At 38.3% G+C, this 461373-nt stretch carries 436 protein-coding genes, 1 other RNA gene, 5 pseudogenes and 11 riboswitches (1 of these 453 cut by a window edge); of the genes and pseudogenes, 119 read left to right on the forward strand and 323 right to left on the reverse strand.

The features are described from left to right. The 8 genes from ACWATA_RS16870 to dppA all read right to left on the reverse strand — a co-directional run. Window positions 1–667, reverse strand: partial view of an ABC transporter ATP-binding protein gene (locus tag ACWATA_RS16870; RefSeq protein WP_028414018.1) — the 5' portion only. 341 nt of this gene lie to the left of the window's left edge; the window shows 667 of its 1008 coding nt (coding positions 1–667); it begins with the start codon at window positions 665–667; its stop codon lies off the left edge, out of view. Window positions 668–679: 12 nt separating this feature from the next. Continuing rightward, a complete protein-coding gene (locus ACWATA_RS16875; RefSeq protein WP_028414019.1) occupies window positions 680–1588 on the reverse strand; it encodes a C40 family peptidase in 909 nt (302 codons plus the stop codon). A gap of 31 nt (window positions 1589–1619) precedes the next feature. Then, complete coding sequence (locus ACWATA_RS16880; protein WP_028414020.1) at window positions 1620–2564, reverse strand: S66 peptidase family protein; 945 nt, start codon at window positions 2562–2564, stop codon at window positions 1620–1622. Window positions 2565–2652: 88 nt separating this feature from the next. Beyond that, complete coding sequence (locus ACWATA_RS16885; protein WP_473050228.1) at window positions 2653–4296, reverse strand: peptide ABC transporter substrate-binding protein; 1644 nt, start codon at window positions 4294–4296, stop codon at window positions 2653–2655. Window positions 4297–4319: 23 nt separating this feature from the next. Next, window positions 4320–5318 (reverse strand): ABC transporter ATP-binding protein, encoded by a 999-nt coding sequence (locus tag ACWATA_RS16890; RefSeq protein WP_028414022.1) that lies wholly within the window; start codon window positions 5316–5318, stop codon window positions 4320–4322. Between the two features lie 4 nt (window positions 5319–5322). Further along, a complete protein-coding gene (locus ACWATA_RS16895; RefSeq protein ID WP_028414023.1) occupies window positions 5323–6261 on the reverse strand; it encodes an ABC transporter permease in 939 nt (312 codons plus the stop codon). 1 nt (window position 6262) lies between these two features. Continuing rightward, entirely contained in the window at window positions 6263–7192 is a 930-nt protein-coding gene (locus ACWATA_RS16900; protein ID WP_155010275.1) for an ABC transporter permease, read from the reverse strand. 14 nt (window positions 7193–7206) lie between these two features. Further along, complete coding sequence (gene dppA, locus ACWATA_RS16905; protein ID WP_033578456.1) at window positions 7207–8031, reverse strand: D-aminopeptidase DppA; 825 nt, start codon at window positions 8029–8031, stop codon at window positions 7207–7209. 252 nt (window positions 8032–8283) lie between these two features. On the opposite strand from dppA, the gene ACWATA_RS16910 reads away from it, so the two are divergent. Further along, on the forward strand, window positions 8284–9579 hold the full coding sequence (locus ACWATA_RS16910; RefSeq protein ID WP_047751354.1) for a purine/pyrimidine permease: 1296 nt from the start codon (window positions 8284–8286) through the stop codon (window positions 9577–9579). Between the two features lie 30 nt (window positions 9580–9609). Here ACWATA_RS16910 and ACWATA_RS16915 read toward each other — a convergent pair whose 3' ends face one another. From ACWATA_RS16915 to ACWATA_RS16925, 3 genes are all read right to left on the reverse strand, one after another. Next, complete coding sequence (locus ACWATA_RS16915) at window positions 9610–13815, reverse strand: tetratricopeptide repeat protein (protein ID WP_155010276.1); 4206 nt, start codon at window positions 13813–13815, stop codon at window positions 9610–9612. A gap of 167 nt (window positions 13816–13982) precedes the next feature. After that, the gene (bcbE, locus tag ACWATA_RS16920) at window positions 13983–15224 is read right to left on the reverse strand and encodes a bacillibactin exporter BcbE (RefSeq protein ID WP_028414028.1); all 1242 of its coding nucleotides are present in this window, start codon (window positions 15222–15224) and stop codon (window positions 13983–13985) included. Window positions 15225–15526: 302 nt separating this feature from the next. After that, the gene (locus ACWATA_RS16925) at window positions 15527–15814 is read right to left on the reverse strand and encodes a hypothetical protein (RefSeq protein ID WP_028414029.1); all 288 of its coding nucleotides are present in this window, start codon (window positions 15812–15814) and stop codon (window positions 15527–15529) included. A gap of 275 nt (window positions 15815–16089) precedes the next feature. Between ACWATA_RS16925 and cspD the strand changes: the two genes are divergently transcribed. Further along, on the forward strand, window positions 16090–16293 hold the full coding sequence (gene cspD, locus ACWATA_RS16930; protein ID WP_013056175.1) for a cold-shock protein CspD: 204 nt from the start codon (window positions 16090–16092) through the stop codon (window positions 16291–16293). 59 nt (window positions 16294–16352) lie between these two features. Here cspD and ACWATA_RS16935 read toward each other — a convergent pair whose 3' ends face one another. From ACWATA_RS16935 to ACWATA_RS16945, 3 genes are read right to left on the reverse strand one after another with little or no spacing between them, the layout of a single operon-like run. Continuing rightward, window positions 16353–16625, reverse strand: coding sequence for a DUF2564 family protein (locus ACWATA_RS16935; RefSeq protein ID WP_028414030.1), 273 nt, complete (start codon window positions 16623–16625; stop codon window positions 16353–16355). A 56-nt stretch (window positions 16626–16681) separates the two neighbouring features. Next, a complete protein-coding gene (locus tag ACWATA_RS16940; protein WP_013056173.1) occupies window positions 16682–16864 on the reverse strand; it encodes a zinc-finger domain-containing protein in 183 nt (60 codons plus the stop codon). Window positions 16865–16893: 29 nt separating this feature from the next. Further along, window positions 16894–17547, reverse strand: coding sequence for a ribonuclease H family protein (locus ACWATA_RS16945; protein WP_028414031.1), 654 nt, complete (start codon window positions 17545–17547; stop codon window positions 16894–16896). 219 nt (window positions 17548–17766) lie between these two features. On the opposite strand from ACWATA_RS16945, the gene ACWATA_RS16950 reads away from it, so the two are divergent. Next, entirely contained in the window at window positions 17767–18165 is a 399-nt protein-coding gene (locus ACWATA_RS16950) for a reverse transcriptase-like protein (protein ID WP_243494379.1), read from the forward strand. A gap of 6 nt (window positions 18166–18171) precedes the next feature. On the opposite strand, the gene ACWATA_RS16955 is transcribed toward ACWATA_RS16950, so the two are convergent. The 11 genes from ACWATA_RS16955 to ACWATA_RS17005 form a co-directional block, all read right to left on the reverse strand. After that, window positions 18172–18447 carry a DUF6123 family protein gene (locus tag ACWATA_RS16955; RefSeq protein WP_013082383.1) on the reverse strand — a complete coding sequence of 92 codons (276 nt, stop codon included), beginning with the start codon at window positions 18445–18447 and terminating at the stop codon, window positions 18172–18174. Between the two features lie 61 nt (window positions 18448–18508). Beyond that, window positions 18509–18970: a divergent PAP2 family protein gene (locus ACWATA_RS16960; protein WP_473049990.1), complete on the reverse strand. Its 462-nt coding sequence runs from the start codon at window positions 18968–18970 to the stop codon at window positions 18509–18511. A gap of 130 nt (window positions 18971–19100) precedes the next feature. Further along, entirely contained in the window at window positions 19101–19415 is a 315-nt protein-coding gene (locus tag ACWATA_RS16965) for a hypothetical protein (RefSeq protein WP_013056168.1), read from the reverse strand. Between the two features lie 105 nt (window positions 19416–19520). Continuing rightward, window positions 19521–19778, reverse strand: coding sequence for a DUF2533 family protein (locus ACWATA_RS16970; protein ID WP_013082381.1), 258 nt, complete (start codon window positions 19776–19778; stop codon window positions 19521–19523). Then, the gene (locus ACWATA_RS16975; RefSeq protein WP_432236235.1) at window positions 19775–20548 is read right to left on the reverse strand and encodes a nucleotidyltransferase domain-containing protein; all 774 of its coding nucleotides are present in this window, start codon (window positions 20546–20548) and stop codon (window positions 19775–19777) included. The genes ACWATA_RS16970 and ACWATA_RS16975 overlap by 4 nt, the downstream gene beginning before the upstream one ends. 5 nt (window positions 20549–20553) lie before the next feature. Further along, window positions 20554–24171 (reverse strand): dynamin family protein, encoded by a 3618-nt coding sequence (locus tag ACWATA_RS16980; RefSeq protein ID WP_473049992.1) that lies wholly within the window; start codon window positions 24169–24171, stop codon window positions 20554–20556. A gap of 199 nt (window positions 24172–24370) precedes the next feature. Further along, window positions 24371–24541 (reverse strand): hypothetical protein, encoded by a 171-nt coding sequence (locus tag ACWATA_RS16985; RefSeq protein ID WP_155017140.1) that lies wholly within the window; start codon window positions 24539–24541, stop codon window positions 24371–24373. A gap of 6 nt (window positions 24542–24547) precedes the next feature. After that, window positions 24548–25111, reverse strand: coding sequence for an isoprenylcysteine carboxyl methyltransferase family protein (locus tag ACWATA_RS16990; RefSeq protein WP_033578450.1), 564 nt, complete (start codon window positions 25109–25111; stop codon window positions 24548–24550). Window positions 25112–25116: 5 nt separating this feature from the next. After that, the gene (locus tag ACWATA_RS16995) at window positions 25117–26202 is read right to left on the reverse strand and encodes a type III polyketide synthase (RefSeq protein ID WP_028414037.1); all 1086 of its coding nucleotides are present in this window, start codon (window positions 26200–26202) and stop codon (window positions 25117–25119) included. A gap of 224 nt (window positions 26203–26426) precedes the next feature. After that, window positions 26427–26969: a GNAT family N-acetyltransferase gene (locus tag ACWATA_RS17000; RefSeq protein WP_028414038.1), complete on the reverse strand. Its 543-nt coding sequence runs from the start codon at window positions 26967–26969 to the stop codon at window positions 26427–26429. Between the two features lie 444 nt (window positions 26970–27413). After that, complete coding sequence (locus ACWATA_RS17005; protein WP_098113455.1) at window positions 27414–28838, reverse strand: NAD-dependent succinate-semialdehyde dehydrogenase; 1425 nt, start codon at window positions 28836–28838, stop codon at window positions 27414–27416. A gap of 130 nt (window positions 28839–28968) precedes the next feature. Between ACWATA_RS17005 and ACWATA_RS17010 the strand changes: the two genes are divergently transcribed. Beyond that, window positions 28969–29829: a LysR family transcriptional regulator gene (locus ACWATA_RS17010; RefSeq protein WP_098113456.1), complete on the forward strand. Its 861-nt coding sequence runs from the start codon at window positions 28969–28971 to the stop codon at window positions 29827–29829. A gap of 108 nt (window positions 29830–29937) precedes the next feature. Here the strand turns inward: ACWATA_RS17010 and ACWATA_RS17015 are convergent, their stop codons facing one another. From ACWATA_RS17015 to ACWATA_RS17035, 5 genes are all read right to left on the reverse strand, one after another. Then, window positions 29938–31248 (reverse strand): nucleobase:cation symporter-2 family protein, encoded by a 1311-nt coding sequence (locus ACWATA_RS17015; RefSeq protein ID WP_098113457.1) that lies wholly within the window; start codon window positions 31246–31248, stop codon window positions 29938–29940. A 1-nt stretch (window position 31249) separates the two neighbouring features. After that, on the reverse strand, window positions 31250–31843 hold the full coding sequence (locus tag ACWATA_RS17020) for a xanthine phosphoribosyltransferase (RefSeq protein ID WP_028414042.1): 594 nt from the start codon (window positions 31841–31843) through the stop codon (window positions 31250–31252). 103 nt (window positions 31844–31946) lie between these two features. After that, a riboswitch (purine riboswitch) is annotated at window positions 31947–32048 on the reverse strand. Between the two features lie 97 nt (window positions 32049–32145). After that, window positions 32146–33663 (reverse strand): carboxypeptidase M32, encoded by a 1518-nt coding sequence (locus ACWATA_RS17025; RefSeq protein WP_028414043.1) that lies wholly within the window; start codon window positions 33661–33663, stop codon window positions 32146–32148. Window positions 33664–33787: 124 nt separating this feature from the next. Then, a complete protein-coding gene (locus ACWATA_RS17030; protein ID WP_028414044.1) occupies window positions 33788–35725 on the reverse strand; it encodes an ATP-dependent DNA helicase in 1938 nt (645 codons plus the stop codon). A gap of 225 nt (window positions 35726–35950) precedes the next feature. Beyond that, entirely contained in the window at window positions 35951–36130 is a 180-nt protein-coding gene (locus tag ACWATA_RS17035) for a hypothetical protein (RefSeq protein ID WP_013056154.1), read from the reverse strand. A gap of 332 nt (window positions 36131–36462) precedes the next feature. Between ACWATA_RS17035 and ACWATA_RS17040 the strand changes: the two genes are divergently transcribed. The 4 genes and pseudogenes from ACWATA_RS17040 to ACWATA_RS17055 all read left to right on the forward strand — a co-directional run bounded on the left by ACWATA_RS17040 (window position 36463) and on the right by ACWATA_RS17055 (window position 40592). Further along, window positions 36463–37554: an ABC transporter ATP-binding protein gene (locus ACWATA_RS17040; RefSeq protein WP_473049994.1), complete on the forward strand. Its 1092-nt coding sequence runs from the start codon at window positions 36463–36465 to the stop codon at window positions 37552–37554. 36 nt (window positions 37555–37590) lie between these two features. Continuing rightward, window positions 37591–38838, forward strand: a pseudogene (locus tag ACWATA_RS17045) (ABC transporter substrate-binding protein). A gap of 81 nt (window positions 38839–38919) precedes the next feature. Further along, window positions 38920–39765: a carbohydrate ABC transporter permease gene (locus tag ACWATA_RS17050; RefSeq protein WP_285851753.1), complete on the forward strand. Its 846-nt coding sequence runs from the start codon at window positions 38920–38922 to the stop codon at window positions 39763–39765. 14 nt (window positions 39766–39779) lie between these two features. Continuing rightward, window positions 39780–40592, forward strand: coding sequence for a carbohydrate ABC transporter permease (locus ACWATA_RS17055; protein ID WP_098113459.1), 813 nt, complete (start codon window positions 39780–39782; stop codon window positions 40590–40592). Between the two features lie 34 nt (window positions 40593–40626). On the opposite strand, the gene ACWATA_RS17060 is transcribed toward ACWATA_RS17055, so the two are convergent. Then, window positions 40627–41121, reverse strand: a complete 495-nt coding sequence (locus ACWATA_RS17060; RefSeq protein ID WP_028414049.1) for a hypothetical protein — start codon at window positions 41119–41121, stop codon at window positions 40627–40629. A 159-nt stretch (window positions 41122–41280) separates the two neighbouring features. Between ACWATA_RS17060 and ACWATA_RS17065 the strand changes: the two genes are divergently transcribed. Continuing rightward, window positions 41281–41409: a hypothetical protein gene (locus ACWATA_RS17065; RefSeq protein ID WP_013056148.1), complete on the forward strand. Its 129-nt coding sequence runs from the start codon at window positions 41281–41283 to the stop codon at window positions 41407–41409. A gap of 44 nt (window positions 41410–41453) precedes the next feature. Here the strand turns inward: ACWATA_RS17065 and ACWATA_RS17070 are convergent, their stop codons facing one another. The 13 genes from ACWATA_RS17070 to ACWATA_RS17130 all read right to left on the reverse strand — a co-directional run bounded on the left by ACWATA_RS17070 (window position 41454) and on the right by ACWATA_RS17130 (window position 54237). Further along, the gene (locus ACWATA_RS17070) at window positions 41454–42599 is read right to left on the reverse strand and encodes a THUMP domain-containing class I SAM-dependent RNA methyltransferase (protein WP_028414050.1); all 1146 of its coding nucleotides are present in this window, start codon (window positions 42597–42599) and stop codon (window positions 41454–41456) included. 209 nt (window positions 42600–42808) lie between these two features. Next, window positions 42809–44476, reverse strand: a complete 1668-nt coding sequence (locus tag ACWATA_RS17075) for a glycoside hydrolase family 13 protein (RefSeq protein ID WP_028414051.1) — start codon at window positions 44474–44476, stop codon at window positions 42809–42811. A gap of 132 nt (window positions 44477–44608) precedes the next feature. Continuing rightward, a complete protein-coding gene (locus ACWATA_RS17080) occupies window positions 44609–45235 on the reverse strand; it encodes a response regulator (protein WP_028414052.1) in 627 nt (208 codons plus the stop codon). Further along, window positions 45228–46274 carry a sensor histidine kinase gene (locus ACWATA_RS17085; RefSeq protein ID WP_028414053.1) on the reverse strand — a complete coding sequence of 349 codons (1047 nt, stop codon included), beginning with the start codon at window positions 46272–46274 and terminating at the stop codon, window positions 45228–45230. Before ACWATA_RS17085 ends, ACWATA_RS17080 begins: the two co-directional genes overlap by 8 nt. Beyond that, window positions 46271–46999 (reverse strand): cell wall-active antibiotics response protein LiaF, encoded by a 729-nt coding sequence (gene liaF, locus ACWATA_RS17090; protein WP_028414054.1) that lies wholly within the window; start codon window positions 46997–46999, stop codon window positions 46271–46273. The genes ACWATA_RS17085 and liaF overlap by 4 nt, the downstream gene beginning before the upstream one ends. 135 nt (window positions 47000–47134) lie before the next feature. Beyond that, complete coding sequence (locus tag ACWATA_RS17095) at window positions 47135–47761, reverse strand: PspA/IM30 family protein (RefSeq protein ID WP_430080003.1); 627 nt, start codon at window positions 47759–47761, stop codon at window positions 47135–47137. Between the two features lie 36 nt (window positions 47762–47797). Further along, window positions 47798–48142 carry a lmo0954 family membrane protein gene (locus ACWATA_RS17100; protein WP_028414056.1) on the reverse strand — a complete coding sequence of 115 codons (345 nt, stop codon included), beginning with the start codon at window positions 48140–48142 and terminating at the stop codon, window positions 47798–47800. A gap of 248 nt (window positions 48143–48390) precedes the next feature. Then, an RNA gene (gene rnpB / locus ACWATA_RS17105) (RNase P RNA component class B) lies at window positions 48391–48779 on the reverse strand. 63 nt (window positions 48780–48842) lie between these two features. Next, window positions 48843–49175: a cell division regulator GpsB gene (gpsB, locus tag ACWATA_RS17110; protein WP_013056140.1), complete on the reverse strand. Its 333-nt coding sequence runs from the start codon at window positions 49173–49175 to the stop codon at window positions 48843–48845. 104 nt (window positions 49176–49279) lie between these two features. Then, window positions 49280–49831, reverse strand: a complete 552-nt coding sequence (locus ACWATA_RS17115; protein ID WP_028414057.1) for an SLOG family protein — start codon at window positions 49829–49831, stop codon at window positions 49280–49282. A 63-nt stretch (window positions 49832–49894) separates the two neighbouring features. Beyond that, on the reverse strand, window positions 49895–50365 hold the full coding sequence (locus ACWATA_RS17120; protein WP_074678352.1) for a spore coat protein: 471 nt from the start codon (window positions 50363–50365) through the stop codon (window positions 49895–49897). Between the two features lie 346 nt (window positions 50366–50711). Then, window positions 50712–51962, reverse strand: coding sequence for a ribonuclease H-like domain-containing protein (locus ACWATA_RS17125; protein ID WP_221831818.1), 1251 nt, complete (start codon window positions 51960–51962; stop codon window positions 50712–50714). 4 nt (window positions 51963–51966) lie between these two features. Next, window positions 51967–54237 carry a DEAD/DEAH box helicase gene (locus ACWATA_RS17130; protein WP_473049995.1) on the reverse strand — a complete coding sequence of 757 codons (2271 nt, stop codon included), beginning with the start codon at window positions 54235–54237 and terminating at the stop codon, window positions 51967–51969. A gap of 121 nt (window positions 54238–54358) precedes the next feature. On the opposite strand from ACWATA_RS17130, the gene ACWATA_RS17135 reads away from it, so the two are divergent. From ACWATA_RS17135 to ACWATA_RS17145, 3 genes are all read left to right on the forward strand, one after another. Next, window positions 54359–54610, forward strand: coding sequence for a hypothetical protein (locus ACWATA_RS17135; protein ID WP_013056134.1), 252 nt, complete (start codon window positions 54359–54361; stop codon window positions 54608–54610). A gap of 151 nt (window positions 54611–54761) precedes the next feature. Then, window positions 54762–56273, forward strand: coding sequence for a sensor domain-containing diguanylate cyclase (locus tag ACWATA_RS17140; RefSeq protein WP_473049996.1), 1512 nt, complete (start codon window positions 54762–54764; stop codon window positions 56271–56273). Between the two features lie 160 nt (window positions 56274–56433). Then, window positions 56434–56745 carry a DUF6509 family protein gene (locus tag ACWATA_RS17145; protein ID WP_047751363.1) on the forward strand — a complete coding sequence of 104 codons (312 nt, stop codon included), beginning with the start codon at window positions 56434–56436 and terminating at the stop codon, window positions 56743–56745. A gap of 270 nt (window positions 56746–57015) precedes the next feature. Here the strand turns inward: ACWATA_RS17145 and ACWATA_RS17150 are convergent, their stop codons facing one another. From ACWATA_RS17150 to ACWATA_RS17160, 3 genes are all read right to left on the reverse strand, one after another. Continuing rightward, window positions 57016–57204: a hypothetical protein gene (locus ACWATA_RS17150; RefSeq protein WP_028414062.1), complete on the reverse strand. Its 189-nt coding sequence runs from the start codon at window positions 57202–57204 to the stop codon at window positions 57016–57018. A gap of 104 nt (window positions 57205–57308) precedes the next feature. Next, window positions 57309–57512, reverse strand: coding sequence for a cold-shock protein (locus ACWATA_RS17155; RefSeq protein WP_013056130.1), 204 nt, complete (start codon window positions 57510–57512; stop codon window positions 57309–57311). Between the two features lie 278 nt (window positions 57513–57790). Then, complete coding sequence (locus ACWATA_RS17160) at window positions 57791–57958, reverse strand: hypothetical protein (RefSeq protein ID WP_165573336.1); 168 nt, start codon at window positions 57956–57958, stop codon at window positions 57791–57793. Between the two features lie 111 nt (window positions 57959–58069). Between ACWATA_RS17160 and ACWATA_RS17165 the strand changes: the two genes are divergently transcribed. The 4 genes from ACWATA_RS17165 (at window position 58070) to yoyC (ending at window position 61475) form a co-directional block, all read left to right on the forward strand. Beyond that, the gene (locus tag ACWATA_RS17165) at window positions 58070–58615 is read left to right on the forward strand and encodes a YhcN/YlaJ family sporulation lipoprotein (protein ID WP_473049997.1); all 546 of its coding nucleotides are present in this window, start codon (window positions 58070–58072) and stop codon (window positions 58613–58615) included. 292 nt (window positions 58616–58907) lie between these two features. Beyond that, complete coding sequence (gene putP / locus ACWATA_RS17170; protein WP_047751365.1) at window positions 58908–60386, forward strand: sodium/proline symporter PutP; 1479 nt, start codon at window positions 58908–58910, stop codon at window positions 60384–60386. 100 nt (window positions 60387–60486) lie between these two features. Further along, a complete protein-coding gene (locus tag ACWATA_RS17175) occupies window positions 60487–61146 on the forward strand; it encodes an SIMPL domain-containing protein (RefSeq protein ID WP_099330771.1) in 660 nt (219 codons plus the stop codon). A gap of 62 nt (window positions 61147–61208) precedes the next feature. Further along, window positions 61209–61475: a protein YoyC gene (gene yoyC / locus ACWATA_RS17180; protein WP_028414066.1), complete on the forward strand. Its 267-nt coding sequence runs from the start codon at window positions 61209–61211 to the stop codon at window positions 61473–61475. A 34-nt stretch (window positions 61476–61509) separates the two neighbouring features. On the opposite strand, the gene ACWATA_RS17185 is transcribed toward yoyC, so the two are convergent. The 5 genes from ACWATA_RS17185 to ACWATA_RS17205 form a co-directional block, all read right to left on the reverse strand. Beyond that, window positions 61510–62691 carry a trans-sulfuration enzyme family protein gene (locus ACWATA_RS17185; RefSeq protein ID WP_340926376.1) on the reverse strand — a complete coding sequence of 394 codons (1182 nt, stop codon included), beginning with the start codon at window positions 62689–62691 and terminating at the stop codon, window positions 61510–61512. Beyond that, window positions 62675–63820 carry a trans-sulfuration enzyme family protein gene (locus ACWATA_RS17190; protein ID WP_028414068.1) on the reverse strand — a complete coding sequence of 382 codons (1146 nt, stop codon included), beginning with the start codon at window positions 63818–63820 and terminating at the stop codon, window positions 62675–62677. Before ACWATA_RS17190 ends, ACWATA_RS17185 begins: the two co-directional genes overlap by 17 nt. 71 nt (window positions 63821–63891) lie before the next feature. Beyond that, window positions 63892–64009, reverse strand: a riboswitch (SAM riboswitch). A gap of 166 nt (window positions 64010–64175) precedes the next feature. After that, a complete protein-coding gene (locus tag ACWATA_RS17195; protein WP_340926375.1) occupies window positions 64176–64838 on the reverse strand; it encodes a DUF2642 domain-containing protein in 663 nt (220 codons plus the stop codon). A gap of 69 nt (window positions 64839–64907) precedes the next feature. Continuing rightward, window positions 64908–65987 (reverse strand): hypothetical protein, encoded by a 1080-nt coding sequence (locus ACWATA_RS17200; protein WP_033578430.1) that lies wholly within the window; start codon window positions 65985–65987, stop codon window positions 64908–64910. A 142-nt stretch (window positions 65988–66129) separates the two neighbouring features. Next, the gene (locus ACWATA_RS17205; protein WP_367077363.1) at window positions 66130–67215 is read right to left on the reverse strand and encodes a CotH kinase family protein; all 1086 of its coding nucleotides are present in this window, start codon (window positions 67213–67215) and stop codon (window positions 66130–66132) included. Window positions 67216–67386: 171 nt separating this feature from the next. On the opposite strand from ACWATA_RS17205, the gene ACWATA_RS17210 reads away from it, so the two are divergent. Both ACWATA_RS17210 and ACWATA_RS17215 read left to right on the forward strand, forming a co-directional pair. Next, window positions 67387–67755: a CotG/ExsB N-terminal domain-containing protein gene (locus tag ACWATA_RS17210; RefSeq protein ID WP_473049999.1), complete on the forward strand. Its 369-nt coding sequence runs from the start codon at window positions 67387–67389 to the stop codon at window positions 67753–67755. A 145-nt stretch (window positions 67756–67900) separates the two neighbouring features. Further along, window positions 67901–68047: a hypothetical protein gene (locus ACWATA_RS17215; protein ID WP_340926370.1), complete on the forward strand. Its 147-nt coding sequence runs from the start codon at window positions 67901–67903 to the stop codon at window positions 68045–68047. Between the two features lie 31 nt (window positions 68048–68078). Here ACWATA_RS17215 and ACWATA_RS17220 read toward each other — a convergent pair whose 3' ends face one another. Further along, complete coding sequence (locus tag ACWATA_RS17220) at window positions 68079–68492, reverse strand: YppG family protein (protein WP_028414073.1); 414 nt, start codon at window positions 68490–68492, stop codon at window positions 68079–68081. Window positions 68493–68722: 230 nt separating this feature from the next. Here ACWATA_RS17220 and ACWATA_RS17225 point away from each other — a divergent pair, with 230 nt between their 5' ends. Together ACWATA_RS17225 and ACWATA_RS17230 are read left to right on the forward strand one after the other, a co-directional pair. Beyond that, window positions 68723–68917 carry a YppF family protein gene (locus ACWATA_RS17225; RefSeq protein ID WP_013056115.1) on the forward strand — a complete coding sequence of 65 codons (195 nt, stop codon included), beginning with the start codon at window positions 68723–68725 and terminating at the stop codon, window positions 68915–68917. A gap of 125 nt (window positions 68918–69042) precedes the next feature. Continuing rightward, a complete protein-coding gene (locus ACWATA_RS17230; protein WP_167387310.1) occupies window positions 69043–69213 on the forward strand; it encodes a hypothetical protein in 171 nt (56 codons plus the stop codon). Window positions 69214–69306: 93 nt separating this feature from the next. On the opposite strand, the gene ACWATA_RS17235 is transcribed toward ACWATA_RS17230, so the two are convergent. After that, window positions 69307–69657, reverse strand: coding sequence for a YppE family protein (locus tag ACWATA_RS17235; RefSeq protein WP_013056113.1), 351 nt, complete (start codon window positions 69655–69657; stop codon window positions 69307–69309). A gap of 45 nt (window positions 69658–69702) precedes the next feature. Continuing rightward, on the reverse strand, window positions 69703–69957 hold the full coding sequence (locus ACWATA_RS17240) for a hypothetical protein (RefSeq protein WP_028414074.1): 255 nt from the start codon (window positions 69955–69957) through the stop codon (window positions 69703–69705). Between the two features lie 227 nt (window positions 69958–70184). Here ACWATA_RS17240 and ACWATA_RS17245 point away from each other — a divergent pair, with 227 nt between their 5' ends. After that, window positions 70185–70286, forward strand: coding sequence for a hypothetical protein (locus ACWATA_RS17245; RefSeq protein WP_016763465.1), 102 nt, complete (start codon window positions 70185–70187; stop codon window positions 70284–70286). Between the two features lie 11 nt (window positions 70287–70297). On the opposite strand, the gene ACWATA_RS17250 is transcribed toward ACWATA_RS17245, so the two are convergent. Next, on the reverse strand, window positions 70298–71290 hold the full coding sequence (locus ACWATA_RS17250; protein WP_154989271.1) for a DUF2515 family protein: 993 nt from the start codon (window positions 71288–71290) through the stop codon (window positions 70298–70300). A 73-nt stretch (window positions 71291–71363) separates the two neighbouring features. On the opposite strand from ACWATA_RS17250, the gene recU reads away from it, so the two are divergent. Both recU and ACWATA_RS17260 read left to right on the forward strand, forming a co-directional pair. Further along, window positions 71364–71963, forward strand: a complete 600-nt coding sequence (recU, locus tag ACWATA_RS17255) for a Holliday junction resolvase RecU (RefSeq protein WP_028414076.1) — start codon at window positions 71364–71366, stop codon at window positions 71961–71963. Between the two features lie 63 nt (window positions 71964–72026). Continuing rightward, window positions 72027–74852: a transglycosylase domain-containing protein gene (locus tag ACWATA_RS17260; RefSeq protein ID WP_473050000.1), complete on the forward strand. Its 2826-nt coding sequence runs from the start codon at window positions 72027–72029 to the stop codon at window positions 74850–74852. A 35-nt stretch (window positions 74853–74887) separates the two neighbouring features. On the opposite strand, the gene ACWATA_RS17265 is transcribed toward ACWATA_RS17260, so the two are convergent. The 19 genes from ACWATA_RS17265 to ACWATA_RS17355 form a co-directional block, all read right to left on the reverse strand. Further along, window positions 74888–75388, reverse strand: coding sequence for a YpoC family protein (locus ACWATA_RS17265; RefSeq protein WP_028414078.1), 501 nt, complete (start codon window positions 75386–75388; stop codon window positions 74888–74890). After that, complete coding sequence (nth, locus tag ACWATA_RS17270) at window positions 75375–76046, reverse strand: endonuclease III (RefSeq protein WP_028414079.1); 672 nt, start codon at window positions 76044–76046, stop codon at window positions 75375–75377. Before nth ends, ACWATA_RS17265 begins: the two co-directional genes overlap by 14 nt. A 140-nt stretch (window positions 76047–76186) precedes the next feature. Further along, window positions 76187–76894, reverse strand: a complete 708-nt coding sequence (locus tag ACWATA_RS17275) for a DnaD domain-containing protein (RefSeq protein WP_016763459.1) — start codon at window positions 76892–76894, stop codon at window positions 76187–76189. Between the two features lie 334 nt (window positions 76895–77228). Next, a complete protein-coding gene (gene asnS, locus ACWATA_RS17280; RefSeq protein WP_045293839.1) occupies window positions 77229–78521 on the reverse strand; it encodes an asparagine--tRNA ligase in 1293 nt (430 codons plus the stop codon). A gap of 155 nt (window positions 78522–78676) precedes the next feature. Then, window positions 78677–79861 (reverse strand): pyridoxal phosphate-dependent aminotransferase, encoded by a 1185-nt coding sequence (locus ACWATA_RS17285; RefSeq protein ID WP_049163621.1) that lies wholly within the window; start codon window positions 79859–79861, stop codon window positions 78677–78679. 133 nt (window positions 79862–79994) lie between these two features. Next, complete coding sequence (locus ACWATA_RS17290) at window positions 79995–80483, reverse strand: cell wall elongation regulator TseB-like domain-containing protein (protein WP_013056103.1); 489 nt, start codon at window positions 80481–80483, stop codon at window positions 79995–79997. Window positions 80484–80494: 11 nt separating this feature from the next. Continuing rightward, window positions 80495–80665 carry a YpmA family protein gene (locus tag ACWATA_RS17295; RefSeq protein WP_013056102.1) on the reverse strand — a complete coding sequence of 57 codons (171 nt, stop codon included), beginning with the start codon at window positions 80663–80665 and terminating at the stop codon, window positions 80495–80497. Between the two features lie 188 nt (window positions 80666–80853). Then, entirely contained in the window at window positions 80854–81651 is a 798-nt protein-coding gene (locus ACWATA_RS17300) for a ComEC/Rec2 family competence protein (RefSeq protein WP_028414082.1), read from the reverse strand. Window positions 81652–81737: 86 nt separating this feature from the next. Then, window positions 81738–84539, reverse strand: a complete 2802-nt coding sequence (gene dinG / locus ACWATA_RS17305; protein ID WP_033578421.1) for an ATP-dependent DNA helicase DinG — start codon at window positions 84537–84539, stop codon at window positions 81738–81740. Window positions 84540–84741: 202 nt separating this feature from the next. After that, the gene (panD, locus tag ACWATA_RS17310; protein ID WP_028407965.1) at window positions 84742–85125 is read right to left on the reverse strand and encodes an aspartate 1-decarboxylase; all 384 of its coding nucleotides are present in this window, start codon (window positions 85123–85125) and stop codon (window positions 84742–84744) included. Continuing rightward, entirely contained in the window at window positions 85126–85983 is an 858-nt protein-coding gene (panC, locus tag ACWATA_RS17315) for a pantoate--beta-alanine ligase (RefSeq protein WP_221818050.1), read from the reverse strand. It abuts the gene before it with no gap. Window position 85984: 1 nt separating this feature from the next. After that, the gene (gene panB, locus ACWATA_RS17320) at window positions 85985–86818 is read right to left on the reverse strand and encodes a 3-methyl-2-oxobutanoate hydroxymethyltransferase (RefSeq protein ID WP_033578419.1); all 834 of its coding nucleotides are present in this window, start codon (window positions 86816–86818) and stop codon (window positions 85985–85987) included. 273 nt (window positions 86819–87091) lie between these two features. Then, window positions 87092–88081, reverse strand: a complete 990-nt coding sequence (locus tag ACWATA_RS17325; protein WP_013056096.1) for a bifunctional biotin--[acetyl-CoA-carboxylase] synthetase/biotin operon repressor — start codon at window positions 88079–88081, stop codon at window positions 87092–87094. Beyond that, window positions 88066–89259: a CCA tRNA nucleotidyltransferase gene (locus ACWATA_RS17330; RefSeq protein WP_310877367.1), complete on the reverse strand. Its 1194-nt coding sequence runs from the start codon at window positions 89257–89259 to the stop codon at window positions 88066–88068. Before ACWATA_RS17330 ends, ACWATA_RS17325 begins: the two co-directional genes overlap by 16 nt. 15 nt (window positions 89260–89274) lie before the next feature. Continuing rightward, entirely contained in the window at window positions 89275–90402 is a 1128-nt protein-coding gene (bshA, locus tag ACWATA_RS17335; protein WP_028414087.1) for an N-acetyl-alpha-D-glucosaminyl L-malate synthase BshA, read from the reverse strand. Then, the gene (bshB1, locus tag ACWATA_RS17340; RefSeq protein ID WP_028414088.1) at window positions 90403–91113 is read right to left on the reverse strand and encodes a bacillithiol biosynthesis deacetylase BshB1; all 711 of its coding nucleotides are present in this window, start codon (window positions 91111–91113) and stop codon (window positions 90403–90405) included. A gap of 10 nt (window positions 91114–91123) precedes the next feature. Further along, a complete protein-coding gene (mgsA, locus tag ACWATA_RS17345; protein ID WP_033578417.1) occupies window positions 91124–91522 on the reverse strand; it encodes a methylglyoxal synthase in 399 nt (132 codons plus the stop codon). 12 nt (window positions 91523–91534) lie between these two features. Further along, complete coding sequence (gene dapB, locus ACWATA_RS17350; RefSeq protein WP_013056091.1) at window positions 91535–92335, reverse strand: 4-hydroxy-tetrahydrodipicolinate reductase; 801 nt, start codon at window positions 92333–92335, stop codon at window positions 91535–91537. A 13-nt stretch (window positions 92336–92348) separates the two neighbouring features. After that, window positions 92349–92678, reverse strand: coding sequence for a nucleotide pyrophosphohydrolase (locus tag ACWATA_RS17355; RefSeq protein WP_013056090.1), 330 nt, complete (start codon window positions 92676–92678; stop codon window positions 92349–92351). A 312-nt stretch (window positions 92679–92990) separates the two neighbouring features. Here ACWATA_RS17355 and ACWATA_RS17360 point away from each other — a divergent pair, with 312 nt between their 5' ends. After that, the gene (locus tag ACWATA_RS17360; RefSeq protein ID WP_028414090.1) at window positions 92991–93857 is read left to right on the forward strand and encodes a YitT family protein; all 867 of its coding nucleotides are present in this window, start codon (window positions 92991–92993) and stop codon (window positions 93855–93857) included. Between the two features lie 29 nt (window positions 93858–93886). Here the strand turns inward: ACWATA_RS17360 and ACWATA_RS17365 are convergent, their stop codons facing one another. The 4 genes from ACWATA_RS17365 to ACWATA_RS17380 form a co-directional block, all read right to left on the reverse strand. Next, window positions 93887–94564, reverse strand: a complete 678-nt coding sequence (locus tag ACWATA_RS17365) for a zinc metallopeptidase (protein WP_013056088.1) — start codon at window positions 94562–94564, stop codon at window positions 93887–93889. 64 nt (window positions 94565–94628) lie between these two features. Beyond that, complete coding sequence (locus ACWATA_RS17370; protein WP_034266841.1) at window positions 94629–95405, reverse strand: sporulation protein YpjB; 777 nt, start codon at window positions 95403–95405, stop codon at window positions 94629–94631. An 84-nt stretch (window positions 95406–95489) separates the two neighbouring features. Continuing rightward, window positions 95490–96506 (reverse strand): CAP domain-containing protein, encoded by a 1017-nt coding sequence (locus tag ACWATA_RS17375; RefSeq protein WP_028414092.1) that lies wholly within the window; start codon window positions 96504–96506, stop codon window positions 95490–95492. A 190-nt stretch (window positions 96507–96696) separates the two neighbouring features. Then, a complete protein-coding gene (locus tag ACWATA_RS17380; RefSeq protein WP_028414093.1) occupies window positions 96697–97116 on the reverse strand; it encodes a CBS domain-containing protein in 420 nt (139 codons plus the stop codon). Between the two features lie 185 nt (window positions 97117–97301). On the opposite strand from ACWATA_RS17380, the gene ACWATA_RS17385 reads away from it, so the two are divergent. Next, complete coding sequence (locus ACWATA_RS17385) at window positions 97302–97661, forward strand: YugN family protein (protein ID WP_013056084.1); 360 nt, start codon at window positions 97302–97304, stop codon at window positions 97659–97661. 36 nt (window positions 97662–97697) lie between these two features. Here the strand turns inward: ACWATA_RS17385 and ctaG are convergent, their stop codons facing one another. The 6 genes from ctaG to cyoE all read right to left on the reverse strand — a co-directional run bounded on the left by ctaG (window position 97698) and on the right by cyoE (window position 103682). Next, window positions 97698–98636: a cytochrome c oxidase assembly factor CtaG gene (gene ctaG, locus ACWATA_RS17390; protein WP_047751379.1), complete on the reverse strand. Its 939-nt coding sequence runs from the start codon at window positions 98634–98636 to the stop codon at window positions 97698–97700. Window positions 98637–98693: 57 nt separating this feature from the next. Further along, on the reverse strand, window positions 98694–99026 hold the full coding sequence (gene ctaF / locus ACWATA_RS17395) for a cytochrome c oxidase subunit IVB (RefSeq protein WP_014460982.1): 333 nt from the start codon (window positions 99024–99026) through the stop codon (window positions 98694–98696). A 4-nt stretch (window positions 99027–99030) separates the two neighbouring features. After that, window positions 99031–99651: a cytochrome c oxidase subunit III gene (gene ctaE / locus ACWATA_RS17400; protein WP_013056081.1), complete on the reverse strand. Its 621-nt coding sequence runs from the start codon at window positions 99649–99651 to the stop codon at window positions 99031–99033. Further along, window positions 99651–101516 carry a cytochrome c oxidase subunit I gene (gene ctaD / locus ACWATA_RS17405; protein WP_033578414.1) on the reverse strand — a complete coding sequence of 622 codons (1866 nt, stop codon included), beginning with the start codon at window positions 101514–101516 and terminating at the stop codon, window positions 99651–99653. The genes ctaE and ctaD overlap by 1 nt, the downstream gene beginning before the upstream one ends. 34 nt (window positions 101517–101550) lie before the next feature. Next, window positions 101551–102606 (reverse strand): cytochrome c oxidase subunit II, encoded by a 1056-nt coding sequence (gene coxB, locus ACWATA_RS17410; protein WP_028414096.1) that lies wholly within the window; start codon window positions 102604–102606, stop codon window positions 101551–101553. Between the two features lie 137 nt (window positions 102607–102743). Next, window positions 102744–103682 carry a heme o synthase gene (gene cyoE, locus ACWATA_RS17415; protein ID WP_028414097.1) on the reverse strand — a complete coding sequence of 313 codons (939 nt, stop codon included), beginning with the start codon at window positions 103680–103682 and terminating at the stop codon, window positions 102744–102746. 504 nt (window positions 103683–104186) lie between these two features. Here cyoE and ACWATA_RS17420 point away from each other — a divergent pair. Continuing rightward, window positions 104187–105089: a COX15/CtaA family protein gene (locus tag ACWATA_RS17420; RefSeq protein WP_028414098.1), complete on the forward strand. Its 903-nt coding sequence runs from the start codon at window positions 104187–104189 to the stop codon at window positions 105087–105089. 39 nt (window positions 105090–105128) lie between these two features. Here ACWATA_RS17420 and pyc read toward each other — a convergent pair whose 3' ends face one another. From pyc to ACWATA_RS17435, 3 genes are all read right to left on the reverse strand, one after another. Beyond that, window positions 105129–108578: a pyruvate carboxylase gene (pyc, locus tag ACWATA_RS17425; RefSeq protein WP_033578413.1), complete on the reverse strand. Its 3450-nt coding sequence runs from the start codon at window positions 108576–108578 to the stop codon at window positions 105129–105131. A gap of 133 nt (window positions 108579–108711) precedes the next feature. After that, complete coding sequence (locus ACWATA_RS17430; protein ID WP_310877369.1) at window positions 108712–109902, reverse strand: FtsW/RodA/SpoVE family cell cycle protein; 1191 nt, start codon at window positions 109900–109902, stop codon at window positions 108712–108714. 143 nt (window positions 109903–110045) lie between these two features. Beyond that, entirely contained in the window at window positions 110046–110312 is a 267-nt protein-coding gene (locus ACWATA_RS17435; RefSeq protein WP_370506486.1) for an Fpa/YlaN family protein, read from the reverse strand. Window positions 110313–110593: 281 nt separating this feature from the next. Here ACWATA_RS17435 and ACWATA_RS17440 point away from each other — a divergent pair, with 281 nt between their 5' ends. Then, on the forward strand, window positions 110594–111094 hold the full coding sequence (locus tag ACWATA_RS17440; RefSeq protein ID WP_328132612.1) for a peptidyl-prolyl cis-trans isomerase: 501 nt from the start codon (window positions 110594–110596) through the stop codon (window positions 111092–111094). Between the two features lie 38 nt (window positions 111095–111132). Here ACWATA_RS17440 and ACWATA_RS17445 read toward each other — a convergent pair whose 3' ends face one another. Then, on the reverse strand, window positions 111133–112461 hold the full coding sequence (locus ACWATA_RS17445) for a PhoH family protein (RefSeq protein ID WP_013056072.1): 1329 nt from the start codon (window positions 112459–112461) through the stop codon (window positions 111133–111135). 216 nt (window positions 112462–112677) lie between these two features. On the opposite strand from ACWATA_RS17445, the gene ACWATA_RS17450 reads away from it, so the two are divergent. Further along, window positions 112678–113277 (forward strand): YhcN/YlaJ family sporulation lipoprotein, encoded by a 600-nt coding sequence (locus ACWATA_RS17450; protein ID WP_473050001.1) that lies wholly within the window; start codon window positions 112678–112680, stop codon window positions 113275–113277. Between the two features lie 26 nt (window positions 113278–113303). Here the strand turns inward: ACWATA_RS17450 and ACWATA_RS17455 are convergent, their stop codons facing one another. After that, window positions 113304–113759, reverse strand: coding sequence for a pyridoxamine 5'-phosphate oxidase family protein (locus tag ACWATA_RS17455; protein ID WP_033578412.1), 456 nt, complete (start codon window positions 113757–113759; stop codon window positions 113304–113306). A 185-nt stretch (window positions 113760–113944) separates the two neighbouring features. On the opposite strand from ACWATA_RS17455, the gene ACWATA_RS17460 reads away from it, so the two are divergent. After that, the gene (locus ACWATA_RS17460; protein WP_013056069.1) at window positions 113945–114145 is read left to right on the forward strand and encodes a YlaI family protein; all 201 of its coding nucleotides are present in this window, start codon (window positions 113945–113947) and stop codon (window positions 114143–114145) included. A 1-nt stretch (window position 114146) separates the two neighbouring features. Further along, the gene (locus ACWATA_RS17465) at window positions 114147–114581 is read left to right on the forward strand and encodes a hypothetical protein (RefSeq protein ID WP_033578411.1); all 435 of its coding nucleotides are present in this window, start codon (window positions 114147–114149) and stop codon (window positions 114579–114581) included. 26 nt (window positions 114582–114607) lie between these two features. On the opposite strand, the gene ACWATA_RS17470 is transcribed toward ACWATA_RS17465, so the two are convergent. Both ACWATA_RS17470 and typA read right to left on the reverse strand, forming a co-directional pair. Continuing rightward, window positions 114608–114925 (reverse strand): YlaH-like family protein, encoded by a 318-nt coding sequence (locus ACWATA_RS17470; protein ID WP_013056067.1) that lies wholly within the window; start codon window positions 114923–114925, stop codon window positions 114608–114610. A gap of 160 nt (window positions 114926–115085) precedes the next feature. Next, complete coding sequence (typA, locus tag ACWATA_RS17475; protein ID WP_013056066.1) at window positions 115086–116924, reverse strand: translational GTPase TypA; 1839 nt, start codon at window positions 116922–116924, stop codon at window positions 115086–115088. Window positions 116925–117037: 113 nt separating this feature from the next. Here typA and ACWATA_RS17480 point away from each other — a divergent pair, with 113 nt between their 5' ends. Next, entirely contained in the window at window positions 117038–117223 is a 186-nt protein-coding gene (locus tag ACWATA_RS17480) for a YlaF family protein (protein WP_028414104.1), read from the forward strand. A gap of 108 nt (window positions 117224–117331) precedes the next feature. Here the strand turns inward: ACWATA_RS17480 and ACWATA_RS17485 are convergent, their stop codons facing one another. Next, window positions 117332–118138, reverse strand: a complete 807-nt coding sequence (locus tag ACWATA_RS17485; RefSeq protein WP_014460992.1) for an inositol monophosphatase family protein — start codon at window positions 118136–118138, stop codon at window positions 117332–117334. Window positions 118139–118333: 195 nt separating this feature from the next. Then, window positions 118334–118519: a YkzI domain-containing protein gene (locus ACWATA_RS17490; RefSeq protein ID WP_013056063.1), complete on the reverse strand. Its 186-nt coding sequence runs from the start codon at window positions 118517–118519 to the stop codon at window positions 118334–118336. A gap of 268 nt (window positions 118520–118787) precedes the next feature. Here ACWATA_RS17490 and ACWATA_RS17495 point away from each other — a divergent pair, with 268 nt between their 5' ends. Then, the gene (locus ACWATA_RS17495) at window positions 118788–119423 is read left to right on the forward strand and encodes a YktB family protein (protein WP_328133064.1); all 636 of its coding nucleotides are present in this window, start codon (window positions 118788–118790) and stop codon (window positions 119421–119423) included. A gap of 341 nt (window positions 119424–119764) precedes the next feature. On the opposite strand, the gene ACWATA_RS17500 is transcribed toward ACWATA_RS17495, so the two are convergent. Beyond that, window positions 119765–120034 carry a UPF0223 family protein gene (locus tag ACWATA_RS17500; protein ID WP_013056061.1) on the reverse strand — a complete coding sequence of 90 codons (270 nt, stop codon included), beginning with the start codon at window positions 120032–120034 and terminating at the stop codon, window positions 119765–119767. Window positions 120035–120565: 531 nt separating this feature from the next. Here ACWATA_RS17500 and ACWATA_RS17505 point away from each other — a divergent pair. After that, on the forward strand, window positions 120566–122041 hold the full coding sequence (locus tag ACWATA_RS17505; protein ID WP_028414107.1) for an aminotransferase class I/II-fold pyridoxal phosphate-dependent enzyme: 1476 nt from the start codon (window positions 120566–120568) through the stop codon (window positions 122039–122041). Between the two features lie 38 nt (window positions 122042–122079). On the opposite strand, the gene ACWATA_RS17510 is transcribed toward ACWATA_RS17505, so the two are convergent. After that, the gene (locus ACWATA_RS17510) at window positions 122080–122205 is read right to left on the reverse strand and encodes a GapA-binding peptide SR1P (RefSeq protein ID WP_013056059.1); all 126 of its coding nucleotides are present in this window, start codon (window positions 122203–122205) and stop codon (window positions 122080–122082) included. A gap of 393 nt (window positions 122206–122598) precedes the next feature. Between ACWATA_RS17510 and ACWATA_RS17515 the strand changes: the two genes are divergently transcribed. Continuing rightward, window positions 122599–124119, forward strand: coding sequence for a glycine betaine uptake BCCT transporter (locus ACWATA_RS17515; protein ID WP_033578409.1), 1521 nt, complete (start codon window positions 122599–122601; stop codon window positions 124117–124119). Window positions 124120–124168: 49 nt separating this feature from the next. Here the strand turns inward: ACWATA_RS17515 and ACWATA_RS17520 are convergent, their stop codons facing one another. The 6 genes from ACWATA_RS17520 to ACWATA_RS17545 form a co-directional block, all read right to left on the reverse strand. Beyond that, window positions 124169–124411, reverse strand: a complete 243-nt coding sequence (locus tag ACWATA_RS17520) for a hypothetical protein (RefSeq protein WP_033578408.1) — start codon at window positions 124409–124411, stop codon at window positions 124169–124171. 248 nt (window positions 124412–124659) lie between these two features. Beyond that, a complete protein-coding gene (gene lpdA / locus ACWATA_RS17525) occupies window positions 124660–126072 on the reverse strand; it encodes a dihydrolipoyl dehydrogenase (protein ID WP_013082295.1) in 1413 nt (470 codons plus the stop codon). Window positions 126073–126075: 3 nt separating this feature from the next. Next, a complete protein-coding gene (locus ACWATA_RS17530; protein ID WP_028407941.1) occupies window positions 126076–127377 on the reverse strand; it encodes a dihydrolipoamide acetyltransferase family protein in 1302 nt (433 codons plus the stop codon). A gap of 102 nt (window positions 127378–127479) precedes the next feature. Next, complete coding sequence (locus ACWATA_RS17535; protein WP_013056055.1) at window positions 127480–128457, reverse strand: alpha-ketoacid dehydrogenase subunit beta; 978 nt, start codon at window positions 128455–128457, stop codon at window positions 127480–127482. A 3-nt stretch (window positions 128458–128460) separates the two neighbouring features. After that, entirely contained in the window at window positions 128461–129576 is a 1116-nt protein-coding gene (pdhA, locus tag ACWATA_RS17540; RefSeq protein ID WP_013056054.1) for a pyruvate dehydrogenase (acetyl-transferring) E1 component subunit alpha, read from the reverse strand. A gap of 581 nt (window positions 129577–130157) precedes the next feature. Next, window positions 130158–130823 (reverse strand): YkyA family protein, encoded by a 666-nt coding sequence (locus tag ACWATA_RS17545; RefSeq protein WP_028407940.1) that lies wholly within the window; start codon window positions 130821–130823, stop codon window positions 130158–130160. Window positions 130824–130992: 169 nt separating this feature from the next. Here ACWATA_RS17545 and ACWATA_RS17550 point away from each other — a divergent pair, with 169 nt between their 5' ends. Both ACWATA_RS17550 and def read left to right on the forward strand, forming a co-directional pair. After that, a complete protein-coding gene (locus tag ACWATA_RS17550) occupies window positions 130993–131103 on the forward strand; it encodes a YjcZ family sporulation protein (RefSeq protein WP_016763434.1) in 111 nt (36 codons plus the stop codon). 174 nt (window positions 131104–131277) lie between these two features. Further along, window positions 131278–131832: a peptide deformylase gene (gene def, locus ACWATA_RS17555; RefSeq protein WP_013056051.1), complete on the forward strand. Its 555-nt coding sequence runs from the start codon at window positions 131278–131280 to the stop codon at window positions 131830–131832. 29 nt (window positions 131833–131861) lie between these two features. Here the strand turns inward: def and ACWATA_RS17560 are convergent, their stop codons facing one another. Next, window positions 131862–132644: a Cof-type HAD-IIB family hydrolase gene (locus tag ACWATA_RS17560; RefSeq protein WP_033578407.1), complete on the reverse strand. Its 783-nt coding sequence runs from the start codon at window positions 132642–132644 to the stop codon at window positions 131862–131864. Between the two features lie 549 nt (window positions 132645–133193). On the opposite strand from ACWATA_RS17560, the gene ACWATA_RS17565 reads away from it, so the two are divergent. Then, window positions 133194–133403 (forward strand): DNA-dependent RNA polymerase subunit epsilon, encoded by a 210-nt coding sequence (locus ACWATA_RS17565; protein ID WP_013056049.1) that lies wholly within the window; start codon window positions 133194–133196, stop codon window positions 133401–133403. A 5-nt stretch (window positions 133404–133408) separates the two neighbouring features. After that, window positions 133409–135076: a ribonuclease J1 gene (gene rnjA / locus ACWATA_RS17570; RefSeq protein ID WP_013056048.1), complete on the forward strand. Its 1668-nt coding sequence runs from the start codon at window positions 133409–133411 to the stop codon at window positions 135074–135076. 42 nt (window positions 135077–135118) lie between these two features. Here rnjA and ACWATA_RS17575 read toward each other — a convergent pair whose 3' ends face one another. From ACWATA_RS17575 to ACWATA_RS17600, 6 genes are all read right to left on the reverse strand, one after another. Further along, a complete protein-coding gene (locus tag ACWATA_RS17575) occupies window positions 135119–135781 on the reverse strand; it encodes a potassium channel family protein (RefSeq protein WP_028414113.1) in 663 nt (220 codons plus the stop codon). A gap of 149 nt (window positions 135782–135930) precedes the next feature. Beyond that, complete coding sequence (locus tag ACWATA_RS17580) at window positions 135931–137736, reverse strand: ABC transporter ATP-binding protein (RefSeq protein ID WP_473050002.1); 1806 nt, start codon at window positions 137734–137736, stop codon at window positions 135931–135933. 15 nt (window positions 137737–137751) lie between these two features. Continuing rightward, complete coding sequence (locus ACWATA_RS17585; RefSeq protein WP_473050003.1) at window positions 137752–139488, reverse strand: ABC transporter ATP-binding protein; 1737 nt, start codon at window positions 139486–139488, stop codon at window positions 137752–137754. A gap of 449 nt (window positions 139489–139937) precedes the next feature. Then, window positions 139938–140834: a phosphogluconate dehydrogenase (NAD(+)-dependent, decarboxylating) gene (gnd, locus tag ACWATA_RS17590; RefSeq protein WP_473050004.1), complete on the reverse strand. Its 897-nt coding sequence runs from the start codon at window positions 140832–140834 to the stop codon at window positions 139938–139940. 187 nt (window positions 140835–141021) lie between these two features. Beyond that, window positions 141022–141468, reverse strand: coding sequence for a TlpA family protein disulfide reductase (locus tag ACWATA_RS17595; protein ID WP_028414116.1), 447 nt, complete (start codon window positions 141466–141468; stop codon window positions 141022–141024). Between the two features lie 102 nt (window positions 141469–141570). Next, window positions 141571–142119 (reverse strand): peroxiredoxin, encoded by a 549-nt coding sequence (locus ACWATA_RS17600; RefSeq protein WP_014461006.1) that lies wholly within the window; start codon window positions 142117–142119, stop codon window positions 141571–141573. Between the two features lie 356 nt (window positions 142120–142475). On the opposite strand from ACWATA_RS17600, the gene ACWATA_RS17605 reads away from it, so the two are divergent. Further along, complete coding sequence (locus ACWATA_RS17605) at window positions 142476–143339, forward strand: mechanosensitive ion channel family protein (protein WP_014461007.1); 864 nt, start codon at window positions 142476–142478, stop codon at window positions 143337–143339. A 34-nt stretch (window positions 143340–143373) separates the two neighbouring features. Here the strand turns inward: ACWATA_RS17605 and ACWATA_RS17610 are convergent, their stop codons facing one another. The 6 genes from ACWATA_RS17610 to ACWATA_RS17635 all read right to left on the reverse strand — a co-directional run bounded on the left by ACWATA_RS17610 (window position 143374) and on the right by ACWATA_RS17635 (window position 147850). Then, a complete protein-coding gene (locus ACWATA_RS17610) occupies window positions 143374–143619 on the reverse strand; it encodes a YkuS family protein (protein WP_013056040.1) in 246 nt (81 codons plus the stop codon). 56 nt (window positions 143620–143675) lie between these two features. Continuing rightward, complete coding sequence (locus ACWATA_RS17615) at window positions 143676–144803, reverse strand: N-acetyldiaminopimelate deacetylase (RefSeq protein WP_028414117.1); 1128 nt, start codon at window positions 144801–144803, stop codon at window positions 143676–143678. A gap of 144 nt (window positions 144804–144947) precedes the next feature. Continuing rightward, window positions 144948–145667: a 2,3,4,5-tetrahydropyridine-2,6-dicarboxylate N-acetyltransferase gene (dapD, locus tag ACWATA_RS17620; RefSeq protein ID WP_013082280.1), complete on the reverse strand. Its 720-nt coding sequence runs from the start codon at window positions 145665–145667 to the stop codon at window positions 144948–144950. Window positions 145668–145797: 130 nt separating this feature from the next. Further along, on the reverse strand, window positions 145798–146676 hold the full coding sequence (ccpC, locus tag ACWATA_RS17625; protein WP_013056037.1) for a transcriptional regulator CcpC: 879 nt from the start codon (window positions 146674–146676) through the stop codon (window positions 145798–145800). 99 nt (window positions 146677–146775) lie between these two features. Next, window positions 146776–147231 (reverse strand): cyclic-di-AMP-binding protein CbpB, encoded by a 456-nt coding sequence (cbpB, locus tag ACWATA_RS17630; RefSeq protein WP_013056036.1) that lies wholly within the window; start codon window positions 147229–147231, stop codon window positions 146776–146778. Window positions 147232–147613: 382 nt separating this feature from the next. Further along, the gene (locus ACWATA_RS17635) at window positions 147614–147850 is read right to left on the reverse strand and encodes a YkuJ family protein (RefSeq protein ID WP_013056035.1); all 237 of its coding nucleotides are present in this window, start codon (window positions 147848–147850) and stop codon (window positions 147614–147616) included. Between the two features lie 280 nt (window positions 147851–148130). On the opposite strand from ACWATA_RS17635, the gene ACWATA_RS17640 reads away from it, so the two are divergent. Continuing rightward, window positions 148131–148367 carry a glutaredoxin domain-containing protein gene (locus ACWATA_RS17640; RefSeq protein WP_013056034.1) on the forward strand — a complete coding sequence of 79 codons (237 nt, stop codon included), beginning with the start codon at window positions 148131–148133 and terminating at the stop codon, window positions 148365–148367. A 29-nt stretch (window positions 148368–148396) separates the two neighbouring features. On the opposite strand, the gene ACWATA_RS17645 is transcribed toward ACWATA_RS17640, so the two are convergent. The 3 genes from ACWATA_RS17645 to fadH form a co-directional block, all read right to left on the reverse strand. Further along, complete coding sequence (locus ACWATA_RS17645) at window positions 148397–148879, reverse strand: DUF3993 domain-containing protein (protein ID WP_033578404.1); 483 nt, start codon at window positions 148877–148879, stop codon at window positions 148397–148399. 156 nt (window positions 148880–149035) lie between these two features. Then, a complete protein-coding gene (locus ACWATA_RS17650; RefSeq protein ID WP_013056032.1) occupies window positions 149036–150247 on the reverse strand; it encodes an EAL domain-containing protein in 1212 nt (403 codons plus the stop codon). A gap of 105 nt (window positions 150248–150352) precedes the next feature. Then, on the reverse strand, window positions 150353–151117 hold the full coding sequence (gene fadH / locus ACWATA_RS17655) for a 2,4-dienoyl-CoA reductase (RefSeq protein WP_310884266.1): 765 nt from the start codon (window positions 151115–151117) through the stop codon (window positions 150353–150355). Window positions 151118–151288: 171 nt separating this feature from the next. Between fadH and ACWATA_RS17660 the strand changes: the two genes are divergently transcribed. Further along, complete coding sequence (locus ACWATA_RS17660; protein ID WP_013082275.1) at window positions 151289–152155, forward strand: metallophosphoesterase; 867 nt, start codon at window positions 151289–151291, stop codon at window positions 152153–152155. Between the two features lie 146 nt (window positions 152156–152301). Further along, window positions 152302–152640 carry a hypothetical protein gene (locus ACWATA_RS17665; RefSeq protein ID WP_014461015.1) on the forward strand — a complete coding sequence of 113 codons (339 nt, stop codon included), beginning with the start codon at window positions 152302–152304 and terminating at the stop codon, window positions 152638–152640. Between the two features lie 39 nt (window positions 152641–152679). Here ACWATA_RS17665 and ACWATA_RS17670 read toward each other — a convergent pair whose 3' ends face one another. Beyond that, complete coding sequence (locus ACWATA_RS17670; protein ID WP_473050005.1) at window positions 152680–154803, reverse strand: RNA degradosome polyphosphate kinase; 2124 nt, start codon at window positions 154801–154803, stop codon at window positions 152680–152682. Between the two features lie 73 nt (window positions 154804–154876). After that, complete coding sequence (locus ACWATA_RS17675) at window positions 154877–156403, reverse strand: Ppx/GppA phosphatase family protein (RefSeq protein ID WP_473050006.1); 1527 nt, start codon at window positions 156401–156403, stop codon at window positions 154877–154879. A gap of 102 nt (window positions 156404–156505) precedes the next feature. On the opposite strand from ACWATA_RS17675, the gene ACWATA_RS17680 reads away from it, so the two are divergent. Next, window positions 156506–157018 carry a L,D-transpeptidase family protein gene (locus ACWATA_RS17680; protein ID WP_473050007.1) on the forward strand — a complete coding sequence of 171 codons (513 nt, stop codon included), beginning with the start codon at window positions 156506–156508 and terminating at the stop codon, window positions 157016–157018. Window positions 157019–157272: 254 nt separating this feature from the next. After that, on the forward strand, window positions 157273–157740 hold the full coding sequence (locus ACWATA_RS17685) for a YkyB family protein (RefSeq protein WP_013056025.1): 468 nt from the start codon (window positions 157273–157275) through the stop codon (window positions 157738–157740). 50 nt (window positions 157741–157790) lie between these two features. Here ACWATA_RS17685 and ACWATA_RS17690 read toward each other — a convergent pair whose 3' ends face one another. Then, window positions 157791–158696 carry a chemotaxis protein gene (locus ACWATA_RS17690; RefSeq protein WP_048020021.1) on the reverse strand — a complete coding sequence of 302 codons (906 nt, stop codon included), beginning with the start codon at window positions 158694–158696 and terminating at the stop codon, window positions 157791–157793. A 297-nt stretch (window positions 158697–158993) separates the two neighbouring features. Between ACWATA_RS17690 and ACWATA_RS17695 the strand changes: the two genes are divergently transcribed. The 5 genes from ACWATA_RS17695 to ACWATA_RS17715 all read left to right on the forward strand — a co-directional run bounded on the left by ACWATA_RS17695 (window position 158994) and on the right by ACWATA_RS17715 (window position 162350). After that, on the forward strand, window positions 158994–159593 hold the full coding sequence (locus ACWATA_RS17695; RefSeq protein ID WP_013082269.1) for a TetR/AcrR family transcriptional regulator: 600 nt from the start codon (window positions 158994–158996) through the stop codon (window positions 159591–159593). Between the two features lie 113 nt (window positions 159594–159706). Continuing rightward, on the forward strand, window positions 159707–159901 hold the full coding sequence (locus ACWATA_RS17700) for a hypothetical protein (protein WP_013056022.1): 195 nt from the start codon (window positions 159707–159709) through the stop codon (window positions 159899–159901). Window positions 159902–160104: 203 nt separating this feature from the next. After that, the gene (locus tag ACWATA_RS17705) at window positions 160105–160326 is read left to right on the forward strand and encodes an IDEAL domain-containing protein (RefSeq protein ID WP_028414125.1); all 222 of its coding nucleotides are present in this window, start codon (window positions 160105–160107) and stop codon (window positions 160324–160326) included. A 96-nt stretch (window positions 160327–160422) separates the two neighbouring features. Then, window positions 160423–161586, forward strand: a complete 1164-nt coding sequence (locus tag ACWATA_RS17710; RefSeq protein WP_033578399.1) for an aminotransferase A — start codon at window positions 160423–160425, stop codon at window positions 161584–161586. 152 nt (window positions 161587–161738) lie between these two features. After that, on the forward strand, window positions 161739–162350 hold the full coding sequence (locus tag ACWATA_RS17715; RefSeq protein WP_014461024.1) for a nitroreductase family protein: 612 nt from the start codon (window positions 161739–161741) through the stop codon (window positions 162348–162350). Window positions 162351–162386: 36 nt separating this feature from the next. Here ACWATA_RS17715 and ACWATA_RS17720 read toward each other — a convergent pair whose 3' ends face one another. Beyond that, a complete protein-coding gene (locus tag ACWATA_RS17720) occupies window positions 162387–163172 on the reverse strand; it encodes an SDR family oxidoreductase (RefSeq protein ID WP_028414127.1) in 786 nt (261 codons plus the stop codon). Window positions 163173–163312: 140 nt separating this feature from the next. Between ACWATA_RS17720 and ACWATA_RS17725 the strand changes: the two are divergent. Beyond that, window positions 163313–163980, forward strand: a pseudogene (locus ACWATA_RS17725) (GNAT family N-acetyltransferase). A 139-nt stretch (window positions 163981–164119) separates the two neighbouring features. Here ACWATA_RS17725 and ACWATA_RS17730 read toward each other — a convergent pair. Beyond that, the gene (locus ACWATA_RS17730) at window positions 164120–164896 is read right to left on the reverse strand and encodes a hypothetical protein (RefSeq protein WP_047751395.1); all 777 of its coding nucleotides are present in this window, start codon (window positions 164894–164896) and stop codon (window positions 164120–164122) included. 241 nt (window positions 164897–165137) lie between these two features. Here ACWATA_RS17730 and ACWATA_RS17735 point away from each other — a divergent pair, with 241 nt between their 5' ends. The 3 genes from ACWATA_RS17735 (at window position 165138) to ACWATA_RS17745 (ending at window position 167562) form a co-directional block, all read left to right on the forward strand. Further along, complete coding sequence (locus ACWATA_RS17735; RefSeq protein WP_033578395.1) at window positions 165138–166013, forward strand: LysR family transcriptional regulator; 876 nt, start codon at window positions 165138–165140, stop codon at window positions 166011–166013. 497 nt (window positions 166014–166510) lie between these two features. After that, window positions 166511–166879, forward strand: a complete 369-nt coding sequence (locus tag ACWATA_RS17740) for a CidA/LrgA family holin-like protein (RefSeq protein ID WP_014461029.1) — start codon at window positions 166511–166513, stop codon at window positions 166877–166879. Continuing rightward, window positions 166876–167562: an LrgB family protein gene (locus ACWATA_RS17745; RefSeq protein WP_013056013.1), complete on the forward strand. Its 687-nt coding sequence runs from the start codon at window positions 166876–166878 to the stop codon at window positions 167560–167562. Before ACWATA_RS17740 ends, ACWATA_RS17745 begins: the two co-directional genes overlap by 4 nt. A gap of 41 nt (window positions 167563–167603) precedes the next feature. Here ACWATA_RS17745 and ptsP read toward each other — a convergent pair whose 3' ends face one another. The 9 genes from ptsP to ACWATA_RS17790 all read right to left on the reverse strand — a co-directional run bounded on the left by ptsP (window position 167604) and on the right by ACWATA_RS17790 (window position 178180). Next, on the reverse strand, window positions 167604–169325 hold the full coding sequence (gene ptsP / locus ACWATA_RS17750) for a phosphoenolpyruvate--protein phosphotransferase (RefSeq protein ID WP_045292764.1): 1722 nt from the start codon (window positions 169323–169325) through the stop codon (window positions 167604–167606). After that, window positions 169325–169591 (reverse strand): phosphocarrier protein HPr, encoded by a 267-nt coding sequence (locus ACWATA_RS17755; RefSeq protein WP_013056011.1) that lies wholly within the window; start codon window positions 169589–169591, stop codon window positions 169325–169327. The genes ptsP and ACWATA_RS17755 overlap by 1 nt, the downstream gene beginning before the upstream one ends. An 18-nt stretch (window positions 169592–169609) precedes the next feature. Continuing rightward, window positions 169610–171673 (reverse strand): glucose-specific PTS transporter subunit IIBC, encoded by a 2064-nt coding sequence (gene ptsG / locus ACWATA_RS17760; RefSeq protein WP_025749413.1) that lies wholly within the window; start codon window positions 171671–171673, stop codon window positions 169610–169612. Window positions 171674–171943: 270 nt separating this feature from the next. After that, window positions 171944–172792: a glucose PTS transporter transcription antiterminator GlcT gene (glcT, locus tag ACWATA_RS17765; protein ID WP_165635676.1), complete on the reverse strand. Its 849-nt coding sequence runs from the start codon at window positions 172790–172792 to the stop codon at window positions 171944–171946. A gap of 131 nt (window positions 172793–172923) precedes the next feature. Then, window positions 172924–173796: a hypothetical protein gene (locus tag ACWATA_RS17770; RefSeq protein WP_165635675.1), complete on the reverse strand. Its 873-nt coding sequence runs from the start codon at window positions 173794–173796 to the stop codon at window positions 172924–172926. Window positions 173797–174177: 381 nt separating this feature from the next. Next, the gene (gene ribH, locus ACWATA_RS17775) at window positions 174178–174648 is read right to left on the reverse strand and encodes a 6,7-dimethyl-8-ribityllumazine synthase (protein WP_013056007.1); all 471 of its coding nucleotides are present in this window, start codon (window positions 174646–174648) and stop codon (window positions 174178–174180) included. A gap of 91 nt (window positions 174649–174739) precedes the next feature. Further along, a complete protein-coding gene (locus ACWATA_RS17780; protein ID WP_028414135.1) occupies window positions 174740–175933 on the reverse strand; it encodes a bifunctional 3,4-dihydroxy-2-butanone-4-phosphate synthase/GTP cyclohydrolase II in 1194 nt (397 codons plus the stop codon). A gap of 16 nt (window positions 175934–175949) precedes the next feature. Then, a complete protein-coding gene (gene ribE, locus ACWATA_RS17785) occupies window positions 175950–176609 on the reverse strand; it encodes a riboflavin synthase (RefSeq protein ID WP_028414136.1) in 660 nt (219 codons plus the stop codon). Between the two features lie 278 nt (window positions 176610–176887). Beyond that, a riboswitch (FMN riboswitch) is annotated at window positions 176888–177038 on the reverse strand. Between the two features lie 107 nt (window positions 177039–177145). Continuing rightward, entirely contained in the window at window positions 177146–178180 is a 1035-nt protein-coding gene (locus ACWATA_RS17790) for a YkvI family membrane protein (protein ID WP_223546455.1), read from the reverse strand. Between the two features lie 332 nt (window positions 178181–178512). Beyond that, a riboswitch (SAM riboswitch) is annotated at window positions 178513–178619 on the forward strand. A gap of 107 nt (window positions 178620–178726) precedes the next feature. On the opposite strand from ACWATA_RS17790, the gene ACWATA_RS17795 reads away from it, so the two are divergent. From ACWATA_RS17795 to ACWATA_RS17805, 3 genes are all read left to right on the forward strand, one after another. Beyond that, window positions 178727–180565: a bifunctional homocysteine S-methyltransferase/methylenetetrahydrofolate reductase gene (locus ACWATA_RS17795; RefSeq protein WP_473050008.1), complete on the forward strand. Its 1839-nt coding sequence runs from the start codon at window positions 178727–178729 to the stop codon at window positions 180563–180565. Beyond that, window positions 180566–184009 carry a methionine synthase gene (gene metH / locus ACWATA_RS17800; RefSeq protein ID WP_034268190.1) on the forward strand — a complete coding sequence of 1148 codons (3444 nt, stop codon included), beginning with the start codon at window positions 180566–180568 and terminating at the stop codon, window positions 184007–184009. Window positions 184010–184376: 367 nt separating this feature from the next. After that, complete coding sequence (locus tag ACWATA_RS17805) at window positions 184377–185174, forward strand: Cof-type HAD-IIB family hydrolase (protein ID WP_028414140.1); 798 nt, start codon at window positions 184377–184379, stop codon at window positions 185172–185174. A gap of 57 nt (window positions 185175–185231) precedes the next feature. On the opposite strand, the gene ACWATA_RS17810 is transcribed toward ACWATA_RS17805, so the two are convergent. From ACWATA_RS17810 to ymaG, 5 genes are all read right to left on the reverse strand, one after another. Continuing rightward, a complete protein-coding gene (locus ACWATA_RS17810; RefSeq protein WP_013055999.1) occupies window positions 185232–185438 on the reverse strand; it encodes a hypothetical protein in 207 nt (68 codons plus the stop codon). Between the two features lie 48 nt (window positions 185439–185486). Beyond that, window positions 185487–185750 carry a hypothetical protein gene (locus ACWATA_RS17815; protein WP_013055998.1) on the reverse strand — a complete coding sequence of 88 codons (264 nt, stop codon included), beginning with the start codon at window positions 185748–185750 and terminating at the stop codon, window positions 185487–185489. A 204-nt stretch (window positions 185751–185954) separates the two neighbouring features. After that, window positions 185955–186329, reverse strand: coding sequence for a hypothetical protein (locus ACWATA_RS17820; RefSeq protein ID WP_028414141.1), 375 nt, complete (start codon window positions 186327–186329; stop codon window positions 185955–185957). 173 nt (window positions 186330–186502) lie between these two features. Then, on the reverse strand, window positions 186503–187801 hold the full coding sequence (locus tag ACWATA_RS17825; RefSeq protein ID WP_048020028.1) for an NCS2 family permease: 1299 nt from the start codon (window positions 187799–187801) through the stop codon (window positions 186503–186505). 230 nt (window positions 187802–188031) lie between these two features. Next, window positions 188032–188313 carry an inner spore coat protein YmaG gene (ymaG, locus tag ACWATA_RS17830; protein ID WP_033578387.1) on the reverse strand — a complete coding sequence of 94 codons (282 nt, stop codon included), beginning with the start codon at window positions 188311–188313 and terminating at the stop codon, window positions 188032–188034. A gap of 664 nt (window positions 188314–188977) precedes the next feature. Here ymaG and ACWATA_RS17835 point away from each other — a divergent pair. Continuing rightward, window positions 188978–189337, forward strand: a complete 360-nt coding sequence (locus ACWATA_RS17835) for a YueI family protein (RefSeq protein WP_033578386.1) — start codon at window positions 188978–188980, stop codon at window positions 189335–189337. A 165-nt stretch (window positions 189338–189502) separates the two neighbouring features. Here the strand turns inward: ACWATA_RS17835 and ACWATA_RS17840 are convergent, their stop codons facing one another. The 4 genes from ACWATA_RS17840 to ACWATA_RS17855 all read right to left on the reverse strand — a co-directional run bounded on the left by ACWATA_RS17840 (window position 189503) and on the right by ACWATA_RS17855 (window position 192060). Next, entirely contained in the window at window positions 189503–190216 is a 714-nt protein-coding gene (locus ACWATA_RS17840; RefSeq protein ID WP_165635670.1) for a cell wall hydrolase, read from the reverse strand. Between the two features lie 312 nt (window positions 190217–190528). Beyond that, window positions 190529–190855, reverse strand: coding sequence for a hypothetical protein (locus ACWATA_RS17845; protein ID WP_013082248.1), 327 nt, complete (start codon window positions 190853–190855; stop codon window positions 190529–190531). A 147-nt stretch (window positions 190856–191002) separates the two neighbouring features. Then, complete coding sequence (ykzS, locus tag ACWATA_RS17850; RefSeq protein WP_033578384.1) at window positions 191003–191197, reverse strand: protein YkzS; 195 nt, start codon at window positions 191195–191197, stop codon at window positions 191003–191005. Window positions 191198–191214: 17 nt separating this feature from the next. Continuing rightward, window positions 191215–192060 (reverse strand): patatin-like phospholipase family protein, encoded by an 846-nt coding sequence (locus ACWATA_RS17855; protein ID WP_028414145.1) that lies wholly within the window; start codon window positions 192058–192060, stop codon window positions 191215–191217. Between the two features lie 308 nt (window positions 192061–192368). Here ACWATA_RS17855 and ACWATA_RS17860 point away from each other — a divergent pair, with 308 nt between their 5' ends. Then, complete coding sequence (locus ACWATA_RS17860) at window positions 192369–192554, forward strand: YkvS family protein (RefSeq protein WP_013055988.1); 186 nt, start codon at window positions 192369–192371, stop codon at window positions 192552–192554. A 316-nt stretch (window positions 192555–192870) separates the two neighbouring features. After that, entirely contained in the window at window positions 192871–193092 is a 222-nt protein-coding gene (locus tag ACWATA_RS17865) for a hypothetical protein (RefSeq protein WP_047751404.1), read from the forward strand. A gap of 31 nt (window positions 193093–193123) precedes the next feature. On the opposite strand, the gene ACWATA_RS17870 is transcribed toward ACWATA_RS17865, so the two are convergent. From ACWATA_RS17870 to ACWATA_RS17910, 9 genes are all read right to left on the reverse strand, one after another. Next, the gene (locus ACWATA_RS17870) at window positions 193124–193825 is read right to left on the reverse strand and encodes an NAD(P)H-binding protein (RefSeq protein ID WP_028414147.1); all 702 of its coding nucleotides are present in this window, start codon (window positions 193823–193825) and stop codon (window positions 193124–193126) included. A 68-nt stretch (window positions 193826–193893) separates the two neighbouring features. Next, window positions 193894–194391, reverse strand: a complete 498-nt coding sequence (gene queF, locus ACWATA_RS17875) for a preQ(1) synthase (protein ID WP_013055985.1) — start codon at window positions 194389–194391, stop codon at window positions 193894–193896. A gap of 98 nt (window positions 194392–194489) precedes the next feature. Further along, on the reverse strand, window positions 194490–195221 hold the full coding sequence (gene queE / locus ACWATA_RS17880; protein WP_025749424.1) for a 7-carboxy-7-deazaguanine synthase QueE: 732 nt from the start codon (window positions 195219–195221) through the stop codon (window positions 194490–194492). Continuing rightward, a complete protein-coding gene (gene queD / locus ACWATA_RS17885; RefSeq protein ID WP_013055983.1) occupies window positions 195214–195654 on the reverse strand; it encodes a 6-carboxytetrahydropterin synthase QueD in 441 nt (146 codons plus the stop codon). The genes queE and queD overlap by 8 nt, the downstream gene beginning before the upstream one ends. Next, window positions 195654–196319: a 7-cyano-7-deazaguanine synthase QueC gene (gene queC / locus ACWATA_RS17890; protein WP_028414148.1), complete on the reverse strand. Its 666-nt coding sequence runs from the start codon at window positions 196317–196319 to the stop codon at window positions 195654–195656. The genes queD and queC overlap by 1 nt, the downstream gene beginning before the upstream one ends. A 230-nt stretch (window positions 196320–196549) precedes the next feature. Then, window positions 196550–196593: riboswitch (PreQ1 riboswitch) on the reverse strand. Window positions 196594–196665: 72 nt separating this feature from the next. Beyond that, entirely contained in the window at window positions 196666–197787 is a 1122-nt protein-coding gene (locus ACWATA_RS17895; RefSeq protein ID WP_028414149.1) for a GerAB/ArcD/ProY family transporter, read from the reverse strand. A gap of 22 nt (window positions 197788–197809) precedes the next feature. Continuing rightward, a complete protein-coding gene (locus ACWATA_RS17900) occupies window positions 197810–198046 on the reverse strand; it encodes a hypothetical protein (protein WP_033578382.1) in 237 nt (78 codons plus the stop codon). An 11-nt stretch (window positions 198047–198057) separates the two neighbouring features. After that, complete coding sequence (locus ACWATA_RS17905) at window positions 198058–199257, reverse strand: Ger(x)C family spore germination protein (protein ID WP_028414151.1); 1200 nt, start codon at window positions 199255–199257, stop codon at window positions 198058–198060. A 24-nt stretch (window positions 199258–199281) separates the two neighbouring features. Then, window positions 199282–200880 (reverse strand): spore germination protein, encoded by a 1599-nt coding sequence (locus ACWATA_RS17910; RefSeq protein WP_473050009.1) that lies wholly within the window; start codon window positions 200878–200880, stop codon window positions 199282–199284. Window positions 200881–201087: 207 nt separating this feature from the next. Between ACWATA_RS17910 and ACWATA_RS17915 the strand changes: the two genes are divergently transcribed. Beyond that, window positions 201088–201807, forward strand: a complete 720-nt coding sequence (locus ACWATA_RS17915) for a 3-ketoacyl-ACP reductase (RefSeq protein ID WP_473050010.1) — start codon at window positions 201088–201090, stop codon at window positions 201805–201807. A 65-nt stretch (window positions 201808–201872) separates the two neighbouring features. Here ACWATA_RS17915 and ACWATA_RS17920 read toward each other — a convergent pair whose 3' ends face one another. The 3 genes from ACWATA_RS17920 to nhaC all read right to left on the reverse strand — a co-directional run bounded on the left by ACWATA_RS17920 (window position 201873) and on the right by nhaC (window position 204643). Further along, window positions 201873–201998 (reverse strand): DUF6254 family protein, encoded by a 126-nt coding sequence (locus tag ACWATA_RS17920; protein WP_013082238.1) that lies wholly within the window; start codon window positions 201996–201998, stop codon window positions 201873–201875. Window positions 201999–202085: 87 nt separating this feature from the next. Then, complete coding sequence (locus ACWATA_RS17925) at window positions 202086–202967, reverse strand: alpha/beta hydrolase family protein (protein ID WP_014461062.1); 882 nt, start codon at window positions 202965–202967, stop codon at window positions 202086–202088. Window positions 202968–203260: 293 nt separating this feature from the next. Continuing rightward, the gene (gene nhaC / locus ACWATA_RS17930; RefSeq protein ID WP_154973291.1) at window positions 203261–204643 is read right to left on the reverse strand and encodes a Na+/H+ antiporter NhaC; all 1383 of its coding nucleotides are present in this window, start codon (window positions 204641–204643) and stop codon (window positions 203261–203263) included. A 419-nt stretch (window positions 204644–205062) separates the two neighbouring features. On the opposite strand from nhaC, the gene ACWATA_RS17935 reads away from it, so the two are divergent. Continuing rightward, complete coding sequence (locus ACWATA_RS17935) at window positions 205063–207177, forward strand: ATP-dependent Clp protease ATP-binding subunit (RefSeq protein ID WP_098627116.1); 2115 nt, start codon at window positions 205063–205065, stop codon at window positions 207175–207177. Between the two features lie 51 nt (window positions 207178–207228). On the opposite strand, the gene ACWATA_RS17940 is transcribed toward ACWATA_RS17935, so the two are convergent. Further along, complete coding sequence (locus tag ACWATA_RS17940; protein WP_033578378.1) at window positions 207229–207507, reverse strand: hypothetical protein; 279 nt, start codon at window positions 207505–207507, stop codon at window positions 207229–207231. 340 nt (window positions 207508–207847) lie between these two features. Here ACWATA_RS17940 and ACWATA_RS17945 point away from each other — a divergent pair, with 340 nt between their 5' ends. Continuing rightward, window positions 207848–209431, forward strand: a complete 1584-nt coding sequence (locus ACWATA_RS17945; protein ID WP_047751406.1) for a PAS domain S-box protein — start codon at window positions 207848–207850, stop codon at window positions 209429–209431. Between the two features lie 25 nt (window positions 209432–209456). Here ACWATA_RS17945 and ACWATA_RS17950 read toward each other — a convergent pair whose 3' ends face one another. Both ACWATA_RS17950 and ACWATA_RS17955 read right to left on the reverse strand, forming a co-directional pair. Further along, window positions 209457–211151, reverse strand: coding sequence for a M3 family oligoendopeptidase (locus ACWATA_RS17950; RefSeq protein ID WP_033578376.1), 1695 nt, complete (start codon window positions 211149–211151; stop codon window positions 209457–209459). Window positions 211152–211322: 171 nt separating this feature from the next. Next, the gene (locus ACWATA_RS17955) at window positions 211323–211793 is read right to left on the reverse strand and encodes a MarR family winged helix-turn-helix transcriptional regulator (protein ID WP_013082231.1); all 471 of its coding nucleotides are present in this window, start codon (window positions 211791–211793) and stop codon (window positions 211323–211325) included. Between the two features lie 199 nt (window positions 211794–211992). Between ACWATA_RS17955 and ACWATA_RS17960 the strand changes: the two genes are divergently transcribed. Continuing rightward, on the forward strand, window positions 211993–212760 hold the full coding sequence (locus ACWATA_RS17960; protein ID WP_028414160.1) for a DUF4931 domain-containing protein: 768 nt from the start codon (window positions 211993–211995) through the stop codon (window positions 212758–212760). 156 nt (window positions 212761–212916) lie between these two features. Further along, window positions 212917–213648, forward strand: coding sequence for a ZIP family metal transporter (locus ACWATA_RS17965; RefSeq protein ID WP_028414161.1), 732 nt, complete (start codon window positions 212917–212919; stop codon window positions 213646–213648). Between the two features lie 64 nt (window positions 213649–213712). On the opposite strand, the gene ACWATA_RS17970 is transcribed toward ACWATA_RS17965, so the two are convergent. The 10 genes from ACWATA_RS17970 to ACWATA_RS18015 all read right to left on the reverse strand — a co-directional run bounded on the left by ACWATA_RS17970 (window position 213713) and on the right by ACWATA_RS18015 (window position 224170). Then, window positions 213713–213952, reverse strand: coding sequence for an aspartyl-phosphate phosphatase Spo0E family protein (locus ACWATA_RS17970; protein WP_013082228.1), 240 nt, complete (start codon window positions 213950–213952; stop codon window positions 213713–213715). Window positions 213953–214427: 475 nt separating this feature from the next. Then, the gene (locus ACWATA_RS17975) at window positions 214428–215768 is read right to left on the reverse strand and encodes a CoA-disulfide reductase (protein ID WP_154991551.1); all 1341 of its coding nucleotides are present in this window, start codon (window positions 215766–215768) and stop codon (window positions 214428–214430) included. Between the two features lie 86 nt (window positions 215769–215854). After that, window positions 215855–216889 (reverse strand): ABC transporter permease, encoded by a 1035-nt coding sequence (locus tag ACWATA_RS17980; protein WP_028414163.1) that lies wholly within the window; start codon window positions 216887–216889, stop codon window positions 215855–215857. Continuing rightward, window positions 216886–218391 (reverse strand): sugar ABC transporter ATP-binding protein, encoded by a 1506-nt coding sequence (locus ACWATA_RS17985; RefSeq protein WP_028414164.1) that lies wholly within the window; start codon window positions 218389–218391, stop codon window positions 216886–216888. Before ACWATA_RS17985 ends, ACWATA_RS17980 begins: the two co-directional genes overlap by 4 nt. 16 nt (window positions 218392–218407) lie before the next feature. Beyond that, window positions 218408–219484 (reverse strand): sugar ABC transporter substrate-binding protein, encoded by a 1077-nt coding sequence (locus tag ACWATA_RS17990; RefSeq protein ID WP_028414165.1) that lies wholly within the window; start codon window positions 219482–219484, stop codon window positions 218408–218410. Between the two features lie 122 nt (window positions 219485–219606). Then, a complete protein-coding gene (locus tag ACWATA_RS17995; protein ID WP_473050011.1) occupies window positions 219607–220122 on the reverse strand; it encodes a cupin domain-containing protein in 516 nt (171 codons plus the stop codon). Between the two features lie 15 nt (window positions 220123–220137). Further along, complete coding sequence (locus ACWATA_RS18000) at window positions 220138–220776, reverse strand: methylthioribulose 1-phosphate dehydratase (protein ID WP_028414166.1); 639 nt, start codon at window positions 220774–220776, stop codon at window positions 220138–220140. Further along, complete coding sequence (locus tag ACWATA_RS18005) at window positions 220773–221438, reverse strand: 2-hydroxy-3-keto-5-methylthiopentenyl-1-phosphate phosphatase (protein ID WP_047751408.1); 666 nt, start codon at window positions 221436–221438, stop codon at window positions 220773–220775. Before ACWATA_RS18005 ends, ACWATA_RS18000 begins: the two co-directional genes overlap by 4 nt. After that, window positions 221435–222679, reverse strand: a complete 1245-nt coding sequence (gene mtnW / locus ACWATA_RS18010) for a 2,3-diketo-5-methylthiopentyl-1-phosphate enolase (RefSeq protein ID WP_473050012.1) — start codon at window positions 222677–222679, stop codon at window positions 221435–221437. Before mtnW ends, ACWATA_RS18005 begins: the two co-directional genes overlap by 4 nt. An 81-nt stretch (window positions 222680–222760) precedes the next feature. Beyond that, window positions 222761–222867, reverse strand: a riboswitch (SAM riboswitch). Between the two features lie 130 nt (window positions 222868–222997). Then, complete coding sequence (locus ACWATA_RS18015) at window positions 222998–224170, reverse strand: pyridoxal phosphate-dependent aminotransferase (RefSeq protein ID WP_473050229.1); 1173 nt, start codon at window positions 224168–224170, stop codon at window positions 222998–223000. Window positions 224171–224282: 112 nt separating this feature from the next. On the opposite strand from ACWATA_RS18015, the gene ACWATA_RS18020 reads away from it, so the two are divergent. The 5 genes from ACWATA_RS18020 to ACWATA_RS18040 all read left to right on the forward strand — a co-directional run bounded on the left by ACWATA_RS18020 (window position 224283) and on the right by ACWATA_RS18040 (window position 228312). Further along, window positions 224283–225065 (forward strand): carbon-nitrogen family hydrolase, encoded by a 783-nt coding sequence (locus ACWATA_RS18020; protein ID WP_016763379.1) that lies wholly within the window; start codon window positions 224283–224285, stop codon window positions 225063–225065. Between the two features lie 91 nt (window positions 225066–225156). Continuing rightward, a riboswitch (SAM riboswitch) is annotated at window positions 225157–225307 on the forward strand. 135 nt (window positions 225308–225442) lie between these two features. Next, entirely contained in the window at window positions 225443–226615 is a 1173-nt protein-coding gene (mtnK, locus tag ACWATA_RS18025) for an S-methyl-5-thioribose kinase (RefSeq protein ID WP_473050013.1), read from the forward strand. Window positions 226616–226650: 35 nt separating this feature from the next. Beyond that, window positions 226651–227709 (forward strand): S-methyl-5-thioribose-1-phosphate isomerase, encoded by a 1059-nt coding sequence (mtnA, locus tag ACWATA_RS18030; protein ID WP_473050014.1) that lies wholly within the window; start codon window positions 226651–226653, stop codon window positions 227707–227709. Between the two features lie 124 nt (window positions 227710–227833). Next, window positions 227834–228073, forward strand: a complete 240-nt coding sequence (locus ACWATA_RS18035) for a hypothetical protein (RefSeq protein ID WP_102813766.1) — start codon at window positions 227834–227836, stop codon at window positions 228071–228073. Between the two features lie 74 nt (window positions 228074–228147). Continuing rightward, entirely contained in the window at window positions 228148–228312 is a 165-nt protein-coding gene (locus tag ACWATA_RS18040; protein ID WP_014461081.1) for a hypothetical protein, read from the forward strand. Here ACWATA_RS18040 and ACWATA_RS18045 read toward each other — a convergent pair whose 3' ends face one another. From ACWATA_RS18045 to ACWATA_RS18080, 8 genes are all read right to left on the reverse strand, one after another. Continuing rightward, the gene (locus ACWATA_RS18045) at window positions 228313–228816 is read right to left on the reverse strand and encodes a methylated-DNA--[protein]-cysteine S-methyltransferase (protein ID WP_028414173.1); all 504 of its coding nucleotides are present in this window, start codon (window positions 228814–228816) and stop codon (window positions 228313–228315) included. 19 nt (window positions 228817–228835) lie between these two features. Next, window positions 228836–230992: a PAS domain S-box protein gene (locus tag ACWATA_RS18050; RefSeq protein WP_205826955.1), complete on the reverse strand. Its 2157-nt coding sequence runs from the start codon at window positions 230990–230992 to the stop codon at window positions 228836–228838. 285 nt (window positions 230993–231277) lie between these two features. After that, on the reverse strand, window positions 231278–231991 hold the full coding sequence (locus ACWATA_RS18055) for a LutC/YkgG family protein (RefSeq protein WP_034264005.1): 714 nt from the start codon (window positions 231989–231991) through the stop codon (window positions 231278–231280). Beyond that, the gene (locus ACWATA_RS18060) at window positions 231969–233408 is read right to left on the reverse strand and encodes a LutB/LldF family L-lactate oxidation iron-sulfur protein (RefSeq protein WP_014461085.1); all 1440 of its coding nucleotides are present in this window, start codon (window positions 233406–233408) and stop codon (window positions 231969–231971) included. The genes ACWATA_RS18055 and ACWATA_RS18060 overlap by 23 nt, the downstream gene beginning before the upstream one ends. Window positions 233409–233425: 17 nt before the next feature. Then, the gene (locus tag ACWATA_RS18065) at window positions 233426–234145 is read right to left on the reverse strand and encodes a (Fe-S)-binding protein (RefSeq protein ID WP_028414177.1); all 720 of its coding nucleotides are present in this window, start codon (window positions 234143–234145) and stop codon (window positions 233426–233428) included. Between the two features lie 282 nt (window positions 234146–234427). Beyond that, on the reverse strand, window positions 234428–235258 hold the full coding sequence (nadE, locus tag ACWATA_RS18070) for an NAD(+) synthase (protein ID WP_098627241.1): 831 nt from the start codon (window positions 235256–235258) through the stop codon (window positions 234428–234430). A gap of 35 nt (window positions 235259–235293) precedes the next feature. Continuing rightward, window positions 235294–236814: a nicotinate phosphoribosyltransferase gene (locus tag ACWATA_RS18075; RefSeq protein WP_033578365.1), complete on the reverse strand. Its 1521-nt coding sequence runs from the start codon at window positions 236812–236814 to the stop codon at window positions 235294–235296. 138 nt (window positions 236815–236952) lie between these two features. After that, entirely contained in the window at window positions 236953–237672 is a 720-nt protein-coding gene (locus tag ACWATA_RS18080) for a FadR/GntR family transcriptional regulator (protein ID WP_028414180.1), read from the reverse strand. Between the two features lie 193 nt (window positions 237673–237865). Between ACWATA_RS18080 and ACWATA_RS18085 the strand changes: the two genes are divergently transcribed. Next, window positions 237866–239635: a B12-binding domain-containing radical SAM protein gene (locus tag ACWATA_RS18085; protein ID WP_154991553.1), complete on the forward strand. Its 1770-nt coding sequence runs from the start codon at window positions 237866–237868 to the stop codon at window positions 239633–239635. Window positions 239636–239662: 27 nt separating this feature from the next. On the opposite strand, the gene ACWATA_RS18090 is transcribed toward ACWATA_RS18085, so the two are convergent. The 6 genes from ACWATA_RS18090 to phaR form a co-directional block, all read right to left on the reverse strand. Next, window positions 239663–239836, reverse strand: a complete 174-nt coding sequence (locus ACWATA_RS18090; RefSeq protein ID WP_014461091.1) for a thiamine pyrophosphate-dependent enzyme — start codon at window positions 239834–239836, stop codon at window positions 239663–239665. 2 nt (window positions 239837–239838) lie between these two features. Continuing rightward, window positions 239839–240000, reverse strand: a complete 162-nt coding sequence (gene ykzP, locus ACWATA_RS18095) for a protein YkzP (RefSeq protein ID WP_013055942.1) — start codon at window positions 239998–240000, stop codon at window positions 239839–239841. Between the two features lie 364 nt (window positions 240001–240364). Then, window positions 240365–241744 (reverse strand): TrkH family potassium uptake protein, encoded by a 1380-nt coding sequence (locus tag ACWATA_RS18100; RefSeq protein ID WP_255256020.1) that lies wholly within the window; start codon window positions 241742–241744, stop codon window positions 240365–240367. 369 nt (window positions 241745–242113) lie between these two features. Continuing rightward, on the reverse strand, window positions 242114–243202 hold the full coding sequence (locus tag ACWATA_RS18105) for a class III poly(R)-hydroxyalkanoic acid synthase subunit PhaC (RefSeq protein ID WP_013055939.1): 1089 nt from the start codon (window positions 243200–243202) through the stop codon (window positions 242114–242116). Between the two features lie 76 nt (window positions 243203–243278). Further along, entirely contained in the window at window positions 243279–244022 is a 744-nt protein-coding gene (gene phbB / locus ACWATA_RS18110; protein ID WP_014461095.1) for an acetoacetyl-CoA reductase, read from the reverse strand. An 81-nt stretch (window positions 244023–244103) separates the two neighbouring features. Continuing rightward, entirely contained in the window at window positions 244104–244703 is a 600-nt protein-coding gene (phaR, locus tag ACWATA_RS18115; protein ID WP_028414183.1) for a polyhydroxyalkanoic acid synthase subunit PhaR, read from the reverse strand. A gap of 392 nt (window positions 244704–245095) precedes the next feature. Between phaR and phaQ the strand changes: the two genes are divergently transcribed. The 3 genes from phaQ to ACWATA_RS18130 all read left to right on the forward strand — a co-directional run bounded on the left by phaQ (window position 245096) and on the right by ACWATA_RS18130 (window position 246562). Then, on the forward strand, window positions 245096–245536 hold the full coding sequence (gene phaQ, locus ACWATA_RS18120; RefSeq protein WP_013055935.1) for a poly-beta-hydroxybutyrate-responsive repressor: 441 nt from the start codon (window positions 245096–245098) through the stop codon (window positions 245534–245536). A 172-nt stretch (window positions 245537–245708) separates the two neighbouring features. Next, window positions 245709–246221, forward strand: a complete 513-nt coding sequence (phaP, locus tag ACWATA_RS18125) for a polyhydroxyalkanoic acid inclusion protein PhaP (protein ID WP_014461097.1) — start codon at window positions 245709–245711, stop codon at window positions 246219–246221. 143 nt (window positions 246222–246364) lie between these two features. After that, a complete protein-coding gene (locus ACWATA_RS18130) occupies window positions 246365–246562 on the forward strand; it encodes an alpha/beta-type small acid-soluble spore protein (protein ID WP_013055933.1) in 198 nt (65 codons plus the stop codon). A 52-nt stretch (window positions 246563–246614) separates the two neighbouring features. On the opposite strand, the gene sigI is transcribed toward ACWATA_RS18130, so the two are convergent. The 5 genes from sigI to ACWATA_RS18155 form a co-directional block, all read right to left on the reverse strand. Further along, window positions 246615–247325 (reverse strand): RNA polymerase sigma factor SigI, encoded by a 711-nt coding sequence (gene sigI / locus ACWATA_RS18135; RefSeq protein WP_033578364.1) that lies wholly within the window; start codon window positions 247323–247325, stop codon window positions 246615–246617. Between the two features lie 361 nt (window positions 247326–247686). Then, window positions 247687–248502 carry a TerC family protein gene (locus ACWATA_RS18140; protein WP_028414185.1) on the reverse strand — a complete coding sequence of 272 codons (816 nt, stop codon included), beginning with the start codon at window positions 248500–248502 and terminating at the stop codon, window positions 247687–247689. Window positions 248503–248598: 96 nt separating this feature from the next. Next, a riboswitch (yybP-ykoY riboswitch) is annotated at window positions 248599–248694 on the reverse strand. Between the two features lie 76 nt (window positions 248695–248770). Further along, the gene (locus ACWATA_RS18145; RefSeq protein ID WP_473050016.1) at window positions 248771–251809 is read right to left on the reverse strand and encodes a PAS domain S-box protein; all 3039 of its coding nucleotides are present in this window, start codon (window positions 251807–251809) and stop codon (window positions 248771–248773) included. Window positions 251810–251953: 144 nt separating this feature from the next. After that, the gene (locus ACWATA_RS18150; RefSeq protein WP_028414187.1) at window positions 251954–252697 is read right to left on the reverse strand and encodes a LytR/AlgR family response regulator transcription factor; all 744 of its coding nucleotides are present in this window, start codon (window positions 252695–252697) and stop codon (window positions 251954–251956) included. A 750-nt stretch (window positions 252698–253447) separates the two neighbouring features. After that, window positions 253448–255103, reverse strand: coding sequence for an alkaline phosphatase (locus tag ACWATA_RS18155; RefSeq protein WP_473050017.1), 1656 nt, complete (start codon window positions 255101–255103; stop codon window positions 253448–253450). A gap of 202 nt (window positions 255104–255305) precedes the next feature. Between ACWATA_RS18155 and ACWATA_RS18160 the strand changes: the two genes are divergently transcribed. The 3 genes from ACWATA_RS18160 to ACWATA_RS18170 are packed head-to-tail and all read left to right on the forward strand — an operon-like array spanning window position 255306 to window position 259063. After that, entirely contained in the window at window positions 255306–256826 is a 1521-nt protein-coding gene (locus ACWATA_RS18160; protein WP_473050018.1) for a spore germination protein, read from the forward strand. Between the two features lie 14 nt (window positions 256827–256840). Beyond that, on the forward strand, window positions 256841–257926 hold the full coding sequence (locus ACWATA_RS18165; protein ID WP_047751418.1) for a Ger(x)C family spore germination protein: 1086 nt from the start codon (window positions 256841–256843) through the stop codon (window positions 257924–257926). Between the two features lie 12 nt (window positions 257927–257938). Beyond that, window positions 257939–259063: a GerAB/ArcD/ProY family transporter gene (locus tag ACWATA_RS18170; protein ID WP_047751419.1), complete on the forward strand. Its 1125-nt coding sequence runs from the start codon at window positions 257939–257941 to the stop codon at window positions 259061–259063. Between the two features lie 25 nt (window positions 259064–259088). Here ACWATA_RS18170 and msrA read toward each other — a convergent pair whose 3' ends face one another. The 7 genes from msrA to ACWATA_RS18205 all read right to left on the reverse strand — a co-directional run bounded on the left by msrA (window position 259089) and on the right by ACWATA_RS18205 (window position 264539). Beyond that, a complete protein-coding gene (gene msrA, locus ACWATA_RS18175; RefSeq protein WP_367032806.1) occupies window positions 259089–260051 on the reverse strand; it encodes a peptide-methionine (S)-S-oxide reductase MsrA in 963 nt (320 codons plus the stop codon). A gap of 153 nt (window positions 260052–260204) precedes the next feature. Continuing rightward, the gene (locus ACWATA_RS18180; RefSeq protein ID WP_028414193.1) at window positions 260205–260633 is read right to left on the reverse strand and encodes a MarR family winged helix-turn-helix transcriptional regulator; all 429 of its coding nucleotides are present in this window, start codon (window positions 260631–260633) and stop codon (window positions 260205–260207) included. 202 nt (window positions 260634–260835) lie between these two features. After that, window positions 260836–261336, reverse strand: coding sequence for a MerR family transcriptional regulator (locus tag ACWATA_RS18185; RefSeq protein WP_033578357.1), 501 nt, complete (start codon window positions 261334–261336; stop codon window positions 260836–260838). Between the two features lie 136 nt (window positions 261337–261472). Beyond that, a complete protein-coding gene (locus tag ACWATA_RS18190; protein WP_473050019.1) occupies window positions 261473–262255 on the reverse strand; it encodes an aminoglycoside phosphotransferase family protein in 783 nt (260 codons plus the stop codon). 75 nt (window positions 262256–262330) lie between these two features. Beyond that, window positions 262331–262519, reverse strand: a complete 189-nt coding sequence (locus ACWATA_RS18195; protein ID WP_080754392.1) for a hypothetical protein — start codon at window positions 262517–262519, stop codon at window positions 262331–262333. 114 nt (window positions 262520–262633) lie between these two features. Next, a complete protein-coding gene (locus ACWATA_RS18200; RefSeq protein ID WP_473050020.1) occupies window positions 262634–263800 on the reverse strand; it encodes an ABC transporter permease in 1167 nt (388 codons plus the stop codon). Window position 263801: 1 nt separating this feature from the next. Then, on the reverse strand, window positions 263802–264539 hold the full coding sequence (locus ACWATA_RS18205; protein WP_049163521.1) for an ABC transporter ATP-binding protein: 738 nt from the start codon (window positions 264537–264539) through the stop codon (window positions 263802–263804). A gap of 175 nt (window positions 264540–264714) precedes the next feature. On the opposite strand from ACWATA_RS18205, the gene ACWATA_RS18210 reads away from it, so the two are divergent. The 3 genes from ACWATA_RS18210 (at window position 264715) to ACWATA_RS18220 (ending at window position 267902) form a co-directional block, all read left to right on the forward strand. Beyond that, complete coding sequence (locus ACWATA_RS18210; protein ID WP_049163519.1) at window positions 264715–265413, forward strand: LytR/AlgR family response regulator transcription factor; 699 nt, start codon at window positions 264715–264717, stop codon at window positions 265411–265413. A gap of 17 nt (window positions 265414–265430) precedes the next feature. Then, window positions 265431–266381, forward strand: a complete 951-nt coding sequence (locus ACWATA_RS18215) for a sensor histidine kinase (protein WP_049163516.1) — start codon at window positions 265431–265433, stop codon at window positions 266379–266381. Between the two features lie 219 nt (window positions 266382–266600). Next, window positions 266601–267902 (forward strand): NCS2 family permease, encoded by a 1302-nt coding sequence (locus ACWATA_RS18220; protein ID WP_013055916.1) that lies wholly within the window; start codon window positions 266601–266603, stop codon window positions 267900–267902. 33 nt (window positions 267903–267935) lie between these two features. On the opposite strand, the gene ACWATA_RS18225 is transcribed toward ACWATA_RS18220, so the two are convergent. Then, window positions 267936–268130 carry a hypothetical protein gene (locus ACWATA_RS18225; RefSeq protein ID WP_033578351.1) on the reverse strand — a complete coding sequence of 65 codons (195 nt, stop codon included), beginning with the start codon at window positions 268128–268130 and terminating at the stop codon, window positions 267936–267938. Window positions 268131–268305: 175 nt separating this feature from the next. Here ACWATA_RS18225 and ACWATA_RS18230 point away from each other — a divergent pair, with 175 nt between their 5' ends. Further along, window positions 268306–269475: an MFS transporter gene (locus ACWATA_RS18230; protein WP_033578350.1), complete on the forward strand. Its 1170-nt coding sequence runs from the start codon at window positions 268306–268308 to the stop codon at window positions 269473–269475. A 256-nt stretch (window positions 269476–269731) separates the two neighbouring features. Here ACWATA_RS18230 and ACWATA_RS18235 read toward each other — a convergent pair whose 3' ends face one another. After that, window positions 269732–270178 carry a GNAT family N-acetyltransferase gene (locus ACWATA_RS18235; RefSeq protein WP_033578349.1) on the reverse strand — a complete coding sequence of 149 codons (447 nt, stop codon included), beginning with the start codon at window positions 270176–270178 and terminating at the stop codon, window positions 269732–269734. A 113-nt stretch (window positions 270179–270291) separates the two neighbouring features. Between ACWATA_RS18235 and ACWATA_RS18240 the strand changes: the two genes are divergently transcribed. Together ACWATA_RS18240 and ACWATA_RS18245 are read left to right on the forward strand one after the other, a co-directional pair. Further along, window positions 270292–270687: a CotG/ExsB N-terminal domain-containing protein gene (locus ACWATA_RS18240; RefSeq protein WP_328141060.1), complete on the forward strand. Its 396-nt coding sequence runs from the start codon at window positions 270292–270294 to the stop codon at window positions 270685–270687. Between the two features lie 147 nt (window positions 270688–270834). Further along, a complete protein-coding gene (locus ACWATA_RS18245; protein WP_049163510.1) occupies window positions 270835–271632 on the forward strand; it encodes a VOC family protein in 798 nt (265 codons plus the stop codon). 18 nt (window positions 271633–271650) lie between these two features. Here ACWATA_RS18245 and ACWATA_RS18250 read toward each other — a convergent pair whose 3' ends face one another. The 5 genes from ACWATA_RS18250 to ACWATA_RS18270 form a co-directional block, all read right to left on the reverse strand. Then, the gene (locus ACWATA_RS18250) at window positions 271651–273264 is read right to left on the reverse strand and encodes a M20/M25/M40 family metallo-hydrolase (RefSeq protein WP_033578346.1); all 1614 of its coding nucleotides are present in this window, start codon (window positions 273262–273264) and stop codon (window positions 271651–271653) included. A gap of 466 nt (window positions 273265–273730) precedes the next feature. Next, the gene (locus ACWATA_RS18255; protein WP_028414204.1) at window positions 273731–273973 is read right to left on the reverse strand and encodes a hypothetical protein; all 243 of its coding nucleotides are present in this window, start codon (window positions 273971–273973) and stop codon (window positions 273731–273733) included. A gap of 68 nt (window positions 273974–274041) precedes the next feature. Continuing rightward, window positions 274042–274143, reverse strand: a riboswitch (SAM riboswitch). A gap of 63 nt (window positions 274144–274206) precedes the next feature. After that, window positions 274207–275361 carry an amidohydrolase gene (locus tag ACWATA_RS18260; RefSeq protein ID WP_033578345.1) on the reverse strand — a complete coding sequence of 385 codons (1155 nt, stop codon included), beginning with the start codon at window positions 275359–275361 and terminating at the stop codon, window positions 274207–274209. 47 nt (window positions 275362–275408) lie between these two features. After that, window positions 275409–275915, reverse strand: a complete 507-nt coding sequence (locus ACWATA_RS18265) for a GNAT family N-acetyltransferase (protein ID WP_048020280.1) — start codon at window positions 275913–275915, stop codon at window positions 275409–275411. Between the two features lie 206 nt (window positions 275916–276121). After that, complete coding sequence (locus tag ACWATA_RS18270) at window positions 276122–277366, reverse strand: methyl-accepting chemotaxis protein (RefSeq protein WP_473050023.1); 1245 nt, start codon at window positions 277364–277366, stop codon at window positions 276122–276124. A 261-nt stretch (window positions 277367–277627) separates the two neighbouring features. On the opposite strand from ACWATA_RS18270, the gene ACWATA_RS18275 reads away from it, so the two are divergent. The 3 genes from ACWATA_RS18275 (at window position 277628) to lepB (ending at window position 279748) form a co-directional block, all read left to right on the forward strand. Continuing rightward, complete coding sequence (locus ACWATA_RS18275; RefSeq protein ID WP_028414208.1) at window positions 277628–278380, forward strand: M48 family metallopeptidase; 753 nt, start codon at window positions 277628–277630, stop codon at window positions 278378–278380. 290 nt (window positions 278381–278670) lie between these two features. Next, entirely contained in the window at window positions 278671–279006 is a 336-nt protein-coding gene (locus ACWATA_RS18280) for a LapA family protein (RefSeq protein WP_473050025.1), read from the forward strand. Window positions 279007–279196: 190 nt separating this feature from the next. Next, the gene (gene lepB / locus ACWATA_RS18285) at window positions 279197–279748 is read left to right on the forward strand and encodes a signal peptidase I (protein ID WP_328170474.1); all 552 of its coding nucleotides are present in this window, start codon (window positions 279197–279199) and stop codon (window positions 279746–279748) included. A 276-nt stretch (window positions 279749–280024) separates the two neighbouring features. Here lepB and ACWATA_RS18290 read toward each other — a convergent pair whose 3' ends face one another. Continuing rightward, window positions 280025–280471, reverse strand: coding sequence for a YndM family protein (locus ACWATA_RS18290; protein ID WP_016763336.1), 447 nt, complete (start codon window positions 280469–280471; stop codon window positions 280025–280027). A gap of 141 nt (window positions 280472–280612) precedes the next feature. On the opposite strand from ACWATA_RS18290, the gene ACWATA_RS18295 reads away from it, so the two are divergent. Beyond that, the gene (locus ACWATA_RS18295) at window positions 280613–281488 is read left to right on the forward strand and encodes an aldose 1-epimerase family protein (protein WP_257041140.1); all 876 of its coding nucleotides are present in this window, start codon (window positions 280613–280615) and stop codon (window positions 281486–281488) included. Between the two features lie 156 nt (window positions 281489–281644). On the opposite strand, the gene ACWATA_RS18300 is transcribed toward ACWATA_RS18295, so the two are convergent. Next, on the reverse strand, window positions 281645–282511 hold the full coding sequence (locus ACWATA_RS18300; RefSeq protein ID WP_165635643.1) for a gamma-glutamylcyclotransferase family protein: 867 nt from the start codon (window positions 282509–282511) through the stop codon (window positions 281645–281647). A 5-nt stretch (window positions 282512–282516) separates the two neighbouring features. After that, window positions 282517–282915, reverse strand: coding sequence for an SMU1112c/YaeR family gloxylase I-like metalloprotein (gene gloA2 / locus ACWATA_RS18305; RefSeq protein ID WP_014461134.1), 399 nt, complete (start codon window positions 282913–282915; stop codon window positions 282517–282519). Window positions 282916–283062: 147 nt separating this feature from the next. Between gloA2 and ACWATA_RS18310 the strand changes: the two genes are divergently transcribed. The 3 genes from ACWATA_RS18310 (at window position 283063) to ACWATA_RS18320 (ending at window position 285273) form a co-directional block, all read left to right on the forward strand. Then, a complete protein-coding gene (locus tag ACWATA_RS18310; RefSeq protein WP_028414212.1) occupies window positions 283063–283263 on the forward strand; it encodes a hypothetical protein in 201 nt (66 codons plus the stop codon). Between the two features lie 229 nt (window positions 283264–283492). Beyond that, on the forward strand, window positions 283493–283858 hold the full coding sequence (locus ACWATA_RS18315; RefSeq protein ID WP_033578339.1) for a MerR family transcriptional regulator: 366 nt from the start codon (window positions 283493–283495) through the stop codon (window positions 283856–283858). Window positions 283859–283917: 59 nt separating this feature from the next. Further along, a complete protein-coding gene (locus ACWATA_RS18320) occupies window positions 283918–285273 on the forward strand; it encodes a hemolysin family protein (RefSeq protein WP_033578338.1) in 1356 nt (451 codons plus the stop codon). Between the two features lie 52 nt (window positions 285274–285325). Here the strand turns inward: ACWATA_RS18320 and ACWATA_RS18325 are convergent, their stop codons facing one another. The 4 genes from ACWATA_RS18325 to ACWATA_RS18340 are packed head-to-tail and all read right to left on the reverse strand — an operon-like array spanning window position 285326 to window position 290107. After that, a complete protein-coding gene (locus tag ACWATA_RS18325; protein WP_182029583.1) occupies window positions 285326–286036 on the reverse strand; it encodes an ABC transporter ATP-binding protein in 711 nt (236 codons plus the stop codon). Next, complete coding sequence (locus tag ACWATA_RS18330; protein ID WP_473050026.1) at window positions 286033–287178, reverse strand: ABC transporter permease; 1146 nt, start codon at window positions 287176–287178, stop codon at window positions 286033–286035. Before ACWATA_RS18330 ends, ACWATA_RS18325 begins: the two co-directional genes overlap by 4 nt. Then, complete coding sequence (locus tag ACWATA_RS18335; RefSeq protein WP_473050027.1) at window positions 287175–288398, reverse strand: ABC transporter permease; 1224 nt, start codon at window positions 288396–288398, stop codon at window positions 287175–287177. The genes ACWATA_RS18330 and ACWATA_RS18335 overlap by 4 nt, the downstream gene beginning before the upstream one ends. A gap of 14 nt (window positions 288399–288412) precedes the next feature. Further along, on the reverse strand, window positions 288413–290107 hold the full coding sequence (locus ACWATA_RS18340; protein ID WP_473050028.1) for a hypothetical protein: 1695 nt from the start codon (window positions 290105–290107) through the stop codon (window positions 288413–288415). 507 nt (window positions 290108–290614) lie between these two features. On the opposite strand from ACWATA_RS18340, the gene ACWATA_RS18345 reads away from it, so the two are divergent. After that, complete coding sequence (locus ACWATA_RS18345; RefSeq protein ID WP_013055888.1) at window positions 290615–290932, forward strand: iron-sulfur cluster biosynthesis family protein; 318 nt, start codon at window positions 290615–290617, stop codon at window positions 290930–290932. Between the two features lie 43 nt (window positions 290933–290975). Here ACWATA_RS18345 and ACWATA_RS18350 read toward each other — a convergent pair whose 3' ends face one another. The 5 genes from ACWATA_RS18350 to nagE all read right to left on the reverse strand — a co-directional run bounded on the left by ACWATA_RS18350 (window position 290976) and on the right by nagE (window position 294947). Beyond that, window positions 290976–291293, reverse strand: coding sequence for a hypothetical protein (locus ACWATA_RS18350; RefSeq protein WP_013082157.1), 318 nt, complete (start codon window positions 291291–291293; stop codon window positions 290976–290978). Between the two features lie 79 nt (window positions 291294–291372). Further along, on the reverse strand, window positions 291373–291747 hold the full coding sequence (locus ACWATA_RS18355; RefSeq protein WP_063247601.1) for a VOC family protein: 375 nt from the start codon (window positions 291745–291747) through the stop codon (window positions 291373–291375). Window positions 291748–291878: 131 nt separating this feature from the next. Then, window positions 291879–292598 (reverse strand): DUF554 domain-containing protein, encoded by a 720-nt coding sequence (locus tag ACWATA_RS18360; RefSeq protein ID WP_033579488.1) that lies wholly within the window; start codon window positions 292596–292598, stop codon window positions 291879–291881. 150 nt (window positions 292599–292748) lie between these two features. Continuing rightward, window positions 292749–292931 carry a hypothetical protein gene (locus tag ACWATA_RS18365; RefSeq protein ID WP_080754389.1) on the reverse strand — a complete coding sequence of 61 codons (183 nt, stop codon included), beginning with the start codon at window positions 292929–292931 and terminating at the stop codon, window positions 292749–292751. Between the two features lie 138 nt (window positions 292932–293069). Next, on the reverse strand, window positions 293070–294947 hold the full coding sequence (gene nagE, locus ACWATA_RS18370; RefSeq protein ID WP_430093142.1) for an N-acetylglucosamine-specific PTS transporter subunit IIBC: 1878 nt from the start codon (window positions 294945–294947) through the stop codon (window positions 293070–293072). A gap of 328 nt (window positions 294948–295275) precedes the next feature. Here nagE and nagA point away from each other — a divergent pair, with 328 nt between their 5' ends. The 4 genes from nagA to ACWATA_RS18390 are packed head-to-tail and all read left to right on the forward strand — an operon-like array spanning window position 295276 to window position 298727. Then, a complete protein-coding gene (gene nagA / locus ACWATA_RS18375; protein ID WP_328179934.1) occupies window positions 295276–296460 on the forward strand; it encodes an N-acetylglucosamine-6-phosphate deacetylase in 1185 nt (394 codons plus the stop codon). 2 nt (window positions 296461–296462) lie between these two features. Continuing rightward, window positions 296463–297200 (forward strand): glucosamine-6-phosphate deaminase, encoded by a 738-nt coding sequence (gene nagB / locus ACWATA_RS18380; RefSeq protein WP_033578330.1) that lies wholly within the window; start codon window positions 296463–296465, stop codon window positions 297198–297200. 57 nt (window positions 297201–297257) lie between these two features. Beyond that, window positions 297258–297983, forward strand: a complete 726-nt coding sequence (locus tag ACWATA_RS18385) for a GntR family transcriptional regulator (RefSeq protein WP_034270436.1) — start codon at window positions 297258–297260, stop codon at window positions 297981–297983. A gap of 18 nt (window positions 297984–298001) precedes the next feature. Then, window positions 298002–298727 (forward strand): SIS domain-containing protein, encoded by a 726-nt coding sequence (locus ACWATA_RS18390; protein WP_099330728.1) that lies wholly within the window; start codon window positions 298002–298004, stop codon window positions 298725–298727. A gap of 216 nt (window positions 298728–298943) precedes the next feature. Here ACWATA_RS18390 and ACWATA_RS18395 read toward each other — a convergent pair whose 3' ends face one another. The 4 genes from ACWATA_RS18395 to ACWATA_RS18410 all read right to left on the reverse strand — a co-directional run bounded on the left by ACWATA_RS18395 (window position 298944) and on the right by ACWATA_RS18410 (window position 301295). Next, complete coding sequence (locus ACWATA_RS18395) at window positions 298944–299429, reverse strand: hypothetical protein (RefSeq protein WP_050688262.1); 486 nt, start codon at window positions 299427–299429, stop codon at window positions 298944–298946. 475 nt (window positions 299430–299904) lie between these two features. After that, the gene (locus tag ACWATA_RS18400; protein ID WP_049163486.1) at window positions 299905–300363 is read right to left on the reverse strand and encodes a GNAT family N-acetyltransferase; all 459 of its coding nucleotides are present in this window, start codon (window positions 300361–300363) and stop codon (window positions 299905–299907) included. Between the two features lies 1 nt (window position 300364). Next, window positions 300365–300643, reverse strand: coding sequence for a YesK family protein (locus tag ACWATA_RS18405; protein ID WP_311265116.1), 279 nt, complete (start codon window positions 300641–300643; stop codon window positions 300365–300367). 142 nt (window positions 300644–300785) lie between these two features. Further along, on the reverse strand, window positions 300786–301295 hold the full coding sequence (locus ACWATA_RS18410) for an SUKH-4 family immunity protein (protein WP_223546654.1): 510 nt from the start codon (window positions 301293–301295) through the stop codon (window positions 300786–300788). A 454-nt stretch (window positions 301296–301749) separates the two neighbouring features. Between ACWATA_RS18410 and ACWATA_RS18415 the strand changes: the two genes are divergently transcribed. After that, window positions 301750–304938: a S8 family peptidase gene (locus tag ACWATA_RS18415; protein WP_473050030.1), complete on the forward strand. Its 3189-nt coding sequence runs from the start codon at window positions 301750–301752 to the stop codon at window positions 304936–304938. A 39-nt stretch (window positions 304939–304977) separates the two neighbouring features. Here ACWATA_RS18415 and corA read toward each other — a convergent pair whose 3' ends face one another. After that, on the reverse strand, window positions 304978–305949 hold the full coding sequence (corA, locus tag ACWATA_RS18420) for a magnesium/cobalt transporter CorA (RefSeq protein WP_013055874.1): 972 nt from the start codon (window positions 305947–305949) through the stop codon (window positions 304978–304980). Between the two features lie 549 nt (window positions 305950–306498). Between corA and ACWATA_RS18425 the strand changes: the two genes are divergently transcribed. Both ACWATA_RS18425 and ACWATA_RS18430 read left to right on the forward strand, forming a co-directional pair. After that, window positions 306499–306870 carry a PilZ domain-containing protein gene (locus ACWATA_RS18425; RefSeq protein WP_028407825.1) on the forward strand — a complete coding sequence of 124 codons (372 nt, stop codon included), beginning with the start codon at window positions 306499–306501 and terminating at the stop codon, window positions 306868–306870. A gap of 76 nt (window positions 306871–306946) precedes the next feature. Continuing rightward, the gene (locus tag ACWATA_RS18430) at window positions 306947–307777 is read left to right on the forward strand and encodes an LCP family glycopolymer transferase (protein ID WP_221817974.1); all 831 of its coding nucleotides are present in this window, start codon (window positions 306947–306949) and stop codon (window positions 307775–307777) included. A gap of 193 nt (window positions 307778–307970) precedes the next feature. Here the strand turns inward: ACWATA_RS18430 and ACWATA_RS18435 are convergent. From ACWATA_RS18435 to ACWATA_RS18465, 7 genes and pseudogenes are all read right to left on the reverse strand, one after another. Next, a pseudogene (locus ACWATA_RS18435) lies at window positions 307971–309317 on the reverse strand (FAD-binding oxidoreductase). A 408-nt stretch (window positions 309318–309725) separates the two neighbouring features. Continuing rightward, the gene (locus ACWATA_RS18440; RefSeq protein WP_034270470.1) at window positions 309726–310391 is read right to left on the reverse strand and encodes a cupin domain-containing protein; all 666 of its coding nucleotides are present in this window, start codon (window positions 310389–310391) and stop codon (window positions 309726–309728) included. A 110-nt stretch (window positions 310392–310501) separates the two neighbouring features. Further along, a complete protein-coding gene (locus ACWATA_RS18445; RefSeq protein ID WP_228123060.1) occupies window positions 310502–311824 on the reverse strand; it encodes an MATE family efflux transporter in 1323 nt (440 codons plus the stop codon). A gap of 62 nt (window positions 311825–311886) precedes the next feature. Then, window positions 311887–313020: a DUF2087 domain-containing protein gene (locus ACWATA_RS18450; protein WP_473050031.1), complete on the reverse strand. Its 1134-nt coding sequence runs from the start codon at window positions 313018–313020 to the stop codon at window positions 311887–311889. A 106-nt stretch (window positions 313021–313126) separates the two neighbouring features. Beyond that, window positions 313127–313573, reverse strand: coding sequence for a VOC family protein (locus tag ACWATA_RS18455; protein ID WP_367071516.1), 447 nt, complete (start codon window positions 313571–313573; stop codon window positions 313127–313129). A 268-nt stretch (window positions 313574–313841) separates the two neighbouring features. After that, window positions 313842–314705: a GRP family sugar transporter gene (locus ACWATA_RS18460; RefSeq protein ID WP_050691765.1), complete on the reverse strand. Its 864-nt coding sequence runs from the start codon at window positions 314703–314705 to the stop codon at window positions 313842–313844. Between the two features lie 460 nt (window positions 314706–315165). Continuing rightward, entirely contained in the window at window positions 315166–316143 is a 978-nt protein-coding gene (locus ACWATA_RS18465; protein WP_014461164.1) for a carbohydrate kinase family protein, read from the reverse strand. A gap of 455 nt (window positions 316144–316598) precedes the next feature. On the opposite strand from ACWATA_RS18465, the gene ACWATA_RS18470 reads away from it, so the two are divergent. Next, a complete protein-coding gene (locus ACWATA_RS18470) occupies window positions 316599–316925 on the forward strand; it encodes a cyclic-phosphate processing receiver domain-containing protein (protein WP_014461165.1) in 327 nt (108 codons plus the stop codon). A 297-nt stretch (window positions 316926–317222) separates the two neighbouring features. Here the strand turns inward: ACWATA_RS18470 and ACWATA_RS18475 are convergent, their stop codons facing one another. The 5 genes from ACWATA_RS18475 to ACWATA_RS18495 form a co-directional block, all read right to left on the reverse strand. Then, window positions 317223–317417: a hypothetical protein gene (locus ACWATA_RS18475; RefSeq protein ID WP_473050032.1), complete on the reverse strand. Its 195-nt coding sequence runs from the start codon at window positions 317415–317417 to the stop codon at window positions 317223–317225. 24 nt (window positions 317418–317441) lie between these two features. Continuing rightward, window positions 317442–318212, reverse strand: a complete 771-nt coding sequence (cobA, locus tag ACWATA_RS18480; RefSeq protein ID WP_473050034.1) for a uroporphyrinogen-III C-methyltransferase — start codon at window positions 318210–318212, stop codon at window positions 317442–317444. 71 nt (window positions 318213–318283) lie between these two features. After that, a complete protein-coding gene (nirD, locus tag ACWATA_RS18485) occupies window positions 318284–318610 on the reverse strand; it encodes a nitrite reductase small subunit NirD (protein ID WP_028414238.1) in 327 nt (108 codons plus the stop codon). 18 nt (window positions 318611–318628) lie between these two features. Further along, window positions 318629–321043, reverse strand: coding sequence for a nitrite reductase large subunit NirB (gene nirB / locus ACWATA_RS18490; protein ID WP_473050035.1), 2415 nt, complete (start codon window positions 321041–321043; stop codon window positions 318629–318631). A gap of 710 nt (window positions 321044–321753) precedes the next feature. Beyond that, complete coding sequence (locus tag ACWATA_RS18495) at window positions 321754–322500, reverse strand: SGNH/GDSL hydrolase family protein (RefSeq protein WP_473050036.1); 747 nt, start codon at window positions 322498–322500, stop codon at window positions 321754–321756. A 464-nt stretch (window positions 322501–322964) separates the two neighbouring features. On the opposite strand from ACWATA_RS18495, the gene ACWATA_RS18500 reads away from it, so the two are divergent. Further along, window positions 322965–323456, forward strand: coding sequence for a sigma-70 family RNA polymerase sigma factor (locus ACWATA_RS18500; RefSeq protein WP_045293088.1), 492 nt, complete (start codon window positions 322965–322967; stop codon window positions 323454–323456). 106 nt (window positions 323457–323562) lie between these two features. Here the strand turns inward: ACWATA_RS18500 and ACWATA_RS18505 are convergent, their stop codons facing one another. The 4 genes from ACWATA_RS18505 to garR form a co-directional block, all read right to left on the reverse strand. Further along, window positions 323563–324042: a competence protein ComK gene (locus ACWATA_RS18505; protein ID WP_473050037.1), complete on the reverse strand. Its 480-nt coding sequence runs from the start codon at window positions 324040–324042 to the stop codon at window positions 323563–323565. 138 nt (window positions 324043–324180) lie between these two features. After that, a complete protein-coding gene (locus ACWATA_RS18510) occupies window positions 324181–325539 on the reverse strand; it encodes a GntT/GntP/DsdX family permease (protein WP_013055857.1) in 1359 nt (452 codons plus the stop codon). A 106-nt stretch (window positions 325540–325645) separates the two neighbouring features. Then, a complete protein-coding gene (locus tag ACWATA_RS18515; RefSeq protein WP_473050038.1) occupies window positions 325646–327085 on the reverse strand; it encodes a four-carbon acid sugar kinase family protein in 1440 nt (479 codons plus the stop codon). Continuing rightward, entirely contained in the window at window positions 327082–327984 is a 903-nt protein-coding gene (gene garR / locus ACWATA_RS18520) for a 2-hydroxy-3-oxopropionate reductase (protein ID WP_473050039.1), read from the reverse strand. Before garR ends, ACWATA_RS18515 begins: the two co-directional genes overlap by 4 nt. Before the next feature lie 293 nt (window positions 327985–328277). Here garR and ACWATA_RS18525 point away from each other — a divergent pair, with 293 nt between their 5' ends. Continuing rightward, window positions 328278–328904: a GntR family transcriptional regulator gene (locus ACWATA_RS18525; RefSeq protein WP_047751465.1), complete on the forward strand. Its 627-nt coding sequence runs from the start codon at window positions 328278–328280 to the stop codon at window positions 328902–328904. A 23-nt stretch (window positions 328905–328927) separates the two neighbouring features. Here the strand turns inward: ACWATA_RS18525 and ACWATA_RS18530 are convergent, their stop codons facing one another. From ACWATA_RS18530 to ACWATA_RS18545, 4 genes are all read right to left on the reverse strand, one after another. Continuing rightward, window positions 328928–330508, reverse strand: coding sequence for an FMN-binding glutamate synthase family protein (locus tag ACWATA_RS18530; protein ID WP_473050040.1), 1581 nt, complete (start codon window positions 330506–330508; stop codon window positions 328928–328930). A 43-nt stretch (window positions 330509–330551) separates the two neighbouring features. Further along, on the reverse strand, window positions 330552–332273 hold the full coding sequence (locus tag ACWATA_RS18535) for a pyruvate oxidase (protein ID WP_473050041.1): 1722 nt from the start codon (window positions 332271–332273) through the stop codon (window positions 330552–330554). Between the two features lie 100 nt (window positions 332274–332373). Further along, window positions 332374–333141: a tyrosine-protein phosphatase gene (locus tag ACWATA_RS18540; RefSeq protein ID WP_473050042.1), complete on the reverse strand. Its 768-nt coding sequence runs from the start codon at window positions 333139–333141 to the stop codon at window positions 332374–332376. Between the two features lie 279 nt (window positions 333142–333420). Then, window positions 333421–334173, reverse strand: a complete 753-nt coding sequence (locus ACWATA_RS18545) for a CpsB/CapC family capsule biosynthesis tyrosine phosphatase (protein ID WP_473050043.1) — start codon at window positions 334171–334173, stop codon at window positions 333421–333423. Window positions 334174–334486: 313 nt separating this feature from the next. On the opposite strand from ACWATA_RS18545, the gene ACWATA_RS18550 reads away from it, so the two are divergent. Continuing rightward, the gene (locus ACWATA_RS18550) at window positions 334487–335218 is read left to right on the forward strand and encodes a DUF6270 domain-containing protein (RefSeq protein ID WP_154991583.1); all 732 of its coding nucleotides are present in this window, start codon (window positions 334487–334489) and stop codon (window positions 335216–335218) included. Between the two features lie 45 nt (window positions 335219–335263). On the opposite strand, the gene ACWATA_RS18555 is transcribed toward ACWATA_RS18550, so the two are convergent. Then, on the reverse strand, window positions 335264–336025 hold the full coding sequence (locus ACWATA_RS18555) for an SGNH/GDSL hydrolase family protein (RefSeq protein ID WP_154991584.1): 762 nt from the start codon (window positions 336023–336025) through the stop codon (window positions 335264–335266). 195 nt (window positions 336026–336220) lie between these two features. Between ACWATA_RS18555 and tagU the strand changes: the two genes are divergently transcribed. After that, a complete protein-coding gene (gene tagU / locus ACWATA_RS18560) occupies window positions 336221–337183 on the forward strand; it encodes a polyisoprenyl-teichoic acid--peptidoglycan teichoic acid transferase TagU (RefSeq protein ID WP_060746479.1) in 963 nt (320 codons plus the stop codon). Between the two features lie 40 nt (window positions 337184–337223). On the opposite strand, the gene ACWATA_RS18565 is transcribed toward tagU, so the two are convergent. The 35 genes from ACWATA_RS18565 to galU (ACWATA_RS18735) form a co-directional block, all read right to left on the reverse strand. After that, a complete protein-coding gene (locus ACWATA_RS18565; RefSeq protein ID WP_473050046.1) occupies window positions 337224–337604 on the reverse strand; it encodes a triple tyrosine motif-containing protein in 381 nt (126 codons plus the stop codon). A gap of 75 nt (window positions 337605–337679) precedes the next feature. After that, window positions 337680–338645: a teichoic acids export ABC transporter ATP-binding subunit TagH gene (tagH, locus tag ACWATA_RS18570; protein WP_049166343.1), complete on the reverse strand. Its 966-nt coding sequence runs from the start codon at window positions 338643–338645 to the stop codon at window positions 337680–337682. 16 nt (window positions 338646–338661) lie between these two features. After that, a complete protein-coding gene (locus ACWATA_RS18575; RefSeq protein ID WP_049163404.1) occupies window positions 338662–339465 on the reverse strand; it encodes an ABC transporter permease in 804 nt (267 codons plus the stop codon). Next, window positions 339462–340739, reverse strand: a complete 1278-nt coding sequence (locus tag ACWATA_RS18580; RefSeq protein WP_473050047.1) for a nucleotide sugar dehydrogenase — start codon at window positions 340737–340739, stop codon at window positions 339462–339464. Before ACWATA_RS18580 ends, ACWATA_RS18575 begins: the two co-directional genes overlap by 4 nt. Window positions 340740–340774: 35 nt before the next feature. Continuing rightward, window positions 340775–343465, reverse strand: coding sequence for an accessory Sec system protein Asp2 (locus tag ACWATA_RS18585; protein WP_473050048.1), 2691 nt, complete (start codon window positions 343463–343465; stop codon window positions 340775–340777). A 72-nt stretch (window positions 343466–343537) separates the two neighbouring features. Then, window positions 343538–344539: a glycosyltransferase family 4 protein gene (locus ACWATA_RS18590; RefSeq protein WP_473050049.1), complete on the reverse strand. Its 1002-nt coding sequence runs from the start codon at window positions 344537–344539 to the stop codon at window positions 343538–343540. A 10-nt stretch (window positions 344540–344549) separates the two neighbouring features. Beyond that, window positions 344550–348062, reverse strand: a complete 3513-nt coding sequence (locus ACWATA_RS18595) for a CgeB family protein (RefSeq protein WP_473050051.1) — start codon at window positions 348060–348062, stop codon at window positions 344550–344552. Beyond that, window positions 348062–348319 carry a hypothetical protein gene (locus ACWATA_RS18600; protein WP_043979847.1) on the reverse strand — a complete coding sequence of 86 codons (258 nt, stop codon included), beginning with the start codon at window positions 348317–348319 and terminating at the stop codon, window positions 348062–348064. The genes ACWATA_RS18595 and ACWATA_RS18600 overlap by 1 nt, the downstream gene beginning before the upstream one ends. Before the next feature lie 23 nt (window positions 348320–348342). Beyond that, a complete protein-coding gene (locus tag ACWATA_RS18605) occupies window positions 348343–349629 on the reverse strand; it encodes a glycosyltransferase (protein WP_473050231.1) in 1287 nt (428 codons plus the stop codon). After that, window positions 349623–350876, reverse strand: coding sequence for a glycosyltransferase family 4 protein (locus tag ACWATA_RS18610; protein ID WP_473050052.1), 1254 nt, complete (start codon window positions 350874–350876; stop codon window positions 349623–349625). Before ACWATA_RS18610 ends, ACWATA_RS18605 begins: the two co-directional genes overlap by 7 nt. Window positions 350877–350934: 58 nt before the next feature. Beyond that, entirely contained in the window at window positions 350935–351816 is an 882-nt protein-coding gene (galU, locus tag ACWATA_RS18615; RefSeq protein ID WP_208732624.1) for a UTP--glucose-1-phosphate uridylyltransferase GalU, read from the reverse strand. Between the two features lie 24 nt (window positions 351817–351840). Further along, on the reverse strand, window positions 351841–352965 hold the full coding sequence (gene wecB / locus ACWATA_RS18620) for a non-hydrolyzing UDP-N-acetylglucosamine 2-epimerase (protein ID WP_049163378.1): 1125 nt from the start codon (window positions 352963–352965) through the stop codon (window positions 351841–351843). Between the two features lie 60 nt (window positions 352966–353025). After that, window positions 353026–353196 (reverse strand): hypothetical protein, encoded by a 171-nt coding sequence (locus tag ACWATA_RS18625; protein WP_157876213.1) that lies wholly within the window; start codon window positions 353194–353196, stop codon window positions 353026–353028. A 20-nt stretch (window positions 353197–353216) separates the two neighbouring features. Then, window positions 353217–353984, reverse strand: coding sequence for a tyrosine-protein phosphatase (locus ACWATA_RS18630; protein WP_208732625.1), 768 nt, complete (start codon window positions 353982–353984; stop codon window positions 353217–353219). 392 nt (window positions 353985–354376) lie between these two features. After that, window positions 354377–355087: a CpsD/CapB family tyrosine-protein kinase gene (locus ACWATA_RS18635; RefSeq protein ID WP_098197061.1), complete on the reverse strand. Its 711-nt coding sequence runs from the start codon at window positions 355085–355087 to the stop codon at window positions 354377–354379. Continuing rightward, on the reverse strand, window positions 355077–355829 hold the full coding sequence (locus tag ACWATA_RS18640; protein WP_473050053.1) for a YveK family protein: 753 nt from the start codon (window positions 355827–355829) through the stop codon (window positions 355077–355079). Before ACWATA_RS18640 ends, ACWATA_RS18635 begins: the two co-directional genes overlap by 11 nt. Before the next feature lie 203 nt (window positions 355830–356032). Next, window positions 356033–357043 carry a mannose-6-phosphate isomerase, class I gene (manA, locus tag ACWATA_RS18645; RefSeq protein WP_473050054.1) on the reverse strand — a complete coding sequence of 337 codons (1011 nt, stop codon included), beginning with the start codon at window positions 357041–357043 and terminating at the stop codon, window positions 356033–356035. A 20-nt stretch (window positions 357044–357063) separates the two neighbouring features. Next, a complete protein-coding gene (locus ACWATA_RS18650) occupies window positions 357064–358143 on the reverse strand; it encodes a glycosyltransferase (protein WP_473050055.1) in 1080 nt (359 codons plus the stop codon). Between the two features lie 67 nt (window positions 358144–358210). Then, a complete protein-coding gene (locus tag ACWATA_RS18655) occupies window positions 358211–359599 on the reverse strand; it encodes a sugar phosphate nucleotidyltransferase (RefSeq protein ID WP_473050056.1) in 1389 nt (462 codons plus the stop codon). A gap of 83 nt (window positions 359600–359682) precedes the next feature. Next, window positions 359683–361002 carry a UDP-glucose dehydrogenase family protein gene (locus tag ACWATA_RS18660; protein WP_473050057.1) on the reverse strand — a complete coding sequence of 440 codons (1320 nt, stop codon included), beginning with the start codon at window positions 361000–361002 and terminating at the stop codon, window positions 359683–359685. 132 nt (window positions 361003–361134) lie between these two features. After that, a complete protein-coding gene (locus tag ACWATA_RS18665; protein ID WP_473050058.1) occupies window positions 361135–362190 on the reverse strand; it encodes an NAD-dependent epimerase/dehydratase family protein in 1056 nt (351 codons plus the stop codon). Window positions 362191–362221: 31 nt separating this feature from the next. Then, complete coding sequence (locus ACWATA_RS18670) at window positions 362222–363625, reverse strand: lipopolysaccharide biosynthesis protein (protein WP_473050059.1); 1404 nt, start codon at window positions 363623–363625, stop codon at window positions 362222–362224. A 361-nt stretch (window positions 363626–363986) separates the two neighbouring features. After that, window positions 363987–364997 (reverse strand): glycosyltransferase family 2 protein, encoded by a 1011-nt coding sequence (locus tag ACWATA_RS18675; protein WP_473050060.1) that lies wholly within the window; start codon window positions 364995–364997, stop codon window positions 363987–363989. 12 nt (window positions 364998–365009) lie between these two features. Continuing rightward, window positions 365010–365471, reverse strand: a complete 462-nt coding sequence (locus ACWATA_RS18680) for an acyltransferase (protein ID WP_473050061.1) — start codon at window positions 365469–365471, stop codon at window positions 365010–365012. A 61-nt stretch (window positions 365472–365532) separates the two neighbouring features. Continuing rightward, window positions 365533–366981: an O-antigen polysaccharide polymerase Wzy gene (gene wzy / locus ACWATA_RS18685; protein WP_473050062.1), complete on the reverse strand. Its 1449-nt coding sequence runs from the start codon at window positions 366979–366981 to the stop codon at window positions 365533–365535. A 27-nt stretch (window positions 366982–367008) separates the two neighbouring features. Beyond that, window positions 367009–367680 carry an LbetaH domain-containing protein gene (locus ACWATA_RS18690; RefSeq protein WP_473050063.1) on the reverse strand — a complete coding sequence of 224 codons (672 nt, stop codon included), beginning with the start codon at window positions 367678–367680 and terminating at the stop codon, window positions 367009–367011. A gap of 19 nt (window positions 367681–367699) precedes the next feature. After that, window positions 367700–368872 (reverse strand): glycosyltransferase, encoded by a 1173-nt coding sequence (locus ACWATA_RS18695; protein WP_473050064.1) that lies wholly within the window; start codon window positions 368870–368872, stop codon window positions 367700–367702. Window positions 368873–368902: 30 nt separating this feature from the next. Next, entirely contained in the window at window positions 368903–370096 is a 1194-nt protein-coding gene (locus ACWATA_RS18700) for a glycosyltransferase family 4 protein (RefSeq protein ID WP_473050065.1), read from the reverse strand. A gap of 174 nt (window positions 370097–370270) precedes the next feature. Next, a complete protein-coding gene (locus tag ACWATA_RS18705) occupies window positions 370271–371452 on the reverse strand; it encodes a glycosyltransferase (RefSeq protein ID WP_473050066.1) in 1182 nt (393 codons plus the stop codon). Window positions 371453–371495: 43 nt separating this feature from the next. Continuing rightward, window positions 371496–372458, reverse strand: coding sequence for an NAD-dependent epimerase/dehydratase family protein (locus tag ACWATA_RS18710; protein WP_473050067.1), 963 nt, complete (start codon window positions 372456–372458; stop codon window positions 371496–371498). 121 nt (window positions 372459–372579) lie between these two features. Further along, on the reverse strand, window positions 372580–373845 hold the full coding sequence (locus tag ACWATA_RS18715; RefSeq protein WP_473050068.1) for a glycosyltransferase family 4 protein: 1266 nt from the start codon (window positions 373843–373845) through the stop codon (window positions 372580–372582). Window positions 373846–374094: 249 nt separating this feature from the next. Then, window positions 374095–375174, reverse strand: coding sequence for a GDP-mannose 4,6-dehydratase (gene gmd, locus ACWATA_RS18720; protein WP_473050069.1), 1080 nt, complete (start codon window positions 375172–375174; stop codon window positions 374095–374097). Between the two features lie 59 nt (window positions 375175–375233). Next, window positions 375234–376175: a GDP-L-fucose synthase gene (gene fcl, locus ACWATA_RS18725; protein ID WP_473050070.1), complete on the reverse strand. Its 942-nt coding sequence runs from the start codon at window positions 376173–376175 to the stop codon at window positions 375234–375236. A gap of 24 nt (window positions 376176–376199) precedes the next feature. Continuing rightward, a complete protein-coding gene (locus ACWATA_RS18730; protein WP_473050233.1) occupies window positions 376200–376853 on the reverse strand; it encodes a sugar transferase in 654 nt (217 codons plus the stop codon). Between the two features lie 56 nt (window positions 376854–376909). Further along, a complete protein-coding gene (galU, locus tag ACWATA_RS18735) occupies window positions 376910–377803 on the reverse strand; it encodes a UTP--glucose-1-phosphate uridylyltransferase GalU (protein WP_473050071.1) in 894 nt (297 codons plus the stop codon). Between the two features lie 747 nt (window positions 377804–378550). Between galU (ACWATA_RS18735) and ACWATA_RS18740 the strand changes: the two genes are divergently transcribed. Beyond that, the gene (locus ACWATA_RS18740) at window positions 378551–379000 is read left to right on the forward strand and encodes a VanZ family protein (protein ID WP_473050072.1); all 450 of its coding nucleotides are present in this window, start codon (window positions 378551–378553) and stop codon (window positions 378998–379000) included. A gap of 152 nt (window positions 379001–379152) precedes the next feature. On the opposite strand, the gene ACWATA_RS18745 is transcribed toward ACWATA_RS18740, so the two are convergent. After that, window positions 379153–379587, reverse strand: a complete 435-nt coding sequence (locus tag ACWATA_RS18745; RefSeq protein ID WP_473050073.1) for a VanZ family protein — start codon at window positions 379585–379587, stop codon at window positions 379153–379155. A 292-nt stretch (window positions 379588–379879) separates the two neighbouring features. Continuing rightward, entirely contained in the window at window positions 379880–380887 is a 1008-nt protein-coding gene (locus ACWATA_RS18750) for a serine O-acetyltransferase (protein WP_473050074.1), read from the reverse strand. Window positions 380888–381198: 311 nt separating this feature from the next. Here ACWATA_RS18750 and ACWATA_RS18755 point away from each other — a divergent pair, with 311 nt between their 5' ends. After that, on the forward strand, window positions 381199–383178 hold the full coding sequence (locus ACWATA_RS18755; RefSeq protein WP_473050075.1) for an NPCBM/NEW2 domain-containing protein: 1980 nt from the start codon (window positions 381199–381201) through the stop codon (window positions 383176–383178). Window positions 383179–383223: 45 nt separating this feature from the next. On the opposite strand, the gene ACWATA_RS18760 is transcribed toward ACWATA_RS18755, so the two are convergent. The 11 genes and pseudogenes from ACWATA_RS18760 to ACWATA_RS18810 all read right to left on the reverse strand — a co-directional run. Then, a complete protein-coding gene (locus ACWATA_RS18760) occupies window positions 383224–385515 on the reverse strand; it encodes a SpoIID/LytB domain-containing protein (RefSeq protein WP_473050076.1) in 2292 nt (763 codons plus the stop codon). A 289-nt stretch (window positions 385516–385804) separates the two neighbouring features. Then, the gene (locus ACWATA_RS18765; protein ID WP_473050077.1) at window positions 385805–388843 is read right to left on the reverse strand and encodes an Ig-like domain-containing protein; all 3039 of its coding nucleotides are present in this window, start codon (window positions 388841–388843) and stop codon (window positions 385805–385807) included. A gap of 259 nt (window positions 388844–389102) precedes the next feature. Beyond that, the gene (locus ACWATA_RS18770; RefSeq protein WP_473050078.1) at window positions 389103–390929 is read right to left on the reverse strand and encodes a hypothetical protein; all 1827 of its coding nucleotides are present in this window, start codon (window positions 390927–390929) and stop codon (window positions 389103–389105) included. A gap of 310 nt (window positions 390930–391239) precedes the next feature. Further along, window positions 391240–392991 (reverse strand): Ig-like domain-containing protein, encoded by a 1752-nt coding sequence (locus tag ACWATA_RS18775; protein WP_473050079.1) that lies wholly within the window; start codon window positions 392989–392991, stop codon window positions 391240–391242. Window positions 392992–393171: 180 nt separating this feature from the next. After that, a complete protein-coding gene (locus ACWATA_RS18780) occupies window positions 393172–394452 on the reverse strand; it encodes a class II D-tagatose-bisphosphate aldolase non-catalytic subunit (protein WP_473050080.1) in 1281 nt (426 codons plus the stop codon). A gap of 92 nt (window positions 394453–394544) precedes the next feature. Then, window positions 394545–395621: a PTS fructose transporter subunit IIC gene (locus ACWATA_RS18785; protein ID WP_033578279.1), complete on the reverse strand. Its 1077-nt coding sequence runs from the start codon at window positions 395619–395621 to the stop codon at window positions 394545–394547. Between the two features lie 22 nt (window positions 395622–395643). Next, window positions 395644–395961, reverse strand: a complete 318-nt coding sequence (locus ACWATA_RS18790) for a PTS fructose transporter subunit IIB (protein WP_028414279.1) — start codon at window positions 395959–395961, stop codon at window positions 395644–395646. A 19-nt stretch (window positions 395962–395980) separates the two neighbouring features. After that, window positions 395981–396427 carry a PTS sugar transporter subunit IIA gene (locus tag ACWATA_RS18795; RefSeq protein ID WP_217028504.1) on the reverse strand — a complete coding sequence of 149 codons (447 nt, stop codon included), beginning with the start codon at window positions 396425–396427 and terminating at the stop codon, window positions 395981–395983. Beyond that, window positions 396427–398424, reverse strand: coding sequence for a BglG family transcription antiterminator (locus ACWATA_RS18800; RefSeq protein WP_473050082.1), 1998 nt, complete (start codon window positions 398422–398424; stop codon window positions 396427–396429). The genes ACWATA_RS18795 and ACWATA_RS18800 overlap by 1 nt, the downstream gene beginning before the upstream one ends. A gap of 233 nt (window positions 398425–398657) precedes the next feature. After that, window positions 398658–400370, reverse strand: coding sequence for a methyl-accepting chemotaxis protein (locus ACWATA_RS18805; RefSeq protein WP_473050083.1), 1713 nt, complete (start codon window positions 400368–400370; stop codon window positions 398658–398660). A 412-nt stretch (window positions 400371–400782) separates the two neighbouring features. Beyond that, window positions 400783–401223: pseudogene (locus tag ACWATA_RS18810) on the reverse strand (phospho-sugar mutase); the annotation flags it as partial. 197 nt (window positions 401224–401420) lie between these two features. Here ACWATA_RS18810 and ACWATA_RS18815 point away from each other — a divergent pair. After that, on the forward strand, window positions 401421–401756 hold the full coding sequence (locus ACWATA_RS18815) for an XRE family transcriptional regulator (RefSeq protein ID WP_028414284.1): 336 nt from the start codon (window positions 401421–401423) through the stop codon (window positions 401754–401756). A gap of 111 nt (window positions 401757–401867) precedes the next feature. Beyond that, window positions 401868–401954: riboswitch (cyclic di-GMP riboswitch) on the forward strand. Between the two features lie 20 nt (window positions 401955–401974). Next, a complete protein-coding gene (locus tag ACWATA_RS18820) occupies window positions 401975–402097 on the forward strand; it encodes an anti-repressor SinI family protein (RefSeq protein WP_081732894.1) in 123 nt (40 codons plus the stop codon). A 78-nt stretch (window positions 402098–402175) separates the two neighbouring features. On the opposite strand, the gene ACWATA_RS18825 is transcribed toward ACWATA_RS18820, so the two are convergent. Then, window positions 402176–402967, reverse strand: a complete 792-nt coding sequence (locus ACWATA_RS18825; RefSeq protein WP_473050084.1) for a histidinol-phosphatase HisJ family protein — start codon at window positions 402965–402967, stop codon at window positions 402176–402178. 227 nt (window positions 402968–403194) lie between these two features. Between ACWATA_RS18825 and ACWATA_RS18830 the strand changes: the two genes are divergently transcribed. Beyond that, a complete protein-coding gene (locus ACWATA_RS18830; RefSeq protein WP_049163258.1) occupies window positions 403195–403752 on the forward strand; it encodes an HPP family protein in 558 nt (185 codons plus the stop codon). 105 nt (window positions 403753–403857) lie between these two features. On the opposite strand, the gene ACWATA_RS18835 is transcribed toward ACWATA_RS18830, so the two are convergent. Then, entirely contained in the window at window positions 403858–405315 is a 1458-nt protein-coding gene (locus ACWATA_RS18835) for a zinc ribbon domain-containing protein (RefSeq protein ID WP_028414287.1), read from the reverse strand. Between the two features lie 64 nt (window positions 405316–405379). Further along, a complete protein-coding gene (locus ACWATA_RS18840) occupies window positions 405380–406267 on the reverse strand; it encodes a zinc ribbon domain-containing protein (protein WP_473050085.1) in 888 nt (295 codons plus the stop codon). Window positions 406268–406643: 376 nt separating this feature from the next. Between ACWATA_RS18840 and ACWATA_RS18845 the strand changes: the two genes are divergently transcribed. The 5 genes and pseudogenes from ACWATA_RS18845 to ACWATA_RS18865 form a co-directional block, all read left to right on the forward strand. After that, complete coding sequence (locus ACWATA_RS18845) at window positions 406644–407348, forward strand: DUF969 domain-containing protein (protein ID WP_223546380.1); 705 nt, start codon at window positions 406644–406646, stop codon at window positions 407346–407348. Next, window positions 407349–408314, forward strand: coding sequence for a DUF979 domain-containing protein (locus ACWATA_RS18850; RefSeq protein ID WP_473050086.1), 966 nt, complete (start codon window positions 407349–407351; stop codon window positions 408312–408314). It abuts the gene before it with no gap. Between the two features lie 14 nt (window positions 408315–408328). Further along, the gene (gene pcp, locus ACWATA_RS18855) at window positions 408329–408970 is read left to right on the forward strand and encodes a pyroglutamyl-peptidase I (RefSeq protein WP_473050087.1); all 642 of its coding nucleotides are present in this window, start codon (window positions 408329–408331) and stop codon (window positions 408968–408970) included. Between the two features lie 234 nt (window positions 408971–409204). Beyond that, complete coding sequence (locus ACWATA_RS18860; protein ID WP_317851516.1) at window positions 409205–410203, forward strand: flagellin N-terminal helical domain-containing protein; 999 nt, start codon at window positions 409205–409207, stop codon at window positions 410201–410203. Window positions 410204–410548: 345 nt separating this feature from the next. Further along, window positions 410549–410662, forward strand: a pseudogene (locus ACWATA_RS18865) (flagellin); the annotation flags it as partial. Window positions 410663–410767: 105 nt separating this feature from the next. Here ACWATA_RS18865 and ACWATA_RS18870 read toward each other — a convergent pair. Genes ACWATA_RS18870 through ACWATA_RS18880 form a run of 3 tightly spaced genes read right to left on the reverse strand, consistent with a single transcriptional unit; the run spans window position 410768 to window position 414231 of the window. Further along, on the reverse strand, window positions 410768–411889 hold the full coding sequence (locus tag ACWATA_RS18870) for a class II histone deacetylase (protein WP_473050088.1): 1122 nt from the start codon (window positions 411887–411889) through the stop codon (window positions 410768–410770). A 38-nt stretch (window positions 411890–411927) separates the two neighbouring features. Further along, a complete protein-coding gene (locus ACWATA_RS18875; protein ID WP_459374329.1) occupies window positions 411928–412800 on the reverse strand; it encodes a carbon-nitrogen hydrolase in 873 nt (290 codons plus the stop codon). A 51-nt stretch (window positions 412801–412851) separates the two neighbouring features. After that, a complete protein-coding gene (locus ACWATA_RS18880) occupies window positions 412852–414231 on the reverse strand; it encodes an APC family permease (RefSeq protein WP_473050089.1) in 1380 nt (459 codons plus the stop codon). Between the two features lie 605 nt (window positions 414232–414836). Further along, window positions 414837–414922: riboswitch (cyclic di-GMP riboswitch) on the forward strand. 23 nt (window positions 414923–414945) lie between these two features. Between ACWATA_RS18880 and ACWATA_RS18885 the strand changes: the two genes are divergently transcribed. Beyond that, on the forward strand, window positions 414946–416448 hold the full coding sequence (locus tag ACWATA_RS18885) for a glycosyltransferase family 2 protein (protein WP_050688356.1): 1503 nt from the start codon (window positions 414946–414948) through the stop codon (window positions 416446–416448). Window positions 416449–416481: 33 nt separating this feature from the next. On the opposite strand, the gene ACWATA_RS18890 is transcribed toward ACWATA_RS18885, so the two are convergent. Further along, window positions 416482–419025 carry a sensor domain-containing protein gene (locus tag ACWATA_RS18890; protein ID WP_473050091.1) on the reverse strand — a complete coding sequence of 848 codons (2544 nt, stop codon included), beginning with the start codon at window positions 419023–419025 and terminating at the stop codon, window positions 416482–416484. Window positions 419026–419135: 110 nt separating this feature from the next. Here ACWATA_RS18890 and ACWATA_RS18895 point away from each other — a divergent pair, with 110 nt between their 5' ends. Beyond that, the gene (locus ACWATA_RS18895) at window positions 419136–419414 is read left to right on the forward strand and encodes a hypothetical protein (protein WP_050688358.1); all 279 of its coding nucleotides are present in this window, start codon (window positions 419136–419138) and stop codon (window positions 419412–419414) included. 36 nt (window positions 419415–419450) lie between these two features. Here the strand turns inward: ACWATA_RS18895 and ACWATA_RS18900 are convergent, their stop codons facing one another. The 11 genes from ACWATA_RS18900 to ACWATA_RS18950 all read right to left on the reverse strand — a co-directional run bounded on the left by ACWATA_RS18900 (window position 419451) and on the right by ACWATA_RS18950 (window position 431401). After that, window positions 419451–420380, reverse strand: coding sequence for an NAD(P)/FAD-dependent oxidoreductase (locus ACWATA_RS18900; RefSeq protein WP_421544595.1), 930 nt, complete (start codon window positions 420378–420380; stop codon window positions 419451–419453). Between the two features lie 48 nt (window positions 420381–420428). Further along, window positions 420429–421073, reverse strand: a complete 645-nt coding sequence (gene folE, locus ACWATA_RS18905; RefSeq protein ID WP_025749591.1) for a GTP cyclohydrolase I FolE — start codon at window positions 421071–421073, stop codon at window positions 420429–420431. A 57-nt stretch (window positions 421074–421130) separates the two neighbouring features. Continuing rightward, window positions 421131–423662 carry a bifunctional diguanylate cyclase/phosphodiesterase gene (locus ACWATA_RS18910; protein ID WP_473050092.1) on the reverse strand — a complete coding sequence of 844 codons (2532 nt, stop codon included), beginning with the start codon at window positions 423660–423662 and terminating at the stop codon, window positions 421131–421133. 326 nt (window positions 423663–423988) lie between these two features. Further along, complete coding sequence (locus ACWATA_RS18915) at window positions 423989–424348, reverse strand: helix-turn-helix domain-containing protein (RefSeq protein ID WP_432236111.1); 360 nt, start codon at window positions 424346–424348, stop codon at window positions 423989–423991. Window positions 424349–424487: 139 nt separating this feature from the next. Next, complete coding sequence (locus ACWATA_RS18920; RefSeq protein WP_473050093.1) at window positions 424488–426299, reverse strand: ABC transporter ATP-binding protein; 1812 nt, start codon at window positions 426297–426299, stop codon at window positions 424488–424490. A gap of 27 nt (window positions 426300–426326) precedes the next feature. Further along, window positions 426327–427499, reverse strand: a complete 1173-nt coding sequence (locus ACWATA_RS18925) for a nucleotidyltransferase domain-containing protein (RefSeq protein ID WP_473050094.1) — start codon at window positions 427497–427499, stop codon at window positions 426327–426329. Then, a complete protein-coding gene (locus tag ACWATA_RS18930) occupies window positions 427496–427975 on the reverse strand; it encodes a lasso peptide biosynthesis B2 protein (protein WP_473050095.1) in 480 nt (159 codons plus the stop codon). Before ACWATA_RS18930 ends, ACWATA_RS18925 begins: the two co-directional genes overlap by 4 nt. A 43-nt stretch (window positions 427976–428018) precedes the next feature. Continuing rightward, window positions 428019–428318 (reverse strand): lasso peptide biosynthesis PqqD family chaperone, encoded by a 300-nt coding sequence (locus ACWATA_RS18935; protein ID WP_432236115.1) that lies wholly within the window; start codon window positions 428316–428318, stop codon window positions 428019–428021. Further along, on the reverse strand, window positions 428311–429234 hold the full coding sequence (locus tag ACWATA_RS18940; RefSeq protein WP_033578256.1) for an HPr kinase/phosphorylase: 924 nt from the start codon (window positions 429232–429234) through the stop codon (window positions 428311–428313). Before ACWATA_RS18940 ends, ACWATA_RS18935 begins: the two co-directional genes overlap by 8 nt. A gap of 89 nt (window positions 429235–429323) precedes the next feature. Continuing rightward, the gene (locus ACWATA_RS18945) at window positions 429324–429449 is read right to left on the reverse strand and encodes a paeninodin family lasso peptide (RefSeq protein ID WP_033578255.1); all 126 of its coding nucleotides are present in this window, start codon (window positions 429447–429449) and stop codon (window positions 429324–429326) included. Between the two features lie 14 nt (window positions 429450–429463). After that, window positions 429464–431401, reverse strand: coding sequence for an asparagine synthase-related protein (locus ACWATA_RS18950; protein ID WP_473050096.1), 1938 nt, complete (start codon window positions 431399–431401; stop codon window positions 429464–429466). Between the two features lie 435 nt (window positions 431402–431836). Here ACWATA_RS18950 and ACWATA_RS18955 point away from each other — a divergent pair, with 435 nt between their 5' ends. Further along, complete coding sequence (locus tag ACWATA_RS18955) at window positions 431837–432829, forward strand: DUF3231 family protein (RefSeq protein WP_063248205.1); 993 nt, start codon at window positions 431837–431839, stop codon at window positions 432827–432829. Window positions 432830–432984: 155 nt separating this feature from the next. Here the strand turns inward: ACWATA_RS18955 and ACWATA_RS18960 are convergent, their stop codons facing one another. The 9 genes from ACWATA_RS18960 to ACWATA_RS19000 all read right to left on the reverse strand — a co-directional run bounded on the left by ACWATA_RS18960 (window position 432985) and on the right by ACWATA_RS19000 (window position 443647). Next, complete coding sequence (locus ACWATA_RS18960; protein ID WP_432232012.1) at window positions 432985–433623, reverse strand: SdpI family protein; 639 nt, start codon at window positions 433621–433623, stop codon at window positions 432985–432987. After that, on the reverse strand, window positions 433624–433887 hold the full coding sequence (locus tag ACWATA_RS18965; protein WP_028407742.1) for an autorepressor SdpR family transcription factor: 264 nt from the start codon (window positions 433885–433887) through the stop codon (window positions 433624–433626). A 105-nt stretch (window positions 433888–433992) separates the two neighbouring features. Continuing rightward, window positions 433993–434166, reverse strand: coding sequence for a Fe3+ hydroxamate ABC transporter substrate-binding protein (locus ACWATA_RS18970; RefSeq protein ID WP_098627324.1), 174 nt, complete (start codon window positions 434164–434166; stop codon window positions 433993–433995). A 91-nt stretch (window positions 434167–434257) separates the two neighbouring features. Further along, entirely contained in the window at window positions 434258–434431 is a 174-nt protein-coding gene (locus ACWATA_RS18975) for a hypothetical protein (RefSeq protein WP_182028386.1), read from the reverse strand. A gap of 166 nt (window positions 434432–434597) precedes the next feature. Then, window positions 434598–437627 carry an efflux RND transporter permease subunit gene (locus tag ACWATA_RS18980; protein WP_473050097.1) on the reverse strand — a complete coding sequence of 1010 codons (3030 nt, stop codon included), beginning with the start codon at window positions 437625–437627 and terminating at the stop codon, window positions 434598–434600. A gap of 321 nt (window positions 437628–437948) precedes the next feature. Next, window positions 437949–439286: an MFS transporter gene (locus tag ACWATA_RS18985; protein WP_182028382.1), complete on the reverse strand. Its 1338-nt coding sequence runs from the start codon at window positions 439284–439286 to the stop codon at window positions 437949–437951. 130 nt (window positions 439287–439416) lie between these two features. Next, the gene (locus tag ACWATA_RS18990) at window positions 439417–440823 is read right to left on the reverse strand and encodes a sodium:solute symporter family protein (RefSeq protein WP_473050098.1); all 1407 of its coding nucleotides are present in this window, start codon (window positions 440821–440823) and stop codon (window positions 439417–439419) included. A gap of 63 nt (window positions 440824–440886) precedes the next feature. Continuing rightward, on the reverse strand, window positions 440887–442203 hold the full coding sequence (locus tag ACWATA_RS18995) for an aspartate aminotransferase family protein (RefSeq protein WP_116741440.1): 1317 nt from the start codon (window positions 442201–442203) through the stop codon (window positions 440887–440889). 73 nt (window positions 442204–442276) lie between these two features. Continuing rightward, entirely contained in the window at window positions 442277–443647 is a 1371-nt protein-coding gene (locus ACWATA_RS19000) for a sigma-54 interaction domain-containing protein (protein ID WP_028407737.1), read from the reverse strand. A 191-nt stretch (window positions 443648–443838) separates the two neighbouring features. Between ACWATA_RS19000 and ACWATA_RS19005 the strand changes: the two genes are divergently transcribed. The 4 genes from ACWATA_RS19005 (at window position 443839) to ACWATA_RS19020 (ending at window position 448399) form a co-directional block, all read left to right on the forward strand. After that, window positions 443839–444645: a MurR/RpiR family transcriptional regulator gene (locus ACWATA_RS19005; protein WP_473050099.1), complete on the forward strand. Its 807-nt coding sequence runs from the start codon at window positions 443839–443841 to the stop codon at window positions 444643–444645. A 26-nt stretch (window positions 444646–444671) separates the two neighbouring features. Continuing rightward, the gene (locus tag ACWATA_RS19010; RefSeq protein ID WP_473050100.1) at window positions 444672–445499 is read left to right on the forward strand and encodes a GNAT family N-acetyltransferase; all 828 of its coding nucleotides are present in this window, start codon (window positions 444672–444674) and stop codon (window positions 445497–445499) included. Then, window positions 445496–446605 (forward strand): o-succinylbenzoate synthase, encoded by a 1110-nt coding sequence (gene menC, locus ACWATA_RS19015; protein ID WP_473050101.1) that lies wholly within the window; start codon window positions 445496–445498, stop codon window positions 446603–446605. Before ACWATA_RS19010 ends, menC begins: the two co-directional genes overlap by 4 nt. 438 nt (window positions 446606–447043) lie before the next feature. Next, entirely contained in the window at window positions 447044–448399 is a 1356-nt protein-coding gene (locus ACWATA_RS19020; protein ID WP_033578244.1) for an arsenic transporter, read from the forward strand. Between the two features lie 528 nt (window positions 448400–448927). Here ACWATA_RS19020 and ACWATA_RS19025 read toward each other — a convergent pair. The 11 genes from ACWATA_RS19025 to ACWATA_RS19075 form a co-directional block, all read right to left on the reverse strand. Continuing rightward, window positions 448928–449131, reverse strand: coding sequence for an IDEAL domain-containing protein (locus tag ACWATA_RS19025; RefSeq protein WP_016766443.1), 204 nt, complete (start codon window positions 449129–449131; stop codon window positions 448928–448930). 49 nt (window positions 449132–449180) lie between these two features. Continuing rightward, window positions 449181–449348 carry a Fur-regulated basic protein FbpA gene (locus tag ACWATA_RS19030; protein ID WP_080754385.1) on the reverse strand — a complete coding sequence of 56 codons (168 nt, stop codon included), beginning with the start codon at window positions 449346–449348 and terminating at the stop codon, window positions 449181–449183. Window positions 449349–449434: 86 nt separating this feature from the next. Continuing rightward, window positions 449435–449740, reverse strand: coding sequence for a hypothetical protein (locus ACWATA_RS19035; RefSeq protein WP_473050102.1), 306 nt, complete (start codon window positions 449738–449740; stop codon window positions 449435–449437). Between the two features lie 76 nt (window positions 449741–449816). Next, complete coding sequence (locus ACWATA_RS19040) at window positions 449817–450659, reverse strand: aldo/keto reductase (protein WP_328132931.1); 843 nt, start codon at window positions 450657–450659, stop codon at window positions 449817–449819. A gap of 183 nt (window positions 450660–450842) precedes the next feature. Continuing rightward, window positions 450843–454655 (reverse strand): Ig-like domain-containing protein, encoded by a 3813-nt coding sequence (locus tag ACWATA_RS19045; RefSeq protein WP_473050103.1) that lies wholly within the window; start codon window positions 454653–454655, stop codon window positions 450843–450845. A gap of 217 nt (window positions 454656–454872) precedes the next feature. Further along, complete coding sequence (locus tag ACWATA_RS19050) at window positions 454873–455748, reverse strand: N-acetylmuramoyl-L-alanine amidase family protein (RefSeq protein WP_335576844.1); 876 nt, start codon at window positions 455746–455748, stop codon at window positions 454873–454875. Window positions 455749–455943: 195 nt separating this feature from the next. Further along, complete coding sequence (locus ACWATA_RS19055) at window positions 455944–456408, reverse strand: C40 family peptidase (protein ID WP_016766438.1); 465 nt, start codon at window positions 456406–456408, stop codon at window positions 455944–455946. Between the two features lie 498 nt (window positions 456409–456906). Continuing rightward, window positions 456907–457086: a YfhD family protein gene (locus ACWATA_RS19060; protein ID WP_013055768.1), complete on the reverse strand. Its 180-nt coding sequence runs from the start codon at window positions 457084–457086 to the stop codon at window positions 456907–456909. A 133-nt stretch (window positions 457087–457219) separates the two neighbouring features. After that, entirely contained in the window at window positions 457220–458491 is a 1272-nt protein-coding gene (locus ACWATA_RS19065) for a cation:dicarboxylate symporter family transporter (protein ID WP_028407730.1), read from the reverse strand. Between the two features lie 217 nt (window positions 458492–458708). Beyond that, window positions 458709–459632 (reverse strand): response regulator, encoded by a 924-nt coding sequence (locus tag ACWATA_RS19070; protein ID WP_088567766.1) that lies wholly within the window; start codon window positions 459630–459632, stop codon window positions 458709–458711. Between the two features lies 1 nt (window position 459633). Beyond that, window positions 459634–460941, reverse strand: a complete 1308-nt coding sequence (locus tag ACWATA_RS19075; RefSeq protein WP_473050104.1) for a sensor histidine kinase — start codon at window positions 460939–460941, stop codon at window positions 459634–459636. Window positions 460942–461373 lie beyond the last annotated feature (432 nt).

Consider the following 461373-nt stretch of genomic DNA (forward strand, 5'->3'; position numbering starts at 1 on the left):
CAATACGATTGCTTATATGCTTTACCATCGACAAGTCATGTGCAATAAATAAATAAGTTAACCCTTTTTCTTTTTGGAGTTTTTTTAATAAATTAACTACTTGAGCCTGTACAGATACATCTAAAGCAGAAATAGGTTCGTCTGCAATAATGCATTCTGGATTTAACGCTAAAGCTCTCGCAATCCCTATGCGCTGGCGCTGCCCGCCGCTGAACTCATGAGGATAGCGGTTGGCATGATCACGATTTAGCCCCACATCTTCTAGCAGCTCATACACCCGGTTCAGCATTTCTTTTTTATTGGAATAAAGTCCGTGAACCTCCATTGGTTCTGAGATAATCTCCTTTACGGTAGAACGAGGATTCAGTGAAGCATATGGATCTTGAAAAATCATTTGCATATTACGATGAAAAGCAAATTTCTCTTTCTCTGATAGCTCATGCACGTTTTTCCCTTTATAAAGCACCTCTCCTGATGTACGGTTATACAATCCAATGATTGTTCGCCCGGCAGTGGATTTTCCGCAGCCGGATTCACCAACAAGTCCAAAGGTTTCTCCTTTTGAAATATAAAAAGACACGCCGTCTACTGCTTTCAAAACCTGCTTGTTCGTAATTGAAAAATATTTGCTCAGCTGCTTTACTTCTAACAAATGCTTCGCTGTCATAACTGCCACCTCCTAATAATAGCGCCGGGCTGCGCACAGCTCTTCTTCATAAAGCGTTCCTTTTAATTCAATCAGTTCGACGGTTTTACCCGTTTTAGGTGAATGAAGCATTTTTCCTCTGCCATAACAAATACCAACATGGTGGATAGACCCCTTCCCTTTTTCATAAGCGAAAAACAATAAATCTCCGGGTTGAATAGAGTCTAATCCTACTTCTTTGCCTTTCCTTGCTTGATCGGTGGCATCTCTTGGAATAAGATAGCCGTTTGCTTTATGAGTAGCATAGGCAAACCCGGAACAATCATATCCCCAAGCACTCATACCCCCCCATAAATATGGAAGATTCAAAAACTGTTCTCCTGCTGCAATAATCATATCTCCAGTTCCTTTTGTTGTTTTACGGTTTCTATCCTCTATTACAACAGCATCTTGACGTTTTATTCTCCCAGTGCCAACCGGTGTTTGAACCTCTAGCCATTCTTTATCTTCTTTTAAAAGAGGCAGCTGCGTTTGATAACTAATTTGCAAGGCTTCTTCCGCTAGCTGCAGTGTCGCAATCGCTGCTGATACCACTGCCGTTGGTTTATTTAATGGAGAATATTCAGCTTGGGAAATCAGTTGGTGGAAAGGAACCCACCCGGGATATCCTCTTTCATCTTTAGAAGAAAACTGAGAAGGAATAACGATTTTTGCCCATTTACCTTTCAGTTCCGTTACATATACTTCTTCTCCTAGTAACAGCTGCGTTTGAACTAAATTTTTCTCACAAAGCTCCAACCGACGTGTATACGTTAATTGCTCCAGCCATTTATCTAGTTGTACTGGGACACTTGTTGCATTGTCATCTATTTCTCTGCAAGAGTCACAGGAAGTCCACACAGTCGCCACAGCCACACAAACGTAATACGTTTTTTTATCCATCACTTATTTCTCCTCCCTGCAGGTTTAACCTTCAGCGTTCGACTTTATCTTTTGGTAATGTAATACCGGATTCAAATTCCACCATTTGTTCATAAGTCGACATCGTGGCATAACTTCCAATTCCCACAGCTGTTTGAGGCGAGCAATGCCCGATGCGAAACCCTCTCATAACAGGCTTTTTTAAAGAAGTCAGGTAACTTGTTAATGCCTCTTCTAGTGAAAGCGACTCTGTACGTTTTTTAGGATAGCAGTTATGGAAATCTCCGATAAGAATTCCCGCTGCATCCTGCAGTTTATTGGCCATATACAGCTGTGTCATCATGCGGTCAATTTCATACGGCTCTTCGTCAATATCTTCAATAAATAAAATTTTATTTTTCGTATCTAGTTCAAATGGAGTGCCAAGCGTGCTCACGAGCAAAGTCAGATTTCCTCCTATCAGCTGACCAGTTGCTTCTCCTTCACAAATAGTGTCGAGCGGGCTAATTTGATCCGTATAGTAAAAAGAACGGTGAGAAAATAATTGATAAAAAGCTTGCTTCGTCTCTATATGAACATCTTCTTTTCCGATATCCGACGAAAGCATTGGCCCGTGAAAGGTAACCAAACCTGTGCGCTGATGAATAGCGGTATGTAAAAACGTAATATCGCTATATCCCCAAAAAATCTTTGGGTTTTGCTTAATTAAATTGTAGTTTAATTGCGAGGCAAGCCTAGCAGTCCCGTACCCTCCGCATGCACAGATAATTGCCTTTACTTCCTTATTGGCAAACATCGCATGTATATCGGCTGCTCGCTGTTCATCAGTCCCTGCCAAGTACCCGTTTTTTTTATATAAATGCGCACCCGTTACTACGTTTAATCCTATTTCCTTCAAATATTCTAGTCCTTTTTTTAGATTGTGCTGATTAGGCGGACTAGCAGGTGCAATAACAGCTACTGTATCACCTTTTTTTAATCGTTTTGGTTTGATCATTTGCTACACTCCTTTTGTGTAAAGAAATGAAGAAAGTGAAACTTGGGTCAGAAGGGAATTGAAATCCCCTCTGACGAAAAGTTCCACTTTACTGTTTATCTGCCCACTTCAAATCTAAATAGCCAACAGGATGACGAACAATTCCAGATACGTTATCTTTTATTAAAAACACATAGTTGTAGAAATGAATAGGAATGATCGGCATCTCATCAAATAAAATACCTTCTACTTTATACATAAGCTCAAAACGTTTTTTATTATCAGTTTCATTCATAGCTTGTTTAATTAACTTATCATATTCTTTATTGCTCCAAGCTGTACGGTTCATTGAATGACCCGTCTGGAAGCTCTCTAAAAAGTTGATTGGATCTGCATAATCAGCTAAAAACGAACTTCGTGACAGCTGAAACTTTAACGCTTTTTGTTCTTCTTGGAAAACATTCCATTCCATATTGGCAAGCTTCACATCTACACCTAGATTTTCTTTGAACATTTGCTGAAGTGCTTCTGCTATTTTTTTATGTGTATCGTCTGTACTGTATGTTAGCGTAATAGCTGGCAGCTTTTTATATCCTTCTTCTTTCATTCCTTTTTTCAGAAGTGCTTTTGCTTCTTTGCCATCTGTTTTTAGTAAGTCGCCGCCTGTTTTACGGAAATCCTTTCCATCTGCATCTTTAAATCCGTATGATACAAACCCGCGAGCTGGTTTTTCTTTATTTTTTGTAACAAAATTAACAATTTGATCTTGATCTACAGCCATTGCGAATGCTTTACGGATATTTTTGTTTTGAAAGGGCTCTTTATCTAAGTTAAAGCGATAGAAGTAAGTTCCCGCTTGGTCTTCGATATGAACATCTCCATCTTTCAACAGCTTTTCACTTAAATCCGATGGAATTTCAGAAACATCTAGTTCTCCATTTTGATACATTTGGTATTCTGTGTTTGTATTTTCAACAATTGCCCATTTTACCTTATCGAGCTTTACATTTTTAGCATCCCAGTACTGATCGTTTCTTTCCATTACTAGATTACTGTTATGCTTCCATTGAGTTAATTTGAAAGGACCATTAGCAACAAACGAATCTGCTTCTGCAAACCATTTCGGATTTTTTGTTGCTACTTTTTCATTAATTGGAAAAAACGCTGGATTGGAAACTACGCTTAAGAAATAGGCTTGCGAACTTTTAAGCGTAACTTCAAAAGTTTTGTCATCTAGCGCTTTGACTCCTACTTGATCAGCACTGCCTTTACCCGTATTAAATTCTTCTCCACCTTGAATGAAATAGCCTAAAAACGCCGCTGGAGAACCAGTCTTAGGATCTAACAGCCTCTTCCATGCAAACACAAAATCACTTGCTTTTACGTCATCTCCATTTGACCATTTAGCATCTTTTCGCAAATGAAATGTATAGACTTTTTTATCGTCAGAAATATCCCATTTCTCGGCCATTGCTCCTTCAGGCTCATCGCTTTTTCCTAAACGAGTCAGCCCCTCCATTAAGTTATTAAGCATATTCCATGAATATGAATCAAACCCAATAGGCGGATCAAAAGACGTAGGTTCTGCGCCATTATTCATATAAAGGACCTTACCGTCTTCTTTTGCTGTACTGCTTTTCTTTTCTGGCTCCGCGCCTGAATCTTTTGTGGCCGTACAGGCAGCAAGTGCAAATATAAGTACACACATCATTAGTAAAGACCCTATTTTTTTCATCATTTTCCCCTCTTTCATAAGTTCGCTATTCATCTATAAATCTAGCTTATAGTTGTTACAAATTTTTGGGCTCTCTCATCTTGAAGCCAGCAGTGCACTTGGTGACTTTCTTTCAGCTTTGTCGACGTAGGATACATGCGATCACACACTTCCATTACGTAAGGACAGCGAGGTGCGAACGAACATCCAGATGGAGGTGCAAATAAATCGGGAGGTGAGCCTGCAATAGGCACAAGCTCACTTTCGTATAGATCTAACCGAGGAACTGAACGCAGCAATCCTTTTGTATACGGATGCTGCGGCGTATAAAAGATGTCTCTTCTTGTTCCAATTTCTACAATCTTTCCTGCATACATTACGGCAACACGGTCAGCTACCTGAGCAACTACACCTAAATCATGGGTAATTAAAACAATGGAGACATCCGTTTTCTGCTGAATATCCTTAAATAATTCTAAAATCTGCGCCTGTATCGTGACGTCAAGGGCTGTGGTAGGTTCATCAGCAATTAGCACTTCGGGGTTGCATACAAGGGCCATTGCAATGACAATACGCTGTCTCATTCCCCCGCTAAATTCATGAGGATATTGCTTTAGGCGTTCTTTAGGATTTGGAATTCCGACTAGCTCCAGCATTTCAAATGCTTTTTCTTTGGCTTTTTCTTTTGAAATGTTTTCATGTTGCATAATATTTTCTGCAATTTGCTCACCTACGCGAAGAGTTGGATTAAGCGCAGTCATAGGATCCTGAAAAATCATCGAAATATCAGCGCCTCGAATGTCTCGCATTTTCTTTTCTGATAGTTTTGTTAAATCCTGGTCTTTAAATAAAATAGAGCCGCTTGTGATCCTGCCCGGAGGTGTTGGAATTAACCTCATGATACTTTGAGATGTTACGCTTTTTCCGCAACCTGACTCTCCTACAATCGCTAGGGTTTCTCCTTTATGTAAATCAAAACTAACGCCTCTTACAGCTTGAACTTGCCCTCCGTAAGTTGAAAACTGTACGTGTAAGTTTTTGATTCGGATTATTTTTTCCATTTGCTTACCTCCTTAATTTCGGATCAAGTGCATCTTGCAGTCCGTCTCCAAGGACATTAAAAGCAAACATGGTAAGAGAAATAAAAAACGCGGGAAAAAACAAACGCCACCAATAGCCTGATAGAATCGTTGATAAACCATCGTTTGCCATTACTCCCCAGCTCGCATAAGGAGCCTGTACACCCAGCCCTAAAAAGCTTAAAAAAGCTTCAGCAAAAATGGCAGTTGGTACGGTTAGTGTCATTTGAACGATAATCGGTCCCATCGTATTTGGAAGCAGGTTTCGCTTAATGATACGGCTTGTTTTTGTTCCAAACGTTTTGGATGCAAGCACGTATTCATAGTTTTTTATTTGCAATACTTGCCCCCGTACAATTCTCGCCATCCCGATCCAACCTGTAACGGAAAGTGCCACAATAATCGTAGAAAGCCCGGGTCCCATGACTACCATTAGTAAAATTACCACTAATAAATAAGGAAGACCGTATAAAATTTCAATTACGCGCATCATGACATTATCTGTTTTTCCTCCTTTATAGCCTGAGAAGCCCCCGTAAATGACACCGATGATAAAATCAATAAGCGCTGCCATCAGCCCTACAAATAAAGAGATTCTAGCCCCGTACCATGTCCGAGTGTACATATCTCTGCCTAAGTCATCCGTTCCAAACCAATGACTAGCTGAAGGAGGAAGGTTTTGCTCTGTAAAAGAGGCTTTCGTTACGCTGTAGGGTGAAAACATAGGACCGAATATAGCCATCACAACGAGGATGACTAAAAAAAAGAGACCCAGCATGGCCAACTTGTTTTTTACAAGCCTGCGCCATGCATCATGCCAATAAGAAAGACTCGGCCTTACAACTGCTTCGGCTTCAGATTTCTTTTTTTTCTTTGGCGTAAACCACTCATCAGGAATTTGCTTATACTCCTGTTTTTCCAGCACGTTATCCCTCCTTCTTATACAGTTTGATTCGTGGATCAAGTATTCCGTAAGCAATGTCTACTAAAAAAAGCATAATGATGAGAATCGAACTGTAAAAGACCGTAGTGCCCATAATTACGGGGTAGTCTCTCGTATTAATACTGTCCACAAAATATTTCCCCATGCCAGGAATAGCAAAGACTTGTTCAATAACAAATGTGCCAGTTAATACGCTGGCTGCAATCGTTCCAAGAACTGTTATAACAGGCATTAAAGCATTTCTAAGCGCGTGTTTAAATACAATTTTCATTGGCGAAAGCCCTTTTGCACGCGCTGTTCGAATATAATCTTGAGTCAGTACTTCTATCATGCTTGAGCGAGTCAAACGTGCAATAATAGCCATAGGACCTGTGGCAAGAGCTAGAGTCGGAAGAATCATATGTAAAGGGCTCGTCCACGTAGCAGCGGGTAAAATTTTTAAATTGACAGAAAGCTGTTGAATTAACAAGGTGGCCATAACAAAATTTGGAACCGACAATCCGATAACTGCTATGCTCATCGCAATGTAATCAATTATTCCGTTTCTTCTAAGAGCAGCGATAATGCCTAGTGTAATACCGGAAATCACCGCAAGAATTAACGTCACCATTCCAAGTTCAAATGACACGGGAAACCCTCTTCCTAAAAGGTCGTTAACCGTTTGAGACGGCTGTTTAATAGAAGGACCAAAGTCAAAGGTAACAATGGATTTCAAATAAAGAACATATTGCACAACCAGCGGCTCATCTAAGTGATAAAATGATTCCAGGTTTTTTTGAACTGCATCGCTTGTCGCTCGTTCTTCATTAAATGGAGATCCAGGAATCGAATGCATTAAAAAGAAGGTTAAGGTCACAATTACCCACAGCGTAACAAGCATGGATAAAAATCGCTTTAAAATATAACTTTTCACTTTTATCCCACCTTCTAACAGAATGTTGTGCGCGTAGCTAATTCAGTCATAACAAGCATGGCCTGATAAGCTTCTAAAATATCTTTTGCTTGAAACCGAACGGTCGTCGTTCCAGGTTCAATTTCTGTGCCCGGCATTAAATGCGCCCACTCTGCTTGACCATAATTTGCAAATTCTATTCGTAAGGTTGGGTGTTTAGGTGGAATTAAAGGTTTAACAAGGTGTTTGTGCTGAATAGCTGCGGCTGTTTTTTCTTGAAGTAATTGTTCTGCTTTCTTAGGGGTTAATGTTTTGGCTGCAGAACGTGAAATGGCCTGTTTGACGATAGCAGTCGTCACGTTTGGAATAAGCTGCTGTGCTTCCAGCGCCGTTTGGTCATCACCAGCTACCATTAAAACTGGCACGCCGTAATAGCCTGCGACGTATGCGTTGAAGCCTAACTCTCCAATATTCATATCGTCTATGTACATATTGCGAGCACCAAATATCATTGAATGAGACATGACACCAGGCATGGATGCTTTAGCATGATACCCTAGAAATATAGCACCATCAAAAGTCTGATCTAATCCCTGTACCATTGAATATGGTTTTACGCTTCCTGAAATAAGCTGAGTTTCTGGATGAAGCCGTTCAACAAGGAGATTATTCATACTCGAATGACTGTCATTTACCACAACTTCTGAGCACTTTTCTCTAAACCCTGCATAAATGACTGCATTCGCTTCATCCGTCATTATTTTGCGGCTTCTTTCATAATTCTCTTTCTCTCGCAGAACATTTGTGTGATCGACGAGTCCTGTAATTCCTTCCATATCAACCGACAGGTATAGTTTCATTTGTCTTATCCCTCCTCCTTCCTTGACTGTTAGTCAGTTCATTATAAATTATTCTTATGTTTATAATTTATAATTGTAAGAAAATTATAAATTATCTTTCTTCTTTTTACAACAATATATTGAATCTTTTGACATTTTACTCGTCATCCTTTTAACAAGATATCGCTTACAAATTGGAAATCCCATGGTAAAATAATAGAGCAACCTGTTGGTTCATTCAGCCGCTCATCGGCATTAATTGAGGTGTTAAGAATGTTTCGAGTTTCCATTGCTTCGCTACAATGGTTTTTATTTATGATTTCTAATAGTATGATTGTTCCTATTGTAATTGCTTCTCAGTTTCATTTAAACGCAGCAGATTCTATTCAATTTTTACAGCGAACGTTATTTATTTTGGCTTTATCCGGGCTCTTGCAGGTGTTTATAGGGCATAAATACCCAATCATGGAAGGGCCAGCTGGCGTTTGGTGGGGCGTCTTTTCTCTGTATGCGAGTCTTGGAACCGTTCTGTTTGGTTCTCACTCCGAAACGCTTCGCGTGCTGCAGTTCACCCTTCTTATAAGCGGGATAATTGCTATTTTAATGAGCCTATTTGGTCTCATTGATAAACTAGCAAAATACTTTACTCCAACGGTTACCGGTACATATTTAATTTTATTAGTGACGCAGCTCAGCGGTTCCTTTTTAAAAGGAATGTTTGGCATTACAGAAACGAATTCAGCTATTAAACTTCCAATTGCGCTGACTTCAGCTGCGATTTTGCTGCTGACTTTTTATTTATTATCACACCGGACGTTAAATAAACTCAGCATTATTATTAGTATTGGTGTAGGCTGGGGAGTATTTGCAATGTTAGGGTTAGCTAAACCTATCGAATTTCAGGCGCAGTTATTTTACATACCTAAAGTGTTTGTATTCGGAGCTCCTCGCGTTGAATGGAATATGGTTGTTACTGCTTTTTTTGTAACACTCATTTTAATTACAAACATGCTCGCTTCTATTCGTGTTGTTGAGTCTGTTTATAAACACAAAGGAGAAAAAATTGAAAAAGACAATATTAAACGTTCCGGGATGGTTTCGGGTATAAGCCAGCTGCTTGGAGGATTGTTTTCAGGTGTCGGTGCCGTTCCTATTTCAGGTTCCGGTGGATTTATTTCAGCTACAAATCTTTATAGTCGAGTTCCTTTTATTGTAGCATCGTGTCTTTTGCTTTTTCTGAGTATCTTTACCCCTTTAACGTCCATTATGTCCGCTCTTCCTCCTGCCGTCGGATACGCGGCAATCTTTCCTGTTTTTACAGGTATGATGGCTCTTGGAATTGGAGAATTCAAGCATGCCAAACAGCCCGAAAAAGCAATGAAAAAAGCAGGTATTGCGCTGCTGTCGGGGATAGGGGTTATGTTTTTGCCTTCTCAAGCTTTTTCAACACTTCCTCCTTTAGTTACTACGTTTTTAAGCAACGGATTAGTTCTTGGTACCATTATCATTCTTGCACTGGAAATTTCCGAATCACTTTCGTTGAAAAGACAAGATGCAAAAGAGGGATAAAAAAAGAAGCTGAAACTCAGCTTCTTTTTTTTACCTTTTTACCGTTAATCCTTTTAGTTCATCGTCTTCCATAGCCATTTCATAAAATTCTCCCGTTTCATCGTGCGCTAAAACATAATCCAATTCTTTCTGAGCAGAAGCAGTTTTTCCAAGAACAGCTAGATAGCATGCCAAGTTATAGCGAATAAAAAGATCTTCGTCTCCACTTTCTACTCTGGTTATCATAAGCGAAGCTGCTGCTTCTGTTTCACCTTCTAAATGATACGCGATACCTAAATCGGTATACATCCCTTCATACTCTTGACGCTGTTCAATTGCTATTTGAAGAAGCTGAACAGTTTCATGATAACGTTCCGTTTTATTATACAGTTTTGCTAGTCCTGCATATATGTCAGGCTGATAAATCTCCTGCTGAAGTAATTCTTGAAAAGCTGTCTCTGATTTTTCTACCTCTTCAAGGTTACTCAAAATAAATGCTCGGTATATCTGCAAATCTATATGATTTGGCTGCTGTTTGAGAAGTTTTTGAACTAAGTTTAGCGCTTCATGTGCAGCCTGTTCATTTTCATGGATATTAACGAGTATATTGGCTAAATGATAGGCAACATCAAAATCCCAGCTTTGATGCAGCGATTTTTTCAGCACGGTGATGCTATCTTCAATCAATCCTTTCTCTTCGTAAAAAGCCGCAAATGCATGCACAGCCTCTTTATTATTCCGATCCGTTTTTATGGCAAGTTCATACAGTTCAATCGTTAAGCCAAGCAGCGTAACCGTTTTTGCCTTTGCTTTGAATTTTGCTAAGCTTCGTTTGAAGATAGATCCTTGTTGCTCTTCTACAATCGAATCGGCATACTCATTTAAAGCCTCGGCTGCGTTTTTAAATAACAAACTTTTGCTTTGTTTTTCCATTTTTATCTTTTTTAAATCTGCCGTAAGCCCGGACAGTTTTTTTCCATTTGGAAAGCTAGACATGAACGTTTGAAATAGAGCGTAATCTTCCGGATCCTCACTTAGCAACTCTGTAAGAACTTTTCTAGCTTCTTCATATCTCTGTTCCATGATGAGCCATTTTGCCTGATGATGGCGAATAGCAGGATTCTGTAGATCTAGTTCAAGAGCCTTCTCTAGATACGCTTCAGCCTGTGAAATGTCTCCTTTTAGACGATACACATGAGCCTGGCTATCAGCGAGCCATTGAGGTAGCACAATTTCCTCTACGCTCTTTAATACCTCTAACAGCTCTTCATACTCTTTCTCTGTTTCACAAAGTGAAGCTACGTGCTCAACGTTTACTTCCATAGGATTCAGCTGTATCCATTGAAGCAGCCAATTTCTTTCAGCCGTTCGATTTTGTTCTTCACAAGCCATTTCGGCAAGCTTCATACAAGCGGCTTCAAATGTTTTATCAAGAGTTAAGCACTTTTGGAAGGCCTCTTTTGCTTCAGTGATGCGATTCATTGATTGATATATTTCACCTAGCCGATAATATGGCAAAGCATCTTGCTTGATACGAAGCGCTTGATGATAAAGTTTCTCACTTTTTGTTAGCTGCTTGGCCTGTTCGTATAATATGCCTAAATAGCACATGTACAAAATCTCATTAGGGTGCTCTTGATGTTCTGCAGTTAAAAACTTAATTCCACGAGTCAATAACGCCGTGTCTTCTAAATAACCCGTATATGCTTCTAACACTTCATCTAACGCTGTTTGAGCAAAATGAATTCCCTCTTCATAAAGAGCAAATCCAAACTCTATCGTTTGATTGTCTAGCTCCTTTTGTTTTGCTGCATCTAAAAGCATGCTGCCTGCATCCAACATGACGTCGCTGTTCGATGAAAACTTCTGCGCAATAAGCGTGAGCGTATCAACGGCCGTTAAATGTTCACCTGTTTCTAAATACGCATAAGATAAACCCAAATACATAAGGGCATCTTCCTCTATTTTTAAGCCTTCTTTATACAGAGCAATAGCTTCTTCGTACCTTTGATTCGCGACGTATAAATCGCCTAGTCTTCCTCGAATTGTCATGTCGCCCGGTAGATGCTTCATGCCTTCTTTGAGATAGCTTTCAGCTTCGTCCGTTTTTTCTAGTTGATATTGTAGCAAATCAGCTATCGAAAGATATGGATAAGGAACAGTCGGCAAAAGCTGTTTAGCTACTTGAAACCCCCGGTAAGCTTTACGAAACTTTTTTAAATGTTCATCACAACGGGCTCTTTCAAACCAGCTGTGCGCATCTTTTGGGTTTTCCTTTAATAACGCGTCGAAAAGATTTCTGGCTTCTGCGTATCTTTCTTTCTCCATTAAAATAAGTCCGTGATTGATTTGTGTATAAGATTCATCACTATACATATTTAAGGAAATAGTCGAGCATTCAAAAGCCTTTTCGAGGTTTCCTTGGTACATGTATGCAAGTGCTAGATAGCTCCAGTTCAAATGCTGCTCTACGTCTAATTGCAGCGAGCTGCGCAGTGCTTCAACAGCCTCATCATATTTCTCTTCATCCAGCGCAATTCTTCCTTTAAGATAGTGATAAAAAGAGCTATGCTTTTTGTTATCTATGTGGTGTAACAAGGAAGATGCTCCCTTACTGTCGTCAAGTTTAAAAAAGGCATATGCGGCGTGAAGCTTAAGATAATCATGATTGCTATATTTCTCTAACACATGATTAATACACGTACGAATATAGGCTTCATGCTCTTTTCTGTACAAATGCTTCATACTGTAAATAGCGGAAAATGGAACATGCTCATTTGCTTTTAATAAAGAAACGAGATCGTTAATGTGGGCCTCTTCATCCGCTTCAACTAGTTCGATTAAGTCATACAGCTGACGGATAAACTCATCTTGCTCTTTAGAAAGTGAAGCGAGATCCGCTGCCGCTTTAGAAGCAACAATTGATAAAAACCCCGAATTAGCGTAATGCTGATCAAAATTTTTATATTCTACATATGTTGGACTTAGAAAATTAGCATCTTGTACATGGAAAAGTTCAAGTTCATCATCGTAGCCAAATACAACTTGAACGTGGGAAGCTTGTTCAAATTCCAGACTGACCAAAATAGGCAGCCCTTTGTCTAATAGTTCTTTAAACTGTTCAACTGTGCCTGTGAAAAACATCGCTGCAAAGCCAAGAGATTCAAAGTAGCTCACCGCAGTTGATAATTTGGATCCTAAGCCACCGTAAATACGCGTTCCAATCTCATCCTGTGTTTTTTCGGTATGTAAAAGCCTTAACATCATACTCATACTGGCTGGCACGCAATAATTATCTTTTTGAACGATGGGTACAATCGGAAGCTTGATTGTACTGAATTTATCGTCTGTATGCTTTCCGATTAATTTTTGATAAGGTGAATCTTTTAAACATCGCTTGGTCGAGAGCAGATGCATAAGCTGAGATTGCTGCTGCTGTTCAAAATAAATGTCGGCGCGCAGCAGCGTAAAAAAATCTTGATAATCGTGATAGGGTAACTTTGAGTCGATAAATTCAATCGTTTCAAGCAAGAGAGAATACTCTTTTAAATCTTTTAATCGCATCACTTTATCCATATATAAAGACGGAAGCTGTGGATAGCGAACAATAGCCTCGTTAATTGTTTCAAGCGCTTGTTCATGCTTCCCTTCGTACGCATATAAGTCCGCTAGCATTGCATAGCAAAAATCTCCATTCTCCTTATATGCCGTTCCTTCTTTTAAGCAGGCTTCAGCTTTCATTCTGTCGTTGAGCTGCAAATAAAAATATCCCCATCTGTCAGCCATACCCTTTTGGTTATGTGACGTTACTTGTTTCATCCACTTAGAAGCTTCATCCACTTGTTTCATTTCTAAAAGAATTCTTACCTTTAAAAAATAGATTTTCTCAAGCTGTTCCTTTTTAACTGATTCCGTATCCAGCTGAGAAATTAATAAAGAAAGTCTATCATCAGCGTCGAGTATCTTGCCTTCGCGCAGGAGATCATCGCAATAAAGAGTCACCATTCGAATCGAGCCAAATCGACGATAGCCATATGTCGTTAACATTCGGCTTACACGATTTAATAAAGCCTCATCACAAAAGCGGATAAGCTCGTACAGCTCTTCTTCCGTTTGTAAGTGTGTCAACCATTCTTTCACAATCCCCGCAAGGCTCTTTGGTTGAAGGCTTTGTACTTCTTCTGTTATATACGCTACAAGATCAAATATTTGATAATGATCCACCATGCTTTTTAATTTCTGATAATTTATACTCAATTCAAAACCACCTTATTCAATAAAATAAGAACTATTGCATCTGCTGTCTATAAATTGAAGTATAAGAAATTTCAAGGATTTTTTCTAGACACAATATAAATTTAAGCATATTGACGGGTCTTTAAATAGCAAAGAGCTGTCTTTTATCATAAGACAGCTCCGTAAAATCACACTTCAGCTTTCTTCAGTTTTACGCCGCCTTCAGGTTTTGGTTTGATAGCTTTTAAAACTAAAATGGCACCTACTGCACTAACCCCTAGAGACGTTTGGAACACAGCCATGTCCGACCACTTCATAAGCAATGTATAAAGAGGAGGCCCAGCTGCTACTCCGACAAAGCGCATCGAACTGTAAAGAGACGTAATGGTTCCTCTCTCTTCCTTTTCAATTCCTTCTGTAATAAGTGCATCAAGACTGGGAAGAGCTGCTCCAATTCCAATTCCACCAAGCACTAAAGTGAGTAAAATACTAAAAAGAGACGTATTAAAAAATAAAATGATGAAAGAACATGTTAACAATAAAAAGCCAAAAAAAGCAGACCACTTCATAACGATTTTATTGTTGCCAACTTTTTTCCCCGCCACAAAAGAAGAAATAGATAAAGCGAGCAAAGGAATAGCCATTACCAAGCCTTTTTTCGTATTCACAATATGATAACGCTCCTCTAGTATGGTCGATAGGTAAAATAAAACCCCGAATAATACAAGCATAATAATGGCGCCTAAAATAAAAATAGCCATAAGCCATCCAATATTTTCTTTGAGCGTCTTCTTCAAATCCTTCAAAAACTGCGTGATACTTTTCTTTTTTTGTTCAGATTCAGAAGAACTATCATTTTTCGGAACTTTTACTAAAAAGATAACTAAAAGAATCGAAATAAGGCAAAGAATAGGAATGAACCAAAAAGGAAGAAACCAAATCATAGCCGCTAAAAAAGCTCCCAGTATTGGGCTTAGTACTTTCCCAAACGTATTGGCTGTTTCAATTAAACCTAGTCCTTTTGTAATTTCTTGCTCGTCTTTGAACATATCTCCTACACAAGGCATCACAACAGGCATAGCCCCTGCTGAACCTATTCCTTGAATCGCGCGGCCAATTAAAATAACCCAAAATGGATTGGCCATTTGCCATGAAGCCCAGCCTGTTAAAGCCCCTCCTACTGCAGCAAGCAGCAAACTAGGAATAATAATTTTCTTGCGACCAAATCGATCTGATAAATAACCAGCAATCGGGATTAAAAAAATAGCGAAAATTGAGTAGACCGTGATAATCATGGATACCTGCAGCGAGCTTATCTGTAGACGTTTTTCAATCACCGGCAACACCGGAATTAACATTGAATTTCCGAGGGTCATGATAAGTGGCACAGAAGCAAGAGCAAGTAAATCCAATTTTTTTCTACTTTCCATAGCGTCCTCCAAACCTTACTTCTAATTAACGTCACAATCACACGTTTTTCAATTTAAGCTTTATAAAACTTCTCGTGTTCATTGATTTCAAAGCTTAACTATCTCATTACATAAGATGATGTGTATCTATATTTTTTAGCTAAAAAGGTAATTGCTATTCATGGTTTCACTGTTCTTCTTTAATTTATTGAACTTTGTTATTTATTCTTGTTAATACTTGTAAAAACACATGTCTTTAATCCCATATATGAAGAAGCGTACGAGTATCTCCGTACGCTTCTTCATATATAGGCGTCATCTTATTACACTACTTCACCTCGATGACCATCTCCATCATACATAAACTGTTTATCAATAATATGTTCGATATATATGGTTGTCAAATCGCTTTTTTTCACTTGAGCTACAATTAATCCTAACGGATCACCAATGGTGAAGCTTGTTCCATTTTGAAACATTAACAGCTGCTCATTTAAATGCAATACGCGCTTATAAATTTGTTCTTTCTCTAGGCTGCTGCGGCTCTTTGCTGCTTCGAGCGTTGAAAATAACAAAATGATTTCTTTTCCATTTATTTGTGTACGATACATACACGACCCACTCCTTATCACCGCGTTAAAATTATGCTGACTATACTTTTATTATAAACTAAATTTTCAGTTATTTTTCATCTCACAAGAAATTTTTTTATTAAAAATAGACTATGTCCACGTTAAATAAAATTTAATTTTCAGAAAAGTTAAATTTTAATATTGAAATTTTATTTCTTCTTATTATATAATATAAACAATCATTTACCTCTATTGGAAATGATAATTCGAGTTTCAGCAGCATGATGCTGCACAGTACTAGGGGGATTCAAGTTATGCAAAATGGTAAAGTAAAATGGTTCAACAATGAAAAAGGCTATGGCTTTATTGAAGTTGAAGGCGGAAGCGACGTATTTGTACATTTTTCTGCCATCCAAAGCGAAGGTTATAAATCCTTGGAAGAAGGACAAGAGGTATCTTTTGAAATTGTAGAAGGCAATAGAGGCCCACAAGCCGCTAATGTCACTAAGCTATCATAAATAGATCTTTTTATTTTATAGTAAAAGAGACTCTTTTCTGAGTCTCTTTTTTGTTATACCTAGCGTTTGGCCTCAGTAAGCTGCTGGTCACATGTTTGAATAGACTGCATGCACTGCTGAAGAAATTGCTCGTCTACTCCTGTGCCATGAGCTTTGGCAGATTGAAGCTGTGCTTTTGCATCATTAAGCGCATTCGTTGCCTCTTCAAGCTGCTGAGGACTCATACTCATCGTAGCTGTCCCAATCATCTTTTGAGCAGATTGAATGGACACTTCTACTTGCTTTAAATCATTATATCCTGTTGTTACTTCTTCATTTGAAAACTTATCCATTGAAAGAACACCTCCATATGGATAGAATGAAGCTGCTGCCGACAAATTATACACGCTTACTTTTTAGTCAGCAAATCTCCATACTGCTTAATCTTTTCTCCTACGGTACACTCTTTAATACAAAACGTCTGAGCGTATGTTTTGCCCTTTTCTTTGTTAAACGTTTTTTTTACAAAACAATCACTACAGTAGTAATCCAATAACTCCGTTACTTCTTCTAATAATTGTTTACGTTCCACTCTCGTTCATCTCCATTTCGTTCTGTGTGTTACACTTGCTTCCTGCTAGCAATTGGTATCCCTTGAAGAGCTTGAGTCGCAAGCTGGTCGGCCTCTTCATTTTCCTTCCTTGAAATAGGCTCATATACCGGTCGGATACCAAGTTCCTGCATTTTATCTTCTATTCGATCTAAGTACCGATTAAACTCTTCTTCGAAACAGGGCCACTCCCCTGCAAGCTGATTTAATACAACCTGAGAGTCACCTCTAAACGTTACCGGTATATGATGAACACCAAGTTCCTCAAGCTCTTGTATTAAATAATAAAAAGCAGCATACTCTGCCTCATTATTTGATTCTATCTCTTGCAGTCTTGAGTTTCGTCGTATTCGGTAAGACTGGTTGTTCTGTTTAAAATAAATCACAACCCCAAGCCCCGCTAAAAGCGTATCATGCTCATAGCCTCCGTCAAAATATGCCACAATATCGTGAGGCTCTGTCTGTACTTCCTGTAAGAGCTTTTTCGCTTCTTTTACAGTCCATTTTTGCTGCTGCTCATCAAGTAGAAAAATTTCCTTCGTTCGACCTGTTTTTTCTAAATCACCCACAATCATTAGCGCCTCATTCGCATCTGTGAAATCGGATGTGAAAATTAACTGTTTATGTTTCGAGGATTTATAATGCCATTCAATTTGGAAATTCATAACGAGCATTCCTTTCATCAGCAATTTTGAATTCAACACTTTTTCTGCTTTTTTGTATTTTATCTTCTATTATGTCTTTTCATGACAGTTTTCTTACCTAATAAGCGGATTTTAGCGTTTATACGTGCTAATATAAAATAGCTGAAGTACTTATGATACAATACTATTGATGAAAAAACATGGTTTAAGCTTATATTGTTTTAACAAGGAGGCTGTATGATGATTGAAGTTTATATAGACGGAGCCACTGCTGGCAACCCTGGTCCTTCTGGAGCTGGTATTTTAATTAAAGGAAATGGTGAACATCATCGTTACGCTATTGTTCTTGGGACAATGACGAATCATGAAGCAGAGTACCATGCACTTCTTCATGCATTAAAAATTTGTTTAGAAAAAAAGTATACGAGCGTATCTTTTCGAACAGACTCTCAGCTAGTAGACCGCGCAATGAACCAAGAACACGTTAAAAATAAAGCGTTTGCTCCTTTACTGGAAGAAGCCCTCAAATTGTCCAGTCAATTTGATTTATTTTTTATAAAGTGGATCCCTAGCTCTCAAAATGCAGGTGCTGATCAGCTGGCCAGACAAGCCATTAATCAAAAAGAAGCAGGAATGTAATCCTGCTTAAATCATACCTGATGACTTTAAATATTGAATGGCTTGTTTTTGATTGCTAATACGATTTGATGTCAAATTCTCGAGGAGCGATACAAAAAAACTGCCGTCAAATTCTTTTTGTACTTTTAGTGTCCATTCAATTGTAAATATGACCATCTCGTCAGCTGCACGCGTATACTGCTGACCAAATGAAATAAATCCACGTGCATCTTCTGCTAAATGAAAGCCTTTTTCTTCAAGATAAAGAAGATACTCTTCAACGGTTTGAGCTGTTTTTGTCACTTTTTCGTCCCATCCTTTTGCAAAGGTTCTTCTTTATCTTAGCTTACTTTTGGCTATTTGACTATGATTTCCCTTCTAAAAAATAGCCAATTGCTCCAAGTGCTACTCCTAAAATGGCTCCGCCAATCACTTCTTCTGGCTGATGACCAAGCATTTCTTTCAAGCGCTGTTCCGTCAAATCGTGAAAGCCTCTGTCTGGAAGACCCGCAAGCTTTTCAATTTCTTCGTCTAACGTATTCACTTTAATAGTAATTTCGCCAGTCTGCCTTCGAATTCCTTGTGCATCGTACATCACAATAATTCCAAAAACAGATGCTAACGCAAAGTCAATCGTAGAAACACCTCTTTTTAATGCTACATAGGTAGCCAAAGAAGATACGCCGGCTGAATGAGAGCTTGGCATTCCACCCGACGCAGCAATCATCCGCATATCCCATTTTCCTGTTTGATACTTTTTAATTGGGATTTTTAAAGCTTGTGCTAAACCGATTGATGAAAGAGCAATGACAATTCCTTTATTCATATTGCTTCACCTCATCTATAGTTTGCGATGGATTGACATCTTGTACCCAAGCAAATATTGCCCAACAAAAAACGCCGGGCTAATCTGCTGACAGAGCAGACTAATCCCGGCGTTTTTGGAAACAGTTCTGTTATTTTTTACGCTTTTTTTGTGCAGCATTATTCATTTTGGCAGATTCAACTTCAGCATAAGAACCGAATTCTTGTCCATATTGATTATTTGCACTTTTATTAGCTTCTAACTTCTTGTTAACAGAATTATTTTGGTTTTGTTGCACGTTGAACTCAGAAGCAAACTCCCCAGCATAAGTGTCATTTGCACTTTTTGCACGCTTTGCTTTTTGAGCCTGATTTGCTTTAAACTCAGAAGAGAACTCTTGGTTATAATTATGCTTTGCATTGTTATTCGCTTGCGCATTTTTATTACCTAATTTTTGACGACCCATCGCTATCTCCTCCTATTTGTACCTCGTTGGTACACTATTAGTATGGATCAAGTGGCACGTCATATCCTGTTCAAATTAAGGTAAAAACACCAGAGCTTAGCACGTTTATATTCTTGCTACGTACTCTTTAACCATTTCTTCGGTCACTACTTTACGGCCTGGAATGATGGTATATTTTTGAGACAGCTCATTAATTTCTGCTGTTACAGCGTTAATACCGTCTACAGAAAAGGGCTTCCCTTCTTTGCAGAGAAGCACAGCTGCTTCAATAGCTTGCTCACGTCGAGCTTCTAAGCTGGCAAAAGCACGTACTAATTCGTGCTGTTTTTTAGAATGGGCTGAAATTTCTTTATGTACACTCATGTTCGTTCCTCCATTATATTATGCTGAGTTAGTAAAAATAAGTTAATGTCCTCATAACTGATTTGCTTTTCCGGTAATTCTTTTAAGTTTTTTTCTATCGCTACAGATTCTTTCTTAATGCTATCCAAAAAGTTTTTCATCTTTTCATTAAAAGCGACTTTCCCGCTTATCTTGCATTGTACAAATTGCTCAATGATGGATTGCTGCCTATCGTCGAGATTTGCCTGCTTACATAAATCGGCAAATAAAATGACAGGGAAACTGCGCTGCTTTACTACTACTTTCAGTGATAAAAATGCACGAATCAGTTGGAGCATCACTTTTATATCCTCTATTGTAACAGAAGATGTCAGATTTCTTTTACTATTTATCGTTAAAATTTTAAAATAATGATATCCCAATGCTTTTAAGGAATATGATTGAGCCATCATTTGCCGGAGCGGCTCAGCAAACGATGACTTTTGATAATAAACAAAAGGCGACCATAGCCACTCATAAAGCGAAGGGTTTGATTTTGTAAACAAATAAATGGTTTTGTACAAATCCCACCCTTGCATATCATAATTGCCTTCTGCTACATTAATGACCTCTTGAGGTCTATTGAGATGAAGATAGCGTGATGCTTTATATTTATATATAAAGCGGACGTCAAAATCACTCGCTAACGTGTCGAGTCCGTAAGCACGGCTCCCTGATTCACATGCAAACAAAATTTCTACATTATATTCTTTTTCAATTTCCTGTAAACGTTTATTTATGTGTGTAGACATAAAAATTAATGACCCTTTCTTTTCTCCAATACATGTTCTAGCACCGTCATTGTACTTACCAATTCTTGAATTGGAAATTCTTCAGACACGGCCGCTTGCAGCTGTTTGTAATAATCATACCATTCTTCAGATACAGACTGTTTATGCGCTAAAACGTACTGATTCACTAAATAGGTATAGTGTGAATGAAGAGCAGCTTCTTCTTTCGCAATGTAGTGATTAACATCCGGCTTAATACGTTCTAATAAAGCAGCGTGGAGCTTTGCTTTCTCATTTTTTTCAAAAAAGCTTTTATTGTTTTTATACAGTGAAAGCTCTTTTTGATACGATTCATTCTTATCGAATTGATGACTTGTCACAACTTCGCTGCCATTTGGCGGCTCTAACGAGTTCAACGTTGGAGTAAACGTCGGTTCATAGCGCTGTAGCTTTGTGATGATCATTCGATGCCAGTCTTCGATTAATTTTACGATGTATTTTTCGATTCGCAAAGTGGTCGCACGCACTTCTTGCGTTGCGTCGAAGGAAATAGACGTTAACAACTCCTGCAAACACAGGCGCAGCTGCTTTTGCTTTTCACCTCGATCATCTCTTAAGTTTGCCGGACTGAATGCTTCTTTAAAGAAGTCATCGTACCTCACAAACAGACGTTTTTTCACATAAAATAAAAGCTCTTCTAATTCTCGGTCAAACTGCTGTTGTTCATATTCAAAATGAATTTCATGCAGTTTTGCTGCTACCTGCTCATTTTTTATGTGAAGAGATTGAATGTATCGCTTTTTATCGACTTCTGATTTTGTCTGCACCTGTTTCATTTCATTGGCAACTGCTAAAATTTGTTCGAAATCTGCATAGACACTTTGGATAGCAAGCTCTGGTAATTCATAATTTATGAAGCGGTAAAACGCATTTTTGAATGGCAGAAACATTTTATCCTCATGGTTTTGCAAAGCTTGCAAGCTTGATACCGGGTATAAGCGCGGAAAGCGTATACCATACTGTTCAAGCTGCTCTTTTACGTACGTCTGAACTAACTGCAGCTCTGTATCCGAGCTGGCTAAGTCCGCTGCATTTACTAAGAAAAACATTTTATCAAGCGCAAATACATCTTTTACACGGCCAAGCTGAATAAGAAATTCTCGGTCAGCTTTTGAAAATGCATGATTATAATACGTTACAAATAAAATGGCATCTGCATTTTTGATATACTCAAACGCTACTCCCGTGTGTCTCGCATTGATTGAATCAGCTCCAGGTGTATCAACAAGCGTAATGCCTAAGCGAGTAAATTCACAGTCATAATACAGGTTAATAAATTGAACAAAACACGCTTTTTCTTCCTTGGCTACATAATCATGAAATCCTTCTGTATCCACTACTACTTCTGAACCGATATGATGCTTGACTTCGCCGTAGCCTTTTTCTACTGCCTGTAAAAACGACAAATGCAGCTGCAGCTCTTCTGTTGCCTGCAGGGTCGGAATAATCGCTAGCGCTTCGTCAATTGTTTCTACTTCATGATGAAACAGCTTAAGTGCACCATTTAAATCTTGGATCATCTGCTCGTTTGTTTTCATTTGCACAACAGCTGTTTTATGCGGCCGGCTTTCTGTTGGAGGCATAATTTTATTGATGGTTGCTGTTGTTGGATTCGGAGATACAGGAAGTAATCTTTCTCCAATCAACGCATTAGCAAAAGATGACTTACCGGCACTGAATGCTCCGAATAAAGCTACGGTAAACGTTTGATTTGATAGCTTTTTACGTTTTTCTTGAAGCCTATTAATAAAGCGGTCTAATTTTCCAAATGAACGGAGCTGTTCGAGAACAGCTGATACATCTTGAAGAACCTTTTCTGTTCCTGTTTCATGCACAGCTTCCTCAGGCTGTGAAACTAACTGCTGCTCACTCGCAGCTTCATGCTTTTCTTCAGCTTTCATGATGCCCGTTTCATATTCTTCTTGTAACATATATGACAACTCGTTTGTATCTTCTAGCGTTAGGTCGTCATCAGTTTGCTGTAAAGATTGAAGCAACGCTTTTGTACGTGCCAGTTTTGCTTTCATTTCCTGAAGAGATGTATACGCTTCTTCAAATGCCTCACATTCCTGCAAGTGTTGAGAAATATTCTCACGCTTTACTTCATCTTGCTCCATTTTGCTCTGTTCGATTTGCGCATAGAGCTCGTATAACAATCGCGTGGCTTTTTTCTTAATGTGATCAGCTACATCTTTTGCGTACGTTAAAACATAATCACCATTAATCGTAGCTCCTGCTTTTACCGTTTCAATTAAGTCATGAGGTTCTAACGGAATTTCAAACTGCTGAACCTGGCGTATAAGATCCGGGTCAGTAAGATTTTGATTTTTCACCAGATCTTGCACATATTGCTGCAAGTGCCACTGCAGCTGAGAGGCTGTTCGTTCTTTCATATCGTCAAAAAATAACGTCAGCCGCTCTTTTTTTACTTCCTCGGTCTTTTTCTTAGCAAATAAAAGACCGACTTTGAAATCAGGCTTTGTCGTTTCTAAAAACAGCCTAGCTTTTTCTCTCATTTCATATGGTGTTAAATTGGCGTTGCTTAGTATCTTGCCTGTTTCTTGTTGGTACGTTTCTGCTAACTGCTTTTCAGCACGCTTTATTTCCGCTTCTTTTTCGAGAAGCTGCTTTTTTTGCTGCTTATTTATTTCATGGTTCTCAAGCGTCAGCTTATGGCGCAGCTCGTCATGAATCGTTAACTTTTCTTCTTCTTGGTCTTCAATAAAGGCAAGGTGATCGTCAATTAACATTTGCATCGCATGTTGAATATGCTGATGTCGGTTTTCTTTTTCCGTCATCATAGCAAGTAATAGAGATTTTACGTACGAAAGGTCATTATGACGGTTGGCTGGCTCTTTTAACGACGTATAGAAGATTCCTTCTGGTCTAACATTCCACTTTAAAAATGACGTTTCTACAGATTCTTTAAATGCTTGAAATGTTAGCTGATCTTCTTGATGTTTATCGATTTGATTTACAATTAAATAAAGCGTTTTATTAGCTTCTTGCAGCTGTTTTGCAAATTGAAGATTTAATTCTGCCTGCACATGATTATAATCCATCACGTAGAAAATAACGTCCGCTAAGTGAAGAGCTGACTCGGTCGATACACGATGCGCATCATCTGTTGAATCAATCCCCGGTGTGTCCATCACCACAACATTTTTAGGAATAGCGGTTGTCTCGATTGATAAATGAATGGACTCTACTTCATCTCCGTCGACAGCAAACTGCTTAATTTGTTCATACTGATAAGGCGCTTCATAACGCACCGGCGGCTGTTTGCGGTAATAAACGGTTGCATGCTCATCCCCCGCCTTTACTGATACTAAGTTTGCGCTTGTCGGAATAGGACTTGCAGGCAAAATTGCTTGCCCCATTAATTCGTTAATCATACTCGATTTCCCAGCCGAAAAATGTCCGCAAAATGCTACAACAAATTCACCGTTCACCCACTTTTTTAACAGCTGTATTGCTTTTGCTGCCTGCTGTTCATCTCCAGCTGCTTGAAATTGCTTATGTAAATGAAAAAGAGATGCTTCCAATTGGAGATTTTCTTGATGTTTCACACTCACTTTACCCATTATTACTCTACCCCTTTTGCCTCATTCAAGACTGTATTTAAATGTTCTCTATCCATCTTTGTTTCTGCTTATTCTTTCTCTATTTTACTTGATTCACCTACGTTTTCCCATAAAAAACTGAATTTTTAGTTACAAAAACAATAAAAAAAGCTGTCAATAATTTGACAGCTTTGCATTGTATTTATTTACCGTGTATATATTACGCCTTTTGGGCTTTTTCAATATTTTTCATTACATACGTTGTGACGCCAACATATGTAGCAAGTGCTCCGATCACAAAAAGACTAACCATTACGTCCACCACCGTTTCTACTTGATGAAATTGATAATCTTTATCATTTGATTTCATCTTATCATGAAAGATAATCATTTTCAATTAGTTTTGAGATTTTTTTGCAGGAAAGAAACGTCCCGTATTTTGCATGACCTCGCCATAATTCGTTTCATTCGTTAGCGCTTGCTCTTCTAAAGGAATTCTAACGGCTAATATACACAAATTGAAAACAGAAAAAATAGCTAACGTCCAGTATGCCTGAAACATAAGCGGAACTAACACCAATTCTGCCGCTACAACTATATAATTTGGGTGCTTCATAAACCGATAAGGACCTCTTAGCACAACCTTCGCGTTAGGCAAGACGATAATTTTTGTATTCCAATACTTTCCTAACGAAGAAATAGCCCATACTCTTGCAAGTTGCACAAGCACAAAAAAGCTAAACAACAAAAAAGAAAAGTGATACATTCCACCGCTTAACACATACACTTCCGTAAAAAGAGCAGCAAAAAAAGCGGCGTGCATGCTTACCATCCATTTGTAGTGACTTTGACCAGCTTCGTACGCTCCCTGCTTCTTCATCCAAGCTTCATTTCTTTTGGCAATCACCAGTTCACATAGACGCTGTAAGATAATAAATACAAAAAAACTATAAAAAAACAATCGCTTTACCTCCACTCTAATAGAAGCATTTCAGAACTAAATCCAGGACCAAGAGCTGTTAATAAACCGTATTCTTTACTCGGAATTTCTTTCTTCATAAAGCGGTCTAGCACATATAAAACGGTTGCCGAAGACATGTTTCCATGGTTTTTAAGTACATCTAGTGAATCAGCAATCATATTTTCGTTTAGCGATAGCGTTGATACATATGCTTCAAGCACTTTTTTCCCTCCAGGATGAGCAACAAAATGTTTTAAATCCCGACTGGTCAAATTCTGAGTTTGTAAAAAAGACTCAACTTCTCCGCCTAACCACGAGTCGATAATAGTGGGAATATCTTTTGAAAAGACAACAAATAACCCATCATTTTTAATCTCCCATCCCATTACGTCTTCGGAATTTGGCATAAGCGTCGATTGTGTATGTAAAATGTAAGGAAAGCTTTTTGAACGGGAAAAAGTGATATCTGCTTCGTCACCTGCGACTAAAGCAGCTGCTACTCCATCAGCAAATAAAGATGTACCAATTAAGTTGCTTTTTGAACGATCATTCCGCTGAAAAGTCAAACTGCACAGCTCAACGGATAATACAAGAACTTTAGCGCGCGGAAAGGCTTTGCAATATTCGTAAGCCCTTGAAAGTCCAGATGCTCCTCCGGCACACCCTAATCCCCATATAGGGATTCTTTTTGTATGGTCTGAAAACGCAAGCTTATTCATAATTCGAGCTTCAATGCTAGGCGTAGCTACACCGCTTGTTGAAACGTAAAAAATAGCATCAATTTCTCCACACGGCAAAGGGGTACTTACATAGTCTTTATTTGTTAAGCATTCTTCAATGGCTTTTGTACCTAATTCAACAGCACATTCTATAAAAGCATCATTTTTTTCTTCGAATGTATGATCTTCTTGAAACCAAGATAAGTCTTTGGCAAAATTACGTTTTTCAATTTGACCATTTTGAAAAACGGTCAGCAGACGATTAATATCTTTAAACGACTCGGAAAAAAGTTCTTTTGCAAATAGCAGCGTGTCTTGCTGAGTTAATTCATAGGGGGGAACTCCAAATCCAACTGAGATAATTTTTGGCATACACTTCACCTCTTTGATTGCGTTACATTTAACATTTGTAATAGCTGGGGATTTATTCAATTCTTTTTTAGTGGAATGGAGGTGAAACATAAAAAAACTTTCCTGTAACTCAGGAAAGTCTACGTTTTGAAGAAGTGTATGTTTGTTGTGCACTTTTATTATAGCGCAAATAATCTGAATGTACAGATACAATTTATGGATTGACGAAAATAAGTGCTTATTTTTTATGAAAAGAAAATGGACATATAGATTTCATCTACATATTCATTGTTAAAATAAGCTTGTTCTTTCATAACACCTTCTTGTTCAAATCCTACCTTTTTATACAATTCGTATGCCACTTTATTAGAAGCAAACACAGTTAAAGAAAGTTTATGAAGATTATTTTCTTTGCACCAGTTTAGCGTATAATTCATAAATTGTTTTCCTATTCCCATTCCCTGTGCTTTTGAAATAAGCCATGTACGGAAGAGCCCCGTGTGGCGCTTCATTTTAATTTCGCCTCTCAGAACACGTGCGATTCCAAGTACTTCACCTTCGACTTCAGCTACAACGTACATGTGATTGTTCTTTTCTACTGATGCAATAAAATCTTGCTCTTCTTGGACTGTGCGCGGCTCATCTTTTTGAATAAATTCCCCGGCTTCAATAATTTCTCTTACCGCTGTTGTAATATGCTCTGCATCACTTGCCTTTGCAGGGCGTATAGTGACTTCACGTCCGTCTTTCGCTTTAAATTTCACTATGTTTTTCTCTGCTGTAATCATCTATATCAACTCCTATATTTTTCACCATTCAGTACTACTATTTTGGTTCTAGCTTGCGTAATTTATCAGTGGTAAAGTTCTGCTTTTCATTTCATCTAACAAGCAATCATGTGCATTTGTTGTATTACCCACGCTTTAAACAAAGCTAAACCATTTTTGAAATATTTATTCTTGCACAGACATCCTAGAAATGCAATTAATTGCGTTAAAGAACTATTATTTCAAATTTTCTTTACAAAAGTGCATAAAAAAGAGGCTGGGACATAACGAAATCACTCCGACCTAAAGACGAACAAATGGGATTAATCCGCTAGAAGCAACGAAACGCATGAAAGCTACGTCCATCTTAACAATAAAAAAATACGAACTAACAACCAATAATTTTGATTATTAGTTGCTAGTTCGTATTTCACTTCGACTAAACTATTTTTGTCCTACTTTTTATTAAAGTCCCATTGAGATATATTTTACTTCTAAATAATCTTCAATGCCGTAATGACTTCCTTCACGTCCAAGACCACTTTCTTTAAAGCCGCCGAATGGAGCTTGAGCTGCAGATGGAGAGCCATCATTTACTCCTACAATGCCGTATTCTAATTCTTCAGATACAAATGTTGCTTCTTTGATGTTTTCTGTAAATACGTAAGCTGCTAAACCATAAGGGCTATTGTTTGCTCGTTCTACGGCTTCTTCTACTGTTTTGAATGTTGCTACAGGTGCCAATGGTCCAAACGTTTCTTCAAACATGCAATTCATGTCATCAGTTACATTTGTGATAATTGTCGGCTCCATAAAGAAACCGTTTTTAGTTGTTATAGCTTGTCCGCCAACTACAACTTTAGCTCCTTTACTTTTTGCATCCGCAATTTGTGCTTTTACTTTCTCAACCGCTTTGTCGTTAATTAGCGGTCCAACTTGTGTACCTTCTTCTAATCCGTTTCCTACTGTTAATTCCGCCGCTTTTGCTGCAAATTTTTTAACGAAAGCATCTGCAATGGATTCTTGTACGTATACACGGTTTGTGCAGATGCACGTTTGACCTGCGTTGACAAACTTAGAAGCAATTACGCCGTTTACAGCAGCGTCTAAATCTGCATTTTCTGTTACGATAAACGGTGCATGACCGCCTAATTCAAGCGATAATTTTTTCACAGTATCAGCAGCACCGCGCATTAGATGTTTACCAACCGCTGTTGAACCAGTAAATGTTAATTTTCGGATGCGTCCGTCTTTTTGCCATGTGTCGCCAATAGCTGCTGCATCTCCAGTAACAACATTGATCACACCTTTTGGAACGCCCGCTTCTTCTGCGAGTTCTACTAAACGAAATGCTGTAAATGGTGTTTCTTCAGATGGTTTTAAAACAATTGTACATCCTGCTGCAAGAGCTGGGGCCACTTTACGCGTAATCATGGCTGCAGGGAAGTTCCATGGCGTAATAGCTGCTACAACGCCAACAGGCTGTTTTTTAACCGTAATACGTTTATGCGTATGATGAGCTGGAATCGTTTCACCATATACACGCTTTCCTTCTTCAGCAAACCAAGCAATATAATCATTGCCATACTGCACTTCACCTTTTGCTTCTGCAAATGGTTTGCCTTGTTCCGTTGTCATAATTTCTGCTAGTTGATCTTTATGATTTTCAATAAGTTGATGCCATCTCATTAAAATAGCACTGCGCTCTTGAGCGGTTCTTTTCGACCATGTTTTAAAAGCTGTCGCTGCTGCATCAGCGGCAAGTGCTGCTTCCTTTGAGCCTGCCTTGGGAATTTGTCCTATAACTTCTTTTGTTGCTGGATTAATCACATCAATTTTCTCTTCTGTTGTTGTCCATTCACCGTTAATATATAGTTTGTTTGGATACATCATTCATCCTCCTAGTTGTGTGAATTTCTTTGCGCTGTGTTAACTACACTATATACACTAGCATCTTCGTTGATTTATGAGAACTTCCCTTCTATACTATGGGTATAACAAAAGGTTATAGGTGATAAATATGAAAACAGAATGGCTTGAGTCTTTTATTGAAACAGCCAAAACAAAAAGCTTAAGCAAAGCAAGCGAACAGCTGCATATGACGCAGCCCGCGCTCAGTAAGCAAATGAGAAAACTAGAAGAAGATTTAGGAGTAACATTATTTATTCGCTCCGCTACAGGAGTAGAATTAACCTCAGCAGGTGAAATTCTTTTACAAGAAGGTGAATCCATACTATCAAGCGTTCATGCTCTTCAAAAAAAATTAGTGTCTACGCAAGAAGCTTGTGATTTAACTATCGGAACGTGGCAAAGTATGGCTGCTTTTTACTTACCTTATCAACTGGCTTCTGCTAAAGACCACAATCGCCATATTGATATAAAAACCTCGCATCACTATTATGATTTGTTAGAGCAGTTAGAAAGCAATCAAATTGATGGAGCTTTATTTGATGATCGAGAGATTCAACATACTTACTGGTCAAAATTATTATTCAAAGAAGACTTTTATTTATTTGTGAATGATCAGCACCCGTTAGCCGAAAAAGAAAGCGTATCATTTGAAGATTTCAAAGAAGAACCCATTGTAGTTCTCCCTCCAGGGTGCGATGTTCGGACACTAGTAGAAAAAGCGTACAATCGTCATAACTTAAAAATGTCCATTGCCAATGAAATTGAATTTGCTCAAAGTATTATGGGATTTATTTCAGCTAATTTAGGTATTTCAATTCTCCCTGAAATTTTTATGCGCCATTTACAAAGCTCAAACATTAAAGCATTGCCTATTACAGACTTCAAATTCAAAAGAGAAATTTCATTAGTGGCAAAAAATCCTGACGTGGGGAAAATGCTTTATACACTGTTTTTCAAAACACGATCTTAATAGGAAAGACGACCAAATTAGGCCTAAGTTCCCCATAACAATGAAAAGATCCGAACGATTAATCGTTCGGATCTTCTTCAACTAACATACTTTTGTGCCAGCCTCTTTTTATTTCGATATTGCTTCATTTGTTAACTTTGTTTCTGCAACTTGCGCACGTGGTGATTTCATCATATTAAAGACAATATTTAAAAAGATTGCTGTAAAACTCCCCATCACAATACCGCTTCCAGTGAGAACTTGAAGACTCTCTGGTAAGTTTTTGAAGAGTTCAGGTACAACCGTCACCCCTAGACCCATACCAACCGAACATGCAATTACAAGAAGGTTTTCTTGTTTTGCTAAATCAACTTGACTAAGGATTTTTATACCTGAAGAGATGACCATCCCAAACATGGCTACCATAGCTCCTCCAAGTACAGAGCTCGGGATAACTGTCGTCACGGCTGCGATTTTAGGTAGAAAGCCCAAAATGATTAAAATTCCACTCGCTGCAAATACAACATTTCTTGTGCGAACACCTGACAACTGTAAAAGTCCTACATTTTGAGAATACGCTGTATAAGGAAATGCGTTAAAAAATCCGCCTAATAAAATCGCCAATCCTTCTGCACGATAGCCTTTAGATAAATCTTTTTCATCCACTTCTTTTTTACAAATATCACTAACGGCAAAATAAACGCCTGTGGACTCGACAATGCCAACAAGTAAAACAAGGAACATTGTCAGGATGGCCGTAATATTAAACGTTGGCATCCCAAAGTAAAACACGTGAGGCATATGAATCCACGCTTCTTCTTTTACGCCGGAAAAATCGACTTTTCCCATAAAAGACGCTGAAATCGTTCCAACAACCAATCCTAATAACACAGAGACGGAGCGCATAAATCCTTTTGTAAATCGATACAGAACAATAATTAATAGCAAAACGCCAAAACCTAAACCTAAATTGCTCAAGCTGCCAAAATCTTTACTTCCTTCTCCTCCAGCTAAATCTTTAATCGCTACAGGAATTAACGTAATTCCAATAATCGTTACAACCGAACCCGTAACTAAAGGAGGGAAAAACTTAACCAATTTACCTAGAAAAGCAGAAAGAAGGACAATGAGTAAACCGGCGACGATAATAGAACCATATATGGAGGAAACGCCGTAAGAACCTCCAATTGAAATCATAGGTCCTACGGCAGTAAACGTACACCCTAATACAACTGGAAGACCAATACCGAAAAAACGATTTTTCCATACTTGCAGTAACGTTGCCACACCGCACATAAATAAGTCAATCGCCACTAAATACGTAAGCTGCTGCTGAGTCAAGCCAATGGCTCCTCCAACAATAAGAGGGACAACAATCGCACCTCCGTACATAGCTAAAACATGCTGTAAACCAAGTGAAAAGACTTTTCCTTTATTCATATTAAACCTCCACTGTTGGTTTATCTTCAGCAAATGTAACTTTACCATTTGATAAAGACTGAATGCGCGCTAATGATTCTACTTTAACGCCTGATTTACGAATTTGTTTTCCTCCATCTTGGAACGCTTTTTCAATAACAATACCAATGCCGCCTACTTTAGCACCTGCTTTTTGCACGATATCCATCAAGCCGAATGCAGCTTGGCCGTTTGCTAAAAAGTCATCAATAATTAAAATCACGTCATCTTCTCGAATAAATTTATCAGCAACTGAAATTTCATTTTCTTCTTTTTTTGTAAATGAATATACTTTTGATGTAATGAGTCCGTCTTGAAGTGTTAAAGATTTTCTTTTTCTGGCAAACACCATCTCAACGTTTAGCTTCAATGCAGTCATAATCGCTGGAGCAATTCCTGATGATTCAATCGTTAAAATCTTCGTAATTCCTGCATTTTCAAAGCGCGAAGCAAATTCTTCTCCAATTTCTTTCATCAGTACAGGATCCATTTGGTGGTTTAAAAATGTGTCTACTTTTAAAACCGTGTCCGATAATACGATTCCATCTGTTAAAATTTTGTTTTGCAAAGCTTTCATAGTTCGTTCCTCCAACGTTTGTATTAAAAAAGCTCAAAAACATAGCTGCACTCGTATATGAGTAGAGCAATGTTTTTGAGCTTTTACGCACAAAAGTGAAAAACAAACTTCATCGCTCACCCATAGTCAAACTATTTACGGTAGTTTGGTAGATACTTACGAGCCTTATTCTCGTCATTATATGAGTGCGTTATTGAGTTACTTGTATTATATCAGCAAATCTTTTATTTGAAAATATCTAAAAAAGATATTTTCGAACATTTACTTGCAATACAAAACATAATATTCGGTTATAGCACTTTTTATACGTGATAAATTTGTCCGTATTTCTCTTCTAGATATTGAATTAAATAATCTACATTTAGCCCTTCACCCGTCACATCGTTTAAAATTTCAAGAGGTTTTTTCATTTTTCCGTACTGGTGAATATGTTCTGTTAACCAATTTGTAATCGGCGAAATTTCTCCTTTTTCCAAGAGTTCATCATAATTAGGCAAGTCTTTTAACATGGTATGCTTAAACTGCGCTGCGTACATATAGCCCAGAGCATAGGAAGGGAAGTACCCAAAGCTTCCTCCGGCCCAGTGTACGTCCTGAAGCACGCCTTCTCCATCGTGACTTGGACGAACCCCTAAATATTCTTCGTATTTCTCATTCCAAATTTCCGGTAAATCCTCAACTTTATACTCCCCGTTTATTAATCCTTTTTCAATTTCGTAACGAATCATAATATGAAGAGGATACGTTAACTCATCTGCTTCAATACGAATAAGAGACGGTTTTGCTTCATTTACTCCTCGGTAAAAATCTTCTAAACCTACATCGTCAAACTGTTCCGGCGCATGCTTTTTTAGTACGTCGTAATGATGCTGCCAAAATGCTTTGTTTTTCCCGACAAACTGCTCAAAAAACAGTGACTGTGATTCATGAATTCCCATTGAAGTACCTTCACATAGAACCGTGCCAACAAGATCCTTTGAAATATTCTGCTCATATAAAGCATGGCCACATTCGTGAATCGTGCCAAAAATAGCCGTTCGGAAATCGTTTTCGGCATATTTAGTTGTGATGCGCACATCTCCCGGATTTAAGCCAGTAGCAAAAGGATGGACTGTTTCATCAAGTCGCCCCGCTTCAAAATCATAGCCGAGTGTTTTTAACACGTCTAGACTAAATTGCTTTTGCGCTTCTTTTGGGAAAGTACGGAATAAAAATTCCGTATTGGGCTTTGTATTTGACCCGGCGATTCGCTGAACAAGAGGCACAATATGCTCCCGCAGCTTTCCAAATACCTCGTCTAAAATTTCAACCGTCATTCCCGGTTCAAAAAGGTCTAATAAACGGTTATATTTGTTTCCTTCATACCCCCAATACTCCACAAACTTCTGATTAAACGCTACAATTTTTTCAAGGTACGGTTGAAATAAAGCAAAATCTGCTTTTTCTTTTGCTTCTTCCCAAATTGACTCCGCTTTTGAAGTTAACGTAACGTATTCTTTATATTCGTGCGGAGGAATCTTTTTATTTAAGTCATATTCTTTTTTACACTCTTCCACTGCTTTTTTCGTAATATCGTTTATGTAAGGCTGTGACTCAGGGTTCGTTAATTTCTCAATAAAACCTGCCATTTCATTAGAAACGGAAAGATTGAACGCTTCTGATGACATCATGCCAATCACTTCAGAACGCTGATCCGCCCCTTTTTTTGGAGCGCCCGTTCTCAAATCCCAGTACATCACTCCGATTGCCTCGTGATAACTTTTGATTTTATTCATGTATTCATAAAACTGTTTCTCAATTTTCTGTATGTCTTCTCTCATTGTTTTTCCTCCTTACTTTCCTTATTTCACCATAAATTATTTTATCATAATAGTAACGGTGTGTATATAACTGAAAATTCAATCTATTGGACATATAAAAAAGCGCGGCTGCCACCGCGCTTTTTTATACGTTTTCTATTTTCGTTGGAACATTTTGTTCAATGATTGAACGCACTTTTGAATCTGTGCTTTTTGGCATAAAGATCGTGATTAGACCCTTATCATTATGAGAGCGAATCAGCCTTCCAACTCCTTGCTTTAAGCGAAGAAGCATATACGGCATATCTGCATCCCAAAATGGATCGACTACTTGATTGCGCTTTGCTTCAAAGACCGGATCATTTGGCGGATACGGCAGAGACCAAATAATTACATTCGATAACGAAGGTCCAGGAATATCCAACCCTTCCCACAAATGAACAGCGCATAAAATCGTTTCTTCTTCTCTTTGGAACTGAGATACTAATTTACTGATTTCTTGATCGCCCTCAAATAAAAATGTGTACTGATCTAACTCTTTGGAAACTTCTTTGAACATCTCTAGTTCTTCTTTGCTGTTAAACAATAAAAGTGCTCGTCCGTTCGTTTTTTCGAGCTGAGCAACAGCAAAGGCGAATTTTTCAGCAAACGCTTCTTCTTGATCATCGGAAACATCTTTCACCGCAATTTTCATTTGCTCATCATAATCAAATGGCGATTCAACGGAAAAAGAAAGCGGCTTTGCAATGCCTAAGCTATATGCTAAATAATCGAACGATTGGTTATCTGAAAGAGTGGCAGAAGTGAAAATATACGGTATTTTCTTCGCAAATACTCGTTCTTTTAAGACGTCTTTTACTGCTTGCGGCATAATAACCAACGTCAGCTGCCAGTTGTTTTCTTCCACCCAGTAGATGGCATTTTCGTTGTCCATAAATAAGCGCAGCGAATAATCAATTTGATCTAGGTACTCATCTACAATTCGCAGCGTATATTCATCTACTGTATAGGTCTCACTCTCAAACACAAGCTCGTTTCCGATATGTTCAAGCAGCGATAAAAGTTCTTTTCCTACACTTTGTAATCCGTTTGTTCGGGCTACTTCTTTACGGCTAGAACCAACGATTTCTGTGCTTGCTTCACTTAAACGGTCAAAGAACATTGCATACACATCAATAGCGTGCTCGATCTTCACAGCAAATTCTTCTCGCACGTCATTTTCTAATAGACGCGTTAACAAGTTTTCTAACGTATCTTCTTGAATGCGATACGTTAGAGCCTTTTGTGCAGCAAATTCCAGCAGGTGACCTTCATCAAATACAACACAGCTGCTTTCAGGAAGAAGCGGAAGCTGTCCTTCACGCTTGCGGGCTTCATATGTCCAAATGTGCTCCATGTAAAAATCGTGAGAGCAAATAATTAAGTCATGTGCTTTTCTATAGTGCTCGCGTGAAAGCGTTAAGCCACATCTATGACGCTGCTCACAGGAAGAGCAATCTTGAAACGTATCCCAGTTAATTTGATTCCATTCCTCATCCGTTAAATGAGGATATTCTTTACGGTCTCCGTAGTGATAGAACGACTGCATACCACTATGATCATGAACAAAATCAGGAAGCGTATCGTAAATTTCTTCAATGTTTTCATTATCTGTTCGTGCTGTCACAGCATCTAATTTCTTTAAACACAGATACTGATCTTGAGATTTTGCTAGGCGAACATCCATGTTAATATCTAAAATACCAGAGAGCTTGGCAATGTCTCCTTCGGCTTTTACTAACTGTTCAATTAATGTTTCATCCGCACAGGCAATAATAGCCGGCTTGCCAATATACCTTGCATAACAAATAGCGTACAGTAAATACACAATGGTTTTCCCTGTTCCTACACCTGCTTCTGCAAAGATTACATTTTTTTCTTTAAAAGCTCGTTCGATTTGAAAAGCCATAAAAATTTGTTCATCCCGAAGTTCTAATCCTGCGTCTGGAAGATGATCATAAAAAACATCACCTATCCATTCATTTAATTTATCAAAAAAGTTTTCATCCCGCTCAATTGTAAAAGGCAACCGCTCTCTCATCATCGATACTGACTCCTTTATTTATGTAAATATCTATCAATAAAAATTAGCTTCACTTCTTTTTATCTAGTAAATTTCTCATGTAAGCAAAACTTAATTATTGACTACTTTATCTAAAATGTCAATAAAAAGAGCTGAACATAAAAAAGGTTCTGTCTGTAAGGACAGAACCTTTTTGTATAAAAGCTGGGTGTATAGAACGCAAACGGAATAAGTGCTATTAAAAAATTAATTACAGCGGAATTTGGAATCCGTGGACTGAGACAATAAAAAGGCCGCTTCATACTCGGCTTTTGCTTGTTCCAGCTGAGTAAGCGTCTCTCCGCTAACTTCTATTCCCTGCTGCATTAAATGATAGCTGTTTTCCAACGCTTGCCGAATCATAGTGAACTGCGTGTTTCTATCCATTTATAAACATCCTCTCTCTGTAGTGCTTACTATAAAAGTGAATACTATCATTCTATACACCAGCTGTTTATTTTATTCTCAAAACCAGCATCTCTGGCTTAATAAATGGATTCTTTCATTTAAGAAAATAATCGAACTTATTAAAATATTTTAATCCTCACTTGACATATAGGAATAATATATTTTAAAATTACTTACAGATTCAATCACTCAAAACTACATACTACAGGCTTACCGGTCAACCGATAGCCTCTAATTGCCAGATACACGTACAATCCGTCTGTGCAATTAGAGGCTTTTATTTTTTAAAAGCCTGCTGAGAGGAGAAAAAAATGGCAGAACTGCAGTTGCAGCATGTGTATAAAAAATACGGAAAAGATAGTCTTGCAGTTGATAATTTTAATCTTCATATTCAAGACAAAGAATTTATTGTATTTGTAGGACCTTCAGGGTGCGGCAAATCCACTACCCTTCGCATGATCGCCGGCCTTGAATCGATAACAGAAGGAGAATTGCTTATTAATGGAGATCGTGCAAACGATTTACCTTCTAAGGACCGGGATATTGCAATGGTGTTTCAAAACTACGCGCTTTACCCTCATTTAACGGTTTACGACAACATGGCATTTGGCTTGCAGCTCCGCAAAGTCCCAAAACAAGAAATTGATGAGCGCGTTCGTGAAGCGGCTCGTATTTTGGACTTAGAACCCTATTTAAAACGCAAGCCAAAAGCATTATCAGGAGGTCAGCGTCAGCGAGTGGCTTTAGGAAGAGCGATTGTACGGAATGCCCAAATTTTTTTAATGGATGAGCCTTTGTCTAACCTTGATGCGAAGCTTCGCGTACAAATGCGTGCTGAAATCAGTAAGCTTCATCAGAGGCTGCAGACGACCATTATTTATGTAACCCACGATCAAACAGAAGCCATGACGATGGCAAGCAGAATCTTAGTTATGAAAGACGGAAAAATTCAGCAAATAGGTTCACCTATGCAAGTGTATAATGCTCCAGAGAATACGTTTGTAGCCAGTTTTATAGGCTCACCGGGAATGAACTTTTTCACAGGAAAAGTAGTGAACAGCAAACTGTACATCAGTGAACATGAGTTTCAACTGACAGAAAATCAAATGCATTCGTTACATGAAAAAGGCTACAATAATCAATTCATTACTGTAGGAATTCGACCCGAGCATATTACGCGTGCCTTTTCTGATGCTCCTCATATTTCATTACCGGTAGATGTGTCTGAGTTATTAGGAGCAGAGTACATACTATACAGCAGTTTAGGAGAGCAGCTCTTTGTGGCTAAAATCCCTGGGGATGAACATATTCAAGTTCATCAGCACTTTCCGTTTCATTTTCAAATGAATCATGCTCATTTCTTTGACCAAGCATCTACCAATCGTATCAAAATTGACCAATAACTATCTAAAAAGAATTCTATAAATGGGGGAACTAAAATGAAAAAATTATTAATTCTGTTAGCAATGCTCACCGTGATCATCGCCGGCTGCGGCAAAAACAGTTCAACAAGCGGCGACAGCAGCGATTCTTCAAAAAAAGTAACCATTAACTTTACGCATTGACGAGGAGAAGATACGAAAGCCTTTGATTCTATCATTGAGCAATTTGAAAAGAAAAACCCAAATATTCATGTAGAGATGACCGTCTTTCCTTCGGATTCATATCAATCACAAATTCAAGGATCTCTACTATCTGGAGAAGGCATCGATGTATTTGCTAGTTTTCCAGGAAGTCAATTTGAAACGATTCGCAAAGCAAACGGTTTTGCAAAGCTGGACGACCAAAACTTACTCAGCAAATTTGACGAAAAGCTAATCCAAGCGGGTAAAGCGGATAATACGCAATATGCTCTTCCTTATCAGCTAGTCTATAACATCCCTGTCTATAACAAAGGCATTTTTGAAAAACTAAATTTAGATGTTCCTAAAGACTGGAATAGCTTTTTAAAAACAGCTGAAACATTAAAGAAAAATGGTTACACGCCGATTTTATTTTCAGGAGACGTAAGTCCTTCTCAATTTATTAACCCAATGATTATGAATAACGAACCTACAAATAACGCCCTTCACGAAGTAGAAACGGGCAAGCGCAAGCTAACTGATGAATGGTTTATCAAAACCCTATCTCAAATTAAAGAATTAAATGATAAAGGTTACTTCCAAAAAGATGCTCTTGGTACGAAAAAAGAAAGTGCTGCAGCACTTTTTGCTCAGGAAAAAGGCGCAATGCTTGCTCAAGGTTCTTATATGATGGCTACAGTCAAACAGCAAAATCCAAAGATTGATCAAGGTTTGCTTGCACCGATTACAGTGGATCAAGATAAAGCCAAATACGAAGGTGTTCATACCACAACATTCTTATTAGGTGTTGCTGAAAAATCAAAACACAAAGAAGCTGCTAAGAAATTTTTAACTTTCCTTGCAGATTCAAAGATTTCTTCTGAGTATGCAAATGCTACTGGCCAGTTATTAACGGTCAAAGACGTGAAATATGATTCACCTGAACTCAAAGAAAGCGCAAAGTGGAAAGACAAAAAAACGGTCTTCCAACCTCGATTTACCATTTTAAATGAGCGCGTATCAAAAGCTGTTGAAACATCTGTACAGGACGTACTATCCGGTATGTCAGCGAAAAAAGCTGCTGAAAAAGCACAAGGAGAGGTAGAACGTGTCGCTAAAAACTAATACGTCTATTCAAGAGGAAGAAAAGAGAACCCCTTCGTTCTCTTTTCATTTAAAAATATCTCTAAAAGCAGGCATCTATGGTTGTTTTTGCTTCCTGGTTTTGTCATATATACGGTTTTCTTTGCATTGCCAACGCTTTCTGCTTTATTTTTAAGTACAACTGATTGGAATGGATTGTCTTCTCAGTTCTCATTTGTAGGGTTTCAAAACTTCAAAGAAATTTTAACAAACGATGCTATTTTTACACAGTCGCTTACAAACAACTTAAAGTTCACAATTGGCGTGCTGATCTTTCAAACGTTATTGAGCTTAGGCTTTGCACTCTTACTTTATAGAAATTCTGCATGGAATACATTTTATCGCTCACTCTTTTTTGTACCGACGATTATTTCGTCCGTGTCGATTGCGTTCACGTGGAACTTTATGTATGACCCCAACATTGGAGGAGTTAACCTATTTTTAAGTAAAATAGGCCTTGAGCATTGGACACAGTCTTGGATTGGAAATGGACATATCGCCATTTACAGCTTGGCTTTTGTACAATTTTGGGCACATACTGGTCAAATGCTTATTATTTTTGTAGCTGGAATTCAAGCTATTCCCAGTGAGTTATATGAAGCTGCTAGTATTGATGGAGCAACACGATGGCAAAAATTCAAGCGCATTACGTGGCCTCTTTTAGCTCCAGCTACGACAATGGTTGTGGCTTATACGACCATACAAAGCTTTAAAGCATTTGATTTAATCATTGCAATGACAAATGGAGGTCCCTCCAACTCAACTGAAATTCTTTCGACACTTCTTTATCACGAAGCTTTTATTAATTTTCGTTTTGGCTATGCCTCTGCCATTTCCGTTGTATTTATGATTGTGATTGCTCTTTTAACGTTTCTTCAATTTCGCGTACTTCGCCTGACCAAAATGTAAAAGGAGATTCTTTTATGAAACAAAATCCATTCAGACATCTGATTTTAGGGATATACGGTTTAATCATTCTGTTGCCCTTAAGCTTGGTTTTATTAACAACCTTTAAAACAACGCCTGAACTTTACAGCAACCCAATTGGATTACCAGCAGGCTGGAATATTGAAAATTATAAACAGCTGCTCGTCAATGAACCCATCTTTGGCTATATTAAAAACAGCGTGATTGTTACCGTCTTTAGCACGTTTTTTATTCTATGGTTTTCAAGCATGATTGCTTACGCTGTTATTCAGCTACCTCAAAAGCTTGGATGGATTGTATACGGCTTTTTTGTTTGCGGAATGATTGTCCCTACTCAAGTCAATATGATTCCTGTCTTTTTGCTGATGAATAAGCTTGGACTGGTCAATACGCTAACAGGGGTCATTATCGTCTCCATAAGTTTTTTGCTTCCTATCGGTGTGTTTATTATAACGGGGTTTATGAAAACTTTGCCAAAGGAACTATTCGAAGCCGCTCGCATGGACGGGGCGTCAGAGTGGAAAATATATTCAAAAATCGCTCTTCGACTCTCCATACCTTCAATGGCTACAGTAGGAATTTTTTCGTTTGTGATCGTGTGGAATGATCTTTTATTCCCTTTGCTATTATTAAAATCTAAAGAAGTAAAAACGCTGCCTATTGCATTATTGGACTTTCAAGGGGAATTTCTAACCAATTACCCTATGCTGTTTTCAGCAGTCGTTCTTTCTTCTATTCCATTATTGATTGCGTACGTGTTTTTGCAAAAGCATTTCATTTCAGGAATGACCTCTGGGGCATTAAAATAGCAGGCAAGAAAATCACGCTTCCCTGCCTGCCCCTTTATTCTATAGGATTATTTTTTAAAGCACGCTGAGGTTTCGGTTTCTCTACTATTAGATGTTGGTAAACGTACATTAAAGCAGCTTTTAACAGAAAGATACCTAGCAAATGGTACTCTTTAAATGTGCCTACCCTAAAAAGCTTTGCACGGCTCATAGCTCGTTGAAAAGGATAAACAAAAAATGTATCTACGATTGCATTTAATAACATATACCTTCCAAAATGGCCATATGTGAACTTTTTAATCCATAAAGAACCTGCTAAAAATGGACCTAAAAGTAAAGCAGCTTCACCTGTTAAATATGGATGAGGAGGATTAGGGAATATCCACCACTTCTTTTTTTCAGCAATATAGCTTTCAACCATAATTAAAAAGGAAATAAACATAGTAGATGATAAATAGCGCTTAATATGCTGTCGTCCTATAAAAGGGATGGTTAACCATGAAAGAAGCATCATCCCGCCAAAAACCCGTGCTGATCGATTTTTTCTCATTTTATCACCTCTTAGGTTTTAGTATGAGATTTCCCTTTCGTAAATATGTTAGAAATAAGCTAATCATTTCTCGTTTTAAGCCTGCTATTGAAAAGAAATGAATACATATATTGCCCTGCTACTCGCCCATACTATAAAAAAACATAATGGGGTGAGTACATGCATGATTATTATGACGGACTATATAAATACCTGCTTAATGCTACGTTTTGGTTTATTTTATTAATTGTCGTGCTCGGGATAGGCATGTTTGGAATGCTAGCTTATCGCGGTTTAAAAAAGAAATAACGTAAAAAAGCCAAGCTGTTTTTACACCGCTTGGCTTTTTGTATTTATTGATCGTTGCGTGGAGGACGAGGTCCCCAGTACTGATAGTAGTCTGTTTTAATAAATCCGTTAAACAATTTGCGTTTTTTCGTCGCTTTTTTACCGTAGTACTGTTCAAACTGTTCATGAGATGTAAGCATATAAATCGACCACGTATCAAGCTTAGAAAACGCTTCGCCCATTTCAGCGTACATTTTTTCAACAGAAGGACGATCGCTTAAACGTTCGCCGTACGGAGGGTTACCAATAATGATTCCATATTCTTTCGGCGTCGTAAAATCGCGCACTTGCATTTGCTTAAATTGAATTAAATCTCCAAGTCCAGCTTCAAATGCATTTTGCTCCGCTACTTTTACCATACGATGGTCAATATCATGACCAGCAATATCTAGCACTTGGTCGTAGTTCGCTAAGTCTTCTGCTTCTTCGCGCGCTTTGTCCCAAATGCTTGCTGACATCCACGGCCACTCTTCTGATAAGAAGTCACGATTAAATCCTGGTGCAATATTTTGACCGATAAGCGCTGCTTCGATAGCAATTGTACCAGAACCGCAGAAAACATCGACAAACGGACGATTCGCATTCCACGGCGTTAGCATAATTAAAGCAGCTGCCAGCGTTTCTTTTAAAGGAGCTTCCCCTTGTCCTACGCGGTAACCGCGCTTATGAAGTCCTGCACCGCTTGCGTCAATTGTTAATGTAGCAACATCTTTTAATAACGCTACTTCAATTTTAAACGTTGACCCCGTTTCTTCGAGCCAGCCTGTTGTTTTGTTATAATGTTTTTTCATGCTGTCAACAATTGCTTTTTTTACAATGCTTTGACAATCTGATACGCTGAACAATTTAGATTTAACTGATTTTCCCGATACAGGAAACTGTGCATCTACGGGTAAATAATCTCCCCAATTTAATGCTTTTGTTTGTTCAAAAAGCTCATCAAACGTACGAGCTTTGAACTGTCCAACCTGTACTTTAATTCGATCTGCTGTACGAAGCCATAAATTGCATCGAGCAATTGCAAGCTCGTCTCCTTCAAAGATAACCTTGCCATTATCTACTTCACATTCATATCCTAAAGCACGCACTTCTTTAGCCACTAGTGCTTCAATTCCCATTGCTGCTGTTGCAATAATTTTATATTTCGCCATTTTTCAACCTCATTTTGTTTCTAATTATCTACACTAAGTGTAAAAGTACCATATACATGCGCCGTAGTCAAAGCTTTCTCCGTCTTTTTATCAAAATGCAGAAACTGCTCGCTCTTGGTAGAGCCAGCAGTTTCTTTACATATGTCGCATATAGATTTGTTTTTAAAAGCTTTCCATTTTAAAATTGCGCAATCGGTTGCTCAACTTGTTTATGAAAGTAAGTATACACGTGTTTCATATGGGTGCAGCGTACATTGTTCAAGCGTTTCGTTTTTATCCAACGGATAATTATGAATCAGCACTTCTATGTTTGTAAATGAGCTCTCTGAAGGAAACTCGAACGTTTGATTATTCGGTGACATATTACAAATAACAACAGCGGTTTTACCTTCTAATGTTCGCGTATACGCGTAAATAGCGGAATCTTCTTCTGCCAACAGCTTATAAGTTCCATACACCAGCACATCATGCTGTTTTCTAATTTTAATGAGCTGTTTGTAAAAATTCAGTACCGAATTCTTATCACTTTTCTGCTCTTCTACGTTAATGTCTACGTAATTTGGGTTCACTTTCATCCAAGGGTTTCCGGTAGAAAATCCTGCATTTTTTTCTGTATTCCACTGCATTGGCGTCCTTGAGTTATCGCGGCCTGTTTCCCAAATAACTTTCATAATCTCGTCATGTGAATCGCCTTTTTCACGCTGAATACGGTAGTAGTTAATCATCCCAACATCATCATAATCATCAATAGAATCAAATTTAACATTGGTCATTCCAAGTTCTTGTCCTTGATAAATAAACGGTGTTCCTTTCATTAAAAAGTATAGTGCAGCTAAGCACTTTGCACTTTCCACTCGGTAAGCTGTGCTGCCGAATTTATTTACAGAACGAATTTGGTCATGATTTTCTAAATATAAAGCGTTCCAGCCGTTAATTTTTTCTAAACCATTTTGCCAATTAGTTAAAATTGTTTTTAACTCGATTAAATCAAGCGGTTTTTCTTCTCCTTTATCCCACAGTCCCATATGCTCGAACTGAAAAATCATATTGAAGTTTCCGCCATCTTCAGCTACCCACTCATCTGCGCTGTCCGATGTTACACCATTTGCCTCTCCAACCGTCATAATATCGTATTTGGCAAACGTTTTTTCTTTTAGCTCTTTTAAATGTTCTTGAATTCCCGGTCGATTCATATGCCCTTCAAACGATGGCACATAATCTAGCTTTTCAGGGTTCGGCAGATCTGGGAAGCCGGCCACTTTCTTAATATGCGAAATAGCATCTACACGAAAGCCGTCAATTCCTTTATCTAACCACCAGTTAACCATTTCATAAAGCTCATGACGTACTTTTTCGTTTTCCCAGTTTAAATCGGGCTGTTTTTTAGAAAATACGTGCATGTAATATTCTTTTGTCTTTTCGTCGAACTCCCAAGCTGATCCGCTAAAAATAGATTCCCAGTTGTTTGGCTCTTTTCCATCTTTACCTTCGTGCCAGATATAATAATCACGATATGGATTCTCTTTAGCAGACCTAGATTCTAAAAACCAAGGATGTTCATCTGAAGTATGGTTAATAACTAAATCCATAATCAGCTTCATTCCGCGATGGTGAACTTCATCTAACAGCTCATCAAAGTCTTCCATTGTTCCAAAATCTTTCATAATATCTTTATAATCACTGATATCGTAGCCATTATCGTCGTTAGGAGACTGATAAATCGGGCAAATCCAAATGACATCAATTCCAAGATCAGATAAATAGTCTAATTTTGAAATAACCCCTTGAATGTCACCAATTCCGTCGCCGTTTGAATCCATGAAGCTTCGCGGATAGATTTGATACGCAACAGCTTCTTTCCACCATTTCTTTTCCATGTGCTCAACCCCTCAAAATAGTGCTTTTACGTAAGCGTTCGCCTTTACGCATATCGCTATTTTATAATGAATACATGCAAAAAAATAGGTTTTTCACAAAAAAAATCGTTATTCTCTTTTGAATAACGATTCTCACTGCGCTAATTTGTGTTTAAAGGCATAAATGACGGCTTGAGTTCGGTCCTGCACATCCAGCTTACTTAATAAATTGCTCACATGTGTTTTTACCGTCTTTAGCGCAATAAATAATTCGTCTGCAATCTCTTGATTTGTTTTACCCTGTGTCATTAAAAGTAAAATTTCCATTTCACGAGCTGTGAGTTCTTCATGAGGTAAAGACGGCTTTCTCATTTTAGACATCATTTTACCGGTTACTTCAGGCTCTAATACAGATTCCCCCTCATATGTACGGCGAATAGCAGCTGCAATTTCTCCTGCTTTAGACGTTTTTAATAAGTAGCTTGTTGCCCCTGCCTCTAGAGCGGGATATACTTTTTCGTCATCTAGAAAGCTAGTGACAATAATTACTTTTGCTTCCGGCCACTGCTTAATGAGCTGTTTTGTTGCTTCAATCCCGTCCATTTCTTCCATGACTAAATCCATTAAAATAATATCCGGGCGCAGCTGAAGCCCTAATTCAACGGCCTGTTGGCCATTGGCTGCTTCAGCTATTACATGAATGTCTGTTTGAGCCGACAAATACGCTCCTACGCCAATACGAACCATTTCATGGTCATCTACTAACAGTACATTAATCATTTTGCTTCTCCTCTCTTTCTACTAACGGTACTTTTACTTCTAGCTTTGTTCCTTTGTCGGGCAAACTAATAATTTTTAATAGGCCTCCAATTTCAACTGCGCGTTCATACATATTTTGCAGACCGTACGATCCGACTTTCTCCTTTTCTACATCAAAACCAACTCCGTTATCCAAAATACGTAAAATAATGGAAAAGTCACGTTTGATCAGCAGCACGTCTAAAGCTGTTGCATTTGCATGACGCAGCGTATTTGATACGGATTCTTGCAAAATTCTAAACAAGTGGTCTTCAATGCCTTTATCAAGTTCAAACCCTTCTATTTTCCAATTTAATTCAAGCGGTACTTTTTGAGCAAGCTCATTCATCAGTTCTTTCATTCCAGCCTGTAGCGATTTTCCTTTTAATGCTGCAGGACGAAGATGAAGAAGCAAAGCCCTCATTTCAAGCTGTGATTGATTAATCATTTTTTCAACCATCTTTAATTGCTTAGCTTCAGAGTCTTGTAGCGTAAGATTGGATTCCGTAATAGCAGACATAAGCATCGAAGCGGCAAATAGCTGCTGACTAACGGAGTCATGCAGTTCTCTAGCAAGCCGATTTCGTTCTTGAGAAACAATTTCTTGCACTTGCTTTTGCTGATTTTCCACTTTTTCCGTTGCCATCTTTTGAGATTGCTGCGCTTGAAGAATCATTTTATGATCTACTTTGTTTAAACGGCTTATAATTCGAGACGTTTCTTGAATAAGCGGTTCATTTGCCGGCATATGCCGGTGGCCATTTTCTATTTCATATAATCGGTTTTCAACATATGCCCACTGCTGTCTCCACATAAACCCCATGATTCCTCCAATCACACTTCCAATCGTAAGGCTTAAACTGAAGGAAAACAGCACAAAAGGCATGCCAAATACGCTCGTTTTCCATAAGTCGCTAAGTTGAAAAACAGGATATGCAAAAAACACGGTAAGGAGCACGGATACAAATACAAAAAAACTTAAGAAAATCCCCCACAATAACTGCCGTTGAAGAATACTCATATCCTTTGCACCTCTAAATCTCCAATCACAACAGTTGTAACAATCTTCACCCTATGAGCAGATTGATCAAATTCCTCTGTTTTGATAGACAAATTTTCATTGAACGAAAAGCCGCGCTGATGGCCAAAAACCGTTACGTTTCCTGCTAGTTTAGAATGATTCACAGATACTTCTGTTTCGTAAGGAATGAGCACTTTAATATTTCCAAACACTTGACGAATAAAGATAACCGCATCGCCTTTTGGCAGAACAGTATTGCTTAAATCAATCACAATGTCTCCCCATACGCTTTGAATATTAATATCATCCCATTCGTATACGGAGTCTTCGGTTCTTTGACTACCAAGAAGTTTATTTGTCAAAACCGGCCGGACCTGCACCAAACTTTGGTTTGGCTGCTGTGTCAACTCGTCAGTTGGTCTAAATTCAACCGGATGCTTTCGTAATTGAATAAATCTAAGTAAAAAGTACAGGAAAAGAGCAATAACTAAAAACTTAAAGGCAACCGTATTAAATATATTCAACACAAGCCCAATAACGCCAATCCAAAATAACATACGCCCTAATTTTCTTCTCATTTTTTTTCGCCCAATATACATGAACGCACCGGCAATTAATACAGAAAAGATCAAGCCGCTGTGAAAAAACATAATTTCAATAAACAGGACAAATAAGCTGCAAATAAAAATGAACATAAGAGATTCTGTTTTGTTTACGCTTTGCACAGCTCCCTCTCCTTTCTCCTAGTAGATGACATAGCGTTCTTTGGATGCTGCAGATATCTATTCTCTCACCTTAAAAAGACGCAGAAACCTACGCCTTTTTTAGAATACCATGTTTTATGCAGAAACACTGATTTTTTACGATGATTTTACTCTTTTTTCTAATTCAGCAATCTTGCTGTCTACCGTTTGTCTGTAGTAATTTGTATTAATTTGATTTTCAAGCTGGTCAATATAGGTTTCCATTTCGTCAAACTGACTGTAGGACGCATAAGATGCTTCCGTTTTCATTACTGAATTCATACGATGGTGCGCACGGGCAATATTTTCGCGCCCCATTAGTTCCATACGGCGAATATGCATATCTTTTACCTTATGCTTCATTTCTTCATACTTTTGTTCAAGCTCTTCTAACTGCTTGGATGCATCTTCATAAGATTCTTTTACACGCTTTGCTCTCTCTTCGTAGTGAGCATGCTCTTTTACAATAAATTCATGTAATTCTGCTTCTTCAGCTGCTTGCGCCACTTGTGCTTGCTCATGACGTTTTTTCATCATGTCAAGTGCCAGATGGTATTCGCGATTAAACTGCTCTTTTAACATGTGCTGCCGCTCAACAAGCTGCCTTACCTTTTCAGTCTCCTGCTCGCATTGGCGCAAATAGTGATTTAACGCAGCAATTGGATTTTTTTGTTCTTTGTGATCAAGTAATTGATGAAGGTCTGCAGAAATCGTTTCTTTCATTCGAGTAAATAAGTTTCTCATTTTGTTCATCTCCTTAGATAATAAAGTGAAATTTTATTATTTTTGATTTAAGTCAGCCCACTGACGTTCAAAGTGCTTAAACGGATCTTCTTTTTCCATTTTTATAGGCCTGCTGCTGTTCCACTTTTTATATACAATGTAAAGTACTACTGCTGCGATGATACCAGCAAGAGCCGGAAGGTTTGAAACGGTTGTTAAGAGTACGACGACACCAATAAACCCCCAGAACCATTTTTTAAAGGGGGTCTCTGCTTTAACAAACCCTTTAAATGCTACGTACAAAATAACCAAGCCAAGCGCAAGTCCTACCATGGGGCCAGCATTTGCAAGAAGAACGATAGCAGCTACCGCTCCAATCAAAAACAAACCAACTTTTTTCATTTTGTTTCCTCCTTTCGCTTCTCTATATACTTAGTTTAAGGATGATAACGTTTTTTCAAAACGAGCTAGAGCTTTATTTTCTCCTAAGACCTGAGGCTGACAACAAGCTCAGCCTGATTGTACAAAAAAAATGACAGCTTATGATAAGCTGTCATTTTGACATAAAAAAAGCTCTTCCGTTATATGAAGAGCTGGGTTGGATTAAAATATAGTGTATAACAACTATTGTCGATTGCTTTTCAATAACGTTCTGTAAGCCATGTTTTGTACCATTGTACTGCAAGCGGCTAGCTACCTCGTACTCCGGTGGCAATTATCTATCTACAAAATGTAACCATTTTGTCCTTCCTTCCGTTCAGTTCCTTCCAGAAAGTTCCCCTACCATTATTTGGGTTTCTCGCTCGAGGGGTTTACCTCGTTCCACTCTTATCATTTCTGATAAGACTTCGTCACTGTGGCACTTTCAGAGTAGTCAAGCCATATCTTAAAAAGACTTAGGCTTTTTCCCCGCCGTTAGCTTTTAACAGCTACCCTAGCTTATGACTTCGCTAGGCACGAACACTACAGACATCGCAGTCTGTGCGAGCATGGACTTTCCTCTACATCCTCATATGTGATGCAGCAATTACCCGAACGTTATTGATAACGACTTTCCTTAGTATAATAAAAATAGGAGTTGAATGCAACTCCTATTTTTAGGTTATTCGTATAATTTACTTCCAAACACATGTTTTTCTAAGTTTGACAAACGTTTTAAAATATCAAAGTTTGTCGTACCCGCTTGCTGCTGCTGTTGAGCCGGCGGCGGGGTAAACGAAGGTTGTTGCGGCTTTTTAGATAACTCTTCTACTTGCTTTTTTAAGCGTAAATTTTCAGTTTGTAATGCTTCAATTTCTTCATGAAATGCTTCATAATCTTTAATAACAGAATCTAGATACTTATCTACTTCTTCTTGATTATAGCCTCTCATGCCTGTTTTAAATTCTTTTTCTAAAATTTCTTTGGCCGTTAAACGAATTTTATCAGCTAACATCTCTATCACCTCGAATACGATAAACCTTATCTTTATTATAATTCATTTTTTCAAAAATAGCTTCAAATGTCAATTTATCTTTTAAAATGTTTCGTCAAGTGGCGTTAAAAAGACGAAAATTTTTCTTCATCCACGATATCCTGTAAGTCGTGAGACGTCACCATTATAATAGGGTATTCTTCTCGTTCAGCACGCTTTTTAGCCGTTTCTAACATATATTTAGGACTTCCTTCGTGCTCTTCGTCGTAAACTAAACAAATACCTTCACTTTTTTCTACTAAAAATTGATTTTTCAACCGAAACTGTGCTGGACTTTCATATTTCTTTTTTGTGATGCTATCTACATAATCTGCTTGACTTAAGACGAATTCATACAATTCTTTATTGACGTCATTCCATTTTTCTTCCTGCTCCAAAAATGGTGTTAAAACAGCTAACTGAAGCTCGGGATAATCGAGCTGCAGATCAAATACCACTTCTGCTGCCCAAATCTCTACTCCTAGCTGGCCACTAATCAATACCCATTCTAATCCATCTTCTACTAATTCCTGTAATTTTTTATAGAGCGCTTTTTTTATGTATGTAATGCCTTGATGTTTTTCATTAAAAATTCCAAGTTCGAATGGCTTATAACCAGTAACCGTTAGCACCTTCATTATATAACTCCTTTGTAACAAAATAGAATAGGAACTGATGTAATCAGCTCCTATTAACGTACATTATCTAAAATACCCTGAATTAGGTCCTTGATGCGCGCCTTTTGTATGACAGCTTCCTTGGCCGCAACCTTTGTGTCCCGGATAACTAGCACCTGCTACTTGACCTGGGTAGCCTCCCATTTGACCTGGATAACCAGCACCTGCTACTTGGCCTGGATAGCCTCCCATTTGACCTGGATAACCAGCACCTGCTACTTGACCTGGGTAGCCTCCCATTTGACCTGGATAGCCTGCTCCACCTACTTGAGTTGGATATTGCTGCGCGCCGCCAAAAAACTGTTGATTTGAAGTTTCATTTACAACAGATTGTGTTTGCGGGAAGTAATGCACGTGCTTCACATTTGTATGATTCACCAATGTATTATGACTTGGATGAATGTGAGGTACAACTACCTCCTGAGAAGTAAACTGTGTGCAGCATTTTGTTGGATGCACAATTGGTGGCATACATTTTGTTGGTCTTGGATACATATCCTTTTTCCCCTTTCACTGTTTAGTTATTACACTATTACAATATGTGAAGGGTAATGTACATGTACTAAGACAAACACCTATTTTTGACCTACATAAAGGAGTTATACGAATTTTTCAAACTGCTTAAGACAATTACTGTTAAACAAATTAATGCGAAAAATGATACTAAAATCACATTTTTCATGAGGCCTCTCTCCATCTCACCAAAGTTCTGTTTTTAAGCTGTAAGAATACGTCTTACATTGACTAATTTTATCAATGACTGAAAAATAGAACAATATAAAACGTTTACGAAAACAAAAGAATAATAATTCTGAATATTTTAAAATAAATCAGCTGAAGCCTATCCTTTAGCTGATTTATTTTTTAATCTAAGAAGTCTTTTTTCAAGCGCTTCCTTCGACGTTTTTTTCGTCATTCCCTTGAGTTGATTCCACTTCTCCGAGGCTAGCTCAGTATATAGAAGTGCTTGTTGAACATCTTTGAGACGATGCTCATAAATTTTAGCTAACTCAACCAGTGCTTCTATAGCGACGTCACCTTCACATGTTTGAACCAAGGGTTCAAACATGTCCACTGCCTCTTTCCAACTCTTCTCTTTTTTATAATGATAAGCCATCGCTAGCTGAGCTTTTTCATGCTCTTCTTTTTCTTTTTCCGCTACGCCTTGATAAAGAGAGAAAGCGTGCTTGTTCTCCCCCAACTGCTCATACCACCTTGCCACTTCATATGTTTCTTTTTCTGTAAACTCCTCACTAGTAAGGAGATGTTTTGATAAATGAATGTATAAGGTAATAAGCGATAAAATATCATGTTCATTATGTTTCATAATGTCGAATAAGCCTCTTGGATTTTTCGTTTCAATAAAATCAAAATAAATCATGGGAGCTAAGAAACCCGGAATATCATCAACTCGTTCAATTCCAAGTATTTCTTTTTCGACATTCGCAAGCTTAACCGAACCCATTTTATGTTTCCACAGCCTTCTTGACGCATGCAGTAAATCAAAGTGACCGAACTTAGGCAGCTTGGGCAAATGATCTCTCAATAGCGTATGGCGAGTCTTGACGTGAGGCCAATCGAAAGATTTCCCATTATAAGTCACAAGCGTCGTGTAGTCTACTTCTTTTAAAAAACTTTCATAAAATGCTACTTCTCCACTTGGCTCGGTTAATATATGCTGACGAAAAACGACGGAATCTTTTAACACCCTTGCGTATCCTAGCAAAAAGATAGTCGTTCCCGTACCTGTACTAAGCCCCGTCGTTTCCGTATCAAAGAAAAACAAATCTGAATATGTGTGGCCTTTTGATGAAAGCGGATGAGCAACTGTAGACTGATTCCATACTTCCACTACTTTTTTCAGCTCATTAAATTCATAATGTCCATGCTTGTAGTCGAGCGGGTAAACCACTTCTCTGATCATACAGTAGCTGTCTTCGGCAAAGTAAGGCGCAGCATGATTTCCCTTCCATTCCTGCTCATAGGGAATAGACGCGCCCTTAGATCGCTGGGGGTTACTTTCAACCGGAGGCTTCGCTTCTGTAACATGAAGATGCTTTTTCATACGGTTTAATTTATTTTTAAAAGACACGAGTTCACCTACTTTGCAGTTGTTGTAGCAGTACGAGCGCATCGCTTTTCGCGTGTTCTCCCTGTGCTTCCATACCAATACAGGACGGACAGCCGCTTTCGCAAGAACAATTTACAATTAATTGATTAGTTTGACTTAGCACACCATTCATTTGTTCGTATACTTTATCGCTTAGGCCAATGCCTCCCGGGTATCGGTCATATAAGAAGATAGTGGGCTGTTCATTGTGCACCGCTTTTATCTGAGGCACTACATGTAAATCAGACGGATCGCACATCACCATAAGCGGTGCAATTGACTGAATGGCATTTGCCACGGAAATAAGAGCTTGTTCCAATCGTTCTTCAGATTCGTGAAACTGTTCTTTTTCAAAGCTTAGCCACACGGCATTTGTATGAAGCTCTTCTTCCGGAAGTGAAATGGGCCCTGACCCTATGTTTTCATGCGTCTCAAACTTTATTTTTTTAAATATCGTCGCCATGGCGCTGACCATTACATCGCCATAACTGATTGAATATGTCCCTTCCAGTCGTTCTTTATCAGCTTCTAGAACCTTCAAGTTAACCGCCAAGTTTGCATCGGTAAAATAATCTACATCGACTTCACGAACATACGCTTTTTTCTCATCCCAGTCCAAGTATTCTACTTGATACTGAATGCCTTGATGCAAGTAAATCGCCTCATCATGAAGAAGAGTCATAGCACTAGAGCGATCCATTTCTCCAATTACTTTCACATTTGCAACGTCCGATTGATCAATGATGACAACATTTTCTTGGGATGCAGAGCGCAGACTGATATTATGAGCTGGGAAGGAATCATTCATCCAGTACCATTTATCTCCGCTAAAATGAAGCACTCGTTCTTCTTGCAAAAACTCCAGCACGTCTTCAATTTCTACCCCATCAAATGTTTCTCCCTGCTTAAACGGCAGCTCATAGGACGCACATTTTAAATGATCGACTAAAATAACAAGATTATCAGGATTAATTCGAGCTGTTTCTGGATTTCTGCTAAAAAAGTAATCCGGATGCTGAATCATATACTGATCAAGCGGACTTGAACTTGCGACCATCACAATGACGGCTTCTCCATGACGTCTTCCTGCTCGTCCTGCTTGCTGCCAAGCGCTTGCAACCGTGCCTGGATAACCTGTCATTACACACACCTGCAGCTGCCCGATATCCACTCCTAGCTCTAAAGCATTCGTACTGACTACCCCGTAAATACTTCCCTCTCGAAGTCCTCTTTCTATTTCGCGTCGCTGCTTCGGCAAATATCCTCCTCGATACCCTTGAATAGACTTATGTTGAAGCTGATTTTTTACGAGCTCCTGCAGATACGTTAAAATAATTTCCACTCGTACTCGGCTTCGTGCAAATACAATCGTTTGAATTTTATTTTTCAAAAACTCTCCTGCAATATTTCGCACTTCAAGCGTAGCACTTCTTCTAATGTTTAAAGGTTTATTCACAATAGGCGGATTATAAAAAATAAAATGTTTGCGGCCGCTAGGCGCTCCGTTGTTATCTACTAACATAACATGAGCTCCCGTTAAATGTTCAGCGAGTTCTTTTGGATTAGCGATGGTCGCTGATGTACAAATAAAGATAGGATCGCTTCCATAGTAGCGGCAAATTCGCTTTAACCGGCGGATAACGTTGGCTACGTGGCTTCCAAAAACACCGCGGTACGTATGAAGTTCATCAATCACAATGTATTTCAGATTCTCAAACAGTGATACCCATTTCGTATGATGAGGTAAAATAGCTGAATGAAGCATATCCGGATTCGTAATAACGATATGCCCTGCTTTTCTCACCTTTTGGCGGATATTTGCCGGAGTATCTCCATCATACGTGTAGCTATTGATTGGCACTTCCATTTCTTCAATGATTTCATTTAATTCACTTTTTTGATCTTGGGCAAGCGCTTTTGTTGGGAACAAATAAAGAGCTCGAGCTTGATCGTTTTCCATAATACTTTGCAGTACCGGCAAGTTGTAGCACAGTGTTTTCCCCGAGGCTGTTGGCGTAACGGCCACAACATTCTTCTTAGCTGTCGCCAAATCAAACGCTGTTTTTTGATGCGTATAAAGCGAACCAATTCCTCGTTTTTCAAGTGCTTCCCGCAGTTTCGTATGCAAAGAAGCTGGAAATGGCGCAGTTTTAGCTTCTTTCTCTTCGATTGTATGCCAATGAACAATATTTTGCTGATACGATGGATTCGTTTGCAAGATATCTATTACTTCTTGTAAGTTTTTTCGTATTCTCATTTTCATCACCTGCTTCTATTTTAACGAATGAACGTTCGATAGAAAACCATAAGTTTTTGTATGTTTTTGGTGGATTCGGACATGGTATTAATACAGTAAATTTTTCAAGGAGATGTTAAAAATGGGAAGCCCTTATCTTTGCCCTAGCTGCAAAACAAATCGAACGCGCTTTAATATCATTGAACAAAATGCAAAACCTGTAAAAATGGACCCAAGAAGCGGAGACGTCGTAGAAGAATACACAAACGATACGCTCGATGCCTTTCACGCTGCTTATAACGGACCCCAAAAACGCATTCAGTGTGGAGCTTGCGGCTTAGTAGAAGATGAAACCATGTTTGTACGGCATGCTGAATCAAATAAACTTCAATAAAAAAAGGTGGGGCCCTTTGGTCTCACCTTTACTCCTATAACTCTTAGTGCTTTTTCTTGATGGAAAAGCAGACATTTTCATCTAAAAAATTCATGTCTTTTCTTATACAAACATGCTAAAATACCTAAAAAAAGATATGGAGATGATGGTCATGTCATTTCTTCTTTCGCTTTTACCTTTCTCCTTTCTGAAGAAATTTCGTTCCCCTTCAGGAAGAGAAGTTAATGAAGATAAAATGTTCGATAAAACGAATGCAGAAATGCTTCAACAAAGAGTCAAGCTAGTTTCACTTGCTCTTGTCATTTCCTACCCTCTTTATATTTATATAGGGTTTTCTTTACTTCAACATGCGGGGACATCTCAGTTTAGACATACACTAATTGGTATTCATTTCACTAGTTTCGCTCTCTCTTCTCTTTATTTATTCTTCTATTATTTTAGTAAAAGAAAAGAGCGATTTGCTAACTACTTAAGCACCATGGTATATGGCTATATATTTTATTACGTATTTGCTGCAGCACTTTCTACTATTAACAGCCAGCTTTTCACAGGTCGCATAGACGTCTATATGATGCTTTTGATTTCCACAGCTGTTTTATGTCCTATGAAATTAAAACATCTGTGCATTATTTTTATTCCTAACCATCTTTTTTTACTATATGGCTTATCACGATATGTACCGGATTCTTTTTCTCTTATTTCAAAGCAGATCAATACAACTGCAGCAGTTGCTATCGCTTTGCTTATCTCATATATTCTCTATACATACCGTCACAAAGAATATATGAATCATTTAAAGCTAAAAGAAAGCGAACATAATTTTTTTACGCTGTTCAAAATTAATCCCTATCCTTTACTATTAACGAGATTATCCGACCACAAAGTGCTGCTCATTAACAATAAAGCTATTCATTTTTACAATCTTGCTTCTCAAGATCTTGATCAACTAGACGGATTTATAATCTACCCTACTGATGAAGATCGAGAGGAGATTTTAAAACGTCTTCAACAAGAAAAGCATGTAAAAAACTACATCCTAGAAGCACGTGAACATGGAGATTCTAAGTGGGTTATGATCAATTATGAATTACTAGAGTATCAAAGCGAAAGCTGCATACTCGCAGGTATTACCGATATAACCGATTTAAAAGCGGTTGAGCATGAATTGAGCTTGCACGCTTCAACTGATATGCTAACCGGAATTTTAAATCGAAGAAGCGGAATGGAAAAACTGCAGCTGGAACTGCTGAGAGCTAAAACCAATGATACATCTTTTGTATTATGTTTTATCGATATTAATTCCTTAAAACTAGTAAATGATCAATACGGTCATAGAGAAGGCGACTGGCTTATTAAAACAATAGCAGAATCAATTAGTGGTTATATTAGCAAGAATGATACGCTCTTTCGCTACGGAGGTGATGAGTTTTTATTAATTGCTCCTGAACAAACGGAAGAATACGTACACGAGCTGTGGCAAAATATTAATAATCAGCTAGAAGATAAAAAGAAAGAATGTAAGAAGCCATATGCACTGTCTGCGAGTTACGGGTTTATTATATGTGCGCCTTCAGACGACACCAACCTAGATACATTAATTCAAAAAGCAGATGCTGCCATGTACAAGCAAAAACATACGCGCGTTTCTTCCATCTTTAAGTAAACCATCGAAGTCCTTGCGCCATCGCATCAAGTAGATTCGCTAAATAGAATGACCAAGGAATAAATCCGTGCATGAATTACGCATGCACTTTCTTTCTTTGCAAAGAAAAACTATAATAGATGATGCAAGTATTTTACTGATATATGGAAAGGACGTACATATGTTTACAATTAAAGAATATACAGCTGAACAATTGCAGGATCCATTTGGTCTCCTTCTAGGTGAACGCTATGAATTTCATTTATACATTGAGGTAGAAGAAGAGGATGAATTATATACCGGCAGCGACCTAGCACTACGCGTAGTATATATTAAAGGCGAAGATAACACTTCTATTGCCCAGACTCATTTCTACGAAGTTTCAACAAATAAAGTATTAGACTTCGACCTAGAAGAAGAGGAAGAAGCAGCTGTCAAAGAGTTTTGCGGGAAGCATTTACCTTCAGAGGAAGGGACAGATAACGAGGAATAATTAAAAGCGGCTGGAACAAAAGTAGTTTAGTAAAAATCCGAACGATGAATTGAGATTCCTGATGGAGAATCCAACTCGTTCGGATTTTTTCGTAGTGATGATGAACTTAGGTTTCATGTATGTAGGTGCTTATAGCTGTTGATTGGAGGGCAAGGCTCAGCGCCCGCCCGCGGAAAGCGCAGTCTTGCACGGAAACCAACAGCTATGTAACAAGCAATTCATACTAGAGAATCCATTCCATTTGTTCGTCTTTAGATGGGATCGATTTCGTTATGTATCAATATCTTTTTGATTTCGTTTTTCCATTAGCTTTTTAACTACTTCTTTTGGTTCCCAGCATGTAAACTGATAAGCAGGACGAGTTTCATAGCCTAGTCTCTTGCATTGATACTTCATTCCCTTATCCAATTTAATGCTTTGAAAATGTTGACATGTGGCACAGCAATGAAATGAACTCACGCCTTCCCTTCTCCCCTACTTTAATCTATTTTCTTAATCATACAAATAAAACAAATTCGCACAAAAAAAGCTGCCAATCGGCAGCTTTCATATGTAGCGTTGAATTATAATTTTACAACATTCTCCGCTTGAGGTCCACGTTGGCCTTCAACGATTTCAAATTCAACTTTTTGGCCTTCTTCTAATGTTTTGAAGCCTTCAGATTGGATAGCTGAAAAATGAACAAATACATCATTTTCGCCTGGTACTTCGATAAAACCGAAGCCTTTTTCGCTGTTAAACCATTTTACTGTACCTGTAGTAGCCATGTAAAAAACCTCCAAAAAATGTAAAAATTTTAATATGTTACTCTATATTTACATTTATACCGTAAATAAAAAATTCACATATTATAAAAGAGACCTACGCGAAGTAGATCTCCTTTATAACAAGTGAATTTTCACTAAATCTAATTCGAGTATATGGTCAAAACATAGTATTAATTATATTTGGTTGCGTTTACATTATACTATACCTATATGTAGAATGCAAATATTTGGCCACCTTCAACATATGGCTCATCTGTTTTACAAGATATTTACCTTCCTTACGTCAACATGTTATCAATATGGGCGTCGATAATTTCTTTTCGTTTATTTTGCAGAGTTTCAAATAATAGCTTAGCTTCTTCTGAAGTTAACGCAAACGTTGTTGTTTCTTCATGGTTTTCTTCTTTTGTATGAAGCACAAATATGCTTTGTCGGATTTCACTCATACATATTCCTCCTTTTTCGATAGTATAGGCTTTTTTATATTTTTCATGTATGCTTCACACGTTTTTAACAAATTATAAGAAAGGTTAAAACTTATAAGGAGTGATACTATCATGAAGAAATCGTTTTTGTTTGTTGTAGGCTGCATGACGACCCTTTCTTTATTCGGCTGCAGCACAGCAGATCAAGGTAAAGATGGCGTCATTGACGATAATACAGTCCGCAACGTCACATATGAAAATGGAAACAATAAAACGAAAATGAATAACGTAAATAATACGCAAGACGTACAGCGTAATGAGAAAGAACAGTACAATCAGTCCGGCGGAATGAGAGTAGCCGATGTGGCAGCTGATCGTATCGTAGCGTTAAAAAATGTAAAAGATGCTAACGTAATCGTAACCGACCATACAGCTTATGTAGCAGCTGTATTAGACGATAACAAAGAAGGCAATCTCACAAAAGATATGGAGCATAAGATTGCACACGAAGTACGAAAAGCCGACGGCAGTGTTCATCGAGTGTTTGTATCAACAAACCCCGACTTTGTAAACCGTATGAATGGATATGTAGACAAGCTTCAAACGGGTAAACCAGTCTCTGGACTGTTTGACGAGTTTTCAGAAGTTGTTCGCCGCGTGTTTCCAAATTCACGCTAATATACATGAATGTCAAAAGAGCATTTTATAAAATGCTCTTTTTATTTTACCCATTGCATAAAATATTGCATAAAAAATGCACTTATAAGTTTCTGAATATTTTTATTTTATTTTATTTTGAAAGCGTTTTCATTTCTTTATTATAGAGGGATAGGGGATTTTCGCCTCATGTATTTTACGGTTTTGTGGGTTGATAGTAAGGGAAAAGTTTGTTAGTTTTAGAAACCATAAGATGTTTGCATGGCGAGCAGTGCTCGTTTCATGCATAAAAAATGCATAAAGGGGAGATTTGGTGGATATTGGTGTTTATATTTCACTGGGCATTTATTTTGTAGGAATGCTCGGAATAGGATGGTATGCCTACAAAAAAACAACTCAAGACGTATCGGGTTACATGCTAGGCGGACGCGGACTAGGTCCGGCTGTTACTGCGCTTTCAGCAGGTGCTTCAGATATGAGCGGATGGATGTTAATGGGCCTTCCTGGATCCATGTACGTGACAGGTCTTTCAAGTTTATGGCTTGCAGTAGGTTTATCTATTGGTGCTTATTTAAATTATTTAATCCTCGCTCCGCGTCTTCGCACTTATACGGAAGTAGCGAATGACTCCATTACAATTCCGGACTTTTTTGAAAATCGCTTTGGGGACCATGCCAAGGTTCTTCGAACAGTATCAGCGATTGTTATCTTTATTTTCTTCACTCTTTACACTTCAGCTGGTATGGTATCAGGCGGAAGATTGTTCGAATCGGCATTTGGTTTAAATTACCAAATAGGACTATTTGTAACGGCTGCTGTCGTTATTGCCTATACTCTGTTCGGCGGTTTCTTAGCCGTTAGTTTAACAGATTTTGTGCAGGGCGTTATTATGTTCATTGCCCTTGTTTTAGTGCCTATTGTAGCCTTTACTGACTTAGGAGGCGTTGGAACAACAATGGATATTGTAAAAAATATCGATCCAACTTACCTTGATTTATTTAAAGGTACAACCGTAGTAGGGATTATTTCTTTTTTAGCCTGGGGACTTGGCTATTTTGGTCAACCTCATATTATCGTTCGCTTTATGGCGATCTCTTCTATTAAAGAATTAAAGCCTGCCCGTCGTATCGGTATGAGCTGGATGATCCTATCAATCATTGGCGCTATGTTAACGGGTCTTGTTGGAATTGCTTATGTGGATCAAACTGGGATGAAACTTGGGGATCCTGAAACAATCTTTATTAAATTTGCTGATGTTTTATTTAATCCATTAATTACTGGATTTTTATATGCAGCTTTATTGGCAGCGATTATGAGTACTATTTCTTCTCAGCTGCTTGTAACGGCAAGCTCTGTTACAGAAGATTTTTATAAAACATTTTTCCGACGTAAAGCCTCTGACAAAGAGCTTGTAACAGTCGGAAGAGCTGCGGTTTTAGGTGTTGCAATTATTGGTATTTTGCTTTCTTTAAAGCCTAGTGATACGATTTTAGGACTTGTCGGATACGCATGGGCTGGATTTGGTTCTGCATTTGGCCCGGCCATTTTACTAAGTCTTTACTGGAAGCGTATGACTAGATGGGGAGCCCTTGCAGGAATGATTGTAGGTGCAGCTACAGTATTAATTTGGGTAAATACTCCATTGAAAGATGCCCTTTACGAAATGATTCCTGGATTTTTCTTAAGCTTGCTGGCTGTTATTGTAGTAAGTCTGTTAACAAAAAAGCCTTCAGAAGCTGTAGAAGATCAATTTAGAAACATGGAAAGCGTATTAGAACAGCATACAAAATAGTAAAAAAAGTACACAAGTTACGACTTGTGTACTTTTTGCTTTTAATGCAAGCCCTGCAGTCATATATATGTACTAAAGACGGATTAAGGAGGGTTTTTACATGCAACATTCTTATTTCCCTTATGAACCTACACAGCCACTGCGCGCAGATACACAAAATAGAGAAATTAAAGTAACTGGTGAAGGAAGTGCTTCAGCCATTCCAAATGAAATTTCCATGACGATTGGAACGCGCACGGAAAACCGAGACGTTCAAGAAGCCTTAAAAGAAAATTCAGCTGTTTCAAATACTCTGCTGCAAGAGATACAAAAACTTGGAATCAATGACCAGCAAATTGAAACAGCTTCATTCACTATAAATCCTAAATATGATTACAGCGATGGAAAATCGACTCTTACAGGATACGAAGTACAGCATTTGTTTAGAGTAAGAGTACAAGATGTAAAACAAGCTGGCGATGTTTATAACGCTACGTTTTCAAGCGGAGCCAACGTAGCGCAAGATCTTCAATTTCACGTTACAAATGATGATAAATATGAACAAGAAGCGATAAGTAAAGCTTTGCTTAACGCTAAAGAAAAGGCCTTTACCATTGCCAACACGCTGCAGCTCCCTATTAACCAAATCCCCATTTTAATCGAAGAAGGCCCCGTCTATCAGTCATCTGGCTCCTCGCCTAAGTTATTAGCAGCCTCTCCCCCTATCCAAGCTCAGTCCTTGACTGTATCCGCTTCTGTAAAAGTTACGTACACGTATTAATACTTATGATAAACTATAGATTATTATAATGAAGAAACTAATCTAAAGGAGCTCTTTGCACAATGACTTCTGAACATTTACTAGCAGCTTATCAGACCCTATGGTTGAACCGTTCTTTCGCTTCTAAACAAGCCCTGACAAGTGAAGATCAGCTTCACGAAGCCATTCTGAAAGATTTAAAAGATGAAATGACTCATCCACGCGTTCGGCAAACACCGTATGTAAAATATCATCTTGGCATAAAAAGAATTCTAAACAGCAGTCTTTCCTCTGATGAAAAAGTTGCGCTTACGTCCCTATACACAAACCTTTTAGATAGCTGTATATAACAAAAAAAGGACTTCCTTAATGGAAGTCCTTTTTTTATTTAATTAACGCTTTTTTTTCTAAGCTTTGAAAAACAGCGTTAAAGTCTTGCTTCAAATCCTCGAATTCCTCTAGCCCTACTGAAAGGCGAAGAAGTGAATCAGTAATTCCTTTTTCTTCACGTACTTCTTTTGGGATACTTGCATGAGACATTGTTGCAGGATGCGTGAGAATGGATTCAACTGCACCTAGACTAACGCCAATTGAAGCTAATTTGACTCCTTGTAAAATATGTCGTGCTACTTCTTCATCCTGCACTTGGAAAGAAATCATAGCTCCATATCCATTTGCTTGTTCTGAAATGAGTTTGTGGTCCGGATGACTTTTTAAGCCTGGGTAGTATACACGGCTCACTAGAGATTGTTCTTCAAGCCACTTTGCAAACTGCAGCGCTGTTTTTAACTGCTGATCTAAACGAACTTTTAATGTCTTAATGCCTCGAAGCAGTAAAAAACAATCCTGTGGCCCCAAGATAGCACCAAAAGCATTTTGTACAAACTTTACTTCTTCCGCTAGCTTTTCATCGCTTACTACAACTAAACCGCCAATGACGTCACTGTGGCCGCTGATATATTTTGTAGCACTATGAATGACAATATTTACACCAAGGTCAATCGGCTGCTGTAGATAAGGTGTTAAAAACGTGTTATCCACAATTGTAAGGAGATTGTGCTCCTTCGCCAAACTTGCTACTGCTTTAATATCCGTTACCTGTAAAAATGGATTTGAAGGGCTTTCGATATAAATAGCCTTCGTATCTTTTGTGATAGCTTCTTCTACTTTCTCAACCTTCGTTGTATCAACAAAAGTTGTTTTGATACCAAACTTTGAAAATAATCGTGTTAATACACGATATGTCCCGCCGTACGTATCGTGTGAAACTAAAATTTCATCTCCTGATTCAAAAATAGATAACACCGATGAAATAGCAGCCATACCTGATGAAAAAGCAAAACCAGCGTATCCATTTTCTAGCTGAGCAATAGTGTTTTCTAAAGCCTCACGCGTTGGGTTTCCTGAACGAGAATAGTCATAGCGGCCGTTGTTCGTCTCATCTTCTTGATTAAATGTAGATACCTGATAAATAGGTACGTTAACCGCTCCAAAATGACCGTCAATTCCTGTATTTGCATGAATTAAGTTCGTACCAAATCTATGTTTATTATTGTTGGTATGCATCAAATGCCTCCTTCAAATCTTTAATTAAATCATCTGCGTGCTCAATTCCAACTGATAATCGAAGTAAACAGTTTGTTACTCCGACACGATTTCGAATTTCCTCAGGAATATCAGCGTGTGTTTGACGAGCTGGGAATGTCATTAAACTTTCCACGCCTCCTAAGCTTTCTGCAAATGTAATAACTTTAACATTTTCTAAAAGTACTGACACGATGTCAGGGTGTGAGACAGCAAAAGAAATCATGCCTCCAAATCCAGTTGCTTGTTTCTTCATGATTTCATAGCCCGGATGTGTTTCAAGACCAGGGTAATACACTTTTTCCACGAGATCATGAGCAGTAAGCCAATTTGCAATTTTCAGTGCGTTTTCGTTATGTTTTTCCATACGAAGCGCTAGCGTCTTAATACCGCGCAATAACAGCCAGCTATCTTGTGGACCTAAGATTGCCCCAGCTGCATTTTGATAAAAACGAATTTTTTCTCCTAAGCTACTACATCGAGCGACTACAAGACCAGCAACTACATCATTATGACCCCCAATGTATTTGCTTGCACTATGTATCACAATATCTGCTCCAAGCTCTAAAGGACGCTGATAGTAAGGGGACATGAATGTATTGTCAACGATAGTAAGCAAATCATGCTGTTTAGCTAACGCAATTGCTTCTGGCAAATCCGTCACGTGCATCATTGGATTTGTAGGTGTTTCAATAAATAAAGCTTTCGTGTTGGGACGAAGCGCATCTTTTACTTGCTCGAGATGGGCTGTGTTGACGTACGAAACAGTAATTCCTTGCTCTGAAAAGATTTCATTTAGTACTCGGTACGTTCCTCCGTATAAATCCTCTGATACAATTAAATGATCTCCGTTTTTAAATAGCGCTAAAACTGACATTACACCCGCCATTCCTGAAGCGAATGCTACTCCTACTTCGCCTTTTTCTAAAGCAGCAATTGCTTCTTCCAATGCCGTACGAGTAGGGTTTGCCGTACGTGCATAGTCAAATCCTGTACTTTGCCCTAAAGCAGGATGAGCAAATGTTGATGCTTGGTAAATGGGTGTTGTAATAGAACCTGTTGAAGGGTCACGACCTACTCCTGAACGAACTAATAAAGTTTCAATTTTCATCTATTTCTCTCCTTAACTCAAAATAAAAAACACTCTTCACAGATGGAAGAGTGTTCGTTTATACACGATTTCTCTCATCTGTTAGAACAATACTGATGTTCCACAGGAATTAGCACCGTTCAAATGAATGTTTCATTTGATGGTTGCCGGGCATCGCAGGGCCAGTCCCTCCGCCACTCTTGATAAGAGTTCTATATAATTGTTGGTGGTTAACGTTTGTTGTTACTAACTTTAATAAAGATTTTCTTTATTGTCAACATAATTTTCTAAAAAATTTAAATCATCTCATTTGTTTATTCAATATACTTGTCCTGATAAGTACATAAAAAAAGAGACGACACCGAGGTCTCTTTTTCTAAGGCAAGTGCACAGATTTTACGTGAGCTAACTTCCAATACATACTTTCTCCATTTGCCGTAATTAGTTCAACAATATTAGTAGAAACTTCTTTAAGTACGCCAATTTTTTCTGATTGATCCCCTAAATCTAATACGACCAGTTGATTTTCATATTTTTTAAGCTGCTCTTCAAAGTTTCTGACAAAAGGTGCAGAGGCAGGCCTTACTGGAAGCTCTTTGTCACTTAAAGAATAAGGGGTTAACTCATTACTATAAGGGGTAAGCCATTTCAAATGATGTAAAGAAACAAAGACATTTTTATACACTGGAGAATAAAACACAAGATAATCATTCAGCACGCTTGTAATATAGCCATGCAATGATTTTCCTCCTGTTACATAAATTTCGATAAATTTTCCTTTTGCCTGCTGTAAAATATTACGATAAGAAATCCGCTGGCTTTCTTCTATTAAGTTCTCTTCTATGGTTCGTAAAGGTGTATAATCTTCTTCTGAAACCTCTCGCAAGCGATGTATGTGTAAAAGAGGAATATACAAATAATCATGTCCATTATATAAAACCATTACATCTAACCCGAGATCAACAAGTTTTCCTACAAACGATGTTTTACCTGATATATCGACTTCAACAATTTTATCGATATAATGATTCATACTCATACTCATTCTCCTCCTTTTTCCTATATGATAGAAAAGGTGCTTTATAAGCACCTTTTATGTTCCAGTTCATCATGCTTTCCAACGATAATTTTTCGTTTTAATAACTTTTTCACCTGGTGTTGAAGAGCGTGAACCCGTACGGCGTCCTCCCGAGCGATCGTCTGTGCGACCTCCTGTACGTCTTCCGGTACGGTCTCCAGTACGGCCATCCGTGCGACCTCCGGTTCTATCTACAGTAGTTGATTCTTGCACAGAATCTTCTTCATTTGTATCTCCATTTTGCTCAGAATTTTCTTCATTTTGCTTGAAAGATCCTTTTGATCCTAAGGCAATGGTTTTTACGTGTCTTGGTTGTAAACGTAAAACTTGATTATTTTGTACAAGAGTAAAGTTCCCATTGCGACTTTGAACTAACACACCTTCTACGGCCTCTGGCCCTCCACCGTTAATAGCTACCCATCTATGCGAAAACTCTTCAAACAGTTCATTGAAACTTTTCGCTTTAATATACTCAGGTGTTTCTTCAACTAATAATGGATTTTGCGGAACAACAGGCGTATTTTTGCTTACAACTTCACTTACACTCTTTATGTGCTCTACATTGATATAAACGACGCCGTCATCTTCTGTTAGTAATACGACATACGCAGATTCAAATGAGCCTAATACATCAAGGATCTTACCCAATTTTTTCTCTGGCCCTCCTTGATTTATTTGCACTTGTTTATCTTTCATTAATAATAAAGTGCCTGCAAATGTGTTGGCTCTGTGCAGTTCTACTTCACTATTAAATCCAGAAAATGTTTGCGCGGAATTAGACTTTGTATCCTCTGTAATGCTTTTAACATGAGCGAGCTGGTAATAAATAAATGTATATTGCTGTTGTGGAATAAGCTGCGCCGGCTGATTATTTTGCTGGTTGTTATTTTGTTTTGTTTCAAGAGCAAGCGTTAAATAATCTGATTGAACGTCGATTAAATATCCCGTTTTAGATTCAGGCCCCCCGCGATAGACAGTTACTACTCTCCCTTTTAATGGTTTAAAGTGGGCAGAGTAGCCCGTGCTTTCAGATTGTTGAACTTTACGAGCGCGACTACGATTGGCATTTTGAGTTTGGTCTTGATTTTGGTCGTAGTAATAGTTACTCATTATTTTTCCTCCTTATTAATTGTCCTTATTGGTCATTCATAATGTATATATACGTATCATGTACAGCTATTGATTTCCTGCATTTGCCTATTATTAACAAAATCCACTGTTGCCTATAAATTGCCTATAAATCTATCTCTTTTTAAAAAGTCAAAATGTTATTTTTAATATACGCTGTTCGTTCTTTTATAAAAGACAGCATAAATTCGGGTTCTTTATAAAATTGCTCCAAGTTATCTTTTACGTAAGGATCTTTTAATACATAAGGAGCAATATACTCATGCAGTTGATAAATGATTGGTTTCATGTATTCTATCGTAAATTGATTATTTAGAACATTGTTCATTTTTTGAATATATCGCTTTTTAATGCTGTTCACCGCCAGTAAGCGAGCTGTAAGCGTATTAAATCCTTGTGCGCGGACATAGTCTCCTTCCATTACTTTTCCATTTACATCTCTTCCCCAAGTTGCATCATAATCCCATGGAATCAGTTCAAAGCGCCCGCTTTCATGATTTAGATAGAGCGCATAGTTATGGACAAAACCGTCGTAATTCTGCATACAAATAATACCGACTAACCAAGATAAGTAGCGGTCGACGTTCAAGTACTTCTCAATATTCTGTTCGAATTCTGTATTTGTCCACGTATTAAGATTAAATATAAACTTTTCTAATTTTTCCGCATCCCCTTCTCTCACTGCTTTATTTTCATATCCAGATAACAAAGTTGTTTTCGGCCTTTTATCCAAATCGCTCATCAAAGAAAAATTAGCATCTCCGTCCACTGCATAAAATATGGATCCATCCGCTAAATTTCTTTTTTTCAAAAATAGTTCATCTACCGATTCGAGCTGAAGATATATTCCTTCATTTTTCCCATTAATTTTAAGAGTGACAAACTGAGAGTGGGGAGATAAAACGTCTAAAGAAGAGAAAAAATCGAGGGACAATTTGTTGCGCATAAGCGATGGATCTTTGTATTCAGCGTTTAGGTGTATTTCTTTGGCGCGCTGAAATATTTTCGGAGAATAAAATTCAATATAATATGACTTTTTCTTCATCTTCCGAATATGGGAGCCTCTTAGGAGCAAATCAATATCGTAGCGTTTTTTGTTAAACTTCATCGTTGCCTGAACCGCTTCTTCTGACCAAATATCTCTTTGCATTTCCTTTAAATCTTTTACATTCACAAACAGAGCGTATTGAGGGATTTCTTTTTGCTTCATGATTCGACCACCTTTCTTCAATTATTAAAGTATATGAAGGGTAAATTCTCCATGATACCCCGCAGCATCAACTATTTGCGCAAACTCCACTTTTGACTCATATCAAGGACAAGCATTAGCGCGTATTCTATTAATGCAAGACCTAGTCCAATTGACAAGGAGGTTTTTGTATTGCATATTACACCTGAAAAAATTAAAGAAGCTGCTGAAGCCCTAGAATGTACAGAACTGAAATCTTTTATGTTTCAAGAGCCAACTGCTGGTCCACTAACAAGAAAGCGTCGCTCTTCTCGTAGCACTGGCCGCAGTAGCCGCCGTTCTACTCGCGGTACTCGTCGCTCTTCTCGCGGCACTCGCCGTTCTACTCGTCGCTCTCGTCGTTCTCGCCGTTCTCGCCGTTCTACTCGCCGCTCTCGTCGTTCTACTCGCCGTTCTCGCCGTTCTACTCGCCGTTCTCGTCGTTCTACTCGCCGTTCTCGTCGTTCTACTCGCCGCACTCGTCGTTCTACTCGCCGCACTCGTCGTTCTCGCCGTTCTTAATTTCCCTAAACACTCATCTTTATTGAAAAAAAACGCCGAAGAGCCATGAGTGTCTTCGGCGTTTTTTTCCACTTATAGAAGAGGAACATTTGGAAATATACTAAGATGGAGCGTTATTCATTTTACATAGAAAAGGAGAGGTTTTATGAAAAAAAACAAACATCAACTTTCAACTTCATCAACAACAGATGTCGAAGAGATCAAACGTTTAAATGCGCAGTCTGGACTAACCTACAATGAAGTATTTGCACTTCTTGGAGAAAACTATTTGAAAAATCAACAGAAAAAATAATAAGCTGGGACTAGAAAACAACTTCTAGTCCTTATACTTTGAAAATCCCGGAAAACCCTTTTACTAAGGATGTTAATTGGTTCATGGCTCCCATCATCTGTCCCGCAGTATTCATCATTTTGTTCATATCGTAATTGCCATCACTCGATTTAAACTGAGACATTAACGACTGAAATTGAGATGGCTGAGGCTTTTGCTGCTGACCTTTAGGATATGGATTAAAAGGCGCACCTGCATTGTTGTACATGGGCTGCTGGTACATTCCGTTCATATAGGGAATTTGCTGAGGGCCAAAAGGCATTTGTTGCTGAGCGTACGGATGTTGCGGCATATAAGCTTCCGTCCATGGCTGCTGGTGATACTGTGGAAATGGATGTACCTGACTTAAATCAAAACGTTCTGGTTGATGTTGCTCATAATACGGATAGTGCTTACTTGTATACATGCAAAATCAATACCTCCTTTTTAATATTACATAATATATAGTATGTATGCAGAAATAAGAGGTGACGTTCGTCTACTTGTACTTTTGGGGAACGCATTCAAAAATATGTAGGTTTCTGTCGAAAGTTTAAATTTTTCAAAAAAACGAGATTATTTAAATATATGGTACGATAAGAACAAGTGATACTACCTATACGTAGTGGCACAAATGGGGATTAGGAGGGAATTTACATGTATGTGAACGAACTTCAAGAAGCTTTTATTGCGGTGAAACAATATGAGCCGCAGTCAAGTAATGAATTACTCGATTTTGCTCAGCAGCAGTATTTAAAAGGTTTTTTAACTCCTATGAATTACAAAGCCGCTGTACGTGAACTCGAACAAATTGGAGCTACTAAGCCTGATTTTAGTGCACAAGATGATTAATTTTTTTACTACCACTGAGAAATCGGTGGTTTCTTTGTTTCCTATAAAGTGGACACATACTTCTTTTTTGACTTGTTTATACTATAAAGGCTTTAACGTAGTATTCAATAAAGGAGGTTTATTTCATGAGTCGTGGAAAACATTTTGATCATAAAAAACAAGGACAAGGTGCAGTAAATAAAACAAATAACGCCGTTGCTTCTAAACATACCGAAAAAGTTGATTATCATATCGATACAGTTGCTTCACAAGATCACCCAGCTGTTTCTATCCAATCACAAAAAGATTTTGATTAACTTTTTATTGATCATGATAAAATGCCTAAAGAGTTTTCTCTTTAGGCATACATAGAAAATCCCCACCTTATAAGTCTCAACGGAAGGCCGGGATTAATTATTCAATATCGACTCGAGCACATACTTATTTGAGTGATACATCTTTTTAAATCGCTTTTCTCGCGTCTCGGGATAAAATGACTGTAATACAACGTTTTGTAAATTTTCTTTTAACGTCTCTACTTGATTAACATGAATATATTTTGGTCGCTCTTTCTTCAGCCATTCCGTTACGAGACTAGCCCATTCATCAAGTTCTTTGAAGAAAATATCTCCATAAGGTTTTACTTCTTCAAAAAATTTCACTTCATAATTTTCTTCCTGTTGAATAGACGCTAATCGTTCTACAGCTACTTCATTATATTGAAACATGATTTCCGTACTTTTTTTCACATCTTCATTCATCGTTATTCGTCACCTCTACGATGACTATTGTAACATAAACAATCTTTATACTGTATGAAGAACCATTTCTCTTCGGCTTCTACTCCATTCTGTTTCGGAAGGCATGCTTTCATACACAGCTACTTCAATTTCTTGCAGCGATTGGTCAATGCGATGAACTTGTTCCATATATGTTTCTTCACAATGTGTAAATGCTTCATTTATAGATGTAGACATCGTTTTATCCACTAGATCTACTTGCTCTAGTAAGCTATCTAATAAAGTCATCATTTCGCTTGTTCTAACCATACTTTGTTTCATCGCCATCCCTCCAAATTTTCCTTTGCATAACGTATTCTCTTTTTTATTCAATGTCCCTTCACACATGACAAAACTAGTTTCTATTCGTCAAAGAAAGATGTTTTCGACATTTTCATTTATGGTGAATCGAAAGAGAACATATTGAAAACACTAGTATAGACATTTCAGCTAAGGAGATACATTCTGCTGCTGAACGTTCATTACAACATGATAGGAGGTGCCTAGACATGGCCAACAAACAGCAAAAATCACAGCCTAAAAATAAGCCTGAAACAAAAACCTACGGTGATCCTAAAAAGTTAAACGGTCCTAACCAGCCTTCTACTTAAGAACAAAACGGTCACTTGTGACCGTTTTTATTTACATTAACTACTTGCGCTACTTTCATTAATATATGCAGCTGCTTTTGCTTTTGAAGATACCACTTTGTAAAATGAACTTTCTTTGGAAAATGCGGCTTTTTCATGAGCTTTTGTTCCTCTTTTTTTGTTAAAAACCACTTTTCTCTCTTTTTTTCATGATGTCTAATAACCGGATACACCTTTCGAAGTGCAGGTGTACAACTGGTTTCATCCACAAAATACTGCTCATAATCGTATCTCGACCCCGTATGCTTTGTTTTCAAAGAAAATTCATAAAACAAGGGGTAATACTTTTCATGAAATAATAAAGCCGCTAATTTCTTCCCCAAACCAATCCGGTTATTTACTTTTGTAAAATCATGAACAGAACAACCGTATAGCTCCCCTTTTGTAGTAGGAAAAAGGACGGAGCTAAAGTGGAATATATCTTGAAAAAAAAACAACATACTTTTAAATACTTTATCTTGATAAAAAGGCTGTTCAATGACAGGCTTTTGAATAACGTGCTGCTCATTCACAATTAACGCATAAACAAGCTCCAGTTCACAAGGTTTCTGCATAAATTGCCTCCACTTTTCTTCGATAAAAGATGAAACATTTAAATAGGGAAGTAAATGAAGGTAAGAGACATGTTTTTTACGCGAAACAGCATACAATAGTAATTGCGGAAAGGCATCTTTAAAAATAAGCCAATTTGCTCTTTCATACGTCAAAAATAATAAATCGCGCGTTTGCTTTGATAACGCTTTTTTCATTGGTTCTCCTTGCAAATCACACATATTCCACCCTGCGTTGCGCGATACCATACTTGCGAGAAATGCCCACTTTACTTCAGGATATCTATGATAAAAAGTTGCATAAGCTTGGGTTCTTGATATATTATCAATATTCAGCTTGTCTGTTGTTTTATTAATCGCCGTCAACAGCGCTTGTTCCGAACTATTGAGTGACATCTCTTCATCTTCTTTCATCTATTTTTATTTGTAGGATTTGGTATAATAGAATTTGTTTGTTTAATAGATTTACACTAAAGGAGTGATGGTTATGATTCGCTATCCTAACGGAAAGGCCTATAAGCCATTGAATACCAGCAGTCCTTCCCCTAAAAAGCTAGAACCTAGCTATAGCAATCGTGGTATGACGCTGGAGGACGATTTAAACGAAACAAACGAATACTATGTTTCAAAAGGAATAGCCATTGTTCACAAAAAACCAACCCCTGTTCAAATTGTAAAAGTAGACTATCCGAAGAGAAGTGCCGCTGTTATCAAAGAAGCTTATTTTAAACAGGCTTCTACTACAGATTATAATGGCGTCTATAAAGGAAAACACCTTGACTTTGAAGCAAAAGAAACGAGAAATAAAACCTCATTTCCTCTGCGTAATTTTCATGAACATCAAATTGAACATATGAAGCAAATTGTGAAACAAAACGGGGTTTGTTTCGTTATATTAATGTTCTCTACTTTACAAGAAATATACTTGTTCGAAGCACAGTTCCTTTTTCCTTACTGGGATTCCATGAAAAAAGATGGACGAAAATCAATCCCTAAGGCAGATATTGAAAAAAAAGGACATTTCATCGAACTTGGTTACCATCCGAGAATCGATTACATAAAAACTATAGATAAATTATACTTTTAAGAGTATGATATATATGTTTACGGAAATCATTCTCTTACAATGCGTTGAAAGGTAGGAGTTTTTATGTCAGATAATTATCGCTCTCGTGAAGAACGACGAAGAGCTATGAATGACAACAAACCAGAAGGTAAATCTCAAGGAAAACCGAAAAAGAAGAAAAAAGGAGGCCTATTTCGTAAAATTGTTGCCGCAGTTTTACTGATAGGAATCATCGGGCTCATTGCCGGAGTGGGAACTTTTTTTGCTATGATAAGCGATGCTCCAAAAGTTGATGACTCGGTATTAAAAAACTCTTTTTCATCTAAAGTATATGCAAACGATGGAAAGACAGTTGTAAAAGAAATTGGAGCTCAAAAACGTACATATGTGCAATACGATGAAATCCCTCAAGTCGTCAAAAACGCATTTATCGCTACGGAAGACGTTCGTTTTTATAAACATCACGGCGTCGACTTTTACCGTATTGGTGGAGCATTAATGGCGAACTTTAAAGACGGCTTCGGTGCTGAGGGCGGTAGTACGATTACTCAGCAAGTGGTAAAGAATTCGTTCTTATCACCAAAGAAGACGGTTAAACGTAAAGTACAAGAAATGTGGTTAGCTTACCAGCTTGAGCGCAAATATTCGAAACAACAAATTCTTGAAATGTATTTAAACAAAATATATTTCGCATCAGGTGAAGTATACGGTATTGAACGAGCAGCTGAGAAATTTTACGGAGTTAAAAGCGTAAAAGATTTAACTCTTGATGAAGCTGCTATGTTGGCAGGCTTACCAAAAGCGCCAACTACTTATAACCCAGTTACAAACCCAGAGAATGCTACTAAACGCCGTAACACAGTATTAAACTTAATGGCTAAAAACGGCTTCATTACACAAGCCGAGGCCGACAAAGCAAAACAAGTAGATGTACAGGCTCACTTAGCTAAACAAACTGAATCAACATCTAAGTACGATGTATTTATTGATCAAGTAATCGAGGAAGTAAAAAAGAAAACAGACGCGGATCCATTTTCTGCGGGCTTAGAAATTTATACAACGCTTGACACGAATGCTCAGGACTATGTGGATGATGTGATGAATAACAAAGTAGTCAACTTCCCGAACGATAAATTCCAAGCAGGTCTTGTCGTTGTAGATAATGAAACAGGCGGTATTCAAGCAATTGGAGGCGGACGTAATCGTGTATCAGGCGGCTTAAACTTTGCAACAAATATGAGACGTCAGCCCGGCTCAACAATTAAGCCGATCTTAGATTACGGTCCAGCGATTGAGAACTTAAAGTGGTCTACTGGACAACCGCTAAAAGATGAAGAATATCATTATTCAAACGGCACGCCAATCCGAAATTTTGGACGCAACTATAAAGGTTGGGTTTCAGCGCGTGAAGCTTTAGGACGTTCACTGAACATCCCTGCTTTAAAAGCGTTTCAAGCAACCGGTGCGGATAAAGCAAAAGAGTTCGCTACAGGCCTTGGGCTAAAATTAGATGAAGAAGACGGCGAAGCTTATTCTGAATCTTATTCTATCGGAGGCTTCCGTACAGGTGTTACACCTCTACAAATGGCTGGAGCCTATAGTGCTTTTGCAAATGAAGGTATGTACAATGCACCGCATACGGTGACAAAGGTAAAATTCCCTGATGGAACAGAAATTGATTTAACGCCAAAACCAAAACGCGCAATGCAAGATTACACGGCATTTATGATGACGGACATGATGAAATCTGTTGTAAACGAATCATATGGTACAGCTCGTGCTGTTCGTACACCAGGATTAGAAATTGCGGGTAAAACGGGAACTTCGAACTTTAGTGCTGCAGAAAAGCAACGATACAATATTCCAGACGCTGGTGAAAAAGACGTTTGGTTTAATGGATTTACGCCAAACTATACGATTTCCGTATGGACAGGCTATGAAACTGCTAAAGACGGCTATATTTTAAGTCCTAATGAAACAGGCATGGCAAAAAATATCTTTAAGCATGTTATTACTCATATTTCTGAAGGCAAACCTAAAGGAAGTTTCAAGCAGCCGGACAGCGTAGTTGAACGTTCCGTGGAAAAACCAACGGGCAAAGACTTAAAACGCCCAAGCGGCTCTACTCCTTCGAGCCTAATTACGAAAGAATACTTTGTGCGCGGCACTGCACCGACAAAAGTATCTCAAACGTTTGTGAAGAAAGAAAAAGAAGAAAAGAAAGAAGATAAAAAAGAGGACAAAAAAGAGAAAAAAGACAATAAAGATGTGAAGCCCAAAATTACTGCTTCGTATAGCGGAGGAGCAATTTCAGTTAACTGGTCAGCGTCAAACGCAGCCAGTGATACGACCTTTACAGTCACAATGTCATCTCCTAACGGTTCTGAACAACTCGCATCTGGCGCAGGAGCCGGTGGAAAAACAATTTCCAATCCAGCAGCAGGCGCAACGTATAGTTTCACCGTAACAACAAATACGGGCCAAAGCGCTAGTTCTTCTGTAAAAGTCCCTGATTCATCAGATCAAACTACCGAAGATAATTCTACTAAGCCTGAAGATGACGGAACAACGGACGATAATCAAAATGAAGACAATAGCAACACTGATCAAAACAACGGCTCTGATCAAGGTGACGATTCATCTACTAAGCCGGATGATAACCAAAACAGCAATAATGGCAGCAATAGTGACGGTAGCAATAGCGGTAATAACGGCAATACCGATAATAACAATAACGATAGCGGCAATACTAACGATGGTAATAACAACAATAATAACGGAGGCACAACTCCTCCTCCAGCAGACAACGGTGGAAGTGACTCAGGAAGTCAAACACCACAAACTCCTGCTACACCATCGACGCCGTCAACACCTGCTACACCGCAGCAAGAGCCAACAACTGAAAATTAACGCAGCAGTAAAAAGCCCCTACACGTGTAGGGGCTTTATTTCTTGTGAAGAATAAGCATTTTTGCATACTGCTTACGCAGCTCATTAAATAATTCTGTCAGCTGAATATACGCTTGATAAGAAGAAACTCGCTGCAGCAAAAACATAAGTCTCTCAGCACAGTTAATAGGCTTATAGGTTAGGTCCGCTATGTCTTCTTGCAGCCGATTTAAACGCCGAACGGGCTGTCCATTAATCCAAAACAGTAAACTAATATACATAGCAGCAGCTTGTTTCATACAAGGCGCTGCTTCTTTTGCTTTTCGCTGAGAAAAAAGCGTATGCAGTTCTTCCCTTTGAGTTTCCCACTTTTCAAAAAATGGCCGTATGTTCTTTTGAACATCCCTCCAAGGTGTTTTCGTTTCTTTATGTACATCGTATAAAATATCATAAGCAAAATAATTTCTTCCATTTTTTTTATCTACTTCAAGAACCCGATCTTCTTTTGAATAAAATGGTTCGCATATGAAATGTGACGGCACTTCAATCGGTAACATCTGTCTTCTTCTCTTTTCCTTTCATTCGTTTCTTTCCTTCTCGGCAAAGATCAAGAAGCGGGCAGACATGACATTGAGGAGACTGTGCTTTACAGTGATAGCGTCCAAAGAAGATAAGTCGATGATGCGTAACGGACCATTCATCTTTCGGAATTTTTCTCATCAGCGTTTTTTCTACTTCCAAAACGGAATCTTTCCACCTGCAAATCCCAAGGCGTTTACTTACACGTTCTACATGCGTGTCTACGGCTATTGACGGTACTCCAAAAGCTACGGATACAACAACATTAGCCGTCTTACGCCCTACTCCCGGAAGATTGGTCAGCTCATCACGATCTTTCGGAACTTCTCCTCCGTATTCATCAATGAGCATACGGCAGAGCTTTTGAATGTTTTTAGCTTTATTTCTATATAAGCCGATTGATCTAATATCTTGCTGCAGCTCTTCTAACGAAACGGCTAAATAGTCTTCAGGCGTTTGATATTTCTTGAATAAATCCGCTGTTACGCGGTTGACTAAAGCATCTGTGCACTGAGCAGATAGCGCCACAGCAATGACTAAATCAAAGGGATTCCGATGATTCAACTCACAGTGGGCGTCAGGAAACATTTCTGCCATAGCATCTAGGCACTGTCTGATTTGTTTTAACGTTAACATACTAGTTCTCCTTCTTCTTACAGGTAGTTCCCTCCTATTTTACAATAGGGTTCCTGTCAAATGCTACTTTTGTCCACATTCTTTTAAAAAAGCTGCTTCAAGATTCAATTACTTGGATCTTGAAGCAGCTTTTTATCCTGTCATTGCTCTAGCCAGTTAAAAAAAGGAATGGCTGATGTAGACTGAGAAGGGTTAACAGAAGATAGTTTTTTGGGCTGTTGATTTTGACGAAATTTTTGGCTATGCTTGCGGGCTTGATCAATGGTCTGAATGCCATTTTTCTTCCATTCGAATAAAATACGATCAATATACCGGAAGTTTAATTTTCCAGACATCACCGACTCTCTTAGTGCCGCTTTAATAATAATGGGGTCATGATGATCTTGATCAATCCACATCGCTAGCGTTTCGCATTCAAACGGAGACAATGCTCTGCCAAACTCTTTTTCAAACATTGTATATAAATTAAGCTCTTCTTGTTCTTCTTCGCTTTTTTCTACTTCTCTTGTTTCTTGCATCATATGATGAATAAGCTTTTCCCAAAGCGGTTTTAATGAATAACGTTCACAAATAAGGGCGTTTTGCTGTTGATCTTGCTCAATAGATAAAAAGCCGCGCTGAATTAATGCTCGCAGCGTATCCATACACACAGCACTTGAAATACTCATTTTTGCCGCCAATTCGTTAGGTGTCGGGAAACCTTCACCGCCTTCAATGGAAACATAAATATGCATTAACGTCATGAATTCCGTTTCGTTCATTCCCAAATCGCTATAGTGATTAAACAGCAGCTTCGGAATTGAAACTGTGCCTTGTTCAAACCATTCAATTAACGTTTCTTTTTTCATATCCGAACACCTCAGTAGTTAGTATATCATGAAGTTTATAGTCAAAGTAATAATTATTCGAAGCTAAAAAGCTTCTATGTAAAACTTTCCGCTGAAACCGTACCATTGCTCTGCACATATAAAATATATACGAACGATGACTTCCTTCCAAGAATATTACACTAACTTATTTTTTCGAGAATTGCAACTCCGTTTTAAGTTAGACTCTCTTCTATGTTTGCCGTTGTTTCCTTGTGATATAAGTAAAAACCTCGTTTTTCTTTTCTTTTTATGATTCATAAAAAAAGCTAAAAAAGTATCCTGACTACAGGAGTCAGAATACTTTTTCACTTCCTTACGGGTATAAACGGTTTAATAAGCGTGGGAATGGAATCGTTTCACGAACGTGTTCTACGCCGCTAATCCATGCTACTGTACGCTCAAGGCCTAAACCAAATCCTGAATGTGGAACTGAGCCATACTTACGAAGCTCTAAATACCACTTGTATGTTTCTGTATCTAATTTGTGCTCTTCTACACGCTGAGCTAAAAGCTCTTGATCATGAATACGTTCAGAGCCTCCAATGATTTCTCCGTAGCCTTCTGGTGCGATTAAGTCTGCACATAATACTACGTCTTCATTTGTTGGATCTGGCTGCATATAAAATGGTTTTAATGACGTTGGATAGTGTGTAATGAATACCGGCTTGTCATAGCTTTCTGCGATAGCCGTTTCATGCGGTGCTCCAAAGTCATCTCCCCACTGAATGTCTGTAAATCCTTTTTCATGTAAGAATTTAAGAGCCTCATCGTACGAAATACGAGGGAATGGCGCTTTAATTTGTTCTAACTTAGATGTATCACGGCCTAGTACATTTAACTCTAACTTACAGTTTGTTAAAACAGACTGTACGACATGAGACACATACTCTTCCTGTACTTTCAAGTTATCTTCGAATTGGTAGAAAGCCATCTCTGGTTCAATCATCCAAAACTCAATTAAATGACGGCGTGTTTTAGATTTTTCAGCGCGGAACGTTGGACCGAATGAAAATACTTTTCCAAGCGCCATTGCTGCTGCTTCCATATAAAGCTGTCCACTTTGAGAAAGATATGCATCTTCGTCAAAATATTTCGTGTGGAATAATTCTGTTGTTCCTTCAGGAGCACTTCCTGTTAGGATTGGAGGATCTACTTTTGTAAACCCGTTTTCGTTAAAGAATTCATACGTTGCACGAATGATTTCGTTACGAACCTTCATAACAGCATGTTGGCGTTTAGAACGCAGCCATAAATGACGGTTATCCATTAAGAACTCTGTTCCATGTTCTTTTGGCGTAATTGGGTAATCAACAGCTTCATGAATCACTTCAAGGCTTGTAACTGTTAACTCATAGCCAAACGGTGAGCGCTCATCTTCGCGTACCACACCTGTTACATATAGTGATGATTCTTGCGTCATAGATTTAGCTAATTTAAAAGTTTCTTCTTCTACTTCAGCTTTTACAACTACCCCTTGCATGAATCCTGATCCATCGCGCAGCTGTAAAAAGGCAATTTTACCACTTGAACGTTTATTCGCTAACCAAGCACCAATTGTTACTTCTTTTCCTACATGCTTGCTTGCTTCTGAAATCGTAATTTTCACGATTAATATCCCTCCAAAAAACTTACATTTCGTAATTATGTATGCCATCCTATTATACATTTCGACAAACATAATAACAAGTAACAAACAAAAAGAGCCTTCTAACACGTGTGATTTGTGCTAAAAGGCTCTTTTATTTTTAAATATAATCTTTTTTATTTCATATGACGAGTCATGAATGATTGAATTCGTTCCAATGCCTTTTCTAGCAGATCTAGTGATGTAGCATAAGAAAGACGTACGTTTTCAGATGAACCAAATCCTGATCCAGGCACTAGGGCTACCTTCTCTTCTTCTAAAATAGCTTCTACCCATGCATCAACTGTATCAAAACCAGTTAATTTTGCAGCTTCAATTGCATTAGGGAATAAGTAGAAAGCACCTTGTGGTTTTAAGCATGAGAACCCTGGAATGTTAATCAGCTTTTCATGAATCACGTTTAGACGCTCTTCAAAAGCTTGTCGCATCATTTCCACCGGCTCCTGAGTGCCGTTATAAGCAGCAATTGTTGCATATTGAGCAATAGATGTTGGATTTGACGTGCTGTGACTCGCTAGGTTTGTCATCGCTTTAATAACTGTAGCATCACCAGCTGCATATCCAATGCGCCAGCCCGTCATGGAATGTGACTTAGAAACACCGTTAATGATAATTGTTTTTTCTTTTAACGCTGGTGAAAGCTGTGCAATCGATACATGTTCATTTTGACCATACACAAGCTTTTCATAAATTTCATCTGATACGATAAAAATATCGTGCTTCAAGCAAACTTCTCCTAAAGCTTGAAGCTCTTCTCTTGTGTAAATCATACCCGTTGGGTTGCTTGGTGAATTGATAATAACAGCTTTAGTTTTAGCAGTAATAGCCGCTGCTAATTGTTCAGGTGTGATTTTAAATTCGTTATTTTCAGAACCTTCAACGAATACGGGTGTACCTTCTGCTAACTTTACTTGCTCAGGATAACTTACCCAGTAAGGAGTTGGGATAATTACTTCGTCACCTTCGTCTAACAGAACTTGAAATAACGTATACAGTGCGTGCTTAGCACCTGTACAAACAATAATTTCAGAAGGTGAATACGTCAGGCCTTGATCGCGTTTGAATTTTTCAATTACCGCTTCTTTTAATGGTGCAAGACCGCCTGCTGGCGTATATTTTGTCTGACCATCATTCATTGCTGTAACAGCCGCTTCTAAAATGTGCTGCGGCGTATTAAAATCAGGTTCCCCTGCTCCAAGTCCAATCACATCATGACCAGCCGCTTTCAATTCTTTCGCTTTTGCTGTAATCGCTAATGTTGATGATGGCGTTAATGCTGATACACGTTTTGCTAACTTCACTAAAATCTCCCCCTATGAACTAAAGCTATAATCAGCCCGCAGGCTGATTATAGATAAAAAATTGGCTTCATTTTCATAAAGCGCTGAAATCTTATATTATGACACATATGACATTTCATATGGTATAAACGATTTATGATTGAGATAAGCTGTATCGTTTTATAAATTCACCGCTAGAGAAATCAAGATAATAGTATGTTAAATGTTTCTTATCTTTATCCACATATGTTACTTCCCACAGCGGCTTTTTATTTTCAATGCCTAGGCGCACCGACTTAATTTCCTGCGGATTTTTATCATTTTTCACAATGGAAATGGCTTTCTCTTTTGTGATCCCGCTGCTTGCTTTCTTTAAAACAGCTGTTTGTTTTTTGCTTTTAGGCATCCAAGCAATTACCTTTTGATTGCTTCGGTTTGTACCTTCTACTACATAAAATGCATGATTGCCGAAATATGGCTGGGTACTTGTGACAGATTTCAAATTAAATTCTTTTTTTGCTTGGGATGCTGCTTTTTCCTCAGCAGACTGAACATCCTTCACAGACGAGTGATAAATGCTAAAAGAAATGCCTCCGATAATTAAAAGCACAGCAGCTACCGCTACAATAATTAACTTTTTCATAAAATCCCTACTTATGTACGATAAATTGTAAATACAGCTTTGCTTTGATCTTCTTCATCTAACGCTAATCCGAACATCAAATCTTGCTTTTTCAACGTGCGATTCAAACTATCAACAATTTTATATAAATCCGAGGAATTTTCCACGCGGACAGTTGATAATACTTCAATCCTGCTTTCCATTGTAAACCTCCTAGCTCGTCTATCACGACGCAAAAATGACGATATCCGTATTATAACAGGTATCAAAAACCATCGTCATCTTTTTCACTCATCAATCCAGCCCGTACGTTTTGCGTAAAAACCGAATAAATAAGTAAACATATATAATATTATAAGGAATTTACCTCTTTTTGCAAAAGGAAATTTGTTTATTTTGCAGAAAATTTCATCACATCATAGGATTTTAGCGCCATTTTAATAGAGTAAGCGCTCCCCTCTCTTACGTCATATAATTCAATCCATTCAGCTGTTAAATTCGAAAGCAGTCGAGGGGAATAGGAACGCCCTGGTTTCGTAAACGCAACGGCAAGCTGTATATCTAATTGCTTCAAAAATGTATTCGAAAAAAATGTCCCCTCTCCAAAATTAGGAATTTTCAATATATCTACATGAGTAAGGGGAATGCGTAAAAACTTTTCCTCTACTTCATCTGAGCCGCTCATGGCATATAGAACTCGGTGCTCTCCAATCGTAAATAATAGATCCATAGCCGCTGTTTTTTGCTTCGATGCATGCAAGACATCAACGTGTATATTATCCGTTAACTGAAATAAATCATTTTCTTTCCACTTCTCTGTTTGAAATTCCGCCTGGTACTGAGCCGGCACAATAATACGCTCTATATGATAATCCTTCACAGCTCGCTGAACATTTGAATCATAGTACTTTTGCTGTTTCGTAATTATTAATTGGTTGATTTTTTTTACTTTATATCGCTGCAGCCACTTGTTTAGCTCGGGATAGGAAGATGCACTCCCGGTATTTACTAAAATCGCCTCACCGCTTCCGTCTTGAATCAGACTTGCTTCTCCATCTGAAAGAGGCAGAAAGGTGATCACTACTTCATCAGCTTGCAAACCAAAATCTACGTTTTTAATGACGGCTGCTGAAACCGAACAGGTCATAAAACTAAAAAACAGTACAGCACTTAGCAATATTTTAATCATACACTGTCCTCATTTGCTTATCATAGTATATTACTATCGTCTCTCAAGTGAAGAAACAGTATGCATAAAAAAGACTTAAGCTATGCTCAAGTCTTTTCATTCCACCATTCTTTGTAGTCCAGTAAGATATTTGAAAACGTTTTTTGAACAACCTGGACTTTTGGAAGCGAGTGAAGGAAATGGTATCCATATGCTGTTCGCGTAATACGATTATCAAAAATAAATATAGCTCCCCGGTCACTTTTTGAACGAATCAACCGTCCAAATCCTTGTTTAAAACGGATAACGGCTTGAGGAAGTGAATAATTCATAAAGGGACTTTTCCCTTCTTTTTTCATCTGCTCAAATTTAGCTGTCAACAGAGGTTGATTTGGAGATGAAAAAGGAAGTCTGACTATTACGAGACATGATAATAAATCTCCTGGCAAATCAATTCCTTCCCACAGACTGTTTGTACCCAAAAGAATGGAATGCTCAAATTGACTGAAGTCTTTTAACAGTCTATTGCGATTTCTAGTTGTGACTCCTTGACCAAGCAGGACAAACTCTTCAAGATCGTTTAACTCTTTCAAATAACCATATGTAGCTTTCAACATGTCATATGAAGTAAAAAGCACCAGCATACGGCCATTTGTTACTTTGGCTACGTCAAGAATACTTTCTGCCATCATAGCGCTATACTCATATAATGATACTTCGTTAACAGCAGGCATATCCTGAGGGATATAGACTCTAGCTTGCTTCTCGTAATCAAACTCGGAAGGAAGAATGAGTTGAGCAGGCTGAAAGTCATATAACCCTAGCTCTTGAATTAAATAATCAAATGTTCCATTCACCGTCAATGTAGCCGATGTTAAAATAACGCTTTGTTTCTTAGCGAAAAATTCATCAGCCAGCGTATCGGCAATGGAAGTAGGCTGACTATAGATATACGTAGCATTTGCTGCTCCTTTTGGCTCAATTTCAAACCACGTTACGTAATTGCTCTGCTGTTTGAACAAAAGCTTTTCTATTTGCTGAGATATATGCTCAAATCCTTTAACAGCCGTTTGAAATTCATGAAGAGATGACTGTTCATTTTTTGTGGCTTTGTCATATAGATCGTCAAAGGAATGTCTTGCCCCATCATTCCATGTAAAAAGATCGTGAATTAAAAAACGAATGCGCGACGCTGCTTCTTGAATAGCCGTCCAGTAATGCCCATGCTCTTTTTCCACTTTATACCGATAGCTGCTCCTTCCAATCTCGCCCTGCTGATTGCCTGTTCTTTTTTGAACAAAAGAATGAATCAAACGAAATAAGTCATCGCACTCAGAATGAAGCTGCACAAACAGATTTTGAAGAAATTCAGTGTTAAGCTCGATGCTATATTTTACAAGCGTATGGTGAACTTTTTTTAACAGCCCTTTGTCTTGAATGGTTCCGATTCGGTTTAATAGCGCATGAACCGCAAAATAATCTAAGCGCTCTCCCAGTTCTTCTCCGGCAATGTCTTCTAAGTGATGAGCCTCGTCAATAATAATTTGTTCATAATCAGGTAGCAGCTCATGATTACTCATCACATCCATCAACAGCAAGCGATGATTTGTCACTACTATATGGGCATTTTGCGCTCTGTTCTGCGCTCGTTCATAAAAAGAATAAAGCTTCCAAGGATGCTTAAAGTCACTTGGAGACGGATTGCTTTCATTTAGCTGTTCCCAAAAAAGTTTACCCCCAGAAGGCAGGTTTATTTCATCGCTGTCGCCCGTTTCCGTTTCGGTCAGCCAAATAAGCAGCTTCGCTTTTGTGAGGATCGCATCGTAATTATTATTTCGTTCTTTTAAGAGCTGAATGAATTTTCTTATACTAATGTAATGTTCTCTTCCTTTTAAAACAGCTGCTGTGACAGGAAACGGAACAATCTTTTCTAAAATGGGCACATCTTTTTCGATGATTTGCTGCTGAAGCGTTACCGTGTTAGTTGAGATAATGACTGGGTGGTGATGAACAGAAGCATAAAACACGGCAGGAACTAAATAAGCGTAGGTTTTACCAATACCGGTCCCCGCTTCAATTAAAGCATGCTCGTTGCCTGCAAAGCACTCTTGTACAAAGTTCATCATCTCCCACTGCCCTTTTCGTTCTTCAAACAATGGCAGAGCCTGATGGAACAGCTTTTGCTTTTCAGTTTCAAATATTTCGTAAGTATGAGAGTGCTGCTTTTCATTAGCTGAATGCGGCTGATATTTGTTTAGCGCAATGCCGTGTATGAATTCATAAGAATCATCCTCGGCATAACTTTTATCATCTATAACTTGTTGAATCAGTTCTCCAATTTCACTTTTAAAGTGTAAGCTTAGCGCGTATAGCTGCTTCAAGGTTGTTAAAGGGAGCTTCTTTAATTTTTCAATTAGTAAAAGTAAAATACGTGCCGTTACTTCTGCATCACTATCTGCTTGATGAGGGTTTTCATGTTCAATATGTAAATACTCAGCTAATTGACTAAGTTTGTACCCATCAACTGTAGGCAGCAGAATCCGGGCCAGTTCGACGGTATCCACGGTTGAATTATAAAGCGTCTCCATCCCGCACTGATAGAGTTCTTCTTGTAAAAAAGTTAAATCAAATGCCACATTATGTGCAACAAAATAAGCATCATCTAGCAATTCTATAATTTTAGGTGAAATTTCTTCAAATAAAGGCGCATCTTTCACCATATCATTTTGAATGTTAGTTAGTTGTGTAATAAAAGGCGGAATATCCATACCAGGATTTAAAAAACTAGAAAAACGTTCAACAATTTTGCCGTCTTCTACTATGACAGCAGCAAATTGAATCATTTTATCTCCTTGTTTTGGAGAATGTCCCGTCGTTTCAAGATCTACCACAACAAAGCGTTTATTCACGGTCAACACCTCGCAAGTCTGTCTTTTTATAGTATAAAGTGAAAGCCTGCTCTATATGCTTTAAAAGCGCAACTCCTTCTCGTGAAAAACAGAGAGGCTTTCATACATAGAAGTTTTACTTTAGTGTGTATAGAGGTTTATACCGTTCACTTACTAGCGTATGTATTCAAATAAAAATCCCCCTCATAAAGGGGGACTGTTCTTATAGAATTGTACCAGCTGGTTCTTGTTTAAGCAATTGTTGGATTTTATTCTGCTCATTCATAATCGCTACGGTTGGATGATGGTGAGCTACTTCTTCATTTGCTACGAGCGCATAAGAGATAATGATGACGATATCTCCAGGCTGCACGAGTCTTGCAGCAGCTCCATTTAAACAAACTACGCCGCTCCCTCGTTCGCCGGGAATCACGTACGTTTCCAAGCGAGCTCCGTTATTATTGTTTACAATTTGGACTTTTTCGTTTGCTGCGATTCCTACTGCGTCGATAATATCTTCATCAATGGTGATGCTGCCAACATAATTTAAGTTGGCTTCAGTGACATGAGCTCTGTGTATTTTAGCGTTCATCATCGTGCGAAACATTTAGTTATCCCCCTGTACGTCTACAATTACATTATCAATTAAACGAGCTTTAGAGAATTGAACAGCTAAAGCGATAATGATTTTTCCAGCGGCTTTCTTAATTGGTTTTAGCTCTGGATACGTATAAACCTCGATATAATCCACTTTACCGCTCGTATGTTGCTCAATTTCTTTTCGAATGGTCCCTTTAATGATTTCTACTTGCTTCTCTCCGCCTTCAAGAAGCTGCAGAGCGCTTTGTAAACTCTTAAATAAAACAGGTGCCTCTTCTCTTTCTTTATCTGTTAAATATACGTTACGAGAACTTTTAGCTAATCCATCTGCTTCTCTCACCGTATCTACTGCTCTAAGCTCCACCGGGAAATTAAAATCTTCAATTAAACCATCTACTACAGCAACTTGCTGCGCATCTTTTTTACCAAAGTATGCACGATCTGGGGTTACAATGTGAAAAAGCTTTGTTAGTACCGTGGCTACTCCGTCAAAATGACCAGGGCGCTTCTGTCCACACAATACGTCTACACGATCTCTCACGGTTATAGCAACTGAACGGCTTGACTTATACATTTCCTCTACTGAAGGATAAAATAAATAGTCGACGTTAGCTTCTTTTGCCACGCGCTCATCGCGCTCAAAATCTCTTGGATACGTATCAAAATCTTCATTTGGTCCAAATTGAGTCGGGTTCACAAAAATACTTAGCGCCACTACTTCATTTTCTGTGCGAGCTACTCCAAGCAGAGTAGCATGGCCTTCATGCAAATAGCCCATCGTCGGGACAAATCCAATTGAACGTCCAAGCTGCTTTTCTTTTTTCATCTCCTGCTGCATGTCTTTAATTGTTGTAATGACTTTCATCTTATTTCCCTCCGTACAGTGCCGTTAACTGCTCTTCTTTCATTGAAAAAGTATGTGCTTCTTTCGGAAACTCTCTTTTTTTCACTTCACTTACATACTGAGAAAGCCCTTGTAAAATAGGCTCATTTATTTTCGCAAATGACTGAACAAATTTGGGCACACGCTCTACGCCGTACGTTAATACATCGTGGTATACAAGTACTTGACCATCCGTGTCAGCTCCTGCTCCGATTCCGATTGTTGGAATGCTTAAGCGTTCAGCTACTTGTTTTGCTACTTGTTTAGGAACACACTCTAATACAACAGCAATAGCTCCCGCCTGCTCACACTTGATTGCGTCTTGGATTAGCTGTTTGGCTTCTTTCGCTTCTTTCCCTTGTACTTTATAACCGCCCAGAACACCGACAGACTGAGGTGTTAACCCGAGATGTGCAACAGCCGGAATACCAGCTTGCGTCAATTCTGAAATTGTATAGAGAACATCGTTTGCACCTTCTACTTTTAAAGCATGAGCTCCGCTTTCCTGCATAATGCGAGCAGCATTTTTCATCGTGTCTTCTTTCGACACGTGATAGGACATAAACGGCATGTCGGTGACGATAAATGTATCACTAGCCCCTCTTTTAACCGCTTTTGTATGATGAATCATATCATCTACCGTTACAGGAATCGTAGAGTCATATCCTAAAACGACCATTCCTAGAGAGTCGCCTACTAAAATCATGTCTACGCCTGCTTCTTCAGCGTACTTAGCTGACGGATAATCGTACGCAGTCAGCATCACAATTGGTTCATTGTTTTGTTTCATACGTAAAAAATCTAATTTTGTTTTCACTAACTTTCTCCTCCTTCTCAGAGGAGATGAGCGCACGTCTGCACACAAAAAAGCCCTTCTACCTATAAAAGGAAGAAGGACTTTGACAGACTTCATCTATAAAAAGCACACTTTACCTAATGTGCTTACCTACGCGTCATCCCTCTGTCCTAGTCCTTAATGGATCAAGGCAGATTTATTGTCGTATTAAAAATAAACAAACGAGTATCAAGTGAAGTTCTTTCGATACTACCTTGATACTCGTATTATAATAAAAATTTCTTTATTTTTCTACTATTTTTTAGCAGAGAGCTCAATATCTGCAGAATGAATTCGGTGTATAACACCTTCATCGTCTTCAATCAATAAAACGCCTTCATCTGTTATACCTTTTGCGAAGCCTTCAATGTTGGCTGTCATCGTCCGTGCTATAATTCGCTTTCCAATGCTGATTGCATACGTTTCCCAAAGAACTTTAATTAAACCAAAGCCATTTTTTAAGTATTCTTCATAAAGGGTTTCTAACTTTAAGAAAAACGCTTGCATCAAAGCGGCACGATTAATTTCTTCACCTTTTTCAATACGTAAAGATGTGGCAATGTGTTTGATTTGTTCATTAAAATCCGTTTCCTGCTGATTCACATTAATGCCGATTCCAATGATGACCGAATGAATCCGGTCAAAATCAGCCTGCATTTCCGTTAAAATCCCAACTAGCTTCTTCCCATTTAATAAAACATCATTCGGCCATTTAATGTCTGGAGAAAGGTTCGTCACTTCTTGAATAGCCTGTACAACAGCGACTGCTGATAGTAAAGTCAGCTGAGGAGCCTGCTGCGGAGGGATAGAAGGACGCAGTATAATACTCATCCAGGCACCAGTATATTTTGGGGAGTACCACGCTCTATCAAGTCTTCCTCTTCCTGCCGTTTGCTCTTCAGCAACTACGACCGTTCCTTCTTTTGCTCCTTCTTGAGCAATTCGATGAGCAATTTTTTGAGTAGAATGCACGCTTTCCTCATAGTGAATATACTGGCCGATTTTTGTTGTTTGAAGTCCTAATAAAAGCTCGTTGCTGCTTACTTTGTTCGGCTTCCCAACAATGCGATAGCCTTTTTTACGAACAGCTTCAAGTTCATAGCCGTCTTTTCGCAGCTCTTCGATATGCTTCCATACAGCTGTTCTTGAACAGCCTAATAAATCGCTGATCTTTTGGCCGGACACATAGTCCCCATCTGCGTTCGTAAACATTTCAAGCAGCGTTCTTCTTATATCTGACTGCAAGACTGCACCCACTTTCTTATTGAAGATTTCGTGTTCATTAACTCATTGTATAGAACTTTTTCCTCAATTTCTTTTAATAGTTGAGACACCCATGGACCACCCCTTTTACCTGTCCATACTAAAAGATCTTGACCATTTATATCTAAATCTTTTAAAGAATGAATAGGCAGCTCGCTATAGATGTAAAGAAGCTCATGTTCATTCATATACTCATTGCTTCGAAGAAGTTGTAAAATACGATTCACGCTCACGCTGGCCTGCTCTCCAATTGTATACATGATGCGTTTTGACCATCCATTTTCCAAAACGTCCCGAAGACCAATAGACTGAAGCTGAATATCTTTAATTTGCTTATTAGATAATTTCCAGCTTTTAAAAAATGCCTGCTTGTCTTGAATGTCGAGCAGATGTACAAGAAGTGTCCACGACTCCGATACTCGCTGAAGCATCATCCAATCGTGTGCACAAACAGATCGGAATTTTTGCGGATCTACATTCAATTCGGGCAAGTAGCGATACAGCTCCGTATCTGCTACAAGTGCTAATGCTAAAGACGGCCGCTTTCCGCTCAGCATTTTTTCGAATTCAACTGTAATGCGTTCAATAGAAACATGCCTCAGTAGTTCACCGTATTGCTGAATGGCTCTTTTAGTTTGATCAGACAGCGAAAACGCCAGCTGACTGACAAAGCGAACGGCTCTCATCATACGAAGAGCATCTTCATGAAAGCGTTCTTTAGCATTTCCGACAGTACGAATTAACTGGTTTCGTAAATCTTCCCTTCCATTAAATGGATCAATAATTTCTCCTTTTGCATTCATAGCCATTGCATTAATTGTAAAATCGCGACGCTGCAAATCTTCTATCAAAGACGAAATAAACGTAACGGACGAGGGACGACGAAAATCATCATATTCTCCCTCAGAGCGAAAAGTGGTCACCTCATAGGTCTCGTTCTCATGGACAACGACAACCGTACCATGCTCGATTCCTACATGAATCGTCTTAGGAAAGAGTTCCATCACTTGTTCCGGCCTAGCTGACGTAGCGATATCAATATCTCCAATCGTCCGATTTAAAATGAGATCCCGGACCGCTCCTCCAACAAAATACGCTTCGTAACCGGCTGTCTCCAGTTTTTCAATAATATAAAGCGGATGAATGAACGGTTCTTTCATAACGTCCTCCATTCTTCAACCCTGTACCAATTTATAATAAAGTTTTTCATATTGACTCACAATCTCTGTTGAATGAAATTTATGATTAACTGCGCTTAGAGACGCTTCCCTCATTTGGTGATGCAGCTGTTCATTTTCAAGTAGCTGAATTGCTTTGCTCGCTGCCTCTTCGACGTCTCCAACTTCGCAAATATATCCTGTTTTTTCGTGTTCAATTACTTCGGGAATTCCGCCTATATTTGTTCCGATGCATGGAACACCACAAGCCATAGCTTCTAAAAGTACAAGCCCAAAGCTTTCTTTTTCAGATAATAACAGTTTTAAATCGCTAATCGAATATAATTCTGCTACATTTTCTTGTTTCCCAAGAAATAACACAGAATCTTGAAGATTTAGCTCTTTTACCAATTGAGACACAACCGTCATTTCAGGGCCGTCTCCTACAAGCAGCAGCTTAGATTGAAGCTTTTCATTAATAATAGCAAATGTTTTGACTATATCTGTAACTCGTTTGACTTGACGAAAGTTTGAAATATGAATAACGACTTTTTCATTTTCTAATATGCCATACTCCGCTTTTAAATACTGAACTTCTTTTTTATGATAAACTCGTTCATCAATAAAATTATACATCGTTTCAATTTCTTTATCTGGACTAATTAAATGGTGAGTTTGATCAACAAGTGACTGAGATACAGCCGTCACTGCATCTGATTTCTCAATTCCAAATTTAATTAAGTCTTTTAACGATGGATCCTCTCCTAGAACCGTAATATCTGTTCCATGAAGAGTCGTCACAATTTTCACTTCGTGCTCTACCATTTGTTTAGCTAAAATCCCGCAAACGGCATGGGGGATTGCATAGTGCGTATGAATAATATCAAGCTTTTCTCTTTTAGCCACTTCAGCCATTTTACTGGATAAAGCGAGATCATACGGAGGGTATTTAAAGACGGAGTATTGATTTACATCTACTTCGTGAAAATAAATATTTGGATATACTTTCGTCAATCTAAAAGGCATGCTAGAGGAAATAAAATGAATTTCGTGCCCCTTTTCAGCCAGCAGCTTCCCTAGCTCCGTTGCTACCACTCCTGAACCTCCAACGGAAGCATAACATGTAATACCAATTTTTAACTTCATTTATTTTCCACCTACTAAATCGTCGTACATCAAAATCGGTTTTTTAGATAAAAAACCTTCACCGTAAGCTATCCCGACTTCTTTGCCAAATAACCGCTCTCTGCTCTCTACCGTTTCAATATATCCGTTTACGAGCGGCGTATCAAACGTATCTGCTGTTTTTATAAATTGACTTTCATAAGCCTCTAGACTAGCTACTTTCTTTTGAAACGTGCTTGATACATCTACGATAAAATCTGGCTTATGAAATCCATTTATCATATAGAAATATAGAGACTCCGCACGATGAGCTTTTTGCTTCTTATCATCTATATAATTTTTAACGCCAGCGGAAAACATGGCCTCTTCTACAAGCTTTGCACAATTTCCATGATCAGGATGACGATCTTCAAAATAAGGAGCAAATATAATCCTTGGTTGATACGTGCGAATGACTGATGCAATTTCAGCTATATATTCTGGCTTTAAAAACAAACCTCTGTCTGGTAAATGCAGATGAATTCGCTCATGAACACCTAAGACTTCAGCTGCTTTAGACGCTTCTTGTTTTCGAATTTCAACCGTTCCGTTTGAAGAAAGTTCAGCTTGCGTCAAATCGCAAATAACTACCTTCAAACCTTGTTCACTCATTCTTGCAATGGTTCCACCCATGCCGATTTCTACATCATCGGCATGAGCACCAAAGGCAAGGATATCTATTGTTTCTTTCATTGTCTTCACCCTATTTTTTTATAATTGAACGCCAATGCAAATCGCCTCGTTCAAGTCCATGAATTAAAATCTCTGCTGTTCCCATATTCGTTGCAAGAGGAACCGCATAGACGTCACATAGACGCATCAGAGCTGAAATATCAGGTTCATGAGGCTGAGCTGTTAACGGATCGCGGAAAAAAATAACCATATCCATTTCATTTTGAGCAATTAAAGCTCCTATCTCCTGATCTCCTCCAAGCGGTCCTGATTGAAAGCGGTGAACCTGCAAACCTGTTGCTTCTGAAATACGCGTTCCTGTTGTTCCTGTTGCGAACAGCGAATGTTCCTGTAAAATCGCTTGATAGGCTGTTGTGAATTGTACCATATCATTTTTCTTTTTATCATGTGCAATTAAGGCGATTTTCATTTTTCTCGCTCCTTAGTCAATAATATTTTCTAACCCATATACAAGTGTGTCTACGTTCATAACTGTGTCAACAGCTAGCTTCACACCTGACATAAAAGAAGCGCGGTTGTATGAATCATGACGAATTTTTAACGTTTGTCCAAATCCTCCGAACATCACTTCTTGGTGAGCAATCAGTCCTGGCAAACGTACGCTATGTAGGCGGATTCCTTCATAATCTGCACCGCGTGCGCCCTCTAGTAATTCTTTTTCCTCAGGGTGGCCCTGTTTTTTTGCTTCACGAACTTCACTGATCAGCTCCGCTGTTTTTAAGCCTGTTCCTGATGGTGCATCTAACTTTTGATCATGATGCATTTCAATGATTTCTACATCATCAAAGTATTTAGCTGCCATTTGTGAAAACTTCATCATTAAAATAGCGCCAATCGCAAAATTAGGTGCAATGATACAGCCAAGCTCCTTCTCTTCAGCAAGCTGCTTTAATTCTTTTAAATCTTCTTCTGAAAAGCCAGTTGTTCCTACAACAGGTCGTACTCCATATGTTAAAGCTGTTTTAGTATGAACGCGTCCAATTTCAGGTGTTGTCAAATCAACTAAAACATCTGCCTTAACGTCTTGAAAACATTTTTCAATATCCGTGTAGATCGGCGCTTGTACATTTGGCATTCCTTCAATATCACTTATGTATTTTCCTTCATTGATACGATCCACCGCTGCTACTAATTCAAAATGCTCTGTTTCTTCTATTAATAATACAGCTTCTTTTCCCATACGACCTCTTGGTCCTGCAAGTACAATTCGAATTTTGTCCATTCTTTTTCTCTCCTTAGTCTTCTTTTTTCGTCCAGCGATCTTTGTCACGCGTATTAAATTTATTCATAACGCGATCATGCGCTTCTTGTAAATCAATATTTAATGAATTTGCAAAGCAAATTAATACAAATAAAATGTCGCCCATTTCTTCTTCGACCGTACGTTCTGCTTCAGTCGTTTTCTTCGGCTTTTCACCATAATAGTGGTTAATTTCGCGCGATAATTCGCCCACTTCTTCCGACATTCTCGCAAGCATAGCAAGAGGACTAAAATATCCTTCTTTAAATTGGCTAATATATGCATCAACTTCTTGCTGCATTTGCTCCATCGTTTTTTTTGACATCTTTTTATTTCACCTCTTTTAGAAGTACACTCAGCTTACTATTATAACATCTTTACTTCAAATTATTTAGTGTAATTACTTCTTCTTACCACGCCTTTGTCAGATGCTCTTTCACAATATTCCTCACGTTTCCCTTAATTCTCAAAAATCTGTCTATATTTTACGAATTGAGGATACTACTAATACATAGCACTAGAAGAAACATCATCACTTTTTACTATTTTCAAAAATCTTTTCGATAGTTATTTACGAAATGAAATATATTCCTTTATGATAAGGTAGTGCAAAAACGGTCATAGGAGGTTTGTAAGTATGAAAGGTCTCAGATTAAAAAATATTATTTTTATACTGCTTGGTTCTGCTATATTTGCGTTTGGACTTGTTAATTTTAACATGCAAAACAATTTAGCTGAAGGTGGATTCACAGGCATTACCCTGCTTTTATTTTTCTTATTTAACATTGATCCCTCTTATTCTAACTTAGTGTTAAATATTCCTTTGTTTTTTGTAGGGTGGAAACTATTAGGGAGAACAGCATTTATTTATACCATGCTCGGAGTTGTTAGCTTATCGCTATTTTTATGGATATTCCAGCGCTTTCCGGTGAATATGCCCCTGCGCCATGATATGACTCTAGCAGCTCTTTTTGCCGGTGTTTTTATTGGAGTGGGTCTTGGCATTATTTTCAGGTTTGGAGGAACAACAGGAGGAGTCGATATCATTGCCCGTGTTGTTCAAAAATATATCGGGTGGAATATGGGGAAAACGATGTTTCTTTTTGACTTTATTGTAATTAGTGCGTCTCTCATTTATTTATCCTACCGAGAAGCTATGTACACACTTGTTGCAGTCTTTGTCGCTGCACGGGTTATTGACTTTATGCAAGACGGTGCGTATGCGGCCAAAGGCGCAACCATCATTTCGAATCATAACGAAGCCATATCGGATAAAATTATGAAAGAAATGGATCGAGGCGTGACGATTTTAAAAGGACAGGGTTCTTTTTCTAAGCAAGATACCAACGTGCTATACTGCGTTGTTAGTAAAAATGAAATTTTCCGTTTAAAGCAAGTTATTACTTCTGTAGATCCACACGCCTTCGTTGCAGTTACGGATGTTCATGATGTCTTAGGTGAAGGATTTACCCTTGATGAAAATAAAAAACCGCTTGAAAGATAAAAAAATACCGCTAATGCGGTATTTTTTTATTAGTCGTCGTTATTCATTCCTGTATAAATCATGATTAAACGAACCAACTCAAGAACTGCTACTGCTGCGGCTGCTACGTATGTTAAAGCCGCTGCGTTAAGCACTTTGCGCGTCTCGCGCTCTTCGTCATTTCGAATCGCTCCGACTGAGACGATTTGCGTCATCGCTCGGCTTGAAGCGTTAAATTCAACAGGCAGTGTTACAACTTGGAATACGACCGCTGCTGCCATGAAGATAATACCTAACAATAGCAACGGCTTAATCGACGCGATAATTCCAATCATAATTAAAATCCAAGAAGCGTTTGATCCAAGGCTTGCCACCGGCACAAGCGAGTGGCGAAGGCGTAAAAACGAATAGTTTTCTTTGTCTTGAATCGCGTGTCCCACTTCGTGAGCCGCAACGGCAGCGCCTGCGACAGACGTTCCGTAATAGTTGTCTTCTGACAAACGAATGACTTTTGAGCGAGGATCGTAGTGATCGGATAAAAATCCGCCTACAGGCTCTACGTGAACGTTGTACAATCCGTTTTCATCCAAAATTTTTCTTGCTACTTCTGCGCCTGTCATTCCTGATGAGTTGCTTACTTGTGAATATTTTTTGTAAGCACTTCTCACCTTAAACTGTGCCCAAATTGGCACAAGGATAATAATGAGAAAATAAATCAAAAAGCTCATTTACCCACACCTTTCATTATGTGTTTGACTACTCTTTTATTTTAGACAATTCTGCGCTTTTACGTCAATCATTACGCCCTCTGGCTGACTTTCTTTTCTGGTCAGCGAAATACTTTCGCGCTCCTACATAAAAAAGTGTAGCAATAATAATACTTCCGGTGGTGATTGTAACCCAAATAAAAGACGGGTCCGTACGATTTTCTTTTACTTGTTCAAAAAAATCTTTTAAATTTTGTTCCATTTGGTTGAACTGGTCATCGTTAATCTCACTTAGCGTTCCTTCACTTTGTAAAAAGTGAACGTCTGCGCTCACACGCTGTACGTAGGGAGACGACACGTCTACCTGCGCGCTCGGTAAGATCATATCATATTCCTTTAAAAATTGCTTAAGCTGCGCTTCATAAGCCGCCTGTTCTCCTTTTACTGCTTCATTTCGCATCTCTTTAAATGTTGCTAGCATACTGCCTTCGAGTTCAGTCCACATAGGCTGATGCTTGCTGTGCAGCGCATCCACTAATAATCGAAATTGAGTAGCTTTTTGAAGACGTTCTTCATCACTGGAATCAGAAGATAAAAGAGACCTTTCTACCTGTTCATAACAAAGAGTTAAAATACGTATATCTTCGGCCGATACGCCCAAAGAAGCTGTATTGAGACTGGTAAATTCATTCGAAAAATTTCTGAACAAATGTTGGGCTGCTTTATACTCCTTTTGCTCTACAAGCGATAGCGTTTGATCAGATAAGTTATCAAGCTTTTCCCACTGCCCTTCAGCTGCATGTACAGTAGTCGTATATGCAAAGAAAAGTACGAGCAATATTCCTACTATTCTTCCTTTCATTCTCGTCCCTCCTCTAACCTCTACTAAAACTTATGAAAAAGAGGACAAGAGTAGACCTATTTTCAAAAGGAAGTTTTAATCTTACTATTCATTCATCGGAGTGATAAAGTTTTGCGTATAATACTTCTCATATACACCTACACCAAGACGCGTAAACTCTTTATTGAGTAAAGCCTTACGATGTCCCTCACTATTAAGCCACCCTTCAACCGCAGCGATTCCATCCTGATAATTCGAGGCAATATTTTCGCCCGCGATACGGTATACTACATCACCTTTTTGCAGACGGTTGCCTAAATCACCTTGTGCTGGTGAAACGTGAGAGAAATAGTTTAAGTCACTCATTTCTTTGCTGTGTAAATAAGCTACTCCCGCAGTGGCTTCGTCCCAAGCTAAAGGTGACAGCTGAAAACGGTCTCGAATTACATTTGTAATATCGATAATTTGCTGCTCTTCTCCTTCTTGGACACTTTTCCACTCCTCTGCTGTCAATGACGGAGCTGTTGGAAGCTCGCCGCGATAAACAATTTCGTACGGACGCTGTTTTAATAGCGTGTCCATATCCATAATTCGAATACTTGAGATTGTATTAAGGAACTGATCAAAATATAGTTGGACGTATACATCTCCATATTTAATAATTGGACGCATTTTCATATCCTCTTCACTCAGACGAAATCGGTATTCATTTCCGTCTTTTTGAAGCGTGAGTTCGGATGAAAGTGAAACTCTTTTTTCCACTTCTTCTCGCTTCTCACCAATCTCAAAAGGATCTGTATTTGTTTTTGAACCAATGACGTATACGGATACGACTTGATTATTTTCTACTCCTACCTGCGCATACGTTTGACGATTCTTTTTGTAAATCCACCAGTCATAGCCATATGCAGAAGAATCAATACGATCCGGCTCTCCAAGCATTCCAATTAACTGTTCTGAATGATCTCCAATGAGCCTCATCATATTTTCACTTTGTTTTTCATAAGAAGCCACTTCTTGGGTGGGCTGACTTTTGGAATCCGTTTGGTTTTGCTCAATATTTTGACCCGTTAGATATTTTTCTAGCTGAGGTAAATAATCCTCCGCGTATACAAATGCCACTATTAATACGAGAATAAAAATAACTTTTTTCAGCTTTTCTTCCTCTCCTTACACCTGTTTTCTTTACCTGTTTAACTTATTTTTATCTCTATTATACATGCATTCAAAAAAAAATAGCTATCGGTATGAAGGAAACAAAAGAAAAAGCCAACTATTTACGAATATCCTGCAAACAGTTGGCTTTCGCTTTTTAATGCGTATGTTCTGAAATGTCTGAGAGCGCTTCTCCTGCACGTTCATTTGCATAGCGAAACGTTGATAAATCACCTAGCGAAACAATCCCGACTAGCTTTTGATTTTCCACAACAGGAAGACGACGGATTTGATGTTGAGCCATAAGCTTAGAAGCTTCTTCTACAGAGGCTTCCGCTGTAATAGTTATAAGCTCTTCACTCATAACATCCGTTACTTTACTTGAATTTGGCTTCTTTTCTGCAATGCCTTTTATAACTAAGTCTCGATCTGTAATCATTCCTACTAACTGATCTCTATCGACAATTGGAATTGCGCCTACATTCCATTCCTTCATTTTCACTGCCACTTCATATACGTTATCGAGCGTGGTGCATGTTTCCGTATCAGCTGTCATTACCTCTTGTACAGTTTTCATTGTTTTATCCTCCTTTACATAGTGTGTTCGCTTTATAGTGTGACCAACTTTTTAGTAAACTTTCGCATTTAAAACGTTTAAATAAAAATAGATAACGTTTACATTTTTCCTTATTAGATATTGCAAGTTTTATCCATTCGGCTTATGATTTAGTTGGGGTATATCTGTTTTGGGAGGGAGTTCATATGAAATTTGAATATGCAAAGTTTGATTCATTAAAGGTAGATTTAGATTTATTAGATGAGATTATGCATCAATTTGGCCTGGTCCGCGCCGGACAATGGGATTATGAACGCGTCACGTACGATCGAAAATTCGAGTTTCAGCGAGATACCTTCTATTTGCGAGTCCAAGGACATGCTATTTCAGGCGATGTAGGGGGCAGGCATGCTGTTATTCACCTTATGACACCTCTATTAGGCAAACATTATTATCCTCACGGTGTAGAATATGGAGACGGAGAATATTTCCCGCCATCCCTTGTAGAACAGTGTGAAAAGATATTAACACAAATCAAATCACAGCTTGAAACCGTTCAGCTATAGAATTAGAAAAAGCGCAGTAATCAGACTGCGCTTTTTTTAATTCAAAGGAGGAGTAGACGGAAATTCCTTTGGTTTTATATCTTGAGATTCAGTAAAATCAGGCATGTACGTATCTTTCTCTCGTTCTTTTCGAGCCCACTGAAAAAAAATAAAGCCTAAAACCGTTCCATACACAATTTCTTGAATGATCTTCATAATAACGCCGCCTAGCTGCTGGTCTTCCACGGGTGGCAGCGTATTAAACATCTCAGGAGCAAGCTGACCTAAACTTGCAATCATAGAAGGCGGTACACAAAGGGAAAGAGCTTGTACCCAAGCGCTTGAGTCTGTATACGTCGCATACAAAGAATGGTTTGCAAAAATAATCAGCGCGCACGCTGGAGTAAGAAGTACGCCATCTGCAAAAATGTATCCAAGCTTTTTTAAAGAACTTAGCGTTTGTTCTTCTTCTAGCTGATTAATGAGTGGCCACCACATACAAAATGCAGCGATAAATAATACAACACTCACGATTCCGTGAAGCGTCATATCCGTTTTAATAACATCAAAAAGTAGCGGAATATGATACAAAGAAAATAACCCATTGAATAATAGTAAAGCAATTAAGGGCTTTGTAAAAAATTTAAAAACAGGTTTAACCCCTCTTACATAAATAACAGAACGAGCTAACCACGGTGGAATTCCTAAAATAAAAAGCGGGGGAATCACCAAGTAAACAATTGCCATTTGCGTCATATGAGCACTAAACATAAAGTGCCCTAGTAAATCTACAGGTCCTCCTTTACATATATACAAAAGAACCATGCTGATAACAAAATACGCTTTTGTTTTTCTGTCTACGGCCGCCGCTCCTATAAAATTCCCTCTCCATCTACCAACGATGAAAAAATATAAGACGGTCACCAGACAAATGGTTAAAAAATAGTAAGGGCTCCAAAGTGCTTCAAAACCAAACATCTGCAAATTGTTAATCAACGTATATTCCTCCTTCTACAGATGATGAAAAGGACTGGCGTATGCCAGCCCTTTTCTTTACCACCAAATAATGGTTACAAAAGCTAAAATGGTTAAAAGAGCTACCAATACGCCTGAATACAAGAAAAATGCTGGTATGGTATGTCCTTTGTGGTTCATATGCATGAAATAATAAAGTTGAAAGATGACTTGAACAACCGCCAAGAGCACAATCACCGGCATAATGTACCATCCGCTAAACTCTTGATAAACCGCAAAAAAAGCAATTAGTGTTAAAAACAACATCATTGCAAAAGAGATAACTTGCATCTTCATATCTTCTGCGTTTCTTTTTTTACGATATTCTAAATTGAGCCTTGGGTTATCTGAGTTTGATTGATTTGTCGTCATCAGCTTATCCCACCATTCCCATTAAATATACAACCGTGAAAATAAAGACCCACACAACATCGATAAAGTGCCAGTATAAACTTGCGACATAATATTTAGGAGCGTTATATAAGTTTAGCCCCCGCTTCGCATTTCGAATCATCAAAGAACCAATCCAAAGCAGTCCGAACGTTACGTGAGCTCCGTGTGTCCCAACCAGCGCGTAGAAAGAAGAACCAAATGCGCTGCTTGTAAACGTATGCCCTTCATGAACATAATGCCTGAACTCATAGATTTCTAGCCCTAAAAACGCTAAACCTAAAAGCCACGTAACGCCTAACCATAGCTGCATCTTTTTAAACTCAAAATTTTTCATATGATACATAGCATATACGCTTGTTAGTGAACTTGTTAATAAAATCATGGTTGCTGCAAAAACAAGCTTAATATCAAACAATTCTTCCGGCTTAGGTCCTGACATCGTTGAATTGCGCAAAGCTAAATAAGTAGCAAAAAGTGAAGCAAACAAAACCGTCTCCCCGCCTAGAAAGAGCCAAAAGCCGGTAAATTTATTTTTCCCTTCAAGCGTTGCTTTTTCAGGCGAAGCAGGGAAAGTTTCAGCGGTTAGCTTTTGTTCAGTCTCCATTACATCTTCGCCTCCTTGTCATCATCAACTAAGTCTTCTTTGTGAATATGAAAGCCGTGATCATCAATCCATGAACGGAAGAACATCGATAAAAACATGACGATCATTCCGATAATCCCTACAACATCTCCCCACGCATGATCATTTCGATACAAAAAGCCAATCCCTGCAATAAACATCCCAAGCGATATCATAAATGGAATAAACGATGAGTTTGGCATATGAATATCACCAAGAGGTTCGGCTGGCGTCATTTCTTTATTTCCTGCCATTTTTTCAATCCAATATGCATCTAACCCGCGTACAAGCGGCGTTTGTTTAAAGTTATACTCTGGTGGCGGAGATGAAATAGCCCATTCTAATGTACGTCCGTCTCCCCAAGGATCTCCTCCTACCTTTTGTCCTTTGGCAGTGGTTTTTATAATGTTAACAAGTAAAATGAGCGTAGCAACCGCCATGAAAGCAGCTCCTGATGAACTGATTGCATTCCCAAGGTCGAGACCTTGATTAGGCAAGAACGTCCATACGCGGCGAGGCATCCCCATTAGACCTAAGAAATGCTGAATAAAGAACGTTAAGTGGAAACCAATCAAAAAGAGCCAGAACGTTGCTTTGCTTAACTTTTCATCTAACATCTTGCCAAACATTTTTGGCCACCAGTATGTGACACCTGCTAATATAGCGTATACGACACCGCCTACGATAACGTAATGGAAGTGAGCAACGATAAAATAAGAATCTTGAAATTGATAATCTGCAGGTGCTACAGCTGCCATAACTCCTGTTACTCCCCCGATAACAAATGACGGAATAAAGGCGACAGCGTAAAGCATTGGAGACGTAAACTCAATACTTCCTCCCCAAAGCGTAAACAGCCAGTTAAAAATTTTAATTCCAGTTGGAACGGCGATGGCCATCGTAGCGACAGCAAAAATGGCATTTGCAATCGGACCAAGTCCGGTTGTAAACATGTGGTGAGCCCACACCATGAACCCTAAAAATCCGATTAATACGGTAGCAAAAACCATCGACGAGTATCCGAATAATCTCTTTCTTGAAAAAGTAGGTAAAATTTCTGAGAAAACACCAAACGCTGGAAGAATTAAAATATATACTTCCGGATGACCGAATATCCAGAAAAGATGTTCCCAGATAATCGTATTTCCACCCATTGTGGCGTCAAAAAAGTTTCCACCGAACAAGCGGTCAAAAATCATTAAAAACAATCCAACCGTCAGTGCTGGAAACGCAAACAAAATAAGAGCTGATGCAACAAACGTCGTCCACGTAAACAGCGGCATACGCATATAAGTCATACCTGGCGCCCTCATGTTAATGATTGTTACGAGAAAGTTGATACCTGAAATCAATGTCCCGGCTCCGGAAATCTGTAAACCTATCGCATAAAAATCAATTCCGTGACCAGGCGATGCAATAGACAGCGAAGCATATGATGTCCAACCTGCATCAGGTGCTCCTCCTAAAAACCAGCTTAGATTTAAAAAGAGTCCCCCAAAGGCAAACAACCAAAAACCTAACAAATTTAAAAATGGAAATGCTACATCTCGAGCTCCGATTTGCAGCGGAACAACTGCATTCATCATAGCAAAAAGAAGCGGCATGGCAGCTAAGAAAATCATCGTTGTTCCATGCATTGTTAAAATTTCATTATACGTTCCTGCACTAACAAAGTCATTGCTTGGTATAGCCAGCTGAATACGTATAAATAGCGCTTCCACTCCTCCGACTAGAAAAAAGATACCGCCGGCAATTAAATAAAGAATGGCGATTTTCTTATGATCCACGGTTGTCATAAAGTCCCAAATTGTTCCACCTACACCCTTCTTTTGACTGAGTGTACTCATCGCTAAACCTCCCCTTTTAAAAACGACTGGACGTTTATTTTTCTTTTAAACTCATTAAATAGTCTGCTAGCTCATTTACTTGTTCATCAGTTAAGTCAGGATATGTACCACTCATCTTATTACCCGGCTTAACTTTCTCAGGGTTTTTTAACCATTTTTTGATATTTTCCTTGTTGTGAGGAAGCACTCCGGCTACACGCTCACGTTCAGAAAAACCGGCTAAGTTTGGTGCTTGACGAGCTTGCTCTGGACGATTGTCTTTGACATCAACAGCATGGCATCCGATACAGCTTTCATTAAAGACCTCTTGACCCGCTTTTGCGGATGCTGTTTCTACATCAGGCTTTGCCTTTTTCAAATCTTTTGCCCACGTATCAAATTCATTGCTTGATACAGCCCGTACTTTAAAGTCCATAAGAGAATGAGATGGACCGCAAAGCTCAGCACATTTTCCGTAGAAAACCCCGTTAGCTTCCTTCGATTTTTTAGAATCAAACACTAGCCAAAATTTATTATCATTTTCTGTGTTAGCATCGAGCTTTCCTCCAACTGAAGGAATCCAGAATGAGTGCTTGACGTCAGAAGCTTTAATATTAAAGTAGACTTTTTTATCCGTTGGAACAACTAGATCTTGGGATGTAATAATTTTTTGATTAGGATACTCAAATTCCCACCAGTACAAGTTAGCACGCACATTTACTACGACAGCATCTTTGTCCTTCATTCCTTTTACGTCCGCTAGCTTAAATGTTGAGATGACCGTTGGAACAGTCAAAATAATGAGCAGCAAGATAGGAATCACTGTCCATATAATTTCTAACTTTCTGCTTCCTTCCACTTGCTTTGGAATCACGTTTTCTTCGCCTTTACGACGGCGAAAGCGCAGAATAACAAATATAAAGATAATGGTGACCACAATAATAACTAAAACCATGATGGCTGTACTAAGAAGCATAAGCGAATATTGTTCTTCAGCTACCTCACCTGCAGGCTTAAGTGTTGACAAAAACGGTTTTCCACAGGCCGATAACACGAATGCAAGCAGCGTAAATAACGACAAAACACGAAAGTTCAATCGCCATTTTTTCATACCATTCCCCAACCTCTCTTTCATTGACGTGATTTCATCTATGCCCTCTTGAGCATAAAACTTATTCCTTCTATAATGAATTCTACATGTAGAAGAAATCCCCCTTGTGCAGCGTCGCATTCAGTGAAAGATTTTATCTAGGCAAAAAGCGTTGCGACAATCATTGAGACAAATAAAATAGTTAAATAGTTTAGTGAGTAGACAAACATCATGCTAGCCCACTTTGTGTCTTCTTGTTTATTGTATTGAGCAAATCCTAAAAATAGCCATCCTATGTTTAAAACAGTGGCCAAAATTAGAAATGGAATGCCTAATTCGTATAAGTAAAGAGGTAATGGCAACAAACAAGCAATCCAAATGAGAATCTGTCGTTTTGTAAGCTCAAAACCATGTACAACAGGCAGCATAGGGATTCCCGCTGCTCGATATTCTTCACATCTTCGCATAGCAAGAGCTAGAAAATGAGGCGGCTGCCAAATAAACATGATTAAAAATAATACCCAAGCCACTACGTGTAAATTGGGATCGATAGCGGCCCATCCAATTAATGGCGGGACAGCGCCTGATATACTTCCGATTACTGTATTAATTGTGTATAGTCTTTTGGACCACATGGTGTAAAGAACTACATATGTAAGTATTCCTGCTAATCCGATGAGAGCGGCTACGGAAGAAACAACTAGTAGCATAAGCAAGCCGGTTAACGTCAAACCGATTCCAATCCCAAGGACCGTCAAAGGTGTAAAACTTCCTGTCACTGTAGGTCGTCCCTTTGTTCGTTCCATTAGAGGGTCAATGTCACGATCTATGTAATTGTTCAAACTGCATGAACCGGCGATGATAAGTGAAGAACCTATTAAAGTAAAAAATGCTTTATCCAGGTTTTCTAAGAAGTGTTGTTCGTTGAAGAAAAGAGCTAGCCAAAAACCAGTAAAGGTGGTGATGAAATTTGAGTTGACTATTCCGATTTTAATCGTAGCTAAAAAATCTGACCAAATGGAACTATTTTCGCTTACATGAGCTGTGTTAGGCGATGCAGAAAGCGTTGAATCTTCCACCATTTTTGAATCTTCCATGGCGCTTCCTCCTTTACTCATCCACAGACTTTTATCTAGTAAATAAAGAGTCTATAAATGAAGGCGTTTTCAACATATTTTTACAAAAATCTCCTCTTTGTTCACAAAGAAGTCATATTCCTCTCACCGAAACTACTTAAAAGCTTCACATGTAAACGATAAAATAGTAGAGAATTATCTATTTCTCATGTTTATTAAACCATATTTTGCCGTTACTTTGTGAAGAATTCATGAAAAAAATATGGATTTTTTTTGTCATGAGCTAAATGCATGTCCCTGTCACTTGTTAAAAGATATTTCTGCAAGTAAAATAGTTTTCTGTACGGTACCTTTTACATATCTGCAGAGTCAAACTCATGAACAAACCTTACACTTTCTACCATTATAACAAATTCAATCAAGTTTATGGAGAATAAATGAAATTTATGTTTAATATACAAAAAGATTAGGATAAAATGTTTAGCTCGTTATATTACTTACTTTGCTTTTAGGATGGTGATTATTGTGCGACTTGGATTAAAGTTTTTATCCGTTGTGACGAGCATAGCCATGTTACTTATTCTACTTGGCGGTGCTCTTGTTACGAAAACTGGTTCAGCAGACGGGTGCGGAGATTCTTGGCCTCTGTGTAACGGACAGCTCATTCCCGACCCTTTAACATTTGAAACCGTTGTTGAATTAAGCCACCGCTTAGTTTCTGGCGTGTCGGGCTTTCTTGTACTCGCTTTATGCGTATGGGCGTGGATTTCACTAGGACATATAAAAGAAGTTAGACCTTTAGCGTTTATCTCTTTTTTCTTCCTAGTACTGCAAGCATTAATTGGGGCCGCTGCCGTTATGTGGGGGCAATCAGATGCGGTGCTTGCTCTTCATTTTGGTATTTCCCTTATTTCGTTTGCTTCTGTGCTGCTGTTAACACTTATCATCTTTGAAGTGGATCAAAAGCTCGACACAGCTAACATGCAGCTAGGCTCTAAAATGAAAAAACATATTTACGGGGTTATCTTATACACATATGCCGTTGTGTACACGGGCGCGCTTGTTCGCCATAAAGAAGCTAGCTTAGCCTGTCCAGACGTTCCATTTTGTTCAAACGGAAACGGTTGGCTACCCGTTGATTTGAATCAGTGGATTCAAATGGGACATCGATCCGCTGCTGTTTTAACGTTTGTATGGATTTTAGCTGCCTTTATCCATGCAGTTAAATATTATCGTCATCAAAAAAATATTTTTTACGGATGGTTAGCTGCTCTCATTCTAGTTATTTTTCAGGCGGTTTCCGGTATGCTTGTTGTTGTCACACGTCTGCAGCTAGAGCTCGCGCTTGCTCATTCTTTAATTATCTCTTTCCTATTCGGTGTATTAAGCTACTTGACCTTACTTGCAACGCGTCATACACATAATTAATCAAAAAAGGTACGAGCTCTGAGCTCGTACCTTTTTTGATTAGCTTTCTAATTCAATTAATAAATCTCCCGGCTGGATGCCATCTCCATTCGATACGTGTACTTGTTTAATCACGCCGTCAAATGGTGCTTGCACGGTTGTTTCCATTTTCATTGCTTCTGTGATCATTAAGTGATCACCTTTTGAGACTTTATCGCCTTTTTCTACTACTACTCGAATAACGGTTCCAGGCATTGAAGCGCCAATGTGGGCCGGATTTCCTTGGTCGGCTTTTTGTTTTGCCGTAACGGTTGTTTTGACACTTTCGTCTTTAATCACGACTTCACGAGGCTGACCGTTTAATTCAAAGTATACTGTTCGCGTACCGTCTGCCTGCGGTTCTCCAATGGATACAAGGCGAACGATTAAGGTTTTTCCTTTTTCAATCTCAATTTCAGCCTCTTCTCCTAAACGCATGCCGTATAGGAAAGTCGGTGTATCAAGAACAGAGATGTCTCCGTATTGTTCGACTGCTTTGTGATAATCCATAAATACTTTTGGATACAGCGCATAAGCAATGGCGTCAAAACTCGTCACTTGACGATTTAAGTCTTTAAATAGCTTTTCTTTCACTGCATCGAAGTCCACATCTTCTAACAGTTCTCCAGGACGAACTGTAATAGGTTTTCTGCCTTTTAGAATGATGCGCTGAAGCTCTTTAGGGAATCCCCCGTGAGGCTGTCCTAAATACCCTTCAAACAATTCAATAACGGAATCCGGGAAGTCAAGCGTTTCACCGCGCTCAAACAGCGTTTCTTCTGTCAAATTGTTTTGAACCATAAACAATGCCATGTCTCCAACTACTTTTGATGATGGCGTAACTTTTACAATATCACCAAATAACAAATTCACGCGTGAATACATATCTTTTACTTCATCCCAGCGGTTTCCTAAACCAACTGCTTTTGCTTGTTGCTGTAAGTTGCTATATTGACCGCCTGGCATTTCATGCTCGTACACTTCCGTATGAGGAGCATTCATCCCGCTTTCGAAGTCTTGGTAATATTTTCGCACGTCTTCCCAATAGTAAGAAAGCTCTTCTAGATTTTTAATATCCAGATTTGGTCTGCGGTCCGCACCTTCTAATGCGTAATAAAGAGAGTTAGCGCTCGGCTGAGACGTTAAGCCTGCCATTGAGCTTACGGCTACGTCTACAATGTCTACACCTGCTTCAATTGCTTTTGCGTACGTATATACACCGTTTCCGCTTGTATCATGCGTATGAAGGTGAATTGGGATATCAACCGTTTCTTTTAGAGCCGATACTAAATCATAAGCTGCCTGTGGTTTTAAAAGACCCGCCATATCTTTAATGCCCAGGATATGTGCTCCAGACTGCTCAAGCTCTTTTGCTAAGTTCTTGTAGTAATCCAAATCATACTTACGGCGCGTCGGATCTAAAATATCACCTGTATAACACATCGCTGCTTCTGCAATCTTCCCTGTTTGACGAACGGAGTCAATTGCAAGAGTCATTCCTTGCACCCAGTTTAAGCTGTCAAAGATACGGAAAACATCAATACCTGCATAAGCTGATTTTTCAACAAATTCCTTGATTACATTATCAGGATAGTTTTTATATCCAACCGCATTTGACGCGCGAAGAAGCATTTGGAAAAGAACGTTTGGCGCTTGTTGACGTAAAGTAAGCAAGCGATCCCACGGATCTTCTTTTAAGAATCGATAAGCGACATCAAACGTTGCTCCTCCCCACATTTCCATAGAAAATAAATCCGGAAGCAAGCGTGCAGTTGGGTTAGCTACTTGTTTTAAGTCGTTTGTACGAATACGCGTTGCTAAAAGAGACTGATGGCCATCACGGAAAGTTGTATCCGTTAATAGCACTTCCTTGCGTTCTTTCACCCAATTTACTAGCCCTTCAGCGCCTTTTTCATCTAAAATCTGCTTTGTTCCGTTTGGAATTGGTTGTTTTATATCGACATTAGGAACACGCGGTTTCGTAAAGATTGGCTTTTTCTTTTCCGATACACCCGGGAATCCGTTTACCGTAACATTCCCAATGTATGTAAGCATTTTAGTTCCGCGGTCTTTTCGCTTAGGGAAGACAAAAAGTTCAGGCGTTGTATCAATAAAGGATGTATCATAAGCGCCTGTTAAGAACTTATCATGCTTTACTACATTTTCAAGAAATGGAATATTAGTTTTAATTCCACGAATACGAAACTCTTTTAAGTTCCGTACCATTTTTGATGCGGCTTGATCGAATGTTAAGGCCCATGTTGTTACTTTTACTAACAGTGAATCATAATACGGCGTAATGACAGCACCTTGGAAGCTGTTTCCCGTATCTAAACGTACGCCAAAACCGCCGCCAGAACGATAAGCCATAATCTTACCCGTATCCGGCATAAAGTTATTTAACGGGTCTTCTGTCGTTACACGAGATTGAATTGCATATCCATGTACGTGAATTTGGTCTTGTGCAGGAATAGACACTTCCTTGCTGTGAAGTGCGTAGCCGTCCGCAATTAAAATTTGCGATTGAACGATATCAATACCTGTAATCATTTCAGTAATTGTGTGCTCTACTTGAACACGTGGATTTACTTCAATAAAATAAAAATCGTTTCCTGATACTAAAAATTCTACTGTACCAGCATTTATGTACTGCACTTTTTCCATCAGCTGCACAGCTGCTTCACAAATGCGGAGACGTAAGTCTTCATCTATAGAAACACTTGGTGCTACTTCTACTACTTTTTGGTGACGACGCTGCACTGAACAGTCGCGTTCGTAAAGGTGCACAACATTTCCTTGTTCATCACCTAAAATTTGCACTTCAATATGTTTTGGATTTTCAACTAGTTTCTCGACGTATACTTCATCATTACCAAAAGCCGCTTTTGCTTCTGATTTGGCACGATCATAAGATTCATTCAGGCTGTCTGCATCGCGAACGATACGCATGCCTCGACCGCCTCCGCCCAAAGCTGCTTTGATCATTAGAGGATATCCATGCTGATTAGCAAATTCTTTTGCTTCGTCAATTGAATCAATAGGACCATCTGTACCAGGAATAACGGGAATATCTGCTTGAATAGCCTGATGACGTGCTTTTACTTTATCGCCAAACATATCAAGATGCTTGGATTTTGGGCCAATGAAAATAATGCCTTCTTCTTCGCAACGTTTTGCAAATTGGATATTTTCTGACAAAAAACCATAGCCAGGGTGAATAGCATCTACATCATGAGACTTAGCAATGTCGATGATGCCTTCTATATCTAAATAAGCATCAATGGGCTTTTTCTCCGCTCCTACTAAATAGGCTTCATCCGCTTTGTAACGGTGATAAGAACCTGCGTCTTCCTTCGAATAAATTGCAACAGTCCGAATATTCAGTTCAGTACATGCTCGAAATACACGAATCGCAATTTCTCCTCGGTTTGCTACTAATACTTTTTTGATTTTTTTAGTTACAAAACTCATGTTGCTAATCTCCTCTCAATTTCGTATAAACTTCAATATATAGCAAAATTGGATAAAAGAAAAGCAAAAATCAATGGAAAATAATAAAATTCCAATAAATTTTTGCTTTTTTTACACAATTTTTTTACGAAAATCAATCACTTTTTGTTGATGTATTGTTCGGATGTAGCACAATATTTTCCGTATTTTTCTGTTTTTTATTTTGATAATTTACGAAAAACGAAATATTTACAATAATTCCCATAGATACCATCAGCGTTAGTAGCGAAGACCCTCCGTAACTGATAAACGGAAGCGTGACGCCGGTAATCGGAATGAGTCCCGTAAGCCCTCCAAGGTTAATGCCTGTTTGAATACCTATCATACTGGCTACTCCAATACAAATCATGCTAGCAAACGGATCCTGAGATTTTTTAGCCAGCATTAAAATCCTGAAAATTAAGAAGCCTAAAAGGCCCAGCACGAGCATAACTCCAAAGAATCCTAATTCTTCTGCAATAATGGCCATAATGAAATCGGTATGGGGCTCAGGAAGATAACCATACTTTTGTACACTTTCTCCTAAACCAAGGCCTTTTAAGCCTCCTGTACCTATTGCTAAATATGAATTAACCAGCTGATAACCGGTTCCTTGAGCATTAGCAAACGGATCTGACGCACCGGTAAAACGGCCGATTCGATTGGCAGTAAACTGACCTGTAAAAAAACCAATCGTAATAATGACCGTAAGCAAAATAATACCTAGTGCTAGCATGCGGAAAAAGGTTTTTTTAGAGATTCCCGAACATAGCATAATGGTAACGGCAATCGCAAAAATAATTGATCCCGTTCCAAGGTCAGGCTGAATCGCTACAAAACCTAATATTAGAAATACAAGACCCATAGGTCCAAAAAAAGCTTTTTTGATGTTGTCAATATACTCTTGCCTTTTAGACAAAACATAAGATAAGTATAAAATGACAACAAGCTTGGCATACTCAGCCGGCTGCATGTTTGCTCCGCCAAGCTGCAGCCAACTTTGCGCATTGTTACTCGTATGCCCCATTACAAACACAAGCAAAAGCAGTACAAAAATGCCCAGAATCGCATAAGGCAGTATTTTAGGATACAGCTTGTAAGGTGTTAGCATTGTTAAAATGAACAATACAAGCGTAAAAGCAAGCCACATTTTTTGTCTGTTGTAAAAGAAATCACTTGACGTATGATATCTTGTAATACTTACAATCATACTTGAACTGTAAACCATAACTAGTCCAACCGCACAAAGAAGCAGCACTGGAATTACAATTGAATAGTCAAAATGCCTAAATATTTTTTTTACCATAACCCTCTTCCTTTAAAAATGACGTGTTTCTGTTTCGTTTCATTTTTTATGTACAAATTTGAGTAAATTAGGAAATTTCAACCACCTGTAATAAAAAACTCAAACTACGTTTGTATATAGTTTGAGTTTCGATCGCGTGATTTTTATTTTTTTGTAAACGCTTCATGCAGTGCAGAAAGTTCACGCTCGAGGCGGTCTAGCAATGTTTTTCCAACACGTTCATCAATTAAACCAAGACGAACTGCAAAATCAATTTCTCTTGATAAACCAAACATTTGTGTATCTAAAACCTCTTCATAAAGAGGACATTGTGGCATTGTTAAGTTATCCATTTGAACTTGAATTAATTGCAAAATCTTATCTGCATCAGCTTTTAACAACGCATACGCTTTTTCACGATGATCTATCATTGTCTCAGGCGTCAAACTCAATCCCTCCGTTCGCGAGCGATTACCTAATCTATCTCTCAATTTTAAAGGCTATGCTCCAAAAAAGCAAGGATAAACATGTCCGTGAGGCTGGCCGTCTTTTTTATACTGTTACTTTCTCAAAACCATTACCATAGATGTAGGAAATTTCGCACTTTCGTTGACTCTTACATTATATCATACGAGAATCACTCTCAACTAAATTTTTTCATCAAAGTGACAAATAAGGAGAAAGCGCTTATACTTTTAGCAAGGGGGCATTTATGATGAATTCAATTATTATGTTAAAAGGAAAAGTAAAATATACGCTGACACTCGACCCAAGCGTGTGGATTTTCGATGACCGCAAGCTCGATATGGACGTTTTCTTTGAACATCCACCGGAGCAAAAAGACGAGACAGAAGCGTACACAAAAGCTGTTTCTAAGCATTGGGACCGTGAAATTCAAGAAGGAGCCGTCTTTCCTCCTACGTTAAAAACCGAAAAGAAATTCAAAAAACAAGAGCTAGTAAATGGAACATTTGGGATTTTATTTGCACCTTTTCTAGCAAACGCTTCACCTACTGAAGACTCTACCAACGTTTCATTTAAAACAAAAGACGCGCTGATTTCTTTTTCATTAGAAGAAGCGCAAAAACTAATCTTTGGTTTCAGCCAAGACGGAAAGCCTCTTAGAGAAGACGGGCCTATCTATGTCTATTTACCGGATGGATCTAACCGAAATAACCCTATTAAATATGTGGAAGAAATCATCGTTACATAATAAAAAAAGGTGGGGTTCCAAAAGGAACCCCACCTTTTTTAAAGAATGTCAGCTGCTAATTGTGCTAGCCCGGAGCGCTCTCCTTTGATTAACCGAACGTGGCCCGATACTTTTTGCTCTTTAAACTTTTCAACTACGTACGTTAATCCGTTGTTATACTCATCTAAATAAGGATGATCAATTTGAGCCGGATCTCCCATAAGCACAATTTTACTCTTTTCCCCTACCCTTGTTAAAATTGTTTTAATTTCATGCTTCGTTAAATTTTGTGCTTCATCAATAATAATAAACTGTTCCGGAATGCTTCGGCCTCTTATATACGTCAAGGCTTCCACTTCTATTGAACTCAGCCCCGCTAGAATCGCATCCAGTTCTCCAGGTTTTTTAGTGTTGAATAAGTACTCTAGGTTATCATAAATTGGTTGCATCCATGGACGAAGCTTCTCCTGCTTTTCTCCTGGCAAGAACCCAATATCTTTCCCTAAAGGAACAATTGGACGAGCTACAAGCAACTTTTTAAAACACCCTAGATCTTCCGTCTGCATAAGTCCTGAAGCTAAAGCAAGCAGCGTTTTACCCGTACCTGCCTTTCCAATTAACGTGACCAGTTGAACGTCGTCTCTAAGAAGAAGTTCTAACGCCATAATTTGCTGAACATTTCGAGGTTTGATTCCCCAGATATGATCATATTCAAATAACAGTTTTTTTACTTTCGTTGTTGTTTGATCGACAATGCCGATGGCTGATCCGGATCCTCCAAATGCATCTTTCATCACTAAGAATTGATTTGCAAAAAAGGAGTGGTTCGCAATTTGAGACGTTAGCAGCTCTCCTTTTTCGTAAAATTGACTCAGCAGCTCTTTTGCAATATAGACTTCTGAAAAGCCTGTATAAATACTATTGAATTCCACTACTCGATCACTTAAAAAATCTTCTGCTCTTAAACCGATTGCGTCAGCCTTCACACGTACCAACACATCTTTACTTACTAGTATCACTTCACGTCCATCTTCTTTTGTTTCCTCTTCAAGGGATAAGTTTTTAGCAACAGCTAAAATTCGATTATCATTTGTTTTTTCCACAAAGATTTCTTGAAGCTGCTGAAAAGAGCGATGATTGAGTTCAATTCGCAAATGGCCCCCATTTTCTAACGGGATTTTCTCATATAACTTTCCATGTTGTCTCAAGTTATCAATGAGTTTGGATACCTGCCTTGCATTTCGTCCGACTTCATCCATATTTCTTTTTTTCGAATCAACTTCTTCTAGTACAACGGCTGGAATCACTACTTCGTTATCATCAAATGAAAAAATTGAATGCGGATCTTGTAATAAAACATTCGTATCTAATACATAAATTTTTCCCAATAATTCAGCCTCCTACTCCGATTGTTTTTCCTGTAAGGAGTGAAACAAGGCACCCATCCATTTATATACTATGTAACGCACATGTGTGAAGTGACCTTAAATGGACGGACCATTTTCTTTAAATATATGAACACGTGTATAAAGATAGAAGAACTATTAGAAACTAAATACAAATTACTACAAAAAATGAGTCATTCATAAGGAGGAGTCTCCCACATGAACAAATTTTTTCTATCCATTAGCTTATGTTTTATTACACTAACCGGCTGCAACAATAATCAAGCAGACGTTGAAGAAGGGCAAAAAACAGATCGAATTGTACAGGTGAAAAATTCATCTCCTGAACGCTCTCACAAGCGTACTGCTAATGAAATATCAGCGCATTTAGTTAAACTGGCTTCAAGCGTTCCGAATGTAAATGATGCTACTGCCATTGTGCTCGGCAAGTATGCAATCGTAGGCATTGACGTCGGCAAAGATATTGATCGTTCAGAAGTAAGTTCAATCAAATATACAGTTGCCGAAGGTCTGAAAGCTGATCCGTACGGCGCTAACTCTGTTGTTATTGCAGATCCTGATACGGTCGCTCGGCTAAAACAAATTGGAAATGAAATTCGTAAAGGTCGGCCGGTTACAGGATTTTTAGATGAATTAGCAGCCATTGTAAACCGAGTGATGCCTGAATTTGCAGAAGAAATCCGCCGAAATCCTAGTTCAACAGATACAAACAATCAAAAATTAAATAATAAACAAGAGCAAAATTTAAAGAATGAGCAGGAAAAACAATCTAATAATCATCTTCAAAAAAATGAATAAGAAAGTCGCTTAGCGGCAGGCTGCTGCTAAGCTTTTTTTATCGCTTCAATTACTTGCTTATCGAGTTTAGCGGCTGCTACTGGATCATAGGTCTTTTCATATGAAGGGTTTACTGAAATCTTAGAGCCATAGAACATGACATCTCTTACTTCATTAATATCTAGTTCAATTAGCGTCAGCTTTAAAGCTACTCCGTCTAACTTTTCTTGCACTACCTCAGCTATTCCGCTGATTGAGTAGCATGATTCATTAGCAAGAATATTTACCACTGCTTTATTCGTATGTTTAATGTTTTCTACAATCCTCGATTTGACATCTACGGCAAATCGAATTTTTTGTTTAGTCGGAGCTACTAACCACGAAATGGCACTAACATTTGGAGCGTTTGTTTCAAAATCAATAGTTGAAATGGTTGCAAATCTCTCTGTCTGTAGCTCATCGTATAATGCATCTACTAATTGAGTCTCGACTTCGTTGGCCATTTTCATCCCTCCTACTGTTTATGTACTTACTAGTTACTATCTTCGAGCTAACAAGCAAAATTACCTGCTTCTTTAGGAATGTTTTCCTATCGTTCCTTTTCTCCTGAGAGATAGCACCGCAAAAAAACTTTATAAAACAAGAATTTTCGGCTAGAATGATGTATAGAGAAGTTGAGGTGATAGAAATGAGAGTACAATGTGTCATGTGCGATAAAATTGAAACAATTGAGGATGAAACGCTCGTGGCAAAACGACTGCGCAACCGTCCTATCCATACATATATGTGCAATGAATGTTCTGAACGGATTGAAAAACGAACAAAAGAACGCATAGCTACTGGTAACTTTAAACTATATGAGTCGAAAAAGACAGAGGAGGATTGGTAAGGTGCTCCGTTTAGGAATAAGTATCGGCATGTTCAGCGGGATTATCCTTGGGTTATGTTTGAAATGGATAGAATGGCTAACCGGCAAACAAGTTTATACCCTTTTATTAAATGTTGATTTTATTCCTATCATTGGCCCTATTCAATGGCCTGAATGGGTGGAGTTTGTTTTTCATTTATTCATTGCCGTTGCAATTGGGATCGTTTTTGTTTACATAGTAGGTAAATTAAACAATATGTCTATTCGAAAAATCGTATTGTGTTCTTTTTTATTAACACTTCCAACCATTCCTTTGTATTTTCCGTTGACGCTGCTTGCGCTTAAGCCTACGCCTGCAGTGGATGATGCAGTAGCAATTTTTTATTGGACAGCTGGCCATTTAATTTTCGCAGCCGCTCTTGTCTTCGGCTATATCATACTAAAAAGACGCTTGTAGCTACAAGCGTCTTTTTATGTAGTCTGTTATGAACCCAACGTGGAGTTTTGCTTTTTAGCCTGATACAGCCGTATTTTATAAATAATTAATACAAGCGCTGCAACCACTAGCCCTTCAGCTACAGGTAAAAAAATGCCTAAAAACGTTAAAATCGTACATCCAAAAGCTAAAAATAGATAAATAACCACAGATTTTAAAAGCGGCAGCTTCTTTGCAAACCCGAGTTTGTACACGAGAACAGATAGCCCTAAAATAGTAAAGTATAACAGCCACATTCCTATTTTTGCATGTTCATCTACTTGATACAAAGCAGCAAAAAATGAAAGGTGTTCTTTTACATCCATCTTCCTTCCCCCTATTCCTTACTTTACATTATTCGATATAAGCCACCTTTTTCCTTTCCAAATTCTCTCTTTATAAAACGCTTTCAAAAAATAGAAAATTCTGATATAATTGATAAAAAACAAGCCGCTAGCAAATAAAGCTAACGACTTCCTTTTTTTATTATTTCGTGTCAGCGTATTTTTTCTTTTTCGCTGCTTTTTCACGTTCATTTTTATCAAGAATTTTTTTACGTAGACGAATAGATTCTGGTGTGATTTCACAATATTCATCTTCGTTTAAATATTCAAGTGATTGCTCTAAAGACATAATACGAGGTTTTTTCATACCTGTTGTTTGATCTTTGTTAGCAGAACGCATATTCGTCATTTGCTTCATTTTACAGATGTTAACAACGATATCATTTTCACGAGTGTGTTCTCCTACGATCATACCTTCGTATACTTCTGTACCTGGCTCCACGAAAATTGTACCGCGGTCTTCTACGCCTTGGATTCCATAAGTAGATGATTTACCGCTTTCCATAGAAACAAGCACACCTTGACGGCGACCTCCAACTTGACCTTGCTGCATTGGTTGGTAGCTATCAAATGAATGGTTAATGATACCGAATCCACGAGTTAACGATAAGAACTCAGTTGTATAACCGATTAAACCACGTGCAGGAACCATAAAGATCAGACGAACTTGACCGCTGCCGTTGTTAATCATATCAACCATTTCACCTTTACGAGCACCCATTGATTCCATAATAGAACCCGTATGTTCTTCAGGCACGTCGATTTGCACACGTTCAACTGGCTCACAGCGAACGCCATCAATTTCACGAACGATTACTTCAGGTTTTGATACTTGAATCTCATATCCTTCACGACGCATATTTTCAATTAAAATAGATAAATGAAGTTCTCCACGTCCTGAAACGACCCATACATCCGGTGAATCAGTATTTTCCACGCGTAAACTTACATCTGTCTCAAGTTCAGACATTAAGCGCTCTTCAATTTTACGAGATGTAACAAATTTACCTTCACGACCAGCAAACGGTGAATTGTTTACTAAGAACGTCATTTGTAAAGTAGGTTCATCAATACGTAAAATTGGCAGTGCATCTTGGTGGTCAAACGGACATACTGTTTCACCTACGTTGATGTCTTCCATTCCTGATACAGCGATCAGGTCTCCTGCTTTTGCTTCTTCGATTTCAACACGCTTTAAGCCTAGGAAACCGAATAATTTTGTTACGCGGAATTGTTTTACCGTACCGTCAAGCTTCATTAATGCAACTTGCTGGCCTACTTTCATTGTTCCGCGGAATACGCGCCCTACACCGATACGACCAAGATAGTCATTGTAGTCAAGCATTGCCACTTGGAATTGAAGTGGTTCGTCGCTGTTGTCTACTGGTGCTGGAATGTGCTCGATGATTGAGTCAAATAGAGATGACATGTTCTCATCTTGCTTTTCAGGGTTCGTGCTAGCCGTTCCGTTGATTGCTGAAGCATAAACAACAGGGAACTCAATTTGTTCCTCACTTGCACCTAGTTCAATAAATAAGTCAATTACTTCATCAACTACTTCAGTTGGACGAGCAAAGTCACGGTCAATTTTGTTAACAACAACAATCGGCGTTAAGTTTTGCTCTAATGCTTTTTTCAATACAAAGCGCGTTTGAGGCATACATCCTTCGTATGCGTCTACTACAAGTAGAACACCGTCTACCATTTTCATAATACGCTCAACTTCTCCACCGAAGTCAGCATGTCCTGGCGTATCCATAATGTTGATACGCGTATCTTTATAATTAATAGCTGTGTTTTTCGCTAAAATTGTAATTCCACGCTCACGCTCAAGGTCATTTGAATCCATCGCACGTTCTTCAACATGCTCATTAGTACGGAATGTTCCGGACTGATGTAATAATTTATCTACTAACGTTGTTTTCCCATGGTCTACATGGGCAATAATGGCAATATTACGTAAATCTTTACGAATGTTCACGCATTTCACTCCTATGCTTGTAATAACTAAGCTATTATATCACACTAACTCTAGAATTGCAGAATGATTTTGTTGTACACTATAAATATCCGTTACAAATGGGAGGAATCAACATGAGAAACATTAAGTGGGTATTCGTTTTATATGCATTCATCGCAACTGCAGCTATTATGTCAATTGGCATATTTATCGGAGAAGGAAGCGCTCTCGGGGTCATTTTAGCTATCGTAGCTTTAATTGTTGTAATGGGTCTTGGCTTTACGACTAAGAAAAAAATGCGAGAAAAAGGGCAGCTGTAATTTTTTTGCGATGATTGAAAGCGTCATGGCCATTTGCAACATCAAAATGGTTCATGACGTTTTTTCATCACAAAATTCTTTGACTACACGTAAGTCTTCACTTCTATTTTATTTATTCCACTTTCCTTCAAGGTACGTACGAAAGATTTCGTCATGTAATGTTGGTTTGCTTACAAATACACTGCTTTTTTCAAGAATCTCTAACGGCTTCCCTTCTAAATCCGTCATGACTCCTCCAACTTCTTCAATCAACACTTTACCGGCAGCAAAGTCCCATGGAGCCAAACGTAAAGTAATGTATCCATCCAAGCGTCCAGCCGCTACGTAAGCAAGCTCAATAGCTGCGGATCCATATGAACGGGTCCCTCTTACTTTACGCACAAGCGGACTTAATACGGAAGGATCAATACGGCGGTTCTCCGTCACCCACGTTGCATTTAAGCTAATAATAGCTTCTTCAACTGGTACAGGTTCAAGTTTCGGCAATTGGATGTCATTCATAAACGCGCCCTGTCCTTTTAAAGCATGATACAGCTCATTATGAATAACATCATAAATATAACCTGCTTGTCCTACACCATTTTCGAATATACCGATGGAAATAGCAAAATTTCGCTGCTGATGAACAAAGTTCATCGTACCGTCGATCGGATCGATAATCCAAATCGTTCCTTCTTCTGATTCAAGCTCTTCCCCATATCCTTCTTCTCCGAGAATATGATGTTCCGGAAAGGTTTCATTGATTTTTGAGATAAAAAACTGTTCAATTTCTTTATCCATATTTGTTACTAAATCATTTGGATTCGATTTCGTTTGAATGAGAAGTTCTTTACTAAACGACTGTTGAATTTTTTGTCCAGCTTCTTTTAGCCACTCTTTAACGTATGTATCAATTTCTTTCCAGCGTTGTGTCATCTCAATTCCCCCTCAAAAATACGTCTCTTATTTAAGCTTAAAAAAACCTCTGCAAGATGTCAATTAACAGAGCACGTGGGAGAAGAACTGCCCCTTCTTCTCCCACGTGCTCTGTTACCACTTATGAATCTGCTCATTCAGTTTAATCCTTTTTTACAGTTTACCCATATTTGTTCTATTTTATTCCCGTGTCTGCTACTGAAGAGATATCATTTCTTCACGAAGTTTCTCGAGCTTTCGCTTACATTTTTGTTTTTGTTCCTCATTATTCTCCATCATGGCTTCATATAACGTCGCTAACTCGTAATCTAACTCCAACCGAATTACACCTAATCTTTTTTGTCCATCATTCTTCTTATACATATTCACCACTTGTTTCATGTTTCAAACACCCCTCTCAAATTATTGAACCCACTTATAGAAAACTAAATTTTCAGATATTTTTATTGATATAGTCTATGTCGAAACCTAATCTCATGCAACTAAATTGTGTGATTACCTATAAAAAAATGATAGACACGTTTTGACAAGCATATGCGAATTAATTGGTGTTTATGCTTTTCATGTGGTAGAATCTTCGCGTAAATCATACTTACTTGCATAGATGCACAGCAGCTATACATATTCACTAAAAAAACGGAGGTTTCACATGGCATTCTCAGGATTTTCACAAGATGACTTTAACGTATTCCGTATCGAGGGGCTTGATGCACGTATGGAAGCCATCAAGACAACGATACGCCCAAAATTCGAACAATTGAGCAATCATTTTGCTCCTACTCTTTCTTCACTTTGTGGAGATGAAATGTTCGTACATATTGCCAAACATGCACGAAGAACAGTTAACCCGCCAGCAGATACGTGGGTAGCCTTTGCTAACAGTAAACGCGGGTATAAAAAGCTCCCTCATTTTCAAATTGGCCTTTGGGAAACACACGTCTTTGTGTGGTTTGCCGTCATTTACGAATCACCTATTAAAGAACAATTTGGAAAGCTGCTAAAACAAAACATGGAGGAGATTCGTCAAAATATCCCAGACTCGTTTGTTTGGTCGAAAGATCATACAAAACCTGATAGTAAAAAAATGGGCGACTTATCTTCTGAAGACTTAGAGCGTTTGTTTGAACGTCTAGAGACGGTTAAAAAAGCTGAGATCCTATGCGGCATTACAATTCCAAAAGAAGAAGCGATTGCAATGAACGGCGAAGAATGGATGGCTCGTATTGAACAAACATTTCATGCGGTAACTCCATTATATGAACTAACTAAAAAAGCATATGCATAATTTTAACGAATTGATATAAAAAAAATGAGGGTGAGACATAACGAAAGGAAGCTCATCGAAAGACCAACAAATGGGATACATAAGCTGAAACGCTTGTGACACCGCAGTTGATTTCCCTGGGCGGCCGGTGAGCCTCCTCGTCGCTTGCGCTCCTGCGGGGTCTCGCCTGTTCCGCTTTCCCAGCAGGAGTCTTCGCCTTGCCTTCCAATCAACTGCTAGAAGAAACGAAACAGATAAACTCTATGTTCACCGTAACAAAAAAAACGAATCATTAATCAAACAATTTGATTAATGATTCGTTTTTTACTTCGGCTAAACTACTTTTGTCCCAGTCTCATTTTTTACATTTTTATGATATCTCCAGAAGAAGCAGCCTTTGCTTTTTGAATCGTTCGATAAGAAGAGTATTTGCTTTGGTCTTCAAAATCGTTACAGATTGTTTTTTCTTCTGCTTTACTTGGCACAATTTCTTTAAATCGGCGATAGACTGCCATTAGGTGATCACGCTCAATACCTTTTTCATAAGCTCGTTCAATACTTTCAAAAAACTTCACTACATCAATAATTTCTTCTGTACTCCAATCAAGGGAGATAGGGTATTGATATTCCACTTCTCATCACTCCATTTATTTCTTCATTCTATGTATATCTATATTCTTAACTCTATCACAATCTATAATGTACACAAAATTTATTCTCTTTTCACCCAAAAGAATTTCTCCTTTTTTTTCTTTTTATTTTCTCTTTAAAATATCTTTGCAAATAGGTTAATAAGTGCTATAATTCTTTTGTTTTATGGGGATTTTCAAAACATAAAGAACTATAAAATAATAAGTAATAAGCAGTTTACAATTACTTGTATTTTTTTAACTAAAAATTGTATTTATATTATCAAACAGTAGTAAACATACGCGTTTCATTCATTTATATAATGGTTAAAATCAAGAAAACTGCGGAGTAGAATTTCTGTTGAATTTCTTTTGTAGAAAAAAGATCTGATATTTTAATATGTATAATTCAACAGCCATTAGTTTTTGGTATATAAAATTGAATGCTGTAATTTGATAAAAAAACAATCAAAGTCCCTCTAAGCTTTGCTTAGAGGGACTGACAATTTATGATAAAAGAGGTGTATAGCAAAGTTGTCTTCTCAATTTTCAACTCCATTATTTACTGGATTAGTTAATCACGCTAAGAAAAACCCAACACAATTCCATATCCCTGGACATAAAAAAGGAAATGGAATGGATCCTGAATTCCGCTCATTTATTGGCGATGATGCTTTATCCATTGATTTAATTAATATCGGTCCCCTTGATGACCTTCACCAGCCAAAAGGCATTATCAAACAAGCACAGGATTTAGCTGCAGAAGCATTTGGTGCTGATCATACTTTTTTCTCTGTTCAAGGAACGAGCGGAGCAATTATGGCAATGGTTATGGCGACATGTGGACCTGGAGATAAAATTATCGTTCCTAGAAACGTGCATAAATCTGTTATGAGTGCGATTGTTTTTTCAGGAGCTACGCCTATTTTTATTCATCCTGAAATCGACGAAAATCTTGGCATTTCTCACGGTATTACATCGGACTCTGTAGAAAAAGCCTTAAAGCAGCACCCTGAAGCAAAAGCAGTGCTTGTTATCAATCCAACTTACTTTGGAATTTCCGGAGACCTTCGTAAAATCGTAGAAATTGCCCACTCGTATCAAGTGCCTGTACTTGTTGATGAAGCTCACGGCGTTCATATTCACTTCCATGATGATTTGCCTCTGTCTGCTATGCAGGCCGGTGCAGATATGGCAGCAACAAGCGTGCATAAATTAGGCGGTTCTATGACGCAAAGTTCCATTTTAAACATACGCGAAGGCTTAATTTCTCCAAAACGCGTACAGTCTATTTTAAGCATGCTGACAACAACATCAACCTCTTATCTGCTGCTGGCTTCTTTAGATGTTGCACGAAAACGTCTAGCTACAGAAGGAAAAGAGCTGGCTGAACGTGCAATTTCTCTTGCTGAAAAAGCACGAAAAGAAATTAATACAATTGAGCATATCCGATGTATAGGCAGAGAAATTTTAGGCACAAAAGCTACGTATGATTTAGACCCTACTAAATTAATTATTTCTGTTTCAGATTTAGGAATTACGGGCTATGACGTAGAAAAATGGATGCGTGAAGCTCATAATATCGAAGTGGAAATGTCTGACCTTTATAATATTCTATGTATTATCACGCCCGGAGATACAGAAGAAGATCTTTCACGTCTTGTCACAGCTCTGCGTGAGTTATCCGCAAAATTCCATAACCTTTCTGAGACAACGGCAAAACCTGCTATTTTATTACCTGATATTCCTGTATTGGCTTTAACACCTCGTGATGCTTTTTACGCTGAAACCGAAGTGGTACCTTTTCATGAGTCAGCAGGTCGTATTATTGCAGAATTTGTAATGGTCTATCCTCCTGGTATTCCTATTTTTATTCCTGGGGAAATCATCACTGAGGAAAATTTAACCTATATTGAAACAAACTTAGAGGCAGGTTTACCAGTGCAGGGTCCGGAAGATTTTGAATTAAAGACATTTCGTGTCATTAAAGAACATAAAGCAATTCAATAAAAAAAAGGTGCGGAATTCCGCACCTTTTTTTTATTGAATTAATCTAAATCTTCATCTGCTTTTTGACATTCTCCGCTTTTACATGTTGAGTATAATCGCGTCACTTTCTCATCTTCGAAATGATCAATTGTGCAGTTACATGTTTGACATACGATTGTTCCCATTTTGTAAACTCCCCTTTAACCGTCTTTTTTTGTAAGCGTTTTACAACTCTTGATATTATATTATTATGTCACATTAAATATGTCAACAACTAATTAGTATGTCACATTAAAAATATTTTTCTCATAAATGTTATATTTGTTTTCAAAAAGCTGACCCCTTAGCATCATCTCTATTTATATGAAAAAACTATGTCTAATTTCATATCTATTTCGGCACTTTAAAATAATTACGAAAAATAAGAATTTGAGATCTTGCCTTTTTTTCTTACTAATAGGGTAGACATTTCATACAAACTTTACTAGAATGTATAACCATGTGGTTTCATGTATAGCTAAAAAGGTTATATGAGAAACTATGTTATGTAAAATAGAATAGGAAAGGAGTGATAATCGATGAAAAAACTGACTCCTGTTTTTATCATTTCGGTTATTATTGCTGCAGTATTTATCGTATGGGGTGTTATTCCGGAATCTGTGCTAGGAAGCGCAGCGCTTACACCTGTCACATCGGCAATACATAGTTTTATCATCGAGAAATTTGGCTGGTATTATTTATTAGCAGCTACATTATTCTTAGTTTTTACGCTGTACTTAATTTTTTCAAAGTACGGAAACATTAAACTAGGTAAACCTGACGAAAAGCCTCAGTATGGTTATGTCTCGTGGTTTGCTATGTTATTTAGTGCTGGTATGGGAATTGGACTTGTATTCTGGGGTGTTTCAGAACCAATCAATCATTTTCATACTCCACCTTCTGGTGAAGGCGGTACAGCAGAATCAGCTCGTGCAGCTCTACGTTATTCGTTTTTCCACTGGGGTTTACATCCTTGGGCTATTTATTCCGTTCTTGCACTGGCCCTTGCATATTTTCAATTTAGAAAAGGTTACCCGTTCATAATCAGTAATATTTTACGTCCACTATTAGGAAAACGTGTTGATGGACCTCTTGGAACGATCATAAACGTCATCGCCGTATTTGCAACTATTTTTGGGGTGGCAACATCTCTAGGACTGGGCGCTATTCAAATTACTGGTGGAGCCTCTTACTTGTCGCCAAGCATTGATAATAATTTCACGACTCAATTAATTGTTATTATTATCGTGACGTTCTTGTTCATGCTGTCAGCACAGACAGGTCTGAACAAGGGTATTAAGTATTTGAGTAACATTAATATTGTTTTAGCTATTCTGTTAATGCTATTCTTGTTATTTGCAGGTCCAACCAACTTTATTATGGACTTATTCGTTACAACAATTGGCAGCTACATTCAAAACTTGCCGTCGATGAGTTTTCGATTGAGCCCGTTTGATAACAGCACCTGGGTTCAAGATTGGACAATTTTCTACTGGGCATGGTGGATCGCCTGGGCACCGTTCGTTGGTACGTTTATTGCTCGTATTTCACGAGGTAGAACCATTCGAGAATTTTTAATTGGTGTACTAGCTGTTCCGACCGTATTTGGCGGATTATGGTTTGCTGTATTCGGAGGTTCTGGGGTTTATTTAGACTTTTTTAAGGATCTTCCTGTTATGGATGTTATCAATAATAAAGGAACAGAAGTTGCTTTATTCTACGTACTTGAACAGTTTCCATTTGGTACGTTCATGTCCATTGTTGCTATTTGCTTAATTGCTACATTCTTTATTACATCAGCTGACTCAGCTACATTTGTTTTAGGAATGCAGACAACAAACGGTGATCTAAATCCTTCAGGCTCTATTAAGCTTACGTGGGGCTTAATTCAATCGTTAACAGCAATCATTTTGCTTTGGACAGGTGGTTTGGATGCGCTCCAAACAGCTGCGATTATAGCAGCACTTCCATTCTCAATTGTGCTGGTGCTAACGGTCTTCTCATTAATGAAAGCATTTAAAGAAGAAGGCGCGTTAAAAAGAGAAAAGAAATCTGTGTAAGACAAAAAAAGCGTTAGCTTATATAAGCTAACGCTTTTTTTATGCACTCTTACGCCGTGCAAAATAAAATTAGTTGATAACATGTCAAGCAGATAGCTGACGTGGTGCCCGTCATCATAAGCGCCAGTCTTTTAGATTTGACGTTCATTTCTGCTATACCGTAAGCTAAATAAGCAAATACTAAAAATAAAATAATTTTAGATGTCAATTGATCACGTTTTGATAATAATTCAACCAGTGAATACCCCATCCAAATAACAATGTGCAAGCTCCAAACGAAATATGTCTTCATAGCTCCTTCGCCGCCTTTTCATTCGTTATCCAAAGAAGCAATTTTGTATCCAACTATAAGCAAAGCACGTCCCACTTTATATGTATGCATCTAGAACTCATTTAAGACTGTCTCAGCGCTTTTTACATCTTTCTGCTAGAATTATACTCAACCAGTAAAAAAACTGTCTGACAAGCACCTTATACTTTATGAAAACCGTTTTCTTCAAGAAAAAAAGCTGATGCGTATGCATCAGCTTTTTAAAAACATTATTTTACAATGTGAATTGGGCTTCCAATTGCTACTTCAGCAGCTTCCATTGTGATTTCACCTAATGTTGGGTGAGCGTGAATTGTTAATGCGATATCTTCAGCTGTTACGCCAGCTTCGATAGCAAGACCAAGTTCAGCGATCATGTCAGATGCGCTAGGTCCAGCGATTTGAGCACCAACAACTACTCCGTCTTCTTTACGAGTGATAAGCTTCAAGAAGCCTTCTGCAGCGTTAAGTGCAAGCGCACGTCCGTTAGCAGCGAATGGGAATTTAGAAGCTTTAACAGCTAATCCTTCTTCTTTTGCTTGTGCTTCAGTATAACCTACAGATGCAAGCTCAGGCTCAGAGAATACAACTGCTGGAATTCCTAAGTAGTCAATTTCAGCAGGTTCGCCAGCGATTACTTCAGCTGCGATTTTACCTTCGTAAGAAGCTTTGTGTGCAAGTGGTGGTCCAGTTACGATATCACCAATTGCAAAGATGTTGCTTACAGATGTACGAGTTTGGTTATCGATTTCGATAAGACCACGGTCAGTCATTTTAACGCCAACTTGCTCAAGACCAAGCTCATCAGTGTTAGGACGGCGACCTACAGTAACTAATACGTAGTCAGCATCGATTACTTTTGACTCTCCGCCTACTTCAAACGTAACTTGTACGCCATCAGCAGTTTCTTCAACACCTTTAGCCATTGCTTTTGTATAGATTTCAACGTTTCCTTTTTTCTTAAGGTTACGTTTAACAAGAGAGCTCATTTGTTTTTCAAAACCAGCTAGAATTTCATCAGCAGCTTCTACAAATGTAACTTCTGTGCCGAAGTTAGCAAAAGCAGTACCAAGCTCAGTACCGATGTAACCTCCGCCGATTACAACTAATTTTTTAGGAACTTCTTTAAGCGCTAATGCACCTGTAGAGTTGATTACGCGCTCAGAGAATTTGAATCCAGGGATCTCGATTGGACGAGAACCAGTTGCAAGGATTGCATTTTTGAATTTGTACGTTTGTGCTGAATTTTCATCCATTACACGTACAGTTTCGCTGTCAACGAAGTAAGCTTCACCTTTTACGATGTCAACTTTGTTACCTTTAAGAAGGCCTTCAACACCGCCAGTAAGTTTGTTTACAACGCCGTTTTTGAATTCTTGAACTTTAGAGAAATCAACTGTTACGTTCTCAGCGATAATCCCCATGTCTTCAGAATGTTTAGCATGTTCAAAACGGTGACCTGCAGCGATTAATGCTTTTGAAGGAATACAACCAACGTTTAAGCATACGCCTCCAAGATTACCTTTTTCTACGATTGTAACTTTTTGACCTAATTGAGCTGCACGAATTGCTGCAACGTAGCCACCAGGGCCAGCACCAATGACAAGAGTATCAGTTTCGATTGGGAAATCTCCTACTACCATTTATTACGCCTCCATTAATAATAATTCTGGATCATTTAATAAACGCTTGATTTGGTTAAGAGCGTTTTGAGCTGTTGCGCCATCGATAATACGGTGGTCAAAGCTTAGTGATAATGCTAATACTGGAGCAATTACAATTTCACCGTCGCGTACAACTGGTTTTTCAGCGATACGTCCGATACCTAGAATTGCAACTTCTGGGTGGTTGATAACTGGAGTAAACCATTGTCCACCAGCAGAACCGATATTTGTGATTGTACAAGAAGCGCCTTTCATTTCAGCAGGAGCTAATTTACCATCACGTGCTTTTCCAGCAAGGTCGTTAATTTGATCCGAAATTTCGAATACAGATTTACGATCAGCATTTTTCACAACTGGTACTAAAAGACCTTTTTCAGTGTCAGCAGCGATACCGATGTTGTAGTAATGTTTTTGAATTACTTCATCTGTAGAATCATCAATTGAAGTGTTAAGAGCTGGGAACTTCTTAAGTGCTGAAGTTAACGCTTTTACCACGTAAGGTAAGAATGTTAATTTAATACCTTGATCTGCTGCAACTGTTTTGAATTTTTTACGATGAGCAACAAGAGCTGTTACATCGATTTCATCCATTAATGTTACGTGTGGAGCAGTGTGTTTAGAGTTAACCATAGCTTTTGCGATTGCACGACGGATACCGCTCATTTTCTCGCGAGTTTCTGGTAAGTCGCCTTCAGGAATAGCTTGTGCTGCAGCTGCTTTTGGTTCAGCTGAAGCAGTTTCCTCTTTAGCTGGAGCTTCAGCAGTTGCTGTAGCTGTAGAACCACCAGATAAGAAGCTATCGATGTCATCTTTAACAATACGTCCGTTTTTACCTGAACCAGGAACAGCTTTAATGTCTACACCTTTTTCACGAGCATATTTGCGCACTGAAGGCATAGCAATTACTTTACGGTTAGGATCAACATCAGCTTGTGCTGCAGGAGCTGTTGCTTCTTCAGTCACTTCTTCAGTTGAAGCTTCTTCTTTAGCTTCTTCTGCTGGTGCATCATCATGATCGTCACCTTTGAATTTTAAGTCTTCGTATCCAGGAGCATCAAAAGTAACGATAACTTGTCCTACAGTAGCTACTGTACCTTCGTCAACTTTTACTTCTAATACTTTACCTTTTACAGGAGATGGGATTTCAACAACAGCTTTGTCATTTTGTACTTCTGCTAGTACATCATCCTCATCAATTTCATCTCCAGCTTTTACGAACCATTTTACAATTTCACCTTCGTGGATACCTTCACCGATATCCGGCAGTTTAAATTCAAATGCCACGTGTCTTCACCCTCCTAGTTAGTTGCGTTCAATTTGTTAGTGTTTATTTTATCTAAGACAGAAATCAGCATAAAGCTGATTTCTATCACAGTAAAATGCTAATTAAAATTCAAGTACTTTCTTAGCTGTTTCAACGATATCTTTGTGGTCTGGTAACCATACGCCCTCAGCTTGAGAGAATGGGAACACAGTATCCGGTGCTGTTACACGTAATACTGGTGCTTCTAAGCTTAAGATTGCACGATCGTTAATTTCAGCTACAACGTTAGCTGCGATACCAGCTTGTTTTTGAGCTTCTTGAACTACTACTACGCGACCAGTTTTTTCAACTGATGCAAGAATTGTATCGATATCTAAAGGTTGAACTGTACGTAAGTCCACTACTTCAGCAGAGATACCTTCTTTTTCTAGTTCTTCAGCTGCTTTTAATGATGAGTGTACCATTGCACCGTAAGCGATAAGCGTTACGTCTGTACCTTCACGTTTCACATCAGCTGTACCTAAGTCAATAGTGTATGATTCTTCAGGTACTTCTTGACGGAATGAACGGTAAAGCTTCATGTGCTCTAAGTATACAACCGGATCGTTATCACGGATTGATGAAATTAAAAGACCTTTTGCATCGTATGGAGTTGAAGGAATTACAACTTTTAGACCAGGTTGAGATGCTACGATACCTTCTAAGCTATCAGCGTGAAGTTCTGGTGTATGAACGCCTCCACCAAATGGTGAACGGAATGTGATTGGTGCATTCCAGCGACCGCCAGAACGGTAGCGCATACGTGCAGCTTGACCTGATACAGAATCAAGTACTTCGTATACGAAACCAAAGAATTGAATTTCAGGAACCGGACGGAAACCTTGAGTCGATAGACCCACAGCAAGACCACCGATACCAGATTCAGCTAATGGCGTATCGAATACGCGATCTTCGCCGAATTCTTGTTGAAGACCTTCAGTCGCACGGAATACTCCACCGTTTACGCCAACGTCTTCACCAAAAACTAATACGTTTTCGTCGTTTTTCATTTCTGTGCGTAACGCATCAGTAATCGCTTGAATCATTGTCATTTGCGCCATGGCTTACTTCGACTCCTTCTCTTTGTAGATTTCATATTGCTCTTGTAAGTTTGAAGGCATAGTTTCGTACATGATTTCCATTAAATCTGTAACTTTTTGTTTTGGATAATCGTCAGCCTTCTTAATAGCTTGTTTGATATCTTCTTTAGCTTGCTCGATTACTTTGTTTTCTTCTTCTTCATTCCAGATGCCTTTAGCTTCTAAGAATTTACGGAAGCGAACAAGTGGATCTTTCTTTTCCCACTCAGTGTCAAGCTCAGCTGTACGATAACGAGTTGGATCGTCACCAGCCATTGTATGTGGACCATAACGGTAAGTTAATGTTTCAATTAAAGTTGGACCTTCACCGTTTACTGCACGCTCACGAGCTTCGCTTACTGCAACGTATACTGCTAGTGCATCCATACCGTCTACTTGAACGCCTGGGATACCAACAGCCGCTGCTTTTTGAGCGATTGTACGTGCTGCAGATTGCTTTTCAACTGGTGTTGAAATTGCAAAGCGGTTGTTTTGTACAACAAAGATTGCTGGAGCTTTGAATGCACCTGCGAAGTTCATACCTTCGTAGAAGTCACCTTGTGAAGCTCCGCCGTCACCTGTATAAGTGATCGCTACTGCTTTTTTACCGCGCTTTTTAAGACCTAGTGCCACACCAGCAGTTTGCACGATTTGTGCACCGATGATGATTTGTGGAGAAAGTACATCTACACCTTCTGGCGCTTGGTTACCGTGGAAATGACCACGAGAGAATAAGAACGCTTGATATAGTGGAAGACCATGCCAAATTAACTGAGGCACATCACGGTACCCAGGTAAAATGAAGTCTTCTTTTTCTAATGCGAAATGTGAAGCGATTTGAGAAGCTTCTTGCCCAGCAGTTGGTGCATAGAAACCTAAACGACCTTGACGGTTCAATGAAATTGAACGTTGATCAAGAATACGAGTGTATACCATGCGAGTCATTAACTCTTTTAATTTTTCGTCAGATAAATCTGGCAACGCTGATTTATTTACTACTTCGCCCTCTTCATTAAGAATTTGGAACGTTTGGTACTGCTCAGCGATTTTATCAAGTTGCTTTGATACATCAATAATAGCCTTTTTAGTTTTAGCAGCCATCTAAGTCACCTCTTCCTTTCATTTAAGCCGTATAAATTCATTTTACTAATCAAACAAACATACACGCTTTTAGAATGTCCCAAATGGACAAGTAAAAGTCATATTTTGTCGAGTAGCTTTTTGAATTCGCTAATCCTTAACATTTCTATGTATTCCCCAGCGAATTCTGTGCAAACATTTACGTAAAAGGAAAGTTTAAGCGAAACGAGCGTTTCGTTAAACTGTATTAATTATTTTGCAAAAATGATTAATACAACACTTACTACGCTACCTAGTTTACAATACACTAAAACAGTTCGTCAATGCATTTACATCAAGAAATTACGCTTTTTTAGTTTGTGAAATAAAACACATAAAAAAGACATGCTGTACTATTACACAGATACAAACTGTATTATATGTTTTATAATAACCTTCTCTTTTTTTACGTCTGCACATCTCCTATCTTGCCACAAATAAACGATTTTTTAAAACAATAACCTTTTGTAATTTTTACTTGAATCGTGTCGAAACTCTTTCTTTATTTCAGAAAACCTTCCTTTTCAGCCAAAAAAAAAGACCTGTAAACTTCACAGGCCTTCTTATTTATCCTCGCTATTTTTCACCTTTAACTTCGTTTTGTTATAAAAATCTTCTTTGGCTTTGTTATAGTCAGCTGTTAGTGTGTTAAACGTTTCTTTTTTCTTTTCAACTTCTTTATAAGTAGCATTGATCGAAGCGATTTGTGTTTCAAGATTCTCTAATTTCACATTGTCTTTTTCAAAGAGCGTATATAGCTGACGATCTAATTCAATGGAATGAAGATAGGCATCATGTAAGGACTGGTAGGCCTTATAACGCTTCTTCATTAACGAAGATAGTTCAAGCGCCTCTTCTTTTGCTTTGCCGTCCTCTAGCTTTTGGATCTTTGGCTCTGTCGCTTCAAACTGTTTTTGCGAAGCGCTGATGCTTTTTTCTTCTTTTTGTAATTTATTTTCACGCTCATCTAATAACTGCTGCGCTTTTTGTGCTTTATTTTTTATTTTCTTTTTATCTTTAATCCCTAGCTCAATAATTTGGTCGTATATCGCATTTTCTTGCTGTTCTAAATCAGCTAACGGTTTTTGCTGATCAGCAAATTGCTTTTCTTGTGCTACCACTTTTTCTAATCCATTATATACCTCAAGTTCAGGCGATGAGCCCTCTGCACAGCCTGCTAGTGACATAGCAGCAATGCCAATAACTATATATCTTCCGACGCATTTCATATTTGGTAAATCCTCCCTTATTCATGGGTCATTATACAATTTTTGTAGGAAATTAGCAATTTATCTACACCCTTTTTCCACCTTTTAATATATTATACTAACCCAATCGTGAAAAAAAGGGAGTTTATTACTTTTTACCTTGGGATTGATAACTACGGGAGGTTACATTATGTTGGGTTATGGTGGATATGGCTGCGGCGGTTCTAATAAAGGTTTCGTGTTATTAATCGTACTGTTCATTTTATTAGTTATTATCGGCTGCAGCTGTGGCGGCTGGTAATTATACAATAAAAGCGGCTAACTGCCGCTTTTATGTTTTCTTATGCATGTTTTTCCAAATGTTTGATACATATAATTAGTAGAAACATTTATGTGGTCAAGGTCGAGGTAATGACTTTTTTATACGGATTTGGTACACTTTATACCTATAAAATAGCCTAGGGAGATGTGAAAGTTGATTACAATGAACGATATTATCCAAGACGGACACCCAACGCTGCGAGAAGTAGCAAAAGAAGTACCGTTACCTGCTTCTGAAGAAGACAAAAAGATTTTACATAGCTTATTAGAATATGTAAAAAACAGCCAAGACCCTGAAATTGCTGCTAAATATGGACTGCGATCTGGTATCGGACTTGCCGCTCCTCAAATTAATGTATCAAAACGAATGATTGGGGTACACGTTACGGATGAAAAAGGCAAGCTATACAGCTATGCATTATTTAACCCTAAGATCATTAGCCACTCAGTTGAAAAGACATATCTTACAGGCGGTGAAGGCTGCTTGTCTGTCGATCAAGATATCCCAGGATTTGTTCCTCGATATGCACGCATCACAGTAAAAGGCACAACGCTTGAAGGCGAAGAAGTGAAAATTCGTTTGAAAGGCCTTCCTGCTGTCGTATTTCAGCACGAGATTGATCATTTAGACGGAATTATGTTTTATGATTACATCAATAAAGAAAACCCATTTCAAGAACCTGAAAATGCTTTTCCATATGAACGCTAAAAAACGCGAGCTAGAGCTCGCGTTTTTTCTTATTTTAACAATCCTACTAGCTCTAATCCGTGGAGAATACCACCTTCTGCTACATCTTTTGTAACAAGATCAGCCACTTCTTTCACGACTTCTTCCGCATTTCCCATCGCTACGCCATTTCCGACAAACTCAAGCATTTCGATATCGTTTAAGCCGTCTCCGAATGCATATACATCTTTTTTATCAAAGCCAAGCTTTTCAATCATGGTCTCAATTCCTCGCGCTTTTGATCCACCTTTTGGGAGAACATCAGTTGAAAATTCATGCCAGCGAATAAAGTCAAATTTCTTAAATTTTTCTTCATAAGGAGCTTCTTCTCCCGCTGTACAGAATAAGAGGGATTGATAAATTTCACGCCCTTTGAAATAAGCAGGATCGTGGTGAGGGTGGGTAAATCCAATTTTCAGCGTGCTGATGCTGGATTCGATATAATCATGAAATTCAATGTTTGATTTCATATCTTCATGATCCATGTATACGACAGGATGATCATGCTCAACAGCAAAAGCCGTTAAATCCTGAAGCTCTTCTTTATTTAACGGGTTTTTGTAAAGAACTTCTCCATTTAAGACAATGTACTGACCATTAAAGCTAATATATGTTTGAATATCCAACTCTTCACGCAGATCTTTAAACATAAAAGGAGCCCTTCCAGTTGCAATTGCCACTTCATGCCCCTGCTCTTTTAACAGCTGGACAGCTTTTTTTGTAGAAGCAGGCAGTTTTTTATCATGATCCAATAACGTTCCATCAATATCAAAAAAAATAATCTTTCGTTCCACGTTTATCACCTTATTTTTTATAATTTTTTATCTCTTTGTTAAGCCTTTCCAATTATACCAAACAAGCACTGATTTCTCTATAAATGGACGTTCCTATTTACAATTTTTCCATATTTAACCACGAGAAACCTCTCCCTTTTCATCATATAATAAAAGTACAGAGAGAGACAGGCAGGTATCGCAAAAAAACAAAGGAGCTGAAAAATCATGTTAAAAGATTTTCGAAAAAGGCTGCTAAAACGCTGGAATGAATTATTGCGTAAAAAAACGATGGCATAATCGATTTTTTTAGGGCTTTCTGTTGTAAAATTTGCAGAGTGTGTGTCTGCATCGTACAATGGAATAGCCCTTATTTTTTATACGCCCGGAAAATATAGTCTTGTATCCGTTTCCTATTAATATTATTCTATAATTAATTGACTTGTTATATTTAGATGACTAAAATGTAGTGAAAGCAAGTTTCTTTAGAAAATACATGAAATACATACACATTTTATAATATAATAAAATAAGTTATTTGAATTTCGGAATTAAGGAGAGATTTTTGTTATGATTTTTAAAGTTTATTTTCAAGAAAAAATGAGTGAAGTAGCTGTACGTGAAAATACAAAAACAGTGTATGTGAACGCAGATTCTGAGCGTGACGTTCGTAAAAAGTTAAAAGCGCGTTCAATTAATATTGAGTTTGTTCAAGCAGTGACTGGAGACTATCTAGAATATGAACAACAGCATGAAGATTTTAAAGTATTGGAGATATGATGAAAATGAAATTTGTAAAAAATAATCAAACGGCAGTTTTCGCCCTGGGTGGACTAGGCGAAATTGGTAAAAATACGTATGCCGTACAGTTTCAAGATGAAATTATTCTTATTGATGCAGGAATTAAATTCCCTGAAGATGAGCTTTTAGGAATTGACTACGTTATTCCTGACTACAGTTATTTGGTGAAAAATGCAGATAAAATCCGCGGTCTTTTCGTTACACATGGTCATGAAGATCACATCGGCGGAATTCCTTACTTATTAAGAGAATTAAACATTCCTATTTATGCAGGAAAATTAGCCCTTGGACTTCTTCGCAACAAATTAGACGAGCACGGGTTGCTTCGTACAGCTCAGCTTCATGAAATTACTGAAGATGACGTAATTAAATTCCGTAAAACATCGGTAACGTTCTTCCGTACAACTCACAGTATTCCTGATTCTTACGGAATTGTGGTAAAAACACCAAACGGACAAATCGTACATACAGGAGATTTCAAGTTTGATTTTACACCAGTGGGCGAACCGGCTAACTTAACAAAAATGGCTGAAATCGGTAAAGAAGGCGTTCTATGCTTGCTTTCAGACAGTACAAACAGTGAAATTCCTAACTTTACGATGTCTGAGCGCCGCGTAGGTGACAGCATTCATGACATTTTCCGTAAAGTAGACGGCCGTATTATTTTTGCAACGTTTGCTTCAAATATTCACCGCTTACAGCAAGTAGTGGAAGCAGCCGTATTGCATAACCGCAAAGTTGCTGTATTCGGACGCAGTATGGAAGCAGCTATTGAGATTGGCCAACAGCTTGGATATATTTCATGTCCAAAAGATACGTTCATTGAGCCTTCTCAAATTAACCGAATTCCAGCTAACCGCGTGACTATTTTATGTACAGGCAGCCAAGGTGAACCGATGGCAGCGCTATCTAGAATTGCAAACGGTACTCACCGCCAAATTCAAATTATCCCTGGAGATACGGTTGTGTTCTCATCTTCACCTATTCCAGGAAATACAGTAAGTGTTAGCAAAACAATTGATATGCTATTCCGTGCAGGAGCAGAGGTTATTCACGGTGCTCTAAACGATATCCATACTTCTGGACACGGCGGACAGGAAGAGCAAAAATTAATGCTTCGTTTGATGAAACCAAAATACTTTATGCCAATTCACGGTGAGTATCGCATGCAGAAGATGCACATCAAACTTGCAACAGACTGTGGAGTTCCTGAAGAAAACTGCTTCATTATGGATAATGGAGAGGTGCTAGCTTTAAGCGACAGTGAAGCTTCAGTAGCCGGCAAAATCCCTTCAGGCTCTGTATATATTGACGGAAGCGGAATTGGTGACATTGGAAATATCGTACTTCGTGACCGCCGTATTTTATCTGAAGAAGGACTTGTTATTGTCGTTGTAAGCATCAATATGAAAGACTTCAAGATCGCTGCTGGTCCAGACATTATCTCTCGTGGTTTTGTTTATATGCGCGAATCTGGCGACTTAATTAATGATGCACAGTCCCTCATTACAAAACACTTGAACAAAGTGATGGAACGTCGTACGTCACAATGGTCTGAGATTAAAAATGAAATCACAGACACATTGGCTCCATTCCTTTACGAAAAAACAAAGCGCCGTCCAATGATTTTACCAATCATTATGGAGGTTTAATAAAAGAAAAAGAGCAGATGCAATTGCATCTGCTCTTTTTTATTAGGAACTGGCAAATTTATTTTCGAAGCGGTTGATATCTGCGTCTGCTCCAATAACAATCAACACGTCTCCTTCTTGTATCGTTTCGGACGCCTGAGGAGAAACGATGATATCTCGATCACGCTTAATGGCTACAATGTTAATACCATATTTCGCACGAATGTCTAACTCAATCAGCGTATTGCCAGCCATTCTTTTGCTTGCTACTAATTCGACAATGCTGTGTTCTTCAGATAGCTCCAAATAATCCAGCACGCTGTTTGAAATCATGTTATTGGCAATTCTTCGTCCCATATCTCGTTCGGGATGCACGATAAAATTGGCGCCAATTTTTGATAATACTTTGGCATGATAATCATTTTGCGCTTTTACCGTTATTTTTTCAACCCCCAGCTCTTTTAGTATAAGGGTCGTCAAAATACTTGCCTGAATATTGTCGCCAATAGCTACGATAACGTGATCAAAATTACGAATTCCTAAACTTTTTAGAACCCCTTCATCCATTGAATCGCCTACTACTGCATGCGAAGCAACGTTAGCATACTCATTTACCTTTTCTTCATCAATGTCAATCGCCAGAACTTCCATTCCTTGATCGCTTAATGTTTTACAAATACTTCCACCAAATCTACCTAATCCGATGACTGCAAATTCTTTTTTCATTTGAATTCCTCCATTATGTACAGGAAAAAATCTGAACTACCGTTATTTTACCACAATTCTTTTGTATCAACCTCATTTTCCCGTTAACAACGCTTATATGTCTTTACTATTTCTCATAAAAAAACAGAAGGATCAGCTCCTTCTGTTTTTTAAGCTGTAGCATGGGTTTGAACAAGGTAATAATATACGCCTTTTTGCTGCATAAGTTCCCCGTGATTGCCTGTTTCAATAATGCTTCCGTGGTCTAACACAATGATGTTATCTGCTTCTCGTATAGTCGATAGCCGATGAGCAATCATGATGGCCGTTCTGTTATTTAACAGCGTTTTAAGCGCTTGTTGAATCTTCACTTCTGTTTCTGTATCGATGCTTGCTGTCGCTTCATCTAAAATGATAATACGAGGATCAGCCAACAGCGTTCGAGCAAATGAAATCAATTGACGCTCTCCCACCGATAAAACGTTTCCTCGCTCTTCTACTTCCGTATCATAGCCTTTTTTCAGACGCTTTATAAAATCTGCAGCCCCTACCGCTTCTGCGGCCTTAATCACTTCATCATCGGTAGCATCCGGTTTTCCAAACCGAATATTCTCCGTGATGGTTCCTGAAAAAATAAAGGTTTCTTGCAGCACAATACTAATTTGTGCTCGTAAACTCGCTAACGTAATATCTTGAATAGGCATATTATCAATTAAAATCTGCCCTTTGTTCACATCATAAAAACGTGTGATTAAATTAGCAATGGACGTTTTTCCAGATCCAGTATGCCCCACTAAAGCAACCATCTGTCCTTCTTTTATTTCAATTGATACGTTGTTTAGAGCTTTACGCTTCCCATCATAAGAAAATGAGACGTGCTTGAACTCAACTTTCCCCTTCATATTCTCTAAAGACGTAGCGGTTTCCAAATCTGCGACGAGAGGTTTTTCATCTAGAAATTCAAAAATGCGCTCGGATGAAGCCATTCCCATTAATAATTGATTGTACACTTGCCCTAAACGAGAAATCGGTTCCCAAAACATCCCGAGATAAAAAGCAAATGATACAAAAATACCAATTGTTAGCCGCTCATCTTGAATAAGTGCAGCACCGAACCAAATTAAAATGGCCGTTCCGACAGCATTTGTGAGTTCTACAAACGGTCGAAACATGGCATTTTTTCGAGTAGCTTGCCTCCAGCTCTCGTAATTTTCACTGTTTATGCGATCAAAAAACAGCATATTTTCTTGTTCTTGAGCAAATGATTGAGTAACGCGAATGCCTTGAATACTCTCATTTAAATGTGAATTTAATACTGACTGCTTCATACGAACAACTTGCCATGACCGGCGGATTCTTCTTCTCAGCTTTGTAGAAATCAAAAACATAATCGGTAAAATGACTAAAACAGCACATGTCAAAGCAGGACTGAGAGAAAATAATATAACCACAATTCCCACTAACAATAAGAGGTCCATAAATAGGTTAACTACCCCGTTCGTAAATAAATCTTGAAGAGAGTTAATATCATTCATAATCCTTACAAGAATAGAGCCTCCTGAACGCGTATCAAAAAACCGGTGCGATAGCCCTTGAACATGCGTAAATAAATGTTTTCTTAAATCATATATTACGTGCTGCCCGAGTTGATTCATCCATTTAATCCGAAAGACATTTGCAATATAAGATAGGATATACAAGCTAAAAATGATGAAAACTAACTGCATGAGCAGCGTGCTATTCTTATCTTTTACAGCATGATCAAGCGTATAGACACCTATCAAAATAGGAATAGCGAGTCTAATGACCGTCGTGATAATGACCATAAGAAACGAGAAAGGAAGCAAGTTTTTTCGATATGGATGAAGATAACGAAACAAGCGGGCCATTTGCTTCCAGTTAAACGTCTTATCAATGATTTGATCTGTTTGATAATAAAAGCGCTCTCGCACAACTTTATTTTTTTCGCCTGCCATTCTATTCCTCCCCTGTTATACGTTCATCACCGACGTACTGCTTTCATATTGAATGTCGTAAATGTTTTTATAAATCCCTTGCTTTTGAATGAGCGTTTCGTGGCTTCCTCTCTCTTTTATACGACCTTCATGTAAGACCAAGATTTCATCGGCATGTCGCAAAGAAGAAAGGCGGTGCGCGATAATAAACGTCGTACGATTTTTCATCACTTCTTTTAAAGCCAATTGAATTTCTCTTTCTGTTTTCATATCAACGGCACTGGTGGCATCATCTAATACTAGAATACTAGGATTTAAGATAAGCGCTCGTGCAATCGCAATACGCTGCTTTTGCCCGCCTGATAACCCCAGTCCTCTCTCTCCCAGCATCGTATCATATCCATCTGGAAGCTCCATAATAAAATCATGCGCCTGCGCTCGTTTTGCAGCATCAATAATGTCTTCTCTAGAAATACCCGGCACGCCATAAGAGATGTTGGTTCCTATGCTGCTTGAGAACAAAAACGTTTCTTGAAGTACAAAGCTAATTTCTTTCCGAAGAACAGAGAGCGGATACTCTTTAATCGGACGATGGTTAACTAAGATCTGTCCTGAAGTCGGTTCATAAAACCTCGTGAGCAGCTGTGTTAAGCTTGTTTTGCCGGCTCCAGTTGCACCGATTAAACCTACTACTTTCCCTTTAGAAGCAGAAAACGATATGTTCTCAAGCGATTTTTTATCCTCGTTTGGATAGGATAAGCTAACATGCTGAAACTCGACCGTTCCATTAATAGAGAAACTTCCGGCATACTCATGGACTTTTTCTTCTTCTTCTAAAATTTCTAGCAGCCTTTCACCTGAAGCTTTAGACTGTGAAAACATATTGATAACAAACCCTAGATTCATAATAGGCCACATTAAATAAGAGGTTAAGCTAAAGAAAGCAACAAGCTCTCCAGGACGTACGCTTCCGTTCATAACAAGCGCTCCTCCGTAAGCAAGGAGACCAACAATAGATAAATTCCCTATAAACTCCATTAAGGGGAAATAAGTTGCCCACACATTCGCTGTTTCAATGTTTCGATTTTTATAAACTCCGTTGGAATCGTTAAATTTAGAGGTTTGAAATTTTTCTCTTGATAATGATTTGACCGTCTGTATGCCGCTTATATTTTCTTGAACATTTGTATTAAGTTCTCCAAACGATTGGCGAATTAAGCGAAACGCTGGATGAACGCGTTTATCAAAACGATAAACAGCTACCCCCAAAAAAGGCAGCAGGCAGATTGTGACAAGAGTGAGTGAAATAGAGTAATAGAACATAACGGAAAAGCTGGCAGTAAGTAAAATGACGAAGCGAATTAATTCTGAGAAGCCAAAAGATAGAAAAAAACGAAATCCTTCTACATCAGCTGTCAACCTGGACATCAAGTCCCCTGTTTTAGCATTGTCATAATAAGAAAACGGTAAATACTGAAGTTTGCGGTAAAGTTTATTGCGAAGAGTATACACGGACTTAATTCCAAATAAGTCGCCGTAATATTGCTGAATATATGTAAAGATTCCTTTGATGATCATCAGTCCAATAAAAATAAATGCTACATTATCGACTAGCTGATATTGTTTTCCTAACACGATATGATCAATCGTATATTGCAGCACAATAGGGTAAATCACAGTGATGGAGGTTACAAATAACAAGCAAATAGCAGAATAAAAAAAGTACATTCGGTACGGCAAATAAAAATCTTTTAGTTTTTTAAACGTTCCCATATACCCCGTCCTTTCCCTTAGCTAAGATGTGGCACACATATTTAAATATATCGGTTCCCGAAATAAATTACCATAATTTTTAGATATTTTTTCAAAAAAAGGTAAATAGTCATAAAAAAGAGGTCGGGATATAGCTAAATGAATCCAATCTAAAGAAGAACAAATGGAATACATGAGTTGAACTGCTTGTGATACCGCAGTTGATTTCCGTGCAAGACTTCGCTTTCCGCGGGCGGGCGCTGAGCCTCCTCGTCGCTTGCGCTCCTGTGGGGTCTCATCTGTTCCGCTTTTCCCGCAGGAGTCTTCGTCTTGCCCTCCAATTAACTTCTAGAGAGACCTAAATAGACGAAACCTATTCACTATAACAAAAAAACGAACCACCAATCAATACGTTGATTAGTGGTTCGTTTTTCACTTGGACTAAAATACTTTTGTCCCCGCTTCTTTTTTTATTGTTTTTCTACTGCATGTCCACCGAACTCATTGCGAAGAGCCGCTACTACTTTACCTGTAAACGTATCATCTTCAAGTGAGCGATAGCGCATCATTAAGGATAGAGCAATAACTGGCGTTGGCACTTGTAAATCTAATGCTGATTCTACTGTCCACTTTCCTTCTCCAGAAGAGTTCATTACTCCTCGAATCCCCTCAAGTTTTGCATCTTTTGAAAATGCACGTTCCATTAGTTCGATTAACCATGAGCGAATAACAGAGCCGTTATTCCATACGCGGGCTACGGCTTCGTAGTCATAGTCAAATTCACTTTTCTCTAGCACATCGAAGCCTTCAGCAATTGCTTGCATCATGCCGTACTCAATTCCGTTATGAACCATTTTCAAGAAGTGACCGCTTCCTGCTGCACCGGAATAGAGATAGCCGTTTTCTACGTTGATGTCGCGGAAAATAGGTTCGATTGTAGCAAATGCTTCTTTATCTCCGCCAATCATCATACAAGCGCCGTTTCGGGCACCTTCCATTCCGCCGCTCGTTCCAACATCGAAGTAGTGAATTCCTTTTTTAGCAGAAGCTGCGGCACGTCGTACGGAATCTTTATACTTAGAATTACCGCCTTCGATAATCATATCTCCTTCTTCAAGTAATTCTTGAAGCTCAGAAATTACTTTTTCTGTGAGCTCTCCGGCTGGAACCATTACCCAAGCAATGCGTGGTTTTTCTAATTTGCTTACTAATTCTTGAATGGAAGAAGCGCCTTCTGCTCCCTTTTCTGATACTTTCTGTACGGCTTCGTTGTTCACATCGAATGCTACCACAGAATGGTTATGATCTAGTAAATTCAATACTAAGTTTGCTCCCATTTTCCCTAAGCCAATCATACCTAATTTCATATGTAAATTACCTCCAATAGTAAGTTTCGTATCATGTTGTTAGTGTTAGTATGGTGTAAACTCACAAGAAAAAATCCACATTTTTATATTTCCTTTATCAGTTACTTCCTACACACAAAAAAGAAAAACATTCGATGCAAGTTCTACTAAGCATCGAATGCTTTTCACCTGTTACAACTGCCTGTATTTATTCGTTCTCGCCTAATACACGATTCACGCGCTTTTCAAGCATTTTCATACCGCTTCCACCAGCTTGGAAGTGGCGTAGCTGACCTGTTTTGTCAAATACATAATATGCCGGTACATATTGATTTTCAAATGCATCCGTTAATTTATGTTCACTGTCTACAAAAATTGGCTGCGTAATATCGTGTTCTGCTGCTACTTCTTTAATTTTTGTTAAGTCTAAATCATCTTCAGAGCGCGGCATATGAACGGCTACTACGTTTAGTTGTTCTTTGTATTGGTCGCGAAATTCATTTACTTGAGGCATTGCTTCTTTACATAGATGACAGCTTACTGACCAAAAATGAATAAGCGTTGGCTTTTCGCCAATTAGCTGCTCTTTTGTAACCTCTCCGTTTAACCATTCTGTAGCGCCCGTTAACTCAGGCATTGGCTGACGTAATTTCATGAATAAAAGCCTCCCTTGTTTTCACTATTATTGACTATATGTTCTTTATTATCCGATGAAAAAAAGGCCTAACGTGGACGTTAGACCTTTTAAACGTTGTGCTTACGCGTTTAAAGTAGCTTGACCTGGTTTCCAGTTAGCTGGGCAAAGTCCGCCAGTTTGTAACGCTTGAAGAACACGTAAAGTTTCATCAACGTCACGGCCAATATTGTTGTGGTTTACAACTGAATATTGTAATTCGCCTTCTGGGCTGATGATGAATAAACCGCGAAGTGCTACACCTTCTTCTTCAATTAAAACGCCGTACTCACGAGAAACAACGTGATTTGTATCAGCTGCTAATGGATATTTAAGATCACCTAAACCATTATCTTTACGATCAGTGTTGATCCAAGCTAAGTGTGTATGGATTGTGTCTGTAGAAACACCGATTACTTCTGCGTCAAGATCTTCAAACTCATCATAACGGTCAGAAAGTGCAGTGATTTCTGTTGGACATACAAATGTAAAGTCCATTGGATAGAAGAATAATACTGTCCATTTGTCATTTTTAATATTTTCTTCTAAGCTAACTTTACCGAATTCTTTGTTTGATAATACAGCTTCCATTTCAAAGCGTGGAGCTTGTTTACCTACCATACGTTCTGGCATACATGATCCCTCCAAATAATTATTAAATGAGAAAATGTATAAAACATTCTCACTTATGTACTGTTATAACGGTTTTCATTATAATGGATATTGTTTTTTTAGTCAATATTAATTAAGAATGAATTTAAACAACACCTTATAATGGTAACATAGTTGTTATGCCCGCCTTTAGGGCAAATTAAACCCTGACTTCAGCAAAAAAATGCTATAAAAGGGTTGCATTTATTTACCTTCTCAGTTTAGCATGTCTAATATCGGGAATAAACAAATGTGCTCATACTCTTACAAAATCTTTTCCACAGAATAAATTCCCACTTATTAATATTGAAACAGAACATAGGAAGGATGAACAACGAATGTTTAAGATGCAAGACATCAACTGGGAACAGCTTCTTACCAATGCTGGAGTTATTGTGTTAAAACTTATTGCCATTACCATTGTATTTTTACTTGTACGAGCAATTGGTAAAAAAGTTATTGAGCGTTCCTTTGAAAAAATGAGCGAGCGCGAAAATACTACGCGCGGACGCATGCTCACACTCAAAAGTTTAACCGTTAATGTGTTTTCATATGTACTTATTTTTATTTTTGTCGTCATGCTGCTTGAAGCAGTAAATATCCATGCGACAGCTCTATTAGCCGGTGCCGGAGTTGTGGGTCTAGCAATCGGGTTCGGTGCTCAAGGACTAGTTAGCGACGTTGTAACAGGTTTCTTTTTACTTCTTGAAAAACAGCTGGATGTTGACGACTATGTGACAACCGGAAGTTTTTCAGGAATTGTCGAATCAGTAGGTCTGCGTACTACTCAAATTCGCGGATTTGATGGAACTTTACACTATGTGCCTAACCGTGAAATTACAAGCTTAAGCAATCATTCCCGAGGCAATATGCGCGCGTTGATTGATATTGGCATTTCGTATGATGATGATATTGACAAAGCAATTTCCGTACTAGAAAAAGTATGTGAGCGCGTTGCTGCAACAAATGAAAACATTGTAGAAGGACCAAGCGTGATAGGAGTTCAAGGTCTAGGCGCATCGGACGTTGTGCTTCGTGTAGTTGGCAAAGCTAAAAACGGTGAGCAGTGGGGGGTTGAACGTCAGCTTCGCAAAGAGTTTAAAGAAGCATTTGACGCAAACGGTATTGATATTCCGTTCCCTCATCAAGTAAATATTGATAAAAAGCAGCCTGAAGATGCCAAGCAGCCTCAGCATGCATAAAAATAGCCGAAGGATTTATTCCTTCGGCTTTCTTTTATCCTTGTACCTTGTTGCCTACTTGCTGACAAATTTCTTCTGCCGTTAATCCGCTAGCTGTAATAACTGAGCCTTGCGTTACTGCATCAGAAATCCCCATTACGTTTGAATCCTGTCCTGTTACAACACAGCAATCGCACCCTTGTGCATCACTTTCGTTGCGTAATTGTACCACTTCATGTCCGAGCTGCTGAAGTGCAGCCTGTACATCTGTTAAACCGTATTCTACACCAATTCGTGCCATCGTTGCCCACCTCCTCATGGTATTAATTTAGCCATAAGGAAAAATGATTATACGATTTATTGATTGCCTTTATGTTCAAAATATTTTGTAATAAGTGAAATCGCCGTATCTATTGCGCCTTCATGAGGCTGCAGCTTTGCATGATGAAGCCCATATTCAGACTGAACGCCAAGCCAAAACATAAATCCAGGAATATCTTTTAGCATATAGCCAAAATCTTCTCCTGTCATTGCTTCTTTGCACTCAATGACATCCACGTCGGTTTGCGCTTTGGCAAATTCCATAAACTCTCGCGTGACTTCATGGTGATTATATACTTGATGATACATACATCCATAATCAATGGCTGTTTCACACTGATACCCTACTTCTACTCCTTTAACAATCGCTTCAATTCGTTCTTTAACACGCTTCATTGATTCAGGAGATAGCGTGCGAATGGTTCCTTCTATGCGAGCTCGCTCCGCAATAATATTTTGAACCGTCCCCCCTTGAATTTTTCCTACTGTAATTACAGCGCTGTCTAGCGGATCAACGTTGCGAGCAACAATCGTTTGAAGCTGTGAAACGAGCTGACATGCAGCGACTACCATATCATTTGTTGTATGTGGATAAGCAGCATGACCGCCTTTTCCTTTTAAATCAATAAATAGCTCAGACGTGTTAGCAAATAGTAACCCTTCCTTCAGCGCAATCGACCCAACCGGATATTCAGGAGCTACGTGAAGGGCAAAGATGAAATCTGGAAGCCATTCTTTCATGATATCGCTTTGGAGCATTGGCTGTGCTCCTCCTGGACCTTCTTCTGCAGGCTGAAAGATGAACAGTACGTTATCTTTGATTTCATGCTGAGCAAAGTAAGTCAGTACGCCTAGCCCAATGGCCATATGCATATCATGTCCGCAGGCATGCATGAGTCCTTCATGCTGTGATTGAAAAGAATAATTCGTTTCTTCCGTGATAGGAAGACCGTCAATATCTGCTCGGTAGCCTATTGTTTTAGTTGGGTTTGTACCATGTACTTTAACAAAGAGTCCCGTTTTCCACGTCTTTACTTCTAAGCGCTCTTGCGGAAGAGTGTTAATATAATCAAGCAAAAAACGCTGTGTTTTCACCTCTTGAAACCCTAATTCAGGAATTTTATGTAGCTCTCTTCTTATTTTCACAAATTTATTTTCAGCCATGTGTATGTCCTCCTCACGAAATAAAGAAGAAAGCGTGGTTGCCCACGCTTCCAACTTGTCCATATGATACGTTTAAGGATTCAGTATCCCAATCGCTAAAACCTATTAATTCAGCAAAGAAAAAGCGCAAACTGATCGTTTTTCTTATTCTTCGTTTAATTGACGCAATTCTTGCTTGATTTCTGTTTTAGACTTTGTTTTTTCGTCAATTTCTTTAATAACGCGTGCTGGCGTACCTGCTACTACTGTGTAAGGAGCTACATCTTCGACCACAATTGCACCTGCAGCAACTACGGCACCTTTACCTACTGTTACCCCTTCAAGAACAACAGCATTAGCACCGATTACTACATCATCTTCTACTACAACTGGTTTTGCAGAAGGTGGCTCAATAACACCAGCTAATACAGAACCTGCGCCGATATGACAATTTTTACCTACTGTTGCACGACCACCAAGTACTACGTTCATGTCGATCATTGTTCCTTCACCGATTACAGAACCGATGTTAATCGATGCACCCATCATAATAACAGCGTTGTCGCCGATTTCAACTTGATCGCGAATAATAGCGCCTGGCTCAATACGGGCTTTAATTCCTTTCATATCTAATAAAGGAATCGCAGAGTTGCGGCGATCGTTTTCAATTACGTAGTCTTCAATTTTTCCTTCGTTTGCTTCAATAGCAGCTTTGATTTCTTTCCATTCACCAAATACTACACCTGTGTTGCCCGTTACAAATGTTTTAGAAGATGAACCAAAGTCAATTCCTTCTACTTCACCTTTTACGTAAACTTTTACCGGTGTTGATTTTGTACTGTTTTGAATAAATGAGATAATCTCATTAGCATCCATCATTTTCATTATGTATTCCTCCTAAGTAAGCAATGTCTCATTTAATGTAACAAAATGCTTTCACAATGACAAGCATCATTATCGTTTTAATAAAAAGATAACGATTGCAAATAAAAAAAAGCGAGCACCTGAGCTCGCTTTAGACCGTTTCTCTTACGTATTCACGTACAATATCAACAAATGCTCGAACTTGCTTCAGTTTAAACGCTGATTCATATCCAACTAAAGAAGTGTCTCGTGTAATTGGCTCGCCATTTGCTTTTAGAAGCGGCGTCCGATGAATATGGCTTCCAGCTTCTTTGATAGCAATCGATGGTAAAATAGCGAAACCAAGACCATTTAAAGCCATTTGTTTACACGTCTCAATCTGATCCACTACAATCGTACGCTTCGGTGTAGTATGAAACTCTCGATGCCACCATTCTAAAATTTCTTGATAATACGTTGAGTCACTTTTAAATTGAATAAATGGTCGATGAGTATTTACTACTTCCGCTGCCCTTTCAATTTCTGAATCAACTAGGTAAAGAGGATCTGTAAACAAATGTTCTTTGACGCCTTTCCAATCCGGATTTCCGCGTATGATTCCAATATGTACCTCATCTTCGTACAGGTAGCGAAGCATTTCACTGCTCCAGCCGGTTACAAGAGAGATTTTAGCATGTGGGTAACGATCCATATAGCGTTTTAACACCGCCGGCAGCCAGTGCTGTCCAATAATCGAAGCCACCGCTAATTTGAGTGTACCATATACTTCATTATCTAAATGATGCAAGTCCTCGCGAACCCGATCTTCTTTTTCTACTACTTCTTTTGCAAATTGAACAATCTTTTCTCCAGCAGGCGTTAATGACAGTCCTTTTTGCGAACGAATGAAGATTTGTGTATCCCATGCTTTTTCAATGGTTTGCAGCCTCTGTGATAAAGCTGGTTGCGATACAAATAATCTCTCTGCAGCTTTTCTCATATTTAATTCTTGAGCTAATACAACGAGCATTCGACATTCTATTAATTGCATTCAGTTATTCCTTTCAAGCCTCTTTTTACTTTCATTTTACCTTTATCATATAAGAAAAAAACGGAGAAAGATAGGCTGAAACACGATTTCTTAAAAAAATTATTGAAATGACTCTTTCGGGAGAATGATGGACTGCCTTCTTAATGACTTTAACAAATTTCTTCGCGTTAAAATCCCTTCAAAAATACCATCTTCATTCTCTACGCACAAAAAAGGATGGTTAATCATGGCATTTATGACTTTTAATACGGATTTTTTCATGGAGACACGAGGAACATTTTGATTCATAACTTCTTCTACTTTCATGGTTTCTAATCGTTCAAATTCAATGCGCTTTAACCCTAAAATCGAATCTAAAATAAGCGTCATGCTCACGAACCCCTGCAGCTGAAACCTTGGATTTAATACGGGAATGGACGTATAGCCAGTCTTTGTTAACACAAGTAAAGCATGTTCTAAATTATTTCCCACTTGAACATGAGCAACTTTATCAGAAGTGACAAGCAAATCTCGAAGTTCAATTTGATTTAACTGATTGTGATCAATATCAATCATTTATACATTCTCCTTCCATTTCTCATAACTTCCACGTGTGTAAAGAGAAAAAGAACAAGCTACAAAATGAAAATAGCTTGCTTACGTAAATGCGAACCTTTAAGAGGGAATAGAAGCAGACACACTCGATGTTCTCCCTTATATGTTAAGTCTAGATTTTTTTAAAACAAGTGTCAACGAAAGTTCATAATTATCTGAATTTTTTATTTTGCTTTTTTTACAGCATTCGACCCTTTCCTTCCATTTATCAGAAAATCCGCTATCACTTTGTCGGTATTTCTCGGGAAAATAGGACAGAAGCCACCGCAAAAACTCCATACGCAGTAACAAAAAAATGCCGCAAAGTATAAAATCCTTTGCGGCATTCGTTTTGCTTTATCCCTTAATGAATAAGTTCAAAAATTTCAATTGCAATCATATCAACGTTATCAAATTGATAAACAGCTGGCTTTTCACCATCTTGATATACTTCAAGTTCGTATGTTTCAGTTTTTGCATGATATTTCACGCTGCAAATTCTTTTTCCCTCTACTTCGAAGAAGCGTTGTGGCGCTTCACTTCCACTTGCTTGCTCACGGAGATTCACAAGACGAGTTAAAATACCTTGTAATTGTGACATATAATCTCTCCTTTCACCTATTACATCATTACGCATTCGACTTTTCTACAATATCAATTCAAATAAGTACTTTATCTAAACTAATACTTAAAAGACACCATTTCACTATATGCCACATACTAAAAAAACACAAGTACTTTACGTGATTTTTCATAAGAAAATGCCTTATTATAGCGATATATGTCGTTTTTTATTATAATAACATAGCGATATACTATGTATCATCCAAAACTTCATTCTACTTTAACACCATTCATTTTGATATAGGGAGGTGCTTTCATTGAGATCTATAGAGCTGTACACACAACCAGCTTGCCCACCTTGCGAAATTGTTAAACAGTTTTTACAGCATCACCACGTTTCCTATAAAGAATTTGACGTATCTAAAGATGCTTCTGCTCGAAAACGAATGACTACTGAGTTAGAGTCTTATTCCACTCCGACTATTCGTGTTGATCAGGAAATTATCAGAGGGTTTGACCTTCAAGCGCTTGAGAAGCTTCTGAACATTGGGTAACAGAAACACTCAAAATAAGCTTTTCTCGGCTATTTTGAGTGTTTCTTACTATATATAAGCTTTTGCACCTTCCATTTCCCCTGTTTTTTTACTAAAGTGATCATTTCATAATGATCTTGGTATTTTACTCGTTCATTATGCACAGCCGGAAAAAATTGATAGACATAAGCTTTGTTTTGGTCGGAATGAAGAGCTACCTTCGTCTGTTCATCGAAAGAAAAGAAAGGGATGTAGTGTGTTAAATATTCAGGTCCCTCTCCGACATATCCTTGAGCTTTTTGTAGGAGAGCCTCATTAAAAAATACGGATGCATACTCATCATCTAAAAATAATTTCAGCTCACGAGCAGCATCTTGATTAGCATGGGCAGACGCAGCTCTTAGCTGAGCCTGATAAGCGTCCTGCAAATTTATAAAGATTTCATGCCTAATCTCTCCTGACACTTCTGCATGAACAGATTTTCCTGAGTACAAGATCATCATCAAAAAGACAAGTAAGCATATTTTCTTCAAATTAACTCAGCTCCTTCGCTTCTTTTTTATTAGAATTCCGAAATTTCCCCTGCCTATGCATATCTCTATAACCGACTGTCGTTCCCCTCTAAAAAAACATAAAAAACCGGCAACCACTTTTGCTGATTGCCGGTTTAACTTCAACTTATATATTCTCTACAAAACGTCTCTTTCATATAAAAAAGAATATGAAATATCAAGGAATATATAGTGCATATTATCAATCGGATACGAAAAAGTCCGGATATTCTCACCTGTTTCAATATCATTATACAAATCTGATAATATGCCTTTTTTTTCATAGCTCATTCGAATAATATTCTCAAGAAAATATGGGCGCCAGCTCCAATTTTTCTTTACATATTCAGGCTCAAGAATCCAATCCTCGTTTTTCTTTACATAGTTAGAAGACTTTTGAAATCCATTTTCATCGCAGATGTAAAGGCGAAAACACACGTTGGATAGTTCTTCTGCAATAACAGGCAGCATATCGTCATACGTTTCTAGCTTTCTGCACTTTGTCATTACCTGCTGCATTTTATCTTGAAAGCGTTCCGTCAGCTGGTAAACAGCAAGCAGCTTTTTCTTTTCATGAGCGATATACATTTCGAAACGTTCCTTTAGTTTATCCTTTAAGATGTTCGGATCGACAAGTTCAGCAGCCGGCTTATGTAAATAATAACCTTGAAAATATCTGCCTCCGTTTCTCCATGCATACTGCAGCTGATAGGAGGCTTCTATATCTTCATATAGAAGCGTAGCACCCATTTTTCTTGCTAAAAGAGATAAAGAATACAATACGTCTTGATACGACTGCGCCATGTCCGTTTGTCTTAGAATATGTAAATCTACTTTTAAGATATCTGGTGACAGCAACCCAATTCTGTCTAGATTACTACTTTCTTTTCCTATATTATCAATTGCAATCTTAATACCATATGTTTGATAATACTTTAGTAAGTGTTGAAGCGATTCCAAATCTCCACTAAAATTGTGTTCTGTAATTTCGAGAACAATTCGATCAAGCGATAATCCTTTATTTTCGAAAAGTTGCAATAATTCTAGCAAGGATTCTCCATGATCGTTCATTAATAAATTAGGGTTCTGATTAATAAAAATTAAAAATTGTTCTTCCTGGGTCAACATATGCTCGAGCGCTTGTGTTAAAACAGCATAATCAACTTCTATGCGATATTCATCCGGAATCGCATCATCATGAAAGAATGGGCCGAGACTTTCAATTTCCCCTTCATTTTGAAACCTCGCCAACACTTCATAGCCAATTACTCTGTGTCCATCTGCACTAAAAATTGCTTGATAATACGGAAGAGTTTTCTCTATGTTTGTTAATACATCTAACGGGTCCACTCAACTCTCCCCTCTCCTTGTTCACTTTACGTTAGTATAATACGAATAGCATAATTTTGCTAGTCCTTCTAGGTTTGCTTTGTACTTTTTAGTGCGTATCCAACCTTAAAAAGGATGCTGATTTAGCCACTGTCCCCCGTCCATTGTGATGCATTCCCCATTGATATAAGATGCTTCATCGGAGAATAAGAAACTAGCTAATCCTGCTATTTCCTCAGGAGTTCCAAGGCGTCCTAATGGTACAGAATTCAATGTACACGCTTTCATTTTTTCTGACTCAAATAACTTATCGGCTCCTCCTGTTCGCTCGATCGGCCCCGGCGCAATCGCATTCACCCGTATACCGTATTTCTTTCCCCACTCTACTGCGAGCGTGCGCGTCATGGTTAAAACTCCTGACTTGGCACAAGCTGAATGAATAACACCTGCTCCTGCGTTCCACGCATATGTAGCCACAATGTTTGTAATGGCTCCTTTTGTACCTTTATCGATCCAATATTTCCCTACTGCGGAACTGCAATAAAATGTACCATTTAATACAATATTAATTACGCTGTTCCATCCGTTAACGGATAAGTCTTCAGCTGCACATATAAAATTCCCTGCAGCATTATTAACTAAAAAATCAATTTGTCCAAATGCCTTGTCTGTTTCTTGAACCATTCGTTCCACATCTTCTGGATTGCGTACATCCATCACCACGGAAAGTACCTGTCCATCAAACGTTTTAATTTCCTTTTCTGTCTCTTGTAATCGATCGGCTGACCTACCTGTGATTACCACATGAGCACCTTGTTCTGCAAATCGCTTCGCCATATGTTTTCCCATTCCACTTGAACCGCCAGTAACAATTACGACCTTGTTCTTCAATTTATCTTCCTCCCCAAAACATAAGTGTTTTACAACTATTATTTTACTATTTTTTCTGAATAAAGTGAAACTTTTATCTATTTAACTTAAAAGCAGACTTCTCGTTGTGATGATAAAAAAAACAATGCTATAATGAAAACTTGAAAACTATAAGGAATAGGTTGATTTTGCATGAAAAAGACGTATACAAGACGATCTTTTTTGAAAGGACTAGCGTCTATTTCGTTAGGGTCTTTGCTCACCACGTCTTTTGGGTATACATATGCCAAATATATTGAGCCTAGACGTCTGCAAATTGTTCGTCATACAATTACTTCTAAAAACATTCCGAAAAGCTTTAACGGAATAAAAATTTTACAATTTAGTGATATTCACCTTGGACTCTCTTATGATTTATTACAACTTGAACAGCTTATGGTAACCATAAATAATTTGAAGCCTACTATTATATTATTTACTGGAGATTTAATGGATGTACCTAATGAATACCCGCATCCAGAAAGAATTCCCCCGATTTTACAGAGGCTTCAGGCTCCTCTTGGAAAATACGCAATATATGGAAACCATGATCATGGAGGGTATGGAACAAATATCTACAAACAAGCCATTGAAGACGCAGGATTTAGACTTCTAGTAAATGAAGTTGACACGGTTTCCATGCCCGATAAAAGCTACATTCATATTTGTGGACTCGATGATATTATGCTTGGGAATCCACAATATGAGGGAACGCTAGGACAATTACAGCCGGATATCTTTTCTATTGCTATGATTCATGAACCTGACGTTGCTGTCAAAGCAGCTCCTTTTCCAGTGGATCTTCAGCTCTCCGGCCACAGTCATGGAGGCCAAATTCAAATTCCTTTTTACGGTCCTTTGATTACACCGCCCTTTGGGACGGTTTACCCTGAAGGAATGTACGAAGTTGGAGATTCTAAAATGAAGCTTTATGTGAATAGAGGCTTAGGAACCACGCGCATTCCTTTTCGTTTTTTAGCTACGCCTGAAATTACGCTTTTCACCTTGCAATCAACATAAAAACGCCCTTACAGGGCGTTTTTATGTTTTTTTGTCTTTTTTTAGCTGATCATGACCGCCTAATTCTAGTCTTAAAGAAATAAACCAGGCTCAAAAACTTCCGTTCAGCCATACACTACAAAGACAACTGACAAGGAGGTTAAATTATGTACTATCAATATCCCTATACAGGATATCGTAATATTCCAAATGGTGACGAGCGCTTTTTTGGATTTCCTTTTGTTGCTGGCTTAGCTGGTGGGCTGCTTGGCGGACTAGCTGTTGGCGGCTTTGGAGGCAGACCTGGGTGCTGTCCACCACCTTATCCTTATCCCGTTCCGTTTTACGGCGGTGGATTTCCTGGAGGAGGCTACCCTGGTGCCGGCTTTGGAGGCGTTGGATTTTCTGGAGGAGGCTACCCTGGTGCCGGTTATGGAGGCGGTGCTCCTGTTTATAACACATACTACGGACCTGGATACGGTCCTGGTGGTCCCATTCCTAGATAATAACATGACTAAAAAGCCGAGCACTCGGCTTTTTTTGTATTATTCTTGATCGTCGCAAAGAGCATATTGACAAAAGATCTCTTGACTATTGATAGAGAGCTCATGTTCTTTTTTTATGACGTAATGATAATTCCCTTCTTGATCTTGTTCTCGTGCTTTTACATTATCAGCAAGCATAACTTCAAGCCACTTCCACACTTTTTTTTTCAAATGTGTATCCAAGACAGGAAATAAAATTTCTACTCGTTTCACCATATTTCTTGTCATCATATCTGCAGATGAAAAGAAAAACTTTTCCTGTTTATTATGATGAAAATAATAAATTCGGCTATGTTCTAAAAATCGTCCCACAATGCTTCTTACTCTTATATTCTCGCTAACGCCTTGAATTTGAGGGCGCAAGCAGCACGCTCCTCTAACAATGAGTTCGATTGTCACACCCGCTATAGAAGCTTCATATAGCTTCATAATTAAAATTTTATCCGTCAATGAGTTCATTTTCCCAATGATTCTTCCATTGCCATACCGTCTGTGATACTGTATTTCCTGATCAATGAGATGCAAAAAATCGTTTCTTATATCAAATGGTGCAACGGATAAATGATGATATACTGGTTTTTGCGTATAGCCACTTAAGTAATTAAAAAAATTGGCCGCATCTATCCCGATGTTTTGGTTGACAGTAAAAAGACTTATATCCGTATAGATCTTTGCCGTCGCATCGTTGTAATTCCCAGTACCAAGATGAACAAATCGCTTAATATGCTCTCCTTCTCTTCTCACCACGAGCGTAATTTTACCATGCGTTTTTAAATGCGTCATTCCATATATCACGTGGCATCCTGCCCGCTCTAACTCTTTAGCCCATTGCACATTATTCTCTTCATCAAACCTTGCTTTTAGTTCAACTAGTACCGTCACTTGTTTACCTTTTGCAGCCGCTCGTTTTAATGCTTTAATAACGGGAGAATCTCCACTTACCCTATATAACGTTTGCTTAATAGCAAGCACATTTTCATCGTCTGCTGCACAGTTAACAAAGTCAAGCACCGGCTTAAACGATTCATAAGGATGGTGAAGCAAAATGTCTCTTTGAATCATTTGATCGAAAACATTTTGATCCGGGTGTAACTGTGTTGTAATCTTAGGAATAAAGGCTTTTTCAGCGAGCTCTTCATGGGTAGATTTAAGTAATCTATAAAACGAAAACAAACTGGTTAAATCCAACTGTTCTTTGATCTCATACACATCTTCATCGTCAATTTCAAGGACTGACTTTAAATACGCTAGTACACCCTGATCGTATGGACTCTTAATCTCAAGCCGAACAGCCGCTCCCCATTTTCGCTTCTGCAACTCTTCTTCAATCTCTTTTAATAAATCTTGAGCGTCTTCTTCGTGAATAGTCATATCTGCGTTGCGGGTAATTCGAAATTGAGAAACGGAAGAAACGCAGTATCCCTTAAACAACTTTTTAATAAAATAGGCAATCACATCCTCTAGCAATACAAATAGACGGGTAGAATCTGACGTAGCTATTTCAATATAGCGCGTTAGCATCGAAGGTACTTGAACGATGGCTAGTCTTCCTTTTATCTCGGCAATTTGCTGCTCATCATTTAACTTTTCTGAAAGGACAACTGCTAAGTTCAAGCTTTTATTCATCAACATAGGAAACGGCCGGTATGTATCAATAGCCATAGGAGTTAATACGGGAAAGATTTGCTCGTCAAAATACTGTTCAAGCTTATCTAGATTTGATTTCTCCAGCTTTTCAACCGAAATGATTTCCACACCGTATTTCTGTAATTCGGGAAGAAGTGTGTGAATATACGTATTATACCGCTGCTTGACAAGCTCGTGGTTTTGTTTGGAGATAGAGAATAACTGCTGTGTAGGAGTTAAGCCTGCTTTGTTTTCGGGTTTGTTAAATCCAGCCTTCACCTGATCTTTTAACCCCGCTACCCGAATCATAAAAAACTCATCCAGATTCGAACTGAAAATCCCTAGAAATTTAAATCGCTCAAGCAAAGGGTTTTTCGTATCTACAGCTTCTTCCAGCACCCGCTTGTTAAAGGCCAGCCAGCTCAATTCACGATTATTGTAATAAGCTGAATCAGCCACTTGTATGGTTTGCTTATAAGTGCGATTACTTTCTAACATTAGCCTCACCTTCCAGGATAATGAATTTAATCTAGTTAGCTATACTGAATATTCTAACCGATCCAGCGTTATTCTAAAGCTTAGTAAATTCAAGAACAATATTTTTTTTTACTACTTTTTCTAGATGCTTTTTCTGTTTTTCAGCCTGATATTGTTCAGGAAGAAAGGTTTTTGTACATAATAGTTTAATCGTCACTGTGTTTTCATCGCTTTTCACATCAATATGTTGAACAACATTTCGCTTTGTTGCATGTAAGCCATCAGCTATTTTTAAAAGTGCACCGAGCAGCTGAACTTTTTTTTGTTCGTCTTTTGTTAACCACTTTTTAAAAGGAGAAACATATTGCCTAAAAGAAGACTTCCCTTTATATGAAGAAACAAGTGCCAGCTTTAAACGTTCTCTATGTGAAATTCCATCTATTGTACGATTAGCAAGCACATAAAACGTATGCTGGCTGCTTGATTCTGCATCAATATACTTTCCTATATCATACACTTGCGCAGCTTTTATAAGAAGCGCTAAGTCATCCTCTTTTAACTCAACCGGTCCCTGCTCCCTAAGATGCTGAAACATCATACTAGCTGTGCGCGTAAGCTGTTTGACGTAATCTTTACTTACTTCAAACTCTTCCATTATTTCTTGAAAACTTTGCTGTATGACATCGGGGTACATTGGCTGGATATTAGCATCAGATGCTTCTTTAAATAACAGCCCTTCTCTCAAGCCTTTGCGGCTTAGGATGAAGCGAGTCGCGTTCACTGTTTCATATACTGATTGAAATACTTCAATCGCTAGCAAAATTGTATCTGCACGATCGTTTGACAAGCGGTCTAGCTTTTGAAGATTGTGATAAGACAATGAGCCTATAGCAGATTTCACATGCAATATATCAGCTAAATTCATTTCATATTGATGCAGCCCCGCGAGAGGATAGTGGATAAAACCTTGATGCAGTTGCACCATACTTCTTGCACTTCCTCCAATTGCTACAATCGGCACATGACGATTTAAAAGCCAAGGGACAGCATGGAAATGCCGGATCACGAAATCCCGGATTTTCGCTTTTTCTTCTGCAGTGGGAATATTGCCTTTGACGAACTGCAGACGTAGAGATAAGGCACCGAATGGAAAGCTGTGGTACTGCACTAACTCTCGATTGCGAAAATACGTAACTTCCGTACTTCCCCCGCCAATGTCAATTGTAATGGCTTCTTCGATCGAAGTGGAATGAATAACTGCAACAAAGCCGTAATACGCTTCTTCATATTCAGACAATAGTTGAATAGAAAAGCCCGTTTCTTTTTTTACAAGGGCTAGAACTTCTTTTGCATTAGTCGCTTGACGGATGGTAGCTGTGGCCACACAGGTAACGCGCAGCAGCTGATAATGCTTGGTAATAACTCCAAACGTTTTAAGCGTATCAAGCAAGGTATGTATTCCTTTAGCCGTTAACACTCCTTCTTTATCTAAATAATTTCGAATCCGTGCAGCTACTTTCACGTTTTCAATTTGCTTAAACCCTCTGCCTTTTTTGTATTCATAAATAACAAGGCGTATCGTATTTGAACCTATATCAATCAGTCCATGCTTATAAGTCAATGTAATTTCAACACCTTTTTCAAAATAACTTTAAAAAGTCACTTTTACTTTTTTCAATCGTATACTGTTACAGCATAGTCATATATCAAAGGAGCGAAGTTAATGAGATATATAGTAAAGCGCGGTGAAACCTGGCAAAGCGTTTCAGGTGACTACCGGATTCCGGTTGAAGACCTGTGGATGGCTAATCCTTTTGTAAGCCATCATGCGCTGAAGCCTGGGCAAGTAATCATCATTCCAAACCTCCCCGATAAAGAGCTCATTCCTTACACGATCCACGTGTTTATTGCTGAAAAACAGCTTGAGTTACGAAGAAATAATATCATACAAAAAGTCTATCCCATTGCAGCAGGAAAAATGCTGAGCGCAACCCCTACTGGAGACTTTGTTATCGTTAACCGGGAACCAAACCCCGGGGGGCCTTTTGGTACAATGTGGCTAAGCTTGTCTAAAAAGTCATATGGCATTCACGGAACAGATAATCCAAGTTCTATTGGAAAAGCCGTATCCAAAGGATGCATTCGCATGTATAATGCCCAAGTAAATGAGCTAGCTCAAATTGTGCCAAATGGTACTGGTGTTTATATTCGCCCTTCTCGACGAATGGCTCAATAGTTCAGGATTTACTAATTAATGATTGTGTAACTGTGCGAGCAGCATTTTTTTTAAATAGAAAGTATGGCGTGCTGTTCCACTTTACTTGTATAAGGAAGCGTAACAAAACAAACCCTATACATAGGAAATTTCATTAATTACCAAAATACTTCTTCGTGTAATTATTTTCAAATGGGACAAGACACGCTATAATGAACGTATCAGCTTTCACCTTATAGGTTGAACAGCTGATATGATAGAAAGGGAGTGAACGTATGTCTCAAGCAAATGGACAAGGCTCTTTGACCCCGTCTGTATCTGAGATTGCACAAGCTATTTTCACTGTAAATCGTCACGCAAAAGCTGCTCCTGATCCTAAGCAGTTATATACGTTAAAGAAAATTGCATTAGATCAACTAATTTTAGAAGGAAAAGCAAAAAAAGAAGGACTTCACTTTTCGCCAAACCCTGGTAAAAGTCAACAAAAATCAGATGTACTTGTATCAGTTGGAGACTACTTTTTCCATATGCCTCCAAAGAAAGAAGACTTCAAAGAGTTATCACACCTCGGCCATTTAAACCATCAGTATCGAAATCCCAAAACGACTATGTCATTATCTTATGCGAAGCGCTTATTATCTAAATATACGGGTCATCTCGTACAGCCGGCTAAAAGCCCTGTTTCGACTCCAAGAAAACGGCAAGCACCTGTGTTTAAACCGCTGGGTAAAAGTTATTTTTAAAAAAAGTGCCTGAAGTGGAGCAATCTGCTTTCAGGCACTTTTTTGTCTTCCTACAAAATATAGAGATCAATCAACTCAACAAGCTCTCCGATTTCAGGCTTACTTACTTGTCCTTCCGCTCCTACCATTTTTCCCTTGTGACGTAAATCTTCTGTGATAAGAGAAGAGAAAATAATAACTGGAAGGATAGAAAGCTGAGGATTTTCTTTCACTTTTTTAGTTAAATGATGTCCATCCATTTGCGGCATTTCTATATCTGTAATAAGCAGCTGGACTTGATCACTGATTTCCACTCCTTCATCGATCACCGAGCTTAGATAGTTCCATGCTTCCTCACCGTTCTCGAAAAATTCCGTGTTCTCATAACCTGCTTGTGCAAGAGTATCTTCAATCATTCGGCGCAGCAGCGGCGAGTCTTCAGCCACGACAATCTTTTTATTAGAACGTTCTCTAGCCCCTAGCTTTTTTATTTTCGACTGATTAATACCCGCATCAGGGTTCACATCAGAAATCAACTTTTCGAAGTCTAACAGCAGAAGCATTTGCCCGTTTAATTTTACCACTCCAGTAATCTGCGTTTCCAAACCTTGATACAAATCTGAAGGCTTCTCAATTTCTTTCCAAGAAATACGGTGAATTTGCGTTACTGCGTGTGTGTGAAAGACTATTTTTTGCTGATTGAACTCTGTGACGATTAACTTATCTTTTTCCGGCGTATTTGAAGGTTCCATTTTTAACGCTTTTGCTATGTCAACGACAGGAAGAACTTCTCCTCTTAGCTCTATAATACCTTCTATGTAAGAATGCGCATTTGGAACAGGTGTAATAGATACAGGATTAATAATCTCTCTAACTTTTACTACATTGATGCCAAATAAAACATTTCCTATCTCAAATTCGACAATTTCCAGTTCGTTTGTACCACTTTCTAACAGTATTCCTTTATCTTGATTCATATCACTTACTCCTCTCATCTCACCCGCTTATCTAATAGTCCATATTTCCTATTATAGTGACCGCCTCTTATATCCGTAAAGAAAAATTTTCTTATTTTATTATCCTTTTTCCCTAAAACATATACATAAAATATTGTTTTACGAATTAACAGAATATTATATACTATATAAAAACATGAGCGTTGATCCCTTTCGTCTTATCCTCTGCTCAGTTTTTTACTTGCTCTACTTTACTTCTCTATACTAGCTTATGAACTTGAGTCAAACGACCACTCCTATTCAAATGAGGTGTAATTTATGAACAGAGGATTACAAAAAGAAGAAACAAAAAAACGCATCCAAAAAGCAGCTATCTCTTTATTCCAACAGCAGGGATATCAAAAAACGACTGTGTCTCAAATTACGCATGAAGCGGGTGTAGCAAAGGGAACATTTTTTAATTACTTCAAAACAAAAGAAGAAGTTCTTCACTACCTTGGAATTAATTTCACAAACCGTATCTCCTATAAATTAGAACAGCTCCTTCAAACCGAAGAATCAACTGCTGCCATTGTCAAACAACTGTTTTTATTACTAGCACAATCAAACGAAGAAGCGAACCCTCACCTAATCCGTTCTTGGTTTCATATTGCTATTACCAACAGTTCCTTTCAACAATCTGAAATTCTTCAAATTGAAAAAATGCGCGCTCATTTTACAAAAGTTTTTCAAACAGGACAAGACCGAGGTGAACTTATAGTCGATATCCCTGCCGAAGAAATGGCTTCTATTGCTATACTTAATTTTTTTGGCACCCTTCTCTACTGGTGTACTAACCAACCCGACTCTGCTACCCTTCAAGAAAGAATAGACAAGTCGGTTACTCTTCTATTTAGAGGGTTTCTTATTCATTCCTAAAAGCCTGTTCACAAATTTTTAACAAGAAATCGAAGATAGCTGTGGACTCTACAGCCAAAACGGTTTATACTACACAAAGTGAATGAATAATCTTAAAAGAAGGTGTTCGTAATATGAAAGGCTCCGTCATTCTTTTTAATGACGATAATGAAATGACCATTATTGAAAACGTAGAAGAAGCTGTATATCAAGATATTAAAGAACAAGAAGGCTCTGATCACTGCGTTGTCACATTGGACGATCATGAAGTTGATTTTGGCTACGTTTCCCCCGTTTATTGGCGTGAAGGCCAAATACACACTGACTAATATACAAGACCTGCATATATATGCAGGTCTTTTTATGCACTTATTTTTTTGAATCTAGAATTGAACGTGAAGCAAGGAACCTCTGATTTCCTAACACATACCTTAGCACATTCGCAGTTAAAAACAGGGTTAACAACTATATAGAAAGGGTACATTTCAAGTAATAGAAGCTGCGTTTTATTTTAAAAAAGGAGGTTTATGTTATGAGTTCTTATCGAAAAAATATGAATCACTATCCTCACTCATCTCAGTACACACCTTACCAACACTATTACGCAAAAGAAGCTGATCGTATTTTAACGGCTATGAGTACAAACTTTAATAAACAGCATTTGAAATCTCTTATCGACGATGCGTTAGATAACAGAGATGAAGAACAATTTTATGAACTAACAACTGCTTATAATAAGCTATATAACACCTAACTTAAAACCACTATTTGCAAAATGCGCAAATAGTGGTTTTTTACCTATTTTCATTGTGATAAAATGAGTTGAAAATACGCGGAAGGATTTGAAACCATGGAGCACTTAATCAATAAACGTGTCAAAGAAATTGAACTATCAGGAATACGTACATTTTATAATATGGTCTCACAATACCAAGATGTTTTATCCCTCACAATTGGACAACCTGACTTCTTAACACCACAGCATGTAAAAGAAGCGGCAAAATCTGCAATTGATGGTAACCAAACTTCTTATACCCACAATGCTGGAACAATCGAACTGCGCGAGGCAGCAGCTCAATTTGTCAAAGAAAAATATGACTTGCACTATAACCCAGCAGATGAAGTGATTGTGACCATTGGAGCTAGTCAAGCAATTGATATTGCTCTTCGCACCATTTTAGAAGAAGATTCCGAAGTTATTTTGCCTGGACCTGTTTATCCAGGATACGAACCGCTTATCCGGTTAAACGGCGCTAAACCTGTACATATTGATACAACCGAAACAGGATTTCGACTAACTGCGGATTTAATCGAACAACATTTGACCTCTAAAACAAGATGCGTCATCTTACCTTATCCGTCTAATCCTACAGGCGTGACGTTGTCACAGCAAGAATTAGAAGAAATTTCCGCTCTTTTAAGCGATAAAAATATTTTTGTACTATCTGATGAGATATACAGCGAGCTCGTTTTTGATAAAAAACATCAGTCCATTGCCTCCATTTCATCTATGAGAGAGAAAACAATTGTTATTAACGGAGTATCAAAGTCTCACTCCATGACGGGCTGGCGAATTGGTCTTTTATTTGCTCCTTCTTATTTAGCCAAACATATTTTAAAAGTTCATCAATACAACGTGAGCTGTGCTTCTTCTGTCTCTCAAGCAGCTGCACTCGAGGCACTGACAGCAGGTAAAAACGATGCGGTGGATATGAAAAAAGAATACGAACAAAGACTGAATTATGTGTATGACCGACTAGTAAACATGGGATTTGACGTAGAAAAGCCGACTGGTGCTTTTTATATCTTCCCTTCTATCCAGAACTTCCACAGTAATTCATTTGATTTTGCCCTGGAGTTAGTCAAAGAAGCGGGTGTTGCACTAGTACCCGGCAGCGCTTTTTCTTCCCACGGTGAAGGATATGTACGCCTGTCGTATGCGTATTCCATGAACACGCTGCGTGAAGCCTGTGATCGAATTGAAGCTTATCTTACATCTCGTCAATCACGTTAAACCGATGGTAAGAAGTGTATGCATTTTTTTGTGAGTGATAGCACATAAGAGCGGGTATACTAGAAGCATATAAATTGACTTCAATAGTGTATCATTATAAAATGTGCATCGATTCACTAAAGAAATACATACTTTTAACGGAGGTTTTTATTATGACAAAAGATTTTTTTGATGTGGTAAATGAACGTACATCGATTCGAGAATATGACTCTTCAGCTAAATTAAGCAAAGAAGAATTAACGGAACTTTTAGAAGCAACAGTGAAGTCACCATCAGCTTGGAACTTACAGCACTGGCATTTCGTTGTTATTACAGACCAAGATGCGAAAGAACGTCTACTTCCAATTGCTTACAACCAAAAACAAATTACAGAAGCAGGCGCTGTAGTAGCTGTGTTAGGTGATTTAGAAGCCAATAAAAATGTAGATGACGTGTACAACCCACTAGTCGAAGCAGGTCACATGACAGAAGACGTAAAAAACATTTTGTCAGGACAAATTAACGGCGCTTATAAAAACGGTGCTTTCGCCCGCGATGCCGCGTTTACAAATGCTTCGCTTGCATCTATGACATTCATGCTTGCAGCAAAAGCAAAAGGATATGACACATGTTCAATGGGCGGATTTAACGCACAAAAATTTGTAGAAGAGTTTAAAATTGAGGATCGATACATTCCAGTTATGCTTATTTCAGTTGGAAAAGCAGCTAAAGAAGCACATGCTAGCGATCGTTTACCATTAGATCAAGTTACAACTTGGATTTAACAAAAAACCCTGCAGCTGCAGGGTTTTTCTATGTAACTAAATGGATTTCACCATGCCTCCGTCGATTAGAAACGACTGGCCTGTCATATATGAATTCGCTCCCGAGACAAAGAAAGCAACGGCTTTAGCAAACTCTTCAGGCTGACCGTAGCGCTTAAGAGGAATTTGGTTTCTCATCTCTTCTTCAACTTCTAAAACGTCTACTCCCATTTTTTCAGCACGAATGGTATCTAGCTCTTTCACTCGGTCTGTTGCAATTCTTCCTGGCGCAACTGTGTTAATTAAGATACCGTCCTCTGCTAGTTCTGAAGCAAGTGTTTTCGTAAGTCCCACGATTCCTGTACGGAAGGTATTTGACAGAATAAGTCCAGCAATTGGCTCTTTAATGGAAGAAGAAGCAATATTGACAATACGTCCTCCGCTCTTTTTCATAAAGGGCACTACCTCACGAATAATACGAATATAGCTGAGGAGATTTAACTCAAATGCCTGCTTCCAATCATCATCTGTTAACGAAAGGAAATTCCCAGCTTTAGGACCTCCTGTATTATTAATTAAAATATCAATAGTTCCAAACGTATCTACTGTATATTGAATAACATCTTGAATGTCCTCTGTTTTTGTAACGTCTGCCGTTTTATGTAACACTTGTCCGCTTCCAAGGTATGAAATCTCTTCTGCTACTTGGGCTAGTTTCTCTTCTGAACGACTTGCAATCATAACGTTTGCGCCTTCTTCTGCGAGTCTAGCAGCAATCGCTTTGCCAAGCCCTTGGCTGGCTGCAAATACAAGCGCTGTTTTTCCTTTTAATTCAACATCCATTTCTTTCACCTCATCTAATAGTTCGAATCTTTTTAACTTTATCACGTTCTCGTCAAATTCTTCAATAAATATGAAATAATTTCTTTTTTCCATATGGTATAATTATCTGAAAATTATTTCTTAAAGGAGGCAAAAAAGCAGTGTATAAAAAGCAATGCTTTGTCTTTCATCAAAATAAGCCTGTAATATGTACGGTACGATCATATACATCGAATGATTTTGATGAGTTGATTCGGATTCAAGAAGAAAGTTTTCCCCCTCCTTTCCCTTCTGAATTATTATGGAGTAAAGATCAGTTAAATAACCATGTTTCCCTTTTTCCGGATGGAGCGCTATGCGTGGAGATAGACGGGACAATATGCGGATCTATCACAAGCGCGATTGTTTCAGTGGAAGGAAATGCGGCTCACACATGGGATGAAGTAACAGGAAGCGGATATATTCATACGCACGACCCTTCTGGTAATACGCTTTATGTAGTGGACGTGTGCGTCACTCCTTCGCATCGATCAATGGGGCTTGGGAAGCTGCTTTTGCAGTCTTTATATGAAGTGGTGATTCATTACAAGTTAGAAAGGCTGCTCGGCGGGTGCCGCATCCCTGGATACGCACCAGTGTCTTCCTTGTATCAGCCGGAACTCTCTACGACCCCGTTATGACCTTTTTGATGCGTTGTGGCAGAACGCCTATTGGCCTCGCAGCAAACTATATTGAAGATAAAGATTCACACAACTACGCCGTACTAATGGAATGGAAAAATCCATTTTATACGTCTATTCAAAAAGAGGCTGGGACAAAAGCATTTTAGCCCAAGTGAAAAACGAACCATTAATCAACATGTTTGATTAGTGGTTCGTTTTTTTGTGATGGTGAATATAGTTTTATCTGTCTCGTTCCTTCTAGCAGTTGATTGGATTCATTGCGTTATGTCTCAACTTCTTTTTAGATTATTGAACTTCTTCAATGCTCCACTCCAGTTCTTTATGAGTCAGAACAAGATGCGCCTGCAATTTACTCATCTCTTTGTGCTCAAACCGATCATTATACATTTCATTCATATCGTCAAAATCACCGATTGTATACAAAGGAATTTTAATATCTTTACGGGATTGAACCATATGTTCAAAATCAATAAACAAACCGTCATTCGTTAAAGTAAGAAGCGTATTTGCTAACACGAGCGGCAAAATCGGATATTCTAACTTCTTCCTTCTAAATACAAATCTTTTTTGCTTAATTGCTGACATTTTTAACGGAATGATTCGACTTAAAATGTGCTTCATATCATACACGTCTCGAAAATAGATTTTGTTATAAAATCCATCATCGTGAGCTAAATAAACAAATTGGTTACCGAGTTTATTATTAAATGGCGAATTGAGCGGTTTTTTTAAATGACCTAAATACAGCAGCGCTGCAATATCTTGAGGTTCTAACAAATCCAACGAAGATATATCCTCAAAATCAATCCAACAAAAATCGCCATAATCATAAACATCATCCTCTGCTAAAAGATGAATTTGTTCTTCTTCTACATAGTCCATATGGGTTTGGTAATGGTAATCACTGTCTTCAAAACCGTGCTTTAACAATAATATATTTGCAAGCGGCGTAGGAAGGGAATGATAAAACTCTTTAAATTCAATTCCATATGTAATAAAGCATTTTTTATTTACATGGCCATTAATATAAACGATATCTCTTATTTCATCTGCTTTACTCAACCGTTCTAACCACCTTATTGATTGATTCTGTGATCGATATGTAACCGTTCTACTGATTTATATATTATACTTCTAAAATAAACAATGTGTAAATATATATTGTTGGCAATTTCTTTTGTATTCACTCCCCCTTCTACTGATCATTTTATTGGATAGGACAGAAAGGTATAGAGCTGATCGTGAATGTGGTAGAATGTGTGTATCTTATTAATTAGCATGTATGAACACGGAGGTATACAAAATGGATGTTCGCCATTTGCATTACTTAACAGAAGTGGCTAAACATAAAAATTTCACAAGAGCTTCTGAAGCGCTGCATATTTCTCAACCTTCTCTCAGTAAAATGGTTAAATCATTAGAAGAAGAGCTCGGCACACCTTTGTTTGATCGCGCTGGCAAACAAGTGCAGCTTACCGATGCAGGAATAATTGTGTACGAGCAAGCTGAAAGCATTTTATCTTCTCTCCGAGATTTATCGGATTCCCTCTATGATTTAATGCATTTAAAAAGAGGAACCATCAAAATAGGCATTCCCCCTATTATTGGTACATTGTTTTTTCCTACTATTATTAAAGCATTTCGAGAGCAATACCCTGAGATTGATATTCAATTAGTGGAATATGGCGCTAAAAGAATGCAAAAGTTTGTGGAACAAGGAGAAGTGGACGTGGGGGTAGTTTTACTTCCAGTTGATGAAAATATGTTCTTTACGACTCCTTTAGCTCGAGAAACGCTGCAGCTTGTTGTGCATAAATCTCATCCGTTGGCTCAGCATTCTACGATTTCATTAAAAGAGTTAAAAGACGAAACGCTTATTTCCTTTCATGAAGACTTCACCATGCATGAAATGGTCTATAACGAATGTTTAAAAAATGGATTTACGCCTAATATTGCTTTTAAAAGCTCTCAGTGGGACTTCATTGGAGAGCTGGTAGCTGCTAATCTCGGCATTGCTCTTTTCCCTTATTCACTATGTGAAAAGCTTGATTTGGAGCATATGAAAGTAATTAATCTCGAGAATGCTATTCCATGGGAAATTGCTTTAATTGTTAAAAAAGATCGATATATCTCTTATGCTACGCAGGCTTTTATTGATTATATTAAAAGTACAGTTTAACAAAGCTAAGACAAAAGTAGTTTAATTAAAAATCCGAACGAGCCTGATTCTCCATCAAGAATCAAACTCGTTCGGATTTTTTTCATGGCGGTGTAACAAGTCATTCATACTAAATCATTTATCCCATTGGTTCGTCTTTAGATTGAATGGATGTAGGCATGTCACAATTTCTTTTTTTGATTGCCTTTTATTAAATAATTACACCTTATATTTCACAAACGCTTTTTTGAAAAGGTTACCAACGCATTTGTAAAGAGATTTCTTGCGACTATAACTAAAAAGAATAGTTATCATAGTTATTATATATTTCATATTATAGTCGTTTTTTTGTAAGATAAGTGTGTAGCATTCATTTACTTAAGTTGTATCCCCATTTGCAAAATCCAAATAGTTTCTCTTTTCCCATGATGGAGTCGTCTTTTCAGCATAGACGACTCCATTATTGTCTCAACAAACTAGGAATGAATGAATAAAAACATAAATAAAGGAGGCTAATCATGAAACTGATTATGGTGATTTTACAGATTTTATTACTAACGGCTCTGTTTTTAATAGGAGAAAGTATTTCACAGTGGTTTGACCTCCCAGTGCCAGGTAGTATCATCGGATTTTTCTTACTGTTTTTCTTACTGTACTTTAAAGTAATTAAATTAAGCTGGGTTGAACAAGGTGGAACACTGTTAGTGGGAGAACTATTATTATTTTTCATACCAGCCGTCGTTGGACTCATCAATTATGGAGATGTATTGATGCATTTTGGAATCCAGATTGTGATTATTATCACAATCAGTACGATTATTGTGATGTCTGTAACGGGAATCATTGCAGAACATATTTCAAGAAGAAAGGAAGGTTCGCTAAAATGACATTACTCACATGGATTGCTCTTCCGCTTACACTGCTCGTTTATGTCGGCACAAAAGTGCTCTATAAAAAATATAAGTCTATGCTAGTTTCCCCTATTTTACTAGCCCCCATTCTTTTAATTGGCATCTTATTAGTAACGAATGGCTCTTATGATCATTATAAGCAAGGCGCCAGTGCTATTAGCTTTATGCTTGGACCAGCAACCGTTGCTTTTGCTGTTCCTATGTTTAAATACTTTGATTTACTCAAAAAACATCGTGTTGAAATCAGCTTAAGCGTAGGGCTCGGAACGTTTGCTGCCATGATTTCTTCCATGCTGTTAGCATTAGTGTTTCATTTACAATCAACGCTGGTTCATAGCTTGATTCCAAGATCGGTGACGATTCCTATTGCTGTTAATGTATCTCAGACGCTAGGAGGAGATCCGAATATTACCATTATGTTTGTGATTATAACCGGTGTAGTGGGATGTATGGTCGCTCCAAAACTCATTAAGCTCCTCGCACTGCACTCTTCTCTAGCAAGAGGTCTTCTTTTAGGCGTAGCTTCTCATGGGACAGGTACAGCAAGAGCTTTTGAATTTGGAAAAATTGAAGGTACTTTTTCTAGCCTTGGCATGATCGTAGCAGCACTTCTTACAATGCTGTTTGCGAATATGCTTCTGCCTACTATTTTCGCTTAAAAGATAAAAAAGGTGTGATCATATATGATCACACCTTTTTATTATCCAATATGAAAAGTTGATTTTACGAACTCAATAACTTCTTCCGTAGAAGACATTGATAGAATTGTATCTAAATGAGGTTCGATATCAGCTTTTGATAATTGACGGATTTGAGAACGAGCTTTCAGAATAGATGTTGCACTCATTGAGAATTCATCTAAGCCTAAGCCTAAAAGAATTGGAATGGCAATCTCATCTCCTGCCATCTCTCCGCACATGCCTACCCACTTACCTTCTTTGTGAGCCGCTTTGATTACCATATTCACTAAGCGAAGAATCGCTGGGTTATACGGTTGGTATAAATAAGACACGCGCTCATTCATGCGGTCAGCAGCAAGCGTGTATTGAATTAAATCGTTTGTTCCGATAGAGAAGAAATCTACTTCTTTAGCAAATAAATCTGCGATTACCGCTGAAGAAGGAATCTCTACCATCATCCCTACTTCGATGTCTTCCGAAACTTGTACGCCTTCTTGTTGAAGTTTTGCTTTTTCTTCTAAAAGAATAGCTTTTGCTTGACGGAACTCATCAACAGTAGCGATCATAGGAAACATAATTTTCAGATTACCGTATACGCTTGCACGTAGAAGCGCACGAAGCTGTGTACGGAACATGTCTTGCATCTCTAGACATAAGCGAATGGCACGGAATCCTAAGAATGGGTTCATTTCTTTTGGTAGATTTAAATAAGGAAGCTCTTTGTCTCCACCAATATCAAGAGTACGAACAACCACTGGTTTGCCTTCCATACGTTCAAGAACTGTTTTATAAGAAGTAAACTGCTCTTCTTCTGTCGGAAGCTCTTCGCGGCCCATATATAAGAATTCTGTACGATAAAGGCCAACGCCCTCCCCGCCGTTTTCTAATACGCCTTTTACATCTTCTGGTGTACCAATGTTAGCTGCAAGTTCAACGTGATGATCATCAGCTGAAACCGTTTTTTCATTTACAAGCTTAGCCCACTCAGCTTTTTGTTCTGCATACTCAGCGGCTTTTTTCTCGTAAGCTTTTACTGTTTCTTCGCTTGGATCAACGATAACTTCGCCATCTAAACCATCAACAATTACTAATACGCCGTTTTGAATGTCTTCCATAACTGTTTTTGTACCTACAACAGCTGGGATTTCCATTGAACGCGCCATAATTGCTGAGTGAGAAGTACGTCCGCCAATATCTGTTGTAAATCCTTTTACGAACTTACGATTTAACTGTGCTGTATCAGACGGCGTTAAATCTTCTGCGATAATGACAACTTCTTCTGAGATTAAGCTTGGATTTGAAACGTTTACACCTAAAAGGTGAGCTAATACACGTTTTGTTACGTCACGGATATCAGCAGCACGTTCTTTCATATATTCATTGTCCATTGACTCAAACATATTAATAAACATTGCCGCTACTTCATCAAGTGCATGTTCAGCGTTTACATTTTCATTCGTAATTTTATCTTTAATTGGATTAATAAGTTCAGGATCGCTTAGAACTAATAAGTGAGCTTCAAAGATTTCTGCTTTGTCATCTCCAAGTTCTTTACGAGCGTGCTCTCTAATAATTTCAAGTTCTGATTTTGATTTTTCTAGCGCAGCTTCTAGACGTGCTACTTCTGCTTCAACTTCAGTTACTGATTTTTTTTCAACGGTTAATTCTGGATTTTCTAGACGAAATGCTTTAGCAATAGCAATGCCGCTAGAAGCGGCAATGCCTTGAATTTCCTTTGTCATTATTCGCCTAATCCTTCTTTGCTCATTGTATCTTCAAGAGCAGCAAGTGCATCTGCTTCGTCAGAACCTTCTGCAGAGATAGTGATTGTAGCGCCTTTTTGAATACCTAAAGACATAACGCCCATGATTGATTTTAAGTTTACAGTTTTACCGTTGAATTCTAAGTTGATATCAGAATCAAATTTGCTTGCTGCTTGTACTAAAGTTGTTGCTGGACGTGCGTGAATTCCTGAGTCTGCTGTTACTGTAAATGTTTTTTGTGCCATGTTAAATCAATCTCCTTTTTACTTTGAAATGTTAATAATATTTGCTTCTTGTTGAGAAACTTGGCCCTGCTTTAAGATATCAATTTTTTCATCAGCTTGTAAATTCGTGAAAATGATCGGCGTAATCGTCGATGGCGCATTTTCTTTTACAAAGTCTAAATCAATTTTCAATAGAGGCTGTCCTTTTTTCACTTCATCGCCTTGGGCAACTAAAGCTTCAAAACCTTCGCCTTTTAAATTAACTGTATCAATACCAACGTGAATTAAAATTTCACGTCCAGTCGTTGATTCAATACCTAAAGCATGTTTCGTCGGGAATAAGTTTACTATTTTTCCGTCCACTGGTGCAACTACTGTGCCTGTTTTCGGAATAATTGCAAAACCGTCACCCATTAATTTTTGTGAAAATACCTGATCTGGTACTTCCGATAAAGGTACCAATTCTCCCTCAATCGGTGAAACAATATCATTACCATTATCGCTTCCTACTTCAGATGTTGCAACAGGTTTTTCAATTGTTTTTGTCTCTTCTTTTGTGACAACCGGTGTTTTGCCATTCATAATGTCTTGAATTTGACCTTTTAACGTGTCAGATTTCGGACCGAAAATAGCTTGAATATTGTTACCAACTTCAAGAACACCAGCTGCTCCAAGTTTTTTCAAGCGGTCTTTATCAACGTGACCCACATCATCTACTGAAACACGTAAACGCGTAATACAAGCATCTAAATGTGTAATATTTTCTCTACCGCCAAGTGCAGCTAAAACATTTGTTGGAAGCTCTGCTGCTTCTACTTTCTCATCATCTGCACCTTCTTCTTTATCTTCGCGTCCCGGTGTTTTTAAGTTAAATTTACGGATTGCAAAGCGGAAACCGAAGTAGTAGATAACTGCTAGAACTAAACCTACTGGAATAACTAGCCACCATGCTGTACGGTTTTGTAGAACCCCGAATAGAATGTAGTCAATGACTCCCCCAGAGAACGTCATACCGATTTTAACATTTAATAATTGCATAACCATAAACGACAAACCAGCAAATACTGCGTGAATTGCAAATAGTATTGGCGCTACGAATAAGAATGAGAACTCAAGCGGCTCTGTAATACCCGTTAAGAAAGATGTTAAAGCAGCTGAACCCATGATACCAGCTACATATTTTTTGTTTTCAGGACGAGCTTCGTGATAAATTGCAAGAGCTGCTGCTGGTAATCCGAACATCATGAACGGGAATTTACCAACTTGGAATGTTCCTGCTGTTAAAGGCACGCCATCTTTTAATTGTGCAAAGAAAATACGTTGATCCCCGTGAACCACATTACCTGCTTTATCTACATATTGCCCAAATTCAAACCAGAAAGGTGAATAGAAAATATGATGTAGCCCAAATGGAATTAATGAACGTTCAATTAACCCAAAGATAAATGCTGATAAGGTTAAGTTTGAATCAATCATATTTGTTGAGAAAGTGTTCAGACCACTTTGAATTACTGGCCATACTACTACCATAATTAACCCTACGATAATAGCTGAAACTCCAGTTACAATTGGAACAAAACGTTTTCCAGCAAAGAAACCTAAATATGCTGGTAAATCAATATTAAAGAATCGATTATACATTGAAGCTGCAAGTACCCCGATGATAATACCACCGAATACTCCCGTTTGCAGTGTATGAATACCTAGTACACTTGCATATGCTGGGCTTTCCTTCAATAACTTGCTAAATTCTACTGCGTCTAATGTATCTAACCCTTTTACTGTACCCATTGTTACGTTCATAATTAAATAACCAACAATGGCCGCAATTCCTGCTACTCCATCACCGCCAGCTAATCCAACGGCTACCCCAACGGCAAACAATAGCGGTAAATTACCAAAAATAATGTCGCCGGCATTAGCCATTACGTGAGCAATGAGCTGGAACCAATCTGCATTTAAGGCTGGTAATAAGTCTAATAATGTTTCATTTTGAAACGCTGTACCGAAGCCTAATAAAATACCTGCTGCCGGTAAAATCGCAACCGGTAGCATAAGTGCTTTACCAACTTTTTGTAAGACGCCAAAAAGCTTTTTGAACATGGCGTTTACCCCCTTTTATATACTTAGTGTGCAACAAGCTATTTATTTGATACGTGAATCATTAACGCGCTTTCATAAAACGCTTTCTTTAACTAGAAAACTCATTACATCTCCTGGTGTTATGAGGCGAAGTCTTCAATGATTGCGCTTTCTTATAACAAAAAAAGGCATGAGGAAAAAGAAACGACAAATGGATACACTCATCCAATTACACATCGCTTCATTTCTCACTCATGCCTGATCGTATCAGTAACACGTATTGAAATGATTTTATAAATCCGTTTTTGTTATAAGTCGCTGCAAATGCATCGTTAAGTAAACTGCTTCTGCTTCATACACAGGTAAATGTAACGCTTGCTGCATTACTTTTATCACTTTCCAAGACACATTGTAACACAGAGGATATTCTTCTTTCAATAGCAAAGCAATTTTTTTTGGCTCTTCTATTTTTTCTCCTGTTTTTACTCGATCAATGGCAAAATGTAAATGACGAATCAATCTCATATAGTGTACAGATTCTTTGTCTACCTGCAGATGAAGCGATTCTTCAATCACATTAATAATCGTTTGAATAAGCTGCGAGTCTTGATTCACTTCCAGCAGATTTTTTTCAGTCAGCGCGCTGTGAATATGTAGCGCAATAAAACCAATCTCTCCTACTGGAAGCTTCACGCCTATTTTACGACTAATAATTTCTACCACTTCAGATGCGATCGTGTATTCCTCTGGATATAAGGCTTTTGTTTCAAGTAAAAATGGATTTTTAAGCCCCATTCCCTGCTGAAAACGTTTTATTGCAAACGCGATATGATCCGTCAATGAAATGTGTATATGCTCATTCAAAGGAATGTTAACACGCTTTTGAATGTGCGTTACAATATCATTCATCATTTCAATCACGTCTTCATCCACCTGAGCTAAAAGCTGCTTGTACTGTTCTTGCTCTTCTTCACTCTTTAACAAAAACATTTTCTCCACGGCTTTTGCATCGATTTCATCGCCTTTTTTCTTATTGAACCCTATTCCTTTCCCAATTAGCACAACTTCATCATAGGTAAGGTGTTTAGCAATTAATACATTATTATTAAGTACCTTTTCTACAAAAAAGGACTCTTTCACGAATCCTTCACTCCCCTGTTTCGGCTTTCTATTATTTGCTTTCCTATCTTACAAATAATACGCATAACCGTCAATTCATTTTTCTTTGTTTCAAATATTATTGAACTAAACTATTTGAGTTACGTATTATCTTAGTAGTTCTTTGCTGGAAACGCAACGTCTTTTTTGCTCGTCCCATAACAATTTTTCATAATAAAGTTTTGAAGCATAACGCTCAGAATGAATACACCCGCTTGTAAAAGCGTAAAAAGAACAAGTGAAGTGGTAATAGATACCAGTAAAATCCCATAGTGAATTAGTAAAATATCTACTATACGCAGCCCCGCTATAATGATCCCAGCTCCAATAAAAAATTCTTTGACTACACTCCAAACGAGGAGAATCGTAACAATACAAACATAAATCATCGTTGCATTTACGGAATCATGAGTAGCCGACGCAAACCATCCCGTATAAAACCAATTATTATGAAAGTATGCTAACAGCAGAAACATAATAGTAGAAGTAATGGCGAGCATTCCCAGAAAAAATGTAGCGTAATGCACAAATGTCATATACCGTTCTGTTAGCCATACATACCAAATCTTTGAAATACTAAAGCCTATAGTCATTAAAACGCCTGTATAAATTGTTTTCCACCAGTGATGTGTATAAATATCCCAGTGTAAAAATAATTCTTCAATCCCCATAAACATAGCCGAAATGATTAAAATATAGCGGAATTTTAATTGATAAGCAGCTACCACCATAGCCATGATTGGAAAAGCAAACGTTTGAGAAGTTAAGGACCCAAACAAATTATCAAAATATTCATTGGTCATAAAATCAGGATCGTACTCGTAACTTTCAAACAACACAAATACAACATACTCTAGTACATAAGCCATTCCAATGATAAAAAAAAGCAAAACGACTAGCCTTTTATCTTTTTTACGTATGAATACTGTAAGCAAAACGGCTGTGCTGATAATAATCAATGCAAAAAAAGCAGTATAATGAGGCATAGACGTCTCCCTTTTACGACCTAATTATTACTTAGAGTAAGACGTTTTAGCTAAATTATACATAGCTAGCTGCTATTCAAAAGAGATTGAGACATACTACATCAATCTAATCTAAAGGCGAACAAATCGGATACATGAGATAGTATGGATCGCTTGCTGCACTGCAGGTGATTCCCTGCAAGGCTTCGCTTTCCCTACAGGAGCCTTCGCCCTGCTCTCCACTCAACAGTTAGAAGCCTACATACAGGAAACCTACGTTGTAATGTAACCCTAACCATGAAAAAATCCGAACGATTCATCGTTCGGATCTTCTTTCAACTACCATACTTTTGTTTCAGCCTCTTTTAACTCTTCAGCTCACAAAAACTGGAATTACTTCTACTATCCTTCAATCATTTTTGAAAGGTTGGCCATTTCGATAGCTGATGCTGCAGCTTCCCATCCTTTGTTTCCTGCTTTTGTTCCTGCACGTTCAATTGCTTGCTCAATTGTTTCAGTTGTTAATACACCAAAGATAATTGGTACGCCTGTTTGTAAGCTTTGAGATGCAACGCCTTTTGCTACTTCATTACATACAAAATCAAAGTGTGGAGTAGCTCCTCGAATAACCGTTCCTAGCGTAATAACCGCGTCATATTTTTTAGATTCAGCTAATTTTTTAGCGATTAATGGAATTTCATAAGCGCCCGGTACCCAAGCCACGTCTACATCTTCATCAGCTACGCCGTGACGTTTAAGCGCATCTTCTGCTCCACTAAGTAAACGCCCTGTAATAAATTCATTAAAACGCCCTACCACGATTCCGATTTTTAATCCTGTGCCAACTAAATTTCCTTCATATAAATGATTCATCTCTTGTTCCTCCTGCTAGTAGTAATATATAGTTATTTACATTTCTTTTCATGAATTAGCTTCATTTGTTATAACGAAAAAAAGTGTAAACTTATAAATGTAATAAATGACCTAGTTTTTTAGCTTTGGTATCTAAGTATTTTTTATTGGCATCCACTGCCGGCATTTGAAGAGGCACTCTCTCTACCACTTCAAGGTCGTAGCCTTTTAGCCCAGTAATTTTGCGAGGATTGTTCGTTAAAAGCTTCATTTGTTTGACTCCAAGGTCCTTTAAGATTTGAGCACCGATTCCATACTCTCGTAAATCCGCAGCAAACCCGAGTTTTTCATTCGCTTCTACGGTATCGTATCCTTCTTCCTGCAGCTTATATGCTCTTAGCTTATTTAATAAGCCAATACCTCTGCCCTCTTGACGCATATACAGCAGAATGCCGCGTCCTTCTTCTTCAATTTGCGTAAGAGCTGCGTGAAGCTGAGGACCGCAGTCACAGCGCTCAGAGCCAAACACATCTCCAGTCAAGCACTCGGAGTGAACACGCACGAGAACGGGGCTATTATGATCGATATCACCCTTGATAAGAGCCACATGTTCTTTATTATCAAGTTTATTTGTATATCCTACAGCCTTAAAATCACCAAATGCCGTAGGTAAGCTTACTTCTACTTCACGGCTAATCAGCTGGTCATGTTTGCGGCGGTAGGCAATCAAATCTTTTATTGTAATCATTTTTAAATCAAATTGCTCTGCAATCTTTGTTAAATCCGGTACGCGTGCCATTGTTCCATCTTCATTCATAATTTCACAAATAACACCCGCAGGCTTTCCTCCTGCTAACACGGCTAAATCAACAGCGGCCTCTGTATGACCCGCACGCTGCAGAACGCCCCCGTCTTTTGCAATCAACGGAAAAATGTGTCCTGGTCGTTGAAAATCACTTGCTACCGTTGCTTCATTTACAAGAGCCATAACGGTAGCAGAACGTTCGTACGCACTGATACCTGTTGTACTTGAAATATGATCAATACTTACTGTAAATGCTGTTCCATGTACATCCGTATTGTTCACTACCATTGGGTGAAGATTCAATTTATGCGCAATTTCTTCATTAACAGGTGTACAAATTAATCCTCTTCCATGAGTAGCCATAAAGTTAATAACCTCAGGCGTCGTTTTTTCGGCTAATGCAATAAAATCTCCTTCATTTTCTCGATCTTCATCGTCGCATACAATAACCACTTTTCCCTTTTTTAACTCTTCAATGGCTTCTTCTACTTTATGAAACATCTCTTTCACCTCACTGTTAATTTGTAAAACCATGCTGCTGCAATAAATCCTTCATATTACCTGACCGATTCGAGGCGCCAGGAGTTGACTTGTTAGCCATCATCTGATGCATATATTTAGCTAACATATCGCATTCAATATTCACCTTGTCTCCTCGCTGTTTGTCTCCCACGACTGTGTGAAGCACCGTATGAGGAATAAGAGAAATAGTAAATGATTGATTGCTGACATCAAAAATAGTAAGACTTGTTCCGTCTACAGAAACAGATCCTTTTAACATCATAAATTCACGAAGTTCAGGATCCACTTGAATTTCATAATAAAAGGCATTTCCTTTACGTGTTTTGCTTACAATGGTTCCAATTCCATCAACGTGTCCGCTGACGAAATGCCCTCCAAACCGGCCATTTGCAGCCATCGCCCGTTCTAAGTTAACACGTGATCCAACGGTTAGAAGCTGCAGGGTACTTGCTTTAATCGTCTCCGGCATGACGTCGACCGTAAATTCATTTTGAGAGTAAGCCGTTACGGTTAAACAAACGCCGTTAACTGAAATACTGTCCCCTAAGTTCACATCTTCTAACACGGTCTTCGCATCAATCGTAAGAACAATTGCTTCTGTAGCCTTTTGAATCCGTTTTATTTTTCCAATTTCTTCAATAATACCCGTGAACATTTTCTTCACCTGCTTTGGCGCTATTCCAACTTCTTATGCCGTTTTGAAATAGCAGCTGCTTTTTTTTCATATTTATCTTTCCCCCAACCACTGAAAATAAAAAAGCCCCTTGAACAAATGTCCAAGGGGTCGGCTGAGCTGAATCAGTTTTATCTATGCAAAATTCCGCTAATTGTATACGAAATAAACAGTTATGTTTTGTGTATAAAAACAAGGGTAGCTTTAAAAAAGGCAAACCTGTCCCTTATTAATACAACACAAAAAAACAACTGTGCTTCCTGATCCTTCTCCCATCCAGACTTTTACTGTCGGCTCTAGATTTTAACTAGATCCACCGCTAACATACATCGTATGAAAACGGGTCACGGGCTTAAAAGCATATGCTTTATCACCGCCGGTTGGGACTTACACCCGACCCCGAAGGATAATATATTCGACTGCTAGAGTCTTATTTGTTTTACATTATAGCAAAGTAAAATCGACTTGTCACATCATTTAACTTCGTTTTTTCACATCCGCTCTTCAAAATCCAGCTTTTAGCTTATTTTTTCTTTTTTAATACATAGCATCCATACAAAAGCTAGTCCAATATAGCCAAATATCGGATACAAAAACTCAAGAAGCTGAGCATATCCAAATTGCCCGATAATAAAGCATGCCAAGATAATAAACGCAAAAGCTTGTTTGTCATTCAGGGGAAGAAATGATTGAAGCTGTTTAGCGATTCCAAATACATTTCCAATCAATGTAGTAAAAATCTCGCCTAACACAACTACCGTAAATAAAACATTCACCCACGCTGAGATATTTTTAACAACGGCACTCATAGGAATATCAAGTTGAAATGAATAAGGCAAATTGGAAAGGGCAAGATGAGTAGAAACAAGCATAAACGTAAGTACACATCCTCCTATTACGGCCCCTTTTTTGATCACGCTCTTATCTTTCACGGAGCTTCCTAATGGAACTAAAACGGCCTGAGCCAAAGCTAGATTTAGGGAAATATATAAAAAGGGACTAACCGCCCACTTCCACTGTGTGACGAGCGTTAAGTCTGGCTTCGTTTGAATCAGTGAGAAATAGCTGACATTTGGCACAAAGATGATAAAAGCAAATGAAAGCATCATCGGCACAACAAGAGAATTAACCATTAAAATACCGTTAATTCCTCTTGCGATAAATATATAAGTTAAAACAATTGTACAAATCATCCCAACAGGAGGCCACAGCCCGAACTGTTCTTTTCCTATTGCCCCCGTACTCGCTAGCATGACTGAAGTTACTCCAAATAAAATGACGATCATTACACCGTTTACCGCTTTTCCAAGTACATCACCAAATAAATATGTATTAAGCTGCTGATAAGAAGAAGCCCCAATTGCGTGCGAAAGCAGCATCATTTTCGAACCTAGCCAAATAAAAAACAAGCCGCTGACCAAAATTCCAACCATTCCAAGTTCCCCGTACTGTGTAAAAAATTGAACAATTTCCTTGCCTGTTGCAAAACCGGCTCCTACAACGGTGCCTACATACGTAGCAGCAACCTGCAGCGTGAGTTTCCACCTTTTCATGCCCATCACCCTTCTACCCTTCATAGTTCACTATATGTAGAAACGGTTAAAAAAAGACGAGCCTTTTATATGTAAATCCTCGCCTCACCCGGTGCTGTTCCTTTTTCGTTTTTTTATTTCCTTCTTGTTTTTTTCATGAAAACCCTTTATCCCTTAACATAACGGCAGTTTTCAAACAAAATATACGGATATTTTCCCTTTAGCTTTTAAATTTTCCTCAATATTTGCTGGAAATTCACAATTTACTGTTGTATAATTTCTAAAAATCAGATAAATTATTAAATAAGTATTCTTTCTATTTAAAAAAATATGTTTCAATTATATACAATTGATTCTTATCATGAGAGGTGGAGGGACTGGCCCTTTGAAACCTCAGCAACCAGTCGTTAGAGACATGGTGCTAAATCCAGCAAGCAATTTATTGCTTGGAAGATAAGAAGGCGAAAAAAGTCTTCTTCTTAAGAAGACTTTTTCTATTTTATCGGCATATTGCATAAAACGAATCACTCGTGAAATAGAAGCGGAACAATTTAAGGAGGTTTTGACATGGGGTTACTTGAAGATTTAAAGTCTAAAATTTTAATTGGGGATGGTGCCACTGGTACCCTCCTTTACTCACACGGTATTGACAGCTGTTTTGAAGAACTAAACATCACCAAACCAGAAGAGGTTTCTCGTATTCACAGAGCCTATGTAGAAGCTGGTGCAAACGTTATTCAAACAAATACGTACGCTGCTAATTATCAAAAACTTGCCCGTTATGGATTAGAAGATTCAGTCAAAGACATCAATGTTGCTGGTGTAAAATTAGCGAAACAAGCTGCAAAAGATCAGGCTTACGTGCTTGGTACACTTGGTGGAATTCGTTCTTTCCAAAAAAATGCTATTAGTTTAGAAGAGGTTAAGCGAAGCATTCGTGAACAAATGTTTTGGCTTTTAAATGAAGGCGTGGATGGCCTTTTATTTGAAACATACTATGATTTCGAAGAATTAAAGACCGTTCTTACACTAGCAAGAAAAGAAACGGATAAGCCTATTATTACCCACGTTTCCCTGCATGATATTGGCGTACTGCAAGATGGGCGTCCTTTAGCAGATGCATTAAAAGAATTAGAAGACTTGGGAGCAGATGTTGTCGGGCTAAACTGCCGTTTAGGTCCTTATCATATGATTCAGTCTCTTGAAGAAGTACCGCTTCCTGATCGTGCTTTCTTATCTGCTTACCCTAATGCCAGCCTTCCGGCGTATGTGGAAGGCAAGCTGGAATATGAAACGAATGAAGACTACTTTGTAGAAAGCGCGCGTTTATTCCGCGAACAAGGGGTTCGCTTAATTGGAGGATGTTGCGGTACAACACCAGCTCACGTACGCGCCATGTCGTCTGCCTTAAAAGACCTGCCTCCGATTACAAGCAAAGTCGTTAAAATGAGACCAGTCGTTACGGTTCAAGAGCGTGAGCAGCAGGATAAACCTCATATGCACGAAATTGTGAAGAAGCGCCGCTCGGTTATCGTCGAGCTGGATCCGCCTAAACAGCTTGGTCCGACGAAATTTTTAGAAGGCGCAAAAGCACTTGATAAAGTCGGCGTAGATGCTATTACATTAGCTGATAATTCTCTTGCCTCACCTCGCATCAGCAACTTGGCAATGGCAACACTGATGCAACAAGAAACAAAAGCACGACCGCTTATTCATATTACCTGTCGCGACCGAAATTTAATTGGACTTCAATCTCATTTAATGGGACTTCATACGCTAGGAATGAATCAAGTGCTTGCAATTACCGGTGATCCGTCAAAAGTTGGCGATTTCCCTGGCGCCACTTCGGTCTATGATTTATCTTCATTTGACTTGATTAGTTTAATCGCTCAGTTTAATGAAGGACTATCTTATTCCGGCAAACCGCTTGGTCAAAAAACCAATTTTTCTATTGCAGCTGCCTTTAACCCAAACGTGCGTCACTTAGACCGAGCCGTTCAGCGCTTGGAAAAGAAAATCGACTGCGGGGCTCACTATTTCATTACTCAGCCTCTCTATTCAACTAAGCAAATTGAAGAGGTATATGAAGCAACCAAACATTTAACAACACCGGTATACATCGGGATCATGCCGTTAACAAGCGCAAGAAATGCTCGATTTATTCACCATGAAGTACCTGGAATTAAATTATCAGAAGATATTCTAGAACGTATGGACGCAACGGGAAATGACCGGATTCGCGGTGAAGTCGAAGGCCTTGCGATTGCAAAAAACTTAATTGATACAGCATATGAGCTATTTGACGGTATTTACTTAATTACTCCGTTTATGCGCTATGAAATGACCGAAATTCTAACACGCTATATTCATGACAAGCAACTCGTTACATCAGAAAGGAAGATATAAATGAGCTCACTTATCGAACAACAACTAAAGAAGCGAATACTCGTCATCGATGGAGCAATGGGAACGATGATTCAAGATGCTGATTTAACCGCTGAAGATTTTGGCGGCGAAGAATATGAAGGCTGCAACGAATATTTGACCCGAACAGCGCCTCATGTAATTCAGCGCATTCATGAAGAGTATTTTGCAGCGGGTGCTGACATCATTGAAACCAATACGTTTGGCTCAACATCTACCGTACTTGATGAATACGATTTAGGCCACTTGGCGTATGAATTGAATATCGAAGCTGTGAAGCTTGCTTGTGCAGCCCGTGATAAATATTCAACTCCCGAATGGCCTAGGTTCGTAGCTGGAGCTATCGGCCCTACCACTAAAACTCTCTCTGTTACGGGAGGTATTACATTCCCTGAGTTAGTAGAATCGTACGAAGAGCAAGCTCGGGGTTTGTTAGACGGCGGCGTCGACTTACTTCTAGTCGAAACCTGTCAAGACATGCTGAACGTAAAAGCTGCGTTTTTAGGCATTACAGCGGCGTTTGAAAAACTGAAAATAGAAGTTCCAATTATGATTTCAGGAACGATTGAGCCAATGGGAACAACTCTCGCTGGTCAAGATATCGAATCTTTTTACTTATCACTGGAACACATGAAGCCTCTTTCAGTCGGACTTAACTGCGCGACAGGTCCTGAATTTATGACGGATCATATTCGCTCTCTTTCAGACCTAGCCACTTCAGCTGTTAGCTGTTATCCAAACGCTGGACTTCCGGATGAAGAAGGCAATTATCATGAGTCCCCTGAGCTGCTGGCTCAAAAAATTAAAGGGTTTGCTGATAAAGGCTGGCTGAACTTTGTAGGCGGATGCTGTGGTACAACGCCTGCTCATATTAAAGCACTTGCTGAAGCGGTAAAAGAGGTTGCTCCTCGTTCGCTTGATCGCTCCGAGCATAATCATGCTGTAACGGGTATTGAACCGCTTGTATATGACGATTCTATGCGCCCTCTTTTTGTGGGAGAACGTACGAATGTAATCGGTTCTCGCAAGTTCAAGCGTCTGATTGCGGAAGGGAAAATTGAAGAAGCATCTGAAATTGCGCGTGCTCAAGTTAAAAATGGTGCTCACGTTATTGATATTTGCTTAGCAGATCCAGACCGTGAAGAAATGGAAGACATGGAGGAATTTATTCAAGAAGTTGTAAAAAAAGTGAAGGTTCCTCTTGTAATCGATTCAACTGACGAGAAAGTTATTGAAAAAGCTTTAACGTACTCGCAAGGCAAGGTCATTATCAACTCCATTAACTTAGAAGATGGTGAAGAGCGTTTTGATGCAATCTTACCGCTAGTAAAAAAATTCGGCGCAGCTCTGGTTGTCGGTACAATCGATGAAACAGGCATGGCCGTTACTGCAGAAAGAAAAGTAGAGATTGCTAAACGCTCACATGATTTGCTTGTTGAAAAACATGGCTTTAATCCAAAAGATATTATTTTTGACCCTCTTGTGTTTCCTGTAGGGACTGGTGATGAACAATATATTGGTTCTGCTGAAGAAACAGTTAAGGGAATTAAAATGATTAAAGAAGCCCTGCCTGATTGCCTGACCATTCTCGGCGTAAGTAACGTGTCATTCGGTCTTCCTCCAGTCGGACGTGAAGTACTAAATGCGGTTTACCTTTATCACTGTACGCAGGCTGGACTCGATTATGCCATTGTTAATACAGAAAAATTAGAGCGCTATGCTTCTATTCCAGAAGCTGAAATTGAGCTTGCTAATGCGTTATTATTTAACACAACTGATGAAACGCTAAGCACGTTTACGGACTTTTATCGTGATAAAAAGAAAGAAGCAAAAGTAGAAATTTCTACGTTAACACTTGAAGAACGATTGGCAATGTATATTGTCGAAGGTACAAAAGAAGGATTGCTTCCTGATTTAGAACAGGCTTTAGCTCAATATGATGATCCGTTAGATATTATTAACGGACCGCTTATGAAGGGGATGGCAGAAGTCGGACGTTTGTTTAATGACAACCAGCTGATTGTAGCAGAAGTGCTTCAAAGTGCGGAAGTTATGAAAGCATCCGTTGCCTTTTTAGAACCTCATATGGAAGCAACTGAAAATGATTCTGGAAAAGGAAAAGTGATTCTTGCAACGGTTAAAGGCGACGTGCACGATATCGGTAAAAACTTAGTAGACATCATTTTAAGCAACAATGGTTTTAAAGTCATTGATTTAGGAATTAAAGTAACGCCGCAGCAGCTGATTGAAGCAGTAAAAGACGAAAAGCCAGACATCATTGGCCTGTCAGGTCTTTTAGTAAAATCAGCTCAGCAAATGGTTTTAACTGCACAAGATTTAACGCAATCAAGCATTGATGTTCCAATTATGGTAGGAGGCGCTGCCCTTTCCCGTAAATTTACTGACTTTAAAATTGCCCCGGAATATGAAGGTGCCGTCCTCTACGCCAAAGATGCGATGGACGGATTAGCGTTAGCAAATAAGCTGCAGAACAAAGAAGAAGTTATTCAGCTTTTAGCAGATTTAAAAACGCGTCAAGAAAAGAAAGTAACGGTTCGAGAACGCCAGCCTCAAACCGCTCAAGCAGCTACGGCTGTTTTAGAAAGATCCGCCATTTCAACGGATGTTCCTGTTTTTGTACCGGCTGATTTAAAGCGCCACGTTGTCAAACACTACGATTTGGCACAGGTTCTTCCGTATATTAACTGGCAGATGCTTTTAGGCCATCACTTAGGACTAAAAGGAAAAGTGAATAAGCTGCTTGCTGAAAAAGACGAGCGTGCTGTTCAATTAAAAGAAACCGTTGATGACCTTCTCGAACTGGCACTAAAAGAAAACTTAATTAAACCAGCGGTTATTTATCAGTTCTTCCCTGCTCAAGCAGACGGAAATGATTTAATTATTTATGATCCTGCTGATGAAAAAACAGAAATTGAACGTTTTACCTTCCCTCGACAAGCAAAAGGACAGTTCCTGTGCTTATCTGATTTTGCAAAGCCTAAAGAAAAAGAGATGGACTATGTATGTTTCTTCTCTGTAACAGCAGGAACAGGCATTCGCGAACGCGCGGCGAAATTCAAAGAAAACGGCGAGTTTTTAAAGAGTCACGTGTTCCAAGCTCTTGCGCTTGAACTAGCTGAAGGATTAGCAGAACGTGTTCATCAGCAAATTCGTGACCGCTGGGGATTCCCCGATTCGCCTGACTTTACAATGGCGGAGCGTTTTTCAGCCAAATACCAAGGTCAGCGTTTTTCATTCGGATATCCCGCATGTCCAGACCTTGAAGACCAAGCAAAACTGTTTAAATTAATTAAACCTGAAGACATCGGCATTCAGTTAACAGACGGTTTCATGATGGAACCAGAAGCTTCTGTTACAGCCCTTGTTTTTGCACATCCTGAAGCGAAATATTTTAACGTATTGTAAAACATGGCTGCGGTCTTTTAGACCGCGGCTGTTTTTTTACAGTGAACAAACCTAAAAAAAAGGCTGCGACAAATGGATTTTAGTTGAAGAAAGATCCGAACGGAGTTAATTCTTAATTGAGAATCAACTCCGTTCGGATTGTTTTCATTATGATGGTGAACTAGATTTCATGTAGCTGTTGATTAAAGGGCAAGGCGAAGACTCCTGCGAAAAAAAGTGATGTAGTTATGTCTTAATCTCTTTGAATTCACCGCCGGTTTGAGCTTTTTTTATGAGTTTCTTGGGAAACACTGATAGAATAAGGAATGTAATAAATTTGTAACACTCTTATCAAGGTAATTTTTTTAGGGAAAGGAATTTTCAAGAGATGATTAAATTATTTGTAAGCGACTTAGATGGAACTCTTTTACACGAAGAAAAATACGTAGAACAGCATAATGCAGACGCACTTAGTGAACTTCAGCGCCAAGGAGTAGAGGTTTGTCTTGCTTCTGGACGAATGGATACGGAAATTTTAAAGATTTCTACTGATATTAATAATACATTTCATCGCATTAGCCAAAACGGAGGATTTGTGTGGACCAAAGAAAATCAAGAACTTCATGGAAAAGTGTTTGAAGATGATTTAGCGGTTCAACTTTATAAAAAAACGATAGATCCTAACCGTATTACGCTTGTCTGTTCAAACGACACGAATTATGTAGAGCAGCGAAATGAAATTATTGAAGCAATTGAAACTCACATGTTTTTCCCTATCGAAGAACAAATTGAAATGACAGATTCATTTGGTCACGCTCTTTCTCCATCTAAAATCACGGTTCTTGGAGATCATGATGAAATGGTAGCTCTGCAAAAAGAAGTGAACGAAGAGTTTGGTGATTATATTGATACATATATTTCTGCCAAGCAGTGTTTGGATATTATGCCTAAACATATCAGCAAAGGAAATGCCATTGAAATTTTATTAAATCATCTTCAGCTAAAACCAGAGGAAATTGCATGTGTGGGGGATTCATTTAATGATATTCCTATGTTTCAATTAACACCGAACAGTTTCGCTATGGCTACAGCTCCTGAAGCTGTTCAGCGCCATGCCTCTGCTGTTGTGTCATCTGTTAGTGAAGCAGCGCGTATTGTTTTAGAAAAAAATAAGCAAACAATCTAAAAAAAGCGGTCAACGTTTAAATTGACCGCTTTTATCTATTTAATAAGAAAACGGTAGTTATTTTTTTCGTAAAGAACGAAAAAATTCACCTAAGCTTTTTTGCTTCCCATCTGCATGCTCTCCATGATTAACCAAGCTGCTGATTCTTTCTCGTCGAACAACAACCATAATAAGAGTGGCAAAAAAGATAATGGAAACGGCAATGACAACCAGTGCAAGAACGGATGCTACAATAGCTTCAGAAGTCGTTAGTGACGATAGCATCTGCCTCGTACACCTCCATTTCGTTTGTGGCGAAAAGGAGCCTAGCAATTAGAAATGCAAATAATCTTTTTTCTCAGCTTGATGCATGTTATTATACACCATTTTCATTTTAGAAGCTGTAGCTTTTAAAGACGTAGACGAATCCACATCTTCGGCTAACATAATGTTTACTAAGTCAACCACAGAACGAGACAACAACTCTACATTATTTTGCAACTCTAATTCGTCATAAGTCGTACGGTCTTGAAGACGAAGTCGAATAATTTCATTTGCTAGCTCCCTAACACGCACTAATTGTTGATGTTCTCCCATAGTATCTCCGCCGCAAGAAACTTATAATCAGCCCTTTTATTGGCTTTTATAAGAGCTAGAAATCCCTGCAGCTTACCCCTCCTTATAAAGATGCCTAGCACACCTTTATGTAAATCGCACTTTCACCTTGTTTACATGTATATTCGCTATAGCTGGTTCTTTTTCCTTTTGAAATTAGCAGCCATCGTCAACAACCTTCTTGGTTTATCGTTCAGATTTCAAATTTTTAAGGATGTGATATACGAAAATTAAAACGCCAATAGCCGTAAGTGTTGCTCCTACTGCCACTACGGGTGTAAAAGCTTGGTTTTCTAGTACGATCATGAGAAATAAACCAATCATCATGACCGGTAATCCTATATTATGCAACCATACGTGCAGTTTAGCTAATTTACTTTCGCTAAACGCAGGAAACAAATAATAAATAAGTCCCGCTAACGTAAGCGACGTCCATCCTAATAAATTAATGTGCACGTGAACAGGCGTCAAAGCGTAGCTGTGAACAATTGACATATAATACCCCAATATGATGCCAATTCCAAAATAAACGGCTGATATTTTAATTAATTTAATTCCCATCGTTTTCTCCCCCTTATATCCCCTCCGACTTCTGTACTACTTTACGCAGGAAACGCCATTTTAGAAGCGACTGATTAACCAAAGGGCACGAAATACGGAGTATGATATCTAAAAAGAGGATTCTTTACCGCAAACACAAAAAACAGCTGAGCAAAAGTACTCAGCTGTCTATTTTAAGCAATATAATGCAGCACAAAATTCAAGAAAAACAATAGCGCGCTTACATACATAAACATCGATACTTCACGCATTTTACCAAGGAATAATTTAAGCAGTGGATACGCAATGAACCCAAATGCAATTCCATCAGCAATGCTGTACGTAAGAGGAATAAGCGCAATAATTAAAAATGCAGGGAAACCTTCTGTTAAGTCCTGTAAATTGATGTTTTTGATATTTTGAATCATTAGTGCTCCAATCACAATGAGAATAGGTGCAATAGCACTATCTGGAACCAGCTTGATAAATGGAATAAACAGAAGTGAACTTAAAAATAAAACTCCTGTAATCAGCGATGTTAAACCCGTTCGCCCTCCAGCTGCAATACCAGATGCTCCTTCTACAGAAGACACCGTTGGACTTGTTCCAAACACCCCGCTTAGCAAAGCTGAGGCGGCTGTTGCTTGAAAGGCCCGCGGAAATTTGCTATCTTGATTCATCATACCTAGCTGACCATGAAGCAAACCGATATTTTCAAAAATCAATACCATTGTTAATGAAAAGACAGCTGCCCAAAACGCAACGTCTCCAATGGCTCCAAAAGACAATGTGCCAAAGCTGCTAAAGAAGTCGTTCACGCTCGCAGCGGACTGTCCATTTTCTGCACTGCTTCTTACACCAAGTAAGAAGGCAAGGACGGATCCAGCAATCATGCTTAACAAAAAGTTACCTTTCACATTTCGGATAAACAGTACGATTGTGATAATTAACGTCAACAGCGTACTGATAACAAACGGATCTGACAAGTCTCCAAGTGCTACAAAAGTGTTTTCGCTTGGAACTACAAGCTTCCCTTTTTGCAAACCGATAAATGTTAAAAATAAGCCAACACCGACTGTTATCGCTTCTTTTAACGAATGCGGAATCGAAGAAACAATTTTGGCAGACAGTCGTGAAAAAGCTAATGCTATAAAAAGAAAGCCGGATATCACTACTGCTAATAACCCTTCTTGCCAAGATAACCCCATTGATTGAACCATCGTATACGTAAACAATGCGTTAATCCCCATACCTGGCACCAGAATGAGAGGCGCATTTGCCCAAAAAGCCATAATAACACAGCCTACAAAAGCCGAAGCCACTGTTGCGAATATTCCTGCTTCAAGCGGAATACCAGCATCAGACAAAATGGTTGAATTAACAGCAATAATATACACGATGGAAAGAAATGAAATGACCCCAGCTAAGCTTTCTTTTCCGACAGTTGTTTGGTGGTCGTTTAAACGAAACAACTTTTCAAATAATGCGTTCAATCTAATTTCCTTCTTTTCATCTATCCCTCGCCCACCCAGTGACCAAAAATGCCACCGAAGTTATTATAGCAAAATCAACAATTGTTGCAAGGAAAACTTGTCTCCTTTAGCTTAAGCGTTCATTCCTTATTTAAAACTGTTATCATTTTCTAAACGTAGCGTCTTGCATGCATTCTATATATACCTTGAATTGGACATAATAAAAGAGCGCTTTATCAGCGCTCACTGTTTTAATAATAATAATATGGTGGGTACGGCGGATAATATGGTGCTGGATAACCGTAATAACCTGGACCTCCTAATGCACTTCCAAGAACTAACCCTCCAAGAAATGGAGCTCCAAAGCCCCAACCCCAAGGGCGACCAAAGCCATAACCGAACCCCGGGCGGCCGAAGCCAAAACCAGGACGACCGAAACCAAAACCTGGGCGACCGAAACCGAATCCTGGACGGCCAAAGCCTCCAAAACCACCAAATGGTCTTCTTATGTCATTAATATCAAATTCTTGCATGATACATGCCTCCTCAAATTATATTTCATTCTCTTTATTACATATGTTATTCACCTACTTCTTGCATAGGCAATCGCCTCTTTTTTTGTGATTTCTTAAAAAATATTCTTTTTCTATCACCTCGTTAGAATCAAACAAGCGTACAGACATATTTTTTAAGGCTTTGAAACATACTACATGTAAAATAAGAGAGATGAAACGAGGAATGTCCTTTTAGCATTTTCAGCAGCTGCTGCAATGAGAAATAAACATAATATGAACGCATAAAAAGAACGCTCAACAAAGATGTTGACCGTTCTTCTTATGAAAATACATAGCGATTTTTTATTAATTTATCTGACCCTTTGCTTGACCGTATATGCCCTAAAGCTATATAATCCCCTTTTTATACAATGCGCTTTGAACATAAAATCATAGGAGCGTCTCCCCAAACGCTGCTATGTATGTATATCTGTAATCGCTTACAAACCTTTAATAAAAAACCGATATGATTTTCTATCTATTTACATTAAACAATATTTTAGGCTAAATTTCAACACATTTTTTGTTTTTCTTTGTACTCAGCAAAAAAACAGGTGATATAGCACAATGATTTTCCTTTTTTCCTGTCCCTTTTACTTATATCCATAATCGTTTATAGTTTATAACGAAAGGAAGTGACATAATGTCTGATCAACTAGAAGAATACTTAGAACGAGGAATGTACGGAGCAAAGGAAACAAAAAGAGACGAAAGAAGATATTTCTTAACTGCTCTACGTGAGAATATTGAAATTGCGCTAAAAAAAGGGCAAGTCATGAAAAAGGATGCAGCAAAAATAAAGCCTCTTTTAAAAAAAGTGAAAGACGGTCATTTGTTTTTAAATGGCTCTTTGTCTTATTCATACCTCTCCCCTTATATTCAAGTGGCTAACCAACATAAAGTGCCTTTTACCATCGTTCAGAACTTAGAAGCTGATACCGATATTGGTCTAGTTTTAACGGGTTCTGAAGGCAGTTTGGAACGAGATATCTTTTTAGACTAAAAAAAGAGGTTGACACATAACGAAATGAATCCAATCAACTGCTAGAAGGAACGAGACAGATAAAACTATATTCACCATCAAAAAAAAAAAACGAACCATTGATCAACATGTGATCAATGGTTCGTTTTTCACTTCGTCTAAAATACTTTTGTTGCAGCCTCTTTTTTATTTAGCAAACACGTGATGATCAATTGTTTTAATTACAGCACGTGAACGAATCCAGTTATCGGTAGCTGTTTTTGGATTATAAAAGTAAATGGAATCGTCTAAACGATCTTTTCTAGTCAACGCTTGCTCTACTGCTTTTTTCGAATCTTCTGAAGCAGGTTTGTTAATTGATCCGTTTTGAACCGGTGAAAAAGCGTATGCTTTTCCGACAACTTGTTTAATAACTCCTGTTACCGTATCTGGAAACTTCGGAGAATCTACACGGTTTAACACTACTGTTGCTACCCCTACTTTTCCTTCATACGATTCGCCTTTTGCTTCGGCTTCTACTAAGCGAGCTAATAAATCTTTTTCGCTTGCCGAAATCGAAACTGCAGGTGTTTCCTGGTTCGCAGGTTTGGCTTCTGGTTTTGGTTCTGGCTTAGCCGTATTAGCAGGTGCTGCCGTTGAAGGTTCCGTTGTTTCAGCAGCCAGCACTTTTGTCTTACTCGGAATAGCTAATGTTTCACCAATATAAATCATATCTCCTTGACGATTGTTTAATTTTTTAATATCGTCAATTGTTACACTATATCTTTTACCTAACTTCCAAAGACTATCGCCTTTGACTACTTTATAATTAGTTGCAGCCGTAGCTGTTGCATTAAAACCTATAAATGAAAGAGTAGCTAAACAAGCTACTACCATTGATTTCATATAACTATGTTTCATAGGTAATACCTCCTGAAATTTCGTATGGTATTACTCTATCATAGCTATATGGGGGTTTCACCGAACGATTCAATTACATTTCTTTAAGTTTGATGAACAAAATTACGTTCGGAACACAAATATGACATTGTACCTTATTTTTTGTCATAATCACGGTAATTTTTCTAAAATACAGGTATATTTTCCCGCCTTATTTCAGTTTAATCAGAAATTTCTTCATTCGTTTTTCCCTTATAATTCTTATGATAAACATTTAAATTCATCTACTTTTACACAAAAGAGCTGAATGTTGTAATCAACATTCAGCTCTTTTTAATCTTCGATCTCAATTTCTACAACATCATAGAAATCAATCACTAGTTTAGCACCCGTATCATCCATAAACGTAAAAACGTCTTGATCATCTGATAAATGTATCACGTATCCGGTCAACTGCTGTTCACTGTTGTCGTAAACAGTAGTAATTAGAATTTTTTTATGATCTACATATGCTTCTTCTAATAACGAATGGAGGTCATAGTCCCCGTCATCTTCGGGCCGGTTCGTTAACAGCATCCCATAAGTCGTCATTCCATTTTTATCTTTCCATATATGATCTGCAAAATAAAAAGGTGCTGTACTTTTTCGAAACTCATCCATAATATCCCTCCTATAACTAAACACGTTTATTCGCTCTTACTATACGTTACTAAATAAACGCACAAGCACTTGTAACAGTATATTCTCTACTGTACAGGCTCATACATCCATTATATAAGGCATAATCAAATAATGCCATCATTTCGTTTAACTCCTAGGAATTTCTAGATACGTATAGGTAAAATCGCCTCCGCGTCCGGCGATTCCACGAAAATGTTTGAAATCAGGGCGATTTACTAAAAAAGGGCGAAAAGCAAGAAAGTCTTCTTTTTTAACTTTAATTTCGGTTACTTTTCCTTCACTTAACTCATTTAACATATTGATTACTGTTTGTTCATCCATTCAGTTCCACCTCGTTTTTAGCTGTTCAGCCAATTTTGCAGAGACGCAAATTGAGCTTCAGCTTCTTTATATCCTTGGTTATAAAGAGCGTCGAGACGCTCACGATTCTTCTCAATTCGCCCTACTACAAGAGGGGATTGCGGACGAATCACAAAGATATTCCCCTGTCTTTCCTGCTCTTCAATATATGACAATGTTTCATTATACAATTTATAGCGGTTCTCAAGCGCACGAGTCAGCCCATCATAATGACGATATTTGCGCTTCAATAACCAAAGCATATTTGATTTCTTTTTTCGATATCCTTCGTTTCGCGTTAGCACAACAATATTTTTTCTATATCCATCCTGCACTGCTTTTTTGATTGGAATCGGATCACTGATTCCTCCATCTAACAGCTCTTTTCCTTTATATGTAACGACAGGTGCTAAAAATGGAAGGGAACTAGAAGCGCGAACCGCTGTCAAAATATCCCGATCATACTCATCAAAATAAACGGGTTCTCCCGTCACGCAGTCCGTTGCTCCTACTACAAGCTTCTCTGTACGCTCAGCAAATGCCTCAAAGTCAAATGGAAGAAGCTGATTAGGAATTTCATCAAAAACGAAATCCATTCCAAATATCTCTTTTGTTTTAAAATAATTTTTCCACGACAAGTAGCGAGGATCCTCTAAAAAATCTAAATTAGCTTTGCGACTTCTTCCTATTTGTCTAGATAAATAAGAAGTGGCATGACAAGCGCCGGCTGAAACGCCAATTACATACGGAAGGTACAGATTTCTTTCCATAAAGTAATCTAAAACTCCGGTTGTATAAAGGCCTCTCATACCGCCTCCTTCGAGCACGAGTCCAGTATCTTTCAATTTCTACACCTTCTAATTCTTATAATTTATGACAAGATTATACCTCGTTTATTATAACGAAAGATGAACAAAGATGGAACTGTGTTGCTTCTCTCTTTCGTTAAAGCTACCAATTCCTTTTATTCCTCAGCACATTTTACTTGTTTTTTCAATTTTATTTTATATTTTTTCAAAAAACCCTTTACTAATTCCCAGTTTTAAGGCAAAATTGTAAAAAAAGAAAACGCTAACTAGTTTTACTATTTTCAAAATTAAAATTATTTAAAAAATTAATAATGAACTAATTTAAAACAAAGGAGCGATGAATGATGAAAATAGCAGAGGTAGGAAACTTGATAGAATTCAAAAATGGCTTACAGGGCATTGTCGAAAAAGTAAATGAAAACTCCGTGATTGTTGATTTGACTTACATGACAAACTACCGGGATTTAGACTTAGAACAGCGAACTGTTGTCAACCACAAAAACTACACGATTATTAATCCCGCTATGTAAAGGGAAAAAGCAACCGGAACGCAAAAACGGTTGCTTTTTTAGTGGTTTTGAAAGAACTGATTCTTTTGTTCTTCTGTAATAATTCCCAGCTTATACATGAGATAAATATACTGTTGAACCTTAACATCCTTCGAACTTTTTTTCACTGTACTCCCTCTTTTCTAAAATGTTTCTTCATACAATAATATATGGCTAAGATAAAAAAAGTTTCCTTAAAGAAACAAAACCAGGCCCCATTTTTTCTTGAAAGGGTCTTATTTTCGTGTGACAATAAGAACAAGCTACTACTACCTACTTACTGAAAGGAATTACTAGCATGTTTGATACTGTATTGTTTATCGTTGCACTTATTGTCATTCTTTTTTTCATCGTGCAGTTCGTTTTTAAACGCAAGCAAACTTCAAATAAAAAAACATCCGTTGAACCCATGAATTATGCCGAAGAAGATTCTAACTCCTACACAAGCTGGAGTGAATCTGCTTCTAATCACGATCACGATGGTGATGGTGATGGGAACGCGGATGCTGACGGAAGATAGAAAAAAGCCTCTTCTTATGAAGAGGCTTTTTTTATTTTGATAACACGCGCTTGCCGTTGGTAAACGAATAATAGCATTCACCTGTATAGATGTCTTGGCTTTCATGTACATGAACACCACATTTATCTTCAAGTGCAGCTTTCATCATGGATTTGGCTACGTTATACGCTTTAATTGGACGATATTTTCTCCACTTTCCTACAAGGCAAAATGAACACGACTTTAACGTGTATCCCCCAAGCTTTTCAAATAGGCGAAACTCTTGGCGCTTGCCTAATAATAACGATGGGCGGAAAAAGTGAGTAGAACGGATATACAAGCTTGCGATATCTTCTTCTACTTGCCCCTTTACTTTACTGTAAAAGAATGGCGAACGAAGATCAGCACCAATTGCTGTAATCGTTAAAAAGTTTTTGCAGCGATATTTTTCTGCACATTTAGCCGCTTTTAAAGGAAATTCGTAGTCAACTTTAATGAATTTCGCTTTTGTTTTTGCTTTTTTCATTGTCGTGCCTAAACAGCAATATACATCATCAACTGCAAAGCATTCTTCGTGCTTATCAAGCTCTGAAAAATCAATTTCAAGCTGACGTAGCTTTGTGTGTTCGATTGGTAGCTTTTTTCGAACAAACACTGTCACATGGTTATATAAGCTGTTGCTTAATAACATTTTTAAAAGTTCTTGACCAACAAGTCCGCTTGCACCTAATACTAATGCTGATCTCTGTGACATTCTTTCACCTTCTCATCTGTTGTTTTTGCAATGGAAAACAGGTTGCATACACAACCTGTTTGTTCGAATTAACGATTATCAATTGTTTCTGGGTATAAATCATGATTCATCAGGCGATAATTAGCCATTTCTTCATACTTCGTACCAGGACGGCCATAGTTTGTATATGGATCAATTGAAATCCCGCCGCGTGGTGTGAATTTTCCCCATACTTCAATATATCTTGGATTCATCAGTTTAATTAAGTCATTCATAATAATATTCATACAGTCTTCATGGAAATCTCCATGGTTACGGAAGCTGAACAAATAAAGCTTTAACGACTTGCTTTCCACCATTTTTTCATCTGGAATGTAACTAATATAAATGGTTGCGAAATCCGGCTGACCCGTTTTTGGACATAAGCTCGTAAATTCCGGACAGTTAAATTTCACAAAATAATCACGATTTGGATGTTTGTTATCAAATGCTTCTAGAATCTCTGGTGAATATTCAAACAAATAGTTTGTTCCTTGATTTCCAAGGAGTGATACACCTTCTAATTCTTCATCTTTTCGACCGCTCATTTGCATTTCCTCTCTTTCTACGATTGTCATTCTAACAGCGTTTTTTTATTTTGTATATATCTGTTTTTATTTTTCTTTGTAAATTTTTTGCTATGCGCTTACACGCCTCGTTTATTTCCCCAAACAAGGGCGTGAACCTGCGGCAGAACTCTTACATCGTTCATGTTTTTAGCTGCCACTGCCTTGTCGATTAACCACTCATACTTTTTAAGCAATTCTTGTGTTAACGACGCATTATCGATTGTCGTTAAGTCCTCGTTGCCTACTTGAACAAAAAATGGAACCTCAGGATAACGTTCATGAACAGACGCTGCATACTCAAAGTCCTCATCATTAAATACAACGACTTTTATGCTTATGTGCGCCATGCGTTTTTCCTTTATTAATGTCTCTATAATATCGTCTAATACGGAGAAATTTGTTTTCATTAATGAACTTGGAGGCTTAGGAGAAATCGTTAAATCATCGATTTTTAGGAACCAATCCTGATAACGGCTTCCCTGTGTTTCAAGAGCTGCTTTTACCCCATGACTGTGCAAAAGCTCTACAAGTGAACCAATCGCCTTGATAAGCGCAGGGTTTCCTCCAGAAATGGTGACGTGATCAAAGCACTCTCCTCCAATTTCTTTAAGCTCCGTCCAAATTTGTTCTGCTGTTAGCTGACGAATATCGTTTTTAGCTGATCCATCCCATGTAAAAGCTGAATCACACCAGCTGCAGGAATAATCACAGCCTGCGGTACGAACAAACATCGTCTTACGTCCTACAACCATTCCTTCCCCTTGAATCGTTGGGCCGAATATTTCAAGTACTGGAATTGTATTAGCCACGTTTTTTCACCTTCTTTGGGCGGTAAACTACGTAACTTGTCGGCGTTTCCCGCACGAATACTTGTACGCAAGAAGGCTTATTTGGTAGTGTGTCTAGATATTCTTGAACCAACTCATAAATTTTACGAGCAACAACTTCAGTTGTAGGAAAATCATTTGGATTTTCTTCGTTAAAGATAGAATGATCGTTCAATAATGTATGATCAAATTGACCAGAAACAATTTTTTTCAATAGCGCAAAGTTTACTAAAAAGCCCGCTTCGTCTAATGTATCTCCGGCAACAGTTAAATTTACAAAATACGTATGTCCATGGACTTGACGGCATTTTCCTGCTTCTGTATGAGGAACAAAATGTGCCGCAGCAAACTGCATATCTTTGTTCAATTCATATTCATAGTCATGAAAGACTTGAGGATACATTTGTTGCAGCATTATTTTTCTCCTCCTTCTTTTGTTTGCAAGTATTGATCTAACCCGCGTTTTCGCAATTGACATGCGGGACATTCGCCGCACCCATCAGCAACAATACCGTTGTAGCACGTTAATGTTTTTTCACGCACATATTCAAGCGCTCCTAGCTCATCCGCTAACGCCCACGTTTCTGCTTTATCAATCCACATAAGCGGCGTATGAATCACAAACTCGAAGTCCATTGATAAATTAAGCGTGACGTTTAACGATTTCACAAATACGTCTCGACAGTCTGGATATCCCGAAAAATCAGTTTCACAAACGCCTGTTACGATATGACGGCCTCCGCTGTTTTTAGCCAGTACGGCAGCAAATGATAAAAATAACAGATTGCGGCCATCCACAAACGTTGTAGGCAACTCTCCTTCTTTTTGCTCAATTTCAATATCATCTCGCGTTAAGGCATTTGGTGCTAATTGATTTAAAAGTGACATATCTAGGACGGTATGCTTCACACCTAAATCAGCTGCGATAGCTTTTGCTACCTCTATCTCTTGACTATGACGCTGACCGTATTGGAAAGTAACCGTTTCTACTTCTTTAAAGTTTTTCAAAGCCCAAAATAGACATGTTGTACTATCTTGACCTCCGCTAAATACAACAATAGCTTTTTCATTTTTCATCATTATTGTTCGTCTCCTTTTTGATTGAAATCAAAAGAAGAAGAAACTTTATTGAACCGTTCGTTCCCTTTGTGACTAATTTTATAACACAAAAAAGAGACTGCTCTTTTCCAGCAATCTCCCTAAAAAGCAACTAAGATACACGTCCTCGCCAGCATACACGTCAAAAAGACGTGTTGATAGAAAAGCACGTGAAAGAAGACACGCTAAAACCGTGTCTTTTGTCATCAACGATGATCTTAGTTTTTTATAGAGGGAGTTTTCGAACCTCTCCCGTACATATACAAACGTGTACGGCGTTTCTTCTTGAATTGTCATCGTATACTATACCACATACGTATAAATAATGCTATGTTTGTTGGCTTCTATCACCTTTAGCTGCCTTATTTCTCTTTATATAAGAAAGCGCAATAAATAACAACGGAAAACAGACGCTTAGTACAAATAAATAAAACGGCCAGTAATATTTTTCAAAATAATTGAAGTATGCTGTATTTGGAATAATGTAATACGCCACGCCTGTAATGATTAGACCTAAAGGAAAGCTCAAAAAATTGCGCACCCGTAAATTACATAATTGAGCGATACTTAACTGAATAGCATAGAACACAATGACAACTTTAAAAAAGATAGATAACATCCAAATAATAGCTACTAATACTTCAACATGCTGTATCGTTGCACCTAACGAAATCATTTTTCCTAATAAATAAACTGGGTAGCTGTGCATTGATGCAATATTCGCGCCAAGAGCTAATATACAAGCCGCAACTGCAATCGTAATCGTCAAGCCCGATGCCACAGTGCCGATAACAATCATTCTTTTTACCTTTTTGCCATCTTTTATATGAGGCGTAATCATTAGCACAAAAATCAATTCCATAAACGGATTTCCTAAGAAATACGTGGTCCCTAACACTAAATCATCCATGCGGAATTCAAACAAAGGGTAAAGACGATCCAGTTTCATCTGAGGAATATTTAACGAAATTAACAATAAAAAAGGGACGACGATCCACGGTAAAAAGATTTCCGCGGTTCTCGCTATCACTTCAATGCCTAAATACCCTCCGTATATAACCGCTAAAATCACAAGAGCATGAATCCACGTAGGCAGCGTTTCAGGGACAATTTGCGTCGTCATAAATGTACTGATATCTCGAAGGGAAAACGTAGATTGAATGAACATAAAAAAAATGTAAATAAGAGACATACACGCTCCGGCGTAAGGACCTAGCGCTTTTTTAGCTATTTCAATGAACGTTTGCTGAGGGTAACGGTGCATCAGCCATAACAGCACCGCAACAATTAAAAGGGCAAAGCCAATAGCAAGCACACTACATACCCAGGCATTTTGTCTATTCGTTTCTAATAACGTAGCCGGAACTGCCAAAATAGCGCTTCCGATACAAAAAAAATAAATGAGAAAAAGAAGTTGTTTCGGAGTAATAAATTCTTTTATTTGCATCATACACCCCTTCTCTCCTACATGCTTACGTAAATAACAGATGATGAACGGTTTTAGTAAGAGGCTTAATGAGTTCCTCTAAAAAGTACAGAGGCGTAGGTACTTCTTTACGGAGTGTAATGGCTCCCCAAAAGAATAAACCCATACCTATAAGACAAAGATAGACAACGATTTCACGGTAATACTTTTCCTTTCGGAAGTTAATCATAATTTTTTTAGTCAAATAAGCAAGAAGTACGAGTAAGGCGATAAATCCCTCCATTTTCTTTCTCCTTAATGCTTCATTTGCTTCATATATGAGTTATTTAACGTGCCTAAGCGACGGATTTGAACTTTGGCATCTAAATCGACGGTTAAATCTTCTGCGTAAATTCTGTTCCAGTCTCTTTTCATTTTGTACCATCTCTTTACATCTTGTCTGTAAAACGTTTCTCCAAAACCGAAGATATCACTTTTATAATCTTTTTGAGCTTTTTCCACTGCGTCATTCATTTTTTCTTTTACGTCCGCTGCTGTTTTTCGTTCGAGCATATTGATTACAGCTGGGTCCTGTAAGTTTACTTGACACTCTACATCTGCCACGTTTGCTTCACCTTTTAAATCCACGTGAATATGAGGCTTATGGTTTTTCATAGAAGCCGTTACCTTCACGTTCGTTCGAAGCATTTCTACTCCGATGATATCGTGCTGTTTTTCTTTTCCTTCGCATGGAATAACAATTAACGTACTTTTTACATTTCCTGTAATATAGTTATATCCTTTACTTTCGTCTTCATTGAACCAGCCGATCAGCTTATCATTTTGAAAGACACCTAATCCTTTAAAATTGAGCAGGGTGGACAGATTGGTCCGGGAAATGCTCGACATATCTCCTGCCTTTTTCACGTCGCCTTTGACCAATACTCCCGATAACACCGCCTGCTTTCCTTCGCTCGTTAAGTTACTGATCAGTTCATTTAACTTTACGCCTCTAGTGGGTGCCCAAATACGCTGAGAGACGTCTAATGAAGCAAACATATGGTTAGCTGGTATTTTTTCAATTGTTGTTAATACGTTCAGAACGCTCGATGCTTTCGTGTTTTTAGCAACAACAACAAAATAATCGGTACGCACTTCATGATCCCGAGCAAAGAAATCAAGCACTTCAGCAATACCCTCTTCCGCCATGCTTTCGCTAATGACTAGCATTCGTAAATGAGAAAGATAAATTTTCCGCGGGGATTTTGTCGTTATTTTTCTTAACCCTTCCATTACAGACGAAGCCTTAATAGAGAATGTGGTAACAGAAGGCCCGTTTGTAGGGGTTTTGGCCTGAATATCACCAGGGTTAATCAGCTGAACTGTAACAATAATGCCATCTTCTGCTTTATCAATTCCGACAGCAACCGTAATGGCTAGCTCATTCAACTCTCGACTGCTCCAGCAGCCGCTTAACAGCAATGAACAGATACATAACATCAGAAATGCTTTCATAGTAACCGGCCACCTTTGCACAGTTTAGTTTTTTTGCGTCTTTTGACGTGAAATATTCTTCTCGTTAATAAGCTTTGGCCTTGTTTTCATTTTTTTGATCGAACGTCTAATTAGAACATCCTTTTGATCACGCTTCACAAAGGGAGCCATAGGTGTCATATAAGGGACTCCAAATGACCTTAAGCTGCATAAATGTAAAATCATTAAAATTAGCCCGAGGATAATACCGAACAAGCCAAAAGTAGCTGCTAAAACCATTAAAATAAAGCGCAGCATCCTTACTGCAATGGCCATATCATACACCGGTGAAACAAAGTTACTAATAGCGGTGATGGATACAACGATAACCATTGCAGGCGATACTAATCCAGCTTGTACGGCGGCTTCTCCTAAAACGAGTGCTCCCACGATTGAAATAGCTGAACCTACTGCTCGAGGCAATCGGACTCCCGCTTCTCGCAAAATTTCAAACGTGATTTCCATAATAAACGCTTCAATAATAGCTGGAAAAGGCACACCTTCCCTTTGAGCTGCAATACTAATTAACAAAGCAAAAGGAAGCATCTCTTGATGAAAAGTAGTTAAAGCAATATAAGCAGAAGGTGTTAAAAGGGCTAAGAAAAATGCCATGTAGCGCATTAAGCGAATCAATGTACTAATATCTGCGCGCTGGTAATAATCTTCGGCCGCCTGAAAAAATTGAATAAATAGGGCAGGAACCATCAATACAAAAGGTGTACCGTCTACTAAAATGGCTATCCGCTCCTCTAAAAGACCTGCTGCCACGGAGTCTGGACGCTCCGTGTTATGCATAGTAGGAAAAGGTGTATAATCTTCATCTTGAATCAACTCTTCGATATATCCGCTCTCCAAAATACCGTCTATATCAATTTTAGAAAGACGCTCTTTTACCTCTTGAATGACCTGTTCATCCGCAATGCCGTCTATATAAACGAGCGCAATATCCGTTTTTGTAAACTCTCCTATTTGCTGAGATTCAATCCAAAGTTTTGGAGATTTTATTCGGCGCCGAATCAATGCGGTATTCGTTCGCAGTGTTTCTGTAAAACTGTCTCGAGGTCCTCTTACAACGGTCTGAGATTGTGGTTCAGAAACAGCCCTGTCTCTCCACCCTCTTGTACTTGCCACAATACACGTTTGATACCCTTCTAAAAACAGCACGGTATCTCCTGATAAAACATGAAGAAGAGCATCATCCAATGTTTTGGCTTCCATAATTTCACCGGCCGCCAAACTATAGCTTTTAATCAACTCGTACATATTAACGACACCGTCATCATGAGTTAAATGCTCATCGTGATAATGCATAATGGAGTCCAGCGCATAGTGTTCAACTTCATCTTTATTTACCAATCCGTCGATGTAAGCAACACCTAAAGTGAATTTTTCTTCAATTGAAATTCGAAACTCTCTTGTCACTAAGTCCGTGCTCTGTCCCAATGCTTTTTTCATGTGGAAGATATTATCTCCCACTCTCTCCGACAATTTCTGCTCTTCCTCAGTGGAAGAAGCACTAGTTGCCTTAGAGTCCTTCGATTCACCAGCTTTTTCTTTCCGCTGTTTGGATTTATTCGTTAACTCCGATAGTTTTTTAATACGCATTGTTCATCCTCCACTACATTGAACGAAAAGAAACGGAATTTCTTCTTTTTAGTCTCTATAGTTTTTGTATGAAAAGGAAATTTATACTTGAAGCCATTTTAATAATCTTTATTTTTGACATCATTTGTGCATTTCTATAGGATAGTAATGGATAATTCTTCGTTATTATGAAGAATGTTTATACGGAACATTGAAAGGAGTCTATACATGGCACAATCACTTAAAGGCAAAGTAGCTCTTATTACAGGAGCAGGAAAAGGCATCGGTCGTTCAACTGCAATTGAATTAGCAAAAGAAGGCGTAAATATCGGTTTAATTGCTCGTACAGAGGCAGATTTAAAGGCTGTTGCTTCTGAACTGGAAGCATTTGATGTACAAGTTGCTTATGCAACAGCAGACGTTTCTTCTATGGAAGAAGTAAACGCAGCAGTTGAGCATCTACATACAAAATTAGGGGCAACGGATATCTTAATCAACAATGCGGGAATCGGTAAATTCGGAGGCTTTTTAGAGCTAGACCCAGCTGAGTGGAAACAAATCATTGATGTGAATTTAATGGGCGTTTACTACATAACGCGCGCCGTTCTACCTCAATTAATCGAAAAAAATGGTGGAGACATCATCAATATTTCATCCACTGCTGGTCAAAAAGGCGCTCCCGTTACAAGTGCTTACAGCGCTTCAAAATTTGGCGTGCTTGGCTTAACTGAATCTTTAGCGCTAGAAGTGCGCAAACACAATATTCGTGTAACAGCTCTAACACCAAGTACAGTAGCAACGGAATTAGCATATAAAGAAAACTTAACGGATGGCAATCCTGATAAAGTGATGCAGCCTGAAGACCTAGCAGAAATTATGGTAGCACAATTAAAGCTGCATCCACGTATTTTTATCAAATCTGCGGGCATGTGGTCTACAAATCCATAAACAAACATAGAAAAAGGAGAGCTTCAGCTCTCCTTTTTTGTGTCTTCTTTTATATGATGGTTAGCTTATTTACGTTTAGGCGTGATTTCTTCTGATAGTTCTTCAAAAGACTTTACTTTTCCATGCGATGGGTTTTGTGATTGCTTTCGTACGTTCCACTGACGCTCTTTTTGACTTTTAGACTGAGTCATTTTGCTTCATCCCCTTTTTATATGCTTACATGTAGTAGGATAAAACAAGCTGCTCTTTTCCATTCATCAAAACTGCTTCCAATTTCTTTACTGCTTAGCTAAATGTATTTTAAACCATTTATCAATTTCCGCGTTATATTGATCATAATAAGCAGTTAGCGGATGGTCTCCGTTTTTATACAGTACATATTTGTATTCTTTTCCCTGCTCATCTAGTTGTTTCACAAGCTTTTCAGCCTGAGTGTGATGAACTTTACGATCATGATCACCCTGTAAAATTAAAAGAGGTGAATTTACTTTATCGCTCCAGTAGACAACAGAACGACTTTTATACCTCTCTGGATACTGCGCCGGATCTCCTACAATTGTCCGCAGCACTTGTTTCATTTCAGGCCCTCTTTGGTCGTAGAATTGAAACATGTCTGTAATACCTGATTGTACGACAACAGCATCAAATTTAACGCCGTTTTTCATCGTTAAATACGTCATCATACCGCCGCGTGAATATCCTAGCGCTACCTTTTGCTGGTGATTTACATAAGGAAGCTGTTCTCCCCATTTAATAAGATTTAATACGTCGTCAATATCTTTACCGCCGTACGTCTCTGTTCCTTCACTTCCGCCATTTCCCCTGTATTGAGTCGCAACAACGACGTAGCCTTTACTTGCCCAGTATGACAAATACTGAAGTGTTTTTGCGCGAATCATGCCATGTTCGCGATTTCCTCCGCGATTATATACTAAAAGCGGATAATGTTTGTCTGCAATGTCTTTAGGCTGTACTAAAAACCCTTTTATCTTTAAATTATCACTAGGATACGTAATGCTATATACATCTACTTTATTTGAATAAGGCGATAATAAATTCAATTTTTCTTTATTTACATCATCACTTTCAGCTCGGTTAAAAACCGCTGTCACACCGAGCACAGCTACAGTGATTAATGCAATGATGCCCCATTTTTTCAACAGAAACCCTCTCCTCAATAAATATCTTTTCTCTTTTATAATGAGTGTTTTCATTTGCCTTTACCCTTCTTAAATGTTTGCTAAAAAGGGCATTCATCCCATCGCCAATACAGCTTATTTATCATACCGCAAAACCCAAATTTCTTCATTAATAAAGAAATAAGAATTCATACAAGTACATGAACAGGAAAGACGTATAGTAAATTGTATTATTAAATTATAGATTTGAAAAGTGGAATGATACTTTTTTTGTCGTTTTTTACCTGTCCTTTTTTAAAAAGAAAAAAGCCCAGTTAAGACTGAGCTTTTTTCTTGGCAATACCAATGCCTGTATATGCTAAAATAATTGAAAAAATCGGACATAAAATGCTAAAGAATGTAAATGGAATATAGTCAGCCGCTGGAATATTTAATGCAGTTGAAATAAAAGCTCCGCTGACACCCCACGGAATAATAGCATTAATAACCGTTCCACCGTCTTCAAGCGTTCGTGATAAGTTTTTCGGGTCTAAGTTCCACTTTTCATACAGCGGCTTAAACGTTTGCCCAGGCAGAAGAATTGATAAATACTGTTCTCCTGTAATAACGTTCACTCCAATTGAAGATAGAAGCGTAGCAAAAATAACGTCTCCGCTGCGGCGGATTTGTTTTGCTAATCCTTCTAATAAAGCATCAATAATTCCAACCGCTCTCATCAAGCCACCTAGCGACAAGGCAATCATGATAAGAGAAATAGAAAACATCATGGACTGTAATCCGCCTTTGTTTACAATCGCATCGACTACTTTATTTCCTGACTCGATTGCTGGCCCGCTTTGAAGAACCCCTAGCAATTGACTCAGCGTAAATTCATGCTGTGTAATCATTCCTGTAATAATGGCCGTTACAATCCCTAAAACTAACGTTGGCAATACATCGACTCTTCTCATCGAAAAAATAAGAACTAAGAGTGGAGAAAGCAACGTTAACACGTGTAAATTAAACGTATGTTTTAATGCTTCTTGAATTCCTTGAATTTCTCCGTAATTGACGCTTTCATGATTTCCGTTCATTCCGATTACCAATGCAATGATTGCTGTAATAACAATACTTGGAACCGTCGTCCACGTAATATGCTGAATATGTTTAGGGAGCGGTACTTCAACGATACCAGAAGCAAAATTTGTTGTATCAGACAATGGAGACATCTTATCTCCAAACACAGCTCCTGAAACAATCATCCCTGCTGCTAGCCCTGGATGTACACCAATAGCAGTTCCCACGCCAAATAAAGCGACTCCTACCGTACTGACGGTTGTTAATGAACTTCCCGTGAATGTTGAAACTAACACGGTGATAACCAAAGCACTAATTAAAAAGTACTGCGGTGAAATCCAGTGGAAGCCGTAGGATAAAATCGTCGGTATCGTTCCTCCTACCATCCAAATCGCAATGAGCATCCCGATCAGCATTAGAATAAGGATAGGCTTAATGCCAAGTCTAACACCGTCTAAAATGCCTTTCTCCATTTCTGTCCACTTATATTTCAACAAAAAGCCAATCACACTAATAAATGCTACACCAAATATTAGCGGAATATGAGGCGGCAGCTTTAACATAAATAATGAAACAAAAATAATAGCTAATAGCACCAAAACCACCGCTATTGATTGTATAAATGAAATTTCTTTTTTCATGAGGTATTCCCTTTCTATCTTTCTTTTTCACTTAAACGCTTTTATGCTTTTACGCAGTTAAGTGCAAACCTTCTTGAGTATAATTTTTATCCTTCTTGCTGTCAATAACTTATTTTATCCAACGGCAGGCTCTGCACTCATTTTTCCACTTTTCTTCTTATTAATATTTATTCTCTATCTAAGCAAATCATTGTACAAAATGCTTCTAATGTTTTTATATATATAAAACGGGTACACACAAAACACACGTTTTTTTAATGTACTACCTTTTGTACATAAGCGAGGAACTTCCCTCAAAAAATTTTTAAGCAAAAGACTTGAAAGTCAAAAAAGGTCAAAGTATAATGAGATTACGAAAGGTCAAGAAAGGTCAAACACCTGCTGATCTTCGATTAAAATCATTTAGGGAGGCTAATTAAATGATTTGTCAAAACTGTAATAAACGTGAAGCATCTATTCAATTAAATGTACAAACAAATAATCAAAAATCTCAATATCGTTTATGTCATACATGTTATCAAGCACTAATGAAAGAACATAAAATCCCATCAGGTTTTGGAGGTGGCGGCTTTATGAACATCGATGATTTATTCAAACAAATGGCGCACGAACAAGCTGCACCGGAGCAGCCACAGCAAGGAAACGGCGGCGGAGGCTTTTTAGATCAATTTGGTCGAAACTTAACTCAAATTGCGAAAACGGGATTAATTGACCCTGTTATTGGCCGCGAAGAAGAAGTAGAGCGCGTCATTGAAATTTTAAATAGAAGAAACAAAAACAACCCGGTACTAATTGGAGAACCCGGTGTTGGTAAAACAGCTGTAGTCGAAGGGTTAGCTTTAAAAATTGCGGAAGGAAAAGTTCCTGCAAAGCTGCTAAATAAAGATGTATATCTGTTAGATGTAGCATCACTCGTAGCTAATACGGGCGTGCGAGGTCAATTTGAAGAGCGTATGAAACAGTTAATTTCTGAGCTTCAACAGCGAAAAAACGTGATTTTATTTATCGATGAAATCCACCTTCTTGTAGGAGCAGGTTCAGCGGAAGGTTCAATGGACGCAAGCAATATTTTAAAACCTGCTCTTGCACGAGGTGAACTTCAAGTAGTCGGAGCTACAACTTTAAAAGAGTACCGTTCCATTGAAAAAGATGCGGCTCTTGAACGACGTTTTCAGCCGGTTATGGTTCACGAACCGTCTGTAGAAGAAGCCTTTGAAATTCTAAAAGGAATTCAAAGTAAATATGAAGATTATCACGGCGTTAGCTATACAGATGAAGCGATCCGCGCTTGTGTAAATTTATCACACCGCTACATTCAAGATCGTTTCTTGCCTGATAAAGCAATTGACTTGTTAGATGAAGCAGGTTCAAAAATGAACTTACAGGCAGGCATTACAAATAAAGACGACGCAGCCGCTCGCTTAAAAGAAATTACAAAAGAAAAAGAGCAGGCGCTAAAGGATGAAAAATATGAAGTAGCGGCAAAACTTCGCGATGAAGAAGCTGCTCTTGAAAAACAACTAAACGAAGAACAGCAAAAAATGAATGTGGATATTGCTGACATTCAAGCCATTATTGAAAAGAAAACGGGTATCCCTGTTGGTAAACTTCAAGAAAATGAATCAGCAAAAATGAAGCATTTAGCAGAGCACTTAGCTCAAAAAGTAATCGGACAGCAGGAAGCTGTCGAAAAAGTAGCAAAAGCAATTCGACGTTCTCGCGCTGGATTAAAAGCGAAGCATCGCCCAATTGGTTCATTCTTATTTGTCGGTCCAACAGGTGTCGGTAAAACAGAGTTAACCAAAACATTAGCTGAAGAACTGTTCGGCTCAAAAGATGCAATGGTTCGTCTAGATATGAGTGAATACATGGAAAAACACGCGGTGTCTAAATTAATCGGCTCACCTCCTGGCTACGTAGGTCATGAAGAGGCAGGACAATTAACAGAAAAAGTACGCCGTAATCCTTATTCCATCATCTTACTAGATGAAATTGAAAAAGCTCATCCAGACGTTCAGCATATGTTTTTGCAAATTTTAGAAGATGGACGTCTAACGGATAGTCAAGGTCGCACAGTAAGCTTCAAAGACACGGTTATCATTATGACAAGTAACGCTGGTGTAGGTGAAAAGAAAATTACGGTTGGGTTTGACGCAGAAAATGATGCGCTTAAGCAGGCATCCGTTTTAGATTCACTTTCATCTTATTTCAAACCAGAGTTTTTAAATCGATTTGATACAATCATTGAATTTAATCACCTTGAAAAAAATAACTTGATTAAAATCGTTGACCTTATGCTTGCTGAATTGAAAGAAACATTACAAGAACAAAACATCACGCTGAGCGTAGCAGATGAGGTAAAAGAAAAACTGGCTGAACTTGGCTATCACCCTGCATTCGGTGCTAGACCACTCCGCCGAGCAATTCAAGAACAGCTTGAAGATCGAATTACAGATTTACTGTTAGATGATGCGGACGTATCAACAGTGAACGTAACGTTAAATGAAGCAAGCGAAATCACCGTACAAAACTAATAGAAAAAGCGACTCTACTTGAGTCGCTTTTTTTTATAGAAATACTTTCGTTTATTTACTTTCATCTGTTTTTTCATCTGTTTTTTCGTCCGCACTATCCGTTGATTCTTCTTGATCATCAGCTGCTTCATCCCCAGATGAGTCATCTGCTTCGTCTTGCTTCATTGTTTCCTGTGAATCATCTGTCGTTGTATCCTCCGATTGAGTATCATCCGACTGTTCGGTTTGCTGTTCTGTTGCATCTTTTTCATCCGTTTGTGAGTTGCATGCTGTGATTAACATAATTGCTAGAAGTGATCCAAATAACTTGACTAATAAACTTTTGTTCATTTTACCGTCTCCTTTCGAATCATCTGAGCCTCTATGTAGTCACCATTCATATGGCTCTACTGGCAGTATAGCCTATCCAATTGGAAAAAAGTTCACTTTTACAAGGTTATCACAAAAGCTTTACATCTCCTTCATTTCGTTCATATTCCCCTCATATTTCCTTAATAGTTTATGACCAGCCACATTCTAGATCTATCTTCCTTGGTCTAAGTGCTCAATTCGGCTATTCACATAGTTGTAACTATGCTAATATGAGTGATATATTACTGTATCGTGCGACTAGCTGACTATGAAGTTATTCTCCTATAAAATTATTCACCATTTAAGAAAGGGATTTTTTATGGAATCACACAACCTCATAAAAAAACGTAATTTTATTCTTTTACTTATTTTTTGGCTGCTGTATTTTGTCCACATTGTGTTATATCACTTTATTGCAGCTGATCCTCATCCGATTGTTTTTATAAGCGGAGGAATTTTATTATTGGTAGTGACGGCTATGTATTACTTTCATTTTCATCCTGCTATCATTATGTATTCTTTTTTTATATGCTATTATGCCTATATTGCGTACATAACATCTATTGAACCTGCTGTTATTAATTATTTGTTTTTGTTTCTTGGAATAATTGTTAGCTTTATTTACTATAGCTATATCGCTATTGTAACTTCTACATTAATGTCCATAATAATTGTTTTGTACTTTTATGTAAGCAACACTCTTTTTACATCTGTGACTTTCGTGAAATTAGATATCGTTTATTTCATTTTGTTTACGCTGATCACAATGATTATTTTGTTGTATTGTGCTCATTTCTCTAAAAAATTGATTGCTATTACGACGGTCAAAATGAACAAAACCGAAGATGAACTTTACTCAGCTCAAGAGTATTTACAATCTTTTTTCACATACAATCGCGACGCCATTTCCGTATTCAGTCTAGACGGCAAAGTGATTAAAGTAAACGATGCTTTTGAGCAAATATACGGATGGAAAGCGGAAGAAATTGTCGGAAAAGCCATCCCATTTATTCCTGCTGGCTTAAAAGGCGACGCTGAAAACCGATTAGAAAGGGTTAAAAAAGGAGAAAAGCTGGTAGCCTTTGAAACCCAAGATAAGCGAAAAGACGGAAAAATAATTGACGTAGAAATCACTGTTTCACCTATTTTTAATCGTGATCAGCAAGTCGTTGCGCTTTTTGGTATTTCACGCGATCTTACAGAAGAAAAGGAAACAGAAAAATTTCTTCGCCAAACCGATAAATTATCTTTAGCCGGCGAAATGGCAGCGGGCATCGCTCATGAAATTCGAAATCCGCTTACTTCCCTGAATGGATTTATTCAGCTTATTCATGAAGACAGCAGCCGCTATCATTCTTATACAACCATCATGCTGAGTGAACTGAATCGTATTAACTCAATCGTTGGAGAATTTTTATTGCTCGCTAAACCTCATGATACGGTTATGAAAAAACATGCATTCTCTACTATTTTAAATGACGTTATTCTTCTGTATGAATCAGAATGTGTATTAAAAAACGTCGTAGTTAAAACGCAGGTGGAAGCTCCGCATACATACATCTGCTGTGATGCCAATCAAATTAAGCAAGTACTCATTAATTTATTAAAAAATGCGCTCGAAGCTATGCCTAGCGGAGGAGAAATTCATTTAAACGTTACTCAGCATACTAAAGGCCTTACTATTTTCATTAAAGATACAGGAGTGGGTATTCCCTCAAATTTGCTTACGCACATTCAAAAGCCCTTTTTTACCACGAAGCCATCAGGCACCGGTCTTGGACTTGTTGTGATTAAAAACATTCTGTATCAGCATAAAGGAACATTTGAGATTAAAAGCACTGTGGGCGAAGGAACCAGCGTTACCCTTACGATTCCTTTATGGAAAGAAGGAACATGTCAATAAAAAAAAGCCGCAAACGCGGCTTTTTTTATAGCTTTTTATCATCAATACTATTTAAATAGCTTTCAATTTCATCTACTACAGACTGCACGCAGCCCTCTTCGAATGGAGAGATCAAATTCGCTTCCTCTACTAATTCTAAAAATGGCTTACTTCCGCCAAGCTTACACAAATGAACGTAATCTTGCCATGCTTGTTCATGATTTTCCCGATCTTTTTTCCAAAATTGAAATGCACAAATTTGAGCGAGCGTGTAATCAATATAATAAAACGGAGACGTGTAAATATGAAGCTGACGCTGCCAGAAGCCCCCGCTTTCTAGATAGTGATGGCCGTCATAGTTTTTAGAAGGCATATATTTCTTTTCAATTTCTCGCCACGTTTGTTTTCGTTCCGAAGGCGTCATCTCAGGGCGTTCGTATACAGCATGCTGAAATTCATCAACTGCTACCCCGTAAGGCAAGAAAGTTAAGCCTGAGCTTAAATGAGAAAACTGGTATTTATCTTTGTCCTCTTTAAAGAACAACTCCATCCAAGGCCATGTAAAATACTCCATGCTCATCGAATGAATTTCAGCTCCTTCATGCGTAGGCCAGTGATACTCATTGGTTTCCATATCTCGGCTGGAATACACTTGAAAAGCATGCCCTGCTTCATGCGTTAACACATCAATATCGCCTGATGTTCCATTAAAGTTTGAAAAAATAAACGGCGCTTTGTATTCTTCAATAAACGTACAGTAGCCTCCGCCTGCTTTGCCCTTTTTAGCGACTAAATCCATTAAATTATTTTCAAGCATAAAGGAAAAAAATTCGTCCGTTTCTTTAGAAAGCTCCTTATACATAACCCGTCCATTTTCAATAATCCACTTTTCATCACCTTTTGGCACTGCGTTTCCTGTTTCAAACTGAAACGGTTCATCATAATAAGTTAAGCTCTCTACTTGAATTCTTTCCTGCTGACGCTTTTTTAGTTTTTCAGTAAGGGGAACAATATACTCTTTCACTTGTTGGCGAAAAGCGGCAACCATTTCAGCATCGTACCCTATTCTAGACATACGAGCATAGCCCACTTCTACGAAATTTTTATAGCCTAATTTTTCAGCAAGCTTGGTCCGCACTTTTACAAGCTTGTCGTAAATATCATCAAATTCCTCTTCATGATCAGTGAAAAATTGAAACTTCGCTTCTGCTGCTTTTTTTCTCATTTCTCGATCAGATGACTCCATAAACGGATCGAGCTGAGCTAACGTTCTTTCTTCTCCTTCAAATACAATTTTAGCTGACGCCACTAGCTTCGTATATTGAGATGATAGCTTATTTTCTTCCTGTAGCTCTTTTACTATTTCAGGAGAGAACGTTTTTAACTGCATTTCAGCAAGAGAAAACAGCTGCTTTCCCCACTTTTCTTCTAGTTCCGGTTTAAAAGGTGAAGAGATTAAGGCTTTGTAAAATTTCTCTACGTATCCTTCTAAAAGCGGCTGTGTTTCATCAAAATAGTCTTGTTCTTCTTTATAAAATTCATTGGCTGTGTCGATAGAATGACGAATATAGCAGATGTTCCCCATTGTACTGTACTGAGAATATGCATCGTTTGCTAGACGAATTGCCTCATTTTGCTGACTGACTGACCCTGCTTCCGTAAAATGTGTAATGGCCTTTTCAAACTGCTTTTCAATTTCATTCATATCAGGTCGCGTATATGTATAATTCTCAAATTTCATCATTTATTCCCCTTCCTCTATATGTCTGTATGTAACCTAATTCGTTTTTATCCAGCTGTATTCCTGTTAATTTCAATTTTTTGTCACTTTTTATTTTTTATGTCGATTGGTCATGAAAGAAGTCATAGAAAAAACTCGTTTGTTCAACAGAAACAAACGAGCTTTCCTTACTTAATTAGTCGATTCCGGCAAAAATTCATCTGCATAGTGCCCTAGTTTCTTAAGCATCGAAATGGCAACTTCCTTTTCTTCGCTAGATAAAACGGATAAAATATCATGAATTCTTTTTTCGTGACTCGGAAACATGCTTTCAATCATTTCCTTGCCTTGCTTGGTGATAGCTGCATAGGTTACGCGACGATCGTTCGGACAAGCAACGCGCTCCAAGAAGCCTTTTTTCTCAAGCTTGTCTACTACATACGTAATACTGCCGCTTGCCAACAGAATTTTTCCGCCAATTTGCTGAAGAGGCTGCTGGCCTTTGTGGTACAATAACTCTAGGACAGCAAATTCGGTTGGATTCATTCCATGCTGTTGAATAAATTTATGCACATGATCATTAATTGAACGATTGGCACGAGATAGTACAATAAATAATTTAAGAGATTGGTCTAACTCTTCTCTAGTTACATCATTCGTCATTTTAATCAGTTCCTTTGATATTATCTTGATATCAAGATAATACTAAAATTTCCCTTCAAAGTCAATCAAAGCAGGCTTATTTCATCGGTTATTCTCTCTGCTTGTACAATTTTTTTGATAAAAAATGTATATAAGTGGATTTATACATATGCTTTTAATACAATAAACATATGAACATTACATAAAAAGGTGAATGATTATGAAACCAACCCATTTATTATTTAATTCCGCGATTGGTTCGCAAAAGCCTGAAACAATCGTTAACCGGCAAAACCCTTGTCCCTTTTGCGACGTAGAATCTCTTACAGGCATCATTGAAAAACAAGGACCTATCATTTGGCTAAAAAATAAGTTTCCCGTTCTGCAAGATGCTTATCAGACGGTTATTATTGAGACCGATGAGTGTTCTTCAGAACTATCTATTTATCCAAAAGAACATCTGTATACCTTGCTGAGTTTTGCTACTGAACGATGGATATCGATGATGAACAGCGGAGAATATGCTTCTGTTCTTTTCTTTAAAAACCACGGCCCCATGTCCGGAGGATCATTACGACATCCTCATATGCAAATTATTGGTTTAAATGAGATGGATGTAAATGAAAATGTGAAGCTAGAGCAGTTTGAAGGAGTCACAATTGCCAAAAATGAACACGTCACATTTAATTTATCTGTAAAACCTCGAATGGGCTTTTTTGAATTTAACGTGATAACAGATCAGCTTGACAAAGAGCTGCACACGTTTGCAGATTATCTTCAAACGGCTGCTCACTATTTATTAAATCATTTTCATCGTAGCTGCACGAGCTACAACTTGTTTTTTTATAATCTTAAAAACGGCAAAATTGCAGCGAAAATCATTCCTCGCTTTGCCACATCTCCTTTGTATGTAGGATATGGCATTCCTCAAGTTTCCAATAAGCTTGAGCACATTGCTAACCAAGTTCAGGAGCTGTACTTCACCTAAAAAGTTGAACCTTCACTGGTTCAACTTTTTTGTAAAATTATTGCATAAAGCTGTTCATTTTTAAAATAGTCATGCTCATAGAAAACAAAAAAACATACACTAAAAGAACGATGTGAATTGAGGATAAAAAGAAGAATACGTAAAAGGAGACGGTTTATGACTGAGGTACTAATTGGAAGCATTCTTTCTGCGCTATCGACTGGAGTAGGCGCTTTGCCTATTCTATTTTTGAATCAAGAACTCACTCATCGCTGGAAAGATATACTTCTTGCGCTCACTGCAGGCATTATGACAGCAGCTTCTACTATGAGCTTAATTCCAGAATCTCTTCAAAGCGGCGGTTTTTTTTCCTTAGCGATTGGCTTACTGCTTGGCGTGGTAACATTAACACTCTTGGAGCAGAATATTCCTCACATTGATCTTGAGCATTCTAAAACCGGCATACAGTTTGATGAAAAAGCACTTTTAATTGTTTCCGCTATTACGTTGCACAACCTTCCTGAAGGACTGTCTGTTGGTGTGAGCTACGCTTCAAATGTTGAAAATACAGGGAACTTAATTGCCCTTGCAATCGGTCTTCAAAATGCACCTGAAGGACTGTTGGTCGCGCTATTTTTAGCTCAGCAAAATATCAGTAAAATAAAAGCCTTTTTAATTGCTACCCTTACAGGATCAGTTGAAATTGTAACGTCTTTACTCGGGTTTTATTTAACTAATTTTGTGGAGTCTCTCGTTTCATATGGATTAGCGTTTGCTGCTGGAGCCATGCTTTTTATTATTTATAAAGAGTTAATTCCGGAAAGTCACGGCGATGGAAACGAAAGATTTGCTACTTATTCGTTTATTTTTGGTATTTTGTTTATGATTTTTTTAATTAACATTTTTTAAAGCTGAAGAGAGGCCACGGGCAGCGTAATTGTTTCACTGCCCGATCCCGAATGCTTGTCCTGCATTACAGCTTTGAAAAAGATAAAAAGCGGCTAATCAGTGTGGCAAACGATGTCTTTTCTTCCTCTTCTTTTAAACGCTGCTTTTGATAAACGAGTAAGAGCTGATCAAGCTCTTGACTACAGGTAACGGTTTCTTCATTAGTCAGACCTTTTTCTTCTCCGAGCTGCACCATCTTTTGTCTTTTTTGGACGATTTCCACTAATAATCTCTCTGATTTCGTTCTATTTCTCACTCCAAACACAAAATCCTCTCCTATGACAAAGAAATTAGCTTATAACGCATTATTACAAATTCTACTAAATATGTAAATAGAGTCGCAATAATAGACATTTTTTTCGCAAAAAAATTATTTTGTCGGAATTTACAAACGCTTACATTACTATAGGAATACCGTTTATCTTTTTTTACAAGTTGTTTTTCGACAAAAGATGCTGCTTGTCGAATAAAAAAGAGGTTGAGACATAACGAAATAAATCCAATCGAAAGACGAACGAATGAGATACATGAGCTGGACTGCTTATGACACCGCAATTGATTTCCGTGCAAGGCTTCGCTTTCCGCGGGAGTCTTCTCCTTGCCCTCCAATCAATTGCTAGAAGGAACGAAACAAATAAAACGATGTGCACCATCACAAAAAAAAAGAACCACTCATCAAACAGGTTGATGAATGGTTCGTTTTTTACTTGGACTCAACTACTTTTGTCCCAGCCTCTTTTTTATTCAGCTTTTTGAGCAGCGATTTGTACAGCATCCCATACCGTAGCAAAAGGAGGGGCATATGAAAGATCTAGCATGGTTATTTCATCTGTTGTGAGGCGGCAAGTAATAGCTGTCGCAAATACATCGATTCGTTTTGCAACTCCTTCTTTCCCAATCATTTGAACTCCTAGAATCTCTTTTGTTTCAGGATGATAAACAAGTTTTATGACCATCTTCTCAGCTCCTGGATAGTAAGAAGCATGACTCGGAGCCTCGGCTGTGATGGCTTTGTATAAAAGAGAATTTTCTCTTGCTTCTCTTTCTGAAATGCCGGTTTTTCCGATTTCATAGTCCATCACTTTGACAATGCTTGTACCTAAAACACCCGGAAATTTTCTATTTTCTCCCCCTAATCGGTAACCAAGAACCCTTCCCTGCTTATTGGCAATGGTTCCAAGAGCAATATGAACATCTTTTTTTAATACGCGGTGATAGCTCGTTGCACAATCTCCCGCTGCGTAGATATGAGGCACGTTGGTTTCCAACTTCTCGTTTACTAAAATAGCTCCATTTTCAAGCATTCTTAGTCCGTTTCTTTCTAAGAATTGCGTATTCGGACGAACTCCTACATTTACAATCACTAAATCCGTTTGGTACGTTTGACGGTTTGTTTGAACGTGAGTGACGGAACCATCTGAATGCAGCAATGCTTCCACTTCTTCTTCGAAATGAAATAAAATATCGTCATCTAGCTGCTTTTGTAGATGCTCTGCCATGTCTTGATCTAAAATAGATAGAATCTGCTTTCCCTGTTCAATGACCCGTACTTCTTTTCCCAAAGCCTTCATTGCTTCAGCTACTTCCATTCCGACATATCCTCCACCAATAATAGTGACTTTTTCTACGGAGTGAGCCTGTAGATATGTATAGATTCTTTCGCTGTCTTCTAATGACTTTAATGTGCATACATTCGGCATGTTATCACTCATAAAATTAGGTTTAACAGCCGTTGTTCCAGTTGCAATGATGAGTTCATCATATGTTATCTCTTTTTCAGCGTGCGTTTTGACATCTTGTGCTACTATGTATTTCTTTGTATGGTTTACTTCTTTAACTTCGTGAAAAAGATGGACGGAGATATTTCGCTCTTCAAACTCTTGTTTCGTACGAGCAATCAAATCGTCTTTTTCTTTTACAACACCTGACAGATAGTAAGGCATGCCACATGCGCTGTAAGAAATATCTCCACCTTTTTCAAACACAAGGATTTCCACTTCTTCTTTTTCTTTCATCCGGCGAAGCTGTGAAGCTGCGCTCATTCCGGCGGCTACTCCTCCTATAATGACGACACGTTTCATCTATACTCCCTCTTTCTACATAAATAATAGATTATACTATTGTTTTTCCTTATTCTTCCCGATTTCAAACGAAAAAAAACGGCTGTTTACACAGCCGTAGATGTTTGTTTCGAGCGGTAATACGTTAAAGCCAAGGCTCCTGCTAATACAGCTCCTTTAATAATATCTTGCATATAATACGGAACATTTAGCATCGTTAATCCATTTAACAGCACACCAATTAAAATAGAGCCAATCAGCGTCCCGAATACATTCGGTTTCCCTGCTCCAAATACGGAAAAGCCAATGTATGTCGCAGCTACGGCATCCATTAAAAATGGTGAGCCTGCGTTCACTTCTCCTACTCCAATACGGGCAGCTAAAACGACTCCTCCAATTCCAGCAAGCAAACCTGAAAACATATAGGCATACATACGATAACGATTAACCGGTACACCCGAAAGTCTTGCTGCTTCTATGTTACCTCCTGTTACGTAGAAAAAACGACCAAACTTTGTATAGGAAAAAACGATATGAACAAGCAGCACAGTCAGCAGCATAATGATCACAGGGACGGGAATACCTAGAAAGTGACCTTGCCCCAGCGCAAGGAAAGAAGGAATGAAAATTCCCGGAGCTCTTTCTCCGCTTGGTAAAGGCATATTGGTATAAATAGCTGAGCCTTTTGTATACGTTAATAAAATCCCCTGTACGATAAACATCATTGAAAGCGTGGCTAAAATATCAGGAATCTTTACTTTCACTACTAAAAAAGCATTCACTAACCCGATGAGAAGCGATGCAATAATCGGAACAATGATCGCAACTGCAATTTCTTGTCTGTGTAAAACGAGCATAGAAGCTGATAAAATAGTGGCTAAACCAGCCGTAGATCCTACAGATAAGTCGAGTCCGTTGACCGTTAACGATATCGTTACACCAAGCGCAATTAAGGTAACAATGGAAATAGAGCGCAGAATATCACTAATGTTTTCTCCTGTTAAAAAGTTAGGTGTGGCAATGGAAAAAATAATCATAATAACAAAAATCATTAAGACTGTCCCATATTTGTAAAAAAAGTCGAAAACGCTTATTTTTCTCTTTGGTTTCGCTACAGGTTCTGTTACATACTCCGCACTCATCCTTTTACTCCTCCTGCTGTATAATAAAATAATTTTTCACTAGTTGCTTCTTCTTTGGATAATTCTTTCACGATTTTCCCGTTGTACATAACATAAATTCGATCCGCTACCCCTAGCAGCTCCTCGAATTCACAGGTTGCATAAACAACGCCTTTTTGCTGTGACACAAGCCCTGTAATTAAGTCGAATATCTCTCGCTTAGAGCCCACATCAACCCCTTTAGTTGGCTCATCGAACAACAGTACGTCAGAATCCGTAACAAGCCATTTTCCGATTGCTACTTTCTGCTGATTTCCACCGCTTAACGTTCCAACTGACTGCTCGATAGAATGAGACTTTACGCCAACTTGCCCAGTCGTTTTCTGCGCTTTTTCTTTGATCTTTCCTCGCTTTAGAAACGAATAATTTGTAAAGCGGGACAGACTTGGCAAAACTAAGTTATCGGCAATCGATTCATGAACAAAAATTCCTTCTTTTCTTCGTTCTTCAGGAACAAGAGAAAGACCTTGTGCAATATAATAATACGGCTGCTTATTCAACTTTAGTTTCTTGCCTTTTAACCGAACGCTGCCGCTGACATATTGCTCTAAACCAAATAGACTTCGGCAAAGCTCCGTTTTCCCTGCTCCTACAAGCCCTGCAATACCGACTACCTCTCCTTCTTTTACATGAAAAGAGATATTCGAAAGGCGCCCTGGAAGGGATAATGCTTCTACATGTAAAAGTTCGTTTCCAACTTCTACTGATTTTTTGACCCACTGTTTTACAGAAGACGTTCCTAACATGAGCGTAATCACGTCTTCAATTGATGTATGTGAAGTTTCTTTTGTAGCTACATAGCGTCCGTCCTTTAAAACCGTTAAGCGGTCGCAAATATCAACCACTTCTTGAAGGCGATGTGAAATATAAATAATGCCTACTCCGCTTTTCTTCAGCTCTCTCATCACAGAAAACAATTGTTTCGTCTCTTCCACACTAAGAGGTGCGGTTGGTTCATCCAAAATTAAATAATCAACATTCTGTACAATTGCACGTGCAATAAGCACCTGCTGTTTTTCTGATAGAGTTAGATCAACAACATTTTTTTTAACTGATAAAGAAGAACCAAGTAAAGAAAGAGCTTCTTCCGCTTTCTTATAAATAGATTTCCAGTTTACAAATGTCTTACTTTTCTTAGAAACCTGCACGTCTAACACAATGTTTTCAGCTACTGATAGCGAAGGAATCAGCGCTACATCGACTTCTTGGTGTACAATGCCGATGCCGTGGCTCTTCGCTTCTTTAGGAGAAGAAATAGAGATTTCTCCTCCGTCTTTGTAAATCTTTCCTTCGTACTCGTCGTAAGCTCCGCACAATATTTTCATCAACGTACTTTTACCGGCACCATTGGCTCCCAATAAAGCATGAATTTCCCCTTTTTGAACAGTAAAATCAACTTTGTTCAGCGCTTGAAAAGAACCAAAGTTTTTTGTAATGTTCTTCATTGAAAGCTCGTTCGTCATGTCTGTCCCTCCACTTCTACTCTTTTTTACCCCATTCTTCTACGTACTGACTAAGCTGGTCCATATTAATCGTTTGATTAGGCAAGTCAGTTTGTTTGACTAAAACCGGATCAAAGGAATAATAACGAGGGATCTCTTGACCGGAAATCTTTTTAAGAAGCAGATCAACCTGCTTTTCTCCTACTGAAGCTGGGTTTACAGCAGCTGACGCTTTCCACGGGCTGTTTTTTGCCTGCATCATTTGCAGGTCTTCATCAGATAAGTCCACTCCATATACCTTAATCTCATCTCGTCCTGCTTCTTTAATCGCTCTTGTGACTCCTTTTGCAAATTCGTCCCAAGGTGCCCAAACGGCTGCAATGTCTCCTTTATTTGGATACTGCTTTAATACAGCCGCCATTTTATTTTGAGTGTCTAGAGAGGTGTTGTCTGTTGCGCTTCCAAACGTGGCAATTTGTTTTACATCTGGATAGCGATTCATCATAATTTTATAAATGCTGTCGCGTTTTTCCATCGGTGCAAAGCCTCCAACAAACGCATATACAATATTTCCTTTTCCGTTAATGTCCTGCATCATTTGCTTTAGCCCCTGGAGCGCAAGCATATAATCATCTTGGTCAATCGTTGTAACGCCTTCTACTTTTAATTCTACGTCTGTTGCAATAACGGGAATCCCTTTTGCAATCGCGCGCTTCACGCCAGGTTCAAGGGTTTCAGCCCGGCCGTGGTCAATCATAATACCGTCAACATTTTGGTTAATAGCCGTGTCTAAATAAGCCGCCATTTTAGATTGATCATTATTAGAATCAGAAACGGATAGCTGTACTCCGGCTTTTTTAGCCGCTTTTGTCACACCTGTTATGTACTGAGCAGCGTGAGTGCCTGATGTAAATTCAGAAATAAGAGCAATTTTTGTATCTTTCGTAATCTTTTTTCCTTCTTGCTGTACAGGCTTAGCAGAAGCCGCTTGCTGCGCTGGAGCTGCCTGTGCTTTCTCGTTTAGACTTGGCTGTTCTTTCGTGCAGGCAGCCAGCGCAAAAACTAGAAGCACGAGCAAAGTAAGTGGCCACAGCATTTTTTTACTCTTTTTCATGGTGTTCCTCCTATTAAACTTATTATTCATATAAAAATAGTTAGTTTTATAATAATCCAAAGAATACCCCGCTTTTAGATGTAAAAGCGGGGTGATCATGACCTATGCTTTACAAGTAGTTGTTATGCGTAAATAGGTACCCATCCTTCAGTTGTCACGAAAATTCGCACAGCGACTACTTTACGATCTTCCATTAGTGTAAAGTAATGAAGAATGTTTTCTGGTACTGAAATTAAATCGCCCGGCTCTAATTCAACATCAAAAAATTCACCGTCTTTTCCTTGAATAACAAAGATTCCATGACCGCTTACGATAAAGCGAACTTCGTCATCTGTATGAATATGCTTGCGCTGAAAGTTTTTTAACAATTCATCAATGTTTGGTGTAGATTCCGATAACGAGATAACATCTTGAGCTTTATAGCCGCGGCGTTCAGAAATATCTTTAATATCCTCACCAAAAACGTTTAAAATTTCTGTTTTTTCTTCATCAGTTAAATCATATTTTTCACGAAGATTTTCTGGAAGTTTTGTAATATCCCAGTTTTCATAAATAACTTCATTGTTTGCCAGAAAAGCTGATACTTCCTCTTGAGTTTCAATTCTTTTATTATTTACATGTAAGCGAATTTGCGCCATTTTTATTTCCTCCTTTTATAAATGCACCTTTGGCTTAATGCCTTTAAGTGATAGTAATTTCACATGGTAGCTAAATAGAAATTCATAGGCTTCTAGCGCTTTTTTTGTTTCAAACGCATTTTTCCCCCATACCGTAATCCCGTGGTTACGAATTAAAATCGCGCCTTGATCGCCTTTTATATGGTGAGAAAATTCTTCTGCTAGTGTCGGAATATCCGCGTAATTCGGAATAATCGGAACAGTAATTTCCGCATCTTCCTCCCAAATACCCAGTGCCTTAATAATTTCTTGGCCTTTGAATGAAATAAACCCTTCATCTCCGTACAGTTCAGAGATCACGTTGTTGTCGATTGTATGTACATGAAGGCTGCACCCAGCATTCGTTGACTCGTAAATCTTAACGTGTAAAAGCGTTTCAGCAGAAGGCTTTAAATGCGTTTCTTCTGCAGGCTTCCCGTATTGATCAACTAACAAAAAGTCTTCATTTGTGCGTTTTCTTTTATCTTTTCCACTTGCTGATACAAAGAAAGTTGTCGGATTTTGATCCACTTTAATCGCTAAGTTTCCGCTTGTACCGAAGAACCAATCGCGCTCTGCCAACTCATCTTTTATATCTGCAAGCTCGTGTAATCTTTGCTGAGCCATAATACTCATGCTTTCACCTCTTCTGTTAATTCTTGTAAATGGTGAATCACATCATAAAAAGTAGAAAAAGGACGATACGGTAGAGATAGCTCTTCGCATTTTTTAATTAAAAAGTCACGCGCAATGACAGTGTCAGCTAATTTGGCAGCCTGCAAATCTGTAATTGAATCGCCAATAACAACCGTATGATCTCTTTCATCTGCAAGATGGCGAATAATCGTTGGCTTACAGCAGCCGCAGTGATTTGTACACTGTTTATCACATGTATGAGGCCACGTAATGGAAATATGCTCACCGGAAAAATCAGATCCGTTGCAGTAGAGCATTTCCTCTGCAACTCGATTTCCCAAAAGCGGTTTTACAAAAAAGTCAATTCCTCCGCTTACAATATAAAGCGGAATATGATGCTCTTTTGTATAGGCAATAAAATCATCAAATCCATCTCGAATAGCAGACGTCTCTAAAATATAAGAAATAATATCTTCCTTTAATTCCACGGGAAGCAAGGCAAACATTTGCCCTACTCCTTCTTGAATGGAGACGCGCTGTGCTAGCACGTCGTCTTTAATACTTTCCCACTCCGGAGGAGCAAATTGTTTCATAATAGCAATAATGTTATCGCTATTTGTGATTGTTCCATCAAAGTCACAAAAGATTTTTAACGATGTCATGCTTTCACCTCTACTGTTCCCCATAGTTGCAAAGCTTTTTGCAACTCTTTTGATTCTTCCGCTTTTTCGGCTAGTGTTTGATGAGAGAGTACTGCATCTATCGCCGCACGGAATGCTTTTCCTCCTCCGATAGCGCCGTCTGGATGACCGTGAACTCCGCCTCCTGCATTAATAATGCTGTCGATTCCAAAGTCTTTCACAAGCTGCGGTACCATTCCAGGATGAATTCCTGCTGAAGGAACCGGGAAAGTCTGCTTATATTTGTACACAGGACGCGTTAATTCGTAGGCAATGCCTGTCGTATCTTCAAGAGAAAGCGCTACGCTTCCGTATGGTGATGGAAACAGTGAGAAATCTGCTCCGGCTAAGCGCAATAGTTTTCCAAGCAGTAATGAATTTGAAAAACCGTAAAACTCTGATGGCGTAAGCGCTCCGCTAACAGCTGGGTGTGCCATAATCGGCAAGTTAATTTCATCATCTTCTCGAAGTGCCTGCAGTACGTCTAACCCGTAAGCAAATACGTTGAATAAAAGAGCATCGGCTCCTAGCTCAGCTGCTTTTCTCGCTTTTTCTTTTAATTCAAACGTTCGTCCCGTTAAATTAACAGCATACAGCGTGCGGTGTCCCGTTTTTTCGTATACGTCATTCAGTACTTTTTTTCCTTCTGTAACGCGAGTTTCAAAAGGTGTTCGTTCACTATCAAACAAAATCTCGTCGTCTTTAACCAAATCCACTCCGCCAAGCGCTTGCTCACGCAGCTGAGTTGTTAAGTACGTCATGTCTCTTCCAATCACGCCTTTAAAAATACTCATCACAAGCGGACGGTCATAAACGCCTAGTTTCTCTCGTATACCTTCTATTCCAAAGCGCGGTCCTGGGAATTCAGCTAATAATTCATCAGGAAAATCCAAGTCTAATAATTTCACTTTTCCATCAAGTGATAGTTTTCCGAAAACCGTAACTAAAATAGCCGGTAAATCTCTTGAAAAGTTGGCAGTTGGATAAGCAATTTTGACAATAGCCTGCTTAACCTCTCCGCCTAAATATCCGTTAACACGTTCGCAGTCTTGAAGCTCAGTTACGGATACGACGCGCCCTTTATGCTTTTGAAGCTGCTGTTGATCTAAAAGCGGCAGATCTGTCCATGAGCCGACGGTTAGTCCTAAAGCGATTCCTTCCGCTTTTTTATGAAAATTTCCTTTATTGTCATGTAGTAAGTAGATTGCAACGATTTCACTCATTATGCTAAAAACTCCCTTGCTGTTTAATATCGTTAATAAAAAAAAACCTCTTCTGTGATTAAGAAGAGGCTTTCGTTGCTCTTCTTATCTCTCAGCTGCTGCTGCAAGAATTAGCACCGTGCTTAACATGCGTTAAGTCGGTTGCCGGGCTTCATCGGGCTAGTCCCTCCACCTACTCTTAATAAGAAAGTTGCTATTTATTTAAATTGAATTCGTAGATTATATACTAAATAAAAAATACCGCTAGGATTTATCGGTTATTAATCTCGTTAACTTCTTACATATTAAGCCAACTCAAAAAGGATTGTCAATGCGTTTTTAAAATAAATTTAATTTTTTTATTCGAGATACAGCTTCTCTCATGCGCTCTTCATCCGTCAGCAGTCCTACGCGCACATAGCCTTCACCATATGTTCCGAAGCCTACTCCAGGTGCCACTACAACGTGGGCTTTTTCAAGAAGTAAATCTGAAAATTGTTCAGAAGTATATCCTTTAGGAACTTTTAGCCATGCAAAAAAGGAACCCGCTGGGGATGTAACATCCCAACCAATTTCTTGAAGCCCTTGAATAAAGGTATTGCGTCTAGATTCATAGCGCTTAACTAAATCATTCACACATTGTTGAGATTCCAACAGAGCTGCGGCTGCTGCCTCTTGAACGGCCCCAAAGAGGCTGACATACATATGATCTTGAAGAAGATTAATAGCTTCTACTACACTTTCATTTCCTACAGCAAATCCAACTCGCCATCCCGCCATGTTATACGTTTTAGAAAGAGTATAAATTTCAATTCCCGTCTCTTTTGCATCAGGAGTCTGTAAAAAGCTGATTGGCTTTTTACCATCAAATCCAATGGCTCCGTAAGCAAAGTCGTGTACCACACAAATATCGTGCTTGGCAGCAAACGCCACGGTGTCTTCAAAAAATTCTGCCGTTGCCACTGCACCAGTAGGATTATTCGGATAGTTTAGAAACATGAGCTTTGCCTGTTCTTTAGCACGTTCACTTATCTCTTCGTATACGGGTAGAAAATGATTTTCAGCCGTGAGAGGCATCACTTCCATCTTGGCTTTTGCAAGCTCTACTCCAGACCAGTAATCAGGATACCCAGGATCCGGAACCAGCACTGTATCTCCAGGATTTAACAAGCACTGCGGGATTTCAACAAGTCCACCCTTTCCGCCAAATAAAATAGCTACTTCTTTTTCAGGATCCACATCAACGCCATATTCTCGTTTATAAAAAGTCGCAACGGCCTCTTTTAAAAACTGGTGCCCCCGAAATGGAGAATATTTATGATGCATAGGATTAGCACTTGCTTTTTGCAGTGTTTCTACAATATGTGAAGGAGTAGGCTGATCAGGATTTCCCTGCCCTAAGTTAATAACGTCGTGCCCTTGGGCCATTACTTTTCCTACCTTGCCCACAAGTGATGCAAAAAATTGTTTTGGTAAACTTTTTAATAGTTCCGATTGCTCAAATTGTTTCATCATCGCACACCTTCTCAAAAAATTCTTGAAATTCTAGTCACAAATAATATATTGTAATACTCAACTTGTAAAGTCATTTTTTTCAACTACTAAAAAAAGGACGGATGATAAAGTGAGTGTAAAAATTACGTGTTTGCAGCTTGATATTGCGTTTGGAAACCCAACTAAAAACCGAAAATATATCGAACAAAAAATGACGGAAGCCCTGAAAGAAAACCCTGATATCCTTGTGCTTCCTGAGCTATGGGATACAGCTTATGATTTGACGCGGCTAGACGAAATTGCAGATGATGAAGGGCAGCAAGCCAAGCAATTAATCTCTCAGTTTGCTAAAACAAACGCAGTAAATATTGTGGGAGGTTCGATCGCGAAAAAAACAGAGCAAGGCGTCACGAATACGATGTATATTTTTGACCGAAAAGGTCGTGAAGTATCACAATACAGTAAACTGCACTTATTTAAATTAATGGATGAACACCTGTATTTAGAAGCAGGAACAGCAAAAAACCTTTTTACACTTGAACAGTCACTGTGCGCAGGAGTTATTTGTTACGATATTCGTTTCCCAGAATGGATACGGGTTCATACTAGCAGCGGAGCAGAAGTCTTGTTTGTTGTCGCTCAGTGGCCGGCTCCAAGACTCGCCCACTGGAAAGCCCTGCTCATTAGCCGCGCAATCGAAAATCAATGCTATGTAATCGCATGTAATCGTGTAGGCCAAGATCCTAATAACACATTTGCCGGACATTCCTTAGTCATCGATCCGTGGGGAGAAATAATCGCTGAAGCTGGCGATAGCGAAGAACTTTTAAGTGCTGACGTTAACCTGGAACTTGTAAAAGAAATTCGTAAACAAATTCCCGTCTTTACAGATCGCCGTACAGAATTTTATTAATTATGTATTGACAGCCGTTTTTTTGCATGATACGATTTTCACCAGATATCATAAAATATTCAAACAAATCAAAATTGAATAAGTAATCGTACTCTTATCAAGAGTTGGCTGAGGGATTTGGCCCTGTGAAGCCCAGCAACCGACCGTCATTCCATCCTAAGATGGATCACACCCGTAAAACATGTTTTACAAAGGCACGGTGCTAATTCCAACAGAAAGTAATTTTTTCTGGCAGATAAGAGGTTTGAACACTACAATCAAGCCTCTTTCCAACGAAAGAGGCTTTTATATTTTCTAAAATTATAAAAGCCTCCATATATTCTTAAACCTATTAACTTAGTAAACAAATCAGTTTAATAAACTATGGAGGGATTCCGATGTCAATAACAAAAGCAGAGAAGTATCACCCTTTAACAGAAATTTCAGCAATCAAACTTGTGAAAAAGCTAGGTCTTTTTGATGCCACAGAAGCACTGACTGCCCGTGAAATTGGTGACGGCAACTTAAATCTCGTCTTTCACATCATAAATGATCAAACGAATAAATCCATTATCGTCAAACAAGCGCTTCCCTATGCAAAAGTTGTAGGCGAAAGCTGGCCTCTATCCTTGAACCGTGCCACCATTGAAAGCAATGCGCTCAAGCAATTCGGTGCATTTACGCCAGAACTTGTGCCCGCTGTTTATTACCACGATGAAACGCTTGCTGTTACGGTCATGGAAGACCTGTCTCACTTAACGATTTCTCGCGCCGGACTTATTCAAGGTGAAAGTTATCCTCTGCTCTCACAGCATATCGGTTCTTTTTTAGGACATATTGCGTTCAAAACGTCTGATTTCGCCTTAAAACCTCAGGATAAAAAAGAAGAAGTTGTTAAGTACAGCAACCCCGACTTATGCAATATTACGGAAGATTTAGTTTTTACAGATCCTTTTTTTGATATTGATACAAATGAATTTGAAAAAGCGCTGCGTCCTGATGTAGAAGAATTGTGGAATGATGGTGATGTAAAGCTACAAGCAGCAAAATTAAAATATAAATTTTTAACAAATGCGCAAACGCTAATCCACGGTGATTTACATACAGGCAGCATCTTTGCTAGCAGTCAAGAAACGAAAGTGATTGATCCAGAGTTTGCTTTTTACGGTCCGTTTGGATTCGATTTAGGGCAATTTGTTGCGAATTTATTTTTAAATGCTCTTTCTCGAGAAACAAATCGCGAACCGTTATTTGCACACATTACGAACACATGGAACGTATTCAAAGATACCTTTACTGCGCTTTGGCATTCTGAAAACACTGAACCTTTCGCTAAAGACGAGCGCTTATTACATGAAATTTTAACGCAAACGTGGCAAGATGCTGTTGGATATGCAGGATGTGAAATCATTCGACGTACGATTGGCTTAGCTCACGTGGCGGACTTAGACGAAATTTCTTCAGAGGAAAGAAAAATTAACGCTAAACGTACTGCGTTAAAAATTGGACGCTATTTGCTTCTGCACCAACAAGACGTTTCACCAAATGAATTTGAACATTTACTTCGATAACGAATAATGTACACAATGAAAGGATCGGTATCAGCATGACAAATACACTATCACTTCCGCGCTCAGTGGAATGGAATGAATCATATATTACTTTATTAGATCAGCAGCAGCTTCCTGGCAAAGTTGAATATATTAAGCTGCAAACCATTAAAGACGTATGGGATGCTATCACTACCTTGAAAGTACGCGGAGCCCCTGCAATTGGCATTACGGCGGCTTTTGGTCTTGCTCTTTCTGCGCTTAGCTATGACACAGATTCAGTCAAGGAATTTAACAAAAAGCTAGCTCTTGATCAACAGTATTTAGCTAGCTCACGCCCTACTGCCGTCAATTTATTTTGGGCATTGAAGCGCGTAGCGAAAAGCGCTGAATCCGCTTCGTCCGTTAATGAAGCTAAAACAAAAGTTGTTCATGAAGCTATTCAAATTCAAGTAGAAGATGAAGAAACGTGCTACCGAATTGGAGATCATGCTCTTTCTTTATTTAAAAAGAAGGATAAAATCATGACAATATGTAATGCTGGTTCAATTGCTACAGCTTATTATGGAACAGCCTTAGCACCTTTTCACTTGTCTAAGCAGCGCGATATTCCGCTTGAAGTATTTGCTTGTGAAACAAGACCCGTTCTTCAAGGTTCTCGCTTAACAGCATGGGAACTTCAGCAGTCGGGAGTAGACGTTACGCTGATTACGGATAATATGGCTGCTCATACCATTAAAACAAAAGGAATTAATGGGATCATTGTAGGTGCTGACCGCATTGCAGCAAATGGCGATACGGCTAACAAAATTGGAACGTATGGACTTGCTCTTTTAGCGAAAGCATTCGGTATTCCATTTTACGTAGCAGCGCCGCAGTCCACATTTGATTTATCTATTCAAGACGGAAGCAGCATCCCTATTGAAGAACGTTCACCTAAAGAAGTAACGCACATTGGAGATACGCAAATTGCTCCAGACGGAATCTCTGTGTACAATCCAGCTTTTGATGTGACGCCAAGCGAACTGATTACGGCCATTATTACAGAGCATGGAGTTATCCATTCCCCGTCTTTTGAATCCATTCAAAAAGTTTTGCTGCAATCTGCTCAATAACAAGAGGCTGGGACAAAAGTATTTTAGCCCCACTGCAAAACGAACCACTAATCAACATGTTGATTAGTGGTTCGTTTTTTTGTGATGGTAAATATCGTTTTATCTGTTTCGTTCCCTCTAGCAGTTGATTGGAGGGCAAGGCGAAGACTCCTGCGGGAAAAGCCGAAGGGGTGAGACCCCGCAGGAGCGCAAGCGACGAGGAGGCTCAGCGGCCGCCCGCGGAAAGCGAAGTCTTGCACGGAAATCAACTGCGGTGTCACAAGCGGTTCAGTTCATCTATACGAGTTGTTCATCTTTAGATGACATTGATTTTGTTATGTCTCAACCTTTTTTATTAAACAGCGCTTTTTGGCTGCATTTGTAACACAATTGTAACAGTACTCTCTGCTTTTTCTACATATATTATAGGGGATTCTTTTTGAATAAGGAGGAGTAAAAATGAGTGCAGAGCAAAAAACGGATAAAAACAAAGCGTTAAATCGCAAGCAGCAATATCAGCTATTCGATTTATCCAAAGATGAAGAACTAAATTCCCTCCCTTCTCCTCAGCAAATTGACGGTGTTTTTGTGCAGGGAGAAGGCTGGAAATTAGACGGTGAATAGTTATTTTAACTCCAGAGCGCCTTTTGCTACATTTCTTTCAAGCATTAATAGTTTTTCTTTTATATGAGTTTGGGAACCTGCATAACCTGTTAAAGCTCCATTTTTACCAATAACACGGTGACAAGGTAAAATAATAGGCAGTGGATTTCGACGATTCGCTTGTCCCACAGCCCTTACGGCTTTAGAGCGATTAACAGACTCCGCTACATCACTATAAGACCACGTTTGTCCATAAGGTATACCTTTAAGCGTTAACCACACTTCTTTTTGAAAGTCTGTTCCTTTTATATCCAAAGGCACATCAAATGTTAGCGTGCGCCCTTCAGCATAATCCTGAAGCTGCCGCTTCGCTTCTTTCACAAGGTGATAATTCTCGTCATGGACAAGTTTTTTAAGCTGCTCGTTGTGATCATCGCTATCAAACCAAATATGTTGAACCCCTTTTTCCGAGGCTACAATATAAATTTTCAAATCAGAAAATAAGTTCATTTCTCCATAGTACATACTCGCTTATCCTTTCTAATTAGGCTGGAAGAATAACACGGAAAGCCGTTCCTTCTCCTATTTTGCTTTCCACTTCAATTCGCCCTTTATGTTCTTCGATAATTTTATATGAGACCATCAAACCAAGCCCCGTTCCTTTTTCTTTTGTCGTATAAAATGGTTCCCCTAAGCGCTTGATGCGCTCTTCGGGCATTCCGTCTCCTTGATCTCGAATGGAGACCGTCACGTAGTGCGGCTCTGTAGAATAGACTTCAACAAAAATTCTTCCCCCGTTTGACGTGACTTCAATTGCGTTTTTAATTACATTTATTAGTACTTGTTTAATTTGGTTCGGCTCGCAGTATACCATTGGCAGCTGAGGGGACACACTTAGTTCAAACTGAATATTTTCTAAAAGCGCTTGAGCATTTAATAAATCAATCGTTTCTTTAACAACCGCAGCTAGATTTTTCTTTTCGAACTTTACGGCCTGTGGCTTAGCGAGTACTAGAAACTCTGTAATAATAGTTTCGATTCTTTTTAATTCGGATTTAATAATATCAAAATAAAGAGAGTGATCTTCTTGAATGCTGCTTTCTAGCAGCTGAACAAACCCTTTTAAAGCCGTCATCGGATTGCGGATTTCATGCGCAATCCCAGCTGCTAACTGTCCGACTACTTGAAGCGTATCCGATTTCCGAATCTGCTCCTGCATTTGATTTCGTTCCGTTACGTCTCTTAAAAGCGTCATATATAGACCTGGCAAGATATCTTTTTTCGTAGAGAATTCGATGTTTTTAACTTTTTCGTTCCCCGTAACGTACGTAATCTCTCCTTCAGCTTCCCCTTTTTGCTCAATTGTTTCTTTATGCTCAATGACCGCATCTAAATTCGCTGAAGAAATAAAATCCTCCATGGAATGCGCACAAATCTCCTCTTTGCTGAGTTCGAGAATATCACAAAGAGAAGAATTCACATCAATAATATTTCGCTTGCCGTCCCATAAAACTAACCCATCGATCGAACCATTAAAAATCTGTCTGAATTTCTCTTCGTTATTCCGAAGCTCTTGTTCGATTTTTGTACGTTCACTAATGTTTCGAAAAATGGTTAAATGGTCTCCTTCTATAATGCCTTTTTTCCCTGTGAATTCCAACTGTTTGATTTCTCCATTTGGCATGTAAAAAGGAAGCTGATTGCGAATTTCTCCTTCTTTTTGAAATGTTTGCAGCATTTTTAATGCACTAAAGCTTTGCTTATCGATAAACGTATACAAATTACTTCCAATCAATTTGTTCAACGGCAGCTCGAATGTACGGGACGAAGCAAGATTAGCGTTTAAAATTTCCCCATCGTCTTTCCAAATCAAAATGGCTTCAATCGCATTTTCAAAAATAGCCCTGAAATTTTTTTCGCTTCTCAACAGCTGCTGCTCCATCAGCCGTTTTTCCGTCACGTCTCTCATAATGGACATATAGTATTGACTGTATATATTAGCCGTTGTGGTAAATTCAAAAAAAGTAACGTCTCCATTTTCGAGCTTAATCGGCAGCTCGCCGCTTGTCTTTCCTTCTTGATGCAGAGTTCTCCATAATTTTTTCACTTTATAATGATAAGTAGGTTCTACAAGCTCCTCTAACGTTTTAGTTAAAAGCTGTGCTCTTGTATAATTTAATCGCTCGCAAAATGAAGGGTTCGCGTCGATAAGCTGACCAGTTCGATCAAAAATAACAATTCCATCTACCGCTTCATTAAATACATCCATAAACATATGATGACTAATAAACCTTTCATTTTCCATCATCTTGTGCTGCGTAATATCTCGAAATGTACACACAATAATGCCCGACATGTGACTATGTTTGTGTGAAGTAAATTCAACATGTTTCATCATGCCGCTTTGAAGCGTCATCGCGCCTTCATATTTGAAATAGCTTTCTTCTAAAAGCGCTGGATAGTACGCTTCAATCATGTCATACGGAAAATACATGAGAAAATCTTTCATTTGATACGTTAATAGCTCATCCTTTGTTTTTTCAAACAGCCCGCAGGCTGATTCATTGGCATTTATAACTTGAAAATACTCATCAAATACGACAATGGCATCTAATACGTCATTAAAAATAGCTCGTAGCTGCTCTAATTCACCTTGCTGCTTTTGCGCAGCTTCAGATGTTAATTCTCTGTGTGGTGACATGCTCATTGCTCCTTTCTTTTGCACTTCCCATTTCCCCACCTTTTATCTATAGACTTAGTATTCTACAAGATTTGCTTTTTACCTTTTTAAAATTAGTCACGTTTATTCAAAATGCGACATTTCTTCACATTCTCCCGTTATTTAAAAAAGGAGCATGAATAACAGAGGCTGGGACATAACAAAATGAAACCTATGCTCAACATAACAAAGAAAACGAACCGTGAATCAACATGTTTGATTCACGGTTCGTTTTTCACTTCGGCTAAAATACGTTTTCCCCAGCCTCTATCGATCATTCACTACAATATAAGTGGCTTGAATAGGTCCATGCACGCCAACGACTAGATTCATTTCAATATCAGCTGAATTGCTCGGTCCCGTAATAAAGTTAATGCAAGAAGCAATCGTTTCTCCTCGCTCTACTTTTTCATGAATCATTTCAGCAGCTTGTGTCATGCGAGGGACAATGGAACTTTGAGGAATGATCGCAATATAAGTGGCCGGCAGCAAACTGACCGATCGTCCTTTTGCAGCGCTGCTGAACAAAACAACTGTGCCGGATTCCGCTAGAGTCAAATCACTGAATGTGATGCCTACATTTGCTTGTTCAGCTAGTTTAATATTCTCATCGCCTTTTACCGAATTCCATACGTGAAGGCTACTGCTTGTTTCCCATTTCTCCATCAGCAGATTCAATCCATATTCGGAAAACCTAGGATCATCCCACGTGCAGACAAGACCATTTCCATAGTTCGCTACGGCTTCTTCAAGCGCAGCTGGCAAGTGTTGTGATGATGTTTCTACATAGCGAGTATGAATACGTTCGCAATGGTTTTCAAGCTCTTTCTTTAGTTGATCCGGCGAATAGCTGCGGTAGACCTCATGCTGAGGAGCATGCTTCCATTGTGGCTTTACTACGCCGCTTGTTCGCCTGCTTCGCTTAAGATTAGCTGCAATATTATCTAAAAAACTGTCTCTATTTTGAATGCTTCCGTTCATCATCATCACTCCTTTTATCAAACCAATCTCGTAAGCGCTCTTTTGTAGGCGCCGGAAACTCTCTGCTTTCTGTCCACGCTTTTAATGGACCAGGTCCTTTTGAAATACTGCTTCCTGACATAAAAGGAGTAAGAGCCGCCGGTGCCACTTTAGCGCCCACTGTATATAAAGAAGAAGAAGCGGCTCCCAAGCCAAATGCTTTCATCGCCAGCTTTTCTGAAATAGGTGCTTTCCCTTCTTTTTCGACAATTCGCTGACGGTGCTTGTGTAATAGCTCATGCAGCGGAATTTTGACCGGACAGGCATCCGTACAGGCTGCGCATAGAGTTGAAGCATATGGAAGCTCTTTGTAGTCTTCATAGCCTCCAAGCAAAGGGGATAATACAGCTCCAATCGGACCTGAATAAATAGATCCATATGAATGCCCTCCAATATGGCGATACACGGGACATACATTCACACATGCCGCACAGCGAATACACTGTAAAACAGATTGAAACTCAGTTCCTAAAATCGCAGATCGTCCGTTATCTACAATCACTAGATGAAATTCTTCCGGTCCGTCTACTTCTCCTGGAAGTCTAGGTCCTGTAAGCGCTGTTACGTAACTTGTAAGCCGCTGACCTACTGCACTTCTAGTTAACAGGCTTACCAACACTTCAAACTCTTCAAACGTTGGCACAATTCTTTCCATTCCCATAACCGTAATTTGCGTTTTAGGAAGGGCAGTTGTTAACCTTGCATTTCCTTCATTGGTTACAAGTGAAATAGACCCAGATTCTGCAATCGCAAAATTACATCCCGTGATGCCAATATCAGCTGATAAAAATTCTTTTCGCAGCATTTCCCGGGCGTGAAGAGCTAGTTCTTCAGGTTTTTCTGTTTTTTTATAAGAAAGCTTTTGTTGAAATACATCTCTAATTTGTTCTTTATTTTTATGAAGTGCAGGAGCTACGATATGAGAAGGCGGATCGTGATCATCTACTTGCAGGATATATTCTCCTAAATCCGTTTCAATAACTTCACAGCCCAGTTCTTCTAAAGCAGCGTTCATATGAATTTCTTCTGTAACCATTGACTTGGATTTAACGACTTTCTTTGCCTGCTTTTGCCTCGCTACATTTTTTATGTACTCATTCGCTTCTTCAGCTGTTTGAGCGAAAAAAACGTGGCCTCCGCGTTTAGCTACATTATCCGTGAGCTGCTCTAAATAGTAATCTAAATTTTCAAGCGTATGCTGACGAATTTCTTCGCCAAGCGCTCTCCATTCTTCCCAGTTCCCTAACTCTTCCGCCGCATCTAATCTACGGCTTCTTAAGCGCTCTTGAGCACCTGAAACCGCAAAGCGCATAAACGCATTATTGACTCCGTCATCGACGCGTTTTTTAAACTGATCGTTTCCTATTTTCATAGACATTCGGTATTCTCCTTTCTTTACATTCTGCTATTTAACACTTCAGCGATATGCATCACTTTTACAGGCTGTCCTTTTCGTTCAATTCTTCCTCCAATATTCATAAGACAGCCGCAGTCAGCTCCAATTAAGTACTCCGCGTTTGTTTTAGCTATACAGCCCACTTTTTCATCGACCATTTGTTCAGAGATTTGCCCCATCTTAACCGAAAACGTCCCGCCAAATCCGCAGCAGTTATGACTGTTTTCAAGATTCTCCATTTCAAGACCCTTTACATTGTTTAATAGTGTAAAAGGTTCTTTTTTTACGTTTAGCAAACGCGTCATATGACAGGAAGAATGATAAGTGGCTTTCCCATTTAAGCTGGCTCCCACGTCTTCTACTTTTAAAACGTTTACAATAAAATCCGTTAGCTCATACGTTTTATCAGCAAGCTTCACGGCAGACTCATGCCATGCAGCATCACCTTTAAAAAGATGGGGATACTCTTTAAACATTGTCACACACGAGCCTGATGGAGATACAACGTACTCTGCATGCTCAAACGCTTTTATCATGTTTTTCATTGCTTCTTTTGATTCTTTTACGTAACCGCTGTTATACGCAGGCTGCCCGCAGCATACTTGACTCTTTGGAAAATCCACTTCGCATCCTAATCGTTCTAACAATTCTACCGTCGCTTTTCCTACATTTGTTTGAAACATATCAATCAAACATGTGGCAAATAAAGATACTTTCATCATTTGCTCCCTCCAAGCTGATCATTTTACTTCTTTTAGTTAACAGGTCATCAGATGACTTAATGCTATTATACTCCTATGTTTTTCTAATTTCACTAGTTTTTCAAAAATACATTTCTTTGTTTGAGATTTTTCCCACAAAATAATAAGAAATTGAGACACGTGAAACCTACGTTTGCCCTATTATTAAAAAAATCCGAACGGTTTTGATTCTCCATCAAGAATCAAAACCGTTCGGATCTTCCTTCAACTAAACTACGTTTGTCTCAGCTTCTTACTTATTTATTTCCAAAAATCATCAAACACTGTGATTGGCAATTGGCGTTTATGCTGCGTTTTTAAGAAGTGACCTTCAATGACGTTACTTGCATGTTCACCTACATCTTTGCCTTCTAAATAATCGTCGATTTGCTCATACGTTACGCCAAGCGCTTCTTCATCTGGAAGCTGTGGACGATCTTCTTCCAAATCAGCCGTTGGTTTTTTCATATATAGATGCTCGGGACAGCCTAATTCTTTTAGCATTTGTTTCCCTTGTCGCTTGTTTAGACGGAAGATAGGCACTAAGTCAGCTCCTCCGTCACCAAATTTTGTATAAAATCCTGTAACAGCTTCAGCGGAGTGATCCGTTCCAAGTACGACTCCACTGTACATGCCTGCTACCGTATATTGCGCAATCATTCGTTCACGTGCTTTTACATTTCCTTTGTTGAAGTCGGAAACTTTATCATCTGCCGCTTCTTCAACAGCAGAAAGCATCGCATCTACTGCTGGTTTTACATTAATAGAAATAGATTTTGTTGGTTGAATAAAAGCAAGTGCATCTTGACAGTCTGCTTCATCTGCCTGCACACCGTATGGAAGACGAACAGCAATAAACTGATAGCGCTCTTCTTTGGCTTCTTCATTCAACTCATTAACCGCTAGCTGCGCCAGCTTTCCAGTTAACGTAGAATCTTGGCCGCCGGAAATACCTAGTACAAACGAACGTAAAAAAGGATATTTGTTCATGTAGGATTTCAGAAAATCAACGCTGCGGCGAATTTCTTCCGCGGGATTAATTTCTTTTTGCACATGCATTTCTTCAATAATTTGCTTTTGTAGCTCTTTCATAAAAAAACTCTCCTCTCATTACTAGCTGACGGAATCTAAACAAGTACGGTATCAGATAGTAACTTGCTTCTAGTCTCTTCGATATTTTGCATTTTGTTATCCCAGCAGTTTGTACTTAAGTCTACTGGATACTCTGTAGGACGAAATACATCTTCGTTCGATTTTGTAATAACTTTGTAGTCATCCCATAGATGCTTTAAGTTTTGTAAGCAGTAGGCTCTCATTTCTTCAATGGTAGGCTGCTCATACACAAGCTTTCCCTGTGCAAAGATTGGCTGGTGAATTTTACGTGCGTTAAAGTTCGTGACAAACTTGCTGACGTGCGTATGAATAGGATGAAACATTTTTAAATGCTGCTCTTCATTCGGCACTTCGTCTTGCATCGTAATATAATCGCCTTCCCATTTGTGATTCACTTGATTTACAATTCGATATACTTCTTTTAGACCGGGAGTTGAAATTTTCTCCGGGTTTTCTGACAGCTTAATCGTATCCACCATGTTTCCATGATCATCTTCAATCGAAACCAGCTTGTACACCGCTCCTAGCGCCGGCTGATCAAAGGACGTCATGAGTTTTGTTCCAACTCCCCATCCATCAATTTTGGCACCTTGCGCTTTCAAATCTAGAATGCTGTACTCATCAAGGTCATTGGAAGCGAAAATTTTCACATCATGATAGCCAGCTTCATCAAGCATTTTTCTTGCCTCTTGAGAAAGATATGGAAGTCTTCCGCTGTCTAATCGAATACCGATAAAATTAATTCGTTCTCCCATTTCTTTTGCTACTTTAATAGCATTTGGAATACCTGATTTTAACGTATTATATGTATCTACTAAAAAGATACAGTTACGGTGTGATTCGGCATATTTTTTAAACGCACTATATTCATCACGATAGACTTGAACAAGCGCGTGGGCGTGAGTGCCGGACACAGGAATTCCAAACACTTTTCCCGCTCTTACATTACTGGTTGCGTCAAAGCCTCCAATATAAGCAGCTCTTGCCCCGTAAAAAGCAGCATCCAGCTCATGTGCTCTTCTTGAACCAAATTCCATAAGCTGATTTGTACCCGTATGTTCATATAAATTATCTTCTCCCGCGGCTAAGCGAATACGCGATGCTTTTGTGGCAATCAGCGGATGGAAATTTAAAATATTTAAAAGCGGCGTTTCAATAAGCTGCGCTTCTGCTAAAGGAGCGTCAATTTGCAGCATCGGTTCATTAGCAAAAATCATTTCGCCTTCTACGACCGAACGAATATTACCGCTAAATCGAACCTGTTTTAGATAGTCGATAAACTCCGCTTCATAATGTAATTCTTCATATAAATAATCTAAGTCCGTTTCGCTAAATCTGAAATTAGCAATAAAATCAATTACTCTTTCTAGCCCGGCAAACACCGCATAACCGCTTTCAAACGGCATCCGACGAAAGTAAGCTTCAAATACAGAACGACGTTTATGAATCTGGTCTTGAAAATACGTATGCGCCATATTCAGCTCGTATAGATCTGTATGCAAAGCTAGACTATCATCTCTATATTGCTTTTTCATACTTTGTAACCCTCCATTTGACAATCCTAGTTTCTATTATGTAAATCTTTTCACAATAGAGCAAGCATAAATTATCGGAAGGTGCTTGAATTTTAGTTTTTCTGTTGTTTAGAGCGCACTTTTCTGCCTGAAATGGCGTTATTTTTCTTCCGGTATGTATTTCATTAGTACATGTTCAACATTATCAAGGTGACTCATCATAAAATGCTGAGCATCTTCTGCATGCTGAGAGAGAATAGCTTCATAAATTTGCTGATGCTCTTTATAAATCCGTTCAGCCGTTTTCTCTTCTGCATAAAGCCAGATGCGTCTTGTCTCTTTCATCGTTTCAATCATCATTTCTGATACGTTATTCATAAGCTTCACTAAAAGAGGGTTTTGTGAGGCTTTGGCAATGGCTAAATGAAAAGCAAAATCTGCTTTCTCTCCCAGTTCTTCATTGCCAAACGCTCCTTTCATTTGTTCCAGACTATTAGACAGCTGTTTAAGGTCCGCATCCGTTCTCTTTTGAGCTGCCGCTCGAACAGCTCCAATTTCTAATACTTTTCTCACTTCAAGCAAATGCTCAATATCGTTTTTATTCATTAATACAGCGCTAGTTACAGGCAAAGACAGCATATCTGAGTTAAATTCGCGTACAAATGTGCCTTCTCCTTGCTTCATCTCCAGAAGCCCCATCGCCCGCAAAGCGCTAAGAGCTTCACGAATAGCTGAGCGTCCTACCTGAAAGTTTTCCGCCAGCTGCTGCACTGAATCCAAACGGTCTCCAGGCTTCAAGCTGCCTTCTTTTATATTCTCAAGAAGCGTTTCGGCTACTTCTTCGTATATTTTTTTTGGCTTAATTCGCTTATATTCCACGTTTTCCACCTCATTTTTTTCGTTCACCAAGGTTCACATTAACCGAGACTCTTTCTTCTTTTACGTTTCTGTTACATTTTACCGAAATCTTTTCCCCGCCACAACAAAAGTGCAAAGGTATTTATACTTTATTTCTCAAATGTGCTAAAATAGTAAATTGATTTCATATTACGAGTTAAAAGGAGCTTTTTGAATGAACATTGTTGTCAGTACATTGAATGCGAAGTATATTCATACTTCTTTAGCCCTTCGATGTTTAAAAGCCTATGCCGAGCCTGACTATAAAGTGGATATGGCCGAATATACGATTAAAGATCCTGCTATGAACATTGTCACGGATTTATATAAACGCAACCCAGATATTATTGGTTTCAGCTGTTACATTTGGAATATTGAAGAAACGATTAAAGTCGCACAAATGCTTAAAAAGATCAATCCTGAGCTCATCATTATATTCGGTGGACCAGAAGTAACCTATGATGTAACTCACTGGTTAGAGCGTATTCCTGAAGCTGACTTTATCGCTATTGGTGAAGGTGAAGAAACATTCAAGCAGCTGTTAGATGAACTTCACGGCGAGCGTCAGTTTGAAAACGTAAGCGGCGTGGCTTTCCGAAAAGAAGGAAAACCAGTTGTTAACCCACAGCGCAATAAAATTGATCTGCGCGAAATGCCTTCTCCTTTCCGTTTTGAAGAAGACCGCCAAGAACTTTCAAAACGCGTTGTGTATATTGAAACAAGCCGCGGCTGTCCGTTTAGCTGTCAGTTCTGTCTCTCTTCTATTGAAGTAGGCGTTCGTTATTTCGACCGAGAAAAAGTAAAAGAAGATATTCGCTATTTGATGGATAACGGAGCGCGCACAATTAAGTTCGTAGACCGCACGTTCAACATCAGCCGCAGCTACGCCATGGAAATGTTCCAATTTTTAATTGATGAACATCGTGAAGGTACCGTATTTCAGTTTGAAATTACTGCCGATATTATGCGCCCAGAAGTTATTCAGTTCTTAAACGATAATGCGCCAAAAGGATTATTCCGCTTTGAAATTGGCGTTCAATCTACAAATGATGCCGTTAATGAGCTAGTCAAACGCAAACAAAACTTCAAAAAATTAACGCGTACCGTAACAATGGTAAAAGAAGGCGGAAAGATCGACCAGCATTTAGATTTAATCGCCGGACTGCCAGACGAAGATTACAACTCATTTAAAAATACGTTTAATGATGTATTTGCACTTCGTCCTGAAGAGCTTCAGCTAGGCTTTTTAAAAATGCTTCGCGGCACTGGCTTACGTTTAAGTGCGCCTCGCTATAATTATCAATACATGGATCAGTCGCCTTATGAAATTTTAAGCAATAACGTCTTGCCATTTTCAGATGTCGTACGCATCAAGCATGTAGAAGATATTTTAGAAAAGTTTTGGAATGACCACCGAATGGATGAAACGATCGAGTTTTTAGTGGAGCACTGCTATGATACGCCTTTTGATTTTTTCCAAAACTTTGGGACGTATTGGGATGAAATGGGCTGGGTTCGAATCGGTCATCAGCTTGAAGATTTATTCAGACGCCTTAAACAGTATATTCAAACAGAAAGTTTTTCAAATGAAGAAGTAATTGAAGGGTTTATGAAAATTGATTATTTACAAAACCAAAAGCATAAGCCTCGTAAGCCTTGGTGGGACGATAAAGTAGAAAAACAAGTCCGCTCTCATTACTATCAGCAAATGCTTGCTAATCCTTCTACCATGGGACAGGCTTTTGAAGCTGAACAGCTTGCTGAAAAAGAATTATACAAGCACACTGTTTTAGAGATTCTTCCATTTGATTATATGTATTATAAACAAACAGGACAAATCAATGAACAACCATCTGTTCTTCTTGCTTATTATGATCAAAAAGCAAATGATACAAAACTTTATTCAGCACCTGTAGAAGCATTTGGTCTTCCAGTTGTAAGCTAAAACCTCGGATATCCGAGGTTTTTTTCTTTAGCATTCTTTTTTCTTTTCATGCTCTTTATCAGACTTTGTCTTTCCAAGGGATTCATATATTTTAGCTGCGTTCGGATCGCCCATTTCCGTTCCAAACTCTTCTTGCAGTAATTGTTTTTGTTTTGCTTCGGTGCTCGCGATGTGCTTATTATTTTGTTTATGTTTGCTCATCGTTACTTACCTTGCTTTCCTTTTTTAGAATTGCGATTCGCGCCTTTAGCCGGCTCCTCGCCGCCAGCATATTCAGCAGCAAATTCTGCATCTGAAAGGCTCTCTTTTGGTGTATTGTTGTTAGTTAGTGCTGATTTGTACCCTACTTTACGCTTTGCCATCATCTATCCCTCCTATGCTTGGAAGTCCATTGAACTTCCTTTTCTTAGAATGCGCGTTTTGCTAAGCAATATAAGCAGAAAAAGCTGTAAAAAAGCGGTTGAAACATAACAAAATCACTTTACTCTAAATACGAACAACTAGGATAAATGCGTTGAACCGCTTGTGACACCGCTGTTGATTTCCGTGCAAGGCTTCGCTTTCCGCGGGCGGTCGATAAGCCTCGCCCTCCCATCAACAGCTAGAAGCAGCTACATGAAACCTACGTTCACCATCATAATAAAAAGATCCGAACGAGTTGGATTCTTAATCAAGAAACAAACTCATTCGGATCTTCCTTCAACTAACATATTTTTGTCCCAGCCTCTTTTATCCAATAATGATACGTTCTTTCGGATAGTGATAATCCGGTCCAGACGTTGGACGGCGAAGCATTAAGATAAATGAAAACATGCCAATTCGGCCAATGAACATTAAAATCATAATAACGCATTTTCCGATATCAGAAAGTCCTCCTGTAATGCCCATTGATAAACCGGTTGTCCCAAAAGCTGAACACACTTCAAAAATAAGCTCAATGAGAGAAAAATGTTCTGTAATACTTAAAATAAGAAGAGAAATCGAGCAAATGATCACGGCTAACATCGACACGGCTACTGATTTGATAATGTCATCTTCATGAATTTCGCGGCGAAAGATTTTAATCGTCTTATTTCCTCTTACGTAATAAAACAGGAAAAGAATATTTAATGCAAACGTCGTCGTACGAATTCCTCCTCCTACTGAGCTCGGTGAAGCCCCGATAAACATCATCGCGCTCATCATAATTAACGTAGGAAGTGAAAACTCATTAATATTCATGGTCGCCACTCCTCCGCTCCTTGTAGCAGCGGATTGGAAAAACGCATAAAAGAACGATTCATCCCAAGACTTATCTGCTAAAAACCCTGAATGCTCTAGCACAAGAATTAAAATTGTTCCCCCTGCCAACAGCAGAAAAAACATAATGGTCGTTAGCTTCGTAAATAGAGAAAATTGAAATTTACGCTTATCTTTAAATGTTAAAAAATAGTGCTTAATCTCAATTAACACAGGGAATCCAATCGCTCCAAGCGTAATTAAAATGACAGTTACCACTTGTACAAAATAATCATGGGCATACGGAATAAATGAAGATCCTGTAATATCGAAGCCGGCATTTGTTGTAGCGCTGACAGAAGCAAAGAAACCATGCAGAAACGCATCTGTCCAGCTCGAATAGTAACGGAGAAAATGTAATCCTAAAATAATGGCACCAACTAGTTCAATAGCAAAAATAATAAATAAAATATTTCTCATCAAGTCAACTAATCCTGATAAACGGGATTGGTTATGATCTGTCATAATGAGCTGACGTTCCTTTAAACCAATTTTTTTACCTAAAATCATCCAAATAAATGTACTGAGTGTCATCACACCAATACCACCGATTTGAAAGATAAAGGCGAGCAAAAAATAGCCCGTCGTACTAAATGTATCCGGAGTAGAAACAGGTGTCAGCCCTGTTACACTTACCGCACTAACGGCAATAAATAAGCGATCAATAAATGCTAACTTCACTCCCGGCTTTAAAGCTTCTGGAATACTAAGCAATAGAAATCCAAGCGTAACAGCCACTATGTAAAATGTAACAATAATTTGAGCTGAAGACATCTGCCTTACTCGTCGTTTCCATGGTTGCGGCATAATCTGACATTCCTTTTTTGTTATAATACTAATAGTTTTCTTCTTTCTTCCCAAAGCATACTCATTGTTACATGGATCGCAATATCCATGTAAAAAATCCCATGTTCAAGAAGGTGACTACATTAGTATAAAAGAAGTCACCTCACTTGTCATTAGATATCATAAATCCCAGCAGCCTGCATCAAGAACCGTCACTCAATATTGTCTGTTTATACAAAAAAACGAGGTCGAGACATAATTAAATTAATCTAATCTAAAGACAAATAAATGGGATACATGAGTTCGTATGGACACTTGAGACCTGCGTTCACCATAACAAAAAACGAACCACTGATATCAGTGGTTCGTTTTTTACTTCGGCTAAAATATTTTTGTCCCAGCCGCGTCTTTATTTTATTTAGAACGTTTTTCTAGCCAATCGCCGATTGAAGGATATGTTTCCTTCACTGCTTTTGGACCAAATACAACAGATACGTGACCTGTTTGCAGCAATTTGTACTCTTTATCTTCACTTGAAACAGCGTCCATTAAAGCTGCCACTTGATGCGGCATCGCAATATGATCACGGCTAGCAGCAATGTTTAAAATATTAGCTTTAATATTTTTCAAATCTACTTTGCGTCCGCGAACTTCAAGTTCACCATTGATTAATTTGTTTTGTTGATAGAAGTCGCGAATCCACTGACGATAAGCTTCACCAGCAAATGGGATTCCGTCAGCAACCCACTTTTGCATTAGCTTCCAGCTTTCAACAAAGCGCTGATTTTCCGAACGATCCACCAGCGTTACATACGGACCGTAAAAATTTGTGATTGGCTTTAGCATCTTGTTTCCAAAGTCAATCATCTCTGGAGGGATGTTTCCAAATGTATCTACTGCTTTATCTAAATTAAAGTAGCGGTCGTCTAGGAATGCCCCGTATAAACCTGTATCCGAAAAATCAAATGGACTTGTCATAAAAATTAAGTTTTTAATCGGCAAGTCTTCATTTAATGCAGCAAAAATAGATGTCATAGTTCCGCCCATGCAGTAACCAAGAACAGACAAATCAGGAGATTTAGAAGTGCGCAGCACCTTTTTCGCCGCTTTTGGAATATAATCCACAATATAATCATCTAGCTTCATATTGCTGTCTTCAAGTCCAGGAGTTCCCCAGTCAAGTAAATACACGTCAAAACCGCGGTTTAATAAGTATTCAACAAGGCTGTTTCCAGGTGTCAAATCCAAAATATACGGTTTATTGATCAGTGCATATACGAGTAAAATTGGTGTTTTATGAAGGTTATCTTTTACTGGCGTATAGCGATATAATTTCGCTTTGTTCTTTTTCCAAATAACCTCTTTTGGTGTTAATCCAACTTCCGGTTCCGCTTCTGTTGTCATAATTTCATATGCACGCTTAAAACGTCTTGCAGAACTTTTATATTCACTTGGCATTGATTTGATTAATTTTTCCCACTCTTGCACGTAAGGAATTGCCACGAATATACACACCCTTTCATTTCATTAGTAGTTAGTTAACAAGCACAGCCCCGACAAAAGTCAGGGCCAGCATCTATTACATGTATAAGCCGCCGTTAATGTTTAACTGTTGTCCTGTAATGTACGCGCCGTCTTTTGCTAAGTAAACAACTCCGCGTGCAATTTCTTCAGCGTGGCCTAAGCGACGAGTTGGAATTTTCGCAACAACTTTTGCACGAACTTCTTCCGGCATTGCCATTACCATTTCCGTTTCGATAAATCCTGGGCAAATTGCATTAACTGTTACGCCTGACTTAGCTAGTTCAAGAGCTAATGATTTAGTGAATCCTAGCATACCTGCTTTAGCAGCTGAGTAGTTTGTTTGACCAAATCCGCCCGCTTGACCAATAATTGATGAAATATTGATAACACGACCGCCTTCAGATTCTAAAAGATGCGTTAGCGCAGCTGATGTTGTGTTGTATACGCTATGTAAGTTTACATCAATTACTTTTTTCCAATCTTCTTCGCCTAACTTCTTGAATGAACGGTCACGCGTAATTCCAGCATTGTTTACTAGAATGTCCAATTGACCAAACGCAGCTTTCGTTTCTTCGATTAGGTGTTTTGCTTGATCTACATAAGACACGTCAGCTTGAACCGCAATAGCTTCGCCGCCGTTGTCTTTAATTTCTTTTACAATTGCTTCTGCAGATTCTTTACTGCTGTTATAGTTTACTGCTACTTTTACTCCATTAGAAGCAAGCTCACGTGTAATTGCTGCCCCGATACCTTTAGATCCGCCTGTTACGATTGCTACTTTACCTTGTAATGTTGTCATGAAAAATTTCCCCCTTGCTTCTTCAGCGATGATTTTTACTGTAAATACAGCAGTTAATGTTGTTTTAAAATCCCCTATGCCCTACTTGCGAGCCGGCTGCTCAGTTTTTTGAGCGTTTGATGGTTTTGCTTCAGCTTTAGCTTCTGCCTTTGGCTTTTCAGCTAATTTTTCTTGTTTTTCTAACAGCTGAGCCTGAAGCTGCTCACCTTGAGTTTTAATTTGTTGTTGAATCGTTTCTTTTAACTCGTCTTGTGTTTTTTGCTGCCCTTCAAGAAGAGATAAAACTTTGTCGAGTTTTTTGTCTAATGATTTGACATCAGATTTCAGCTTAGTTACATCTTTTTTCAAAGCGGATGCACTTTCTTGCTGTGCTTCTAATTCATCAAAACGATCATCAAATTGCTCTTCTAATAATTCTACTTTTTCTTCCACATTGATGACTAATGACGCAACGTTTGCTACATCTTCTTTTGTGGGTACATTTACTTGGTGCAGATAGCGCCCCGTTACTTCATTTACTGCTTGTTGATATTGAAGGTTCATATTTAGCACATTTCCCATGAGCTGGGAAAATTCTTCACGATTCATATTGTCCCCAATAACTTTACCCCAGTAAGATTCGGTTTTGTCATATACGTCTTTCCATGCTTGAAACGGATCAAATACTTTTTGCTGTTCCAAAACTCCATCTCCTTTCTTGTGTACGTTAAAAGTGATGGCTTTCAATATGGACACTTAATGTGACAAGCGACATATTAGAAGCTCTAAGTAAACGCAACCAATTTTGCGTTTATTTATTGGATAATGTAAATCTTTTCACAATTCACTTACCAACAAATTATAAATGTTATAAAAATTACCTACATGTACTATTATAAATTCGTTTTCCAAAATAAACAATTCTAAATCTTTGTTTATTTTTGAATTTTTTTGACGCTTTTTGTCGAAATTCAAAAAATCGTTCTTTTTTCCTGTATTTGAAAGACCTGTTTTAAAGTGTTGACAATTTTTTCATCTAGGTGTAAATTACACATATAGAAAACAAATTCTCTTTTTTCGAAGGGGTGATTACCTTGGGATCAAGTGAAAAAGATAACACCTCTAATTCAAACAACTTAGAAAAATCGATTAGCGGTGCACCAAAAAACTTGATGGTTCCTTTTCTTCTTTTAAGTTTAAGAGGTTGGAATCTACATGGTTACAAGCTCATTCAGCAACTAATGAGCTTTGGATTCACATCAGTTGATCAAGGAAATGTCTACCGCACGCTGAGACAGCTTGAAAAAGACAACTTGATTACATCGCAATGGGATACGTCAGCTGAAGGACCTGCACGCCGGATTTACTCATTAACAGATGCCGGTGAACAATATTTAAGCATGTGGGCTAATTCACTTGAACAGTATCAAAACATGTTAGATTCATTTTTTCACATGTATACCGACATGTTGTTCCCTTTTAGCTCTTCTTCTTCTAAAAAGTCAAAAGAATCAAAAGAGGAAGAAAACGATTAAAGGGATTCACGCAGTACATCTGCGTTTCCTAATATAATGTTAAATAAATTTCACGGTCAACCAGCGAGCGCGGAATGTTAGGTTTATTACACAACTACGAATTTCTTCTTTAACGTTTTGTTCATTACGATAACTGTTCGCCAGACCAAATTATTCAAGGAGGAATTTGATTATGTCAACAGTAAAGTATGATACAGTAATTGATGCAATGTGGGAACAATGGACAAAGGGGTTACAAAACATTGCAGACGGAAACAAACAAATTGAGCAATGGACGTTAAAAGCACTTGAGCAACAGCAAGAATTTGTAACAAAAGCAGTTGAACAACTTCAAGCAACAGACAAACAGTGGAAAGCTGAATTAGAAGATCTTCAACAAAAAACAGTTGAAAACTTACGTAAAACAGCTGGTAACGCTGTTGCCGATTCTTATGAAGAATGGACAAACCGCACGCATGAAGCATTAAATAAATTACAAGAGCTTTCTCTTAACCAAAGCAAATCAAGCTATTCTTTAGTAAAGCAAGCTCAAGAACAATATCATCAAGTAGTAACACAATTAGTAGAAGAGCAAAAGAAAACGCGTCAAGAGTTCCAACACGTATCTGATGCATACGTAGAGCAAGTAAAATCTCTTCAAAAATCATTTGCTCAGTCTCTTGAGCAATATGCAGTTGTAAAATAATATATAAAAAAGCCCAGCTTCTTTGAAAGCTGGGCTTTTTTATACTTTCTTGCAAACCATTACCAGTATGCAAAATAGTAAACAGCAAATAATACAGGTACAGCAGTGAACTGCTGTACAACTAAAAAAGGAGATGACTAATCATGGCTAGAACAAATAAACTATTAACACCAGGAGTAGAACAATTTTTAGATCAATATAAATACGAAATCGCTCAAGAATTTGGGGTAACTCTAGGTTCTGACACTGCTGCACGCAGCAACGGTTCAGTAGGCGGAGAAATCACAAAACGCTTGGTGCAACAAGCTCAAGCTCACTTAAGCGGCAGCACACAAAAATAAAACATAACTTCATAACATGGCTAAAAAAAAGGCACCTGCGTGTGCCTTTTTCTTACATAATATAGTCTTTTAAATACACGTAGTCCCCCGCTAATATAATAACCATTGCGATGATATATTTCCGGTTTCTTTCAATTGTTTTCCGGCTCACTTTGACATGTTTTTCAATCAAGCGAATGGGAAGCTGCCGCTTTAAAAACAGCTTATCTTTTAATTCTTTTTCATTGACGATAAAAGATGCAACTTCCACTGCGTTTCCCCTTGCATCCTTATGTTTAGGAGATGTGTTAATAATGTCTTCAAGAGTTAATTTAAACAGTTCCAGCGTCTGACAAAAATAAGTCATTTCCTCTTGAATATATGAAGTTTCACTTTGCCTTTTATAGTTAGAAAGCGATATATCCCTTTCTACCTTACCTTGCATAAAACCTTCATTTTCAATTCGGCTATAGAGCAGCGTTTGGTTTCGCTTTTCTTTTCGAATATAGTCGATGACTCTTCTTTTAATAATCAGTTCCGCAAATGCAAGAAGGGATCGACCTTTTTGGATTGTGTAATTTTCAATGGCTTCATTAAACGCAATCAGACCAATGCTAAATTCATCGTCAGCTTCACTTATATAACGTTTACATACAGCTGAAACAACTTTAGCAATAAACGGTTTATATTGTTGAATCATTTCGTTATGTAATTGTTTATCCCCTTGCTGAATCGTCAGTACAAGCGTTTCAAGCGATGGAGGCGTTTGAACTTTTGTGAGCATTGGCTTCACCTCTTTTACTATACTCAGTTGCTTTATACCATGTTAATATCCATTCTTTTGATGACGAACAGGGTAAAGAAGCGCTCTGCTCCTTTTAATTCTCTTTATTATAACCCATAATAGCTCAATTTTACCAATTAACATACATTTGAAATATATGTTTATGAACTGAAATAAACTTCATTGAACTGAATTATCCAACGCTGATTCTGTTCTTTACAGAATATGAACGAAAAAGCAAAACATTCGGATATACAGTAATTAAACATCAGTTAGTTCTTTTACCCTTTCCCAAAACAATTTAAACTAGGTATTTTATCTTAATACAAAAAAACGCGCTTTTAATGCGCGTTTTTTTGTATTATTGATTTTCAATTTTCTTTAATGAGTCTTTTTCTTTCTCTGAACCTTCAAGATCAGTTTGTTCTTTGTTTTTAGATAAGAACCAGCCTGAAGCTGCTATGCCAAGTAACACAACCCAAAACGTAATTTTCCATACTTTTGATTCAGGGAAGTGTTCATTAATAATACCTAACTCCGGATGAGCAAGAGTGTAAACTGCTAGCTTAACCCCTACCCAGCCTACGATAGCAAAAGCCGCCGTTTCTAGCCCCGGGCGCGTATTTAATAGCTTGACGAACCAAGTTGCAGCAAAACGCATAATGATTAGTCCCATAATTCCTCCGGCAAAGATCACCAAGAATTGTCCGCCATCGAGTCCGCCAATTTTAGGAAGATTGGTTGTTGGCAACGTAACGGCAAGAGCCACAGCAGCCAAAATTGAATCAACCGCAAAAGCAATGTCCGCTACTTCTACTTTCAAGACCGTCATCCAGAAACCTGAGCCCTTTTTTCCGTCCGCTTCTTTTACTTTTTCATGATCACCTTTTTTCACATATCGCTTCACAATATGATTAATGGAAATGAACAATAAGTAAATGGCTCCTATTGCTTGAAGCTGCCATACATCTACCAAAAATGAAATCAAAAACAATGAACCGAATCTAAAAATAAAGGCACCGGCTAATCCGTAAAACAATGCCTTCTTGCGTTTTTCTTCCGGTAAATGTTTGACCATAATGGCCATTACAAGAGCATTATCCGCCGCCAAAATTCCTTCTAATGCAACCAGCACCAGCAATACCCATCCATATTCTAACAAAAGCGATGCATCCATAAAAATCCCCTCTCGTTTCTTTGTATAAGTTGATTTATTCTCATTACCGGAATAAAACACAAAAAGACCTTTGCCAAATATGGCAAAGGTCTTGCTAAGCATAATCATTATGCCAACAAAGCCGATGGAATACTCCATGTAATGACGACTTTGTTTCAGGTTTCCCTGACGCTACTCCCCTTTACTCCGTAAGAAGTAAATGTATTAAGTTGTTTTTATTTTACAAAAGGTCCACTAATAAGTCAATGAAAAGCCTTCTAAACTTTTGTTAAGCTTTTGTAAAGCGATTTAATACATTCAAAAACGTGGCAATATGAATTGGCTTTGTTACGTATTCACTAAAACCGACTAAAAAAGCTTGATCGATATCGCTTTGCATCGCGCTTGCACTCAAGGCGACTCGCGGAATATGCTTCAACTCTTTTTCCAGCTGAAGCTGTGTGCATACCTCAAAACCATTCATATCAGGTAGATCAATATCAATTAAAACAATATCCGGTGAAATGGACTTGATTAGCCCGATGCCGTTTTCTCCTGTTTTGGCAACTAAGAGCTTAACGTTTTTATATGGAGAAAGAATCGATTGCATAAGCTCAATATTTGTATCGTTATCCTCAATATACACAATTGAGATCGGCATGGAAAAACCTAAAAATGACTCGGCTTCCCTTTCATTGGATAAGCGTTTAGGAACAGGTGGATGTACTAAGGGAAAACGAACCCAAAATGTACTGCCTTTTCCTTCTTCACTTCGCACTCCGCACGTTCCATTCATTAAGACAACAAGCTGCTTTACAAGCGCCAGCCCAATCCCTGTTCCGTCTTTTTCTAGTCTATTCACACGATAGAAAGGTTCAAAAATCCGATTTAATTCTGAAGCTGGAATTCCAAAGCCCCTATCTTCAATCAATATGGTTACGTGATGCTGAGCAATATCGGTATAGATAATGATATCGCGATAAGCGGGCGAATATTTAATGGCGTTTGTAAGCAGATTTAATAAGATCTGCTGAAACCGAAGTTCATCTACTTCAACAAAGACTTCTTGGTATGCGTGAAAGCGAGTATAAAATATACTATGCTTATCTTTTGCTAATGGTTTCATAATTTTAAGCGCGTCTTCAATTGCTTCTTTTACCGACACTGGTTCAAGGTTAATCGCTAAGTGACCTGATTCAATTTTCGATAAATCAAGCGTTTCATTTATTAAATAAAGAAGATGATTACCTGCTTTTAAAATTTTTCGTATACGATTCAATTGTTTTTCTGTTAAATCTTTTTCTCCTTGCTCTTCCAATATCTGTGCATAGCCTAAAATACTGTTTAAAGGCGTTCGAAGTTCATGGCTTACTTTTGATAAAAATTCTGACTTAGCCTGATTTGCTTTTTCGGCTTCTTCTTTGGCTATAATCATTTGCTGATTGGAATGAAGCAGATCTTGTTCTTGTTCCTGCTGCTTTGTAATATCATAAAATGTGACAACTACGCCTTTATAATATTTGCTTTCTTGCAGAGGTTCAGCATTCACCGAAAGCCAAGTCAACTTTTTCTCATTTAAATAAATGCCCATGACTGTATTTCGCACAGGCTCTTTTGTATGAAGACAGCGGACAGATGGAATATCTTCGAGTGCAAAAGCTGTGCCATCAGGATGAATAATTTCCCAGTCTAAACCAAACGGGTTAACCGATAACATTTGGTCATAAGGCACGTTTAGAATCTTAGCAGCGTATGCATTGGCAGCAATTAAGTTACCTTCAAGGTCATGAAACACCACGCCTTCTGACATTGTAGAAAGAACGGATCGATACATGCTTTCACTTTTAGCCAGCTTTTCTCTTGCTTCGTGAAGATCAGTAATATCTACTATAGAACCAATAACTTCTTGTACTTCTCCTTTGTAGATATGAGGTGTTAATTTCGTATAGTAAGCAAAGTCGTTCAAAAGTACTTCATACGACACTTTCTCTCCCGCCCATGCTTTATCATAGTAACTCCTATTATCTCTTGCGTAGGATTCAGGTAAAAATTCCTCAGGTGTTTTTCCGACAACATCTATTTCCTCATATCCCATTTCACGAATCATTTTGCCTTCGCACATCGTATAGACATATCCTTTACTGTTCTTCACAAATTTAAAAATAGTACCATCTTGCTGTGAAAGCGTGCGTTTTAAATCTTTTTGTAACTCCAGAAGCTGCTGTTGAGCCCTTTTTCGATCTGTCACATCTTTGGCGATAACGTAACTTCCTTTAATTTGATCATAAACAATAATGGGCATTTGCGTGACTTCAACGTATACAGGCTGATTATCTTTGCGAATCAGCGTTGCCTCATAATATACAGAGTCTCCGCTCAGGGATTTCCACATATATTCTTCAGCTCTTTCAGCTTCTCTGAACATAGAAGGAAACGGGATTGTCTCCATTTTGTTTAACGTGTATCCTGTTAGCTCGATTCCTTTTGGGTTAATCGTTTGAATATTGCCGTACAAATCAACTGCACACACAATATTGGGATTGTAGTTAAAAAGAGATTGATAATACTCTTCTTTTAATTGACTTTCCCTCACTTCTTCCTGACGCTTAAAAGCAGCAACGAGCAGGAAGACAATCAGTAGCGTAATTGTGATGCTTGCAATAATATTGGAAAACGGCGCTTGATACGGCAGCCACTGGCCCCACCTTCTAGCAACTGAATGTGCAATATGCAGCTTCATTCCATACATACTGATGAAATGCATAGCTGAAATACCAATACCCAGTAAAATAGAGCTAACAAGTTTAAGAAATGGATTAGCTTTCACGCTTTTCGAACGAAAAAACAAGTGCATCGCATAAAATGCAACGACCAGGGCGATGATGATAGAAAGCAAAACAGATAGCATCGCATAATGAATGTGTGCTTCTGTTTCGATTGCTGCCATTGCAATGTAATGCGTACCCAGAATACTGCTTCCTAAAATAAGCCCTGACCATACCGACGTGCGCCATTTCCAGAATGTCCAAAACGCAACTAATGACCCGCTAATTGCTATTATTAAAGCAAGAACAGAAAGTACAGCATCAAAATGAAAGCTAACAGGAACATAATAAGCAAGCATAGCAATATAGTGCATCGCCCCCACTCCAAGCCCCATTGAAGTTGCTGACAGTGTGAGCCACAAATAATTGTTCCGCTGTTTTTTCATCATTTTGCTCACAATATCAAGTGCTGTATAAGAGGCAAGAATCCCTACAATGACAGCAAGAAATACGGTAAATTCATTATAGTGACCAGTAATTGAAATCATTTTCTTTCCTTTCACTTTAACGTTACTTCTTCTATCTAACTTTCCTTATAAGAACTATATTACGATCATTTATTCCGAAAGCAGACACATGAAATAGACGAAACTTACATAAGCTTCGTCCTCTCATCAGCATAACTATTTTAGAAGAAGCAGCATCTCTTAATTTGTCATTAACTGATGCAGCTGTTTTTGAACGTCTTGGATTTTTAATTTTGAGATATGAGCATATTCATCAATTTCTAAGAAATAAACAAGATATGTTTCATTTTTTGGTGTGATGTGCGAAACTTTCTGCAAATTTACGATATAAGACCGATGTGTTTGACTGAATACAGAAGGGTTCAAATACATATAGATATCACTAATATTTTCATATGTCTCATAGACACGTGATTGAGTATAGATTAAGCATTTTTTTCCGGACTTTTCAATAAAAATAATTTGATCAATTGGAATGTAATAAGTAGATCCATTAAATTTTACAGGCAGTCTTTTTAATTGCTCACCTGGCTTTTTTGACTGATTTTTATCAATTCCAATGGAGTTTTTTGCCCGCTCTAGCGCCATATAAAGTCTGGTTTTTTCAATTGGTTTTACAATGTAATCCAGTGCTGACAACTCGAATGCCTTCACAGCAAATTCATCATAACCGGTGATAAAAATGAAGTTTAAATTCGGCTTAATGCGCAGGCACTTTTTTATGGCATCTACACCGTTAATCGTAGGCATATTAATGTCTACGAGCAAAAGGTCTGGACTCTTAGCCATCACTTCCTGTACAAGCTGCTCTCCGTCTTTGCAGATGCCAATCACTTCAAATTCCGGAAGCTGTTCTATAAAATAATCTAAAATTTCAACCGAATCTTCGTTATCATCGGCAATAATTAAGTTGATTTTGTTCATCCTGACTCCCCCTAGGATACAATGTTAAAGTATAGTACGAACTATTGCCCATTCTGTTTTATGCATGTCTACACATATTTATAGTGTTTTTATGTTGAGATGAATGATCTACACGGACGCTAATCGTTAATGGAACGCACAACGATTGTTCATGGGGAATATTGCAATAATTGTAGGTTTTCTAGAAGAAGAAATAAAACCGTTTATCTATTATCATTTATTTTCCTAACAATGATTTAATACCCTTTTTATAATCTGTAAATCAGCATGCCAGAATCTTTATTTAATATTTTTAATAAAGGCGACACGCTATTTTCAATCATTTTGTCTTCTCTTACTATTAAAACATGTTCTACGTTCTTCCACCCATACTTTTATTCATTTTTTACTTTTTATTCAAGGTAATTACTTACATACAACCCTTAATAACCCTGTATTTGTAATTTCACTTGAAGAAATTTATGTATTTTTTATTCATTTTATTATAAAAATTCTAGCATATAACGCTATGAACTTACATATGTATTCCGAACTAGTTCCTTTTAGAACTATGATTATTATACCATTTCATAGTATAAATCACATATATTTAAAGGTGAAGACTTTCCATTCCTTTAAGAGTTCAAAGCTATTTATTTGTAAAATAAATCAATTCATTCCTCTCTAAAGGCTAATACATCTAATTATCCATCTATTATCTGTAAAAAAACAGGCCTAAAGTTATACTTCGGCCTGTTTTACTTTCATTTCTTATTTTGCATTTTTTACAATTTGCTGTGCCTGTTTAGATACAAAGAAGCGACCTTTTTTATCCTGTACCACCACACTGTCCATCTGCATCTCTTTTCCATTTACAATTGCAATATTTTTATTTACCGGAAAACGTACCGTTCGCTTATTTTTTGTAACAACGAGCACAGGGTTGTTTTTATCTTTTGAGTCCACCGCTACATTTGAGCCTTTAAAAGCTTTATTTGCTTCAATAAATAATTCATTTGTTAACTCGTTTAAGTTAATATTCATTGACTTAGCCATATGTTTAGCAATATCCGTATTATCAAAGTGCCCCGTTGGTCGATTGACGCCGTATGAATACAGAAATACATCCTCACCCGTATGACCGCCCGTTGTGAATCCAAGGTTTGCTCGGTTGGCTAATAGCTTCGATAGTGTAGCACTGATTTCTTTTTTATCTCTTGCTTTAGTCAGCTGCGCTTTTTCCTCTGAAGTTAGATTTGATAAACCGTACAAAGCAGCTACTTCTTCTTTATTTGATAAATCTTCTTTTAAGTTAGACGTAGCACCTTCTAACGTCATTTTTGCTTTTTTTAATGGATCAATATAAGCAGAAACAGGTGTGGTATCATATCCTTTTGTTGTATTTGCATTACCGATTGAAAGACCGCTGTTTCCGTGATCAGCAATCGCAATAACCATCGTATTTCCATCTTTTTTAGCGAACTCTACTGCCTTGCCCACTGCTTCATCAAACGCTAATACATCGCTAATCATACCTACTGGATCATTCGCATGAGCTGCCCAATCCGTTTTGCTTCCTTCAACAAATAAGAAAAAACCGTCTTTATCTTTGGAGAGTGTTGTTATTGCTTTATTTGTCATCTGAGACAGCTTTGGCTGTTCTGCTTTTGTCTGCGGTCGATCCATATCATACGCTAAATCTCGGTCGGCGAAGCTCCCCCAGATTTTTTTGGCGCGCGACTGCTCTAATTCCTTTTTATTTTCTACAAAGTCATATCCTCTTTTTTTCAATACATTGACTAAGTTTTCACCGTCTTTTCGGCTTTTTTCTTCTTTTCCTGGCAGAAGAGATTGCTTACCTCCTCCAAGTACTACATCAATGTTTTGATACACTTGCTGCTCCGCTAGCGTTTGAAAATCATTACGGCTGTAGTTGTGGGCTGAAAAACCAGCTGGTGTGGCGTGCTGGATTTCAGAAGTAGCCACAATTCCTGTCGCGCGCCCCGAAAGCTTTGCTCCTTCTAGAACGTTTGCTACGGGACGAAACTGATCTTCTTTTTCTACGGGTTTAACCCCAGGTGTATTCACTACTGAAGGGAGCACACCTACATAACCTGAATTTGATTTATTTCCTGTTGCTAAAGCAGTAGCTGCCGGAGCGGAATCTGTAATAGCAGATTCTGCCGAATACGCACGTACTCCCCCGGCCATCAGCTGATCCATATGTAACGGTTTTCCTTTGTACCATCTTGCAAGTGTAGTAGCATTTGAACTCGTCCCGTCCATTACCATCATAATGACATTTTGAGGTTTCTTAGCTGACTTATGCTCCACTTTTGCTTCCGTTTGAATAAGAGAGTTTCCTAAACCAAACGAGGCCAATGCTACTGCTCCTGCCAGTGTAATACCTGCTAATTTTTTCTTCATATAAATGTACCCGCTCCTTTATTTCATTATCTTCGACATGTCTAAAGTTACCATCCAAACGTAAATCTACTGTTTATCCACTGTAAAAGAGTGTAAAGTTTGTCTTTATATTCTTCCTTTCTTCTTGAGAAAAAATAGTCGAATAAAAAGGAAGTACATGAACAAACTACCAGTAATAGAAAGTCATGCGAGGGGCACGGTTATGTTTAAACATTTATTTAAAAAAAAGAATGCAGACGATCAGCCCAAAAAATCATTGGACGAACTGATTAAACAATTTAAAAAATCAAGTGATTTTACAACATTAGCTATTGGTTCGCAGCATCGAAAATACATCATTACTTATTTTAAGCAGCTCGTAAACATGCAAAGCGTTGAAGATAAAATACTTGAGCCTTTTCAAAAACTAGACTTCACGTTAAGCAGTGTATATGAAGTCGAAAACGTTCTGCCGATTGAAGATATTTCCGTTACAAAAGATACAAAAGAAATTTTAGAAAAGATGCTGCGCGGCTATGTGATGTTTCAACTGCATAAAGACGATAAGCTAGTAGCTCTTATTAAAGTTCAAAGCTTTGATACGGGGTTTCGAAAAGAAAATGAAACGGAAAATGAGTTCAGCGTCGTTGGTCCTAAAATTGGTTTTGTGGAGGATTTAGATGTCAATCTCTATTTAATGAGAAAAACGGTCATTTCCGAAAACCTTATTTTTAAAGAACTCACCGTAGGAAATAAATCGAAAACGCGCGTGGTGCTTGTTTACTTAGAAGGCGTAACGAATCCTCAGCACGTAGACACCATGACCCAGCGCCTTGAAGAAATAGATTTTGACGTCATTTTTGATAGTACAATGCTTGATCAATTGATTTCCGATAATTCTTCTACGGCATTTCCGCTTTTTTTAACAACAGAGCGGATTGATCGAGTTCTGTTTAGTCTGTTAAACGGGCAAGCTGCCTTCTTTTCGAGTGGTTCACCCTACGCAGTTACCGGACCGTCAACGTTGCTTGACTTCTTTATTTCACCCGAAGACTACTATTTACCGTGGGTTCTAGGGTCATCTTTCCGAGTTATTCGTATTTTGGGCGTCTTTTTCTCTATTTTTGCTACGCCTCTTTATGTAGCCATTGTTACGTATCATTATGAGATGCTTCCAAAAGATTTGCTGGGGCCTATTATCTTTTCAAGGACAAACGTTCCTTTTCCACCTGTTATCGAAGTGCTTTTTTTAGAAATAACCATTGAGCTGCTTCGGGAGGCAGGAGCCAGACTTCCAACAAAAGTAGGGCAAACACTGGGAATCGTAGGCGGGATTGTTATTGGGCAAGCAACGGTAGAAGCTGCGTTAACAAGCAATATTTTGCTTATTATTGTTTCACTGACAGCTTTAGCTTCTTTTACAACGCCTATTTTTAAAATGTCTAACACGATCCGGCTGCTACGTTTTCCGTTTATTTTGTTTGCCACTGCGTTCGGTTTAGTCGGCATCACATTTGGCTTTTGTTTCTTGCTGGTTCATTTGCTTCGTTTAAAATCTTTGGGCATGCCTTATCTTGTTCCGCTTTTTCCGTTTCGCCCCACAGAGTACAGGGATACATTTCTGCGATTGCCCTATAGTCACACAGCAAAGCGTCCAAGCTACTTACGTCCTTTAGAACGCTTCCGCTATAACCCTAATAAAGCGAATAAGATGAAACGAAAAAGTAATTTAGATAATGAGTAAAGCGGGGAAACGTCATGAAAAGAATACTAATTTTATGCACTTGCCTTACTTTTTTAACGAGCTGTGCAGACCGTGAAACGATTGACGAAATTCAAGTAGTCAACTCCATCGGATATGATTATATTCCTCAAAGCAATAAAGTCAGAGGAACAATTTTATACCCTATCTATAAATACGGACCAACGGAAGAACCGAGTATTATTGCGGCTACTGCTAATTCATCATTTGATATTCCACTCCGTTTAAACAATAAATCATCTCTTCCCGTCGCGTTTGGGCAGCTGAGAAGCATCGTTATGGGAAAAGAATTTGCGACACATGGAGTAGATGAGTTAGTAAATACAATTGCTAGAAATCCAGACCTTGGACGTAATATTAAATTAAGCATTGTAGACGGCAACGCACATGAATTATTAAGCTCCGTTACAAAAAAGAAAATTAAGGACTATCAGTTTATTTCTAATTTAATCGAACAAAATATCCGCACAGAAAATTTGCCTAACACCAATTTACAAATTTTTTTATTCAGTTTTTTTAGCGACGACCGTGACCCGTACCTTCCTGTTTTAGCACAAGAAAAAGATGCTATTAAATTAAAGGGGCTGGCGCTTTTCAAAGAACAAAAAGTCGTTACAACCATTGGAATGAAAGAAACATTTTTATTTAAGCTGCTAACAAGCGGAACAAAGCACGGACGCTACGCAGTAAAAATTAAAGAGAATGACCGTAAAGGCGAAATTATATTGCAAAACTTGCGCACCAAAACAAAGTATGAAATTAAAGGAAATCATCAACATCCAAGTATTGTTGCGCACTTAACTATCGATGGCCTTGTAAAAGAATTTCCTGGATGGGTGGACCTAACTGATCCGACTCGTATTAAAATGGTTGAAAAAATGCTCCAAAAAGATATTGAAAAAGATGGGGATGCCTTTATTAAGAAACTTCAGCAACATAGGATCGACCCCATTTGTTTTACAGATTATGTTCGAAGTAAAACGAGAAGGTTTAACAGTGAAGAATTTAAAGCGCAATATCCGGATATGAATATTGAAGTAAAAGCTCGCGTTCACCTTATTCAAACCGGTATTAGCAACTAGGAGGAAGAAAAGATGCACAATACAATTAAAGAAGAAAATCAAGTTTCCCCTTCTTTTCTTTTTTTCTTAGTTCACTCTACTCAGATTGGCGTTGGAATACTAGGGTTTCAGCGTTATATTATTAAAGGTGCCGGATATGAAGCATGGATATCCATCTTCCTTGCTGCAATCAGCGTTTGTATTTTATTAGCCATGATCTTTAATATCTTAACTCGTGAAAACAGCGATATTGTTGATATTCACCGGTTATATTTCGGTAAATACCTTGGAGGAGCTTTAACCCTTGCCGCTTCCATTTATTATTTTATCTTTGCGCTAACGATTTACCGAACCTACGTAGAGATTTTACAAATATGGATGTTTCCACAGTTAGAAACATGGATCGTATCACTTGTATACTTGCCTATTATTTACTACACGGTTTCCGGTGGGTTTCGTGTGATTACTGGAATTGCCTTTTTTGGGGTCATGCTTCCCTTGCCGCTCATATTTGCCTTAATTTACCCTTTGAAGTATGGGCACATTAATAATTTATTTCCTTTGTTTGATCACACGATATGGGAATTTTTAATTTCGACTAAGATGATGACCTTTGAGAATTTGGGGTTTGAATCCGTGCTTTTTTTCTATCCGTTTATAAAAAATGGCGCTACTAGTCAGAAGTGGGGGCAATATGGCATTTTGTTCAGTACTTTTTTATATTTGTGCACGGCATTAGTGTCATTTGCTTACTTTAGTCAAGGACAGTTAATGCATACAATCTGGCCAACTTTAACAATGGCTAAAATTATTGAAATTCCATTTTTACAGCGTTTTGAATATATTTTAATTTCTCTGTGGCTTTTAGTCGTTCTTCCTACTATTGCTGTCAGCGTATGGTGTACAATTCGTGGATTTAGTAAAACATTTAATAAGCCGCCTACGATTTTTCTCATATTAGTTCTTATTGCCCTTCTTGGTTTTTCTATTTTCTTTGACGATCGAGAAACTATCGATCATCTTAATACACGATTATCCATGACCGGCTTTTACTTTATTTATGGCTACATTCCTTTCCTTTTTCTCTATAGCCTCATTCGAGCCAAAATAAAACAAAAGAAAGCACAAAAAGAAGAGCGTGAGCCAACTTTAAGTTGAATCACGCTCTTTTTTTCATATTATTTTATTTGTTAAATAAAACAGCGTATTCCCCGTATCCTTCTTTTTCTAAATCTTCCTTCGGAACAAATCGAAGAGCTGCTGAGTTGATGCAATAACGCAAGCCGCCTGCATCTTGCGGACCATCATCAAATAAATGACCTAAATGAGAGTTAGCCGTTTTGCTTCGTACTTCTGTACGAACCATATTATGACTAACGTCCATGTTTTCTTTTACTTCATCTTTATTAATCGCTTTTGTGAAAGACGGCCATCCGCATCCGGCATCATATTTATCCGTTGAACTAAACAATGGCTCTCCTGATACGATATCTACATAAATACCATCTTTTGTATGATCCCAAAATTCATTGCGAAACGGGGGTTCCGTTGCGTCATTTTGAGTAACTTCATATTGAATAGGCGTTAATGTCGATTTTAGCTGCTCGTCGCGGCCAAAGTCTTTCCAGTTTTCTTTAATAAAACGATCACGTCCAGATCCTCGTCGATACATAGCATAGCGGAATTTATTTTTCTTATAATAACCTTGATGGTATTCTTCCGCTTCATAAAACGGTTTTGCCGGTAGAATTTGTGTGGCAATTGGTTCAGAAAAACGACCGCTTGCTTCTAATTGTTGCTTGGATTCTTCAGCTAGTGCCTTTTGGTGCTCATTGTGATAAAAGATAGCTGTTCGATATGAATCGCCTCGATCCGCAAATTGTCCGCCTGCATCCGTTGGGTCAATTTGAGGCCAGTATAGTTCTAAAAGATTTTCATATGGAAAAACTTCTGGGTCAAATGTAATTTGGACCGCTTCATAGTGGCCCGTTGTTTCTGAGCATACTTCTTTGTACGTCGGGTTCTCTTTGTGACCGCCTGTATAGCCAGATACAACTTTTATAATGCCTGGCTGTTCATCAAAGGGCTTCACCATACACCAAAAACAGCCGCCGGCAAAAGTTGCTACTTCATATTGTTCTGTCAAAAAGATGACCTCCTTCATGTATTCTTTCTATTATTATACGCTGATTTGATGTTCTCACCAACTAACTTGCTTCTTGTACTCTTTCCGTTTTAAGACAAAAAAATAATCAGTGAAGCTCATCTTCACTGATTATTCTTCCGCATTTAAAGCGCTTTATTTTTGATCACCTTTAATTTTGTGAAACAGTTTATTCATCGTTTCAATTTCTTTATCTGTAAAGTGCTCAAACCGCTCAAGGAAATACGCTCGTTTTTTTTCTTGAATCACATTAAAAATATCTTGCCCTTCTTTGGTCAGTTCAATATCAATAATACGTCGATCATTTTCAGACCGTTTGCGTGCAATGTAGCCTTTTGACAAAAGCAAGTCGGTTACCGCCGTAATGTGGCTTGCTGACACTTGAAGATACTTAGATAAATCAGTTGATCGCTGCCTGCCGGAATCAACCAGCATACGAAGCACCATAAATTCATTTGTTGATAGCTCTGAATTGTATACTTCATTAATTTCTTGGCGAAGCTGTCTGAACACAAAGCGAAACAGCGTCTCCATTTCTTGAACGAGCTCTTCTCTTTTTTTCACTTGTCACTCTCCTTAACGCTATCGCATGATAACGAATATGTATTTACGAAAGTATTTCACTTTCTTAACTTAATTAGTTTTATCAAATTACTAAGCGTTTCGTCAACTATTATTGAGATTTTTTTCCACAATTCTGTACGAATTGATGTATTTTTCATAAAATTCCATAAAAAAAGCGATTTACCGTTATGGTAAATCGCTGCTAGTAGCTAAAAATACCGGTTAAAAAGCTTCTCCATCTTGGAACAGGCTTTTTACCTTTTAAGCTGTCTTCACTTTTCAACTGACTTTCAAGTTCCGCTACTCGATTTTCTAATTTCGTAATAACTTTATTTAACCGATCGATTTCTGAACGATGCTCTAAAATTTGAAAGGTCACTACTTCTCCCGCTTTTTCTTCTGTACGCTTTTCATTTTCAATCAGTCTTAAAAAAAGCTGATCAAGCTGCTTTTGCATATCTTGTGCACGTTCATCAGATATAACGACTTCCTCTTTTTCTACTACTTTTTCTACCACTTTGACGACGGCTTGACGATTGCGGTTTTTTTGAAAGTCTCTAAGTGCTTCAATATTTTCTTCTGTAAACTCACAGTGTCCCGATTCATTTCTCTCTAGCTCGATATCCGCCATTTTAACCCATTTTAATACCGTACTTGGATGTATTCCCAGCGACTTTGCCACATCCACCGTTTTCATCGTCATGTTCCATCCCTCCATTTTTTCATTTACTAGCCATTTCGAGAGAAATCTTTAAATCCCTTCATACGTGACAAAACTAGTATGAATTCGTCAAAGAAAGTGGACGTTCAACAAATGAAGAAAATGATGTCATTATTCCCTAGAAAAACTCGTATAAACCTTCTGCAAAATAACAAAATTCGCTCTGTGAAATCCCCTTGCCGTATCCCTTAAAAAAAGACGCGCGCTCTTTACCTGTAAAGATGCCGTCTTCAAAACGAACAGCCAGCGCCATATCATAACGAGCGTCTCCTAAAGTTCCTCCGCTCCAGTCAATAACAGCTGTTATCTGACCGTCGTGTACAAGTACATTATCAATCGTGTAGTCTCCGTGAATAAGTACCTCTTGTTTGCATATCATGTTTTGCTTCTGCAGTTGTTTTAGCAGCCGTTGATTTCCGTCTACCTCATAGTGGGTTAAATTGTACTCTGCCTCTTGCAGCATTCGGTGGATCCACGGCTGCTTACTCACTAATCGTTCTGGACACTCAGCATTGTGAATACGAGCAAGAAGATGCCCCATTTCATAGACAACGTGCTCACGCTTTTTTTCATTATCTTCCTTCTCTAAATACTCTCTTACCGTCTTTCCTTCAAAAAATTCTAGCAGCATCCAGCTCTCTTCTGCTGTTTGAACGAATTTGTAAGCGATCGGGCTTTGACATTCTTCCAGAGCGCGTATATTTTTTAATACATAATATTCCTTATATAACCATTTTCTGTACTTTTCCCTTTTTGCCCGTTTTAAAACATATCTCCCTTTAGCGGTATGAAGAATACCGACATCCGATGTACACCCTTGCTTCGGAAACGTCACTTTTTCGATTTGCTTTACATACTTTTTTATCGAATGAGGAATTTCTTCTACTATAATAGGATGCAATTGTTCCACTCCCCTTTCTTTCTACATTCTCTTTTTGTTGCTCTTTCCCTACAAAAAAGTTGAGACATAACGAAATCACTTCAATTTAATACAAACAAATGGAGTAAGTGAGCTATTATGAAGCGCTTGTGACACCGCTGTTGATTTCCGTGCAAGACTTCGCTTTCCGCGGGCGGCGGGTGAGCCTCCTCGTCGCTTCCGCTCCTGCTCGGTCTCACCTATTCCGCTTTCCCCGCAGCAGTCTCCGTCTTTCCCTCCAATCAACAGCTAAAAGCAACTAACTGCATACTTGAAACCTACGTTCACTATTCCAGTAAAAAAATCCGAACGATTACTCGTTCGGACCTTCCTTCAACTAAACTACTTTTGCCCAGTCTCTTAACCTTTACCAAGCACCCAGCGGCTTTTTGTAAACATCGTATAACCAACCGCAAATAAAACAACCGTACAAACCGATAAGCTTCCTATTGTATAGATGAGACTCTGCATGTCATAGACACCGTAGAGAAGCTGTTTCATAAGTGCAAATACGTTATAAATAGGAATTAAAAATCCGCTTAGCTGCAGTTCGTGCACGGATTTTCCCATCAGTAAAAAGTATGGAAGTACCGCTACCATCATAATCTGGGATGTATAGCTTTGTGCTTCTTTAACCGAACTTGCCAAAAGACTAAGAATACATAATACCATAGCTCCTAGCAGCGCTAGCAGGGTAAGGGTGACTAAAAACGAGAAGATAAAGGTTGTAACATGACCCTTAAGCTGCAGTGCATCATTTAATATAGTTGTTAAATAACGTACAGAGAAAACAAATGCCAATGTAGACAAAAGGCCGCTTACGATACCGAATGTAGAGATCGTAAGCCATTTTCCAACCAGTAATTGCGTTCGTTTGACAGGAGCCATCAATAGAGCTTCCATCGTCTTCCGTTCTTTTTCACCTGCAAAAATATCATTGGCAGAAGGAAGAATGCCACCTAAAACGCCCATAATGATAATCATTGGCGCAAACATCGCAATCATTGTTAAAGAGCCGTCATCTTCTTTAGACACTCCTTTTTCAACCACATTAAACGGAGCTATCGTTTGACTATTCACATTTAGTTGGTCTAAGCGTTCGCTAACTATAGCTTCTCGATGTTTATTCAGTATATTTTGTATATACTCTGCGGTAGCACCTGAGTTCATGCTCGCTGAATCCGTATAAACAGTAACTTCTGGCGATTTCATCTTACGCACTTCTGAAGAAAAATCGTCTGGTAGCTTTAACGCCGCTAACGCTTTCCCTTGTTCTACAGCACTGAGTGGATTTCTGCTTTCAATTACTTTAATATTGTCATCGTTTTTTAACCAGTCGATCACACTGGCATCAGAATCTTTTGTAACAGCTACAGACATGGAATCTGTTTGATCACTAGCCATCATTTTGTCTGCAAAAAAGATAATCCCTACATTTAACAGAATCGGAATCAACACGCTAAAGATAATCGTTTTGCGATCTCGCAAACAATCAATCAACTCTTTTTTATAAATATGCCAAATCATATTAAGCCCCCCTCACGATACGCGACATAAAGATGTAGTTTAAGTCTGTACTTTCCTCTTCTTTATACAGCTGTTCATTTGTTCCTTGATAAATCATTTTTCCTTTATGAATCATGATGATAGACTGACACAGCATCTCCACTTCTTCCATAATGTGACTGGAAAAAACAATCGTTTTTCCTTCTCTTTGCAGACTTTTAATAAGCTCGCGAAACATGTTTGCTGATGTAATGTCTAATCCTGTAGTCGGTTCATCAAATAGGATAACGTCTGGGTTATGAAGAATAGTGCGTGCAATGGCTACTTTTTGACGCATTCCTTTTGAAAAGCCTCCGACGCGGCGGTCTAAGTAGTCTTTCATTCCAAAACGTTTGGCCAGTTCCTCAATCCTTATCTTTGTTTCATGTTTACTCATTCCATAAAACTTAGCAAAATAAGCTAAGTTTTCACGCGCAGTTAAACGGTCGTATAAACCTGTTTCACCGCCAAAAAGGACGCCGATTTTTTGCTTTATTTTATCAGGCCGTTTATGAATGTTAATTCCGTGAATGAACATATGGCCTTCCGATGGTTCAAGTACAGTCGACAGCATACGTAAAAGAGTTGTTTTCCCCGCTCCATTTTCACCTAATAGTCCTACAATTTCTCCTTGTGCGATGGTTACATGAATATCTTGAACAGCTGCAATTGTTTGCTTTTTCTCTTTAAAATATTTCGTCACACCTTTGATTTCAATCATATCCGCTCTCCCCTTTTACTGTGATTGACTATATCTTAGCTTATTTTTTATACAGCATCTTCCATCTTGTCATAAAGAGGGTCTTTTATGTCGCGAAACGTCCTTTCCATCTTGTAAATCATGGTAAAATAGTGTGGTAATATCCAATAGAATAAAACAAAGAGGGTTTTTATTTATGAAGGTAGGATTAGTGGATGATCATTCATATGATTTAGAAAAATTGAGGATTTCTTTAGAAAGAGAAGATGATATAGACATACTTTTTTCGACTAGCAGCGCGGAGGAAGCTTATAACGAAATTAAAAAAAATGAAATTGATTTATTAATTACAGATATTGAAATGCCAAAACTATCAGGTTATGAGCTTGCAGACTTTATCAATGCTTACGCACTTGATATTCAAGTCATCTTTGTCACTGGGCACAGCGGCTTTGCCGTTCATGCATTTGAACTCAACGTTTTAGACTACATTATGAAGCCTTACTCTAAAGAGCGTCTGTTAAAAGGCATTCAGCGTTTTTATCAAAAAAACCAATCAAATAACACAAGAGATAAGCTTATTTTAAAACAAAAAACCGAAATGCAAGTGCTGAACAAACAAGATATTATATTTGCAGAACGAACGGGTCGCTCTACCACCATCATAACGAGAAATGGAGAATTTAGTACCTATCAATCATTAAACGAAATTGAAAAAGAATTAACCGCGAGTCATTTTCTAAGGTCTCATCGAGCTTTTATTATCAACATTTCCTATATTCAAAATTTCTCCCTGTATACTAAGCACTCATACTCAGTGATGTTTCAAAGCACCGAAAAAACAGCTTTAATCACGAAAACAAATTTAGACATCTTGCAAAAAGAATACTTTTAAAGGAGGGACTATCTAAAATGAAACTATTTTACACACTAGTTTTACTAACTGTTTTCGTGCTCCTCTTTTTTAAAGACCTGCCTGTTAGTTTACATCTCCTACTTAGTTCTTTTATAATTGGTTCATTTTTTATATGGAGAAAGAAATATCAAACGGCTCCTCCACTAACCATAAAAAAAGCAATCGTACTGACGTCTTTTTTTCTGCTTTTATTTAGCCTATCTTCACCTCTTAGTATTGGCCTAACCGTTATTGCAATGATTGGTTACATGACCGACATGTTTTCGTCTTATCAAAAATACATATTCGTAGCTAACCGGGAAAGCAGTGCTTCACGTGAAATTCAAAAAAACAATGAGCTTTTTCAAGCGTTAAGAGCTGAAAGACATGATTTTATTAAACATGTCAGCGCCGTATCCTATCTTCTAGAAACAAACCAAAGACAGCAGGCACAAGAGTACATTCAAGATTACGTTGAAGCTTTGAATGATACCCATTCATATATTCAAGGTGAACATTCGCACGTTGCTTCTGTTGTACATCAAAGCAAGAATCAAGCACATACGTGGGGAATACATATGAATGTTCAATTAGATTCACCGTTATCACAGCTGCCTTTAAAGCACCTTGACCAAATGAATCTCATCATGAATTTACTGCATAATGCTTTAGAAGCCGCTCATTCTTCTGAGAAAAAAGAGATAACCGTTTCGAGTATGATTCGAAGTGGCATTTACATTTTAGAAGTCAGCAATTCTACCGCTCCTTTATCACGAGAGCGTCAAGATCACTTGTTTACTTCTTTTCATGTGACAGAAAAGAAAGAACGCCACGAAGGCCTTGGCACGTGGATCATTTCTGAACTTGTTTCCAACTACCACGGACGCTTGGAATATACCTATCACGATTTAACTCTTTCCATTAAAATAAAATTTCCGATAGTCGTTTCCTCAAAACAAGCAACATAGCCGCTATAGCCTAAGCGGCTTTTTTTCGTATGAGCCTCTTCTATACGCGCACACTATAAAAAGCACCGAAAAAAAGAAATATTTCACACTTATTTTAGCTCTTTTATCGTCACTTTTTTAGTTTTTGATTTTTTATATGCAAATCTATTGCATTTCAAGTAAAAAACGAATATTATATATCATGTTGCTTTTAATGTTCGTTATTTTTGGAGGTTACTTATGTTTAAGTTAAAAGAATATAACACGGATGCTAAAACGGAGATTTTAGCTGGTATTACAACGTTTTTAACCATGATTTATATCGTCATTGTGAACCCAGTTATTTTGTCCAGCGCCGGCGTTCCTTTTGATCAAGTATTTACAGCTACTATTATTTCAGCAGTCGTAGCTACGCTATGGATGGCTCTTGCAGCTAACTATCCAATCGCTATTGCTCCCGGTATGGGAATGAATGCATACTTTGCTGCTTTAGTTGTTGGTTCAAATGGAAGTATCGACTATGCTACTGCTTTTTCAGCTGTATTCGTAGCGGGTATTATCTTTATCATCCTATCGTTAACATCGTTTCGTGAAAAATTAATTGAAGCTATTCCAAACAATTTAAAGCACGCGATCAGTGCTGGTATCGGTTTATTTATTGCTTTTATCGGGCTTCGTTCAGCCGGTATTATTGTTGCAAATAAATCAAATTTAATTGGACTTGGTGATTTGCAGTCTGAGAAAGTAGTTTTAACACTGATTGGACTTGCGATTACAATCATTTTATATACGCTAAATGTAAACGGCGCTTTATTCTTCGGTATGATTATTACCGGATTAATTGCTTTCTTTAGAGGACAGCTTTCATTTGATAAAGGTTTGTTTGCTTCCCCTCACCTTCCAGATGGCTTAATGATTTCAAATCCTTTTGCTGCTTTTGGAGATGTTATTCATCATGATTTGTACACAGTTGTTTTTTCTTTCTTACTTGTGACGATTTTTGATACAACAGGTACAATGGTAGGCGTAGCTCAACAGGCCGGTCTTATGAAAGGTAATAAGATGCCTCGCGTGCGTCAAGCATTGCTTGCTGACTCCTTTGGTACAACGATTGGCGCTTTATTTGGTACAAGCCCAACAACCGCTTACGTTGAATCTTCATCTGGTGTAGCAGCAGGCGGACGTACAGGTCTAACGGGCGTGACGGTAGCCATTCTATTTATCGTGGCAGCATTCTTTAGCCCGGTTGTAAGCTCGGTTTCTGGCGTAGCAGCTATTACTTCACCTGCATTAATTATTGTCGGAAGCTTGATGATGGGTGCTGTAGCTAAAATTAATTGGAATGACTTTGATGAAGCGTTCCCTGCCTTTTTAGTTGTTCTAGCGATGCCTCTTACATCAAGTATTGCAACAGGAATTGCGCTTGGCTTCATTTCTTATCCGTTAATGAAGCTGGTAAAAGGAAAAGGCAAACAAGTTCATCCGCTTGTGTATGTCTTTGCTGTTTTATTTCTCTATCAGCTCATCTTTTTACCGCATTAAAAAAGCTTGGAGATTTCTCTCCAAGCTTTTTTTTTATTGAAAGTGATTGTTATTTTCTTTTGTTTGATAAAGGTAATTTTCCACATAGATTTGTTCTGCATCAGAAGCATTCTTTATCCCTTCTTCTGGATTTAGCTCGACACTTCTCTTTTTAGCTATATAATCCACTAGCGCCCCAAATCCTAAAAGACCGCCTATGATTCCAGCAAATACAATCCATATTGGCAATTGCTTCACGTCCCTTTTCTTTTAATTGTATCAGCTTCAGCGCAACAGGTAAATATTAACATGTTTTCTTCACTTATAAATAAAGCGCTTTTTACCAAATATACGTAAAAAACGTCTTTGTATTTGGTATACTAAACTCACGGCATGTTCTACAGAGAAAGGGGCTTAATTGCATATGAACAAACAGCTTGGAACGTTAATGTTTGTTATTTTTATGGTATTTGTCGGCTTTGGCGTGATCATCCCCATCGTACCTGAAGTTATTCGTGCCACGGGTGCAAGCACGGTCAATTTAGGGATACTAATGGCTAGCTATTCGATCGCATCTTTTATTACCGCACCTTTTTGGGGGAAGCTTTCCGATATAAAAGGCCGCCGTCCCATCTTACTTTGGGGCTTACTTGGCTTTAGCGCAAGCTTTTTTCTTTTTTCGGTGGCAGAAAACTCTTTGACTCTGATGTATACGTCACGCATCATCGGAGGTTTGTTTGCAGGAGCTGTTATTCCTTGTGCTTTTGCATACGCTTCTGATAGTACAGATGAAGAAAACCGCACGAAAGCAATGGGACTGTTAGGGATGTCAATTGGCTTAGGCTTTATTTTTGGACCGGCATTAGGCGGTGTCCTTTCGTCTTTCGGCTTGTTTGTTCCCTTCGTTATCTCTGGTATCTTGTCACTGATTATGACAGCGTTCTCATTCTTTACGTTAAAAGAATCGTTACGAAAAGAACCTGCTGCCAAAATACAGACATCCAGATGGCATGACTTCACGTCAGATTTTCAAGGAGCTATGAAGTATTTATATGTTCTTTCATTTTTAGCTACTTTTACGCTCGCTGGTTTAGAAGCTACTTTTCAATTTTTTCAAATAGCGAAAATCAATGCTACTCCCACGACAATCGGATGGATGTTTATGGCGAGCGGTTTAACTCAAGCCCTGATTCAAGGCGGTGTACTGCAGCGATTTAAAAAAGGAAATGAAAAAAAACTGATGGCTATTGGCTTATTGGTTTCAGCAATAGGATTTACGTCTATTTTGTTATCTTCTAGTGCCGTTAATGCTACCTTATTTCTGTGCATATTTACAGCAGGAAATGCCCTTATTCGTCCTTGTGTCCTCTCATTAATTACGATGAGAACCAAAGTAGGATATGGCTCTGCTTCAGGGTTAACTGCCTCAATGGATAGCTTAGGGCGTATTTTTGGCCCTCTGCTTGGTGCATTTGCCTTTAAACTCAATATGACGCTGCCTTTTATTATCGGAGCAGTTGTCACTTTAGCTGCTTTACTGCTGATTCAGCGTCATACAGCTCTAGATTATTCTGAGCAAACACTATCATCATAGAGGCTGAAACAAAAGTATTTTAGCTGAAGGAAGATCCGAACGATGAATCGAGATTCTTGATGGAGAATCCAACGCGTTCGGATTTTTTTATTGCTATGGTAAACGTAAGTTTCATGTATGTAGGTACTTCTAGCTGGTGATTGGAGGGCAAGGCGAAGACTCCTGCGGAAAGCGAAGCCTTGTAGGGAAATCAACAGCCGATTCCTACTAGCTCATGTAGCCAATTTGTTAGTCTTTGGATTAATCTAGCTATGTCTCAATCTCTTTTCATCGTTACTAACACAAGATTATCCGCAGCTGCAGTGTGTTTTATAATTGAAAACCGATGAGCTTCGTATAGCTTAATCGCAGGTGTATTTTTTTCGGCTGTGGAAACCATACACTCACATTCTGAATATCTTTGAAGTACATATGTTAAAAGACGGCTTCCGATTCCTTTTCGAAAGTAACGAGGACGCACAACAAGGCGGCAAATCGTTAATCGCTCATTTTCTTTTTCAAACGACAGCACGCCTGCTAGCTTACCTTCAATTATTTCTCCGATAAACACTTCCTTGCTTTTCATAACATCTTCTTTGCTTTCTGTAAGCTGAGGAATATCTGAAAAGCTAATGAGCCTTGCTTCTTCTTGATAAGCTTCTACTTGCACAGCTACTATTTGAAGAGCGATATCCACTCTTTGATGTTCGAGGATTTGAAGCATGAAAACCACTCCATTTCTTTCACAAATTTAGACAAATTCCATGTTTTCACTATATCCAAACACCTTCCTTGTACATATTGTATTATGTACCGAATTAGCCAGGAGGTGTTTATATGCATATCACTGCTGAAAGAATTAGAGAAGCAACAGAAGCACTTGCTTCTACTGAGCTTGAAACATTTATGTACCAAGAGCCAACTGCTCTTCACAGACGTTCTCGTCGTCGTTCTACTCGTCGTTCTACTCGCCGTTCTACTCGCCGCACTACTCGTCGCACTACTCGTCGCACTACTCGTCGCACTACTCGCCGCACTACTCGTCGCACTACTCGTCGCACTACTCGCCGTTCTACTCGTCGCACTACTCGCCGTTCTACTCGCTGCACTACTCGCCGTTCTACTCGCCGTTCTAGCCGTCGCCGCTGTCGCTGCGGTTCACCTTGCTGCTCATATCCATGGTTTAATAAATCATTTGGCTGCTGCTTTAAAGGGCATGGCTGCCGTCGCTAACTAACTCTAAAGCAAGCCGAGTCTAAAATATACGCGGCTTGCTTTTTTCAAGATTTTTATTTTACATAATCATTCGTTTTACTCTTCTTAAAAAAGAAAACAAAGTATAATAGTGGGAAAGAATCTCTCTTAAAAGGAGGCCTACCCATGCACTTATCTTTTGATCATCTTGTTCATTTTTCACCTGATCCTATTAAAGCTCAGAAAGAACTAAACGAATACGGAATCAATGTTATTAAAGGCGGTACCCATGAAAAATGGGGCACTTTTAACACGTTGGCTTATTTTCACCTGAGCTATATTGAGTGGCTTGGGCTTACAGATATCGCATTAGCTCAAACAGTTACAGATAATGATCTTATTCAGCAGCTTGTTAACGAACATACGCCGTTTGGTCATTTTGGGCGATTTGCCCTTCGTACAGATGATATGGATTTGCTCATAACCGAGCTGAAAGACAAGGGCTACACTGTAAAAGGCCCTGTAGCGGGGTCTCGTCAAACTAATGATGGAGAAAGACTTCAATGGCAAATGTGTTTTATTGAAGATGACCATGATGCCCTCCCTTTTCCTTTCTTTATTGAGTGGGGTGAACCAGAAGAAAAACGCAAGCCAAAGCTAGCTGCTCTTTCTTCCCATCAAGCCGGTCAGCTGCAGCTAAAAAACATTTACTGTGCTGTACATAACCTTGAAGAATCCATCAGCAAATGGACAAAACTGCTGGACGTTCAGGCTGGCGAAAGCTACAAAGACTCTTTACTTGATGCACGTTGTCAAAAACTATATGTCAATAAAGGAAACCTTATTTTTTGCAGCGGAACACAAGGTGTTGTCCACGATACATTAAAAAAAGTTGGAGAGCGTCCATTTTTGGTTGAATTGGATCACGCTCTAACACCGCAACAAATTACCGTACAAGGAGCTTCTTTTAAATTCAACAAATAAACATCCGCGGGCGGATGTTTATTTCTGTGCTTCTTTTATAGCTTGATAAATGAAGTGAGGCAAAATCTCAAAGGAATACTGAACGTCTAATCTTTCGGTCCATTGATGCGCATCTCTTCCCAGCGGTCCAATGTTCAGCACCGGCATCTTCAGCTCCTCTAGCTCTTCTAGCGGGATATGATATCCTTTATTCCATAGAGGCATATTGGCTACTAACGTGTTAAATGTATGAAGCGGGTGCTGCAAGCTGGCATAGCTTAAATCCGAAATTCCGCCAAAATAACTTTGTTCAACTAGCTCCACTTGGAATTGCTCTTTGGCAGTTGCCTGTACGTTTGACAAAATCTTTTGTACAAAGAGATCATCATGTGAACAAACGGCCGGGTAAAAAGGCGGCGTAAAAAATAAGACTATCATCGGAGCTGCTTCTTTACATAAACCAGCTAAAGAGTTTACTAATTTAATGGTTTTATTTCTGTCATCATCTTCTTGTGCCAAAAGTGCCGCTTCCATTTCTTGCACATATTTTTCACCGTGCTGTTTGACTGCATGAGTATAAAGTTCTTCATACGTCCATACGTTCACGTCAAGGGATGAACCCTCCATTCCCACAGCGTACTGCCGAGCAGCTTTATTATAATGTTTTTTTACATTCAAAGCCGCTTTGTCAGCCGATTTCAACAGCAGATCTGTTACTTCTTTAAGAGAGCGGTTTAACATAAATAAATTAAATAATACAACGGCAGAGTGCGGAACTTGAACGGAATACTCTTCTTTTAAATCTTTTTGTATCAGCACAGTAGGAGGTGGACTCGTTTCATCTCTTACTTTTTCGCAAAAATCAACGTTTAGTTCTATTTCTGTTGTTAAATAAGAAGCTAGTAAATTAGCATTCAAACCAGCTAGCGGTTCCCCTACATGAGTTTCTTTTCCATAACACAAAAAGCTTGGCATGATCTTGCCAATCGATCCTGAGTACACATAGTTCGTTTGATCACCAGGATAGCGGCTGAACACTGGTTCTGCATTTAGCATGAGAGAAAAATCCAGCTGATGTTTGCACGCAAGTTCTAAAAGAACAGGCACTGCTTTTCTCATTCCGAGCGAATTTACTTCTTCATCCGGTACCGACAGAAGCAGGATGTTTCCGTCAAACTCTCCGTTGCATGCTCGTTCAATCATACTGATATGCAGAGCAATACCTGCTTTCATGTCCATCGTTCCTCGGCCAAAAAGCCAGTCTCCTTTTATCATATCTTTTTGTACGTGCGCCGGAACTTGTTCCATATCATTATAAAAAGTACTCGTTAACGTATCAGCGTGAAAAGCATCCTTTTTCCACTGTCCATAATCTTGTACATCCACTACGTCGTAATGACTGACTAATACAACTGTTTTATTCGTATTTTTCCCTTCAACAAAAGCTGTGACAATCGATCGCCCGTCTCCTGTTGAATGAAGCTCAACTTGCTCGTTTTTTTGAAAGTAAGGCAGCTTCAATAAATACGACGCTATCGATTCAGCCATTTCCACTTCTGCCATCGTTCCTGTCACGCTAGGTATAGAAACCAATTCGCTTACAAGCTTCTTTAACTGTTCTTTTGTTTGATACAAAGATGTTTTGTTCGACATACCCTTCATCTCTTTCCTTTTTCTAAATTTTCCATCAAACAAAACGATTCGTCAATCCCTTTGACAGAGACCCTTTCATTCTATCCCTATGTATCATAGTATGCGCTTCCTTGACGCACATGATAAAAAAAGAGTGCGCGGCTAGGGCTAGCACCGCACACTCTTTTTTTTACTTTTCGTCATCTTCTAAAAAGTCTAGGATACGATCAATAAGCTGTTCGCTTCCTGCATCGTTTCCATGTTCAAGAGACATTTCCATTTCAATGCTCCTTTCATAAAATATTCTTGTTTTATAACATACCACAATTCATTTCGAATGTAACCTTTAATTTGTGTAAAAATTTCGACAATTTATGATTAATTTTGAAACCTAGTGAGTAATGATTATACCCACCAGATTCTTCAATTGTCAAAAAACATGCTTTCTATTTAAAAACACTTTAAAAATAGAGGCGCGAGCAGACTTCTATAAAAGACAGCCTACTCGCTCAAGCTTGGAACAGCATGATGAATAAATTTCTAGTTCATTTGCTTTTTGTACATCTTTAATATCTATGCCTACAGCATATGTACGAACATGGTTTTCGACCACAATTTCATAAAATGTTTCTAATTCACGATAAGCTACTTGATAATGCTTTCCTAATAATTTTACGGCTTCCTTTAATGCTTTCTCTCCTGTATGTGCTGCAACTGCTGTATGACTCATAAAACCCTCTCCTTTTAGAAAAATAAAAAAAACTCATTTTGCTTTGATGCAAAATGAGTTTTTCACCCGTTTTATCACCCAAAGCACATGCTTTGCTGGTAGGAGCACCTTACATTCGTAGGTTGCTGTGGAGTCAAAGAGCCAGATCTCTCGTCCACTCGTGATAACTTTTTTAATTTAAAATTTATTTTATCAAACAATTCCATCCGCGTAAATAGAAAAATAAAAATATTTTAATTTTTGTGGTAATGGAATGAATTCAAAAAGTCAAAGCTTAGATTAGCAAAATAAGAAGCTGCTACAAGTAATGCCTCTTCATTTAATGAAAAAGAAGGATGGTGCCATTCATATTCTCCAGCCGTACCCATCCATACAAAAAATCCTGGTACACGCTGCTGATATACGGCAAAATCTTCTCCTCCAGGCGATTGTTCAGCTTCTACGACTTGATAACTAAGATTCTCTGCAGCGTTAATAACCAATTTTTCCAGCGTATCATCATTGTTTACTACAGGAAGATACGGATACCATTTAACGTCTACTGAAGCGCCGAAAGCTGCTCCAATCCCTTCAGCAGTTCGTTTCATAAGAGCCGGTATTTTTTCTCTCGCTTCTTCTTGAAAGGTACGCACCGTTCCTTCAAGCGTTACTTTGTCAGGAATGACGTTCCACGAGCTCCCTCCGTGGATTTGAGTTATGCTGACAACAACATTTTGAAATGGGCTGAGATTACGGCTGACAATGGTTTGTAAACTAGTAACAATTTGACCAGCAGCAGCAATCGGATCTACTGTTTTTTCTGGAATACCTGCGTGACCGCCTACTCCTTTGACGTCAATTTCAAAACGATCAACGCTTGCCATTAAAGGTCCCGATTTGACACCAATGGTTCCTACAGGAAGATTCGGTTTGTTATGCATTCCAAATATCGCTTCTACTCCTTCGAGCACACCTTTTTCAACGAGCATTTTTGCCCCAGAAGCCGTTTCTTCGGCCGGTTGAAAGATAAATCGAACCGTACCGCAAAGCTCCTGCTGACGCTCTTTGAGAAGAATGGCTGCTCCGATTATAGAAGCCGTATGAAAATCATGTCCGCATGCGTGCATAACACCGTTCACTTCAGAAGCAAATGGCAGATTGGTTTTTTCTTCAATTGGCAGCGCATCAATATCAGCTCGAATAGCGATAGTAGGTCCCGGCTTTCCTCCCACAATTTCCGCTACTGCTCCCACGTCTAAATGGAATGCATCCGCTATAGAAATATCGTAGTGCTTTAACCACTTTTTAATACGTTTAGTTGTTTCATATTCTTTCATTGAAAGCTCTGGAAACCGGTGCAGCTCACGGCGTATGTCTATTAGTGTATTTAGTAGTAATTGATCTGTCATATTTATCACTCTTTCACATTTCTTAATTTAGACCACTTCTCTATCTTTTACGACAAAGAGTGTACCTCATTGAATTTTTTATAAAGAAATACGGTCGTATAGCCTTGTGCAAGGTGCTTTTCTTTAGCTTGAACATATCCTTTTCGTTCATACATCTCAACTAACCAAGGATGTTCTTTTGCTGTTCCTAAAGACACACCTGGCGATTTAAACGTATTCTTTATTACCTCTTCCTCTACTAGATGCAGCAGCTTAGATCCAACGCCTTTCCTGGCAAGCGACGGGTCCACTGCAAACCACCAAAAATGCGGAACAGCAAACGGACCTGGATGTTCTCCCCAAGGCATTCGTATAGATACAGTTGCAGCGATTCTTTTATCTTCTTCATATACATAGCAAAGGTTTTGAGAAATATTTTTCTTAACGAGGGCAAGATCAGCAGTAGCTGCTAAGAAAGGAATGCCTAGCTCTCGAATAGGCTTATATGCTTGTAGAGTTAAGTTCAATAAGTTATCCGCGTCGTCATTTGTTGCCAAACGGAATTCATTTTTCATCTCTTTGTCTCCTTATATAGCACTCAAATATTTTATTTAACTTATAAGTTTACTAAGAATTAAAAAAGGCGGACTGCCGCCTTGCGTACTCACTATACAACTGCTTTGATAACGTGTCAATTCTATTTATCGTTTTCTATAAAAGATATAAATAAAACAAATACACGCAGAAAACTGCGCGTATTACGTACATATCAAGATAGACTTCAGGACTCACTTACCGTAGCTTTTAAATTAGCTGCCAACATCACAAGTTCTTCCATAGATGCTAACTCTTCTTGTGAAGCCGCAGCTACTTCTTCAGCGTAAGCAGCTGCTTGTTTAGCAACCTCCGAAAGGGTCATGACGGACTCCATTACTTTGAACGAATACCCATCAATCTCTCCTGTTGCTTTTGTCATTTTGTTCATTTGTTCTTGAGCGGCAAAGACATCTTCCATAATTGTGGAAAACTGTTGCGTTACATCTTCGACAGTGGCAATACCAAGCGTGACTTCTTCCGTATTCACTTCCATGTTTTGATAAGCCCGCTTTGCCTGTACTTCAATTTCTTTTAACAAATGACTGATTTGTATAGCGGACGTTTTAGATTCTTCCGCTAGCTTACGTACTTCCCCTGCCACTACAGCAAAACCTTTTCCATGTTCTCCAGCCCTTGCAGCTTCAATAGCAGCATTAAGCGCAAGAAGATTTGTTTGTTCAGCAATTCTTGTAATCGTATTAATAATGCGGCCAATCTCTGCGGAACGATCTTCGAGTCCCTTTACTTCACTGGTCGATATCTTAACGGTTTCATAGATTTTATTCATTTGATTCGTCACATCTTTCACCGCAACATTTCCGGTAGAAGCATGTTCAGAGGCTCTGTTCATCGATTGTTGTACCTTTGAAGAATGATCAGTCATTTTCTGAAGCAGCTTGGCCATATCCACCATAGCCTGCTCGGTTTCAACCACACTTAGCAACTGCTTATCAGAACCCGCAGCAATTTCTTGAATAGACATCGTAACTTCTGTCACAGCTGTTTTTGTTTCCTCCATGCTTACAAGCAATTGCTCTGAGGAATGACTGACCGTGCTCTTTGTTTTACTTATTTTCTGACGCAGTATTCTCATGTGAGTCATCATTTCATTAAATGAAGATATGAGTGTACTAATCTCATTTTTCCCTTTCAAAGGAACAACATCTACAGATAAATCGCCGTTTGAAATCCCTTTCATTGTTTTTGACAAATTTTCAACCGCAATTATGTAGCGACGTATGATAAAATAGAACACGGTAGTTGTAAAAGAAACAAACAGAAATGTAATCACTAGCGTAATCGAAGCTGCTTGCTCTTGTTTCACAATAAGATAATAATTGGTTACTTCAATTACAGTAGATGTTATGGCCATCATGGCTGCAATCATACATAGCATTTTCATGCGTAAACTTTGAAAAGCTTTTTTCATTTTTTCATCCCCTATACAATCTAAAGACATAGAATGTCTAATCTATATTAGTAGTATCGGCATATTTTTATATTTTTTTGTAAAAACTAAAGAAGAATTGAAACAATTATTATTGGCGCTTTTCCACTAAATATTGGAATACATATCTTCCTGCAAGGCGCTGCAACAGCAGTTGATAACTGTCTGATTATTCTTTCATTTGACCAAACTCTACCTTTGCTTATAAAATGAAGATTTGTAGAAAGGAGTACGAAAAATTTTATGTATACGTATCAAACAGGCAATCAAACAATTGACTACAAAATTGAAGTCGTTCCAAATAGAACCGATATCACGGTGCAAATTTGTGACAAAGAAGGGGTAAAAGTTATTATCCCAAGAGGTCTTAATGAAAACAATGTGCGTTCAATCATCGCACGCAAAGCAACATGGATTTTAAAACAACTAAACGGTTCACAACCAGCTGAGGAAAAGCCAGCTGCTCCAAAGAAAGAAGCAGTAAAAAAAGAAACAGCTAAAAAAGAGGCTCCTAAAGCAGCAGCTTCTGCAGCTAAAACTGGTTCTTTTGAAGAAGGAGACAAATTCCCTTACCTAGGGCGTCAATACCGCTTAAACATCGTTCGTGGAGATGTAGCAAAAGCTGAAATGACATTCCGTGCAAAATTCATTGCTACAGTACCTGAAAGCTGGAACGAGCAGCAAACAAATGAAGGTATTGGACAACTATTAACAGAATGGTACCAAGGCCGCGCAGGTGAAAAATTCCAAGAAGCTTTGAAATCTGTTAAAAAAGCAGCTGACAATGCTCCTGAATCTGTTAAGTGGGACGAGTTAGGTGAAGAATACGCTACGACTCAAGATAATACAATCGTATTAAACTGGCGTTTGCTAACAGCTCCTCTTGCAACAATTGAATATGTCATTGCTTCTCAATTTACAAATGCAGATGAGTTATTCGAAGATGCAGCTGAACGCAAACAGTGGTTAAGCGATAACACCCTAAACGCATTTTAAGTTTATACATAAAAAAAGCACGCGGCGAACGCGTGCTTTTTTTATGACAATGAAGCCTTATACCTACTCCCTTCCCTCAAAAATCCCCCTCTATCAGGTCTTTGGACATGTCAAACTTTCTACACCAATTGATATATTGTGTTTTAAAAGAAAGATATATATAATCAAGAAAATGTTTGATTTTGTTTAAATGTGGATACGTATACCTATAAGCAAGATAGCAAACACTTAAGATGAGTGGTTACGCTATAAAAGTTGTAATGACCATGTAAAGAAAGGAAGTGCAGCTTATGAAAGGACAGAGCTTTTTTGTTTTAGGACTTATATTTGCTCTTATCATTGCTGTTTTAGCTGTAATTAACAACGATCCTGTACAATTTAACTATGTATTTGGTTCACAAAAATGGCCTCTTATTTTAATCATCTTAACAACGGCTGTGTTTGGAGGAGTTGTTGCTGCTTCATTGAGCTTTGTAAAAATTGTTCAACTAAGAGGACAAGTGAAACAGAAAAACAAGCGAATTGCTGAACTAGAAGAAGAAATCAAGCAGCATAAGCCTGTTGAGCCTGTTATAGAAGAAGAACCAAATCAACCAGCTACTCGAACTGAGCGCGCTCAGTTATAATAAAGAAAAGTCGTTATTTTAAAGAATAACGGCTTTTTTCATTTTTTGTTCCGCCAAGCATATTTTCGGGATACACGCATAAACAGATAGATATGGAAAACTTTAGTTCTGAATGGTACAATCAACACTGTTATATCTCTATGAAAAACCTAAATTGATAGTCTTACCGTTAAGAAGGTGTTCATCCATTATGATCAATAAAAAAATAAAGCGTGAAATTCTTACATACACAAGCGTCATCCTCGGCACCGTTTTGCTTTCTGTTGTCGTTCAGCACTATTGGTTTCAGCCCTACACTGTAAAAGGCGATTCTATGAAGCCTATTTTGCACGAAGGCAATCGAATTATTATTAACAAACACAGCAAGCTGGAGCGCTTTGATATTGTCGTGTTACAAGCTCCCTATAGCAGTGATTTTCTAGTAAAGCGGATTGTGGGCTTACCAGGAGAAACGGTCGAATACAAAGATGATGTTCTGTATATAAATAACAAAGTCAAAAAAGAGCCGCATCTTCATAAATATTTATCCAAAGTGCCCGCTTACGAGCGATTTACTGAAAACTTTTCCACGTACGAATTGTCTCCAGACGGCACGATACCGGATGGATACGTATTAGTGCTAGGTGACAACAGACGCATAAGCCGGGACGGAAGACATTTTGGCCTCACTCCCATTTCTTCAATCATGGGAGAAGTCAACATGAAATATTGGCCTTTAAACGAAATGGCTTTTATGCATTAACACATAAAAAGAGGTTGAGGCGTAACGAAATGAATCCAACCTAAAGACGAACAAATGGGATACATGAGCTGAACCGCTTGTGACACCCCAGTCGATTTCCGTGCAAGACTTCGCTTTCCGCGGGAGTCTTCACCTTGCCCTCAAATCAACTGCTAGAAAGAACGAAACAAATGAAACATACGTTCACCATAACAAAAAAAACGAACCACTAATCAGACATGTTGATTAGTGGTTCGTTTTTCACTTCAGCTAAAATACTTTTGTTCCAACCTCTTTTTATTTTGGATTTTCTTTGTTTTCTACATGCTGTTCTTCTGCAAATTCTGTGTCATACGCTAGTTTTCGCTTAAAAGCCGGACGCGTTCTCGCTGTATGTTTTGTTTCAATATGGTTGAATAAGTAGCGGTGAACAAAAACTTCAGCAAATGTAATAATAGCTGCAGAAATAATACTTCCCCAAGCAATTTGAACGTAACTGTCTAATAACAATGTGCCAAAAATCCATACGCTCATATACGTTAGAACAAATTCAACAATAATGGCATCACGATTTCCCACTCGAGGCAGTACAATTCGATCCACTACTAGATATGTCACAACTGTCGTTAACAAGCTAAAAGAAATAATGTCTCCGATGGTTGCATCAAAAAACAAATCAAGGCCTATACCAAACGCAATAAGTGCCGCTGCAAATTTAATGAGCAATAATGTTGCATGATTCATATTTGAACCCTCCTTTTTCTATATTAATTTGAACAAAAATAGGGAAATTAATACCTTTTTTGCCAAGAAGGGTATAATATAAGCAAAGCCAGTACGTTTGAGACAGCTCTAGCGTACAACAATGATTTGGGAGATGTTGTAATGATTGTACTAGAAAATAGCGAAATGAAAGTCAGCGTTGAAGAAAAAGGAGCGGAAGTTGTAGAAGTATTTCATAAGGAAAAAGGCCTGCAGTTTATGTGGAGCGGAGACCCCGCTTATTGGGGACGAGTATCGCCCGTATTGTTTCCAATCGTAGGCCGATTAAAAAATGATCAGTATACCGTTGATCAGCGCGAATACTCTTTGCCTCAGCACGGTTTTTTACGTGATTCTACTTTCACCGTGATTGAGCAAACAAACGAAACAGCACGGCTGAAATTTGCCACAAACGGCCGGTTTAAAGACGTATATCCATTTGAATGTTCAGTTGAAATTAGCTACCGTCTGGAAAACAATCGATTAACGTTTCAGTGGAAAGTAGTAAATGAAGATAAAGAGGATATGTATTTTTCAATTGGAGCCCACCCTGCTTTTCGTATTCCGTTACGTGAAAACGAGCAGATTTCTGATTACTTTTTAGAAATAGAGCCTTCTGAAACTACGCCGAAGGAATTTGTATTAAAAGACGCTCTTATTCATGAAAAAGGGGCTGCAGAAAATGTGCACAAGCTGCCGCTAAGCGCAGATTTATTTGCAAATGACGCGTTAATTTTTAGCCATATTGACGGAATTACAATTAAATCACCGGTTAATGAAAATCAAATTAACGTTCAGTTTAATGATTTCCCTTATGTCGGTATTTGGTCAAAGTATGATGCAGAAAATCATACAATCGCTCCTTTTCTTTGCATCGAACCTTGGTTTGGAATTGCAGATACGCATGACCACAACGGAAATTTCAAAGAAAAATTAGGCATCAACCGTTTATCAAAAGACGGTGTATTTCAAACAGAATTCTCTGTTTCCTTTAGCTAATGCAACAGAGAACATAACAAAATCAATCCAACCTTGAGACGAACAAATGGGATCAATGATCTGGACTGCGTTCACCATAACAATGAAAAGCTCCGAACGATTACTCGTTCGGAGCTTTCTTCAGCTAAACTACTTTTGTCCCTGCGTCTTTTTATATTAGTTATTTACAACATCGCTATTTTTTAGCGCATGGACTTGCTCTATTAGCTTCTGAACGTATTCTTCGCTGAGTACACCTGTTGCTCCTCGAATAATTTCAGTCGAATAGTGATCCGGAGGTGCGACTTCTTTTTCTTTATTTAACACAAAAAAAGTAAGAACATGATCCACCACCTTACCTTCATGCTCGACAGAAATAATAGCAGGACGATAGCCGTTATTATCTACCCCTTCTCTGCCATACAAATACGTAATTGCTTCGGGCGGCACGCGGTACAGTTTGCCTTCAACAACTCCGCCTTCTTCAACCATGTCTGCACGTCCTCCGTCATGAATAACGTGGTTATATCGAAGCGTATAGCCTTTAAAAACAGCTCTGCCAAGACAGTCTTGGAAATGCTGATCAACGCCGTGCTTAATAAAACGATCGGTATCCATACATGAACCGTAAGCAAAATACAGCATGCCTTCTAATAAATCTTCTTTCCATACGCGCCAGTTTCCGCCTGGAATAAATTCTTGCAGCAGAGAACGGTCTCTTGCTACATATACAACGGCTTCAAATTCACCTTGGTCCGTTTCAACCGTTTGCACAACTTTATCATATTCATTGTCTTTATGACCTTCATGAATGTACCCTTCTAATTCATCAAGCGCCTTCCACATAAGCTGATCGGTCACTTCATATACTTCTCCGTATACAATGTGTTCACTGTCGATATCAAGCATCGGATAGCCTTGCTTAGTATCATATAATTTTCCTTTCGTTTTTGCCTGCTTGGCAATTGAGCGCGCATGATGCAGCAACCCGTGATTACCTTCTCCTTCAAGAAGCGTTCCGTATACGAATAAATAATTGCACATACTCCTTATTCCCCCTCTTTCTCTTCATAAAGCTCTAGCGGTAACCCGTCCGGATCAGCAAAAAATGTGAATTTTTTTCCCGTTAGTTCATCTACCCTAATAGGTTCCACATCAATCCCTTGCTGCTCTAGTTCACGCTTGGAATCCTCTACGCTTTCAACCGCAAAAGCTAAATGGCGTAAGCCGCACGCTTCAGGTCTTGAAGGACGCTGTGGCGGATTTGGAAACGAGAACAACTCAATTTGATAGCCAGGAGCTACTTCTAAATCTAGCTTATATGAATCTCTTTCTTTTCTATATGTTTCTTCTATAATCTTGCATCCTAACACATTTACATAAAAAGCTTTTGAACGTTCATAATTACTTCCTATAATGGCTACGTGGTGCATTCGTTTTAAATTCATTTCATTCTCCCATAAAAACCCTTTTCTAATCATCCTACACAAAATGCCGGCAAACATCAAATAATTACGTTATCACCTTTGACTAGAGTGATAAAAGTCACGGACATAGTGTCTCATAACAAGTAATATAACAACGAGGTGAATAACATGATTTCGTTAACATTTAAATCTAGAATTGACAGAACTCAAAATTTAGATTCGTTAAAAGAAGAAGCTGCTATTATGCACCGTATTGCTGATCAGCTATCTCCAATGAGCTCTGAGTTCATAGAATATACTGAACGTATTCAATATGTGTATGAACGCATGCACATTATCGTACGTCATCCTACTAAAAAACTCGCTTAATATAAGCGAGTTTTTTTTTATAAAATCTTTGTCAAACTACCTTATTTTGAGATATACTGAATGCTAATAAAAAAATGAAACTTTTTGATCTTACGCGCGTATACTTAATTACGATAGGATAAAAGATAAATAGTTGCGTAGATAAAAACCATCACGTGATGGTTGACATAGTTAAAGGAGGTGGTATTCTGATGGGGTTGCGACATACAAAATTGGCGAACTTGCAGAGATGGCACATGTAACGAAGCGCACGGTTGACTATTATACTAACATTGGGTTGTTAAAAGCAGAACGCTCTGCTTCTAACTATCGCTTTTATAACGAAGAAGCGCTGAAACGTCTTTACTTAATTGAAAAATTAAAAAGCGAAGGCCGTTCTCTTGAAGAGATTTCTTCTCTCTTTTCTGTAGAGCAATCCGAGAATAGCCACTCCAAAGACGAATTAGCATCCAAATTTTACGTACTAAACGACAGTTTAAAAGAAGTTGCACCGCTTATGGAAAAGCTGAATGAAGAAGATCGAAAAGTAATGATGAATCGGCTTTCACCAGAAAGCGTCACTCTTTTGCACTCTTTACTGCTGCTGCTGTCGTAAATTTATTATTTACAGGAGGTGTTTACTTACTTTATAGCACTATAAAGTAAGTATATTCATTGATAACCATTAACTTAATTATTTTTGCGATTTTAATTGTACTCACTGCTTTTTTCGTTGCTTCAGAGTTTGCAATTGTGAAGCTTCGTAGTTCACGGGTAGATCAACTTGTTGCTGAAGGCAAAAAAGGAGCGAATGCGGTTAAAACCGTAACGACACACTTAGATGAGTATTTATCTGCGTGTCAGCTTGGTATTACGATTACTGCTTTAGGACTCGGTTGGTTAGGAGAACCGACTGTTGCGAAGATTTTGGAACCTCTGTTTGAAGAACTTGGTGTTGCTGCATCTTTAACACATATTCTTTCATTCATTATCGCATTTGCGCTTGTAACGTTTGTTCACGTAGTCGTTGGTGAATTAGCGCCAAAAACATTTGCGATTCAAAAAGCTGAAACAGTTACGTTATTGTTTGCTCGTCCGTTAATTTTATTCTATAAAATCATGTTCCCTTTCATTTGGTTACTAAATGGTTCTGCCCGTTTGTTAACTGGCATGTTTGGATTAAAGCCAGCTTCAGAGCATGAACTTGCGCACAGTGAAGAAGAGCTGCGCATTATTTTATCAGAAAGTTTTAAAGGCGGGGAAATTAACCAGTCTGAATATAAGTACGTGAACAACATTTTTGAATTCGATAACCGTGTTGCTCGCGAAATCATGGTACCAAGAACAGAAATTTCAGCTGTTTCTGAAGACGACAGCATTGAAGATTTCTTAAAGCTTGCTGTAGAAGACCGCTACACCCGTTACCCTGTTACCGTTGACGGAGACAAAGATAACATTATCGGCTTAGTCAACGTCAAAGAGATTCTAAACGATGTCGTAATTAACGATGCGTTAAAAAAGCAAAGCGTGAAGCTTTATATGAATCCTATTATTCAAGTAATTGAAACCGTAGCGATTCAAGACCTACTGCGCTCGATGCAGAAGAAACGTACGCATATGGCCGTGTTGATTGACGAGTACGGCGGTACGGCTGGTATCGTTACCGTTGAAGATATTTTAGAAGAAATCGTTGGAGAAATTCGAGATGAGTTTGATACAGATGAAAAGCCGCTTGTTCAAAAAATCAGCGATCAGCACTTTGTCTTTAACTCAAAAGTACTGCTTGAAGAAGTCAACGAAGTGCTTCATATCGAAATTGAAAACGATGATATCGATACAATCGGCGGCTGGATGCTGATGCAAAATATCGATATTCAAGAAGGCGAATCGTTCAAACTTTTTGGATACGAGTTTATTGCAAAAGAAATGGACGGTCACCAAATGAAAGAAGTGGAAGTACGTGCCCTTCCTGAGGAAGAACGCGTGCAGCCTGAAAGCCATTCACCAGAACAAGAAGTTACACAAGCATAATAGAAAGAGCCGCTTCTTCATGAAGCGGCTCTTTTTTTATGATTGTTTACTCTTAATCATGCAGCAGCTTATACACAACGTTCTCTTCTGCGTCTTCCCCAGTCTTTTCCTTCGCTTGGTCCATCGTGCCGACAAACTCCAGCTTTCCTTCCTTTAAGACGGCAAACCGATCACACACGCCTAAAATTTCATTCAAATCATGGGTGATATAGATAATCGTCTTTCCTTTTGCCGCCAGCTGTTTAATATAACGAATGATCTCAAGCTTGGACTGCAAATCAATTCCGACTGTCGGCTCGTCCATTAACAAAACGGACGGTTCATGAATAAGTGAAACGGCTATATTCAGCTTTCGCTTCATGCCTCCTGATAAATTTTTCACTTTATCCTTCCATCTTCCTTCGAGCTGTACAGCTGAGCAAAGAGACTGAAGCTGTTCATTCGACAAAGAGCGTGAAGTCATTTTGCTCCACATTTTCATGTTTTCTTTTACGCTAAGCTCTTCCCACAGCGCTATGTCTTGTGGAACGTAGCCAATGACTTCTCGTATCGCTTTTTGATTTTTCTTAAGCGATAAGCCTCCAATCGTGACATTCCCGCTTGAAGGAGCCGTAATGGTAGACAAAATAGACAGAAGCGTTGACTTACCAGCGCCGTTTGGTCCTAAAAGACCAATGACTTCTCCACTTTCTACGGTCAGCGTAACATTTGCTAACGATTGTTTTTTTCCGTATGTTTTGCTAACATTGTTAATTTCAATCATTTAATGCTCCTCACATTCCACACTATTTTAAACGTGCACAAACATATGCATCCAATGGAAACAGCTATCTCTTTCCAAATGAACGTAAGCGGCAGTGTATGCTGATACAGAAGCAGATGCTGCGGAAGCCACTGACTTATTCTTTCAATCGTTGCAGAAAGCTCTCCTACCGGGAAAAAGCTCCCTCCTATTATGCTGAGTCCTGTGACCATGACGACGCTGATCATATAATAAGAGCCAACTCGCTGACTTTCACTTGCAAGCCACGTGCTAAAAGCAACGCATGTGATCACATAGATACACATATACAGCAGCACACCGTAAGACTCTGCTCCATACAGCCATTTAAATAGAGCAAAGCTGATGAAAGCTTGAAGCACGTATAGCACAGCATAAGCGGCGCTGACGCTTCGAATATAACCGTAAAGTCCTTTTTGCATCGTTTTCATTCGTTTGAAAAGGTGCCTCCGCTCTCTAATCATCCAATCTGATGTAATGCAGCAAAGTAAAAGCGTAAAAAATCCCCATAGCGGCACGTATCCGGTCATTTGAACGCTCCCTTGCTTCTTATGCTTCTTCGTTCCTTGCGCCTCGTAATCAATTGTCATCAGCGGCTTTGGTTTCCACTGGTTATCGGTATAGTGATACGCTTCTTTCCATAAATCCGGTCCTGCATGAATGTTATAGACTTTATATAAAAAACGCACTTCATTTGCGGCTTTAACATTTGTCGTTAACCGTGTCACTTCACTGGCCACGACTTCTCGAACCGCTTCTGTCGCAACAGAAGAAGGCAGCGTAAGCAAATCAATGACTCCTTGATAATTCCCCGCTTCTACTTCTTGCTGAAATCCGTTAGGAAACACAAAAATGCTGTCAATTTTATTTTTTGCCAGCTGCTTTCTCGCTTGTTCTTCATTCATAGAAAGAAACTGAATTTCTGTTGTTTTCTGCAGTCGATCCATCACTTGTTTAGACATGTTGCTGCGGTCTTGATCGACAAGAGCAACGGGTATTTTTGAATCACTTTGTACTTTTGCTAAAAATGAGCTGCTGATGACCGTTCCTATTAAAGGTAAAAAGAAGATCATGACAATAAGCATAGGACGCTTCAGCAGCTGCTTTATTTTTTCACTGATCATTTTCTCCACCGCCTTTGCATAATCATCACGTAGCTAACAGCAAGAACAAAACTTCCTGCTGCCGTAATGAGAATAGGCTTAAGGTAAAGAAAAGCTTCGTTTGTGTTATATCCATCAAATTCATAAAATAACAGCTCCAAGACGCGGGTGTTGAGTGACCATTTCTGAAAACCACTCGCCCAGTCTGGTAAATAGACGACCGGCACAACATGTCCACTTAAAATCGCACTCAGCAAAATAAACAGCAAACCGGTTATTTGATAAGCTTTTTGTGATAAAAAAAGAACCCGAAGAAGTAAAAACAAACATAAAAAAGCAACCAAACTTCCGCTTACCCCTAAAAAAAGCTCTCCGTACGTACCGGTTACAGGCAGTTTCAGTCCTTTAATGAGGCTTCCAAATAAAACGACAGATACCGGTAGCAAAAGAACAAACAGAGCCGTCAGCTGCGCTAAATAAATGCGAAGAAACGATACACCTCTTGTTTTCATTCGATCCAGCACGGGAGAAGTCTGCGTTTCACTAGCAAGCAGCCATCCTCCGTAGCTCCAAATCATAAGCAGCAAAGCAGCAAAAGACAGGACATAATATTGCTTCATATCCTGCTGAAAGAAACTCGTTTCTACTTGTTCATCAAATAAACTTCCTCTATCTAATACATGAAGCCCAAACGTTACTAAGCTCTTCTTAAATTCTGCGCGTCTCTTTTCATCAGAAACATTTTCTTTTTCTAAAAAGGCATCAACCGTATTAATACCGCTTTGAGCAGCTGACGTGTAGTCGGCTGCACTTTCCATCACGTAGCGAAACAGCTGTGACTGAAGCGGCTTATTGCTGTTTCCAATGACGTGTAAAGGCTGATTTTCCCCATGAGCAATATCGTGACTAAAACCTTTTGGCAGCGTTACAATGGCTGCCACTTTATTTTCTCGCAGCAGCTGTTTAGCTTTCTCTTCATTCGTATAAAGCGGCTTCATGATCTTGCGAAGCTTACCTTCAGTCAGCTGTTCGATGACGTACTTCGTCTGTGCAGTATCATCTTTATCCACAATGGCCACGGGAAACCGATTGACTTTCTCCTCACCTTGCATGGTCTGACTAATAATGATCCCTGCTCCAAGTAAAAACAGAGCAGGGATCATTATTAGCAGTATGAGAGATTTTATATTTTTCAATAGAGCTTTACATGTAAAAAGAGTCAAAGAGAAATATATCTTCATCTGCTTTGCACCTTTTAGTAACCAGCGGTTCCCATATTCATCATGAGACCTTGAACATTTTTAGCGAAATTTTCTTGAATCGACAGCATATCTTCAGGCGTTACATCTTTTACGTTTGTCGCATTAGATGCGTCAAGCTCTGGAATAGAGGCTGATTTTTTTAATTGAGAAGCAGAGTCAATTTTTAACGTAACGTTTGCAGGATCTGCTTTTGGTCCTATTTTTGTACGAATATCAAACGAATAATCTGCTTTTCCTTTTGAAGCACTTATTGCTTGATTCTGCTTTACTTCTCCGTTTACTACTAGATCTTCTTGATCACCTAAGTCTAAAGAGAAAGTACGGTCAGCCGTCTGTTTTGCATCGGTTTTACCGTTGATTACTGAATTCATTTTAAACGTCATATTCGTGTCTTCATCTTTTGAATCTTTTGTTAAGACGTGAATAGACATATTTTCTTTTCGTTTGTCACTTTCTTTTGTTACATCATTTTTCATATCAAACGTTAACACATCATCCGTACTGTTCTCCGTTAGCACTGTTTTGAACTGCTTTGCCGTTTTGTTATCTTCGTACGGAACATTTTTAGTCACTACGTTAATCTTGCCTTTATCGTCAGAAGCATTTTTTAGACCCATGTTCATATCGCGTGCTACAACAACATCGTCTTGAACGTACACGGTTGATTTAACACCGCCAGGATACGTGATATCTTTTGCATCTTTTTGGAAGTCTTGAAGACTTTCTTTTACTGATTTTTTCAATTCTTTTGGATCTGCCATATCTTTTAATTCTGGATTTGTCGCTGCTGAAGATTTAAACAGCTTAGACACGTGATTTGCATAGATAGTATGAAGCTTGTCATCTTTTGCTACCTTTGCAATAAGCTTATCCATAAATTGTTTTGTTTCTTTGTCAGACATGTTAAGCGTCACGCTTGTTAACTGAAGCGTTTTGCCATTTGTTTTATAATCCACATTTTTTTCTTTTGTAAAATAATCGCTGTCTAGCTGATCATAAATGAACGTTCCGTACTCTTTTGCAATGTAGGTTTTTTCTTTTTCCGTTAACTTTAAGTCTTCTAAACTTACGTTGCTCGTGTTAATATCAAGCGTTTCAGGACCTGAATACGAAGGATCGAACTTACGCGCTGCCTGTCCATATTCGTCTAAGTTTAAATAGAAATATTCATTTGCTAGAATCGGGGCTTTAAAGCCTATTCTTTCTTTCGTTTGAAAACCTTCTAGGTCAAGCGCTTTTGAACCGCCGATATTAAGAGCCAGTGAACCGTATGCTTCACTTTTTTTCGGATCTTGTTCCGCTTTAATTTTAATTTCAGCTTTACTGATAAGATCTTGAATCATTTTAAAGCTTGGATCATACGAAAGTGAATCCATGTTAAAGCCGCCTTTGACAGTAGCATTTGTGGTAGAAGGCTGCTTCATCGCTTTTTCCTGATAAGCCATCGTTTCACTGTACTTCGTTTCTAATTCATCTGCTGCTTTTTGGTACGTATTTACTTCAGAGATTAAGTATAATTGCTTAGGAGATTTTTTAAATACCGTAGCAAATGTAATTACTCCTCCAATAATCACAATTAAAGCTGCCAAAATGATAATCCATTTAGCTGGCGCTTTTTTGGGAGCGGGCGCTGTTTCTAGCGAAGCCGCTGTTTCGTCTGTTGTTCTGTTTTGATCTTTCTCACTCATCTACACCAGAACCTCCTATGTATTTTGTTAGTCACTTTGTACATGATAAGGAATGGTTTCCATAAATTCTACTACTTCGACAAAATAAGACAATAATTAGTCCGATAAACCGATGTCTTTCGGTGCAATATCGTGTGCAAAGTACTCTACTTAAGTACCCAATATATTGAAAATAAAACCAATTATTCAAAACTATCTCAATAACTATTAAAATACGTAAATGACTTATCCTCTTGTATTTTTACAATATATTCCTATAATTAAGTATTTACACCTAAGAATTACAAAGCGCAGTTTTTTCCTCTTTCCTTTCATCACATACAGGTGATATCTATGTACGTCTTTATGAAAACATGATAAAAACATCAGCGTTTTGTTCTGTTTTGAAAGGGAAATAATAATAGTGAGAAAGCTTTTTTCTTGCCCGTGACATAAAAATCGAATAAAGTATTCCTAAATACATTTCACACAATTTAATTTGAGGATAGAAAAAGGAGGATATCATTTATGAATATACGCGTCACTCCTTCTGCAAAAGAAGCGTTGCAGAACGTGGAACAAAATCAAATGATTCAGCTTTCTTTTGATCGGGGAAGCTGCGATATTGTTAATACGATTTATGAAATGAAGATCATCTCAAAGCGCAGCCTTCAACCCTATGAAAAAGTTGTAACAGTTGAAGACCTGGAATTTATTGTTGATGATGACATGGAAGAAGTGTACGACAATGAGCTGGTGATTGATCACGCAGCAGGTGCTTTTGTCTTCAAAAATCATAACCAAATTTTTAATAACCGCGTAGGATTGCGCTATATCAATTCATAGAAAAAAGCAGGGAGCTCCCTGCTTTTTTTCTTGCATATGTCTTTTATCGATTGACTTTCAACCGCTCTTGGATAAACAACAACACGTTCACAAGGCTATTTTCTTCATATACATTCACTTGCTGACGCTTAAATTCCCCTTGTTCATGGTAGTAAATAATATCTCCCGTTCCTTTGTCTTCATTCATATGTAAATGAAAACTAAGCGGCGTTGCCAAAATAGATCCGTCTTCATCTCGCTGAAGAATTTGACAAAGCGTTTGATTCCCTTGTTTTTCAGATAAAAAGTCATAGCCAAATTGACGTGCTAACTTCTCCACTTGTGCAGCAATAAGAGCTGTAATCTGTTGATTGTCTTTCATAAGCAGTATTTCTCCTTACTTCATCTCATTAGGGTTTTATTATTAGTATACTATACCTTAAACTTCTGGAGCTAACTACTTATCCTGTACAAATCATGACCACATGTCCATCCGGATCTTTTATCGTAAAAAACGAAAAATCATCAAAAGAAGTAATCGGAGAATCAATCGTATAGTCCATTCCTTTAACAAATTCATACGCTTCTTTAATATCTTCCGTATGGAAATTAAAAATTGGATGGAGACTAGCCACTATTTGTTTTTCTGTTCCTTCTGGGCCAGCATCCAGCGTTAACCCTGTTTCTCCATCAATTTTAAGATTATAAACGGGGTTCTTCACCTGGCTCATCTTGTATTCTTGACTCAGTAGCTCGCTATACCATTTTACTGAAGACTTTAAATTGGAGACGTGGATAAATACCGTATTCATTTTGTTGAAAACAGGACTTGGCATTTTTACCCTCCTTTTTGTTTTTCGATTCATTCTATACCATTATCCACGTATCACTTTATACCTGCTACTTCCTTAACTTTTGCTCATATAGATACAAAAAAGCTTGCGAATACTATTCACAAGCTTTGTCTTCATAAAAAATATGTATGCTGTACAACTACAATCACAACCGCAATTAAAATCGAAGGCAGTAAATTGGCAACTTTAATTTTAATAATTTCTAATAAATTAATTCCAATTGCTAAAATTAACACGCCGCCTACTCCTGTGACTTCGGCAATGATACTATTCATTAAATCTTGCGGCACAACCGCATTAATTTGCGTAGCAAATAACGCAATGATACCTTCGTACAGAAATACGGGCACCGCTGAGAAAATGACGCCTATTCCAAGCGTAGTCGTTAATAATAATGAGATAAATCCATCCATCACCGCTTTCGTAAACAATACGCTGTGATCGCCTCGTATTCCGCTGTCTAATGCCCCTACAATCGCCATCGCTCCAATAACAAAAATTAGCGTTCCTGTCACAAAGCCCTGTGACATACTAAATGTTTGCTTGTCATTTTGCTGTGATTGAAATTTTCGTTCAATCATATTGCCTAAAAGGTTTAGCTTTTCATCTAAATCAATGAACTCACCAATAACCGCTCCAATGGCTAAACTCAAAATTACAATTAAAAACTGATGACTTTTAAAACCCATTTGCAAACCGAGGGTGATAACGGATAAACCCATCACTTGCATCACCGTCACGCTTACTTTTTCAGGAATGCGGTGAGCAAGCTTGCCCATTAATGTTCCCACAACAATTGCTAATCCATTGACTAATGCTCCTATAATAAACATGCTGTCACCTTTACTTTGAATAATGCCGTTTCTTTTTTCACTTGTTCTACTCCCTCTCTGCTGCGCACTAGCTGTATCAAACACCCTAAATTTTAACACAAAATTCTCTCAATTATGAAGAAAAGAAAAAGAGATTGAAACGTAACTAGATTACCCCATATAAAAACGAACAAATAGGATACATGAGCTGATTGCTTGCAACAACGCTGTTGATTTCCGTGCAAGACTTCGCTTTCCGCGGGCGGCCGGTAAGCCTCCTCGTCGCTTATGCTCCTGCGGGGTCTCACCTGTTCCGCTTTTCCCGCAGGAGTCTTCACCTTGCCCTCCAATCAACAGCCAGAAGCAACTAAATAGATTGAATCTACGTTCACCATCACATTGAATCTACGTTCACCATCACAATGAAAAGATCCGAACGATGAATCGTTCGGATCTTCTTTTAACTAGAACAGGTTTGTTCCAGCCTTTTTATTAAAATGTAATAACGTCTTTTGTACCTTGCTTTTGGTAGCCTGTTTTTAACAGCTTCACTTCTTTATCCGCTGGCAAGTTGGTAAATACAACCGGTGTCACAATAGACGGTGCATGCTTTTTAACATACTCTAAATCCACCTGTAAAAGAGGTGTTCCTTGTTGAACGCTGTCACCTTCTTGAACAAGCGCTTGAAATCCTTCTCCTTTTAAATTCACAGTATCTAATCCAACGTGAATCAGGATTTCAATTCCTTCTACTGTTTTTAAGCCAATCGCATGTTTTGTTGGGAACACGGTCATGACTTCACCGTTAATCGGTGATACGAGCGTTCCTTCAATCGGTTCAATCGCAAAGCCGTCGCCCATCATCTTTTGTGAAAACACTTGATCTTCCACTTCACTAAGCGGCTTTACAACGCCTTCAAACGGTAAAACAAACTCTGTGTGTGCATCTGTTTGAACAGCCTGTTGTTCAACAGGTGCAGCGGTTGACGCTGTGCCGTATTTAACTAATTGATTCATTGCGTCTGCAACAAACTCTACTTCTGTTCCGACAATGACTTGAACATTTGTTTTATTGAGCTTCATGATTCCTCTCGCTCCGTGGCGCTTTAAGGCAGCTTCATTAATATTGCTAGCATCAGCTACTTGTAAGCGAAGACGAGTCGCACAGTTATCAATTACGGTTAAGTTTTCTTTTCCGCCTAAATCTTCAATAAAATACGATGCCATATCCACATATTTATCGCCTGTTGCTACAACCGTTTCGTTTGATGTGTCTACTTCTTCATCATCTTCACGTCCCGGTGTTTTTAAATTTAATGCTTTGATCAGCGTGTAGAAAATGACAAAGTAAATGACCGCATATACAATTCCAATTCCCGCTAACAGCAGCGGTTTTTGTGAAATTCCGTAGTTTAAGAAGAAGTCAATGGCACCTGCTGAAAATCCAAATCCAGCGTGAATGCCAAGAGCAACGGCTAAAGCCATCGATATTCCCGTTAAAACGGCATGAATAACGTATAATAGCGGTGCTACGAACATAAATAGAAATTCAATTGGTTCCGTAATTCCTGTTAAAAAAGAAGTAACCGCAAGTCCGATTAACATACCGCTGACTTGTTTGCGTTTTTCTTTTTTAGCTGCTGCAATCATCGCAAGCGCAGCTGCCGGTAAACCAAACATCATAACCGGGAAGAATCCAGACATGAACGTTCCTGCCGTTGGATCTCCTTTAAAGAAGCGATTCAAATCTCCCGTTACGCCGTGATAGTCCCCGAATACAAACCATACTAAGCTGTTTAACACGTGATGCAGTCCAATTGGAATCAACAGACGGTTTAAAAATCCGTATATACCTGCACCAAGCGCTCCTGCTCCTGTAATCCACGTTCCTAAGTTGTTAATTTGATCTTGAATCGGCGGCCAAATAACCCCGAAAATTCCTGCAAGCGCAAGCATAACGACTGAAGTAATAATCGGTACAAACCGCTTTCCTGCAAAGAAGCCGAGCCACTCGGGCAGCTTAATCGCTGAGAAACGATTGTATAGTAAACCAGCCGTTACCCCCGAGACGATCCCGCCGAGTACACCCATATTAATATCTTTATCAATAGCTACAGTTCCTTTTGTTAACACAAAATAACCGACCACTCCGGCAAGTGCTGCTGCGCCGCTTCCATCTTTTGAAAGCCCTACAGCAATACCGAGTGCAAACAGTAGTGCTAAATTCGCAAAAATCGCATCTCCGGCTTGAGCCATAAATGGAATATCTAATAAGTCCTTTTGACCCAAACGAAGAAGCAATGCCGCAGCAGGTAATACTGCGATTGGCAGCATAAGCGATTTACCAATACGTTGTAAAAAATTCAGCATGTTTCTATCCCCTTTGTATAACGTATTTAACCCGATGTTACGAGCAAGGATTTTCGTAACAATATTTATCGGATGACAAGTTACCGCATTCATCCCCGGCCTATGATTACATCATCAGCTGAAATGAAGGCGGTTTTACTGCATGGACTCATACTAGCACACAAAATATATAGTTGTCTATACCAATTTTCTTTTTAAAAACCTCTCTATATCAATGTTAAAAGCCCTTACAAAACTTTCTAATTCACAAAAAAGAATTAACTGGTCTAGACAACTATTCCAAAAAGCGTTACACTTAAATCAATACAACGAGCAAAGGAGTGTATGTATGGATACACATTCATCCATCATTATTTATAATGTAACCGTTTATAGTGAAAATCAGACATTAAAAAACGGGTATATTAAACTAACGAACAAGAAAATTACTGAAATCGGAGAGATCCATCAATACGTACGTCAGCCGAAAGACCATGTAATTGAACTTTCTCCTTCATATAAAGTGATTCCTGGTGCCATTGACGTGCATATTCATGGCGTTAACAATGCGGACGCTATGGACGGTACGGCAGAAGCATTAAAAACAATGGCGCGCACGCTTCCTAAAGAAGGTACAACAAGCTTTTTAGCAACTACTATGACGCAGTCGAATGAAGCGGTTGAAAAAGCACTTCGCAACGCAGGCGCTTATATCGAAGAGCAAACAGATGCGGATGCTGAAGTAGTTGGTATTCACTTAGAAGGTCCGTTTATTTCACCGAAACGTGCGGGCGCGCAGCCTCCTACTCACATTCAAGATCCGAATGTGGCACTGTTTCAAGAGTGGCAAAAAGCAGCCGGAGGACATATTAAACTTGTTACGTTAGCTCCCGAGCAGCCAAACGGCTTATCTCTTACTTCTTATTTAAAAGAAACAAACGTTGTCGCTTCTATTGGCCACTCTGACAGCACATATGATCAAGTTGATGAAGCCATCGAAGCAGGAGCTTCTCATATTACGCATTTATATAACGGCATGCGCGGTCTTCACCATAGAGAGCCCGGCGTATTAGGCGCCGCTTATTTGAGAAATGAATTATTTGTAGAGCTGATTACAGACGGCATCCACTGCCGACCTGAAATGGTCAAGCTTGCGTACGATCAAATTACAAGTGAACGCATGATTCTTATCACGGATTCTCTTCGTGCCAAATGGCTAAAAAACGGTACGTATGATTTAGGAGGACAGCCTGTTCACGTAAACGATACAACGGCTACCCTTGCAGATGGAACGTTAGCAGGAAGCATCTTAAAGATGAACGATGCGATTAAAAACACGATGAGCTTTACGAACTGTTCATTAGAAGACATCGTAAAGATGACCGCTGAAAACCCAGCAAAACAGCTTAATCTGTTCGATACAAAAGGAAGCCTCAAAATTGGAAAAGATGCGGATATCGTGGTGTTAAATGAAAACTTAGATGTTGAAATGACATTTTGCCGAGGCACATTGAGCTTTCAAAAGGAGGACTAACAATGAATATCATCCAAGTGAAAAACTACAGTGAAATGAGTGCAAAAGCAGCTGATATGCTGATTAGCAAACTTCATGAAAAACCAAATATGAATCTGGGACTTGCAACAGGAGGCACGCCGAAAGGATTATATGATCGTTTAATTCAAGATCATAAAGAGCACGGCACGTCTTACAAACACGTTACTTCCTTTAACTTAGATGAATATGTGGGAATGAAGCCGCAAGATCCAAACAGCTATCACTACTATATGGCAGATGCGTTATTTAATCACATTGATATTGACGTAAGCAACACGCACGTTCCTAACGGGCTGGCTGATACGCCTGAAGAAGAATGCCGCCGCTACGATGAAATGATTCAAAATCACGGAGGCATTGACCTTCAGATTCTTGGAATCGGTCAAAACGGACACATTGGCTTTAACGAACCTGGTACGTCATTCAACTCTCCTACTCATATTGTGACGTTAGAAGAGTCAACGCGAAAAGCCAATGCGCGCTACTTTAATTCTCTTGACGAAGTGCCTACTCAGGCTATTACAATGGGAATTGAATCGATTATGAAAAGCAAAGAAATTTTACTGCTTATCTCCGGGGAAGCCAAAGCAGAAGCGATGTATCAGCTGCTTAACGGAGAAATCACAGAAGACTTCCCTGCTTCTATTTTAAAGAAGCATCACTGTGTTACAATTATTGCGGACCAAGAAGCTTTAGCTAAAGTATCGACTACGGTTTAATTTATAGCCTCCTCGTCTTTTTTAGATGAGGAGGTTTACATAAAGGAGAGAACTTAAGTGATTGATAAAAGCTCACCTCTTCCGATTTATTATCAAATTGAAGAACAGTTGAAAAAACAAATTGAAAACGGAGAGTTAAAACCAAATGATTCGCTTCCTTCTGAACGCGAGTTTGCAGAACGATTTGAAATCAGCAGAATGACCGTTCGCCAAGCAATTAACAATTTAGTAAACGACGGTTATTTATACCGTCAAAAAGGCCGCGGCACCTTTGTATCTGAAAAAAAACTGGAGCAGCAGCTCGTTGGATTAACGAGTTTTACAGAAGATATGAAAGCGCGCGGAATGGTGCCAAGCAGTAAATTGCTGAGCTTTGAAATCATTGCGGCTTCAGAAAAAATTGCCGAGCAGCTGCACATTTCTCTTCATGCACCTGTTTATGAAATCAAGCGTATTCGTTTAGCTGACGACGTGCCAATGGCGCTCGAAAGCGTATATGTATCCGCTAACTTAGTCAAAGGGTTAACAGAATCCATTGTTAACGACTCTCTTTACCGCTATATAGAAGAAGAGCTAGGCCTAAATATTGGTGAAGCCAATCAAACGTTAGAATCCATTTTAGCTTCTGAAACCGAAGTGAAGCATCTTGGAATCAACTCATATTCACCCGTTCTACTGATTCAACGAAATACGTATTTGCAAGACGGCACGCCGCTTGAAGTGGTGAAGTCTTCGTACCGAGCAGACCGCTATAAGTTTACGATTAACATGACACGATCTTAAAACTAAGGAGTTTTTTTTATGTCTAGTTTATATCTACAGGAACTAACAAAACTGCTTGCTAAAGTGGAGGCGCATGAACAGCAGGCAATAGAATCCGCAGCCGAGAAAATCTCACAGCAATTAGCTTCTCATCACCTCATTCATTTATTTGGGTGCGGTCATTCTCATATTTTAACGGAAGAAGTGTTTTACCGTTCTGGAGGGCTTGCGCCGATTCATCCTATTTTTGTGGAAGAACTGATGCTTCATAAAGGAGCTTCGCGCTCTTCACAGCTAGAGCGTAAAAACGACTATGCCTCCACCTTTATGGAAAAAGAAGATATCGTACCAGGCGATATCATGATTGTCATTTCTACATCGGGCGTAAATCCCGTTCCGATTGATGTAGCTTTGATTGCAAAAGAAAAAGGCGCCTTTGTTATCGGGCTTACCTCTCCTTCTTATGCCACGAGCCGGGCTTCGCGACACAAAAGCGGAAAATACCTTCATGATGTCGTGGATCTTGTTATTAATAATCATATTCCAAAAGGAGACGTTCTTCTTCATCAGCAAGACATTTCCTTCGCTTCTGGTTCTACTGTAATTGGAGGCGCTATCCTAAATGATGTCCTATCTAAAGCCATACAAAAACTGCTCAGCCGCGGCATCACGCCTCCTGTCTTTTTAAGCGGAAACATGGAAGGTTCAGATGAACATAACCAGCGGTTGATTGATGCTTACAAAGGAAGAATTACTGCCCTATAACAGCCCCTGCGGCTGTTTTTTTGCACAAAAAAAAGATGCTTGAAAGCATCTCATCAAAGTCGGACTGTACGTTTTGGACTAGATCTCCTCTTTATCAGTAGAAGTCTTGTTCACAGCACCATAACCTACTTATCCGACATAATTACTATGTTTAACATAAGTATACTCTTTTATACCTTAGGTGTCAAATAAGTTATAAGAAATTTCGTAGGGCATTCATTTGAAGATTTTTTTACGGTAATGTTCTAGCTGGCTTTTAGCTTCTTTCATAATTGTCGTATGTATGATTTCATCCGTAATGTTAAAATAATTGTCTCCGTACTGATAGTCATCTATCATATCACTAATTTCAAGCCAACCTACTAACTTGGTCGGACAGTCAAGTTCAATGAACATGTTGTATAAGTGATTGGCTTCTGTTAGCGCTCTCTCTTCATGCTGCACAATCGTTTGAAGCCGCGTATAAATCAGGTAATCTGTACATTCCTGTTCACTCGGTTTCAATAAGGAAAGCTCTTTTAAAGTACGCTGAAAATAATCTTCTATTTCAAAGAGATTATAAGGTGGTTGGAGAGAAGCTAAAATAGAAAGAGATAAAGAATCCTGTTCGTGCTCCAGCATAGAAAGTGCCCATGGTAAATAATGTTTTTCCGCTGTGACACTCTTTTGATAAATATAGTAAAAGAGCTCGCGTGTATCCATAGAACTCCTCCTTTCTTTTTCGTGCCGATACAATTTCGAATAGTTTACCATACCTATAAATTTTACATGTAAATACCTGCCGAAGCTTTATATAAGTTTTATTGTGCATCTCACCAAAAAGAACCTGCATCAAAACTGATGCAGGTTCTTCCCTTCATATCATTCTAATTATTTCATGTTCATTTGCCCTTGTGAGGCCCTTTCGCTACGTATATCGGTTCATAACGAGAGTGCCAATTGTCAGATCAGAATATCTGCTTTTCATGTGAGGTAATACGTTTGCTGAAGTTGCTGTTAAGTATTCCAAAACTAAACCAATCCCTTCATGAAGCTAAGTATTTACCTTTCACAGTAGCCTTAGAAAAATTTCTATCGGCTCTGTACTATCTGTATACCACGTTTCAATTGAACTAAACTAAAAAATTCATTTTAATCAAAAAATTCTTACCACGGGGATACAACCATTAGCAGCGAATTACAAATGGAGCTTTAATCCTTCATGAGAAGCTGTGAACCCAAGCTTTTGATAAAAACGCAAAGCAGCTGACCGTTCCTTGTCGGTTGTTAATTGTATCAACTGACAATTACGTTCTTTCGCTCGTTCAATCGCCCATGTAATTAGCTGATATCCAACCCCTTTCCCGCGCTCTGATGAAGCTGTTCGAACTCCTTCAATCGTGGCTCTCCACCCGCCTTGTCGTGCAATGTGGGGCGTAAAGGTTAGTTGTTGAACACCTATTACTTCACTATCTTTACATGCGACAATCAGTTCATTGTTTGGATCCGCATCAATTGCCTGAAATGCTTGGACATAACAGTCTGGAAGCGGTAATTCATAGCGCTCTCGTTTGCTTCCGAGCATATCATCCGCGAGCATTTCAACAATTTGATCCAAATCTTCTCGCACTGCTTCTCTAAAGGTTAGCTCTCCCATTTTATACAGCACCTTTCCCTCGTCCATTTATGATATTAAAAAGAACATTGACGAACAAGCTCAGAACCGACGCCAAAAACAAAGCAGCCGCTAAAGCACCAAGACCCATTCCTTCAAAGCCGCCAACTCCAAATATGCTATATAGAAATAGAAATATGCTTATTAGCATGCTGCTAAGTGAAATTCCGTACTGCACGGGCGAGTTTCTTCTATAGAAGAAATGCGACGCACCAAAAAGCAGCACAAAGAAAGCACCCATTAATCCAAATAAAGAAATCATTTACACTCTCCTCCCTCTAAAAAAAGGAATTTATATCCATTATATACTATCATTTTTATTTATTCTATCTATATTAATAGCCCTGCAGCCACAACTAAATAAACATGACCAAAACGGCCATGTCTATTTTTCTACTATATTATTAAAAAGAAAGTTCTTTGAACCAAAAAGAATAAGGGGCTAAGCAAGCTTCATCAATTTCATTCATACGTTTTTTGCATCGCTGCAGCACCTCAGCAGGAATGTGTCGCTCTAAGTATGCAGATTCTCCGTTTGCTTGAATCGTTTCTTCTACTAGCTCTTCAAACACATCTAAGCATGCTAAAAACTGCGGAAAAGTTGTATTCACGAAACGCTCGCAGTCATCGTTGGACGTATCGAGCAGCACAACCGAACCGTTTTTTTGATGAAGACAAATTGGATCTCCAGCGCCGGTTGTTCCTAAAAACCAATAGTGCTGGTAGCGAGATGATAACTCAAATGTTTCGCATAATGTTGTTAGCTTTCCTTTGGATGAAACGAACTCTAGAAATGGTGAAGCTTCTTTGGGCAATCCTTTTTCTGTTAGCAACTTCTTTGTCTCTTTATCAATATCAAGGGGTGCAAGCTGTTCGGCATCAAACTTCATTCGTTTTTCCTGTCGTTGCATCACATTTGACAACTTCTTTCACTCCTTTTCACCATTTGCTCTTTCTTTGCTTTTGTTTATTATAAAAGAAATCCAGCTCGTATTATATGCTACAAATGAACTTAATTAGACTGAAAATTTTTCCAATCTTTATTTATATAGCCCGATTTCCTCTTTATAAACACAGGTAAAAAGAAACCGATCAGATTTTCTCCAACAGATTCTGCTTTTAAAAATATTTCTCATTCCCTTCTTCCCTTTTCAGCGTACTTTCGCCTCTTATAAATAGGCTCAATCTTTATTATTCCAATTTTTTCTACTTTTTGCAACTAGGACTTATCTCACCATTTTTTATGCCAGATTAATAACTTGACAAAATACTAAAATAAGCAACAGTAATTATTTACAAGTTTTTAAACTTTATGGTTTAATAGGTATGTAATTCCTGTTTTTTACTATATTTTTTTGGAGGTTTAACATGAAAAAAGGGTCAATTTATCGTTTTATTGCTTTTGCTTTAATGTTCACCTTGTGTTTTAGCCAATTAGGCTTATTGAAAACACAAGCAGCAGGCAATCCTCCTGCTAATGAAAAAACATTAAGCATTGGTAAAGCAGCAAAAGGAACATTTACAGAACCAGAACAAACGCATTGGTACAAAATTAATCCTTCTAAGCAAGAGGTAGCAAAGTTTTCACACTACCGAATTAAGCTTCAAAGTGATGATGAAGTAAACATCACGGTTTACTCTAGCCTTGAAAATGCCAAAAACAACGTGGCATTTGACCGTTATATGGGATACTCCTACAAAGATGAGCCTGCTCAGCTTGATTTTCCAATCGCTTGGACTGGCCCTTATTATGTGAAAGTTGAGTATTATGGAAGCGAAGACGACATGATTGAAGAAGATGCGGAAGATGGTTCAACTTCTCCAGAACCACAGCCGGAAGAAAAAACAGAAGTTCCATATACAATCAGCTATGAAGGCGCTTCACTTCCTCCTTCTCAAATGATGGAAGAAGAATGCCCGGCTGAATTAAGTACAAGCCAAAAAGAAAACGGAAAAGGTATTTTAAAAGATTTGCGTACGATTCGTGACGCTGTGCTTTCAAAAACAGCAAGCGGAAAAGACCTTTCTTCTCTTTACTACAAAGCCGCTCCGTTTATCAGCTCTAAAATGATCATCGATAAATCGATGCGCGAACAAGTATACAAAGATTTAGTTCAGCTAAAGGGTCTATTTACAGATGTAGCGAAAAACGGCGCATCAAGCACATATATGATTACAAGTGCTGATCAAAAAGCAATCAATGATTTATACAACATCGCTTATAAATCTGTTCCGACTGCTTTAAAGAAAGACTTAGAAAAAGTAGCAGCACAGACAAAATTAAAAGACGTAACGGACTTAAACGTATCGTCTGTATTAGTAAGAGCTAAATTAGTCAGCGCAAACAGCGTTTCAACAAAAGCGGAAACTCGCTATATTGTTAAATTAAAAGATGGTGCAAATGCAAAGTCATTTAAAACAAAAGCACAGTCAAAATCAGCAAGCATTGAATCTATTAATCCATTAAAACAATCAGCTGCTTCTTTTGATAATATGTTTGTTATTCAATTAGATGACAGCAATGGAAAAAGCTTCAGCACGTCGTCTGCTCAAGGTAAAATGACGGCAAAACAAATTCAGGCACTTCCTGAAACTGAATTTATCGAGCCGGTTCAAGAATACCACGCTCTTTCAATGGATTCACAATATCCGTATCAATGGTCATTAAACAATACGGGCAAAAATGACGGTACGCAGCATGCCGATATTCAATATGAATCGCTTGAAAAATTACTAAACGGGCAAAAGTTAAAAGATACGGTTATTGCTGTTGCCGATACGGGTGTCGATTCATCACTTGCTGATTTAAAAGGCGTCGTGGATACAAAAACAGGCTATAACTACGTGGATCGTTCGTCAAATGCAACTGATGACAACGGACACGGAACTCACGTAGCAGGTATTATCGCAGCCTCTGCAAACAATAACTATTCAATGGCCGGCATTAATTCTCATGCGAAAATTTTACCGGTTAAAATTCTAGACGCATCTGGAAGCGGAGATACAGAACAAATTGCGTACGGTATTAAATATGCGGTCGATCACGGTGCAAAAGTTATTAACTTAAGCCTTGGCGGATCTTACAGCCGCGTGCTTGAATATTCATTAAAATATGCATACGACCATAACGTAACGGTTGTAGCAGCAAGCGGAAACGACGGTATGGAAGAGCTCTCTTACCCAGCTTCATCTGCCTATGCGATTTCAGTAGGCGCGTCAAACCGTTTAGATATCGTATCTGACTACTCAAACTATGGAAAAGGATTAGATATTACAGCTCCAGGCTCTGATATTCCAAGTCTTGTTCCAGACGGAAACGTTACTTATTTAAGCGGAACATCAATGGCGACACCTCATGTGGCAGCCGTTGCGGGATTATTACTGTCCCAAAACCCAGGCTTAAAGCCAAAAGACGTTGAAAAACGCCTAACGGATACAGCTAAAGATATTAAGTTTGACGAGAAAGATGCTCCTGTATATGATGACGAAGAAAGTCCAGCAGAACCTCCTGCTCCAGGCTACGATTACGTATCAGGATGGGGACGTTTAAATGCGTACAGCGCGGTAAGTGCACAGCAGCTGCAAGCGCAGGTAAATACATTTGTCAGCACGCAAAAAGTTGTTACAGGTAAAGCTCAAAGCGGTTCAACTGTTAAAGTAATGAACGGCTCAAAAACACTTGGCACTGCCAAAGCTGATGCAAAAAATACGTTCTCTGTGAACATTCCAGCTCAAAAAGCTGATACCGTTTTACAAGTGGTTGTCACAAACGGAAAAGCAAGTACGAGCATTCGTGCAGTTGTTCAAAAAGCACCTGCCAAACCAGCGGTAAAAGCCGTGACGAATAAAGATGAATACGTAACAGGAACATCTAAAGCGAATTTTACGGTAAATGTTAAAAACAGCGCTAAGAAAGTGATTGCTTCAGGAAAAGCTGACGCAAAAGGCGCGTTCAAAGTAAAAATTCCAAAACAAAAAGAAAACACAGTCTTGTACATCACGGCTACAAACAGCCAAAAACAAGAAAGTGAAGAAGTAAAAGTAACGGTGCGTGACGTTATTGCTCCAAATGCACCTAAAGTGAATCCAGTCAGCGACGCGGATACAGCTATTAAAGGAACAGCAGAAGCAAATGCATCTGTTGTAGCCAAAGTGAACAACAAAGAAATCGGCAAAGCAAAAGCCAACGCAAAAGGTCAGTACAGCATTGCCATTAAAAAACAAAAAGCGGGTACAGCAATCAGCGTAACAGCGGCAGACGCAGCTAACAACACAAGTAAAGCTACGACTGTAAAAGTAAGCGATAAAACACCCCCTGCTGCACCAAGCGTAAATGCTGTCACAACAAAAAGCACGGCTGTAACGGGTAAAGCAGAAGCAAATGCTACCGTAACGGTAACAGTAAACAAAAAAAGCATTGGCTCTGCTGCTGCTAACAGCAAAGGACAATACTCAGTAAAAATTAAAAAGCAAAAAGAAAAAACAGTCTTAAGCGTAACCGCAAAAGACAAAGCGAACAATACGAGTAAAGCAACAACAAAAACGGTGACAAAATAAAGAAAAAAGGCGCTTGGCTTATGGCCAAGTGCCTTTTTGTTATAACAGCTGTTTGTTTTTAAAGTATTTCCACATTCCCCACGTTAACACAATTAACATAACAATAATAACAGCAGTAGCCCAGTGGGAATTTTGATATGGAATCGGTACGTTCATTCCAAAAAATCCGGTTACGAACGTTAGCGGAAGCATAATCGTTGAAATTAACGTTAAGACATTCAGCTTTTCAGATGAAGTTGCATTGGTAATAGAATAATACGTATCAAGCGCACTGTTTACGAGGTCTCTAAACGTTTCGGCAGAGTCTACAATACGCTCCAAGTGGTCAAGCAGGTCAATGTAGAAAGGAACATTTTCTTCTCGTATGTCGAATTTCCACTTTCCATTAACCGTTAAGAAAATTCGGCGCTGAGGCAGAATAACGCGACGGATTAAGATAATCGTTCTTTTTAACGCCAAGAACTCTTCCGTCACTCCGCGGACTTCTTTGTTGTAGATTTCATCTTCTAATTCATCAATACGCATGTCAATTCGGTCTAAAATCGGAAAATATTCGTCCGTGATGCCATCAATCAAAGCATATAGCAAAAAGTCGGCGCCGCGGTTCATAAACTTTGGATAGCGTGAGCACACAGCATCCATTTTGCGAAGCCAGCCCATTTTATGTTTATGAATCGTCACTACGTAATTTGATCCGACAAAGGCATTTAACTCAAGCGTCGTAATCTCGTCATCACTTTCTTCGTTATAGCGAAGGGCGTGAAAAACGAAAAATTTATAGTCTTCGTAATCATCCATTTTAGCGCGAGGACTGTCGTGTAAGCAGTCTTCAATCGCCAATGGGTGAAAATCGAATAATTTAGCAATTTGAGCAAGCTCTTGTCCGTGGACATCATACAGATCAATCCACAGCAAATTATCAGGATTGCGCAATTTCTCATGCACGTCTCCTAAATCAAGATTCGTTACCATTTCTTTTGTTTCATCATCATATAAGTATGTTTTAATCATTGATTTTTCACCTCACATCATTGAGGCATTAAGGAGTATTTTCCTTCGTTGAAATGAGAGGAACACATACACCTTTGTTGCCCCTATCTTGTTTTGCAGTAACCTTCATCGAAATGGGGTCATCAGTGCCCATTCATCTCACCTCCTAATTAGTTGAAGGAACGCTGACTTGTAATACAGCTACTTCACAAAGTTTAATTTTAACATACAATCCAACTCTAGCGTAGCGCTTTTTTCAAAACCTTTTCCTCTCTATTTAAAGTTTCAAACAAAACTTCCGATACTATAAAAGCAGTTATAATCGGCAATCGATAACTAAGACAGCTTGAATCCTCCCACAAAGGTTCACCTAATCGTAGGCCACCAACCCCGCAAGGGGGGTGACCTACGATTAGGTCTAGAATATCTACCATGGCCGGTCTGTGGCCATGGTAGATATTCTACATCGATAAACATTATATGGGGGATGGGGAAAAACGTGTAGGAATTTTTAGACTTTCATCGAATACTTACTTAACAAACTTAGATTACGAAAAGGACTGATGATACATGCATTTTAAACGTGAAGAACCGTTTCGCTTTTTATTTGAGACTCCCATTGTTGGAACGTTTTCCATTGCTAAATACGACAACAAAGAAATCGATTCTAAGCCAGGTCCTTTGTCTGTTATCGACCTTTCACCAAAAGGAATCAAAATAATTACGCCGCTTGATTTACCTATTTTCAACCATCAAATTCAGCTAAAAATCAGCTTTTATTTAAATGAAAAACCCATCCATATTACCGGACTTTGCGTGTGGAAAGAAAAACGGCACACCGAATACCTTTATGGCATTGAAGCATTTAACGATGTGGAAGAACAAGCAATTTTAATTACAGAGCTCAAAACCTACGCCAAGAAAAAGCAAGATAAGCAATAAAAATAGCGCTCATTTGTTTTACTCCCCTTTTAAGATGGCAATACTACGAACGACTTCGATAGAAAAAGGTGAGACGATGAGCAGCAAAGCAAAAAAAGAATGGATTGGCGGTCTCGTACTGTTTTTACTCGTCAGTTTTGTCAGCATCACGTTTGCAGGCTATCATACGGTGAAAGCTGCCGTTGATCAAACGTATGTACCGCTTGAGCATGGTAACAAAACACACGTCAATTTAAAAAAAGGACAACCGTTTTCCCTGCTTTTAATTCAAGAAAACCATCAAAATACGTCATTTGTATATATGACTGTTAATAAGCAGCATGAATCAATAAAAATGACCCACTTGCCAGGGTCAACTCAGCTCGGCAATGAAACACTGCGAACCATTTATCATCAAGGAAATATGAATGCTGTTGTAAAAAAAGTCGAAACATATGCAAAGCTTCCTGTTGATTATTATGTCAAAATGGATCAGCAGTCAGTCGTCGATGCTGTAGATAAATTAGGCGGCATTATCGTCACAAACAAACGTGCTTTTGAACACAGCAACATTGTTTTTCCAAAAGGAGCGATTCGCCTTAACGGAAAAGAAGCACTTGTTTATTTAAAGGAGCGGAATGAACAAGACGTCTTTACGGCGCATGAAAGACAGCTGTCCGTCGCGAAAGCCATTTTCAGCCAAGCAGCTACGATTCCCAATGTTACAAAGCTGCATTCTCTTGTATTTACGCTGGCTGATCACATTGAAACCAACGCAACCTTTAATGATATCAAACGGATTCAAAAAACCTACAAGCCGGCCGTTGCTCACGTAGACAAGCAGCAATTTCCGCAAAACGAATGGAATCAAAAACAAGTCACAACGCGGCTGTATAAGCACTTAGAACGCAGCGAGCTGTTTTTATAACCGCAGGAGATTGATTCCTGCGGTTATTGCGTATGAGTTATATGTAGATGCATAATTAAATCCTTTTTGATTTTTGCTAGCTTATAGAGAATGTGATTTTTCTATATAAAAACTGACCTTCGATTGATAGATGCTGCTTACCAATCAAAGGTCAGTTCTAAGCCTAAGAGGTCTTATTTAATGAATAAAAGTTTCAGCATGATGATGGCGGTATGCTTTGAGGAAAACGAAATAAATTTTCTGGATCATATTTCGCCTTTACCTCTCGAAGCCTTGAAAAGTTTGATCCATAATAAGCTTTTCCGAAATTTTCAATATTTTGGTCAGGAACATTAACATATGAACCTGTTACATAAGGCTTCATCATCTGACGTACTTTTTCAACTGATGCAAGGCTAGCAGCTTCTTGTGATTTCTTTTCCCAACTAGCAGTCCATTCAGTATAAAACAAAGGGCTGCGCCAGAAAAAGGCTGTTTTGTGGCTTGGTACTTTACTTATCGCACCGCCCCAATTTATAAAAAAGAAGTTGGACTCTGTACCGGGAGCTTCTTCCAAGAATTTCTTCATGATTGAAATAGGCTCTTCCGACCATAAATCAAGTCCCCATGATGAGGAAAATTTAACGCTTTGATCAGATCTACCAGGGATTGGTTCGTCAGGGTCTAAGAAATCTATAGCGTCTGGATAAGGTAATGTTTCTATCACGATTTGTGATGGAGTACCTGTATTTGTTAAAGGCTCTAATAATTGAATTAGCTCCTTTTTTGAACCTAAAAAGATACCTTCTGCATGACACAGACCATTTACTTTGCTGAAAATCTCGAGGATGCATCCTAGCCGTGAGTCTACAAACGGGGCCCAATTCTGCCACGTTTTAAATACCGCTTCTAGCTATTCCCATGGCCAAATAATGTTAAAAACTGTTGCGGTTTTAGGTGCACGACGAACTTGAAACGCGTATTGAGTATTATATCCAAAGTTACCGCCTCCACCACCTCTAGATGCCCAAAATAAATCTTCATTGCAAGATTTATTTGCTTCAATAATTTTGCCATGTGCATCTACCATTTTCAAGCCGACAAGGTTATCGCTTATAAGGCCAATCGACCGTGAGAGTACGCCAAATCCTCCTCCCATCGTAATTCCTCCGATTCCAACAGTTGGGCTATCCCCAAACGGCGCCATAAAACCTTCACGAGCCAAACCTTTTACAAGCGGGCCTACGTGCACTCCTGTTTGAACAACAGCAATTGCATTTTTTTTATCTAAGTGAACTTTATTCATGTCGCTCACATCAATAACAAGCCCTCCATTTACTACTGAAAGGTTCTTATCGAGAGCGTGACGACCACTTCTGACGCGCAGTGGTACATTATTCTCACGAGCCCATTTAATAGCATTACTAACATCATATGAATTTTGTGCAAAAACAAAGACAAGAGGAAAGACGTCAACATAAGGATTCCAGTTCTTAACTGCCTCTTTATAACCAGGGTCACCCTTAAAGATTACTCGCCCTGTTAGGTGTGTTGATCCCATATACTATACTCCACTCCTACTAGATATTTAATTACCAATACTAGTATATGTAGGGTTTTTGACAAGCTCTTGGACAAATTATCGACTAACTAAAAAACATGAAAATCTACCTAAGCGTATACCTTTCACAGAGAATTTTGATGTTGAAAAAGTTCCCCAAAAAGCTATTTTTATAGATTTTTAACCAAATTAACTACTGATAATTCTGGTTAAGTGAACTAGGTTTGCGTATTATATGCATAGTCAAACCTAGTCATATAGGAGATTACTATAAGAACCCTGATGTTTTTCACCTATGATAAGTCATAGGTTTGTTTACTTGATTTCTGGACCTGTTTGATTTGGCTCGGAGGGAAAAAAAGTATAGAGGTACGGCAGAATTTCCGTTAAACTCATTAAAAAGAACCCTTACACGTCTTGCCCCTCTTCAGAAGCAAGTATTTTCTCATTAATTTTGACGATAATTCTTTCATCATTCCCATCACTTTTATACTCATTTGCTTGTTTCATCTTATAGTATTGCTTACTCTCAGGCGGTCCAATCACAACTGTATCGGTAATTGGAGCGACGGCTTCTGCTACTTCGTTTGCGCTTACTCCGTATGCTTTTTGAAACACAATAGGAGGCGTTAAGCGCAGCACGTCGGATCCTTCTGTAGACTCAAATTGATCGTTGTTAAAAAAGAGATGCAGATGCGCTTCTTCCGATAGAGGTTCAATCCAATGCCACCAGCCCATCGGTATAAAAACAACTTCGCCTTCTTTTATTCGGTAATTGTGCATGCTGCTTGTATCAGGGTCCAACACAGACACCTGCACTTCACCTGAAACGACGACATCTAATTCCCACGCGTTTGGATGCCAGTGCGGCTCTCTCATATGCCCTTTCGTCATATATAAATCAACAAACGCACCTCCGAGCATGGCAGGCAGCTGGGTTGAGGTTAGCTGATACGCTATATTTTGATCGTTTCGTTTGAACAGGACGTTTTGCTTATAATTCACTGACAGATTAGGCGTTCCTGAGCTTTTTTTAATATTTGAATTATCCGGCACAAATCCAGATTTACTCATAGTGTCATACCCTCTTTTCATTAAAAAGTTATATGCACTATCCTATTAAAACTCTTTGCTAAGGGTGTTTTAATTAGGAAAAATAAAAAACGAGCGTTTCCGCTCGTTTTTTATCCGACAAGACGTTCAATTTTCTTTTTCTTCCATACAAATTGATAATAGCTGTACTGCAGGATTAAGCTGACAACAAACGCCGCTGGATATCCAATCCAAATCCCTTTGATTTCAAGAGACGTAAACTGCGATAACACGTAGGCTACGGGTACTTCCACACACCAAATCGCCATAATGCTAAATACCGTAGGCCACAGCACCGTACCGCTTGCTCGCATCGTAGCGGTAATAATTTGCGCATGGCCGAAAATCAAATAGCTCCAAAGCGTTATCACTAACAGCTCTTCGGCAATATGGAGCGTGTGCTGATTTGTTAAAAACAGTGCTAATATTTGATTGGAAAAGAGATAAATAAGTAAAATCAACACGCTGCCAATAACGTAATTCAGCATAATTCCAGAGCGAATCACTTCTTTTAAACGCTCAAATTTATTGGCACCAATCGACTGCGCCGCAAAAATAGAAACCGCAATTCCTAAGCTGATTGCCGGCATTTGTACATAGCTTGCTACTTGGTTCACCGCTCCGTACGCCGCTGTAGCGTCTGAGCCAAATCCGTTTACAAACGTAATAACCGCAATTTCAGAAAGAGAAACTAAAATCATATTGATACTCGCGGGAATCCCTAAACGCATAAGCAGCTTTAACAGCGTTCCGTCCATTTTTAATGAAATAGAGGCGTCAAACTTTAACGGATGATTTTTCTTGCGTAAATAAATGATCATAATAATGAACGTTAATACGGTTGAAAACACCGTTGCGTATGCAGCGCCGTACACGCCAAGCTTTGGCACTCCGATCCATCCAAAAATTAAAATCGGAAGAAAAATGAGGTTTAAGACTGTACTCACAACTAAAAAGTAAAAAGGCGTTTTAGAGTCTCCGGTTCCGCGCATAAACGTCGTATAAACAAAGTATAAAAACAAAACAGGAATCGCCACAAACAAAATGCGCGCATAGTGAACCGTTACGTCAATAATATTAGCCGGCGTTCCCATAATCCGAAGAATCTCCGGAGCAAATATGCTTCCCAAAACAGCAAGCACAATTCCGACTAAAAAGGTAAACGTGAGCGTGGTACCGATAATTTCTTTCACTCGTTTTTCATTTTGTGCCCCGTACGCTTGCCCGATTAAAATGGAACTTCCTGACCCAATTCCAATCGAAAACGACACGAGCAGAAAAAACAGAGGAAAAAAAGCGGAAATAGCGGCTAACGCATCAACGCCAAGCGCTCTTCCGACAATAATACTTCCTGCCAGCTGCCCAACGGACTGCATGGCGTTACTTAACATGAGCGGAATCAAAAACACAAGCATCAGCTTACTGACGGATTTTTCTGATTCCACTACTTCATTTTTCACATCTTGATTCTTCACACCTATTTCTCCTTTGTATCAGCTTTCGGCGAATGATAGCCTTTTTCGCCGTAAGGCTGCAGCTTCTCTAACCATTTCGCTTCTAGTTTTAGCAAATCCTTTTTTGAAAGTGCTTTTTCTTCTTCTCTTTTAATCGTTTCCAGCATCTCAATTGCAAAAGCATCCGCACCATACGTATTCCACTCATCTTGAAGCTCTTTATTTTGATGAGTGTTCGTCTTTAACGTGAACTTTACGCCGTTTAACGTTTTGATATTAGGCGTAGAGCCAATGTAAATCTTATCGTTTTGAAGGTTTTTAATTTGATACACGCCGCCTTCTGTTTTTACTTCTTTCGCTAGCTGCTTCATTTGTTTTTTGTAGTCTTTCGAATCAGTACTCATCTCTGTCTCTCCTTTTCTCCAGTAGCTGCTTCCGTCTGCACTACGCTCTAAGAACCCGTACTCAATTAAATAGCGTCGCAGCACCGCATAGTCGTCATAAAAAGGTGTTAACCTATCATTTACTTCTTTTTCGGTATACGTTGCGCCAAACTCAAAATGCCCGCTTAATTCTTCAAGAACAACAAGACGGTGTTTTTCTTGCAAATGAAAAGTACGAAGCGGTCCGTTTAAACCTTGAGGAAAATTCTTCGCTAAAATCTTTTCACGCTCTTCATCACTGACGCTGTAGCGCTGACTTCTTTTAGGCGCCCTATTTGTTACGGGTACCGCCTTCTCTTCTTCCCCTTCATTTAACAGTTCCATCAGCGTTAAAAACACTTTTGCCTGACGCTCTTTTTTCTTTAATGTAAAGCGGTGATTCCGAATGGTGGATGAACTGCCGATTCCCATTTCTTTTTGAATATCACTATCACTTTTTCCTTCTTTAAAAAACTTCACTAAATTTTTTTGATGATCAGAAAGACCCGTTACCTCTTTATCTAGCTCTATTAAATGATGAAACACAGACCCGTGCTGCTGTTCAATATGAAGCTTCATATAGCGTTTTGCTTCATAAAAAACACCTTCCACCGGATAAATAATGCCTTTTTCAATACTTTCACCGCACAGTAAGCAGTGGTAGTGATCTTCGCTTTCCCCGTACCCTTTCTTCATATCTTCAAAAGATGATTCCCAAAACAAGTCGTTTACCATTTAAATAGACACCTTTCTATTTTGTTTATTAATTTATAAACAAATATATTATATGTTTATTATTATGTCAATCTTACGTTTATGATACACAAAAAAACAGCAGTTTTCACTGCTGTTTCATGTTCCATTCACTTAAATACGGAAAATCCTTAGATACGACAGGCTCATCATTCAAAAGCGTAATTAACTCCAAGCTGTTACCGTCAGGGTCATTAAAGTACACGCAAGCCGCCGGCATCCACGTATGAACAATTGGCTCTGTCTGCGGCTTTCCAAACGACGTTTCTTCAGGTTCAATACCTTTTGAACGCAGCCACGTTAACGCTTCATGAATATCTGCGGCTTCAATTCCAAAAGCAAAGTGACTTCTTTTCAACTCTTTTTCGTCTGTTTCCCAAAGACCAAGCATTTGCTTTTGTTCCCCAACAAAGAAAAAAGCACAGCGCCGCTCTTCAATTTTATGAACAAACGTCAGCCCAAGACGTCTATAAAACTCAATCGAATCCTCCAAATTCCGCACCTGCACATGCGTCTCATAAATACTCTTAATCATAGCCTCTCCCCCATCCTTTCCTACTACTATAAGCCATTTCACACCAAACAGCTTCCTAACAAAGAATGAAAAATCCTCAGTCTTAAGAACGAGAAACACTCACACAAACGTACTGCTTGGAAATCTCCAAGAGCACTATGGGTTTGACTTTGAATTTGACTTTAACTAAGGTTTTGAGGCTACCCCGCAAGGGGTGCCTCAAAACCTTAGGTCTAGAAAAACCCCCATGGCTGCACTTTAGCCATGGGGGTTTTTCTACATCGATATATTAAACGTGGGCTTTTGCGAGGCCTATGCAGATACCGCCTGAAATAATCAGTACACTCGCAAGAGATACATAAAACAATTGACGCTTCGTTTTCTTTTCTCCCAGGAAGACAATACCGCCAAAGATAGAAATAACGATACCCATTTGCGATAATGAAAAACTTGTTGCTACGCCTAGTCTTGATTGAGATAAGAATAAGAACATGTTTCCAGATGCCCAGATTAGACCTGGTAAGATATTACGAATCGTATATTTGTTAAATGGCTTATGTTTGTATGTAATGATTAAACCGCCAATTAACATACCAATTGCTTGCGGGAATAGTGCTGCCCATGCGTCTACGTTGAAAATACGTGCGATAACTACGTAAACTAAGAATCCAAGACTTGAAATGATAAGAGTGATAACTCCTTTTTTCGTTTGTCCTGGAGTCCCTTGTGCTCCTTCTTTTTTACCGTCTAATGAAGAAAGCACAACGCCTGCTAGTATTAAAAGAATTGCAATAGATCCAAGTACAATCGTTTGAAGCGTTGACCATTCTTTAAATACAATAACACCAAAAAGAGCTGTTGATACTAATTGCATACCCGTTGAAATCGGCATTGACTTTGAAACCCCAAGGTATGGAACACTTTTAAACTGATTGCTTTGACCTACTGACCAAAACAAACCTGAAACAATTCCGACAATAACAAGCGTTGGCGTTAACACCGGCTGAACAATCATAAACTGAACAAATGAAAGAATCAAAGCTCCAATAATTGTTCCAAGCGTTTGACTGTAAGGTCCACCGCCCATCTTCATACTAACTAAAATCATGCTTCCCCACGCAACGGAAGGAAGAACACCTAGCAAAATATCCATCTTTCTCTTAACCTACTTTCCTATTTCTAATCTATGTACATCGTATGTAACGACCTGCTGCTTTTCTTTTACCAAGGGCTAAGGACCAAGCACTCATACTCCCTCGAATATTCCCCCAAAGATCTACCTATGCGGATGCTGCCTACCCCGCAAGGGGGGCAGCAACCGCTTAGGTCTAGAACATTTAATAGGATCGCTCTTTAGTCCTATTAAATGTTCTACATCAATAAATATATAACGTTTTCATAAATGGTGGTAAAACTGCTATTTCCTGCTGCTCGTATTATACTAACACGAACATTTATTATTTAGCTAGAAATTTTTTTGATTATTTTTTAAAAACAGAAAAAATTTTTTTCTTCTTGCTCCGCAGCTCGCTTTTTCCTCTTATGTGATCTGCAATCAGCAGAAACGGACGCCTCTGCTGATTGAAAATAAGAAGAGATAAAGCCTTTTCATTTTAGTTAGCTACAGGCTTACAAAATTGCTCGACTACTTCTTTGGCTGGAATGGAACTGATCGCACCTTTTCCAGTTGTCGTTAAGGCACCGCTTGCATTTGCAAAACGTAAAATAGCATCGTGGTCAGAATCAAGAATAGCCGTTAAGTTTTCTTGTGACACGTCGCGGCTTAATAGCTGATAAAGGAATCCGCCAATAAACGCATCTCCTGCACCTGTTGTATCAACAACTGCTACTTTGTAACCGTTTGATTCATAGACAGCTTCTTTTGTATAAAGCGTTGCGCCTTCTGCACCTTTTGTGAACACAACTACTTGAACGTCACCTGTAAATAGAGACTGAATTGCTTGCTGTTCATCTTCAATGCCTGTGATAAACGCTAGCTCGTCGTCTGAAATTTTGACAATGTGCGCTTGAGGAATAAATTCTAAAATCGTTTGACGGCATAGCTCATGGTCTTTCCACAGTGGAAGACGTACATTTGGATCAAAGCTGATAACTCCACCTTTTTCTTTCATGCTTTTAATCGCTTTCATATGAGCGTATTTCATAGGACTTTCAACTAAATCAACCGAACAGAAATGAAGAAGATCGTTGCTTGCAAACCAATCAGGGTTAATTTCGTCTTCAGTTAGCAATAAATCTGCTGAAGGATTACGATAGAAGCTGAAATCTCTTTCTCCGTCTTCACGCAGGGAAACGAAAGCTAAAGCTGTGTTTGCTTCTTCTGTACGATAGACCATATCAGTACCTACTCCTACTTCACGAAGCGTATCTACTAGAAAGTCTCCAAACGCATCTTCTCCAACTTTTGTAATAAGCGCTGACTCATTACCGTATGTAGCAACAACTGCTGCAACGTTTGCCGGCGCTCCGCCTGGCACACGCGTAAACGATTCCACTTCTTTCAATTGAAGACCCTTTTGAGCTGGAATCATATCAATTAATACTTCACCGATACTAAATAACTTACCCATTCTATTCACCTTACTTTTCTTTTTTGTCATATTGTCATACTATGTTCCAAAAAATCCTTAAATCAAATTATACGTCCCAAACATCTTTTTCGTAAAGAGAAATTTCCAATTTATTTTAAAAAAATCGCAAATTATCGTTTTTTTCTCACAATCTTTTATTCATTAAACCTTTTCCATCCCTTGTCAAATCTGGGATTTAAATGACCTTGTTAAACAAAGATCACAGAATAAAAAAAGTTAATTTCCAGTTTAAACTGTTTATCTATTCACTTTTCGTTCGACATCTCTTTCCTTATTTCCTGTTTATTCGCCGTGAATATGCAAATAATGATAAAAATTCGTGTTTTTACCCCTATTTAAGAAGGAATAGCTTAAAACGTGTCGAATAGACTTAGGTAGGTATATGACATTATGTATGTTACACTAAATACAAGGCAAGGAAGGGAGAATCAGTCATGAAAATCAATGTTTTTCTAGACGACTATCGCAAATGCCCTGACGGTCATGTTTTAGCCGAAACGATTGACGAATGTATTGATCTTTTAAGATCATTCGATGTTGAACATTTGTCACTCGATCACGATTTACTCAGCAAGACACGGAATGGATTAATGCTCGTGCATTTTATGGTAAAACACCATTTATATGCCGATCGAATCACGATTCACTCCGCTAATCATTTAGGCAGCAAAGCAATGTACAACTGCTTTAAGGAAGCTCAAAAAGAGCATAAAATGCCAAACAACATTAAAATTCTAAGATGCCCTCTGCCTCTTCGATGATATCTGCACCCTCACACATTCATTTCAACAGAATCTGTTCGGATTCAATTCTCACAGACATCCTGTTTCTATAAAATGAAGAACAATACTGCTTGTTCGATACGTATAGATGTGAATACGCTTTAAGCAGTTTATATTATATAGAAGAAAACCGCTCTAAAATACCGTTATGATAGCTTTAAAAGCAGACTATATGGTACAAAGAGCGGTTTTTTTGCTATTTAGACAGTTTTGCAGAATCCAAATCAGCTGAGAGAGCAGCCGGCTGTTTTTTAACTTCTTTTAGCTGCCTAGCATTCACAAACCAGTAAATACGACCGGTAAAGAAGCAGAAGCTAAAGGCGCTCCTACCGATAGAGCTAATATAACGCCAAGTCCCACGTAAGCACCCGCTAGTACAGCTAACAGCAAATAACTCGGTAAATGATCATTCACAAGCTTCGTTTTTTCGCGGGCTAACTCATTCATTGACTGCAGTGAATTCTTAAACAAAAGCGTTTCCTCCTTTTATTCATACTAGACGCATACTTTTTCTTCTCTTTTTTCCAAAAACCACGAAAGAACAGAAGCTTGCTTCACCACTTCACCAATCACAATCATCGCGGGATTGCTCACTTGCTGCTCAGCAGCCGTATCTACAATTGTGCCAAGCGTGCCTGTAACCGTGCGCTGATAAACCGACGTGCCTTGTTCAATAAGAGCGACCGGCGTATTCGCGCTTTTCCCCGCTTCTAAAAGCTGACGGCAAATATAAGGCAAGTTTTTAACGCCCATATAAATCGCAAGCGTATCAACTCCTTTTGCTAAATGCTCCCAGCGAATACTTTCCGGCTTGCCGCTCAAGCAGTGTCCCGTCACAACCGCAAACGAACGGCTGAGCTCCCGATGCGTCACAGGAATTCCAGCATAGGCCGGTGCCGCTATGCCTGCTGTAATTCCTGGAACGACTTCAAACGAAATTCCGTTTTGAACGAGTACTTCTGCCTCTTCTCCGCCTCTTCCGAAAATAAACGGATCTCCGCCTTTTAACCGAACGACGGTGTTTCCTTTTCTTGCGTAGCATACAAGCAAATCATGAATATCATCTTGAGAAACGCAGTGATCACCGGGCTTTTTCCCGCAGTAGACGAGTTCGGCCCCTTCTTTTGCATACTGAAGAAGAACAGGGTTCACTAGTCGGTCATATAAAATAACATCTGCTTTTTCTAAACACTTTGCTGCTTTTATCGTTAGCAAATCTGGATCTCCTGGTCCGGCTCCTACAATGTACACTTTTCCTGTTCTCATTTTTGCTTCGCTCCTTTTAGTGTGTCCCCTTGAATTTTTGTGGCGCGTTGAAAATCAACGCGCCACGTTACTTATTCTTCAATTAAAAGATACAGCAAATCTCCTTCAACAGACGCTTCGTACGTGTCTACACATCCGCTATCAGGCTCTTGTACGTTACCGTCATGCAAGCAAATTTTCCAGTCGTGCATCGGACAGAACACCGAGTCGCCGCTCACGATTCCTTCACTTAGCACCCCGCCTTTATGCGGACAGCGATTTTCAATTGCCCGTACTTTTCCGCTTGATAGCTTAAACACCGCAATTTCTTTTCCGTTTACTTTTACTGTTTTACCCAGGCTTACTGGAAAATCATGAATAGACCCTACGCATACTTTTGTAATGTTTTTATTCACCATCTTTATTTCCCCCCAGCTTTATGATGTGACAACTGTCTCGAACAGCTCTTTTTTCGTCTTTTTGCTTTCGACGATTTCTTTCCAAGGATCACGGTACGTAGATAACGCTTCGTCCATACGCATATTCAGCTCTCTTCTCGTCTCAGCGTCATCAAGCACTGACTGAATGTGCGAAAGTCCCATGCGCTCAATCCATGCAGACGTACGCTCTAAGTAATTAGCTGTTTCTCGGTAATACTGTAAATACGCTCCTGTGATGTCCATCAATTCTTTGTCAGTTTTTACTTTATACAACAAATCTCCGCCGCGAAGATGCGTACCTCCATTTCCGCCCACGTAAATTTCCCAGCCGCCGTCAATTCCAATAAAGCCAATATCTTTAATACCTGACTCAGCACAGCTTCTTGGACAAGCGGATACAGCCATTTTCACTTTATGAGGCGTCCATAGTCCTTCAAATTTTTTCTCAAGCGCAATGCCAACGCCCATTGAATCCTGCGTGCCAAAGCGGCAAAACTGTTCGCCGACGCATGTTTTCACCGTCCGTAGCGACTTACCATACGCGTAGCCAGAAGGCATATCTAACTCTTCCCATACGCTAGGCAAATCTTCTTTTTTAACACCAAACAAATCAAGACGCTGACCACCCGTCACTTTTACAAGTGGAATTTCATATTTATCAACAACGTCTGCAATTTTTCGTAAATCTTCTGCGTTTGTGACGCCTCCGTACATGCGAGGAACAACAGAGTACGTGCCGTCTTTTTGAATATTTGCGTGCATGCGTTCATTCACAAATCGTGATTCGCGTTCATCAACGTATCCGGTCGGATTCACCATACCTAAATAATAATTCAGCGCCGGGCGGCATTTCGAACAGCCTTCTTCATTGTTCCAGCCGAGTACATTCATCACTTCACGCGTATGCGAAAGGCCTTTTGCTTTGATTTCTTCGACAACTTCATCTCGTGACAAAGTCGTACAGCCGCAAATCGCTTCTTTTTGTGCCGCTGCGTCAAAGTCAGCGCCAAGCGTATGCTGAAGCACTTCCGCTACAAGCGGTTTACAGCCGCCGCAAGAACGAGACGCACTTGTACAAGCTTTGATTTCATCAACCGATGAGCATCCTTGTTTTTGGATAGCTTCCACAATCGTACCTTTTGTTACGCCGTTACAGCCGCAAATAATATCATCCGCGCTCATGCTTGCTACTAAGCTTTCACCCGCGTTACCGCCAGACGGCTGTAAAATCGACACTTTTGCGACATCCGATACATCTTCTTGCTTTTGAATCATTGAAAACAGTCGATTTCCGTCGCTGCTGTCTCCAAAAAGAACGGCTCCTACGATTTGATTGCCTCGCAAAACAAGCTTTTTATAAATGCCGTCTTGTTCATCGAACACTTTGATCGCTTTTTTCTCTTCATCTTCCGTGAAGTCTCCTGCTGAAAATACTTCAACACCTGATACTTTTAGCTGCGTGGATAAAACTGATCCTTCATAAGGCACTTTTTCTGCCCCGCAAATCGCTTTGGCTAATGCTTTTCCTTGTTCATACAAAGGTGCCACTAATCCGTATACCATTCCTCTATGCTCTGCACACTCTCCAACCGCGTAGATGTTTGGAATATCCGTTTGCATATAGTCATTCACGACAATTCCTCGATTTACGGTAAGTCCCGCTTCTTTTGCAAGCTGAACATTTGGCTTAATTCCAACGGCCATCACGACTAAATCAGCATCTAAAAACGTACCGTCTTTGAAAGATAATCCTTCAACTCGCTCATCGCCGACGATTTCCGCCGTTTGTTTTTCAAGCAAAAACTTCATGCCTTGTTTTTCTAATTCATTTTGAAGCAAATTTCCAGCTGTTGGATCAAGCTGGCGTTCCATTAAATACGGAGCTAAATGAATCACAGATACGTCCATTCCTAGATTTAACAGTCCGCGCGCTGCTTCTAATCCAAGCAGTCCGCCTCCAATAACCGCTGCTTTTTTATACTGCTGAGATGCCTGCAGCATTTCATCCGTGTCTTTTATATCTCGAAAAGCCGTAACTCCTTTTTTATCTGATCCTGGAATCGGAAGAATAAAAGGAAGAGAGCCCGTTGCTAAAATTAATTCATCATATGATTCTACTCTGCCGCTGTTTGTCGCTACTTCTTTTTTTACTGAATCGATACTAGTAACCGTTTCGCCCGTATACAATGTAATATTGTTTTCTTGATACCAGTTCCAATCGTTTAGCGTAATGTCTTCAACATTCGTATCTCCTTGCAGCACTTTTGATAGTAAAATACGATTATAGTTCGGATGCGGCTCGCTTCCGAAAATCGTAATCTCAAACGCTTCACTTGAAACCTTCAATACTTCTTCAATCGCTCGAACTCCAGCCATTCCATTTCCAATCAATACGAGTTTCTTTTTTTGCATCTTCCATTCCTCCCCTGGCGTCTATACCTGCTTGTTTAAAAGATATATTTTCTATGCATCTTTAAAGATACATTTAAGATATATGAATTTTCTGAATCGTTCAACTTATGTGTTAGGTTATCTAACACTGTTATGATATGTATGCGATTCCATTGCTTTAACAGCAAGCAAAAAAAATAAGTGCTCTAATTACGTTTTAATTTGGATCATCCTTTGCATTTTATTTTGTGATGTTTTTCACAACGTTAATGTAACAAGAATAAATAACCTGAGCTATGATAAAAATCACTTCTATAAAAAATGAGCGATAGTTTGATAGTCTTGTTCTAAAGACTTGAGTTAGTATCTTGTGATCTACCTTTTATCAGCATATAAATCGACTATTGCGGCTACTGCAGATCAAACACTTCTAAATATTCATTCCAAAAAATTCTTTATAAAGAATTTTTTAGATAAACTGTTCTCTATAGTATTTACTATCCCTCTTAAGTTCTTTATAATGAATTAATATAAACTCTATAAAGAACAGGATGAGGAATCGTAATGCCACTCGTAAACATCAAAAAGGTTTGGACTCCTTTAGAGATTTTTGGTTTTAAACTTTATAAGTGTAGAGATACAAAAAGCTACTACTATAAAACGAGGAAAAGTCATAATCTTATAAAACTATAAAAAACAAGCCCTCTTTCTTTTGAAAGAGGGCTTGTTTTTTATTCTCCTGTAAACCAATTCACAACATATTCTCCCCACACTTCATTTCCTTTTTTAGTTAAATTCCCGCTGTCTTTATTGATATACTCTCCTAAATGAAACGGCCAAATGAGCGAGTGATTCATATAATATACCCAGTTTGCTTCAGATACTCCCCTGATCGCTTCTACCCCTTCTTCATAGGACTCGGTTTGTGAAATATATGGCTGTGAAGGCTGAACCATAAGGGTCTTTTTCAAGTCTTTGAGCTGATGAATTAGCTTGTCTGTATTTTCAAGCGTCTCATCTAGCGTAAGGTGCTGATAATCATTTTTAAGAGGTGCTTCAAACAGAATAATGTTTGGCTGAAGTTGATCAATTTGATCGGCAATATGTGAGGATAAAAGCTCATCGGTTGTCCCGTTACCATATGAAAGTGTTTTGACCGTAAATACATCACGTCCATATGTAGCTGCTAGCTCTTTTTTTAACTGCTGTGGCCAGCCTGCTTCCTTCGCGGATGTGGCAAGCACAAGAGTCAGAGGCTTTTTATTTGCGATAGATGACTGGATTTGCTTTGTGATAAAGTCTGGAAGATTTTTTGTATAAGCAGATACATCCGAAAACTGTTTTTCTTTATGTACAACAGCCGACTTCACTTCACTTGCCTGCGCTTCCGTTTGCTCCTGCCAGTGCTGCGTCCCCGCATACATCACCGCCCCGCACAAAACAGCCGCCGCCACATTTACCCCAACCATCGCCTTCATTCAATCTCCCCTTTACCCACTTTTTAAAAACCTACTATATTCTGCCCACCCAACTTACATTCAATAGAAAGCACAAAAGGACAACCACAAAAATACTTCACTGAATTTGCCCAAAAAGGTTCACATATGCGGCAGGCGCAAACCCGCAAGGGAGGGTGACTGCCGCTTAGGTCTAGCAACTCTACCATCACCGCTCTTCCGTGATGGTAGAGTTGCTACATCGATATATAAATAGTATAGATTAGTAGAATTTGGAATGGAGGACCTTTCGTACGTAAAATCTCTACAAATACACGTATACTTCGCATATTTCCTAGCGAAACGTGAAGTTTCCGGGGAAATTACGTCACGTTTCTTAAAAAGAAAACATAATGTACGCTCATTCGCACATGTGATCTTCCCCTTGTACAGTAAAGATACCGGCGGAATACAGCAAAAGCGCGTTTTTGAAAAAGGAATGCTACATGCAAAAAAGCTCGTTTGATCAAATCGCTTCATCTTTTCATCCATTAATTGTATCGATGATTAAAAAGTTTCACATTTACAAAGACTACGACGAATATTATCAAATTGCGTTAATTGGTTTATGGAGAGCGTATCAAAAATTTGACGAAAGCAAAGGCTCTTTTTCCGCTTATGCCTACACAACTGTGCGCGGTACGATTCTTTCTCATTTAAAAGGCACCATTTTATACGAAGAACGGGAAACACCAGCTGAGCAGAACCTACTTTCACTAAACGAAGATCACGCTCTTCCCGTTCCCCTAGAAAGTGAAATCATCAAGCAGCATATCGAACATTTAACGGGAAGAGAAAAAATCTATGTACTCGAACATCTGTTAGAAGGCTACTCGTATAAAGATATTGCCTACAAATACGGAGTCTCCACGGGAGCCGTTAAAAACTGGGGAAAAGCAGCCCGCAAAAAGCTAAAGGCCTCGCTTCTTCAGGAATAAGAAAAGGAGGAAGCTTATTTTAAGCTTCCTCCTTTAGTACATATGTGTAGTCCCATGCAACCGATTGTTCATATGTAGGACAAGTTCGTTTGATAAATCGAACGCACTACGCTAAAAAAAGCGGACTTTCTAAACAATAATTACGAATAACAGCTGCTCTGGCCAGCTTTTTTTCTAAACTATAATAAGAGAGTTTCACTGGAATGAACGTTCCGTCTTTGAAGTGAATCAGCATGGAGGTTGAATTAACTGTAGCAAGCGTATGTGAAGTATGAACGTGAGAGGAGAAAATCCAAGCGCAGCTGTAGTCATTGGGCGAAGATGTAGGAAACGCAATAATCGCTTGTGAACGACTAATGACAAGAGGTGTAAGCTGTTTATAGGGAAATAGTTTTCGAACAGCGGCAATGGATCCTTTAAATGTACTTAACTCTCGAATACACGCTTCTTCTAATAATTGCTTACACGTCTTTCTTAGCATGTATTCTCCTGCTTCATCCAGCACCTTTGTGCAGTGTATAGGGTCGTTCACTGGAATCAATGCTTTTGTCGTCAAACCAACTTGATAGTTTTCATCATTTGTCATACATCTACCCCTTTCTCTATTGTATTACTATTCTACACTATCGAAATAGGGAAAATCTAGTATTTTTTCTTAATATTTAAAACATTTTGATTATATTTGTATCCAAATAAAAAAGCGCTGAAACCAGCGCTTTTTCTCTTAGATAAAAATGTCTAAAATAAGAACCATTGCAAAAGCCGCAAATGATAGAATCGTTTCCATCACTGTCCACGTTTTTAACGTTTGAGCCACTGACATGTTGAAGAATTCTTTGATTAACCAGAAGCCAGAATCATTTACGTGTGATAGCATCACAGAACCTGCCCCTGTTGCTAGTACTAGCAGCTCCGGGCTTACGTTTGGCATCGTTGCTGCAATTGGTGCGACAATACCTGCTGCTGTGGTCATGGCTACTGTTGCTGAACCAACTGCTGCACGAATTAAGCCTGCAATCACAAACGCTAGCACGATAGGAGAAAGATGTGCATCTTGAGCAAATCCTGCAATCGCATCACCTACACCGCTTGCTGTTAAAATTTTATTAAAACCGCCGCCTGCACCGATGATTAAAATGATCGAAGCAACGGGTCCAAGACATTCATTTGTGAATTTTAATAGATCGTCTTTGTTGTATCCTCTTGCAAAACCGAACGAATAAAAAGCAAACACTAGCGAAATTAACAGCGCTACGATTGGACTTCCGATAAAGTTTGTTACATAGCGAATCGTACTTGTTTCTGGATAAACAAACCCAGTGATCGTTGCTAAAAGCATTAATAGTACTGGAAGTAAAATCGTGAATAACGTAATGCCGAAACCAGGAAGATCTTTATGCTTCGACTCTGTGAACTGCTCCATAATTTCACCCGTTGGCTCTACGTGAACGCGGCGTGAAATGAACGATCCATAAATAGGACCTGCCACTGCTGCAGCTGGGAATGCCACAACTAGTGAATACAAAATCGTTTTACCTAAATCTGCTTTAAAGATATCCACCGCTAGCATCGCTGCCGGATGTGGAGGTACTAAACTGTGAACAACGGCTAAACCGGCAATTAATGATAAACCAATTTTAATAAGTGACGTACCCGTATGCTTGGCAATTACAAACACAAGCGGAATTAATAATACAACACCAACTTGGAAAAAGACCGGGATCCCGCAAATAACGGCTACAACCATCATTGCCCAGTGTACGTTCTTTTCACCGAATACTTTAATTAACGTGCGGGCAATACGCTCAGCTCCGCCTGACTCTGCCATCATTTTACCTAACATCGTTCCAAGACCAAGAACAATCGCGATAAACCCTAAGACGCTCGCTACGCCTTCTTGGAAAGCCGTTACGATATCAGGCAGCTTCATTCCTGAAATAAGACCCATAAACAAAGCCGCAACAATCAGCGCTACGAACGGATTTGTTTTAAACTTAGCAATTAAAAAGATAAGTCCGACAATCGATACAATCGCATACAGCAAAAGACTTGCTTCATGACTTAATCCGAATACTGAATTCATATGTTCATCCCCTTAGTGTGACCATTTTTCATGTACGTACATCCAAATAATGTATACGCTTTCAAATATTTTTTAAAGTGAACGCACACCGTACGTTCACTTCTTTCTATTTACTTAGTAATTCAACTGTTTCACGAAGCGTTGTTTTGGCTCCGACGTTTCCAGGGAAAATGATGTACGCAATGCCCGGAAACTTGCTTTCCTCTCCCGTTACCCATACCGGAATGCCAGGCTTGATTTGTCCAGCTACCGTCGCACGCTTTACAGATAAGCCGTTTACGCCAATATCGCTTGATGTAATGCCGCCTTTTGCGACGATAAAGTTTGGACGAATGTTCAAGCGGCGAACAATGCTTGTAACCGCATCTGAAATTTTTACCGATAATTTAAGCTCTTCTTCTTTTTTGCCTTCGCCAAGATCTAAGCGCTCGCGTCTTGTATAGACGGCTACCGTTTGACCTTGTGAAATAAGCTTCTCTGCTTCATTGATAATACGATTCACTTCTTCTTCAAACTTTTCAGGTTCTAAGACAAGATGACAATCAAATTCAATAAATTCAATGAAGCTGCATTTCTTTAATTCTTCTAACTGCTCCGTTGTTTTTTTAACGTGCGAGCCAACCATAATTAATCCGCCGTTTGACGACTTTTCTTTAATGAGCTCTTCTTTTGTTAAAAGGTCTTTATCGCTCACGCCGCCCATCACTTTTGTTAGAGCCGCAGCGCTTCGATACATAAAGTGCTTTCCAAGCTTCATCGCGCGAAGAAGCGCAATCGTCACAACTTTCACGTCTACATAATCCACTGCGTTCACAATCACTTTGTTAAAGTCTTTCACTTCCATTAACTGATTTGTAATCGTTACTAAATCAAGTGCACGAATGCTCGTGAGCGAAATATACGTCGTATGACTTGCTTTAAATTTTCCTTCTGACTTTTCTTCCACCCACTCGCCTAAATGAGACTTACTGTAGCCAAACGTACGGTCTTTTGCAAACTCCGTTTCTCCTGCCGGCACTAAGTAATCTTCATCCTGCACGTAGTGAATGTTATCAACTGTGAATCGTCCGCCTTCTTTAAAGAAAGGAAAGATCACTTCACCGTCGAGCACTTGATTTGAGTGCTGTTCAACCGTTTTCTTTAATACTTCCGTTTCTAACGGATAGTGACCGCGAAGAGTTGAATCACCTCTGCTGATAATTAAAAACTCTTTATTTACTTCAGCCGCTACCTCTGTAATAACGGCGGCAATGTCCGCGTGCGCTTTTTCCGTTTCAGAAGCGGTGAATCCGCGTGAATTTGTTAGAATAAAAAACATGGAGTTTTCTTCTAAAAACCCTTGCTTGATGCTGTCTTTGCTCCAGTCTGTATAAACGGAAATGCCGTTAACCGTTTGAACACCCGTTGGATCGTCATCCAGTACGATGATTTTTTGATTAAACGTCAGCAGCTCTTCGTCGAGCATTTTTTGTACAAGTGCCTCATCGACCGCTGGAATGTCTTTAAACACATCGCTTACAAGGCGTTTTTCTTGTTGTTTAATCATGCTTCCACCTTCTTTTTCACTTCAACGTTTGCTAATTTTTCATAGTACTGTACAATTCCGCCGTGATCATCGCTTGCTTTTCCGTCTACTTTTAACGCGTGGAAAATTTCCACAAGCTGACTTGAAAGCGGAAGCGGTACGCCAATGTCATGAGCCGTTTCCATCACGTTTGTCATATCTTTTAAGTTAATATCAATGCGTCCGCCTGCTACAAAGTTGCGGTCTAAAATCAGCGGTACCTTTGCATCTAATACAGCGCTTCCTGCTAATCCGCCGCGAATCGCTTGATACATTTTTTCAACGTCAATGCCTGCTTTGGCTGCTAGTACAAGTGCTTCAGACATCGCTGCAATGTTTAAGTTTACAATCACTTGGTTCGCAAGCTTAGCCGTTACGCCGCTTCCGTTGTCTCCAACAAGCGTTATTTCTGCTCCCATCGCATGAAGAATAGGTGAAACGCTTTCAAAGATGTGCTCATTTCCTCCGACCATAATTGCAAGCGTGCCGTCAATTGCTTTTGGCTCTCCGCCGCTAACCGGAGCGTCTAGCATGTGAATTCCTTTTTGTGCAAGCTCAGCCGCAATTTCTTTTGATGCTACCGGCGAAATAGAGCTCATATCGATGATAACGCTTCCTTCTTTGGCGCTATGAATTAACCCTTCTTCTCCAAGCACTACGCTTTTTACATGATGTGAAGCCGGAAGCATCGTGATCATCACTTCGCTGTTCACTGCAACTTCAGCAAGGCTTTCTGCTCCAAATCCTCCTGCTGCTTTCACTTCTTCCACTGCTGCTTTATTAATATCGTAAACCGCTACCTCAAAGCCTGCTTTTAATAAATTGAGTGTCATCGGTTTTCCCATAATTCCAAGTCCAATAAATCCAACGCGTTTTGTCATTTTCGTTTCCTCCCCTTGTTGTATACGTTTTCAAATACGTTTTAAAAAAGAATGTATACGTTAAAATATTTTTTGTATACATTTCTGATAATTTTGTATACACTCATCATATTCGCATTCTATTTATTTGTCTAGCCTTTTTTTAAATGAAATTTATTTCCAAAACCGAAACTTTCCGTCCCACCTTTTCACAAGTTATAGTATGATTTGGGTATACGCGTACAAAATGATAAAAAATAAAGAGAGAAAGAGACGAGATTTTCTCGTGTCGAATGCTAGAGGTGAAGTAGAGTATGTTAAGAAATCAAGGTTCTCGTTCGTCTCATCACCCTTCTTATGAGATGATTCGAGATAAAATTTTAAACGGTGAGCTTGAAGGCGGTACAAAAATCGTCGAAGAAAAATTAGCGAGCGAGCTTGGATTCAGCCGAACGCCGATTCGTGACTCCATTAGACGCTTAGAATATGAAGGACTGATTGTTCGAAAAAAAGTCGTGTCGCCGACAGAAAAAGACTTACGCAACTTGTTTGAAGTGCGAATGCTGCTGGAAGGCTCAGCTTCTAAAGCTGCGGCAACTTTTTTGTCTGATAACGAATTAGAAGAGTTAAAGGAATGCGTAGACATCGGAAGAAACGGCTCGTTTGAAGAAATCATGAGCGCAAATGAACGTTTTCACGCCATCATTGTGAACGCAAGCAACAATGACGTCATGATTAATATTATCGACCGCATGCAGTCCATCATTTACTTATTCCGTCATACGGTCGTGTTTTACAACCGCCCGTTTTTAATTGACGAACATGAAGACATTTATAACGCGATTAAAGAACGCAATGCTGAAAAAGCGGAAGCATTAATGCAGGAGCATCTTCAAAAAGACTTAGAGTTTTGCCTGCATTTGCTTCAGCGAAGACAATAAAAAAGCTGCCAATCGGCAGCTTTTTATACATACATCTTTTCTTTTGTAGAAATATCAGCTAACTGTCCGCTGCTGTTTTTAAATACTACATGTTTCTTTGAAAACTTCGTTGGCGAATCAATACCGGCTGCTGCTGCTAAATTAAACAATCCTTCACGTAATGACAGCACGTAGTTGCACACGCGGTATGACTTTTCTTCAATAATAAGCGCTTTTTGCAGCTGCGGATCTGTTGTCGCTACGCCCACGGGGCACCTGTTGTTGTGACAAACCTGCGCTTGAATACAGCCAACAGAAAACATAAAGCCTCTGGCAATATTTACGCAGTCGGCACCCAGCGATAAAGCCGTCGCAATTTTATCAGCCGTTAACAGCTTGCCCGATGCAAAAAGTTTTACTTCATCACGAACGCCATACTTTTTAAGCAGTTCATCCACAAAAGGAAGGCCTGAAAACAAAGGTACTCCCGCTCCGTCTGCTAATTCTTGAAACGATGCGCCCGTTCCTCCTTCTGCACCGTCAATCGTAATAAAATCAGGACCGCTTCCCGTCTCTTTCATATACGCCGCCATTTCTTCAAGATCATTTGTGTTTCCGACAACCATTTTAATGCCTACTGGCTTGCCGCCTACATCTCGAAGCTTTTCAATAAACTGAAACATTTCAGGATACGAAGCGAACTCTTTAAAACGGTTTGGACTGTCTACCGATTCTCCTGGCTTTAAGTTGCGGATTTCTGCGATTTCTTCCGTTACTTTGGAACCGTCTACGTGACCGCCTCGCGTTTTGGCTCCTTGGGCGAGCTTAATTTCAAACGCTTTGATTTGCTTCATTTCACTTTTCTTTTTAAATTCTTCCCATGAAAATTCGCCTTCTTTTGTCCGAACACCAAAAAGCCCAGGGCCAATTTGAAAAATAATATCAACGTTTCCTTTCAAATGATAGGGTGATAGTCCGCCTTCTCCCGTGTTCATCCACGTGCCGCCTGCTCGACCTAACCCTAGGGATAAAGCGGTAATCGCATGGTCACCAAGCGCTCCAAAGCTCATGCCGGATTGACCGATTAATCCTTTTACAACAAACGGATTTTTGCATGAAGGACCTATAACGACCGCATCTTCATCCCGCAAATAAAACGGATCCGCTTCTTTTTCTTCTCGGTGCTCTCTTCGGCTGAATAAGTTATCGGCGTCCATTTTATATACTTTCGTTTTAACTTTTGTCGTATTATCCGCTTTCATTTCATCGCGCTGCTTTGGAAACACCGCGTTTCGAATATAGTATCCCGGTTCGTTAAAATCACGCTCTGAGCCAAAACCCATCATTCGGTTGAGGTATTTACCCGACTTAACGGTTTGCTCGTATTGATTTCGAGAAAACGGCTTGCCCTCATTATTATTTAAAAATAAATACTGACGCAGTTCAGGCCCCATTTTCTCAAAAATATAGCGCATTTTTCCTAGCAGCGGATAGTTTCTAAGCACCGAATGCTCTTCTTGTTTTTCATCTTTCATCCAAAGAATAACAGCAATAATAACCGGCACTACAATCACAAGCATCATTACCGCGCCAAAAATAAGTAAAATGATTTCAAACACTCCCATGATATCCCTCCTAAAAAGACTCTCCTATACGGAGAGTCACTGATTAAAGCATTCTGCTTAGTCCTTTTCGAAGCGGTGGCATTTCGAGCTCATGTTCTTTAAAGAACTTTTTCATGATGTGCTTCGAATAATTGGCCGCTTGTCCGAATGAAATTTTGCCTGGAAGCGGCGGTTCATCTGCGACAACGACATCAATCACAACAGGAACATTCGCAAGCGCTGCTTTTTCAAAAGCAGTTTCGAGCTCTTCGTATTTTTCAACGCGGTAGCCAATTCCTCCGCACGATTCAGCGAACTTCGCAAAGTTCATTTCACCAAGCTGCGTTTGATAATCCAAGTGACCTTGAATCGCTTGTTCATATTTAATCATCCCGATTTCACTGTTATTAAGGACGACGACAACAATCGGCAGCTTGTACTTCACAGCCGTCACAAAGTCTTGCATGACCATCGTAAAGCCTCCGTCACCGCACACGGCTACCGATTGTTTTTCAGGATAAGCAAGCTTTCCTGCAATCGCAGCCGGAAGTCCGCAGCCCATCGTTGCCAGCCAGCTTGAAATCACAAATTTTTGATTCGTCATGCGGAAATGTCTTGCCATCCATACCGTCACGTTTCCGACATCAACAGATACAATCGCATCATCATCAACGATTTTTTGCAGCTTAGGAATAACTTGCTGCGGCTTGATTGGCGTACTCACTTCATTTTCTTCTTTTTCTACGTGCTTCCACCAGTTTTCCATATTAACTTGACACTCTTCTAAGAAACGGCGGTTTTCTTGATAATCTAAATTATGCGCAAGCTGCGACAGGGTCGTTTTAGAGTCTCCGACTAATCCAATTGATACAGGATAGCGTCTGCCGATTTGTGTGGCGTCAGAGTCCAGCTGAATCGCTTCAACCCCGTCCGGTAAAAACTCACGGTATGGAAACGAAGTTCCAATCATAATCAGCAAATCGGTTTCTTCCATCGCTTCATACGCCGGCTTTGTCCCAATTTGCCCGAGCTGCCCTAGGTTATAAGGATGATGATCAGGCAGTATTCCTTTACCCGGAAGCGTAAAGATAATTGGTGCCGCAATTTTTTCCGCAAACTGCGCTAATTCAAGCTTGGCGTGCTTGGCACCTGTTCCTGCTAAAATAACCGGTTTCTTTGCGTATTTAATGGCTAAAAGCGCTTTAGCTACATCTTCCGGGTCACTGTGAGAAATGGTTTTTGATACATTAGCAATTGGCGTTTTTGAATCAATTTTAATCGTTGAAGACGGAATATCATCTGGAATAACTAAAACCGCAACGCCTTTTTTCGCATAAGCCGTTCGAATTGCTTGCTGCAGCAGATGCGGAAATGATTCTGACGAGTCTACTCGGTGATTAAACACCGACACATCGTCAAAAACACGTTCTAAGTTTACTTCTTGAAATGATTCATTGCCAAGCTTGGCACGAGGCACCTGTCCGGCTAATACTAGCACCGGCGCACCATCTGCTTTCGCATCATATAAGCCGTTTAACAAATGAATCGCACCCGGCCCTCCAATTGACAGACACACACCGATGTTGCCCGTGATTTTAGCGTAAGAAGATGCCGCAAGTGCGCCTACTTCCTCGTGACGGACTTGAATAAACTCAATTTCATCTTTTTCACTTCGCAGATTGTCCATAAAATGATTGATTGAATCTCCCGGCATACCGAAAATGTGATCGATATTCCATTCTTTTAATACCGACATAGCTGCTTTGCCAGCTGTAGTTTTTATCATATTCAGCCTTCCTTTCTTTAGCTTTGTTTCTATTCCATACCACAATGAAAGAAAGACAAAACAAGGGACTTTCCCGTTTTTATGGAAAAGTCCCTTGTTTTCAGCTAAATAATTTAAATAAACTAAATTTTCTCATCGGCTCAGGCTCTAATTGATGCACCGGACGACCGTCGATAATGGCTTCCGCATTTTCGATAAAAAAATAAAGTTCTGACGCACCGTACATATCGGAAATATAATCGTACGCTTTTGAAAGTGAATAGTTGTGGTAATTGCGAGCATGAACGCCAGAGGCAATCACGTGGGCGAAGCGGTATTTAATAAACGTACAGGCCGCTTTTCTTTCTTTTTTTCCGTTTAAACCGAGAATACTAGCAGCGCTTAGCTGAACGAGTACACCTTTTTTTACAAGCTCATACAAACGCTCAGGGTGATCTCGGAAAATCGGATGACATTCTGGTGAACGCAGAATAGGCACAACGCCTTTTGTGAGAAGATCATACAGCGTTTTTTCAAAATAAGGTGAGATATCATATTCAGGCAGTGAAAGAAACAAATATTTATCGGTGTGATTAAGCGTAAGAAGCTGATTTCGCTCATAGTTTCGCAGAAGTTGAGGTGATAAAGGGACAAGCTGGCCTGGTAAGACTTGAAGAGGAATACATGAATTTGTGAGCCATTCATTAGCTGCATTTACATAGAGAAATAAATGGTGTTTCATAAACTCTTGATCGCTATCATAAAGCGGCGTCGCCACAACGGACTGAACACCTTGATCCGCTAAGGAGCGTGCCATCTTCAAAAAGCCGTCTACTTCCTCAGGTCCGCTATCGATATTAGGCAATATGTACGTATGAATATCAATCACTTTATTTCCCTCCCTGCGTTTTGTATAGCTCTATTCTACGACGATTTTAAATGTGAAACTATGTATTCTTCTCGACATTTACCACCACAAACCCCGGAAAACCGCGCACTTTTCTGTCATCTACTTAACTAACAATATTTTACTATCACTTTATGTGAAAACGCAAACATAATTTGTAAAATAAATCCAAATAATGATGATAAAAGAAGGGAATTAAATAGGTCTTTGTATGCAAATACCCTGATTAAACAGAAGTTAATCAGGGTACAAAGGGAAAAGTTAAAAAATTCCTAGAAATTTTGTTTTTTTGATGCGCTCAGGCTCTTGTTTATAAATAGCCTTCCCGCTCGCAATGGCTTCAGCATTTTCCATGAAATGATAGAGCTTGCTGTTGCCGTATTTTTTAGAAACGGTTGAATAGGCTTTTTGCAGGCCGTACTGCTGGTAGTTTTCACGATTTACACCTGATGCAATAACGTGTGCTAATCCGTGATCAATGAACTGATAAGCTGCTTTTTTAGCTTTACTGCCGTTGCCGCCCAGCACACTTTGTGCAGACAGCTGAACGACTGCTCCATTTTTTACGAGCTTGTACAAGTGCGGAGGGTTTTCCACAAATAATGAATGGCACTCAGGCTCATTTAAAACCGGTACAATACCTTTTAGCTGAAGCTCGTAAGCAATATTTTCTAACACTTCAATTTCCACGTCTTGTGGAATGTGTAAAAACATATATTTTTCATTTTCATTTATTGTCATCGTGTAATACTCTTCATTTGATACAATCATATTGGTAGAGGCAATTACTTTTTGACCTGGTAAAACGCTTAACGAAATAGAAGATTTTCTTAACCATTCATTCGCAAGATCGACACCTTCTCTATAGCTGGAATCTTTTCCGTCATAAAGAGGGGCTGCTACGACTTCTGTTACTCCTTCTTTCACTAATACATTTGCCATTTCTAAAAATTCTTCTACACTTTTGGGACCACTGTTCACATTTGGCAAGATATTGGTATATATATCTATCATTTTTTTCTCCTCTTTCTATGCCTCAGATCATGGATAGTATTCCATGAATTATATTATATCACAGGGCTTTTTTTCTATCTTCTAGCATAAGTATCTATTTTTGCTCATGCTCTCTTTTGGGATTGATAGACGTTCCTTTTGTATTGAAATGTGGCATTCTTTTCTTGAAGAAAATGTTAAAAATAAATAATGGAAAATGAACGAGATAGAAAATGAGTAAATATACCTAAACACTGATTGACTTTTCTCTTCTTCTTCGTTTATAGTTTTTCTATATGTGTCTAAAAATGAGAAAATATTGTAGGAGTTGTAGATGAATTTGAAGAAAAAAATTGACATTCTAGGAAGCTGTGTTTCTAGAGACCCTTTTGCTATGTTTGACCATCAATATGAAATTAATGAGTATTTTGCTAGAACGAATATTATATCGCTAGCATCCAAACCTGTTGGACTATCTATTCGAGGCATCCACATTGAGTCTAAATTCCAGCGTAGAAGTGTATACAATGATCTTAATAAACTTTTCTTAAAACATGTGGATGAAGAGCCTGCCGACACGTTAATCATTGACTTACTCTCTGAAAGATTAAGACTTATGAAACGCGGAGAATCTTACATCGCCCTTTCCAAAGAATTTGCTCAATCTAATTTAATGAATGATTTAAAGAGTAAAAGAATTGTAGAACGCACTGATGAATTATGGGAGAGTTCTGCTGATAAAATATGCGAAAGAATCAACGCAAGCAGCATTTCAAAAGTCATTATTCATAAAGCGTTTTGGAAAGAAAAATATGTAGATAAAGAAGGAAACGTTCAAGTTTTTGAAAATCAAGACGAAATTCAACGTCATAATCAGCAATTAGAGTATATGTATACATACCTCGGCAACCAAATTAACAATAGTACATACCTTGAAATAAAAGAAGAATTTATGGCAGATGAAAATCACAAATGGGGTCTTACGCCAAGACACTATCAGCCAGCTTATTATGAAAGATTTTTAGAACAGCTTAACGCTTTACTTTTACCTGTTGTAACAAATTAAAAAATAAAAGCACGAACCTTTTTTATAAGGTAGCGTGCTTTTTCATTATGAATTAGTAAAATACTCAGAGAGAAATTTGAACCATACCTTCTCCCCTTCTTCGTTCGGTTGACCATTTTCATCAGATAAATACTTTAAAATGCCTTCCTCATTATAATCTGGCCATGCACTCCAATGATTTACAAACTCGTATCCATTTTCTTTAGCAAAGGTTTCTAAAGCATTTACGTCGTTAGGGTAATTCTGAGCTTGATAGACCGGAGCTGATGGTTGAAAAATAGTAACTAGGTTTTTATTTTCACTTTCAATATGCTTCATAATAATTTGCAAGTTATCAATTGTATTGTTAATACCTACTACGCCGTTATCATTTAATAAAAATGGTTCAAAAAGCAAGATATCAGGCTTTGCTTTTGTAATGTCTTCATACGTTTTTGATTTCACAAATTGTAATGTATTCATTTGTTTGTATTCATACAACTCTACATTTATTAAATCTGTCCCATATGTATCTTCTAGTTTATCTTTCAATAAAGTTCCCCATGTCTTTACGTCTTTCTCGGGAGCGGATCCTACAATTACAAGCTTTACGGGATTTCCTTTTTTCTTTGCGTTTTCTAATTTTTTTACAATTGATTCCGGCAAGTTCTTAGTCTCGGTTTGCATATCCTTTTCTGTTTCTGCTGCGCTCACTCTCGTAGGCTTTGTTTCAAACTGCTTGTCTAATTGATGGTTCCAGTACATCTTTCCTGCTACTAAAGACGAGATAAAGATGAGAATAGCAAATACGTTAATTAAAATTTTCATAAAATGTCTCCCTTACTATATCTTTCTTTTTTTCTTTTATTATAATATAATTTTAAAGTACATGAAGAAATTTGATTAAATTTGTCATTTTTTTAATCATTTTGACGTGTTTTCTGATGAAAAAGATAAGAATAATGGCTTACATAGAAGGCATTTATTTTATCAATACATAAAGAAAAGGAAGAGAGGCTTCATATGGAAGAACAAGTACAATCTCCAGAAGCGCGCAGACGTAAACGAAAAAAACCGAAAAAGAAACGCGCGTTTAAAATTATTCTTGGTATTATTTTAGTATTAATTCTAGGTGTAGCAGGCTATGCATATAGCATATGGCATTCCGTTGAAAAGACATTTACACAAACTCACGAACCGTTAAAACGTGATGTATCTGAAAAGCGCTCAAATAAAGTGAGCTTAGCAAATGGAGATCCTATTTCTATTTTACTATTAGGAGTAGATCAGCGTGCCGGTGACCGCGGACGTTCAGATTCTACTATTTTAATGACGGTAAACCCAAAGACACAGTCTATGAAGATGGTCAGTATTCCACGTGATACGCGTACTGAAATTGTAGGAAAAGGAACACAAGATAAAATCAACCATGCTTATGCTTTTGGTGGCGTAGACATGTCTGTAAATACGGTAGAGAAATTCTTAGACGTTCCCGTAGACTACTACGTTCAAGTGAATATGGAAAGCTTTAAAGACATTGTAGACGCTGTTGGCGGCGTAACTGTAAATAATACTCTTGCATTTGATTATGACGGCTACAGCTTCCAAAAAGGCCCTCTAACGTTAGATGGTAAAGAAGCATTGGCTTTCACACGTATGCGTAAACAAGACCCTCGCGGTGACTTTGGACGTCAACAACGTCAGCGTCAAGTAATTGAAGGCGTTATTGACGAAGGAGCTAGCGTTCAGTCTTTGACAAACTACGGTACAATTCTAGATGCAATTGGCCAAAATGTAAAAACAAACCTTACGTTTGATGATATGAAGCAAATTCAATCAAACTATAAAGACGCACGTAAACATTCAGAACAGCTTCAAATAGATGGAAAAGGCGAAAAGATTAACGGTATCTATTACTATGCCGTATCTGATGACACGCGTAACCAACTATCTGCTGAATTAAAAGAAAGTTTAAATCTAAAATAAAAAAAGATCGCGGGATGTATCCCGTGATCTTTTTTATTTATTATGATTTCGTTACTTTTACTAATTCTGTGCTTTTTGCAACAGCTTTTTCTTTTCCAGCTTTCACGTATACGCGTACACGATAGTCGCCAGACTTCGTTAGCTTATAAGCCAACTCTTTTTTTGAAGAGTAAGGGATTTTTTGGAATAGCTTTCCGTCTTTATAAACAGAATAAGCGTATTTAAGGTCTTTCCCTTCCGCCGTTGTTTTTACTTCTAAGCGTTTGTCTCCTACGTTTTTAATAGAGACTTTGTTTAATGCTGTTTTATCTTGTTGAGTTTGTTCCGTTTTAGTTGGTTTGCTTGCAGTCTCTTTGTCGTTGCTGCAGCCTGTGAATAATAGTGCACCTGCTACGATTGGAATTAATACTTTTGCTTTCATTAGAGATCCTCCTTGAATAGTAGATATATCAATCTACATATCTATTCTCAATATTATTAAAATGCTTTATAAAACTTATGTATAAAACATTAAAATCGCTAAAAACAAAGACAGCATAGATAAAATGCCTACTTGAAAATAAAGCTTGAACGTTTTTCGTCTTTCTTTTTTCCGTTCACGTCGCTTTGTACGCTGCTCTAACGAGTATAATGGCTGATTATACTCACTCTTTTCATTCATCAAAGCATATTCATCTTTTGCCTGATTAGCCAGCATATCTAGTTTATACTGCTTTTTCTCTTCATCAGTTAATCCATTAAACCATTTAACAAACTCTTTATATTTTTCTAAAACAACACGAGTGCCGCCAAATTGCTTTAACTCTCCAAAGTGAATCCACATGACTTTGTTGCACACACTGCGGATTTGAGTCAACGAATGACTTATAAAGAAAATCGTTTTACCTTGTTCTTTAAATTCATTAATCTTTTTCAAACATTTATCGTAAAATGTTTGATCTCCTACTGACAAAGCCTCATCTACTACCAATATATCGGGATTGGTATGAACAGAAATGGCAAATCCAAGCCTTGATTTCATACCGCTCGAATAGTTTTTTACCGGCTGAGTAATAAACTTTCCGATATCAGCAAATTCGATGATATCAGGAGTGATTTTTTTTATCTCTTCTTTCGTTAGTCCATGCATCAGACACTTCAATTCGATATTTTCTAATCCATTTAAGTTATTATTTAACCCTACCGAAATAGCAATTAATGATGTTTCACCATTGATTTTAATATCACCTGACGTCTGAGGCACAACTTGCGACAGCAAGTTAGAAAGAGTTGATTTTCCTGATCCATTAATTCCTACAACACCAATTGTTTCTCCTTCATTTACGGAAAAAGAAATGTTTCTTAGTGCGTAAAAGCTTTCATTTTTCTTTTTTGGAAAGAAAATTTCAAGCAGTTTATCGGATCTTTTTTTATATAAAACATACTTTTTACTAACGTTCTCAAACTGAACTTTTAGTGCCATAGATTACGCTCCTAGATTACAAGTAATCGATGAATTTATTTCTGAATTTCAAATGCAGGATTGATCCTACTGTTAGTATTAATAATGTGATAACCCAAAAATATAATGTGTATATCCAATCCTCATAAAACCAACCGTAACCTAACAATGAATATCTAAATCCTTGCACGATGTAAAAGAGTGGATTTAATTTTAAAATCGTTTCATATACATGTGACAATTTAGACGTATCCCATAAAATAGGCAATAAGTAAAGCACCATTCTCATTAATGATTGTAATATTTGCTGAAAATCTCTTATTAACGTTGAAATAGTTGATGTTAGCAGCGTGAGTGCAAATAAAAACACAAATAATGCTACTAAATAATATGGTAATTGAAGTAAATACCATCCCGGATTAATTCCATAAATGACGAAGATAACTCCCATAACCAGCATCATGATGATGAACTGAAAACTGTTACTGACAATCGTGACAGTTGGCAGTACGCTGACTGGAAACTTCATTTTTGAAACCAAACTTACCCTTGCATACACACTGTTTGAACCTTGCGTAATGGAAGGACTAATAAAAAACCAAGGGATTAACCCTGCAATTAGCCATACAAAGAATGGAATTCCGTGTACGGGTGCTCCTCCACGAATTCCTAATCCAAAAACAAGCCAGTACAGAAGAATCTGTATGGCAGGTCCTAAAAACTGCCATACAGCTCCAAGATAGTGCATTTGGTATTTACTTTTTGCATCATAAAGAGATAATCTCAATATTAAATGAAAATTCGAGGATTGTTCTTTCAAAATCCTCCCTACAGAATTCATGCCATTACTTCTTCCTTCTTAAGGAATGCATGTAGGTTACCATAGTTAATGTAGCTGAAATCGTCAGAACGGTTAGCTACCACGTTTTTCGTATCGAAAATACGTTTTGTTGCCATGCCTTCTAATTCGCTCCAGTTTAATTCTTTGAATTCGTTATGATCTGTTAACACAAGAACTAAGTCAGAGTTGCGTACAGCTTCCTTGATATCTTGTTCTACCCAATCTTGTTCCACGTGAGGATCAAATGCGCGAATTTCGTATTTGCCTTCTGCTTTTAATAGATCATAGATTTCCATTGCCGGACTTTCACGAATGTCGTCTACGTTTCCTTTATATGTTAAACCAAATACTGTCACAACGCGGCCGTCTACTTTTTCCATTAAAGCATTTGTGTTGTCTACTACGTATTGAGGCATAGACGTGTTAATTGTTCTTGCTAGATTAATAAGCTGAGCTGTTTTAGGCGCTTTTGCAACGATGAAATATGGGTCTACAGCCAAGCAGTGTCCGCCTACACCCGGTCCTGGTGTATGAAGGTTTACACGCGGATGCTTGTTAGCCATTTGAACAACTTCTAACGCATCGATTTCTAATTCGTTACATACTTTTGTTAATTCGTTTGCTAACGCAATGTTTACGTCACGGAATGTGTTTTCCATTAGTTTTGACATTTCTGCTGTTTTTGCATCTGTTTTAATGATTTCACCTTGTACAAATGTGCTATATACCATTGCACCAGCTTCTGTACAGTTTGGCGTAAGTCCTCCAACAATACGGTTGTTGTGGATTAGTTCATGAAGGATTTGTCCTGGAAGTACACGTTCTGGACAATGTACTAAGAACACGTCTTTTCCAACTTCAAAGCCAGCTGCTTCTACCAACGGTTTCACATGGTCATCCATGCTGCGCGGTGCGATTGTAGATTCTACGATTAATACGTTTCCTTTTTCTAAGTAAGGAATGACGTTGCTTACAGCGCTTAATACATATGATAAATCACAAGATTTGTGTTGGTCATCATGGTTTGGTGTTGGTACAGCTACGATGAATGCATCTGCTTTTTCCGGCTGTAATGCTGCGCGGAATGTACCTTTTTCAATTACTTCATTCAACGCTTCCTGCAGACCAGGCTCTTCTAAATGGATTTTCCCATTGTTTAATGATTCAATTACGCGTTGACTCACGTCGACACCTACAACATCTACATCATGTTTTGCAAACATAATAGACGTTGGTAATCCAATATATCCTAATCCTATTGTACAAAGTTTCATTTTATTTCCTCCTGTGTTAACTGCTTAATAATGTTTTATATAAAGACACTATTCGTGTCTCTAACCGCTTTTTGTTTGTATTGATTTCTTACAAAAATTCTACATCTGTATTCGCCTTTAGCTCTTGGCTTATAGCGGAAAATTTCTTCCTCGATATAAGACGTTTTGTGAACGATTTTATCGTCTTTGTAAATGTAGTATGCGTACTCTAAATTGCCATGGCCTTCTGTATCACATCTTGCAATAAAGTAGCTCTTGTTATCTTTTAAAAGAGCTCTTTTAATTTTAAATGGCACATGTTCGACATACTGCACATCTAAAATTTCGCTAATCGTTCGGCCAAGATACAGAGGAAAATAACCTTTTAAGTCTTTATGATTTGCTCGATCTTCTAAATCTAGCGTTACTTTATACCCTCTGTCTTTTAGCTGGTGATACAGCGGGAGAACATGGCTTTTGTGATGATAATCCCACGTTCCTACATACAAACGGATGTCTGGTGCGCTATCTACAGGCTGATCTAGTAAGTTAAATAGAATTTGATTTAAGTATTCTTTGTTTACGTTATCCGAGCCTGAAATATACTCTGCAATATTGACATGCTCTGCCTGATCAATCAAAAAGTCTCCTAATTTACTTTGAGGAGCACCGGCAATTACTTGTCCAAAATGATACTTAATTCCATAGTATAACGCCGCGTAGCCGCCTTTAGACGAGCCTACGGTCATGACATTTTTGTGCGTAAAACCGTGCTTGGACATAATATATTGAATAAGCGAAGATACGCTTGTTTCAATCACATGATTTCTATTTTTGCCTAAGTAGTAAGAGCCTTGTTCACCAAAATCATCTAAAATGAAAAGTTTATTTGCTCCAACTTCATCTAACGTTTTCATATAATTATATACATAATGATATTTATTAGCTAAAGCAGAAAAGACAATAACCAATTTATCCTGTAATGTCTCATCAGCTGCTGGAACAAAATGATACTTCACGCCATTCATAGATTGATAATGTGACTCTAATTCAAATGGCCCTTGATCTCTTGCTGCGATTTTATAATTCGCCAAGCGGAATTCTGTTACTACTTCAACCGAATCTTTGCCGCTGCTGAAATCCAGCTCAAGCACAGTAGCAGGCTGTTTCGATTCCATTTTAGGAAATACCCATCCTTGCACGTGCGGAACTGTTTGTTCACGCACAGCTCGTATATTCACATCTGTAGTAGATGTAATTTCAAGTTCAGCTACTTTGTTATTGTTTCTAAATAACTCGACAATTTGATCTCTTACGTGAACTTCTAAGTCCGGAGCTACATGCCAAAACAGCTTGTATTGATGAGTATCTTCTGAAGCGACTTGATCACGTACAGTGATATGCTCAAGCTGCTTGTTATAGCGTACGTTACGTGTGTGAGTAACTCCACTATAACGTTCATTCACTCCTGTTGCTTCCGAGTAGTCTTCCGTTAGCTGATAATCTTTTATATATACTTTTTCGTGCTGATGATCCACTCGAGGAAGACCGCGTCCGTCCACGATTAGCGTGTTGTGTCCAAATGAAGAATAAGCATACTTCGTAAACTTATCTTTGTAATTATATCCATTTGGCCCAGCTTCTGTAATGATATCACCGTTTGAATAAATGTGCATATTTAAGTCATCACTGTGCTTATGGTAACTAGTGTGATAAGCCGCGGAAAACAATACGTACGTTTCTTTTTCTTTTCTTTCCCATCCGCTTCTGAAAATCGCATAACCCGAGTCTTTGAACACCGCATCTTTTTCTACAGGCATTCTACCAGCTTTTCCTTGATGAACTGCATATAAAAACTCTTCACTTTTGTACAAGCTTCGGTAGCTGCTGTTTACAACAGGCTTCGATTCTGTATCACAAAGAGGCGGGAATAATCCGTCTGGTCGAATAATATAGGTTGCGTATTTTTCCGTCTTTTTAAATAAATCAACGAAAAACTTTGCGTGGTTAGGGCTCAAATCCTTCAGCCATACAACCAATTTATTTAAATAATTGGATACAAGAAAATGATAAGACGGCGAATGTTCCTTATGTACGCCTTCTTCTGTATACACATAGGTAAAGTAATCTACAAGACGCTTTAATGCAATATCACGATAACGATCCGACTCATTATCTGCTTCTTCAAAATACATCGCGTAAGCAAGCAAAGAAATATCTTGGAACATGCCGTGATTTGTATTTGTTGAATGAAAATCATCTTGAGACAGTAAATTAGCTGTTTTAGCCATATTTTCTACGATAAGCTGTTCATCGGACGAAGCAAGCTTGTCCTTCGCTAAGATGTATAATCTCAGCCAATACTGTAGACGCATTGCCGTTGTTTCATCGTGAAAAGCCATTTCATTTGAACCATTAGGATAAGGATTTTTTTGAATCCAATCTTTGACTAAACCAATGGCTTTATCTTTGTACTGCTCTTCTTTTGTCTCTTCGTAAGCATCTGTCAAACACCCTAAAAAAGTATGACCATGAATCAAGCGTAAAAAACTTCTAGATTTATCTTCGTTCCATAGAATGCCTTTTGGATATCGAATGACCCCAAAAGGCGGAAGCGGATATTTATTACCCATAATGTTTTTAGCAGCTGCTAGCGGATCTTTATTCCGACTTTTCGGTAAGATCCTCATCAGCTTTTGAATTTTTTCTTCATCCAATGCCGTTAATGCTTTTTTTGTATTTATCATTCAGTCATTTCCCACTTTCTCATATGCGCGCTGTACGCATACAAACTATAAATTTCAAAAGGAACTTATAGATTAACTTAAAACAGGTTCCGCAACGTTCACAATTAACTCTTCCCATTGATTCGCTACTTTTTCAGCTCCAAAGTGCTGCTTTACATACTCTTTTAAAGAAGCTTGAAGCTCTGCATCTGTTTCTTTTGAGTTCAGTGCTAGAATACGCGCTACCGCTTCCTCTACATCAGATAGAAGATACTCTTTCGGATAGATCGTATCACTGCCATCCCAGTTGAGAATGATTGGATAAGCACCTGAAGCCATTCCTTCACTTGGTGAAAGGTGGAAACTTTCAAAATCACTTGTTGATAGAACAATTCCTACCTTTGAAAGCCATTCAGAAATATCGCCGAACCCTTCAAAAATAACAGCATCTTTCCACGGAGCTTTTTCGATACGATTAAAAATTGCTTCGTAATATTCACGCTCTTCTTCTTTATTCCACAGCCACGAATATTCCTGCGGCATTTTTCCTTTAACAAACAGCTTATAGCGATTATCTTGATGCCATAACTTATCTAGCATATCTACAGCCAAGTCTAGACGCTTTCGCTGCGGACAAATTCCGATGATGCCTAAATGATACTTAGCATCTTCCGTTTTAGAACCATCCACTTTTTCTGTGTCGACTACGTTATAAATCATCGTCATCTTTTCACGCGGAAAATTAAACGTTCGATAAAACTCTTCATATACGTATGGAGAAATCGCGATAATTTTATCGATATTTTCCATGTTAAAACTATGAGGATAAATCGTATCACGCTCTTGAAGATGCATGCGTACAATTAAATGCTGGTGAGGCTTTTTATGATGAGAGTACCACACTGCATTTCCAAGTCCCCATTCACAGACAATAACGTCTGCCCACTCTAAGCAAGCTTGGCTATGCTCTTCATCATGAGCATTATGGCCACTCCACTCGTCCGTTTTAATTTCAAACCCAGGACGGCTTGCCAAACGGTCCATAATGATACGTGCAAATTTCAAATCATGTCCTGCAAATAATATCTTTTTCATTTTTGTAACCTCACAGCTCTATTTTATTTACCATAGCAGTGATGTCGCCCTTGCTGCTATCTTCTAATTTCAAGTAATTAAATTTGTCATTACTAAAGAACTGCTTGCCGTATTTAGCATATGACGCAAGACTTTGATCTTCTTCAAAGAGATTAATTACTTGCTCAAGTGAAAGATTGCTGTATACATTTGTTTTAGCAACGGAGCTCTGTGACGATAACTCTCTTACAAACTCGTATTCTTGACCTGCATTTTTCTCTTCAAGCTTTCCGTTTTCCACACTGTAATGAGTTGTTTTACCAATAAAGTCACTGTCCGTAAACGTTGTGCTCAGCATTAAGTCTAGTAAATAATTTTGCCCGTAATAGCTGTCTTGACCAAAGTACGTTACATACTCACTAGAAATCCAGTCGCGAATGTTTAAGTAGTTGTGCATATAACTGCGAACAAATGTGTGAATGGTTTTTGTGTTGTATTTATTGTAAAGATCTAAATAGCCATCAAATGTATCTACTAAAATATATAATTGCTTATTGTCATAAGCTTGACGGTTAAATTGATCAATGATGTTTTCGAACTCTTGACGCGTATTAGCAATCGCGACTACCGTAACTGTTGGCAGTTCAAAAGCAAAGTTTAAGCCCACTTTCTCAATAATGTACTCTAAGCGATGCGTGTACGTATGCTTAGTTAATACATCTCGAATACCCGTTAAAGCTTTTTCTTCGTAATAGCGTTCATCTTCTAACAGCTGCTTGAATTCTTCATGCAAACTCGTTGGATCTTCAGACATATAAACAAGATCACCGAAAATTTCTCCAATTCCCTGTGCATACGTACTAATAACAGGCGTTCCGCATGCTAACCCTTCATATACACGGCGAGAGAACATAGTTGGAGATTCTTTTACTGTATTTACGTTAATCATAACTTTGTAGCCTTTATATGCTTTATCAATCTCGTAATACTTTAAGTTTCCTTTTACATAAGGAACAAAGCGATCCGGGAATTGATGATTTGGCATAAGACCTTTTAAGTTTTGAATATAGTTTCGATCATAAATATCTAGTCCCACTTTAGCCGCAGCATCTAATAATCGATCCATATCAATACATCTTTCTTCATGGTGACGATAATAAGATCCAGCGAAACACGCTTTGTTTTCGCGTTCATCCACAATTTTAATCGGATTATGAATAGCCGGCTGCGCAGCAAACGGCAGCGCAAATGCGTTTTGATGTCCAGCTCTTTCTTGGTAGTAAGGAACCATGTTTTCATCCGTTGTGAAAATGTAATCAAATCGTCTAGCTGTTTCAATAAAACGATTAAAGTGAACAGGATCTTCCTTGTTCCAGAATACGGTTGGCACATTATGCTCTTTACACCAAGCTAACAGTGAGTAAAGAGGCTTCATATTTTCTTCTCCGTAGTAACCAACACGCTTATTCCAAACGCCTCCATTACCTCGCCAAGCAGATTCAACCATTAGCAAGTCTGGCTGTTCCTTTGTCATAACCTCAAGCCAGTTATCCGGCGTCATTTTAATTAATTTACACTCATGTTCATAAGAAGCCGTCGTAAATTCGTCAAAAATAACCGCCATCTTCATTTCTTTGATCGGCTTTGGAGGAAGCATGTTAAATGCATCTACTTCTTGTTTTGCTACGTAATCTAATGACTGCTCTCGTTCAATGCTTTTCATTTCATTAATAGAAATCGTATGAACATCAAATTCACCTTTTCCAGAAACGCGTAAAGCAATTCGGAACTGTGTAATATCAGGATGAATTTGAACTTTTGTCATTGAGTTAAATTTTAGCTGCAGCACTTGAAGTTTTTCTTCATCTGAATATCCAATAAACATTGGAATCACACCTACATCTTCATCTGCTTTCCCTTTTACAGTGAACTCATATTCAAATCCTTTTTGCATCGTCATGATATGATGAGTAGGAAGCATTTTAAAACTGTTATTTGTTTCTTTATACGAAATATAGCTGTTTTTTCCAGCTTCAATATTTACTGAACCGTGCAGTCCTTTGTCTGATGTAGAAAGCTGTACTAATTTCTTCGCGCTTGCAAACCAATCTGAAGCTTGTAACTCTAGCTGTGCACTGTTGGTAATTTCAATTGGCTTTTCTTGAATGTTAATTTGCAGGCCTTTAAAGAATCCGCTCTCCGTCACACGTATTAAAAACTCAACGTGTTCTGTATCTTTTTTGAAACGCAGTTCAGCTTTTTCATTCAGTTCAAGCTGATGAATTTCATTTTGCTTGCTGTTTTTATATCCTACGGCATATACAACTAACTCAATACCTTCGTACACTTCACCTGCTGGCGTAATAACATACGTAGAATCATGATCAACCGCTACTGAGATATTTTCACTTGTGTTAAAGTGCTGAGCTGTTAAATGAATGAATTCCTGCCCTTTTAACTTAGATTGAAACAGCTGGTTCCAAGGATGATAAATAACACCATTATTTGACTCTTGCCATCCTTTAAGAGAGTGTTCGTTAAGAGCATATTTAACAGGTGCATCAACCGTCATTTTAGGAACGGTTACTTCAACATCATGAACCCACCAATAAGACACGTTGTTGATGATGATATCATCAAGCTTAAATTCACCTTTACCAGATACTCTCACTGCTAGACGAATAGCGTTATATTCTTCTTGGAAATGAATCAGCTTTTTATTGTTTAACTTTAATTCATCTGTTCCTACTTTTTTCCCGTCTTGGTAAAAGACAATAGCAAGACGTACATCAACAGAATTCTCTTTCTCGCCTTGGAAGCAAACCGATAGCGTATCGTCATGAACAGCCACTGGACTTGCAGGCTGAGCAGAGAAAGCAGCATTTCCTTCTCGGTGCGTTACATACGCGAATTGCTTATCTTCAAAACTTACGTTGAACTTTTTGTTAAATGGATCATAGTATAATTGATCGGATTTAGGCATGTACCACTGATTTTGTTCTAAAACAATATAATTTCCTTCTGTCAAAAGCTCGCTTTGATTCCAGAATCCTCGGTCATTAATTAACATGCTCTCAATTTTAAATGTTCCCTGCCCTTTCACGCGCAGCGCTAAGCGGATAGAATCAGTAGATTGAGAGAACGGTATAATGCCTTCACTGTTCATTTCAAATCTATGTATACCTACTTTTTGACGATTTTTATATTCAATAATGAATAACTCGACGGAGACACTTTCACTTTTTGTCCCTTTGAAGACAAGCGTTTGCTGACTTGAAAAGTCAAATGCAATATTTTCTTCTACAGGAGCTTGTCGAAAGTCGATATTCTGCTCGCGATAAGTTAGATACGTATAGTTGTTAGAATTCAAATCAACAGTAAAACTTCGGTCGTCTTCATTAAATGAAACAGCAACTTGATGCTTTTTAAACCAGCCGCTATTCGCTTCGACTTCTGAAAACTCTAGGCTTGGAATGCGATGTGCTTTTGCCCAATCTCTTTTTTGCGTAATCGACTTCATACGCTTTTGAATATCACTGATCATTATCTATGCCCCTTTGTTGCTTTATTTGTACCCATTCGCTTTCGAACCGTCCAATACTTTAGCGTTAACTTTCCTAGAAAAGAACGGCTGATAGCCGCATATCTTTTTTCTAGCATCGTATAACGTTTTTGCAAATCCTGGTACTCTTTTAATTCTTTTTCTCTTATGTTTAATTGTTCGATTAGTTCCGATTTAACCACTTGAAGTTCTTTTTCCAGAACTTCTACAGATACATGGCTATGGAGTTTGACACCCATACGCGTAAGTTCCTCCTTTTACGTTATATTGCTTGATAGACTTTCAAAAATTGAACTTGTTCACTTTCCCAGTTGTACTTGAACTTCGCTGTTTTACAGTTGTTGCTCATCGTTGCACGCAGCACAGGATCTCGTAATAACTGATTAACAGCACTCGCAATCTCTTTGTAGTCATGCGAATCTACACACAATCCAATGTGCTCGCCTTCTACTACTTTTTTAATCTCTGGAAAGTCGCATGCTACTACCGGTACATCGCTCATAATGTATTCAAATAACTTATTTGAAGAAGCCGAGTAGTGATTGAAGCACACATTATTTAATACTTGAAAACCTAAGTACGCATTTTTTGTATACTTCGGCAAGTCTTGCAAGGGCACTTTTGGAATAAACTTCACTTTATCTTCTAACTTCATTTCAGCTACCATACGCTCTAGCTCTGGTTTGATACGTCCGTCTCCAATAAAGACTAACGTTCCTTCTTTAAATAATGGCGCGGCTTTAACAAGCTTTTCAAGGCCTCGTCCCGTTTGGATGCCGCCTTGATACAACAGAATTTTTTCATTTTCAGGAAGCCCTAAGCGTTCGTGTAAATTCACTTGTTGCTGCTGCTTATTTTTTGGTCTAAACGGATAGTTATAGACAACGTTTGGATAAAAGCCATATAAATCTTCATTGTATTTGGCACGTGTATGATTTTCTACAATCATAGAGTCAATTTTATTAATAAAGAACGACTCCATTTTTGCGTATACGCCGCTGTCATAGCCCGTTCTACTCGTTTGCACCTCGTGAGAATCATAGACAAGATACTTGCGCTTGAAGCGAAGCTTTGAACAAATAAACCCTTGAGGAAGCGTATTTAAATCATTCGAGTGATAAATTTCGTATTTTTTCTTCCTGCCTTTTAAAATCATCCTTAAGATAATGCTTCCTCTTACCCAAACCACTTGCAGCTTCGTTTTTAATAACAGTGCGGCTACTATCGTAACAGGAAGAACTACATAAGGAGCTACGTACGCTGCTCCTAACCACAGCAATAAAGCGATCAGAGCGAGCATTTTATATTTTAGAAGGGCACGATACGCTTTTTTCATAAAAAGCAGCGAAGAAGGATACCGCTTTACGCGATGAACGTGAAAATGTTCATTTACTTCTTCATACTGTTTTAAATCCGCATTGTTCGGATCGTGAATACAAATTAAATCAACGGCGTAACCATTCTCTGATAAAGCCGTACATTCGCGCAGGACGCGCGCATCATTGGTGAAATGATTCCATACAAACATACAGACATTTTTTCTCATAATACTTCAACCTTATCCACTGATTCTGTCTGCTCCACATGCAGCGGTTCAGAACTTTTATTCTCAATTAAACGTATTAATACTTCGATATTTTTTTCCCAGAAGAAATGCTTCTTCACATAATTTAAGCTATTGCGAGACATTTCACCTCTTTTAGAAGGGTGCTGATACAAGTACAGAATATGTCTGAGCATCTCATCTGCTGTATTTGTATCTGATACAATTCCAGCTTCATGCGAAATAATTACGTCTTTGGCATAGCCAGAAACCGATGCGACAATCGGGATTCCACAGGTCATGTAATCAATGATCTTACCAGGAAGAACCGTTTCAAATACTTGCTTACCGTTCAACGTCACAATTCCAATATGATGTTCAGAAATAATATGTAAACATTCTTGACGAGTAGTTGGCTTAATAAATCGAACATTTGTTAACTTATGCTCTTTGGCAAATCTTACAAACTCTTTCTTTTTAAACCCATATCCCATAACCGTCAATTCAATATTATACTCATTTAGTTCTTTTGCAAGGTCCATTAGAACCGTTACATCTTGTGCTAAACCAATATTGCCTGCATACATAACTTTAAATACATCGCTTCCAGATTCAATCATTGAAATTTCGTTACGATTTGCAGCATTAGGCATAAAATGAATTTTGTTTAAAGGAATAGCATATTTCTCTGTCATAAACCAAATAAAGCCTTCGCTGTTTACGATAATATGATCAGCTTTCACATAGAGAATTTTCTCTAAGCGACTGAAAACAGAAATGACGACAGGATAATTGAACACACCTACGCCTTTTAACGATTCAGGCCATAAATCTCGAATGTCTAAAATAAGCGGCCTTCGATAACGGTATTTGGCAAGCAGCCCGACGACAGCAATAAAAATAGGCGGAGATGTAACGAAAACCACATCGTACTGTTTTCGGTCAGTTAAAATGAATAACATCATTTTAAAAGCAATTTCTAAATAATACATTAAACGATTGATAATACTTCTAGAATACTTGCGATTTTTCACACCAATGCGCGTTACATCATTTTCTTCATCAATTGACTCATCATCCCAAAACTGTTCGTCATGATAGATCTTTTTATTTGGATATGTGGGCTCAGTCGTCAGTACATTTACGTCATAATTTTCATCTTTTAAAAGTTTATATATATTTTTTATACGATTTCCTGCACTACCGATTTCAGGATAAAAATGTTGAGAAATCACAAGTACCCTTTTTGTCAAAGCAACTTCACTCCAATACAATTTCACTAGCTCGCCAAGCGAACTAGTGAAACATCAATTAAGCTTTTACGTTTTCTCTTTGTAATAGCTCATCCATAAATGTAAGTAAATCATCACGTAAATCTTCATGCTGAAGAGCAAATTCTAGCGACGTTTGAATAAAGCCGAGCTTTTCACCCACATCGTAACGTTTGCCTTCAAAGTCGTAAGCAAATACGCGCTGAATTTCGTTCAGCTTTTGAATCGCATCCGTTAATTGAATCTCTCCACCGGCGCCTACTTCCTGCTGTTCTAAAAACTTAAAGATTTCAGGCGTGAAGATATAGCGTCCCATAATAGCTAGATTAGAAGGAGCTGTTCCTAATGCTGGCTTTTCAACAAATGTATCCACTTGATAACGGCGACCATTGCTTGAAATAGGATCTACAATTCCGTAACGGTTCGTTTCGTTTTCTGGAACCGTCTGCACACCAATCACAGAAGATAACGTTTCGTCATACTGATTCATTAACTGACGCAAGCAAGGCGTGTCTGCTTGAACAATGTCGTCTCCGAGCAGCACAGCAAACGGCTCATCTCCAATAAATTTGCGCGCACACCAAACCGCATGCCCTAATCCTTTTGGCTCTTTTTGACGAATGTAGTGAATTTCTACGTTCGCTGATTGACGCACTTTCTCTAGAAGCTCGAACTTTTCCTTTTCTACAAGGTTTTGTTCTAGTTCAGGAGCATTATCAAAATGATCTTCAATCGCACGCTTTCCTTTACCAGTTACAATAATAATATCTTCAATACCAGACTCAATTGCTTCTTCGATAATGTATTGAATGGTCGGTTTGTCTACAATTGGAAGCATTTCTTTTGGCATTGCTTTTGTTGCCGGTAAGAAACGTGTACCTAATCCTGCAGCTGGAATAATTGCTTTTTTTACTTTTGACATGATTAAACTTCCCCCATCTACTAATTACTTATTTTGAGCACTAAAATATTCGCTAATTGCATCGGCAATACGTTTTGATGCGAGACCATCACCATACGGATTCGATGCTTTAGACATACGCGCATATTCTTCTTCGTTTGTTAAAAGCTCTTTAGCAAGTGAATAAATCGTTTCTTCTTCTACACCTGCAAGCTTTAACGTTCCAGCTTCAATTCCTTCAGGACGTTCAGTTGTATCACGAAGTACTAATACCGGTACACCTAATGAAGGAGCTTCTTCTTGCACGCCGCCTGAATCCGTTAAAATGATATGAGCACGTGAAGCGAAATTATGGAAGTCTACTACTTCTAGAGGTTCAATTAATTGAATGCGAGGATCATTTCCTAACACTTCGTCTGCCAATTCACGAACAACAGGATTTAAATGCACAGGATAGACAACTTGTACGTCATCATGTTCCTCTACAATTCGTTTGATCGCACGGAACATATTGCGCATTGGTTCACCAAGATTTTCACGGCGGTGAGCAGTTAACAGAATTAAACGGTCATTGCCCACACGATCTAGTACCGGGTGAGAATATTCTTCTAATACGGTTGTTTTTAGTGCATCGATTGCCGTGTTTCCTGTAATAAACAACGTTTCTTCTTTTTTGTTTTCTTGCAATAAGTTGTGCGCAGATTTTGTAGTAGGAGCAAAATGAAGGTCCGCTAATACTCCTGTTAACTGGCGGTTCATTTCTTCCGGGTACGGAGAATATTTATTCCATGTACGAAGTCCCGCTTCTACATGACCTACTTTGATTTGATTATAAAAAGCCGCAAGACCTGCGATGAAGGTCGTTGTTGTATCGCCGTGCACAAGTACGATATCAGGCTGAACTTCTTTCATGACTTGATCTAGTCCTTGAAGTCCGCGTGTTGTTACGTCCATAAGCGTTTGACGGTCTTTCATAATGTTCAAGTCGTGATCCGGTGTAATATCAAACACACGCAGCACTTGGTCTAGCATTTCACGGTGCTGAGCTGTTACCGTCACGATAGATTCAAATTCTTCTGAACGTTTATTTAATTCTAATACAAGGGGAGCCATTTTGATGGCTTCTGGACGTGTTCCAAAAATCGTCATTACTTTAATACGCTGTTGCAATGCAGTCACCTAGTTTCATTAAATTATGTATAAAAGCACTAGTATTTTTAATAGAAAATACTAGTCTCTTTTTTTATAAAGTTCTTGTTCTTTCTGCTGAATGGCGTGTGCTAAATGTTTCTTTAAAATCAGCAGCTGATCGTAAGATGCATCTTGGTAAATATACCGCACAGCCTTTTTTACACTCTTAGGTAAATGATCAAATTCTTTCATGATTTCTATACTGCTCAATAGCTTCTATCCTCTAGGCATTAAAAAATACCTAGAAACTTTTTCCGCATAATTTTTTCTGGAGATTCCTTGTAACACTGTGTACCGTCGATAACGCATTGAGCGTTTTCTAGAAACATATAATAATAATCTCTTCCATGCTCACTCTCAATCACATCAATCGCCTCTTGCATATGAAAAGAGCGATGTTGGAGGTTATGGGCGTCTGAGGAAACAAAATGCACGAGGTTGGCGTCTATTAACTGGTGAGAAAATTTCTTTATTTTCTTTCCAAAGTGTCCAACCAAGCTAGAAGCTGTAACTTGAGCTAATGCTCCTTTATTAATAAAGTTATAGAGAAGATCAGGGTCTTCTAACAACCGACTGTTTCGTTCTGGATGGACGATAATAGGGATGATTCCCTGTGATTGAATATCAAACAGCAGCCGCTCCGCATAACGAGGGACTTGACTCGAAGGAAATTCAACAAACAAGTATTTTCCCGTATTATTTAAAGTGAGAATTTTATCTTGATGATAGTCGTCTAAGATTTCACCGTAAATACGGTTTTCTTGACCAGGTAAAATGGTTAATGGCACTCCTTCACGAACTAATAAACTATTTAATTGTTCAACACTCTGTAAAATAGCTTGTTTTTCATTAAGATATCTGCCATTCTGATGATGAGGCGTGGCAACAATAGCCGTAATGCCTTCTGAGACAGCTCGCTTTGCCATTTCAATACTCATCTCACTACTTGCAGCACCGTCATCCACATTAGGCAAAATGTGACAATGTAAGTCAATCATCTACCCTCACCCCTATCCTTCTTAAGACCTAATTAAAGCAATACTTATGTTAGCATATTACAACATGTATTTCTATGTCTTTTTTTGTCGAAACATCTGCAAATCAATGCCCTGTAAATATTTAAGAATAGTCTGAATATATCTATTCATTTCATTCGAACTACTAAACAAGCCCTAAAATGTGCTGTTCACCGAGAAAAACCTACTTTTTAGCTATCTTGTAAGTACATGAATAAACAGCAATATTTTACTAATTACTTTTAAATACTTCAATCATGAAAAATCTCACATTTTAAACTTTTTATAACAATAGTCATAATTTCTTATACGTACTTCGATAAAAACACGCCAAAAAGCCTCCTCGCTAGCACGTGCTAGCGAGGAGGCTTTAATTAATTGGTACCATAATAGTAATAGTAGTTACCTTCTTCTACTTTGCGGTTATTTAACACAACCCCAAGCAGTTTACCTTGCGCATTGCTTAACAGCTCTTTCGATTTTAACGCAGCGTCTTTCTCTGTTTTACCGCTGCTGACTACTAAAATCGTGCCGTCTACTTGATTCGCTAAAATCTGTGCATCAGCTACAGCTAAAATCGGAGGCGTATCAAAAATAATCATATCGAACTGTTCCTTCATTTCTTTTAACAACTCGGCCATCTGAGCAGATGCTAACAGTTCAGATGGATTCGGCGGAATAGGACCGCTTGTTAAAACAGAAAGATGAGGAATTTCTGACTCTTGAACCGCTTGCGCTAACGTAGACTGACGTGTTAATACATTCGTAAGGCCAATGTGGTTTTCTAATCGGAACGTGTAATGACCCGTTGGTTTACGTAAATCAGCATCAATTAGTAATACGTTTAAACCTTGCTGTGCGTAAACCGTTGCTAGATTAGCAGAAGTCGTAGACTTTCCTTCTTCCGCTCCGCTTGATGTTAAGACAATCGTTTTAATATCTTGATCAACGTTTGAGAACTGAATATTCGTACGAATCGTACGGTACTGTTCTGCTACCGGATCCTTTGGACTGTTATGAGCTAGCAAACGTCTTTTTAACGTCAGCATTTTATCATTTTTTTGAGCTTTGTTTTTACGAGCCATACGTCTCACCTCTTTGCGGTACGCGAGCAGCTACATCTGGTCGCGATACGTTTGTTGGCTTAGGCACATCTTTAATATTCGTGACGACTCCAATCACAGGAAGTCCTAGAATATTTTCAATATCTTGCTCCGTTTTTAACGTGTTGTCTAAGTATTCAAGTAAGAATGACAACCCAATACCTACCATTAAACCAACTACTACTGCAATCGCAATATTTAAAAGCGGCTGAGGCTTAACTGGACTAGCATTTTCACCAACCGTTGCTTTTGAGAGCACTTGGACATTGTCTAAATTCATAAGCTTAGGCACTTGTTTTTGGAAAACAGAAGCCGTTGTATTCGCAATTTCAGCTGCACGTTTTGCACTTGTATCTTGTACGACAATCTGTGCTACCTGCGAGTCCTGTGCGCTTGTTACTTGAATTTGACCGCTTAGGGATTGAGCGGACTTATCCATTTTTAACTCTTTGACCACTTTATCTAAGATAACGGGACTTGTAATAATGTCATTGTACGTGTTAATAAGCTGTACGTTTGTTTGAACGGTTTGTGTATTGTACAGTTGCTGATCATTTTTCGCTTGGTTGACTAAAATTTGTGTCTTTGATTCATACACAGGCGTTAACACAAAAAAGCTAATCACTCCACTTGCGGTTGCTGCGATAATTGTAATCAGTACAATAAGCCAAAGACGCTTACGAAGCACTGCAAACAACTCTCGCAAACTAATTGTCTCTTCCATAGTTGACCTCCGAACTTAATAACTTCTAAAAATTCAATATACTGTTCATTATAGTTGACAAAGGATTCTTTTACTATATTCTTTTGTAAATTAAATGAAATATTGACAGTTCTTATTTTTTCTTTCTATCTTTATATCGACATAACATGTAAAATATTTATACGTTTTATGATAAATGGCCTATTATTCTCTTACACAACCCGTTAGATTCTCGTCATATCTCCAAAAACATTTGCAGCTTCGTACATACGCTTACTTTTCTCATTTGGATGAGAAGCAATAACTTTGAGCTGGCCTGTTAAAGTGAATGTTTTAATCGAATTTGGCAAAATAAAATGGTCTCCTTTTTGCAGCGGAAATTCTCCTTCTTCTGTCCAAAGCGTTCCGTTTCCTTCAATGACGCTTCCTAATGTAAAATGGTGCGTTTGAAGTAACTCAAGCGAAGACTGTATGTCCCATTTATAAACAGAAAAATAATCTTCTTCTAAAAAAGTAGTAATGGTGCCGCCTTTTTCTTGAATCCTAATAGGCTCTATATGAGACGCAGTATGAGGAATAGTTGTTACATCAATCGCTTTTTCTAGGTGAAGTTCTCGTAGCTTTCCTTCTTGTCCGAGGCGATTGTAATCATACACACGATACGTTGTATCTGAACTTTGCTGCGTCTCAAGAACGAGAGTTCCTTCACAAAGAGCATGCAGCGTACCGCTTGGAACATAGAAAAAATCACCGGGCTTGATTTTTACACGCTGTAATAAATCATTCCAGTGACCTTCGTTTACCAACTGCATAAATTCCTCTTTACTTTGTGCACGGTGACCAAAAATCATCGTCGCATCTTCTTTACAGTCTAGGATGTACCAGCATTCTGTTTTCCCGAGCTCACCATTTTCGAACTCCTGTGCATACTCATCACCTGGATGCACTTGAATGGATAAATCATCATTGGCATCTAAAATTTTTGTTAATAGTGGAAAGCAAGGGCTGTTAAAATGCCCAAATATCTCTGGATGCTCATCCCAAAGCTCACCTAGCGTTTTGCCGGCATAATAACCTTCTCGAACTGTATTCGGACCGTTTGGATGAGCTGAAATCGCCCAGCACTCGCCCGTCTGAGCAGAAGGTATGCTATACCCGTACTGACTCTCCAACTCCGTTCCACCCCAGATACGTTCTTGAAATAGAGGCGCTAAAAAAATAGGTGCTTTTTTCATCGTTTTGAATGAACTCCTTACTAACTGTTTATTTTTTTATTGATTTCTTCGGCGATATGCATCGCTTCATTTTTATAGCGGTTGATTTGCTGTCGCCTGCATGTCTCAATAAGCGAAGGAGTCACTACTAAACTTTCTAACTCCTTCCACTCTATTAAGTCGCATAGCTGGTGACGAACTAAATAATCAATCGTATGACGATCTTCTTTCATGCTGCTGCGATTTGTAATCAACAGCGGCACCCCAGCGCAAACCGCTTCACTGATCGTGCCCCAGCCTGCTTTTGTTAAAACAAGATCAGCAGCTGCTACGTAGTGCTGCGTTTCTGTTTCCTCTTGAGGAATTTTATATACATTGGGATGAGTAACATCAACATTCGATGAAACGATAAACTTGCAGTTTGGACTTTGCCAAATGGGTAAGTCCGACAACGTTTCAATATCTACTTTCATCCCCAGACCGAAGTAGATGATATGACTCTCGCCCACAGGGTCAATCTCTTTACGAATACGCTGTACTTCAGCATCGTTTATCTCTCTTGAATAAAAACCAAAGCTTTGATTTTCTTTGATACCCCAATGCGGCTCATCACTGCATGCTAGCGAAAACTGATACGTCATCTGCTTATATCGATCCTCTAAAAATTTCAGCGATAGGCCTCCAATTAACCCTTCGTATGCTGTAAACCAAGTGAAGTTTGATATTCCTAAAGAAGGTAGGTTTAATAGATAAGCACCCGCGATCCCTAGTGGAGAAATATCCGAAATCACAAATGAAACATTGGCTACTTTCATAAATCGCTTTTCATACATAAGCTTTGTATGAAAGCTTGATACATAAGAAGCAACTTTATGGTTTAACAAATCAGCGTCTGGTTCTAGAGAATTTTCTTTTAGCACGTAGCCGACATCCGTTAAAATCTCTCGAAACCTCACACGATGTTCATATTTAAAAGATTGTCTGAGAAACTCAATCGCAAATGAATGACAAATAATAATTTCTATTCCTTCATTTTGCTTTAATAATTGACGAATAATGGCCGTGCTTCTAGTCGCATGACCATATCCGTAGTCTGAAATATAATAGGCAATTGTTTTCAACCAGAAGCACCTCCCCATTAGTTGCATAAAAAAATAGAAGCTTTGACTTTATCTAAGCTTCTATTTTTTATAAAATCACCTGCGGTCTCGATGATTGGAATTGCTTGATCACATCATTCCAATCATAAATAAGGCGAATAGTATCTTCATTTGAAATCACTTTTCCCGTTTGGACTTCAATAAATTCAAGGTCGGTTAATGCATGAATGCCATGCTTTTTGCCAGCCGGCAAATGAATAATATCCCCTGCTTTTACGCGACGGATGTAATCATCAAGCGCAAGTTCTCCCTCTCCGCGTACAATCGTCCATACTTCATCACGTAAATTATGATAATGATACGTCGAGTTCTTTCCTTTCGAAATATGAATACGTTTTGTCACCATTTCAGTTTCTTCATCATACTTCGCATAATCTAACACGCGGGACCAGCCCCAAAGGCGCTCTTCATACATTGGAGGATAGTTCCAGTCGCCAATAATTTCTTTAATTTTAGGACTAGATGCTTTATCCGCAACTAAAATCCCGTCTGGACTAGCCGCAACAACCACATCTTTTACGCCTAATACCGTAACTGGAATATCTAATTCATTTACTAAATGCGTATTAGCTGAGTCGTCCGTTAATACACCTTTTCCAATTTGAGATGTCGCCATTTCTTCCGTTAACGTATTCCACGTACCAAGATCTTTCCAATAGCCATCATAAGGTAAAGCAACAATGTGACTTGCTTTCTCTACTACTTCATAGTCAAAACTAATTTTAGGCAACGTTGTATATTCTTTATGTAGCGTTTCAAATTGAAGCGGGAGGTTTTTTTCTTGTAAAATTTGAAGCAAATAACCTAGACGAAACGCAAAAACGCCGCAGTTCCAAAGCGCACGCTGATTAATTAATCCAACAGCTGCTTCTTCACTCGGCTTTTCTGTAAAACAATCTACTGTAAAATAACTATCTTCTTCTACGTTTCCTTCCGGCACAATGTATCCGTATTTGGATGAAGGATACGTAGGTGTGACACCCATTAACGCTAAATCAGCTTTTGAATCACGAAGCACACTTTCTAAATCTTTTACCCGTTCAAAAAAACCGTCTTCCACATAAGGATCAACCGGTAGCACCACAACGATTTCATCTTCAGAGGCTTGCTCTTCGGAATGAAGATATGAAGCAGCTAAAGCAATCGCTGGAAACGTATCCCGGCGCTCAGGCTCGATAATTAATGGAATATCCGTTCCGACCTGACCACGAATCATATCACGCTGAAGCTTAGACGTCGCAATGACTGTTGATTCATTTAACCCAACCGCTTCAATTTGATTCCAGACGCGCTGAACCATTGACTCTTTCTGTCCATCTCGTCCTTCTAATACTTTTAAAAACTGCTTCGAACGCGTATCATTTGATAACGGCCATAGACGCTTACCAGATCCACCCGATAACAACACAAGTTTCATTTATTTCCCTCCAATAAAAAAAGACCTGCTTCTTTGCAGCTCTTGCTTGTAGTTTATTTTAAATTCATTTTAGACTTACACCTTTAGATTAATGAAACTTCTAAGTTATGAATTGTCTCTCTTCCAATGGAGTCATATACCATAGCTGCATCTTTTACACTTTCCAAGTCATAGCAGTTTCGACCGTCAATAACAATTGGATTTTTCATTAATTTGCTGTAATTTGCTAAATCAAAGTGCTTTACTTGATCCCATTCTGTAAAAATGAAGCAAACATCTGCATCTTTCAGCGTTTCTTCAATTGAATAACAGTACGTCACATCTTCCGGATGTACTTTCTTAAAATTATCAATACCAATCGGATCCCATGCCTTAACATTTGCTCCGTCTTCTAACATAAGCGGAATATTCACAAGCGTAGGTGCTTCTCGCAAATCATCCGTTCCAGGTTTGAACGTTAACCCTAGAACAGCTACATTTAATCCTTTTAAACTGTCAAAATACTTGCGAGATTTTTTAATAAGTTTAAGCTTTTGATTTTCATTTACATCAATCGCAGCTTTTACCGTCTTTAACTCGTAATCATGAAAATTTGCCAGCCAGTGCAATGCTTTGGTGTCTTTTGGGAAACAAGATCCTCCGTAACCAATTCCTGCATTTAAAAATTTATTTCCAATACGGCTGTCATATCCCATACCACGCGCCACATCTTCAATGTCTGCTCCAATAATCTCGCAAAGATTCGCAATTTCATTAATAAACGAGATTTTTAATGCTAGGAAATCATTAGAGGCGTACTTAATCATTTCAGCACTTTTTCTATTGGTTACAATAATTGGAGCTTCAAAGTTTTTATATACTTGTTTTAATGTCTCACCAGCAGCCTCTTCTTCTACTCCAATTACAATTCGTGAAGTATGAAGCGTATCTTTTACGGCTGTTCCCTGGGATAAAAACTCTGGATTCGAAGCCACATATACATTCACATCGTGTTTTAGCTGAGATTTAATTAGACTTTCAATTTTATCATTTGTACCAATTGGCACTGTTGATTTCACTACCACTACGCAGTCTTTTTCAATACTAGAAGCGATTTGCTCTGCTACCCCATACACGTAACTCAAATTTGCTGAGCCATCAGATTTTTCCGGAGTACCAACACCTATAAAAATAACGTCTGCATCTTTATAAGCCGACTGATAGTCTGTTGTAAAATGCAAACGTTCCATATTATTATTCATTAACTCTTCAAGACCTGGTTCATAAATAGGTGAAATTCCAGATTCCATTAAAGCAACTTTATTACTATCTATATCCACACAACTAACCGAATGACCATATTCTGCCAAACAAACTCCTGTGACCAATCCAACATACCCTGTTCCGGCTACGGCTATCTTCATTTTATTCCCACCTTCATTAAATTATATGCTACTCTCGCTAATCCATAGTCCTTTCATGCCTAGTAAAACAATGAACTAATATATTTAAATACTTTTTCTAAGGCCTACAGATCATAAGACATTTTTTAAAGATTAAGACTCAATATAATATTCTTTATACCATTTAGCGAATCGACTTAACCCTTCCTCAAGGCTAGTACTAGGCTTAAAGCCAAAATCTTTTACGAGATCATCCACGTCTGCATAAGTTTGATAAACATCACCAGGTTGCATGGGCAGAAGCTCTTTTTCAGCTGGCTTACTAATTATATTCTCTTCCATAAGACACTTCTCCAATGTTTCTACAAAATCCATTAGGCTCTCTGGCTGATTATTACCAATATTATATATTTTGTATTTTACGCCATCTTCATTTGCTTCAGGTGCCCTGTCCATCACATTAGTAACTCCAGTCACAATATCATCCACATAAGTAAAATCTCTTCTCATATCACCGTAATTAAATATTTGGATTTTTTCACCTTTCACAAGTTTATTAGTAAAGCCAAAGTACGCCATATCAGGTCTTCCCATCGGTCCGTATACCGTAAAGAAACGCAAACCAGTTGATGGAATACCATATAATTCTGAATATGAATGTGCTAATAATTCATTGGATTTCTTTGTAGCAGCATACAAAGATACTGGATTATCTACCTTATCTTCTGTAGAATAAGGAACCTTTTTATTTGAACCATATACAGAAGATGAAGAAGCATAAACAAGATGTTCTACCCCAGTCGCTCCATTTGCATAGGAATGACGACAAGCTTCCAATATATTGAAGAAACCAACAAGATTAGACTCTACATAAGCTTCAGGATTTGTAATACTATAACGCACACCTGCTTGAGCAGCAAGGTTCACAACAATCTCTGGCTTATATTGTTCAAATACTGAATCAATGATTTTCTTATCGGAAATAGATCCATTAATAAAAGTAAAACTACCTTTTTCTTTGTTTAAAGCTAATTCATTTAATTTTAATAGTCTTGTTTCTTTTAATGAAACATCATAGTAATCATTCATATTGTCTAGTCCAACAATAGACACTGTTTCATCGTTAGTTTCTAAAATTTGTTTAGTTAAATAATAACCGATAAACCCCGCGGCCCCTGTAATTAAAATAGTCTTATTTGAAAAATTCATATTTGTACTCCTCCAGTTTGAAATATGGTAGTTATTTGCGAAGCTTTTTTTGAACTTGAAATATAAAATTTCGAAATAATCGCCTATATATGAAAGCAGAACCCCCAAGTACTCCAGCAGTAACTGTGAGGGTTCCAAAAAAACCTGTTTTTAAACAAATAATAGCTAATCCCCAAAAGATAAGAAGCCTAAGTACAACAGGCTTGAAATCAAAATGAATATTAATATATTTTTTAGAAATAAAATACCGTAAAAGCATCATAGCTAACGCTCCAAAAAATTGACCTGATAAGACAGCATATATTCCAAATTCACCAATCCCAAAATAGGACACTGTGACAGTAATAGCACTTCCTACTACGGTAGTTACAAACATAATATTAGTTTTATTAATTACTTGAAAAATAGAACCTACGTTTGTAGACATTACCATGAATATAGAGTATGCAATTAGAATGGGGACATACACCTTAGATTCATAATAAGGGGTATTTCCAATTAATTCGTAAAATATAAATATTGCAGGTAAAGCCAATATACCTAGCATTTGAAAAATCTCAAATAACTTTTCTATAGTTTTAGAAAACTTCTGTGGAAAGCCAGGTTCATTTCTTGTTGAAATTGCCTCTTCAATTAATGCCATAGTTATTACACTGCCAAAAACCATAATAATTTGAGAAAATTTAATTGCAAAAGAGTATAACCCGTTTTCAGAAGAGCCTAGATACTTTACAATCATTAACTTTCCAAACCCTGAAAGTAACCATAAAGATATCAAATTTAATACAAGAGGCGCCGAAAAAGTTATCATCTTTTTAATAATGGATAAATCGAAGTTATTTTTGTTAACATATTTTAAAACTCTTACTTTTCTTTCGATAATAAAAAGGACAGCAATTTGCCCTAGTAACTGAGAAACGTAAAGTCCAACTAACTCAAGTCTAAATATACAAATAAATATTATAATCGCAAAAAAGTTTACTACAGTTGCTGTAATACCAGCTTGTACATAAACAATATTAGCTTTTAAAGCTCTTGCATAATATTGCCATACCTGTGAAAAACCTTGGACCACAAGCATTGCAACAAATAACCCTTTATAGCCAATATCAACTTCGTTAAAATATAGATAAATATTAACTATAAATGCCATTATTAAAGAAGCAATTAATGCAAAGGCAGCAGAACTTGCAATAACTTTCTTTTTATTTTCTTCAAAATCTGATAATACGAACTTTAAAATCGCTTCCCAAATAGCTATAAAAGCGATAGGGATAATAATATTTATAAGGGTCACTGCATAATCATATTTCCCTAAAGTTTCTGTAGTAATAAAATATGCATAAATGGGTATGAGGATTACAGCCAAAACTTTAGAAGACATATTACCAATTAAATATAACCCACTTTTTTTCATTAAATTTTTCTTTTCCATCTACCTCGCAGCTCCTAATGACATCCACTTCTTTTTTCACTTACATTTACTAGTACACCTACATAAAGTAGGTTCATACTTATTACCAACCTCTCTTAAACATTAGGGTACAATTAATTTATCTTTATATGATAAACGACGGATACAATTACCTATAGATTAGTATTATTAATTTCATTCATAACATTTCAATTGTTATTAAAAAAAGCTATAAAATGAAAAATCATCCATTTTATAGCTTCTGGGAATTTAGACTTCTCCTAGTCAAACAACAGATATATCTCTTTTGAAGCCCTACAGAACATTCAGTGCTAAATCCACGAATGATTTATTCCCTACTTGATTCTGTTCCTGCACATAATTACCTAATCTTTGAAAATTGCTTAACATAAAACAGAAAGGCTTTTCCAGAAGGAATAAAATTGCTAGCTATATAACTGGCACCTACAAACCCTACTAGTATTTTTAGTGGTATAAAATTAGCCTGTAAAGATACGTAGTAATTTTTAAAATATTGTTTGTTTATAAACTTCCTTAACGTATACGATTCAAAGACCTTATCTGAAGAATTTGCATCAAGTATTTTATTGTATAATTCTGCTAAATCTCTCATTTGTTCAACTGTCTTAGCAATATGTGTATTACATGACAACAGAAAAAGCTCCTTCTCCTCTTGAGTAGCTTCAGCATAAACTTTATTAAGCATAAATAACCTTGCATATCGGGCCCCAGAATTTTGTTCTTTATGTAATAAAAATTTTGTCTGCTTTTTATGAACACGATAGTTAAGTATTACGTCTGATATATTAGCAAATTTTTCACTCCATATTAGTCTTGTCCATAATTCATAGTCTTGACTCGCTTTAAATTCTGGATTATATTGTATTACCTCCGGCTTATTTCTATACATAACAGCCGGATGACATAAACAATTTTCAAAAAGTAACCCTGCTTTTATTTCCTCATGAGTTAATGGATATTTCATTAACTTACGAGCATCTCCAAATTGCTTTGCGTATCCACCTACAATTAACAATTTGGGATTTATTTCAAGTGAATTCACTTGCTTTGTCAAACGATCTTTCCAACATATATCATCAGCATCTATTCTCGCAATATATTTCCCTGTTGCTAAACTTATAGCCACATTTAAGTTATAAGCTAAACGTTTATTTTCAGTATTTTTTTTCAAAATAACTCTTTGATCTTTAAACTTATTTATTATTTCTACTGTATTATCAGTAGAAGCATCATCAATGATTATCAATTCAAAATTTTTATACTCTTGGTCGAATATACTTTTTAATGTTTCTTCAATATAATTTGCCCCATTATAAACAGACATTATTATACTAACTTTTGGAATTTCCATACTATCATTCCCTTATTTGCTAATTAGCTTCAATTCTTCTTCTCTTTTTTGGATAATTATCATATTATTAGGATATTTACCCTTTACAATGCAACCGGCACCAACAACACAATTATCTCCGATTACAGTACCTCGAAGAATTACTACATTTGCTCCTATCCATACATTTTTACCAATGACTACATCCTCAGATATAAATCCTTCTTTTCGAAAGTCGTGATCATGATCATATATACATACATTAGGACCGAATGTGGAATTATCCCCAATTTCGATTTTTTTATGAGCTACTATATTACAATTCTCATTAAAAAACACATTCTTCCCTATAATTAAAGATCCTCCATCATTTTGTATAGTTACATTTCTTTGGGTATGTAACCCATTCCCTATTTTAACTAAACTTTCACTACTAATAGAAATAACTGTACTAAATTTGAGACGATGACGATACGATATCTTCAATTTTTTCATAAAACGTATTTTATATAACGATACCTTCGGGACCACTATAAAAAGCTTTTTGATTATTTCATTAACCCTGTTCAATTTGTTTACCTCGAAATTCTTTTTTATTTCTAGATAATAATTTAAAGATAAAATTTAATATTAGTATATAAAGAAATATTTTCATTCCAAACAGGACATCATGTATTTGACCTCTAATATATATTAAAGATACATATAACAAGTACATTGACATTGCCTGCATTAGACTGGATTTATTATTCGATATGAACATCTCTATTAACATAAATAATAAACCAATAACAGGCGCAACTATCAATACTAAATATCCGAAGTTATAATATAATTCTCCTATATAGGACCCTCCTAGTGATTCTCCTTTATGAAAATAAGGATTTAGTATCGTACCTAAGTCAATATAATTTTTCATATCTCCAATAACTAGTTCCCCTCCGGGTATTAAAGATATCAAAGAACCTAAAAAAGATTTGCCATAGGCAAATGATAAAGAGTAGGGAATATTATTAAGTAAAAGAATTAAATCAACCTGTGTTGAGCCCATTTCTTGTAAAACATCGATGATAATATTATTATTTTTTAGATACAAAAGTAAAGTCTGAAGGTCAAACTTTTCTCCATTATCTCTAGTAGCAGATATTAAAGAATAAAAAGCTGAAAGACATGTCATTATAACAATTACTTTTTTCGTATTTAATTTAGACTTAAATTTACTCGAATAAAATATAAGTAAACAAATCAATAAAGGCAAATAAGCCATTCGGCTACCGATTATAAGCATCATAGCTAAAGAACGTATAATTGCATGCAACAGAACAAACCTTCTAGCAAACTTATTCTTAACAGTAGATAAAAAAAGCAGTACTGCTGCTGGATACATATATATAGCTAAGTATATGATAGGGTTATCTCTTCCAATTTTATAAGTTAAGGCATAGATATCATCTGCAGTAGTGGTTAATGCAACTACACTTTGTCGAAAGTCATTATATGTTAAAATAACCGCACAAATTATGAATAAAAAATATGCTAAATTTATATTCACATTATTAATACGCTGATCTTCCACGTTTTCACTTTTATCCAATGAGTAGTAGTTAGTAACAATTAATTTAAAAAGCAGACCGCCAAGGTTTAAAATGCTAATTATAACTAAAAAAATTAATAATGCATGGACAATTGATGCTGATGAATAATAAGTGATTACGAAACTATTCCTTTTTAACTCTATATCTAACGCTGTCAACCATACTTGTCCACAGTTGTATAAATAAGAAAAAAGAATAAGAATATTATACGCGGAAAAGAGCCTCATCTTAAATCCTATATTAATCATTATTTGAGCTAACAAACAAAAGAAGCTGTAAAAAGCTATACTTTTATATAATGAGTCTTCCATACTAATTATATTGAATTTGTTTAAATATATAAAAATAGTGATAACTAACAATCCTAATTGTAAAAAAAATCCACAAAATTGTTTCCTAGTAATCTTCATAGCATCTCCTCGTTGCATTTTAAAACTTTATATCTTCCAAGATATATTTTTCTTTGCAGCTACAATATCATTTATTTTGGAAACATAAATACAATTTTTTTGATCTAACACCTTACAAACTAAGCTTCTGTACCCGATAATGTTTTTGTCTGGTATGTAAGCTCCTTTTAAGATAGATGCCTCTGCTCCAATCCAAACCTTATTTCCAATAAGGATTTTTTTGTCGGAATTAATTCGACTTCCATATTCATCAAAAATCCCATGTCCATCCGAATCCATAACTGTACAATTCCAAGAAAATAATACATCATCTTTTATATCAATTTCTTGGCGGCAAATAAGCTTTAACCCTGCATTCCCTTTGAAATTTTTCCCAATTCGAAGCACTCCTCCATCAAGAACCCTTATTAAACTACCTGATGCAATGCTTATTCTTCCACCGACTACAAATTTTCCTTCTTTAAATTCAAGAAAGGTTTTCCCTCTTCCTATTCCACCAGAGCCATCCCATAAGCCAACGGTTACCAACCCAAAACTTGCAGGCTCATTTAATATAACTGTTCCTCTTTTAGCAGCTTTTACTACTACTCCTGGTGCTAACAAAACAGGCAATTTTATTGCAGTAGTAAAATTGAACATACTCAAATTAAAAATTATAGTTTTAGGTAATCCTAAAATTACCTTAAGTATTTTTTTCATAGCTAATATTCCTCTAATTTCAATTATCAATTACTTTAAGAAGTTGTGAAATAATTTCATCATTATTATAGGTGAATTTCTTTGTATTCTCTGTCATCATTTGAATTTTGCTGGGACTATTTAAAATTTTCTCTAATTCTATATAAAGACCATCTATATTATTTTCTGCAATTATAGAATAACTCTCATCCTTTAAAAGCTCCCTGGCTGAAGGGAAGTCTGTACTTATGACAGGCACCCCAATAGTCAAAGATTCCATGATTGCCATAGGCTGTGATTCATAACGAGAAGTTAGTACGAAGAGATCCGATTTTTTAATATAAGGGAATGGATTTTTACGAGCACCAATAAATCTTATATGCTCACTAAGACCATTTGTTTTCACCTTTTTTTCTAAATCACTCCTGTCAGGACCATCACCTAAAATTATCCAATTGAAATTATAATTTTTATTGGACACTAATTTTTTCCCAATTTCTATTATTCTTTCAAAGGCTTTTTGAGAAGCAATTCTTCCTACGGAAATAATATTTGCAGCACTTGAAGAAAATAATTGGTTATCTGTTATTTCTTCTAGAGAATTATTCTTTATTTTATTTATCAATAAAATATTTTTTATAACACACATTTTATCGGCATGTTGAGGCATAGCTAATTTAAATGTTTCCATACTTGCATCTGCTACAAAAATAATTTTATCGGCTTTTTTATAAGATTCTGTGAACCCTTTAGCTCGAATTGATAAATTTTCGTAATTATTATGAATCCAAAATATTCGTTTTTTTATACTTGATTGTGCAACAAAATCATTACACTCTCCTTCTTGAAATCCAATTATTGCATCATAAGATTCTTCATCTATATGTTTTTCTAAGAATTTAGAATACAAAAAATTCATAACTTTTTTTTCACTGAAAACCTTTTTAGCAATACCCAGAAGACTCCTTACAAAAATGTGTAAAAACTTCTTATTATTTTTCAATCCATTCAAATCAAAGAATAAACTTTGGAGAGCTATATTACCGACAAACAGATTTACATTGTTAGGAACATTTTCAGCATACTCACCATAAGGAGAAAATACCAATAAATCCACCTCAAAGTTATATTTCTTAGAATATTCTAGCAAGTTAAGTAAACTACTTCTAGTTCCACCAATTTTCAAATTATTGATTACAAATAATATTTTCATATTTATACTCCATAATGATATTAAAAAAGTTCAACACAAATTTTTCAACTTACTATAAAATAAATTTCTACGTTCTTCTAATATTGAATACTCATAATTCTTGGACTGTTCGAACTGTTTTCTCCTGGTGGGCTCCACACGTCCCCAGTCCCTAAGGTACTCTTCAATATACTTAGCAAAGCATTCACTATTAAACTCTGGTAATAAACAATCCTCATTTAAAAGTTCACATATACCATCAACCTTAGATCCAAAACATAATAGTCCATTTGCCATTGCTTCTATAACTGAGCGTGGTAACCCTTCCCCCATAGACGGAAACACTGCAAAATGAGCCCTATGTAACTCATTTTGAACTGCTTCATATCCTGCTTTCCACCCAACAAAATCTAAGTGATTTTTTATTCCAAGGTTTTGACCTAGTTCTTCAAATTCTTTTCGCATAACTCCGTCACCAACAAGAATTCCTTTAACATCAAAACCTTTATTTCTTAACTTTGCAATAGTTTCAATAAAGATATCTTGTCCCTTGCGATTATCTTGCATCTTTCCTGTATGGATTAAAGTTATTTGTTCAGGTCTGGTATCTTGCCAATTCTTATAACAATATTGCGATTCTTCCAACCGAATAGTTGAATAACTCGATTCAAAGTAGTTCTTACTCTCACTCAACTTACTCGCCTTACTTGGATATAACTCTTGTAATACTCTCTCTGTTACATAAGAAACACCGTTAGCTGACATGCACATTGATTTAGTTTGATTAACCATTAGAGATGTAATTATTGGCTGATAAAAGTTTTTCATAGCTTCTTTTGAAAAATGTGTTTTGGGATTGTTCATGATTTCTACTGCATATGGCTTTTTACTTAATTTAGTTAATGGATAAGCAATCATAGAAATCGGACTAGGCGCTCTAAAAATTACACAATCTGATTGTTTAATTGTAGATTTCATCACGCTTATAACAGCAGTTAGATTTTTAAGTAAACCCGCAACGCCTCTAAAATTCGGTAACTCAACAAAAGAAACTCTATTTCTATCTGAACGCATTAACTTGTCTGTATCAATTAATTCTTTATGGTCGAATCTTGCACAAACAATAACTTCTTCAAAAATATTAAGATATCTTTCCCAGAACTTTGCATTAGACTGCTCATCTACCCAAACCTCTCCATTAGGTAGCTTTGTAAAATGCTGTTCTTGTATCACTAATAGTTTCATGTTCTACTCCTCTTATATTTACACTTTCTCATTCTTATTTTTAAAAATTTCGTCTAACAGCTTAACTTTACATACTGACTAGAATTAAAAACACCTTTTAAAAAAGTCGAGAGTAAGTTTTATCGCTTACAAAATAAGAACTATTAATAGGGTAATAGGGAAATAAATTTCATATTACATTTTTTCATCAACGATAAAACTTTCCAATCTATCCGCCCAAATCTTATAATCAAACACTGTCTCTGCGCACATTCTTGCCTGATTACTCATTTCATTTAATTCTTCATTTGTCATTCTTAAAGCTCTTAAGATTGCTTCTTTAATGTCTTCTGGATCGCATCCTTTGTACAGGATTGCATTTTTACCATCATCTAAATATTCATGGTAATCTCCCACACGCACCGCTATAGGAGCAATCCCACAAGCTAAAAGTTCAGGAACCTTGCTTGGAAAGTTAGAAATGGTAACCTTATTAGCAGGTCTAGCCAATAGTAAGAAATTCATCTTCCCAAACAACTTCATTAATTCATCGTAATCCATCCAAGGATGAATTACTACATTTTCTTTTAAACTGTCAAGAATGGATACTTCTTTACCTAAAATTGAGCGGATTTTATTTTCTGAAACACCGGTCAAATGAAACTTAATATTTTTTTTCTCTTCATTATTCAATAAATTGATTGCCTTAAACATGTTAACTATAGAATCCTTTTTATAGGGGTTTCCTGGATATATTAAATTCAATGTATCATGATTTTTTTCTCTTCTATAGAAAGGATAGTCTTCCACGTTTGTAATGATTGGAAAGCGTAAAGTTTTACACTCTTTATTTTTGAAAAATCTCTCAATATTTTCGCTAATAGCTATCACCTTTTTAGTTGATCCATACACGTGGTGAAAACATAAGTGATACAACCAATACGATGGATTAAGTACATTAAATTTAAATTGAAATGATTGAAACCATTCTACTACATCAAACGCAACATCTGATTTAATTTTTTTTGATGCAAAATTTGCAACTTGAGCTGCATAAAATAAATTTGATGTATACAAAATTACGGAATCATTTGAGGTCAATCCATATTCTTTTAGTTTTTCACACGTCATTCTTCCCAAATTAAATCTTTGTTTTAATGGTCCTTTTGGTATTTTTATATTGTAATATTCAATCCCATTGAAAAAATATTTTTGACTTTGTGGATCGTAGTCTCTCTGTTGGTTATCCCCAATGCCTATGACAATTACTTCATACCCCTTGTATTGCAAAGCTTTTGCATTATATTCCATACGATTTGAAGCAGCTTCCATTTTAGGATACTTTCTTTCTGCACAAATAAATATTCTTTTTTTCATCTAAATCACCTCATATATCTCTAACTCTTCTTTGAAGAAATATTTATTCGTGTTTCTTAATCCATTCAATTGTAGCTTTTGTGCCATCATTTCTTGTATATGGTAATTCAGGAGCTATTTTATAAATTGCACTCACATCGTTCATACCATCGTTTGTCATATTTCCATATCTAAATGAGGTCATTGGAAATTTCAAGCCAAAAACCTTAAGAAAGTCACCAAAAAATGCTGCACATCTTATAACAAAACAAGGTACCCTAGGAATTTTAAAACCTAATTCTTTTCCAATTTCATCAGCCCATTCATTAATCTCATAGGAAGGTTCGTCTCCAATGTAAAAGACTTTATTATTCTCATCTTGTGTCTCATTAAAAAGTAACTGTTTAATTTGATAAACACTATTTCCAATGTAACCATAGGTCTTATAACATTTTTTATTTCCAATATGAAAGTACATTCGTTTCCTAACCATATCGAAAAAGTTTCTGTATGGAACTCCAAACCATGGACCCCAGATAGAAGTTGGTCTTATAATACACCAATCACAATATGGTTTATTTGCCCATACCGCATTTTCTGTTGCAACTTTACTTTCTCCATAAACAGTATGAGGATGGTAATCAAATTGATCAAGCGGCACATATCCATTAGGGTTTACAAATTTGGAAGATGCTACAATGATCTTTTTTAAATTTGGAATTTCTTTAACGATTTTCAACAGATTCTCTACCCCTACAGTATTAGCCGAATAATCGTCTATAGCTTTTCCATCTAAATCTGTTCTTGCAGCTAAATGAACAATATATTCAGGAGTAAAAGACAATACCGCATCTCGAAATTCTCTATAATTTGTAATATCAATGTTTTTCCACACAGACTCACGCTTACTGATTTTAGGTTGGTTAAAATCAATATTCAAAACTTCATAACCTTTTTCAATTAGATCTTCTAATAAATTAGTTCCAATAAATCCAGAACCACCGGTGATTAAAATCTTTGTAGACATTTTCCTAACTCCTAATATTAAAATAAAAACCTTTAGGGCAATATATTTAGCAACATGTTCCTTATATGGAAAGCTTAAAATGTTTTATAACATTAAAGTTCGTACTATTAAGTTGTTAGTATTAAGAGGATTTAATTTCTTTAATGTATTTTTGAATAGACACATCTTTGGTGAGATTCTTCTCCAAATAAGCTCTACCACGTTCACCCATTTTATCTAAATTTGATGTACCTTTTTCTTTTAGAAGCTTATTAAGAATAGCTTCTACTTCTTCATAATTTTCTGGGTCAGTCACATATCCACATTGAGTTTCTTCTATAATTAATCGTGCTTCCGCTCCAGGCTCTAGCACTGCGAGCACAGGTCGTTGTGCTCCACATATTCCGTATAATTTAGAGGGTACCGAAACTCCTTTAATACCTTTTGCTGAAACGCACCAATGAATATCAGCCGCATTTAGACTGTAAATTAAGTCTGATTTATCTTGGTAAGGAATAAAAGATACATTATCAAGGTTATGCTTTTCCTTATAATGAACTAATTTATTTCGAATCGACCCTTCCCCTACAAAGGCAAAAACAACATCTTCTCTATCTTTAAATTTTTCTATAACCTTCATTAAATTTTCAAGATCATAATATAACCCCAGGTTACCCGAATACATAATTATAAATTTATCTATCAAACCATACTTTTCTTTAAAAGCTATTACTTTTTCATTATCCCCTGATAAAGGATGAATTTCTTTCTCATCAATCCAATTATTAATAAACGCATGATTAGGTACTCTTCTATAGTTGAATCTACCTTTTAGTGTTTCAACCATATCACGTCCTACAATAATGACCTTATCAGCTTGTTTACAACTGAACTTATCAATTCGCATCATAGTATTTAAGATTAATGTATTCTTGCTATACCCCACAGCCATCGTCTGCTCTGGATTGAAATCATGTATGTTATAAATATACTTAGCTCGTTTCATCCATTTACCCCAAACACCAAGCAGGCCTCCTAAAATAGGTGGCTGAGAAATAGAGTATACATAGTCCATTTTTCCAACTTTAAAGGTAGCAATCATAGCTCCAATAAAATATGAAAGAATATTTTTAACTCTGCTTAGTTTATTGATCTTAGAAAATTCAGGTACACGAATACGAATAACATTTACGCCGTTAATTTCTTCTTTGTAAAACATTTTCTTTTTATATTCATCAGCAACTTTTCCTGTATAAGATGGAACTACACAGACTATCGTTATATCAAATTCATCAATCATTCCTTCTGCTAACTCTCTTAGGATTTGACCAGTCGAAGCTACATCTGGAATATAATAATGAGCGTATATTAATAGTTTTTTCTTATCAGTTTTCACCTTTTCAATCATAGAGTATCTCTTTCCTATCTGCCTGAGGCTACACTTACTTGCCCTAACAAAGAGCTCGCTTTACTAGCCTCTATATATTATTTATAAACTATCTTTTATTTCTCAAGACTTTTATCACGATATTCCAAAACGTCAAAAAGAGCACTTCTCTCCAATTCTTATGTAATGAGTACATTCAAACAGAAAGAAGTTAGCTCCTTCTAACAGCCATATATCAAATTTAACCAATCATTAATTCTAATTAAAAAATCAATCAAACATCACCTTAATCTTCTCTTCGCTTTCAACCTTCTTCATATCGGCTTCAACCATAATGCGAACCAACTCTTCAAATGAAGTCTTCGTTGGATTCCAGTTTAATAATGTCTTCGCTTTAGTCGGATCGCCTAATAATTGATCAACTTCTGCAGGACGGAAGAATTTAGGATCAATTTCGACGATGACTTCACCCGTTGCTTTGTTTGTTCCTTTTTCTTCTAAACCTTCACCGCTCCACTCAATTTCAATGCCCGTGTGTTTGAATGCAAGCTGTACAAATTCACGTACTGAATGCATTTCGCCTGTTGCAATAACGAAATCTTCCGGCTTATCATGCTGAAGAATTAACCACATGCATTCTACATAGTCTTTAGCATAACCCCAGTCACGTAAAGAGTCTAAGTTTCCTAGCGTTAATTTTTGTTGTTTACCTTGTGCGATACGTGAAGCAGCAAGCGTGATTTTACGCGTTACGAACGTTTCACCGCGGCGTTCTGATTCATGGTTAAATAAAATACCGTTTACTGCAAACATACTATAAGATTCACGGTAGTTTTTTGTAATCCAGAAGCCGTAAATTTTCGCTACGCCATATGGAGAACGTGGGTAGAAAGGCGTTGTTTCTTTTTGCGGTACTTCTTGAACTTTTCCGTAAAGTTCAGATGTAGAAGCTTGGTACACGCGTGTTTTTTCTGTTAGCCCTAAAATACGTACAGCTTCAAGAATATTTAACGTACCTTTTGCATCCACATCTAATGTATATCCAGGCATATCAAAAGAAACGCGTACATGTGACTGTGCTGCTAGATTGTAAATTTCATCTGGCTGAATGTCACCAATGATTCTTGTAACGTTTAGTGCATCTGTTACGTCACCATAGTGAAGGTGGAAGTTTGAGTTATTTAATAATGCGCTTGCTGCTTCTTCTGTTAAAAGATCTTCTAGGCGCTCTTGGTTATAAGAAGAGCTGCGACGGATTAGCCCGTGCACTTCGTAACCTTTTTCTAGTAAAAATTCTGCTAAGTATGATCCGTCTTGTCCTGTTACACCTGTAATTAATGCTGTTTTCATCGTATCCTCCATATATATCAACTGTTATTTTAGTATTTAGTTTAATTGAAATTGTTTATTTATTTTGCTGCAGCTAGTTCGTTATCTAAAAACCATTGATACGCTTTTTGAAGACCATCTTCTAAAGCTGTTTCTGCTCTCCACCCAAGACCGTTCAGTTTTGTTACATCTACTAGTTTACGAGGCGTTCCGTCTGGTTTTGACGTATCAAACTGAATATTTCCTTCATAGCCAACAACTGCTTTCACTTTTTCGCCAAGCTCTTTAATCGTAATATCTTCTCCTACACCGATATTAACGATTTCATTGCCTTCGTATGTATTCATTAAGAACACGCACGCATCTGCTAGGTCGTCTGAATATAGAAATTCACGTTTTGGTGTGCCTGTTCCCCACATTTCAACAAACGGTGCATTACTTTCTTTCGCTTCGTGGAATTTACGAAGTAGTGCAGGAAGAACGTGTGATGTATGAAGATCAAAGTTGTCGTTTGGACCATAAAGGTTCGTTGGCATAGCTGAAATATATTTTGTACCATATTGACGATTGTAGGATTCACACATTTTAATACCAGCAATTTTAGCAATTGCATACGGTTCATTTGTTGGTTCAAGAGCACCTGTTAGTAAGTATTCTTCTTTTAATGGCTGAGGAGCTAATTTTGGATAAATACATGTACTTCCTAAGAATAATAGTTTTTCTACATCATTTCGGTACGCTGCGTCAATGATATTTGATTGAATCAATAAGTTATCGTGAATAAATTCCGCTGGATATTCGTTGTTCGCTACAATACCGCCTACTTTAGCGGCTGCTAAGAAAACAAATTCTGGCTTTTCTTTTGCAAAAAATGCGTCTACTTGAGGTTTGTCTCTTAAATCTAGCTCAGCACTTGTGCGATACACTAGATTGCTATAGCCTTTTTCTTGTAGTTTTCGTACGATAGCTGAACCGACCAGACCTCTGTGGCCAGCTACATAAATTTTTGAATTTTTTTCCATTTCAAGACACCAGCTTTCCTTGATTTAATAAGCATTTTTCGAGCCAAACAGCATAAAAATAGTTCGGCATATAATTTTAATATCGGCCGTTAGGGAACGTGTTGTTATGTATGTTAAATCTAATTCGACCATTTCTTCGAACCCTACGTTGCTTCTTCCACTTACTTGCCAAAGTCCTGTACAGCCCGGAGTGACAAGCAATCTTTGCATTTGATATTCTGTATATTCGTTTACTTCTCTTACAAGCGGCGGCCGTGGACCTACTAGACTCATATCGCCTTTCAAGACGTTGATTAACTGAGGCAATTCATCAATACTTGTTTTTCGGATGAATCTACCTATCTTCGTAATGCGCGGATCGTTTTTCATTTTGAACATCGCGCCCGTAGCTTCATTTTGTTCAAGTAATTCAGCTAATTTTGCTTCGGCATCTGAAACCATGGAACGAAATTTGTACATATTAAATTCTTCACCATTTTTCCCTACTCTTTTTTGAGAAAAGAAAATTGAACCTTTAGGGTCTTCAAGTTTTATTAAAAGACCAATAATAAGAAAAACAACAAACAAAACAAGTAAACCAACGAATGCTCCTGCTATATCTATACATCTCTTAGCCAAAAGGTACCCGGCTTGATTATTAGGCTGAACTTTCTTTTGTACAACTTGTGTTTGTTGAATAGAAGTTTCCGTTTTAGGTTCAGCAACTGATGGCAACGCAACTCACTCCTTCTATTCTACTCTATTTCTACCGGTTTCTTTGTTTCTTTTTTTAATAAATCTTCCATAATTGTTAATAAATTATCACGTAAATCATCATGTTGAAGAGCAAATTCAATTGTCGTCTGAATAAATCCTAGCTTCTCTCCTACATCATAGCGCTTTCCTTCAAAGTCATACGCAAATACACGCTGAATTTCGTTTAGCTTTTGAATGGCATCTGTTAATTGAATTTCACCGCCTGCTCCCACTTCTTGTTCTTCTAAAAATTTAAAGATTTCAGGAGTGAACACGTATCGTCCCATAATAGCTAGATTCGAAGGAGCTGTACCCGCGGCTGGTTTTTCTACAAATGTATTCACTTGATGACGGCGGCCGTCGTTTGAAATCGGATCCACGATGCCATAGCGATGCGTTTGATTGTCAGGAACCGTTTGCACGCCTATTACGGACGAAAGCGTTTGTTCATACTCATTCATCAACTGACGAAGACAAGGTGTTTCTGCTTGGACAATATCATCACCTAACAACACAGTAAATGGTTCATCACCGATAAAGTTACGCGCACACCATACGGCATGACCTAATCCTTTCGGTTCTTTTTGACGAATGTAGTGAATATCAACATTTGAAGATTGACGTACTTTTTCTAAAATATCGAATTTTTCTTTTTCGACTAAATTATTTTCAAGTTCTGGAGCATAATCAAAATGATCTTCAATTGCGCGTTTTCCTTTGCCTGTTACGATGATGATGTCTTCAATACCCGATTGAACCGCTTCTTCGACGATATATTGAATAGTTGGTTTATCAACGATTGGAAGCATTTCTTTTGGCATTGCTTTCGTTGCGGGTAAAAAACGAGTGCCGAGTCCAGCAGCTGGAATAATAGCTTTTTTAATTTTTTTCATCGTCATTCACTCCTTGTTTCTTCCTATTTATATATATTTTTTGTAAGCACTTACGAACAAGCTGCAGCAGCAGCGCATTCGTAAGTGCTTATAAATTAATTGGGGCATTTAACCCCACCTCACACCACACTCCTGACAACAAACGTGTCTAAGGTAATTTTCTACCCACAGTGCAGCCGAGTGCCTCCTTTGATAGTGGTTGAGGAGACATCACCATACATATTGTGTTTTATATGACTATTTTTGAATATTAATCCTTTATTAGATAAAAATTAAAAACTTGTCTTTAATTTCAACAAGTTTTCTAAGGATTCGACACATTATCTGAAAGGGTTTTTATAGTTCATTTATCTTATCTATTCTCATATTTTTTCTATAAGTTTTCATTAATAGTCATTAGACCTATAACTTATGATACAATCGTAAAATTAATGTTATCACAAAAATAGGAAAAGAGGGATGAATTTTTTTGTCGAAATTTGCGATATAACAAGGTTTTTGAATGAAATGATAATATTTTCACTCCAAAAGACCTTTTTATGTCGTTAAATGTTGATAGTCTTACCTTTTTCTATATTTAGTAAGTTGTTAGAACTTCTGTCATAAGTAGTGAAAATCATAGATATTTCTATATGAAAATATCTTAATGTATTATGCTAAGATCAAGACACTTAAGGATATTTCTTGCATTTTCATTTCTTTTCTCTTACGATATGAAGATAAATCTAAATAAAAGGAATTTTTTGTATGATATTAAAAAGAATTTGTGTTGTTGCGATGATACTTGCTATTTCTTATTTTTCCCATACGCCACATCTTCAAGTGACAGACCCGAGCTCATGGAACAATGCTTCAGTTTGGAATCATAAAGCCACTCTTTGGGCCATATTACATCCTGGCAGTGAATTTTATACGTCTTATACATACGGATTTAATTTAGAGTTTATCTTACGTAAAATTGCCCACATTTCTTTCTTCGGCTTATTAGCACTATTAATTTACTGGAATTTCAAAAAAAATTCATGGAGATATGTAAAAGCGTGGCTTTTCCTTACTTGTTTTGCTTTCCTAGACGAACTTCACCAAGCTTTTATTATTGGACGTGACGGGCGAATTATCGATGTGGCTATCGATTCATTTGGTGGGGCACTGTTTTTATTTTTACTCTACAGATACAAAAAGATCTCTAGAAATTAGAGATCTTTTTTACATACATACTTATGATAGCTTCTTTTCTTATCCCTTTATTTTCCTCGTAGAACTATATAGTAAAAAAACAACTATGTTGATAAACTACATTTCTTGCGATAGAATTTTTCTCCATTTTACAAAACACAAGAAGGCTGTTACTAGCCTTCTTTCATGTAAATCTCTATCTGATTTAGTACTTTAAATAAACTATATCCTATGCCCGTCCCTAAAGTATTCAAGAGAACATCATCAATATCCGTCCATCGATTTGGCATAAATAGTTGAACTATTTCAATGAATACTGAAAGCGACATTCCAACGAGCAAACTTTTGGGTAATTTATTTATTTTTCCACACCTCATAGGTAAGAAAAAACCAAACGGTAAAAACAAAATAATATTTCCTATATTATTTAAAATAAAGTCACTAAATGAATGATGAAATAATAAATCCCCGATTGTAAAGAAAGGTACAAGATTGATACCACCTTTTCCTTCACCAATTCCTAACGAACTTTCTGGGAACATGGTTAACCTAATAACAAGCAGAATAGAAACTAAAAATAAAACATTAATAGAATTCCTCTTTAACATTAAAGACATCTCCTAGAGTTTTTAATGGGAAAACACTCCATTTTATAATTCCCTATCTAAAAAATAAGTTTTGTTTTCAACGAAACAAAATAAATTAAGTAGCAAAAAAGAGGACATGTATTTCATTCCTCTTTTTTATCATAGCTATAATTATAGAATTCATTTCCTTTAATTTTTTATAGAAATGAGATTTTTATCATTCAAAGACATACTTTAAGTTTTAGAAATTTTAACCTCTGTTTTATGTTGATTATGTTTATAACTTAAAAATAACAATCAAGAAACAAAACATTTATTCTTTTTTTACATATTTCTCGTACTTCTCCATATCCGTACTAATAATCTGAGCTGGCACTCCTGCTACGACACAGTTGCCTGGAATATCTTTTGTCACTACTGCATTGGCCCCTACTACCACATTATCTCCAATCGTTCCTCCAATACAAATTGCCCCAGGAGCAATGTATACGTTATCTCCAATAATCGGCTGCTTGCCCCGTGATCCTACGGTTACATTTTGTGAGATGGTGCAGTTTCTTCCTATTTTCGCTGATTTTTGAATAACAACTCCAATGCCGCCGTAGCCCAGTTTTGTCCCTTCGCCTATTTCTGCTGTGTATGGAATATAAGAGTTGAATTTATGACGAATAAAGTCTTTTACATATTCTGCCCCTTTTGTTAGACCATTTTCATAAAAGATTCTAGATAACTTGTAGAGATCCATTGCTAAGAAGCGATGTAAGTTAGTTGTCAGTATATTTTTTTCACTTACTTTTAAGGTATAGCTCTCAGTTTGATAATCGTCTAGTTCAAGAGCTTCTAACGCAATTAACGTAACGTTTTGTCCTTTAATGTCTTCGAGACTTTCAACTGGAAGATCAAAAAAAGTTTGGCCGCAGTATTGATTGGTTGGATCAATAAAACTTCTAATTGTATTATGCTTTTCCATGAGTAGTTTAATAAAAGCTGCATTTCGGTGGACACCTACGATAGAATACACCTTCTGTTGGTAGACTGAATGGTCTTTTGTTTCAAAGTCTTTGTAGCGAAAATCTTCGCTGTTTTTTATTGTCCGTTCCCCTTCAGCATTTCGGATAAATACTTTCACTCTGTATCTTCCTCGTTCATGTAAGTTAAACGTGTGTGAATGATTTCTAGAATACGGGATTTTTTCAATGACTTCTTGATCTTTGATTAAGTAATACGACACTTTTGTATGTTTGTGTTCTCCGTGGCATGTTACTACAAGTTGATAAAAGTTTTTAAGTTCAAGGGTTAACTCATTAATCGATTGTTTCATTCGTATCTCCTTTTATTTCTTGGCCAAATGAAAACATTTTAGCTCAATACTCTTCTCTCTAACAATTGGTAAAATTCTTCATTTCTATTCTATCTCAATTTAGAAAAAATGAAGAGAAAAACTTTTTTATCGTTACCGTTATAAATTAATCTTTTTTCTCGCTCTATATTTATTTAGGTCTTAATCCTTATATATTATCCACAAAAATAATTTTTTTGTCACATTTTGTCGAGTGAATTAAATTGCTTCATCCTTTTAATACTATTAAAATATTTAAATGGTAAAATATTTTAATTTAAGGAGACTTTAGTATGAATAAACAAGTTTTTAAAACAATGATTGCATTCATTGTTCTCTTCTCAGTTGCTGCGTACGGTAACTTTTTACCTAGTAAAGTTTCGGCAGCAACTTCAAGTGTGCGGTTAAGCTCATTATCTCCAGATTCGGATCACAGCTTTTATACCTCTTATTGGAATGATGAAAAATTTACTGATGTATATGGTAAAACAGTAAATGATGGAGTAGGCCTTCATGATGATTCTGCTTACGCAACCTATAACGTCGCTGGAAAAGGCTACTCTTCTTTTCAAGGAAAAGTTACTCTTGATTCTCGATATGCAAACGGTGATTATGGTAAATCTGTAGTTGGTTTTTATGCAGATGATCGTTTACTATACGAAAAGCCTTTGGCAAAAAGTAGCGGTGTTGTAAACGTGAATGTAAAGTTACCTAAAAATACAAAAGATTTTTCAATTGTCGTCAAAGAAAAAAGTGGAAGTAAAGGCCAACATTTTATTGTTGTACAAGACGGCCAATTTATTAAAGGTGGTTCTTATTTAAGTGTCCCTTACTCTTCATACAGCTCCCTTGTAACCATAGGGGACTCTCGCTCCGAACGTTATAATAGTACGGATTCTTACCACGATCTAGAAGATATTAATGGTAACCTCATTACGAATGGATTCTCTTTAGACACTTCGTATAACACGGGAGGGTTAAGCTATTCAACATTCTCTATTGAAGGTAACGACTACAACACTTTAGAAACATCTATTTCTCTTGATGCAAGATACGTTAATGGTGATTGGGGTAAGTCAATAGTAGGTATTTATGCAGATGATTACCTTCTTTATGAAAAAGAATTCACGTCTAAAACATCGATTCAAAAAGTTAAAGTGTCTATTCCCAAAGGTACAAACCATTTAACTCTTCTAGTGAATCAAATCAATGGTGCTAAAGGAACACAAGCAGTGACATTCAGTCAGCCTGTAGTATCAAAAGTGGGTTCGTCTTACAAATCAGTTCCATATACAGCTTTACCATCTACAATCGGTGATAATGCTAGTAACGGCGCATGGGAAACTAACTTATCACACTTCGGAGGAACCATCCGATTCTCAAACGGAACGTTAGCAACTTCAGGATTAATTTTTGAAAGCAATTATGGTGGCGACGCTTATACTACTTACAATCTTTCAGATGCTGGAGTAAATTACTTTAAAGCAAAATTAGCATTAGATTCTGCCTACCTTCAAGGTGACTATGGTTCATCCACCATTCAGCTTTTAGCGGATAATCGAGTGCTTTATTCCAAAGCTCTAACAAGATCAACTGGCATTGTAAATGTAGGTGTACAAATTCCTTCAAAAACGCAAGAATTTAAAATCGTAGTTAAGCAAAAACAAGGGGCAAAAGGCTATCACAACGTTGTGTTAGGAAACGCAGTATTCCAAAAGCTACCGGTATCGGCTAAACTATCCGCTTCTCGCGTATCTGTTGCTAATAACTATAACCAAAACGACGTTGTAACAGTGAAGTCATTAGCTAAAGGCGATGTGATTAAAGTCTATAATACTAAAGGCGCTTTATTAGCGACATCTAAACCTGTTACATCTAACTATACGAAAGTAGCAATTAAACAATTAGGGACAGCTAAAGGAAATATCCTTGTATCACGTACAACATCAGGCGTTTTAGAAAGTGATCCTGTCTCTGTGCCTTATGCAGCAGAACCTGTTCCATCTCCTTCTGTCGCTGCCAAACAAGTAACGATTGAAAATAATAAAAACAAAAACGATTTAATTACAGTAAAGTCGTTAAGCAAAAATGATGTTATCAAAGTTTATAATTCAAAAGGAAGTCTGATTGCGACATCTAAACCTGTTACATCTAACTACACCAAGATCTCTATTAAACAGCTTGGTACAGGAAAAGGAAATGTACTGATTTCTAGGATTAGCACAGGCAAAGTAGAAAGCACTAAAACTTCTGTTGCTTATAAAGCAGAATAAAGAAAAGCCGGAACATGTGAAATTTTACATGTTCCGGCTTTTTTATTAGCCTACCGTAAGAATACGATACGGACTATATTTGCCTTTTGGATTTTTAATAGTAATACTAATTTTAGTCTTGGCTACCTGTGGTTTAATCGTTACATAAAAAGCTCCTTTACTATCTGCTACGCCTCTTCCAATTAGCTCCGAGCCTTTTTTAATATAGACAGTACTTTTAGCTTCTGTTGTACCTGTAGCCGTTGTAGCCATACTGCGAACGCGATTTACATTAGGAGAAGAAGGTCCAGAAGATATAACTATTTTATAGGTGTAAGGACTATATCCACCTTTTCCTTTTGCCGTTACGCCTATTTTCGTATTCACTGATTGTTTTGGAATGGTAATGCTAAATGCACCCTTACTATTTGCTGTGCCTGTACCAATCACATTTGTACCTGCTTTCACATATACACGACTTCTCGCTTCAGTCGTTCCTGTTACCGCTGTGGCTTCGTCTGTTATATCACTAACGCCTGGTGCATTAGGTGCTTTGTATTTTGCCACTACTGTACTGTATGTGTACGCACTGTACCCGGCGCTATTTTTTACCGCTACGCCAATTTTCGTTTTAGCAGGTTGAGATGCTATCCCAATGCTATACGTTCCTTGCTTGGTTGCTACTCCTCTTCCCAGAACTGTTGAGCCTTTTTTTACATATACAATACTGTTTGCTTCAGCTATTCCGCTGACCGATGTATCTTGATCATAGATTTTATTAATGGTTGGCGCTTCTGGTTTGGTTACTTTTTGTACGACTGTTTTGTACGTATACGCACTGTATCCCACACTATCTTTAATGACTACACCAATCTTCGTTTTAGCTGCCTGCGGCTGGATAGATACTGAATATGTACCTTGACTGGATACTGTACTACGCCCTAACAACGTTGAGCCTTTTTTCACATACACGATACTTCCAGGCGCTGCTTTTCCTGTAACTTTCGTATCTTCTGATGTGATATCGTTTACTTCCGGCGCATTAGGCAATACTTTATATACTCTTGGGTAAGCTGTATCATAGGCGCTTGTTAAAAGAGTCGTAGGATAATAAAATGCGAGAATTTCTTGATAGTTTTTCCCTTGTTTTGCCATACTGTTCGCACCAAATTGACTCAAACCAATTCCATGACCAAATCCCTTACCCGTAATAACAATTGATGTTCCATTGTCTTTAATATCCGTTACGTATTTACTGAGCATACTGCTCCCATCAATTAAACGAATAACATCCTCTGCAAGACTTCCTGTTAAATCCCATTGTTTTTCAACAATTTGTCCATCTTTATCAAATTCATTTTTAACCATGTATTTAACGCTAAGGTCTCCTTTTGTCACGCGTTTACCAGAAGTAGGCTCGTAAAAATTCACTTTTGAAATACTTGTAATCTTGATATCTTTTCCTGTTAAATCCTTTTTAAGCATTTCACTTTTAATTCGGTCTGTCATAGTTTTATCAGCTTCTTTTGTTGTGTCCCACCATTGTTCGGGCTTCTTCAAATCTTTTCCTGATAAATTAATTTGTTGCTTTTGAACAGTCTTTGTCCATATTCTTTGAGGGTCATAAGGATCATTTTTAACTTGAGAATAAGTATTCACAGGAGTATCCCAAAAGTTTGTGTTCGATTCAATGATTCCTCCATTACTTGAAGAGTACACTGCATTTACAGTACTCCCTTTATATGTGATAACTTGTCCAAAAGTCTCATCAACAGCTTGAGATGTTCGAGCATTCCAATTGTATCCTCCATAAACTTGATAACGAGTTGAGTCATTAATTAATTTACCATGCAAACTTAATACATACGATCTTGCAGCTATAGCTTGAGATTTAAATGTATCTAATTCCCATGATGTATATACCTCTCTTGGAATTACTCCTTTTAAATAGTCCTCCATTGGAAGAGTATTAACTGGTCGAACATATTTGTTATTTTCATTTTTAAATAACATGTTTCCTAGATAAGGCTGTCCATTAATAGAAAGCGTAGCATCGTATGTAGAAGGTATAACTTCAAATCTAGAAAACTCTCCAATTTTCTCTTTAGCTTGATATAAGGATACACCTGCGCCTGCTATTTTCACTTCATAGTCTTTGTTCGCCTGTAGGGTTATATCTTGGTCTTTAATAAGATATAACCCTGAGGGGCGAATCGTAATACTATTTTTGCTACCTAAATCATTTGTCAACTCTACTGACACAAGAGGTTCTATTCCTGCTGCTTCTGCTGTAGAGAACCAGGATAGTGGAGTTAAAACAACAGCTAGTCCTAGTATAACTCTTAATATAAATTTCATTTTCTTTTCGCCTTACCTTTCTCTATTTTTCTAGTAATATTGCATAAAAAACACTCTTTTCTAATATCGGATACAATTTCATACTTGCCAGAGGCACGCTTAATTTTTTTACTTTTTTTTACTTAAGTTGATAAAATCCTTAAATCGTCTATTTTTTCAACTTTTTGTTTATATTTGTCGAATCCTTATGCTATAATGTTGAAGATATGACTTTATATCATGCTTGATTTAAAACCTAATTAAAACCGAAAAAGAGTCCTTTTCTACAAGTAGAAAAGGACTCTTTTTTCTATTGAACTACGGTAACTGTTTTAGCTACACTTTGATTTCCGCTTAAATCGGTTGATGTAATCAATAGCTTAGTTCCTACTTTTTGCTTTGCTATTGCGACTTTGAACTGCCCTTTGGCATCCGCTGCGCCGCTGCCAATTAGCCTAGTACCTATTTTAATTGTAAGTTTTGCATTTGCTTCTGTGGTACCTGTTACAGAAGTAGATTGGCTCGTGACCTTGTTTACTGCAGGAGGTGATGGCGCTGTTTTGTCTTGAACGGTAATCGTTTGAGCTGCACTTACATTTCCAGCTAAGTCTTTTGCTGTAACAAAGATTTTTGTTCCGGCTTTTTGCTTAGGAATGGTAAGTTTAAATTCCCCTTTAGCATTAGACATTCCTGTTGCAATAACCGTCGTACCTATTTTTACATCTACTTGAGCATTAGGTTCCGCTGTTCCTGTGACGACTGTTTGCTGATCTGTAATGCTATTTGCTGTTGGTATAGAAGGTGCTGTTTTATCTTTAACCACAACTGTTGTAGGTGCACTTTCTCCCGTACTATTTTTGGCATTCACAGCTATTTTTGTTCCGGCTTTTTGCTTAGAAATCGTCATTAAAAATTGTCCGTTACTCCCTGCTTTAGTGCTTCCGATAACGACCGTTTCGACTTTTGCCGTAACCGTTGAATTACTTTCTGCTGTTCCCGTAATAGTCGTAGTATTGTCTCCTATTTCGTTAACTTTTGGAGCAGAAGGCACTTTCTTTTTAGCTGTAACACTTACATAAGCAGTCGAGCTCACGTTATTTGCTTTATCTGTTGCATATAGACTGATTTTTGCTCCAGCTTTTTGTTTTCTAACCCGTATAGAAAAGCTGCCTTTATCGTTAGCCGTAGCTGTTCCAATTGTTATTGTTCCTACTTTCGCTGTGATACGAGAGTTAGGCTCAGCTGTTCCTGTTAAACTCTCATCTTGATCAGTTATAGAATTCACTTTTGGAGAGACAGGAGGTGTTTTGTCTTCAATAACTATTTCACTTGTTGTACTGCTATTTCCCGCTTTATCTCGAGCTGTTACACTTATTTTTACTCCTCCGAGCTGCTTTCCTATTTTGATGGAAAAGTTACCTTTTATATCTGATGTTGCACTGCCAATTACTTTGTTATCAATTTTTGCTGTAATGAAAGCATTTGGCTCGGATGTTCCTGTTATTGTTTCTCCTTGATCAGTTAAAGAATTTACAACTGGTGCTGTAGGTGCAGTTTTGTCTTGTACAATGATTTCTACAGCTTTGCTCGTGTTATTAGCTGTATCTTGTACAACAATACTTAATTTTATTCCCGCTTTTTGTTTAGGAATTTTTACGCTAAACGTACCTTTGCTTGTCGCTTTACTCTTCCCCACTACTTTACTGCCTGCTTTTACATAAACCGTTGCATTGCTTTCGGTTGTTCCTGTGACGGCAGTAGAAGAATCGCTAACGGCATTTACTTTTGGGACTGCTGGTGCGGTTTTATCCCGTACAATAACTTGAGCTTCTCCGCTCGTATTTTCGTAAGCATCTTTAGCTGTTACCGCAAGTTTGCTTCCCGCTTTTTGTTTCGCAATAGAAACTGTAAAACTACCATTTTCATTTGCTACTCCGTTGCCAATTTGTGTACTTCCTGCTTTTACACTAACAGATGACCCGGCTTCTGCTGTTCCAGTAACCGTAGTGTCTCGATCAGTGACTGAATTAACGCTCGGTGTAGGCGGTGCTGTTTTATCATTTACCGTCACAACTGTTCGTTCACTTTGATTTCCTGTACCATCAATTGCTATTACGTCTAATGAAGACAGACTTCTTTGACGATCTATATTCACTTGGAATGAACCTTGGTTGTCGACCGTTCCTTCATAAGTATTTGTTTCTCCTATGACTCTAATAGTAGCTCCTGCTTCTGCTGTACCAGCAACAACTGTATCTTGATCTGTTACTGTATATACTTGAGGAGCAGATGGAGGCGTTCGATCTTGAACAGTGACTTCTGTTTGCTCACTTTCGTTGCCAGCTTCATCTGTAGCTGTAAACGTTATTTTCGTTCCTGCTTGTTGACGAGGAATATACATATAAAACCATCCACCAGACTGCGCTTGTGTAGTTTCTATTACATTTCCGTCAATTCTTGCTGTGACCGTTGCATAATCTTCTGCAAAGCCTTGCACCAAGGAGTCCTGATCTCCAATGTCATAAACAGTTGGCTTAAACGGTGCAGTGACATCCCGCTCTGCTACTGTGAAATCTCCTCCGTTTAAATCTGCATTTCGAAAATTATCTCCATAGTCATACAAAAAAGTCTGGTTATTAAATTTATCAATCAACGTGACAGATACACATTCAAACTGGCCTAGTCCCATATATCCATATGTAGCTAAATATAAATTCTGCAGCTTAAATTGATTACTTCCTATGTTGGTAGCGTCAAAAGAGACATACCCACCTTGAGGTATTTTGTACTCAACATTCACACGTTTTATTTCGCTATATTCATCATAAGCATTTACAATAACGTTTACTGAATCATATAAATTCACTTTTTTACTGTTAGCATTAATTCCGTTAAAAACTGGCCCAGCAGTATCGGGATAAGACGTGGTCTTAAAATTCCCTTCGTCTAACTCATAGAACCCTCCTTCTTCTACGTCATCATACATGCTAAAACGACCATCGTTATACTCAACCCATATAGAGGAAACCTTCCATTCTCCTTCTTTACTAAAAAAACTTCCAATACTTCCCTCGTACGCACCATTTCCATTGTTCAACAGAGAAACCTGCATGTATCCTCCAGCAGGAATCTTATAGTTAACGTATACTTGGCGAATCCTACTATTTGAATCAAATTTCATCGTAATGGTTTGATAGTTAGGAATTAATACCGTTTTTTCTGCCAGTGTAAAGGAGATTAGGTCTTCTATTCTTCCATCTGCAATCTGTGCTTTTGCAGGCGTTCCATAATTTCCAATAGAGAACAAGTAACACATAATCAAACAAACTGTCAATATCTTTCTCGTCATTTTTCTTCCCCCAGAATCAAAATATACTTTTTTATCTATTTAGTTGACTCCAATTAACATCTCTAGCGTTATTAGCTCCCCTCTTATACGTTCAATTTAAACTTTTCAGCTAATTATACCAACTTATAGTTATTTATAACCACAACTTTAGTCATGAAACCTTTTCATAATTCTTTTTATATTAGTGACTTTACATAGTGAATTTTTTCATAAAAAAAAGAAGCCATTATTTAAATGACTTCCTTTGCACAAGTTCTTTTTACCCAATAGGCTGTAGTGTTTCTTTTTTGGCAAAATACCAAAGGAGAATAGAATACACTGAAAACACTTTGCGAATATGAACTCTGCTGCTTAAATTTGGTGATCGCAGCAATCTAAATAGAATTTTACGATTAAACATCGCATCAATTTCTCTTGTTTCCATTGTTGATAGATACTCCAAACATTTTTCTTGCACGGAACCTAATTCAACGACTTGCCAAAGAGGTGCTCTAAGCTTTTTAGCTCTTTCAATATGTTCAGGCAGAGCCTTTGGAGCTTTCATACCTTCAACAGGCTTAACCATCTCGCTTAGCGCAAACTTCGGACGTCTTTCACTTTTAAACTCTCTCATTGTCACGTTTCCGCGCAGCTTAGAATACGTTTCTGTATAAATCTCTCGATCAAAAGGCAAAGTCGATAAATCAGAAAATAAACGATTCATCAGATCAATACCAACCACATTTGCAGAACGCATCTCCTGAGGAACAGATAACGCACACTTAATACCGTTTAGCGTATAAAGCGGGTCAAACCGCGCCCCAAAACTACTCCAGCGGTGAGAAGTCACTCCTACGTAATATCTGTTTCGAATCACGAGATACATATAATCTAAATATGCATCTTCACGAAGACCATTTTCACGGCAATCATTAAAGAATTGCTTAATCTTTTGGGAAAACCGCTTTTTAAATTTTTCCGACAGCAAAGCATTATCTGTGTCTTTATCAAAAAAGATTTTCCCCCATAAAGTTGGCATTAGAGAATCTACATCATGGATTTGCTCGAGCTCTGCCCTTGAACCAAAAAATGATCTAAAGCATTCACCGTAACCGCCGCTTAGCACAATATTCGAGTTCGTCTCATAAAAACGGTGCGGAGACGCAGCCAGAATGCCACTGGAGAAGTCCAATGGCCATAAAAATCGTTCTTCTAACGTTTGTGGTGCCTTTAATGCATTAAAACCATTGTATTCTGTCATTGTTAACCCAAATTCAGAACATAGTCGTTCAGCCGTATATCGATCCGGCATATTTGGGCGGCCCGAACAAAAAAAACGATAAGATTGCCCTGAATCCGTACCTAGTATACCAGCCAATACTAAGCGCGAATCAAACCCACCTGTTAAATGAGAAATTTTGTGAGCTGCACGTTTATAGTTGCTAACCGCTTTTATGTTATTTTTAATTTCTTCTACAGCAAGCGTAAGCTGCTCTTCATATGACTTATCACTTGAGAAGAAATCTTGTTTCCAGCTATATTCATCGATCGAGAAACTATTGTTAGTAGAAGTTACGTATTCAAAAGGTTTAAGCGCTTGAATCTCTTCGTAGCTTGATTCAAAAAAGCCTCCATTCCCTGTTCCAATAACTTCATTTAAATAATCCATAGATTTTTGAAGTGAAATACCTACACTGCTTAACACGCTAACAATTGAATCAATATCCGTTGAGAAAACAGTAATTGAACGCGAGCGGTAATAGAAGACAATAGCGCTTCCAAAAGGATCTGGGATAATCATACTTTCTTGAGCAGATTTATTACTGATAAATCCACATAATGAACCTCGCATATCTCGACCGATAAAGTCACCTGAAATATGATGACCGGCTTCTTCTAAAGCAGCAACCCAGTCGTTTGGATTCATAATAAATTGACTTCTGTATACTCCTGAACCACTGCTGTCTATTAAATAGTCAGCATTTTTCACTTGTGTATGTACAGCTACGTTAGAAGGCATAAAATAGCAACCTTCATAAATCTTGAATTTCATTAACTCTGGATAATCATTATTTGAAAAAATAAGTACAGGTGCAGTTTTAGGCAATAAAATCCCCTCGTTCCAATTAATATATAATTTTGTCTTCAGGTTATAAGACCAAAGACCTTATGTAATATTTTGCAGCAAAACTATTTTATAACAAAACACATACTTTTGGTATATATATTTACTTATTTTTACTTAAAGTAGATAAAAAGATTTACCTTTCAGTGAATCTATAGTTTTAAATAAATTGTAATATATCCAAACTATCTTTATTTTCCTTCATTAGGCAATAAACTTTTCTTATCTATCTAAAAAAACTGTTCCATAAGACACATTTAGTGACCTATGAGACAGCTTTTATCTCAAACGATTATTTACTTACTACCTTAGTCGTTTTGCTTTGATTTTTGGCAGCATCTTTTGCAAAAACATCTACTTTGGTTCCTGCCTTTTGTTTTGGAATTCTTACATCAAAGCTTCCTTTTGAATTGGCTTTTCCGCTTCCTATAAGTTTAGTACCTACTTTTACTTCAATTGTAGCGTTAGCTTCAGTTGTGCCTATGACGTGAGTTGATTTACTAGTCAAATTGTTCACTTTCGGTGCGGATGGAGCTGTTTTGTCCTGTACCGTCACTACCGTTGCTGTACTAGTATTCTTCGCTGCATTTTGAGCTGTTACCGATAGCTTGGTACCTGCTTTTTGCTTCGGTACCTTGATACTGAATACCCCTTTGCTATTTGCCTTGCCACTTCCCAATGTCTTACTCCCAACTTTTACGTAAACCGTGGCATTAGCTTCTGTAGTGCCTGTTACTGCTGTATTTTGATCACTTACCGCATTCACTTTTGGTGCTGCTGGGACAACAGGCGCTGCTTTATCGTTTATTTGATAAACTTTAGCTCCTTGGGAATAATAGATTTCTCCACTATCAGTTGATATAAATTGTACTTTTGAAAAATCACCTGGTGTCTCCCATGCTTTTTTACCATTTGACTGTACAGCCGTTAGAGTTGTTTTTCCTGCTAGATAGACACTTTGATTAACAGATTCCTTGATCGAAACTAATTCATTTGTCTTCAATGTCCACTTTACTTTTCCTTCTTTGCTAATGGCTTTAATATATGTTTCCTTTGGTGCATAATCGCCTCGGTGAGCCGAATAATAAGTTGTTCCACTTTTCCCTGTTTCTATAACAGGGGTAGCGGAAGGTCGATAATCACCCATTCCTACTGGAAAAGGAGCATCACTTTTTACGTTCCACTTTGCTTGTCCTGTTACTCCATCATAGCTGTATAAAATACCTGCTTCGTTATCTGCTACTAAAAGATTTTTATTAGTAGAATCATAAGTAGGTGCTGGCCACACATCCACAGTCATTTTCTTTGTCCATTTTGTAGAGCCGTTTGCATTTAAACCGTATAAGTTTGACGGGTACCCTTCCTGAAAATAGATCATATTATTTTGTGGATCTGTTGCAAACACAGAACCTCCAGATTTCTTCCATTTCACTTTTCCAGAAGGATCAAATACCGTTACACCTTCTATACCGTTAGCATACAGGTTGCTGCTTTTGTCCACTAGCAATTCAGTAATTCCTATAGCAACAAATTCATTATGCCACTTTAGTTTCCCTTTTGAATCAAAGGCATAAAGGAAGTTTTTTTCTTCAGGCTCTCCTCCTGCCATATAAATCATGCCATTTGGAGCGATAACGCTTTTGCTTAACACAAGTTCTGGTATATTAACCGTTTCTTGTTTCCACGTTGTCTTGCTTATAATATAAAGCTGTTTGGAGTTATTATCGTTTCTCTTATAAAAATATAAGCTATCTTTTGTATCTCCAATATAAAATAACGTTAAAGATTTGATACTCCATTTTTTCTGTCCATTAATAATGACGCCAAACTCTTGATCATCACTATAGTTCTCTTGCTGCTTTTGATAAAGTACTCCTCCATTATCCCACGCATCTATTACGTTATAATTTTGACCTTTTTCTATTTCATAAATAAGCTTTGGTTTTGAAGCTTCAGCATAAGCTGATTGATTGAGTGGAAAAATTACAGCTCCTACTAATAAAATGAATAATCCCCATACACTCTTCTTCATTATTTTTTTCATAGATATCCCCTTTATTTTTAATTTCCGTGCAAAACCATTACTTCCCTCCCTCTAGGCATATGTAACTAACAAATCTATAATATAAAAATAATTGGATTTTAGTAATACTAAAGTTTTATTTATTTTAAATATTCTAACTATAAAAGGCCGTTGAGATAAATATCAACGGCCTTTTATAGTTTATACCTCTACACCAATCTCTTTTAAGATCTTAGTAGTACTTCCTTCCAGGTTAAAACACTCCACGTATTGATTTAAAGAACGTTTGATTCGATTAATAACAAAGCGTTCTCCGTCAATATTGCACTGTCGTAAATTATGAAATAACGTTTGAATTTCAGCTTTTACTTCTTCATGGTTAAATGCATAGTGACCGGCAATATCTAAAATTTTGTCAGTAAGTTCTTTTTGCTGGAGGATATCTTCGATTTGCAGCTCGCGCTGATCCCCTACCATCCACTTTCTCCATCTTTCACTTTTAATCGCTTGAAGCGTTAAGACGTATTCAACATTTGATTGATGTTCAATGAGTCCATCTCGAGCAAGCTGATCTTCTACTTTTGCTAATTCGATGTACGCACGCGTTTCTTCCGTTCCGAACTGTGGAGCAACGTTTGTGGCGGTGATGCCAAGCGGCAAATGCTGCAGCAAAATATGATCGTCGATATAATCTCCGTTGTGCTCTTTCAGACCTACTCCATACTGTTTGGCGATGCTTGCTAGCTCTTGAGCATTTTTAGAATTAAAGGTTCCTACATTTTCTGTCATTTTTACAAGCGTTCCTGTTTGACCTACGATAAAGGTTGGAGTAGGCAATTGTCGTTTTTCCAGCTCGCTGTTTAATGTTTGAATGAACGTTTCGTAGGTTTCTCTTGAAGTTAACCCCCCGTTTGTCTCTTCTGTTCCTACTTCGTAGCCAATTTCAGCTAATCCCAATCGTTTTCGTTCACTTTCACAGTACTGAATTAATTCAATTGTACGACTCAGCACACTTTCCATCGGAACAACTTTTCCCATTTCATAAGGATCTTTTGTTGGATCAATATGAAGCAAATCAAACCCGTTAATTAAATCTTCTAAGTATGACTGCTTACCTAACTGCATTGCCAGCTCTTCTTCTAAATGCTCATTTCTTTCGTTGTCTCGCTGCCACGGGCCTCCGTGATCTCGGCACGTGTAATACAAGCCGTCAAACGCTGTTTCAGCTGCGGTTTCAGCAATTGTTTGAGTAAACGTTCTTTGATTCCAGTTACACACGTAGCCTCCGCCTAGTTCTGCTGCATCTACTTGGTTGCGGCTAGCGATAAATAATAGCGGAAAATCTTTTTCTTTTCCTAATTCAAAACAAGCTTTTAATAACGTTTTAGACATTGGTCCAATTCCCAGAAGCGTAACCGCCTCCCCTTTGTCTTGCATGTTGAGCATTACTTTTACCACTTCATTAATGTTTACTTTTTGCATGATACTTCCTCCTTTTATAGTTAACACCCCTTTAAAATGGAACGAACAATATGTATACACATATTGTTCATTCGAGGGATTGCTATTGACTTTTAGACGCTGATACTTTGTTGATCCATCGGTTCTTCTTCAGGCACTTCTTTTGTTACATCTTTCTTTAAAGCATTAACCATGACGGCTGTTACGACTGTTCCTGCTAAAATAGCTCCTATATACCAAAGCTTATGATCGACAACCAATAATACAATCGGTCCTCCATGAGGAGCATGATCAGTTACTTTAGCAAGGGCGCCAATGACGGCTCCTGTGGCAGACCCTACCATGATAGAAGGCAGCACTCGAAAAGGATCGGCTGCGGCAAACGGAATGGCTCCTTCTGTAATACCTATCATCCCCATGGCAAGAGCTGCTTTTCCCGCTTGTCTTTCTTGATCGTTGTATTTTTTCTTGCTTAATAAGGTAGCCAGTCCTAAACCAAGAGGAGGAGTACAAATCGCTATTGCTATAATCCCCATAATGGTATACACGCCTTCTGCCATCATTCCAAAGGCAAACATGCAGGCTACTTTATTAATAGGGCCTCCCATATCAAATGCAATCATACATCCTAAGATAACCGCTAATAAAACCAAACTTGATCCATTCATTTGTTTTAATGTTTCCGTCATAGCTGTCATAAAATACCCAATCGGCTTGGCTAATAAATAGATGTATCCTAAACCAATTACGAGTGAACTAGTAATCGGAATGATAAAAATAGGCATAATTGGCCGAAGCATAGTCGGCACTCTCCAGGTTTTTACCCACTGAACAAAACAGCCGGCTAAAAATCCTAAAACAATTGCTCCGAGAAATCCTGCTTTTACTTCACTGTCACCAATCGGTGTGTTCGCAATATAGCCAACAATCATCCCCGGTACAAGGCCAGGCTTACCCGCAATCGAGTAAGCGATATAGCCTGCTAAAACCGGAACCATCATTGTAAATCCAGCTGTACCAATACTTAAGATGTTATTCATTAAAGGGTTGGTGACTTCCATTCCATTTTCTCCAGGTGTTCCTGTAGCTAACGCAGCTGCTATGCAAATACCTCCCACTACAACCGCTGGAATCATGTAGGAAACACCCGTCATTAAATGATTTTTTAAGATCTTAAAAAACTCTTTCATAGCACCACTCTCCCGCTTCCTTTTATACTTCTTGCGTCATAAGCTTTTCTGCTTGTTCCAGTACTTTCTGAGGATTGGAAATGGCTTCTGCTACTCCTACTTTTAATATTTTTTTGCCGTTAAATCTTTCTTCTCTTTCAATGGCACAGCCTACAGCTAAAATAACAACATCCGCTGAGTCAATCTGTTTTTTCTTTAGTTCATTTTCAATGCCCATTGCTCCTTGCGTTTCAATCATCACCTTATGTCCTAATTTCTTTCCAGCCTTTTCTAAAGCAGATTGAGCCATATATGTGTGTGCAATTCCTGTTGGACAAGCTGTAATTCCTACAATATTCATGTTTATTCCTCCTCAAATTTTATAGTGCTATTGCTTTAAGTGTTGAACATACTTCTCTTACACCAGGAGCGTGAATTAACTCTTCGCGGAATTCTTCATCCATAAGCTCCCGGCTAATATTAGCTAAAATTTTCAAATGGACATCCCCGCTTTGAGCTAAAGGAACGCCTATTAAGAAAATCAATTTCACTTCTTTATCTTCGTCTTCATCCCATTCAACTTGCTCGCTTACTCTCCCAAATACAATGAATGGCTCGACTACTTGATCAGACTTTCCGTGCGGGATAGCTATTGAATATCCAATAGCCGTAGAGAACTCTTCCTCTCTTTTTAAGACGCTATCAATATACTTATCGATTGATTTGATTTTCCCAGACGAATAAGCTAAATGTCCGAGCTCTTTAATGATGTCTAATTTATCTTTGGATTTTAAATCAAGTGCTACTAAGCTTTCACTAATAACCATTACGTCCCCTCTCCCAACAGCATCATTACTTCTTCTGCCGTTGTACATTCTGTTAATCTAGTAAGGGTATTCTCAGAATCAAAGATACTGTACAGATCTGTAAGTATATCTTTGACAACAATTTGTTCACCAAATTTTAAAGCAAGTAGAAAGATAATTTTCACTTCTCCTTCTTCCCAGTCCAACGCATTTGAGCACGTGGCAATAATAATTTTAGAACGCTCTACGTACTGATCTTCTCCGTGAGGAATCGCTACTGAATTTCCAAGTGAAGTAGAAGCTATGTTTTCACGTTGAACAACTGATTGCTTAAAACCTTCCTTCACGTATCCTTTGCTTTGAAGCTGATGACATAAGTAATCAATTAGCTGTTCTTTATCTGTAAAATCCACCTGAGGAAAAATCAACTGCGGATCTAGCATTTTAAATAAATTGGTACATGTTATACTTGCTTCTTTTTTCGAAAATGTATCTTCCCAAAAAAAGTTATTAATATTTTTAATGTCCACTTCACTTACGAGCGAAGAGATTGTAATGACCGGCTTCACTTCAATATGTAAAGGAACGGTTGAAATAATAAAATCAATATTGCTTAAATCAAAGTGAGATAATCTGCCTAAGGATATGACTTCAGCTATTTCTAGCTGCGGAATAAGCCGCTTGATTCGATTTGCAATTAGCTGAGATGTGCCAATACCTCCGGGGCAGACGACAATAGCTCTTTTTAGCCCTACGCATCTTTCAATTGCTGCTTGAAAATGAAGCGTTACATATCCAATTTCATCTTCATTTACTTTTACATTCAATTTTCTTTCGATGATGGAACAAACAAGCCACGTCATGCCAAATGTTGCGGAATACTGATGTTTGATTTCTTCTAGAAGCGGGTTTTTGATGTTAATTTGATATTTCAAGCGGTTAACCATCGGTTTAATATGCATGAGCAGACCTGTATACAGCTCTTTGTCACCTTGCAGATTCAGATTCATTACCTTGGTCGAAGTTTGAACCATCTCGTCTACTAACTCTTTTAACGAACTATCCGCGTGGTGTACAAATAGTTCAACATTACTTGGTGAAATATCTTTTTCCATCCCCGAACACAATAAATACTGCTTTATATAGTGGATTTCATTTTCCGGGATACTGATATCGAAACATTCAGATATTTCTTCACTTACCTCTTTAGCAATGGTATACATTTTCAAAACGTAATCCGTTTGATGATGCAACTCTGGCTCATTAACAGCTGCTATACGCTGATGAGAGCGAACACGCTTAATTAAAATTAAAATGTGTGTAACTAAATTCAGAAAATACGTATGACTGATGCGATACTGAAGCTTTTTCTCTGCACGCTCAATGATGTGTTCTACTTGTGTGACTTCAAGGTCTTCAAACAAGTTGGATAGTCCTGAGAAAGTCGCGGCATCCAGCCTGCTGCTGGATTGAATATCGTAATCCTGCTGATAATTTAAATTTAGAAGTTCATTTGTAATACCTGCAATTGCTCTTCGGGTACTTTCTTCATTTCCTTTTACCCTTGTGCCTTCGTGGTTTTTTACTAAAAGTAAGCCATAGGGCTTTAACCATTCTTTTACTTTCTCTAAGTCTTTTACAATCGATGTTTTACTTACCATAAATTCTTCTGATAACTTTTGAAGAGAAGTCGACTGATTTGCATATAACAGCTGCAGTATAATTTTCATCTTTCTTATTTTAGTTGATAGAGGATCAATTTCTTCTTTCTTTAGATCTAAATCATTTAACAGCATGAGTTTATAATCTGGTTTGGCCTTGATTTTAATTCCTACTCCAGGTTTTTTATGAAGAGTGGCGCTTCCTTTTGATAAATAGCCAGAAACTAGCTTTAAATCATTATGCACCGTTCGCTCTGAAACTTTCATTTTCTGAGAATAGAAATCAATCGTTTTGTACTCTTCTTCGCTAATAATTAACTGTAATAACTTCTTTTGTCGTGTTGTTAACATCTCCATTTCTACAAACCCCTTTTTTATAAATCATGGATTGTAACGTGTACTTGTTTTTATTTTTGTAAACGTTTTCTTGTTAGTTAAATCTTATCACCTTCTTTTAATAACGGGTATATCAATTCTTTGCAACTTCACTGTTGAAGAAAGAGCACAGAACTACGGTAAGGAGTACTTCGCAGCTTAAATAATTCTCATGCAAAAAGCATGGAGCATATCAAAGCGCTCCATGCTTTTTCTCATATTTTAAATCTCGCAATCAACTCTTGTAGTTCCTCTGACATATTTGCTAAATCCATTGCCGATGAAGCAATTTCCTCCATGGAAGCAAGCTGTTCTTCCGTTGTAGCAGATACGTTTTGCGCGCCCGCTGCCGCTTCTTCAGCAATTCCATTGACTTCGTGAATCGCCTGCTGGACTTCGAGCGTATCTATAGCTAGATTATGAATAGCGCTCCCGATTTGTTTAATTTGGTCCACTACATGCTGTACAGCTTCGTTAATTTGCATAAATGATGTACCCGCTTGTTCCACTACTGCTAGGCCTTCTTTTACTTCTTTGGTTGTGGTTGTCATCGACTGCAACGTTCGAGCTGTTTCGCTTTGAATGAGTGCAACCAGATCTTTAATTTGATGAGCTGAGTTGGATGAGCCTTCTGCTAGTTTTCGTACTTCACTTGCCACAACAGCAAAGCCTTTTCCGTGATCTCCTGCTCTTGCGGCTTCAATAGCTGCGTTTAAAGCAAGCAGATTCGTTTGATCTGCAATGGTTGTAATAACATCGTTAATTTGACTAATTTTCACTGAGTGTTCGCTAAGTCCTTGAAAAACAGATGAGAGTTCAGTGACATTTTCGTTGATTGATTTCATTTGTTTGGCTGCTGTTTCAACGGTCGCTGTTCCGCTATTTGAGATCGCAGCCGTGTCGAGTGCTCGCTTAGTGATTTGCTCGACGTTTTCAACAACTTCTGATGTTTGGTTCGTAATGCGGTGAATAATGGTGGAGCTTTCTTGAATTTGATTCACTTGATGGTTGGATCCTGAGGCTAGTTTTTCAGTGATGCTTGAAATATGTTCAATCGCACTGTTGTTTTGTTCTGCGCTCGCGCTTAGTTCTTCTGAAGAAGCGGCAACCGTTGATGAAATGTTTCCAACGGACATAATCATTTCTTTTAATCCGCCAATCATTTTATTAAATGAAGCGGTAAGGGAGCCAATTTCATCGTTGGATTCGTAGGTGCCTTTCACTTGAAAATCCCCGTCTTTTGCTGTTTCCATAAGGTTTTTAATATTGTTTAAAGGCTTTGTAATCATGCGTGCAATCAGAAGTCCAATCCCTATTGTAAGTAGGATGACCAACGCGCTGACGAGTAAAAGAGTAGTAACCGCTGATTTTGCGCTTTGCTTATTTTTTTGGTAAATGCTTTTTGCTTCGTTATTATTTATCGTCTGAAGATCATCTAGCGTGTTGTTTATGGTTGTACGCAGGGTGACGATTTGTTTAGAAAAAACGTTATAGGCTTCGTCTCCTTTTTCATCTTGAGCAAGCTGTATGGCTTCACTTCTTGCTTGTGTTAAGTTACCTATATTTTCTTCGTATAGAGCCAGTTTTTCTTTTTCACTATCTAGCAAAAATGTCTTTTTATACTGTTCGATAAGCTTGTTATTTTCAGCTTCTTTTTCTTGAATTTCATCGAGACGCTTACGCTGATAGTTTTCATCTTTCGATAAAATCATTTCAAGCGTATTGGCATCGATTGCTCGGTTATTCGTACGAATTTGCCCTAACTGCCTGATTGGCTGCAGGCGGTCATTGTACATAGACTCCGAGCTGTCAGCAATTCGCTGTGTGTAAAAATAGCTGATCACGGCGACCGCAATAAGTGAAATTGTTGAAATTATAACCATGACTAGCAGCTTTCGATAGATACTCAGATTTCGTAATGCCCCCATAACATTTCCCCTTTTCGCTGATGTATTCTCCTGCTTTCTATCGGTCATGGGGCTTGTTCTATCCATAGTACGCTTGTGAATTTTTATTGGCATACAAAACGCGCTGAAGCAATCAGCACATCTTTTCCCTTTTAATACACAATACTTTCGATCCTATTAATGACGTTTGTTTCTACTTCTTTTAATCTCTTTTCACTTTCACTTTCCGTTTCTTGCCTAACTCCAAAATAAAACTTCACTTTTGGCTCTGTACCGAACAGACGAATTTCAAACTAAGAGCTGTCTTGTAGCCAAAATTTGAGTACGTTGGATGAAAGCAAGTCTATATTTTCTTGCTGAACGGTGAGTAAGTTGGTTCTTATTCCAGTTTGATAGTCTTCTATTTTCTCGACTGGTGCATCCGCTATTTCTGCGGGAGGATGCTCCCGATAATTATAATGCCAGCATAAATACGAAGATAACTAACGGCAAACGATAATTCTGGCGTTGGGCGTAGTTCCTGAAATACATAGCTTTTAATTCCGTATGCTCCCAGTGTTTTGGCTGCTTCTAAAGCAAATTCTTTCGACCAATGGCGGGAATCATACGCAATGACCACTCCTCTTTTTTTGGCTTCCGCTCCGTTTTCTTCAATATAATTGGCAAGTCCAGCCGTGACTTTTCAAACGGTAAAGATATTCATACGATTGGGCCCCGCACCGAGTTCACCTCTCATGCCACCGGTGCCAAACTCGAGCTGTTTATAAAAAGCATCTTCTTGTTCACTTTCGCTCGTGCCATTCATTTGTTTTTTTAATTCGCTTGGCAATTCTTTATGAGTGTTCCATTTACTCCATTCCGTTTTCCACATCATGTTTCTCTCTCCTGTTCTATATTTTTCTACTTTTATTGTGCATGAATTGTATGAACTGTGGATGAATTGGTTTATGTGTCCCGTAAAAAAACCTCAAAATATTCTTTATAAAGAACATTTTTAATAAAAAAACGATCACGATTTCTTTTTATGCGTTATAATGAACAAAAATAACTAATAAAAGAGGATGAACTGAAGTGATAGGAGAAAAGATTAAGAATTTGCGATTAAAACAAGGTTATTCTATTACACGCTTAGCTGAAGAAGCTAATATTTCAAAATCATATTTATCTCATTTAGAAAAAGGATTAAATAATAACCCTTCTCTTCAAATGCTTGATAAAATCGCTTCTTCTCTTCATACAACGATTGATGAATTAATTGAAGGAGACATCAGCTGTCCACCTCTAACTTCAAAGCCAAGTCTCAATCAAGAGTGGCTTTATTTAATTGAACAAGCCATTCGAGATGGCATGACCAAAGAAGAATTTATTGAATTTCAGTATTATTTAAAGTTCCGAAAAACGAACTGATAGATCCATTCACGAACGTTTAATTTTTTTGTTATAATCGACCTATTTCGACACCTTTTACAAATATTATCTTGTAAAATAACTGTATACTAAGAATACTATTACAAATTATCCAGATAAGGGCAAAACTATTGAAAAATAGTGACGCAAAGCTTCAGGTCTAAGGCCGCTTTTGGCTATGATAGCTGAGTTCCCTGGCAAAGGGTGGATGAATCGTAATGAAAAAAGAAAATATACTGTCAATCGATCAAGAGTGGGTAAGTCTTATGGAATCAGCCCGCAAGCTGGGTCTGACCATCGAAGAAGTCCGGAAATTTTTATCGGAGCTTAAGCAAAACTAAATTAAAAAAGCGCGCTCTAATTTGAGCGTGCTTTTTACAGTTATTATTTATTCTAGAATAAAGTAAACTCCACTTTTATTAAATACGAATTCCTTTTGGCTGACGCTCATCAAATGTATAAATCTCCGTAAATCCACACTGTTTCGCCATTTCAACCGCTTCTTTCATATGTGCTCCTACGGTTTCGGCAAAGTGTGAATCAGATCCGATCGTTAAGATTTCTCCGCCTAAATCGCGGTACAATCTAACAACTTCAAGTGCCGGCAATGCTTCGCCCAGCTTCCCTCTTATACCTGAAGTATTAATTTCAATTCCAATACTACGATCAATTGCTTTTTTCAAAATATCCGCAAGAATATCTTTGAATTGATGAAAGTCGTAAATACCATATTGCTCAAACGCATAACGCTTCATTAAATCTAAATGCGCCAATACATCAATATCTGCGTCGCTTACTAACTTATACATTTCACTAAAATAAGCGCGGTAAATCGCTTCTTTGTCGTTGAGTTCTAAATGTTTACGAAGCTTGATGTTATTAATGTTATGCACCGAACCTAAAATAAAATCAAAGTTCTCTTGCTTCATCGTTTCTTGATACTTCTCTTTTAAATAATGCGGCTCACAAATTTCAATTCCTTTTTTAATCACTAGCTGGTCTTGGAATTGATCTCTGCATTCCGCTAGTTCTCGTTCATATTTATCGAAATCCATATGACCGTACGTTGGCGCTAATGGATTTAATGAAAAGTGCTCGGTAAAACAAATTTCGTTTATGCCGTTTTTTACAGCTTGTTCGCACACTTCTTTCATGACTGCCTGTGAGTCAAATGAATTGTTCGTGTGATGATGGTAGTCTACTAGATACATAATTAGTCACCTCTAGATCTATTATACATTTCTCTTGCCCTCACTGCACATAGAGACCCTTTTCCTTTCTATCACGCCTTTTTTGGTTCATAAAAAGAATTCCCACTAAAAAAAGTCGTTTTTCCTCTTTCAGTAATCCTTCTTTTCTTATAAACTAACTTATTATAGCAGATGTTCTGACATACAACTTGACATATAACTTTTACACAAAAGAAAGGAAATAAGAAATGGAATTTGAAAAAAGTTTTTCTCAAAGCAAAAGCCCCTTTCTGTCTTACTTAAGCTCTTATACGAAAAAGATGAAAGGAGAATTAAAAGAAGAACCGAAAATCAATTATAGAGATGCAGTCGTTTCTTCTATCGGAGGATTAATTGCGATTATCATCAGCAGCGCGATTGCACTAGCGCTTGGTTATCCAATGGCTCTTGCTCCGATTGGCGCAACCTGTGTACTTGTCTTCGGTGCTCATAAAGGGCCTTTATCACAGCCGCGCCACGTGCTTGGAGGGCACTTACTAGCAACGGTTTCTGCACTTATTATCTGGAGTTTATTTCATCGAAGTCTTATCACCATAGCGATTGTCCTTGCGTTTGTTCTTATTTTAATGATTCTTACCAAAACCGTTCATCCTCCTGCTGCGGCTAGCGCGATTGTTGCCATTAACACTCAAGCAGGCTGGGGATACTTAGGTATTATTATGATTTGTGCGTGTGTAGTTGTATTGATTTCTACCGTGTATAACAATTTATTTCAAGATCGGCAGTATCCCAGGTATTGGGTGTAAAATTGGACTCATACATAAAAAAGACGTCTTCTGATAGAAGACGTCTTTTTTTATTTGTTATTTCCTACTACGTTTTTTGCTTTTCCAGGGTCTATTTATCAGCTTTTACTTTACTTCCGTTGAACTAATAAGCTGATAAACTCCCAAACTTCCATCAGATAACTCTTTTACTTTATGAACACTGTTGAATTTTTTATATTTAACAGAGCTGTCTCCGTACGAAATATCATACTCTTCTGTTGTATATACTTTATACATAGAATCATCGAGTTTTGTTACTCTATTGACGTTAAAGCTTAATAAATCCTCTGTTATACCTTTTTTGATTAGGTAAGCTGTATAATCTTTTTGTTCCTTGTATTTTGGTCCGTTAGTATCGATATAAGGCGCTGCAATAGAGAAGTCTCCACTGTTAATTGAGGAAATTGTAGCGTACATATATTGTTCAATAAAACTAGAAACTTCACTAGTAGATACTCCAGAATTGGCTTCAGAACCTTTGTCCGTTGGTTCTTGATTCTTAGAAGGAGCCGATGCTTTTGCCGTAGCTTCTGTCATATTTTCTTCATCAAAATTAAGCGCAACATCTTCCATGCCTTTTTTAATTGATACTTCTTCCGTTTTCTTTTCTCCGCGTTTTGCATATAGTTTTACTGAACCGTCCATTGGCAGCGGACCTAAATAATCAATATCGCTAATTTTCGTTTTTGTGTCTTTACCATTAACGAACAGCGTCGCATCATCATAATCTGAAGAGATGTATACTGCATGATCTGACCAATCAAACTCTACATTTACATCTTCTCCGCTGGCGGCTTCAATCTCTTGTTCGTTTTCAACTTTTCCGTAATCATTTTGCACTTCACCTTTTAATGTATGTGTACCAGGTAAAAATGGTCCAATCTTTTTAGAAGAGTCACTGCTTACCGTTCCAGCTTTTTGACCGTCAATATATACTGCTGTCGCATCTTCTGTAGACTGAGCTTTTGCATATACAGGGTTTACTTGGACCGTGTAGTGATCAAAGATTCCCCACTTCTTTCCGTCTTGTTCTAACTTAGCATATGAAGAGTGATCTTCCCTTGGAACTCCTGCTTCAAGCGCTCTGCTATCTGCCGCTAACCCTTCAGAGATTGATTTCATTACATCCGGATTTTCATGCAAATATGTAACAAATGATTTTGTTTGCTCATCGTTAGCTTCTAATTGAATTTGACCATCATTTACATATTGTTTTACTTTATCAACATCATTGCCCTTTACTGAAGCAATAAATTTTTCTGACACTGCTTTAGGCGCCATCATTGTTTTATCTATTCCGTAATAAGCACCGCCAAGTACAGCAGCTGCTGCTATAACTGAAATGGCTATAACCTTTGTTTTTTTATTTGAAGGCTTTACTGATTCGCGTCTCTCCTCTGCTGAAGATGATGCCGATTCTGCGTAACGCTGTGATGCTGCTCCTTTATTAGAAGCCGTTTTCCTTTCGACGGGATGTCCACACTCTGGACAAAATTGATGCTCATTTGTTAACTGATGGCCACACTCTTTACAATATCCCAATTTCTACACTCCTTTTTTATAATGGTATGAAAAAGCACCGCTGTACACGATGCTTTTTGTCGACTTAAAATAGATCATTTAATTCACTGCTGTTTCCCATTCTTGTAATAATGGTTTTGGCTTCTTCTCCTAAACCATTCGCAATAAACGTCAGCACAATCGTAATGACTACATATACAATAAGAGTGCTATAGATATGATCAAGCCCATTTGTTCCGCTTTGCTTAAAGCTAGCAATGGTAAATGGAACCACAAGGAAAATGCTCAGCAAACCAAAATTCATAAAATAAGAGAAATATTCAACATGGAGAAATGCAAGCACAAGTCCAATTAAAAGAAGAGCTGTTGGAATAATTAAAAACGTGCCAAAGCGTGAGAAAAATTCTTTAAAAGAAACGTCTATCTTTCCAAACTTTGATGCAACATATGTTGCTCCGATAATAACTGCCAGTCCAATAAAAATGAAAATACCTTGTTTAAAGACAAAATCTGTAAAGTTGAAGTGGATGATGCTGTTGATATCTGTAGCTTTTATCAAATCAGCGCCTGTATTAAAATCCTCCATGTCAGATGGAGCCAGCTCTTCACTAATAATAGGCAGCTTGAACATGCTTCGAACAAATTGAATCAACAATAGCTTCCAGCCTACATACAGCATAATAGGTATACTAAGAGCATAAAGAATGACTGTGATAAGAGCATTAACGAATTGGCTTTCGCCTGCTGCTTGTGCTGTAGCTGTTGGATTTTTAATTCCTTCTGCAAAATAACTAAAAAATGATTTTGACACTTTTTTCGCCTGACGGACACGCTGATTAGGCTGTTGAGGCTGAGGCTGATATTCAGATGCAGCTGCCGCCTGGCTGACAGCTGCCTCTTCTTGTAATTTATGACCGCACTTCACGCAAAACTTCCCGCCATCATTAAAATGGCCGCAATTTGAACAATTCAAATACTCCTTCCCCCTTCAATAAATTGTTTGAAATATAGTCATATAGATTTATTTTGTTTAAATCTATATAATTCTATATTCACATCTTTTAGCATTATACACCATTTTTGGTATTTTAGGAGAAGTGTTTTCAACGGATCAACTAAAAAAATTACTACCCAAACTCCCTGGCAGAATTCTTTCTTTTACTTCTGAGTCCATGCACATTATATAAATCTTCCTTCTATAATTTTGTTTCACCAATAAAACTATTTTATGCCTTAAGCATCTTGTTTTAATTTTCAGAATTGTTTATACTCAAAACATCTTTGTTTTTTTAGAAAAGCAATGGAGGTGACTTTTCAGCACGGTCTATACATACTGGAGGGGGATTTTTATGTTGAAATTAATTGGGGTTTTGCTAGTGGCAGTAGGGTTTTTATTTCGTTTAAACACACTGCTTGTGGTAACCGTTGCAGGCATCGTGACGGGCCTTATATCAGGCTTGTCACTGCATGAAGTAATCACAATGTTTGGACAGTTCTTTGTAGATAACCGCTATATGTCTATGGCTATTTTACTTACTCTTCCTATCTTTGGCGTATTAGAAAAATACGGGTTAAAGGAACAAGCGGAAGTATTGATCAAAAAAGCGAAAAACGCTTCTTCTGGAAATGTTTTACTTATATATCTTTTTATCCGTGAAGTCTCAGCCGCAGTTGGCTTAAATATCGGAGGACATGCTCAATCCGTGCGTCCGTTAGTGGCACCTATGTCTGAAGGCGCAGCTCGTGCCAAATACGGAGAGCTTCCGCCTAAAGTAAAAGAAGATATTCGCGCTCACGCAGCGGCAGCTGAAAATACGGGCTGGTTTTTCGGAGAAGATATCTTTATTGCAACGGGTGGAATTCTTTTAATGAAAGGATTTTTTGACTCTGTAGGGATTCACGTTGACGTCTGGGATATGGCGCTTTGGGGTATTCCAACAGCTATCGCAGCGCTGCTGATCAGTGCCATTCGTTTCCGTCAGTTAGACCGAAGAATTCACAAAAAAATGACGAAGCACAAACCAACATCATCTTCCAAGACGGAGGCGAGTTAAATGAAAAGCATCCTGACGCTTGATACGATTTACTACTTACTCGGTATTATTGTCGCTTTTATCGCGATTCGAATCGCACGCGACCACAACCATCCTAACCGTTTAGGATCTTCTCTATTCTGGGCGCTGTTTTCCATTACGTTTTTATTTGGCAACGTAATTCCGCCTTTTTATGTAGGGTGTTTAGTCATTATTATGGTGCTGCTTGCTTCATTTAACCGCGTGACTAAATCGAATGAAGCGGAAACACCTGCTGAAGAACGAGTAGCCCACGCGCAAAGGTTAAAAAACAAAATCTTTTTACCGGCTTTATTTATTCCTATTTTTACGATTATCGGCACCCTTCTTTTTGGCAAAATTAAGTTTGGAAACTGGGCATTGATTGACCCAGAAAAAGTCACTTTAATTTCACTGGCAATCGCAGCCGTCATTGCATTTATCGCTTCATTGGGCGTCACCAAAGCAAAAATGGACGTGCCTGTTAAAGAAGGAAGCCGCTTGCTTCAAGCAGTTGGCTGGGCAGTTATTTTACCGCAAATGCTCGCAGCGCTTGGCGGCATCTTTTCAAAATCAGGCGTTGGAACAGTAGTATCAGATATTGTAAGTGACATTCTTCCGACTAACTATGCGTTTGTTGCTGTGCTTGCTTACTGCTTGGGGATGCTGCTATTTACGATTGTTATGGGAAATGCCTTCGCGGCGTTTGCCGTTATTACTGGAGGTATTGGACTTCCGCTGATTGTACACATGCACGGGGGAAATCCAGCCATTATGGCAGCGCTCGGCATGTTTGCTGGGTACTGCGGCACGCTTCTTACGCCAATGGCAGCCAACTTTAACATCGTACCTGCCATGCTGCTTGAATTAAAAGACAAAAACGCCGTGATTAAAGCTCAAGTACCGATTGCGCTATCCGTTTTTGTTGTTAATACGTTATTAATGTACTACCTTGTATATCACTTTTAAAGGAGAGTAATAGAATGACAACTGTATTACTAGCTGGATTTGAACCATTTGAAGGTGAAAGTATTAACCCGTCCTTAGAAGCGGTAAAAGCTTTAGACGGCGTAGCTGTTGAAGGCTATCACATTATCGCTAAGCCTCTTCCTACTGTGTTTGGTGAATCAATCGCAAAGCTTCATACGTATATAGAAGAAATCAGCCCTTCTATTGTCATTTGCGTTGGACAAGCAGGCGGCCGGGAAGAAATTACGATCGAACGCGTTGCTATTAACGTAGACGACGCGCGAATTCCTGACAACATCGGCCAGCAGCCTATTGATCGTCCTATTATCCAAAACGGACCTGCCGCATACTTTTCGACACTGCCAATTAAAGCCGCTGTCGAAAACCTGCGCCAAGCTGGCATTCCAAGCAGTGTTTCTCAAACCGCTGGAACGTTTGTCTGTAACCACGTGTTTTACGGGCTCATGAACATGATTCAAAACTGTTGTATTAAAGGGGGATTTGTCCATATTCCTTACCTTCCTGAACAGGCCGTGAATCATCCGGGGAAAGCTAGTATGTCGCTGGATTTGATTGTGCAGGGATTGCTTTCTATCGTAAAAACCACAATTGTAACGGAAGATGACATTTTAGTTTCAGGCGGAGCTACTCATTAATACTAAAAACCAGTTCATATAGAGAACTGGTTCTTCTTTTTATATATGCACAAACTTTTCATTAAATAAATTAATAGAAGGTATAAAAAACCTCTTCTCTCAGTCGATATATAGTATGAACATATTTCTCAAACGGAGGATGTTCGTTTACTATCATCCCAGCCAAGACTGGGATACTTCTTGAATACAAGGATGTAAATCAAGAAGTAAAACCATTATACGGAGGTAAGGAAAATGAGAATTAATCACAACATTACAGCTTTAAACACGTACGGAAAACTTAACAGCGCTAACAACGCTCAAGCCAAATCAATGGAGAAATTATCATCAGGCTTACGTATTAACAGTGCAGCTGATGATGCAGCTGGTCTTGCAATTTCTGAGAAAATGCGCGGGCAGATTCGCGGATTGGATCAAGCTTCTCGTAATGCTCAAGATGGAATTTCATTAATTCAAACAGCAGAAGGAGCATTAACAGAAACACAATCTATGGTTCAAAGAATGCGCGAATTAGCAGTTCAAGCTTCTTCGGATACGTATACGAACGAAGATCGAAAACAAATAGATTCAGAATTTCAGCAACTAAAAACTGAAATCACTGATACTGCATCCCAAACAAAATTCAATAAAATGACTTTGTTAGACGGAACTTTTGGTAATGCTGTAAGTACGGATCCATCAACCTCAACCGCTTTAGCAGTTGCAGGTGTAACTTCTATCTCTGGAAGTGGTGCTACTGGAACATACACAATTACTGATGATGGAACAGATTTTACCATTACAGATGGTGATGGAAACAGTGAAACAATTGCTGGTGGAACTATGAAAGATGGAGCACAAACATTAAAAATTGATAAGTTTGATATAACTATTCAAACAGACAGTAGCTTTGTAGCAGCTAGCCTTGATACTGAAGCAATTGTTGTTGAGGGTAATGGCTCTGTTACATTCCAAACTGGTGCAAATAATGGAGATACAATGAGTTTAAGTATTGGTGACATGAGTGCAAGTGGTTTAGGAATAAATAATGATGACTTGACTACTCGAGATAACGCTAACACTGCAATCACTAACCTTGAGTCAGCTCTAAAAAAAGTTTCGGATGAGCGTTCCAACTTAGGTTCAAAACAAAACAGACTAGAACACCGAGTTAACAACCTAAGCACATCATCTGAAAACCTAACAGCTGCGGAATCACGCATCCGTGATGTAGATTATGCTTTAGCTGCCTAAGCAGCAACAAGCACAGTCGTCCTAGCTGGTAACGGCTAGTGAGCATAATTGGGTGAATTGCTGGAAACCCCTGAGAGCTTTTCTTACCACAGCGTAGTTGGAAACGACAGGCGTCACGGTTTGAAAAAAGAAAAGATTGGGCAATCAGCAGCTAAGCTCCTGTGAGGAAACTCTGGAGAAAGTTCAACGACTAAGATAGACCGTCTAAGGCAGCCTGCTATGACGATGAAATCTGTAGGATAAAAATATTCTGTTCCGCTTATTTTTATCCGAAGTGCCCAACCCCTACTTTTTTAAGAGGGTGAAGATATAGTCTAGTCATTTGTGAAAGCAAATGTTCGCACGATGGCGAAAGAAATGATGGAGCAAACAAAGAATTCAATTCTATCTCAAGCTTCTCAAGCTATGTTAAGTCAAGCTAACCAACAGCCACAAAACGTACTTCAATTATTACGTTAATTAGTATTTTAAAAGAGTCTCCTTACGGAGACTCTTTTTTGTCATGTGATTTCATTTATTTGTTCCTAACATATTAATGCGGTTAATTGCTTAGATATGCTCTACTTAACAAAAACTTTCCTTCTCAGCAAATTCCCAAAACCTTTTCTGATAGTTTATAACGTTATCTATCGCTTCGAATAAAGCAGGTGGTGTATTTCTTTGCGGCAAAACGTGCGGATCTTTCCAGTTCACATTTACACCGGTAAGGCCTTCAATAACTCCCATGGTTGCAATAGGAAGGTATGCTAGGTTATATCCTCCTTCTTGTGCTACAATGAGCCTTCCTTTACAATGTGTTTCTGCTAATTCTCGAATCTTGTTTGCCATATATCTAAACCCTTCTCTTGTGACCATTAAACGCGAAATAGGATCCAATGCATTTGCATCTTGCCCCGCTGATATTATGATAAGCTCCGGCTTAAATTGACTAATAGCTGGTGCGATGATAGATTCGAATACATATTGATAACCTTCATCTCCGGTCAGGGGAGGCACTGGTATATTTATATTATATCCTTCCCCTTTTCCTTGTCCGATTTCATGTACCTGGCCGGATTCCAATGGAAAATAATCTTCTTCATGAATGGAAATAACAAGTACGTCGTCACGTTCATAAAAGATGTCTTGCGTTCCGTTTCCATGATGAACATCCCAATCCAAGATAACAACCTTTTTTAACCCGTAATGTTCAAGTGCATAAGCAGCACCTACAGCTACATTGTTATAAAAACAAAAGCCCATCGCTTGGTCTGAAGACGCATGATGTCCTGGTGGACGTATTTGAGCATAGACTTTACTTATCGTTTCACTCTCCATTACGGTATCTACTGCTTTCATAACGGCACCTGCGGATAGCCTCGCAATCCCTTCTGTTTCAGAAGACGCATAAGCTTCAGGTCCAATTTCCCTTGTTCCTGCTTTACATGCTTTTCGAACACGCTGGATATGATCTTTAGTATGGACCCGAAGTAAATCTTCCTCCGTTGCTTCATAGGGTGATTGTCTAACTAAGTGCTGTGCTAAACCACTTTTTTCAATCATTTCTTTGATCACGATCATTCGATGCTTGTTTTCAAACTCGTCACAAGGCTCTACTACTTCTCCACCTTCAAATATGTACTGAATTTTTCCAGTATCATGGTTCAGAAACCTTTCATCCCAAATCCAGCTTGTTTTAGATATCATATTGTTTCGTTCCTTTCTTTTTATAGTAAGGGTTAAACTTACACGTTTGAAGGTGTACGGAAAGCTTCTTTTCTTAATAATAATTCATAAGTATCTGGTCTTCTGTCACGCATAAACTGAAGCAGATTACGGGCCGAGTCAATTTCTTTTAAATCAACTTCTTGAATCAAAATTCCTTCTTCATTCGTTAAAGACTGTAGAATTTCTCCCATCGGATTGCTTACAAAGCTACCTCCGTAAAATGTCATCTCTTTTTCCGTTCCTACTCGGTTCACCGCAGCAACAAAAACACCATTTGAAATCCCGTGTGCTGAAATAGCTTTTTCCCATGCAGGACGAGTTGATAGTTCAGGATGATCAGGCTCTGAACCGATAGCAGAAGGATAAAATAGAATATCCGCTCCTTGCAACGATAAAATTCGTGCTACTTCTGGGAACCACTCATCCCAGCAAATTCCTACTCCAATCGTTCCGTATTTTGTTTCATATACAGGGTACCCCGTATTTCCTGGAACAAAATAATATTTTTCATGATAGTTCGGCCCATCAGGAATATGGTTCTTTCTTGTAATTCCTAAGCAAGTTCCGTCCGCATCGAATACAGCTGCACTATTAAAATAAACGCCTCTAGCCGCTTTTTCATAAAAAGGAACAATTAATACAACTTTCAGCTCTGCTGCAAGGTCTGCCATTTCTTTTAATACGTAGCTCTCTGCTGGTATAGCTAGTTCATATCCTGCAGGTGAAACACTTTGAGGGAAGTACTGAGCGTTAAATAGTTCTTGTAGACAAATAATTTGAGCTCCATTTGACGCCGCTTCTTTAATTTTTTTGAGCGTATAGTTAATATTAGCTTCAACATTTTCTTCACATTTAACTTGAATAAGACCAACTTTTACTGTTTCTTTCATTTTTATCTCTCCTTTATATTAGAAATTTCGGATAATTACAGACGTACTTTATCAAGATATATGTTCCGTTTTGAATTGGTTTGGCTCTGTTTTTTCATCAAAAGCAAACTGCGGCGGGGCCTTTGTAAAAAATGACGTCTTGTATAATAGATAAATAAAGCCTATAACAACCCAAATACTCCCTAAAGAAATAGATTTTATATCTAAGCTTGTCCATAACCAAACTGTAAAGACCGCTCCAATAATGGGACTGATTAAATAACGGCATGTGCCTTTAAAATCTCTTTGTTTTCTGCGGATATAGTAGTGAAAAATAACAGAAATATTTACAAATGTGAATGCAATCAACGCACCAAAATTGATAAAAGAAGCGGCTGTAACGACGTCCATTACTAGTGCACTTAATGAGAGTACTCCAATAAAAATAACGTTTCGCGATGGTGTTTTATATTTGGGATGTATATAGGCAAACAGTCTTTTAGGCAGCATTGATTCTCTGCCCATTGCATAAAGCAGTCGTGAAGCACTGGCGTGTGAAGAAATTCCTGATGCAATCGTTGAAGTGATAATTCCGGCAAGAAAGACGGATGAGAAGAGCGTTCCTCCAATATAAGCTGCTATTTCAAACGAAGCTGAATCTACAACTTTAAATGAGCCATAGTTTGGATAAACAAGCTGGGTAATGTACGAAACGAGTATAAAAAGCAGTCCACCTATAAATGCGACAAGAAAAATAGCCTTTGGTACATTTTTCTTTGGATCAACTGTTTCTTCAGAAAGTGTAGTCACAGCATCAAACCCAAGAAAAGATAAACAAAGAATTGAAGCTCCTGCAAGAACAAAAGAAAAAGAATCCTTTGAGTCAAAGAGATGCAAAGAAGAAAAGAACAAAATATCACTTTCTCCTTTTATCATTCTCTTAATGGATAAAATAACAAATAGAGTTGTTATAAGAAATTGAAAAAGTACAAGTATCCCGTTCACTTTTGCTGTCATTTGAATACCAAACACGTTTATACAAGTAATAATAACAATAAAAAGTAGAATCCAAAGAGACGATGGAATAGACGGAAACGTAGCTGATAAAAAAGTTCCCGCTAGCAAAAAATTAATCATTGGTAAAAAAAGATAATCTAAAAGCACAGACCAGCCGACCAGGAATCCTATGTGAGGACTTATAGATTTTTGAGTATACGTATAAGCTGATCCTGATAAAGGATATTCTTTAGCCATATGCCCGTAGGTGTATGCGGTAAATAGCATGGCTGCCAGAGCAAAAGCATACGCCATAGAAACCATGCCATGCGTAGTTTGAGCCACAACTCCATATGTAGTAAACACCGTCATTGGAGCCATATATGCAAGCCCTAAAATAACAAGTGATCGGAGCGTTAACGTACGAGCAAATGTAGCATTTCGATTACCTTTCATCTTGTTTCACCTGCTTAACTAGTATCACTTTCATATAATACCCCCTTCTAATTTTAATACCTATAAATGAATGACTATCATTCATTTATAGGTTGATATAACTTCAATCCGAAAATAATCACAAGAATAATGAATGACTATCATTCATTATTCTATCATTATAATCGATAGGCTTTTCTTTGTCTTTACTTTTGTCAGAATTTTTAACATATTCATCCGAGAAAATTTATTATATGCAATTATAAAGTAATTTACATATTCACTTACCTATTCACTTATCGCTTTCCAGAGTTCATCTCTCACATTTTCACTTCAATTCTTTTTCTTCTACCCACTCCATTCACCGGACCGTACAAAACAAGATTTTAACTATTACTCTCTTTATTTCCTTTCACTTTTTGGCTCGCTCAAACAAGAAGACAACCAATACCCGATATAAGGCTATATCTGTATTTTACAATTTACTCCTTATCGAAATTTGTCGAATTCTTTTTAGGGTAATTCAACCTATTTTTATGGTAAAATCTAAAAAAGATATTCGTTATATAGTATCATTTTAGTTATTTCGTTCTTTAAAAGAAACGAAGAGTAGTGAACTTAACTTGTTCAGTTAAAGGCAAACCAGTCGAAAGGCTGGGACGCAAAACCTCAGGTCTAAGGTCCTTAGGACTAGGATAGCTGGGTTTCCTGATATATCAGGGGGTAAAGGAAAACATGAACAATCAGCGTGTCGTTACTGGAAGTATTGGAGCTTCGTATATGAGGCCGCGCATTGTGGCATTCATTCCGGCGCACAATGAAGAAAAATCAATTCGCGACTGCTTGGCAGGATTAGGCGATCAGCTTCTTCCAAATAATGTGGAGCTTGATGTATTTGTGATTGCAGATAACTGTACGGACCGCACAAAAGAAAAAGCGGAGCTGGCCGGAGATGAATTTGATTTAAATGTAAAAGTACTGGTCACTGAAGGCAATAAACAACGAAAAGTCGGCGCGTTAAATACGGCTTGGAAAAAGATATATGGAGATACACTGGATTTATATAATACGACGCTGACGAAATATCAGCAGCTGTATAAAGAGTCAATTAAAGCGATTTTAGGGATGGATGCAGACAGCCGCTTGGCTCCAAAAGCACTCATTAATTTATGGGAAGATTTAATGACGTCCCGAAACATCGGCGGCGTGATGGCAAAATATACGATGAGAATGCCTAAAAAGAAAAGCTCGCTGTCAAAAGATGATGTGCACTACGAAGAAAAGCTTGCAAGCGGCGAGTACGGCGGACCGATAGCCCGGTGGTGGACGCATCAGCAAAAGCAGGATATGGCGAGCTGGCTGTTAGATCTTCAGTATCACGGCGGAAGCACGTATGTACTTGGCGGTCAGGCTACCCTGTTTCGCCCTGAAGCGCTTCAAAATATAGTGGAAGAAAATAAGCTTGACGGTCCTTGGCAAAATGACAGCGACGTTGAAGATATGCTGCTGACGTGGCAGCTGCAAAAATCCAACTGGAAAACGTTAATCAGTCCAGGCGCTCGCTGCTTTGTAGACTCGATGAGAAGCTATCACACGTACCGTGAACAGCGTAATAAATGGAAGTCGGGAACCGTTGATTTACTGACAAACGGAAACTTGGACGTTAGAACCAAGCATAAAGGAAAGCTGTGGCGTTCACAGATCAAAACGCTATGTGATTTACTTATTCGCCTGCTGTTTATTGTATTGTTATCGGCTGCGCTTGCAACTGATCAATTTTACTGGTCGTGGCTTTGGATCATTCCAATCGCGTTAGCTTCTGTGTTAAATATTATGCTTGCTGTCAAAACGCCGATGCACAGGCCGATTGATGTGATACTGGCCGGTCTTTTGATTAGTCCGGAAATTTATTTGTGGGTGAACTTAATTACGTTTGGTCAAGTATGGATGGAAAGGCTTGCGGCTAATAAAAAAGACGGCTGGGCGAATCAATACAACGCGGAAAACGGGAAAACGCGCAGTAAATTAGGGCAAGGGATTTTAACAGGCTTTGCGTTTACAGGAATGATTGTTGTACTGTGCATTTATTTTCGTGACTACTTAACGAGTCCTTCTGTACAGCAAGCCATTTATCCGTACTTAATGAATGGATGGATCTTACTGACGTATTTGACCATCTATCAGTCTCTTTATATGTTTTACCAAATTTGGACGCTTCGAAAACCTATTCAAGCGTAAAAAAAGTGATGTCTCTGTTGAGACATCACTTTTTTATAGAAATCGTTTCTTTAAATATTTTGCGATTTTTTGAGGCGCAGCTGGCTGACTCACAATGTAGCCTTGAATAAAGGAACATTCATGCTTTTGTAAAAAGGCGAGCTGCTCTTTTGTTTCAACGCCTTCTGCGATTACTTTCATGTTAAGAGCATGAGCTAAATACAAAATGCTTTTTGTAATCGCCTGCTGCTTTCCTTTATCGGTCGCGTGTAGAATAAACGTTTTATCAATTTTAAGCGTGTTAAATTCAAAGTCTTTTAAATGTGATAACGAAGAAAAGCCGGTGCCAAAATCATCTAAAGCAAACGTTACGCCAATTTTCTTTAATTCATCCATGACTTTTTTTACGTGTTCTTCATACTGAATAATAGAGCTTTCCGTTACTTCAAATTCAATAAATGAAGGGTCGATGTTGTAATGAGCTAGCGTTTGTTGAACGTGCTCTACAAATCCTCGTTTCAGCAAATGTTTAGACGAGACGTTAATCGAAACGGGCACGGTTTGTAATCCTTGATTTCTCCACTGCTGCAGCTGATTGCACACATGATCAATTACCCAGTCGCCGAGTTCAATAATTAAATGAGTTTCTTCCGCTAAAGGAATAAAGTCTTCTGGTGATACGCGCCCCCATTCCGGGTGATTCCAGCGAATTAACGCTTCGATACTATCAATTTCTCTGCTGTTTGTATGAACTTTTGGCTGGTATTCAATAAAAAACTCATTTTGAAGAAGTGCGTTGCGCAGTCCTTTTTCCAGATGATAGCTTTTATACGTTTCGCTGTCCATTAACGGCGAATACAGCTGCCAGTCGCTTCGTCCGATTTCTTTTGCACGGCGCATAGCAAGGTTGGCATTCGTCAATAAGGTTTTCACATCTTCACCGTCATGCGGGTAGATACTGATTCCTATACTGGCTGTGACGTACAGAGAAAAGTCGTCAATCGTAATTTCTTTTTCGATTTCTTGAAAAAGAGCTGCGGCTAGTTTTTGACATTCATTTATATGTGCAAGAGATAAAAAACAAATCGCAAGCTCGTCTTCTCCTACTCTAGCTAGCATCACATCTGGCGTCACAAACTTTTTTAACCGATTGGCAATACGCTGCAGCAGGCGATCGCCTACGTCGTGGCCTAATGTGTCATTAATATGCTTGAAGCGATTCAGTCCTAGATAAAAGACCGCTAATGAATCTCTTTCTTTTTTCATTTGCCGAATGAAATTTTTTAATTTCTTTTCAAACTTTCTTCGATTCGGCAAGTTTGTCACATGATCATGAGTCGCCAGATATTCAACTTGATCCACGTACTTTTTTTCTGCGGTGATATCTTCAATAATCCCGTCTATGCGCACCAGCTTACCGTTCTCATCAAGGGTTGGAATGCATCGATCTTTTACCCACTTCATTTCTCCCGTTTGTGTGTAAATCCGATACTGATGACGAATTGTTTTTCCTTTTTGCAGCTGATGCTGCGCTTTTTCCACAGCTGGTTTATCGTCAGGGTGAACAAAGCTTTCCCACAGATCTCTATCTTCTAAAAATTTAATCGCATCTTCTCCGTAAATGCCGCTAACACCGTTTGAACATACAATCATTTTATTGCGCTGCACATCAACGGACCATATTCCAGCATCCAAATTGTTATAAATCGTTTGAAGCTGCTGTTCTTTTTGTTTTAATTCATTCGTAATCACTTTTGATTCGGTAATATCATGAACAACGCCAATCAGCTGTATGACGTTTCCTTGCTCATCTGCTACTGCATCCGCTTGCTCAAACACCGTACGTTCTTCACCGTTTGGCCGCATCAGCGCGTATTCAATTTTATAGCTTTCTCCCGTTAAAAGTGCCTCTGTAACTGCTTTTTTTAACCTTTTTTGGTCACATTCTTTAATAAATTGAAGAACATCTTTAAAAGAAGGAGTAACGAGCTGACCAGGATTTAATCCGTAAATATTATACAGCTGAGGTGACCAATAGCTTTTATCTTCCGTCACGTCGTAATACCAGCTTCCCACATTGGCAAGCTTTTGCTCCATTTTCAAATGTGTTTCTAATTGAGAAATGTGATTGGAGCGCTCCTGCTCTTTTGAATCATCTCTGCATATGGCGTAAACACCCGCTACTTGCTCATTTACGATAATAGGAATGAGCGTAATATATAAATGAAGTTCTTTTTTTGTTTTATGATTGATTGTCGTTGAAAAATGAACTTTTTCCCCTTTTAAAGCACGTTGAAAAAGCTCTTGTGCCTGCTGTTGTTTCGACTTATGTATAAGAGCTGTCAGCTGCTGGCTTTTTTGTTTGTGTTCGTTTCCTGTTAGCCTGAAGGCTGCCTCGTTGCTAAACATGATATCCCCTTCACAGTTGATAAAAAAAATACCTTCACTGTATTCTTTTAAAAGCTGTGTGTTCAAACGATCAAGATGTTTCATGATCATGATCGACTGCTCCTTCTCCGTATTTTTATCTGGCAAGGTCTCATGCTGCCTCCTTTTATCTATTTCTTCTATACTAGTAGAATAAGTTACATTTGACATATATTTTACCCTACTTTCCCCAAATGAGGAACATCTCAGGTAAAGATAGCCGAAAAGGTTTTTAAAGTCTTTTAAATTTGGTAAAATAAAACATATAAAGGAGGGATAGTGTGAATCAAAGTGTTAAAAAACATAATCTATTTTCTAGGGGTTCCTTTCAAACCGCTGCTTTTTTACTTCTTTTCTCGCCTCTTTTTACTCGCTTGTTTCAGCAGAACGTCTGGACGTATATAACAGTCGCTTCTATCATTGTTCTTTTTAATTTCATCACCGAGTGTATTTTAGTAAAAAGAATCAGCGCTGCGCCTCAAAACTACATTGCTTTTTTCCAAACGATTTGTCTGCCTGTGAACGTACTTCTTCTATGTTTCTTTTATTATGTTACGTAAAAAAGCATCTATCGATTTGATAGATGCTTTTTGATATTATGACTTTTTCAAAAGGCTCGATACATGCTTGGCTACAATCGCTCCTTGCCCGGCTGAAGAGCTGATACTAGAAAACAAGGGAGTCGTGCACGCGTCTCCAATGGCATAAATAGCTGGGTTGCTGCTTTGATGCACTTCATTAATGACGATGAGCCCGCTTTGTGTAGTGGTGACTTTTTCTTTAATAAGTTCAACATTGGGCGCTACGCCTAGTCTGATCAGCACTGCGTCTACTAATAAATTCTCGGACTCACCGTTTTTACTTTTTAAATCGATTGATGTGACGTGATGCTTTCCGTGGATAGCCGTCACTTCGGTATCTGTCATCACTTTAACACCGGGGTCGGAAAGAACTTTTTCAACGTATTGTTCTCTTGCTTTAAAATGCGTAGAACGATGAATCAAATATACTTGTTTTGCTTTTGATGCTAAAAGATGTGCTCCTTCAAACGCCCGGTCTCCTCCGCCAATGAGAGCAACCCTTTTACCTTTTAACCTTTCTCCGTCTGCTGAAGCTGAATATACTTCTCCTCGGTCAATCATTTGCTGTTCACCCGGCACTCCCAGCTTTCGCTGACTAGAGCCCGTTGCTAAAATAAGATACGTATAGCCAATTTCCTTTTCAGTTTCTTGCTGCTTTACTTTTACTGTTTTAGAACGTTCGTCAATGGAAATTACTTTTGTATTCGCTTCATATAAGCAGTCCATATCAATAAAATGCTGAACCATTTTACGCTGCATCTCAATTCCATTTTCCGCTTGTATTCCGGGATAATCAATAATCTCATTATAAATCGTAAACAGCTGTCCGCCTAACTGTGCCTGCTCTTCAAGAAGCAAGCACTCAACGCCTAGCCTTTTACACCACACGGCAGCAGAGATGCCAGCGGGCCCTCCGCCAATAATCAGTACGTCAACGTGTTGCATACAGCTCACCTCGCTTCTGCTTCTCAGCTTATATGGCTTGTTGTTTCTTTACATTTGTCGCTGTAAAAGAGATAAAAATTCTCCTCGAACCTCTGGTTTTTCCATAAATGTTCCCCGAACCGATGAAGTGGCTGTAGAAGCTGAAGATTTTTTAATTCCTCTTCCGCACATGCACATATGCTTCGCTTCAATAATTACCATAACTCCTTTCGGCTCTAACACTTCTTCGATTGCATCTGCAATTTCATTTGTTAGACGTTCTTGAACTTGAAATCTCTTTGCGTATCCTTCTACCGTACGAGCGATTTTAGATAAACCTGTAATTTTTTTATCCGGTATATATCCAACGTGCGCAACGCCAAAGAACGGCGCAAAGTGATGTTCACACATTGAGTGAAATTCAATGTCTCGTATTAACACTAATTCATTGTGATTCACGTCGAATGTTTTTTCCAAATGAGCTTTCGGATCTTCTCGGTAGCCTTCCGTGTATTCCAAAAATGCCTTTAACACGCGGTACGGCGTCTCTTCAAGGCCGTCTCTTTCCGGATTATCTCCGCATAAATCAATCAGTTCTTTCACCGCATTCATAAACGTGTCAGCTTGACCTATTTTTTTATCTATTTCAGTTGAATTTGTGCCTACTGTTTCTAAAAATTTTTGAGCAATTAAATTTTGTGTACTAAGTGCCATCTTTTTATGTCCTCTTCCCTTTTCTTAGTAAGTTTATTTTTAAATGATGGTTTTGCTTCAGCTATTTAAAAACGCTGCTTCAAAATCTTTTGCAGCAAGAGGCTTGCTAAACAAGTACCCCTGCATGTGATCACAGCCATTTTCCATTAAAAACGCTTTTTGATATTCTTCTTCCACACCTTCTGCGATTACTTCAAGCTTTAAGCTTTGAGATAAGCTGATAATCGCCTGCGCAATTTCACTGTTGCTGTAATCTTCTTGAATATCCTGGATAAAAGACCGGTCGATCTTCAAACAATCGATTGGTAATTTTTTTAAATAGCTCAATGAAGAATATCCGGTTCCAAAATCATCGATAGAAATTGATATACCATATTCTTTTAGTTCGTGTAAAGCTTTAATGGTTTCTTGGGTATTAATAAGTAGAGTACTTTCAGTAATTTCCATTTCGAAACTTCCTGGGTTAAGCTTATAGGAAGAGAGAACATTTTTAACCTCGTGAACTAATAAAGACGAGTCTTGAAATTGGCGAGGTGAAAAATTCACCGCCAATGTTAACTCTTGATTGAACATTTTATTCCACTTGCTAATCTGTTCACAAGCTATATTCATCACATTTCCCCATAAGGAATGAATCAAGCCCGCTTCTTCGGCTACATCAATAAATACGTCAGGAGAAACAAAGCCAAGCTCTTCATCATGCCAACGCACAAGGGCTTCTACTCCCTTTATAGTATTACGTCTAGCATCCACTTTCGGCTGGTAGTAGACCTCAATAGTCTCTTTCTGAATAGCTTTTCGCAAACGCTTTTCAATCTGCATTTTTTCAGTTTGTTTTTCATTTAATAACTCATGATAAACCATGACTTTGTTGCCTCCTTGCCTTTTAGAAGCATACATTGCCATATCGGCATACGTAATGAGTGTATCCAGATTTGTAGAATGTTCCGGATAAAAACTTAAGCCGCTGCTTATACTTACAACTATTTCATCACCTTCGATATAGCAAGGCTGTTGAACATCTAAAATAATTTTTCGGGCAAACTTCTCGACCTCTACAGGAGAAAAATCACTGAATAGAACCACAAACTCATCTCCTCCCTGCCTTGTCAGAAAGCTGTTATAGGGAGGAAGGCAGGCTTTAATTCTGTTAGCTACAAGCTGAATCAGCTGATCGCCTTTTGAATGCCCTAATGTATCATTAATATCTTTAAATCGGTCTATATCCATAAATAGTACGGCTACATGTTTGATTACTTTTTGCTGGGATTCTATCAAACGCCTGTTGAGTTCTTCCTTAAAATACCTTCTATTTGGCAACCCTGTTAGAGAATCGTGGTATGCATGGAATTCACTTTCTTCTTGACTGCTTTTCAGGTCATGCAAATACGTTTTTAAGAAATGTGATAAATGATTAATATTTTCAATAAGCCCTCCCAGCTCATCCCTTCTTCTTACAGCCAATATTTTACCGAAATTCCCTTTCGCAATGTGATTCACGTGCTCCATCACATTTTTAATAGGCCGTGTAATGGACGTAGAGAAGATGATGCTGACGATAAGTACGAGGAGAATAAACGGGAGAGATAAAAGCAGGTGTTTTACTAATTCTTGATGAAGCTCTGTTTCAATTAAACCGTAATCATATACAACCCCTATTACGTAAGGTGCAGATTTATCTTCCTTAATAGGTACGAATGTTTTGAGTACTTGTTTCTTATTAATTTCTGAAAGATAGCGTTGCGACTCTCCTGTTTTTAATGCCTTTTTCATAAATGCTTTATCACGCTTCGTATTTTGATATGTGTATGTTCCATACCAAATTGGCTGATCTTTCATTTTAACGTACCTATTTCCATTCAAATAAACGCTTTGATTGTGTCTTCCAAAATTAGTAGGATTAAATACTGTTAATTCAAGAACACCATCCAAACTCTTCGTGAAACGATTCATAACATTGGTAGGGCCAAACTGCTTTTCAATATTTATTACATCCTTATCACGAAAATAGGGGTTAATAATATAATTAGTGGACCCATCATAATAATAACCCCATTTATCAACATGCTTTGGATTACTAGAAGCTACTTCGATTGGACCGCTCCAAAAGTTAGGCAGCGCCATCCCTTTCTTTGTAGTGACCGGTCTATTCGCAAGCAGCTCCTGAAAAGACGTATACCAGTAGCTCCACTCTTTAGTCGACATATTAATTTCTTTAGAATCAGATGACCTTACACCAATGATGTCATCACCTACCGGAGCTAGTAATGTAATGTGAGATACCCTAAGCTGCTTCGCTAGTTCTTTAAGCCGCTCATTACTTATGTCTTGATATTTAGAAGGCAGAGAACGTTGTATGGCAATTGAAGCAGTTCGTAATTCCTGTGCCATTCGATCTTCCATATATAAAGCGCTGTTTTTAGAATTTTCTACCTCGTACGCAATTTCTTCAGTTACAAGCGTGATTTCTTTTTGATTAAACTCTATTAATCTATTTTTAGACCTAATGTAATGTAATGTGTTATTTGCTAGTAAAATACACAATACCAGCAAAGTAAAAAACAGAGATATTTTTTTCTTTATAGACAAAGTGCTAGCCTCCCAGTAGTACCAAAACGCTCTCACATTTTTAGATATACACTAAATTCCTTTTTATACCGGTACATTTATTCTAATTTTCACAAAATAGTCAACTTATGCAAAAAACCAACCGATACGGTTGGTTACTTTCAAAAATTGATATGTAAAATAATTGAATATAAAAACTTTTATTTACACAGATAGAATAATTTTATATCCCTCTAATATTCTATCTGTTTTTAAAAAAATATCAACATCTAAAATATGTCTTTTTCTTAAAATAGATCTTCTCTGAAAGGGCGAAAATGCCTTGAAACCATCCTTTTCTAACACATTTATATTAAATTACCTAAGTCGCTTAAAGGAATTTTTTCTCTTTTCCAGACGATAACATCAATTGAATCTCTTAGTTCTTTAAGCTGTATGCTGTCTAAAGTATTAATCCGGTTTTTTATACAGCTGAAAGAATCCTCCACGCTCTCAGAACCCAGCTCTTTTATTTCCCAGTTTAAAAGAACAGCCGGGTGCACTTTAAGGCTCTTAGCCAATTTTTCAACTACATCAATTGTTGGATTAATACAAATATCACGTTCTATATTGCTTAAGTAAGACTTAGCAATTTCAGCACGTTCTGCAAGCTGTGAAAGCGACAGTTTTTTCTTCACTCTTATTTCTTTCACACGACGACCAATCATTATTGTTAAGCACTCTCCTTATTAAAATGTAAACCTGCCTTAAAGAACAACGCTACTAGCTATAAATAATACTGCACCTTTATTTTGTTATGAGTAAAAAACCAAATAGACTATACTGATAAATTGATAACGCTTACCTTTATTGAACAGTTTGAAATTGACCTTCTAATAATTTATGAAACGCTCCTTCTTTTTCATAAGCCAGATGATTAAAGCTCCCTTTTTGAATTACTTTTCCTTCTTCTAACACAAGAACCTGATCTGCTGATTGTATAGTAGACAGCCTGTGAGCTACAACAACAATTGTTACTTTACCTTTTAGTCGGTCAATTGACTCTTTAATCTTATTCTCATTATTACTATCTAAGGCACTTGTAGCCTCATCTAAAATCAAAAGCGCTGGTTTTTTTAGAATGGCTCTTGCCAAAACAAGCCTCTGACGTTCTCCGCCCGATATTTTCATTCCTCTATCTCCAATAACAGTATCTAGACCCTGAGGCAAATTCTCTACAAATTGATCTGCCATCGCAAATTCTAATGCTTCCCATAATTCCTTTTCATTAGCCTGCGTATTCACCGTCAGCAGATTCTCTCTTACGCTAGTATTAAATAAGAACGCATCTTGAGGTACATAGCTGATGAATTGTCTTAAGGACAGTAGAAATTCATCTTTGAGCGGCTGACCATTTACAAATATCTCTCCTCGTTCAGGAGAGCTCAGTCCCATTAATAAGTCAATAAGCGTACTTTTCCCAGCTCCAGAAGGACCTACAATAGCTGTCATTTGATTATGAGGAATAGTCAAGTTAATATCTTTTAAAACATAATCACAACTGTTTTTTTTGTAGCGGAAATAGACGTCTTTGCACTCTATTTGAGGCTTTGCAATTAAGGGAAGTGTATCTACTGGTTTAAATTCTTGTTCTTTAGAGCAGTCTTCTATGAGCTTTGTAACAGCCTGACAAGCAGGCAGAGTCGCTGCTATTTGTTCGAAGTTAGATTGAATTGTAATAAACCTTGGCCATAACCTAGAAAAAATAAGAATAATTAATAAAAGCTGTCCGCCTTGAGCATGAAAAGCTTTTACGGATATAAATATAAACACTGTAACTAAAATAGCTGCACTCACTTTATATACTAGCTGAGAGCTTGACTTAAGTTTTACATATTCAATTTGTTCTGCATTCATTCTAGAAGTTAGAGAACGCAGCCAATCGATATAGTTATGTTCCAATTTATTACTTTTAATATCTTTAATACCATTAAGCTGGTCTGTTATTCCAGCCATGTAGTCTTCTCCTAATTGAGATGTTCTGCGTCCTAAGTTTCTAGATCTTTGTACGAATTTTTTTGAAAGATATCCTAGTATTAAACCAAACAGCACGATAAAAAGAGTCATTTCAGCAGACAGCCAAAGTGCAATAGCCAGTTGTATGACCATAAAAATAGTATTAGACAATAGCTGAAGAAAAAAATTAATACCTCCTATAACCCGCGCTAACTCTGCAGTTAATAGATTGATAAGAGTTGATTTTCTCTTCCCTAAAAACAACTCCCATTTCGAATAAAGAAGCAAGCTGTAAATTTCAATTCTTAAATCTCTGCTGAATTTTTCTCTAACTTTAACATCTCGAATAGCTAAGCTTCTCTGAAGAAGATTTTGTCCAACAATAATTAATAGATAGATACATAAAATTAAGGGTAAATACAGGGACGGTGGCAGTAAAGTAAGAAAGTCAAACAGCTGCCCAAGTTTACTAGATGCAGCATTTGTCTCTACCACCCCTCCGATGCTTAACAGCGGGATGATTAGTAAAATTCCAACGCCCTCCATTAAACTCACTATTGCCATCCCGAAAACATTAAAATATATAATTTTTCCTGTGGAGCGATGTAATTTCTTTATATAATATACCAATGGTTCCAATATAAACTCTTCTGCCTCCTTCATAGCCAAACACTTGTAATAATATTAACTTTAGGATAATGTTACCTTCTTTATTTTCCTCACAGACCACAATAAGGGACGTAATAAAAAATAGAAAAAGTGTAATTTATGCGGCAACTTGAACATTTCTGCATCCACAGATATAGGGTAAAATAAAATTATAAAAAATAAAACTTTTTCTCGCTTAGACTTTATGGAAATTAAATAGTTTTTATAGGATCTCTCTAGGCTTTTCGGTTGAGGATGCACATGGAATTGAACCATTTCTTTTATAAAAGGAATTGCTTTTTCGGCTAATTGATTAGCTACCTTTGTATTTACAATATGCCGAAGCTCTTCATGTACTGGCGTTTGAAAAAACAGATGTGCTAATTGAAAAGCTTGCCCTACTAAGTGCTTCTGCTGATGTTCAATTGCCAATTCTTTAAAGTGTATATAGTTGATATCTTTGTTTCTTACCATTTGATCAATATCTTTTAACCATCGCAGACGAGACCAACCATGACGAGCGCCATGAGAAATTAAATACAGCATCAAATCCTCTGTTCCCATAAAAGATATTGGATGCTTCGTTACTTGACTTTCTCTTTTTCTGCTCCAAAGTTCCTCAAAACTAGTTCTTTTCATTGGACGTGGTTGTAGCCTCCAATGAACTTCAACTTGAATCTTCTTGTTTGGATGATAATAGGCAATATGGTGATGTCGCCATTTTATTTCATTTAATACAGTTGATACTTTTTCTTTTTCATAACCTAGACTGAAGAGAATACTTTCTGCTTTTTCCAGCTCTTCCTCTCTCACCAGAATGTCCAGATCTTTAGACATTCTAAGAGAAATATCCCCAAAAAGATCATAAGCAACCGGCGGCCCTTTTAAACACAGAGTTTCAATATCATTTTCTTGAAACACATTATCTAATGTTTCCATTTCTCCAGTTAGCTGAAGCATCTTAAACGTATTTTTTTTATATTCTTGAAGCAACGCTTCTATAACATTTGATGGAACAGCATCAGGTGTATCTTTTAATTTTAAATATACTAATGGACAAACGCGATGGTGCTTTACTAGCTTAAGAAAATAACTCCAGTTAATTTCTTTTGATGGTATTATTTCTTCAGATTTGTTCTCTTCTCTTAACAGCGTTAATAAAAAATCAAGCTCTTTAAACTGACTTGTATCAATTATTGGTTGTTTGTCTATCATCGCTTTTCCTTTCGCTTTCCTTTATTATTTAAGGATTTAGAGAAGTTCCCTACAACAGTAAACCTTTCCATTCCTTCTGATCCCGTTACGTATGTCGAACCGCTTCGCAGCCAGGCATGTGCAATAAAATTCCCGTTTTCATCTTTTCCTGTGCCTAAATACAGCGTGCTCTCAATACGGCGCCTTTCTAGCATCTTCATACCTGCAAAGGCTTTTACGAGACATTGACTTTCCCAAAAAGTATATTTGCTCATTGTATAGATAGCTTTTGAAATATGCGCTAATGTTTTAGTTTCATAGATATCTTCATCCATACTGCTTTCTTTCATATGCTCGCCTAACATGGGTGTAACCTTAGAAAATGGCAAAGCTTTAAGGATTCTGCCGTAAGCAAGATAATAAAATGCTTCTATCAACAAAAGCTGTCGACTCGTATCTAACCATAAAAAATGTTTAGCTTTTTTTATTAATTTCATCCCAGCTACTCCGATATTATTAATATAAAATACACATAAAAATTTACTCTTCCACAACCAGTTTAATTAAACTTTCTTGATAAAGGTTCTCTAAGAATGAGATAACTTCTTCTTCGCATTTATCCGTTTGAACATCGTACTTTTTTACAATATGATTAACTAAATTGTTTACTTCTGTTGGTTTACTAATGCTTTCCCAGATCTCTCCTCCGATTTCACCTAGGTTGTAATACTTACCGTTTTTAATATTTAGCATAACTTTTTCATTTCCCATATCACTTACGATATTTCCCTCACTCTGTATAACAACATGCTTAGGTAGGATTTGGCCTGATTTAATCAATTGCATCCCCTTCTTTCATTGTATTTAGTATTTTAGTTACCGACTCATATGGCGTAAAGTTCGAAGAAGATCGAGTTACTTGAAAGGTATTTACGCTTTTCAGAAGCTCTGAAGAATAAATAAAATGCCATTCCTTTAACCCCAGTCTTTGTAAGAGTGAACCTCGAAACGTATGGTGAAGTAAAATCCGAAAGCCCTCTAAGCCGTTTGTTTGACGGATTTCCACAGATTCCCCGCTTCCTTTTACGAGCTCAAAGATTCCCGCTAAAGGAATGGATTGATTATGAAAGCTGTTTTTTACCGGTACTGAATATTTTGTTTCTCTTTCAAATAAAGGATTATATTTTCTAGAATCAATCCCAAACTCGTTTAAGCTTTCTTCCCATAGCTTTTGCTGCGGGTACGTTGGTTGAACCATTGGAGTACGGTCATTCGAAAAGGTGACAGGAATGACGTCATCGCTTATAAGCTTATATCCTTTCTGAATAAAGGCTGACGCTAGGGTAGACTTTCCAGCTCCAGAGTTCCCAACAATAGCATACGCCTTTCCATCTATAGCTATTGCACTGCCATGGAGAGGCAAGGTTTGCTGCTGCATTAGAATTACTCCCATGCAAGTTCCCAGTACGTATAGCCTCGCCTTTGCTTCATCGAAGTCTTTAAGGGGTTCCAGTGCAATTTCTTTTCCACTTTTTATAGAAAAAACTGCTAGATTAGGAACTTTAAACGCTACGTAATGGCTGAGTACCGTAAAACCTTTTTTTTGTTCTAGTTCTATTTTGTCTTTTGATAATTTAATAGAAACGTCTATATGATCACCTGGTGAAACTAGACAATTTAATTCTGGTAAAGGCAGCTCACTCAAAATATTTAGCCCAAAAGCATCGTAAGCATATTTTTTTTTGATACCAATCATTCATTTCACTCCAGATGTTATTAATTTTTTGAAAAGCCCTTATACAACTTAATGTGTATAAGGGCAATCGTCTATAATCATTTACCAAATTAGCTGTAGTGAACATCTTCGTCTGGATCTGGCTGTACCGCATCAGGAATACTAGTTCCTGGACCGGCCATCGTCATATTTACATCAAGTACTTCTAGTACTGGCTTCTTCCACTCTTTTTTCATAGTTTCACCCCCTTTCAAAGAAACTTATTTATAAATCTGTATACTATTAAGCTGCGCATTAACAGCTTAAAGTCAGTGCTGAATACAGATTCCGGCTTAGGATTGTCCCTTAAGTTTGCCAAAGCGGCCTTTATTAAGTTCATATCAAAATATTCAGCTATAAAATCAGAGTTTGTTACTTTTTCCATTTCATTTATAAACAAATTCCATTCTGGTATCATACGCTGAATGCCATCGGCTCCTTGCAAGCCTCTTGTCCTTTGGTTAAGCCTTATATCGTCGGGAAGAACATTCTTAGTTGCTCTTCTAATCAGAGATCTACCTTGACCATCTTGAACAAACTGCGTTTCAGGAACTGATAAACAAAAACGAATAACTCTTAAATCGTTTGTCGGATCACGATCCCATAAAGAATGATATAAAGACAGCTTTGTTGTATATGTACCGTTAATACTCCAATAATATGGCTGTAAAAATTGAGTTTTCCTTATTTCATAAGCGCTTTTAGTAAGTAAACCGTTCGTATTTATGTCATGTTCTTTTAATCTCGCATATACATCAAATTTTTGTGCAAAATCTGGATTAATAATAGGAGGATAGGGTGTACCCTGCCTTGATGAGATGAGAGAATGCAACCTTGGAAAAGCTTTTTTCGCTACTACGGGAAGAACACGCGATCTTCCAACCCTCAAATTCCTGCTGTACAAGCGCAGCTCCCGCAAGAATTTAGCTAGATTTCCTTTTTTTAAAAGCTGTGCCTGATAATCTAGCGCAGGCCCCCAGGAGATTGTCCAATTTCCCCTCTGCCCATTTAATAAAACTCCTATCCCTTTTTTAGAGGCTTGTTCATAAATACCTTTAAGCCAAAAGCTGTTTTCAAAAAATTTATACGGTGTTTCTAGTATTTCCAGCCATTCATCAATTTCAGAAAAAGGGCTTTTTTCTGAAAAATCAAAGTAATTATCTTCTATATTGCCTATGTAATTAACCGTTGATTTAATAAAGGGCTTTTCATTTGCCACTCTGCTTTTAGGGGACCAATCTTCAAACTCATTTATTGGGATATAGCTAAATGTATGTAATTTTTTATTTTCTTTGTAAAGCGATTTAGAAGCAAAGCCCGCTACTGATCCTGAATCCAATCCTCCGCTTAAGTGAGCACCGACCTGTAATCTCGTTCTTAGCTTAGAATCTACAGCTTGCTGAAACACTTCGCGAAATGCTTCTTCGTACTCTTCGTTTGACTTTAGCTTCAGCTTTTTCTCTTTTTGCACTATACAATACCTTTTCACTTCAAGCCTATTATGACAAACGGTTATTGAATGAGAAGGCGGTATTTGTTGAATTTCCTTATAAACAGTTGAAGCAGCATCCGTGGACTCAAATGTTATTGGAATGGCTAAAAATTCTGCAAGCCACTCTTCATTTAAAGATTTTTTTATATAAGGTAACGAAAATAACGGATTAATAGCGGTACAAAAAGCCATACTCGCTGCATTTTTAAAAAAATATAGAGTTCTGTTTCCCGAAAAATCCCTTGCTCCAAATAACTTTTGCTTTTTCTCATCCCAAATGACAAAAGCAAAGTCTCCCACTAAAAATTTTGGGGCTTCCTCTCCCCATTTATGATATGCAAGCAAGATCAGTTCACTATCTGTAATGTGCGCTTTATAGATATCCTTGATCTGCAGCTGATCTACCAATTCTTCACGGTTATCAATAATTGCATCTGCCGTAATAGCTAACTGCTTTTCATAGTCATAATAAGGTAATTTTTCTCCAACAGATTCTGAAGTGATCCATTGTGTATGACTTAAAAGTGCAACATTTCCTTTTTTCCATACCTGTATGTCATCGGCTGGATATTTGGATAAAGCTTGAAGAACGTTAGCTACCTCTTCGTGAGATACAGGATTGTTATTAAAATGATAAATTCCAGCTATTGCACTCATATTTTCTCCTCTCACGATTCTTTCGTTCTTTATTAAGAACATAAATAACCACTATGACCTGTTATTTGTCATACATGTTTGATTAGTATTAGTTTTTAATTCTATTTTCCCAATAAACTACCAATTAACGACTATTATAAAGAACTTCAATTAAAAAGTAAACCTCAATAAAGAACATTTTTCGATAAATATCCTCTAATTAGTGCAAATGTCGTGTTCAGCCAGTTAGTGATCTTAATTGAGAACGATCTCTTTTTTTATGTTCCTGCATTGCCTTGAAAAGTAATTTACCTACTTAACAATCAGTGAGCACCTTTGTTACTTTTTCGTTAATGAGTGCTTTGTTCATGGAATAATTTAACACACCCTGGTCCACACTATACTTATCTGTTTTTTATAAATACGTACCATTTTTATAGATAGGAGGAAAGCCTATTGAACGCAGAAAGCAAGCGTTTGACTTCGCCGGAGATAACGAGTCTATGCGCGCAGTATCAGCAGGATACGCTGGCGGTTTGTGTAGCAAAACACGTTCTTGCAACGGTCACGGATGCAGAGATTCGGGCGCTGTTTGCCTTTTCGCTAGAGCTATCAAAAAAGCATATTGAGCTGCTGACTGCCATTTTTCATGCCGAGCATTTTCCGCTGCCAAAAGGATTTACAGATGAAGATGTGGACTTGCACGCACCTCCGCTTTTTACAGACTCGTTTTGGCTCAAGTATCTTCATGACATGACGATTCACGGCTTGGCAGGATACGGCATTTCATTTAGCGTGTCCGTTCGCCGAGATCTTCGAGATTATTATCATCAGTGTAATTTGGACGTGATGGAAGTATATAATCGGTCTCTCGACCTGCTTTTAGCAAAAAATCTTTATGTGCCGGCTCCTTATTTTTTAAATCCGAAACAACAAGAGCCGATCACAGATTTGACTTACGCTCTTGATTTTGTAGGAAAGCAGCGCCTTTTAAACGCAACGGAAGCCGGAAATATTTATTTTAATTTGCGCAAAAGCATGGCAACCAAAGCGCTTTTAATTGCCTTCAAACAAGTGAGCAAACGAAAAGACGTGCGGAAAGTCATGGAGACGGGGCTTGATGTGGCCCACAAGCATATTGAGCTTTATTCTTCCATTATGCACGAAGAAAACCTTCATACGCCTCCGCTTTTGGATAATGAAATCACAACGTCTACGCACGCGCCTTTTTCAGAAAAGCTGATGACGTTTCACGCAGGAGCGATGTTTAAAGTAGCCATTACCTATTACGCAACGGCAATGACTACCAGCATGAGGCTTGATATTGTCGGGCACTGTGAAGCGTGTATCTTAAGAGATTTAAAAGTAGCGGGGCGCTGCAGCGAAGTGATGATTAAAAACGGGTGGATTGAAAAGCCGCCTGAAGCAAGCGATCGTAAGCAAATGTAAGTTTTTTCATAACAACTCTTGACCTGAAACGCGTTTCATACTTTATGCTATATTTATTCTCATCAGCCGGCGTGACACGAACGGTGGCGTTACGGCTGATATGTTATGTTATCCATAAAAAAAATCCGGTGTGTTCACCGGATTTTTTTGTATGCTTACATATTCATTTCTTTTTTATACGCCAAGTACGAATACAAATAAGGAATCGCCACGCACAGAACGATACTACCCCACATGATAACTGACTTGTATCCATCAGGTAAAAAAGCGCTAATAAGAATTAGCATTCCGCCTATAAAAAAGATCTTTCCGGATAACCGGTGCGTCTTTTTCCATACGTTTTCATTGCTCAATGTCCACGGTGTACGAATCCCCATAAAATAGTTAGAGCGCACGCGCTGCAAGTAGTTTCCGATAATGATAAAAACGAGTCCAGCCATAATCGGAGCAATGTACGACATCGGCACGTTATAGCCAAGCCCCTGTAAAATAGTGCTCATATTTACAAAAAAGAATAATAGCAGTACGGCGTTTAACAGGATATTATACGTTTTTGAAAAGTACTTATAATTTTCTTTACGCGGGTCAATTCGCGGAACAAATGCGATGACAAAATAAATAAGTACCATGATTCCTACTGTTAAAATCATTGCATTTATCTTTGTGGCAAATCCGTCTGCTTCTCCATTTGCTCCCCAGTGAATGGGCATTGTAGCTGGAAGATGCGGCAGTGCAATCAGCCATGCAAGTAGTGTGAAAAGGGTAATGCCTAAAGGAAATACGTGTTTTTTCATTTACTTTTCTCCTTTCTGAAAGCTGAAAAACCAGCCGATTAAATCTTGAAAAACGGTTGTATTTAACGAATAAATCACAAACTGCCCTCTTTTTTCATCTTGAACGAGGTCCGCTTGCTTCAAGATTTTTAAATGATTTGAGATGCTTGGTTTGGTCATGTTAAAATACTCGGAAATTTCTCCTGCGGTTAAGTCCCGCTCTTTTAGCAGCTCTAAAATCTTCCTGCGAGTAGGATCCGCTAAGGCTTTAAACGTTTCATTCAATTGAAGTTCATCTCCATCATATTTAAGTATTTAGATAATTATCTAAATATTAAACTATAAAATATACTATGTCAATATTTTGAAAAGAGAACACTTGCATTTGACTCATTTTTTTGTTTTTCCAAAGCAGTCCATGCATACAAACTGCGCTTCTTGATGTAAAAAAGCTTTGATTTCGGTCATTCCTCTTTTACTTGGATACTTCATTCTCATCCATACTTCTTCATTAGGCTGAATTTCTTTTTGACAAACGGAACATCGCTCTTTTATTTTAAACATAGTATCCCTCCATTTCTTTATCTAACTATACGTTTGACTAGTCAAAAAGTTTCATAAAAAAGAGGCTGGAACGTAACCAAATCAATTCCAGCTAAAGACAAACAAATGAGAGAATGAGCTGAGCCGCTTGTGACACCGCAGTTGATTTCCGTGCAAGGCTTCGCTTTCCGCGGGCGGCCGCTGAGCCTCCTCGTCGCATATGCTCCTGCGGGGTCTCACCTGTTCCACTTTTCCCGCAGGAGTCTTCGCCTTGCCCTCCAATCAACTGCTAGAAAGACTCATACACATGAAACCTATGTTTACCCTAACAAAAAAACCGAACCACGAATCAAACATCTTGATTAATGGTTCGGTTTTCACTTTGTCTAAAATCCTTTTGTCCCAGCCTCTTCCTTCAACTAAATTACTTATGTCCTAACCTCTTTTAAACATTATAGCGGCGTTACGTCTTCCTGCTGTTTTTGCTGTATTCTTTGCTTTTTCGATTTTCTGAAGTGAAGCAGTTCATATACAACTGGAATGACTACAAGCGTAAGCAGAGTCGCAACGGCCAATCCTCCGATTACAACGACTGCAAGACTTTGAGAAACAAGGCTTCCGCTTTCGCTTTGTTTAAATAAAAGCGGCAGCATTGCACAAATCGTAGCAGCAGACGTCATGACAATTGGACGCATACGCGTAGCGGCTGCTTCTACAATGGCATCGCGCATAATCATTTTCTTTTCATTTTGCTTCACGCGGTCTAATAGTACAATGGCATTGGTTACAACAATACCAATCAGCATCAGTGCTCCAAGTAAAGCCGTTACGTCTACTGGGATACGGCTGATTAATAATCCTAAAACGGCACCAATCGCTGCAAGCGGAAGCGAAAATAAAATCGCAAACGGCGTGCGGATTGTTTTAAACGTAATCACCATAATTAAGAACACAATACCGATCGACACGAGCATCGTAATAAACAAGTCAGAGAAATCTTCTCCTTGCTGAGTGCTTGCTCCGCCGATTACAACGTCAACATCTTTTGAAATGGATAACCCTTTACTCTTACCGTCTCCAAAAATCGCTGTTTGGATGTTTTTATTAATCTCTGAAAGCTTTTCTGGATTGACATCCGCTGTTACTTGAATATACGGGTCTCCATTTTTATGAAACTGATTTGTTGGCTTTTCAGCTTGCGTTAGTGAAGCCACTTTTGAAACAGGTGACGGTCCTGTCTCTGTCATAATAGAAATATCTTTTAACTCTTTTGGTGACGTTGGATTTAAGACAGATTCAAGAAGTACGTTTGCTTGCTTGCCTTCTAAATCTATCGCTCCAATCGGCGTTTTATTCAGCATAACACCAAGCTGCTGCGCTACTTGCTGCGTGTTTGCTTTTGTTGGATCTACGTCTAAAGAGTAAATCGTTTTCTTTTCGTCTTGGTTCGTAGAAACTTTGTCTACTCCTTTTATATCGCTGATTTCTTTCTTAATGCTGCTTGCCGTTTTTTCTAACTTGTTCATGTCGTTTCCAATTACATCAACGGTAATGGAAGTAGTGGAAGCTCCCATGAGTGAAGCAGCACTGACGCTAAGATCTCCTCCGTCATAGAGTTTCTTTTGATTTTGGATTCGTTTCATTAGCGAATCCGTGTTTCCACTGTCTTTTACGATAATCGTATACGTAGCTTCAGTAGGCGAACCAACGTCTCCCCACTTGGCTCCTTCAGCCGTATTACCAAGCTGCATGTATACTTCTTTTACTTCTTTTTGAGCTAAAATATAGCGTTCAAGCTGCAGTGATTTTTCTTCTACGGTTTTAATTGGCGTATTATTTGGATAGCTTAACGTTGTGCCTACAAAATCAGATGAAGAATTATCTACCGCTCCTTTAGGCATCATTGTGTACGCGCCAATAGATCCGACAAATAAAAGCAGCGAAAGGAGCAGCACAACCCATTTATGATTAAGCGACCACGTAATGACTTTTGTAAAACGAACCGGCTGCTTGTGCTTGCGAAGTTTTTCATTTTTTAATAATCCCGCGCTCATTAACGGTACAACCGTAAGTGCCACAATTAATGAAGATAGCAGTGAATACGTCAGCGTTAGAGCAAACGGAAGCATAAAGTCCTGAAGCCCTCCGTTTACAAGGCCGATTGGTAAAAAGACGGCTACTGTCGTTAACGTAGAAGCGGTAATAGCAGAGCCTACTTCTTTTGTGGCATCAATAATCAGTCCAAGCGAAAACTCTTCTTTTTGCATTTTGCGGAAGATGTTTTCAATGACAACGATACTATCATCTACCAATCTCCCAATCGCTACCGCTACTCCTCCAAGTGTTAAAATATTAAGCGTGACGCCTGATTTGGATAATAAAAAAAGCGTAAAGCAAAGCGATAACGGAATGGATACAATTGTGATAAACGTAGAGCGAACGCTGCGTAAAAACAGCATGATGACAACGGTCGCAAAAAGTGCGCCTAGCAACACTTCTTTCATCATGGAATGAACAGAGTTTTGTACGCTATCCCCTGTTGCAAAAAATACAGAAGCATTCACATCGTTATAGTCTTTGTTAATTTGTTCAGAAAGTTTTTTTACTTCTTTTGTAATGCTAACGGCGTTTGAGTGACTGTCTTTTGTCACAATAAGTAAAAGTGCATCTTTTCCGTTAATATGCGTCACGACGCCTTCAGGCTTTTTGACCTCTACTTTTGCAAGGTCGCCTAGCGTTACACCCTGTGCAACCGGCAGCTTTTTCACTTTGTCCAAGCTGTCAACTTTACCTGTTACATTGATGTTGCTCGACTTGTTATTAATGACTTTTTCTCCAACTGCAAGGGACGTGTTTTTTCCTTCTAACACGCTGATGACTTTATCAATCGTTACGTTCTTTTGTGACAATTTTTTATTGTCAACTTTAATAGACACGTAGGAATCCGCTGTTCCATACGTTTGAACACTCGCAATGCCTTTAATGTCTTTATATTTAGGGATCAGTTTTTTCTCTGCAAGATCCAGATTATCTCTTGTCAATCCTTCTTTAAATGTGAGTGAAATATCTGCGATGGGAATCATAGAGGTGTTTAATTGAATAACATTAGGCTTTGATACGCTGGCTGGAAGCTGCACCGAAGACAGCGCTTCTTGGACGTTTGTTTTTGCTTCTTTCATATCCGTTTTGGATTCAAATGAAATATCGATTTTGGAATAGCCGTCTCCCGTTGTTGAATACACGTTACTTTTTCCTTTAACACCGGCTACCGCTTCTTCAATTGGTGACGTCACTTGTTTTTCCATCGAGTCTGCATCCGTTCCTTGCCCCATAACTACTACTGACACTTGAGGCTGATCAGCGGTCGGCAGGAACTCCATCGGAAGTGTAAAATAACTAATGACTCCTAAAGCTAAAATTAAAATAGACATAATGGTAATAGCCGCTTTATTTTTGAACGACCATTTGGTGAGCCATGACATGAAATATCCCCTTTCACTTTTTCGTACAAACTCAGTCAAACATTTCTAAAATATGCTAAATAACCACTAAATTATACCTAATGTTACTTACCATTTAAAGACTTATTTTTGTAAAAAGTCCCATTATTTGAACGAGATTACTTATGGATAATATAAGCAGCTTCTTTACAGCACAAAAAAAAAGACGCCGATACCCGGCGTCCCACATGTAGTAAGTGAAAGAAGAAGAAGAATATGCCTACGATTTCTCAGGCAATTCTATGACCTTATTTGGTTTCTTCCCGTTTTTTTATGAAATAAACATATTTAGCATAAATTCCCTCAACTAGCAGCTCGATTGTGCTTTGTTTCCGTATCGTTTTGAATCTTTAACGACGTTAATAACGCCACGATGCTTCCGGCAAAGCCAAATAAAAACAAGTGATGAATGCCTGCCATGAAGCTTCCGCCTGAAGTGAGCAACGCACCCATAATCGTAACGCCGATTGCTGTTCCCATGTTTCGGCAAAACATAAAAAATGACGTTGAAATACCTCTTTCATGTCCTCCTACTAATTGCTGTACACCAATGACTCCAACCGTAGACAGCAGACCAAACGACAGTCCTTGTACAATCATGACGCAAAACACATAAAAGAAACCGTGACTTTCATTTAACATCATCAGAAGTGTTCCCGAACCAACCAGCAGCACATTCCCAATTAACAACAGCTTTCTGTAGCCGTGTTTTAAAATCCATTTACCTGCAGGCACGGACACAGACATCCATCCAACCGCTGTTCCTAACAGCGCCACTCCGCTCATAAACAGTGACAAATGCGCTACTCGCTGTAAAAATAACGGAATGTAGCTTGACGTTCCGAATAAAGCCACCGTTCCAATAAACGCATTAATATTAATCCATGACAGCGTTTTGTTTTGGAACATTGACAACGGTACAATCGGAGAAGCATGTTTTCGTTCATGCAAATAAAAGATCACTAATAAAATAAGTCCAACGACTGCATACACAATTCGGTTTTGTTCCACTACTGTCACAAGCAGCAGTGAGGTAACGCCCGCTCCAAACAAAATAGCGCCGATGTAATCGACTTTTGCTCTTTTCGGCTCATAGCTTTCTTGATACGGCATTAACGTCAGAAATGAAACGATACACACCGGTAAATTAATAAAGAAAATCCATCTCCACGTTAAATAATCCACAAAAAAAGCGCCTAAAAGCGGTGCTAACACAGCTGATAATCCCCACATCGTTGTAAAGAGCGCCTGAATTTTCCCTCGTTTCTCCACTGGAAATAAGTCTCCGGCAATAATAGCGGGAAAGGCCACCATAAATCCGGCTCCTATTCCTTGAACCGCACGGAAAAGAACAAGCTGAATCATCGTATTTGCCACGCCGCAAAGCATTGAACCAATTAAAAAAGCAATAATTCCAAACCCAAATACTTTTTTGCGGCCAAATAAATCCGATAATCTTCCCGCTACCGGAGATAAAATCGTACTTGCAATCATGTACGAAGCAAACGACCACGCGTACAAATCAAATCTTCCAAGCTCTTTTGCAATAACGGGCATCGTCGTATTCATAATCGTTGAATCAAGCGAAGCCACTAGCATTGCCAGCACAATACTAACCATTACGGACGTTCTGCTTTTCATGTACCAATCTCCTTATCTCTATAATCTGAGCGTCTAGTGTACTCCTCCTTGCCGTTTGTTGTCTATACTTATGCATACAAAATGCTAAAAAGCTTCTCACTTTACTATGAGAAGCTTTTTACCCCCTTATTCACATATCTTCTTGAACCTTTTCTTGATCAGACAGTTCTTTGTTTCGAGCCATAACCGCAAATCCAGCCATTACAATGATACTGCTTGAAATGCCGTATAGAATTGGCGTAGTAGAAGAAAGTCCTTCAATCAATAGACCTCCAAGTACTACTAGCGTACTAACAACAATCGCTGAAACTCCGGCTTTTGGATGAATGTCTTTCCAAAACAGCGAGACAACAAACGGAACAAAGATCGCTCCTGATAAAATGGCATACGCAACGTCTAAAGCAACAAGCACGTCTTGAATCCAAAGAGCAAAAATAATAGCAAGCACGCCCACAATAAGTGTATTCACACGGGTTAAAATTAAATAATTTTTCTCTGAAATATTTTTAAGCCATACTTTTTTAATGATATCGTTACTAATCAGCGTAGAAGACGCAAGCAGCGTTCCTGAAGCAGTTGACATCAGCGCCGAACAAACGCCTGCCAGCACGAGACCTAATAACCCTTGAGGCAGAATTTGAATCGCAAGCGTCGCAAAAATGCTTTGACTGCTTTCTGCGTTTGGCAGCAGCAAATACGCACACATTCCAATTACACTTCCCGCAATTGCGTAGGCAATGCTGTACACCCCTGCAAAAATAGAGCCGTTTCGCGCAATTTTTTCTGTTCGCGCCGTAAATACTCGCTGCCAAATATCTTGAGAAACTGCCATACCAAGCGTATATAGAAGGAAATACTGAAAAATTTGACCGTATCCAATCGATGAAAAATCAAAATACGATGATGGTAAATCTCCGGTAAGGGCTTTGAAACCTCCTGCTTCTGATACACTCATCGGAAGCATAAATCCAAAAATCGCCACCGTCATCACAACAAATTGAATAATATCAGTAACCGTTACGCTCCACATTCCGCCTAAAATCGTATAGAACAAAACAACCGAACCGCCAATTAGCATCGAGGCCGTCATGTTCCATCCAAGCAACGCATGAATGATCGTTCCCATCCCAATCACTTGAGTGACTGATACCATGAGTGTATAAATAGCGGCAACAACGGCGCTGATAATTTGCGCTTGAGCGTTATATCTTTTTCCTAGCAGCTCACTGATAGTAGTCACTTTCAACGACGAAATCCGCTTAATAAAAATCGTGCCAAGCGTAATGATTCCAAGTCCAATCATCGTCACGAACCAAATGCCAGACAGCCCGTGCTCGTAGCCAAGCTGAGCGGTTCCAATCGTTGACGCCCCGCCTAAAATAACGGCAGACAAACATCCTAAATACATAAACATCCCTAAGTTTCGCCCGGCTAAAATAAAATCTTCTGATGACTTTGCTTTTAATGAGCCAATGATACCCGCTACAACCAATACGCCAAAATAGACAAACATAACCGTCATATCCAGTCCGTTCATAACAGATTCCTCCTTATTATGGGTCAATCTATCTTTCGTTGAAACAAAGAGCTTCTTAAAGCTTTAGATCACGTGAAGACTTGTGATTTCTGTCAATGCTTCGTCTAACACGCGAAGCCCCGCATCAATTTCTTCCTTTGTAATCGTTAAAGGAGGAATCATTCGAATCACTTCTCCGCTATTTCCGCAAAGGTAAAACAGCACCCCTTTTTCCAAACATTTGTCTAAAATCTCAAGAAGAAGATTTCCGTCACCTTGCTTTGTTTTCGGATTAATAATTTCAATTCCAATCATTAGTCCTACTGAACGAATGCTTCCGATCACTTCATGCTTCGCTTTTAAATGCTGAAGCTGATCCGCTGCATATTTCCCCATTGCTTTTGAGTTTTCAATCAGCTTTTCTTCTTTTAGTACGTCTATGGTCGCAAGTGCTGCTGAACAAGCGATGGGGTTGCCTCCAAAAGTTGTTCCATGTGTACCAATCGGCCACTTTTCCATGAGCTGCTTGGAAGCTACGGTAGCACTTAGCGGAAGTCCTGATGCTATGCCTTTTGCGATTGCCATAATGTCAGGCGTTACATCAAAGGTTTGAGCTGCAAACCACTCGCCGGTGCGTCCGAACCCTGTTTGCACTTCGTCAAAAATAAGCAGAATGCCGTGTCTGTCACATACTTCTCTTATTTTTTGCAGCCACGCTTTCGGCGGGATTACGTAGCCGCCTTCTCCAAGAACCGGCTCTACAATCATGCACGCCACTTCTTCCGGCGTTACTTGATGCTTAAACAACGTGTCAAAATCTTTTTCTAGCTTTTCCACGCAGTAGATTTCCGGATCTTCTCCTTTTGGACACTGAGTCACGTCTGCATAAGGCACTTGATACGTTAAGCCCGATGGCTGAAGAAATTTTCGGTATTTGCTTTTTGATGTTGTCACACTAAGCGCTCCGAGAGAACGGCCGTGAAAGCAGCCCGTAAACGAAACCGTATAAGGTCTTTGCGTCACGTACTTTGCCAGTTTTAACGCTCCTTCAATTGCTTCAGTTCCGCTATTGGCAAAGAAAAAGCAGTCCAGGCCTCTTGGCAATACTGTTTTTAATTCTTCAGCAAGCTGTAAAATAGATTCGTACATAATCACACCTGACGGGCCGTGCATAAGATGATCAACGCTATCTTTAATCGCTTGTACAACTTTAGGGTGACGATGACCTGTATTCGCTGTTGCAATACCTGATGTAAAATCTAAATACGTTTTCCCGTCCGCTCCGTAGTAGTAGCAGCCCTCTGCTTTTACCACGGGTAAATTAGGGTGATCTTTCGCCATGCTTGGTGCTAGTAAATCCGGTAAACTGTTCATTAACTGTGTAAGTGATGCCTGTGTCATCTGACTTCCTCCTCGCAATCTATCAAGTAATGTGTTTGTACTTGTTTTACATGCAAAGAGCGTGCCAAAGACGTTAAAAAACGGAATGTTTTTTTAATTTTCTAACAACTGAAGGCTGACTGATTCCGAGTGCTTCGCCTATTTCTGTTGTCGTTTTATACTGTTTTTTTGCTCTTACTAATATCTCTTTTTCCAGCTCGTTTAACGCGTCATTAAGCTTCATTTCCCCATGTTCTTCAACGTGTTGAATCCGTTTTTTCCTATGCAGAGAATGCGGCAAATGCTCCATTGTAATCAGCGTTTGTGAAGACACAACCACCGCGTGTTCAATCACATTGATTAACTCTCGTACGTTTCCTTTCCACTCATGTGCAAGCAGTGCGTGAATAACCGCATTATCAAACGTTCTTTTTCGGTTGTATTTCTTTTCAAACTGCTCGGCAAAATGTGTGAGCAGCGGAAAAATATCTTCAGGACGCTCGTTCAAAGATGGAATGGTAATCGGTACAACGCTTAAACGAAAATACAAATCTTCTCGAAATTCTTTTTCAGCGACGGCTTTTTCTAAATCTTTGTTCGTCGCTGCAATTAAGCGAAAGTCCACGGTTTTGGGCTTTCTTCCTCCAACGGAATAAAACTGTTTTTCTTGAATGAGCTTTAAAATTTTCACTTGATGCGCCGGTGACAGCTCTCCCACTTCATCTAAAAAAAGCGTGCCCCCGTCTGCTAATTCGACCAGCCCCACCTTTCCATTTTTAGATGCACCGGTAAAAGCCCCTGCCTCATATCCAAACAGTTCAGCCTCAAATAAATGGTCTGGAATCGCCCCGCAGTTCACTTCAATAAACGGCCCTTTGCTTCTTGTACTTTTGTTATGTATCAGCTTGGCTAAATGCGTTTTTCCTACTCCGGACTGCCCTAAAAGCAAAATATTTACGTCTACGTTCGAAACGTGAACGGCCGTACGAAGAACGTGCTGCATCTTATCGCTGTTGCACACAATTCCTTCTGTTGATAGATTTTGGTTCCGCAGCAGCATAAGCTCGCTCTTTACGCGCTGCATTTCGCCTTCCATCGCATCAAGATATGTTTTCATTTCCATCAGCTCCGTCACATCGTGAGAATAGCTGACGATTCTTTTAATCTCGCCTTTTTCATCTTTGACCGGAATGCCCGTAACGAGCACCTGCTTGCCTTGTTTAGTTGTTTGTACAAGCGTAATTTTCTTCTTTGTTTCAAGCACAATTGGGGTAACGATTGGCGTAAACAACCCTTGTTTTTCAAGTTCATACACAGACTTTCCCAGCAGTTTTTCAGCTTTTACATCGTAAATGTTTCCCGTTCCTTCATGTATTCGGACAATGATGCCTTTTTCATCCGTCACGAGCAAATCATCTTTTAATGAATGAAGGATCCACTGATTTTCATTCCATTCTGAATTCATGTATGCTCCCCGCTTTCTATTCACTTTTGAATAAAATACAATTCGTTTTTGAATAACGGCATTTATTTTTGAATAATCAATTTATTATATCACGAAGGCTTCTTTTTATTTTGAAACAGTAATTGAAATGAAGTTAAAAATGCATTAATATATTTTTATGAAGTTATAACTTCTTTTTTTTAGGAGGCTATATGAATCAATCATTTCAAGAATTAATTAAACATAAATTTCCTGACCTTTCTCGCGGTCAGAAAAAAGTGGCGGAGTTTCTCATTAATTTTATGGAAAAAGGCTCGCTGTACACGGCCGGGCAAATTGGCAAAGAAGCAGGTGTCAGTGAAACAACCGTTATTCGTCTAGCTTACGCACTTGGGTTAAATGGTTTTTCCGATTTGCAGGAGCTAATGCGAAAAGAATGGCTTGCTTCTGCCGAATCAAAAGAAGCAGCTAGCAAGCCTGCAGCTGATTCTACAGCGGAAGAAAAGAAACCTTTTAGTGAATGGCTTTCCCCTGTTGACGAAAAGGAATTATCTCAAGCTGTAGATGCGCTTATCAAAAGTGATCAAGTGTATATCGCAGGTTTCCGTGAATCTCATACGGCAGCCTACTGGCTGTATTATAAAATGAATCAGCTTCGCAATCATGTTCTTTTATCTTTTCCAACTGGATTTTTGCTTGAAACGCTATGCAATCTCACAAGCGCATCAACGGTTGTTGTATTTTCACTGCCGCGCTATACAAAAGAAGCGCTCGAAGTAGCTCAGCAGGCTAAAAAACAAGGAGCGAAAGTCATTGCCATTACAGACCGCCGTCTATCTCCGGTAGGTCAAATCGCTGATATCACGCTTTTAGCCGGAACAACCGAACATATTTTATCGCTTCTTGCCCTGTCTCAAATTGTCATTAGCAGCATGCAAAAAAGAGATGAAAAAACGGCTGGAAAAAGACAAGAACACTTGGAAAAGCTCTATACCGAGCAAGGCATCTTTTTAGAATAAATGATTAAAAGAAAGGAAGTAAACATATGACTGAAGCTTTAACGATTCGTTCACTTACAACAACCAATGAACTAGAAGACGTACGCGCATTAGAAAGCCGCGTCTGGGGAGAAGAAGAAGCAACGCCCGTTCATCAAACTTTGACCGCTGTTAAAAACGGAGGTCTTGTTCTCGGTGCGTTTTTAGATGAAAAACTGATTGGCTTTCAATATAGTTTCCCCGGGTTTGACGGAACGTGCGTCTACTTATGTTCTCATATATTAGCAGTTGACTCTGCCTATCGCAGCATGGGTATCGGTGCCAAACTTAAGCATGCGCAGAGACAGGAAAGTAAAAAAAAGGGCTATTCATATATCAGCTGGACGTATGATCCGTTAGAAAGCGCCAACGGGTATTTAAATATTGGAAAGCTTGGAGCCGTTTGTTCTACATATATTGAAAACTGCTACGGAGATATGAATGATCCGTTAAATGCTGACTTGCCTTCTGATCGATTCGTTGTAGAATGGGCATCTTTAGAGGATACAAAACGAGCTCAGCCTCTCTATACGCCAGATCAAATAATGGAGGCATCGCTTACTCAATGGACGTTAACGGATGAAGGGTTTCCTTCTGTTACAAATATTGATGAAAAACTGTTAAATGATGAGGTTGTAGCTGTAGCTATTCCAGCTGCTTTTCAGCAAATGAAAGAAGTCTCTCCTTCTCTCGCATTGGACTGGCGGATGCGTACAAGATACGTATTTCAAACGTGTTTTGCAAAAGGATTCCAAGTAACAGGTTTTATGAAGCATCCAGAAAGCAGCGCACCCGTTCATTTTTATATTTTAACGAAAAAAGAGGTGCAAAAATGAAGATCAAACGCGTCATTTTACGCCATTTAAAAATGGATTTACTTCATCCGTTTACGACAAGTCTTGGAAAAGAAGTGGATCGAGATTTTATTTTAGTAGAAATTCAAGACGAAGACGGACGTTCCGGCTGGGCTGAATCCGTAGCGTGCGCAGATCCTTTTTATAAAGAAGAAACGCTCAAAACAAACTGGCACATTATGGAGGATTTTTTAATTCCTTTGCTTCAACAGAAAGAAATTCAGCATCCTGACGAAGTATCCCAACGCTTTGCTCATATTCGCGGCAATTACATGGCAAAAGCGGCGTTAGAAGGCGCTGTTTGGGATTTGTATGCGCGCAGGCAAAACCTCTCTCTATATAAAGCGCTAGGAGGCAATAAAAATCAAATTGAAGTTGGCCTCAGCGTTGGCATTCAGCCTACGATTGACGAAACGCTTCGAAAAATTGAAGCCGGCTTGAATGAAGGATATAAGCGAATCAAAATTAAAATTAAGCCGGGCTGGGATCTTAACTTGACGCGCGCCGTTCGAAACGAATTTCCTTCTATTCCCCTAATGGTTGATGCGAACTCTGCTTATACGCTTGCAGATGCTGATCACCTTGCTCAGCTTGACGAGTTTGATTTAATGATGATTGAACAGCCGTTAGCTCATGATGATTTAATTGATCACGCTGAACTGCAGGCCCGCATGAGCACCCCTATTTGCTTAGATGAAAGCATTCATTCAGCTGAAGACGTTCGAAAAGCTATTAAACTTGGAAGCACGCAAATTATTAATATTAAAATTGGACGCGTAGGCGGACTAACCGAAGCCAAAAAAATTCATGACCTTTGCCAAGCTCACGGTATTCCCGTATGGTGCGGCGGCATGCTGGAATCAGGTGTAGGGCGAGCACATAATATTGCCATTACCACACTTGCCAATTTTACGCTTCCCGGAGATACGGCCGCATCCTCTAAATACTGGCCGCGTGATATTGTTCATCCGGAAATCACGGTAGACAACGGCATTATTTCCGTTCCTGATACACCGGGAATTGGCTATGAACCTGATCACGATCAGATAAAAGCGCTAACTTTACACGAAAAAACCTATACTTGCTAATCTTAAACAGGCTGGAACAAAAGTATGTTAGTTGAAGGAAAATCCGAACGGTGCACCGTTCGGATCTTTTCATTGTGATGATAAACGTGAACGTAGGTTTCATGTATGTAGTGGCTTCTAGCTGTGGATTGGAGGGCCAGGCTCTACCGCCCGCGGAAAGCGGAGTCTTGCACGAAAATCAACAGCGGTGTAAAAAGCAACGCATACTAGCTCCTTTATTCAATTGATTTCTTTTTAGATTGGATGGATTTAGTTATGTCCCAGCCTCTTTTTTATAGGCTCCTCTCCCGAGATGATACGTGCCTTGGCAAGATAAACAAACATATTAGCAAAAATGGTCTTATGCACAATCCTTCTAGTAATAAATGAATATAAATAGAGTGTAAGGGACATGCAAGGGTATATTCATTACAAATTTTAGAAGAAAGGAGCATACTGATGAATATTGAAATTGGAATTGCCATTTTCGTGTTTACAATGACAATGCTCGTCATTTTTTGGAGGCCAAACGGCATCAACGAAGCATGGCCGGCAGCCATAGGAGCAGCCATTATCCTGCTTACAGGGATTGTATCCAAATCAGACATTGTTGATATTTTTGCAAAGATAAGCGGCGCTTCTATCACCATTATTGCCACCATTGTCATGGCCGTCATATTAGAAAGTTTTGGATTCTTCCACTGGGCAGCTGCACGACTAGTGAGTTTATCCAAAGGCTCAGGGTACCGATTATATTGGTACATTCAACTGCTTTGCTTTTTAATGACTTTACTATTTAATAATGACGGCAGTATTTTAATTACCACTCCAATTTTAATTCTACTTTTGAAAAACCTTCAGCTAAAACCCCACCAGCAGATCCCCTACCTTTTAAGTGGAGCGCTTATTGCTACCGCTTCCAGCGCGCCTATAGGTGTAAGTAATATTGTCAATTTGATTGCCTTAAAAATTGTTCATATGTCGCTTTATATGCACACGGCGATGATGTTTGTACCGGCGACACTTGGTTTATTATTTATGTCTTGGCTCATGTATACGGTCGTAAAACGCCATTTGCCAAAAAAACTGCCGCATGCTTCAAAAGATATAGAAGAAAGTTTCTTTACGAAACAGTTTCACCCCTTAAAAGGAAGCATTTCTGTTGAAACAAAACGTAAACGCACACAATTTATGCTGAAAGTTTTATTATTTGTGTTTGTTATGCGCTGTCTCCTATTTGTCGCCTCTTATTTCGGCATACCAATCGAATTGGTTGCTGTACTAGGCTCACTGATCTTGCTTGTTTGGAGATGGTATCACTTACGTACAAACCCGATTGATATTTTAAAGAAAACGCCGTGGCACATTTTCGTTTTTGCCTTTTCGATGTACGTTATTATTTACGGACTGCATAACGTAGGGTTAACGGAGCTGCTTGTAAAAGTTTGCGAACCAATCGTAAATCGAGGACTTTTTGAAGCAAGCTTTATCATGGGAGGACTTGTTTCTATTCTCTCTAACTTGTTTAACAATCACCCTGCCCTGATGGTTGGAACCATTACCCTGACTGAAATGGGGCTCGATCCTATTACTCTTAAAACCATTTATCTTGCTAATATTATTGGAAGTGATATGGGCTCGCTTTTATTGCCGATTGGAACACTGGCTTCTCTTATTTGGATGCATATTTTAAAAGAAAATCATATCAAGGTAAAATGGAAAGATTATTTAAAAGTATCACTTATTGTTATCCCGCTTACCACGATCGTTACTCTTTTCCTCCTATTCTACTGGGTTCAGCTCATTTTTTCTTAATACTGATTTACAGGACGGATTGTACTCTTTTGAAGCTTACAGTCCGTCAGAAATAAACAAATGTCTCCCATAAAAACCCCACCATATTTTTCTATTGTTTTTTATAGATACACATTCACCCAATAAAAACATTTTTTTACATTCACTAATTATTTAGAACAATTTAAAAAGAAAATCAATAAATATATTGAATCGAATTTCCTTCATGTGATAAGATATGGTTATATTGTTACTTTAACAATACATAGAGCGAATGAAGTAGAAAATATGCAGATGCATAGAACTTTCTAAACCCCACACGCAACATTTAGAGAGTGACATTCATTTTCTCATTAACACCCATACCTTTCTGAAAAGAGTGAGTACATTAGACTTGCTCTTTTTGTCTGTTTACTAGCAAGGTGCACTTCTTATGTAAGGCCTTGTTTTACAATAAAACGACAAAAAAACAGGTAACCAAGCATGCAGCTTCTTACCTGTTTTTATATGCTAAAATGATAAAATCAAATTCTATCGCGCGAACGCTCTTTACGAAATTGATTTTAATTCTTCAATTAATTGAAAAAATTTTTCTTTGTTTCTTTCTTCTAATGTTTGATCGACTTCACGTAAAATTTGATCTCTTCTAAAATCTCGGATAGCCTTATTTAATACCATTTTAGCAAATATAGAATCGAGGATATCCATACGGATGGGCTGCGAGTCTGTCGGGTGCTTTTCGATATAAATCAACTCCTATCCTTTCCTCTATTATAACAAATTCTAGCAATGTATCAAAATTTCATTGAGATATGCGCTGCTGTGAAACAGCTTCGTATTCTGATTCTAGCTCTTGAAGCGTAAGCTCGTATAGCTGCTTGTTTCCTTTTTTATAAACTCCTGCATCCAGCAATAAATCAATCATTGATGTTTTTTTACATTGTATGTGAGAGTAAGCTTGTTTCGTCATCGTTACACCGCCTATTTTACGCTTAAAAATGAAATGATTTCTCTATCTTTCACGACCTTTCTTTATGATACGGCTCGTCCTTTAGCTTACTGTGAAGAAAATGTTAAATTTATGTAATAATGCATAAAAAGAGGCCGGGACAGAACTAACTGAATCCAACCTAAAGACGAACAAATGAGATACATGAGCTGAACCGCTTTTGACACCGCCGTTGATTTCCATGCAAGGCTTCGCTTTCCGCAGGCGGGCGCTGAGCCTCCTCGTCGCTTACGCTCCTGCGGGGTCTCATCTGTCCCGCTTTTCCCGCAGGAGTCTTCGCCTTGCCCTTCAATCAACCGCTGGAAGGACGAAACAGATGAAGCTGTATTCACCATAAAAAAAAAACGAACCACTAATCAAACTTGTTGATCAATGGTTCGTTTTTCACTTGGGCTAAAATACGTTTCTCCCAGCCTCTTAGTTCTTCTATTAAAAATCAAAGTTGTCCGGATCTGGACCTACTCGGTGATTTTGGTTTAATTCATTAATTTTACTTACGTCTTCAGCATCCAATTCAAAATCAAAAACAGATGAATTTTCAACAATACGATGCTCTTTTGTTGATTTTGGAATCGTTACAACTCCGTTTTGCAGATCCCATCGCAGAATAATTTGAGCAACTGATTTGCCGTGTTTTTCAGCAATTTCTTTTAACACATCGTTATCTAGCAATTCTCCTTGCATAAGCGGAGACCATGCTTCTAGCTGAATATCGTGCTTTTGACAAAAAGCATGCAGCTCTTTTTGCGTCAAACGAGGATGAAATTCCACTTGGTTAATAACAGGCTTAACCTCTCCATCTTTCATTAAGTCTTCTAAATGATGAATTTGAAAATTACTTACGCCCACAGCTCTTACTTTTTCTTCTTTATACAGCGTTTCTAATGCTTTCCACGCTTCTTTATACTTGCCTTCTACCGGCCAGTGAATTAAGTATAGATCTAAATATTCTAAGCCAAGCTTTTGTAAGCTTGTTTCGTAAGCAGCTAGCGTCTCTTCATAGCCTAAATCTGCGTTCCAAACTTTTGATGTAACAAAAATGTCTTCGCGTGAAAGACCTGCTTCTTTCAGACCTTGGCGAATTCCTTCTCCTACACCTTCTTCATTTTCATAAATAGCTGCCGTATCGATGCTGCGATAGCCTTTGACGATAGCTGTTTTCACGGCGTTCACTAATTCAGGCCCTTCTTCTACTTTAAATACACCTAATCCAAGCCAAGGCATTTTGACTCCGTTGTGAAGTGTTACTGTATCTTGCAAATGATTACTCATTATAAAAAACCCCCTGCTAATTTCTTTACATTTGTTATTATGAAACAGAAAAAAAGAAAAAGATAGAACCCACTTTAAAGTAAGTTAGGCACTTCAAAGTTCTAAGGTAACCTTTTAGTAACCTTCTATCCCTCTTAAAAATCACTAAAAAAAGAATCCTCCGCAGAGAATTCTTTTTTGTTTTTATTTAACATTTATATTCACTGCTGAACTTGTGTTTCCAGCGGCATCTTTTGCCGTCACAGCCAGTTTTACGCCTGCTTTTTGTTTTGGGATCGTTACTTTAAACTGGCCTTTGCTATCTGCTTTGCCTGATCCGATTACTTTTGTACCGCTTTTAATCGTAATCACAGCATTTGCTTCCGTTTTTCCAGAGAGAAATGTGGACAAAGACGTAACGGCATTCACTGCCGGAGGTGCCGGCGGGGTTGTATCTTGCACTTTTACAATTTTATACGGACTGTATCCTACTTTATTTTGCAGTACCGCCGTCACTTCTGTTCCTGCTTTTTGAGCAGGAATTTTCACGCTGAACTTGCCGTTTCCATCAATTTTCCCACTTGCAATAATTTTTCCGCCTACTTTAATATAAATGGACGCATTTTTTTCTCCTGTTCCCGTTACTGCTGTACTTTTTTCAGTAAGCGTATTAACGGTTGGAAGCGCTGGTTTTGTCTGCGCAGCGCTAACTGTTACAAACGCATCGGAGCTGTAGTTATTAGCTGCATCTTTTGCTGTAACAGCCAGCTTTACGCCTGCTGTTTGTTTTGGAATCGTTACTTTAAATTGCCCTTTAGTATCTGCTTTGCCTGACGCGATTAGCTTTGTACCGCTTTTAATCGTAATCAGGGCATTTGCTTCTGTTTTTCCCGAGATAAATGTGGACAAAGACGTAACGGCATCAACTGCCGGAGGTGCCGGCGGCGTTGTATCTTGCACTTTTACAATTTTATACGGACTGTATCCGACTTTATTTTGCAGTACCGTCGTCACTTCTGTTCCTGCTTTTTGAGCAGGAATTTTTACGCTGAACTTGCCGTTTCCATCAATTTTCCCACTCGCAATAATTTTTCCGCCTACTTTAATATAAATAGACGCATTTTTTTCTCCTGTTCCCGTTACTGCTGTACTTTTTTCAGTAAGCGTAGCAACGGTTGGAAGCGCTGGTTTTGTCTGTACGGCACTAACCGTTACAAACGTATTGGAGCTGTAGTTATTAGCGGCATCTTTTGCAATAACAGCTAATTTTGTAGCAGCAGGCTGCTTTGGAATGGTGATGCTGAACGTTCCATCCGATTTGGCATTTCCTTTGCCAATTACTTTTTTATCAATTTTCACATGCACTTCCGCGCCCGCTTCTGTGCTTCCCGTTACGACTGTATCTTGATTGCTTACAGCGTTCACTTTTGGTGTAACGGGTGCTGTTTTATCCTGCACGGTTACAGTTACAGCTGGACTCACGCCCGCTGTGTTTCCAGCCGTTACAGACAGGTTGCTTCCTGCTTTTTGTTTCGCAATCGAGATGCTGTAATTTCCTTTAGCATCTGCTTTACCAGCTGCAAGCTGAAGACTTCCGTTTTTAATGACAACCGTTGCATTTGCTTCTGCGGTACCCGTAACGGCTGTACTTCGATCACTAACTTCATTAACTGTTGGTTTTACCGGAGCTCTTTGCTTTGCCGTAACAGTTACAGTCGATACAGTACTGCTATTTCCTGCTGCATCTTTTGCTTGTACGCTTAGCTTTGTATTCGCTTTTTGATGAGAAATGGAAACAGAAAACGCTCCATTTGCACCTGCTTTAGCCGTTCCTACAGTTGTAGTTCCTACTTTTACCGTAACTGTAGAATTTGCTTCTGCTGCACCTGTAACTTTTGTATCTTGATCACTTACTGCATTTACTTTTGGCGCAGCTGGTGCCGTTTTATCCTGTACGGTCACCACAGCGGCTGAACTTGTTCCACCTGCATTTTGAACCGTCACGTACAGCGTGCTTCCTGCTTTTTGTTTTGCAATCGAAATGCTGTAATTTCCTTTAGCATCTGCGTTGCCTGCTGCAAGCTGAAGACTTTCGTTTTTAATGATAACCATTGCATTTGCTTCAGCCGTTCCTTTGATCATTGTGTCTTGATCACTTACTTCATTTACTTTGGGTGCAAGCGGTGCTTTTAACGTAGATTTAACCGCAAAAGAAGGCGCTTGGCTTTCGTTTCCTGCTTTATCTTTTGCACTTACCGCTATTGTTGTTCCGCCTATTTGTACTGGAATTGAAACAGTAAATGTACCGTTACCATCCGCTACTGCAGAGAACGTTGCATCGCCTGCTTTTACCGTCACGGCGGCGTTTGCTTCTGTTACGCCTGTTACGGTCGTATCTTGGTCACTTACTTCATTTACAATTGGAACAGAAGGCGGCGTTTGATCCGTTACGGTCACTACTGTGGCCGTGCTTTCATTTTCAGCTGCATCTTTAGACGTTACAGACACTTTTGTATCTGCTGGCTGCTTGGCAATCGTAATTGCAAATTTTCCAGTTTCATCAGCAAGACCCGTTCCAATTACTTCATTTTCCACTTTTGCAATAACAGAAGCATTTGGTTCTGTTACGCCCGTAAGCGATGTTTGGTTGTCTCCTAATGCATTAACTGAAGGTGCATCAGGTGCAACCGTATCTTTCGGTGGTTCTTGCTCCTGCTCTTTTCGCGGATATTTTGTTGTATAAAAACTTAAAAGAGTAGTCGTTGGATAATAAAAATCTAAAATTTCACGATAGTCTTTGCCTAGGCTTGCCATTTTTTGAGCACCGTATTGACTCATTCCAACACCGTGTCCATTTCCTTTACCATTAAAAGTGGTTGATGTGCTTGTTTCATTTGTTTCCGTTACAAGCAGACTAAGCATCGCACGGCTGTTTAACATTGATTTTAGCTTCGTCGATGTTAAATCTTTTAATTCCAAATGATGAACCACTAGTTTTTGCGAACTGTCTACATCTCCTTTAACGAGGTAGTCCACTGTAATTGCACCTTTAGTCACACGACCTCCTGATGAAGGAGCATAAAAACTCACCTTTGGAATAGACGTAATTTTAATCGTTTTACCAGGATGCTTATTGGCTACTAACCATGACTTCAAATTATCTGTAACGGTTTTATCTTTTTCAGAAACCGTATTCCACCAAGCGCTATAGTTAGCTAAATCTTTTCCTGTTAAATCAATTTGCGTTTTTTGAATAGCTAACGTCCACGGCGTCTGCTTATCGTATGGATCTTTTTTCACCGGGAAATAAGAAAGCTGAGTCCCTCCCCAAGCGTTGCTGTTTGATTCCGTTCTTCCGCCGTTGCTTGATGAGAAAACGGCGTTGATTAATTTATTGTTGTATGTGACGACTTGTCCGAATGTCTGATCTACTGCTTGGTTTGTACTGTCATACCACGTATAGCCACCGTATACTTGATAGCTTACCGTGTCATTGATTACTTTTCCTGCATAGCTCATTGCGTATGTTCTCGCTGCTACCGCCTGAGTTTTTAAAGCTTGCAGATTCCAAGATGTATAGACTTCATTTGGCACAACGCCTTTTAAATAGTCTTCAATCGGGAGCGTATTAACAGGTCTGACATACGTTCCCTTTTCATTTGTAAACGCCACGTCACCTAAGTACTGTCTGCCGTTAATAGATACGGGATTTTTATAAAGAGACGGTGTAATTTCAAAGCTTGTAAATTCACCTAAGACAGTGCTTCCTTGTTTTAAAGTGACACCTTGAGTTGTTGCGGTTACCGTATACTCTGTATTTGCATTTAAGACCAAATCCGAGTTTTTAATAGTGTATAAATAAGACGGCTTAATTGTAATTGCATGCTGATCTCCTAAATAGTTTACTAATTTTACAGACACAACTGGTTCTACCGTTTCAGCTTTCACGCTAGCAAGCGGCGTGAATTGAAACAGCAGTACGCTTAGTACTAAAGCTAATGCCGTTAACTTTCTCATCTTGTTCCCCCATTTTCATGTACTGTCTAACGCATTTTAATATCTCTCGTTATATCGACACAGTTCTATAAAAATTAAAGCATTTTACCTAGTTTTCTTTTCTGCTCGTCCATTTTTTTGTCGAAAAAACGCTTTTTTATATCATATGAACGACAAAAAAAACGTGTGACATAAATCAATTGATTTAGTCACACGCTTTTATAGGTCTTTCCGCCTTTTATTTTGTCATTCCTTCATATGCCACGATACCGTCTGCAACATGATTCATCAGCTTTGTAAGGTAAGCCTGATCAGACAGGTTCCGGTCTTCTTCTGAATTCGTCATATACCCAAGCTCTACTAGCGTTACGGGTACAGTCGACCAGTTAAATCCTGAAAGATCACTGCGATAGCGAATGCCGTCCACTTCGACAAACTGATCTTTTTCCACCTCTGTCAGAATAGCTTGAGATGCTTGTAAACTGCTTTGATAAATAGACTTTGTATAGGAATTATCTTCTGCAGGAGTGAGCACAGAAAATCCTTTTACAGAAGTATTTTCAGAACCATCTGCATGGATACGTACGTGTAAGTCAGCTTTTGAATTATTCGCAAGCTCCGCTCGTTCCCGGTTGCTGATATTCACATCGTGAGAACCGCGAGTAAGCTTTACGGTTATGCCTTTTTCTTCGAGAAGCTGTTTTAATATCATAGAGGCTTCCAACGTCAGCTTGTATTCCGGCTTCTTGGTCACCACACCTGATGTACCTCCGGAAACTTTTATTTTTGTTTCTGCTGCTCCCGGCCCGATTGGCTCTTTCTCTAGGTTAGCCTGAGCTTGATGACCAGGGTCAATGTAGACTAAAAACGGAGGAGGATCCGCTTTTTCAGGCATGTTGTTTTTTACATTTTTCACTTCATTACCTGCTTCATGAGGCTGTACTGCTTGGAACTGTGAGATGGGCTGCTTCACTCTTTCTCCCTGCGCATGAGCTTTTGGTACATCTCCGCTAACGACGGCTTTCTCTGTTTGACCTTTCATCATAAAGAAAAATGAGAGTACTGCTACTATTGCAACAATACCTATTCCATAACTCCATACTAAGCGCTTCATCTTCGCTCACCAAACTTTCGAATAGAGTGGGATATTCCTTATGTTAAAGTACAAAATGTGTTAACGCTATTATCTCACAGAATATGGTTTTTTTTGTATAAAACGTTAAAAATAATATTGGCAATACGTTATGTATATGCAAACAAAAACAACACTACATAATGTAGTGTTGTTTTCTAAAAAAATGACGGATGGTTAAATCCGTTTTGCACCAATATAACGTGCTTTCCAGTAGCTGTTGCTAAGAGATGTAATTGTCACGCCTTTAGACGTAGAAGCTTGAAGAAACTGATTGTTCCCTAAGTACACGCCTACATGTGAAGGACCTTTTTTATACGTTTGAAAGAAAACTAAATCTCCTTTTTGAAGCTTTGCTTTTGAAACGCTTGTCCCTACTCGATACATTTGTTCCGTTGTGCGCGGAAGTGTTTTTCCAGCTTTTTTGAAAATGTATTGAATAAATCCAGAGCAGTCAAAACCTTTTGTTGTTGTGCCTCCCCATTTATAAGGAACACCCATTAATTTTTTACCAGTAGCAATAGCCGTGTCTTTGTATGAATATGACGCTGCTTCCACTGTTTGAGCAGGTGCAATAAACGGACTGGCTCCGCTAAATAAAACTGCAGCTGCCGTTATAGACCCAATGATGGCTTTTTTCATTTTTTTCCTCCATTATGTAACCGAACGTTACGTTTCTATGAACCTATTTTTCAATGTGTTCGGTTTAATTATAATGAAAAAAGCCTCAAAAACTATTACGCTATGATTAAATAATGTTACAAAATGGTTACTTAGGAATTTTTATCTTTAGTTGTTTATAAAAAAGAGGATGGGACAAAAGCATTTTTCACTTAGGGAAAAACGAACCACTAATCAGCATGTCTGATTAGTGGTTCGTTTTTTTGTGATTGTGAACATAGTATTATTTGTTTCGTTCCTTCTAGCAGTTGATTGGAGGATAAGGCGAAGACTCCTGCGGGAAAAGCGGAGCAGGTGAGACCCCGCAGGAGAGCAAGCGACGAGGAGGCTCAGCGCCCGCCCGCGGAAAGCGAAGCCTTGTACGGAAATCAACTGCGGTGTCACAAGCAGTCCAGGTCATGTATCTCATTTATTCGTCTTTAGGCTGGATTCATTTCATTATGTCTCAGTTTTTTTCTTTTACTTTTCTTTTTGCTGTTTCAAAATTAAGTCCTGTTTCGCTTTAGCATCATGATGCTGCGCTAACTCGCGTGAAAATTCTTCATTTGCTTGATCCGGAGCAATTTTTAACTCTTTTGGTGTTTGAGGCAGTGACCCTTTGTTGTTATGTGATGATTTGTGATTATTTGCTCTTCCCATGTTGTGACCTCCTTGTATCAATCATTTGTTTTTCATCTTTAGTTACTATTCCCAACTTTTCAAAGCAAATTCAAACGAAAAAATCCGAACGATTACTCGTTCGGATCTTCCTTCAACTAAAATACGTTTGTAATTACGATACTTTTTTCGTTACTTCGTTAATATAAGCTTCCTTGTCTTTGTCGTTAAATTGACCTTCCCACTTTGAAATGACGATTGCACCAAGTGAGTTTCCAATTACGTTTACCGCTGTACGTCCCATATCTAACAAACGGTCAATTCCAGCGATAAAAGCAAGCCCTTCTACCGGAAGTCCTACAGATCCAAGCGTTGCAAGCAGTACAACAAACGATACGCCCGGAACTCCTGCAATTCCTTTAGATGTAACCATTAAAATTAATATCAGTGAAATTTGCTGTGTGATGCTCATATCAATACCGTACATTTGCGCAATAAAGATCGCAGCAAGCGCTTGATAAAGAGTAGATCCGTCTAAGTTAAACGAATATCCCGTCGGAATAACAAAAGATGTAATTGCTTTAGGACATCCGAACTTTTCCATTTTTGCAATAATACGCGGTAATACTGTTTCTGAACTTGCAGTTGAAAATGCTAGCAGCAATTCATCTTTTAGCACTTTTAATAAATGGAAGATGTTAACGCCTGCCCATTTAGCTACAAGCCCTAGTACCACTAATACAAAGAAAATCATTGTTCCGTAAGCAACAATTACAAGCTTACTAAGCGGAATTAGAGACGCTAGTCCAAATTTTGATACGGTTACACCGATTAATGCAAATACGCCAAACGGTGCAAACTTCATAACTAAATTCGTTACCCAAAACATCGCTTCTGCCGTGCCTTCAAAAAATCTTAGAACCGGCTTTCCTTTTTCACCGATTGATGCAATTCCAAGTCCAAATAGGACCGAGAAGAAAATAATTGGCAGCATGTCGCCTGCAGCAATTGACTCAAATACATTCGTTGGGACGATGTGAACAAATGTTTCTACAAATCCTTTTTGCTCTGTAGCTTCTGCCGTTGATGTGTAGCTGCTGATATCTGATTTTTCAAGACCGCTGCGATCCACACCAGTACCAGGGTGAAGCAAGTTAGCTGCCAATAAGCCTACAACAATGGCAACCGTTGTAATGATTTCAAAGTAAAGAATTGTTTTTCCGCCTAATTTACCAAGCTTCTTAATATCACCAACACCCGCAACGCCCACAATGATACTAGATATAACAATCGGCACCACGATCATTTTAATTAAATGAATGAATACGTCTCCAATTGGCTGCAGTACTTCAACTGCTTTAGGATTTCCGTAAAAAATGGCCCCTACAATAATACCTGCAATCAAACCAATTAAAATTTGTCCTGCTAATCCAAGCTTTTTGAACATATCTTTGCACCTTCCTTCTTTTTTCTAACAGCTCGAAGCTGTTTATTTGCACTTACTGTATTCAACAGATACAATTCCATTAAGAACTGTTTATTAAGTAGTTCTTTTATTCATAAGATTACATTATCATAGGCATCACAAAATCTAACACAAACCTACTGAAACTAACAAAAAAGTTTTTAGAAAATTACAAAATGAAAACGCTATAGTTTTTTTACTACAGCGTTTGTTTGACTTCATAATAGAGCATTTGGATAAATTTCTTTACATTTATACGGCTCGGAGTACTGCTTTTTCCCGTTCCTTTTTCTATATCTCTCATGCGCTGATGCACCATTGAAAAATCGAAAAACTTAGAAGCGTAATTTTCAAATTTAGGATTAAAGAAGTCAACCATCCCAAGAGAGGTCAAATGATTTAAAGACTGATAAATGGCTCTTCTTACTCGCTGCTCAGCTGCTTTCATTTCTTTTTGCAGCACGTCTTCTGTAAAAGATGAACCAAGCTTTCTCACGGTAATTTTCTCAAAAATTTCTTTGAGAGAAGGAAAATGCTGTTCATACATCGTGCTCTTTTCCGTTTGATGCAGGTAATTGATGATTTCGATTAAATCTTTACTTCCGCTTTCTCCTAAAATCCCAAGTTCTCTTAAAAGAAACCTGCACGCTTCTGCCGGATCGCTTTCTTTTTTATCAACGGAAGGCGTTTTTTGCTGGTTTCCTATATTAAGTACGGTATTTAACGATTCTTGAATTTTCTCCATTGATTGTTGAACATGAATTCGTTCAATTACTTTTTGAATGACCATGAGCACTTCCATACGATTAAGCGGCTTCGTGATATAGTATTCAATGCCAAGCGAGTAGGCTTTTCCAATCAAATCTTTTGTTTCTACCTGTGACATCATAATAATTTTGCCTTTAAAAGTATCCTTTATTTTGCGCACGGTTTCGATTCCGTCTTGAATGGGCATCAACAAATCAATAAATAAAATATCGATCTGCTGCAATAGAGAAGATTGATCATTTAAGACAATTCCGTCTTCTGCCTCCCCTATAACCTCTCCTAAATCATTATCTTCAATAATTTCAGCTAACATTGAACGAAAGACTTCGTCATCATCTATGATATAAAATCGCATATTAGTCCTTATCCCCCATTAACGTAGAAATAGGTAAATCTATAGTAAATTGAACACCGGGGCTTGGAGACAGATTAATAAATTGAATACTCCCGCCCAGCTGCTCGGTCATTTGCTTAACGTAGACAAGCCCAAGACCTGTAGAAGGCGTCCCGTCCTTTGCGTATTTGGATGTAAATCCCGCTTTAAAAATGAGACGTTCATGCCTTTTTTTCACACCGGGACCGCTGTCTCTTACATATAGTAAAAGGCGGTCTTCTTCTCGGCAGACGTCGATAATAATCGCGCCTTCTTTTTCAATCGCTTCGACTGCATTCGTTACTAAGTTATTAATTAATGATAAAAACAAGTACACGTGATAGCGAGGATGCTCTCCTAGAACCGAATATGAAAAATGAATATCTTTTGCTAACGTCGCCGCATACTTTTCATTGCTGCGCATGACGATTTGAAGCAGACTTTCGATTTCCATATACTCAGAAAATTCCTCTTTTGTAATGACCTTGGACAGTCCTGCTGATATCCGCTGGTTGTCTTTTTTAATATCATGTACTTCTCCTGCAATTTGTAATGCTTTTTGGCTAAATTCGTGCAGCGAAGTAAGCTGGTGGATATCTGCTTCGTGTAGTTCTTCATATAAATCATACGACTTTTTCGTAATTCTCTCAGCGTCTTGCAGCGTTTTTTTCAAATGAATGGATTCTTCATACAAATTTGAAAGCACAACAAGCAGCTGATCATTTTTTTGAGAGATTTGCCGTTCTCTCAGCTGCCCTTCGTAAAGCTTGATCATGCTAAACAGACATAAAACAAAGAAACTTCGAAAGACGCCTACAATAAAAATTTGCATGAACTCCGGAAACACAATATGATGGTGAACCATCACATACATACAAAGCAGTTCCATGCCACCTGAAACCGTTTCGATGATGATGCTCCATATGCCAATAATCCACGGCTTTGAATGAAAATCGTTAATCTTAAACCAAGAAAAAGCAATGGCATAAACAAGATAATAAATCCCTGCTGAGCATCGAATCTGCAAAGAATGCAGAAAATCAAATGATTCGTAATTATACCAATCAAGGTACATTCGAAAGCCCACTATAGCACTCGCAACTAAAATACCTGGTATTACAGGAGATACCTTTCTTAAAAGCAGCAGTGAAAAGAAAAAAATGGGCACAGCAAAGCTGACTCTATACGTATCATGAAAAGGATAATATTTAAGCTCTCCTGCTAGCGGCACAACAACTATCATCACCAAAATGAGTAAAACATCTTTTTTTACTACCGTATCAACTTTCATCGTTCACGTCCTGCACTTTTTGAACATAAGTATATAGTTTAGCAATCTAAAAGACAATCGCTCTTCCTATATTTTTTACACTCCCACTTCCATTTATAAATATAGCCCATATATAAACGGTTATTTATTCTCTTTCATTATTCTTTGTAGTTTTTTAGATTTTCTTGTTTTATTTTGTAATTTTTGTTGTATAGTAGAAGTACCTTTTAAAATGTGAGGCTGTATCACAACTATTCAATTATTATTACATCACCTGATAGCTACACTAAAAAGGAAAACTATTATTTTACAGGGGGAGCTTATTTTACAATGTGGATCATTACCGTTTACTCGAAAAACCAAAGTCCGACTATGTTTGAATTTGAATCAGAGGTAGAGGCGAAAAAGACATTTCAGGAGATTAAAGGGTGTAAGATCCTATCGGAAGTTATT

The sequence above is a fragment of the Priestia sp. USM5 genome, from assembly GCF_058323215.1.

What these genes read in the sequence shown, in the direction of transcription:
- ctaF (WP_014460982.1), bottom strand. Translation starts at nt 99,026, where the DNA reads ATGACGACAAATCAATCAAACTCAGATAACCCAAGGCTCAATTTAGAA.
- queC (WP_028414148.1), bottom strand. Translation starts at nt 196,319, where the DNA reads ATGATGAAAAATGAAAAAGCTATTGTTGTATTTAGCGGAGGTCAAGAT.
- ACWATA_RS17235 (WP_013056113.1), bottom strand. Translation starts at nt 69,657, where the DNA reads ATGAATGAAGATGTGAAAAAAAGTACGGAAATCATGTTTCAATATAAT.
- ACWATA_RS16970 (WP_013082381.1), bottom strand. Translation starts at nt 19,778, where the DNA reads ATGAGTGTACATAAAGAAATTTCAGCCCATTCTAAAAAACAGCACGAA.
- ACWATA_RS17060 (WP_028414049.1), bottom strand. Translation starts at nt 41,121, where the DNA reads ATGAGAAAAAATCGATCAGCACGGGTTTTTGGCGGGATGATGCTTCTT.
- ACWATA_RS17200 (WP_033578430.1), bottom strand. Translation starts at nt 65,987, where the DNA reads ATGAGTAACTATTACTACGACCAAAATCAAGACCAAACTCAAAATGCC.
- ACWATA_RS17080 (WP_028414052.1), bottom strand. Translation starts at nt 45,235, where the DNA reads ATGATTAATGTACTGTTAGTAGATGACCATGAAATGGTTCGTATTGGC.
- ACWATA_RS17160 (WP_165573336.1), bottom strand. Translation starts at nt 57,958, where the DNA reads ATGAGTGAAATCCGACAAAGCATATTTGTGCTTCATACAAAAGAAGAA.
- garR (WP_473050039.1), bottom strand. Translation starts at nt 327,984, where the DNA reads ATGACAAAACGCGTTGGATTTATTGGACTTGGAATTATGGGAAAACCG.
- ACWATA_RS17360 (WP_028414090.1), top strand. Translation starts at nt 92,991, where the DNA reads ATGAAAGGTCTCAGATTAAAAAATATTATTTTTATACTGCTTGGTTCT.
- mtnW (WP_473050012.1), bottom strand. Translation starts at nt 222,679, where the DNA reads ATGAGTGAAATCGTTGCAATCTACTTACTACATGACAATAAAGGAAAT.
- cbpB (WP_013056036.1), bottom strand. Translation starts at nt 147,231, where the DNA reads ATGATTGATATTGATCACAATCAGTTAAATCAAATTGAACTTCGAGAT.
- ACWATA_RS18015 (WP_473050229.1), bottom strand. Translation starts at nt 224,170, where the DNA reads ATGAAACAATTTGAGCAATCGGAACTATTAAAAAGTTTACCAAAACAA.
- ykzS (WP_033578384.1), bottom strand. Translation starts at nt 191,197, where the DNA reads ATGGATGAACAAACAGTAATCAATATGTTAAATGAGTTAAGTGAAGGA.
- ACWATA_RS18355 (WP_063247601.1), bottom strand. Translation starts at nt 291,747, where the DNA reads ATGCCAAGTCCTGTTTTCAACAAAATGAATACGGTATTTATCCACGTC.
- ACWATA_RS18665 (WP_473050058.1), bottom strand. Translation starts at nt 362,190, where the DNA reads ATGAATTTTTCAAATAAGACTATTTTAATTACAGGGGCCGCGGGGTTT.
- ACWATA_RS17175 (WP_099330771.1), top strand. Translation starts at nt 60,487, where the DNA reads ATGCAACATTCTTATTTCCCTTATGAACCTACACAGCCACTGCGCGCA.
- ACWATA_RS17790 (WP_223546455.1), bottom strand. Translation starts at nt 178,180, where the DNA reads ATGAAAAGGTGGAAACTCACGCTGCAGGTTGCTGCTACGTATGTAGGC.
- ACWATA_RS17450 (WP_473050001.1), top strand. Translation starts at nt 112,678, where the DNA reads ATGAACAAATTTTTTCTATCCATTAGCTTATGTTTTATTACACTAACC.
- ACWATA_RS18265 (WP_048020280.1), bottom strand. Translation starts at nt 275,915, where the DNA reads ATGAAAAATGAATTCCGTTTGGCAACAAATGACGACGCGGATAACTTA.
- ACWATA_RS17900 (WP_033578382.1), bottom strand. Translation starts at nt 198,046, where the DNA reads ATGGAGGGATTTATCGCCTTACTCGTACTTCTTGCTTATTTGACTAAA.
- ACWATA_RS18290 (WP_016763336.1), bottom strand. Translation starts at nt 280,471, where the DNA reads ATGAATCATGCAACATTATTGCTCATTAAATTTGCAGCGGCACTTATT.
- gloA2 (WP_014461134.1), bottom strand. Translation starts at nt 282,915, where the DNA reads ATGAATTTAAAACGAATGCACCACGTAGCCATTATAGGAAGTAATTAT.
- ACWATA_RS18000 (WP_028414166.1), bottom strand. Translation starts at nt 220,776, where the DNA reads ATGAGTATTATGGCTCAGCAAAGATTACACGAGCTTGCAGATATAAAA.
- ACWATA_RS17980 (WP_028414163.1), bottom strand. Translation starts at nt 216,889, where the DNA reads ATGAGTGCGGAGTATGTAACAGAACCTGTAGCGAAACCAAAGAGAAAA.
- ACWATA_RS18155 (WP_473050017.1), bottom strand. Translation starts at nt 255,103, where the DNA reads ATGAAGAAAAAATTAGCAGGTATTACACTGGCAGGAGCAGTAGCATTG.
- ACWATA_RS18210 (WP_049163519.1), top strand. Translation starts at nt 264,715, where the DNA reads ATGAAGGTAGGATTAGTGGATGATCATTCATATGATTTAGAAAAATTG.
- ACWATA_RS17155 (WP_013056130.1), bottom strand. Translation starts at nt 57,512, where the DNA reads ATGGCTACTACAGGTACAGTAAAATGGTTTAACAGCGAAAAAGGCTTC.
- ACWATA_RS18830 (WP_049163258.1), top strand. Translation starts at nt 403,195, where the DNA reads ATGGAATTTGAAAAAAGTTTTTCTCAAAGCAAAAGCCCCTTTCTGTCT.
- ACWATA_RS18300 (WP_165635643.1), bottom strand. Translation starts at nt 282,511, where the DNA reads ATGTGCAATTATTTATTCGTATACGGAACGCTTCTTGAAGGAGAAGGT.
- rnjA (WP_013056048.1), top strand. Translation starts at nt 133,409, where the DNA reads ATGAAATTTGTAAAAAATAATCAAACGGCAGTTTTCGCCCTGGGTGGA.
- ACWATA_RS17225 (WP_013056115.1), top strand. Translation starts at nt 68,723, where the DNA reads ATGTATGTGAACGAACTTCAAGAAGCTTTTATTGCGGTGAAACAATAT.
- ACWATA_RS18270 (WP_473050023.1), bottom strand. Translation starts at nt 277,366, where the DNA reads ATGAAAAAAGCTTTTCAAAGTTTACGCATGAAAATGCTATGTATGATT.
- ACWATA_RS17510 (WP_013056059.1), bottom strand. Translation starts at nt 122,205, where the DNA reads ATGGGAACAATCGTATGTCAAACATGTAACTGCACAATTGATCATTTC.
- ACWATA_RS17815 (WP_013055998.1), bottom strand. Translation starts at nt 185,750, where the DNA reads ATGGGAGAACATCAACAATTAGTGCGTGTTAGGGAGCTAGCAAATGAA.
- ACWATA_RS18350 (WP_013082157.1), bottom strand. Translation starts at nt 291,293, where the DNA reads ATGAAAGACAATCAACAGATTACAGCTCTTATTGCTGCACAAGTGGAG.
- ACWATA_RS17065 (WP_013056148.1), top strand. Translation starts at nt 41,281, where the DNA reads ATGCATGATTATTATGACGGACTATATAAATACCTGCTTAATGCTACG.
- ACWATA_RS18705 (WP_473050066.1), bottom strand. Translation starts at nt 371,452, where the DNA reads ATGAAAAAAAGAATATTTATTTGTGCAGAAAGAAAGTATCCTAAAATG.
- ACWATA_RS18510 (WP_013055857.1), bottom strand. Translation starts at nt 325,539, where the DNA reads ATGAATTCAGTATTCGGATTAAGTCATGAAGCAAGTCTTTTGCTGTAT.
- pcp (WP_473050087.1), top strand. Translation starts at nt 408,329, where the DNA reads ATGACAACTGTATTACTAGCTGGATTTGAACCATTTGAAGGTGAAAGT.
- ACWATA_RS18600 (WP_043979847.1), bottom strand. Translation starts at nt 348,319, where the DNA reads ATGGGTGTCAAACTCCATAGCCATGTATCTGTAGAAGTTCTGGAAAAA.
- ACWATA_RS18390 (WP_099330728.1), top strand. Translation starts at nt 298,002, where the DNA reads ATGTCTAGTTTATATCTACAGGAACTAACAAAACTGCTTGCTAAAGTG.
- ACWATA_RS18400 (WP_049163486.1), bottom strand. Translation starts at nt 300,363, where the DNA reads ATGGGAGAGCTAACCTTTAGAGAAGCAGTGCGAGAAGATTTGGATCAA.
- ACWATA_RS17635 (WP_013056035.1), bottom strand. Translation starts at nt 147,850, where the DNA reads ATGTCACAATTACAAGGTATTTTAACTCGTCTTGTGAATCTCCGTGAG.
- ACWATA_RS18240 (WP_328141060.1), top strand. Translation starts at nt 270,292, where the DNA reads ATGCATATCACTGCTGAAAGAATTAGAGAAGCAACAGAAGCACTTGCT.
- ACWATA_RS17550 (WP_016763434.1), top strand. Translation starts at nt 130,993, where the DNA reads ATGTTGGGTTATGGTGGATATGGCTGCGGCGGTTCTAATAAAGGTTTC.
- ACWATA_RS17575 (WP_028414113.1), bottom strand. Translation starts at nt 135,781, where the DNA reads ATGAAAAAAGAATTTGCAGTCATCGGATTAGGTAGATTTGGTGGAAGT.
- ACWATA_RS19020 (WP_033578244.1), top strand. Translation starts at nt 447,044, where the DNA reads ATGAATATTGAAATTGGAATTGCCATTTTCGTGTTTACAATGACAATG.
- bshB1 (WP_028414088.1), bottom strand. Translation starts at nt 91,113, where the DNA reads ATGAAAGAAACAATAGATATCCTTGCCTTTGGTGCTCATGCCGATGAT.
- ACWATA_RS18670 (WP_473050059.1), bottom strand. Translation starts at nt 363,625, where the DNA reads ATGGAAAAGAAAAATTTAATGAAAAAAAGTGGGTTATATTTAATTGGT.
- ACWATA_RS18525 (WP_047751465.1), top strand. Translation starts at nt 328,278, where the DNA reads ATGTTAAGAAATCAAGGTTCTCGTTCGTCTCATCACCCTTCTTATGAG.
- ACWATA_RS17990 (WP_028414165.1), bottom strand. Translation starts at nt 219,484, where the DNA reads ATGAAAAAGAGTAAAAAAATGCTGTGGCCACTTACTTTGCTCGTGCTT.
- ACWATA_RS18695 (WP_473050064.1), bottom strand. Translation starts at nt 368,872, where the DNA reads ATGAAAATATTATTTGTAATCAATAATTTGAAAATTGGTGGAACTAGA.
- ACWATA_RS17705 (WP_028414125.1), top strand. Translation starts at nt 160,105, where the DNA reads ATGAGTTCTTATCGAAAAAATATGAATCACTATCCTCACTCATCTCAG.
- ACWATA_RS17580 (WP_473050002.1), bottom strand. Translation starts at nt 137,736, where the DNA reads ATGGCAGGCGAAAAAAATAAAGTTGTGCGAGAGCGCTTTTATTATCAA.
- ACWATA_RS17685 (WP_013056025.1), top strand. Translation starts at nt 157,273, where the DNA reads ATGTCTCAAGCAAATGGACAAGGCTCTTTGACCCCGTCTGTATCTGAG.
- lpdA (WP_013082295.1), bottom strand. Translation starts at nt 126,072, where the DNA reads ATGGTAGTAGGAGATTTCCCAATCGAAACTGATACTCTTGTCATTGGT.
- ACWATA_RS18825 (WP_473050084.1), bottom strand. Translation starts at nt 402,967, where the DNA reads ATGTATCTAGTAGACTACCATCATCACACGAACAATTCATTTGACTCA.
- panC (WP_221818050.1), bottom strand. Translation starts at nt 85,983, where the DNA reads ATGAAAGTCATTACAACAATTAAAGACATGCAGCAGGAGATGAAAAAA.
- nhaC (WP_154973291.1), bottom strand. Translation starts at nt 204,643, where the DNA reads ATGAAAAAAGAAATTTCATTTATACAATCAATAGCGGTGGTTTTGGTG.
- ACWATA_RS18960 (WP_432232012.1), bottom strand. Translation starts at nt 433,623, where the DNA reads ATGAAAAAACACGTATTTCCTTTAGGCATTACCCTTTTCACACTACTT.
- ACWATA_RS17295 (WP_013056102.1), bottom strand. Translation starts at nt 80,665, where the DNA reads ATGGAAAGCAGGATTGAAGTATTATCAACTGTCCGCGTGGAAAATTCC.
- ACWATA_RS18295 (WP_257041140.1), top strand. Translation starts at nt 280,613, where the DNA reads ATGATTGTACTAGAAAATAGCGAAATGAAAGTCAGCGTTGAAGAAAAA.
- ACWATA_RS18455 (WP_367071516.1), bottom strand. Translation starts at nt 313,573, where the DNA reads ATGATTAAGAGTATTTATGAGACGCATGTGCAGGTGCGGAATTTGGAG.
- ACWATA_RS17820 (WP_028414141.1), bottom strand. Translation starts at nt 186,329, where the DNA reads ATGGGAATTAAATTAATTAAAATATCAGCCGTTTATTTTGGAATTGGC.
- ACWATA_RS18325 (WP_182029583.1), bottom strand. Translation starts at nt 286,036, where the DNA reads ATGATTGAAATTAACAATGTTAGCAAAACATACGGAAAAAAACAATCG.
- ACWATA_RS18755 (WP_473050075.1), top strand. Translation starts at nt 381,199, where the DNA reads ATGAATAAACAAGTTTTTAAAACAATGATTGCATTCATTGTTCTCTTC.
- bshA (WP_028414087.1), bottom strand. Translation starts at nt 90,402, where the DNA reads ATGAAGTTAAAAATTGGTATTACATGTTATGCTTCCGTTGGAGGTTCA.
- ACWATA_RS19065 (WP_028407730.1), bottom strand. Translation starts at nt 458,491, where the DNA reads ATGTTCAAAAAGCTTGGATTAGCAGGACAAATTTTAATTGGTTTGATT.
- ACWATA_RS17835 (WP_033578386.1), top strand. Translation starts at nt 188,978, where the DNA reads ATGTCTGATCAACTAGAAGAATACTTAGAACGAGGAATGTACGGAGCA.
- ACWATA_RS18660 (WP_473050057.1), bottom strand. Translation starts at nt 361,002, where the DNA reads ATGAAGATAGCCGTAGCCGGAACAGGGTATGTTGGATTGGTCACAGGA.
- ACWATA_RS17000 (WP_028414038.1), bottom strand. Translation starts at nt 26,969, where the DNA reads ATGATTACAGCAGAGAAAAACATAGTGAAATTTAAAGCGAAAGACGGA.
- ccpC (WP_013056037.1), bottom strand. Translation starts at nt 146,676, where the DNA reads ATGCAATTAATAGAATGTCGAATGCTCGTTGTATTAGCTCAAGAATTA.
- ACWATA_RS17440 (WP_328132612.1), top strand. Translation starts at nt 110,594, where the DNA reads ATGATGAATTCAATTATTATGTTAAAAGGAAAAGTAAAATATACGCTG.
- ACWATA_RS18250 (WP_033578346.1), bottom strand. Translation starts at nt 273,264, where the DNA reads ATGTCGAACAAAACATCTTTGTATCAAACAAAAGAACAGTTAAAGAAG.
- ACWATA_RS17795 (WP_473050008.1), top strand. Translation starts at nt 178,727, where the DNA reads ATGGGGTTACTTGAAGATTTAAAGTCTAAAATTTTAATTGGGGATGGT.
- queF (WP_013055985.1), bottom strand. Translation starts at nt 194,391, where the DNA reads ATGAGCGGTCGAAAAGATGAAGAATTAGAAGGTGTATCACTCCTTGGA.
- cobA (WP_473050034.1), bottom strand. Translation starts at nt 318,212, where the DNA reads ATGAGAACAGGAAAAGTGTACATTGTAGGAGCCGGACCAGGAGATCCA.
- ACWATA_RS18595 (WP_473050051.1), bottom strand. Translation starts at nt 348,062, where the DNA reads ATGATCAGTGATATTCAAAAGCGTATGAAGTCGATTACGCAAAAAAGA.
- ACWATA_RS18940 (WP_033578256.1), bottom strand. Translation starts at nt 429,234, where the DNA reads ATGATTGGTATCAAAAAAAAATATGCTTACGATGCTTTTGGGCTAAAT.
- ACWATA_RS17370 (WP_034266841.1), bottom strand. Translation starts at nt 95,405, where the DNA reads ATGAAAGGAAGAATAGTAGGAATATTGCTCGTACTTTTCTTTGCATAT.
- ACWATA_RS19055 (WP_016766438.1), bottom strand. Translation starts at nt 456,408, where the DNA reads ATGAAAAAAGCCATCATTGGGTCTATAACGGCAGCTGCAGTTTTATTT.
- ACWATA_RS19040 (WP_328132931.1), bottom strand. Translation starts at nt 450,659, where the DNA reads ATGAGTAATCATTTGCAAGATACAGTAACACTTCACAACGGAGTCAAA.
- ACWATA_RS17025 (WP_028414043.1), bottom strand. Translation starts at nt 33,663, where the DNA reads ATGAGAGAAGACATACAGAAAATTGAGAAACAGTTTTATGAATACATG.
- ACWATA_RS17615 (WP_028414117.1), bottom strand. Translation starts at nt 144,803, where the DNA reads ATGGCTGAAAATAAATTTGTGAAAATAAGAAGAGAGCTACATAAAATT.
- ACWATA_RS17355 (WP_013056090.1), bottom strand. Translation starts at nt 92,678, where the DNA reads ATGTCAAAAAAAACGATGGAGCAAATGCAGCAAGAAGTTGATGCATAT.
- tagU (WP_060746479.1), top strand. Translation starts at nt 336,221, where the DNA reads ATGGAAGAACAAGTACAATCTCCAGAAGCGCGCAGACGTAAACGAAAA.
- ACWATA_RS17720 (WP_028414127.1), bottom strand. Translation starts at nt 163,172, where the DNA reads ATGGATGTTGAATTAAAAGGAAAAACAGCGCTTGTATTTGCAGCCAGC.
- ACWATA_RS17495 (WP_328133064.1), top strand. Translation starts at nt 118,788, where the DNA reads ATGGCATTCTCAGGATTTTCACAAGATGACTTTAACGTATTCCGTATC.
- ACWATA_RS18690 (WP_473050063.1), bottom strand. Translation starts at nt 367,680, where the DNA reads ATGAAAAAAATACTTAAGGTAATTTTAGGATTACCTAAAACTATAATT.
- ACWATA_RS18545 (WP_473050043.1), bottom strand. Translation starts at nt 334,173, where the DNA reads ATGATAGATATATATACCAATATCTTGCCAAATGTGAACAGTGGTCCC.
- ACWATA_RS16965 (WP_013056168.1), bottom strand. Translation starts at nt 19,415, where the DNA reads ATGGGTCGTCAAAAATTAGGTAATAAAAATGCGCAAGCGAATAACAAT.
- ACWATA_RS17490 (WP_013056063.1), bottom strand. Translation starts at nt 118,519, where the DNA reads ATGAAACAAGTGGTGAATATGTATAAGAAGAATGATGGACAAAAAAGA.
- bcbE (WP_028414028.1), bottom strand. Translation starts at nt 15,224, where the DNA reads ATGGAAAGTAGAAAAAAATTGGATTTACTTGCTCTTGCTTCTGTGCCA.
- ACWATA_RS17965 (WP_028414161.1), top strand. Translation starts at nt 212,917, where the DNA reads ATGACTGAGGTACTAATTGGAAGCATTCTTTCTGCGCTATCGACTGGA.
- ACWATA_RS17805 (WP_028414140.1), top strand. Translation starts at nt 184,377, where the DNA reads ATGATTAAATTATTTGTAAGCGACTTAGATGGAACTCTTTTACACGAA.
- ACWATA_RS17810 (WP_013055999.1), bottom strand. Translation starts at nt 185,438, where the DNA reads ATGCTATCGTCACTAACGACTTCTGAAGCTATTGTAGCATCCGTTCTT.
- dppA (WP_033578456.1), bottom strand. Translation starts at nt 8,031, where the DNA reads ATGAAACTATACCTGTCGGTTGATATGGAAGGAATTACAGGACTCGTC.
- ACWATA_RS18630 (WP_208732625.1), bottom strand. Translation starts at nt 353,984, where the DNA reads ATGATTGACTTACATTGTCACATTTTGCCTAATGTGGATGACGGTGCT.
- ACWATA_RS17845 (WP_013082248.1), bottom strand. Translation starts at nt 190,855, where the DNA reads ATGGATGAGTTTCGAAAAAGTACAGCACCTTTTTATTTTGCAGATCAT.
- ACWATA_RS18230 (WP_033578350.1), top strand. Translation starts at nt 268,306, where the DNA reads ATGAACAAACAGCTTGGAACGTTAATGTTTGTTATTTTTATGGTATTT.
- mtnK (WP_473050013.1), top strand. Translation starts at nt 225,443, where the DNA reads ATGTCAATAACAAAAGCAGAGAAGTATCACCCTTTAACAGAAATTTCA.
- ACWATA_RS16960 (WP_473049990.1), bottom strand. Translation starts at nt 18,970, where the DNA reads ATGAATAAAGGAATTGTCATTGCTCTTTCATCAATCGGTTTAGCACAA.
- ACWATA_RS18765 (WP_473050077.1), bottom strand. Translation starts at nt 388,843, where the DNA reads ATGACGAGAAAGATATTGACAGTTTGTTTGATTATGTGTTACTTGTTC.
- ACWATA_RS17960 (WP_028414160.1), top strand. Translation starts at nt 211,993, where the DNA reads ATGAAACCAACCCATTTATTATTTAATTCCGCGATTGGTTCGCAAAAG.
- ACWATA_RS18460 (WP_050691765.1), bottom strand. Translation starts at nt 314,705, where the DNA reads ATGGATATTTTGCTAGGTGTTCTTCCTTCCGTTGCGTGGGGAAGCATG.
- ctaD (WP_033578414.1), bottom strand. Translation starts at nt 101,516, where the DNA reads ATGAGTACACTCAGTCAAAAGAAGGGTGTAGGTGGAACAATTTGGGAC.
- ACWATA_RS18335 (WP_473050027.1), bottom strand. Translation starts at nt 288,398, where the DNA reads ATGAAGATATATTTCTCTTTGACTCTTTTTACATGTAAAGCTCTATTG.
- ACWATA_RS18245 (WP_049163510.1), top strand. Translation starts at nt 270,835, where the DNA reads ATGCACTTATCTTTTGATCATCTTGTTCATTTTTCACCTGATCCTATT.
- ACWATA_RS18750 (WP_473050074.1), bottom strand. Translation starts at nt 380,887, where the DNA reads ATGAAACAATCGATTAATGAGTTAACCCTTGAACTTAAAAACTTTTAT.
- ACWATA_RS16945 (WP_028414031.1), bottom strand. Translation starts at nt 17,547, where the DNA reads ATGAATTTCCAAATTGAATGGCATTATAAATCCTCGAAACATAAACAG.
- ACWATA_RS18235 (WP_033578349.1), bottom strand. Translation starts at nt 270,178, where the DNA reads ATGCTTCAAATCCTCGAACATCAAAGAGTGGATATCGCTCTTCAAATA.
- ACWATA_RS18980 (WP_473050097.1), bottom strand. Translation starts at nt 437,627, where the DNA reads ATGTCATGGCTCACCAAATGGTCGTTCAAAAATAAAGCGGCTATTACC.
- ACWATA_RS17250 (WP_154989271.1), bottom strand. Translation starts at nt 71,290, where the DNA reads ATGAAAGAAGATGAAGAGATGTCACTCAATAGTTCGGAACAAGCGCTG.
- ACWATA_RS17330 (WP_310877367.1), bottom strand. Translation starts at nt 89,259, where the DNA reads ATGAAAGAACCGTTCATTCATCCGCTTTATATTATTGAAAAACTGGAG.
- ACWATA_RS17245 (WP_016763465.1), top strand. Translation starts at nt 70,185, where the DNA reads ATGGCCAACAAACAGCAAAAATCACAGCCTAAAAATAAGCCTGAAACA.
- ACWATA_RS19075 (WP_473050104.1), bottom strand. Translation starts at nt 460,941, where the DNA reads ATGAAAGTTGATACGGTAGTAAAAAAAGATGTTTTACTCATTTTGGTG.
- ACWATA_RS18310 (WP_028414212.1), top strand. Translation starts at nt 283,063, where the DNA reads ATGATTTCGTTAACATTTAAATCTAGAATTGACAGAACTCAAAATTTA.
- ACWATA_RS18090 (WP_014461091.1), bottom strand. Translation starts at nt 239,836, where the DNA reads ATGAGCAAACATAAACAAAATAATAAGCACATCGCGAGCACCGAAGCA.
- ACWATA_RS18085 (WP_154991553.1), top strand. Translation starts at nt 237,866, where the DNA reads ATGAACATTGTTGTCAGTACATTGAATGCGAAGTATATTCATACTTCT.
- ACWATA_RS18050 (WP_205826955.1), bottom strand. Translation starts at nt 230,992, where the DNA reads ATGTCACCACACAGAGAATTAACATCTGAAGCTGCGCAAAAGCAGCAA.
- ACWATA_RS17985 (WP_028414164.1), bottom strand. Translation starts at nt 218,391, where the DNA reads ATGACGAACGAGCTTTCAATGAAGAACATTACAAAAAACTTTGGTTCT.
- ACWATA_RS17745 (WP_013056013.1), top strand. Translation starts at nt 166,876, where the DNA reads ATGACATTACTCACATGGATTGCTCTTCCGCTTACACTGCTCGTTTAT.
- pdhA (WP_013056054.1), bottom strand. Translation starts at nt 129,576, where the DNA reads ATGGCTGCTAAAACTAAAAAGGCTATTATTGATGTATCAAAGCAACTT.
- ACWATA_RS18255 (WP_028414204.1), bottom strand. Translation starts at nt 273,973, where the DNA reads ATGAGTCATACAGCAGTTGCAGCACATACAGGAGAGAAAGCATTAAAG.
- ACWATA_RS18330 (WP_473050026.1), bottom strand. Translation starts at nt 287,178, where the DNA reads ATGATCAGTGAAAAAATAAAGCAGCTGCTGAAGCGTCCTATGCTTATT.
- ACWATA_RS18925 (WP_473050094.1), bottom strand. Translation starts at nt 427,499, where the DNA reads ATGATAGACAAACAACCAATAATTGATACAAGTCAGTTTAAAGAGCTT.
- ACWATA_RS17130 (WP_473049995.1), bottom strand. Translation starts at nt 54,237, where the DNA reads ATGAGAATACGAAAAAACTTACAAGAAGTAATAGATATCTTGCAAACG.
- panD (WP_028407965.1), bottom strand. Translation starts at nt 85,125, where the DNA reads ATGTTTCGCACGATGATGAACGCTAAAATACACAGAGCTCATGTCACT.
- ribH (WP_013056007.1), bottom strand. Translation starts at nt 174,648, where the DNA reads ATGAATCATTTATATGAAGGAAATTTAGTTGGCACAGGATTAAAAATC.
- ACWATA_RS16910 (WP_047751354.1), top strand. Translation starts at nt 8,284, where the DNA reads ATGTTTCGAGTTTCCATTGCTTCGCTACAATGGTTTTTATTTATGATT.
- ACWATA_RS18440 (WP_034270470.1), bottom strand. Translation starts at nt 310,391, where the DNA reads ATGAGTAAATCTGGATTTGTGCCGGATAATTCAAATATTAAAAAAAGC.
- ACWATA_RS17945 (WP_047751406.1), top strand. Translation starts at nt 207,848, where the DNA reads ATGGAATCACACAACCTCATAAAAAAACGTAATTTTATTCTTTTACTT.
- ACWATA_RS17870 (WP_028414147.1), bottom strand. Translation starts at nt 193,825, where the DNA reads ATGTCACAGAGATCAGCATTAGTATTAGGTGCAAGCGGACTTGTTGGT.
- corA (WP_013055874.1), bottom strand. Translation starts at nt 305,949, where the DNA reads ATGATTAAAACATACTTATATGATGATGAAACAAAAGAAATGGTAACG.
- ptsG (WP_025749413.1), bottom strand. Translation starts at nt 171,673, where the DNA reads ATGTTCAAAAAGCTTTTTGGCGTCTTACAAAAAGTTGGTAAAGCACTT.
- ACWATA_RS18740 (WP_473050072.1), top strand. Translation starts at nt 378,551, where the DNA reads ATGATATTAAAAAGAATTTGTGTTGTTGCGATGATACTTGCTATTTCT.
- ACWATA_RS18710 (WP_473050067.1), bottom strand. Translation starts at nt 372,458, where the DNA reads ATGTCTACAAAGATTTTAATCACCGGTGGTTCTGGATTTATTGGAACT.
- ACWATA_RS17120 (WP_074678352.1), bottom strand. Translation starts at nt 50,365, where the DNA reads ATGTATCCAAGACCAACAAAATGTATGCCACCAATTGTGCATCCAACA.
- mgsA (WP_033578417.1), bottom strand. Translation starts at nt 91,522, where the DNA reads ATGAAAATCGCCTTAATTGCACATGATAAAAAGAAAAATGATATGGTA.
- ACWATA_RS17995 (WP_473050011.1), bottom strand. Translation starts at nt 220,122, where the DNA reads ATGGCGCAAATTCGCTTACATGTAAATAATAAAAGAATTGAAACTCAA.
- pyc (WP_033578413.1), bottom strand. Translation starts at nt 108,578, where the DNA reads ATGAGTTTTGTAACTAAAAAAATCAAAAAAGTATTAGTAGCAAACCGA.
- ACWATA_RS18170 (WP_047751419.1), top strand. Translation starts at nt 257,939, where the DNA reads ATGCACAATACAATTAAAGAAGAAAATCAAGTTTCCCCTTCTTTTCTT.
- ptsP (WP_045292764.1), bottom strand. Translation starts at nt 169,325, where the DNA reads ATGACAAAGGAAATTCAAGGCATTGCCGCTTCTAGCGGCATTGCTATT.
- ACWATA_RS17385 (WP_013056084.1), top strand. Translation starts at nt 97,302, where the DNA reads ATGAAATTTGAATATGCAAAGTTTGATTCATTAAAGGTAGATTTAGAT.
- ACWATA_RS17005 (WP_098113455.1), bottom strand. Translation starts at nt 28,838, where the DNA reads ATGTATCCAAACAAACTATATATTAACGGTGAATGGACAACAACAGAA.
- ACWATA_RS17205 (WP_367077363.1), bottom strand. Translation starts at nt 67,215, where the DNA reads ATGAAGCAAAAAGAAATCCCTCAATACGCTCTGTTTGTGAATGTAAAA.
- ACWATA_RS17860 (WP_013055988.1), top strand. Translation starts at nt 192,369, where the DNA reads ATGAAAATAGCAGAGGTAGGAAACTTGATAGAATTCAAAAATGGCTTA.
- ACWATA_RS17095 (WP_430080003.1), bottom strand. Translation starts at nt 47,761, where the DNA reads ATGAGAAACTTATTTACTCGAATGAAAGAAACGATTTCTGCAGACCTT.
- ACWATA_RS18140 (WP_028414185.1), bottom strand. Translation starts at nt 248,502, where the DNA reads ATGGATGCATCGCTTTTGTTAGAATATGGATGGGTATTGCTGGTGCTG.
- ACWATA_RS17085 (WP_028414053.1), bottom strand. Translation starts at nt 46,274, where the DNA reads ATGAGTATTCTTCAACGGCAGTTATTGTGGGGGATTTTCTTAAGTTTT.
- ACWATA_RS17260 (WP_473050000.1), top strand. Translation starts at nt 72,027, where the DNA reads ATGTCAGATAATTATCGCTCTCGTGAAGAACGACGAAGAGCTATGAAT.
- ACWATA_RS17240 (WP_028414074.1), bottom strand. Translation starts at nt 69,957, where the DNA reads ATGAAACAAAGTATGGTTAGAACAAGCGAAATGATGACTTTATTAGAT.
- mtnA (WP_473050014.1), top strand. Translation starts at nt 226,651, where the DNA reads ATGACAAATACACTATCACTTCCGCGCTCAGTGGAATGGAATGAATCA.
- ACWATA_RS17230 (WP_167387310.1), top strand. Translation starts at nt 69,043, where the DNA reads ATGAGTCGTGGAAAACATTTTGATCATAAAAAACAAGGACAAGGTGCA.
- ACWATA_RS18845 (WP_223546380.1), top strand. Translation starts at nt 406,644, where the DNA reads ATGTTGAAATTAATTGGGGTTTTGCTAGTGGCAGTAGGGTTTTTATTT.
- ACWATA_RS17020 (WP_028414042.1), bottom strand. Translation starts at nt 31,843, where the DNA reads ATGAAAGCTTTGCAAAACAAAATTTTAACAGATGGAATCGTATTATCG.
- ACWATA_RS18880 (WP_473050089.1), bottom strand. Translation starts at nt 414,231, where the DNA reads ATGAAAGGTAATCGAAATGCTACATTTGCTCGTACGTTAACGCTCCGA.
- ACWATA_RS17920 (WP_013082238.1), bottom strand. Translation starts at nt 201,998, where the DNA reads ATGACTCAGTCTAAAAGTCAAAAAGAGCGTCAGTGGAACGTACGAAAG.
- ACWATA_RS17275 (WP_016763459.1), bottom strand. Translation starts at nt 76,894, where the DNA reads ATGAAAAAAGAAACGTTAATTGAATGGTTTGAACAAGGCACAGTTTCA.
- nirB (WP_473050035.1), bottom strand. Translation starts at nt 321,043, where the DNA reads ATGCAAAAAAAGAAACTCGTATTGATTGGAAATGGAATGGCTGGAGTT.
- sigI (WP_033578364.1), bottom strand. Translation starts at nt 247,325, where the DNA reads ATGCTCACAAAAGTTCAAACGCCTCCATCGCTTGAAACGCTTGTACTG.
- ACWATA_RS18425 (WP_028407825.1), top strand. Translation starts at nt 306,499, where the DNA reads ATGCATTTTAAACGTGAAGAACCGTTTCGCTTTTTATTTGAGACTCCC.
- ACWATA_RS17915 (WP_473050010.1), top strand. Translation starts at nt 201,088, where the DNA reads ATGGCACAATCACTTAAAGGCAAAGTAGCTCTTATTACAGGAGCAGGA.
- ACWATA_RS18915 (WP_432236111.1), bottom strand. Translation starts at nt 424,348, where the DNA reads ATGATTGGTCGTCGTGTGAAAGAAATAAGAGTGAAGAAAAAACTGTCG.
- ACWATA_RS19050 (WP_335576844.1), bottom strand. Translation starts at nt 455,748, where the DNA reads ATGAAGCGCTTAGTATGGAGTTATGGAATAGGTATTGTTGCAATAGTA.
- ACWATA_RS18450 (WP_473050031.1), bottom strand. Translation starts at nt 313,020, where the DNA reads ATGGTAAACGACTTGTTTTGGGAATCATCTTTTGAAGATATGAAGAAA.
- ACWATA_RS17755 (WP_013056011.1), bottom strand. Translation starts at nt 169,591, where the DNA reads ATGGCACAAAAAACATTTACAGTAACAGCAGACTCAGGAATTCACGCA.
- ACWATA_RS18060 (WP_014461085.1), bottom strand. Translation starts at nt 233,408, where the DNA reads ATGTCTATGAAAATAGGAAACGATCAGTTTAAAAAACGCGTCGATGAC.
- ACWATA_RS18945 (WP_033578255.1), bottom strand. Translation starts at nt 429,449, where the DNA reads ATGAAAAAAGAGTGGAAGAAGCCAGTACTAGAAGTACTTGATGTAAAT.
- ACWATA_RS18260 (WP_033578345.1), bottom strand. Translation starts at nt 275,361, where the DNA reads ATGACAGATCAATTACTACTAAATACACTAATAGACATACGCCGTGAG.
- ribE (WP_028414136.1), bottom strand. Translation starts at nt 176,609, where the DNA reads ATGTTCACGGGTATTATTGAAGAAATTGGAAAAATAAAACGGATTCAA.
- ACWATA_RS18470 (WP_014461165.1), top strand. Translation starts at nt 316,599, where the DNA reads ATGAAAATCAATGTTTTTCTAGACGACTATCGCAAATGCCCTGACGGT.
- nth (WP_028414079.1), bottom strand. Translation starts at nt 76,046, where the DNA reads ATGTTAACGTTAAAACAAATCAGACAGTGCCTAGATGCTATGGCAGAA.
- ACWATA_RS18820 (WP_081732894.1), top strand. Translation starts at nt 401,975, where the DNA reads ATGAAAAAAGAAAATATACTGTCAATCGATCAAGAGTGGGTAAGTCTT.
- ACWATA_RS17585 (WP_473050003.1), bottom strand. Translation starts at nt 139,488, where the DNA reads ATGGGAACGTTTAAAAAACTAAAAGATTTTTATTTGCCGTACCGAATG.
- ACWATA_RS17485 (WP_014460992.1), bottom strand. Translation starts at nt 118,138, where the DNA reads ATGACACAACGCTGGAAAGAAATTGATACATACGTTAAAGAGTGGCTA.
- ACWATA_RS18875 (WP_459374329.1), bottom strand. Translation starts at nt 412,800, where the DNA reads ATGAAAGAAACAGTAAAAGTTGGTCTTATTCAAGTTAAATGTGAAGAA.
- ACWATA_RS18535 (WP_473050041.1), bottom strand. Translation starts at nt 332,273, where the DNA reads ATGATAAAAACTACAGCTGGCAAAGCAGCTATGTCGGTATTAAAAGAA.
- wzy (WP_473050062.1), bottom strand. Translation starts at nt 366,981, where the DNA reads ATGAAGATTACTAGGAAACAATTTTGTGGATTTTTTTTACAATTAGGA.
- ACWATA_RS17075 (WP_028414051.1), bottom strand. Translation starts at nt 44,476, where the DNA reads ATGGAAAAGAAATGGTGGAAAGAAGCTGTTGCGTATCAAATCTATCCG.
- ACWATA_RS16875 (WP_028414019.1), bottom strand. Translation starts at nt 1,588, where the DNA reads ATGGATAAAAAAACGTATTACGTTTGTGTGGCTGTGGCGACTGTGTGG.
- ACWATA_RS16880 (WP_028414020.1), bottom strand. Translation starts at nt 2,564, where the DNA reads ATGATCAAACCAAAACGATTAAAAAAAGGTGATACAGTAGCTGTTATT.
- ACWATA_RS18550 (WP_154991583.1), top strand. Translation starts at nt 334,487, where the DNA reads ATGAATTTGAAGAAAAAAATTGACATTCTAGGAAGCTGTGTTTCTAGA.
- ACWATA_RS18165 (WP_047751418.1), top strand. Translation starts at nt 256,841, where the DNA reads ATGAAAAGAATACTAATTTTATGCACTTGCCTTACTTTTTTAACGAGC.
- ACWATA_RS17435 (WP_370506486.1), bottom strand. Translation starts at nt 110,312, where the DNA reads ATGATAGATCATCGTGAAAAAGCGTATGCGTTGTTAAAAGCTGATGCA.
- fcl (WP_473050070.1), bottom strand. Translation starts at nt 376,175, where the DNA reads ATGGAAAAAAATTCAAAAATTTATGTAGCTGGCCACAGAGGTCTGGTC.
- ACWATA_RS17740 (WP_014461029.1), top strand. Translation starts at nt 166,511, where the DNA reads ATGAAACTGATTATGGTGATTTTACAGATTTTATTACTAACGGCTCTG.
- ACWATA_RS17840 (WP_165635670.1), bottom strand. Translation starts at nt 190,216, where the DNA reads ATGAAACATAGTTATATGAAATCAATGGTAGTAGCTTGTTTAGCTACT.
- ACWATA_RS17955 (WP_013082231.1), bottom strand. Translation starts at nt 211,793, where the DNA reads ATGACGAATGATGTAACTAGAGAAGAGTTAGACCAATCTCTTAAATTA.
- ACWATA_RS18890 (WP_473050091.1), bottom strand. Translation starts at nt 419,025, where the DNA reads ATGTCAAATGTAACTTATTCTACTAGTATAGAAGAAATAGATAAAAGG.
- ACWATA_RS17010 (WP_098113456.1), top strand. Translation starts at nt 28,969, where the DNA reads ATGAAAACAGAATGGCTTGAGTCTTTTATTGAAACAGCCAAAACAAAA.
- nirD (WP_028414238.1), bottom strand. Translation starts at nt 318,610, where the DNA reads ATGGTGAATAAAAACATTACAAAAGTATGCGTAGGGTCTATTCATGAT.
- ACWATA_RS17195 (WP_340926375.1), bottom strand. Translation starts at nt 64,838, where the DNA reads ATGAGTATGAATCATTATATCGATAAAATTGTTGAAGTCGATATATCA.
- ACWATA_RS19045 (WP_473050103.1), bottom strand. Translation starts at nt 454,655, where the DNA reads ATGAGAAAGTTAACGGCATTAGCTTTAGTACTAAGCGTACTGCTGTTT.
- ACWATA_RS16985 (WP_155017140.1), bottom strand. Translation starts at nt 24,541, where the DNA reads ATGATTATCTTTCATGATAAGATGAAATCAAATGATAAAGATTATCAA.
- ACWATA_RS18055 (WP_034264005.1), bottom strand. Translation starts at nt 231,991, where the DNA reads ATGAACGGAAGCATTCAAAATAGAGACAGTTTTTTAGATAATATTGCA.
- ACWATA_RS17035 (WP_013056154.1), bottom strand. Translation starts at nt 36,130, where the DNA reads ATGGATAGAAACACGCAGTTCACTATGATTCGGCAAGCGTTGGAAAAC.
- ACWATA_RS18565 (WP_473050046.1), bottom strand. Translation starts at nt 337,604, where the DNA reads ATGAAAGCAAAAGTATTAATTCCAATCGTAGCAGGTGCACTATTATTC.
- ACWATA_RS17905 (WP_028414151.1), bottom strand. Translation starts at nt 199,257, where the DNA reads ATGAAAGCATTTCTGATGTTATGTATCTGTTCATTGCTGTTAAGCGGC.
- ACWATA_RS17535 (WP_013056055.1), bottom strand. Translation starts at nt 128,457, where the DNA reads ATGGCGCAAATGACAATGATTCAAGCGATTACTGATGCGTTACGCACA.
- ACWATA_RS17055 (WP_098113459.1), top strand. Translation starts at nt 39,780, where the DNA reads ATGAAACAAAATCCATTCAGACATCTGATTTTAGGGATATACGGTTTA.
- dapB (WP_013056091.1), bottom strand. Translation starts at nt 92,335, where the DNA reads ATGGACAAAATTCGAATTGTACTTGCAGGACCAAGAGGTCGTATGGGA.
- ACWATA_RS19000 (WP_028407737.1), bottom strand. Translation starts at nt 443,647, where the DNA reads ATGAATTCAGAATGGAATGAAAATCAGTGGATCCTTCATTCATTAAAA.
- lepB (WP_328170474.1), top strand. Translation starts at nt 279,197, where the DNA reads ATGATCAATAAAAAAATAAAGCGTGAAATTCTTACATACACAAGCGTC.
- ACWATA_RS18220 (WP_013055916.1), top strand. Translation starts at nt 266,601, where the DNA reads ATGTTTAAGTTAAAAGAATATAACACGGATGCTAAAACGGAGATTTTA.
- ACWATA_RS17460 (WP_013056069.1), top strand. Translation starts at nt 113,945, where the DNA reads ATGAGAGTACAATGTGTCATGTGCGATAAAATTGAAACAATTGAGGAT.
- phaP (WP_014461097.1), top strand. Translation starts at nt 245,709, where the DNA reads ATGTCAACAGTAAAGTATGATACAGTAATTGATGCAATGTGGGAACAA.
- ACWATA_RS17610 (WP_013056040.1), bottom strand. Translation starts at nt 143,619, where the DNA reads ATGGCACGAATTGGTGTAGAATACGGTTTAACAGATGTACAGGCTGCA.
- ACWATA_RS17480 (WP_028414104.1), top strand. Translation starts at nt 117,038, where the DNA reads ATGAGAAACATTAAGTGGGTATTCGTTTTATATGCATTCATCGCAACT.
- ACWATA_RS18160 (WP_473050018.1), top strand. Translation starts at nt 255,306, where the DNA reads ATGTTTAAACATTTATTTAAAAAAAAGAATGCAGACGATCAGCCCAAA.
- ACWATA_RS18275 (WP_028414208.1), top strand. Translation starts at nt 277,628, where the DNA reads ATGTATACGTATCAAACAGGCAATCAAACAATTGACTACAAAATTGAA.
- ACWATA_RS16885 (WP_473050228.1), bottom strand. Translation starts at nt 4,296, where the DNA reads ATGAAAGAGGGGAAAATGATGAAAAAAATAGGGTCTTTACTAATGATG.
- ACWATA_RS18360 (WP_033579488.1), bottom strand. Translation starts at nt 292,598, where the DNA reads ATGTTTATTATAGGAGCATTAGTCAATGGATTAGCAATTGTTGTGGGA.
- ACWATA_RS16975 (WP_432236235.1), bottom strand. Translation starts at nt 20,548, where the DNA reads ATGTCTACACACATAAATAAACGTTTACAGGAAATTGAAAAAGAATAT.
- queD (WP_013055983.1), bottom strand. Translation starts at nt 195,654, where the DNA reads ATGCTGCAACAAATGTATCCTCAAGTCTTTCATGACTATGAATATGAA.
- ACWATA_RS17015 (WP_098113457.1), bottom strand. Translation starts at nt 31,248, where the DNA reads ATGAATAAAGGAAAAGTCTTTTCACTTGGTTTACAGCATGTTTTAGCT.
- ACWATA_RS18185 (WP_033578357.1), bottom strand. Translation starts at nt 261,336, where the DNA reads ATGACGATGAAAACGGTGGATGTGGCAAAGTCGCTGGGAATACATCCA.
- menC (WP_473050101.1), top strand. Translation starts at nt 445,496, where the DNA reads ATGAAGATCAAACGCGTCATTTTACGCCATTTAAAAATGGATTTACTT.
- ACWATA_RS18500 (WP_045293088.1), top strand. Translation starts at nt 322,965, where the DNA reads ATGCAAAAAAGCTCGTTTGATCAAATCGCTTCATCTTTTCATCCATTA.
- ACWATA_RS18505 (WP_473050037.1), bottom strand. Translation starts at nt 324,042, where the DNA reads ATGACAAATGATGAAAACTATCAAGTTGGTTTGACGACAAAAGCATTG.
- ACWATA_RS17670 (WP_473050005.1), bottom strand. Translation starts at nt 154,803, where the DNA reads ATGTTAGAAAGTAATCGCACTTATAAGCAAACCATACAAGTGGCTGAT.
- ACWATA_RS18805 (WP_473050083.1), bottom strand. Translation starts at nt 400,370, where the DNA reads ATGGGGGCATTACGAAATCTGAGTATCTATCGAAAGCTGCTAGTCATG.
- ACWATA_RS17780 (WP_028414135.1), bottom strand. Translation starts at nt 175,933, where the DNA reads ATGTTTCATAAAGTAGAAGAAGCCATTGAAGAGTTAAAAAAGGGAAAA.
- cyoE (WP_028414097.1), bottom strand. Translation starts at nt 103,682, where the DNA reads ATGGAAGATTCAAAAATGGTGGAAGATTCAACGCTTTCTGCATCGCCT.
- ACWATA_RS18340 (WP_473050028.1), bottom strand. Translation starts at nt 290,107, where the DNA reads ATGAGTGAGAAAGATCAAAACAGAACAACAGACGAAACAGCGGCTTCG.
- dapD (WP_013082280.1), bottom strand. Translation starts at nt 145,667, where the DNA reads ATGAAAATGATGGATGCTAATGAGATTATCTCATTTATTCAAAACAGT.
- ACWATA_RS16890 (WP_028414022.1), bottom strand. Translation starts at nt 5,318, where the DNA reads ATGGAAAAAATAATCCGAATCAAAAACTTACACGTACAGTTTTCAACT.
- ACWATA_RS18950 (WP_473050096.1), bottom strand. Translation starts at nt 431,401, where the DNA reads ATGAGTGCAATAGCTGGAATTTATCATTTTAATAACAATCCTGTATCT.
- ACWATA_RS17165 (WP_473049997.1), top strand. Translation starts at nt 58,070, where the DNA reads ATGAAGAAATCGTTTTTGTTTGTTGTAGGCTGCATGACGACCCTTTCT.
- cspD (WP_013056175.1), top strand. Translation starts at nt 16,090, where the DNA reads ATGCAAAATGGTAAAGTAAAATGGTTCAACAATGAAAAAGGCTATGGC.
- ACWATA_RS18415 (WP_473050030.1), top strand. Translation starts at nt 301,750, where the DNA reads ATGAAAAAAGGGTCAATTTATCGTTTTATTGCTTTTGCTTTAATGTTC.
- ACWATA_RS17910 (WP_473050009.1), bottom strand. Translation starts at nt 200,880, where the DNA reads ATGCGTATTAAAAAACTATCGGAGTTAACGAATAAATCCAAACAGCGG.
- ACWATA_RS18585 (WP_473050048.1), bottom strand. Translation starts at nt 343,465, where the DNA reads ATGATAAATACAAAAAAAGCATTAACGGCATTGGATGAAGAAAAAATT.
- ACWATA_RS17300 (WP_028414082.1), bottom strand. Translation starts at nt 81,651, where the DNA reads ATGATTAAAATATTGCTAAGTGCTGTACTGTTTTTTAGTTTTATGACC.
- ACWATA_RS17950 (WP_033578376.1), bottom strand. Translation starts at nt 211,151, where the DNA reads ATGAAATTTGAGAATTATACATATACGCGACCTGATATGAATGAAATT.
- ACWATA_RS18130 (WP_013055933.1), top strand. Translation starts at nt 246,365, where the DNA reads ATGGCTAGAACAAATAAACTATTAACACCAGGAGTAGAACAATTTTTA.
- folE (WP_025749591.1), bottom strand. Translation starts at nt 421,073, where the DNA reads ATGGCACTTAGTACACAAAATTTAATTGCTCAAAAATTTTTAGAAACA.
- coxB (WP_028414096.1), bottom strand. Translation starts at nt 102,606, where the DNA reads ATGAAAAAATGGCGATTGAACTTTCGTGTTTTGTCGTTATTTACGCTG.
- ACWATA_RS17545 (WP_028407940.1), bottom strand. Translation starts at nt 130,823, where the DNA reads ATGAAATGCGTCGGAAGATATATAGTTATTGGCATTGCTGCTATGTCA.
- ACWATA_RS18700 (WP_473050065.1), bottom strand. Translation starts at nt 370,096, where the DNA reads ATGAAACTATTAGTGATACAAGAACAGCATTTTACAAAGCTACCTAAT.
- nagE (WP_430093142.1), bottom strand. Translation starts at nt 294,947, where the DNA reads ATGCTGAATTTTTTACAACGTATTGGTAAATCGCTTATGCTGCCAATC.
- ACWATA_RS18445 (WP_228123060.1), bottom strand. Translation starts at nt 311,824, where the DNA reads ATGCTTGTGTTTTTGATTCCGCTCATGTTAAGTAACGCCATGCAGTCC.
- ACWATA_RS17470 (WP_013056067.1), bottom strand. Translation starts at nt 114,925, where the DNA reads ATGGATGTAAAAGAACACCTTTCATTTTTTGCTGCTTTGTATCAAGTA.
- ACWATA_RS17070 (WP_028414050.1), bottom strand. Translation starts at nt 42,599, where the DNA reads ATGGCGAAATATAAAATTATTGCAACAGCAGCAATGGGAATTGAAGCA.
- ACWATA_RS17660 (WP_013082275.1), top strand. Translation starts at nt 151,289, where the DNA reads ATGAAAAAGACGTATACAAGACGATCTTTTTTGAAAGGACTAGCGTCT.
- ACWATA_RS18215 (WP_049163516.1), top strand. Translation starts at nt 265,431, where the DNA reads ATGAAACTATTTTACACACTAGTTTTACTAACTGTTTTCGTGCTCCTC.
- ACWATA_RS17140 (WP_473049996.1), top strand. Translation starts at nt 54,762, where the DNA reads ATGTCATTTCTTCTTTCGCTTTTACCTTTCTCCTTTCTGAAGAAATTT.
- phbB (WP_014461095.1), bottom strand. Translation starts at nt 244,022, where the DNA reads ATGACAACATTACAAGGTAAAGTAGCAATCGTAACAGGCGGATCTAAA.
- gnd (WP_473050004.1), bottom strand. Translation starts at nt 140,834, where the DNA reads ATGAAATTAGGTATGATTGGCTTAGGGAAAATGGGAGCAAACTTAGTA.
- ACWATA_RS18315 (WP_033578339.1), top strand. Translation starts at nt 283,493, where the DNA reads ATGGCACATGTAACGAAGCGCACGGTTGACTATTATACTAACATTGGG.
- ACWATA_RS17695 (WP_013082269.1), top strand. Translation starts at nt 158,994, where the DNA reads ATGAACAGAGGATTACAAAAAGAAGAAACAAAAAAACGCATCCAAAAA.
- ACWATA_RS18970 (WP_098627324.1), bottom strand. Translation starts at nt 434,166, where the DNA reads ATGTTTAAAATAAAAGAGCGATGTTCCGTTTGTCAAAAAGAAATTCAG.
- ACWATA_RS18920 (WP_473050093.1), bottom strand. Translation starts at nt 426,299, where the DNA reads ATGAAGGAGGCAGAAGAGTTTATATTGGAACCATTGGTATATTATATA.
- ctaE (WP_013056081.1), bottom strand. Translation starts at nt 99,651, where the DNA reads ATGGAGACTGAACAAAAGCTAACCGCTGAAACTTTCCCTGCTTCGCCT.
- ACWATA_RS17735 (WP_033578395.1), top strand. Translation starts at nt 165,138, where the DNA reads ATGGATGTTCGCCATTTGCATTACTTAACAGAAGTGGCTAAACATAAA.
- ACWATA_RS18075 (WP_033578365.1), bottom strand. Translation starts at nt 236,814, where the DNA reads ATGAAAAAGCAATATAGAGATGATAGTCTAGCTTTGCATACAGATCTA.
- ACWATA_RS18575 (WP_049163404.1), bottom strand. Translation starts at nt 339,465, where the DNA reads ATGAATTCTGTAGGGAGGATTTTGAAAGAACAATCCTCGAATTTTCAT.
- ACWATA_RS18555 (WP_154991584.1), bottom strand. Translation starts at nt 336,025, where the DNA reads ATGAAAATTTTAATTAACGTATTTGCTATTCTCATCTTTATCTCGTCT.
- ACWATA_RS18640 (WP_473050053.1), bottom strand. Translation starts at nt 355,829, where the DNA reads ATGGAAGAGACAATTAGTTTGCGAGAGTTGTTTGCAGTGCTTCGTAAG.
- ACWATA_RS17700 (WP_013056022.1), top strand. Translation starts at nt 159,707, where the DNA reads ATGAAAGGCTCCGTCATTCTTTTTAATGACGATAATGAAATGACCATT.
- ACWATA_RS18395 (WP_050688262.1), bottom strand. Translation starts at nt 299,429, where the DNA reads ATGGATACACGCGAGCTCTTTTACTATATTTATCAAAAGAGTGTCACA.
- nagB (WP_033578330.1), top strand. Translation starts at nt 296,463, where the DNA reads ATGAATATCATCCAAGTGAAAAACTACAGTGAAATGAGTGCAAAAGCA.
- ACWATA_RS17605 (WP_014461007.1), top strand. Translation starts at nt 142,476, where the DNA reads ATGTTTAAGATGCAAGACATCAACTGGGAACAGCTTCTTACCAATGCT.
- ACWATA_RS18795 (WP_217028504.1), bottom strand. Translation starts at nt 396,427, where the DNA reads ATGGTTATTAGTGAAAGCTTAGTAGCACTTGATTTAAAATCCAAAGAT.
- ACWATA_RS17515 (WP_033578409.1), top strand. Translation starts at nt 122,599, where the DNA reads ATGAAAAAACTGACTCCTGTTTTTATCATTTCGGTTATTATTGCTGCA.
- ACWATA_RS18045 (WP_028414173.1), bottom strand. Translation starts at nt 228,816, where the DNA reads ATGTACTATGGAGAAATGAACTTATTTTCTGATTTGAAAATTTATATT.
- ACWATA_RS18675 (WP_473050060.1), bottom strand. Translation starts at nt 364,997, where the DNA reads ATGGAAATTCCAAAAGTTAGTATAATAATGTCTGTTTATAATGGGGCA.
- ACWATA_RS18635 (WP_098197061.1), bottom strand. Translation starts at nt 355,087, where the DNA reads ATGGCTCGTAAAAACAAAGCTCAAAAAAATGATAAAATGCTGACGTTA.
- ACWATA_RS17595 (WP_028414116.1), bottom strand. Translation starts at nt 141,468, where the DNA reads ATGAAATTACGTCAGCCAATGCCTGAGTTAACGGGCGCTACAGAATGG.
- ACWATA_RS18745 (WP_473050073.1), bottom strand. Translation starts at nt 379,587, where the DNA reads ATGTTAAAGAGGAATTCTATTAATGTTTTATTTTTAGTTTCTATTCTG.
- ACWATA_RS19060 (WP_013055768.1), bottom strand. Translation starts at nt 457,086, where the DNA reads ATGGGAAGAGCAAATAATCACAAATCATCACATAACAACAAAGGGTCA.
- ACWATA_RS18405 (WP_311265116.1), bottom strand. Translation starts at nt 300,643, where the DNA reads ATGATTTCTTTATTTGGATTAATGGGTGCTTTCTTTGTGCTGCTTTTT.
- gmd (WP_473050069.1), bottom strand. Translation starts at nt 375,174, where the DNA reads ATGAAAACAGCATTAATTACAGGTGTAACAGGACAAGACGGATCATAC.
- ACWATA_RS18995 (WP_116741440.1), bottom strand. Translation starts at nt 442,203, where the DNA reads ATGACACAGGCATCACTTACACAGTTAATGAACAGTTTACCGGATTTA.
- ACWATA_RS17135 (WP_013056134.1), top strand. Translation starts at nt 54,359, where the DNA reads ATGGGAAGCCCTTATCTTTGCCCTAGCTGCAAAACAAATCGAACGCGC.
- ACWATA_RS17290 (WP_013056103.1), bottom strand. Translation starts at nt 80,483, where the DNA reads ATGAAAAAGTTAATTATTGTAGCGGTAGCTGCTGTGCTTTTAATTATC.
- ACWATA_RS17565 (WP_013056049.1), top strand. Translation starts at nt 133,194, where the DNA reads ATGATTTTTAAAGTTTATTTTCAAGAAAAAATGAGTGAAGTAGCTGTA.
- ACWATA_RS17215 (WP_340926370.1), top strand. Translation starts at nt 67,901, where the DNA reads ATGAAAAAAAACAAACATCAACTTTCAACTTCATCAACAACAGATGTC.
- ACWATA_RS17115 (WP_028414057.1), bottom strand. Translation starts at nt 49,831, where the DNA reads ATGAAGGTGCTAACGGTTACTGGTTATAAGCCATTCGAACTTGGAATT.
- ACWATA_RS17865 (WP_047751404.1), top strand. Translation starts at nt 192,871, where the DNA reads ATGTTTGATACTGTATTGTTTATCGTTGCACTTATTGTCATTCTTTTT.
- ACWATA_RS17185 (WP_340926376.1), bottom strand. Translation starts at nt 62,691, where the DNA reads ATGCATACCAACAATAATAAACATAGATTTGGTACGAACTTAATTCAT.
- ACWATA_RS16995 (WP_028414037.1), bottom strand. Translation starts at nt 26,202, where the DNA reads ATGCCAAAAATTATCTCAGTTGGATTTGGAGTTCCCCCCTATGAATTA.
- ACWATA_RS19010 (WP_473050100.1), top strand. Translation starts at nt 444,672, where the DNA reads ATGACTGAAGCTTTAACGATTCGTTCACTTACAACAACCAATGAACTA.
- galU (WP_473050071.1), bottom strand. Translation starts at nt 377,803, where the DNA reads ATGAAAAAAATTAAAAAAGCTATTATTCCAGCTGCTGGACTCGGCACT.
- nagA (WP_328179934.1), top strand. Translation starts at nt 295,276, where the DNA reads ATGGATACACATTCATCCATCATTATTTATAATGTAACCGTTTATAGT.
- ykzP (WP_013055942.1), bottom strand. Translation starts at nt 240,000, where the DNA reads ATGATGGCAAAGCGTAAAGTAGGGTACAAATCAGCACTAACTAACAAC.
- ymaG (WP_033578387.1), bottom strand. Translation starts at nt 188,313, where the DNA reads ATGCAAGAATTTGATATTAATGACATAAGAAGACCATTTGGTGGTTTT.
- manA (WP_473050054.1), bottom strand. Translation starts at nt 357,043, where the DNA reads ATGAAAAAAGCACCTATTTTTTTAGCGCCTCTATTTCAAGAACGTATC.
- ACWATA_RS17715 (WP_014461024.1), top strand. Translation starts at nt 161,739, where the DNA reads ATGACAAAAGATTTTTTTGATGTGGTAAATGAACGTACATCGATTCGA.
- ACWATA_RS18850 (WP_473050086.1), top strand. Translation starts at nt 407,349, where the DNA reads ATGAAAAGCATCCTGACGCTTGATACGATTTACTACTTACTCGGTATT.
- ACWATA_RS18005 (WP_047751408.1), bottom strand. Translation starts at nt 221,438, where the DNA reads ATGACATCGTTAAAAATCTTTTGTGACTTTGATGGAACAATCACAAAT.
- recU (WP_028414076.1), top strand. Translation starts at nt 71,364, where the DNA reads ATGATTCGCTATCCTAACGGAAAGGCCTATAAGCCATTGAATACCAGC.
- ACWATA_RS18655 (WP_473050056.1), bottom strand. Translation starts at nt 359,599, where the DNA reads ATGAAACTTGTGTTGTTATCGGGTGGATCTGGTAAGCGTCTATGGCCG.
- ACWATA_RS18680 (WP_473050061.1), bottom strand. Translation starts at nt 365,471, where the DNA reads ATGAAAAAATTGAAGATATCGTATCGTCATCGTCTCAAATTTAGTACA.
- ACWATA_RS18345 (WP_013055888.1), top strand. Translation starts at nt 290,615, where the DNA reads ATGAATATACGCGTCACTCCTTCTGCAAAAGAAGCGTTGCAGAACGTG.
- ACWATA_RS17190 (WP_028414068.1), bottom strand. Translation starts at nt 63,820, where the DNA reads ATGAAAATTGAAACTTTATTAGTTCGTTCAGGAGTAGGTCGTGACCCT.
- ACWATA_RS17680 (WP_473050007.1), top strand. Translation starts at nt 156,506, where the DNA reads ATGAGATATATAGTAAAGCGCGGTGAAACCTGGCAAAGCGTTTCAGGT.
- ACWATA_RS18515 (WP_473050038.1), bottom strand. Translation starts at nt 327,085, where the DNA reads ATGATTAAACAACAAGAAAAACGCCTTGTAAGCGATGTGTTTAAAGAC.
- ACWATA_RS17430 (WP_310877369.1), bottom strand. Translation starts at nt 109,902, where the DNA reads ATGGTAAAAAAAATATTTAGGCATTTTGACTATTCAATTGTAATTCCA.
- ACWATA_RS17935 (WP_098627116.1), top strand. Translation starts at nt 205,063, where the DNA reads ATGATTTGTCAAAACTGTAATAAACGTGAAGCATCTATTCAATTAAAT.
- ACWATA_RS18985 (WP_182028382.1), bottom strand. Translation starts at nt 439,286, where the DNA reads ATGAAAAGCAGAACGTCCGTAATGGTTAGTATTGTGCTGGCAATGCTA.
- ACWATA_RS17145 (WP_047751363.1), top strand. Translation starts at nt 56,434, where the DNA reads ATGTTTACAATTAAAGAATATACAGCTGAACAATTGCAGGATCCATTT.
- ACWATA_RS18780 (WP_473050080.1), bottom strand. Translation starts at nt 394,452, where the DNA reads ATGCAAAAAGTAAACATTAATGAAGTGGTAAAAGTAATGCTCAACATG.
- ACWATA_RS16925 (WP_028414029.1), bottom strand. Translation starts at nt 15,814, where the DNA reads ATGTATCGTACACAAATAAATGGAAAAGAAATCATTTTGTTATTTTCA.
- ACWATA_RS17220 (WP_028414073.1), bottom strand. Translation starts at nt 68,492, where the DNA reads ATGTATACAAGTAAGCACTATCCGTATTATGAGCAACATCAACCAGAA.
- ACWATA_RS17770 (WP_165635675.1), bottom strand. Translation starts at nt 173,796, where the DNA reads ATGCCTCATTATACTGCTTTTTTTGCATTGATTATTATCAGCACAGCC.
- ACWATA_RS18530 (WP_473050040.1), bottom strand. Translation starts at nt 330,508, where the DNA reads ATGGGAGTGTTTGAAATCATTTTACTTATTTTTGGCGCGGTAATGATG.
- ACWATA_RS18790 (WP_028414279.1), bottom strand. Translation starts at nt 395,961, where the DNA reads ATGAATATTGTAGGAATTACAGCTTGTCCAACAGGAATTGCACACACA.
- ACWATA_RS18495 (WP_473050036.1), bottom strand. Translation starts at nt 322,500, where the DNA reads ATGAAGGCGATGGTTGGGGTAAATGTGGCGGCGGCTGTTTTGTGCGGG.
- ACWATA_RS17940 (WP_033578378.1), bottom strand. Translation starts at nt 207,507, where the DNA reads ATGAACAAAAGTTTATTAGTCAAGTTATTTGGATCACTTCTAGCAATT.
- galU (WP_208732624.1), bottom strand. Translation starts at nt 351,816, where the DNA reads ATGTCAAAAGTAAAAAAAGCAATTATTCCAGCTGCAGGATTAGGTACA.
- ACWATA_RS18885 (WP_050688356.1), top strand. Translation starts at nt 414,946, where the DNA reads ATGAACAATCAGCGTGTCGTTACTGGAAGTATTGGAGCTTCGTATATG.
- ACWATA_RS18590 (WP_473050049.1), bottom strand. Translation starts at nt 344,539, where the DNA reads ATGAAAAAGATATTATTTGCAGGACATGATTTGAAATTTGCACGTATC.
- gpsB (WP_013056140.1), bottom strand. Translation starts at nt 49,175, where the DNA reads ATGTTAGCTGATAAAATTCGTTTAACGGCCAAAGAAATTTTAGAAAAA.
- ACWATA_RS17380 (WP_028414093.1), bottom strand. Translation starts at nt 97,116, where the DNA reads ATGAAAACTGTACAAGAGGTAATGACAGCTGATACGGAAACATGCACC.
- ACWATA_RS17710 (WP_033578399.1), top strand. Translation starts at nt 160,423, where the DNA reads ATGGAGCACTTAATCAATAAACGTGTCAAAGAAATTGAACTATCAGGA.
- ACWATA_RS17975 (WP_154991551.1), bottom strand. Translation starts at nt 215,768, where the DNA reads ATGAAACGTGTCGTCATTATAGGAGGAGTAGCCGCCGGAATGAGCGCA.
- ACWATA_RS18150 (WP_028414187.1), bottom strand. Translation starts at nt 252,697, where the DNA reads ATGAACAAAATCAACTTAATTATTGCCGATGATAACGAAGATTCGGTT.
- ACWATA_RS18430 (WP_221817974.1), top strand. Translation starts at nt 306,947, where the DNA reads ATGAGCAGCAAAGCAAAAAAAGAATGGATTGGCGGTCTCGTACTGTTT.
- ACWATA_RS18065 (WP_028414177.1), bottom strand. Translation starts at nt 234,145, where the DNA reads ATGAAAGTATCTTTATTTGCCACATGTTTGATTGATATGTTTCAAACA.
- ACWATA_RS18785 (WP_033578279.1), bottom strand. Translation starts at nt 395,621, where the DNA reads ATGAAAGAGTTTTTTAAGATCTTAAAAAATCATTTAATGACGGGTGTT.
- ACWATA_RS16950 (WP_243494379.1), top strand. Translation starts at nt 17,767, where the DNA reads ATGATTGAAGTTTATATAGACGGAGCCACTGCTGGCAACCCTGGTCCT.
- ACWATA_RS19005 (WP_473050099.1), top strand. Translation starts at nt 443,839, where the DNA reads ATGAATCAATCATTTCAAGAATTAATTAAACATAAATTTCCTGACCTT.
- nadE (WP_098627241.1), bottom strand. Translation starts at nt 235,258, where the DNA reads ATGAAAGAGCTACAAAAGCAAATTATTGAAGAAATGCATGTGCAAAAA.
- ACWATA_RS18715 (WP_473050068.1), bottom strand. Translation starts at nt 373,845, where the DNA reads ATGATTGAAAAGGTGAAAACTGATAAGAAAAAACTATTAATATACGCT.
- ACWATA_RS18580 (WP_473050047.1), bottom strand. Translation starts at nt 340,739, where the DNA reads ATGAAACTTTGTACAATAGGATTAGGATATATTGGATTACCAACGTCT.
- ACWATA_RS18870 (WP_473050088.1), bottom strand. Translation starts at nt 411,889, where the DNA reads ATGATATCTAAAACAAGCTGGATTTGGGATGAAAGGTTTCTGAACCAT.
- ACWATA_RS18040 (WP_014461081.1), top strand. Translation starts at nt 228,148, where the DNA reads ATGAGTGCAGAGCAAAAAACGGATAAAAACAAAGCGTTAAATCGCAAG.
- tagH (WP_049166343.1), bottom strand. Translation starts at nt 338,645, where the DNA reads ATGGCACTAAAAGTTCAGTTTGAGAACGTTAGTAAAAAGTATGTTTTA.
- ACWATA_RS18900 (WP_421544595.1), bottom strand. Translation starts at nt 420,380, where the DNA reads ATGCAACACGTTGACGTACTGATTATTGGCGGAGGGCCCGCTGGCATC.
- ACWATA_RS16980 (WP_473049992.1), bottom strand. Translation starts at nt 24,171, where the DNA reads ATGGGTAAAGTGAGTGTGAAACATCAAGAAAATCTCCAATTGGAAGCA.
- ACWATA_RS19030 (WP_080754385.1), bottom strand. Translation starts at nt 449,348, where the DNA reads ATGACGAAACAAGCTTACTCTCACATACAATGTAAAAAAACATCAATG.
- ACWATA_RS17665 (WP_014461015.1), top strand. Translation starts at nt 152,302, where the DNA reads ATGTACTATCAATATCCCTATACAGGATATCGTAATATTCCAAATGGT.
- ACWATA_RS17455 (WP_033578412.1), bottom strand. Translation starts at nt 113,759, where the DNA reads ATGGCCAACGAAGTCGAGACTCAATTAGTAGATGCATTATACGATGAG.
- ACWATA_RS17895 (WP_028414149.1), bottom strand. Translation starts at nt 197,787, where the DNA reads ATGATGCAAATAAAAGAATTTATTACTCCGAAACAACTTCTTTTTCTC.
- ACWATA_RS18860 (WP_317851516.1), top strand. Translation starts at nt 409,205, where the DNA reads ATGAGAATTAATCACAACATTACAGCTTTAAACACGTACGGAAAACTT.
- ACWATA_RS18800 (WP_473050082.1), bottom strand. Translation starts at nt 398,424, where the DNA reads ATGGAGATGTTAACAACACGACAAAAGAAGTTATTACAGTTAATTATT.
- ACWATA_RS17690 (WP_048020021.1), bottom strand. Translation starts at nt 158,696, where the DNA reads ATGAATCAAGATAAAGGAATACTGTTAGAAAGTGGTACAAACGAACTG.
- ACWATA_RS18930 (WP_473050095.1), bottom strand. Translation starts at nt 427,975, where the DNA reads ATGAAATTAATAAAAAAAGCTAAACATTTTTTATGGTTAGATACGAGT.
- ACWATA_RS17040 (WP_473049994.1), top strand. Translation starts at nt 36,463, where the DNA reads ATGGCAGAACTGCAGTTGCAGCATGTGTATAAAAAATACGGAAAAGAT.
- ACWATA_RS17030 (WP_028414044.1), bottom strand. Translation starts at nt 35,725, where the DNA reads ATGATGAGAGAGCGGTTGCCTTTTACAATTGAGCGGGATGAAAACTTT.
- ACWATA_RS17520 (WP_033578408.1), bottom strand. Translation starts at nt 124,411, where the DNA reads ATGAAGACATATTTCGTTTGGAGCTTGCACATTGTTATTTGGATGGGG.
- ACWATA_RS18280 (WP_473050025.1), top strand. Translation starts at nt 278,671, where the DNA reads ATGAAAGGACAGAGCTTTTTTGTTTTAGGACTTATATTTGCTCTTATC.
- ACWATA_RS19070 (WP_088567766.1), bottom strand. Translation starts at nt 459,632, where the DNA reads ATGCGATTTTATATCATAGATGATGACGAAGTCTTTCGTTCAATGTTA.
- ACWATA_RS18775 (WP_473050079.1), bottom strand. Translation starts at nt 392,991, where the DNA reads ATGAAAAAAATAATGAAGAAGAGTGTATGGGGATTATTCATTTTATTA.
- yoyC (WP_028414066.1), top strand. Translation starts at nt 61,209, where the DNA reads ATGACTTCTGAACATTTACTAGCAGCTTATCAGACCCTATGGTTGAAC.
- ACWATA_RS17265 (WP_028414078.1), bottom strand. Translation starts at nt 75,388, where the DNA reads ATGTTACCGATTGAAGTGCCGTCACATTTCATATGCGAACCATTTTAT.
- ACWATA_RS18990 (WP_473050098.1), bottom strand. Translation starts at nt 440,823, where the DNA reads ATGAACGGACTGGATATGACGGTTATGTTTGTCTATTTTGGCGTATTG.
- ACWATA_RS17100 (WP_028414056.1), bottom strand. Translation starts at nt 48,142, where the DNA reads ATGAAAAAAGTTGGTTTGTTTTTGATTGGAGCGGTAGCTGCTATCGTT.
- ACWATA_RS18465 (WP_014461164.1), bottom strand. Translation starts at nt 316,143, where the DNA reads ATGGGTAAGTTATTTAGTATCGGTGAAGTATTAATTGATATGATTCCA.
- metH (WP_034268190.1), top strand. Translation starts at nt 180,566, where the DNA reads ATGAGCTCACTTATCGAACAACAACTAAAGAAGCGAATACTCGTCATC.
- ACWATA_RS17365 (WP_013056088.1), bottom strand. Translation starts at nt 94,564, where the DNA reads ATGAGCTTTTTGATTTATTTTCTCATTATTATCCTTGTGCCAATTTGG.
- ACWATA_RS17600 (WP_014461006.1), bottom strand. Translation starts at nt 142,119, where the DNA reads ATGCCAGAACGTATGGTAGGTAAACAAGCTCCACGCTTTGAAATGGAA.
- ACWATA_RS16935 (WP_028414030.1), bottom strand. Translation starts at nt 16,625, where the DNA reads ATGGATAAGTTTTCAAATGAAGAAGTAACAACAGGATATAATGATTTA.
- ACWATA_RS18760 (WP_473050076.1), bottom strand. Translation starts at nt 385,515, where the DNA reads ATGAAATTTATATTAAGAGTTATACTAGGACTAGCTGTTGTTTTAACT.
- ACWATA_RS18200 (WP_473050020.1), bottom strand. Translation starts at nt 263,800, where the DNA reads ATGATTTGGCATATTTATAAAAAAGAGTTGATTGATTGTTTGCGAGAT.
- ACWATA_RS18205 (WP_049163521.1), bottom strand. Translation starts at nt 264,539, where the DNA reads ATGATTGAAATCAAAGGTGTGACGAAATATTTTAAAGAGAAAAAGCAA.